Origin of the sequence: Cellulomonas sp. KRMCY2 (assembly GCF_000526515.1) — a bacterium.
GTDB lineage: Bacteria > Actinomycetota > Actinomycetes > Actinomycetales > Cellulomonadaceae > Actinotalea.
In genome coordinates this window covers 1135975-1597347 of record NZ_JAGF01000001.1, presented here as the reverse complement: position 1 = coordinate 1597347, position 461373 = coordinate 1135975, and the positions used below count along the sequence as shown (strand labels likewise).

420 protein-coding genes, 4 tRNA genes, 7 pseudogenes and 5 riboswitches (2 of these 436 cut by a window edge) are annotated in these 461373 nt (G+C 71.9%); of the genes and pseudogenes, 248 read left to right on the top strand and 183 right to left on the bottom strand.

The window, feature by feature from the left end; genetic code table 11:
* On the top strand, nt 1-900 hold the 3' end of the coding sequence (locus K415_RS0107735) for a (Fe-S)-binding protein (protein WP_029663364.1). It extends 1488 nt beyond the left edge of the window; only the last 900 of its 2388 coding nucleotides appear in the window; its start codon lies off the left edge, out of view; the stop codon is at nt 898-900.
* Nucleotides 901-1014: 114 nt separating this feature from the next.
* Here the strand turns inward: K415_RS0107735 and K415_RS0107730 are convergent, their stop codons facing one another.
* The 4 genes from K415_RS0107730 to K415_RS0107715 all read right to left on the bottom strand — a co-directional run bounded on the left by K415_RS0107730 (nt 1015) and on the right by K415_RS0107715 (nt 4962).
* Nucleotides 1015-2094: a hypothetical protein gene (locus K415_RS0107730; RefSeq protein ID WP_024286500.1), complete on the bottom strand. Its 1080-nt coding sequence runs from the start codon at nt 2092-2094 to the stop codon at nt 1015-1017.
* 394 nt (nt 2095-2488) lie between these two features.
* Nucleotides 2489-3064, bottom strand: a complete 576-nt coding sequence (dcd, locus tag K415_RS0107725; protein ID WP_024286499.1) for a dCTP deaminase — start codon at nt 3062-3064, stop codon at nt 2489-2491.
* Nucleotides 3065-3126: 62 nt separating this feature from the next.
* Complete coding sequence (locus K415_RS0107720; protein ID WP_024286498.1) at nt 3127-3864, bottom strand: SDR family oxidoreductase; 738 nt, start codon at nt 3862-3864, stop codon at nt 3127-3129.
* A 69-nt stretch (nt 3865-3933) separates the two neighbouring features.
* Entirely contained in the window at nt 3934-4962 is a 1029-nt protein-coding gene (locus tag K415_RS0107715) for a pirin family protein (RefSeq protein WP_024286497.1), read from the bottom strand.
* A 106-nt stretch (nt 4963-5068) separates the two neighbouring features.
* Here K415_RS0107715 and K415_RS0107710 point away from each other — a divergent pair, with 106 nt between their 5' ends.
* The 3 genes from K415_RS0107710 to K415_RS0107700 all read left to right on the top strand — a co-directional run bounded on the left by K415_RS0107710 (nt 5069) and on the right by K415_RS0107700 (nt 6710).
* Nucleotides 5069-5401: a GNAT family N-acetyltransferase gene (locus tag K415_RS0107710; RefSeq protein ID WP_024286496.1), complete on the top strand. Its 333-nt coding sequence runs from the start codon at nt 5069-5071 to the stop codon at nt 5399-5401.
* Between the two features lie 813 nt (nt 5402-6214).
* A tRNA-Gly gene (locus tag K415_RS0107705) sits at nt 6215-6288 on the top strand.
* 188 nt (nt 6289-6476) lie between these two features.
* Complete coding sequence (locus K415_RS0107700) at nt 6477-6710, top strand: hypothetical protein (protein WP_024286495.1); 234 nt, start codon at nt 6477-6479, stop codon at nt 6708-6710.
* Between the two features lie 62 nt (nt 6711-6772).
* Here the strand turns inward: K415_RS0107700 and K415_RS0107695 are convergent, their stop codons facing one another.
* The 5 genes from K415_RS0107695 to K415_RS23400 all read right to left on the bottom strand — a co-directional run bounded on the left by K415_RS0107695 (nt 6773) and on the right by K415_RS23400 (nt 9991).
* On the bottom strand, nt 6773-7198 hold the full coding sequence (locus K415_RS0107695; protein ID WP_024286494.1) for a hypothetical protein: 426 nt from the start codon (nt 7196-7198) through the stop codon (nt 6773-6775).
* A gap of 63 nt (nt 7199-7261) precedes the next feature.
* A complete protein-coding gene (locus tag K415_RS24230; protein WP_197024688.1) occupies nt 7262-7591 on the bottom strand; it encodes a hypothetical protein in 330 nt (109 codons plus the stop codon).
* A 160-nt stretch (nt 7592-7751) separates the two neighbouring features.
* Complete coding sequence (locus tag K415_RS0107685) at nt 7752-8813, bottom strand: hypothetical protein (RefSeq protein ID WP_024286492.1); 1062 nt, start codon at nt 8811-8813, stop codon at nt 7752-7754.
* Nucleotides 8814-9134: 321 nt separating this feature from the next.
* Complete coding sequence (locus tag K415_RS0107680) at nt 9135-9485, bottom strand: DUF86 domain-containing protein (RefSeq protein ID WP_024286491.1); 351 nt, start codon at nt 9483-9485, stop codon at nt 9135-9137.
* Entirely contained in the window at nt 9482-9991 is a 510-nt protein-coding gene (locus K415_RS23400; protein WP_024286490.1) for an XRE family transcriptional regulator, read from the bottom strand. Before K415_RS23400 ends, K415_RS0107680 begins: the two co-directional genes overlap by 4 nt.
* A 111-nt stretch (nt 9992-10102) precedes the next feature.
* On the opposite strand from K415_RS23400, the gene K415_RS22645 reads away from it, so the two are divergent.
* The 3 genes from K415_RS22645 (at nt 10103) to K415_RS22640 (ending at nt 13081) form a co-directional block, all read left to right on the top strand.
* Nucleotides 10103-10732: a nucleotidyltransferase family protein gene (locus K415_RS22645; protein WP_081784942.1), complete on the top strand. Its 630-nt coding sequence runs from the start codon at nt 10103-10105 to the stop codon at nt 10730-10732.
* Nucleotides 10733-11172: 440 nt separating this feature from the next.
* Nucleotides 11173-12462: an ATP-binding protein gene (locus K415_RS0107665; protein WP_051480447.1), complete on the top strand. Its 1290-nt coding sequence runs from the start codon at nt 11173-11175 to the stop codon at nt 12460-12462.
* Between the two features lie 190 nt (nt 12463-12652).
* A complete protein-coding gene (locus K415_RS22640; protein WP_024286487.1) occupies nt 12653-13081 on the top strand; it encodes a hypothetical protein in 429 nt (142 codons plus the stop codon).
* Between the two features lie 279 nt (nt 13082-13360).
* Here the strand turns inward: K415_RS22640 and K415_RS0107655 are convergent, their stop codons facing one another.
* Genes K415_RS0107655 through K415_RS0107645 form a run of 3 tightly spaced genes read right to left on the bottom strand, consistent with a single transcriptional unit; the run spans nt 13361 to nt 18512 of the window.
* Entirely contained in the window at nt 13361-14584 is a 1224-nt protein-coding gene (locus K415_RS0107655) for an MFS transporter (RefSeq protein ID WP_197024687.1), read from the bottom strand.
* 48 nt (nt 14585-14632) lie between these two features.
* Nucleotides 14633-16225 carry an FGGY-family carbohydrate kinase gene (locus K415_RS0107650; protein ID WP_029663356.1) on the bottom strand — a complete coding sequence of 531 codons (1593 nt, stop codon included), beginning with the start codon at nt 16223-16225 and terminating at the stop codon, nt 14633-14635.
* A gap of 25 nt (nt 16226-16250) precedes the next feature.
* Nucleotides 16251-18512 (bottom strand): aminotransferase class III-fold pyridoxal phosphate-dependent enzyme, encoded by a 2262-nt coding sequence (locus tag K415_RS0107645; RefSeq protein WP_024286486.1) that lies wholly within the window; start codon nt 18510-18512, stop codon nt 16251-16253.
* Between the two features lie 220 nt (nt 18513-18732).
* On the opposite strand from K415_RS0107645, the gene K415_RS0107640 reads away from it, so the two are divergent.
* Both K415_RS0107640 and K415_RS0107635 read left to right on the top strand, forming a co-directional pair.
* Nucleotides 18733-19812 carry a helix-turn-helix domain-containing protein gene (locus K415_RS0107640; protein ID WP_197024686.1) on the top strand — a complete coding sequence of 360 codons (1080 nt, stop codon included), beginning with the start codon at nt 18733-18735 and terminating at the stop codon, nt 19810-19812.
* Nucleotides 19813-19945: 133 nt separating this feature from the next.
* Nucleotides 19946-20317, top strand: coding sequence for a DUF4143 domain-containing protein (locus tag K415_RS0107635; protein ID WP_081784941.1), 372 nt, complete (start codon nt 19946-19948; stop codon nt 20315-20317).
* Between the two features lie 220 nt (nt 20318-20537).
* Here K415_RS0107635 and K415_RS0107630 read toward each other — a convergent pair whose 3' ends face one another.
* The 5 genes from K415_RS0107630 to K415_RS0107610 all read right to left on the bottom strand — a co-directional run bounded on the left by K415_RS0107630 (nt 20538) and on the right by K415_RS0107610 (nt 28091).
* Complete coding sequence (locus tag K415_RS0107630; protein ID WP_024286483.1) at nt 20538-21815, bottom strand: MFS transporter; 1278 nt, start codon at nt 21813-21815, stop codon at nt 20538-20540.
* 30 nt (nt 21816-21845) lie between these two features.
* Entirely contained in the window at nt 21846-24872 is a 3027-nt protein-coding gene (locus K415_RS0107625) for a glycoside hydrolase family 2 TIM barrel-domain containing protein (RefSeq protein WP_231494848.1), read from the bottom strand.
* A gap of 8 nt (nt 24873-24880) precedes the next feature.
* Nucleotides 24881-25690 carry a carbohydrate ABC transporter permease gene (locus tag K415_RS0107620; protein ID WP_024286481.1) on the bottom strand — a complete coding sequence of 270 codons (810 nt, stop codon included), beginning with the start codon at nt 25688-25690 and terminating at the stop codon, nt 24881-24883.
* The gene (locus K415_RS0107615; RefSeq protein WP_231494847.1) at nt 25683-26678 is read right to left on the bottom strand and encodes a carbohydrate ABC transporter permease; all 996 of its coding nucleotides are present in this window, start codon (nt 26676-26678) and stop codon (nt 25683-25685) included. Before K415_RS0107615 ends, K415_RS0107620 begins: the two co-directional genes overlap by 8 nt.
* An 87-nt stretch (nt 26679-26765) precedes the next feature.
* Entirely contained in the window at nt 26766-28091 is a 1326-nt protein-coding gene (locus K415_RS0107610; RefSeq protein ID WP_024286479.1) for an ABC transporter substrate-binding protein, read from the bottom strand.
* Nucleotides 28092-28443: 352 nt separating this feature from the next.
* Between K415_RS0107610 and K415_RS0107605 the strand changes: the two genes are divergently transcribed.
* A complete protein-coding gene (locus tag K415_RS0107605) occupies nt 28444-29478 on the top strand; it encodes a LacI family DNA-binding transcriptional regulator (protein WP_029663353.1) in 1035 nt (344 codons plus the stop codon).
* A gap of 31 nt (nt 29479-29509) precedes the next feature.
* Here the strand turns inward: K415_RS0107605 and K415_RS0107600 are convergent, their stop codons facing one another.
* Nucleotides 29510-30157, bottom strand: coding sequence for a hemolysin III family protein (locus K415_RS0107600; protein ID WP_024286477.1), 648 nt, complete (start codon nt 30155-30157; stop codon nt 29510-29512).
* 181 nt (nt 30158-30338) lie between these two features.
* On the opposite strand from K415_RS0107600, the gene K415_RS24225 reads away from it, so the two are divergent.
* The 3 genes from K415_RS24225 to K415_RS0107585 all read left to right on the top strand — a co-directional run bounded on the left by K415_RS24225 (nt 30339) and on the right by K415_RS0107585 (nt 33321).
* Nucleotides 30339-30668, top strand: a complete 330-nt coding sequence (locus K415_RS24225) for a type VII secretion target (RefSeq protein ID WP_034661117.1) — start codon at nt 30339-30341, stop codon at nt 30666-30668.
* Complete coding sequence (locus K415_RS0107590; protein WP_155859396.1) at nt 30668-32605, top strand: M91 family zinc metallopeptidase; 1938 nt, start codon at nt 30668-30670, stop codon at nt 32603-32605. Before K415_RS24225 ends, K415_RS0107590 begins: the two co-directional genes overlap by 1 nt.
* 86 nt (nt 32606-32691) lie before the next feature.
* The gene (locus K415_RS0107585) at nt 32692-33321 is read left to right on the top strand and encodes a hypothetical protein (RefSeq protein ID WP_155859395.1); all 630 of its coding nucleotides are present in this window, start codon (nt 32692-32694) and stop codon (nt 33319-33321) included.
* 55 nt (nt 33322-33376) lie between these two features.
* Here K415_RS0107585 and K415_RS0107580 read toward each other — a convergent pair whose 3' ends face one another.
* The 5 genes from K415_RS0107580 to K415_RS0107560 form a co-directional block, all read right to left on the bottom strand.
* Nucleotides 33377-33583, bottom strand: a complete 207-nt coding sequence (locus K415_RS0107580) for a hypothetical protein (RefSeq protein WP_024286473.1) — start codon at nt 33581-33583, stop codon at nt 33377-33379.
* A gap of 28 nt (nt 33584-33611) precedes the next feature.
* Nucleotides 33612-34982: a PAS domain-containing protein gene (locus tag K415_RS21590; RefSeq protein WP_024286472.1), complete on the bottom strand. Its 1371-nt coding sequence runs from the start codon at nt 34980-34982 to the stop codon at nt 33612-33614.
* A gap of 119 nt (nt 34983-35101) precedes the next feature.
* On the bottom strand, nt 35102-35473 hold the full coding sequence (locus K415_RS0107570) for a nuclear transport factor 2 family protein (protein WP_024286471.1): 372 nt from the start codon (nt 35471-35473) through the stop codon (nt 35102-35104).
* 78 nt (nt 35474-35551) lie between these two features.
* Nucleotides 35552-36043, bottom strand: a complete 492-nt coding sequence (locus K415_RS0107565) for a VOC family protein (protein ID WP_024286470.1) — start codon at nt 36041-36043, stop codon at nt 35552-35554.
* A 646-nt stretch (nt 36044-36689) separates the two neighbouring features.
* Nucleotides 36690-37217: a DinB family protein gene (locus K415_RS0107560; protein WP_029663348.1), complete on the bottom strand. Its 528-nt coding sequence runs from the start codon at nt 37215-37217 to the stop codon at nt 36690-36692.
* Between the two features lie 78 nt (nt 37218-37295).
* Between K415_RS0107560 and K415_RS0107555 the strand changes: the two genes are divergently transcribed.
* Entirely contained in the window at nt 37296-37886 is a 591-nt protein-coding gene (locus K415_RS0107555) for a TetR/AcrR family transcriptional regulator (RefSeq protein ID WP_024286468.1), read from the top strand.
* A gap of 76 nt (nt 37887-37962) precedes the next feature.
* Here K415_RS0107555 and K415_RS0107550 read toward each other — a convergent pair whose 3' ends face one another.
* Nucleotides 37963-39876: an NHL domain-containing thioredoxin family protein gene (locus K415_RS0107550; RefSeq protein ID WP_029663347.1), complete on the bottom strand. Its 1914-nt coding sequence runs from the start codon at nt 39874-39876 to the stop codon at nt 37963-37965.
* A gap of 147 nt (nt 39877-40023) precedes the next feature.
* Here K415_RS0107550 and K415_RS0107545 point away from each other — a divergent pair, with 147 nt between their 5' ends.
* A complete protein-coding gene (locus K415_RS0107545) occupies nt 40024-40533 on the top strand; it encodes a hypothetical protein (RefSeq protein ID WP_024286466.1) in 510 nt (169 codons plus the stop codon).
* Nucleotides 40534-40566: 33 nt separating this feature from the next.
* Here K415_RS0107545 and K415_RS0107540 read toward each other — a convergent pair whose 3' ends face one another.
* Nucleotides 40567-41331, bottom strand: a complete 765-nt coding sequence (locus K415_RS0107540; protein WP_024286465.1) for a YafY family protein — start codon at nt 41329-41331, stop codon at nt 40567-40569.
* A gap of 51 nt (nt 41332-41382) precedes the next feature.
* On the opposite strand from K415_RS0107540, the gene K415_RS0107535 reads away from it, so the two are divergent.
* From K415_RS0107535 to K415_RS23395, 3 genes are all read left to right on the top strand, one after another.
* Nucleotides 41383-42174, top strand: coding sequence for an alpha/beta fold hydrolase (locus K415_RS0107535; RefSeq protein WP_029663346.1), 792 nt, complete (start codon nt 41383-41385; stop codon nt 42172-42174).
* 443 nt (nt 42175-42617) lie between these two features.
* Nucleotides 42618-43199, top strand: a complete 582-nt coding sequence (locus K415_RS0107530; RefSeq protein ID WP_024286463.1) for an RNA polymerase sigma factor — start codon at nt 42618-42620, stop codon at nt 43197-43199.
* 78 nt (nt 43200-43277) lie between these two features.
* Nucleotides 43278-43886 carry an anti-sigma factor domain-containing protein gene (locus K415_RS23395; RefSeq protein ID WP_369795196.1) on the top strand — a complete coding sequence of 203 codons (609 nt, stop codon included), beginning with the start codon at nt 43278-43280 and terminating at the stop codon, nt 43884-43886.
* A 48-nt stretch (nt 43887-43934) separates the two neighbouring features.
* On the opposite strand, the gene K415_RS0107520 is transcribed toward K415_RS23395, so the two are convergent.
* The 3 genes from K415_RS0107520 to K415_RS0107510 form a co-directional block, all read right to left on the bottom strand.
* Nucleotides 43935-44165, bottom strand: a complete 231-nt coding sequence (locus K415_RS0107520) for a DUF6458 family protein (protein ID WP_024286462.1) — start codon at nt 44163-44165, stop codon at nt 43935-43937.
* A gap of 101 nt (nt 44166-44266) precedes the next feature.
* Nucleotides 44267-46294 carry a cytochrome c oxidase assembly protein gene (locus tag K415_RS0107515; protein WP_024286461.1) on the bottom strand — a complete coding sequence of 676 codons (2028 nt, stop codon included), beginning with the start codon at nt 46292-46294 and terminating at the stop codon, nt 44267-44269.
* A 26-nt stretch (nt 46295-46320) separates the two neighbouring features.
* Nucleotides 46321-46869, bottom strand: coding sequence for a flavodoxin domain-containing protein (locus K415_RS0107510; protein ID WP_024286460.1), 549 nt, complete (start codon nt 46867-46869; stop codon nt 46321-46323).
* 318 nt (nt 46870-47187) lie between these two features.
* Between K415_RS0107510 and K415_RS23390 the strand changes: the two genes are divergently transcribed.
* From K415_RS23390 to K415_RS0107465, 9 genes are all read left to right on the top strand, one after another.
* Nucleotides 47188-48000, top strand: a complete 813-nt coding sequence (locus tag K415_RS23390) for an LLM class flavin-dependent oxidoreductase (protein WP_024286459.1) — start codon at nt 47188-47190, stop codon at nt 47998-48000.
* A 45-nt stretch (nt 48001-48045) separates the two neighbouring features.
* Complete coding sequence (locus K415_RS0107500; RefSeq protein WP_369795195.1) at nt 48046-49812, top strand: MDR family MFS transporter; 1767 nt, start codon at nt 48046-48048, stop codon at nt 49810-49812.
* A gap of 95 nt (nt 49813-49907) precedes the next feature.
* Nucleotides 49908-50900: a MoxR family ATPase gene (locus tag K415_RS0107495; RefSeq protein WP_024286457.1), complete on the top strand. Its 993-nt coding sequence runs from the start codon at nt 49908-49910 to the stop codon at nt 50898-50900.
* Between the two features lie 14 nt (nt 50901-50914).
* Nucleotides 50915-51820, top strand: a complete 906-nt coding sequence (locus K415_RS0107490; protein ID WP_024286456.1) for a DUF58 domain-containing protein — start codon at nt 50915-50917, stop codon at nt 51818-51820.
* Nucleotides 51807-52295 carry a hypothetical protein gene (locus K415_RS0107485; RefSeq protein ID WP_024286455.1) on the top strand — a complete coding sequence of 163 codons (489 nt, stop codon included), beginning with the start codon at nt 51807-51809 and terminating at the stop codon, nt 52293-52295. Before K415_RS0107490 ends, K415_RS0107485 begins: the two co-directional genes overlap by 14 nt.
* On the top strand, nt 52292-53317 hold the full coding sequence (locus K415_RS0107480) for a VWA domain-containing protein (protein WP_155859393.1): 1026 nt from the start codon (nt 52292-52294) through the stop codon (nt 53315-53317). Before K415_RS0107485 ends, K415_RS0107480 begins: the two co-directional genes overlap by 4 nt.
* Nucleotides 53314-54393, top strand: coding sequence for a VWA domain-containing protein (locus K415_RS0107475; RefSeq protein ID WP_024286453.1), 1080 nt, complete (start codon nt 53314-53316; stop codon nt 54391-54393). The genes K415_RS0107480 and K415_RS0107475 overlap by 4 nt, the downstream gene beginning before the upstream one ends.
* Nucleotides 54390-55223 carry a hypothetical protein gene (locus tag K415_RS0107470; protein WP_155859392.1) on the top strand — a complete coding sequence of 278 codons (834 nt, stop codon included), beginning with the start codon at nt 54390-54392 and terminating at the stop codon, nt 55221-55223. Before K415_RS0107475 ends, K415_RS0107470 begins: the two co-directional genes overlap by 4 nt.
* Before the next feature lie 44 nt (nt 55224-55267).
* On the top strand, nt 55268-55732 hold the full coding sequence (locus K415_RS0107465) for a DinB family protein (RefSeq protein ID WP_024286451.1): 465 nt from the start codon (nt 55268-55270) through the stop codon (nt 55730-55732).
* Between the two features lie 49 nt (nt 55733-55781).
* Here the strand turns inward: K415_RS0107465 and K415_RS0107460 are convergent, their stop codons facing one another.
* From K415_RS0107460 to pdhA, 3 genes are all read right to left on the bottom strand, one after another.
* Nucleotides 55782-57245 carry a dihydrolipoamide acetyltransferase family protein gene (locus K415_RS0107460; protein WP_024286450.1) on the bottom strand — a complete coding sequence of 488 codons (1464 nt, stop codon included), beginning with the start codon at nt 57243-57245 and terminating at the stop codon, nt 55782-55784.
* Between the two features lie 147 nt (nt 57246-57392).
* Nucleotides 57393-58394, bottom strand: coding sequence for an alpha-ketoacid dehydrogenase subunit beta (locus K415_RS0107455; RefSeq protein WP_024286449.1), 1002 nt, complete (start codon nt 58392-58394; stop codon nt 57393-57395).
* Nucleotides 58391-59515: a pyruvate dehydrogenase (acetyl-transferring) E1 component subunit alpha gene (gene pdhA / locus K415_RS0107450; protein WP_024286448.1), complete on the bottom strand. Its 1125-nt coding sequence runs from the start codon at nt 59513-59515 to the stop codon at nt 58391-58393. The genes K415_RS0107455 and pdhA overlap by 4 nt, the downstream gene beginning before the upstream one ends.
* Before the next feature lie 315 nt (nt 59516-59830).
* A riboswitch (cyclic di-GMP riboswitch) is annotated at nt 59831-59904 on the top strand.
* 16 nt (nt 59905-59920) lie between these two features.
* Here pdhA and K415_RS0107440 point away from each other — a divergent pair.
* The gene (locus K415_RS0107440; protein ID WP_024286447.1) at nt 59921-60121 is read left to right on the top strand and encodes a hypothetical protein; all 201 of its coding nucleotides are present in this window, start codon (nt 59921-59923) and stop codon (nt 60119-60121) included.
* A gap of 64 nt (nt 60122-60185) precedes the next feature.
* On the opposite strand, the gene K415_RS22630 is transcribed toward K415_RS0107440, so the two are convergent.
* Both K415_RS22630 and hisC read right to left on the bottom strand, forming a co-directional pair.
* Nucleotides 60186-60518 carry a DUF805 domain-containing protein gene (locus tag K415_RS22630; protein WP_024286446.1) on the bottom strand — a complete coding sequence of 111 codons (333 nt, stop codon included), beginning with the start codon at nt 60516-60518 and terminating at the stop codon, nt 60186-60188.
* A 98-nt stretch (nt 60519-60616) separates the two neighbouring features.
* Complete coding sequence (hisC, locus tag K415_RS0107430) at nt 60617-61684, bottom strand: histidinol-phosphate transaminase (RefSeq protein ID WP_024286445.1); 1068 nt, start codon at nt 61682-61684, stop codon at nt 60617-60619.
* A 59-nt stretch (nt 61685-61743) separates the two neighbouring features.
* On the opposite strand from hisC, the gene K415_RS0107425 reads away from it, so the two are divergent.
* Nucleotides 61744-62127 (top strand): phage holin family protein, encoded by a 384-nt coding sequence (locus K415_RS0107425; RefSeq protein ID WP_024286444.1) that lies wholly within the window; start codon nt 61744-61746, stop codon nt 62125-62127.
* 3 nt (nt 62128-62130) lie between these two features.
* Here the strand turns inward: K415_RS0107425 and K415_RS0107420 are convergent, their stop codons facing one another.
* From K415_RS0107420 to K415_RS23385, 3 genes and pseudogenes are all read right to left on the bottom strand, one after another.
* Nucleotides 62131-63792 (bottom strand): alpha/beta hydrolase, encoded by a 1662-nt coding sequence (locus K415_RS0107420; protein ID WP_024286443.1) that lies wholly within the window; start codon nt 63790-63792, stop codon nt 62131-62133.
* Nucleotides 63789-64151: a hypothetical protein gene (locus K415_RS0107415; protein ID WP_024286442.1), complete on the bottom strand. Its 363-nt coding sequence runs from the start codon at nt 64149-64151 to the stop codon at nt 63789-63791. The genes K415_RS0107420 and K415_RS0107415 overlap by 4 nt, the downstream gene beginning before the upstream one ends.
* 238 nt (nt 64152-64389) lie before the next feature.
* Nucleotides 64390-64862, bottom strand: a pseudogene (locus tag K415_RS23385) (alpha-galactosidase); the annotation flags it as partial.
* A gap of 176 nt (nt 64863-65038) precedes the next feature.
* Between K415_RS23385 and K415_RS0107395 the strand changes: the two are divergent.
* Nucleotides 65039-66022 (top strand): DMT family transporter, encoded by a 984-nt coding sequence (locus K415_RS0107395; protein WP_024286440.1) that lies wholly within the window; start codon nt 65039-65041, stop codon nt 66020-66022.
* A 15-nt stretch (nt 66023-66037) separates the two neighbouring features.
* On the opposite strand, the gene K415_RS0107390 is transcribed toward K415_RS0107395, so the two are convergent.
* The 15 genes from K415_RS0107390 to K415_RS0107320 all read right to left on the bottom strand — a co-directional run bounded on the left by K415_RS0107390 (nt 66038) and on the right by K415_RS0107320 (nt 82510).
* Nucleotides 66038-66727 (bottom strand): hypothetical protein, encoded by a 690-nt coding sequence (locus K415_RS0107390; protein WP_024286439.1) that lies wholly within the window; start codon nt 66725-66727, stop codon nt 66038-66040.
* Entirely contained in the window at nt 66724-68178 is a 1455-nt protein-coding gene (locus K415_RS0107385) for a DUF58 domain-containing protein (RefSeq protein ID WP_081784935.1), read from the bottom strand. The genes K415_RS0107390 and K415_RS0107385 overlap by 4 nt, the downstream gene beginning before the upstream one ends.
* Entirely contained in the window at nt 68175-69140 is a 966-nt protein-coding gene (locus tag K415_RS0107380; RefSeq protein ID WP_029663336.1) for a MoxR family ATPase, read from the bottom strand. Before K415_RS0107380 ends, K415_RS0107385 begins: the two co-directional genes overlap by 4 nt.
* 44 nt (nt 69141-69184) lie before the next feature.
* A complete protein-coding gene (locus tag K415_RS0107375; RefSeq protein ID WP_024286436.1) occupies nt 69185-69775 on the bottom strand; it encodes a hypothetical protein in 591 nt (196 codons plus the stop codon).
* Complete coding sequence (locus K415_RS22625) at nt 69772-70716, bottom strand: DUF4129 domain-containing protein (protein ID WP_024286435.1); 945 nt, start codon at nt 70714-70716, stop codon at nt 69772-69774. The genes K415_RS0107375 and K415_RS22625 overlap by 4 nt, the downstream gene beginning before the upstream one ends.
* Before the next feature lie 109 nt (nt 70717-70825).
* Nucleotides 70826-73426 (bottom strand): GH116 family glycosyl-hydrolase, encoded by a 2601-nt coding sequence (locus K415_RS0107365; protein WP_024286434.1) that lies wholly within the window; start codon nt 73424-73426, stop codon nt 70826-70828.
* A gap of 32 nt (nt 73427-73458) precedes the next feature.
* Entirely contained in the window at nt 73459-74382 is a 924-nt protein-coding gene (locus K415_RS0107360) for a carbohydrate ABC transporter permease (RefSeq protein WP_024286433.1), read from the bottom strand.
* A complete protein-coding gene (locus K415_RS0107355) occupies nt 74382-75317 on the bottom strand; it encodes a carbohydrate ABC transporter permease (RefSeq protein WP_081785195.1) in 936 nt (311 codons plus the stop codon). Before K415_RS0107355 ends, K415_RS0107360 begins: the two co-directional genes overlap by 1 nt.
* A gap of 64 nt (nt 75318-75381) precedes the next feature.
* The gene (locus tag K415_RS0107350; RefSeq protein ID WP_024286431.1) at nt 75382-76737 is read right to left on the bottom strand and encodes an ABC transporter substrate-binding protein; all 1356 of its coding nucleotides are present in this window, start codon (nt 76735-76737) and stop codon (nt 75382-75384) included.
* A 46-nt stretch (nt 76738-76783) separates the two neighbouring features.
* On the bottom strand, nt 76784-77917 hold the full coding sequence (locus K415_RS0107345) for a DUF4185 domain-containing protein (protein ID WP_029663331.1): 1134 nt from the start codon (nt 77915-77917) through the stop codon (nt 76784-76786).
* Nucleotides 77914-78996 (bottom strand): glycoside hydrolase family 172 protein, encoded by a 1083-nt coding sequence (locus K415_RS0107340; RefSeq protein ID WP_024286429.1) that lies wholly within the window; start codon nt 78994-78996, stop codon nt 77914-77916. Before K415_RS0107340 ends, K415_RS0107345 begins: the two co-directional genes overlap by 4 nt.
* Before the next feature lie 35 nt (nt 78997-79031).
* Entirely contained in the window at nt 79032-80084 is a 1053-nt protein-coding gene (locus tag K415_RS0107335) for a ribokinase (protein WP_024286428.1), read from the bottom strand.
* Nucleotides 80081-80737: an SIS domain-containing protein gene (locus K415_RS0107330; protein ID WP_024286427.1), complete on the bottom strand. Its 657-nt coding sequence runs from the start codon at nt 80735-80737 to the stop codon at nt 80081-80083. The genes K415_RS0107335 and K415_RS0107330 overlap by 4 nt, the downstream gene beginning before the upstream one ends.
* A gap of 47 nt (nt 80738-80784) precedes the next feature.
* The gene (locus tag K415_RS0107325) at nt 80785-81192 is read right to left on the bottom strand and encodes an RbsD/FucU family protein (protein WP_231494845.1); all 408 of its coding nucleotides are present in this window, start codon (nt 81190-81192) and stop codon (nt 80785-80787) included.
* Between the two features lie 319 nt (nt 81193-81511).
* On the bottom strand, nt 81512-82510 hold the full coding sequence (locus K415_RS0107320; RefSeq protein WP_034662274.1) for a LacI family DNA-binding transcriptional regulator: 999 nt from the start codon (nt 82508-82510) through the stop codon (nt 81512-81514).
* Between the two features lie 113 nt (nt 82511-82623).
* On the opposite strand from K415_RS0107320, the gene purB reads away from it, so the two are divergent.
* Nucleotides 82624-84141 (top strand): adenylosuccinate lyase, encoded by a 1518-nt coding sequence (gene purB / locus K415_RS0107315; protein WP_024286424.1) that lies wholly within the window; start codon nt 82624-82626, stop codon nt 84139-84141.
* A 110-nt stretch (nt 84142-84251) separates the two neighbouring features.
* On the opposite strand, the gene K415_RS0107310 is transcribed toward purB, so the two are convergent.
* The 3 genes from K415_RS0107310 to K415_RS0107300 are packed head-to-tail and all read right to left on the bottom strand — an operon-like array spanning nt 84252 to nt 86801.
* A complete protein-coding gene (locus K415_RS0107310) occupies nt 84252-84884 on the bottom strand; it encodes a response regulator transcription factor (RefSeq protein WP_029663327.1) in 633 nt (210 codons plus the stop codon).
* Nucleotides 84881-86350, bottom strand: coding sequence for a histidine kinase (locus tag K415_RS0107305; protein WP_155859391.1), 1470 nt, complete (start codon nt 86348-86350; stop codon nt 84881-84883). The genes K415_RS0107310 and K415_RS0107305 overlap by 4 nt, the downstream gene beginning before the upstream one ends.
* Nucleotides 86334-86801, bottom strand: coding sequence for a hypothetical protein (locus K415_RS0107300; RefSeq protein ID WP_024286421.1), 468 nt, complete (start codon nt 86799-86801; stop codon nt 86334-86336). Before K415_RS0107300 ends, K415_RS0107305 begins: the two co-directional genes overlap by 17 nt.
* A 171-nt stretch (nt 86802-86972) precedes the next feature.
* On the opposite strand from K415_RS0107300, the gene K415_RS0107295 reads away from it, so the two are divergent.
* The gene (locus K415_RS0107295; RefSeq protein WP_024286420.1) at nt 86973-88463 is read left to right on the top strand and encodes a CoA-acylating methylmalonate-semialdehyde dehydrogenase; all 1491 of its coding nucleotides are present in this window, start codon (nt 86973-86975) and stop codon (nt 88461-88463) included.
* Nucleotides 88464-88724: 261 nt separating this feature from the next.
* On the opposite strand, the gene K415_RS0107290 is transcribed toward K415_RS0107295, so the two are convergent.
* A complete protein-coding gene (locus tag K415_RS0107290; RefSeq protein ID WP_024286419.1) occupies nt 88725-89294 on the bottom strand; it encodes an RDD family protein in 570 nt (189 codons plus the stop codon).
* Nucleotides 89295-89485: 191 nt separating this feature from the next.
* Complete coding sequence (locus K415_RS0107285; RefSeq protein WP_231494979.1) at nt 89486-90850, bottom strand: glutamyl-tRNA reductase; 1365 nt, start codon at nt 90848-90850, stop codon at nt 89486-89488.
* A 56-nt stretch (nt 90851-90906) separates the two neighbouring features.
* On the opposite strand from K415_RS0107285, the gene hemE reads away from it, so the two are divergent.
* The 8 genes from hemE (at nt 90907) to hemL (ending at nt 99717) form a co-directional block, all read left to right on the top strand.
* Entirely contained in the window at nt 90907-91995 is a 1089-nt protein-coding gene (gene hemE / locus K415_RS0107280) for a uroporphyrinogen decarboxylase (protein WP_024286417.1), read from the top strand.
* Complete coding sequence (locus K415_RS0107275) at nt 91992-93470, top strand: NAD(P)/FAD-dependent oxidoreductase (protein WP_024286416.1); 1479 nt, start codon at nt 91992-91994, stop codon at nt 93468-93470. The genes hemE and K415_RS0107275 overlap by 4 nt, the downstream gene beginning before the upstream one ends.
* 87 nt (nt 93471-93557) lie before the next feature.
* Nucleotides 93558-94322, top strand: a complete 765-nt coding sequence (gene hemQ, locus K415_RS0107270; protein WP_024286415.1) for a hydrogen peroxide-dependent heme synthase — start codon at nt 93558-93560, stop codon at nt 94320-94322.
* Nucleotides 94319-95581: a ferrochelatase gene (locus K415_RS0107265; protein ID WP_024286414.1), complete on the top strand. Its 1263-nt coding sequence runs from the start codon at nt 94319-94321 to the stop codon at nt 95579-95581. Before hemQ ends, K415_RS0107265 begins: the two co-directional genes overlap by 4 nt.
* Nucleotides 95578-96558, top strand: a complete 981-nt coding sequence (gene hemC / locus K415_RS0107260; RefSeq protein WP_024286413.1) for a hydroxymethylbilane synthase — start codon at nt 95578-95580, stop codon at nt 96556-96558. The genes K415_RS0107265 and hemC overlap by 4 nt, the downstream gene beginning before the upstream one ends.
* Nucleotides 96555-97379: a uroporphyrinogen-III synthase gene (locus K415_RS0107255; protein ID WP_024286412.1), complete on the top strand. Its 825-nt coding sequence runs from the start codon at nt 96555-96557 to the stop codon at nt 97377-97379. The genes hemC and K415_RS0107255 overlap by 4 nt, the downstream gene beginning before the upstream one ends.
* Nucleotides 97376-98383 carry a porphobilinogen synthase gene (gene hemB, locus K415_RS0107250; protein WP_024286411.1) on the top strand — a complete coding sequence of 336 codons (1008 nt, stop codon included), beginning with the start codon at nt 97376-97378 and terminating at the stop codon, nt 98381-98383. Before K415_RS0107255 ends, hemB begins: the two co-directional genes overlap by 4 nt.
* The gene (gene hemL / locus K415_RS0107245; RefSeq protein ID WP_024286410.1) at nt 98383-99717 is read left to right on the top strand and encodes a glutamate-1-semialdehyde 2,1-aminomutase; all 1335 of its coding nucleotides are present in this window, start codon (nt 98383-98385) and stop codon (nt 99715-99717) included. Before hemB ends, hemL begins: the two co-directional genes overlap by 1 nt.
* A 7-nt stretch (nt 99718-99724) precedes the next feature.
* Here hemL and K415_RS0107240 read toward each other — a convergent pair whose 3' ends face one another.
* Nucleotides 99725-101098 (bottom strand): alpha-amylase family protein, encoded by a 1374-nt coding sequence (locus K415_RS0107240; RefSeq protein WP_024286409.1) that lies wholly within the window; start codon nt 101096-101098, stop codon nt 99725-99727.
* A gap of 98 nt (nt 101099-101196) precedes the next feature.
* On the opposite strand from K415_RS0107240, the gene K415_RS0107235 reads away from it, so the two are divergent.
* The 5 genes from K415_RS0107235 (at nt 101197) to K415_RS0107215 (ending at nt 106771) form a co-directional block, all read left to right on the top strand.
* Entirely contained in the window at nt 101197-101478 is a 282-nt protein-coding gene (locus tag K415_RS0107235; RefSeq protein ID WP_024286408.1) for a metal-sensitive transcriptional regulator, read from the top strand.
* A 74-nt stretch (nt 101479-101552) separates the two neighbouring features.
* A complete protein-coding gene (locus K415_RS0107230) occupies nt 101553-101774 on the top strand; it encodes a heavy-metal-associated domain-containing protein (protein ID WP_024286407.1) in 222 nt (73 codons plus the stop codon).
* Nucleotides 101775-104228, top strand: coding sequence for a heavy metal translocating P-type ATPase (locus K415_RS0107225; protein WP_024286406.1), 2454 nt, complete (start codon nt 101775-101777; stop codon nt 104226-104228).
* A 110-nt stretch (nt 104229-104338) separates the two neighbouring features.
* A complete protein-coding gene (locus K415_RS0107220; protein ID WP_231494844.1) occupies nt 104339-105142 on the top strand; it encodes a CPBP family intramembrane glutamic endopeptidase in 804 nt (267 codons plus the stop codon).
* A 147-nt stretch (nt 105143-105289) separates the two neighbouring features.
* A complete protein-coding gene (locus K415_RS0107215; protein ID WP_024286404.1) occupies nt 105290-106771 on the top strand; it encodes a sensor domain-containing diguanylate cyclase in 1482 nt (493 codons plus the stop codon).
* Here the strand turns inward: K415_RS0107215 and K415_RS0107210 are convergent.
* The 6 genes from K415_RS0107210 to K415_RS0107185 all read right to left on the bottom strand — a co-directional run bounded on the left by K415_RS0107210 (nt 106680) and on the right by K415_RS0107185 (nt 113329).
* Nucleotides 106680-107462, bottom strand: coding sequence for a sirohydrochlorin chelatase (locus K415_RS0107210; protein WP_369795194.1), 783 nt, complete (start codon nt 107460-107462; stop codon nt 106680-106682). The two genes, K415_RS0107215 and K415_RS0107210, sit on opposite strands and share 92 nt — an antisense overlap.
* Nucleotides 107459-108577, bottom strand: coding sequence for a uroporphyrinogen-III synthase (locus tag K415_RS0107205; RefSeq protein WP_024286402.1), 1119 nt, complete (start codon nt 108575-108577; stop codon nt 107459-107461). The genes K415_RS0107210 and K415_RS0107205 overlap by 4 nt, the downstream gene beginning before the upstream one ends.
* Complete coding sequence (gene cobA, locus K415_RS0107200) at nt 108570-109769, bottom strand: uroporphyrinogen-III C-methyltransferase (protein ID WP_024286401.1); 1200 nt, start codon at nt 109767-109769, stop codon at nt 108570-108572. The genes K415_RS0107205 and cobA overlap by 8 nt, the downstream gene beginning before the upstream one ends.
* Nucleotides 109766-110218, bottom strand: a complete 453-nt coding sequence (gene nirD, locus K415_RS0107195; protein WP_024286400.1) for a nitrite reductase small subunit NirD — start codon at nt 110216-110218, stop codon at nt 109766-109768. The genes cobA and nirD overlap by 4 nt, the downstream gene beginning before the upstream one ends.
* Entirely contained in the window at nt 110215-112851 is a 2637-nt protein-coding gene (gene nirB / locus K415_RS0107190; protein ID WP_024286399.1) for a nitrite reductase large subunit NirB, read from the bottom strand. Before nirB ends, nirD begins: the two co-directional genes overlap by 4 nt.
* 262 nt (nt 112852-113113) lie before the next feature.
* Nucleotides 113114-113329, bottom strand: coding sequence for a hypothetical protein (locus K415_RS0107185; RefSeq protein ID WP_155859390.1), 216 nt, complete (start codon nt 113327-113329; stop codon nt 113114-113116).
* Between the two features lie 141 nt (nt 113330-113470).
* Between K415_RS0107185 and K415_RS0107180 the strand changes: the two genes are divergently transcribed.
* The 11 genes from K415_RS0107180 to K415_RS0107130 all read left to right on the top strand — a co-directional run bounded on the left by K415_RS0107180 (nt 113471) and on the right by K415_RS0107130 (nt 126559).
* Complete coding sequence (locus K415_RS0107180; protein ID WP_024286397.1) at nt 113471-115996, top strand: lysylphosphatidylglycerol synthase transmembrane domain-containing protein; 2526 nt, start codon at nt 113471-113473, stop codon at nt 115994-115996.
* A gap of 180 nt (nt 115997-116176) precedes the next feature.
* Nucleotides 116177-116710, top strand: coding sequence for a hypothetical protein (locus K415_RS22620; RefSeq protein ID WP_024286396.1), 534 nt, complete (start codon nt 116177-116179; stop codon nt 116708-116710).
* Nucleotides 116711-116767: 57 nt separating this feature from the next.
* Complete coding sequence (locus K415_RS0107170; RefSeq protein WP_024286395.1) at nt 116768-117451, top strand: ABC transporter ATP-binding protein; 684 nt, start codon at nt 116768-116770, stop codon at nt 117449-117451.
* On the top strand, nt 117448-119031 hold the full coding sequence (locus K415_RS0107165; RefSeq protein ID WP_155859389.1) for a DUF6297 family protein: 1584 nt from the start codon (nt 117448-117450) through the stop codon (nt 119029-119031). Before K415_RS0107170 ends, K415_RS0107165 begins: the two co-directional genes overlap by 4 nt.
* A gap of 210 nt (nt 119032-119241) precedes the next feature.
* On the top strand, nt 119242-120303 hold the full coding sequence (locus K415_RS0107160; protein WP_024286393.1) for a LacI family DNA-binding transcriptional regulator: 1062 nt from the start codon (nt 119242-119244) through the stop codon (nt 120301-120303).
* Between the two features lie 78 nt (nt 120304-120381).
* Entirely contained in the window at nt 120382-121680 is a 1299-nt protein-coding gene (locus K415_RS0107155; RefSeq protein ID WP_024286392.1) for an extracellular solute-binding protein, read from the top strand.
* 125 nt (nt 121681-121805) lie between these two features.
* A complete protein-coding gene (locus tag K415_RS0107150) occupies nt 121806-122771 on the top strand; it encodes a carbohydrate ABC transporter permease (RefSeq protein ID WP_231494843.1) in 966 nt (321 codons plus the stop codon).
* A 117-nt stretch (nt 122772-122888) separates the two neighbouring features.
* Complete coding sequence (locus K415_RS0107145; RefSeq protein ID WP_369795272.1) at nt 122889-123722, top strand: carbohydrate ABC transporter permease; 834 nt, start codon at nt 122889-122891, stop codon at nt 123720-123722.
* Between the two features lie 7 nt (nt 123723-123729).
* Nucleotides 123730-124671 carry a glycosyl hydrolase family 32 gene (locus tag K415_RS0107140; RefSeq protein WP_024286389.1) on the top strand — a complete coding sequence of 314 codons (942 nt, stop codon included), beginning with the start codon at nt 123730-123732 and terminating at the stop codon, nt 124669-124671.
* A 44-nt stretch (nt 124672-124715) separates the two neighbouring features.
* Nucleotides 124716-126101, top strand: a complete 1386-nt coding sequence (locus K415_RS0107135) for a deoxyribodipyrimidine photo-lyase (protein WP_024286388.1) — start codon at nt 124716-124718, stop codon at nt 126099-126101.
* Nucleotides 126102-126205: 104 nt separating this feature from the next.
* Nucleotides 126206-126559, top strand: coding sequence for a helix-turn-helix domain-containing protein (locus tag K415_RS0107130; RefSeq protein ID WP_081784928.1), 354 nt, complete (start codon nt 126206-126208; stop codon nt 126557-126559).
* Between the two features lie 66 nt (nt 126560-126625).
* On the opposite strand, the gene K415_RS21575 is transcribed toward K415_RS0107130, so the two are convergent.
* From K415_RS21575 to K415_RS0107105, 5 genes are all read right to left on the bottom strand, one after another.
* The gene (locus K415_RS21575; RefSeq protein WP_024286386.1) at nt 126626-126961 is read right to left on the bottom strand and encodes a hypothetical protein; all 336 of its coding nucleotides are present in this window, start codon (nt 126959-126961) and stop codon (nt 126626-126628) included.
* A 117-nt stretch (nt 126962-127078) separates the two neighbouring features.
* Entirely contained in the window at nt 127079-127720 is a 642-nt protein-coding gene (locus tag K415_RS0107120) for a ClpP family protease (RefSeq protein WP_024286385.1), read from the bottom strand.
* Nucleotides 127720-128346, bottom strand: a complete 627-nt coding sequence (locus tag K415_RS0107115; protein ID WP_029663309.1) for a ClpP family protease — start codon at nt 128344-128346, stop codon at nt 127720-127722. The genes K415_RS0107120 and K415_RS0107115 overlap by 1 nt, the downstream gene beginning before the upstream one ends.
* Nucleotides 128347-128483: 137 nt before the next feature.
* Nucleotides 128484-129266, bottom strand: coding sequence for a heliorhodopsin HeR (heR, locus tag K415_RS0107110; protein ID WP_024286383.1), 783 nt, complete (start codon nt 129264-129266; stop codon nt 128484-128486).
* Nucleotides 129267-129386: 120 nt separating this feature from the next.
* On the bottom strand, nt 129387-130520 hold the full coding sequence (locus tag K415_RS0107105) for a class I SAM-dependent methyltransferase (RefSeq protein ID WP_024286382.1): 1134 nt from the start codon (nt 130518-130520) through the stop codon (nt 129387-129389).
* Between the two features lie 213 nt (nt 130521-130733).
* Between K415_RS0107105 and K415_RS0107100 the strand changes: the two genes are divergently transcribed.
* Nucleotides 130734-132947, top strand: coding sequence for a hypothetical protein (locus tag K415_RS0107100; protein WP_024286381.1), 2214 nt, complete (start codon nt 130734-130736; stop codon nt 132945-132947).
* Nucleotides 132948-133025: 78 nt separating this feature from the next.
* Nucleotides 133026-133340 carry a hypothetical protein gene (locus K415_RS0107095; protein WP_024286380.1) on the top strand — a complete coding sequence of 105 codons (315 nt, stop codon included), beginning with the start codon at nt 133026-133028 and terminating at the stop codon, nt 133338-133340.
* Between the two features lie 58 nt (nt 133341-133398).
* Here the strand turns inward: K415_RS0107095 and K415_RS0107090 are convergent, their stop codons facing one another.
* Nucleotides 133399-133689: a hypothetical protein gene (locus K415_RS0107090; RefSeq protein WP_155859388.1), complete on the bottom strand. Its 291-nt coding sequence runs from the start codon at nt 133687-133689 to the stop codon at nt 133399-133401.
* 141 nt (nt 133690-133830) lie between these two features.
* Here K415_RS0107090 and K415_RS0107085 point away from each other — a divergent pair, with 141 nt between their 5' ends.
* Entirely contained in the window at nt 133831-134667 is an 837-nt protein-coding gene (locus K415_RS0107085) for a PhzF family phenazine biosynthesis protein (protein ID WP_024286378.1), read from the top strand.
* Nucleotides 134668-134713: 46 nt separating this feature from the next.
* Here K415_RS0107085 and K415_RS0107080 read toward each other — a convergent pair whose 3' ends face one another.
* Together K415_RS0107080 and K415_RS0107075 are read right to left on the bottom strand one after the other, a co-directional pair.
* Nucleotides 134714-135211 carry a hypothetical protein gene (locus K415_RS0107080; RefSeq protein WP_024286377.1) on the bottom strand — a complete coding sequence of 166 codons (498 nt, stop codon included), beginning with the start codon at nt 135209-135211 and terminating at the stop codon, nt 134714-134716.
* A 48-nt stretch (nt 135212-135259) separates the two neighbouring features.
* Nucleotides 135260-137917, bottom strand: a complete 2658-nt coding sequence (locus tag K415_RS0107075) for a replicative DNA helicase (protein WP_024286376.1) — start codon at nt 137915-137917, stop codon at nt 135260-135262.
* A gap of 302 nt (nt 137918-138219) precedes the next feature.
* Between K415_RS0107075 and K415_RS0107070 the strand changes: the two genes are divergently transcribed.
* The gene (locus K415_RS0107070; protein WP_051480438.1) at nt 138220-139575 is read left to right on the top strand and encodes an MATE family efflux transporter; all 1356 of its coding nucleotides are present in this window, start codon (nt 138220-138222) and stop codon (nt 139573-139575) included.
* Between the two features lie 103 nt (nt 139576-139678).
* Here K415_RS0107070 and rplI read toward each other — a convergent pair whose 3' ends face one another.
* The 5 genes from rplI to K415_RS21570 form a co-directional block, all read right to left on the bottom strand.
* Entirely contained in the window at nt 139679-140131 is a 453-nt protein-coding gene (gene rplI / locus K415_RS0107060; RefSeq protein ID WP_024286374.1) for a 50S ribosomal protein L9, read from the bottom strand.
* 16 nt (nt 140132-140147) lie between these two features.
* Nucleotides 140148-140384 (bottom strand): 30S ribosomal protein S18, encoded by a 237-nt coding sequence (gene rpsR, locus K415_RS0107055; RefSeq protein ID WP_024286373.1) that lies wholly within the window; start codon nt 140382-140384, stop codon nt 140148-140150.
* Between the two features lie 90 nt (nt 140385-140474).
* Nucleotides 140475-140975, bottom strand: a complete 501-nt coding sequence (locus K415_RS0107050) for a single-stranded DNA-binding protein (RefSeq protein WP_024286372.1) — start codon at nt 140973-140975, stop codon at nt 140475-140477.
* Nucleotides 140976-141026: 51 nt separating this feature from the next.
* A complete protein-coding gene (gene rpsF / locus K415_RS0107045) occupies nt 141027-141317 on the bottom strand; it encodes a 30S ribosomal protein S6 (RefSeq protein ID WP_024286371.1) in 291 nt (96 codons plus the stop codon).
* Nucleotides 141318-141536: 219 nt separating this feature from the next.
* The gene (locus K415_RS21570) at nt 141537-144065 is read right to left on the bottom strand and encodes a transglycosylase domain-containing protein (RefSeq protein ID WP_024286370.1); all 2529 of its coding nucleotides are present in this window, start codon (nt 144063-144065) and stop codon (nt 141537-141539) included.
* Between the two features lie 319 nt (nt 144066-144384).
* On the opposite strand from K415_RS21570, the gene K415_RS0107035 reads away from it, so the two are divergent.
* From K415_RS0107035 to K415_RS0107025, 3 genes are all read left to right on the top strand, one after another.
* Nucleotides 144385-145014, top strand: a complete 630-nt coding sequence (locus K415_RS0107035) for a PadR family transcriptional regulator (RefSeq protein ID WP_029663306.1) — start codon at nt 144385-144387, stop codon at nt 145012-145014.
* A 19-nt stretch (nt 145015-145033) separates the two neighbouring features.
* Nucleotides 145034-146113 carry an inositol-3-phosphate synthase gene (locus K415_RS0107030; protein ID WP_024286369.1) on the top strand — a complete coding sequence of 360 codons (1080 nt, stop codon included), beginning with the start codon at nt 145034-145036 and terminating at the stop codon, nt 146111-146113.
* 486 nt (nt 146114-146599) lie between these two features.
* The gene (locus K415_RS0107025; protein ID WP_024286368.1) at nt 146600-147550 is read left to right on the top strand and encodes a hypothetical protein; all 951 of its coding nucleotides are present in this window, start codon (nt 146600-146602) and stop codon (nt 147548-147550) included.
* Nucleotides 147551-147701: 151 nt separating this feature from the next.
* Here K415_RS0107025 and K415_RS0107020 read toward each other — a convergent pair whose 3' ends face one another.
* Nucleotides 147702-150536: a cation-translocating P-type ATPase gene (locus K415_RS0107020; RefSeq protein WP_081784924.1), complete on the bottom strand. Its 2835-nt coding sequence runs from the start codon at nt 150534-150536 to the stop codon at nt 147702-147704.
* A gap of 63 nt (nt 150537-150599) precedes the next feature.
* Between K415_RS0107020 and K415_RS0107015 the strand changes: the two genes are divergently transcribed.
* Nucleotides 150600-151949, top strand: coding sequence for an MFS transporter (locus K415_RS0107015; RefSeq protein WP_024286366.1), 1350 nt, complete (start codon nt 150600-150602; stop codon nt 151947-151949).
* 114 nt (nt 151950-152063) lie between these two features.
* Here K415_RS0107015 and K415_RS0107010 read toward each other — a convergent pair whose 3' ends face one another.
* Nucleotides 152064-153518 carry a CCA tRNA nucleotidyltransferase gene (locus K415_RS0107010; RefSeq protein WP_034662235.1) on the bottom strand — a complete coding sequence of 485 codons (1455 nt, stop codon included), beginning with the start codon at nt 153516-153518 and terminating at the stop codon, nt 152064-152066.
* A gap of 187 nt (nt 153519-153705) precedes the next feature.
* Between K415_RS0107010 and K415_RS21565 the strand changes: the two genes are divergently transcribed.
* The 6 genes from K415_RS21565 (at nt 153706) to K415_RS0106980 (ending at nt 163283) form a co-directional block, all read left to right on the top strand.
* On the top strand, nt 153706-154251 hold the full coding sequence (locus tag K415_RS21565; RefSeq protein ID WP_024286364.1) for an NUDIX hydrolase: 546 nt from the start codon (nt 153706-153708) through the stop codon (nt 154249-154251).
* Nucleotides 154248-156455: a DUF6049 family protein gene (locus tag K415_RS0107000; protein WP_024286363.1), complete on the top strand. Its 2208-nt coding sequence runs from the start codon at nt 154248-154250 to the stop codon at nt 156453-156455. The genes K415_RS21565 and K415_RS0107000 overlap by 4 nt, the downstream gene beginning before the upstream one ends.
* Complete coding sequence (locus K415_RS24220) at nt 156452-160375, top strand: murein biosynthesis integral membrane protein MurJ (protein WP_024286362.1); 3924 nt, start codon at nt 156452-156454, stop codon at nt 160373-160375. Before K415_RS0107000 ends, K415_RS24220 begins: the two co-directional genes overlap by 4 nt.
* Before the next feature lie 154 nt (nt 160376-160529).
* Entirely contained in the window at nt 160530-161531 is a 1002-nt protein-coding gene (gene trxB, locus K415_RS0106990; protein WP_024286361.1) for a thioredoxin-disulfide reductase, read from the top strand.
* Nucleotides 161528-161851 (top strand): thioredoxin, encoded by a 324-nt coding sequence (trxA, locus tag K415_RS0106985; protein WP_024286360.1) that lies wholly within the window; start codon nt 161528-161530, stop codon nt 161849-161851. The genes trxB and trxA overlap by 4 nt, the downstream gene beginning before the upstream one ends.
* Nucleotides 161852-161939: 88 nt before the next feature.
* On the top strand, nt 161940-163283 hold the full coding sequence (locus K415_RS0106980) for a PLP-dependent aminotransferase family protein (RefSeq protein WP_024286359.1): 1344 nt from the start codon (nt 161940-161942) through the stop codon (nt 163281-163283).
* A 144-nt stretch (nt 163284-163427) separates the two neighbouring features.
* Here K415_RS0106980 and K415_RS0106975 read toward each other — a convergent pair whose 3' ends face one another.
* The 3 genes from K415_RS0106975 to rsmG form a co-directional block, all read right to left on the bottom strand.
* Entirely contained in the window at nt 163428-164831 is a 1404-nt protein-coding gene (locus K415_RS0106975) for a ParB/RepB/Spo0J family partition protein (protein ID WP_024286358.1), read from the bottom strand.
* Nucleotides 164831-165772, bottom strand: coding sequence for a ParA family protein (locus K415_RS0106970; RefSeq protein WP_024286357.1), 942 nt, complete (start codon nt 165770-165772; stop codon nt 164831-164833). Before K415_RS0106970 ends, K415_RS0106975 begins: the two co-directional genes overlap by 1 nt.
* A gap of 344 nt (nt 165773-166116) precedes the next feature.
* Entirely contained in the window at nt 166117-166938 is an 822-nt protein-coding gene (rsmG, locus tag K415_RS21560; RefSeq protein WP_197024683.1) for a 16S rRNA (guanine(527)-N(7))-methyltransferase RsmG, read from the bottom strand.
* A 140-nt stretch (nt 166939-167078) separates the two neighbouring features.
* Between rsmG and K415_RS23900 the strand changes: the two genes are divergently transcribed.
* A complete protein-coding gene (locus K415_RS23900; RefSeq protein ID WP_155859387.1) occupies nt 167079-167414 on the top strand; it encodes a hypothetical protein in 336 nt (111 codons plus the stop codon).
* Nucleotides 167415-167660: 246 nt separating this feature from the next.
* On the opposite strand, the gene K415_RS0106955 is transcribed toward K415_RS23900, so the two are convergent.
* The 5 genes from K415_RS0106955 to rpmH are packed head-to-tail and all read right to left on the bottom strand — an operon-like array spanning nt 167661 to nt 170637.
* The gene (locus K415_RS0106955; protein WP_024286355.1) at nt 167661-168185 is read right to left on the bottom strand and encodes a R3H domain-containing nucleic acid-binding protein; all 525 of its coding nucleotides are present in this window, start codon (nt 168183-168185) and stop codon (nt 167661-167663) included.
* 39 nt (nt 168186-168224) lie between these two features.
* Entirely contained in the window at nt 168225-169793 is a 1569-nt protein-coding gene (gene yidC / locus K415_RS25120) for a membrane protein insertase YidC (protein WP_024286354.1), read from the bottom strand.
* Nucleotides 169790-170131: a membrane protein insertion efficiency factor YidD gene (gene yidD, locus K415_RS0106940; protein ID WP_024286353.1), complete on the bottom strand. Its 342-nt coding sequence runs from the start codon at nt 170129-170131 to the stop codon at nt 169790-169792. Before yidD ends, yidC begins: the two co-directional genes overlap by 4 nt.
* Nucleotides 170128-170490: a ribonuclease P protein component gene (gene rnpA / locus K415_RS0106935; RefSeq protein WP_024286352.1), complete on the bottom strand. Its 363-nt coding sequence runs from the start codon at nt 170488-170490 to the stop codon at nt 170128-170130. The genes yidD and rnpA overlap by 4 nt, the downstream gene beginning before the upstream one ends.
* A gap of 9 nt (nt 170491-170499) precedes the next feature.
* The gene (gene rpmH, locus K415_RS23370) at nt 170500-170637 is read right to left on the bottom strand and encodes a 50S ribosomal protein L34 (protein ID WP_081784921.1); all 138 of its coding nucleotides are present in this window, start codon (nt 170635-170637) and stop codon (nt 170500-170502) included.
* A gap of 470 nt (nt 170638-171107) precedes the next feature.
* On the opposite strand from rpmH, the gene dnaA reads away from it, so the two are divergent.
* The 11 genes from dnaA to K415_RS0106880 all read left to right on the top strand — a co-directional run bounded on the left by dnaA (nt 171108) and on the right by K415_RS0106880 (nt 183795).
* Entirely contained in the window at nt 171108-172661 is a 1554-nt protein-coding gene (gene dnaA, locus K415_RS0106930) for a chromosomal replication initiator protein DnaA (RefSeq protein ID WP_024286351.1), read from the top strand.
* Nucleotides 172662-173260: 599 nt separating this feature from the next.
* Entirely contained in the window at nt 173261-174391 is a 1131-nt protein-coding gene (gene dnaN, locus K415_RS0106925; RefSeq protein WP_024286350.1) for a DNA polymerase III subunit beta, read from the top strand.
* Nucleotides 174392-174403: 12 nt separating this feature from the next.
* On the top strand, nt 174404-175300 hold the full coding sequence (gnd, locus tag K415_RS0106920) for a phosphogluconate dehydrogenase (NAD(+)-dependent, decarboxylating) (protein WP_024286349.1): 897 nt from the start codon (nt 174404-174406) through the stop codon (nt 175298-175300).
* 40 nt (nt 175301-175340) lie between these two features.
* The gene (gene recF / locus K415_RS0106915) at nt 175341-176639 is read left to right on the top strand and encodes a DNA replication/repair protein RecF (protein ID WP_024286348.1); all 1299 of its coding nucleotides are present in this window, start codon (nt 175341-175343) and stop codon (nt 176637-176639) included.
* Complete coding sequence (locus K415_RS24590) at nt 176629-177360, top strand: DUF721 domain-containing protein (RefSeq protein WP_024286347.1); 732 nt, start codon at nt 176629-176631, stop codon at nt 177358-177360. Before recF ends, K415_RS24590 begins: the two co-directional genes overlap by 11 nt.
* 404 nt (nt 177361-177764) lie before the next feature.
* On the top strand, nt 177765-179831 hold the full coding sequence (gene gyrB, locus K415_RS0106905; RefSeq protein WP_024286346.1) for a DNA topoisomerase (ATP-hydrolyzing) subunit B: 2067 nt from the start codon (nt 177765-177767) through the stop codon (nt 179829-179831).
* A gap of 105 nt (nt 179832-179936) precedes the next feature.
* Nucleotides 179937-182648, top strand: a complete 2712-nt coding sequence (gene gyrA, locus K415_RS0106900; RefSeq protein WP_024286345.1) for a DNA gyrase subunit A — start codon at nt 179937-179939, stop codon at nt 182646-182648.
* Between the two features lie 137 nt (nt 182649-182785).
* Nucleotides 182786-183373: a DUF3566 domain-containing protein gene (locus tag K415_RS23360; RefSeq protein WP_231494842.1), complete on the top strand. Its 588-nt coding sequence runs from the start codon at nt 182786-182788 to the stop codon at nt 183371-183373.
* A gap of 62 nt (nt 183374-183435) precedes the next feature.
* Nucleotides 183436-183509, top strand: a tRNA-Ile gene (locus K415_RS0106890).
* Nucleotides 183510-183534: 25 nt separating this feature from the next.
* Nucleotides 183535-183654, top strand: coding sequence for a DLW-39 family protein (locus tag K415_RS24585; protein ID WP_231494841.1), 120 nt, complete (start codon nt 183535-183537; stop codon nt 183652-183654).
* Nucleotides 183655-183719: 65 nt separating this feature from the next.
* Nucleotides 183720-183795 (top strand) — tRNA-Ala (locus K415_RS0106880).
* 43 nt (nt 183796-183838) lie between these two features.
* On the opposite strand, the gene K415_RS0106875 is transcribed toward K415_RS0106880, so the two are convergent.
* Both K415_RS0106875 and K415_RS0106870 read right to left on the bottom strand, forming a co-directional pair.
* Nucleotides 183839-185449, bottom strand: a complete 1611-nt coding sequence (locus tag K415_RS0106875; RefSeq protein ID WP_024286343.1) for a methyl-accepting chemotaxis protein — start codon at nt 185447-185449, stop codon at nt 183839-183841.
* A gap of 204 nt (nt 185450-185653) precedes the next feature.
* Nucleotides 185654-186037: a hypothetical protein gene (locus K415_RS0106870; protein ID WP_024286342.1), complete on the bottom strand. Its 384-nt coding sequence runs from the start codon at nt 186035-186037 to the stop codon at nt 185654-185656.
* A gap of 38 nt (nt 186038-186075) precedes the next feature.
* Between K415_RS0106870 and K415_RS0106865 the strand changes: the two genes are divergently transcribed.
* Entirely contained in the window at nt 186076-186936 is an 861-nt protein-coding gene (locus tag K415_RS0106865) for an endo-1,4-beta-xylanase (RefSeq protein ID WP_024286341.1), read from the top strand.
* A 91-nt stretch (nt 186937-187027) separates the two neighbouring features.
* Here K415_RS0106865 and K415_RS0106860 read toward each other — a convergent pair whose 3' ends face one another.
* Nucleotides 187028-187960, bottom strand: coding sequence for a hypothetical protein (locus K415_RS0106860; RefSeq protein ID WP_024286340.1), 933 nt, complete (start codon nt 187958-187960; stop codon nt 187028-187030).
* A 109-nt stretch (nt 187961-188069) separates the two neighbouring features.
* Here K415_RS0106860 and K415_RS0106855 point away from each other — a divergent pair, with 109 nt between their 5' ends.
* Nucleotides 188070-188609, top strand: a complete 540-nt coding sequence (locus K415_RS0106855) for a peptidylprolyl isomerase (protein ID WP_024286339.1) — start codon at nt 188070-188072, stop codon at nt 188607-188609.
* Between the two features lie 238 nt (nt 188610-188847).
* Nucleotides 188848-189558 carry a rhomboid family intramembrane serine protease gene (locus K415_RS0106850; RefSeq protein ID WP_369795191.1) on the top strand — a complete coding sequence of 237 codons (711 nt, stop codon included), beginning with the start codon at nt 188848-188850 and terminating at the stop codon, nt 189556-189558.
* A gap of 285 nt (nt 189559-189843) precedes the next feature.
* On the opposite strand, the gene K415_RS0106845 is transcribed toward K415_RS0106850, so the two are convergent.
* Nucleotides 189844-190089, bottom strand: a complete 246-nt coding sequence (locus tag K415_RS0106845) for a cell division protein CrgA (RefSeq protein WP_024286337.1) — start codon at nt 190087-190089, stop codon at nt 189844-189846.
* Between the two features lie 123 nt (nt 190090-190212).
* Here K415_RS0106845 and K415_RS0106840 point away from each other — a divergent pair, with 123 nt between their 5' ends.
* Nucleotides 190213-190956, top strand: a complete 744-nt coding sequence (locus K415_RS0106840) for a DUF881 domain-containing protein (RefSeq protein ID WP_024286336.1) — start codon at nt 190213-190215, stop codon at nt 190954-190956.
* A gap of 109 nt (nt 190957-191065) precedes the next feature.
* Nucleotides 191066-191716: an aminodeoxychorismate/anthranilate synthase component II gene (locus K415_RS0106830; RefSeq protein ID WP_024286335.1), complete on the top strand. Its 651-nt coding sequence runs from the start codon at nt 191066-191068 to the stop codon at nt 191714-191716.
* Between the two features lie 80 nt (nt 191717-191796).
* Here K415_RS0106830 and pknB read toward each other — a convergent pair whose 3' ends face one another.
* The 7 genes from pknB to K415_RS0106795 are packed head-to-tail and all read right to left on the bottom strand — an operon-like array spanning nt 191797 to nt 200827.
* Nucleotides 191797-193827 carry a Stk1 family PASTA domain-containing Ser/Thr kinase gene (pknB, locus tag K415_RS0106825; protein WP_024286334.1) on the bottom strand — a complete coding sequence of 677 codons (2031 nt, stop codon included), beginning with the start codon at nt 193825-193827 and terminating at the stop codon, nt 191797-191799.
* Entirely contained in the window at nt 193827-195299 is a 1473-nt protein-coding gene (locus tag K415_RS23355; protein WP_024286333.1) for a serine/threonine-protein kinase, read from the bottom strand. Before K415_RS23355 ends, pknB begins: the two co-directional genes overlap by 1 nt.
* Complete coding sequence (locus K415_RS0106815) at nt 195296-196747, bottom strand: penicillin-binding protein 2 (RefSeq protein WP_024286332.1); 1452 nt, start codon at nt 196745-196747, stop codon at nt 195296-195298. Before K415_RS0106815 ends, K415_RS23355 begins: the two co-directional genes overlap by 4 nt.
* On the bottom strand, nt 196744-198243 hold the full coding sequence (locus tag K415_RS0106810; RefSeq protein WP_024286331.1) for an FtsW/RodA/SpoVE family cell cycle protein: 1500 nt from the start codon (nt 198241-198243) through the stop codon (nt 196744-196746). The genes K415_RS0106815 and K415_RS0106810 overlap by 4 nt, the downstream gene beginning before the upstream one ends.
* 49 nt (nt 198244-198292) lie before the next feature.
* Nucleotides 198293-199567, bottom strand: coding sequence for a Stp1/IreP family PP2C-type Ser/Thr phosphatase (locus K415_RS0106805; RefSeq protein WP_051480436.1), 1275 nt, complete (start codon nt 199565-199567; stop codon nt 198293-198295).
* A 12-nt stretch (nt 199568-199579) separates the two neighbouring features.
* Nucleotides 199580-200101: an FHA domain-containing protein gene (locus K415_RS0106800; RefSeq protein WP_024286330.1), complete on the bottom strand. Its 522-nt coding sequence runs from the start codon at nt 200099-200101 to the stop codon at nt 199580-199582.
* A gap of 9 nt (nt 200102-200110) precedes the next feature.
* On the bottom strand, nt 200111-200827 hold the full coding sequence (locus K415_RS0106795) for a DUF3662 and FHA domain-containing protein (RefSeq protein ID WP_024286329.1): 717 nt from the start codon (nt 200825-200827) through the stop codon (nt 200111-200113).
* Nucleotides 200828-201027: 200 nt separating this feature from the next.
* On the opposite strand from K415_RS0106795, the gene K415_RS0106790 reads away from it, so the two are divergent.
* The 5 genes from K415_RS0106790 to K415_RS0106770 all read left to right on the top strand — a co-directional run bounded on the left by K415_RS0106790 (nt 201028) and on the right by K415_RS0106770 (nt 206544).
* Nucleotides 201028-201110, top strand: a tRNA-Leu gene (locus K415_RS0106790).
* A gap of 509 nt (nt 201111-201619) precedes the next feature.
* Nucleotides 201620-202516 (top strand): carbohydrate ABC transporter permease, encoded by an 897-nt coding sequence (locus K415_RS0106785; RefSeq protein ID WP_024286328.1) that lies wholly within the window; start codon nt 201620-201622, stop codon nt 202514-202516.
* Complete coding sequence (locus K415_RS0106780; protein WP_024286327.1) at nt 202513-203436, top strand: carbohydrate ABC transporter permease; 924 nt, start codon at nt 202513-202515, stop codon at nt 203434-203436. Before K415_RS0106785 ends, K415_RS0106780 begins: the two co-directional genes overlap by 4 nt.
* 77 nt (nt 203437-203513) lie before the next feature.
* Entirely contained in the window at nt 203514-204878 is a 1365-nt protein-coding gene (locus tag K415_RS0106775; protein ID WP_024286326.1) for an ABC transporter substrate-binding protein, read from the top strand.
* A gap of 154 nt (nt 204879-205032) precedes the next feature.
* Nucleotides 205033-206544, top strand: coding sequence for an alpha-N-arabinofuranosidase (locus K415_RS0106770; RefSeq protein ID WP_024286325.1), 1512 nt, complete (start codon nt 205033-205035; stop codon nt 206542-206544).
* Between the two features lie 63 nt (nt 206545-206607).
* Here K415_RS0106770 and K415_RS0106765 read toward each other — a convergent pair whose 3' ends face one another.
* Nucleotides 206608-207414, bottom strand: a complete 807-nt coding sequence (locus K415_RS0106765; RefSeq protein ID WP_024286324.1) for an ABC transporter permease — start codon at nt 207412-207414, stop codon at nt 206608-206610.
* Nucleotide 207415: 1 nt separating this feature from the next.
* The gene (locus K415_RS0106760) at nt 207416-208351 is read right to left on the bottom strand and encodes an ABC transporter ATP-binding protein (RefSeq protein ID WP_029663290.1); all 936 of its coding nucleotides are present in this window, start codon (nt 208349-208351) and stop codon (nt 207416-207418) included.
* A gap of 19 nt (nt 208352-208370) precedes the next feature.
* On the opposite strand from K415_RS0106760, the pseudogene K415_RS23350 reads away from it, so the two are divergent.
* A pseudogene (locus K415_RS23350) lies at nt 208371-208553 on the top strand (ABC transporter ATP-binding protein); the annotation flags it as partial.
* A gap of 50 nt (nt 208554-208603) precedes the next feature.
* Here the strand turns inward: K415_RS23350 and K415_RS0106750 are convergent.
* A complete protein-coding gene (locus K415_RS0106750; RefSeq protein ID WP_024286322.1) occupies nt 208604-208912 on the bottom strand; it encodes a hypothetical protein in 309 nt (102 codons plus the stop codon).
* On the opposite strand from K415_RS0106750, the pseudogene K415_RS24580 reads away from it, so the two are divergent.
* Nucleotides 208881-209492 (top strand): annotated as a pseudogene (locus K415_RS24580) (hypothetical protein); the annotation flags it as partial. The gene K415_RS0106750 and the pseudogene K415_RS24580 overlap by 32 nt on opposite strands.
* Before the next feature lie 71 nt (nt 209493-209563).
* Complete coding sequence (locus K415_RS21545; protein WP_231494840.1) at nt 209564-210622, top strand: TrkA C-terminal domain-containing protein; 1059 nt, start codon at nt 209564-209566, stop codon at nt 210620-210622.
* On the opposite strand, the gene K415_RS0106740 is transcribed toward K415_RS21545, so the two are convergent.
* Nucleotides 210579-212711, bottom strand: coding sequence for a beta-galactosidase (locus tag K415_RS0106740; protein ID WP_024286321.1), 2133 nt, complete (start codon nt 212709-212711; stop codon nt 210579-210581). The genes K415_RS21545 and K415_RS0106740 overlap by 44 nt on opposite strands.
* Before the next feature lie 219 nt (nt 212712-212930).
* Between K415_RS0106740 and K415_RS0106735 the strand changes: the two genes are divergently transcribed.
* The gene (locus K415_RS0106735; protein ID WP_024286320.1) at nt 212931-213962 is read left to right on the top strand and encodes a LacI family DNA-binding transcriptional regulator; all 1032 of its coding nucleotides are present in this window, start codon (nt 212931-212933) and stop codon (nt 213960-213962) included.
* A 24-nt stretch (nt 213963-213986) separates the two neighbouring features.
* On the opposite strand, the gene K415_RS0106730 is transcribed toward K415_RS0106735, so the two are convergent.
* On the bottom strand, nt 213987-214661 hold the full coding sequence (locus tag K415_RS0106730; protein ID WP_024286319.1) for a ThuA domain-containing protein: 675 nt from the start codon (nt 214659-214661) through the stop codon (nt 213987-213989).
* Between the two features lie 473 nt (nt 214662-215134).
* Here K415_RS0106730 and K415_RS0106725 point away from each other — a divergent pair, with 473 nt between their 5' ends.
* From K415_RS0106725 to K415_RS0106695, 7 genes are all read left to right on the top strand, one after another.
* Nucleotides 215135-216478 carry an ABC transporter substrate-binding protein gene (locus K415_RS0106725; RefSeq protein WP_024286318.1) on the top strand — a complete coding sequence of 448 codons (1344 nt, stop codon included), beginning with the start codon at nt 215135-215137 and terminating at the stop codon, nt 216476-216478.
* Between the two features lie 95 nt (nt 216479-216573).
* Nucleotides 216574-217548 carry a carbohydrate ABC transporter permease gene (locus tag K415_RS0106720; protein ID WP_024286317.1) on the top strand — a complete coding sequence of 325 codons (975 nt, stop codon included), beginning with the start codon at nt 216574-216576 and terminating at the stop codon, nt 217546-217548.
* The gene (locus K415_RS0106715; RefSeq protein ID WP_024286316.1) at nt 217545-218453 is read left to right on the top strand and encodes a carbohydrate ABC transporter permease; all 909 of its coding nucleotides are present in this window, start codon (nt 217545-217547) and stop codon (nt 218451-218453) included. The genes K415_RS0106720 and K415_RS0106715 overlap by 4 nt, the downstream gene beginning before the upstream one ends.
* 44 nt (nt 218454-218497) lie before the next feature.
* A complete protein-coding gene (locus tag K415_RS0106710) occupies nt 218498-219886 on the top strand; it encodes a GH1 family beta-glucosidase (RefSeq protein ID WP_024286315.1) in 1389 nt (462 codons plus the stop codon).
* Complete coding sequence (locus K415_RS22615) at nt 219883-220683, top strand: VOC family protein (RefSeq protein WP_155859385.1); 801 nt, start codon at nt 219883-219885, stop codon at nt 220681-220683. Before K415_RS0106710 ends, K415_RS22615 begins: the two co-directional genes overlap by 4 nt.
* 1 nt (nt 220684) lies before the next feature.
* A complete protein-coding gene (locus K415_RS0106700) occupies nt 220685-221509 on the top strand; it encodes an SDR family NAD(P)-dependent oxidoreductase (RefSeq protein ID WP_051480434.1) in 825 nt (274 codons plus the stop codon).
* Between the two features lie 155 nt (nt 221510-221664).
* Complete coding sequence (locus tag K415_RS0106695) at nt 221665-224544, top strand: glycoside hydrolase family 2 TIM barrel-domain containing protein (RefSeq protein ID WP_024286312.1); 2880 nt, start codon at nt 221665-221667, stop codon at nt 224542-224544.
* A gap of 65 nt (nt 224545-224609) precedes the next feature.
* Here K415_RS0106695 and K415_RS21540 read toward each other — a convergent pair whose 3' ends face one another.
* Complete coding sequence (locus tag K415_RS21540; protein WP_081784916.1) at nt 224610-226817, bottom strand: glycosyl hydrolase 53 family protein; 2208 nt, start codon at nt 226815-226817, stop codon at nt 224610-224612.
* Between the two features lie 251 nt (nt 226818-227068).
* Between K415_RS21540 and K415_RS0106685 the strand changes: the two genes are divergently transcribed.
* On the top strand, nt 227069-228106 hold the full coding sequence (locus tag K415_RS0106685; RefSeq protein WP_024286310.1) for a LacI family DNA-binding transcriptional regulator: 1038 nt from the start codon (nt 227069-227071) through the stop codon (nt 228104-228106).
* 85 nt (nt 228107-228191) lie between these two features.
* Here the strand turns inward: K415_RS0106685 and K415_RS0106680 are convergent, their stop codons facing one another.
* From K415_RS0106680 to flgN, 5 genes are all read right to left on the bottom strand, one after another.
* Nucleotides 228192-229493, bottom strand: coding sequence for an EAL and HDOD domain-containing protein (locus K415_RS0106680; protein WP_024286309.1), 1302 nt, complete (start codon nt 229491-229493; stop codon nt 228192-228194).
* 126 nt (nt 229494-229619) lie between these two features.
* Complete coding sequence (locus tag K415_RS0106675; RefSeq protein WP_081784915.1) at nt 229620-230066, bottom strand: flagellar assembly protein FliW; 447 nt, start codon at nt 230064-230066, stop codon at nt 229620-229622.
* Nucleotides 230063-230971: a flagellar hook-associated protein FlgL gene (gene flgL, locus K415_RS0106670; protein WP_024286307.1), complete on the bottom strand. Its 909-nt coding sequence runs from the start codon at nt 230969-230971 to the stop codon at nt 230063-230065. Before flgL ends, K415_RS0106675 begins: the two co-directional genes overlap by 4 nt.
* 3 nt (nt 230972-230974) lie before the next feature.
* On the bottom strand, nt 230975-232393 hold the full coding sequence (gene flgK / locus K415_RS0106665; protein ID WP_024286306.1) for a flagellar hook-associated protein FlgK: 1419 nt from the start codon (nt 232391-232393) through the stop codon (nt 230975-230977).
* A 7-nt stretch (nt 232394-232400) separates the two neighbouring features.
* Nucleotides 232401-232880 (bottom strand): flagellar export chaperone FlgN, encoded by a 480-nt coding sequence (gene flgN / locus K415_RS0106660; RefSeq protein ID WP_024286305.1) that lies wholly within the window; start codon nt 232878-232880, stop codon nt 232401-232403.
* A 320-nt stretch (nt 232881-233200) separates the two neighbouring features.
* Here flgN and K415_RS0106655 point away from each other — a divergent pair, with 320 nt between their 5' ends.
* The 42 genes and pseudogenes from K415_RS0106655 (at nt 233201) to K415_RS0106450 (ending at nt 273286) form a co-directional block, all read left to right on the top strand.
* Nucleotides 233201-234082 (top strand): sigma-70 family RNA polymerase sigma factor, encoded by an 882-nt coding sequence (locus tag K415_RS0106655; RefSeq protein WP_024286304.1) that lies wholly within the window; start codon nt 233201-233203, stop codon nt 234080-234082.
* A gap of 136 nt (nt 234083-234218) precedes the next feature.
* Nucleotides 234219-235328, top strand: a complete 1110-nt coding sequence (locus tag K415_RS0106650; RefSeq protein WP_024286303.1) for a flagellin — start codon at nt 234219-234221, stop codon at nt 235326-235328.
* Nucleotides 235329-235468: 140 nt separating this feature from the next.
* Entirely contained in the window at nt 235469-236839 is a 1371-nt protein-coding gene (gene fliD, locus K415_RS0106645) for a flagellar filament capping protein FliD (RefSeq protein ID WP_024286302.1), read from the top strand.
* Between the two features lie 19 nt (nt 236840-236858).
* On the top strand, nt 236859-237311 hold the full coding sequence (gene fliS / locus K415_RS0106640; RefSeq protein ID WP_024286301.1) for a flagellar export chaperone FliS: 453 nt from the start codon (nt 236859-236861) through the stop codon (nt 237309-237311).
* On the top strand, nt 237308-237661 hold the full coding sequence (locus K415_RS0106635) for a hypothetical protein (RefSeq protein ID WP_024286300.1): 354 nt from the start codon (nt 237308-237310) through the stop codon (nt 237659-237661). Before fliS ends, K415_RS0106635 begins: the two co-directional genes overlap by 4 nt.
* A 182-nt stretch (nt 237662-237843) precedes the next feature.
* Complete coding sequence (gene flgB / locus K415_RS0106630) at nt 237844-238185, top strand: flagellar basal body rod protein FlgB (protein WP_024286299.1); 342 nt, start codon at nt 237844-237846, stop codon at nt 238183-238185.
* Nucleotides 238185-238586, top strand: coding sequence for a flagellar basal body rod protein FlgC (locus K415_RS0106625; protein ID WP_024286298.1), 402 nt, complete (start codon nt 238185-238187; stop codon nt 238584-238586). The genes flgB and K415_RS0106625 overlap by 1 nt, the downstream gene beginning before the upstream one ends.
* Nucleotides 238586-238918: a flagellar hook-basal body complex protein FliE gene (fliE, locus tag K415_RS0106620; protein WP_024286297.1), complete on the top strand. Its 333-nt coding sequence runs from the start codon at nt 238586-238588 to the stop codon at nt 238916-238918. Before K415_RS0106625 ends, fliE begins: the two co-directional genes overlap by 1 nt.
* Nucleotides 238918-240501, top strand: a complete 1584-nt coding sequence (fliF, locus tag K415_RS0106615; RefSeq protein ID WP_024286296.1) for a flagellar basal-body MS-ring/collar protein FliF — start codon at nt 238918-238920, stop codon at nt 240499-240501. Before fliE ends, fliF begins: the two co-directional genes overlap by 1 nt.
* Nucleotides 240501-241511 (top strand): flagellar motor switch protein FliG, encoded by a 1011-nt coding sequence (gene fliG, locus K415_RS0106610; protein WP_024286295.1) that lies wholly within the window; start codon nt 240501-240503, stop codon nt 241509-241511. Before fliF ends, fliG begins: the two co-directional genes overlap by 1 nt.
* Nucleotides 241501-242145, top strand: a complete 645-nt coding sequence (locus K415_RS0106605; RefSeq protein WP_024286294.1) for a FliH/SctL family protein — start codon at nt 241501-241503, stop codon at nt 242143-242145. The genes fliG and K415_RS0106605 overlap by 11 nt, the downstream gene beginning before the upstream one ends.
* Complete coding sequence (locus K415_RS0106600) at nt 242142-243515, top strand: FliI/YscN family ATPase (RefSeq protein WP_024286293.1); 1374 nt, start codon at nt 242142-242144, stop codon at nt 243513-243515. The genes K415_RS0106605 and K415_RS0106600 overlap by 4 nt, the downstream gene beginning before the upstream one ends.
* Nucleotides 243515-244012, top strand: a complete 498-nt coding sequence (locus K415_RS0106595; RefSeq protein WP_024286292.1) for a flagellar export protein FliJ — start codon at nt 243515-243517, stop codon at nt 244010-244012. The genes K415_RS0106600 and K415_RS0106595 overlap by 1 nt, the downstream gene beginning before the upstream one ends.
* Nucleotides 244009-245424, top strand: a complete 1416-nt coding sequence (locus K415_RS0106590; protein WP_024286291.1) for a flagellar hook-length control protein FliK — start codon at nt 244009-244011, stop codon at nt 245422-245424. The genes K415_RS0106595 and K415_RS0106590 overlap by 4 nt, the downstream gene beginning before the upstream one ends.
* A 9-nt stretch (nt 245425-245433) precedes the next feature.
* Nucleotides 245434-245946 carry a flagellar hook assembly protein FlgD gene (locus tag K415_RS0106585; protein ID WP_024286290.1) on the top strand — a complete coding sequence of 171 codons (513 nt, stop codon included), beginning with the start codon at nt 245434-245436 and terminating at the stop codon, nt 245944-245946.
* A 33-nt stretch (nt 245947-245979) separates the two neighbouring features.
* On the top strand, nt 245980-247179 hold the full coding sequence (locus K415_RS0106580; RefSeq protein ID WP_024286289.1) for a flagellar hook protein FlgE: 1200 nt from the start codon (nt 245980-245982) through the stop codon (nt 247177-247179).
* A gap of 195 nt (nt 247180-247374) precedes the next feature.
* The gene (locus tag K415_RS22610) at nt 247375-247665 is read left to right on the top strand and encodes a flagellar FlbD family protein (protein ID WP_024286288.1); all 291 of its coding nucleotides are present in this window, start codon (nt 247375-247377) and stop codon (nt 247663-247665) included.
* Nucleotides 247665-248462 carry a motility protein A gene (locus K415_RS0106570; protein WP_024286287.1) on the top strand — a complete coding sequence of 266 codons (798 nt, stop codon included), beginning with the start codon at nt 247665-247667 and terminating at the stop codon, nt 248460-248462. The genes K415_RS22610 and K415_RS0106570 overlap by 1 nt, the downstream gene beginning before the upstream one ends.
* The gene (locus K415_RS0106565) at nt 248459-249373 is read left to right on the top strand and encodes a flagellar motor protein MotB (RefSeq protein ID WP_024286286.1); all 915 of its coding nucleotides are present in this window, start codon (nt 248459-248461) and stop codon (nt 249371-249373) included. Before K415_RS0106570 ends, K415_RS0106565 begins: the two co-directional genes overlap by 4 nt.
* Nucleotides 249374-249378: 5 nt before the next feature.
* Nucleotides 249379-249918: a flagellar basal body-associated protein FliL gene (gene fliL / locus K415_RS0106560; RefSeq protein WP_029663277.1), complete on the top strand. Its 540-nt coding sequence runs from the start codon at nt 249379-249381 to the stop codon at nt 249916-249918.
* Nucleotides 249919-250127: 209 nt separating this feature from the next.
* Nucleotides 250128-251060 carry a flagellar motor switch protein FliM gene (locus K415_RS0106555; protein ID WP_024286284.1) on the top strand — a complete coding sequence of 311 codons (933 nt, stop codon included), beginning with the start codon at nt 250128-250130 and terminating at the stop codon, nt 251058-251060.
* Nucleotides 251060-251821: a flagellar motor switch protein FliN gene (gene fliN, locus K415_RS0106550; protein WP_024286283.1), complete on the top strand. Its 762-nt coding sequence runs from the start codon at nt 251060-251062 to the stop codon at nt 251819-251821. Before K415_RS0106555 ends, fliN begins: the two co-directional genes overlap by 1 nt.
* Nucleotides 251822-251831: 10 nt before the next feature.
* A complete protein-coding gene (gene fliO / locus K415_RS22605) occupies nt 251832-252359 on the top strand; it encodes a flagellar biosynthetic protein FliO (protein ID WP_024286282.1) in 528 nt (175 codons plus the stop codon).
* A 5-nt stretch (nt 252360-252364) separates the two neighbouring features.
* A complete protein-coding gene (fliP, locus tag K415_RS0106540) occupies nt 252365-253225 on the top strand; it encodes a flagellar type III secretion system pore protein FliP (protein WP_369795271.1) in 861 nt (286 codons plus the stop codon).
* Nucleotides 253225-253497, top strand: coding sequence for a flagellar biosynthesis protein FliQ (fliQ, locus tag K415_RS0106535; protein WP_024286280.1), 273 nt, complete (start codon nt 253225-253227; stop codon nt 253495-253497). Before fliP ends, fliQ begins: the two co-directional genes overlap by 1 nt.
* A gap of 3 nt (nt 253498-253500) precedes the next feature.
* Nucleotides 253501-254283, top strand: a complete 783-nt coding sequence (locus K415_RS0106530) for a flagellar biosynthetic protein FliR (RefSeq protein ID WP_024286279.1) — start codon at nt 253501-253503, stop codon at nt 254281-254283.
* Nucleotides 254280-255386 (top strand): flagellar biosynthesis protein FlhB, encoded by a 1107-nt coding sequence (locus tag K415_RS0106525; RefSeq protein ID WP_024286278.1) that lies wholly within the window; start codon nt 254280-254282, stop codon nt 255384-255386. Before K415_RS0106530 ends, K415_RS0106525 begins: the two co-directional genes overlap by 4 nt.
* A gap of 108 nt (nt 255387-255494) precedes the next feature.
* Nucleotides 255495-257561, top strand: coding sequence for a flagellar biosynthesis protein FlhA (locus tag K415_RS0106520; protein ID WP_024286277.1), 2067 nt, complete (start codon nt 255495-255497; stop codon nt 257559-257561).
* A complete protein-coding gene (locus tag K415_RS23890) occupies nt 257539-258843 on the top strand; it encodes a hypothetical protein (protein ID WP_024286276.1) in 1305 nt (434 codons plus the stop codon). The genes K415_RS0106520 and K415_RS23890 overlap by 23 nt, the downstream gene beginning before the upstream one ends.
* A 68-nt stretch (nt 258844-258911) precedes the next feature.
* Nucleotides 258912-259154: a carbon storage regulator CsrA gene (gene csrA / locus K415_RS0106510; RefSeq protein ID WP_024286275.1), complete on the top strand. Its 243-nt coding sequence runs from the start codon at nt 258912-258914 to the stop codon at nt 259152-259154.
* A gap of 262 nt (nt 259155-259416) precedes the next feature.
* Nucleotides 259417-262038 (top strand): chemotaxis protein CheA, encoded by a 2622-nt coding sequence (locus K415_RS0106505; protein ID WP_024286274.1) that lies wholly within the window; start codon nt 259417-259419, stop codon nt 262036-262038.
* A 1-nt stretch (nt 262039) separates the two neighbouring features.
* A complete protein-coding gene (locus K415_RS0106500) occupies nt 262040-262459 on the top strand; it encodes a chemotaxis protein CheW (protein WP_024286273.1) in 420 nt (139 codons plus the stop codon).
* An 83-nt stretch (nt 262460-262542) separates the two neighbouring features.
* Nucleotides 262543-264261, top strand: a complete 1719-nt coding sequence (locus K415_RS0106495; RefSeq protein ID WP_024286272.1) for a methyl-accepting chemotaxis protein — start codon at nt 262543-262545, stop codon at nt 264259-264261.
* Nucleotides 264262-264507: 246 nt separating this feature from the next.
* On the top strand, nt 264508-266160 hold the full coding sequence (locus K415_RS0106490) for a methyl-accepting chemotaxis protein (protein ID WP_024286271.1): 1653 nt from the start codon (nt 264508-264510) through the stop codon (nt 266158-266160).
* 601 nt (nt 266161-266761) lie between these two features.
* Nucleotides 266762-267478, top strand: a pseudogene (locus K415_RS0106485) (methyl-accepting chemotaxis protein); the annotation flags it as partial.
* A gap of 62 nt (nt 267479-267540) precedes the next feature.
* Nucleotides 267541-269361, top strand: coding sequence for a methyl-accepting chemotaxis protein (locus K415_RS0106480; RefSeq protein WP_024286269.1), 1821 nt, complete (start codon nt 267541-267543; stop codon nt 269359-269361).
* Between the two features lie 190 nt (nt 269362-269551).
* Nucleotides 269552-270685, top strand: a complete 1134-nt coding sequence (locus K415_RS0106475) for a chemotaxis response regulator protein-glutamate methylesterase (protein WP_024286268.1) — start codon at nt 269552-269554, stop codon at nt 270683-270685.
* On the top strand, nt 270682-271512 hold the full coding sequence (locus K415_RS0106470) for a protein-glutamate O-methyltransferase CheR (RefSeq protein WP_024286267.1): 831 nt from the start codon (nt 270682-270684) through the stop codon (nt 271510-271512). Before K415_RS0106475 ends, K415_RS0106470 begins: the two co-directional genes overlap by 4 nt.
* The gene (locus K415_RS0106465) at nt 271509-271892 is read left to right on the top strand and encodes a response regulator (protein WP_024286266.1); all 384 of its coding nucleotides are present in this window, start codon (nt 271509-271511) and stop codon (nt 271890-271892) included. Before K415_RS0106470 ends, K415_RS0106465 begins: the two co-directional genes overlap by 4 nt.
* Nucleotides 271889-272359, top strand: a complete 471-nt coding sequence (locus K415_RS0106460) for a chemotaxis protein CheX (protein WP_024286265.1) — start codon at nt 271889-271891, stop codon at nt 272357-272359. The genes K415_RS0106465 and K415_RS0106460 overlap by 4 nt, the downstream gene beginning before the upstream one ends.
* A gap of 70 nt (nt 272360-272429) precedes the next feature.
* The gene (locus K415_RS0106455; protein ID WP_024286264.1) at nt 272430-272792 is read left to right on the top strand and encodes a response regulator; all 363 of its coding nucleotides are present in this window, start codon (nt 272430-272432) and stop codon (nt 272790-272792) included.
* Nucleotides 272789-273286, top strand: coding sequence for a hypothetical protein (locus tag K415_RS0106450; protein ID WP_024286263.1), 498 nt, complete (start codon nt 272789-272791; stop codon nt 273284-273286). The genes K415_RS0106455 and K415_RS0106450 overlap by 4 nt, the downstream gene beginning before the upstream one ends.
* A 160-nt stretch (nt 273287-273446) precedes the next feature.
* Here the strand turns inward: K415_RS0106450 and K415_RS0106445 are convergent, their stop codons facing one another.
* Nucleotides 273447-274094, bottom strand: coding sequence for a D-alanyl-D-alanine carboxypeptidase family protein (locus tag K415_RS0106445; RefSeq protein ID WP_024286262.1), 648 nt, complete (start codon nt 274092-274094; stop codon nt 273447-273449).
* 163 nt (nt 274095-274257) lie between these two features.
* A riboswitch (cyclic di-GMP riboswitch) is annotated at nt 274258-274332 on the top strand.
* A 15-nt stretch (nt 274333-274347) separates the two neighbouring features.
* Between K415_RS0106445 and K415_RS23885 the strand changes: the two genes are divergently transcribed.
* Nucleotides 274348-274524, top strand: a complete 177-nt coding sequence (locus K415_RS23885; protein WP_155859384.1) for a hypothetical protein — start codon at nt 274348-274350, stop codon at nt 274522-274524.
* Between the two features lie 12 nt (nt 274525-274536).
* On the opposite strand, the gene K415_RS0106435 is transcribed toward K415_RS23885, so the two are convergent.
* On the bottom strand, nt 274537-276468 hold the full coding sequence (locus tag K415_RS0106435; RefSeq protein ID WP_024286261.1) for a hypothetical protein: 1932 nt from the start codon (nt 276466-276468) through the stop codon (nt 274537-274539).
* 194 nt (nt 276469-276662) lie between these two features.
* Between K415_RS0106435 and K415_RS0106430 the strand changes: the two genes are divergently transcribed.
* The 5 genes from K415_RS0106430 (at nt 276663) to K415_RS0106410 (ending at nt 283186) form a co-directional block, all read left to right on the top strand.
* Nucleotides 276663-277670, top strand: a complete 1008-nt coding sequence (locus K415_RS0106430) for a LacI family DNA-binding transcriptional regulator (protein WP_029663268.1) — start codon at nt 276663-276665, stop codon at nt 277668-277670.
* A gap of 339 nt (nt 277671-278009) precedes the next feature.
* On the top strand, nt 278010-279662 hold the full coding sequence (locus K415_RS0106425; protein ID WP_024286260.1) for a glycoside hydrolase family 13 protein: 1653 nt from the start codon (nt 278010-278012) through the stop codon (nt 279660-279662).
* A 41-nt stretch (nt 279663-279703) separates the two neighbouring features.
* The gene (locus tag K415_RS0106420) at nt 279704-281119 is read left to right on the top strand and encodes an ABC transporter substrate-binding protein (RefSeq protein WP_024286259.1); all 1416 of its coding nucleotides are present in this window, start codon (nt 279704-279706) and stop codon (nt 281117-281119) included.
* A 121-nt stretch (nt 281120-281240) separates the two neighbouring features.
* A complete protein-coding gene (locus tag K415_RS0106415) occupies nt 281241-282188 on the top strand; it encodes a carbohydrate ABC transporter permease (protein ID WP_024286258.1) in 948 nt (315 codons plus the stop codon).
* Nucleotides 282185-283186, top strand: coding sequence for a carbohydrate ABC transporter permease (locus K415_RS0106410; protein WP_024286257.1), 1002 nt, complete (start codon nt 282185-282187; stop codon nt 283184-283186). The genes K415_RS0106415 and K415_RS0106410 overlap by 4 nt, the downstream gene beginning before the upstream one ends.
* A 337-nt stretch (nt 283187-283523) precedes the next feature.
* Here K415_RS0106410 and K415_RS0106405 read toward each other — a convergent pair whose 3' ends face one another.
* Nucleotides 283524-283970 carry a hypothetical protein gene (locus tag K415_RS0106405; protein ID WP_024286256.1) on the bottom strand — a complete coding sequence of 149 codons (447 nt, stop codon included), beginning with the start codon at nt 283968-283970 and terminating at the stop codon, nt 283524-283526.
* A 121-nt stretch (nt 283971-284091) separates the two neighbouring features.
* Here K415_RS0106405 and K415_RS0106400 point away from each other — a divergent pair, with 121 nt between their 5' ends.
* The 8 genes from K415_RS0106400 (at nt 284092) to K415_RS0106365 (ending at nt 291472) form a co-directional block, all read left to right on the top strand.
* Nucleotides 284092-284601 (top strand): low molecular weight protein-tyrosine-phosphatase, encoded by a 510-nt coding sequence (locus tag K415_RS0106400; RefSeq protein WP_024286255.1) that lies wholly within the window; start codon nt 284092-284094, stop codon nt 284599-284601.
* A 104-nt stretch (nt 284602-284705) separates the two neighbouring features.
* The gene (locus K415_RS0106395) at nt 284706-284885 is read left to right on the top strand and encodes a DUF1508 domain-containing protein (RefSeq protein ID WP_029663266.1); all 180 of its coding nucleotides are present in this window, start codon (nt 284706-284708) and stop codon (nt 284883-284885) included.
* Between the two features lie 92 nt (nt 284886-284977).
* Nucleotides 284978-285075, top strand: a riboswitch (glycine riboswitch).
* 177 nt (nt 285076-285252) lie between these two features.
* Nucleotides 285253-288084 (top strand): aminomethyl-transferring glycine dehydrogenase, encoded by a 2832-nt coding sequence (gcvP, locus tag K415_RS0106390; protein ID WP_024286253.1) that lies wholly within the window; start codon nt 285253-285255, stop codon nt 288082-288084.
* Nucleotides 288081-289298, top strand: a complete 1218-nt coding sequence (gene gcvT, locus K415_RS0106385) for a glycine cleavage system aminomethyltransferase GcvT (protein WP_024286252.1) — start codon at nt 288081-288083, stop codon at nt 289296-289298. Before gcvP ends, gcvT begins: the two co-directional genes overlap by 4 nt.
* 98 nt (nt 289299-289396) lie before the next feature.
* Nucleotides 289397-289765, top strand: a complete 369-nt coding sequence (gcvH, locus tag K415_RS0106380; RefSeq protein ID WP_024286251.1) for a glycine cleavage system protein GcvH — start codon at nt 289397-289399, stop codon at nt 289763-289765.
* A gap of 296 nt (nt 289766-290061) precedes the next feature.
* Nucleotides 290062-290304: a LuxR C-terminal-related transcriptional regulator gene (locus K415_RS0106375; RefSeq protein ID WP_024286250.1), complete on the top strand. Its 243-nt coding sequence runs from the start codon at nt 290062-290064 to the stop codon at nt 290302-290304.
* A gap of 118 nt (nt 290305-290422) precedes the next feature.
* Nucleotides 290423-290983, top strand: a complete 561-nt coding sequence (locus K415_RS0106370; protein WP_155859383.1) for a hypothetical protein — start codon at nt 290423-290425, stop codon at nt 290981-290983.
* A gap of 45 nt (nt 290984-291028) precedes the next feature.
* On the top strand, nt 291029-291472 hold the full coding sequence (locus K415_RS0106365) for a (deoxy)nucleoside triphosphate pyrophosphohydrolase (protein ID WP_024286248.1): 444 nt from the start codon (nt 291029-291031) through the stop codon (nt 291470-291472).
* 2 nt (nt 291473-291474) lie between these two features.
* Here K415_RS0106365 and K415_RS22595 read toward each other — a convergent pair whose 3' ends face one another.
* Nucleotides 291475-294237, bottom strand: coding sequence for a PAS domain S-box protein (locus K415_RS22595; protein WP_197024682.1), 2763 nt, complete (start codon nt 294235-294237; stop codon nt 291475-291477).
* A gap of 120 nt (nt 294238-294357) precedes the next feature.
* Complete coding sequence (locus K415_RS0106355; RefSeq protein ID WP_024286246.1) at nt 294358-294945, bottom strand: DNA-3-methyladenine glycosylase I; 588 nt, start codon at nt 294943-294945, stop codon at nt 294358-294360.
* Nucleotides 294946-295043: 98 nt separating this feature from the next.
* Here K415_RS0106355 and K415_RS0106350 point away from each other — a divergent pair, with 98 nt between their 5' ends.
* From K415_RS0106350 to K415_RS0106335, 4 genes are all read left to right on the top strand, one after another.
* Nucleotides 295044-295646, top strand: a complete 603-nt coding sequence (locus tag K415_RS0106350; RefSeq protein ID WP_024286245.1) for a hypothetical protein — start codon at nt 295044-295046, stop codon at nt 295644-295646.
* 76 nt (nt 295647-295722) lie between these two features.
* Nucleotides 295723-296016 carry a hypothetical protein gene (locus K415_RS0106345; protein ID WP_024286244.1) on the top strand — a complete coding sequence of 98 codons (294 nt, stop codon included), beginning with the start codon at nt 295723-295725 and terminating at the stop codon, nt 296014-296016.
* A complete protein-coding gene (locus tag K415_RS0106340; RefSeq protein ID WP_024286243.1) occupies nt 296016-297407 on the top strand; it encodes a hypothetical protein in 1392 nt (463 codons plus the stop codon). The genes K415_RS0106345 and K415_RS0106340 overlap by 1 nt, the downstream gene beginning before the upstream one ends.
* A 2-nt stretch (nt 297408-297409) precedes the next feature.
* The gene (locus K415_RS0106335) at nt 297410-298249 is read left to right on the top strand and encodes a hypothetical protein (protein ID WP_155859382.1); all 840 of its coding nucleotides are present in this window, start codon (nt 297410-297412) and stop codon (nt 298247-298249) included.
* On the opposite strand, the gene K415_RS0106330 is transcribed toward K415_RS0106335, so the two are convergent.
* From K415_RS0106330 to K415_RS0106320, 3 genes are all read right to left on the bottom strand, one after another.
* Nucleotides 298250-298468: a hypothetical protein gene (locus K415_RS0106330; RefSeq protein ID WP_155859381.1), complete on the bottom strand. Its 219-nt coding sequence runs from the start codon at nt 298466-298468 to the stop codon at nt 298250-298252.
* Nucleotides 298469-298586: 118 nt separating this feature from the next.
* Nucleotides 298587-303392: a DUF3418 domain-containing protein gene (locus K415_RS0106325; RefSeq protein ID WP_029663263.1), complete on the bottom strand. Its 4806-nt coding sequence runs from the start codon at nt 303390-303392 to the stop codon at nt 298587-298589.
* Between the two features lie 49 nt (nt 303393-303441).
* Nucleotides 303442-304272: an alpha/beta hydrolase gene (locus K415_RS0106320; RefSeq protein WP_024286239.1), complete on the bottom strand. Its 831-nt coding sequence runs from the start codon at nt 304270-304272 to the stop codon at nt 303442-303444.
* 194 nt (nt 304273-304466) lie between these two features.
* On the opposite strand from K415_RS0106320, the gene K415_RS0106315 reads away from it, so the two are divergent.
* The 3 genes from K415_RS0106315 to K415_RS0106305 all read left to right on the top strand — a co-directional run bounded on the left by K415_RS0106315 (nt 304467) and on the right by K415_RS0106305 (nt 306627).
* Nucleotides 304467-305339, top strand: a complete 873-nt coding sequence (locus K415_RS0106315) for a universal stress protein (RefSeq protein WP_024286238.1) — start codon at nt 304467-304469, stop codon at nt 305337-305339.
* A gap of 132 nt (nt 305340-305471) precedes the next feature.
* Nucleotides 305472-306005 (top strand): aminoacyl-tRNA deacylase, encoded by a 534-nt coding sequence (locus K415_RS0106310; protein ID WP_024286237.1) that lies wholly within the window; start codon nt 305472-305474, stop codon nt 306003-306005.
* A 118-nt stretch (nt 306006-306123) separates the two neighbouring features.
* Nucleotides 306124-306627, top strand: coding sequence for an STAS domain-containing protein (locus tag K415_RS0106305; protein WP_051480432.1), 504 nt, complete (start codon nt 306124-306126; stop codon nt 306625-306627).
* A gap of 236 nt (nt 306628-306863) precedes the next feature.
* Here the strand turns inward: K415_RS0106305 and K415_RS0106300 are convergent, their stop codons facing one another.
* From K415_RS0106300 to K415_RS0106280, 5 genes are all read right to left on the bottom strand, one after another.
* The gene (locus K415_RS0106300; RefSeq protein WP_024286235.1) at nt 306864-308087 is read right to left on the bottom strand and encodes a Dyp-type peroxidase; all 1224 of its coding nucleotides are present in this window, start codon (nt 308085-308087) and stop codon (nt 306864-306866) included.
* Entirely contained in the window at nt 308084-308689 is a 606-nt protein-coding gene (locus K415_RS0106295; RefSeq protein WP_024286234.1) for a copper chaperone PCu(A)C, read from the bottom strand. Before K415_RS0106295 ends, K415_RS0106300 begins: the two co-directional genes overlap by 4 nt.
* Before the next feature lie 41 nt (nt 308690-308730).
* Nucleotides 308731-309309, bottom strand: coding sequence for a copper resistance CopC family protein (locus K415_RS22590; RefSeq protein ID WP_024286233.1), 579 nt, complete (start codon nt 309307-309309; stop codon nt 308731-308733).
* 122 nt (nt 309310-309431) lie between these two features.
* Nucleotides 309432-310046: a hypothetical protein gene (locus K415_RS0106285; protein ID WP_024286232.1), complete on the bottom strand. Its 615-nt coding sequence runs from the start codon at nt 310044-310046 to the stop codon at nt 309432-309434.
* 112 nt (nt 310047-310158) lie between these two features.
* A complete protein-coding gene (locus tag K415_RS0106280) occupies nt 310159-312345 on the bottom strand; it encodes an alpha/beta fold hydrolase (RefSeq protein ID WP_024286231.1) in 2187 nt (728 codons plus the stop codon).
* Between the two features lie 251 nt (nt 312346-312596).
* Between K415_RS0106280 and K415_RS0106275 the strand changes: the two genes are divergently transcribed.
* Both K415_RS0106275 and K415_RS0106270 read left to right on the top strand, forming a co-directional pair.
* Nucleotides 312597-313820 (top strand): exonuclease SbcCD subunit D, encoded by a 1224-nt coding sequence (locus K415_RS0106275; RefSeq protein WP_024286230.1) that lies wholly within the window; start codon nt 312597-312599, stop codon nt 313818-313820.
* On the top strand, nt 313820-316858 hold the full coding sequence (locus K415_RS0106270; RefSeq protein ID WP_024286229.1) for an AAA family ATPase: 3039 nt from the start codon (nt 313820-313822) through the stop codon (nt 316856-316858). The genes K415_RS0106275 and K415_RS0106270 overlap by 1 nt, the downstream gene beginning before the upstream one ends.
* A gap of 54 nt (nt 316859-316912) precedes the next feature.
* Here the strand turns inward: K415_RS0106270 and K415_RS0106265 are convergent, their stop codons facing one another.
* On the bottom strand, nt 316913-317359 hold the full coding sequence (locus tag K415_RS0106265; protein WP_024286228.1) for a hypothetical protein: 447 nt from the start codon (nt 317357-317359) through the stop codon (nt 316913-316915).
* 151 nt (nt 317360-317510) lie between these two features.
* Here K415_RS0106265 and K415_RS0106260 point away from each other — a divergent pair, with 151 nt between their 5' ends.
* From K415_RS0106260 to K415_RS0106250, 3 genes are all read left to right on the top strand, one after another.
* On the top strand, nt 317511-318191 hold the full coding sequence (locus K415_RS0106260) for a DUF2993 domain-containing protein (RefSeq protein ID WP_024286227.1): 681 nt from the start codon (nt 317511-317513) through the stop codon (nt 318189-318191).
* 124 nt (nt 318192-318315) lie between these two features.
* Nucleotides 318316-319032, top strand: a complete 717-nt coding sequence (locus K415_RS0106255) for a DUF6544 family protein (protein WP_024286226.1) — start codon at nt 318316-318318, stop codon at nt 319030-319032.
* A 77-nt stretch (nt 319033-319109) separates the two neighbouring features.
* Entirely contained in the window at nt 319110-319880 is a 771-nt protein-coding gene (locus K415_RS0106250) for a purine-nucleoside phosphorylase (RefSeq protein WP_024286225.1), read from the top strand.
* Between the two features lie 86 nt (nt 319881-319966).
* Here the strand turns inward: K415_RS0106250 and K415_RS0106245 are convergent, their stop codons facing one another.
* A complete protein-coding gene (locus K415_RS0106245) occupies nt 319967-320206 on the bottom strand; it encodes an antitoxin (protein ID WP_231494838.1) in 240 nt (79 codons plus the stop codon).
* A gap of 193 nt (nt 320207-320399) precedes the next feature.
* On the opposite strand from K415_RS0106245, the gene K415_RS0106240 reads away from it, so the two are divergent.
* On the top strand, nt 320400-320690 hold the full coding sequence (locus K415_RS0106240) for a hypothetical protein (protein ID WP_155859380.1): 291 nt from the start codon (nt 320400-320402) through the stop codon (nt 320688-320690).
* Nucleotides 320691-320732: 42 nt separating this feature from the next.
* Here the strand turns inward: K415_RS0106240 and K415_RS0106235 are convergent, their stop codons facing one another.
* Nucleotides 320733-321128, bottom strand: coding sequence for a helix-turn-helix domain-containing protein (locus tag K415_RS0106235; RefSeq protein WP_024286222.1), 396 nt, complete (start codon nt 321126-321128; stop codon nt 320733-320735).
* Nucleotides 321129-321244: 116 nt separating this feature from the next.
* Between K415_RS0106235 and K415_RS0106230 the strand changes: the two genes are divergently transcribed.
* A complete protein-coding gene (locus tag K415_RS0106230; RefSeq protein WP_024286221.1) occupies nt 321245-322108 on the top strand; it encodes an SDR family oxidoreductase in 864 nt (287 codons plus the stop codon).
* A gap of 23 nt (nt 322109-322131) precedes the next feature.
* Here K415_RS0106230 and K415_RS24575 read toward each other — a convergent pair whose 3' ends face one another.
* The gene (locus K415_RS24575; RefSeq protein WP_231494837.1) at nt 322132-324003 is read right to left on the bottom strand and encodes an ATP-binding protein; all 1872 of its coding nucleotides are present in this window, start codon (nt 324001-324003) and stop codon (nt 322132-322134) included.
* A gap of 20 nt (nt 324004-324023) precedes the next feature.
* Nucleotides 324024-325832: a TM0106 family RecB-like putative nuclease gene (locus K415_RS24570; protein ID WP_034661077.1), complete on the bottom strand. Its 1809-nt coding sequence runs from the start codon at nt 325830-325832 to the stop codon at nt 324024-324026.
* Nucleotides 325833-325913: 81 nt separating this feature from the next.
* Between K415_RS24570 and K415_RS0106220 the strand changes: the two genes are divergently transcribed.
* The gene (locus K415_RS0106220; RefSeq protein WP_024286220.1) at nt 325914-327158 is read left to right on the top strand and encodes an MFS transporter; all 1245 of its coding nucleotides are present in this window, start codon (nt 325914-325916) and stop codon (nt 327156-327158) included.
* A gap of 23 nt (nt 327159-327181) precedes the next feature.
* Nucleotides 327182-327730, top strand: coding sequence for a hypothetical protein (locus tag K415_RS0106215; protein WP_024286219.1), 549 nt, complete (start codon nt 327182-327184; stop codon nt 327728-327730).
* Nucleotides 327731-327787: 57 nt separating this feature from the next.
* Here K415_RS0106215 and K415_RS0106210 read toward each other — a convergent pair whose 3' ends face one another.
* Together K415_RS0106210 and K415_RS0106205 are read right to left on the bottom strand one after the other, a co-directional pair.
* A complete protein-coding gene (locus K415_RS0106210; protein ID WP_024286218.1) occupies nt 327788-329317 on the bottom strand; it encodes a flotillin family protein in 1530 nt (509 codons plus the stop codon).
* Nucleotides 329318-329413: 96 nt separating this feature from the next.
* On the bottom strand, nt 329414-329875 hold the full coding sequence (locus tag K415_RS0106205; RefSeq protein ID WP_231494836.1) for an NfeD family protein: 462 nt from the start codon (nt 329873-329875) through the stop codon (nt 329414-329416).
* A gap of 205 nt (nt 329876-330080) precedes the next feature.
* Here K415_RS0106205 and K415_RS0106200 point away from each other — a divergent pair, with 205 nt between their 5' ends.
* From K415_RS0106200 to K415_RS23335, 17 genes and pseudogenes are all read left to right on the top strand, one after another.
* Entirely contained in the window at nt 330081-330761 is a 681-nt protein-coding gene (locus K415_RS0106200) for a TetR family transcriptional regulator (protein WP_081784907.1), read from the top strand.
* A 1-nt stretch (nt 330762) separates the two neighbouring features.
* On the top strand, nt 330763-331719 hold the full coding sequence (locus K415_RS0106195) for an ABC transporter ATP-binding protein (protein ID WP_024286215.1): 957 nt from the start codon (nt 330763-330765) through the stop codon (nt 331717-331719).
* On the top strand, nt 331716-332513 hold the full coding sequence (locus K415_RS0106190; protein ID WP_051480429.1) for an ABC transporter permease subunit: 798 nt from the start codon (nt 331716-331718) through the stop codon (nt 332511-332513). Before K415_RS0106195 ends, K415_RS0106190 begins: the two co-directional genes overlap by 4 nt.
* A 202-nt stretch (nt 332514-332715) precedes the next feature.
* Complete coding sequence (gene eat / locus K415_RS0106185) at nt 332716-334167, top strand: ethanolamine permease (RefSeq protein WP_029663254.1); 1452 nt, start codon at nt 332716-332718, stop codon at nt 334165-334167.
* A gap of 109 nt (nt 334168-334276) precedes the next feature.
* Entirely contained in the window at nt 334277-334567 is a 291-nt protein-coding gene (locus tag K415_RS0106180) for a EutN/CcmL family microcompartment protein (RefSeq protein WP_024286212.1), read from the top strand.
* Between the two features lie 8 nt (nt 334568-334575).
* Complete coding sequence (locus tag K415_RS0106175) at nt 334576-336012, top strand: ethanolamine ammonia-lyase reactivating factor EutA (protein WP_024286211.1); 1437 nt, start codon at nt 334576-334578, stop codon at nt 336010-336012.
* Nucleotides 336013-336042: 30 nt separating this feature from the next.
* Nucleotides 336043-337410 (top strand): ethanolamine ammonia-lyase subunit EutB, encoded by a 1368-nt coding sequence (locus K415_RS0106170; protein ID WP_024286210.1) that lies wholly within the window; start codon nt 336043-336045, stop codon nt 337408-337410.
* An 8-nt stretch (nt 337411-337418) separates the two neighbouring features.
* A complete protein-coding gene (gene eutC / locus K415_RS0106165; protein WP_034661073.1) occupies nt 337419-338396 on the top strand; it encodes an ethanolamine ammonia-lyase subunit EutC in 978 nt (325 codons plus the stop codon).
* Complete coding sequence (gene eutL, locus K415_RS0106160; RefSeq protein ID WP_024286208.1) at nt 338396-339052, top strand: ethanolamine utilization microcompartment protein EutL; 657 nt, start codon at nt 338396-338398, stop codon at nt 339050-339052. Before eutC ends, eutL begins: the two co-directional genes overlap by 1 nt.
* A gap of 3 nt (nt 339053-339055) precedes the next feature.
* Complete coding sequence (locus K415_RS0106155; protein WP_024286207.1) at nt 339056-340573, top strand: aldehyde dehydrogenase family protein; 1518 nt, start codon at nt 339056-339058, stop codon at nt 340571-340573.
* A 157-nt stretch (nt 340574-340730) separates the two neighbouring features.
* Entirely contained in the window at nt 340731-341027 is a 297-nt protein-coding gene (eutM, locus tag K415_RS0106150) for an ethanolamine utilization microcompartment protein EutM (RefSeq protein WP_034661069.1), read from the top strand.
* A gap of 26 nt (nt 341028-341053) precedes the next feature.
* On the top strand, nt 341054-341602 hold the full coding sequence (locus K415_RS24565; protein ID WP_024286205.1) for a cupin domain-containing protein: 549 nt from the start codon (nt 341054-341056) through the stop codon (nt 341600-341602).
* Nucleotides 341599-342462: an ethanolamine utilization protein EutJ gene (gene eutJ / locus K415_RS0106140; protein WP_024286204.1), complete on the top strand. Its 864-nt coding sequence runs from the start codon at nt 341599-341601 to the stop codon at nt 342460-342462. Before K415_RS24565 ends, eutJ begins: the two co-directional genes overlap by 4 nt.
* A gap of 18 nt (nt 342463-342480) precedes the next feature.
* The gene (locus K415_RS0106135) at nt 342481-343104 is read left to right on the top strand and encodes a hypothetical protein (protein ID WP_024286203.1); all 624 of its coding nucleotides are present in this window, start codon (nt 342481-342483) and stop codon (nt 343102-343104) included.
* Entirely contained in the window at nt 343091-343453 is a 363-nt protein-coding gene (locus K415_RS0106130; protein WP_024286202.1) for a hypothetical protein, read from the top strand. Before K415_RS0106135 ends, K415_RS0106130 begins: the two co-directional genes overlap by 14 nt.
* 140 nt (nt 343454-343593) lie before the next feature.
* Nucleotides 343594-343860, top strand: a complete 267-nt coding sequence (locus K415_RS0106120) for a hypothetical protein (protein WP_024286201.1) — start codon at nt 343594-343596, stop codon at nt 343858-343860.
* 174 nt (nt 343861-344034) lie between these two features.
* Nucleotides 344035-344124: pseudogene (locus K415_RS23335) on the top strand (alcohol dehydrogenase); the annotation flags it as partial.
* Between the two features lie 106 nt (nt 344125-344230).
* On the opposite strand, the gene K415_RS0106115 reads toward K415_RS23335, so the two are convergent.
* From K415_RS0106115 to K415_RS22580, 3 genes are all read right to left on the bottom strand, one after another.
* Nucleotides 344231-344602, bottom strand: coding sequence for a type II toxin-antitoxin system VapC family toxin (locus K415_RS0106115; RefSeq protein ID WP_024286200.1), 372 nt, complete (start codon nt 344600-344602; stop codon nt 344231-344233).
* Nucleotides 344599-344835, bottom strand: a complete 237-nt coding sequence (locus tag K415_RS0106110) for a type II toxin-antitoxin system Phd/YefM family antitoxin (protein ID WP_024286199.1) — start codon at nt 344833-344835, stop codon at nt 344599-344601. Before K415_RS0106110 ends, K415_RS0106115 begins: the two co-directional genes overlap by 4 nt.
* A gap of 69 nt (nt 344836-344904) precedes the next feature.
* Nucleotides 344905-345471 carry a hypothetical protein gene (locus tag K415_RS22580; protein WP_024286198.1) on the bottom strand — a complete coding sequence of 189 codons (567 nt, stop codon included), beginning with the start codon at nt 345469-345471 and terminating at the stop codon, nt 344905-344907.
* 364 nt (nt 345472-345835) lie between these two features.
* On the opposite strand from K415_RS22580, the gene K415_RS0106100 reads away from it, so the two are divergent.
* A complete protein-coding gene (locus K415_RS0106100; RefSeq protein WP_024285553.1) occupies nt 345836-346933 on the top strand; it encodes an IS110 family transposase in 1098 nt (365 codons plus the stop codon).
* 296 nt (nt 346934-347229) lie between these two features.
* On the opposite strand, the gene K415_RS0106095 is transcribed toward K415_RS0106100, so the two are convergent.
* Entirely contained in the window at nt 347230-349128 is a 1899-nt protein-coding gene (locus K415_RS0106095; protein ID WP_024286197.1) for a DUF4914 family protein, read from the bottom strand.
* Nucleotides 349129-349326: 198 nt separating this feature from the next.
* Between K415_RS0106095 and K415_RS0106085 the strand changes: the two genes are divergently transcribed.
* Together K415_RS0106085 and phoA are read left to right on the top strand one after the other, a co-directional pair.
* On the top strand, nt 349327-350661 hold the full coding sequence (locus K415_RS0106085; protein ID WP_024286196.1) for an alpha/beta fold hydrolase: 1335 nt from the start codon (nt 349327-349329) through the stop codon (nt 350659-350661).
* A gap of 173 nt (nt 350662-350834) precedes the next feature.
* Entirely contained in the window at nt 350835-352175 is a 1341-nt protein-coding gene (phoA, locus tag K415_RS0106080; RefSeq protein ID WP_024286195.1) for an alkaline phosphatase, read from the top strand.
* A gap of 42 nt (nt 352176-352217) precedes the next feature.
* On the opposite strand, the gene K415_RS0106075 is transcribed toward phoA, so the two are convergent.
* Nucleotides 352218-352856 carry a nitroreductase/quinone reductase family protein gene (locus K415_RS0106075; protein WP_081784905.1) on the bottom strand — a complete coding sequence of 213 codons (639 nt, stop codon included), beginning with the start codon at nt 352854-352856 and terminating at the stop codon, nt 352218-352220.
* A gap of 114 nt (nt 352857-352970) precedes the next feature.
* Between K415_RS0106075 and K415_RS0106070 the strand changes: the two genes are divergently transcribed.
* A complete protein-coding gene (locus K415_RS0106070) occupies nt 352971-353456 on the top strand; it encodes a flavodoxin domain-containing protein (RefSeq protein WP_029663248.1) in 486 nt (161 codons plus the stop codon).
* Here K415_RS0106070 and K415_RS0106065 read toward each other — a convergent pair whose 3' ends face one another.
* The 4 genes from K415_RS0106065 to K415_RS0106050 form a co-directional block, all read right to left on the bottom strand.
* The gene (locus K415_RS0106065; RefSeq protein WP_197024681.1) at nt 353457-354149 is read right to left on the bottom strand and encodes a TetR/AcrR family transcriptional regulator; all 693 of its coding nucleotides are present in this window, start codon (nt 354147-354149) and stop codon (nt 353457-353459) included. It lies immediately after the preceding gene.
* A 48-nt stretch (nt 354150-354197) separates the two neighbouring features.
* Nucleotides 354198-354938, bottom strand: a complete 741-nt coding sequence (locus K415_RS0106060) for an ABC transporter permease subunit (protein WP_024286191.1) — start codon at nt 354936-354938, stop codon at nt 354198-354200.
* Nucleotides 354935-355654, bottom strand: coding sequence for an ABC transporter ATP-binding protein (locus K415_RS0106055; RefSeq protein WP_029663246.1), 720 nt, complete (start codon nt 355652-355654; stop codon nt 354935-354937). The genes K415_RS0106060 and K415_RS0106055 overlap by 4 nt, the downstream gene beginning before the upstream one ends.
* A 116-nt stretch (nt 355655-355770) precedes the next feature.
* Nucleotides 355771-356301, bottom strand: coding sequence for an NUDIX hydrolase (locus tag K415_RS0106050; RefSeq protein WP_024286189.1), 531 nt, complete (start codon nt 356299-356301; stop codon nt 355771-355773).
* A gap of 131 nt (nt 356302-356432) precedes the next feature.
* Between K415_RS0106050 and K415_RS0106045 the strand changes: the two genes are divergently transcribed.
* The gene (locus K415_RS0106045; RefSeq protein WP_024286188.1) at nt 356433-356855 is read left to right on the top strand and encodes a type II toxin-antitoxin system VapC family toxin; all 423 of its coding nucleotides are present in this window, start codon (nt 356433-356435) and stop codon (nt 356853-356855) included.
* Here K415_RS0106045 and K415_RS0106040 read toward each other — a convergent pair.
* The 3 genes from K415_RS0106040 to K415_RS24205 are packed head-to-tail and all read right to left on the bottom strand — an operon-like array spanning nt 356843 to nt 358685.
* Nucleotides 356843-357592, bottom strand: coding sequence for an HAD family phosphatase (locus K415_RS0106040; protein ID WP_024286187.1), 750 nt, complete (start codon nt 357590-357592; stop codon nt 356843-356845). The two genes, K415_RS0106045 and K415_RS0106040, sit on opposite strands and share 13 nt — an antisense overlap.
* Complete coding sequence (locus K415_RS21505; protein ID WP_231494835.1) at nt 357577-358515, bottom strand: phosphotransferase enzyme family protein; 939 nt, start codon at nt 358513-358515, stop codon at nt 357577-357579. Before K415_RS21505 ends, K415_RS0106040 begins: the two co-directional genes overlap by 16 nt.
* A complete protein-coding gene (locus tag K415_RS24205; RefSeq protein ID WP_051480424.1) occupies nt 358491-358685 on the bottom strand; it encodes a hypothetical protein in 195 nt (64 codons plus the stop codon). Before K415_RS24205 ends, K415_RS21505 begins: the two co-directional genes overlap by 25 nt.
* A gap of 311 nt (nt 358686-358996) precedes the next feature.
* Between K415_RS24205 and K415_RS0106030 the strand changes: the two genes are divergently transcribed.
* Genes K415_RS0106030 through K415_RS0106020 form a run of 3 tightly spaced genes read left to right on the top strand, consistent with a single transcriptional unit; the run spans nt 358997 to nt 362627 of the window.
* The gene (locus K415_RS0106030; protein ID WP_197024680.1) at nt 358997-360313 is read left to right on the top strand and encodes an aspartate aminotransferase family protein; all 1317 of its coding nucleotides are present in this window, start codon (nt 358997-358999) and stop codon (nt 360311-360313) included.
* Entirely contained in the window at nt 360310-361092 is a 783-nt protein-coding gene (locus K415_RS0106025; RefSeq protein ID WP_024286185.1) for a GntR family transcriptional regulator, read from the top strand. Before K415_RS0106030 ends, K415_RS0106025 begins: the two co-directional genes overlap by 4 nt.
* On the top strand, nt 361089-362627 hold the full coding sequence (locus K415_RS0106020) for an amino acid permease (RefSeq protein WP_024286184.1): 1539 nt from the start codon (nt 361089-361091) through the stop codon (nt 362625-362627). The genes K415_RS0106025 and K415_RS0106020 overlap by 4 nt, the downstream gene beginning before the upstream one ends.
* Nucleotides 362628-362695: 68 nt before the next feature.
* On the opposite strand, the gene K415_RS21500 is transcribed toward K415_RS0106020, so the two are convergent.
* Nucleotides 362696-363070, bottom strand: a complete 375-nt coding sequence (locus K415_RS21500; RefSeq protein WP_155859379.1) for a hypothetical protein — start codon at nt 363068-363070, stop codon at nt 362696-362698.
* Nucleotides 363071-363081: 11 nt separating this feature from the next.
* Entirely contained in the window at nt 363082-363594 is a 513-nt protein-coding gene (locus tag K415_RS0106010; protein ID WP_024286182.1) for a hypothetical protein, read from the bottom strand.
* A 338-nt stretch (nt 363595-363932) separates the two neighbouring features.
* Between K415_RS0106010 and K415_RS0106005 the strand changes: the two genes are divergently transcribed.
* Entirely contained in the window at nt 363933-364604 is a 672-nt protein-coding gene (locus K415_RS0106005; protein ID WP_051480422.1) for a response regulator transcription factor, read from the top strand.
* A complete protein-coding gene (locus K415_RS22570; RefSeq protein WP_081784903.1) occupies nt 364594-366156 on the top strand; it encodes a sensor histidine kinase in 1563 nt (520 codons plus the stop codon). The genes K415_RS0106005 and K415_RS22570 overlap by 11 nt, the downstream gene beginning before the upstream one ends.
* Nucleotides 366157-366192: 36 nt before the next feature.
* Here K415_RS22570 and K415_RS0105995 read toward each other — a convergent pair whose 3' ends face one another.
* The 5 genes from K415_RS0105995 to K415_RS0105975 form a co-directional block, all read right to left on the bottom strand.
* Nucleotides 366193-367209, bottom strand: coding sequence for a magnesium and cobalt transport protein CorA (locus K415_RS0105995; protein WP_024286179.1), 1017 nt, complete (start codon nt 367207-367209; stop codon nt 366193-366195).
* A 121-nt stretch (nt 367210-367330) separates the two neighbouring features.
* A complete protein-coding gene (locus tag K415_RS0105990; RefSeq protein ID WP_024286178.1) occupies nt 367331-368161 on the bottom strand; it encodes a hypothetical protein in 831 nt (276 codons plus the stop codon).
* A 160-nt stretch (nt 368162-368321) separates the two neighbouring features.
* A complete protein-coding gene (locus K415_RS0105985; protein WP_024286177.1) occupies nt 368322-369245 on the bottom strand; it encodes an NADP-dependent oxidoreductase in 924 nt (307 codons plus the stop codon).
* Between the two features lie 93 nt (nt 369246-369338).
* Nucleotides 369339-369638: a hypothetical protein gene (locus tag K415_RS0105980; RefSeq protein ID WP_024286176.1), complete on the bottom strand. Its 300-nt coding sequence runs from the start codon at nt 369636-369638 to the stop codon at nt 369339-369341.
* 34 nt (nt 369639-369672) lie between these two features.
* Entirely contained in the window at nt 369673-370326 is a 654-nt protein-coding gene (locus tag K415_RS0105975; protein WP_024286175.1) for a PadR family transcriptional regulator, read from the bottom strand.
* A gap of 110 nt (nt 370327-370436) precedes the next feature.
* On the opposite strand from K415_RS0105975, the gene K415_RS0105970 reads away from it, so the two are divergent.
* On the top strand, nt 370437-371306 hold the full coding sequence (locus K415_RS0105970) for a Cof-type HAD-IIB family hydrolase (protein WP_024286174.1): 870 nt from the start codon (nt 370437-370439) through the stop codon (nt 371304-371306).
* 19 nt (nt 371307-371325) lie between these two features.
* On the opposite strand, the gene K415_RS0105965 is transcribed toward K415_RS0105970, so the two are convergent.
* Nucleotides 371326-371655 (bottom strand): hypothetical protein, encoded by a 330-nt coding sequence (locus tag K415_RS0105965; RefSeq protein ID WP_024286173.1) that lies wholly within the window; start codon nt 371653-371655, stop codon nt 371326-371328.
* Entirely contained in the window at nt 371652-372455 is an 804-nt protein-coding gene (locus K415_RS0105960) for a hypothetical protein (RefSeq protein WP_024286172.1), read from the bottom strand. The genes K415_RS0105965 and K415_RS0105960 overlap by 4 nt, the downstream gene beginning before the upstream one ends.
* A 569-nt stretch (nt 372456-373024) precedes the next feature.
* On the opposite strand from K415_RS0105960, the gene K415_RS0105955 reads away from it, so the two are divergent.
* Nucleotides 373025-373267, top strand: a complete 243-nt coding sequence (locus K415_RS0105955) for a hypothetical protein (RefSeq protein ID WP_024286171.1) — start codon at nt 373025-373027, stop codon at nt 373265-373267.
* Between the two features lie 75 nt (nt 373268-373342).
* On the opposite strand, the gene K415_RS0105950 is transcribed toward K415_RS0105955, so the two are convergent.
* From K415_RS0105950 to K415_RS0105940, 3 genes are all read right to left on the bottom strand, one after another.
* Nucleotides 373343-373738, bottom strand: a complete 396-nt coding sequence (locus K415_RS0105950) for a type II toxin-antitoxin system VapC family toxin (RefSeq protein ID WP_024286170.1) — start codon at nt 373736-373738, stop codon at nt 373343-373345.
* A complete protein-coding gene (locus tag K415_RS23880) occupies nt 373735-373968 on the bottom strand; it encodes a hypothetical protein (protein ID WP_155859378.1) in 234 nt (77 codons plus the stop codon). Before K415_RS23880 ends, K415_RS0105950 begins: the two co-directional genes overlap by 4 nt.
* A gap of 67 nt (nt 373969-374035) precedes the next feature.
* Entirely contained in the window at nt 374036-374398 is a 363-nt protein-coding gene (locus tag K415_RS0105940; protein WP_024286169.1) for a nucleotide pyrophosphohydrolase, read from the bottom strand.
* 182 nt (nt 374399-374580) lie between these two features.
* On the opposite strand from K415_RS0105940, the gene K415_RS0105935 reads away from it, so the two are divergent.
* Nucleotides 374581-376461: a DUF2075 domain-containing protein gene (locus K415_RS0105935; protein ID WP_024286168.1), complete on the top strand. Its 1881-nt coding sequence runs from the start codon at nt 374581-374583 to the stop codon at nt 376459-376461.
* A gap of 22 nt (nt 376462-376483) precedes the next feature.
* Here K415_RS0105935 and K415_RS0105930 read toward each other — a convergent pair whose 3' ends face one another.
* Nucleotides 376484-377374: an HNH endonuclease gene (locus K415_RS0105930; RefSeq protein ID WP_024286167.1), complete on the bottom strand. Its 891-nt coding sequence runs from the start codon at nt 377372-377374 to the stop codon at nt 376484-376486.
* Nucleotides 377375-377531: 157 nt separating this feature from the next.
* Between K415_RS0105930 and K415_RS25115 the strand changes: the two are divergent.
* Nucleotides 377532-377918 (top strand): annotated as a pseudogene (locus K415_RS25115) (contact-dependent growth inhibition system immunity protein); the annotation flags it as partial.
* Between the two features lie 91 nt (nt 377919-378009).
* Here the strand turns inward: K415_RS25115 and K415_RS21495 are convergent.
* Both K415_RS21495 and K415_RS25110 read right to left on the bottom strand, forming a co-directional pair.
* Entirely contained in the window at nt 378010-378960 is a 951-nt protein-coding gene (locus K415_RS21495) for an endo alpha-1,4 polygalactosaminidase (RefSeq protein WP_024286165.1), read from the bottom strand.
* 172 nt (nt 378961-379132) lie between these two features.
* A complete protein-coding gene (locus tag K415_RS25110) occupies nt 379133-379549 on the bottom strand; it encodes a DUF1524 domain-containing protein (protein WP_024286164.1) in 417 nt (138 codons plus the stop codon).
* A gap of 206 nt (nt 379550-379755) precedes the next feature.
* Here K415_RS25110 and K415_RS23870 point away from each other — a divergent pair, with 206 nt between their 5' ends.
* Together K415_RS23870 and K415_RS23325 are read left to right on the top strand one after the other, a co-directional pair.
* Nucleotides 379756-380547: a hypothetical protein gene (locus tag K415_RS23870; protein ID WP_155859376.1), complete on the top strand. Its 792-nt coding sequence runs from the start codon at nt 379756-379758 to the stop codon at nt 380545-380547.
* Between the two features lie 622 nt (nt 380548-381169).
* Entirely contained in the window at nt 381170-382123 is a 954-nt protein-coding gene (locus K415_RS23325) for an aminoglycoside phosphotransferase family protein (protein WP_024286162.1), read from the top strand.
* A gap of 116 nt (nt 382124-382239) precedes the next feature.
* On the opposite strand, the gene K415_RS0105900 is transcribed toward K415_RS23325, so the two are convergent.
* The 3 genes from K415_RS0105900 to K415_RS0105890 form a co-directional block, all read right to left on the bottom strand.
* A complete protein-coding gene (locus K415_RS0105900) occupies nt 382240-383547 on the bottom strand; it encodes an ISL3 family transposase (RefSeq protein ID WP_024286161.1) in 1308 nt (435 codons plus the stop codon).
* 274 nt (nt 383548-383821) lie between these two features.
* Nucleotides 383822-384268: a nitroreductase family deazaflavin-dependent oxidoreductase gene (locus K415_RS0105895; RefSeq protein ID WP_024286160.1), complete on the bottom strand. Its 447-nt coding sequence runs from the start codon at nt 384266-384268 to the stop codon at nt 383822-383824.
* Nucleotides 384269-384329: 61 nt separating this feature from the next.
* Nucleotides 384330-384770, bottom strand: coding sequence for a VOC family protein (locus K415_RS0105890; protein WP_024286159.1), 441 nt, complete (start codon nt 384768-384770; stop codon nt 384330-384332).
* Between the two features lie 208 nt (nt 384771-384978).
* Here K415_RS0105890 and K415_RS0105885 point away from each other — a divergent pair, with 208 nt between their 5' ends.
* The 3 genes and pseudogenes from K415_RS0105885 to K415_RS25100 all read left to right on the top strand — a co-directional run bounded on the left by K415_RS0105885 (nt 384979) and on the right by K415_RS25100 (nt 386520).
* Nucleotides 384979-385386, top strand: coding sequence for a YciI family protein (locus K415_RS0105885; RefSeq protein WP_024286158.1), 408 nt, complete (start codon nt 384979-384981; stop codon nt 385384-385386).
* Nucleotides 385335-386075, top strand: a pseudogene (locus K415_RS25105) (sigma-70 family RNA polymerase sigma factor); the annotation flags it as partial. The gene K415_RS0105885 and the pseudogene K415_RS25105, both read left to right, overlap by 52 nt.
* A gap of 154 nt (nt 386076-386229) precedes the next feature.
* Entirely contained in the window at nt 386230-386520 is a 291-nt protein-coding gene (locus K415_RS25100; protein WP_369795285.1) for a hypothetical protein, read from the top strand.
* A gap of 118 nt (nt 386521-386638) precedes the next feature.
* Here the strand turns inward: K415_RS25100 and K415_RS0105875 are convergent, their stop codons facing one another.
* The 3 genes from K415_RS0105875 to K415_RS0105865 are packed head-to-tail and all read right to left on the bottom strand — an operon-like array spanning nt 386639 to nt 388640.
* Entirely contained in the window at nt 386639-386965 is a 327-nt protein-coding gene (locus K415_RS0105875; protein ID WP_024286157.1) for a hypothetical protein, read from the bottom strand.
* Complete coding sequence (locus tag K415_RS22560; protein WP_024286156.1) at nt 386962-388335, bottom strand: RNase A-like domain-containing protein; 1374 nt, start codon at nt 388333-388335, stop codon at nt 386962-386964. Before K415_RS22560 ends, K415_RS0105875 begins: the two co-directional genes overlap by 4 nt.
* A complete protein-coding gene (locus K415_RS0105865; RefSeq protein ID WP_024286155.1) occupies nt 388332-388640 on the bottom strand; it encodes a hypothetical protein in 309 nt (102 codons plus the stop codon). The genes K415_RS22560 and K415_RS0105865 overlap by 4 nt, the downstream gene beginning before the upstream one ends.
* Nucleotides 388641-388815: 175 nt before the next feature.
* Here K415_RS0105865 and K415_RS0105860 point away from each other — a divergent pair, with 175 nt between their 5' ends.
* The 3 genes from K415_RS0105860 to K415_RS0105850 all read left to right on the top strand — a co-directional run bounded on the left by K415_RS0105860 (nt 388816) and on the right by K415_RS0105850 (nt 390196).
* Nucleotides 388816-389301: a glutathione peroxidase gene (locus K415_RS0105860; protein WP_024286154.1), complete on the top strand. Its 486-nt coding sequence runs from the start codon at nt 388816-388818 to the stop codon at nt 389299-389301.
* A gap of 99 nt (nt 389302-389400) precedes the next feature.
* The gene (locus tag K415_RS0105855; RefSeq protein WP_024286153.1) at nt 389401-389643 is read left to right on the top strand and encodes a helix-turn-helix domain-containing protein; all 243 of its coding nucleotides are present in this window, start codon (nt 389401-389403) and stop codon (nt 389641-389643) included.
* A 1-nt stretch (nt 389644) separates the two neighbouring features.
* Entirely contained in the window at nt 389645-390196 is a 552-nt protein-coding gene (locus K415_RS0105850) for a Clp protease N-terminal domain-containing protein (protein WP_024286152.1), read from the top strand.
* A 37-nt stretch (nt 390197-390233) separates the two neighbouring features.
* Here K415_RS0105850 and K415_RS0105845 read toward each other — a convergent pair whose 3' ends face one another.
* The 4 genes from K415_RS0105845 to K415_RS0105825 all read right to left on the bottom strand — a co-directional run bounded on the left by K415_RS0105845 (nt 390234) and on the right by K415_RS0105825 (nt 394073).
* Nucleotides 390234-390875: a hypothetical protein gene (locus K415_RS0105845; protein WP_024286151.1), complete on the bottom strand. Its 642-nt coding sequence runs from the start codon at nt 390873-390875 to the stop codon at nt 390234-390236.
* The gene (locus K415_RS25000) at nt 390872-391972 is read right to left on the bottom strand and encodes an OmpA family protein (RefSeq protein ID WP_304412746.1); all 1101 of its coding nucleotides are present in this window, start codon (nt 391970-391972) and stop codon (nt 390872-390874) included. Before K415_RS25000 ends, K415_RS0105845 begins: the two co-directional genes overlap by 4 nt.
* 115 nt (nt 391973-392087) lie before the next feature.
* Nucleotides 392088-392435, bottom strand: coding sequence for a type II toxin-antitoxin system PemK/MazF family toxin (locus K415_RS0105835; protein WP_024286149.1), 348 nt, complete (start codon nt 392433-392435; stop codon nt 392088-392090).
* A gap of 150 nt (nt 392436-392585) precedes the next feature.
* Nucleotides 392586-394073 carry a multidrug effflux MFS transporter gene (locus K415_RS0105825; RefSeq protein WP_024286148.1) on the bottom strand — a complete coding sequence of 496 codons (1488 nt, stop codon included), beginning with the start codon at nt 394071-394073 and terminating at the stop codon, nt 392586-392588.
* A gap of 166 nt (nt 394074-394239) precedes the next feature.
* Here K415_RS0105825 and K415_RS0105820 point away from each other — a divergent pair, with 166 nt between their 5' ends.
* The 3 genes from K415_RS0105820 to K415_RS22550 are packed head-to-tail and all read left to right on the top strand — an operon-like array spanning nt 394240 to nt 396354.
* The gene (locus tag K415_RS0105820; protein ID WP_024286147.1) at nt 394240-394785 is read left to right on the top strand and encodes a hypothetical protein; all 546 of its coding nucleotides are present in this window, start codon (nt 394240-394242) and stop codon (nt 394783-394785) included.
* Nucleotides 394757-395473 (top strand): DUF6318 family protein, encoded by a 717-nt coding sequence (locus K415_RS0105815; RefSeq protein ID WP_369795189.1) that lies wholly within the window; start codon nt 394757-394759, stop codon nt 395471-395473. Before K415_RS0105820 ends, K415_RS0105815 begins: the two co-directional genes overlap by 29 nt.
* A gap of 2 nt (nt 395474-395475) precedes the next feature.
* Nucleotides 395476-396354, top strand: coding sequence for a PKD domain-containing protein (locus K415_RS22550; RefSeq protein WP_051480417.1), 879 nt, complete (start codon nt 395476-395478; stop codon nt 396352-396354).
* Between the two features lie 80 nt (nt 396355-396434).
* On the opposite strand, the gene K415_RS0105805 is transcribed toward K415_RS22550, so the two are convergent.
* The 3 genes from K415_RS0105805 to K415_RS0105795 all read right to left on the bottom strand — a co-directional run bounded on the left by K415_RS0105805 (nt 396435) and on the right by K415_RS0105795 (nt 398938).
* A complete protein-coding gene (locus K415_RS0105805) occupies nt 396435-396635 on the bottom strand; it encodes a BldC family transcriptional regulator (protein WP_024286144.1) in 201 nt (66 codons plus the stop codon).
* 14 nt (nt 396636-396649) lie between these two features.
* A riboswitch (cyclic di-GMP riboswitch) is annotated at nt 396650-396723 on the bottom strand.
* A gap of 156 nt (nt 396724-396879) precedes the next feature.
* Entirely contained in the window at nt 396880-398130 is a 1251-nt protein-coding gene (locus K415_RS0105800; protein WP_024286143.1) for an ATP-binding protein, read from the bottom strand.
* 145 nt (nt 398131-398275) lie between these two features.
* Nucleotides 398276-398938, bottom strand: a complete 663-nt coding sequence (locus K415_RS0105795) for a hypothetical protein (RefSeq protein ID WP_024286142.1) — start codon at nt 398936-398938, stop codon at nt 398276-398278.
* A 159-nt stretch (nt 398939-399097) separates the two neighbouring features.
* Here K415_RS0105795 and K415_RS22545 point away from each other — a divergent pair, with 159 nt between their 5' ends.
* Nucleotides 399098-400681, top strand: a complete 1584-nt coding sequence (locus K415_RS22545; protein WP_051480415.1) for an NAD(P)-dependent oxidoreductase — start codon at nt 399098-399100, stop codon at nt 400679-400681.
* 26 nt (nt 400682-400707) lie between these two features.
* Here K415_RS22545 and K415_RS0105780 read toward each other — a convergent pair whose 3' ends face one another.
* Nucleotides 400708-401148: a nitroreductase family deazaflavin-dependent oxidoreductase gene (locus K415_RS0105780; RefSeq protein WP_024286141.1), complete on the bottom strand. Its 441-nt coding sequence runs from the start codon at nt 401146-401148 to the stop codon at nt 400708-400710.
* Between the two features lie 86 nt (nt 401149-401234).
* Nucleotides 401235-402059 carry a DNA-formamidopyrimidine glycosylase family protein gene (locus K415_RS0105775; RefSeq protein ID WP_024286140.1) on the bottom strand — a complete coding sequence of 275 codons (825 nt, stop codon included), beginning with the start codon at nt 402057-402059 and terminating at the stop codon, nt 401235-401237.
* A gap of 205 nt (nt 402060-402264) precedes the next feature.
* Between K415_RS0105775 and K415_RS0105770 the strand changes: the two genes are divergently transcribed.
* Nucleotides 402265-403923 (top strand): carbohydrate-binding domain-containing protein, encoded by a 1659-nt coding sequence (locus K415_RS0105770; RefSeq protein WP_081784901.1) that lies wholly within the window; start codon nt 402265-402267, stop codon nt 403921-403923.
* 10 nt (nt 403924-403933) lie between these two features.
* On the opposite strand, the gene K415_RS0105765 is transcribed toward K415_RS0105770, so the two are convergent.
* A complete protein-coding gene (locus K415_RS0105765) occupies nt 403934-404557 on the bottom strand; it encodes an L-threonylcarbamoyladenylate synthase (RefSeq protein ID WP_024286138.1) in 624 nt (207 codons plus the stop codon).
* Nucleotides 404558-404770: 213 nt separating this feature from the next.
* Here K415_RS0105765 and K415_RS0105760 point away from each other — a divergent pair, with 213 nt between their 5' ends.
* A complete protein-coding gene (locus K415_RS0105760; RefSeq protein WP_231494834.1) occupies nt 404771-406825 on the top strand; it encodes a hypothetical protein in 2055 nt (684 codons plus the stop codon).
* A gap of 139 nt (nt 406826-406964) precedes the next feature.
* Nucleotides 406965-407387, top strand: coding sequence for a DUF2809 domain-containing protein (locus K415_RS0105755; RefSeq protein ID WP_051480413.1), 423 nt, complete (start codon nt 406965-406967; stop codon nt 407385-407387).
* Here K415_RS0105755 and K415_RS0105750 read toward each other — a convergent pair.
* The 4 genes from K415_RS0105750 to K415_RS0105735 form a co-directional block, all read right to left on the bottom strand.
* Entirely contained in the window at nt 407359-407979 is a 621-nt protein-coding gene (locus tag K415_RS0105750; RefSeq protein WP_024286135.1) for a bifunctional 2-polyprenyl-6-hydroxyphenol methylase/3-demethylubiquinol 3-O-methyltransferase UbiG, read from the bottom strand. The two genes, K415_RS0105755 and K415_RS0105750, sit on opposite strands and share 29 nt — an antisense overlap.
* A 5-nt stretch (nt 407980-407984) precedes the next feature.
* Nucleotides 407985-408827 carry a siderophore-interacting protein gene (locus K415_RS0105745; RefSeq protein WP_024286134.1) on the bottom strand — a complete coding sequence of 281 codons (843 nt, stop codon included), beginning with the start codon at nt 408825-408827 and terminating at the stop codon, nt 407985-407987.
* A gap of 140 nt (nt 408828-408967) precedes the next feature.
* Nucleotides 408968-409543, bottom strand: a complete 576-nt coding sequence (locus tag K415_RS0105740; protein WP_024286133.1) for a hypothetical protein — start codon at nt 409541-409543, stop codon at nt 408968-408970.
* Nucleotides 409544-409704: 161 nt separating this feature from the next.
* On the bottom strand, nt 409705-411810 hold the full coding sequence (locus K415_RS0105735; RefSeq protein ID WP_024286132.1) for an elongation factor G: 2106 nt from the start codon (nt 411808-411810) through the stop codon (nt 409705-409707).
* A gap of 303 nt (nt 411811-412113) precedes the next feature.
* On the opposite strand from K415_RS0105735, the gene K415_RS0105730 reads away from it, so the two are divergent.
* From K415_RS0105730 to K415_RS0105720, 3 genes are all read left to right on the top strand, one after another.
* Nucleotides 412114-414582 carry a GH36-type glycosyl hydrolase domain-containing protein gene (locus tag K415_RS0105730; RefSeq protein ID WP_024286131.1) on the top strand — a complete coding sequence of 823 codons (2469 nt, stop codon included), beginning with the start codon at nt 412114-412116 and terminating at the stop codon, nt 414580-414582.
* A 132-nt stretch (nt 414583-414714) separates the two neighbouring features.
* Nucleotides 414715-417123, top strand: a complete 2409-nt coding sequence (locus tag K415_RS0105725) for a GH36-type glycosyl hydrolase domain-containing protein (RefSeq protein WP_024286130.1) — start codon at nt 414715-414717, stop codon at nt 417121-417123.
* A 5-nt stretch (nt 417124-417128) separates the two neighbouring features.
* The gene (locus K415_RS0105720) at nt 417129-418052 is read left to right on the top strand and encodes an aldose 1-epimerase (RefSeq protein WP_024286129.1); all 924 of its coding nucleotides are present in this window, start codon (nt 417129-417131) and stop codon (nt 418050-418052) included.
* Nucleotides 418053-418141: 89 nt separating this feature from the next.
* Here the strand turns inward: K415_RS0105720 and K415_RS0105715 are convergent, their stop codons facing one another.
* Nucleotides 418142-421153, bottom strand: a complete 3012-nt coding sequence (locus tag K415_RS0105715) for a glycosyl hydrolase (RefSeq protein ID WP_024286128.1) — start codon at nt 421151-421153, stop codon at nt 418142-418144.
* Nucleotides 421154-421548: 395 nt separating this feature from the next.
* Here K415_RS0105715 and K415_RS22540 point away from each other — a divergent pair, with 395 nt between their 5' ends.
* Complete coding sequence (locus K415_RS22540) at nt 421549-422697, top strand: RDD family protein (RefSeq protein ID WP_024286127.1); 1149 nt, start codon at nt 421549-421551, stop codon at nt 422695-422697.
* Nucleotides 422698-422778: 81 nt separating this feature from the next.
* Here the strand turns inward: K415_RS22540 and K415_RS0105705 are convergent, their stop codons facing one another.
* A complete protein-coding gene (locus K415_RS0105705; protein ID WP_024286126.1) occupies nt 422779-423717 on the bottom strand; it encodes an FKBP-type peptidyl-prolyl cis-trans isomerase in 939 nt (312 codons plus the stop codon).
* A 250-nt stretch (nt 423718-423967) separates the two neighbouring features.
* Here K415_RS0105705 and K415_RS0105700 point away from each other — a divergent pair, with 250 nt between their 5' ends.
* The 10 genes from K415_RS0105700 to K415_RS0105655 all read left to right on the top strand — a co-directional run bounded on the left by K415_RS0105700 (nt 423968) and on the right by K415_RS0105655 (nt 438989).
* Entirely contained in the window at nt 423968-425197 is a 1230-nt protein-coding gene (locus tag K415_RS0105700; RefSeq protein ID WP_024286125.1) for an ROK family transcriptional regulator, read from the top strand.
* Nucleotides 425194-426159 (top strand): carbohydrate ABC transporter permease, encoded by a 966-nt coding sequence (locus K415_RS0105695; RefSeq protein ID WP_197024678.1) that lies wholly within the window; start codon nt 425194-425196, stop codon nt 426157-426159. Before K415_RS0105700 ends, K415_RS0105695 begins: the two co-directional genes overlap by 4 nt.
* Nucleotides 426152-426967, top strand: coding sequence for a carbohydrate ABC transporter permease (locus tag K415_RS0105690; RefSeq protein ID WP_024286123.1), 816 nt, complete (start codon nt 426152-426154; stop codon nt 426965-426967). Before K415_RS0105695 ends, K415_RS0105690 begins: the two co-directional genes overlap by 8 nt.
* A gap of 120 nt (nt 426968-427087) precedes the next feature.
* Nucleotides 427088-428389: a sugar ABC transporter substrate-binding protein gene (locus K415_RS0105685; RefSeq protein WP_197024677.1), complete on the top strand. Its 1302-nt coding sequence runs from the start codon at nt 427088-427090 to the stop codon at nt 428387-428389.
* A gap of 143 nt (nt 428390-428532) precedes the next feature.
* Complete coding sequence (locus K415_RS0105680; protein ID WP_024286121.1) at nt 428533-429696, top strand: glycoside hydrolase family 15 protein; 1164 nt, start codon at nt 428533-428535, stop codon at nt 429694-429696.
* Nucleotides 429693-432008: a TIM-barrel domain-containing protein gene (locus tag K415_RS0105675; RefSeq protein WP_024286120.1), complete on the top strand. Its 2316-nt coding sequence runs from the start codon at nt 429693-429695 to the stop codon at nt 432006-432008. The genes K415_RS0105680 and K415_RS0105675 overlap by 4 nt, the downstream gene beginning before the upstream one ends.
* Nucleotides 432009-432115: 107 nt before the next feature.
* Nucleotides 432116-432209: riboswitch (SAM riboswitch) on the top strand.
* A 3-nt stretch (nt 432210-432212) separates the two neighbouring features.
* Nucleotides 432213-433214 carry a methylenetetrahydrofolate reductase gene (locus tag K415_RS0105670; RefSeq protein ID WP_024286119.1) on the top strand — a complete coding sequence of 334 codons (1002 nt, stop codon included), beginning with the start codon at nt 432213-432215 and terminating at the stop codon, nt 433212-433214.
* Between the two features lie 140 nt (nt 433215-433354).
* A complete protein-coding gene (locus tag K415_RS0105665) occupies nt 433355-435556 on the top strand; it encodes a bifunctional diguanylate cyclase/phosphodiesterase (protein ID WP_155859375.1) in 2202 nt (733 codons plus the stop codon).
* A 79-nt stretch (nt 435557-435635) separates the two neighbouring features.
* Nucleotides 435636-436718, top strand: coding sequence for a VIT1/CCC1 transporter family protein (locus tag K415_RS0105660; RefSeq protein WP_024286117.1), 1083 nt, complete (start codon nt 435636-435638; stop codon nt 436716-436718).
* Nucleotides 436719-436832: 114 nt separating this feature from the next.
* Nucleotides 436833-438989, top strand: coding sequence for a bifunctional diguanylate cyclase/phosphodiesterase (locus K415_RS0105655; protein WP_024286116.1), 2157 nt, complete (start codon nt 436833-436835; stop codon nt 438987-438989).
* Here K415_RS0105655 and K415_RS0105650 read toward each other — a convergent pair.
* The gene (locus K415_RS0105650) at nt 438978-440225 is read right to left on the bottom strand and encodes an MFS transporter (RefSeq protein WP_024286115.1); all 1248 of its coding nucleotides are present in this window, start codon (nt 440223-440225) and stop codon (nt 438978-438980) included. The two genes, K415_RS0105655 and K415_RS0105650, sit on opposite strands and share 12 nt — an antisense overlap.
* A gap of 162 nt (nt 440226-440387) precedes the next feature.
* On the opposite strand from K415_RS0105650, the gene K415_RS22535 reads away from it, so the two are divergent.
* Nucleotides 440388-443144 (top strand): EAL domain-containing protein, encoded by a 2757-nt coding sequence (locus tag K415_RS22535; protein ID WP_197024676.1) that lies wholly within the window; start codon nt 440388-440390, stop codon nt 443142-443144.
* Here the strand turns inward: K415_RS22535 and pgm are convergent.
* Complete coding sequence (gene pgm, locus K415_RS0105640) at nt 443122-444819, bottom strand: phosphoglucomutase (alpha-D-glucose-1,6-bisphosphate-dependent) (protein WP_024286113.1); 1698 nt, start codon at nt 444817-444819, stop codon at nt 443122-443124. The two genes, K415_RS22535 and pgm, sit on opposite strands and share 23 nt — an antisense overlap.
* A gap of 52 nt (nt 444820-444871) precedes the next feature.
* Here pgm and K415_RS0105635 point away from each other — a divergent pair, with 52 nt between their 5' ends.
* Both K415_RS0105635 and K415_RS0105630 read left to right on the top strand, forming a co-directional pair.
* Entirely contained in the window at nt 444872-445711 is an 840-nt protein-coding gene (locus K415_RS0105635; protein ID WP_024286112.1) for a DUF5926 family protein, read from the top strand.
* Nucleotides 445712-445815: 104 nt separating this feature from the next.
* Nucleotides 445816-446643 (top strand): glycosyltransferase, encoded by an 828-nt coding sequence (locus K415_RS0105630; protein WP_051480412.1) that lies wholly within the window; start codon nt 445816-445818, stop codon nt 446641-446643.
* On the opposite strand, the gene K415_RS0105625 is transcribed toward K415_RS0105630, so the two are convergent.
* Nucleotides 446591-448993, bottom strand: coding sequence for a hypothetical protein (locus tag K415_RS0105625; protein ID WP_024286110.1), 2403 nt, complete (start codon nt 448991-448993; stop codon nt 446591-446593). The two genes, K415_RS0105630 and K415_RS0105625, sit on opposite strands and share 53 nt — an antisense overlap.
* Before the next feature lie 82 nt (nt 448994-449075).
* Between K415_RS0105625 and pheA the strand changes: the two genes are divergently transcribed.
* Nucleotides 449076-450017, top strand: a complete 942-nt coding sequence (gene pheA, locus K415_RS0105620; RefSeq protein WP_024286109.1) for a prephenate dehydratase — start codon at nt 449076-449078, stop codon at nt 450015-450017.
* A 38-nt stretch (nt 450018-450055) separates the two neighbouring features.
* On the opposite strand, the gene K415_RS0105615 is transcribed toward pheA, so the two are convergent.
* A complete protein-coding gene (locus K415_RS0105615; RefSeq protein ID WP_024286108.1) occupies nt 450056-451183 on the bottom strand; it encodes a diacylglycerol kinase family protein in 1128 nt (375 codons plus the stop codon).
* 63 nt (nt 451184-451246) lie between these two features.
* On the opposite strand from K415_RS0105615, the gene serS reads away from it, so the two are divergent.
* From serS to K415_RS0105580, 7 genes are all read left to right on the top strand, one after another.
* Nucleotides 451247-452533: a serine--tRNA ligase gene (serS, locus tag K415_RS0105610; RefSeq protein WP_024286107.1), complete on the top strand. Its 1287-nt coding sequence runs from the start codon at nt 451247-451249 to the stop codon at nt 452531-452533.
* Complete coding sequence (locus K415_RS0105605) at nt 452530-453384, top strand: HAD family hydrolase (RefSeq protein WP_024286106.1); 855 nt, start codon at nt 452530-452532, stop codon at nt 453382-453384. The genes serS and K415_RS0105605 overlap by 4 nt, the downstream gene beginning before the upstream one ends.
* Nucleotides 453385-453532: 148 nt before the next feature.
* Complete coding sequence (locus K415_RS0105600; protein WP_024286105.1) at nt 453533-454540, top strand: LacI family DNA-binding transcriptional regulator; 1008 nt, start codon at nt 453533-453535, stop codon at nt 454538-454540.
* Between the two features lie 152 nt (nt 454541-454692).
* Entirely contained in the window at nt 454693-456060 is a 1368-nt protein-coding gene (locus K415_RS0105595; RefSeq protein WP_024286104.1) for an ABC transporter substrate-binding protein, read from the top strand.
* A 236-nt stretch (nt 456061-456296) separates the two neighbouring features.
* A complete protein-coding gene (locus K415_RS0105590) occupies nt 456297-457232 on the top strand; it encodes a carbohydrate ABC transporter permease (protein WP_051480799.1) in 936 nt (311 codons plus the stop codon).
* Nucleotides 457229-458164 carry a carbohydrate ABC transporter permease gene (locus K415_RS0105585; RefSeq protein WP_024286102.1) on the top strand — a complete coding sequence of 312 codons (936 nt, stop codon included), beginning with the start codon at nt 457229-457231 and terminating at the stop codon, nt 458162-458164. The genes K415_RS0105590 and K415_RS0105585 overlap by 4 nt, the downstream gene beginning before the upstream one ends.
* A 126-nt stretch (nt 458165-458290) precedes the next feature.
* Nucleotides 458291-459148, top strand: coding sequence for a DMT family transporter (locus K415_RS0105580; protein ID WP_024286101.1), 858 nt, complete (start codon nt 458291-458293; stop codon nt 459146-459148).
* A gap of 73 nt (nt 459149-459221) precedes the next feature.
* Here K415_RS0105580 and K415_RS0105575 read toward each other — a convergent pair whose 3' ends face one another.
* Nucleotides 459222-459740 (bottom strand): bacterial proteasome activator family protein, encoded by a 519-nt coding sequence (locus K415_RS0105575; protein WP_024286100.1) that lies wholly within the window; start codon nt 459738-459740, stop codon nt 459222-459224.
* Nucleotides 459741-459848: 108 nt separating this feature from the next.
* On the opposite strand from K415_RS0105575, the gene K415_RS0105570 reads away from it, so the two are divergent.
* Complete coding sequence (locus K415_RS0105570; RefSeq protein ID WP_024286099.1) at nt 459849-461081, top strand: AGE family epimerase/isomerase; 1233 nt, start codon at nt 459849-459851, stop codon at nt 461079-461081.
* A gap of 72 nt (nt 461082-461153) precedes the next feature.
* Here the strand turns inward: K415_RS0105570 and K415_RS0105565 are convergent, their stop codons facing one another.
* A protein-coding gene (locus tag K415_RS0105565) for an NAD(P)H-quinone oxidoreductase (protein ID WP_024286098.1) crosses the window boundary here: on the bottom strand, nt 461154-461373 show its final stretch. The gene runs 764 nt beyond the window's last position; the window shows 220 of its 984 coding nt (coding positions 765-984); the start codon falls outside the window, past its right edge; the stop codon is at nt 461154-461156.

Below are 461373 nucleotides of genomic sequence, written 5' to 3'. Positions count from 1 at the left end.
CAGGCCAACCCGTGGGGGCTGCCGGCCCGCCAGCGGCTGGACTGGGCCAAGGGCCTGCCGTTCCCGGTGCCGGTGGTCGGCGCCGACGTCGAGGACGCCTCGACGGTGGACTACCTGTTCTGGGTCGGCTGCGCCGGGGCGTACGAGGATCGCGCCAAGCGGACGACGCGTGCCGTCGCCGAGCTGCTGAACATCGCCGGGGTGAGCTTCGCCGTGCTGGGCGACGGCGAGTCGTGCACCGGCGACCCCGCCCGCCGGGCCGGCAACGAGTTCCTCTTCCAGACCCTCGCCCAGGCCAACATCGAGGTGCTCACCGAGGCCAAGGTGCAGCGCATCGTCGTGACCTGCGCGCACTGCTTCAACACCCTCAGCCGGGAGTACCCGCAGATCGGCGGCCGGTTCGACGTCGTGCACCACACCGAGCTGCTCGATCGGCTGGTCGGCGAGGGGCGCCTCACACCGACCGCGGGCCCGGCCGGCGACGGTGCGGCATCGGGGGCCCCGGGCGCGACGGTGACCTACCACGACCCGTGCTACCTGGGCCGGCACAACCAGATCTACACGCCCCCGCGCGAGCTCATCGGGGCGCTGCCCGGCGTGACGCTCACCGAGATGCCCCGGACCAAGGAGCGGTCCTTCTGCTGCGGCGGCGGCGGCGCGCGGGTGTGGATGGAGGAGACGACCGGGACCCGGATCGGCACCGACCGCGCGGCCGAGGCCATCGCGACCGGCGCGCAGACCATCGCCACCGCATGCCCGTTCTGCACGATCATGCTGACCGACGGCGTGGCTGCGAGCAGCTCCGCCACGGGCGACCTCGCGGGCGCAGCCGCACCGGTCCAGGTCGTCGACGTCGCCCAGCTCCTGCTCGACTCGGTGCGGCCGGCCCCATCAGCCTGACCGACCCTCCCCACAGCCCCGTCGAGCGCCCGAGGGCCGAGGCGGCCAGACAGGACGCTCGGGGGAGCAGCGAGCGACCGAGTCAGCGGTCGACCAGGTCAGAGGTCCAGCGGGTCAGAGGTCGAGCGGGTCGACGACGAAGTCCATCGCGTCGGTGATCTCGCCGTGCACGGCCTTGTGGATCGCCCGCGCGACCGCGATCACCAGGGGCGTCGCGCGGCCCCGTGCCACGCGGTGCGACAACGAGGGCCGCTCGGACTCCATGTCCTCCAGGTCCGCGGGCTCCCAGCGCACGCGATAGGCCACAGCGCCCTGGGCGGCCCACGGCACCGCGGCGATCACCGGCGGCAGTCGCGTCTCGCCACTGACCTCGACAGCCAGCATCCCGTCCAGGTCCAGGTCCGCGAGCGCCCCGTAGGCGCGCATCGGCGGCGGTGAGGTGAGGTTGGAGATGTCGTGATCGTCGGCGGCGGCGTGCAGGGCCCGACGTCGGGCCGGGTCCATGGCCTCCGTCCCCGGGACCGGTCGTTCGCCGGTGCCCTGCGGTGGGCCGTTCCACCGCCCGCTCGGCAGGTTCAGGTAGGCACGCGGGACGGCCTGTCGGATGACCGCCAGTGCGGCCTCGGGCTCGAGCCAGATGTCGGTCCACACGGTCAGGTCGACGGCGGCCGCCGGGTCCGGGACGAGGAGCGCACCGGCGACACCCGCCCGCGGCGGAGCCGCTCTGACCGCCCCGCCCAGCCGGCGGGCCGCGGCGACGAGCCACGCGACGGTGCGCTCCTCGTCGCGCACCGGCAGCCCGTCGGGGAACGCTCGGCGCAGTCCGTCCCGGTCCCCGCCGGTCGGCCACGGTCGCTCACCGCGCTCGACCGTCGCGTGCACGACGTACGCGATCCCGGCCGACATGGGCAGACCGAGGGCGGTGGCCGTCGTCCGATCGATGGTGAACGGTCCGTGCAGGGTGCTGTGCCGGGACAGTCGCAGGATCCCGGCAGGCGACACCGGCACGCGGGGGCCCCGGGCGCCACCGCCGGTGCGGGCCGAGGCCGCCGTCGGCTCCACCTCCCAGGCTGCCCGGGGGAACCGGCTCACGGCGAGGGTCTCGAGCTCGTCCGGGCCGACGTCGGCCGGCAGGACGAGCAGGTGGCGACGTGTGGCGTCGTCGGAGCTCGGGTCGAGTGGTGGTAGGGCCATGCCCCGAGCCTAGGTCGACCGTGTTGCCGACATGCGTCGGCACGGTCGCCCACCCCCGGCATCGCCCGAGTGGAGCGTTCGGCGCTCGAGTGGAGCGTTCCGCGCTGGAGTGGAGCGTTCGGTACCTCGTGTGGAGCGTTCGACGCTCGAGTGGAGCGCTAGACACCCGTGCGGAGCGTTCGGTACCTCGTGTGGACCGTTCGACGCTCGAGTGGAGCGTTCGGTACCGGACACGCCCGGTGTGTCGCGCGGTTCGCTCCACACGAGCGCGGTTCGCTCCACACGAGCGCGGTTCGCTCCACACGAGCACGGTTCGCTCCACACGAACGCTCGACGAACACGAACACGAGTGCGGTTCGCTCGACGCGAGCGCGGAACGCTCCGCTCGCGCCGGTCAGACGCGGGTGCGGTGGAAGTTCTGGAACGAGCGGGACGCCGTCGGGCCACGCTGGCCCTGGTAGCGCGAACCGGTGGCGGACGAGCCGTACGGGTGCTCGGACGGTGAGGACAACCGGAAGAAGCACATCTGGCCGATCTTCATCCCGGGCCAGAGCATGATCGGCAGCGTCGCGACGTTGGACAGCTCGAGGGTCACGTGCCCGGTGAATCCGGGGTCGATGAAGCCGGCCGTGGAGTGCGTCAGCAGGCCGAGCCTGCCGAGCGACGACTTGCCCTCGAGACGCGCCGCGACGTCGTCGGGCAGGGTCACCGCCTCGTACGTCGAGCCGAGGACGAACTCACCGGGGTGCAGGACGAGCGACTCGTCGCCCTCGACCTCGACCAGGCGGGTCAGGTCCGGCTGGTCGACGGCCGGGTCGATCACCGGGTACTTGTGGTTGTCGAACAGCCGGAAGTACCGGTCCAGCCGGACGTCGATGCTGGACGGTTGGATCATCGCCGGGTCGTACGGGTCCAGCAGGATCCGCTGGGAGTCGAGCTCGGCACGGATGTCACGGTCGGAGAGCAGCACGGCCACACGCTAGCGGGTGCGTGGCGTGGCGGCATGGTGCCGCTCACGCCACGCTCCACACCTCAGGGCAGGTCGTGCGCCATGCTCCAGATGCTCCACAGCGTGCTGCGCATGCGGCGCGGCTGCTTCAGGCAGGTCAGCACCTGGAACGCGATGTCCTCCGGCTGGAGGAACGCCTCGAGGACGGGGTCGCCCTCGGTGCGGCCGGCCCCGATCGCGAACTCGGTCGTCACACCGGCCGGGCACAGGGCCGTGACCCGGATGCCCTCGCGGCGCAGCTCGCGGTCCAGCGCGCCGGCGAGGCCCATCTGACCGTGCTTGGTCGCCGCGTATACGGCCTCGTTGCTGTCGCCGCGCATGCCCGCGACGCTGGCGACGATGATGATGTCGCCGCCGCCGTTGCGGCGGAGCTCCGGGACTGCCGCCCGGACCGACCACACGGTGCCGGCGAGGTTGACGTCGAGCATCCGCTCGAGGTCGTCGTCCTCGGCGTCCATGATCGCGCCGTACATGCCGATGCCGGCGTTGGCGACCAGGGTGTCGAGGTGGCCGAAGCGCGCGACGGCTGCCGCGACCAGCGCGCGGTTCTGCTCCGGGTCACGGACGTCGGTCTGCACGGCCAGGGCGTGGTCGGGGCCGATCTGCTCGACGAGCTCGTCCAGCCGCTCGGTCCGGCGCGCTGCGAGCACGACGTTCGCGCCGGCTTCGGCGAGCATCAGGGCGGTCGCACGGCCGATTCCCGCGCTCGCCCCGGTGATCGCGACGACCGTTCCGGTCAGGTCATTCGTCTCGTATGCCACGCCGCACCTCCAGCTGTTCGGTCCCCCGCACGCTCAGCCTAGGTCCAGACGGAGGGTGATTGTGACCGGTCACTCCCGCGGGATGAGCCGGATCCCTGGAAGCCCGGGCGCAGGCAGCGGGTCGAGCCCCGGCACGATGCCGAACCGCGACCGCGTCACCGCTGCCCCGGCGGGGCCGGCGCCGATCTCCGCCTGCCACTGCGACCGCGCAGCCACCACCTCGTCGTGGGACCGCCCGATGAAGTTCCACCACATGACGATCTGCTGGCCCAGCGGCAGCCCGCCGATCAGGAGCAGCCGAACACCAGGACCGCCGACAACGCCGCCCGCCTGCAGCGTGACCTGGCCGCGGCCGGTCGGCAGGTAGACAAGCTCTCCGGGTGCCCCCTGCCGACCGTCGACGGAGACGGCCCCCGCGTCGACCAGGACGCCGTGCTCGAAGGCAGGGTCGACGTCGAGCCGCAGCAGCGCTCCGGCGCTCAGCAGGATCTCCGCACCGACCAGCGGGGAGTAGGTACGCACCGGCGACGTCGACCCGCCGAGCGACCCGAGGAACACCCGGAGCTCGGCGTCGGGCAGGTGGACGACGGGCGGGACGTGGTGCTCGAAGGCCGGCGCCGTGTCACGGTCCGGCTCGGGCAGGGCGGTCCACAGCTGCACGCCGTGCAACACGGTCGTCGCGGGTGTCGAGACCTCGGAGTGACTGATGCCGTACCCCGCGGTCATCAGGTTGAGCTCGCCGGGGCGGACCATCGCGTGCGTGCCGAGGCTGTCGCGGTGCTCGATCTCGCCGCTGAACAGCCAGCTCACCGTCTGCAGCCCGGTGTGCGGGTGGGGGGCGACGGACATCCCGCCCGTGACCGTGACGTCGTCGGGCCCGTAGTGGTCGCAGAAGCACCAGGCGCCGATGAACGAGCGGCCACGCTGGGGCAGGGTGCGACGCACCGTCATCGCGCGCAGGCCGCCGAGCGGGACGTCGCGCGCGCTCAGCACCTGCGCGGGTCCGGGACCGGCCGCGACCTCCGCCACGCCATCGGGTGCGCGCGCCGGGCGGCCGTCGCAGACCAGCTCGGGCGGAACCGTCTCGAGGTTGGTCATCGGCCCCTCCGATCTGCGTGCACGGCACCCCAGCACCCCGACGCTACCGAGGTGCACGCCGGAGGGCGCGGCCTAGGGTGGGTGCAGCCCGAAGGAGGTGACTGCCGTGAGCGGATCCGCCCAGGAGCCGGTCGCCGCGGCCGGCGGCCCCGAGGTCCGACGGGACGACGCGCGGTCCCGGTACGAGATCGTCGTCGGCGGCGTGGTCGCGGGGTTCAGCGCCTACCGCGCGGGCCCGCAGGACGGTGATCCGATGGTCTTCCTGCACACGGAGGTCGACGACGCCCACAGCGGACAGGGACTCGGCACGCTCCTGGCGCGCGGGGCGCTCGACGACGTCCGGCTGCGCGGCCGGCGGATCGTCCCGCTGTGCCCGTTCATCGCGGCGTTCATCCGCCGGCACCCCGAGTACCAGGAGCTCGTCGAGAGCTGGGCCTGAGCAGCGCCGCGGGGGTCGCCGGGCCGATCCGGGTCGCCGGGCCGATCCGGGTCGCCGGCACGATCCGGGTCGCCGGCACGATCCGGGTCGCCGGCACGATCCGGGTCGCCGGCACGATCCGGGTCGCCGGCACGATCCGTCCCGAGACGCACGAAAGCCCCTCGGAGTAAGCGTCCGAGGGGCCTCGTGCGATCGACGAGCGCCAGGTCCAGTTGCCCGGACCCGACTGCTCCGCTCTGGCGATGCGGCCGAAGGTGCTGCGCGGTCTCCCGCGAAGGGACGATCGGTGACGATCAGCCTTCCGGTCCGTTCGGACGCCTGCGACGCCATCCGCAGCTCTCCGGGTCTCCCCTTCGAGGTGGTCCACCGTTCTCCGGTCAGCCCCAGCAGCTCAGGCCCGCCATCCCGTCCGAGTCTCCATAGGCGGTTCCTCCCAGGTCTCCCCGGTCGGATCCTCCCGGGGTTCCCCGGTGGGTACGTCCCAGGTTTCCCTGGTCGGTGCGGCGGTCCGTCCTTGCCGATGACGTAGTTGTAGTCCTGGTCGAGAACCGCCCGCAAGCAGTTCGACAAGGCACTTTCTGGGAGCTTGGTGTGCACAGCGTCGTCCACAGCCCCTGCCGCACGATCCTGCCCTCGACACACAAGCCTGTGGACAGAATATGTGCATGATCACGAGATGCTTGGGCCACGATCCGACCCGGCGGCCGGCCGACCGGCGTCCCGCGCAGGCGCGCAGTCGCTCGTGGGACACGCTTCGGCCACGGCGTCGTGGATGGGTATGATCGTCGCGCGTGCCTGGGAGACCAGGCGCTCGCGGGTGTAGTTCAGTGGCAGAACTTCAGCTTCCCAAGCTGATAGCGCGGGTTCGATTCCCGTCACCCGCTCCAGTATTTTCGCAGGCCAGGGCGTTGTAGCGGCTCTGTCCGACCTCCCTGAGACCCTTGTTCTGGTCGGCTCGTGCCATAACGTGCCATAGCGAAGAGGGCCCGATAGGGGAAGGCGCGAGGGACCCGAGGGCTGCCCGCAGGCGGCAGCATGAGCGCGGGCGGCAGACATCCGCTGCGATGATCGTCACATGCATCAGCCCCTGCCCAAGGTCAGCATCGAGTTGTGGAGATCCGACGCCATCGTCCTCTTCGACTGGCTGATGTCGGTTGATCTCAACACAGTGCCCATCACTCACCCGGCGGAGAAGCAGGCGCTGATGGACTTGCTCACCCGGTTGGAGACCGAGACTGACGTACCAGGTGTGACCCAGGAACAGATCGATGCTGCCCGAGCTGAAGTCGCTCACGACATGGGCTGGTAGCCGCTGTCGGCGCGGCATGTCCGCGCGGGCGCACGTCGAGAACCGGGACGGTGGCCAAGGGCCTAGAAGCCGCGGAAGATGCCGTCTGGGTCTGCCGAGTCGGCGAACTCGAAGAAGTCCATGTTCGCAAGGGCGAGATTGGCTGTGATCGGCTCGACCTCCTGTGGAACCGCCCGGAAGGTACGCCCAACCTGCTCGTTGTACTCGTTGAGGTCGACGAACAAGATCGTCAGGTCGGTCATTGTGCGGGCGTCCGCGACCGCGAGGTGGGAGAGGTAGCCCGCGCGAGGCAGCAGCACCAGATCGGGCGGTGTCAGGCCAGCCAGCTCGGGCGCCTCGACCAGCTGCAGGCAGGCGCCAATCCGCTCGAAGTCGCCGATGTCGTACACGGCAGTCGCCGCGTTGACGGCGGCCCGCCACGCGGAGTTGCCGGAGTAATCCGTGCGAACCAAGAGGACACACATGTCATCCGGCTCCGGCAGCAGCATGAGCCGAGCCTAGGTCCCGGATGATCCGACCGATGGGCGAACGATCGACGGGTTGGCCGGACGCTACAGCGCCGACGGCGGGGCTCCAGTCAGTCCGTTGCCACGTCGGCTCAGCGCTCGGTCGAAGCGTGCCTGGTCCTCTGGGCGAATCGAGAGCGTGAGCGTCAGCGTGATGTTGAGTTGGCGCTTCGAACCGCTCGCGAAGTGCTCCGGGAGGGCATCGAGTTGATCGGCGAGCGACGCGACGAAATGGCGGAGTTGCTCGATGGGGCCGTCCATCATCCGAGCCGAGGCGCGGTAGGCGCGCCTGTAGCGGAAGGGCACCCGGGTCCCACGCACTTCGTTGCCCCAGTCCATGAGGGCCACATAGATCGAGATGAACTCGTTTGCCATTAGCCGGATCTCGGCAGGGCTCCCAGGCTCACCAGGCGGCCCGAACGCCCGTTCCTGGCGCGTCTCATCGAAGATGTCGTCGATCGACCCAGGCAGGCGTCCTCCCGCCCCGATCGCATCGGCGAGGTGCGGGATCGCGTCCTGTGAATCGAGCCGGTCATCACTCGTTCGCGTCGCGTGGCCGCGCCGGTGTGCGCGGCGTCCCTCGCGCTGGCTCGCCACTCCGATCCAGAGTTGGGCACCGAAAGCCATCCACTCCCATCCGGGCGGCTTCGCGTGAAGCATCTGTGCAAGGTGCTCGGGACCCCGCGGCAAACCCATCAGGCCGCCTGAGGATGCGTTTGAGCCGAGCAAGAGGTGGGGGCTTCGGCAGTTCGAACCTCGGGCGTTCGACCTCGCGGAACCGAGCGAGGACCCCGCGCCGTGCTCGCGAGTCCTCAGAACTTGCGTATCGGCGACCCCAGGTTCGGTCGAAGCCAGCCGCCAGAGAGAGACGAAGCCGGAACGCGAGCACGAAGCGCCTCATGATGGGCCACTTCTCGATGTCTTGAGGCTTGACGATCCGGACTCCGACGACAGCCATCTCCACGGTGCTCAGGTAGGACACCAAGTACAGGAGCGGAACGAGCGCGAACGGGAACCAGATGCTGAGGAGCACCTGCTTCAGCAAGGTCAGCCATTCGCCGATTCGCATCCCATGGGCGAGGACGATCGTTGTCCGCGTCACCAGGGCCAAGCCGATCAGCCACAGAACCGCGTCGGCGAGTTGCCGCACGGGCTTCTCGCCCTGGTGGTGTGCGACGACTCTGAGCATCGCCGCGAGTGTCGCCAGCGCTTGGAGCACGATCTCCACGACCAGCGGGAACGTGGCGACGTTGGTGTACAGGCCAAGGAAGATGGCCGCACCAAGGGTCTTGCCTGCCACCGCGTCCCAAAGCGCGTGAACGCTGCGGGCGTTCACCGCGCTCGATACGAGGGCGATGCCGAGCCCAAAGACGACGATGAGCGTGGACCACCAGAGGTCCGGGGTCCAGAGTCCGATCGACCAGGCACCCCAGACGAGGGCCGAAGCGGACGTGAGATACACGACGAATAGCCACGCGAGCGGCGCCGCCGACCGAAGGATGGATGGGATCTGCTCACGGACCTTACGAACCGTCAGCCCGAAGATGAGGAAGCCCAACAGCAGGATCGCCGTTGCCAGCTCGCGGCTATCGGGCACTCGGGACACCACCTCGGGAAGCTGCGAGGCCGGGCAGCCCTCGCAGTCTCGATTGTGGCGCCCAAGTACGACAGGGTCTGCTGCGGCGACAGGGCCGTGAAACCACACGTCCGCCGGCCCCGGCCGACTTCACGCTCATCGGCACTTCCGGACGTCTTCGGCCCCCTCACGGCGGCCGGCCCGGCCGACGATGACGGGCGCTGCAGAATCTAGGCACTGCCGCGGCGAGGCGGTCAGCGGCACCGTGGTGCAAACAGAGTCGCCGCCCGTCATCGCACGCGCCGACGGGGTCAGCCATGGCGCCGGTCTCTGCGAAGTGCGTCAGGCGAGGTTCTCAGCGAGCATCGCCTCGCACGCGGCGCGGAGGCGCTCGAGTGGCTCGCCGATCGTCGCCCGGACGATGACCGCGTCGAGCTTGTAGTAGTGGTGCCCGATCAGGTCGCGCATCCGGGCGATGTCGGACCACGGCACGTCGGGCCGTTGGGCTGTCAGTTCGCTGGGCAGCGCCTTGACGGCCTCGCCGATCGTGAAGACGTGGAACTGGATGGCGGCCAGAACGACGTCGGGCAGCTCATCATCCTCCGTGTGCCGCCGCCCCACGGCCTCAGCCCCATCGATCGCCGAGATCGCAGTCAGGATGTCCGCCAGCCGCTGCCCACTCGATCGGCTCACAGCGGCACCGCCTCAGCAAGCGCCGAGTCCGCGACACGCGGCGCCAAGGCGCTGGCCGGCGCGACGTCAACGCGCTCGTGCAGTAGCGCCGACAGTTCATCCGCAATCGCCGCAAGCGGCAGCAGGCCACGCTTGTGCACGTCGAGGTCGACGAGCAGGTCGACGTCCGACTCAGGCCCGTCCTCGCCTCGCGCAACCGACCCGAAGACCCGGACATTCGAGGCGCCGTGCTTGTGGGCGATGAGGCGGACGCGGGCTCGGTTCGCGCGCAGCTTCGCCATCCGAGGGGTACGGACGTCGAGGCGACGCGACGAGGCCTCGGCGTTCAGCTCCAGGCGCGCCCCCATCGCCGCGAGCAGCCGGTCGAGTGTCTCGACAGAGGGAGAGCTGGCGCCGGACTCGTAGCGCGACACCGCCGGCTGCGACGTCCCGGCACGCGCCGCCAGGGCGTCCTGGCTCAGGCCAGCCGCCTCGCGCCTCGTGCGGATCAGGGTCGCAGCATCCACGGAGCAATCATACCGTTAGAGGTATGGGCGCGCGACAGTCCTGACCTCGATGCACTCGGGCGGCGTGAGTACTATCCTGCTCGCATGAGCAGTTGACCACTCGCTGGGGAGATGATGGACGTCTCAAACCCGATGGCCGACGTGGTGCCGTCGGCGCACGGTCCCGTGCTTGCCGTCCTGGCGTCCACCACGACTCCCCTCACCGGCCGGGCGGTCGCCAAGCTCACCCAGCCACGGGTCTCCCAGCCTCGGGTCGCAAGCATCCTCAACGAGCTCGCCGAGGCAGGCCTCGTGAACCGGACGCCGGCTGGCTCCGCGTCGCTGTTCTCCCTCAACCGCGAGCACCTCGCTGCCGGCCCAATTGGGGCGCTGGCGTCCCTGCGCACGCAGCTGTGGCAGCGGATCGCAGAGCATGCGAACGGCTGGACTCACATGCCCGACGGCGTCGTGGTCTACGGATCCGCTGCGAGAGGCGATGGCGACTCGACCAGTGACATCGACCTTCTCGTCATCCGACCTCCCAGCGTCGACGACGACGACGAGGACTGGAACCGCGACCTGACCGAATTCGTGGACCAGGTGACCCGCTGGACCGGCAACCCGTGTGAGGTGCTCGACCGGTCGGTCGACCAGCTGCGGTCCATGGCGGCGGCCGGCGAGCGCCTGCTTTCCGAGATCCGCCGTGACGGCCGCGCTCTGGTCGGACCGATGACGCTTGTCCCCGCCCTCGCCGTGGGCTGAGGTGGGCGCACCGGCCGCCTGACACCCCTCCCGCCGTCCGGCCGATGACGGGACCCAAGACGCTCCCGCCGAGCCGATGACGGAACCCGATCCATCGATGACGCGCTCGATGACGGGCCGGTGCCCGGAGCGCCGTCATCGACCCGTCATCGCGTCGCTGCCGACGACGCGTACTCGTCATCACTTCGGCTATCGGCCGTGAGGAGTCTGGCGTCGTGCTTTCCTGCTCACGTGAGTACTTGACGCATCACTGGTGACCGGCCTAGATCTTGCAGACTGTCAACGCAAGCGCCTGCAGACTGTCTGGCGTCACGTCTGCAGATGCACGATGGTCCGCACAGATCGGCCCGACTTTCTGAAGCATAGTCAGCCGACTTTTTGTAGTGCGAACTGGCGACTTTTTGTAGCGTTATAGCGCCGACCTGGCATAGTATCTCCGCATGAGCAGCATGTCGGCGAACACGGACTACCGTCGCAGAGTCCTCGATGATGAACTTGACGAGCTGCTCACGGGACTACCGGCGATCAGCATCGACGGCCCCAAGGGCGTGGGGAAGACCGCCACTGCGACCCGGCGCGCGGCGACGATTCATCGCCTCGACGACCCGGCGACGCTCGCGGTGGTCCTCGCCGAGACGAGCGGCCTTGTTCAGGGACCCGAGCCAATCCTGATCGATGAGTGGCAGCGATGGCAGCCGTCGTGGGACCTGGTGCGGCGGGCAGTCGACGACCGCCCGGCACCCGGCAGGTTCCTGCTCACCGGGTCGGCGTCGCCTCAGACACCGCAGACCCACTCCGGTGCTGGGCGCATCGTCACCGTCCGGATGCGGCCCATGACGCTCGCCGAGCGTGGGGGCGACGTTCCGACGGTTTCGCTGGCGCGGCTCCTCGATGGAACCGACCCCATCCGGGGCGAAACGGGAGTGGGGTTGCGGGAGTACACCGACGAGATCGTCCGCGGCGGCTTCCCTGGGATCGCCTCACCGTCTCCACGGGTGCAACGCAGTCTGCTCGCCGGGTACATAGGCCGGATCGTCGATCGGGGCTTCGACGAGGCCGGCCAGCCGGTCCGCAACCCGCACGGGCTACGTCGCTGGATGACGGCCTTTGCTGCGGCCACAGGCACGACCACGACGATGGAGAAGATCCGCGACGCAGCGACAGCGGGCGACGGGAACACGCCGGCACGGTCCACAGTCCAGGCCTACCGCGAGGCACTGGAGCGGATCTGGGTCGCCGACCCGCTCCCCGGATACGTGCCGACCATGTCACGGCTGAACCGCCTGACCACGTCCCCGAAGTGGTACCTGGCCGATCCCGCCCTCGCGGCTTCCCTGCTCGGCGTGACCTCCGACAAGCTCCTTTCCGGAGGCGAGGGCAGCATCGCGGTCCCCCGAGACGGCACCCTGCTGGGTGCGCTGTTCGAGTCCCTCGCCGCACTCAGTGTCCGCGTCTACGCCCAAGGGGCAGAGGCTGAGGTCGCCCACCTGCGCACCAAGACCGGCGACCGCGAGGTGGACTTCCTCGTCGAGCGCCACGACGGACGAGTCGTCGCGATCGAGGTCAAGCTGGCGGAGACCCCGACACCTCACGATCTACGTCACCTGCTGTGGCTGAAGGATCGGCTCGGCGACGACCTGGTCGACATGGTCGTCCTGACCACCGGCAAGCGCGCGTATCGGCGCCAGGACGGCGTCGCCGTCGTCCCCCTCGCGCTTCTCGGGCCGTGACTCGTGCGCGGCGACGAGCATGGTTCCAGCGCCAGGTCGGCCCCGAAACACCCCACCCCGGTCCCGGCACGCTGGCGCCACGCGGTCACTTCCAGCAAGGACTCCGCGGTGGATCTGGTACTCAGGCCGGCAAGGTTGGGCAACGCCGTGACATACGCGGATCGAGAGGAACCTCGAAGGGACGGGTCGCATGGTTCACGCTCACGCCGCCAGGGCTCGGGCCCTTTTCGCAGCCGCGCTCATCCCGCTCGCCGTGACGAGCTGTGGAACGTCCGCCGATGCGCCGGCGACTCCGGCGGACCTTCTCTCCCAGCGGGACGAGCTGCCATCGTGCGGAGTCCTGGAGCTCGACCAGGGCGAAGTCGTCCCCGAGGCCGCCTGGGACTGCCTCGATGAGGGATCCGAGGCGGGCGCAGAGCTGGTGGTCTCGATGCCCACCACTGAGGGCGACCCGATCGTGACCTACTACCGCGTCGGCGCAGGTATCGAGGGACTGGAGCTGTTCATCGACAACAGCGCGGACGTCTGGGCGGGTCCCGACAACCGTGGCGTGAGTCACCAGTTGTGTCCGGCCACCGCGACAGCCCGAGAGCCGCTCGGATGTCGGGAGGTCACGTGAAGGACACCGGCCTGGTCAAGATCGCCAGCCATCTCGTCGCGAGGGAACCGACCGAGTCAGCCCCAGTGGCATGCCAGAACGTGCCATAGGGGGGGTTCAGATCCGGCCCTCTCGGTTCATCTCCGCACTCGGTTGCGACGCCGACCGAGACCAGTGACTCGAGACCCGGGGTGAGTCCAGCACCCCCCGAGGTCGCACTCGCGGATAGCGGCCGCGAGCCCGAGAGAGTCCCGCCCCCCGCGAGCCCCTCGTCGCCTCGGGCTCGGGCTCGGGACACGCTCACCGTGCGTGGGCCTGGCCATGGATCTCGTGGGGATCACGCATCTGTGTCACCAGTCCGGCGCTCACCACCAGGAGCCCAGCTGCCAGCAGCAACGACGGGGTGAACGAGCCGTTCTGGCCTTTCATCGCCTCCATGACGTAGACGAACACCACCGCGCCCTGTCCGAAGAGCTGGATCAGACCGTTGGAGGTGGCTTCCGGGGTGGGGTAGGTGATCTCGGCGGCGTACTGCATGCCGACCGGGAGGGCACTGACGAGGAAGAACCCCAACACCAGCGCGGAGCCGAAGAGCAACGGCGGCGCGGTGAAGAAGGTCAGCCCCAGTAGGCCCGGGATCGCACCGACCACCGCGATCATCAGATAGCGCTGGCGCCTCTGCTGTCGATCAGACAGCACAGGGATGACGACCACGCCAACCAGGCCGCCGAGGATCATGACGGCGCCCAGTGCCCCGGCATCGGTGGGAGTGAATCCACGCGGCCTGATGATGGCCTCGATCCAGGTGTTGATGCCGTTGAAGATCCCCAGGCCGATCAGCGCGACGGCGAGCATCAGCAGGAAGGGCTTGACCTTGAGGGCGTGCCTGAGCCCGTCGAAGACGAGCGCCCGGGTCTCCGACCCGGGCTCGCCTGGCGGCGTTGGCGGCTTCTCGCGCGCCAGCACCAGGAACAGGACCGAGCTGGCCGCGGCCACAGAGCCGTAGATCAGCTGGACGGTGGGCAGGGACATCGACTCGATGAGCACCGGCGTCAGGGCCAGCCCGAGCGCGGTGCCGATCAGGTTGGCCAGCGTCACCAACCCGACAGCGGTAGCCCGGCCGTCGACGGGGAACCACTTCGCGGGAACGGTGGTCCACGCGTTGAGCAGGAACGGTTGGGCGACGGCGATGCCGATCGTGGCGCCGAGCACGAGCCCGTAGCTGGCGCCGGCGAACCCGCGCAGGAGCCCGAAGACTCCCATCAGAGTGACACCGATGCCGACGGCGACCCTGAAGCCGTACGTGTCGATCACCCACGACGCCGGGATGGACAGCGGGATGAAGGCGATCATGAACGTCATCGCCAGTAGACCGATCTGCAGGTCGGAGACGCCATAGAACTCAGCGGCGGGACCGGTGACCGATGCATACGAGATCCACAGGACCTGGATGGTCACGTTGACCAGCATGAAGACGGTCAGCACCACCCAGCGGTACCCGTACAGCTGATACTGCGAGCTCACCGTTCCTCCTTCTCGCTGGCTGTCGGCGCGAGCGTGTTCGGCCATACGTCATCGCCGGACGCGATACAGGCCCTTGACGCTCCGGTAGAGGTCGGTGAAGGTCCGGTAGTTGCGGTCGTGGACCGCGGCCGCCGCCGGGTCCGGCTCGTAGTGGCGGGTGATGCGGACCAGGCCCGGGATGTCGGACCAGGCCAGCTCTCCGATGCCGATCGCGGCGATGAACGCCGCCCCACGGGCATTGGCGAGGACCGGGTCCTCGGCCTGGCGCACGGTGCACCCGAGCACGTCGGCCAGCGTCTGGCACCACAGCTCCGACTGGGCGCCGCCACCGACGTAGGTGATCGCCGGGAAACCGCCGGGCAGCTCCTTGCGCACGAACCTCTCGACCGCGTCCTTCATCCAGCGGGCGTTGAGTGCGATGCCTTCGAACACGGCCCGCACCAGGTCGGCGCGTGACGTCTCGAGCGACACGCCCACCCACCCGCCACGCACGTGTGGATCGTCGACGGGTGTGCGTTCGCCGTTGAGCCAGGGTGCGAACACGACGCCGTTGGCGCCCGGGGGCGAGGTCAGGGCCAGCGCGTTCAACCGCTCGAGGGCGTCGGCCGGCGCGGGCGTCGTGTCGCCCATGGCGTCGTCCGGATAGACGACGTTGTCGATGAGCCAGTCGATGGCCTTGCCGGCCACGTCCTGGATCGTCGCCACCCAGTAGCGACCCGGCACAACCGCCGGCAACGACGCGACATTGCGAACGAGATCGGTGCGCTTGAAGGGAACGTGGCAGCTCAGCCAGGCCGAGGTGCCGATGTACAGGTGCGCCGCATAGTCCTGGACCGCACCGGCGCCGACGGCAGCGGCAGTGGTGTCGCCGGTACCGGCCACCACCTCGACCTGCCGCCGCAGCCCGAGCTCGGCCGCCGCCTCTGACGTGAGTGTCCCCACGACCGTGGCCGGTGGCACCAGCTCGGGGAGCTTGTCGACGTCGAATCCCGAACGCCGCACCAGGTCAGGGTCGTAGCGGACGGCCGCCGGGTCACGGTTGTCCGTGCACCAGCGCAGGACGGCCGTGTCGAACCCTGCCACCGCGCGACCGGTGAGGCGCATCGTCAGGTACTCGGGCACATCGAGCAGGTAGGCGGCCGCCGAGTAGACATCGGGACGATGATGTCGCAGCCACTGCGCCTGACCCACGGGATCCTTGCCCGACCGGGACGGCACCCCGCCGGTCTTGACGATCCACTGGCGCAGCGCCCTGGCGTTGTACCCGGCTCCCGGCACGGTGATCCCGCCCGACGTCAGCGCCCGGGAGTACACCTCGCCGCGGGCGTCCATCCAGATGAGGGCGTTGTGGAGGTGGCGGCCGTCGGCGTCCACCGGAACCAGACCACCCCACTGGCTGCTCATGCAGATGGCGGACACCGACTCGGCGTCGACATGGTGACGTTCCAGGAGACGACGAGTACAGCCGACGATGGCGTCCCACCACGCCTGGGGATCCTGCTCGGCGCCACCGCCGGGTTGCAGGATCAGCTCCACCTTCGCCGACTCGTGTCCGACCAGGTCGCCGGCGACGCCCATGAGGGCGACCTTGGGCCCGCCGGTACCGAGATCGACCCCGATGACGTAGCGGTCGAGGCTCATGGGCGCCTCACGGCTCTGCGCCGCACTAGACGCCCTCCACCAGGGAGAAGACCTCGTCGAACCGGCTCAACGCATCGTCGATGACGGCGTCGGTGTCGGCCATCGAGGTGTACAGCCGCGACCCCGCCAGCGTGATGATGCCGTGCGCCGCATAGGCGGCCCCGATCTGCTCCATCAGCTCCTTGCGGGAGTCCTTCTCCTTGAGCAGCTTGAGCGGGTTGTGCATGTCGAGCAGCATCACCCCGCTGGACTCCAGGTGCACGATCGAACCCTGGTTGTACACGACGTAGGGCAGCCCGTGCCTGTCGATCAGTCGCTGCAGCCCTCTGGCGAGACGGTCGCCGGCTCGCCCGGCGACGACCGGGGCGTTGGTCCTCGCCATCTCCTCGATGGCGAAGTACCCGGCGGCGCAGGACAGCGGGTTGGCGGACAGTGTTCCCCCCACCTGGACGTGGGCGCCGGACTTCCCGTCGATGCCGGAGCCGAAGACGGCCATGATGTCGGACCGACCGCCGACGCCGCCCGCCATCGGATAGCCGCCCGCCACCGCCTTGCCGAACACGGTGAGGTCAGGGGTGACCCCGAAGTACCCGGCGGCGCCACCCATCCCGACCCGGAAGCCGGTGACGACCTCGTCGAAGACGAGCAGGGCTCCGAACTCGTCGCACAGCTCCCGCACCCTGGCGTTGTAGTCGTAGGGCGCGGGCCGGGTCCCCGACTCGGGTCCGAGCGGCTCGACGATCACGGCGGCGGTCCCCCCGCGCGCCCGGTTCTCGACGAGCTTGCGCTTCAGCGCCCCCAGGTCGTGCGGGAAGACCTCCCGGGTGTGGCTGGTGGCTCCGAACGGGATCCCCTTGGCGTTCATCCGGAAGGTGCCGGGCACCCGCAGTCCGTAGACCATCGTGTCGGACCAGCCGTGGTAGGCACCGCCGACCTTCATCACCATCTTGTTGCCGGTGAACGCGCGCGCTGCCCGGACCGCGGCCATCACCGCCTCGGTCCCCGACCCGAGCGACCGGTACATCTCGACGTGCGGCATGTACCGGTAGATGATCTCGGCGAGCTTGAGCTCGTACTCGTGGAAGAGGCCGGTGACCGGCCCGGACTCGCCGACGACCTCGGCCACCCGCTCGTTCACGGGTGCGTAGTTGCTCCCCAGGATCGTGGGTCCACCGGCCTGCAGGAAGTCGATGTAGGTGTTGCCGTCCCGGTCGGTCAGGTGGGCTCCGTGGGCCTTGGTGATGGCCAGCGGGAAGGGGTAGTTGAAGGCCAGGTTGTGCTGCACCCCGCCTGGGATCCGCGCCTTGGCGCGCTCGGAGATGTCGCGGCTGGCGGTGCACCTGGTCTCGAAGTAACCGAGCACGTCGAGCAGGGCGTCGTGCCGCAACCCACGCAACGGTTGGGCGAGGAGGGCCCGCAGACGCCGCATCGTGTCGTCGACGTCGGGGTAGTCGCTGATGGCGTAGCCGAGCTGGGCAGACTCGCTTCCGGGGACCTCGACCAGACGGGTCTCGGGCCGCGGCGCCTCCTGGCCGACGACGCGGGCCGCGGCGTCGTCGGCGCTGGGGAGCTCCTCGACGGCAGCGACCCGGACCGGGGGGACCGACTCGGTGATCTGGGCGCCGATCCGCTTCTCGTCCTTGCGGAGCTTGGTGAAGGCGATCTCCCGCACCCAGTCGGGGACGGTGTAGACCTTGCCCGCCTCGGTGAGCAGGCTGAGCAGGTAGGCGATCGACACCTTCTCGAGCAGCGCCATGTTGAAGACCGCCCGGTCGGGGTCGGTGCCGAGAGCGACGACACCGTGGTTGGCGATGATGAAGGCGTTGTCACCGCCTGCCACCTTCTTCTCCACGTTCTTCGCCAGGAACCCGGTTCCCGCCGGCGCGTAGTCGACGATGGCCACCCGCTTGCCGAGGAAGCGGACCTGCTCGTCGGTCAGCGCCGGGATCTCACGGCGGAGGAAGGCAAGCGCCGAGGCGTAGGGCTGGTGGGTGTGGACGATCGCGTTCACGTCCGGGCGGACCCGGTACACGTTGGCGTGCATCCCCGCTTCGACGGAGGGCGCCATGACCAGCGACTCGTCCGCGATCTGCTTCCCGTCGAAGTCGACGATGCAGACGTCGTCGATGCGCATCTTCGCGTAGTCGTAGTTGCTCGGGGTGACGGCGTAGAGCCGGCGGCCGGGGATCCTCACGGACACATTGCCTTCGGTCGCCTTCAGGTAGCCCCGTTCCAGCATCGTCCGGCACATGTCCACCACGTGCTGGCGTGACGCGGCGTGTTCCATGTGATCTCCCTTGCGCGACGAGCTGCGACCCACTTCTATCATCGCCGGTCGAAACACCGATCCCTACGTTCCCAGAACTCCATCCTCTCGACCACTGGCTATCACGGCTTGATAGGATCAAGGAATGGGTGATCGTGTTGTGTCCCCGACCCCGTGGCAACGGCTGCCCGCGGCTCTGGTGCCTGCGCTGCGCGGTCGGATGGCGGCGATCGTGGACGCCGTGGCCGGCGAGATCACGGAGTCGATCTACGCGGGGAACGACGACGCCAAGATCGCTCAGGACATCCGTCGCGGGGTCGGAGCCGCCCTGGAGCGGTTCGTCGATCTCGTAGGGACCAATGAGCCGGCGCTTCCTGCCGGTGTGCGCGAGACCTTCGTGGATCTCGGGGCGGCCGAGGCACGGGAGGATCGCGCGCCGGCGACGTTGCTTCTTGCCCTGCGGACCGCGGCGCGAGTGATGCTCCGGGAGACATCGAATGCGCTGGCGGAGGCGCGGCCGCCGGCCATCGAGGATCTGATCGACCTGTCCGACGCCATCACCGCCTACGTCGACGAGCTGGTCGCAGCCACCACCGATGGCTTCACCCTCCAGCTTCGAGAACAGGCGGGCGAGAGGGATCGGCGTCGTCGGCTGCTCGCCGAGATGCTGGTGCGAGGGAGTGCACCCGAGCGGGCCGTCCTGGCCGCCGCCGAGGGCATCGGCTGGCGTCGGATCGACAACGTCGTCCCGATCCTGCTACCCCCCGAGCAGACCCGGCACGCGCAGTTCAGATACCGCGACGAAGCGGTGGCGCTGGAGCGTGAACGCGACTCCGTACTGCTGCTTCGGCAGGGCAGGCCGGCCTCGCGAGAGATGCTCGAGCGGACCCTGAAGGGGAGGGGAGCCGTGGTCGGCGTCACCGTCGACTGGGCGCGGGTGCCCCAGGCGGTCAGGCTGGCCGAGCTGACGGCCCAGCTGGCGTCCGACGGTGTCGATCCCAACGATCCGATCTTCGCAGAGGACCATCTCGCGACGCTGGCGCTACGCGGCGAGCAGGCAGCATTCGCCATCCTCACCGAACGCAGACTGGCGCCGTTCGCCGCGTTGCGCGAGGCGACGCGGGAGCGACACCTCGAGACACTCCACAGCTGGTTGCGCCATTGGGGATCCCGCACCGCCGTCGCCGACGAGCTTCGCGTCCATCCCCAGACTGTGAGCTATCGGATCCGTCAGCTCCGCGAGCTGCTCGACGGCGACCTCGACGACGCCGATGCGCGGTTCGAGCTGGCGCTCGTCCTGGCCGACCGCCCCCGGCGCTAGGGCTCCGCACAAGCCCGAGCGGCCCGCGCCGCAGGCTTCGGGCGATGCGGCCGAAGGTGCAGGTCCCTGGTTTCGACGTCGCCGGGTTCGTCGCGGCGTAGCGTTCGGAAGCGTCCTGACGTAGCCCTGGCAGCTGACCGGCCGATCGGTCGGGCCTCCGATACCTCGCGACGGACACCTGCTCGGCGCCCTGTTCGAGTCACTGGTGGCCCTCAGCCTGAGAGTCTTCGCGCAAGCGGCGGACGCGGCGGTGCACCACCTGCGCACCAAGAACTCCGACCATGAGGTCGACTTCATCGTGACGGGTCGCGGCGAACGCTCCACAGTCGCGATCGAGGTCAAGGTCTCGCCCACCGTGAAGCCCGACGACGTCCGGCATCTGCACTGGCTGAAGACCCAGATGGGCGATCAGCTCACCGACATGGTTCTCGTGAACACCGGGCGGCACGCGTACCGCCGACCGGACGGGATCGCGGTCGTGCCCCTCGCCCTGCTCGGACCGTGACGCGCAGCCGAGTGATCGCCCGGACCGGAACCGTGACTCCGCCGACGCCGGCGACCGGCCGCGCGAGCACGGACCCCGACTGGGTGACCGGCGTGAGGTGTCACATGATCGCGTACTGCACGATCATCGAGTCGAACAGCGAGACCGTCTGGCCGCTGAGGAAGACGACGGCGTCGTCCGCTCCGCACGGCCCGGTGGCCTGCCGAGCCGACGGACCGACTCAGGCGACGGCCACCTCCTCATGGTGCGTGGTGACCCAGAACCGCGCTGCCAGCACCACCCCGAGCACCAGGAGGGCGCTCGTCAGGAGGAACGGCCAGGTGCGGTCCATGCTCGACAGCCAGCCCGAGATCCAGCCGAACGGGGCGATGGCGAGCATCACGCAGGTGCGTTGGATGGCCATGACCCGGGATCTCTCGTCGCGGTCCACATGCAGGGCGACGAGCGACTCGGTGAGCATGAAGAGGATGCCCGCGCCGAACGCGTCCAGCAGCAGGCAGACCCCGAGCAGCGCGTAGGTCTGGGCCGTTGGCCCGCCGGTGTTCGCGGGGATGACGACGAGCAGCAGCTGGCCGGCGAGGTACCCGGCCAGGCCCCACAGCGTGGGGCGCCGCAGGTTGATCACGTGGGTGAGTCGCGGGATGAGCGTGAAGAACAGCACGACGGACAGCACGGAGCGGACCATCGGGAAGAACGGCAGCAGCGGGTCGGGGACGCCGAGGTGCTGACTGACCGCCACCTGCCAGAAGGTGGCGTTGACCAGCGCCACGGCGGAGACGACAGCGCTCAGGGCGAGGGAGAAGATCGTCCCGCGCGAGTGCAGGATCAGACCCAGCACACCGCGGTACTGGGCGAGCAGGCGCCACGTGCTCACCCCGCGGGTCTGTTCGAGGCGCACGCGGCCCGTCGCCGTCTCCGTCGACCACCGGTACAGGATCGCGATCTTGCCGGTCATGATGACGAACGCGTTGAGGTAGAGGATCCGTACCGCCGGCTCGAGGCCGTACTGCGACACCAGGAGCGCCGCGATCGGGGCGAAGATCGCGGAGCAGTCGCCGGCGACCTTGACGAGGGAGTACAGCCGCGGGATCTCCGCGCGGTCCGCGTCCTCGACGAGCAGGCAGTCCCACGAGTTCTGGGTGACCTGCCAGCTGCCGTTGATGACAGCCGCCGCGAGGAACCACCAGAAGTTCTGCGCGAACGCCCAGACGAGGCACGGGACGGACCACGCGACGAGGTCGAACACGGCGGTCGTCGTGCGCCGCCCGAGCTTGTCCGTGATGACCCCGCCGAGCAGCCCGAACCCCACCTGGGACACCATCGACACCGTCGCGATGAGCCCGATCTGCTCGTCGCGCACGCCCAGGGCCAGCATGAACACCGACGCGTAGGGCAGCACCAGCATCATCGACAGTCCCCACAGGGGTTCCGTCCAGATCGAGGCGCGGGCGTTGCCGGTCAGGCCGACGAGCGACGCCAGCATCGGGTTACGGGGCATGTGCACGGGGACAGGTACGGCGGCCCGCCCTCAGCGCACGCCCTGGAACCCGAACCGGAACACCAGGTCGCTCCCCTGCGGCACGCGGAACTCGGGGTGGGTCAGCGCGCCCCACGAGTCGTCGCCGCCGACTCCCCGACGCATCAGCGCCGGGCGGAGCACCGTGTGCTGGATCGGTGGCAGCTCGACCGGGTGCCGGGCGTTCTCGATCTCGAACGGTGTCCACGGCAGGGCGGAGAACTCCATCCCCTCGGCACAGTCGAACCGCAGCCCGGCCCCCTGGTCGTCGGTCACCGTTGCCCACCGCACACCCGTGCGGCTGCCGGACTCCTGCGGTCGCACGTAGGGCGTCAGCTCCTGGCGGACGTCGCTGGTGTAGATGCCGAGCCGAGCCCCACCGCGGCGGTCCACGTAGCACTCCGCCGGTCCGTCGCCGTACCAGCTCAGGTGGTGCAGGGCCGCATCGGCGGTGAAGAGCATGCCGAACTCCGGCAGGTCCGGCAGGCCCGCTCCGGGGCGCAGCGACAGGGTGACCTCGACGCGACCGCTGCCGAAGACCCGGTAGACGACCTCGCTCTCGCTGTTGGGCGTGGTGGGCAGCAGGTAGCCGTATCTCACCTCGACATGGTCGGCGTGCAGCGCGACCACGGGCCTCTCCTGGCTGGGCAGCGGCTCGCGGTAGCGGCTGGCGAGCAGCCAGTGGCCGTCCCGGAAGGGCATGCCCCAGCCCCGCTCGTTCGACGTGGGCGCGTGCCAGAAGTTCGGCTGCGGGATGGCCCGGAGCAGCTCGCGGCCCCCGTCCGAGGTGAGGCCGTAGCGGTACGAGACGAGGCCCCCGTGGATGCGGGAGAACAGAGCGATGAAGTGCTTGCCCCGGACCCCGATGTTGTGGATGCCCTCGATCAGGGTCGGGGCCTCGTCGTGAGCCGAGGACGAGTCGTGCGCCGAGGACGAGTCGTGTGCCGTACCCGTGACGACGATCACCCGCTGCTCCCACGCGATCTCGTACCCGGCCGGCGCCCAGGCGGTGGCACGGCGGAGCCTGAGCGAGACGTCGATCGCATACTCGCCGGGAGCGCGGGGCACGGTCACCGGGAGCGGATAGGTCCGGCCGCTGCCCGGTGCCACGTCGATGTCGATCTCGGACTCGGCGAGCACCGTCCCCTCGCGCCTGAGCGTGACGACGCAGTCGAGATCGGAGCTGCCCGTGAACAGGCGCCGGTTCTCGATCTCGATCTCGTCGTGGGAGATCGAGATCCGGAACGGCTGGTAGAGATACCGGACCTCCTGGAGCTTCGGCGTCGGGGTGCGGTCGGCGAAGACGATGCCGTTGGCGCTGAACTCGTAGTCGCTCGGCGCTTCGCCGCAGTCACCGCCGTATCCGAAGTACTCCTGCCCCAGGCGATCGGTCAGCCGGAGCGCCTGGTCGGCGAAGTCCCAGATGAACCCGCCCTGGAAGAGGGGCTCACGGTCTGCGAGGTCGAGGTACTTGTCCACCGCGCCGAAGGAGTTGCCCATGGCGTGGGCGTACTCGCACAGGATGAAGGGCTTGTCCCGGTGCGTGCGCAGCCAGTCCTCGATCTCCGCCGCCGGGGTGTACATCTGGCTCACGACGTCGGTGGTCTCGGGATAGCGAGGATCCCAGTGCACCCCCTCGTAGTGCACCGGGCGGGTGTCGACCTCACGCAGATAGTTCGACACGGCCAGGAGGTTCGTGCCGCCGAACGACTCGTTGCCGCAGGACCACATCACGATGCTCGGGTGGTTCTTGTCCCGCTCGAACATGCTGGCGGCACGGTCCAGGAGTACGGGCAACCACTCGGGCCGGTCGCCGGGCAGTGCCTCCTCGATGCTGAGGTCGCCGACGGCGACCTTGTCCCACATGCCGTGCGACTCGAGGTTCATCTCGTCGATGACGTAGAGCCCGTACTGGTCGCACAGCTCGTAGAAGTAGGTGTTGTTCGGATAGTGGCTGGTCCGGACGGCGTTGATCCCCGTCGCCTTGATCAGCCGGATGTCCGCCTCGGTCTCGTCGCGGGACACCACCCGGCCCTTGAGGCCGAACTCGTGCCGGTTGACACCCTTGAAGACCAGCCGCTGGCCGTTGATCTTCAGGACGCCGTCCTCGATGCCGAAGCGACGCACGCCGACCCGCTGCACGATGAGCTCGCTCGACGTACCGTCCTCGGCCAGGACCTCGATGTCCAGCTCGTAGCAGAACGGGTCCTCCGCGCTCCACAGGTGCGGATCGGTGAGGGTGATGGTGAAGTCTCCGGTGCTGGTCTCGACCAGGTCACCCTGGCCCACGAGCGTGGCGCGGATCGAGCCCGGTCCGGTGACCGGGGCGCGCAGCACGACCGCTGCCACGTCGAGGTCGTCGGACACCGTGGACGTCACACGCAGGTCCTCGACGTGCACCGCCGGTTGCCGGTACAGCACGACGTCACGGAAGATCCCGGAGAACCGGTAGAAGTCCTGGTCCTCGATCCAGGACCCCGCACTCCACCGGAAGACCTGCGCGGCGAGCTTGTTCTCGCCGTCGAGCACCGCGTCGGTGAGGTCGAACTCCGACGGGGTGAACGAGTCCGCGCCGTAGCCGATGTAGGTGCCGTTCAGCCAGACGGCGATCGCGCTCTCCGCACCCTGGAAGGACACGCTCAGCCGCTCGCCGTCGTCGAGCGGGCGATCGAGGACGAAGGTGGTCACATAGCTCGCGACCGGGTTGTAGCGCGTCGGCACCTGCCCGGGTTCGACGGCCTCGTGACCGTCCCACGGATACTGGATGTTGGTGTACTGCGGCCGGTCATAGCCATGGAGCTGGATGTGTGCCGGCACCGGGATGTCGTCCCACGACGAGCAGTCGTGGTCGAGGCCCTCGAACCCCACGATCGTCTGCGCGGGGCTCTTCGCGTAGTGGAACTTCCACAGGCCGTTCAGGCCTTGCTCGAACCCGCTGGTCCCGGCGGCGACCTCCGCACGGTTGCGGTACCGCCGGTGATCGGAGTGGGCCGGCAGACGGTTCTCGGCGAAGTACTCCGGGTCCGCGATGCGAGTCACGTCGAAGGTCACTTGATGGCTCCCGTGATGCCCTCGGCGAAGCTGCGCTGCAGGACCAGGAAGATCGCCATCGCGGGCAGCGAGGCGATGAGGACGGCCAGCATGAGCATCCCGTAGTCGGTGACGTACCCGGCACGGATGTTCGACAGCAGCATCGGCATGGTCTGGTAGGCGTTGTCGACCAGGATCACCTTCGGCCACAGGAAGTTGTTCCATGCAGCCATGAAGGTGATCACGGCGGCCGCGGCCACCGTCGACCGGTTGGTGGGCAGGTAGATGCGCAGGAAGATCGCCAGCTCGCGCAGCCCGTCGATCCGGGCGGCCTCGAGGATCTCGTGCGGGAAGGACCGCGACGCCTGGCGGAACAGCAGGATGAGGAACGGCGTCGAGACCGCCGGCAGGATGACCGCGTACGAGGAGTTCACCAGGCCGAGGTCGGCGAACATCTGGAACAGCGGGATCATCGTCGCCGCGAACGGGATCATGATCGCCAGAAGCAGCAGACCCATCAGCCAGTCCTTGGCCCTGGTGTGGTAGACCTCGAACGCGTACCCGGCGATCGACGTGATGGCCAGGGCGAGGACCGTGGTGCCCACCGCATTGACGGCCGAGTACCACAACGCCGAGCCGAGCGGCTGCGAGGTCGCCAGGGCCTCGAAGTTCTCCAGCAGGTGGGTGCCGGGCATCAGCTTCGAGCCCAGCACCTCCTGGCTGGTGTTGGTCGCGGACACCACCATGAAGTACAGCGGGAACATCGACGCCAGGGCGGCGAGGGACAGGAACACGTAGCCGGGAAGCCGGCGCCACCGCCTAGTCACGCTTGTCACCCACCTTGAGCTGGATCGCGGCCAGGATGGCGACGATGATGAGGATCACGTAGGAGATCGCCGCGGCGTACCCGAAGTTCGGGCTGTTCCGGAACGACACCATGTACAGGTAGTGCGAGATGGTCATCGAGGTGTTGGCCGGCCCACCGGCGGTCAGGTTGAACGACTCGTCGAAGAGCTGGAGCGTCCCGTTCGTCGACATGATCGCGGTCAGCAGGATGATCGGCTTGAGCTGGGGCACCGTGACGTACCAGAACGTCTTGAACGAGCCCGCGCCGTCGATCCGCGCCGCCTCGATCGTCGAGGGGTCGATGCTCTGCATCGCGGCGAGGTAGAAGATCATGTTGTAGCCGGTCCACCGCCACAGCAGGCCGAGGACGATGACCAGCCGCGCGGTGCCGGTCTGGCCGAGCCAGTTGACCGGGTCGTCGATGAAGCCCATCCCGAGCAGGAGGTCGTTGACCAGCCCGTCGTTGGCGAACATCGTGCGGAAGACCAGCGCGTAGGAGACCAGGCCCACCGCGCTCGGCAGGAAGATCGCCGTCCGCCACAGCCCCTTGAACCGCAGGTTCCGGTCGTTGAGGAGGTTCGCCAGGACCAGCGCCAGGCCGAGCATGATCGGGACCTGGATGATGAGGTAGAAGAACGTGGTCTGCAGGGTGAGCTTGAAGATCTCGTCGTCGAACAGGCGCGTGTAGTTGGACCACAGCGGCTCGGCGAAGTCGAGCTGAGTCCCGCGTCCGGTCTGCATGGAGAGGATGAACGCCTGGATCATCGGCCAGAAGTTCAACCACAGGATGAGCAGCGAGGCGGGGAGCAGGAACGTCCAGCCGGTCAGGCTGCGACGCTGCTCGAGCCGGAACCTCGGGCCGGAGGAGCCGGGAGGCCGGGCGGAGCGGGAGAACGGGCCCGTGACCTTCGTGAGCGGCGAGGGAGCCGATCGAGCGGCTTCCCCGGTCGGCGCGGCCGGATGTGACACGGCGAACTCACCTTCTGCGCGGGAGAACGAGCGGGCGCCGGGCACCGGGCGCGGCGGCGGTGTGCCTCACCGCGCCCGGTCCGGGGATCACTGCATCGCGAACTCGACCGTGCCCTGCGCCTCCTCGAGCGCGGTGGCGGGGTCGGCCCCGTTCATGATGCTCGTGATCGCGACGCTGACGGCGTCGCGACCCTCGTAGTAGTAGGCGCCGGTGTTGTTGCTCGGCACCTGGGTCGAGAAGTCCACGACCTTGGAGAAGATCGCGTCGCCGCCGAAGAACTCCTGCGGCTCGGCGTAGACGTCGCTCTCACCTGCGGGGGTCCAGTTCGCCAGGGCACCGGCCGACGGCAGGATCGTGTCGTAGAACTCGGTGGAACCCGCGAAGGTGGCACCCAGGAAGTCGGCCGCGAGCTCGGCGTCAGCGCTGGAGCTGATCGCCCAGGACGAGCCACCGTTGGCCGAGTAGTTGGTCGCACCGTCGACGTCGTCGAGCTTCGGCAGGTTGGTGACTCCCCACAGACCCGACTGGTCGGCGGCCGACTGGATCGAGCCGATGATCCATACGCCGTTGATGGTGCCGGCGACGTTGGAGTTCACGAGGCTGTTGATGTACTCGTCCCACGAGTTGACCTCGACCAGCACACCGGAGGTGACCAGCTCCTGGTAGGTCGCGATGGCCGCGAGGAGCGCATCGTTGTCGGTGATCGTCGGCTTGCCCTCGTCGTCGAAGAGGCTCGCACCGGCACTCTGCAGCATCATCATGATGAGGTCGGACGAGCCGGCCTGGCCGGACAGCAGCGGCTGGCCGGTCTTGGCGAGGACATCCTTGCCGATGGTGATGTACTCGCTCCACGTGATGTCGGTGAAGTCGTCGACCGTGTAGCCGGCCTGCGTCAGGACGTCGGTCCGCAGGGCCGAGATCGCGGTCCCGTTGTCGAAGGGCAGGCCGTAGTTCACACCGTCGACCGTCGAGTACGCCACGACGGACTCGGGGAACTCGCTGAAGTCGATGCCCGACTCGGAGTAGTCGGTGAACAGGTCCGGGTAGTTGATGACGTTCTTCTGGTAGGCGTTGTTCTGCATGAGGAAGATGTCCGGGAGCTGGTCCAGCTCCTGCGACTGCGCGAGCGTGGTGAGCTTGGTCTGCAGGTCGTCCCACGGGGTCTCGACGATCTCGAGCGTGAAGTCCGGGTGGTCCTGCTGGTAGATCTTCTCGGCCTCTTGGAGCGAGTAGATGTTGAAGGCCGGGTCCCAGGCCCAGACCGTGAGCGTGGTGCCGCCACCGCCGGTGGCCTCGCCACCGCCGGTGGCCTCGTCACCGCCGGCGGGCTCTTCCCCGCCGCCGCAGGCCGCGAGAGCAAGGGACAGCGCCATGACTGTCGCTACCGAAACCGACTTCCGGAACGTGTCCATCTGAGCATCCTTCTTGTCGCTGCCGGGCCGGGGCCGGCGTTGGCCGTGCCCCGGGCCTACCTGTTCCTTGACGTACCTGTCGCCCACATCTGGGCCCGACCTCGCGCGCTGGTGCTGTACCCCGGGACGGCCTGGTGTGGCGACACTCCCGGGCGGGTCCAGCACCGAAGGCGACGACGTGTCGTCGTGTTGCGCTCCTCTCTGAGCCAACAAATGTTTAGGTAAACATAGGGCGCGCTCCAGTGACGGTGCTAGGCCCGCTGGTCACGATCCCGTAACGGTCAGCGGCGCCCGGAGGCATCCTCGGCCTGCGGGTCGATGACGTCACCATCGCGCCAGTAGGATGCCGGGCATGGCCGCCATGACTGGCCGGGGCCGGAGAAAGACCGGCCCATCGATCGAAGACGTCGCCAAGCTCGCGGGAGTCTCGGCGCAGACGGTGTCGCGGGTGTCGACGGGAACCGATGTCGTCCGCCCGGCGACTCGTGAGCGCGTGCAACAGGCGATGCAGCAGCTGGGCTACACACCCAACGGCGCCGCTCGCGCGCTGCGCAACGGGAAGTACGGCGCGATCGGAGTCGTCGCGCACCGGTTCGGCCGGACGGGCGAGGCCCTGACCACGGAGGCCGTGGTGCGAGCCGCAGAGGCCGAGGACTATGCGGTGACCCTGCTCACCGTGCGGAATCCCGCGACCGAGGGCTGGGAGCCGGCGGCGCACCGTCTGCCGCATCAGGCGATCGATGGCCTCGTCATCATCCGGGCCGAGCGGGCCACTGCCGAGTCTCTGGCGCTGCCCCACGGCATGCCCGTCGCGGTCTCCGACTCGCGATTCAGCGGGCACTACCCCAGCGTCGTCGCCGATCAGGTCCAAGGAAGTCGGGATGCGACCCAGCACCTGCTGGACCTCGGGCACCGCACCGTGCACCACCTGGCCGGGCCCGAAGGCTCCTGGCCCGCCAGCGTCCGCACCGCATCGTGGCAGCGCTGCCTCGAGGACGCGGGCGTCCGGCCACCGAAGCTCTGGCGTGGTGACTGGTCGGCCGGGTCGGGCTATCTCGTGGGTCGTCAGATCGCGTTGGACCGGTCGATCACCGCCGTCTTCAGCGCGAACGACGACATGTCGTTCGGGTTGTTGCGTGCCCTGCACGAGGCCGGTCTACGCGTGCCGCAGGACATCTCCGTCGTCGGCTTCGACGGGATCGCGCTGAGCGAGTTCTCGTCCCCGCCGCTGACGACCGTCGCGCAGGACTTCGACCAGATCGGTGTCGAGCTGGTCCGGCTGGTCCTCGGGCAGGTGCGCCACGGGACCGAGGTCGTCCGTGACCGGGTGCTCGTCCCGACTGATCTTGTGGTGCGTGCGAGCACCGCACCTCCGCCGGGGCCGTGACGCCGGCCACCTCGGTCTCCGCTCGACGCGGTCAGCCGCGAGGCGCCGGCAGCACGTAGAGATACATGAGCAGGTAGTGCAGCAGTGCTGCGACGACCACCATCAGGTGCCAGATCTCGTGGAAGCCGAGCACCCCGGGCCACGGGTTCGGCTTCTCGATCACGAAGATCACGAAGCCGGCGCTGTAGACCAGGCCTCCCACCGCCATCAGCGCGTACGCCCCGGCGGGCAGCGAGCCGCCCGCGCCGACCAGCAGCACAGGGACCCAGCCCAGCGCGATGTAGAGGGTGTTCGTGACGTACTTCGGCAGCTGACGCACCATCGAGCGCAGCACGATCCCCAGCGTGGCGATGACCCACACGGCACCCAGCACCGTCCAGCCGTAGGTGGCGCGGAAGAGCACGAGCACCAGCGGCGTCACAGAGCCCGCGATCAGGAAGAACACCGAGTCGTAGTCGAGGGTGCGCAGCACCTCGTTCACCCGCGGGCTGTGATCAAGGCCGTGGTGCAGGGTGCTGGCGACGAACAGCGTCACGACGGAGAGACCGTAGATGCTGAACCCGACGATCTTCCACGGGTCCGCCTGCACGCCCGCCTGCGAGATGAGCAGGGCAGCGCCGACCAGAGCGAAGCAGGCGGCGAACAGGTGCGAGACGGTGTTGAACCGCTCGTCGGTCACATGTTCGCTGCCGTCCCTGCTCCTCGGAGGTGTCTCCACAAGCCGCCTTCTCGCGATGTCGCGCCTCAACCATGGGGAGTCCGGGGGCCACGCCGACGAAAGCCTACCGATCCTCGCCGTCGACGGCTCCCAGGTCCGAAACGCCCCACCTCCGTGGCAGGTCGCACCTACGATGCAGCGCGTGACCACCGCCGCATTCGACGCCGATCCCGAAGCGCTCACGCACCTGGCCGGCCGGACGATGGCCGCGGTCGACACGATCACCGACGCCATCACCCGCATGCTGTCCGCCGTGCAGCTCTCGCCGGGCGACGTCGGGCCGACCTCGTCCGGGGCACTGCTGCACGGTGCCGCGTCCGGCGCGAGCGAGGCCGCCGACGGCGCCGTCGGCGCGATCGCCGAGGTCTGGGAGCTGGACGCGGACAGCCTGCTGCAGGCAGCCATCGCCTACCGGGAGACGGACCTCGACGAGGCTGCGCGACTCAGGGGCCCGCGGATGGAGGCGCGCTGATGACGACGCCCACACCCCGTCCGGCGCCGTCGCCCACCGCCCGCCCGACGCCGACGCCCACGGCACCGCCGGCAACGCCCGTCCAGCCCCCGCGCGTGTGGCCCACGCTCGTCCTGCCCAACCTCTGGTACCTCGGAGCTGCGCCCAACCGGGTTCGCGCGGCCGCCGATGCGTGGGCCACCCTCGCCGAGACCGTCGTGACGGCACGCGACAGCATCGACGATGTCGCGCTCCCGCTGCGCGGCGACGCCTGGTCCGGGTCCGCGGCCGACGGCTACCACGCGCACCGCGCGGCGGTGAGCAGCTCCGTGGACGACGCCGCGGCCGCCGGCCGGACGGCACGGGACGCGCTGCACGCCGCGGCCGGCGCACTCGGCACCGCGCAGGCGTCCCTCTCGGCGTCGCTCGGCAACCTCCGGGCAGCGGTCCACACGGTGGTGCTCGGTCCGATCGTCTGGGTCCACCCGCAGAGCGACGCGCAGATCGCGCGGGTGCGGGCGCTGGTCGCCGGTGCACGCGAGATCCGCGCGGACCTCGATGACGCACTGGCGGCTGCTGCGCGCGAGATGTCGGCTGCCCGGGTGGCGCTCGACGGCGTCGCGCGCCGGTGGAACACCGCTGCCGAGGGCACGGCAACGACGTGGACCCCGCCTGCCGAGAGCACACGGCTCACGTGGATCGACGACGGTGAGCGGATCGTCGTCAGCACGGGGTCCGGGGCCGACGACGTGCAGGTGCGGGTGGACCCGGACACCGGTGCCCAGATCGTGACCGTGAACGGACGGACCCTGACCTTCCCCGCAGGGCGGCCGGTCGTGATCCGCACCGGCTCGGGGAGCGACACGGTGACGGTGGAACCTGGCACATCGGTGCGTCTGACGATCCTCACGGGAGCGGGCGACGACTGGGTCTCCGGCGGCGACGGCAACGACCGGGTCTCGGCCGGGGCGGGCTCGGACCAGGTCTGGGGCCTCGGAGGCGACGACCGGATCTACGGCGGCTCCGGACCTGAGGACGACCTGTACGCGGGGGCGGGCGACGACGTCGTCGTCGGTGGCACCGGCCATGACTACGTCGACGGTGGCGACGGACGCGACCGGCTCTCGGGCGGCGACGGGGACGACACCGTGTACGGGATGGGCGGGGACGACACCGTCATCGGTGGCGCCGGCGAGGACTACCTCGAGGGAGCCCGCGGCGACGACACCGTCATCAGCGGGCGCGACGACGACGTGGTCTCCGGTGGTCGCGACGCGGACGCCCTGCACGGCGGCTCGGGGACGGACGTGCTGTACGGCGGCCACGGCAGAGACACCCTTCAGGGCGGCACCGGCTCCGACACGGCGTACCTCCAGTCCGAGGACTCCGGCACGGCCGAGCACGAGGTGTACGTCGACATCAGCGACGCCGGCTCCTTCATCCGGATCGAGGGCTCGCCGGACTTCGTGGCACGCGTCGAGGCGGACCTCGACATGCTCCGGTCCTCGCCGACGGGCCAGGAGATGCTCGCCGGGCTGGACAAGGCGCACGAGGACTCGGACGGGTGGTTCACCGACGGCGACGGGCTGCGCATCATCGAGCTCGCGGATCAGGACAACGGCTTCGCATCCCGCGACACGGCCTGGGGGACGCAGACCCACCAGATCCAGTACAACCCGGGATTCGACACCCTCAGGGGCGCCACGCCACCCGTCGTGGTGCTCTACCACGAGATGGCCCACGTGTGGGACTACTCGCACGACACCCTCGCCGAGGGGGTCTACACCGGCACGGACAACCCCGGGGTCAACAACCGGGAGCGCGTTGCGGTCGGCCTTCCGTACGACCACGACGACGACCCGAGCACACCGACCCAGCTCGACCCCGACCACGACGACGCCGCCACGGAGAACGCCCTCCGCGACGAGCTCGAGCTCGACCGACGGGACAGGTACTGATGGACGCGCGCACGGACGCGGACGGGTCGCCGGACGCCGGGCGGGCCGGTACCCCTCACCACAGACCCACCCACCGGCGTGGTCACGTGCGCACCGCCGGGCTCTCGGCGGCCCTCCTGCTGGCCGGGTGCGCGGCGCAGTCCGGGCCGCTCGACCGGCCGGAGCCGGAGGGCCCGCGGCCGGACCTGACGCTCACGGCCGAGCTCAGTCAGACGGACACCGCCGTCGGCTGGTCGTGGACGCTGCGCAACGACGACGACGCACCCGTGCTGGTGTTCGTCGGTCCGGATCCGGCGCGGATGTCGGCCGACGAGCCGCCGCCGACGTGGGTGCTGGCGGCCAAGGGCGACACGGTCGAGCTCGCCCAGCGGTTGATCGCCCCGCCGAGCGACGTCGACTTCGCGTCCGCCTACGGCGTCGCCGCCCGGGTCCTGGCCCCCGGGGAGGAGCTGACCGGCGCGGCCGAGGTCCGGCTCCCGCTCACCACGACCCTGCCGTGGGGCGCGGACATCGACTCGTCGCGGGCGGTGGCGGCATCCCCGTCCGAGGTCTACCTGTGCGTCGGGGTCGGCACGACCGAGTCCTTCGGCGAGCTGCCGACCGTCGCCGACCAGGGCATCGAGACGACCGACGGGGACGCCCCATACGCGATGCACAGCGAGTGGTACGTCGCCCAGCAGCACCAGTTCTGCACGGAGCCTGAGCCCCTCGGGTGACCGGCGCATCGGTCCGGTGTCGTGAACTCCTTCCGATACCCGCCGCGGCGAGCCATCACATGCAGTCCCGCAGGGGGATGTCGTTCGCCCTCAGTGCGGCGTCCTTCTCGACGAGCGTCTCCGGCACCTCGAGCCCGTGCTCGGCAAGGCATGCTGCGAGCAACGCGGCCGTCTCCGAGGTCTCGATGTGGTCGGCCCGCCACTGGACGTCGATCGCCTTGAACTCCGCGTCATAGCAGGCGGCCTCGTCTCCGGCCGTCACAGCGGCCTCCGGGATGCCGTAGGGCCGGTCAGGTCCAGATCGGGCCTGCTCCGGACAGCTCGGCGCTCGCCTGCGAGATCAGCCCGACCGGATCCAGGAGCCGCGCGGGGTCGTACGGCTGGGCCTCGGCGAGACAGCGACGTGCGAGGTCCCGCAGGGCGGCCATCTGCTCGCGACCTCCGCGCAGCTGGCTGTCGATCGGACCCACGTGCTCGCCGAGCGGTCCGGACTTCCCGAAGCGCGTCACGAGCAGACGCCAGGACGCGAGCAGGTACTGGAACTCGTTCAGCTGCTTCTCGGCGCCGATCACGTCCTCTGCCACCTCTCGCAGGGCGCCGCTCGTGCTGGAGAGCGAGCCGGTGACGTCCTGCGCACCTTCCTCGAGCGCCCGGCAGAGCAGCAGGACGTAGCTGATGCCCTCGGCCGACGCCCGACCCTCCGCGACCTCGAGAGCGAAGGACCTCGCCATGTCGTTGTGCAGCCGGGCCAGCCCGATCCGGAAGCGCAGCTCCATGACCCAGCCGTGCACGTGGTCGAGCCGCACCGCGAGGGCCTGGATCCTGGCCCCCAGCTCGTCGGACATGATCGACATGGCGGAGGCCGTGCGGGCGAGCACCGGGGCGCTGTCCGCGACCATCGCCGACGCGCGCGACGCGGAGCCGGCCGATGCGCTCAGGCCTGCCAGGGTCGTCAGGGCATCCCTCGACGCCGCGCCGAGGCTGTCGGCCAGGTCGAGGAAGTCGTCGAGCCGGACGAGGAGCGACGACAGCTCGCCATCCAGCGTATGCGTCGCCCCGAGGAGCGCACCGAGCCCTCCGACCACGTCGGGTCGCTCCACCGAGAGCTGGGAGAGCGCGGCCCGCGCGGACACCTCGGCGGGCAGGACGTACCGCAGGAAGTCGCCGTAGCCCGGGAAGCCACGTCCGGCGAGCTCGTGGACGATGGCCGCCGCACCGATCCGTGCGGCGGCGACCTTGCCGTGGCCCTGCTCACGCGCGACCTTCTCGATCACGAGAACCTTCTCGTACACGCCCGTGACGGTGTCCCAGAGGTCGGGGCGGCACACCGCACCGCGCACCGAGAGGAACCCGTCACCCAGCGGTGTGATCGTCGCCAGGACCCAGTACGCCGAGCCGTCCTTGGCGAGGTTCTTCACATAGGCGACCATCGGTCGACCCGTGAGCAACCGGTCCCACATGATCGCGAACGCGCCGGCCGGCATGTCTGGGTGGCGGACGACGTTGTGCGGTGCACCGAGGAGCTCGGATCGCGAGTAGTGCGACAGCCCCACGAACACGGAGTTCGCCCCCGTGATGATGCCCTTGCGGTCGGTCGTGGAGAAGAAGAGCTCGTCGACGCCCACGACCCGGTCCTGGTTGCCCGGGGGCGCGTCCGTCATCAGGTGTCCTTCCGCCGGGTCCGCCGGCGGCGTCGGCCCTGGCGTGCACCCATCCTGCACCAGCACCGGTGCCGTGCTGGGCCCGATGGTGACGTCCGGGGGGTGAATCGCTCAGGCCCTCAGTCGGGCGCGGCCGTGTAGGGCTTGTCCGGCCAGTACGCCCACTCCTCGAAGTGCTGGACACGACCGTCGTCGGCGAATCGCAGGATCCACAGGTCCCGGTACTCCTGGGGCTCGTCGCCGCCGTACGCGACCTCGACCCGCACGACGGCGTCCCGACCGGCCACCGCCACGGGCTCGGCGGTCATCGTGAACGGCGTCGGATCGGACCAGAACCCGCGGATCGCGTCCAGGCCGTCCAGTGGCGGGTCGTACGGGGAGCGCAGGTAGTGGGCATCCTCGGTGAACAGGTCCCCGACACCCGCGACGTCGTCGTCGCGCCACGCCTGCTCGTACCGCTCGACCCACGCCATGACCGCCCTGGTGTCCACGCCGCATCCTCCGTCCGGCGCGCGCGTCCCCGCAAGGCCCGGGAGCGATGACGAAGGCGCGGTCGACCTCCGTGGACGTCACACCTGGACCGGCGGCACTCCGTCGGCCGCGGCCCGCAGCGCAGCGATGTCGATCTTGGACATGCCGAGCATCGCCTGCGTCGCGCGGCTCGCGCGGGCCGGATCGGGGTCGCCCATCAGCTCGGACAGGGCTGTCGGGACGACCTGCCACGACAGGCCGTACCTGTCCTTGAGCCACCCGCACCGGCTCGGCTCGCCGCCACCCTCGATCAGGCGGTCCCAGAGCCGGTCGACCTCCTCCTGGGACTCCACGCTGACGAACAGCGAGATCGCCTCGGTGAAGTGGAAGTGGGGTCCGCCGTTGAGCGCCTGCAGCTCGAGGCCGTCGAGCTCGAACCGCACGGTCAGCACCGACCCGGCCGGTCCCGGACCGCCCTCGCCGTTGCGGGAGACGTCGAGGATCCTCGAGTTCTCGAAGATCGAGACGTAGTGCTGAGCGGCCTCCTCGGCCTGGTCGTCGAACCAGAGGAAGGGAGTGATGGCCTGCATCTCAGGACCTCCTGTGCTGTGTCGGGCACCCAGCCGTCCGGGGGCGACACCACAGTTCACCCACCGGCCGCGTGTCGCTCACGGGTTCGTCACGAACCGCCCCGTACCCTGGGGGTACAGCAAAGGCCCCTCGGAGTAAGCGTCCGAGGGGCCTTGCTGTGATCATCGGTCTCAGGTCCGGTTGCCCGGTGCACGTCGACCCCGCGCCGGCGATGCGGCGGATCCGTCGCTCCACGGTTGCCCGTAAGCAGTCGATCCAGAGATCACACCGGCCGGTCCGTCTGGACACCTGCGACGCCATCCGCAGCTCTCAGGGTTGCCCCGTCGAGGTGGTCCACCGGTCTCCGATCGGTCTCGGTAGTGCAGGCCCGCAGCGCGCGTCCCGGGTTGCCCCGGTCCGAACTCCTCGCGGGTTGCCCCGCTCGGAACCTCCCGGGTCTCCCCGGTTGGTGCGGCGTTCCTTCTTGCCGATGACCTAGTTCTAGTCCGCTGCGAGAGACCGCCGCAAGGCCCTGGCGAGGGCACTTTTCGGTCCGCCGCTAGTCACAGGTTTGTGCACAAGCTGACACGCTCACGCGGTGGAGAACGCACAGGCCTGTGGACAAAGATTGTGCATGAACTCCCGGCGAACGCTGCTCCGTTCGGGTCACCCGCGAACGTCGTGCAGGTGGTGCACGACGTCGTGCACGAAGTACCGGCCGAGACTGTCGACGGTGAAGTGCGAGCCGTTGCTACGCAGGCCGGTCCGGTCCCAGGCATCGGCGGGGACCCCGCCGAACGCGGCCGCGGCATCCTGGGCGGCGGCCGCGAGCTCGGCCGCGACGACCGACGGGTCCTGCTCCCCGTAGCGCTCCGCGATCGCGGTCTCGTCCTGGTCCCAGTTCTCAAACGTCGGGGCGTCCTGCGCGAGCATCAGCCGCGCCCGTCCGGCGAAGACCCGGAACACGTCGCGCACGTGGCATGCGTACTCGAGCGGCGACCAGACCTGCGGGGCGGGGCGCGAGCCGACGTCGGGCCGCGCCAGGACGTGCTGCCACCGCTCGGCGTAGCCGTCCACGAGCCCCGGCACATCCGTCCCGGCCACCGCATCGGCCTGGAAGCCGCACTCCGGGCAGGGCGTGTGCAGCACCCAGGTCCAGTCCTTGGTGTCCGGCTCGATCGCATCCTTCGCCATGACGCGACCCTAACCGAGCCGCCGGAACGGACGCGAGACCTGCCCTCCGAACGGCGGTCCTGGTGGCATGATGTCGGCGTGCCGAAGATCATCGGTGGCTCGCTGAGCGAGCACCGGCGCCAGACGCGGAGCCGCCTCTTCGCCGCGCTGAGCACCCTGATGGCCGACCGTGGCTTCGACGCCATCACGTTGGCCGACATCGCCGCGGAGGCCGGCGTCGGCCGCACGGCCGTGTACAACCACGTGCCGGACAAGGAGTCGCTGCTCATCGCGTACATCACGCACGAGACCGAGCAGTACGTCGCCTCGCTCGAGCGGGTGCTCGAGGGTGTGGACGAGCCGGTCGAGCAGCTGCGCACGTACGTCCGCCAGCACGCCGCACTGCGGCGCGAGATCCACCTCGCACCCGGAGCCACCCTGCGCTCGGTCCTGTCCCACGGGTCGCAGGCGCGACTGCGCGAGCACGCCGTCCTGGTCGAGGACGTCCTGCGACGCATCCTGACCGCGGGGATCGCGTCGGGCGTCCTGCCGGTCCAGGCGCTCGAGACCACCGTCCCGCTGATCAACGCCTGCTTGTCGAGCCGGGCCGTGCCCGACGACGGCCCGAGCCGGCAGGCGGCCATCGCCGCGACCGAGACCTTCGTGCTGCGAGCGGTCGGCGCGCGCTGAGCGGTCGGCGCACGCTGACAGCTCGGCGCACGCTGGGGTGGTGCAGCGTGCGCGGCCGGGCTGCTGCGCGAGGTCGTCAGCCGTGCAGGGGCAGGGTGAGCACCGACGGTCCGCCGGCCACGACCCGGACCGGGACGCCCCAGTCCTGCTGGTTGAGGTGGCAGGCCGGGTACTCGATCGCCGGGTCGGCGTCGCAGGACGCCGCCTGGGCCGTCACGTGCAGGACGCCGTCGGTGACGTCCGGGTTGATCCGCAGGATGCGCTCGAGCGGGACGTCGGCCCCAGCACCGTCGAACAGCAGCCCCGGCGGCGTCGAGGAGACCTGCAGGCGGGTCGAGGCGCCGTAGCGGTCGTCGTACTTCTGTCCTGCGGCGGGCGTGAAGACGACGTCGAGCCGCAGCCGGCCGGGGCCGATCTCCGAGACCGGTCGCTGCGTGCGGTGGGCGCCGTGGTCGAGGATCGCGCCGGCCAGCCTGGCCGGCAGGCGCACCCGTGTCACCCGGTGCGCCGCGGACTCGACGACGAGCAGCTCGATCGCACCGTCCGGCGGGACCTCGACGAGCAGGTCGCTCGGTTCGGCCAGGTCCCGCGCGAGGGTCGTGACCTCGCCGGGGCCGCCGTCGGACGCCGGGGCGTACCGGCGGACGGCGCCGTTGTAGGTGTCCGCGACCGCGACCGACCCGTCGGGCAGGACGGCGACGCCGAGCGGGTGCTGGAGCAGGGCGTGGTCGGCCGGCCCGTCGCGGTGCCCGAAGTCGAACAAGCCGGCACCGACAGCCGTGCCGACGAGCAGCTCGGCCGTGCCCGGCGGTGAGTCGACCCAGCGGAGGGCCGAGACCTCCGCGTCGGCCAGCCACAGGCGCCCGTCGGGTGCCACCGCGAGGCCCGAGGTCTGCGCGAACCAGGCCTCGTCGACCGGCCCGTCCACCAGGCCCTCGTTCATGGTGCCCGCGAGGTGGTGCACCGAACCCGCCACCGGGTCGAACACCCACAGGGTGTGGTTCCCGGCCATCGCGACGACGATCGCGGCGAGCGGCTCGTACCAGACGACGTCCCACGGCGACGAGAGCTTGGTGCACTGGGCAGGCGTGGTGAAGAGCACACCCGGCGGGACGGCGTCCATGCCGTCGACGACGTTGTCGTTCGCACCGACCATCGACTGCCGACCGTTGCCCGCGATCGTCAGCACCGAGCCGTCCGACAGCCGCACGCCGCGCAGGGCGTGGTTCACGGTGTCGGCGACGACGACGTCGTACCCGACCCGGGCCGCGACCTCGTCCGGCAGGACGCACAGCCCGTTGGGCTCGCTGAACCGGGCGTCGCCGGGCTCGCCGTCCACCAGCCCGCGCTCCCCGGAGCCGATCCGGCGGACCAACGCCTCGGCGTCGGGCGCCAGCTCGGCGAGGCTGTGGTGCCCGGCGTCGGCCACCAGCAGGTTCCCGCTGGGCAGCCGGACCACCGAGGCCGGGAAGCGCAGGGTCGACGACGTCGCGGGCGGCGGCACGTAGGGTCCGTCGCCCCGGTGCAGCGTGCCCTTCGCCTCGTGCTCGGCGACGAGCTCGCGGACCAGCACGGCGAGGTTGTGCTGGTGCCCCTCGCCGGCCATGTGGGCCACGACGTAGCCCTCCGGGTCCACGACGACGAGCGTCGGCCAGGCGCGCGCGGAGTAGGCCGACCAGGTGACGAGCTCCGGGTCGTCGAGGACGGGGTGGTGCACCTCGTACCGCTCGACAGCCGCCGCGAGCGCGACCGGATCGGCCTCGTGCACGAACTTGGGCGAGTGCACGCCGATCACCACGAGCACGTCGCGGTACTGCTCCTCGAGCTCGCGCAGCTCGTCCAGGACGTGCAGGCAGTTGATGCAACAGAAGGTCCAGAAGTCCAGGAGGACGATCTTGCCGCGCAGGTCGGCGAGGCTGAGGTCCGCACCGCCGGTGTTCAGCCAGCCGCGGCCGACGAGCTCGGAGGCCCGGACTCTGGGAAGGCGCATGCGCTGGGTCACGACGTCAGTCAACACCGGGCGGGTGGCGGACCTGCCATCCGGCCGGCGCCCGGCGCCCGCCGCATCCCGGCCCGCCCGTTCGCCGGGTCACCCGTACGGTGGTGACCGACGACCTCCCCGTGCCCAGGAGAACTGATGCAGCTCGCGCTCCCCTTCACCGAGGCTCTCGCCCTGGCGACCGCGACCGGTCCGCTCCCGCCCCTGGTCCGGTCGGTGCGCGCCGACGGCTCGGTCGTCCATGCCGAGATCGACCTGCGGCAGATCCCGGACGCCTCGCGCGCCCTGCGGCTCGCCGCCGCGGCCGCGGGGACGATGGCGGTCACCGCGAGGCTCGCGGGGTACGACGACGGCGTGGCGCGACTGACGGTCACCGCGCACGCCCGGGGGCTGCCGGCGCACAAGCTCCTGGGTCACCTCATCGGTCCGGTCAACGCCGCCCTGCGCAGGCAGGGTCTGCCCGAGGGGCTGGTCACGGTCGTGGGCGGGGCGGAGGAGCCGGGGGAGCCGGGCGAGCCGATGGTCGTCGTCCGGGTCCAGGACGTGGTCGACGCCAGGGCCACCGGGGTGCTGGTCACGGCGGTGGACCTGCGCGAGGCCGTGGTGCACGTGACGGCGACGGTCGGCGACGTCGTCCGACTCCGCTGACGGGCCGGGCGGAGAGCGCTCCGCCGAGGTGACCTACCCCGTTCCCGGCCCCGTCGCGCTCACCGGCCGGGCGCCCACCGGTGGCGCGCCGACCTCGGCGACCTCGTGCGGTGGGTATTGCTCGTGGGTGAGGTCGGCCTTCTCGATCCGTGCGAGCCGGAACCACCGCACAGCCGTCCGCGAACGACACCACGCGACCAGGTACCACCGGTGCTCCGCATGGGCCAGCAGGATCGGCTCGACCGACCGACGAGTCACCGCTCCGTCGGCGGACCGGTAGGTGATGGCCAGGACCCGGCGCCGTGCCAGCGCCTGCTCGACGGCACGCAGCACGCCGGGTTCGGCGGTGTCCGAGGAGCCGGCGGTGTCCGAGGAGCCGGCGGAGCCGGCGGTGTCCGGCCGCTCGGCGGTGTCGAACCACACGCGTCGCGTCAGCTCCGCGGCGAGCGCGCGGTCCGCCGGCCCGAGCGCGTCCCACACCTTGCCGCGCGCCGCGGCGCCGTCGACGGCGAACGGAGTGCCCGGCGGCAGGGCCGCGAGGGCGACGGCCACCGCGACGGCCTGGGCATGCGTGAAGTTGACCGGCGGGAGGCTCGCCGAACCGTCCAGCACGTACCCACCGCCTGGCCCGGCCTGTGCCCAGATCGGCGCGCCGGTCTGCTGCAGCGCGGCGATGTCGCGCTTGATCGTGCGCTCGCTGACCTCGAACGCACGGGCCAGCCGGGCGCCCGTCGTCCCGCCGCGTCCCACCCGCCGCAGCTCCTCGGCGATCGCGTACAGGCGATCCGTACGGTTCATGGCGACAATGGTGACAGACAGGTGTCACCAGGCCCCCGGCATCCTGGTCCCATGAGCACCCACACCCCTGAGCTGCACACCAGTCACGCCAGCCACACCGTCCACGTCGTCCTCGTCCCGGGCTTCTGGCTCGGCGGCTGGGCCTGGGACGACGTCCTGCCCGGCCTGCGTGACGCCGGCCTGGTCCCGCATGCGGTGACCCTCCCCGGGCTCGACTCGGTCGACGACGATCGCACGCGGATCACCCTCGACGACCACCTCGGTGCCGTGCTGGACGTGGTCGACGGGCTCGACGCGCTCGACGACGACGTCGTGCTGGTCGGTCACAGCGGCGGCGGCCTCGTGGTGCACGGCGTCGTCGACCGGCGCCCCGGCCGCATCCGACGCGTGGTCTACGTCGACAGCGGTCCGATGCGCGACGGCGTCGTGCTGCGACCGGAGCCGCCCGCGGAGGCCGCATCCGAGCCGGACGTGCCCGGCGAGCGGGCGGCCGATGTGCCGCTGCCGTCGTGGGAGGCGCTCGAGGCCGAGGGGAGCAGCCTGGCCGGGCTGGACGACGCCGCCCTCGCGCGCTTCCGCGAGCGCGCCGTGCCGCACCCGACCGGGGTCGCGGCCACACCCCTCCACCTGGCCGACGCCCGACGGCTGAGCGTCCCGGTGACGCTCATCTGCACGAGCATGCCGTCGACCCTGATCCGGGAGCTGGTGGCTGCCGGGCAGCTGCCGGCCGAGCTGCCGGACATGACCGACGTCGAGTACGTCGACCTGCCGACCGGCCACTGGCCGATGTTCTCCCGTCCGGTCGACCTGGCGCACGCCATCGCCGAGGCCGCCCTGCGCTGACCGGCGGGCACGCGCCGAACCCGTCGCGCCCGCGGCAGCCGCGCGGCGACAGCCTCTTCCTCCTGGCTGCATCCAGAACGGCACCTCGCGCAGTAGAGAGGTGTCAATCAGCTCAGCAGCCCCTCGGGGCCCGCTCCAGGAGGAACCATGCGTACTCGACTCATCGCCGGCGGCGCCGCCGGCCTCGTGCTCGCCCTCGGCTCCGCGCTGCCCGCCGCGGCGGCGGACGGCGACGCGACCCTCTCGGTGCTGCACGGCGTGCCCGACCTGACGGTCGACGTCTACGTCAACGGCGACCTCACCCTGGACAGCTTCGATCGTCACCGCGCTGCCGGTCCCCGACACCTGACGTGGCGGGAACCGAGAGTCGTCCGGAGGCGGGCCCGCTACCGTTGCGGACGACGTCCGCGACACCGATGCCGCCGAGGAGGTTCCCGCTGTCCATGTCAGCGCGAGCCCTGGCTGCCGACGGGCCTGCGACCTGGGAGGACCATGCCCTCGGCCAGGCCTTCGTCGCAGGTGACGAGGCCGCCCTCGCGGAGTCGTACCGTCGCTGGTCGGCCTTCGTGCACACGCTCGCCCTGCTGTCGCTCGGCGACCCGAGCGATGCGGAGGACGTGACGCAGCAGGTGTTCGTCAGCGCATGGCGGGGACGATCCGGGTTCGATCCACGGCGCTCACCGCTGATGGCCTGGCTGACCGGGATCACCCGGCACGCCGTCGCGGACGTGCACGCCCGGCGCAGCCGTGACCGCCGCAACCAGCTGGCTGTGGCGAGCACGACCGGGCCGGACCCGGAGCCGGAGACCGCGGCGCTGGCCGAGCGACTCACCGTCGCGGACGAGATGGCACGCCTCGGCGAGCCCCAGCGCACGATCCTGGTGCTGGCGTTCTACGACGACCTGACGCACGACGAGATCGCCCAGCGGCTCGCCCTGCCGCTGGGGACCGTCAAGAGCCACATCAGACGCAGCCTGCTGCGCCTGCGGGACAGGTTGGAGGTGGGCAGCGGTGGAGCACATTGACCCGCACGACCTGGCGCTGCTCGCGCTGGGCGAGCCGGCGAGCAGCGTCGACCGCGTCCACCTCCTGACCTGTCGGCAGTGCCGCGACGAGATCGACTCGCTCGCCCTCGTGGTGTCGACCGGACGGGCCCTGAGCCCGGTCGACGCGCTCGTGGCCCCGCCCGACGCCGTGTGGCACGCCATCCAGGCCGAGCTCGGGCTCACCGACGCGGCGGCCGGCGGCAGCGCCCCGGCGAGCGACGCCGCACCCGCGACCGCGCCCGACGCCGCCGGGGTGCGCGCACCCGTCGTACCGCTGCGCGCACGGCGGGCACCGTGGGTCGCCGCGGCGGGGACGACGCCGCGACCGCGCCCACCGTGGTCGCCCGGGCCGTGCTCGAGCCGCTGCCGGGCTGGGACACCACCGGCCAGGCCGTCGTCGAGGAGGGGTCCGACGGTCAGCGACTCCTGGTCGTGACGCTCGACGCCGAGCAGGGCGACGGTGGCTTCCGGGAGGTGTGGCTGATCGACCGCGAGGTGAGCCGGCTGGTCAGCCTCGGTGTGCTCGAGGGCACCGAGGGCACCTTCACCGTCCCCGCCGGTCTCGACCTGGGCGACTTCCCGGTGGTCGACGTGTCGGAGGAGCCCTACGACGGGAACCCGGCGCACTCGGGGGCCAGCATCATCCACGGCATCCTCGACGCCTGAGCGTCGACCTGCGGCAACTGTCGCCTGAGGGTCGACCTGCGGCAGCCGTCAGATCGCGGGCGGCGGCGTGCGGTCCTCGTAGCGCTCGATGACCTCACGGTGGCTCGTGTGGGTGCGCTGCTGGTTGAGCACCAGCGCCAGCACGATCGCGGCGATGCCGGCGAAGATCATGATGTAGCCGACGATGTTGAGGTTGACGACCGACCAGGTGTCGGGCGAGAGCGCGAAGGCAAGGATCGCGCCGATGACGATGAGGAAGATGCCAGAGCCGATACCCACGAGAAGCCTCCTTGGTGGCGGTCGATCGACCGTCCGTTCGACCCCGAGCATGGCTGAGGTGTGCGCATCGCGCCCGTCGAGAGCGGGTGAATGCGCCCGGGTCAGTCCTTGCGGTCGCCCAGGCGCGCGAGCATCGCGTTGTACTCGGCGAGCTCGGCGTCCCCGTCCCGATCGGCTGCCCGGTCGCCTCGTCGTGCCGTGCGCTCGTCGTCGCGGGTCCATCCCATGGCCAGCGCGATGGCGATCGCGAGCATCGGCAGCTCGCTGATGCCCCAGGCGATCGCGCCGCCGGTGTGCTGGTCCTCGAGCGCCGACGGGCCCCAGGGCCGGCCGAGCAGACCGAACCACTCGGGCACGAGCAACGTCACGTCGGTGACCAGCGCGATGCCGAAGAAGGCATGGAAGGCCATGGTGGCGAACAGCAGGAGCATCCGGAGCGGGTAGCCGGGCCGCCGGGGACCGGGGTCGACCCCGATCAGGGCGTTCACGAAGAGGTACCCCGCGAGCGAGAAGTGGGCGATCATCGCCAGGTGCCCGATGTACGTCGTCAGGGCCAGCGCGAACAGGTCGGTCCAGTAGAAGACGATCATCGACCCGGCGAAGTTGATCGCCGCGACGATCGGGTTGGCGAAGAACCCGGCGAACCGCGAGTGCACCACACCGAGGATGAGCTCACGCGGACCGAACGAGCCGTCGGCGCGCACCGGCAGGGCCCGGGCCGCGAGGGTGACCGGCGCGGAGAGCACGACGAAGATCGGGATGATCATGACGAGGGTCATGTGCTGCACCATGTGCGCGCTGAACAGCACGTGGCCGTAGACGGCCGCCCCGCCCGACGTCGCCCAGGTGAGCACGACGAGCCCGACGAGCAGCGAGATCGTGCGGTGCAGCGGCCAGTGGTCACCGCGGGCGCGCAGCCTGCCGACCCAGCGCAGGTAGACGACCGCCGCGGCGAGGGCGCCGAGGGCCGGGACGAGGTCCCAGCGGAAGCTCGTGAGCCACAGCTCCCCGGTGGGCGCGGGCGGCAGCACGTGACCGGTGACGATCAGGGCGGGGGTCAGCTCACCGGTGGGCAGCTGCGGAGCCGGCGGCGCGGTCGAGCCGAGCGCGACCGCGACGCCGGAGACGGCGCCCATCACCGCGAGCTCGACGGCGACCAGGCGCCAGAACCCCCACGGGGCGCGCGCGCCGTCACCCACCCGTCGCGCCGCACCGTGAGCCACCAGGGCCGGCAGGACGGCGCGCCGATGCGTCGCGCCGAACACCCCGAGCGCGCCGAAGAGGGCGACCTTCACGACGACGAGCGCGCCGTACCGGGTGCCGAGCCCGTCGATCCCACCGAGCCGGATCGCGGCGTTGACCAGCCCGGAGACCGCAACGGCCACGAAGCACCAGCCGGCGATCGTCGAGTACCGCGCGACCGACGGCGCCAGGTCGCGGCCCAGCCGGTGCGCCACCAGGGCGAGCGCGGCCAGCGCGCCGACCCACACGGCCACCCCGGTCAGGTGCACGAACAGCGAGGACAGGGCGAGCTCGTGGTTGGTGCTGCCGGCGGTGTGCCCGGTCCCGGCCAGCACCGCCAGGCCCGACGCGGCGAGCAGCGCAGCGACGAGGGCGGTGCGCGGGCCGGTGACCAGCAGGGCGACGACGCAGGTCACAGCGGCCACGAGGGTCACGACCAGCAGGGACCGGCCCAGCGACACGGCCGAGACGAAGAGGGCGAGCTCGGAGCCGAACGTCGGGGCGTCCAGCGGCCGTCCGGCGACGTTCGCATACGTCAGGACGAGGAGCGCGACGTTCGCGACCGTCCAGGTGCCTGCGGCCCAGGCGGCGACGACCGGCATGGCCGCCCACGCACGTCCGTCCGACGGCGTGCGACCCGTCCCGCGCGGGAGCACGAAGGCCGCCAGCACCAGAGCGCCGAGCGTCACGGCGGCGGCGAGCTCGGTGAGCACCGTGGTGAGCGGCAGCCCCCACCGGACCAGCGCGCCCGGATCGGCCAGCACGGCCGGCGACGCGGCACCCGACCAGGCGACACCCACGGCGACCGCGACCAGGGCGACCGCCGCGCCGACGACGACGCCCGCGGGGGGCAGGCGACGCGGCACCGCGGGCAGGTCCAGGGTCACCCGTCAACCCTACGGCGACGGCGTGGTCACCGAGGCCTGGTCACGGACGGCCTGGTGACGTGCGCGTTGGCCGCCGCATGCTCCCCGACCCGCCGGCCCCATCGGCCCACCTGACGGAAGTCCCGCCAGTCGCCGCGGGGGATGTCGCGCTCGAGCATCCCGAGCGCGCGGTCGCTCACCTTGCCGGCGAACGTGGCATGGCCCAGCACGTCCAGCCCGCGCAGCGAGCGCTCGATGCAGGGCGGGACCGCGGTGTCCGGACCGCACACGGCCACCAGGCGCAGGTCGTCGTCGGGCGTCCCGCCGACGGGTCCGCTGCTGAACAGCCAGACCGGCCGGTCGCGCAGCTCACCGTTCATCCGACGCAGGAACCTGCACCCGTCCCACAGCCAGTGGTCGTGGTAGACGGCGCTGCCCAGCACGACCGCGTCGTAGTCGGCCACGGTGTGGACGATCGCGGCAGGCAGGACTCGCACCTGGAGCCCATGGGAGTACAGGGCCCCGCCGATCGAGTGCGCGATCCCCTTGGTCGAGCCGTGCTTGCTCGCGAACGCTACGAGGACTCTGGCTGCCATCGCGCCGCCTCCGGCTCGCGCCGACCTGACCTGGGCCGTACGCGCGGGGCCCCTTCGTCAGGACCCCGTTCTCTCGAGGCTCTCCGCGGACCCCTGATCAAGGAAGGGACCAAGGTCCCGGTCGTGAGCGCGCCCGTCGGCCGCGCCGAGGTGGGTCGCGGTCGGGTCCCGGGCGGGCCCCGGGCGGGTGGCCGTCGGGTCCCGGGCGGGTCGCCGTCGGGTCGTGGGCGATGCCGGGCCTGGGGGCTCGTCGGGTCTCGGGGATGTCGGTGCCCGGTCGTAGCGTCGTCCTCGTACCGATCGCGAGAGAAGCGCGCCATGAGGTTCGGCATCGAGATCGTGCCGTTCGGGCCGTACACCGATCCGCGGAACGTGGTCGAGATCGCCGTCGCCGCGGAACACGCGGGATGGGACGCGATCTCCGTGTGGGACCACGCCAACTTCTTCGGTGGCGTGGGCGACCCGTGGGTGACGTTGACCGCCGTGGCCACGGCGACGAGCCGACTGCGTCTGGTCACCGCGGTGTCGCCGGTGCCCCGGTACCGACCGCACCTGCTCGCCCGCACGCTGTGCGCGCTCGACACCCTCAGCGCAGGACGCGTGACGCTCGGCGCGGGCCTCGGTGTGCCGTGGGACCTGGACTCGACGGGCGACGGCGCCGACGACCGCACCCGCGCCGCGATGGCCGACGAGGCGCTCGACCTCATCGGCCGGTGGTACGCCGGTGAGACCGTGACGCACACCGGCACGCACTACCGGGCCGACGCGGTCCAGGTCTCGCCCCCCGGGGTGCAGCTGCCGCGCCTGCCGGTCTGGATCGGCGGCCTGAGCCGAGCGGCGCTGCGCAGGGCGGCCCGGTGGGACGGCTGGATCGTCCCCGCGATCGACGAGAACCAGGACGTGACGCTGACGCCCGAGCAGCTCGCCGCCGACGTGGCGTACCTGAGCGCACAGCGCCGGACGGACGCACCGTTCGACGTCGCGGTCGACGGCACCACTGTCGCAGGCGAGGCGGGCCGCAGCGTCGAGTACGCCGAGGCCGGTGCGACCTGGTGGTTCGAGTCCCTGTTCGGTCTGCGGGGGAGCCACGCCGAGATGGTCGAGCGCGCAGCAGCGGGGCCGCCGGGCTGACGAGACGACGGTGCGGATGTCGGAATTGCGACGTACCGTTCGCCGGTGAACCAGACGAGACCAGCTACGCCCGGGGCTCCCGCGGTGCCGGCCCCACCCACCACCGAGCACGGCGCCTTCACGCCGCTCAGCCACCGCCAGATCCTGACGATCCTCGGCGGTCTGATGATCGGGATGTTCCTGGGCGCCCTGGACCAGACGATCGTCGCCACCGCGATCCGCACCATCGGCGACGACCTGCACGGGCTGTCCCTGCAGGCGTGGGTCACCACCGCCTACCTGATCACCTCGACGATCGCCACGCCGCTGTACGGCAAGCTCTCCGACATCTACGGCCGCAAGCCGCTGTACCTGATCTCGATCGCGTTGTTCCTGATCGGCTCGCTGCTGTGCGGCACCGCCGACTCGATGTACCAGCTGGCCGGCTACCGCGCGGTCCAGGGTCTCGGTGGCGGCGGCCTGATGTCGCTGGCGATCACGATCCTCGGCGACATCCTCAGCCCACGGGAGCGGGCCAAGTACCAGGCGTACATCCTCGCGGTCTTCGGCACGTCGTCCGTGCTCGGCCCGATCATCGGCGGCTTCTTCGCGGACTCGGGCTCGGTGCTCGGCATCACCGGCTGGCGCTGGATCTTCCTGGTCAACGTGCCGTTCGGCATCGCCGGCCTCGCGGTGATCACCAAGGTGCTGCACCTGCCGCCGCTGGCCCGCCACCTGCACCGCATCGACTGGCCCGGCGCCCTTGCGCTCGCCGGCGGTCTGGTGCCGCTGCTCGTCGTCGCGGAGCAGGGCCGCTTCTGGGGCTGGGGCTCGACGACGTCCCTGGCCTGCTACGGCGCCGGTGCGCTCGGGCTGGTGCTCTTCCTCCTGGCGGAGCGGCGCGCGGGCGACGACGCCCTGCTCCCGCTGCACCTGTTCGGCAACCGGACGTTCTCCGCCGGTGCGCTGATCAACACGATCATCGGGATGGGCATGTTCGGTGGCTTCGCCACGCTGCCGCTGTACCTGCAGATCGCCAAGGGCCTGACGCCGACCGCCGCCGGCCTCGCCCTGATCCCGCTCACCGTCGGGATCATGATCGCCTCGGTGGTCTCGGGGCAGACGACGTCGCGCACCGGCCGGTACCGGGCGTTCCCGATCATCGGCACGTTCCTGCTGACCGTCGGGGCGCTGCTGCTCAGCCAGCTGACCGCGTCGTCGTCCCTGGTCGAGGTCAGCTGGCGGTCGGTCGTCTTCGGGATGGGCCTCGGCTGCTGCTTCCAGCCGCTCGTGCTCGCGGTGCAGAACGCCGTACCACCCAAGGACATGGGTGTCGCGACGGCGTCGTCACTGTTCTTCCGGCAGATGGGCGGCACCCTCGGCACCGCGGTGTTCCTCTCGATCCTGTTCTCCACCGTCGGGCAGAAGATCAGCGAGGCGTTCGCGGCGGCGGCCCGCACCCCGTCCTTCCAGGCGGCCCTCGAGGACCCGGCGGTGCTCGACAACCCGGCCAACGCCCCGGTGCTCGGGATGCTCGACGGCACCGGCGCGGTGCCGTCCCTCGACGACTCGTCGTTCATCGGCGGCCTCGACCCACGCCTCGCCGCACCCTTCCTCGACGGTTTCGCGCAGAGCACCTCCCTGGTCATCCTGGTCGCGGCGGTGATCCTCGCCGTCGGCTTCGCGACGTCCTTCCTGCTGCCCAGCGTCCCGCTGCGGCAGGTCTCCGGGATCCAGAGCCGGATCGACGCCGATCTGCTGGCCGCTGAGGAACGGGCGGCCGACGACCAGCCCCTCACCGGTGTCCCGCCCCGCGAGGACCCGACGGGCTGACCGCCGGGTGGCTGGCATACTCACCAGCGGCCCGTCAGGGCCGGGGCACCGCACGGCCGACGGCCGACGGCGACGGCAGGGAGGTCGAAGGACGCATGGTGACTGAGCCGATCAGCGACGCGGACCACCGCAGGGTCACGAGCCTGCTGGCCCGCATCGACGCGGTGTTCGCCCAGCGCGTCGTCGGGCAGGACAACCTGCGGGTGGCCCTGGTCAGCACCCTCCTGGCGGGCGGCCACATCCTGCTCGAGAGCGTGCCGGGGCTGGCCAAGACGACCGCCGCGCAGACGCTGGCCGCGGCGGTCTCCGGCTCCTTCCGACGCATCCAGTGCACGCCCGACCTGATGCCCAACGACATCGTCGGCACCCAGATCTTCAACTACGCGACCGGCTCGTTCACCACCCAGCTCGGTCCGGTGCACGCCAACCTCGTGCTGCTCGACGAGATCAACCGGTCGAGCGCCAAGACGCAGTCGGCGATGCTCGAGGCGATGCAGGAGAAGCAGACCTCGATCGGCGGGGAGGTCTACCGCCTGCCGCACCCGTTCATGGTGCTCGCGACCCAGAACCCTATCGAGGAGGAGGGCACCTACGTGCTGCCCGAGGCCCAGATGGACCGGTTCCTGGTCAAGGAGGTGCTCGGCTACCCGGACGCCGCCGAGGAGGTCGAGGTCCTCGAGCGCATCTCGAGCGGCCGCCAGAGCGCGCCGATCACCGGCGAGCCGATCACCCTGGCGGACCTCGAGGCCCTGCAGGCGACTGTCGACCGGGTCTACGTCGACGCCGCGATCAAGCGGTACGCCGTCGACCTGGTCGCCACGACACGGGGTGACGGCCCGCGGCCCATCCCGGGCATCACCTCGATGATCAGGGTCGGCGCCAGCCCGCGCGGCAGCATCGCCCTGATGCGGATCGGCCAGGCCCTGGCACTGCAGGCCGGCCGCTCGTACGTGACCCCGGAGGACATCAAGGCGATGCGCCACCCGGTGCTGCGGCACCGCCTCGTGCGCACGTTCGACGCCCTCGCGGACAACGTCCCCCCGGAGCAGCTCGTCGACGCGGTGTTCGACGCCGTGCCGACCCCCTGAGGACCACGGGCACCGTGCCGAACGCCTCCCGCCTCGCGCACCTGCGGGCCCGGCTCGAGCTTCCGGTCACCCGCCGAGCCACCGGTCTGCTCGACGGGCGGCACCGCTCGGTGCTGCAGGGCCACGGGCAGGACTTCGACGACCTCTCGCTCTACACCCCTGGCGACGACGTCGGGGACATCGACTGGAAGTCGAGCGCGCGGACCGGCATCCCGGTCATCAAGCGGTTCGTGCGGCAGAGCAACCTCACGCTCGTGCTGGCTGTCGACACCGGCCGGACGATGGCAGCAGCGAGCGCAGGCGGTGAGCCCAAGGGCGACGTCGTGACGAACGCCGCGACGCTGATCGCCTACCTCGCGCGGGACCGCGGCGACCGGGTCGCGCTGGTCGCCGCCGACTCCGGGCGCCTTCGCCAGCTGCCGCCGCGCGGCGGCACGGCGCACCTCGAGGTCGTGCTGCGGCTCATCGAGCGCGCCATCACGCTGGACGCTCCGCCGTCGGACCTCGACCGGGTCCTGGACCGCGTCGCCGGCGGCTTCACGCGTCGGGCGCTCGTCGTGCTGCTGACCGACGAGGCCAACCCGACGTCCGCCCACGCCCAGGCGCTGCGCAACGTCTGCACGCGGCACGAGCTGCTGGTGCTCTCGGTGGCCGACGCCGACCCGCTGAGCGTCCCGTCCGGTTTCGCGGCGGGTGCGCCGCGCACGCGCGACGTCGGCGACGGCTGGACGGTCCCCGCCTGGTTGCAGGGCCGTGCGGAGCTGCAGGCAGCAGCCGCCGCGCGACGGGCCGAGCAGGCAGCCGAACGCGCCGCGATGCTGCGCCGGCTGAGGGTGCACGACGTCGTGGTCCGCAGCAGCGACGACGTCGTCCCGGCCATGGTCGACCTGCTCACGCGGAGCCGCCGTGCCCGTCGATGAGCTCAACGGCCCGGTGGCGTTCGCCTGGTGGGTGCTCCCGCTCGGCCTCGCCCTCCTGCTCCTCGCGGTCGGCTGGGTCGTGGCGGTCCTGGTCACCACGCGCCGCCGGGCCGAGCCGGGTCCGCCGCCGCCACCACCGGCCGTGCACGCGCGCCACGGAGACCGGTTCGCGACGGTGCGACCGCTCTACCTCGCACGGGTCGACGAGGTCGAGCGGCGCTTCGACGCCGGCGAGCTCGATGCCCGAGGCGTGCACCTCGAGCTCAGCGCCGTCGTGCGGGACTTCGCCACCATCCGCCGTGGGGTCGACGCGCGCGTCCTGACGCTCAGCGAGCTGCGGCGGATCGACGGCGCCAAGCGGCTCGCGACGCTGATCGAGAGCTACTACCGGCCGTCGTTCGCCCGGTTCGGGACGGTCGGCGCGTCGACCGAGAACGCCCTCCAGGGCGCCCGGCGGGTGATCAGCCAGTGGTGAGCCTGGTGTGGCCGTGGCTGCTGGGCGGTTGCCTGGTCGTCGTCGCAGGTGTGGCGGCGGTCGCCTGGCGCCGGCGTGGCGAACCGTCCGGCGATGCGCGCTGGGTCGCGCACACCGAGTACCTCGAGCAGCTCCCGCAGGTGCAGCGTGCGATGCGCAGGTACCAGCTGGTCCGGGTGGCGGGGGTCGTCGCCCTGGTCCTCGCGGTCGTCGGGGCCGGGGTGCTCGCGGCCCGGCCGGTGCAGCGCGAGGTCGTCACCGAACGGCTCGGGACCCGCGACATCGTGCTGTGCCTCGACGTGTCCGGCTCGATGGTCCCGTTCGACTCGGCGATCACCGCGACGTTCGCCGACCTGGTCGACAGCTTCTCGGGCGAGCGCATCGCCCTGTCGGTGTTCAACTCCACCTCGCGCACGGTCTTCCCGCTCACCGACGACTACACCCTCGTCCTCGAGGAGCTCGAGACGGCACGGCGTGCGCTGTCCTTCGACATCGAGGGCTTCGACCCCGAGGACCCGCTGACCTGGGACGGCCTGGAGGAGATCCTCGGGTTCATCAGCGGCACCGAGGGGGTGGTCGGCGAGTCCTCGCTGATCGGCGACGGCCTGGCGACGTGTGCGCTGCTCTTCGACGAGCAGGCCACCGACCGGTCCCGGTCGATCATCCTGGCCACCGACAACGACGTCCTCGGCGAGCCGATCTACACCCTGCCGCAGGCGGTCGACCTGGTCAGCGGCCGTGACGTCCAGCTGTACGGCCTGTACGGCGGTGACGAGTCGCTGCGCGGCTCGGCGCAGAACCTCGAGTTCACCACGGCCGTCGAGGAGTCGGGCGGGATGACCTGGTTCGCCGAGGACCCGACAGCCGTCCGGTCCGTGATCGACGACGTCACGGCCCAGCAGGCCGTCGCGCTCGACGACGACCCCCAGGTGCTGCTCATCGATCGGCCCGGGCCGTGGTTCGCCCTGCTCGTCATCGGGCTCGTCGGGCTCGTCGCCCTGCGATGGAGGGCGCGCGAATGACCCTCCGTCCACTGATCGGTGCCGGCTGGCTGCTCCTGCTGCTGGGCCCGCCGCTCGTCCTCGCGGTCCGCGAGGCGCTGCGCCCCGGCAGGTCGGCGCCCCTGCGCGGCCGGTGGTGGCTGCGCTCCGCAGCACTGCTCGCCGCCCTCGGCCTGGGTCTCGGGCCGTCGGTGCCGACCACCACCGACCAGGAGATGGGCGTCGCCGTCGAGATCTTCTTCGTCGTGGACCGCACCGGCTCGATGGCGGCCGAGGACTGGGGTCAGGGCACCCCGCGCCTGGACGGTGTGCGGCACGACCTGCCGGCCCTGGTCGCCGCGGTGCCCGGCGCCCGCTACTCGATCATCGGCTGGGACAGCCAGGCCACCCGCCAGCTGCCGCTGACCACCGACGGTCGCGCCGTCGGCGCCTGGACCCAGACGGTCCAGCAGGAGATCACCGCGTACTCCTCCGGCTCGCTCGTCGACCGTCCACTGGCGGCCCTCACCAGCGCTCTCGAGGGCGCGGCCGACCGCAACCCCTCGCACGTGCGGCTGGTGTTCTTCCTGTCCGACGGCGAGCAGACGACGCCCGGCGAGCCGGCCTCCTTCGCGGCCCTCGACCCGCTCGTCGACGGCGGCGCGGTGCTCGGCTACGGCACGGCGCAGGGCGGCCCGATGCGCTCCTACGACGGCTCCCTCGACCCCGACCCGGACGCGGCGTACATCCTCGACGGCGACGGCGCCGACGCCCCGCAGGCCATCTCGCGGATCGACGAGGACACGCTGCGCACGGTGGCGGACCAGCTCGGCGTGCCGTACGTGCACCGGACCGGCCCGGACGAGGTCACGTCCCTCGTCGCCGGGCTCGACCCCGAGGAGATCGCCACCGACGGCCGGCGCGAGCAGACCCTGTGGTCGGCGGTGACCTGGCCGATCGCCCTCGTGCTGGTGGCCCTGCTGGCCGCCGAGGCCTGGTCGGTCGCCGGCTCGTGGACTCCCGTGCGACGCCGTGCGGCCCGGAGATCGGCGACCGGCAACGCGGCGACCGGCAGCGCACCGAACGACCGCGCGGCGCCGGACGGGGGCGCGCCATGACGTACCGGACCGCCGAGCAGCAGCGGCGTCGTCGACGGCGTGCCTGGCTCCTGTGGGGGACGTCCCCGGCCTGGCTGACCGCTGTCGTGCTCGGGGTGATCCTGTCGGTCAAGGTCGGTCTCAACGCCTCCGGCATCGCGAGCTTCGAGGACGGCGACCACGCCGCCGCCGCCCGGACGTTCGAGGCGGTGGGCGTCGCCAACCTGGTCGAGCGATGGAAGGCACCGTTCAACACCGGCACGGCGCGCTACCAGCAGGGGGACCTGTGGGACGCGCTCGACGAGCTCGACCACGCGCTCGAGCTGGTCCCGGACCCGAGCAGGTGCATGGTGCAGATCAACCGTGCGCTCGTCCTCGAGGCCTGGGGCGACGACGAGATGGAGCAGGCCACCGGGATCGCGGCCGAGGCCGACCAGCTCGAGGCCGACATCGCGCAGGACCCGGGCGTCGCGCTGCTGGCACCACGGACACCCCAGGAGCTGCGCGAGGAGTCCCAGGAGTACGCCGCGTGGGCGGAGTCCGACTACACGGCCGCGCAGGCGGCGCGCGCCGACGAGACGTGCCAGGACGAGGACCAGATGCCGCCGGAGCAGCAGCAGCAGAACGAGGAGTCCCAGGACCGCCTCGGGGACAAGGCGGACCAGGCCGAGCAGGCGTCGCAGCCCGAGCAGACCGAGGAGCCGGCCGACGGCGACCAGACCCCGCGGGAGCAGGAGGAGCAGCGGCAGGAGGAGCTCGCCCAGCGCAACGCCGAGGCGGAGGCCGACGCGGAGGCCCAGCGCCAGGAGGAGAACGGGCAGGGCGGCGGGAGCGGGACGCGGGACTGGTGAGCAGGCGCGGTTCCGAGGACGCACGACCTCGGTATCGTCTCCGCATGATCACGGCTGAGGAGTACCTGTACGTCACCGATCGGGCCCTCTCCGGCATGGTGACGATCGTCAAGGACCTCGGGGACGAGCTGGCGAACCAGGCCCCGACGATCGACGGCGCCAACACCCCCTTCGCGATCCTGACCCACTGCCTCGGCGTGATCGAGGCATGGGCCGGTCACCGGGTCGCCGGTCGTCCGCTCGATCGGGACCGGGACGCCGAGTTCCGCGCCGCCGGACCGGTCGGTCCCCTCCTCGAGCGGGCCTCGACCGTCCGCTCCCGGCTCCACCGGGACGCGCTGGCCGCCGAGCCCGATGCACCGCTCCGGGCGAGCACGCCGCACGCCCTCGACCACGGGATCAGGACGCAGGGCGCAGCGCTGCTGCACGTCGTCGAGGAGCTCGCTCAGCACCACGGGCAGATGGAGATCACCAGGGATCTCCTGCTGGCGGGGCGTCGCGCGGGCTGATCCCGACCGCCCCGGCCGAGCCGTTCCACGCGGGGCGACGTCGGGTGCCTCAGCCCCAGACCAGGCCTTGCCCGGGCTCCTCGAGCACCGAGGCGACGTCGGACAGGAACCGTGACCCGAGACCGCCGTCGACCAGCCGGTGGTCGAAGGACAGTGCGAGCTGGGTCACGTGCCGCACCCGGATCTTGCCCTTGTGCACCCACGGCTGCTCGCGGATCGCCCCGAAGGCCAGGATCGCGGACTCCCCCGGGTTGAGGATCGGGGTGCCGGTGTCGATGCCGAAGACGCCGACGTTGGTGACCGTGATGGTCCCGTCGGTCATGTCCGCCGGAGCGGTGCGGCCGGCCCGTGCCGTCGCAGTCAGCTCGGCGAGGGCGACGGCGAGGTCGTGCAGGCCGAGGCGGTGCGCATCCTTGATGTTCGGCACGATCAGGCCGCGCGGGGTCTGGGCCGCGATGCCGAGGTTCACGTAGTGCTTGTAGACGATCTCCTGCGTCTCGTCCTGCCAGCTCGCGTTGATCTCCGGGTGGCGGCGGACGGCGAGCAGCAGCGCCTTCATCGCGATCAGCAGCGGCGTGACCCGCACGTCGGCGAACTCACGGTCCTCGCGGAGGCGGGCGACCAGGCGCATCGTCTTGGTCACGTCCACGGTGTGGAAGACCGAGACGTGCGGCGCGCTGAACGCGCTGCTGACCATCGCCTCGGCGGTCCGCTTGCGCACGGACTTGACCGGGACGCGCGTCGTCCGGCCGTCGTCGGCCACCCGCCCGGAGGCGAGCCACGGCTGGTCGTCGCCCACGTACGTCGCCAGGCTCTGCGGCTGGTTGCCCTGCGACCGGGCCAGCACGTCCTCGCGGGTCACGATGCCGCCCGGACCGGTGGGACGGACGGTCTCCAGGTCGACACCGAGGTCCTTGGCGAGCTTGCGGATCGGCGGCTTGGCCAGCACCGGGTTCGACGTGTGCGGCATCCCCGTCGCCCCCACGCCGTTGTCGGCGCCGTGACCCCGCGGGGCCGGGTGCGGTGCCGGCTGTGGGGCCGGCTGCGGGTTCGACGGTTCGACGGGGGTGTCGGCGGCGCGGCGCGGACGGCGGGTGGCGCTGTGACCGGTGACCCCGTACCCGACGAGGACGGCCCCGCCGACCGTCGACCCCTCCCCGGCACCCGCAGAGCTGTCGGAGGCGGGAGCGCCCGGCACCGCCCCGAGGGCTGACGCCTCGGGGGAGGCGGACAGGTCGGCGGGGGCGGACGGCTCGGGCGGGGCGTCGGGGGTGGTGTCGATGGTGATGATCGGGGTGCCGACCTCGACCGTGGTGCCCGGCTCGGCGAGCAGCGCCGTGACGACGCCTGCGAAGGGGCTCGGCAGCTCGACGAGCGACTTGGCCGTCTCGATCTCCACGATCGTCTGGTTGATCTGCACGCGGTCGCCGACAGCGACGTGCCACTCGACGATCTCCGCCTCGGTCAGGCCCTCACCGGCGTCGGGAAGGCGGAACTGCTCGTACCTGGGCACGGGATGCTCCTCAGTCGGTCGGTCGGTCGGTCGGTCGGTCGGTCAGCGGGCAGGCAGGTCGGTCAGGTCACGCCGGACGGCGCAGGCGGGGCGGACGGCGCAGGCGGGGCGGCCGGCGCAGGCGGGGCGGCCGGTCGTCGGGCCGGGTCACATCGCCATCGCCCGGTCCACGGCGTCGAGCACGCGGTCCAGGCTCGGCAGGTACTCGTGCTCCAGCCGCGCGACGGGGTACGGGCTGTGGAAGCCGCCCACCCGCAGCACGGGTGCCTCGAGGCTGAAGAAGCACTCCTCGGTGATCCGGGCGGCGACCTCGGCGCCGGTCCCGTAGAGCACCGGGGCCTCGTGCACCACGACGCAGCGACCCGTCTTGCGCACGGACGCCGCGATGGTCGCGGTGTCCAACGGCGAGATCGTGCGCAGGTCGACGACCTCGATGCTCGTGCCCTGCGTCGCCGCGGCCGCGGCGGCGCGCAACGCCGTCGCCACGGTGGGCCCGTGCGCGACGACCGTCACGTCCGTGCCGACCCGGGCGACCCGGGCCGCGTCCAGGCCTGCCCCGCTCGTCGCGGTCAGGTCCACCTCGGCCTTGTCCCAGTACCGCCCCTTGGGCTCGAAGAAGAGCACCGGGTCGGGGGAGGCGATCGCCTCCTGGATCATCGTGAACGCGTCGGACGGCGTCGCCGGGGACACCACCCGCAGGCCCGCGGTGTGCGCGAAGAGCACCTCGGGCGACTCGCTGTGGTGCTCGACCGCACCGATGCCGCCACCGAACGGGACCCGGATCACCACGGGCAGCGAGAGCCGCCCGCGCGAGCGGTAGCGCATCTTGGCCAGCTGGGTCGTGATCTGGTCGAAGGCCGGGAAGATGAAGCCGTCGAACTGGATCTCGCAGACCGGCCGGTAGCCGCGCAGCGCGAGCCCGATGGCGGTGCCGACGATGCCGGACTCCGCCAGGGGCGTGTCGACGACGCGGTCCGGACCGAAGTCCTTCTGCAGCCCGTCTGTCACCCGGAACACCCCGCCGAGCATGCCGATGTCCTCGCCCATGAGCATGACCTTCGGGTCACCCTCGAGGGCGGCCCGGAGGCCGAGGTTGATCGCCTTGGCCAGCGTGATCCGCTGGGTCGTCGGGGCGCTCGACTCGCTCATCGAGGCACCTCCGTGCCGGCCGGGACGTCGGTGAACGACTCCTCGTACTGCTCGAACCAGGCGCGCTCGGCATCGACCACGGCGTTCGGGCCCGCGTACACGTGCTCGAACATGACCCTGGTCGACGGCGTGGCCATGGCGTGCACCTCGGCACGCACCCGCACGCCGAGCGCCTCGGCGTCGGCCGCGATCTCGTCCTCGACCTGCTGGGACAGCTCGCCGATCGCGGTCAGGTGGGTGCGCAGCCGGTCGATCGGGTCACGACGACGCCAGTGCTCCTCCTCGGCGGCCGACCGGTAGCGCGTCGGGTCGTCCGAGGTGGTGTGGGCGCCCATCCGGTAGGTGTACGCCTCGATGAACGTGGGACCGCCACCGGAGCGGGCCCGTTCGAGGGCCTCGGCCGTGACGGCGTAGCAGGCGAGGACGTCGTTGCCGTCGACCCGCACGCTGGGCACCCCGAAGCCCTTGCCCCGTTCGACCAGCGGCACGCGCGACTGGCGTTCGGTGGGCTCGGAGATCGCCCACTGGTTGTTCTGGCAGAACAGGACGACTGGGGCGTTGTTCACGGCGGCGAAGACGAACGCCTCGTTGGTGTCCCCCTGGGAGGTCGCGCCGTCGCCGAAGTAGGCGACGACGGCGGCGTCCCGGGTCGGGTCCCCGGAGCCGACCAGACCGTCGCGCTGCAGACCCATCGCGTAGCCCGTGGCGTGCAGCGTGTGCGAGCCGATGACCAGCGTGTACAGGTGGAAGTTGTGCTCGCGCGGATCCCAGCCACCGTGGTCGACGCCCCGGAACTGACGCAGCACGTCGACGAGGTCCACACCGCGGGTGTGCGCGACGCCGTGCTCGCGGTAGGAGGGGAAGACGTAGTCCTGCGCGGCCAGGGCCCGGCCGGAGCCGACCTGGGCGGCCTCCTGCCCGAGGGCGGGCGGGAAGAGGCCGAGCTCACCCTGCCGCTGCAGGGCGGTGGCCTCGGTGTCGAAGCGTCGGACGAGCACCATGTCCCGGTACAGGCCGCGCAGGGCCTCGGGATCGAGGTGGGCGACCCGGGGCGAGTAGTCCGGGTGGTCGACGCGCTCCCCGGTGTGGGTCAGCAGCTGGACGAGGTCGGGCTCGTTCACGCAGGGTCCTTCCGGGTGGACGGCCGGCTAACTTACGTCAGCGTAGGCTACGGAACCGTAGGTTGTCGGTGGTCAGGCACCACAAAGCCGCGCAGGACAGCGTTGTGGCGATCCTCCAAAGGCGCCCGCCCGAGCGCGGGGGAGCCTCGTCGACGACGACCGGCGGATCCTGCTCGGCGATCGTGGCCACGGACCGCACGGCGCGGTCGTGTGTGACCTAGATCACACACGGAGCTCCTCAAGGATGTCCGGTATGTCGTCGATGACGGGAATGAGGCACACCCGGACCGTGACGAGTCGGGTCGTTCCTCACATCAGCGACAAGGGCAAACCCGCCGGAATGCGGGGACGCAAAGCCAGGGGCCCAGACGGGCAGCCCAGCTACCGAACGATGGGGAGACCGCCATGCGGGACACCGCCTCAGCCGCACCCTCTCGCGTGACGCCGGGACAGGTGGCGAACCCGTTCCGGGTCGACCGCGCGACAGTGACCCGGTGGGCGACCACCGGCAGGACCGCGTCGGCGCTGACGCTCGACGGCCTTCGCCGGGGCGTCGAGGCCGAGGTGTGCGAGTTCCTTGGAAGGGTCCCCACGCAGGTCCGCTGACGGCTCGTCCGGGTGTCCGGGTGTCCGGACGTCTGGACCGTCCGGGTGTCCGGCCGGTGGGGTCTCAGCGCCAGCCCGGGGGTGGCGGGCCACCTGGCCGGGGAGGACCGGGGATCGCCGGATAGCCGCCGGGATAGCCCTGGCCGGCGCCCTGCGCCGCCCGCAGCGCCCGCTGGACGGGCCACTCCGCGAAGGCGAAGACCAGGAACATCACGATGTTGACCACCGGCACCAGCATGATCAGGATCCACCAGCCGGAGTAGCCCGCCTTGCGGAGGATCGCCACGTAGGCGGCGATCCCGATCACCCACACGACGGCCATCACCCCGAAGAAGACCCAGGCCGCGGCCCCGGTGAGGTCGAAGCTCTCAGACCAGTCGTACAGGTCAGGATCCATAGGGCCGATCATGGCCCGGTCCGGCGCACCGGCGCCAGGGTCCGGCCCGTCCGCCGGCCCGGTCGGAGCCGGCCGGCCCGCTCGTCCCACCGGCCCGGTCAGAGCCAGCCGGCGGCGACCTCGAGGACCCGGTCGTTGGCGGTGGGCTCGCCCACGCTGATCCGCACACCCTCACCGGCGAACGGCCGCACCAGCAGGCCGTCGTCTGCGGCGTCGGCCGCGATCTCGAGGGTGCGGGCACCCGTCGCCAGCCAGACGAAGTTCGCCTGGGTCTCCGGCACCGTCCAGCCCTGGCCGCGCAACCCGGCCACGAGCCGTTCGCGTTCGGCGACGACGGCGTCCACCCGCTCGAGCAGGGCGGCCTCCGCCTCGAGCGATGCCAGGGCGGCGACCTGAGCCAGGTGGTTCACCCCGAACGGCGTCGAGGCGGTGCGCACCCCGCGGGCCAGGTCCTGATGGGTCACCGCGTACCCGACCCGCAGAGCGGCCAGCCCGTAGGCCTTCGAGAAGGTCCGCAGGAGCACGACGTTCGGGTGCGCGGCGAGCACGGCGGCGCTGTCGATCGCGCTGGGCTGCCGCACGAACTCCACGTACGCCTCGTCCAGGACGACCAGCACGTCCTGCGGTACGACGGCGAGCAAGGCGAGCAGCTCGTCGTGCCGGACCGCCGGACCGGTGGGGTTGTTGGGCGAGCAGACCAGGATCACGCGGGTCCGGTCGGTCACCGCGGCGGCCATCGCCGGCAGGTCGTGCCGGCCCTCGCGGTCCAGCGGGACCTGGACGGAGCGCGCGCCCTGCAGCCGGACCAGGATCGGGTACGCCTCGAACGAGCGCCACGCATGGACCACCTCGTCGCCCGGGTCGCAGAAGGCCTGCAGCACGTGCCCGAGGACCGCGACCGAGCCGCAGCCCGCCACGATCCCGGCCGGGTCGACGCCGTGCTTGACCGCGAGCGCCGCGACGAGGTCGGTCGCGAACATGTCCGGGTACCGGTTGAGCTGGGACGCCGCGCGTGCGACCGCTGCCCGGACCTGCTCGAGCGGCGGGTACGGGTTCTCGTTGGACGAGAGCTTGTGCGCGGTGAGGTCCGCACCGGCGCGTGCACCGGGGACGTACGCGGGCAGCGACTGGACGGCGGCCCGCAGGGGCACCTTCGGGGAGGTCACCGCGTCAGCATGCCACCGGCCACCTGCGTGACGGGTCGATGACGTGGAAGCATGTCGCCATGAGCTTCGTCCTCCGCGTGATCATCAATGCCGTCGCCATCTGGCTCGCCACCCGCATCCTCACCGGGCTCGAGGTGGTCGGCGGCGACGACACCGCGACCACCGTGATCGTCTTCCTCGTCGTCGGCCTCGTCTTCGGCCTGGTCAATGCCGTCGTCAAGCCCATCGTCAAGGTGTTCGCGTTCCCGGTCTACCTGCTGACCCTCGGCCTGTTCACCCTCGTGGTGAACGCCTTGATGCTCATGCTCACCGGCTGGCTGTCGGAGCAGAGCGACTACGGCCTGCGGATCGACAACTTCGGCACCGCCGTGCTCGGCGCGCTGATCATCTCGATCGTCAGCTTCGTGCTGAGCGTCGCGACGGGTGCCAACAAGAAGCATTGAGCCTCACCAGGTCCCGCCACCGGGTGCCGCGACGCCCACCGGCTCGGGCACCCGCACACCGACGTAGCGCTGCGTCGTGGCCGTCGCCGAACCGTCCCCGAGCACCCCGGCGAGCGCCGCGTCGAACGTCGTGACCGACGGGGCGTCGAGACCGTCGAGCTCCTCGGCGGTCCGGACGTAGGCCCCGATGCCGTGCGCGCCCCCCGGCGAGCCGGCCGCCTGCCGGTTGCTCGCCGTCGGGGCCGAGCCCAGGTCCCGGATGACGGTCGTCCGCTGCGGGTCGTCCGGGTTGGGCAACCCGTCCAGCACGGGGACGAGGTCCTGCAGGTGCTCGACGTGCAGGGACTGCGTGCCGTCCTGAAGGCCGACGTCGGCGACGGGTGAGCCCGCCGTCACCACCGCCGCGACGGTGAAGCGCTCCATCAGGACCGGGTCGCTCGCGATGTTCATCGCCACCATGCCGCCCTGACTGTGCCCGGCCAGGACCACCGGCTCCCCCGGCTCGATGCCGGCCAAGGTCATCGCCCGGGTCACGAGCTCGGTCGCGTCGTCGGGCAGCCCGGCCATGAGCTGCAGGTTGGACGTCATGTCCCTGGGGTCGGGCCCACCGAGGGCCGCGGTCTCCTGCCCGGGGATCGCCACGACCCAGGACCGCGTGCCGTCGCCGTGGTCGAGGCGCTGGACACTGACGGTGCCGGGCGTGCCACCGGGATCCGGGTCACCGTCCTGGTCGCGGGTGCCGGGCGGGTTCGGGTAGAGCCGCTCGACCTGGCGGAGCAGGTCGGCGGTGGTGCGCGGCAACGGCGATGCGGCGCTCGGGCCGCGCGGGGCGTCCGAGGTGACGACCGGGGCGACCACGAGACCGTTGGTCGGTGTCCCGATCAGCAGGCTCGCGCCGCTGGTGGCCCTGCTCAGCGTCCGCGCTGCCGTCGGCACCGGGTCACCCAGCAGGGCCCGGCGCCCCGGACCGGCCGCCAGCAGGAAGCTCGCCATCCCGGGCACCAACGGCTCGACGGTCCGCGCGCCGGGCAGCCCGAGCGAGGCCGGCAGGAGCCCGGGCCCGCCCAGCATCCGTGCCGTGAAGCCGAGCGGACCGTCCGCGGCCTGCGCCGCCGGCGCGTCAGCGGTCCGCAGGACGGCTCCGAGCGGGCTCGGTGCGTACCGCAGCAGGCGAAGGCCGACGAGGTTGCCGACCAACGCGATCCCGCCGGCGAGGGTCAGCGCTCCGGCAGCCGCCCAGCCGAGCGGGCCGAGCTCCCCGACCACGCCGCCGGCGACGACGCCGCCCCCGCTCAGCAAGCTCGCGACGTCCAGGTCGGTCCGCGCGTAGAGCTCGGCCGTGCCACGCAGGGACGACGCCGTGCCGCGGGCCAGATCGGCGCGCATCCGCAGGCCCTGCCGGCGCGAGACGAGGCGGACCATCGACGCCCGCGCGCCGGGTGTCGTCCCGGCCGACCACCGTGCCGCCTCGCCGACCAGGTTCATGACGGTCTCGGCATGCGCCGCGGCCGCCTCGAGCGAAACGGCGGCCCGGTCCAGCGCGGCTGCTGCGGCCTCGAGGTCGCAGATGTGCGCCCGGGTGCCGCCGGCGCCACCGACCACGTCGAGCCCGGGCGGCAGGTCGCCGTCCGTGCCGACCGGCGCCCAGGCGGGAGTCGCTGTCACCTGGCACCGTCCGGCGTCCTGGTGGCGTCGGCGTCGCGACCGACCGTCCGGCCCGGAAGCACCCACCAGGCGGCCCGCTCGGCCTCGTCCACGGCGCGCGCCTCGTCCGACGCCCGGGTGTGCCGCAGGACGGGCGCGTAGGCCTCGCCCAGGGCGATGCCGAGCTGGGCGACGTCGCCGATCGCGTCGGACAGCAGGCCGCGGTAACGGTCGGCGGCGGCCGACACCCAGCCGACCTCGGCCGCCACGACGAGCTCACGACGAGCGGCCGTCAGCGCCTCCTGGGCCCCGGACAGCGCGACCTGGGCGCGCCCTGTCGTCCGCGGCCCGACCGGTGTCTCGGGCCAGAACCCCGACATCGCGCCCTCCTCCCCCTCCGGACGACCCTCGTCCCGTTCCGCCGACGCTAGGTCGGCCGCGCGGGGCGACGCACGCGAGGGACGGCGGGCCTGTGGACGATCCCGCGATCAGATGCGCTGGGGAGGACGCACGGACCGCGACGGACAACCCGGCGGCACGTCGGTCGTCCATGGCCGGACCGCAGAGCCGGGCGGCAGGGCCGGGCGGCGAGGCCGGACGCGGCCGGCCGCGGGGCACTCAGCCGACGACGTGCAGCAGGGCCAGCGTCTCCGGCCGCAGCGGCGGCACCTGCACCCCGACCTCGGCGAGCACCCGCCCGGTCAGCTCGCAGCCCGCCGCCCGCCAGGCCGGGTGCGACGGCAGCTCGGGCAGGTCGGCACCGGGTCCGGTCGGCAGCACGCGGTAGGTGCGGTCCGGGTCGAGGCCGGGCAGGCGCACCCGACCGGGCGGCCAGGTGGCCGAGCGGTCCACCGCTGGATCGTCTGACGCTCGAGCGCGTCGATGCAGTCGCTGGCCCAGACCCGGTCGGTCCGCTCGAGGATCTCGAGGTCGACCCGGGCGCCGCCCGAGGAGCACGACTCGATCTCGAGCCAGGGCGCCTGCCCGCGGATCTCGTCCAGCAGCCGGTAGACCGCGAGGGTCTGGGCGTGCACGCCGGCCGCCCCGGTCCGGGTGGAGCCGGCGTCGACCAGATCGCGGTTGTGGTCCCACCCTGGCCACCGAGCGGGCCTACTCCCAGGTGTTCACCACCAACGCCGGACGCGCCGCCCTCTTGCCCACCTGGCTCCAGCACTACAACCTAGAACGACCCCACCTCGGCATCGGCGGCCTCAGGCCCATCGACCGCGTCAACAACCCAGCGGGTCAGTACGCCTAGGCTCGCGCGATGACTGCAGTCGAGCCCACGACCGACGCCTCGGCCCGGGTACCCCTCGGCGTGCTCGCCGTGGTCGTCGCCTCGCTGCTCTTCGCGGTCAACGGCACCGTGTCGAAGATCGCCATGCAGTCCGGGCTGAGCCCGAGCCGGCTGGTCGAGCTGCGGTCCCTCGGCTCGGCCGTCGTGCTCGTCGCCGCCGTCCTGGTCCTGGCCCGCGGCAGCCGGCTCCCGCGGGGTCGCGAGCTCGTCGGCCTGGCCGTGCTCGGCATCGTCGGCATGGCCATGGTGCAGTGGCTGTACTTCGTGGCGATCTCCCGGCTGCCCGTCGGCCTCGCGCTCCTGATCGAGTACACCGCCCCGGTGCTGGTGGCGCTGTGGGCGCGGTTCGTGCTCCGCGAGCAGGTCCGGGCCCGGGTGTGGTGGGCGCTGGTCGCCTGCCTGACCGGGTTGACGCTGGTCGCCCAGGTCGGTGACGGGATCACCCTCGACGTCGTCGGCCTGGTTGCCGCGGGCGGCGCCGCGATCGCCCTGGGGACGTACTACCTGCTCGGCGACCACCTGGTGCGCAACCGGGACCCGCTGACGACCCAGGCCTGGTCGATGGCGTTCGCCGCGGCGTTCTGGGTCGTCCTGCAGCCGCTGTGGACCTTCGACCGGGGCTCGCTGGCCGACGACGTCGCCCTGCCCGGGGCCCTGGACGGCACGCACCTGCCGCTCTGGGTGCTCGTCGCGTACATCGTGCTGCTCGGCACCGTCGTGCCCTACGTGCTGGTGCTGGTCGGGGTGGCGCGGCTCGGTGCTGCGCGGACCGGGGTGATCGGGATGCTCGAGCCGGTCGCCGCATCGGCGGCCGCGTGGCTCGTGCTCGACGAGTCGATGACGGCGGTTCAGCTGGCCGGCGGGCTGGTGGTCCTGGCCGGCGTCGCGCTCGCCGAGACCGCCCGACGCCGCCCCGCGGTGACCCCCGCACCGGATGCCCTCGTGAGCCACTGACCGACGGGTCCGCGGTCAGCCGACCCGGTCGGGCGACGAACCGCCACCTCGCGTGGCGTCCCGGCGGACCAGCCAGGTGCGCGGGACGACCAGGAACACGCCGACGACCACGGCCACGACGGCGAGCAGCCGCAACCACTCCTGACCGGCCACCGTGCCACCCACCCCCGAGCGCAGCCAGACGACGGCGAGCACCAAGGACTGGGCGATGACCTGGATGCCCAGCACCGACCGCGCGACGCGCACGATCACCGGCACCTCGACCAGCGTCCGCCAGCCGACGTGCGCGGACAGGGCCGTGAGCCGCAGCAGGAGGTGCACGCACAGCACGAGGCCGGCCACCTGCATCAGACCGCCGGCAGCGGCCGCACCGCCGCGCCCGGCCCCGAGCAGGTCCGGGCCGACGTACACGCAGATGCCGACGTAGAGCGCGAAGAGCGGAGCCGCGGGCCACACCGGGCGCCACGCGACGAGCACGGCCGCGACCACGGCGAGCACCCACACCAACGGCCCGCCACCGGCCAGCCCGCCGCACACGAAGACCAGGAACGGCGGCAGCGCGCGGATGACCGAGCCGGGCACCGCGCCGCGGAGGTCCAGCTCGATGCGCGGCGGTGGCGGCACGGCCGGCAGCCCGTCACGCGGTGGTGCCGGCGGCAGGCCGGCCAGCTCGCGCACGCGGGCTCGCAGCTCCCAGCGGCTCATCGCCGGAACCTCAGACCGGGTCGGTGGTGGGACTGCCGGGCGAGCTGCTGCAGGTGGAGCGCGGAAGCGTCGGCGTCCGCCCAGTGCAGCAGCTCCGCACCGGCCCCGACCACCTCGGCGAGCCGGTCCTCGCGCTCGATCCGCACGATCCGCAGGGCGAGCCACTCACGGACGTCCAGCCCCTGCTCGCGGAACCGTGGCAGCACGTCGACGGCGACCACGCGGTGACCCGAGCGTCGCCACACCTGGGCCAGGTCGGCGGCCTCCTGGTCGAGGAACGTCGAGAAGAGGTACACCAGGGCGCCCGGTGACAGCCGTGGTGGGCGGAGCCGTCGTGGCGGGTCGCCCTCGGGGCGCAGCAGGGCGAGCTGCTGGATCACGCGATCGAGCTGGCGCCGGCCGGTCCCCGGCCGCAGGGCGCGCCGGCGCACCCCGAGATCCTCCACGCCCACCCGGTCACCGACGGTCAGGTAGCCCTGCGCGACGGTCGCCGCCGCCTGCCGGGCCAGGTCGAGCGACGTCGCGTCGTCGGGCCGGATCAGGCGCAGCCCGCTCCACGTCGCCGGGTCGGGCCCGACGTCGTCCCGGGAGTCGACGACGAGCACGACCATCGCCTCGGCCAGGGCCATGGTGCGTCGCACGTACAGCTGCTCGAGGCCCGGCGAGCGCCGCGCGGTGACCTTCCAGTCGATCCGGCGCGGCGCATCGCCCGGCATGAACGGGTGGATGTCGCGCAGCCCGCCGCCCTCACCCGGACGCCGGGACTCGTGCTGGCCGCTCAGTCCGCGCAGCCGCAGCGGAAGGGGCAGCGCAGGCATCGTCCGCGGGCGCGGCAGAACGAGCACGCGCTGCGGGGGTGTGGTGCTCGACGGTCCGGTCAGCTGCGCCCCGGGGCCGAGACCCTGGTGCTCGACCCGGAAGAGCTCCTGCGACCCGGTGCGCACCGAGGACGCCGAGACGCCGATCTCCCGCGTGAGCGGGACGTCGACCAGCGCCTCGGTCGGGGCGTGACCCGATCTGCTCACCCGGATCCGCACGCTCTCGGTGCCCGGCGGCGCTGCCAGGACGATGCGCGCGACCAGCGGACCGCCCGGCGCCCGGTCGGTGCCCGGCGCGGGACCCCGCTCGACACCCGGCGCGTGCAGGGTCGGCACGTGGGCACCGACGCCTCGGACGCCGCCGGCGGCGCGCTCGGCCGCGCCGGCGACCGCACCGTCGAGCTCGGCCCAGAGATCGGGTCGCTGGACGTCCACCCACACCCGACCGCGCGGGCGCACCCACACAGCCCACAAGGAGGCGATGACGGGCGCGACGCCGACGACGGCGACGTCGGGCCGGCCGGCCATCGCGCCGAGCACGACCAGGGTCAGGCCGGTGCCGAGCGTCCAGGCCAGCGGCTGGCCCACGACCCACGACCGTTCGGGGTGGCCAGGCTGCGCGGGAGCTGTCATCCGGTCACCGGCACGGTCGTCGGGCCCGCGACCCGGCCCAGCACCTCGCGCACGACGTCCTCCGGTGCGACACCGGCCGCCCAGGTGGCCGGTGTCAGCGTGATCCGGTGCGCCAGCGCGGGCACAGCGACCGCCTTGACGTCCTCCGGTGCGACGAACCGTCGTCCGGCCTGGACGGCGATCCCCCGGGCGACCAGCACCAGGGCCTGCGAACCGCGCGGCGAGGCACCGACCTCGACCGCCTCGTGCCTGCGGGTGGCTGCGGCGATGTCGACGCAGTACGTCAGGATGTCGGGGTCCACCCGGACCGCCTCGACACCGGCCTGCATCGCGAGCAGCGTCCGCGCGTCGACGACCCGACGCACCGGCGCCTCCTCGTGCCGGCGCTCCAGGCGCCGGGCCAGGACGTCCGTCTCGGCCTCCCGGGTCGGGTAGCCGACGGCCAGCCGCACCATGAACCGGTCCAGCTGCGCCTCGGGCAGCGGGTAGGTGCCCTCGTACTCGACGGGGTTGGAGGTCGCCATGACGTGGAACGGGCGAGCCATCGGGTAGGTCGTGCCGTCGACGGTGACCTGCCGCTCGGCCATCGCCTCGAGCAGCGCGGACTGCGTCTTGGGTGCGGTCCGGTTGATCTCGTCCGCGAGCAGCAGCCCGGCGAAGACCGGTCCCGGCCGGAACCGGAACGCCGACCGCTCCGGGTCCCACACCGCCGATCCGGTGATGTCGGACGGCAGCAGGTCGGGCGTGCACTGGATGCGACGGAACTCCAGCCCCAGCGCCGTCGCGAGACTGCGCGCGGCCAAGGTCTTGCCCAGACCGGGCACGTCCTCGAACAGCACGTGGCCGCCGGCGAGGATCGCGGCCAGGGCCGTCCGCAGCGTCTCGTGCATGCCGACGACGGCCGTGCCCACCTCGGTCAGGACGGCATGGCAGAGCCGGGCGACGTCGCCCGGGCTCGGCACCGCGTCGGGGGTGGGGTTGGCGCCGGAGGATGCGGGCGGGACGGTCACGGGTCGGGCCTCTCACTGGGCTGGGCTGCGGGTGCGGGCTGGGCTGCCGGTGCGGGCTGGACTGCAGGTGCGGGCTGGGCCGGTCGAAGACGTTCGATGGCATCGATGCAGTGCGCCACGTCGGCGAGCGAGGGCAGCAGACCGCCGGGGCCGGTCAGCAGGTGCCACGCCCGGTCGCCGAGCAGCGCACGGGCGCGCTGACGCTGGCCGTCCGGGTCCGCCGGGGCCGCGGTGCTCGAGCTGACCGGCCGCAGCCCACCAGGGACGACGACGCCCACCCGGGCCAGGCGCCGGCCCGCCACCGCACGCAGGCGGCGGACGGCCATCTCGGAGACCCGCCCGTCCCGACCTACGAACGACCAGGTCAGAGCCGAGATCTCACGGCGCGTGCCGTCCGACTCCTCGACCCGGCCCTCGACCCAGTCGTCGTCCTCGCCGACGTCGAGCGAGACCAGGACGATGGTCAGCACGAGCACGACGAGGCCGGCGATCAGGGCGTCGGGCGGACGGAGGCCCAGTGCCCACAGGGCGAGCCCCGCGACCGGGCCGAAGACGAACGGGCGGTAGTCGATCCGCGGCCGGGTCATGTCGGCTCCGGCCGACCGGGCTCGTCGGACCCATCCGGCCCATCCGGCCCAGCCTGCCCGTCCGGCCCATCCGGCCCATCCGGCCCAGCCTGCCCGTCCGGCCCATCCGGCCCAGCCTGCCCGTCCGGCCCATCGGGCCCAGCCTGCCCGTCCGGCTCAGCCGGCTCGTCCGGCTCGCGCGCGAGGGCGTCCGCGAGCGCGCGCACCGCCGAGGTGGCCACCGCGACGTCGCCCGGGACCATCTGCTCCTCGCTGAAGCGGGCCCGCAGGTACAGGGCCAGCAGCGTCCGGGTGGCCGCCGGGTCGACCGGCGCGCGGTCGAGCACCTCGACGGTGAACTCGGTGGGTGTCGAGGCCGGTTCCCGCGCGATGCCCGACCGCTCGGCGGCGTCCTCGAGCGCGACCCAGGCGGCGATGATCGCGTCCGCCGGCCGCTGCGCCGAGCGCAGGTGCTCGTCGGCACCCTCGAGCCCTTCGCGCAGGGTCGGGAGGTCGGGCACGACGTCGTCCCGGAGGACCAGGCCACCGGACAGGATCCCGGCGGAGTCCGGCGGCCCGTCGACGTGCGGCGGCCGGAGGTACCGCAGCCAGCGCACCAGGAAGTAGAGCAGGGCGCAGGCGACGAGCCCGGCAAGGCCCAGCCAGAGCCAGCTCAGGTCCCACGGCTCGACGTCCATCTGCTCGAGCGCCTCGATCAGGGGATCGGTGGTCGGCACCGGCTCAGGGGGGACGAATGGTTCCTCGGCGGACCCGGACTCGAGCGCCGTGCGGGTCTGCGGGTCCCACGGACCCGCGAGGGCGCTCGCCACGACCGCGACCCCGAGCAGCACGACGACCCCTGCGCTGCGGCGTCCGGGTGGGCCACCGATCGTCGCTGCCCCGGGCAGGCCCGGGCCACGACCCCGCGCAGCCGGGGCGCCCGCCGTCGTCGACCGGTCCACCGCCCCATCATCGGCCACCCGGCCCCCGGATCGCCGTTCTCCCACGAGATCTCCCGCTCAGCGCAGCATCTCACCGAAGTCGGAGGTCTCGCGGACAGCTGACACCCGGTCACCGATCGAGGTCGGTCGTCGCCGGGGCACCCGGCGTGACGACGATGCCGTCGCCTACGTCGAGCCGACGACGGGACTCGGTGGAGGCACCGCCCGCAGCCTCCAGGGTGACCGTGAGGCCCTCGATCGCCATCGAGCCGTGCAGGCACTCGACGACGATCTCCCCGCCACGTCGGCCGACGCGTCCCCATCCGGTGTCGAGCACCACCGGCAACCATGTATCGTCGTCGGGCAGCTTGACGGTCAGGTCCCGCCGCACGGCGTCCCACTGCTGCCCAGTCATCGCGTCGACCACGCTCCAGCCGGCGAGCGCCCGGACGTAGTGGTCGCCGCACTCGATCTCGTTGTAGGGGTTGCGCCGCCGACCGTCATAGCGCGCCCACACGCCGTCGAGGATCGCCGTGGCCTCGTCGATCAGCCCCTCGTGCAGGCAGTGCGCGGCGACCTGGTACTCGCTGCCCGTCCAGACCTCGTCGCAGTACCGGGTCGGCACCTCGGGGCGGCCGCCGGTCGGCCAGGTGCACATGAGCAGCCCGGTGTCGTCGCCGTCGGCGAAGACCCGGAACGGATGCACGAGGTCGTCGAAGCCGGTCCGGAGGTTGTGCCGCACGACCGCGCGCAGCGCGCTGACCACGTGCTCGCGGGGCAGGACGTAGCCGAGGCCGAGCTGGTGCGCCCACCACTGGCCGATGAGCTGGTCGGCGAGGCAGCCCTGCTCCCACTGGAACTCCCGGACCTCGCCGGGATCGAGCACCTGGACGTAGTACTCACCACTGAACAGCAAGGTGTCGTACGCGTCGCTGCCCCGCTCGAACAGCGCGGACAGCTCGGCTGCGAGCTCTGCGTCCCCCGACCCGTCGACGAGCAAGGCCATCTCCTGGGCGGCGCGCAGCGCAGCGAGCCACAAGCTGCCCATGAAGCTGTTGACGCCGCGCAGGTCGATGTCGTGTGTCGACGGCTGGACCCCACGCAGGACGCCCGTCGCCGCGGGATCCCACGTCGACCGAACATGACTCAGCAGTCGACGGACCCCAGGCCAGCAACGCCTCAGCCAGTCGAGCCCGGCTCCGTTGCGCACCTCGCGGTAGGTCTTGAGGACCGTGCCGAGCATCCCGTCGAGGGCCGGTGCGTCGGGACCACCGATCGGGACGTCCCAGAGCTGGGGCAGGTACGTCGGCACGACGACCCGGTGCGGGAGCGTCCCGCTCGGCGCCTGCATGATCCCGAGCTCGGTCGTCCGCATGCTTCGCTCGAGCTCGGGGAAGAGACGTGCCACCCCTTGCGCGTAGTTCCACACGTGCGTGCAGTTCAGCGGGCAGGAGCCGCCGACATCACCGGCGTGCCCCCGGGTCGAGGCGCCGTTGACCCCCTCGAAGCCGAAGAAGGCCCCGTCGGCCGTCCGGAAGCAGGTCGGGCTGCGGATGATCGCCGCCTGCGCCGCGAGGTGCTCGACGGCCGTCGCGTCGAGCGCGCCATCGGCCAGGAGCTCGGTCCAGGCCTTAGTGGCCCCGGTCAGCCCGGTCCACCGGGCCTCGACGTCCCGGGCCACGGCGAGCGCGTCCTCGTGGGCAAGTGCGTAGTGGTTGCCCAGCCAGAACCGGGTGGGTCCCCACTGCGGGTGGCCGGGACCGAACTGCGGGAAGTCCACGTACCGGTTCGCGAAGTGCCAGGTGAGGAGCAGCCGGACCGTCGTCGTCGCCCCGGGCTCGAGGAAGAACGGGACCGCGACGCCGGCGTTCCAGGTCTCGCCGGGTGCGCTCGGCCGGTGCAGCGACGTCGGGCCACCGACCTGGTGGTCCGCCACCGTCGGTGTCATCGTGAGCCGCTCGACGTCCGCCCCCATGGCGCGCCCGCGCAGGAACGCGAAGAACTCCTCGGGGTCACGCCACTGCAGGTGCACGGTCGCGTTCGGGTCGTCGGCCGCCAGCACCATCTGGCCGGCCCCGGGATGCTCCGCGGGCAGGGTGTGGTTCTCGAGCAGGACGTGCGTCCAGCCGCCCGAGCGCAGCACGCGGTTCGTGTTGCCGCCGTAGCAGGAGGCACGGACGCCGTCGACGGGCGTCACGCCGTCGTAGCCCACGGCGTTCTGCAGGGCACCGCCGAGCAGCCCGTGCACCGGGACAGCGGTCGGGTTGTGCAGCGTGAAGGTCGCCATCACGACCGGCAGCGACGACGCGTCTGTGTCCAGCGGGACCAGCGGGTTCTGCAGGTCCATCGTGACCCGCACGGGCAAGGTGGTGTCGTGCAGCTCGACGCTGGCCCGCGGGTAGACCGCACTGAAGGTGGCACCGTCCACGCCGTACCGTCCGGCGAGCCGTCGCTGCCAGTCCGGCACCGCATCGTCGTCGACCATGGGCGTCGGCGGACCGTCGACAGGTCGGGCCTGCAGGACCCGCAGCTCGTCGACCGCCGGCTCCCACTGGGTCGCCCGCACGGCGAAGAAGGAACCGGGCAGGTCACCGTGGTGGTTGCCGATGTGGTGGAACTGCCACTGGCGCAGCCCCCCGTCGGCGCCGACCGCGACCGTGCCGGTCCCGATCCCGCCGAGCGGCATCGCGACGTGCCGGCCGTCGGCGTGCGGGATGCGGCGTCCTGCCATCGTGCTCTCCGAGCCTCGGGACTGGGTGGGCCTCACTTGATGCCCGAGATCCGGATACCGCTGATGATGTAGCGCTGGAAGACGAGGAAGATCGCGATGACCGGCGTCGCGGCAAGGGTCGACCCGGCCATGAGCATGCCGTACTCCACCCGGCGGTCCGAGCGGAAGGTCGCGAGGTACTGCTGGATCTGGACGAGCGAGCTCTCCGGGTCGGTGATCGTCATGATCGGCCACACGTAGGCGTTCCAGAACGCGAGGAACGACGTGATGCCGACGACGACGAAGACCGGCTTGGACATCGGCAGGAAGATCCGCGTGAAGATCGTCCAGCGCCCGGCGCCGTCGATGAGGGCGGCCTCCTCGATCGCGGTCGGGATGCCCAGGTAGAACTGCCGGATGAAGAAGATGTGCACGCCGGCTGTAGCCCCGGGAACGACGAGGACCGCCATCGTGTTGAGCATGCCCATCCGCGTGACGACGATGTACGACGTCAGGAGGATCGCCATGCCGGGGATGAACATCGTGCCGATCGTCACGACCCAGAGCGTGCGCTTGAAGGCGAAGTCGAGCCGGGCGAACGCGTATGCCGCCATCGAGTTCACCGTGAGGCTGAGGGCCGCGAAGAGCAGGGCTCCGAGGAACGTCACGCCGAGGGCCCGCACGAACATGGGGTCGGCGAGGATCGCCCGGTAGTTCTCCGGCTGCCACACATCCGGGAAGAACTGGAACGGGGACGTGACGACCTCGTCGCGGGCCTTGAAGCCGGCGATGGCCATCCATGCGAGCGGGAAGAGCGCCGCTAGGACGACGACGGCCGCGAAGGCATACCGGACGGCGGACCAGCCGGGGCTGGTCGTCCGGGCCGACCGCGTCCTGCGTTCCCTGACCGTGGTCGGCGGCGGCGTCAAGCGGGTCACGAGGCGGGCCGGGTCTGCATGGGGTGCGTCGACAGTCATCAGCCGTCCACCGCCTTCTCCGAGTTGATGAGCCGGAAGATCACTGCGGACAGGCCGCCGAGCACGAGGAAGAGGAGGAGCGCGGCCGCGATGGAGTACCCGACGTAGAGGTCGTTGTTGAAGTGCTGGAAGATCAGCAGATTGGGCAGCAGCGTCGACTGCGTGGGTCCACCGGCCGTCATGACGAGCGGGAGCTCGTACTGCTGGATCGCCCCGACGAAGCCGGTGACCAGCAGGTACAGCAGGATGTTCTTCATCAGCGGGAGCGTGATGTGGATCGTCCGCTGCCACCACCCCGCGCCCTCGAGCTCGGCCGCCTCGTAGTAGCTCTCCGGGATGTCGAGCAGGCCCGCGAGCATGATGAGCGAGGCGAGACCGAGCCCCAGCCAGACGGCGGGCAGCGTCAGCGCGTACAGCGCCGTCTGCGCACTGCCCAACCAAGCGGTGTCGGCTACGCCGACGAGGCTGAGGACCCAGTTGAGGACACCCTGGCGGTACTCGTAGATGAGGACGAAGACGATCGAGGCGATGACACCGGAGATCACGGTCGGGATGTAGATCGCGGCCTTGAGCACCGTCGCCATTCGGGTCCCCATCGTCTTGACGAGGTTGGCGAAGAGGAACGCCAGCACGAGGATCGACGGGACGACGACGACCGAGAACGTCAGTCCCCGCCTGAGCGAGGCCCAGAACACCGGATCCTTGAGGACCATCCGGAAGTTGCCGAGCCCGACGAACGCGGACTCCTCGTAGAAGCTCCAGGTGTAGAAACTGACGATCCAGGCGTAGACCAACGGCCAGAGCACGAAGATCGACAAGAGGATCATGGCCGGCGCCAGCATGAGGAGCGCAACCTTGGTGTCGGGGTGCTTCGTCCGCCGGCGCGGTTCCGTACGGCCCTTCGAGTGCATCAACATCATCGGTGCGCTGCTCATCACTTCGCCTTCGACGCAGGGCCGGTGGCGGGCGCGCGCGCTGCGCACCCGCCACCGGGTCGGATCAGGAGCCCATTCCGGCGAGGCCGGAGTTCTCGATCTCGGTCTGGATCTTCGCATCGGCCGCGGCCAGGGCCTCCGCGACCGGGGTGCCCTGCATGGCGGCCTCGATCGCCTCACCCATCGCGAGGCTGATGTTCCACGGGTAGGTGGGTTCGGCCTGCGCGAAAGGGACGATGTCGGACTGGATCGTGGCGTTCCACGGGTTGATCGAGTCGATGTCGGGGACCGCATTGATCGCCTCGCCGACGGAGACCCGAGCGGTCACCTTGGAGAACGCCGTCGCCTCGAAGAACGAGATGACGTTCTCCGGGTCACCGCCGAGCGCCCACTCGATGAAGGCGGCGGCGTCCGCTGGGGCGTCCGACTTGGCGTCGACGACGAGCGTCCAGCCACCGAGGGTGGCCGTCGTCCTCCCGGCCTCGCCGTCGAAAGACGGCATCGCCGCGACGGCGACGTTCTCCGCGATCCCGGAGTCACTCGCGAGGATCTGGCTCGCGGCCCACGAGCCGTTCGCCATCATCGCGTACTTGCCGTCGATGAAGGTCGTCGCGTCGGCGTAGCCCACGCTGTCGGCCGGGGGCAGCGCACCCGACGCGAAGAGATCCTGGAAGGCCTGGAGCAGGGGCGCGTAGGCCTCGGTCGCGGACGCCTCGGACCAGTCGGCGCTGACCGGGTACTGCCCGGCGGCGTTGAGCTGGTAGCCCCACGTCGACCACGCCATGTCTGTCGCGTTCTGCGCGAGCCGGACGCCGAAGACCTCCGGCGTCGAGAGCTTCTCCGCATCCGCGATGAGCTCCTCCCACGTCGTGGGCGGGCCATCGATGCCGGCGGCCTCGAAGAGGTCGGTCCGGTAGTAGAGGACCGCGGACGGCTCGACGAGGATCGGGTAGGCGTACTCCTCGCCGTCGACCGTGACGAAGTCACGGACGTTCTCCTGGAGGTCGTCCCATGCGGCGTCGCTGATGAGGTCGGTGAGCGAGGCGATCTGCGAGGTGCGGGCGGCGTCCGCGATGTCGCCGTAGTTGGCCGTATAGACGTCCGGGGCGTTGCCGGCCGCCTGGGCCGCGGTCATCCGCTGCTCCCACGCGTCACCGGGGACGACCTGGAGCTTGACGACGACGTCGTTCTGCGAGGCGTTGTACCCGTCGACGACGTCCTTGTACCAGGCGTTCTCCTCGTCGGTGAACGACTGCTGCCAGACCGTCACCTCGGTCGCGCCCGACGCGGTCGCCTCGCTCGAGGTCTCGCCGTCGTCCGAATCGCTCGGCCCGGCAGGGGTACCGCTGCAGGCTGCCAGGAGCAGCCCGGTCGCGACGACGGCACCGATGCCGACGAATCGCATTCGTGTGGAGCGCATGCCCATCCTCCTAGATGATGACTCGCTGACGAGCCGGTGGGGTGACTCAGAAGTCTGCGTCGAGATCGACGCTGAACCAGAAGACGTTGTAGGGACCCCAGAGGGACATCGAGAAGTAGACGGTTCGACCGTCATCGGCGACGTACCGGGGGTTGAGGTAGGGGGCGTACAGGCCCGGGTGCTCGGCCTGGGTCGTGATGACGTGCGGCTCCGACCACGGGCCCCACGGGGTGATGCCCTCCGCGATGACCGCATCACCGCCGGTGGAGTAGGTCATGAGCCAGCGTTCGAGATGGTCGCTGTACATCACGGAGAGCTCGCCCACCGTGCCGTCGACGACGGTGGCCGCCTCGTCGATCGCCGAGGACCACTGCGGCGTCCCGTCGTCGGCCGTCCCGGTGAAGTACCGGTACGCGCCGAGGTCCTCGACCGACGCGGTGTCGGCCGGCACCTTCATCAGCTGGACCCCGCCGAACCTGCCGGCGGGGATGGACCAGAAGTAGAGGACGTCCTCGCCGGACTCGCGGACCTCGGCGGTGGTCACCTGGACGAAGTTCGAGTCCCCCGGCCAGCGGACGTCGTCGAGCACCTGCCACGTCTGACCGCCGTCGACGCTCCTGGCCAGCGACGAGTAGTTGGCGTCCCACTGTCCCGGGTCGCCCCAGTGGTGCACGGACATGAACGCGAGGTACATCGTGTCCCCGACGGCGAACCCGCCCGTGGGGATCTTGGTGACCTCACCGGTCCCGTCGGCCTCGTGCAGGCCGGGGACGGCTTCGAGGGCCAGGCCGATGTCGTCTACGATCCAGCCGTCGAAGGTGATGCCGTCGGTCGGGTCGTCGTCGGTCGTGTGCGCGAGGACGTTGGAGCGCCAGTTGCCGCCCTGCCCGCCGTACGAGTCCGGGTCGCGGGTGCCGAACGTGTCCCCGAAGACAAAGTAGGTCCGGTCGCCGACGTTGAACATCGAGCCGAGGTCCGTGCCGGCCACCCCCACGGCGTCGGTGTCGTTCAACGCCGAGCCGGGACCCGTGAGCTGAGCGACCTCAGTGAGGTTGCTGACACCGGTCAGGACGAACGGCTTGTTCTGGTCGGTGTCGACGTCGCCGGTACCCGCCTGCGAGCAGGCGCCCAGTGCCGCGGCTGCCGCGGTGGCTCCGATCACCATGAGCGCGCGCCTCATCCCAGCCTCGGTAGGCGCTGGGCTGCGGGAAGCAGCGTCAGGCCGGCGGCGGGGGTCTCCTGGTACCAGTACGCGACCGACGACAGGTCGTCGTTGCGCTTGTTGGCGTGACCGTGCTCGATCGACACCCGGATCGAGGTGGTGAACGTGACCGGGTCCTCGATGTGGAAGCGGTAGGTGGAGATCTGACCGCTCCAGTTGGGGCCGCCTGGCAACGTGATGCCGTGGTACGGGGCGTGGTAGCTCTCGCTCGGGCACCACGCGGTGTTGAAGTAGTCCTCGGTCCCGGTCCCGTGCAGACTCGGCGGGAAGGCCTCGCCGTCGACGAAGATCATGTCGTCGCCCTCGCCGTACCAGTTCCAGTCGGCGGTCTCGCGAAGGTTGGTGATGTTCAGCACGCAGCCGACGTAGTGGCCCCGGCCCTGGGTCTCGAGGATGGTGTAGTTGCCGGCCCCGTCGAGGTTGAGGCCGCCGAAGAGGTACTCGGGGTTCGTCTCCGCCCCCTGCGGGATGCCGTCGGTCGGGACCTGGCGGTTCCACGAGGCGTGGAACCGGCCGAGCCCGTCCTCGAGCGCGGGGAAGGCGTCGTAGTCGATGTAGAAGTAGAAGCGCATGTCCTCCTCGACGCACTCGCTGGTCAGCTCGAAGCGCGCCCCGGCGGCGAAGGGCATGTGGAAGAAGGAGTTGAAGCCCTTGCCGTCCTGGGGGCTCATCTGCAGCGGCGCGGAGGCGAAGTTCGTGCTGCGCGCGTGGCCGACCCCGAAGAAGTCACCGAGCGGGACGAGCACGCTGGGCTGGTCGGCTCCGTCCCAGAAGATCCGGAGCACCAGCTTGCGCAGGTAGTCGTTGTCGCGGCTCTCGGGTTGACCACCGGTCATCGACGCGACGGTCATCCAGATGTGGTTGACGGAGCCGGCCCCCCGGATGTCCGCCAGGGTGATCGTCTCGCCGGGGTGGACCGTGACGAAGTCGGCGTTCCCGCCCGCGCGGTCCCAGCTGGACTCGCGCAGGCGACGGTGGTCGCGCAGGCGTGGCAGGTCCCGCAGGCTGCTCCCGAAGCTTCCGTAGCCGGATGCCATGGTCTTCCTCCTCGTTGAGAAATCGATTACTGACGCTAGAGGCGCTGATGGTCGATCGTCAAGGACGTTGCCGAACTGTGACCCGTCGGGACCGAACCGTGACCCGTCGCGGCAGTGCCGTAGGCGTCGGAGCCGCCTCCGTCCGCGACCGGGAGCCGCCCGTCGACCCGGCGCCAGGTCACCTCGAGGAAGGCCTGGACCTCGTGCCGACGGGGAGCCGCCTCGGCCCCGCCCCGCCGCGTCACGGCGATCGCCGCGGCCGCGTTGGCGGTGACGACGGCATCGAGCAGTGGACGCCCGTCCGCCAGGCCTGCGCCGAGGTAGCCGCAGAAGGTGTCGCCTGCGCCGACGGTGTCGAGGGCCGTCACGTGATGGGCCGGCACGTGTCGCGGCTCGTCGCCGCCGGTCAGGACCAGCACTCCGCGCGAGCCGAGGGTCACGACGACGTCGGTGCCCCATTGCCGGTGCAGGGCCATCGCGGCCCGTCCTACGTCGGCCCCCGGCAGTCCGGCCAGGTCGAGCAGCTCGACCTCGTTGGGCACGACGACGTCGACGTGGTCCAGCAGGGCGCCCGGCAGCGGAGCAGACGGCGCCGGGTTGAGCACGACGACCGTACCCGCACCGTGCGCCGTCCGGGCCGCGGCCAGAGCCGTACCGACCGGCAGTTCGAGCTGGAGCAGCAGCACCGCGGCATCGGTCAGCGTCTGTCTGGCCGACTCGATCTGCTGGACGTCGACACGCAGGTTGGCCCGCGGAACGATGATGATCGAGTTCTGGCCGTCGGGCTCGACGACCGGCAGACCGACTCCCGTCCCCACTTCGGCGTCGACCACGACCCCGTCGAACTGGACGTTCTCGATGCGCATGGCCTCGCGGAACGAGGTGCCGAACTCGTCGCTGCCCAGCCGGCCGACCAGGTACGTCGTCGCGCCGGCACGCACCGCCGCGACCGCCTGGTTGAAGCCTTTGCCGCCGAGGTATGTCCCGAAGTCGGTCCCGACCAACGTCTCACCCGGCAGCGGGCGCCGTGGGGCGCTCGCCACGAGGTCCATCATGAACGAGCCGACGACGCAGACCCCGCCGCTCATGCCCGTGCCGCCTCGTCGTCGGTGCGGGTCCGGGGTTCGGCGGCGAGCTGAGCGCCGAGGGAGCCACCGGGGTGTCGCAGTGCGAAGTCCGCCGGGCCGAAGCCCGAGATCTGCATGAGGGCCGCCGCCAGGGCGTCGCCGAGCGCCAGGGTGCTCGCCGTGGATGCCGTGGGCGCCAGGTTCAACGGGTCGGCCTCCCGCTCGACGGCGATGGACAGGTGGACGTCCGACCGCCGTGCGAGCGTGGACCCCGGTCGGCCCGTCATCGAGATGACCGGGACGTGGCCGACAGCGAGCATATGTGCGAACTGGCAGACCTCCGCGGTCTCCCCCGAGTAGGAGATGAGGATCGCGGCGTCCTGCGAGGTGGCCATCCCGGAGTCGCCGTGCAGCGCCTCGGCCGCATGCACGAACTGAGCCGGCGTGCCGGTGCTGGCCAGCGTCGCGGCCATCTTCGCGCCGATGTGCCCGGACTTGCCGAGACCCGAGACGATGACCCGGCCCCGAACCTGGCTGATCAGGCGGATCGCCTCGGGCAGCGCCTCGCGCACCGCCTCCCGGGTACGCGTGATGGCCTCGGACTCGATCGCCATCGCGGCGTAGGCCGCCTCGAGGCCCCGCGCGAGATCGGCGTCGGACAACGGTGGGCTCACGGAGGCTCCTGTGCGTGTCGAGTAGGTCGGCGAGGTCGCCGCGCTGGTCATCGGACGAGGCCCTTGTGCAGCAGGAGGTTGCCGTAGGGACGTACCTCACCGGTCCGGACCAGGACGAAGGCGTCGGCCCCGGCGGCGTAGAAGTCCTCGCGGGCCAGGTGATCCCAGCCGCCGGCAGGCGCCGCACAGGCCGCGAGCAGCTCACCGGCCAGTGCCTCGGCGTCGACGGAACCGTCGGTGGCCATGAGGCGGGCGGCCAACGGGCTGTCGAGCGGAAGGACGGTGCAGATCGCCGCCGTCAGCTCCGGAGCGGTCACGCCGGGCAGGTCCACGACCCGGCGACCGAGCCGCTCGGCGGGGAAGTGCGCATCGGCGACCAGGACGGCGTCCCCGTGCCCCATGGCGTCCAGATGACGCAGCAGGGTGCCGGTGAGCAGGGGGTGGATACCGGTCAACAACGGAGTCTCCTTGTGATCTCTCGGCGGTGAGAAATCGATTACTCGCACCGTAGGCAACCAGCTCGGAGATGTCAAGCAATCCCTTGAGACACGGTCCGAGCGACTCCACCCCTGCGCGTAGCCCACGTCTGCCCGTTCGTGGCCCACCTCGAAGCCACCGTGGGGTCGGCGGTCGCCGGGGCAAGGGCCGGGGTTCGGACCCGCGCTCGGGCTCGGGCACCGGGTACCGCGCTCGGGCACCTGGTACCGCGGGCGCCAGGAGGGGCGGGGCAGAGGTGCGGGGTCCTCAGGTCCGGGGTCCTCAGGTCCGGGGTCCTCAGGTGCGGGGGCCGGTGGATGCCCGGACGAGCAGCTCGGGGCGCAGGACGATGTGCTGCGGCTCGGAGGCGACGCCCTGCGACCGGGCCAGGAGCAGCTCCCCCGCGAGCCGACCCATCTTGCCGACCGGCTGCTGGATGACACTGACCATCGGCGAGACCATCCGGGTCCACTGGTCGTCGTCGACGCCGAGCAGCGCGACGTCTGCCGGGATGGACCTGCCGACCGCTTGGATGGCGCGGTATGCACCGACCGTCAGCGGACCGTTCGTGGTGAAGACGGCGTCGGGCGGCTCGGTCTGGTTGAACAACGACCGCATGGCCACCTCGCCACCCTCAGCCCGGAGGTTGGCCCGGCACACCCAGCGGTCGGGGATCGGGTGCCCGGCACGCTCGAGCGCCGCGCGGAAGCCGGTGAGCCGGTCCTCGGTGGTGCTCACGTCGGGCGGGCCGGCGATGCAGGCGATCCGGCGGTAGCCGTGCTGGATCAGGTGCTCGGCGGCCAGCTCGCCGGCCCGGACGTTGTCGACCAGGATCGTGTCGCCCAGGTAGTCCCGCAGACGGCGGTCGACCACGACAGTCGGGATCCGTGCCGCCCTGATCGGTCCGAGGTCGGAGGCCGACTCCGAGGTCACCGCCACCACGACACCCGCCATCCGCTGCGAGACCGCCGCCTCGAGGTACGTGCGCTCACGGCCCAGCTGCTCGTCGGAGTTGCAGAGCATCACCGAGTAGCCCTGCTTCACGGCGACCGACTCGAGCGCGGCGACCATGGCCGTGAAGAACGGGTTCTGCACGTCGGTCACGATCGCGGCCCAGGTGTCCGACACCTGCCGGCGCAGGGCACGCCCGGTGCTGTTCGGCACGTAGGCGGTCGCCGCGGCAGCCGCTCGGACGCGGCGGGCCAGTTCCGGATCGACGGTGCTCGAGCCGTTGAGCACCCGGGAGACCGTCGCCGCCGACACGCCCGCCTCGCGTGCGACGTCCAGGATCGTCACGGTCCGGCTCGCTGTCACAGGCCGATGGTTCCACACGGCCCGGTGCCGTCGGGCCGGACACCTGTGGGTGGACACCCGCCGCCGCTCACGGGGCCGCGTGGAAGGATTGCCACATGTCGCAGAACCCGCCCGACGCTCCCGCCGGAACCGGCGCCGACGATGCCGGCAGCGCCGAGGGCGTCGACCAGACAGTGCAGCCCCGCGTCCGGCACAGCCTGGCCCGGATCAGCCCGCCGATCGCCCTCGGCCCGCTCGACGGGCGGTACCGCAGCACCGTCGCGCCGCTGGTCGACCACCTGTCCGAGGCCGCGCTCAACCGCGAGCGCCTGCACGTCGAGGTCGAGTGGCTGATCCTGCTGACCTCGCACCACGTCGTACCCGGTGCGCCCACCCTGTCCAGCGAGGAGCGCGACTACCTGCGCGACGTCGTCGCGGGCTTCGACGCCGACACCGTCGCCGAGCTCGCCGCGACCGAGAAGATCACGGTCCACGACGTCAAGGCCGTGGAGTACCTGCTCAAGGACCGCCTCGCGGTGGCACCGAGGACGCTCGGCGAGGACACCGTCCTGCCGCGGGTCACCGAGCTGGTGCACTTCGCCTGCACGAGCGAGGACGTGAACAACCTGGCCTACGCGCTGATGGTCCAGGGCGCCGTCCGGCGGGTGTGGCTGCCGGCCGCCAAGCTCCTGGTGGCGGACGTCGCCGCACTGGCTCGCGAGCACGCCGCCGTGCCGATGCTCGCCCGCACGCACGGCCAGCCGGCCACACCGACGACGATCGGCAAGGAGCTCGCCGTCCTGGCCCACCGGCTCACCCGTCAGCTGCGCAGGATCGAGGCCGCCGAGTACCTCGGCAAGATCAACGGCGCGACCGGGACGTACGGCGCGCACCTGGCCGCCGTGCCGGGTGCCGACTGGGTGACGATCTCGCGGACCTTCGTCGAGCACCTCGGGCTCACCTGGAACCCCCTGACGACCCAGATCGAGTCGCACGACTGGCAGGCCGAGCTCTACGCCGACATGGCGCGGTTCAACCGGATCCTGCACAACCTCGCCACCGACATGTGGACGTACATCTCGCTCGGCTACTTCGCGCAGGTGCGCGGCCAGGGCACCGTCGGCTCCTCGACGATGCCGCACAAGGTCAACCCGATCCGGTTCGAGAACGCCGAGGCCAACCTCGAGCTGTCCAGCGCCCTGCTCGACACCCTCGGCTCGACCCTGGTCACCTCACGCATGCAGCGGGACCTGACCGACTCCACGACCCAGCGCAACATCGGCCCCGCCGTCGGACACTCGCTGCTGGCCATCGACAACGTGCGTCGCGGCCTGGCCGGGCTCGACGTCGACGCCGCGGCCATGGCGCGCGACCTGGACGCCAACTGGGAGGTCCTCGGCGAGGCCGTGCAGTCCGCGATGCGCGCGGCCGGGGTCGCCGGGGTACCCGGGATGGCCGACCCGTACGAACGGCTCAAGGAGCTGACCCGCGGCCGCCGGATCACCGGGGACGACATGCGGCGGTTCGTGGCCGGTCTCGGCCTGCCGGACGACGTCGCGGCGCGCCTGGGCGCGATGACGCCAGCGTCCTACACCGGTGCGGCCGCGCAGCTGGTGCGGTTCCTGGACGTCTGACCCCGCTCAGGCTCCCGGCACCAGCACAGGCTCCCGGCACCAGCACAGGCTCCCGGCACCAGCACGCGTGGCGGCCTGTCGGTGCAGGTCCTGGTCGTGACAGGAAGTCGTCATTCGTCGGGGAGGTACTGCTTCCCCCACAGAGCGGCGCTCGTCCGATCGGTCACGCCGATCTGGCGGAAGACGTGGCCCACGTGCACCTTGACCGTGCGTTCACTGATCCCGAGCGCTCGTCCGATCTGCTTGTTCGCCATGCCCTTGCCGATGAGCCGCAGCACCTGCAGCTCGCGCACACTGAGCCGGTCAGCGGGCGACACGGTCGTGGTCGGCAGGAGCGCCCGGGCGACCCGGGGGTCCAGCGGCGCGTAGCCCTGTGCGGCGGACCGCACCGCTGCGATCAGGTCGCGCGGGTCGCAGTCCTTGAGCAGATAGCCGACGGCACCCGCGGCGAGGGCGTCACCGACCCGGGTGGTGTCCGAGAACGACGTGAGGACCACGACGTGCGCGTCAGGTTGCGCGGCGACGATGCGGCGCGTGGCCTCGACGCCGTCCAGCACCGGCATGGACAGGTCCATGAGCACGACCGCAGGCAGCAGCTCGGCCGCCAGGGACACCGCCTCCGCGCCATCGGCCGCCTGGCCGACGACACGCATCCCGTCGACGCTGTCCACCAGCCCAGCCAGCCCGGAGCGGACAAGGTGGTGGTCGTCCGCGAGCAGCACCGTCACGTCGTGGTCGCTCATGCGTCCCTCCCCTCGGCTGGCACCGTCAGCCGCCACCGGCACCCGTGGCCGGGCGCCGACCGCACCTCGAGCAGCGCGCCGGCCGACGTCGCCACATCGCTGAGCAGACGCACACCGAAGTGTCCCTCGGACGGAGCCGAGAGGATCGCAGGGACATCGAAGCCAACTCCGTCGTCGGCCACCTCGAGGACCACGTCGCCGCCGTCCCGCGACAGCCGGACGAGCACCTCGTCGGCACTGGCGTGGACGACGGCATTGCGCACGGTCTCCTGTGCGACGCGGTAGATCACCTGCTCGCGCTCGGCCGGCAGCCCGCCGGTCGCGTCCTCCGCCAGGTCGAGACGCACCTCGGTGCCCCGGGCCGCCAGGCCCCCGACCAGGTCGGCCAGTGCAGTGGCGAGCCCGGAGGTCTGCAGGCTGGGCGGGTAGATCTCGACGAGCAACGAGCGCAGCCCCTTGATGCTCGCGCGCACCGTCTCCGCAGTGCCACGCAGCGGCTCGGCGAGCTCCGGTGCGCGAGACCTCTCCGCTCGTTCCGCTGCACCCGCCAAGGCGAACGACGATGCGGCGAGCTCCTGGACCACCCCGTCGTGCAGGGTCGCGGCGATGCGTCGGCGCTCGTCGTCAGACGCCTCGACCGCGCGTCGCAGCAGGACCTCGCGCTGCTGCTGACCGCGCCGCAGCCGGTCGAGCAGCGTCCAGAGCACGGGCAGCATCAGCGCCATGAGCAGCAGGAGGCTCGTCACGGTGATCCCGGCGAACCCTCGCCACAGTGCGGTGGCCCGGTCGGTGACGACGTCGTAGCGGCTGTACGTCTCGAACAGCAGGGGCGTCCCGTCCGGCGTCCACACGGGGCGGTACACCTCCAGGAGCTTGCCCTGCCCCCGCTCATAGACGTTCTCCGGCTTGTCGAGGTCGCTGACCTCGGCCTCTGTGGCGGGGCGGACCAGGACCTCAGCCTCGTCGTCGCCGAGCGGGAACACCCGGCCCACCAGCCGGTCGTCGTCGGAGTAGACGATCCGGCCGTCGCCGTCCCACACCTTGACGCGGACGATCCCGCCGCCGAGCACACCGTCGCGCACCACGGCATCCAGCGCCGCGAGCGCGGCAGGTTCCCCGTCGACGACCCCGTCGAGCAGGGCCGGCTGGACGACGGCGTCGGCCATCAGGTCGGTCCGTCGGGCGGCGTCGTTGACCGACTCCTGCTCGGCGATCCGGCGGCTGGCCGTCAGGCCGAGCAGGGCGACGACCACCAGCACGACCCCGGCGGCGGCGATCAGCTGGCCGAAGACGCGCCACGTCCGGACCGGGCGCTGCTCGCTCGGGACACCGCTCTCGCCGCCCCGGCCCAGCGTGATCCACCGGACGTCGGCAGGCTCATCGACGGCGCGCACGTCGCTCACCCTAGGGGTGTCCGCCCCGACGTCCGCGCCGCCCGAGCCTGCCGGGTCAGTCGTCGGTGCCATGACCACCGTGATCGTCGCCGACGTCGTGACCCGAACCGTCGTCCGCACCGCCGCCGGACGTTCCGCCGTGGTGACCGGAGTCGTCCGCCGACGACGTCGCGACGGGGCCGGGCACCGGCGCCGTGGCACCACCGTTCACGTCCCGGTCGTCCCCGACCTCGGTCCGGTCGTCCCGATCGGCGAGCCCCCCGTGATCATCCCCGACCTCCGGCGAACGTGTCGGGGTGGGCGTCGCGGACGGGCTGCTCGCGGCTCCCTGCACTGCACGGTCGTCCCCGACCTCGGTCCGGTCGTCCCGATCGGTGAGCCCCCCGTGATCGTCGATGACGACCGCCTGAGCGGGACGGACGACGGGGACCGACGGGCTGAGGCTGCTGTTGCCGACCAGGCCCGCCACGGCGGGGGTGGCAACCAACACTGCTGCTGCGGTGAACACGAGCATGCGCTTCATGACGACTCCTCGGACGACGGGTGTTCTGACGTGTCCTTTCTCCCGCCCGCGCGGTACGCCGCACCATCGGACGTTGGCACTAGTACCCGAGCGCGGCGCCGCGCACCCGATCTCCACCGGTCGCGCGGAAACCGTCGCCAAACCGGCCTCTGACCGTCGATACTCGTCGTCATGGAACACATCACCCACTGGATCAGCGGTCAGCCGTGGACCGGACCGACGGACCGCACCGGTCCGGTCCACGACCCGGCCGTCGGCCGGGTGACGGCCCGCGTCGACCTCGCCGACCCCGACGTCGTCGACCACGCGGTCCGCACGGCCGTCGAGGCCGCAGCCGAGTGGCGCCGCTCGTCGCTGTCCCAGCGGACCCGGGTGCTGTTCGCCTTCCGCGAGCTGCTCGCCGCGCACGCGCAGGAGGTCGCCGCCGCGATCACCGCCGAGCACGGCAAGGTGCTCTCCGACGCCCTCGGCGAGGTGACCCGGGGCCTCGAGGTCGTCGAGTTCGCCTGCGGGATCCCGCACCAGCTCAAGGGCGGGTACTCCGAGGGGGTGTCCACCGGGGTCGACGTGCACTCGGTGCGGCAGCCGCTCGGCGTCGTCGCCGTGATCAGCCCGTTCAACTTCCCGGCGATGGTGCCGCTGTGGTTCGTGCCGGTCGCGATCGCCGCCGGGAACGCCGTGGTGCTCAAGCCCAGCGAGAAGGACCCGTCAGCGTCGATGGTCATGGCTCGGCTCTGGCAGCAGGCGGGCCTGCCCGACGGCGTCCTGACGGTGCTGCACGGCGACCGGGTCACCGTCGACGCCCTGCTCACCCACCCGGCGGTCCGTGCCGTGTCGTTCGTCGGGTCCACCCCGGTCGCCCGGCACGTCTACGAGACGGCCACGGCGCACGGCAAGCGTGTGCAGGCCCTGGGCGGGGCGAAGAACCACATGCTCGTGCTGCCGGACGCCGACCTCGACCTGGCCGCCGACGCAGCGGTCAACGCGGGGTTCGGCTCGGCGGGCGAGCGGTGCATGGCGATCTCCGCCGTGGTCGCCGTCGACCCGGTGGGCGACGCGCTGGTGCAGCGGATCGCGGACCGGATCGGCCGGCTGCGCACCGGGGACGGCCGACGGGGCTGCGACATGGGGCCGCTGGTCACCGCCGAGCACCGGGACCGCGTCGTCGGGCTGGTCGGCGCGGGCGTCGACGGAGGCGCGGACCTCGTGGTCGACGGGCGGCTGGTCGAGCCCGACGGGGACGCCGGCGGCTTCTGGCTCGGCCCGACCCTCTTCGACCGCGTCACCACCGACATGTCGATCTACCGCGAGGAGATCTTCGGGCCGGTGCTGTCCGTCCTTCGTGTGGCGACCTACGACGAGGGCCTCGCCCTGGTCAACGCGAGCCCGTACGGCAACGGCACGGCGATCTTCACGAACGACGGGGGTGCGGCCCGGCGCTTCGAGTACGAGGTCGAGGTCGGTATGGTCGGGATCAACGTGCCCGTCCCGGTGCCGATGGCCTACTACTCGTTCGGCGGGTGGAAGCAGTCGCTGTTCGGCGACACCCATGCGCACGGCGCCGAAGGGGTGCACTTCTTCACGCGCGGGAAGGTCGTCACGACCCGGTGGCTCGACCCCAGCCACGGCGGCGTCGACCTCGGGTTCCCGACCCACACCTGATCCGGGCGTCCGGCCCCGGCTCACGCCCGCGCCTGCTCGTGTGGAGCGTTCGACCCGCGAGTGGAGCGTTGCGTGCTCGAGTGGAGCGCTCGGTCCCACGAGTGGAGCGCTCCGTGCTCGAGTGGAGCGTTCGACCCGCGAGTGGAGCGTTCGACCCCTGACACGCCAGCGTGTCGAGTACGAGACGCTCCACTCGCGGCGGGCCGGGCCGGATGGGGTGGATGGGGTGGATGGGAGACCGTCGGCCAGACCCCGCTCCGGTCAGGCCCGGACGACCACGGTCGAGCAGAGCATGTCGGCGAAGCTCTGCCGCCGCGCATCCCACAGCGGCCAGAAGCAGCCGACGACCGTGTAGACGTCGAGGTTGTGGGCGAGATCCCGACAGAACGCACGGCCCGTCCCCACGGGGGTGAGGGTGCGCTGGCCGACCAGCCGGATCCCCATGGCCCTCTTCCCGACCGTCTGGCCGGTCCGACCCTGCCGGGACCACCGGTTCCAGATCGAGAAGCCGCCCGCGACGACGTAGGCGCCGACGATCGCCGACGCGACGATCAGGTCCGCGGTGTCGCGCCCGTACCTCTCGCCTTCCACGCTGGTCGCGATGCCGACGACGAGCGCGACGAACAGGAAGGGCACACCGGCGTCGATCCCGAACGCGGCGACCCGCCGGATCCACGAGGCCAAGGGCGGCAGGGGCGCGGGCGGCGGCGCGGAAGCGTACGGGTACTGCACCGGGCCGGCCGCGGGGTACGGCACCGGGCCGGCCGCGGGGTACCGCGCCGGGGCAACCGGTGCGGCGGGGCTCGGGTAGGACTGGTGACCGTCACTCATGGTTCCCCCCGCATCGTCACGCTCGCGGCCGCACCAGATGGCGCGCCGCCGGCAGCCACCCTGCCAGGCCTGACCACCCCGTGGCCGGTCATCCACAGACCGTCCTCGACCGGTCGTCCGCGCGAGAGGGGCGGCGGGGGTTGCGGGCACCCGGGGGTTGCGGGCACCCGGGGGTTGCGGGCACCCGGGGGTCAGTCGGCGCGGTGGCGGGGGGTCGGGCGCGGGTCTCCGTCCGTGCCGGAGCCGGAGTCGCCGGGCAGTGGGACGTCGATGCCGAACAGCGCCTCGAGGCCGGCCCGGTACTCGGCGTGGCGCCCGGCGCGGGCGTGCTCGCGGGCCCGGACGGACGGTGTGTGCAGGACGGCGGCGGCGAACCGTCGCAGGGACCGCTCGACCTGCTCGACGGATGCCGGGTCGGCGCCCTTGGCCCGGGCGAGCAGCCGGACGCGCTCGACCTCCGCCTCGAGCACCTGGTCGACGTGACCGCGCAGGGCGACGACCGCCGGGACGAGCAGCTGCTCGTCCAGCTCACGCTCGAAGTCGGCGGCACGCTCGGCGACGATCAGCCGCCCGGCCTCGACCGCCGGGGTCACCGTCGCGGGCGAGTGCCGCTGCACGGCCGCCAGGTCGATCAGCCGCACACCGGGGAGGCCCACGACGCGCGGGTCGATGTCGTGCCGCAGCGCGAGGTCGACCAGGACGACCGGCCGGGCGCGCCCGTCGGCGCCGGTGGACCGCTCGCGTGCCGCGGCGACCATCGCGGTGTCGATCACCGGCCCGAGCGCCCCGCTGCAGGACACGACGACGTCGGCCCGGGCCAGCTCGTCGGGCAGGGTTCCGGGGACGACGGCCGCCAGTCCACGGTCGGCGGCGAACTCCGCGGCCCGGCCGGACGGGGAGTGCACGACGAGGTCCTGCGCACCCCGCGCGCGCAGCGCCGTCAGGCTCGCGCCGGCGTACGAGCCGGTGCCGACCAGGAGCACGCGGGCATGGACGAGGTCCAGGTCGTGACGGGCCAGCTCGTGGGTGGCCAGGTCGAGGGCGACACCGACGACCGAGCGCCCGGTGCCGGCCAGGCCGGTGCGGGACCCGACGGCGCGCGAGGTCCGCGAGGCGGTCTGGAACAGCCGCTCGAGGCGCGGCGACGTCGTGCCCTGGGCGCGCGCCGCCTGCAGCGCCCTGCGCACCTGGCCGGCCACCTCACGCTCGCCGACGACCATCGAGTCCAGCCCGGACGCGACGGCGAACAGGTGCCGTGCGACGGCCGGACCCGAGCCGGCCTGCAGGGCTGCCGCGACGTCCGCGGTGCGCAGCCCGCTGGCCTTGGCGATCGCCGCGATCGCCGCCGCGACGACCTCGTCGTCGACCCCGTCGGGACGATCCGCGGCCGCGCCGGTGTCGAGGTACACCTCGAACCGGTTGCACGTCGCCAGGACGACGCAACCGGTGATCGCTTGGCTGTCCGACACGACCGTGGACCCCACCGAGTGCGCCCCGGAGCTCAGCTGCTCCAGGACGTCGAGGTCCAGGTCGCGGTGACTCGCCGTCAGGGTCATGAGTGCCACAACCCGCCGATTGAACCAGTCGCCGGATTGTTCGGCACAATCGCAGGGTGGATCTCCCCCCGAACCATCCCCTCGCCGACGGTCGGACGTCGGGCTCCCCCCTGATCCGTGCGTACCGCGGCCATCGAGCGGGTCACGCGGGTGACGAGGCTCACACCCTCGCGCCGATCCCGGTCTGGTTCATGCGGCAGGCCGGCCGCTCCCTGCCGGAGTACCGGGAGCTGCGCCGTGGCGTGACCATGCTCGCCGCGTGCCTCGACCCCGAGCTGTCCAGCGAGATCACCCTGCAGCCGGTGCGCCGGCACGGGGTCGACGCGGGCATCTTCTTCAGCGACATCGTCGTCCCGCTGCTGCTGGCCGGGGTGGACGTCGACATCGTGCCCGGCAGGGGTCCGGTCTTCGCCGAGCCCGTGCGCACCGCCGACGACGTCGCACGCCTCGCACCGCTCGACCCGGCCGCCCTCGCACCGGTCACCGACGGGGTCGACCGGGCCGTCGCCGAGCTCGACGGCACCCCGTTGATCGGCTTCGCCGGCGCTCCGTTCACGCTCGCGAGCTACCTCGTCGAGGGCGGGCCCTCCAAGGACCAGCTCTCGGCACGGACCCTCATGCACGCCGAGCCGGAGACCTGGCAGGCCCTGATGGACTGGGCGGCGGACGTCACCGGGGCGTTCCTGCGGGCCCAGGTGCTCGCCGGGGCCAGCGCCGCGCAGCTCTTCGACTCCTGGGCCGGGTCGCTGTCCCTCGCCGACTACCAGGCGCACGTCGCCCCGGCCACGTGCCGGGCCCTGTCGTACGTCGCCGACCTCGGCGTCCCGATCGTGCACTTCGGCACCGGCACCGGCGAGCTGCTCGCGGCGATGCGGGACGTGGGCGCGGACGTCGTCGGCGTCGACCACCGGATCGGCCTCGACGAGGCGAACCGTCGCCTCGGCGGGCGCACCGTCGTGCAGGGCAACATCGACCCCGCGCTCCTGGGTGCGCCGTGGCCGGTGCTCGCCGAGCACGTGCGCGACGTCCTGGTCCGCGGGCGCGCGGCACCGGCCCACGTGCTCAACCTCGGCCACGGGGTCCCGCCGGGCACCGACCCCGACGTGCTGACCAGGATCGTCGCGCTCGCCCACGGTGCGCTGTGACCGGCGACCGGCAGGACCAGCGGTACGACGTCGTCGTCGTCGGGGGCGGCGTGGCCGGTCTCGTCACCGCCCGTGACCTCGCACTCGGTGGGCTCGACGTGCTGGTCCTGGAGGCGGCGGACCGGCTCGGTGGCTGCGTCAGTGCGCAGCAGGTCGCCGGCCTGCGGGTCGACGCCGGTGCGGAGTCCTTCGCGACCCGCTCGCCCGCCGTGACCGACCTGATCACCGAGCTGGGGCTGGCGGGCGACGTCGTCGTACCGGCGGCGGGCAGCGCCTGGGTCCAGATGCCCGGTAGCGCCCATCCGCTGCCGAGCGCCGGGATGCTCGGCATCCCGGTGTCACCGTGGGCGCCGGACGTGCGCCGCTCGATCGGCCTGCTCGGCGCGCTGCGCGCCACGGCGGACCGGCTGCTCCCGGCCCGGTTCGGGCTCGGCCCGGTGCGCGGCGGGGCCGGACCGGCAGTGGCCGCCGCACCGGCAGTGAGTCTCGGTCGGCTGGTGCGGGTCCGCCTCGGCCACCGGGTGCTCGACCGCCTGGTCGCACCCGTCGTGGTCGGCGTGCACTCGGCGCACCCCGACGACCTGGACCTCGATGCGCTGCTCCCGACGGTCCGCGGGCTGATCGCCGAGCACGGCTCGCTCGGGGTCGCGGTGTCCCGCCTGCGCGCCGCGTCGCCGGCCGGTTCGGCTGTCGCGAGCCTGATCGGCGGGATGAACCGCCTGGTGACGGCGCTCGCCGAGGACGCGACCAGGCTGCGGGTGGAGATCCGGACGGACACCCGGGTCGACGCGATCGCGGCGGACAGCGGCGGGTGGCAGGTGCGGACCGCCGACGGGACGCTCGTGGCCGGGGCGGTGGTGCTCGCGGTACCGGGGCCGGTCGCCGCGACCCTGCTCGCCGACCTCGTGCCGCAGGCCGCACCGCTCGACGCGCTCGCCACGACCGGCGTCGTGCTCGCGACGCTCGTGGTCGACGCGCCCGCGCTGGACGGTGCCCCCCGCGGGACCGGCGTGCTGGTGACCGACGGCGTCCCGGGGGTCCGGGCCAAGGCGCTGACCCACGCGACGGCCAAGTGGGCCTGGCTCGCCGAGGCGGCCGGCCCGGGCCGGCACGTGCTGCGTCTGTCCTACGGCCGGGCGGACGTCCTGCCGAAGGGTGCGCCAGCGAACCTCGGGGCCGTCGCCCTGGCCGATGCCGCCGCCCTGCTCGGCGTCCCGCTCGTCGCCGAGCAGGTCGTCGACTTCACGCGGACGTCGTGGCTCGGCGGTGTGCCGCATGCACGGCCGGGCCACCGCGCGCTGGTCGGCGCGGTCCGCACCGCCCTGGCGGGCCGACCGGGCCTGCACGCGTGCGGCGCCTGGCTCGCCGGGACGGGCCTGGTCGCGGTCGTCGAGGACGCCCGCAGCACCGCCGCGCAGATCCTGGCGACCACCGCGCCGCACGCCGGGCAGAGCGGCGGCCGAGCACCGTCCTGAGCCGGGGTCGGAACGTCCGACGCGCACCGCCGACCGGCGACGTCCGACGATTTCCGCATTCTCCCGTTCTCGTTCAGACTGCGGTTCATGACCGCCCCGACCGCCCCCGCGAGCCACGACGCGACGTCCGCCGCCCCGGCGTCCGACACCGGCGCCTGGACCCTGTGGACCGTGCTGCGCCGCACCCCGACGGTGCCGACGACCACGACCGCGCCGACGAGCCCGAGCGGGCCGACGCCACCGACCGCGCCGACCGCACGCACCGTCGGTCCGGCACTGTCCGCGGCCGCCGCGGACCTGCCCGACGGCGTCGTCCTGCGCGGCATCTACGACGTCTCCGGCCTGCGCAGCGACGCCGACCTGATGCTCTGGCTGCACGGCGGGTCGGCGGAGGACCTCCAGGCGGCGGCCAGGACCCTGCGCCGCAGCACCGAGCTCGCCGGGCTGCACCCGACCTGGTCGGCCATGGGCGTGCACCGGCCGGCCGAGTTCAGCGCCGACCACGCCCCGGCCTACATGCGGAGCACCGCACCGCGCCGGTGGCTGACCGTCTACCCCTTCGTCCGCTCCTACGAGTGGTACCTGCTGCCGGCCGACGAGCGACGCGCGATGCTCGGCGAGCACGGGCGCAAGGGCCGCGCCTTCACCACGGTGCTCGCCAACACCGTCGCCGCGTTCGCGCTGGGCGACTACGAGTGGCTGCTCGGCCTGGAGGCCGACGACCTCACCGACCTGGTCGACCTCATGCGCGACCTGCGCGACACCCAGGCGCGTCGGCACGTGCGTGAGGAGATCCCGTTCTTCACCGGTCGACTGATCACCGTCGACGAGGTCGCGGAGGTGCTGCGATGACGATCGACCCGGCGATCGAGCCGGCGATCGAGCCGGCGATCGAGCCGACCGTGGAGCCGGCGATCGACCCGAGCACGCTGCCCGACCGGGACCCGCAACCACCGGCGCCGTACGACGCCGTCCTGCTGGTGTCCTTCGGCGGACCGGAGGGCCAGGACGACGTCCTGCCCTTCCTGCGGAACGTCACGCGCGGCCGGGGCATCCCGGACGAGCGGCTCGAGCAGGTGTCCCACCACTACCGGGCGTTCGGCGGGGTCAGCCCGATCAACGCCCAGAACCGCGCGCTGGCCGCAGCCCTGCGTACCGAGCTCGACACCCGTGGCCTCGGCCTGCCGGTGCTCTGGGGCAACCGCAACTGGGACCCGTACCTGGCCGACGCCCTGCGCGAGGCGCACGCTGCCGGCCACCGGCGGCTGCTCGCCGTCGTCACCAGCGCCTACTCCTCCTACTCGGGCTGCCGGCAGTACCGCGAGGACCTCGCGGCAGCGCTCGAGGAGACCGGCCTGACCGGTGAGCTCGTGATCGACAAGGTGCGCCAGTACTTCGACCACCCGGGCTTCGTGTCCCCGTTCGTGCAGGGGCTGCGCGATGCGCTGGTGCGCACGCGCGCGGCGCTCGGCGACGGCGCGGACCTGGCACGCGAGGCCCACGTGCTCTTCGCGACCCACTCCATCCCCACCTCGACGGCTGTCGCCTCGGGCCCGCCGGAGGCCCGGCTCGGGCCGGACGGCGCCTACGGTGCGCAGCACCACGCGGTGGCCGACGTCATCATGGCGAGCGTCGGCAGCAGCGACGCGGTCAAGGCCGGCGGGGCGGCCCTGGACGGCGTGCCCTGGTCGCTCGTCTTCCAGTCCCGCAGCGGCGCGCCCAGCACGCCCTGGCTCGAGCCCGACATCAACGACGCCATCGCGGCCCTTGCCGCACGGGGTGTGCGGGCCGTGGTGATCGTGCCGCTCGGCTTCGTCTCGGACCACATGGAGGTCCTGTGGGACCTCGACGAGGAGGCGCTGAGCACGGCACGGGACGCGGGTCTGCACGCCGAGCGGGTGCCGACCCCGGGCGTGCACCCGGACTTCGTCGCCGGGCTCGTCGACCTCGTGGCCGAGCGCGTGAGTCAGACTGGTGCCATGGCGAACCTGACCAGCCCGCGCACGAGGCCGGCGCTGACCCCGCTGGGACCCTGGTACGACGTGTGCCGCCCCGGCTGCTGCGCGAACCCCCGCGCGACCCGACCCGCCGTGGCAGGCATCGCCCCGTGACCGTCGCGACCGTACGGGTCGGCACCCGGGCCAGCGCCCTCGCGCTCGCCCAGACCGGCCTCGTCGCGGCCGAGATCGCCCGGCTCGCCGACCTGCCTGCCGACGGCGTCGAGCTCGTCACGATCAGCACCGAAGGGGACCGGCTCACCGGCCCCCTCGCCGTGATCGGCGGCACCGGCGTCTTCGTCACCGCCCTGCGCGAGGCCGTCCTCGACGGCCGCTGCGACCTCGCGGTGCACTCGTACAAGGACCTGCCGACCGTGCAGGCACCGGGCCTCGTCGTGGCGGCGGTCCCGGACCGCGCGGACGCCCGCGACGCCCTGTGCGCCCGCGACGAGCTCACCCTGGCCGAGCTGCCGGACGGTGCGCGCGTCGGCACCGGCTCACCGCGCCGCGCCGCACAGCTGCTCGCGCTCCGCCCGGACCTCGTGATCTGCGACATCCGCGGGAACGTCGACACCCGTCTCGGGCGCGTCGCCGGCTCGGCGCAGGGTCCCGGCGACCTCGACGCCGTCGTCCTGGCGGCCGCGGGGCTCACCCGGCTCGACCGGCTCGACGCGGTCACCGAGCTCCTCGACGAGCTGTGCCCCGCCGCCGGTCAGGGTGCCCTGGCCGTCGAGTGCCGCGCCGGTACGGCCGACGCGACCGCCACCGCGCTCGGCCGTGCGCTCGCTGCGCTCGACCACCTGCCGTCCCGGCTCGCCGTCACCGCCGAACGTGCGCTGCTGGCCGGCCTCGAGGCGGGCTGCGCCGCACCGGTGGGCGCGCACGGCAGGCTCGTCCGCGGTCACCTGATCCTCGACGCCGTCGTCTCGCGCCCCGACGGCGGCACCCAGCTGCGGACCTCGGCGTCGGTCCCGCTGCCCGACGGCCGCAACGACGCGCTCCGGGCGGCCGGCGAGCTCGGCGCAGAGGTCGCCCGCCGGATGCTCCTGGACGGCGCCGCAGACCTCGCACCGCTGGGCGGCGAGCAGTGAGCGGCGCGCTCGCCGGCTGGCGCGTGCTCGTCACGCGTGGCGGCGAGTGGGGCGAGCGGGTGACCGAGCTGCTCGCGGAGCAGGCCGCCGAGGCCGTCGTCGTGCCCCTGATCGAGTTCGCGCCGCCGACGGAGCTCACCTGCCTCGACTCCGGCCTCGCCGGCCTGGCGCGCGGCATCTACGACTGGGTGACGATCACCAGCGGCACGACGGTGCCCTACCTCGCGGCACGCGCACTGCTGCAGGCCGACCCGCACTCCGCCGCCGCGCTCTCGTCGGGCGCAGCCCTCGCCGCACTGCTCCGCACGGCCCGGGTGGCCGCCGTCGGGCCCGGCACCGCTGCCGCCCTCGAGCGGATCGGGGTCGTGCCGGACCTGGTGCCCCTCGGCGAACGGTCCGCACGGGGCCTGCTCGCCGAGTTCCCACCGCTCGAGGACGCCCGGACCGGGCGGGTCCTGGTGCCGCACTCCGACCTCGCCGAACCGACCCTGGCCGACGGTCTGCGCGCGGCGGGCTGGCACGTCGACGCGGTCGTCGCCTACCGGACCCTGAGCGGACCCGTCCCCGGCGAGGAGTTGCGCGCCCAGGTGCGCGCCGGGGAGTTCGGTGCGGTGCTGCTGAGCTCGGCGAGCACCGTGGCCAACCTGGTCGAGCTGGTCGGCACGCCACCGGCCGGGACAGTGGTCTGCTGCATCGGCCCGCGCACCCAGCGGGCCGCGATCGACCACGGTCTGAGCGTGCACGTCGTCCCGTCGGAGGCCTCCGCCGAGGGCCTCGTCGGCGGTCTGGTCCGACACGTCGAGGAGGCCCGACAGCTGTGACCGACGCCCAGGCAGGATCCGCGCAGTTCCCGCAGGTGCGGCCGCGACGGCTGCGCAGCACGCCCGCGATGCGCCGCCTCGTCGCCGAGACCCAGGTGAGCCCGGCACAGCTCGTGCTCCCGCTCTTCGTGCTCGAGGGCGCGCGCGAGCCCACCCCGATCGCCGCCATGCCCGGTCAGGTCCAGCACACCCGGGACAGCCTGCGCGCGACTGTCGCCCAGGCGGCCGCGACCGGGCTCGGCGGCGTCATGCTCTTCGGCGTCCCGCTGCGCCGCGACGCCGAGGGCTCCGGTGCGACCGACCCGGACGGCGTCCTGAACACGGCTCTGCGCGACGTCGTCGCCGAGGTCGGCGATGCGCTCGTGGTCCAGGCGGACCTGTGCCTCGACGAGTTCACCGACCACGGGCACTGCGGGGTCCTCGACGGCGCGGGCCGGGTCGACAACGACGCGACCCTCGACCGCTACCGCACGATGGCGCTCGCCCAGGCCGAGGCGGGCGCCCACCTGCTGGGCCTCAGCGGGATGATGGACGGCCAGGTCGGCGCCGTCCGTCAGGCGCTGGACGCGGCCGGGCGCGACGACGTCGCGGTGCTCGCCTACGCGGCCAAGTACGCCTCCGCGTTCTACGGCCCGTTCCGTGAGGCCGTCGCATCGACCCTCGTCGGGAACCGCCGCAGCTATCAGCTCGACCCGGCCAACCGGCGCGACGGCGTGCGCGAGGCGCGGCTCGACATCGCGGAAGGCGCGGACGTCGTGATGGTCAAGCCCGCCTCCGGCTACCTGGACGTGCTGGCCGCCGTGGCAGCGGTCAGCGAGGTCCCGGTGTGGGCCTACCAGGTGTCGGGGGAGTACTCGATGGTCGAGGCGGCGGCCGCCAACGGCTGGATCGAGCGGCGCCCGGCGATCGAGGAGTCGGTGCTCGGGATCCGGCGGGCCGGGGCCGATGCGGTCCTGACCTACTGGGCCCTCGAGCTCGCCGGCTGGCTGCGGGAGGTCCGCTGATGGTCTGGCTGCCCGACGTCCCGCGGTCCCAGGCGGCGTTCGCCGCAGCCCAGGAGGTCATGCCGGGCGGGGTGAGCTCGCCGGTGCGCGGCTTCGGCTCGGTCGGCGGCACGCCGCGGTTCATGGCCTCGGCCAACGGCCCGTACCTGACCGACGTCGACGGCAACGACTACGTCGACCTGGTGTGCTCGTGGGGGCCGGCGATCCTCGGTCACGCGCACCCCGGTGTCGTGCTTGCCGTGCGCGACGCCGCTGCGCAGGGCTTGTCGTTCGGGGCACCGACCGAGCGCGAGACCGAGCTCGCGCTCGAGATCCGTCGCCGGGTCCCGGCCGTCGAGCGGCTGCGGCTGGTGTCCACCGGCACCGAGGCCACCATGACGGCGATCCGGCTGGCCAGGGGTGTGACCGGGCGACCGCTCGTGGTGAAGTTCGCCGGCTGCTACCACGGGCACCTCGACGCCCTGCTCGCCCAGGCGGGCTCCGGCGTGGCGACCCTCGCACTGCCCGGGTCCGCCGGCGTCACCGCGGCGACAGCGGCCGAGACGCTCGTGCTGCCCTACAACGACCTGGCCGCGGTCCGGGCGGCGTTCGCGGCGCACGGCGACCGGATCGCGGCCGTGATCACCGAGGCGGCGCCGGCGAACATGGGCGTCGTCCCACCGCTGCCCGGCTTCAACCAGGGCCTGCGCGAGATCACCGCTGCGCACGGCGCCCTGCTGGTGCTCGACGAGGTGCTGACCGGCTTCCGCGCCGGTCCGTCCGGCTGGTGGGGCCTCGAGGGGGCCGTCGAGGGCTGGGTGCCGGACCTGTTCACGTTCGGCAAGGTCATCGGCGGCGGGCTGCCGGTCGCCGCCGTCGGCGGTCGGCGCACCGTGATGGAGCACCTGGCCCCGCTCGGCCCGGTCTACCAGGCAGGCACCCTGTCCGGGAACCCGGTGGCGACGGCAGCCGGCCTGGCCACGCTGCGCGCCTGCGACGCGGGCGTGCACGAGCGGGTCGCGGTCGTGGCCCAGACGGTGGCCGCCGGTCTGTCGGCGGCGCTCGCGGCCGCCGGCGTCGCCCACTCGATCCAGCGGGCCGGGACCCTGTTCAGCGCCGCGTTCGTCGACCCGGCCGACGGGCCCGTGACGGACTACGCCCGCGCCCGGTCGCAGGACACCTTCCGCTATCCGCCCTTCTTCCACGCCCTGCTCGAGGCAGGCGTTCACCCGCCGCCGAGCGTCTTCGAGGCGTGGTTCGTCTCGGCGGCGCACGACGACCGGGCCGTCAACCGCATCCTCGACGCACTGCCCGGCGCCGCACGCGCGGCGGCCTCCGCCCGCCGTCCCGCCTGACGGGTCGTCAGGGCCTCAGGACGGCCCAGCCGTGCGGTGGGATCTCGACCTGGGCGGACGGGCCGGCGTCGTGCAGGTGCACGCCGGTGTCCGCCTGCGCGCCGCGCCCGGCGAGCACCGAGGTCGCACCGGGGACGCCGAGGCGCACCCCGTCGTCCTGCAGGTTGAGCGCGACGAGCAGAGCGGGACCGTCACCGGGACCGTCACCGTGGCCGTCGACCGCCACCCGGTAGACCAGGGTGCCGTTCGTGCAGGTCAGCACCGTGGTCGTGGCGCGGTGCAGCCACGGGTGACGGCGGCGCAGGGCGATGAGCTCCTGGTACAGGTGGTGCAGGTCCCAGCCGCCCGGGGCGAGCTCGGTCGGCGACGGCGGGAAGGTCGGCCGGACCGCGTCGTCCCCACCGGCACGCTCCTCCTTGACGCCCTGCATCCCGTGCTCGTCGCCCGCGTACACGGTCGGGGTGCCGCCGAGGGTCATCAGCAGCACGACGGCGTGCGACAGGTCGCGGCGGTCGGTCAGCCGGCTCGCGATGCGCGTGACGTCGTGGTTGCCGATGAAGGTCAGCGGGACGAAGGCCGCGAGGAAGTCGTTGTGCCGCTCCAGCGCCCAGGCGAGCTCGAAGAAGTTGCGGTCGTCGATCGAGGACCAGATCGCCTTCCACAGCTCGTACTGGGTCACGGCGTCGAAGCCGGCGTCCACGACGGCCGCGACGTAGTCGCCGTGCAGCACCTCGCCGAAGATGTACGCGTCCGGGTGCGCGGCCCGGACCCTCGGCAGCACCGCAGCCCAGAACTCGGGCGGGACGGCGTAGGCCGCGTCGAGGCGCCAGCCGTCGACCCCGAGGTCGAGCCAGTGGTTCATCACCGTCACGACGTGGTCGACGACGGCCGGGCTGCTGTGGTCGAGGGCCACCAGGGCGTGGTGCCCCTCGAAGTCGACGTAGTCCGGCTCGGTGCCCGGTCCGGCCCCGGGCGGCCAGGTCAGCCGGAACCAGTCCTCGGTCGGGCCGCCCGGTCCGTCCGCGAGAACCTGCTGGAAGGCGCCGAAGCCACGCCCGACGTGGTTGAACACGCCGTCGAGCACGATGCGCACGCCGCGCGCGTGGGCGGCACCGACGAGCGCGCGCAGGTCGTCCTCGTCGCCGAGGCGCGGGTCGACGCGGAGATGGTCGACGGTGTCGTACCCATGGGTCTGGGAGGCGAAGACCGGTCCGAGCATCAGTCCGGACAGGCCCAGCCCGACGACGTGGTCCAGCCATGCCTCGAGGTGCCCGAGGCGGTGCACGGGCTCGCTGCCGGCCGGCAGGCCGTCGTGCGGTGCGCCGACGAATCCCAGCGGGTACACGTGCCACCACATGACGTGCTCGACCCAGTCCGGCATGGCACGAGCCTACGGTCCGCGACGCAGGGTCGGCGCGGCGCGACGGAAATACCCCATGGGGGTATGGTGTTGACGTCGGGACGAACCAGGAGGACGCAGTGGCCGGGTACAGCGGGAGCAAGGACGACTACCTCAAACGGCTGCGTCGCGTCGAGGGCCAGGTGCGCGGGATCGCGCGGATGGTCGACGAGGACGTGTACTGCATCGACATCCTGACCCAGGTCGCGGCCGTCACCAAGGCGCTGCAGGCCGTGAGTCTCGGCCTCGTCGAGGACCACCTGGGGCACTGCGTCGTCGACGCCGCCCGGGAGTCCCACGAGGCGGGTGACCTGAAGGTCCGCGAGGCCGCCGACGCCATCGCACGGCTGGTCCGCTCCTGACCCGGCCCATCGTCCGCACCCCGGTCCGAGCCCTCGTCCCGACCCGGACCACGACCCTTGAGAGAGGCACCACCATGAGCACCCAGACCGTGGCCGTCGACGTCACCGGCATGACCTGCGGGCACTGCGTCCGTTCCGTCCAGGAGGAGCTGCGGGCCCTGCCCGGTGTGACCGACGTGCACGTGGACCTCGTCTCGGGGGCCACCTCGACGGTCACGATCACCTCGACCGAGCCCCTCGACGACGACGCCGTCCGCGCCGCCATCGACGAGGCCGGCTACCAGGTGGTGGGCTGAGTGGCCGGCCCGAACCCGGTGCCGACGTCGGCGCCGCCGGCCGCACCGGTCGCAGCACCGGTCACGCCGGTCGGCTTCGTCGACCTCGCCGTCGGCGGGATGACCTGCGCCTCCTGCGTGGCGCGCGTCGAGAAGAAGATCAACAAGGTCCCGGGCGCTACCGCGACGGTCAACCTCGCGACCGAACGAGCCCGGGTCGAGCTGACCGAGGACGTCGACACCGCGGCTCTCATCAAGGCCGTCGAGAGCGCCGGCTACACCGCGACAGTGATGCGCAGCAGCGCCGTCGAGCACGCCCTGTCGGGCCACTCGATGGGCGAGGGCCACGCGATGGACGCCGTCGAGGACACCAGCGCACCCGAGCGTGACCGCGGCGCCGACCTGCGCCGTCGACTCGTCGTCGCGGCCGCGCTGGCCGTCCCGGTCGTGCTGCTCTCGATGATCCCCGCGCTGCAGTTCCGCGGCTGGCAGTGGGTGGTCACAGCACTCGCGCTGCCAGTCGTCACGTGGTCCGCCTGGCCGTTCCACCGGGCCGCTGCGCGCGCCGCCCGGCACGCGGCGTCGACGATGGACACCCTGGTCTCCCTCGGCATCATCGCCGCGACCGGCTGGTCGCTCTGGGCGGTGCTGATCGGCGGCGCCGGCGAGCTGGGCCTGCGGATGGAGCCCACGCTCTTCCCGCGGGCCGGCGCCGGCGACGCGATGGGGATGGGCGCGACCCCGCCCGAGCTGTACTTCGAGGTCGCCGCGGTCGTGACCACCTTCCTGCTCGCCGGTCGCTACGCGGAGCACCGCTCCCGCCGTCGGGCCGGGGACGCGCTGCGTGCCCTGCTGTCACTCGGCGCGACCGACGTCGCGCTGCTGACCACCGGCGACGACGGCCGCCGCACCGAGTCCCGGGTGCCGGTCGAGGCACTGGCGGTCGGCAGCCTCTTCGCCGTCCGGCCGGGTGAGAAGGTCGCCACCGACGGCGTCGTGGTCGAGGGCCAGAGCGCCGTCGACACCTCGCTGCTCACCGGCGAGCCCGTCCCGGTCGACGTGGGCCCCGGCTCGCAGGTCACCGGCGCGACGGTCAACACCTCCGGCTACCTCGTGGTCCGCGCGACGCGGATCGGCGAGGAGACGATGCTCGCGCAGATCGGCCGGCTGGTGACCCAGGCGCAGACCGGCAAGGCGCCCGTGCAGCGACTCGCCGACCGGATCTCGGCGGTCTTCGTGCCGGTCGTCATCGTGCTCGCGCTCGGCACGCTCACGGTGTGGCTGCTGACCGGCGGTGGCGTGCAGGCCGCGTTCACCGCTGCGGTCGCCGTCCTGATCATCGCGTGCCCGTGCGCGCTGGGGCTCGCCACACCGACGGCGCTGCTGGTCGGCACCGGCCGCGGCGCGCAGCTCGGCATCCTGATCAAGGGGCCGGAGATCCTCGAGTCCACCCGCCGCGTCGACACCGTCGTGCTCGACAAGACCGGCACCGTGACCGAGGGCCGGATGGCGCTCGTCGACGTCCTGGTCGCCGAGGGGCTGACCGGCGCCGACGAGAGCACCTCCGTCGACGAGGTGCTGCGGCTGGCCGGTGCGGTCGAGGCGCTCAGCGAGCACCCGATCGCCCGCGCCATCGCCGGCACCGCCGCCGAGATCGGGCCCAGGGCGGGCACCGAAGTCGGGTCCGACGGCGTGGTGATCGGCTCCGCGCAGGTCACCGAGTTCGTCAACGACCCGGGCCGCGGGGTGACGGGCGTCGTGCGCACCGCGCACAGCGGGCTCGATCTCGGGCGGCGCGTCCTGGTCGGCCGGCCGGGCTGGCTGCGCGGGCAGGGCATCGACACCGCTCCGCTCGACGCCCGGTTCGACACTGCCGAGGCCGACGGCGCGACAGCCGTGATGGCAGCCTGGAACGGCTCGGCGCGCGGCGTCCTGGTGCTCCGCGACCCGGTCAAGGCGACCTCCGCCGCCGCCGTCGACGAGCTGCGACGGCTCGGCCTGAACCCGGTCCTCCTGACCGGCGACAACCCCGGCGCCGCCCGCGCTGCGGCCGCCCAGGTGGGCATCGACGAGGTCGTCGCCCAGGTCCTGCCCGCGGACAAGGTCGACGTCGTGCGTCGCCTCCAGGACCAGGGCCGCGTCGTGGCGATGGTCGGCGACGGCGTCAACGACGCGGCGGCGCTCGCCCAGGCCGACCTCGGACTGGCGATGGGCACCGGGACCGACGTGGCCATGCAGGCGGCCGACATCACCCTGGTGCGCGGTGACCTGCGGTCGGCCGGCCAGTCGATCCGGCTCTCCCGCAGGACGCTGCGGATCATCAAGCAGAACCTGTTCTGGGCCTTCGCCTACAACGTCGCGGCGATCCCGCTCGCGGCCCTCGGGCTGCTCAACCCGATGATCGCCGGTGCCGCGATGGCGTTCAGCTCGGTGCTGGTCGTGACCAACTCGCTGCGCCTGCGCCGCTTCGCCTGAGCGGGTGCGCCGAGCGGCTCCCGTCCCCGGCACCGGGTCGGGAGCCGCAGCGGCCTGACGGGTGCGCTCGCGGACGTCGACCACCCAGGCGTCTCCCGTACCTTGTGCTGGTGCACGATGACCACGATGGCGCCGCCGCCCCGCCCGTCGCCGCCGACCCCGTCCGGCGCCGGCTGAGCGCGGAGGTGTGGATCATCCTGGGCCTGTCCCTCGGGCAGTCCGCCGTCTACGCCCTGGTCCGCCTCTACGTGCGGCTGACCGCGGAGGTCCCGCTCGCTCAGCAGACCGCGACGCTCAACCCCACGCGCGCCGAGCGCCCGTACCTCGACCTGACCTACCAGCTCCTGGCGATCGGCTTCGCCCTGGTCCCGGTCGCGCTCGCGCTCTACCTGCTGTCGGCGAACGGCCGCAGCGCCGTCCGCCGGATCGGGCTCGACGGCGCGCGTCCGGCCCGGGACCTCGGCGTCGGCCTCGGTCTCGCAGCGCTGATCGGGCTGCCGGGGATCGGGCTCTACCTCGTCGGCCGCACGCTCGGGCTCAACGTCCAGATCAACGCCTCGGGGCTCGACGCCTACTGGTGGACGGTGCCCGTGCTCGTGTTCTCCGCACTGCAGAACGCGTTGCTCGAGGAGGTCGTCGCCGTCGCCTACCTGGTCGAGCGGCTCGGCGAGATGCGCTGGTCGGCACCGGCGATGGTCGCGGCGAGCGCTCTGCTCCGCGGCTCCTACCACCTCTACCAGGGCCCGGGGATGGCGGCCGGGAACGTCGTGATGGGCCTCCTGCTCGGCTGGTACTACCTCCGGCGGCGGCGCGTGATGCCGCTCGTCGTGGCGCACACGACGCTCGACGTCGTGGCCTTCGTCGGGTACTCCCTGCTGCCGGACGGGTGGCTCCAGGGCCTCGGGGTGGCATGAACGCCCCCGGCAGGGTCGCCGTTGGGTCATGATGGCGTGATCCGTGCCGACAGGGCGGACACATGATCGACCCGTCGAGGCGGGCACGGACGGCAGCACAGGGGCTGAGACGGTATGCCAGGAGAGCGGGGCTCCCGCGCCAGAACCTTGCTGACCCCTGACCTCGACCTGTCACCGGTCCTGCCGCGCATCCCGAAGGCGATCGGCGCGGTCGCGGCTGCCGGGGCGGCGATCCCGGCCTTCAGCTGGCTGAAGGACGCCGGCCTCGTCGTGGGCCCACCCGTGACGCTCGCCCTGCTGCTGCTCCTGATCTTCGTCTGCTCGGGCGAGACCGTGCAGACCATGCTCGGCGGCGGTCGGATCGGCAACCGGCCACTGCTGCGGCTGGTCGTCGCCTCGGGCGTGCTCGCCGCCCTCTGCTGGACGGCCGGGTGGTCGGCCTTCCTGCCGGCGACGGCGGTGCTCGTCGGCGTCATCCACATCCAGCGATCCGGCAGCTGGATCTGGCCGATCGTCGGCGGCGTCGTGACGACCTTCGCGGTGCTCGGCGAGCTCGGCGTCGCGCTCGGCCTGCTGCCCACCGTCGTGGCGCCGGAGCACAGCCACATCGCGGCGCTGGTGATGCTCGGCCTGGCGTGGCTGGGGATCGCGAGCGTCGGCACGAGCGTCGCTGAGCGGGAACGCTCCCAGAACGCCCTCGCCCGGGCCGAGGCCCGGCTGCGTGCGCTGATGGAGAGCTCGACGGACGTCCTGACGGTCAGCAACTCGCTCGGGCTGCTCACCTACGTCAGCCCCGCAGTGGAACGGGCGATGGGGTACGCACCCGATGCGCTGGTCGGCTCACCGCTGCTCAACCTCGTGGACGCCGACTACCGCACCGACGTCCAGAACATCCTGGCCGACGTCATCCGCCAGGGCACCGGGGCGCGGGCCCGGCTCGACGTGCTCGTCGTGCACGCGAGCCTCGAGCGCCGGTGGTACGAGTGGACGGTCCACAACCTGCTGCACGACCCGTTGGTCGAGGGCTTCGTCGTGGACCAGCGGGACGTGACCGAGCGGCTGCTGCACTCCGAGGCCCTGGCGCACGCCGCCGCGCACGACGACCTCACCGGCCTGGCCAACCGCGGTGAGCTGATGCGTCGCCTCGCCGCCTGCCTGCCCGAGGCCACCCCGGGGGCCGGGGTGGCAGTGCTCTTCATCGACCTCGACCGGTTCAAGGAGGTCAACGACACCTACGGCCACGCGGCGGGCGACAGCCTCCTGACAGTGATCTCCGAGCGCCTCAAGGGCTGTCTGCGCGCGCACGACCACCTCGCCCGGCTGGGTGGCGACGAGTTCTGCGCGATCCTCACCGAGGTCAACGACGGCGCGGAGGTCACCACGATCGTGAACCGTCTGGCCGCAGCGGTCCAGCAGCCGGTGGTGCTGCGGACCGGGACGGTGCAGGTGGGCGTGAGCGTCGGCGCGGCGTTGGCGACCGACGGTCGGTGCGACCCGGCTGCGCTCTTCGCGGCGTCCGACGCGGCGATGTACCAGGTCAAGAACCGGCGACGGCGGAACGACGTGCTGCTGCGTACCGATCCAGCGCCATCGCGACGAGGGTCGGATGGGGAGCCAACGGGGCGGTGACGAGGTCGGCGCCGGCTGCCTGCAGCCGGTCGTGGAAGAACCCCGGGGCCAGCAGGTACGCGGCAACGACGACGCGCTGCGCGCCACCGCGGCGCGCCGCGGCCACGGCCTGCGGTACGGACGGGTCGCAGCCTGCCCCGTAGCCGACGGTGACCGGACCCCGCCGCTGCGACTGCAGCTCGCGCGCAACGTGCTCGACGTCGTCGGCGGCCCGTCGGTCGCTGGAGCCGGCCGCCGCGAGCACGACCGCATCGTCGACCCGGGCACCGGCCTCCGTCAGCCGCTCGTCCAGCAGCGCGGCCAGGCGTGGGTCCGGCCCGAGCGGTGCGGCAGCCAGCGCGCGTCCGCCGGCGACCGCCGCGGCGATGTCGACGTGCACGTGGTAGCCGCCCGACAGGAGCAGCGGGACGACCACCACCGGCGGCCCGGCAGGTGCGTCGGTCTGCGCCTCGGCGACGACGGCCGCCACCTCCGGCTGCTGGACGTCGACGAAGGCCTCGCGCACGTCGAGCTCCGGTCGGGCGGCGGCGATGGCGTCGAGCAGCGCACGGATCGTCCGGCGACCGGCCGGGTCGCTCGTGCCGTGCGAGCAGCCGATCAGGACCGGTCGGGCGAGGGCGCCGTCAGCCATCGGGTCACCGCCGTTCGGGTGGGCAGCCGTGCGGGTGGGCACCGGGCCCGTCCTGGTCACGATGGCACCGTCTGGAGCCGGTAGCCACGTTTGACCACCGTGCGGATGAGGTCACGCGAGGTGGCATCGCGCAGCCGGGCCACCGCGACCTCGGCCGCGTGCGGGTCCAGCGAGGTCCCCGGGAGGGCCGCGAGCACCTCGGACCGCCCGACGACGCCGCCGGCCGCCGCCGCGAGCAGCCGGAGCACCTCGAGGCTCGACGGCGAGAGAGCGAGCACCCGGCCGTCGAGCACCGCGGCGCCCCGGTGCACCTGCAGCGGTCCGGCGACGGTGGCCAGCGCCTTGGTCCGTCGGTCGTCGAAGTGCGCGACGAGGGTCCGGACCAACGACCCGAGCCGACCGCGGTCGGGCATCAGCGGGGTGATCCCGGCCTCCAGCAGCGGCCGTGCGGTCACCGGGCCGACGACAGCGGCCAGCAGCCCGCCGCCGGCGAACCGCCGGCGCAGGGCGGCCTGGACCCCGGCCTCGGCCGCCGCCGCGAGCCAGGCTGCCGCGCCCGGCGCGGAGGTGAACACCACGACGTCGATCTCGCCGCCGGCCGCGGCACGGACCGAGGCCTCGAGGGCGGCGGGGTCCGGCGGCGGACCCCAGCGGTAGACCACGAGGCTCTGCACCACGGCCCCGGCCGCGGCGAAGGCCTCGTCGAGCCCGTCGGCGCCGGCCCCGTGGTGCTGCACGGCGATCCGCCGTCCGGCGACACCCTCGTCCAGCAGGACCTCGGCGATCTCGGCGGACGTCTCGGACTCGGCGACCCAGTCCGCGTGCAGACCGGCGGCCTGGATGGCGCCCCGGGCCTTGGGGCCGCGCGCGACGATCCGGGCGCTGCCGAGCACCGCGAGCAACGGGTCGAGCAGCCCGACGGCATCGGCCGCCTCGGTCCACCCGCGGAAGCCGATGCCGGTGGTGACGACGACGATCTCCGGCGGACGGGCGATCACGGCGCGCGTGCCCTCCGCGAGCGCGGCGTCGTCGATGTGCCCCGCGATGCTCATCGCCGCGGCGTGCCGCACGACCGCGCCACGCCGCGCCAGGGCGGTGCCCAGCTCGGCGGAGCGTCGGTCCGCCGTCACCAGGACGACGCAGCCGGCCATGGTCTGGCTGATCGGCTCAGCCATCCAGGAGCCCCTCGGCCGCGACCCGGCCCAGCACGATCACCGCCGGCGCCCGGACGCCGACCTCCGCGGCTCGTCGCACGACGCCGTCGAGGCGTGCCCGGGTGACCCGCTGCCGCGCGGTCGCGCCGCTCTCGACGACGGCCACCGGAAGGGCGGGGTCGACACCGGCCCGCAGGGCGTCCTCGACCAGGGCGGCGAGCATCGCGACCCCCATCAGCACGACGAGGGTCGAGCCGTCGTGCAGCGCCTGCCGCGCGGCGGCGGTCAGGCCGTCGTGACCGCTGAGGACGTGGAACGACGTCGTGACGCCGCGGTGGGTCAACGGGATGCCGGCGAGCGCCGGGACGGACAGTGCGCTGCTGACCCCGGGCACGACCTCCACCGGGACGCCCGCCTCGCGGCAGGCGAGCACCTCTTCGCCACCACGGCCGAAGACGAAGGGGTCGCCGCCCTTGAGCCGCACGACCGTCTGGCCCCGCTGGGCGCGCTCGACCAGGATCTGGCCGATCTCGTGCTGCGGGACCGGGTGGTTCCCCGGGCTCTTGCCGACGTGCACGATCTCGACGTCCGGGCCGAGCTCTGCCAGCACGTCGGTCGGCCCGAGGCGGTCCGTGACCACGACGTCGGCCTCGGCGAGCGCTCGGCGGCCGCGCAGGGTCAGCAGGTCGACGTCGCCCGGTCCGCCGCCGACCAGGACGACCCGGCCGGTGCCGCCCGCCCGGCGACGGCGCAGGTCGGCCCCGCCCGAGCGCAGCGTCGCGGCGAGCTGGTCGCGCACCGCACGGGACCGACCAGGGTCGGGAGCGCCGGTGGACACGACCCCGACGAGCACCTCGCCGACCCGGGTCGTCGACGGCGACCTGGCCGTCCCGCGCGTCACGTCACCGGCGTGCACGCAGAAGGTCCGGCGATCCAGCGCCCACCGCGCGACCTGGGCATCGACCGCGTGGTCCCCTGTCGCGGTGTGCACGAGCCACGCCGCGTCGAGGTCCACCGCCTGCACCTCGCCGCACCGCCAGCGGACCACCCGGTCCTCGACGAGCTCGGCGAGCTCCTCGCACAGCTGCGGGGCGACGACCAGGACGTCCGCACCGGCCAGGCGCATGGCCTGGGCACGCCGCGCCGCGACCGGTCCCCCGCCGGCGACGACGACGCGACGTCCGGCCAGGTCGACACCGAGCAGCGTGGTCACCGGACGGCCCGCTCCCTGCCAGCGGACCCGACGGGCAGCGCAGGCAGAGCAGTCCCGGGGATCACGGCGGACCCGACCAGGACGAGGCCGCCCTCGACCCGGACCGGCCAGGTGCGCAGGTCGACCGGTTCGCGGCCCATCGCGTCGAGGCAGGCGCCGGTCCGCAGGTCGAAGACCTGCTTGTACATCGGCGAGGCCACCGTCGGCACGTCACCCCGGGTGCCGACGATGCCGCGCGCGATGACGTGGGCGGCACTGAACGGGTCGAGCTGCTGGACCGCGTGCACGACCTGGGCCGAGCCGTCGGGTCCGAGCAGGCGGAACAGCGCCACCTGCTCGCCCGCGACCAGGGCGGCGGCACCACGTTCGGGCACCAGGTCGGCCAGGTGGCACACGGCCGTCCAGGCCAGCCGGTCGGACGCGGTGCCCAGGACCTGGACCCCGCTCATCGGGCCACCGCCGGTCCGGTCCGCACCGCGAGGGTCGTCCCGGCGACGAGGACCGCGCCGTCGCCGGCCCGCTCCTGCGCCGTCGCCGGACGCACCTGGCCACGCTCGGCCACGTAGGCGAGCGAGGGGTCCGGCGTCGTCGGGGCGTTGACGAACGAGGCGAACCGGTGCAGCTTGTCCGGGTCGTCGAGGGTCGCCCGCCACTCGTCGGTGTAGGCGTCGACGTGCGCGGCCATCGCGGCGTCCAGGTCGGCCGCGATGCCCAGGCTGTCGTCGAGGACGACCGCCCGGACGCCGTCGAGGCCGCCCTCGACCTCCTCGATCCACGGTGCCGTGCGCTGCAGCCGGTCCGCCGTGCGGACGTAGTACATGAGGAACCGGTCGATGGTCCGGATCAGCGTCTCGGTGTCGAGGTCCTCGGCGAGCAGCTGCGCGTGCCGTGGGGTGAAGCCGCCGTTGCCGCCGACGTACATGTTCCAGCCCTTGTCCGTCGCGATGACCCCGACGTCCTTGCCCCGCGCCTCCGCGCACTCGCGTGCGCAGCCGGAGACGCCGAGCTTGATCTTGTGCGGTGAGCGCAGGCCGCGGTAGCGCAGCTCGAGCTCGACGGCCAGCGCGACGGAGTCCTGGACGCCGAACCGGCACCAGGCCGAGCCGACGCACGACTTCACCGTGCGCAGCGACTTGCCGTAGGCGTGACCGGACTCGAAGCCGGCGTCGACCAGGCGCTGCCAGATGTCGGGCAGCTGCTCGATCCGGGCACCGAACATGTCGATCCGCTGGCCTCCGGTGATCTTGGTGTAGAGCCCGAAGTCCTTGGCCACCTGGCCGACGGCGATCAGGCCGTCCGGGGTGATCTCACCGCCGGGAATGCGTGGCACCACCGAGTAGGAGCCGTCCTTCTGCAGGTTCGCCATGACGTGGTCGTTGGTGTCCTGCAGGGTCGCCGTCTCGCCGTCGAGCACGTGCCCGGCGCCGAGCGACCCGAGGATCGAGGCGACGACGGGCTTGCAGATGTCGCAGCCGCGGGCACCTGCCGGCAGGCCGGCCCGGCCGTGCTTGGCCAGGATCTGGCTGAACGTGCGCAGCCCGGTGACCCGGACCGCGTCGAAGAGCTGGGCCCTGGAGAGCTCGATGTGCTCGCACAGGGCCTTGCTCACCGTGATGCCGGACCTCTCGAGCTCGGTCGTGACGAGCTTCTTGACCAGGGGCAGGCAGGAGCCGCAGCTCGTGCCGGCCCGCGTGCAGGCCTTGACGCCGGCGAGGTCGGTGCACCCGTGCTCGGTCACCGCGGCGCGGATCGTCCCGGCCGTCACGTTGTTGCACGAGCAGACCGCTGCGTCGTCCGGCAGCGCCACCACGGGACGGCCGGCCGATCCGGCGCCCTCCGGCAGCAGGTAGGAGCCCGGGTCGCCGTCGAGCGGGCGGCCGAGCATCGGGCGCAGCGACGCGTACGCGGACGCGTCGCCGACGAGCACCCCGCCGAGCAGCGTCCGGGCGTCGTCGGACAGCACGAGCTTGGTGTAGAGCCCCGCCACCGGGTCGGCGTGCACGAGCTCGAGCGCGCCCGGGGTCGTGGCGAAGGCGTCGCCGAAGCTCGCGACGTCGACCCCGGTGAGCTTGAGCTTCGTCGCGGTCTCCGCACCGGGGAAGGCGGCCGCCCCACCGAGGAGGCGGTCGACCACGACCTCCGCCATGGCGTAGCCCGGGGCGACGATGCCGTGCACGCACCCGCCGATGCAGGCGACCTCACCGACCGCGTAGACGGCCGGGTCCGCGGTACGGCAGGTCCCGTCGACGACGACCCCACCGCGTTGCCCGACCTCGAGCCCGGCCGCGCGGCCCAGCTCGTCCCGCGGGCGGACCCCGGTGGCGAGCACGACGACGTCGACGTCCAGGCGCCCGCCGTCGGCGAAGTCCATCCGCCGCACCGACCCGTCCCGGCCGGGCCGCAGCCGCGACGTCGAGGTGTTGAGCCGGACGGCGACGCCCTTGGCGTTGATCAGCCGGCGCAGCGCCTCACCGCCGCCGTCGTCCACCTGCTGGGGCATCAGGCGGGGCCCGAACTGGACGACTGTGCTGTTCGCGCCGAGCGCCTGCAGCGCACCGGCGGCCTCGAGCCCGAGCAGCCCGCCCCCGACGACGGCGCCGCGCACCGGTCGGTGCCGGCGTGCCGCCGCCTGCTCGACCCAGCCCCGCAGCGCCGCGACGTCGTCGATCGTGCGGTAGACGAAGACGCCGGGCAGATCGGTGCCCTCGATCGGCGGGACGGCCGCGGACGAGCCGGTGGCGAGCACCAGGGTGTCGTAGTGGTCGGTCCTGGTCAGGCCGTTGCGTGACGTCGTGACGGTCCGCGCCGCGCGGTCGATCGCGGTGACCGTCGTGCCGCGCACCAGGTCCACCAGCGGGTCGTCCCAGAGGTCCGCGTGACCGAGCGCGAGATCGGCGGCGTCCCGGCCGGAGAAGTAGGTGGTCAGCGCGACGCGGTCGTAGGGCGCCCGGGGCTCCTCGGCGTAGACCGTGACCCGCCAGGTGCCGTCGGTGTCCCGGTCGCGCAGGGCCTCGACGAGCCGGTGCGCGACCATGCCGCCGCCGACGACGACGAGGTGCTGCGGCCCACCGGTTCCCCCCATCCCTGCACGGTACGGACCGGGTATTTCACCGACGGTGCTGTCGTGTTTCGGCTCTGTCACGGGCACGACAGGGTTCTGGCCGGTCAGGTCGTCGTCCATCGGGTCGGTGGCCTCCTGGTGCACCCGGCCCCGGGATGGGCCGTGCGGACGACGCTAGGAAGCGGGTGTTACACGCACGGCGTGCTGCGGTTACCCGCACGCAACAGTTCCCGCACACCGTGGGGGAGCAGGCTGTGAGAACGGCGCGCGGACGGTGCACGCCTCAGTCCCGGTCGCGGAACCCGCCGCCGTGCTTCTTGTGCACGGCCTGTCGGCTCACGCCCAGGACTGTCGCGATCGCCGCCCACGACGCGCCGCGCACCTTCGCCCGTCGGACGAGCACCGCCTCGCGCTGCTCGATCTCCTTGCGCAGGCTGACCAGCGCCTGCAGCGACGTCAGGGGGTCGTCCCCGTCCGCCTGGGCCACGAGGTGGCTCAACCGATCGTCCTTCCGCACAGCGCCTCCGTGTCGTCGCCCCTGTCCGTCAATGATGGTTGACGCGACCGCGTCTGTCAACCCCGGATGACAGCTGCAGGTATGTCGCATGTTCCGCAGGCGCGCCGCCATAGACTCGCCCCCATGCCGACCCCGCCGTCCCGAGGCCGCGGGCGCCTTGCTGGACGCGGGAGCGCCGACCACGGCGTCCGCATCGTCGACACCCCTGCCGTCCGGGTGCACCATCCCGGCGACCTGGTGGCAGCGGTGCTCACCGTCCTGGCGATCGGGCTCGTCCTCGGGCTGGCGATCTACGCCCGGGGCACCACGACCGGCGTCACCGAGGACGTCCGCGGCTTCAACTCGGTGATCGAGCGGATCCTGTTCCTGCCGGTCGCTGTGCTCGAGGGACTCATCACCTTCGTGACCCCGCTCGCGGTGCTCACCGAGCTCGTGCTGCGTCGCCTCATGCGGCACGCGTTCGAGGCCGTCGCGGCGGCCGTCATCGGGATCCTCGTCGCCCTGCTCACCGCCTGGCTGATCACCGACTTCGGCATCGACGAGCTGCAGTCGTCGTTCACCGTGTGGAGCCGTGCCCAGCAGGCCTCGGTCGTGACGATCCCCGCCCTGATGACCGGGACGGCCGCCCTGCTGACGGCCGCCGGCGCGCGCAACCGGCGGCGCTCCGTCGCCTGGTCGTGGAACCTGCTGTGGGTCGGCCTCGGCGTCGCCCTGATCACCGGTCTGATCACGCTGCCCGGCGCACTGATGACGGTGCTGCTCGGACGGCTCGTCGGACTGCTCACCCGGTACACGTCCGGCGTGCAGAGCGAGCGGGCCTACGGCGCGGCCCTGGTCGACGGGATCCGCCGTGCGGGCTTCGAACCGGTGCGCCTGATCCGGGTACGCGACGTCGCCGCCCAGCACCCGGGTGGCGACGACCAGCTCGCGATGGACCTCGCCGCCGTGGCGATCACGCGCTACGGCGACAACCGCGTCTACGCCATGACGACGGAGCACGGCGAGCGGCTCGACGTCGTCGTGCTCGACGGCGACCGGCAGGTGATCGGCTTCCTGGCCCGGTTCTGGCGGTCCCTGCGGCTGCGCGGGATCGACGGCCGCGCGGTGGTCTCGCTGCGGCAGGCGGCCGAGCGGGCCGCGCTCCTCGCCTACGCCGCATGGTCGGCCGGCGTGCGCACGCCCAGGCTGCTCGCCCTGGCGGAGTCCGAGGACTCGATGCTGCTCATCCAGCAGCACGCGCACGGCGCCGTCCCGCTCCGCGACCTCCAGTCCGAGCAGCTGACCGACGACGTCCTCGACGCGGTCTGGGGCCAGCTGCGGATCGCGCACACCGCGGGTCTCGCGCACCGCGCCCTGACCTCGGACGTCGTCCTGGTCGAGCTCGAGCCGACCGGCCCGACCGTCGACCCCGCCACACCACCGGCCCCGATCGCCCTGCTGACCGGGTGGGAGTCCGGTGACGTCGCGTCCTCCGAGCTCGCGCGGCGGATGGACATCAGCCAGATGCTCGCCGTGCTCGCGCTGCGCGTCGGCGCCGAACGGGCGGTCGCCTCCGCGAGCCGGGTGCTCACCGACGCCGACCTGACCACGATCGGGCCGCTGCTGCAGAGCATCGCGCTGCCCCGGGCGACCCGCGAGGAGGCCCGGGCCAACCCCGGTGTGCTCGCCCAGGTCCGTGAGGCCCTGCTGGCGCGACTGCCCGAGGCGGACGTCGAGCCCGAGCGGCTGATCCGCTTCGGCGTCCGCACCGTCGTGACGATCGGGCTGGGCATCGCCGCGGCCGTCGTGGTCATCGCGACGCTCAACTTCCCGGAGATCCGCCGGGCTCTGGAGGCAGCCAAGCCGTGGTGGGCGGTCGTCGCCTTCGGCTGCGGGATGGCCACCTTCGTCGGGTCCGCCGTCACCCTGACCGCGTTCTCCCCGGTCAAGCTCCCGCTGTGGCGGGTGACCCTCGTGCAGACCGCCGCCGCCTTCGTCGCCCTGGTGGCACCGGCCGGCGTCGGGCCGGCGGCGCTCAACCTGCGGATGCTGACCCGCCGCGGCGTCTCGAACCCGCTGGCCGTCGCCACCGTCGGGCTCGTGCAGGTCTCCCAGCTGATCACGACGATCGCCCTGCTGGTCGTGTTCTCCCTGATCAGCGGCACGGAGGCATTCAAGATGCCGCCGACGACGGTGCTCGCGGCGGCGGCCCTGGTCGCGATCGCCATCGCTGCGGCGATGCTCGTGCCGTCGGTCCGGCAGTGGGTGTCGGCCAAGACGTTGCCGGTGTGGCGGCAGACCTGGCCGCGGCTGGTCCAGCTGCTCAGCCAGCCGCGCCGCTTCGCCCGGGCCGCCCTCGGCAACCTGATCATGACTCTCGGCTACCTCGGGGCCTTCTACGCCAGCCTCGCGGCGTTCGGACGGCCGATGTCACTGATCGACCTGGCGCTCATCTACCTGATCGGCAACACGGCAGGCGCGCTCATCCCCACGCCCGGCGGCCTCGGCGGTGTCGAGACCGCTCTCGGCGTCGCCCTGGGCAGCATCGGTGGCGTGCCGCCGGCGATCGCGGCCTCGGTGGTCGCGCTGTTCCGGGCGCTGACCTTCTGGGCCCGCATCCCGTTCGGCTGGGTGGCCATGCGCGCGCTCCAGCGCTCCGGCGAGCTGTAGCCCGAGCCGGACGCACGGTTGCGCCCGACGGGGAGCCGTCGGCGTGGCGACGAGCACCCGGGACCATCGGCCCCCGGCCTCCGCTACCTTGATCGGGTTTGACACCGCCGTCCACCGCCCCCGTGGTCGAACGTCCTCGTCACCGAGCCCGGCCGCCGTCGTCGGCCGAAGGAGCCGATCATGACACCGCTGGGATCGCACGGAGCACCGGTCAGCAACGCGATCGACGAGACGGTCCAGTCCCTCGCCGCCGGGCTCGCGGGAGCCGACTGGCAGGTGACCCCCGGGCAGGCCGATGACCCGTGGCGCTTCGTGGCGCGGACCTCGGAGTTCCGGCTGCGGTGGATGGGGGTGCGGCTGCACACGTTCGTTTTCGTCGTGCCCCTGCGTGGTGGCGAGGACGTCGCGTGGCTGGACGCCCAGCTCAGGGCCGCGGTCCAGCACTCCCGGGCGAACAGGGGCGGGCTGCCCGAGGGCCTCCAGTCCGGGAGCGCCGTGGTCATGGTCAGCGTCGGGTCGGGTCTGAGCCCGGAGGTCCGGACGTGGGCCGGCCGCGCGCACGGCCAGCAGCTCGCGACCGTGACGCACCCGGTGCTGGTGGACCTCGCCACCGGCGACGTGCTGGAGCCGGCGCGGCCGGCGATCGGCGCGATCTACCACGGGTACCTGCGGGGCGTCGTGGCCCGCTTCGTCCGCGCGAGCGCGCGGGCGTGAACACCTGGTCCTCGGGGACGACGCACGGCACGCCGTCGGCCGCCTAGGGTCGTACGCATGACTGTCTCACCGCTCGTGCACGCCAAGGCCCTGCGTGTCGGCTACTCCGGCGAGCCCGTGTGCGCGCCGGTCGACCTGCGCGTCCGGCCCGGCGAGGTGCTCGCCCTGATCGGCCCCAACGGCACCGGCAAGTCGACGGTGCTGCGTGCGGTCCTCGGCCTGCTCGAGCCGCTCGGCGGGACGCTGACCGTGCTCGGCCGCGAGGTCGACGAGCGTTCGGCGGACTTCCGGGCGCGCGTCGCGGGCGTGCTCGACGACGACGCGTGGTTCCCCGGCCTGACCACCCGTGAGCACCTGCTGCTCACCGCTGCCGGCCACGGCGTGACGAACACCTCGACCGCCGTCGACGCGATCCTGGACACGTTCGGCCTGACCAGCCAGCAGCACGTGATCCCGTCGGCGCTCTCCTCGGGCCAGCGTCGGCGCCTGCTGCTCGCCGCGGCGTTCGTCCGGCCGCGCGACCTGCTCGTGCTGGACGAGCCCGAGCAGCGGCTCGACACCGCGATGCGGGCCTCGCTGGCCCAGCTGCTGCGTGCCGAGGCGGATGCCGGCGTGGGCGTCCTCCTCGCGACGCACGACCCCGCGCTGGTGACGGCCCTGGGTGCCGACGCCGTCGTGGTCGACGAGACGCGCAGCCGGCGCCTGCGGTGCGACGCCGCGGTGGCGGCGATGAGCGCATGACCCAGCCGTTGCGCGCGACCCTCGTGCACGACCCGGCCAAGGTGCCGAGCGGTGGACAGGTGCGGCACCTGACGGCCCGCATCCAGGGCGCCCGGCAGGGCCACGGTGCCGGCGCCGTGCTGATCGAGATCTGGTACACGATCATCACCGTCGGCCTGTCCGTCACCTTCGTGATCGGCATCGCGGACTCGATCCAGGCCTCGGCGCCCGGCGAGGGCGGTCCGGTCATGATCGCCGGTGAGCTCCCGGCGGCGCTCGTCGTGCTGGCGGCAGCCGGTGCCGTGCTCAGCCTGGCCGGTCGGCTCGGGCCGGTCGGCCTCGGTGGCGGCGGCGCTGCCTGGTGGCTGCCGATGCCGATCGACCGGCGCGGGCTGCTGCGACCGACCGTGCTGCGCTGGCCGTCGACCACCGCGGCGGCCGGTGCCGTCCTCGCCCCCCTGATCGTCTTCGCCTTCGGTGTGGACCTGACGATCAGCACGGTGCTCGCCTGGGCCGCCCTCGGCGGGGCATCCTTCGCCGCGCTGACCGCGCTCGCCGCGGTGGCCCAGAGCTGGCACCCCGGGGACCGGTCGGGCCGGAGCCATCGCAGCAACCGGGTGACCGCCGCCGTCGGCGACACCGTCCTGCTCGGCGCGACCGCAGCGGTGGCGGGCCTCGCGCTCGTCGGACCGGCCGCTGCGTCGGCGTCGGGCTGGGAGCTCGGAGGCGGCTGGTGGGCCTCGATCCCGCTGCTCCTGGCGGCCGTCGTCGGCACGCTGGTGGCCGAGCGTCGGACCGCGCTGCTGAGCGGTGCGGGGCTGCGCGCCCTCGGCTCCGTCGGCGACCGCGCGCAGGTCGCGGTCCTCTCGCTCGACCTGCGCGAGCTCAGCCGTGCACTGACGACCGGCACCGGCCGGGCCCGCCGACGCGGCTCGTTGCGGCTCGCGCCCGGCGGGCCCCGCCGCGCCGTCGTGCGCGCCGACCTCGTGCTCCTGGCGCGCACGCCCCGGCTGCTCGTCCAGATCGCCGTCGCCGCCCTGCTCGCCGTCGCCGCGACCCGGGTCACGCTGCTCGGCTCGGGTCTGCCGATGTACGGCACCCTGGTGCTGACGGGCTTCTGGGCGGCGAACACCTCGGCCGCCGGTGCGCGGCACGCGGACATGGCACCGGTCCTGGACCGGTTGCTGCCGCTGTCCGCCCGGGAGGTGCGGCTGACCCGTGGCGTCGTGCCGCTGGCGGCCGCCGCCGTGTGGACGGTCACGGTGCTCGGCCTCCAGGCCGCGCGCACCGGGGAGCCGCTCTGGCTCGCCCTCGCCCTCCCGTGGACGCTCGTGCTGGCCGTCGCCGCCCTGCGCAGCGCCTACCGGCCACCACCGCGCGCGTCCCGCGTGCCCGTCGCCTCCCCGATGGGCAGCGTGCCGCCGACCGGCGGGTTGTTCCACGGGCTCGACGTCGCCCTCGTCGGGACCCTGCCGACCGCGATCGCCCTCTACGTCGGGGTCGTGTCGTCGACGCTCGTCACGGCCCAGCTCGTCATGGCTGGGCTCGTCGTCGCCGTGCTCGTCGGAGTCAGCGGGACCAAGAAGCAGTCCCGCGTCTGACGACGGGCCGCAGCTCGCGCGGCTCGGACGGCGCAGACGGCGTGGACGGCGCGTCGCCAGGTGCCCTCCGGCGCCGATGGCGTCCCACGGTCGGCCCTACCGCACGCGCGACATCGGACAAACCATCACGATTCCATAACGCGCCTTGACGTCATGGAGTGGCCTGCGCCACTATCGAGACCTGCTAAATCGGTTTATCAGGGAGACGCGATGAAGCGTGTCGGCATCAAGGACGTGGCCCGCGGGGCCGGCGTGTCACCGACGACGGTGTCTCTCGTCCTCAACGGCCAGACCGAGGCGCGGATCCCCGCCGCCACGCGGGACCGGGTTCGTCGGGTCGCCGAGGAGATCGGCTACTCACCCAACTCCCTGGCCCGAAGCCTGCGCACCCGCCGCACCCACACCATCGGCCTCATCTCCGACCAGATCGCCACGACGCCCTTTGCCGTCCAGATGGTCGAGGCCGCCCAGGACGTCGCCCGGGAGAACGGCTACCTGCTCTTCCTGGTGAACACCGGCTCCGACGCGGAGGTCGAGCACGACGCGATCGAGGCCCTGCTGGCGCAGCAGGTCGACGGGATGATCTACGCCTGCATGTGGCACCGGGTCGTCGACGCACCGGCCCGCCTCCCGCTCGGCACGGTCTTCCTCGACGGCCGGCCGGCCGGCGGAGGCTTCCCGGCTGTCGTGCCGGACGACCGGGCCGGCGCGATGGCCGCCGTGCAGGAGCTCGTGGACCACGGTCACCGCCGAATCGCATACATCGACGCGGGCGAGGCCCCGGTCCCCATCGCGTCGGCGCTCCGGTACTCGGGCTACCTGGACGTGCTGCGGGCGGCGGGCATCGAGCCCGACCCGAGCCTGCACGTCGAGGCATCCATCACCACTGCCGCAGGGGGCGTGGCGGCGGCCGGCGAGCTCCTCGACCGTCCGCCCGGGCAGCGTCCGACCGCGCTCTTCTGCTTCAACGACCGCGTGGCGATGGGCGCCTACCGGGCCGCGCGCCACCGCGGCCTGGAGATCCCGCGGGACGTGTCGATCGTCGGCTACGACGACCAGCAGTACATCGCCGCGGCCCTCGACCCGCCACTGACGACCGTGGCCCTGCCGCACTACGAGATGGGTCGCTGGGCCGTCGAGGTCCTCGTCGGCCTGCGCGAAGCCCCGACGGAGAACGACGGCGTCGTCCTGATGCCGTGCCCGCTCATCCGCCGTGAGTCGGTGGCCCCGCCGCCGGCCGTGCCCGAAGGAACGAACGACGACGGGGCGTGACACAACAGATGGGCGTCAACCGACGTCCACCAACCGGAGGGTTCGACCTGCCAGTCGGGCCCAACGAAAGGAATCGCGATGACTCGCAAGTCCTTGACGGCGATCGTAGCCATCACCGCCGCATCAGCAACGATCCTGACCGCCTGCGGTCAGGCCGGTGAGTCGGACGACGGGGGGGACGGTGACAACGGCGGTACGACCCAGCTGACGATGTGGACACACTCGGCCGGCAACCCGGCCGAGCTGGAGGTCTACGAACAGATCATCTCTGACTTCAACGGATCCCAGGACCTGTACGAGGTCGTCATGGAGTCCTTCCCCCAGGGCGCCTACAACGACGCGATCGTCGCCGGTGCGGCGGCCGGAGATCTTCCCTGCCTGCTGGACATGGACGGTCCGATCGTCCCGAACTGGGCCTGGGCCGGCTACATCCAGCCACTCGGCATCTCGTCGGAGATCACCGACGCCCTGCTGCCCACAGCCGTCGGACGGTGGCAGGACGAGATCTACTCCGCCGGCTACTGGGACGCGGCACTGTCCATCTTCGCCCGGGAGTCGGTCCTCACCGAGAACGGGATCCGGATCCCGAGCACGGACGAGCCGTGGACCATCACCGAGTTCGACCAGGCGCTCGTCACTCTCCAGCAGGCCGGCTACGCCACCCCGCTGGACATCGGCGCCGAGGACACCGGTGAGTGGTGGCCCTACGCATACTCGCCCATGCTGCAGAGCGCCGGGGGCGACCTCATCGACCGCGACACCTTCCTCACCGCCGAAGGTGCGCTCAACGGTCCCGAGGCCGTGGCGTTCTTCACCTGGTTCCAGAGCGCCTTCGAGCGTGGCCTGACCAGCGATGCGGGCACCATCGGCAACGAGGAGTTCAACAACGACGAGGTCGCCCTGAGCTACACCGGGGTGTGGAACGCGATGGGCTCCCTCGAGGCGGTCGGCGACGACCTCCTCATCCTCCCGCCGCCTGACTTCGGCCAGGGCCCGAAGATCGGTGGCGCGTCGTGGCAGTGGGGCATCTCGGAGGCGTGCGAGTCGCCGGAGGGGGCCCGGGCCTACCTCGAGTTCAGCTTCAAGCCCGACTACGTCGCCGCATTCGCGGACAAGCAGGTCGTGATCCCAGCCCTGGCCGAGGCCGAGGAGCTCTCGGAGAACTTCGGCGAGGGCGACCCGCTGCAGCCGTTCGTCGAGCTGTCGCAGACGTACGCGGTCGAGCGCCCGCCCACACCGGCGTACGCCGTGATCTCCAGCGTGTTCGAGCGTGCCGCGAAGGACATCATGAACGGCGCCGACATCCAGACGACCCTGGATCAGGCAGTCAAGGAGATCGACACCAATATCGAGTCCAACGACGGCTACGGCTTCTGAGCCGACCGTCCTGAACGGCGGCCGGGGCGGTGCGCCCCGGCTCACCGGTCCCTCGGCGTCCCCTGGGCGACGTCGGACCGGCCGGGGCGCACCGCCACGCCCGGCCGCCGGAACGGATGTGCACCATGCCCGTCCCCATCACCCAGCAGGTCAGCCCGAACGCCTCACCACACGAGAGCGACCGTCAGGCGGGCCGACGCCGCCGCGGGGCCCGCGCCGCCCGTGAGGGCCACCGCTCCGCGTACTGGATGGTCGCCCCGGCGACCCTCCTGCTCGTGCTGTTCCTGATCGTCCCGGTGCTCCTCGCCTTCGGCCTGTCCTTCACGAACGCGCGGCTCATCTCGCCCAACCCGCCGCGGTTCGTCGGGCTGGACAACTTCGTCCGGGCGTTCACGGCGGACCCGACGTTCGTCCGCTCGCTGATCAACACGTTCGTCTTCGCTGTGGTCGTCGTCCCGGTCCAGGCCGGCCTCGCGCTCCTGATGGCGATCCTGGTCAACCAGAAGCTGCGCGGGGTCACCTGGTTCCGCGTCATCTTCTTCGTGCCTGTCGTCACCTCGATCGTCGTCATCTCGATCCTCTGGGACTTCATGTACCAGGGCGACGGGCTGATCAACTCGATGATCGACACGATCACGTTCGGGGCCTTCCAGGGCACCGACTGGCTGGGCAACCCCGACACGGCCCTCGGTGCGATCATCGTGCTGTCCATCTGGCAGGCCGTCGGCTTCCACATGATCATCTGGCTCTCCGGGCTGCAGACCATCCCGGAGGAGCTCTACGAGGCGGCGCGCATGGACGGCGCGAACGCGTGGCAGCAGTTCAAGGACGTCACCTGGCCGGGCCTGCGCTCGACCATGGTGTTCATCCTGGTCACCATCACCATCGCCGCCCTCGGCCTGTTCGTGCAGATCGATGTGATGACCCAGGGCGGTCCACGGGACGCGACCACGACCCTCGTCTTCCACGCCGTGCGCAAGGGGTACCGCGAGCAGGAGACCGGCTACGGCGCGGCCATCTCGCTCATCTTCTTCCTCATCGTGCTCGTCATCGCCCTGGTGCAGCGCTACCTCACCCGAGAGAAGGACTGAACCATGAGCGCACAGACCGCCGCCCGCGACACCGCGGCTCACGACATCGAGCGCCGCCGCAGCATCGACGAGGCCGCGCGGCGCAAGCGCCGTCGGCTCATCATCGGGTACGTGCCGATGGTCCTGCTGGCGCTGTTCTTCCTGTTCCCGCTGGTGTTCATGTTCGTGTCCAGCCTGAAGCCGGACGCACAGATCCTCAGCGACCTGGACTCACCGCAGGCCTTCCTGCCGGTGGGGGACATCAGCGTCCAGAACTACGTCGGCGTGTTCGACCGGGTGCCGGTCGCCCGGTTCATCCTCAACTCCGTTCTCGTCACCACGCTCATCGTCGGGCTCGGGCTGATCGTCAACTCGATGGCCGGATTCGCCCTGTCGCGCCTCGAGTGGACCGGGCGCAAGGTGCTGCTCACGCTCATCATCGCAACCCTCATCGTGCCCTTCGAGACCATCGCGATCCCGATGGTCTACTGGGTGTCCAAGCTCCCGACCCTCGTCCTCGAGAACGGTCGGCCGATGTACGACTACGGGTGGCTCAACTCGTACCACGTGCAGATCATCCCGTTCATCGCGAACGCCTTCTCCATCTTCCTGTTCACGCAGTACTTCTCGACGATCCCGAAATCCTTCGACGAGGCGGCCCGCATCGACGGCGCGGGCTGGTTCACGATCTACCGGCGGATCATCGTCCCGCTGTCCGGGCCGGCGTTCGCGACCGTCGCGATCCTCACCTTCCTCCCGGCGTGGAACCAGTACCTGTGGCCCCTGATGGTGGTCCAGCAGGAGGACCTGCGTCCGGTCATGGTCGGCATGCAGTACTTCTTCCAGATCAACCCCGCCTGGGGTGAGGTCATGGCGTACACGTCACTGATCACGCTGCCGGTGCTGGTCATGTTCCTGGCCTTCCAGCGGGCCTTCGTCAGCAGCATCGCCTCCAGTGGCGTGAAGGGGTAGACCGACCATGCTCAGACTCGCCGACCACTGGGTGTGGGACAGCTGGAGCGCCCACGACGGCGTCCACCACCACCTGTTCTTCCTCCGGGCCTCACGGGCCCTGCACGACCCGGACCGCCGTCACCTCCGAGCCTCCGTCGGGCACGCGAGGTCCACGGACCTGCGGACGTGGGACCTGCTGCCGGACGCGCTCGTCGCAGCGGACTCCCCGGCGTGGGACGACCAGGCCACGTGGACCGGCTCGGTGGTCAAGGCGCCCGACGGCACCTGGCGCATGTTCTACACCGGCGTGAGCCGGGCAGAGCGCGGCCTCGTGCAGCGCATCGGGGTGGCCACGTCCGACGACCTGATGACCTGGCACCGGGTCGGCGACGGGCCGCTGCTCGAGGCCGATCCCCGCTGGTACGAGAAGCTTGATCTCGACGCCTGGATCGACGAGGCCTGGCGCGACCCGTACGTCTTCGCCGACCCGGACGGCGAGGGCTGGCACATGCTGATCACCGCCCGGGTGCCCGACGGGGACCCGCGGGGTCGTGGTGTCGTCGGGTACGCGACGAGTCCTGACCTGGTCGCCTGGGACGTCCGGCCACCGCTCACGCGGCCGGCCGGCTTCGGCCAGATCGAGGTCCCGCAGACAGCAGTCGTCGACGGTCAGCCGGTCCTGGTGTTCTCCTGCTGGCCGGACCGGATGAGCGACGTCCGTCGGTCGACCTGGTCCGGCGGGGGCGTCTGGGTCGTACCGGGCGGCTCGCTCGTCGGCCCGTGGGACCTGACGGAGGCAACCCCCTTCGACCACCGGAGCCTCTACGCTGCGCGGCTGGTGCAGGAGCGGGCCGGCCACTGGGCGCTGCTCGGCTTCCGGGACACCGAGAACGGCGTCTTCGTCGGGGAGATCTCCGACCCGCTGCCCGTCGTGCGGGATGGCAGGACGCTGCGCCTGGCCCCGTGACCGGGGCCGCCCGCCTCCGGCCACGGGCCGCCTAGGCTCGCCGGATGACGTCGATCCTGTGGCTGCGTCGCGACCTGCGTCGTCGCGACCTGCCGGCACTGGTCGCCGCGCACGAGGCCGCGGGCGACGGCCGGGTGCTCCCGGTCTTCGTCATCGACCCCGCACTGACCGGCTCGGCCGGGGCGTCCCGGCTGGCCTGCCTGACCGATGCGCTGGCGGCGCTGACCGAGCCCTATGACGGCGCCGTCGTGCTGCGGCGCGGTCACCCCCAGAACGTCATCGCGGCGCTGGTCCGGGAGGTCCGCGCCGCGGGTGTGCAGGTCACCGGGGTGCACATCAGCGCCGAGACGTCGCCGTACGGCCGCCGCCGCGACCGGCTGGTCGAGGCCCACCTGCCGGACGGCGTCCCGCTCGTCGCGACCGGGAGCCCGTACGCCGTCACACCCGGCCGGGTCCTGAACCAGGCCGGCTCCCCGTACCGGGTGTTCACCCCGTTCGCGCGGGCCTGGCGCGACCACGGCTGGCGACGGCCGGCCGCAGAGCCTGCCGGGCTGCGCTGGTTCCGCGGCCCGGGGTCCGAGCCGATGCCCGAGGTCGTCGGCGCACCGGCGCCCGCGCTGCCTCCGGTCGGCGAGCGTGCCGCGCTGGACCGATGGGCCGCGTTCCTCGACGACGGCGTCGAACGGTACGACCGGCTGCGTGACCGCGCCGACCTGGCCGGGACCTCGGCGATGTCGGCGCACCTGAAGTACGGCACGATCCACCCGCGCACGATGCTCGCCGCGCTCGCCGCGCACCCCGCGGGGCGGACGTCGGGAGCAGCGGTCTACGCGACCGAGCTGTGCTGGCGCGAGTTCTACGCCGACGTCCTGTGGCACAACCCCGCGTCCGCCTGGGCCGACCTGCGTACCGACCTGCGCACGATGGCCTACGACGACCCCGCGGGCCCGGCTGCGGAGGCATTCGACGCCTGGGCGCAGGGCCGGACCGGCTTCCCGTTCGTCGACGCGGGGATGCGGCAGCTCCTGGCCGAGGGGTGGGTGCACAACCGGGTGCGCATGGTCGTCGCGAGCTTCCTGGTCAAGGACCTGCACGTGTGGTGGCCGCACGGTGCCCGGTACTTCCTGCGGCACCTGCGCGACGGCGACGTCGCCGCCAACAGCCACGGCTGGCAGTGGGTCGCCGGCACCGGGGCCGACGCGTCGCCGTACTCCCGGGTGTTCAACCCCGTCGTCCAGGGCGAGCGGTTCGACCCCCAGGGCGACTACGTCCGCCGGTTCGTGCCGGAGCTCGCTCACCTGCCGGGGGCCACCGTGCACCGGCCGTGGACGGTGGCCGGTGGCCACGACCACGGCTATCCGACGCCGATCGTCGACCACGGCGTCGAGCGCGAGGAGGCGCTGCGGCGGTACGCGGCCGCTCGCGGCTGACGTGGTCGGTCGTTCGCCGAGGGCGGACGGCGACGGCGGCCGCGTCCCGCCGGCCGCTGCTACGTTCACGAGAGCAGGACGCACCCGACGACGACGGAGGCCCGATGGGACCCGAACCGCTGCTGCGGCGGCTCGTCGGCGGCATCCTGCGCAGCCGCCGCGAGGCGCAGGGGCGCACGCTGCGCGACGTCGCCGCGAGCGCCCGCGTGTCGGTCGCCTACCTCTCCGAGATCGAGCGGGGCCGCAAGGAGGCGTCGTCCGAGGTGCTCATCGCGGTGTGCGCCGCCCTCGGCATGCGGCTGGTCGACCTGGTCGGCGACGCGCACGCCGAGCTCGCGGACCGCGCACCGGTCCTCGATCTGACCGCCCGCGCCGGGCTCGGCGCGCGGACCGGCCCGCGGAGCGCACTCGAACCGGCGGAGCGGGCCGGGCTCCAGGCGACCTTGCGCGCCGCCTGAGACCCTGCTCGCCGCCTGAGACGTGGCGTCGGCCCGCCTCAGATCGTCACACCGTCCTCAGGGTCGTCACACCGTGACGTCGACGACCCGACCTTCCTCGGTGGGCACCGCCCCGTCGGGCGTCGCAGACGTGACCTGACCGCCGCCGGACACGTCCTGCCGGGCGGCCAGGTCCGCAAGGGTCATCCCGGAGGCCAGGGCCGCCACGACCTCGTCGGTGGACAGCCCGAGCGCCGCGGCCGCCGCGACGATGTAGGCGGGCACGCTCTCCGACTCGCTGCTCACGCTCGCCCGCGCGACCATCGGGCCCGCGGAGGCGGCGGACCCGGCAGATCCGGCACTGAGCCTTAGCTGTGCGGACGCGTAGGGGCTGGTCGTGCCGCTGATCTCGCTGATGCTCATGGTGGTCCTTCCGATCCGGCTGAGGTCACTGCGCCGTGGCCCGGATGACCGACCCACACCGTGCCCATCGGCTCGGGGCGCCGTGCTCGGAGCGCAACGCAACGATTGACAGGCAGCTCACAGGTGCGGCGACGGCCGGGACACTGCCGGTTGCCCGGCCACCCCCGGCTTGAGCGTGGCGACGACGGCGTCGACCAGTCCGTAGGCCACCGCCTGCCGCGCGTCGAAGATCCGGTCGCGGTCGGTGTCCGCACGCAGCTTCTCGACCGCGTGCCCGGTGTGCCGGGAGAGCACCTGCTCGACCTCGGCCCGCATCCGCAGGACCTCGCGCGCCTGGATCTCCAGGTCGGCGGTCGTTCCCTCGGCGCCACCCGACGGCTGGTGCAGCAGGACGCGCGCGTGCTCGAGGGCGAACCTCTTGCCCGGCGCGCCGGCCGCGAGCAACACGGCGGCGGCCGACGCCGCCTGCCCGACGGCGAAGGTCGAGACCTCGGGCCGGACGAACTGCATCGTGTCGTAGATCGCCATCAGCGCGGTCAACGAGCCGCCCGGCGAGTTGATGTAGAGGCTGATGTCAGTGTCCGGGCTCACCGACTGCAGGTGCAGCAGCTGAGCGATCACGACGTTCGCGACCCCGTCGTCGATCTCGGTGCCGAGGAAGATGATCCGGTCCGAGAGCAGGCGGCTGAACACGTCCGAGATGCGTTCCCCGGTCGGGCGCTGCTCGATGACCATCGGGATCGTGTACTGGCCGGCCATCACAGACCCGCCTTCTGCGGTGCGCCGTCGGGCCGGACGTCGCCCAGATCGGTCACGACGCGGTCCACGAACCCGTACTCGAGCGCCTCGCGCGCCGTGAACCACCGGTCCCGGTCGCTGTCGCGCTCGATGGTCTCGACCGTCTGACCGGTGTGCGCGGCGATCAGGCTCTGCATCGTCAGCTTGACGTGCGCAAGGTTCTGCGCCTGGATCGCGATGTCGACGGCCGTCCCGCCGAGGCCGCCCGACGGCTGGTGCATGAGGACCCGGGCGTGCTCGAGGATGAACCGTCGCCCCGGCGTCCCCGCGGAGAGCAGGAACTGTGCGGCGCTCGCGGCCAGCCCCATGGCCAGCGTCGACACGGCGTTGGGGATCAGGCGCATCGTGTCGTAGACGGCCAGGGCCGCACTGATCGAGCCGCCGGGGGAGTTGATGTACAGGGCGATGTCGCGCCTCGGGTCCTCCGCCGAGAGCAGCAGGAGCTCGGCGCAGATCCGGTTGGCGACGGCGTCGTCGACCGGGTCGCCCAGCACGATGATCCGCTGGTGCAGCAGACGCGACGCGAGCTGGTCGTCGAACGGCGCGACGGCGGCCGCGGCGCGGGCGGTGATCGGTGGTGCACTCATGGTCGGGCCTCTCGCGGGACGATGTGACCTGACCACCGTCACACCCCACGACGCCGTCGGGCGGCCCGGTCTGCTGACGGCAGATCTGCTGACGGCAGACGGCCGGCGGCCCGGCCCTCAGGGCCCGGCCGGCGCGGTCAGCCGGCGAGCGTCCCGGCGAAGACCTGCCAGGCCAGCAGCGACTTCGCGACCAGGCTCAGGGTGATGTAGGTGCGCTCGCCGAACAGGTAGTCGCGCCAGCGTCCGACCTGCTTGTACTGCAGCCACTGGTTGAGCGCGAAGACGTTGAAGAAGAGGAAGAGCGAGACGACGATCCCGTAGACGAAGCCCGGCACCGTCGCGTCGCCGGTGGCGCCCGGCCGGGCCAGCAGGAGCGCGAAGGCGATCCACGGCACCGCCCCGGCGAAGCAGCCGAAGACGAACGGCAGCCAGCCGCCGCGGCCCGGCACCTCGTACTTCTCCTGGAGCCAGCCGAACAGGATCATCGACGCGTTGACCGCGAACAAGGCCATCAGGGTGAGCACGTCGGTGACCGAGTTGATCTGGGCGATCAGCACGATCATCACCGACGAGGAGATCGCGTACTCGACCCAGCGGGCGATGTTCCGCTGCTCGGCGAGGTCCCGCCCGTACCGGGCGAACCCGGCCGGTGACGCGATCCAGACGTGCGCCACGGCGCTGATCACGAAGAAGAGCGCGACCCCCCAGGCGAGCGAGGTGTCGAAGAGCACGACCTGCTCGTAGTCCGGCGTCCCCGGCGGGCCTTGGATGTAGGACGCGGTCACCGGCAGGCTGAAGTCCGTGGCGAGCACGATGACGGCCGCGGCCTGCAGGGCATGCGCCACCCCCGCGAGGAGGTTGTAGCGCCGCAGGCCGGCGAGCCGCTCGGCGGGGATCTCGAGACGTTCGGTCGTCGCCATCGTCACTCCTTGGTCCGCAGGTCCGCGGGTCCGCGCCGGTCCCGCCGCCACGCAGCGGTGGGCTCGCCCGGTCCCTGCCGCCACTCTGGCACGTACCGGCTCGGGGCATCCTGACCGAGGTCAGGCCTTCGTCGAGACCGTCACGGTGAACTTGGCGTTGCGGGCCGCCTGACGGGTCGGACCGACGATCCGCTCGAGGGTCGGCCGGTAGACCAGGTGCGAGTTCCAGACGGTCCACAGCTCACCGCCCGGGCGGAGCACGCGAGCGGCATCGGCGAAGAGCCGCAGCGCCACACCCGAGTGCACCGTGGCCCCGACGTGGAACGGCGGGTTGAGCACGACCAGGTCGACTGCTCCGTCCGGGAGGCTCGACGCGGCGTCGTCACGTACGACCGTCACGCGGTCGGCGACCCCGTTGGCCTGCGCCGTGGCCCGGGCGGAGGCCACCGCGGCCGCCGACTCGTCGGTCGCCGTCACCTGCAGGCCCGGCCGCGCGCGGGCCAGGGCGACGGCCAGGACGGCGGTGCCGCAGCCGAGATCGAGGGCCGATGTCGCGTCCGGCACCATCCGGCCCGCGCTCTCGAGCAGGAACCGGGTGCCGATGTCGACCTGGGTGCCGGCGAACGCCCCACCGTGCGCGCAGAGGGTCAGGTCCAGGTCGGCGTGCCGCTCCTCGGCGGGCCACCGCGGGGCCGGGCGACCGTCGGCCGGGCGCGGGGCGGACGCCACCACGACCCGCGACTTCTGCCGGGCCAGTCGCGCCTCGACGACACCGAGGTACCGTCCGAGCACGTCGTTCATCGCGCGGCTCATGTGCTTGACGCGACCGCCGGCGAAGACCCGTACCTCCGGGTCGGCGTGCGCAGCGACGACAGCCGCGATCTCGTCGAGCTCGTCGAGCGACCTCGGCAGCTGCAGCAGGACGACCCGCGCGCCGGCGACGACAGCGACGTCCAGCGGGTGCGACGTGTAGACCGACGAGAGCCCGAGCCGCTCGGCGTTCGCGGCGAGGGCACGCTCCCCGGTGAGAGCGTCCTGGTGGGTCCGGATCGCTGTCGCGTCGTGCAGGGCCGCAGCGCCGAGGGTCAGCGCGCCGTAGCGGTCGCCGATGACCGACACCGTGCCGACCGGTGCCGCCGCGAGCGCCTCGGCAGCCTCGTCGAGGATCAGCCGATCGCTCGCATCGGAGGCGAACAGGTTGGCTGCCTCGATGTCGGGGTACCGGCGGAGGTCGTCGAACGAGAAGTCGGTCATCCCACCATGGTCCCAGCCGGGACAGCCACGCCGTGACCACGCACCCGGCACCAACCGTCACAAAGGACCCCGAGCAGGCTCCTTCCGGACATGGGCGACGGACGTCCCGGCTCCGCACGGAGCAGGGCGAGGCGCCCGCGGTGTCGCACCCGCAGGGGGTGTGACAGCAGAGCCGGAGGCAACCCGCGTCCGGCCTGACGTCAAGGAGATGACATGCCCAGAGAGATCGAGCCGTCACGGAGATCGTTCCGCAAGCTCATCGCCGCCAACCCGAACCACTTCGGGACGCTCAACGACGACGCCCTCGCCGCCCTCCTGCCGGTCCTCGAGCCCAAGAAGTCCGACACGGGCTACGAGGAGATCGGCTGCGTGTCCTACAGCCCGGAACGGGACCGGCTCGAGGCGACGATCGTCATCAAACGGGCCACCGGGTACAGCGGTGGTCCCTGTACCAAGGGCTCGGTCGAGTGGGTCCGATTCTTCGTCGACTTCGGCGCCGGCTGGGTCGACGCCGGTGCCGCGGCCGCCCGGGTGTTCGACGTCCCGCTCGGCAAGGACTGCGAGGGCGCGCCCGACCACCCGTACGTGCACGTCGCGGGCGTCGTCCTGAGCCCGCTGCGCCGCTTCTGCGCGACCCCGGTCCTCCCGCGGGTGCGCGCGATCCTGTCCTGGGAGCAGGAACCGACCGCCGGCGATCCCGGCTACCTCCCGGTCTGGGGTGAGGTGCAGGAGGACACGGTCCAGATCCGGCCGCGTCGGCGCTTCTACCCGACCGACATCGCCGCCCTGCTCGCGCCGGCCGTGCAGCTCGACCTGGCTGTGCTCGAGAAGCTCATCGAGTCCGAGGCGCTGCCGATCCCGATCCCCGAGCCGGACCCGATCGGCCCGGTGGCGCTCAACCCGCAGCCGCTGCCGCCCAAGGAGGGGCCGGTCCTGGTGCCGTTCTCGGTCGAGAAGCTCGCGCGCATCTACCAGCCGGACAAGCTCAAGGTCCTCGCCGAGCACGCCGTCGACCGGAAGGTCGCCAAGCTCGCCCTGGAACCCGTCCCGCCGCACCGGTTCGCCGCGGCCGAGGCCACGATGGCGATGTCCGGCGCCGTCAAGCCGATCGCCCTGGCCAACGTCTCGCTCGCCTACACGAAGCTCGACATCGACTGGGGGGCCATCCTCGGCATCCTGGACGACGGCAAGGGCGACACGTCGTACGAGGAGCTCGAGTGCCTCGGCCTGGACGACGCAGCCGCCCAGCTCGTCGCCACCTTCCGGGTCAAGCGTCCGACCGGCTTCTCCGGTCCGCCGTGCAGCGCGGGCTCGACGGAGTACGTCGCCTTCTGGGCCGACTTCGACGACGACTGCCGGTCGACGTACCTCGGCACGGTGAAGGTCGCCGCGCACGACTACATCACGATGCCGGCGACGGGCCTGTCGTACGCGGCGATCCTGCCGCTCGACCTGACGGCCTACCGACGCCTGTGCGAGGAGCCCGGGCTGCACCGCGTCCGCGCCGTGCTGTCCTGGAACACCCCGCCGTCGACGACGGACCCGGACGCCGTCCCGCACTGGGGCAACCGCCTCGACACCCACGTCCACGTCCTGCCCGGACGGCCGTACGACGGCGTCGCGCGGCTGACGATCGTCGGCGGTGTCGCCACCGGCGAGATCGACCCGAGCACCGGCGTGACGACACCGGTGGCACACATCGCCTACAACGGCTCGGTGCTCGACGCGCGGGGTTGCCCGTTCGCCGGCCGGGTCACCGTGCACGGGCCGACGGACCCGGCACTCGCCGGCACCTCGTACCGGCTCCTCGTCCGCGACGTCACCAGCAGCGGGTCCGACAACCCGGTGATGACCCCGTTCTTCGTCGTCGACAACAACGCCATCGGGTCCTGGATCACCCCGGGCGCCGGAGGCTGGCTGACGTGGCCGGTCTGGACGACCAACACCCTCGGCACCCTCGGCTACATCGACTCCATCGGCGACGACCTGTGGGAGACCAGCCTCGAGGTGTCGGGCTCCGGCGTGGTGGACACCCAGCGCTTCCAGCTGGACAACACGCTCAACGCGGCCTCGGTGGACCCGGCCAACGCCGCGCACCTGGCCTTCGACCCGGGCCAGCTCGCCCAGCAGGGCTGCGGGAAGTTCACGCAGGGCATGACGATCCACGGCACGTACGACGCGCGGGACGCGTGGTTCGACTCGTGGAGCTTCTCGCTCCTGCCGTTCCCGCTCCCGGTCGGGTCGCTGACGACGTCGGTGCTCCCGAACACCTCGGAGGCACCGGTCGGATCGACCTGGACGCTGGACACCAGTGGCCTGCAGCCGTGCGGCTACGTCCTGCGGCTGTCGTCGTCCGACCGGGCGGTCGTGAACTCCGCCTGGACGGGCCGCAGCGTTCCCGTCGACATCGGGTTCTGCATCGAGTAGTCCGTCCGTCGTCGCAGGTCCCCGCAGCCGGCCCGGCTGCGGGGACCTGCGGCCTGATCGACATCGAGGAGGAGACCCATGGCACGACGGAGGTACGTACCGTCCGGCCGCGACGTCACCTGGGGCCTGCTCCTGCTGGTCGTGGGCCGGGCGCTGCAGGACGGCTTCTGGCACGCGGCCCTCGAGGCGCCGGGCCGCCCGGGTGGCGGCTGGCTCGTCGCGCAGACCTGGATCGGGGACATCGTCTCGCTCGTCGGCCTCGTCCTGCTGGTGACCGTCGTCTTCTCCGTGGCGGCCACCGCAGACCGGGCAGCCGAGTCAGCCGCGGCGGACGAGTCAGCCGCGGCGGACGAGTCGGGATCGGCAGGCGACATCCGCGCCCCAGGTCGGTGACGTCCGCCAGATCGTCGTCGCCGTGGTTCCGGCGGCGCTCGCCAGGTCGGACAGCGGCTCAGGCGGCGTGCCTGCCGACCTCCTCCGAGAACAGCGGACGGAGGGCGGCGATCACGTCGAGCCGGTCGACACCCTTCACGGACGCAACGAGCGCGATGCAGGCATGGGCAAGGGTCATCGCCCCGAAGGCCACCTGGTTGACCTCGTCGTCCGTCCCGCCGACGAGGCTCTCGAGCTGCGCCAGGGCCAGCGGGACGGCCCGGACCGACGCGGCATGGTCCTGCGGGTCGAGTGCCGTGAGGGCGTCGAGCAGCACGCGTGCCACGGCGTGCTGCTGCTCCTGAGTCACAAATCGACCATACGGTACGCCTCGGCGGCGGGGAACGGCCCCGCCGTCGCGTCACCCGGTCGGGTGACCCTTGCGGACGACCCGTCCGTCATGGCCGTGGCACTGGTTCGCGCAGCGGCTCTCGATGCGTACGGTGGCCCGATGAGGAGCCGCCCGTTCGCCCAGGTCGACGTGTTCTCGGCCACGCCCTACCGGGGCAACCCGGTCGCCGTCGTCCTGGACGCCGACGGGATCACGGACGAGGCGATGGCCGCGTTCGCCCGCTGGACCAACCTGTCCGAGACGACGTTCGTGCTCCCCGCGACCGACCCGGCCGCCGACTACCGCCTGCGGATCTTCACGCCGGGCGGCGAGCTGCCGTTCGCCGGACACCCGACCCTCGGCAGCGCGCACGCCTGGCTCGAGCACGGCGGCGAGCCGCGCAGCGATGCCGGACCCGTCCAGGAGTGCGGGATCGGGCTGGTCCCGCTGCGACGGGACGCCGGGCGTCTGGCGTTCGCCGCACCTCCGCTGCGCCGCTCCGGTCCGGTCGAGCCCGAGGTCCGTGACCAGGTGGTGCGCAGCCTGCGCGTGCCCGACGACGCGATCGTGCGGTGCGAGTGGATCGACAACGGTCCGGCCTGGATCGGCGTCGTGCTGCCGGACGCCCGCACGGTGCTCGACCTGCGTCCCGACTTCGTCGCCATGGGCGACCTCGACGTCGGCGTCCTCGGGGCCTGGGGCGACGGGCACGATGCCGACGTGGAGGTGCGCGGGTTCGTGCCCGGCATGGGGATCCCGGAGGACCCGGTCACCGGGAGCCTCAACGCCGGTCTGGCCAGGTGGCTGATCCCCGCCGGGGTGCTCCCGACCCGCTACACCGTGGCCCAGGGTGCCGCGCTGGGCAGAGCCGGTCGCGTGCACGTCGAGCAGGTCGGCGACGACATCTGGGTCGGCGGCGACGCCGTGACCTGCATCAGCGGGACCGTCACGCTCTGAGCGTCGGGACCGGTCGCGTCGGGACCGGTCGCGCTGGGATCGATCATCAGCCCCGTCGCGTCGAGGCGGCCAGGTCCCGGTCCACCGCCGCGGTCATCCGCGCGGCGACCTGGAAGCAGGCATTCGTGAGCTCCGCGAGGTCGAACGCGTGCGGCCCGAGGTGCGCGACCACCCGCTCCGGTGGCTCATGGGTGACGAAGAACTCGAGGCGGGGACCCGGGTCCTCGGCGTAGCGCCGACCTCGTCGCGACTCGTACTCGCCGAAGTGCTCCAGCGCGTCCCACGCGTTCTGCGCTCCGTCGAACCGGCGGGTGAACTCCTCGAGGTGGCCGATCTCCGGATGCTGCAGCGGGAGACGCTCGATCCCCCACTCGGCGGCCCGGAGCAGGTTCCGCAGATCCATCAGGGCGTGGGCGGCCTCGACCTCGGCGCGCAGGCGACCGTCGGCACCGGTCGGGAACTCGCGAGCGCGGGTCGTGGAGTGCACGCAGCAGAGAGCCCAGAAGAGGATCGCCTGCTGCGGGTCGGACGTGCGAAGCGCCATGCGCCGAGGATGCCATGCGTCGGGCAGTCATGGCGCCCCGAGGCCGTGCTACATCCCCGCAGGCGCCATGTCGACGAACCGCGCATAGGTGCCCTGGAAGGCCACCACGATGGTGTCCGTCGGGCCGTTACGGTGCTTGGCCACGATCAGGTCGGCCTCGCCGGCGCGCGGTGACTCGCGCTCGTAGGCGTCCTCGCGGTGCAGCAGGATCACGATGTCGGCATCCTGCTCGATGCTGTTGTGGACGGCGATGCCGTTGGCCACGAAGTTGTGGTGCCCGACGACCGTCGCGTCGAACACCTCCTGCTCGCCCAGCGGCTCGATCGCCACGACGCGGTCCCAGAGCAGGTCGTTGACCGCCATGATCTCGAGCTCCTCCGAGCTCAGGAGCTCGGCGATCCGACCGAGGCGTTCGCGGGACGGCGCGTGCTTCCGCTGCGAGCTGCCGCAGAACTGCGTCCCCATGGCCGCGGCGAACGCGCGGTGGCTCATGCCCTGGTCGACGAGGACCTTGCGCACGTCCTCCCAGACGCCGAGCGGGACCGTGTCGACGTTGGTGTTGGCCTGGGTGTCCCGGATGATCTCGAGGAGCCTCGCTGCCTGCACACCGCGCGCGCCGTGGACGCCGATCTCCTGGAGGAAGCGCCGCTGGTCGTCCACCCCGGACAGGTCGAGGGTGTAGCCGGTCCGGTACCCGGGCTTGGTCACCGAGCGGATCCGGGTCGAGATGCCGAACCGGAGCAGCAGCCGCGAGACGTCGTCGACCAGACGGCGCGAGGTCGACGCGTAGTAGACCCGGCCGCCACGCTGGTTGGCGTTGACCGTCACCGAGCCGTCGGTGGCCCACAGGTGCCGCAGGAAGAGCGAGATCTGCGCCTTGGGCAGGTGGAACACCGACGTCGGGACGAACTTCTCGTGGCTCCGACGACCGAAGAGCTCCATGCCGTCGAGCCACTCCGCCACCGGGTTCCGCTTGCCGTGGGTGAGGTGGTACGGCGCCGGGAGTCGCATCGTGGCGCAGCGGGCAGCGGGGTACTCGTCCCGGACGGCGGTGATGCCGAAGTCGGTCGCCGCATCGGCGACGGCCGAGAGGTTCGCCTCGTCGATCGACGCATACCGCAGGGGCTGCCGCCGGACGAACGATCCGTCCCCGAGCAGGTGAGCGAGCAGCACGACGCGGCGGGCGCTCCACTCCGACAGCTGTTCCGGACCGGGGACGTGGCGAGGGACCGCGACGCGGGAACCGACCTCGAGCTCGCCGAGCGGCGACCAGCCCTCGTACGTGAGGAACGGGTGGTTCGCCGTGGCGCTGATCTCCTTGCCGGAGGCGAGCCGCAGCCGGAACGTCTCCTTGACCCCGGTGCTGAACACGTGCGTCAGGTGCCGCCGCACGTACCGCAGGGACGAGTCGAGGGCCCACACGGGAACGTCCGTCGCGCCGGCGGCGTGCAGCTCGCCCATCGTGGTCTCGGCGCCGGTGTCGGCGCGCAGCACCTTGGTGTCCGCAGTGAGGCACCCCGACTCGCGAAGGTCGCTCATCTGCGGGCGCTTGTCGGTGCGCTGCTCGGCGCCACGGTTGAGCTGGGAGATCGCGATCACCGGGACCTCGAGCTCCTTGGCGAGCAGCTTGAGGGCACGCGAGAACTCGCTGACCTCCTGCTGGCGGGACTCGACGCGCTTGCCCGAGGTCATCAGCTGCAGGTAGTCGATGACGACGAGCTTGAGGTTGTGGCGCTGCTTGAGCCGGCGGCACTTGGCCCGGATCTCCATCAGGGACATGTTCGGCGAGTCGTCGATGAACAGCGGCGCCTCGGACAGCCGGCCCATGGTCGAGGCGAGCTTGGTCCAGTCGTCGTCGCGCATGGTGCCCTTGCGCATGTTCTGCAGCGGGACGCGCGCCTCGGCGGCGAGCATGCGCATCGTGATCTCGTTGCGGCTCATCTCGAGCGAGAAGAGCACCGAGGCCATGCCGTGCTTGATCGACGCCGACCGCAGGATGTCGATGCCCAGGGTCGACTTGCCCAGGGCCGGCCGAGCGGCCAGGACGATCATCTGGCCGGGGTGCAGACCGTTGGTCAGCTTGTCGAGCTCGAGGAAGCCGGTCGGGACGCCGACCATGCCCTCGCCGCGGTGACCTGCGGCCTCGATCTCCTCCATGGTCCCGTTGATGATGTCGCCGAGCGGGAGGTAGTCCTCGCTGGTGCGCTGCTCGGTGACCGCGTAGACCTCGGCCTGGGCGTTGTTGACGATGTCGTCGACGTCGCCACCGTCGGTCGCGTAGCCGAGCTGGACGATCCGGGTGCCGGCCTCGACCAGTCGGCGCAGCACGGCGCGTTCGCGCACGATGCGGGCGTAGTAGCCGGCGTTGGCGGCCGTCGGGACCATCGAGATGAGCGTGTGCAGATAGGGCGCGCCGCCGATCCGGCCGATCTCACCGCGCTTGGTCAGCTCACCGGCGACCGTGACGGCGTCGGCGGGCTCACCGCGGCCGTACAGGTCGAGGATCGCGTCGAAGACCATCTCGTGGGCCGGCCGGTAGAAGTCCATGCCCTTGAGCTGCTCGACCACGTCGGCGATGGCGTCCTTGGACAGCATCATCCCGCCGAGGACGCTCTGCTCGGCCGGGATGTCCTGCGGCGGGGTCCGGTCGAAGCCCGCATCCGGTCGCCTCGTGCCCAACCCCTGCTCGAGCTCGTCGATGCTCACGATCACCCTTCACCAGCGCGCTTCGAACGCGTCGTACTGACGTTCTATCGCGCACCGCTGACATCGCCACTGATGCCCTCGACCACGAACTTCGTCCTACCTCACGCGAGGCTAGAGCGGTTCGGCTCCCGGACCCAACAAAGGGACATTGGCCCTGTGGGCAACCTGGGGACGACGCTGTGGACCGCGCCGAGGGCGTCTGTGCACAGGGCGGGGACAACGCTGTGGATACCGTTGTGGGAGCCGTGGGAACACGCGCTGACCACCACGTACGCCGTGCACCCGCTGTGGACAGGAATTCGTTGGCAATCCGTTCACCTGATGGACACCCGATCCCACCTGATGTCTCGCGCCTCGACCGCCAGATCCGGTCACTCGCGGCGCCCGCGCTCGGCGCGCTCGTCGCCGAGCCCCTGTTCATCCTGGTCGACTCCGCCGTGGTGGGGCAGCTCGGTACGCCCGAGCTGGCCGGCCTCGCGCTGGCGAGCACCGTCCTGACCACCGTCGTCGGGCTGTGCGTCTTCCTGGCCTACGCCACGACGGCAAGCGTCGCCCGCACGATCGGAGCCGGGGACCGGCGTCGGGCGCTGCGGCTCGGCATCGACGGGCTCTGGCTCGCGCTCGGTCTCGGCGCGCTGCTCGGCGCCGCGCTCTGGCTGTCGGCACCGGGCGTCGTCGCTGCGCTCGGTGCACCGCCCGACGTCGCCCCGCACGCCGTGGCCTACCTGCGGTGGTCCGCCCCCGGCCTGCCGGGCATGCTCACGGTCCTCGCTGCGACCGGTGTGCTGCGAGGCATGCTCGACACCCGCACGCCGCTGTGGGTCGCCGCCGCAGGCGCCCTGGTCAATGCGGCACTCTCGGTCGTGCTCGTGCTGGGTCTCGGCATGGGCGTCGCCGGCTCCGGGTCCGGTACCGCAGTCACCCAGCTGGCCATGGCGGCGACGCTGGCGGCCGTCGTCGTGCGCGGGGCCCGCGCCCTGGAGCTGCCGCTGCGGCCCTCGGCGTCGGGCGTCCTGACCGGTCTGCGCACGGGCGCTCCGCTGCTCGTCCGCACGACGTCGCTGCGGCTGGCGATCCTCCTGGCGGCGTGGGTCGCCACCGGGCTCGGCACCGTGACGCTCGCCGGGCACCAGGTCGTCATGGCGCTGTGGGGCCTCGCGGCCTTCGCCCTCGACGCGCTGGCGATCGCCGCCCAGGCCATGGTCGGCCAGGCCCTCGGCAGTGGTGACGTCCCGGCTGCCAGGGCGGTGCTGCGGCGGACCCTGCAGTGGGGCGTCGGCGCCGGTGTCGTCCTCGGCGTGACGCTCGCGGCCTCCGGCTGGTGGGTCGCACAGCTGTTCAGCGACGATCCCGACGTGCGGCGCGCGGTGGCCACCACCCTGCTCGTCATCGCGGCGACCGTGCCGATGGCCGGCTGGGTCTTCGTGCTCGACGGCGTCCTGATCGGCGCCGGGGACGGTCGGTACCTCGCCGTCGTCGGCCTGGTCACGCTGGCGGTCTACGCCCCGGCCGCCCTCGCGGTCCGTGCCGTGGCCGACGACGGCGTCTCGGGTCTCGTCTGGTCCTGGGTCGCCTTCGCGGGCGTCTTCATGCTCGCCCGCGCCGTGACGACCGGGTTGCGCGCGCGCGGGACCGCATGGCTGGTCACCGGCGCCTGACGGCCACCGTCACGAGACCGTCACCGGGGTGAGTTCCAGAGGGGGACAGCAACGAGGCCCGGCCCCCGAGCGGGGCCGGGCCTCGTGCACTGCTGGTGGAGGCTCAGGCCTCCGGGACGACCCGCACGTCGATCCGCGCGGAGACGTCGTCGTGCAGCCGGAGCTGCACCTGGAAGTCACCGAGCGACTTGATCGGCTGACCGACCTCGATCTTGCGCTTGTCGATCGACGGGCCACCGGCGGCCGCGACGGCCTCGGCGATGTCCGTCGTGGTGATCGCGCCGAACAGCCGACCGGACACGCCGGCCTTGGCCGTCACGATGACCGGCTTGGACTGCAGCGAGTCGCGGATCGCCTTCGCGTCGTCGAGCCCGGCGACCTCGCGCTTCTTGCGCGCGTTGCGGATGCCGGCGATCTGCTTCTCGGCGCCCTTGGACCACCCGGTCGCCAGGCCACGCGGCAGGAGGAAGTTCCGGGCGTACCCGTCCTTCACCTCGACCACGTCACCGGGCGTACCGAGGCCGGTCACCTCGTGAGTCAGGATGAGCTTTGCCATCGGAGGTCAGCCTTTCTCAGCGAGCAGAGCTCGAGTAGGGCAGCAGGGCCATCTCACGGGCGTTCTTGACGGCCCGGGCGATGGCGCGCTGCTCCTGGGTGGAGACGCCGGTCACCCGACGCGCACGGATCTTTCCGCGGTCGGAGATGAACTTGCGCAGCAGGACGGTGTCCTTGTAGTCCACCACGTCGATCTTGGCGGCCTTGAGCGGGTTGAGCTTCTTCTTCGGCTTGCGAACGACGGGCTTCGCCATCGTGGTGCTCCTTCAGGTTCTTCGGAGCCCGGGCAGGTGGGCCGCCCTGCGGCGGCGGCTACCCGGGATGGGTGATGTCTTGTGTGCCGGTCAGAACGGAGGTTCGTCGGAGAACGAGCCACCGGCCGACGGTGCGGGCGTTGCCCACGGGTCGTTGTCGGCGGACGAGGACTGCGCGCCACCGCCACCGCCACCACCGCCGAAGCCACCGCCGCCACCGCCGGAGCGCTGGGCACGGGTGACCTTCGCGGACGCGTAGCGCAGCGACGGACCGATCTCGTCGACCTGGAGCTCGACCACCGTGCGCTTCTCACCCTCGCGGGTGTCGTAGGAGCGCTGGACGAGCCGACCGGAGGCGATGACGCGCATGCCCTTGGTCAGCGACTCGGCGACGTTCTCCGCGGCCTCGCGCCAGATCGAGCAGCGCATGAACAGCGTGTCGCCGTCCTTCCACTCGTTGCTCTGGCGGTCGAACTGCCGAGGGGTCGACGCGATCGTGAAGTTCGCGACGGCGGCCCCGGACGGGGTGAAGCGCAGCTCGGGGTCCCCGGTGAGGTTCCCGACCACCGTGATGACGGTGTCTCCAGCCATGCCAGCTCCTCGTTCAGATCAGTCGTTGTGGGTCGGTGCCGTGGACGACGCTCAGTGCGCGTCGGGGCGCATGACCTTCGTGCGCAGGACGGCCTCGTTCAGGCCCAGCTGGCGGTCCAGCTCCTTGGCCGTTGCCGGCTCGGCGGTGAAGTCGACGACCGCGTAGATGCCCTCGGTCTTCTTGAGGATCTCGTAGGCGAGGCGACGACGGCCCCAGATGTCGACCTTGTCGATCGATCCGCCGGCGGTCGTGACCACGGACAGGTACTTGTCGAGCGAAGGGGCGACGGTGCGCTCCTCGATCTCTGGATCGAGGATGACCATCATCTCGTAATGACGCATGCGGATACCCACCTCCTGTGGACTTGATCGGTCACGGTCTCTCCGTGACAGGAGGGTGTTGCGTCTGCAGGCCCGGGTCTCCCGCGACGATAGGCGTCGCTCGGCTCCGGGCAGCAACCGCCCATGCTACCGGGTCACCGACGCGACCGACGCCACGACGCCACCGGCCGGCGACCCGGGGCGGACCCGGGCACCGGCCGGTTCAGGCCGTCAGCCGACTCAGGGCTGTGGCGCCTGGGTCGGTGGCGGCTCGACCACCGCCGGCCCGCCCGACACCACGATCGTGACGGTGCTGCCCTCCTCGGCCTGACCGCCGGACGGGTTGCTCGAGATCACGGTGCCGAGCGGGACCGTCGCACTCGCCTCCCGGGAGGTCGACACCACGAAGCCGGCGGCCTGCAGGGTCGCCGTCGCAGCGGCCTCGGTCATCCCCACGACGGTCGGCACCGCGACCTCCGCCGCTGGCTCCGGGCCCTCGGAGACCACGATCGCGACCGCGCTGCCCTCCTCGGCCTCACCCGCCGGGTTGGTCGAGATCGCGGTGCCCTTGGGCACGTTCGGGTCGAACGGCCGCTCGACCGAGACGACGAACCCGAGGCCCTCGAGCGTCACCCGGGCGTCCCACTCGGACATCCCGGCCACCGCGGGGATGGCGACCATCGGCGGCTTCTTCTCCTCGCCGACGTCGGCCCGTGCCGGGAACTCGATCACCTCACGCCCGGCCATCGCGGTGGTCATGTAGGCCGTCCACACGTCGAGCGGGATCGAGCCACCGGTGACCTGGGAGACCCCACCGAACGGTGTGATCTCCGCCATCGACTTGTTGTCCTCCCCCAGCTGGAAGAGGGTCACGGCGGTCGTCAGGTGGGCCGTGTAGCCGATGAACCACGCCGACCGGTTCTCGTTGGACGTACCGGTCTTGCCCGCCACCGGGTGTCCGATCTCCGCCGCCTTCTTCGCGGTGCCGTCCTCCACCACCTGGCTCAGCGCGTAGGTGACATCGGCCATGACGTCGGCCTCGAACACCCGCTCGGGCGTCGAGCCGCCCTCGTAGACGACCCCGCCGGACAGGTACTCGACGGACCGGACGATGAACGGTTCGGTGCGCATCCCCTGGGCGGCGAACGTGTTGTAGGCCTGCGCCATGTCCAGGGGGTGCGGCGAGGCGGTGCCCAGGACGTTGGACGGCACCTCCTGGCCGACGAGAGCGTCGTCCGGCAGGCCGGCTCGACGGGCCACGTCGAGCGTTGCCGCCGGGCCCACCTCGGCATTGAGCTGCGCGTAGACGGAGTTGACCGAGTTCGCGGTCGCCGTGACGACGTCGATCACGCCGAAGCTCTGGCCGTTGCCGGAGCCGAAGTTGCGCACCGGGTCCGGGAAGGTGTCGACAGTGATCATGGAGTCGCCGTCGTACCGCGAGCGCAGCGAGTTGCCCGACTCGAGGGCGGCGATGAGCGTGAACGGCTTGAAGGTCGACCCGGCCTGGGCCGTGTGATAGGTCACCGTGTTGCGCGCGTCGGTCAGGTAGTCCGCGCCACCGTAGAGCGCGACGATCGCGCCGTCCTGCGGGTTGAGGGTGACCAGGGCGGCCTGCAGGGACGCCGGCTTGTCCGCCGGCAGGGTCGCGACGGCGTCGATCGCCGCCTGCTGGAGCACCGGGTCGATCGTCGTGACGATCTTGTAGCCGGTGCTCATCAGGTCGTCCTCGGTGATCGGCGAGTTGTCCGGGTCGAGGACCTCCCGCTTGACCATGTCGAGCAGGTAGCCCACCGGCCCCGCGAACGTGTCCGGCCGGGCGTACTCGATCGTCTCCGGGAACACCTGCCCGTCCCGCTCGGCCTGGGTCAGCGCGCCGGTCGTGACCATGCCGTCGAGCACGTAGTTCCAGCGCTGCTCGGCCTTGTCCGGGTTGGCGCGGGGGTCCCAGTTGTTCGGCGACGGGATGATCCCCGCGATCAGCGCGGCCTGCGAGACGGTCAGGTCGGCGACGCCGACACCGAAGTACACCTGCGCGGCGGTCTCGATGCCGTAGGAGTCCCGGCCGAAGTAGATCGTGTTGAGGTAGTTGCCCAGGATCTCGTCCTTGTCCTGGGACCTGGCCAGCTTGACCGCGAGCAGGGCCTCCTCGAGCTTGCCCTGGTAGTCCTTGACGGTCGTGCCGAAGTAGTACCGCTCGGCGTACTGCTGGGTGATCGACGACCCACCCTGCTGGTCGTTGCCCCGCACGTTGTTCCACAGGGCCCGGACGATGCCGACCGGGTTGATCCCCGGGTTCTCGTAGAAGGTCCGGTCCTCAGCCGCGACGACGGCGTCGCGCACGTGCTGCGGGATGCTCTCGCCGTCGACGATGATCCGGTTCTGCTCGCCGAAGGTGCCCATCTCGCTGCCGTCGGCGTAGTAGACCGTCGTGGTCTGGTCGTCGGCGAACTCGTCGGGCTGGGGGATGTCGGTGCTCGCGTACGCGGCCACCAGCACGCCGACGAGCACGGCCAGGACCGTCAGGACGGCACCGAGCACGAGGCGCCACGACGGCAGCCAGCGACGGATGCCGGTCTTGCCCTGACGCGGGTAGTCGATCAGCCGTCGACGTCCGGCCGGGCGCCCGCCGCCGGATCCGCCGGATCCGCCTGACCCGCCCGACCCGGGGCTGCGCCGCGTGGGTCCGCCGCTGCCGGCCCCGCCCCCGCGCGCCGTCGGTGCTCCGCCGGTTGGCGTCGTCGGACGCGCGCCGCCTGCTCCGGAGCTCATGACGCTGCGCCGTTGCGGACTCGTGGGTCCGCCGGAGCGCGAGGGGCCGTGCGAGGAGGGGGGTGTGCCCGGTGCCACGCTGTGCCTTCCGGTCGACAACTGTGCTGGCGGCTGGGGGTCAGCCATCGATCAGGGTACGGACTCCGTGCGTGTCCGGCTCCTCCAGTATGGCCACGGGCTCGTGAAGAGCGTGTGCGGATCGGTGCAGGGACTGCGCAGGTGACGCCGCCGGCAACCGGCCGTTTGCCAGATCGACACGTACCGTCCTACTCTTTCGATGTATCAGTTCGATACATCAGCGCGACACGGGGGTGAGCAGGTGCGAGGCCGGTCCGACATCCTCGAGCTCGCGATCCTCGGGCTCCTGCACGAGACGCCGATGCACGGCTACGAGCTGCGCAAGCGACTCAACGTCCTGCTCGGCTCGTTCCGTGCACTGTCCTACGGCTCGCTCTACCCGGCTCTCAAGTCCCTCGCCCAGCGCGGGATGATCGTCGGCAGCGACGCCACCACGACGCCCCCGCCGCACGCACTGAGCGGCAAGCGTGCTCGTATCGTCTACGAGCTCACGGCCGACGGCAAGGAGCACTTCGCCGAGATCCTGGCGAGCTCCGGGCCGACGACGTGGGAGGACGAGCACTTCGACGTGCGGTTCGCCTTCTTCGCCCAGACCGACGCCGAGACCCGGCTCCGGATCCTGGAAGGACGACGGACCCGCCTCGCCGAGCGCCTCGACAGCGTGCGCCAGTCGGCCGCCCGGACGCGTGAGCGCCTCGACGAGTACACCCTCGAGCTGCAGCGGCACGGGCTCGAGCAGGTCGAGCGCGAGGTGCGCTGGCTGGACGGACTGATCGACAACGAGCGCGGCACCCGTCGCGCAAGAACCGAGGACACCGGTCGTCCGACCGGGTCCGCCAACGCTGACGACGCTGACGCGTCCCAGCACTGAGAAATCTGAAGGAGCGAGGATGAGTTCGATCCGCGTCGCCATCGTGGGCGTCGGCAACTGCGCCTCATCGCTGGTCCAGGGCGTCCACTTCTACGCGGACGCCGACCCCCAGAGCACGGTGCCAGGCCTCATGCACGTGCAGTTCGGCCCGTACCACGTCTCTGACATCGAGTTCGTGGCGGCGTTCGACGTCGACGCGAAGAAGGTGGGCTTCGACCTCTCCGACGCCATCGGCGCGAGCGAGAACAACACCATCAAGATCGCTGACGTCCCGCCGCTCGGCGTGACCGTCCAGCGCGGCCCGACCCATGACGGTCTCGGCAAGTACTACCGCGAGACGATCGAGGAGTCGGACGCCGCTCCGGTCGACGTCGTCGCAGCCCTCAAGGCTGCCGCTGTGGACGTGCTGGTCTGCTACCTGCCGGTCGGCTCCGAGGACGCGGCGAAGTTCTACGCCCAGTGCGCGATCGACGCGAAGGTCGCGTTCGTCAACGCCCTGCCGGTCTTCATCGCCTCCGACCCCGTGTGGGCCAAGAAGTTCGAGGACGCCGGCGTGCCGATCGTCGGTGACGACATCAAGTCCCAGGTCGGCGCGACCATCACGCACCGCGTCCTGGCCCGCCTGTTCGAGGACCGTGGGGTCATCCTGGACCGCACGTACCAGCTGAACGTCGGCGGCAACATGGACTTCAAGAACATGCTCGAGCGGGACCGCCTGCAGTCCAAGAAGATCTCCAAGACGCAGTCCGTGACGTCCAACATGGACCACGAGCTGTCGGCGCGGAACGTGCACATCGGCCCGTCGGACTACATCCAGTGGCTCGACGACCGCAAGTGGGCGTACGTCCGCCTCGAGGGTCGCGCGTTCGGCGAGGTCCCCCTGAACCTGGAGTACAAGCTCGAGGTCTGGGACTCGCCCAACTCGGCCGGCATCATCATCGACGCCCTGCGCGCCGTGAAGATCGCCAAGGACCGCGGCATCGGTGGCCCGATCCTGTCCGCTGCGACGTACTTCATGAAGTCGCCGCCGGTGCAGATGGAAGACACGAAGGGCCGGGCAGAGCTCGAGGCCTTCATCCGCGGGGAGAACGAGCGCTGAGCTAGGCGCCCGCTCCACCGGATCGACTCAGGCGAAGGCCCCGACACCGAGAGGCGTCGGGGCCTTCGCCGTCCCCCGCGCCCTCGCGCGCCCCCGCCCGCCCGCCCCACCTGCTGCCCATCCGCCCCGCCCGCCCGCCCCGTCGGCGCCCCGCGCGCACCCGCCGCCCGCTGCCCGCCGCCCCACCCGTCGCCGCCCGCTGCCCACCCGTCGCCGCGGGCCCCCGTCCGCCCCCTCCCCCCCGTCCCCCTCCCCCCGGAGTTGGGCTTGTGCGGAGTCCGGGTAACACCAGGCGTTACCGAGACTCCGCACAACGGCTGCGGCCTCGCGACCGGGCGGCCGAGCGGCCGGGCGGGCGGGCAGCGTGCGGCGGCGACGGGCGGGGCGGCGACGGAGGTGTCGTGCACAGGCGGGGGGTGGGCGGGCGGTCCACAGGTCGGGCGGGCGCTCCCTGCCGACTCGCGGCTCACGCTCGATCCTCGAGGCATGCGACTGACCCCGGCGGCGACTGCCCGCATCGCAGGTCCGCAGTCGGGCGCCGTGACCACACGCCAGCTGCAGGACGCGGGCGCCGATCGCGCGTGGGTCGCCCGTCAGGTGGGGTCCGGGCACTGGCAGCGCCTGCATGAGGGTGTTCTCGTGGTGCACTCCGGACCGGTTCCATGGCGCACGCGCACGTGGGCTGCGCTGCTGCATGCGGGCCCCGGAGCAACGCTCAGCCACGATTCCGCGGCGTTCGTTCATGGCTTCCGGGCGGTCGCCCCTCGCGGTATCGACGTCTCCGTCCCCGAGCCGCATCGGCTCGGACCGGCGCCTGGCCTCGCCATCCACCGCCGCCGCGCGATGCCGCCGAGCGGTGGGCGACCGAGGCGGACGTGGCGCGGGGACACGGTCGTGGACCTGGTGGCGGCCGCGCGGTCCGACGACGACGCCGTCGGCTGGGTCTGCGACGCGGTCCGGGCCGCGGCTCGGCTGCCGGAGATCACCGACGCCCTGGCCCGGCGCACCCGGGTACGCAACCGCCGGCTCCTCGAGGAGCTCCTGGCCGAGGTCGCGACCGGCATCGAGTCGCCGCTCGAGCGCAGGTACCACCGCGACGTCGGGCGTCGACACGGCCTGCCCCGAGCGGAGCTGCAGGTGCGGGAGGTCGTGGGCGCCGTCTGGCTCCGGGCCGACTGCATCTACCGGGGCCTCGGCGTGCGGGTGGAGCTCGACGGCGCACTGGCGCACCCCGGCGGCCGGACCGACGCCGACACGTGGCGGGACAACGCTGTCGTCCTGGCCCGCGGTGAGATCACCCTTCGTTACCGCTGGCGCCACGTCGTCGTGACACCGTGCGCGACGGCCGGACAGGTGGCGGCAGCGCTCAGGCAGGGCGGTTGGCGCGGTCGCCCCCGACCGTGCGGCCCGGCGTGCGCCTCAGTCACCGGCGGGTGACCAGCCACCGACCCCGGACCAGCCACCGGCGGGTGACGAGGCCACCAGCCCCAGACCAGCCACCGGCGGGTTGTCGGGCCACGGTCAGGCGTCAGCGGGCCCAAGAACCTGCCGAGATGAGCGATCGGTCCGGACCACGGGCACCACCGCCTCAGTCCGACCGGCGGCGTCCCCAGGCACGCAGCCCGACCTTGCGCAGCTCCTCGACCCAGAGCACCGCGCTGGCCATCGCCGCGCACACGAGCCACTGGTCCAGCCCGAGTGGCGCGGTGCCGAAGGCGGTGTTGAGCACCGGGACGTGCACGACGGCGACCTGGAGCGCGAGCGAGAGGACGATCGCCGCCCAGAGCCAGCGGTTCGCGAACAGGCGGCGGAAGGCCGACGTCGCCTCCGACCGCGCATTGAGCGCGTTGAAGAGCTGCGCGAGCACGAGGACGGTGAACCCGGCGGTCCGGGCCGTGTCGAGGTCGTCCGAGCCGGGGAGCATCCCACCGGGCAGGTACAGGTCGATGGTCAGCAGCGTGACGACAGCCATCACGGCACCGAGCAGCAGGACGCCGACCCACATGTGCACGTCGATCACCCGGTCGGTGAGCCGTCGTGGTGGGCGGGCCATCACGTCGTCGGTCTGCGGGTCGACTCCCATCGCCAGGGCAGGGGCGCTGTCGGTGAGCAGGTTGATCCACAGGATCTGGGTCGCCAGCAGCGGGACGACGACGGTCTCGCCGTGGCCCGTGAGCCCCAGCGCGCCGGCCGCGACCACCCCGACGAAGACCGTCAGGACCTCGCCCATGTTCGACGACAGCAGATACCGGAGGAACTTCTTGATGTTGTCGAAGATCCCCCGACCCTCGCGCACGGCGTCGACGATCGTCGCGAAGTTGTCGTCGGCCAGGATCATCGCGGCCGCCTGCCGGGTCACCTCCGTCCCGGTGATACCCATCGCGACCCCGATGTCCGCCGACTTCAGGGCCGGTGCGTCGTTGACGCCGTCGCCGGTCATCGCCACGACGTTGCCGTCGGCCTGGAGCGCGTCGACGATCCGGAGCTTGTGCTCGGGAGCGACCCGCGCGAAGACGGACACGTCGCGCACGGCCTGCCGCAGGCCGGCGTCGTCCAGCGCCTCGAGCTCCAGCCCGGTCAGAGCCGGGGCACCGGGCTCGACGATCCCCAGGTCACCGGCGATCCGGGACGCCGTCAGCGGGTGGTCACCGGTGATCATCATGACCCGGACGCCGGCTCGGTGGGCCGCTGCCACCGCGTCCCGCGCCTCGGACCGCGGCGGGTCGATGATGCCGACCACGCCGGCCAGGACCAGGTCGTGCTCGACCTCCTCCGGCGCGCCCGCGAGGTCCGGCTGCTGGGCCCAGGCCACGTCGGCGTCGGTCTCCCGGTAGGCGACGCCGAGGGTGCGCAACGCGTCGTCGGACAGCTCCGCGATCCCCGCGAGCACCCGGGCGCGGTGCTCCTCGTCGAGCGGCACGACCTCGCCGCCGACCAGCACGTGCGTGCAGCGCTCGAGCAGCACGTCCGGGGCGCCCTTGGTCACCACGACGACCCGCCCGCCCTGGTCGGCATCCACCTCGATCGTCGACATGAGCTTGCGCTCGGAGCTGAACGGCACCTCCCCGACCCGGCGGAAGCGCTGCGTGCGCCGGTCGGTGATGCCCAGCTTGCGCTCGGCGACCAGGAACGCCGCCTCGGTCGGGTCGCCCTCGATGCCCCAGTCGCCGCCGGGGTCCTGACGCAGGCTCGCATCGTTCGCGAGGCTGCCGCCGCCGAGCACCGCAACGACCTCGGCCCAGCGCGGGTCGTCCGGGTCGAGCACGTCGTCGCCGTCGCCGACGGTCACCGCCCCGATCGGGTCGTAGCCGGCGCCGGCGACCCGGACCGACCCGGAGGCCGTCATGATGCGCTGGACGGTCATCTCGTTCTGGGTCAGCGTCCCGGTCTTGTCCGAGCAGATCACGGACGCCGAACCGAGCGTCTCGACCGAGGACAGGCTCGTGACGATCGCGTTGCGCGCCGCCATCCGCTGCACCCCGATCGAGAGCACGACCGACAGGATCGCCGGCAGGCCCTCCGGCACGGCGGCCACGGCGAGCGAGACGCCGAGCAGCAGGACCGTCACGACGTCCGACACCCGGTGCAGGTCCGAGGTCAGCAGCACGGTGCCGACCACGACCGTCGCGATGACCACCACGGCGATGCCCAAGGTCCGGCCGACCCGGGCGATCTCCCGCTGCAGCGGGGTCTGCTCGGCCTCGGTGGCCTCGAGCAGCTGGGCGATCCGGCCGGTCTGGGTCCCCATCCCGGTGGCGACGACGACGGCACGGCCGGTTCCCCGGGTGACGGCCGTCCCGCCGAAGACCATGTCCGTGCGGTCGCCGAGCCCGACCGGCGTGGGCAGGACCGCCGGGCTCTTGGCCACCGCCTCGCTCTCGCCGGTGAGCGACGCCTCGGCGATCGTCAGGGCGGCCGTCGCGACGAGCCGTGCGTCGGCGGTCACCGTGTCGCCCTCCGCGAGCGCGAGCAGGTCGCCCGGCACGACCTCGCGGGTCGGCACCCGGCGCACCTCGCCGTCGCGGACCACCGAGGCGGTCGGGGCGCTCATCTGCTGCAGCGCGGCGACGGCGCTCTCGGCACGCCGCTCCTGGACGAACCCGAGCACGGCGTTGGCCGCCACGATCACGCCGATGACCATCGCGTCGAAGGGCAGGCCCTCGGCGCCCTCGGCCACCCAGGCGACGACCGAGATGACGACCGCGCCGAGCAGCAGGTAGATCAGGGGGTCGCGGAGCTGGGCGAGCAGCCGGAGCCAGAGCGGCACCGACGGCTCGGCGGTGAGCTCGTTCGGACCGTGCTCGGTGAGCCGTCGGGCCGCCTCGTCACCCGTCAGCCCACGCAGCGGATCGGTCCCGAGGAGGGTGACGACCTCCTCGACCTCGACCACTGACGCGTCGACGATGGGCAGTGGGACGCTCATGGCTCCCATCCTGGCCCCGCACGTGCGTGTCCGGGGGGGCGCGGGCTCCGTTAACCTGCAGCGGTGAGCGTCCTGGGTGACCTGAAGACCGTCGCTGTCCATCGTGACTTCCGCAAGCTGTTCGCGGTGCGGCTGGTCTCGCAGTGCGGCGACGGCATGTTCCAGGTCGGCCTCGCGACCTTGTTCTTCTTCTCCCCCGAGCGGATGGCGACCGCCGGCGACGTCGCGGCGGCCTTCGCGGTGCTGCTCCTGCCCTTCACCGTGGTCGGGCCGTTCGCCGGACCGCTGCTGGACCGGTGGAGCCGTCGCCAGGTGCTCCTCGGCGGCAACGCGCTGCGGGTCGTGCTCGGGCTGACCCTCGCGGTGCTCATGGCGACCGTCGGTGTCGGGCCGGCGGTCTACGTCCTGGCCCTGGTGACCCTGGCGATCAACCGCTTCCTGCTCTCGGCGCTGTCCGCGGGGCTGCCGCGCGTCGTGCCCCGCGACCAGCTGCTGATGGCCAACACCCTGACCCCGACCCTCGGTGCGGGCGCCGCTGTCGTCGGCGGGGTGCTCGGCTTCGCCATCGGCTGGCTCGTGCCGACCGGCCCGGTGAAGGACGGCGTCGTGCTGGCCGGCGCGGCAGCCCTGTTCGGTGCGGCGTCGGCCCTGGCCCTGCGGCTCGGTCGGGACCAGCTCGGCCCCGATCGCGCCGGCCCGGGTGCGCCGGCGGTCGGTGCCACCGGGGCGGACGGCGATGCGGCCCAGCTGTGGCGCGACGTGCGGGCCACGGCGGCCGACCTCGTGCTCGGCGCGCGGTACCTCGTGGCCCGGCGGACTCCCGCGATGGCCCTGGCCGTGATGGCCGTGCACCGCTTCCTGTACGGCGCCAACTTCATCGCGCTGATCCTGATGTCGCGCAACCTGCTCTCCGACCCGGGCGACGCCGACGCCGGGATGGCCATGTTCGGCCTGCTGCTCGGGATCTCCTTCGCCGGGAACGGGCTGGCCATCGTTCTCACCCCGATCGCGCACGAGCGGATCAGCCCGGCGCAGTGGGTCGCCGTCTGCCTCGGGCTCGGTGCGCTGAGCCAGGCGCTGCTGGTGGCCGGCTCGACGTTCCCGGTGGTCGCCACGGCGGCCGTGCTGCTGGGGCTCAGCGTCCAGGGCGCGAAGATCGCCGTCGACACGATCGTCCAGGCGGACACGCACGACGACTACCGCGGTCGGGCCTTCGCGCTCTACGACGTGCTCTACAACGCGGCCTTCGTCGGGGCGGCAGCCCTCGCGGCCGTCGCGCTGCCGGACACCGGCTGGTCACGGTCGACCTTCGTCACCCTGACCGTGACCTACGTGCTCACGGCCCTGGCCTACCGGGCGGGTGTCACGCGGGTGCTGCGCGCGGCGGCGGTGACGGGCTCCTCGACCGACTGAGCCCGCACGCGACCCGCACCCGGGCCTGCACGCGACCCGCGCTCAGGCCCGGCACGCGACCCGCGCTCAGGCCCGGCACGCGACCCGCGCTCAGGCCCGGCACGCGACCCGCGCTCAGGCCTGCGAGCGGGTGGCCCACCAGTCACGCAGGGCCCGCTCGGCGACGCCCGGCCCGGCGGGGCCGTTCTCCATCCGCAGCTCGAGCAGGAACCGGTAGGCCTCGCCCACCTGGGGACCGGCGGGGATGCCGAGGATCGCCATGATCTGCTGCCCGTCCAGGTCGGGCCGGATCGCGGCGAGCGACTCGTGCTCGCGCAGCTCGGCGATGCGGTGCTCGAGGTCGTCGTACGCGAACGACAGCTGATCGGCCTTGCGCCGGTTCCGGGTCGTGCAGTCGGACCGGGTCAGCCGGTGCAGCCGCTCGAGCAGCGGGCCCGCGTCGGTCACGTACCGGCGGACCGCGGAGTCGGTCCACGCGCCGTCGCCGTACCCGTGGAAACGCAGGTGCAGCTCGGTGAGCCGCGCGACGTCCCGGACGGTCTCCTTGTCGAAGCGCAGCGCCTTGAGCCTGCGCGCGGCGAGCTTGGCGCCGACCAGCTCGTGGTGGTGGAAGCTGACCCCGCCGCCGCCCTCGAACCGGCGCGTGGCGGGCTTGCCCACGTCGTGCAGCAGAGCCGCGAGCCGCAGCACGAGGTCCGGGCCCGGCACCGGGCCGGTCGGCTGGTCGATCGTCCCGGTCTCGAGCTCGATCGCCTGGGCCAGGACGGTCAGCGAGTGCTGGTAGACGTCCTTGTGGCGGTGGTGCTCGTCGATCTCCAGGCGCAGCGCGGGCAGCTCCGGCAGGACGTGGTCGGCGAGTCCGGTCTCGACCATGAGCTCGAGCCCGGGCCGCGGGTCGGGTGCCAGGAGCAGCCTGACCAGCTCGTCCCGGATCCGCTCGGCCGAGACGATCTCGATCCGGCCGGCCATCCGCTGCATCGCGACCCGGACGTCGTCGGCCGGCTCGAAGCCCAGCTGGGCGGTGAAGCGGGCCGCGCGCATCATGCGCAGCGGGTCGTCGTCGAAGGACTGCTCGGCGGTCACCGGCGTCCGCAGGACCCGTCGGGCCAGGTCCGCCAGGCCGTCGAACGGGTCGACGAAGGTCAGCTCGGGCAGCCGGACGGCCATCGCGTTGACGGTGAAGTCCCGCCGCGAGAGGTCACCCTCGAGGGTGTCGCCGAAGGCCACCTCCGGCTTGCGCGAGCCGACATCGTAGGAGTCGGCCCGGTAGGTCGTGACCTCGACGACGACGTCCCGCCCGCCGGAGCGGGCGAACCGGCGGGCGCCGATCGTGCCGAAGGCCTTGCCGATGTCCCAGTGCGCGTCGCCCCAGCGGGCCAGGATCGCCTCGGTCTGGTCCGGTGTTGCCGAGGTCGCGAAGTCGAGGTCCGCACTGACCCGGCCGAGGAACGCGTCGCGCACCGGGCCGCCGACCAGGGCGAGCTCGTGCCCCTGGGCGGCGAAGGCGGCACCGAGCTCGACGGCGTCGGGCGCCAGGTCGGTCAGGACACCCGCGGCCCGGCGTTGCAGCGCACCGAGGTCGGCGGGCGCGGTCTGACCGACGGGCTGCGCGGGCGCGCCGGGCGCAGCGGAGCCGTCGGCGCGGTGACGGGGAGAGGAGGACACGGGACACCAGCGTGCCAGATCACCCCGGTGCGCGTCGGCCGGGCCCGAGCCGGTGCCGCGGTGCGCACGTCACGGTAGTTACAGTGTCGGCATGTCCAGCGCCGCCTCCGACGCCCGGCCGGGCCCCGTGCCGCCGGGTGGTCACGCGCTGCGCATCGACCTGCGGATCGGACGCCGGAGCCAGGCGCACGGGCTGCCCATCGCCGAGGAGACGTCCGCCGGCGGGCTCATCGTCGAGCGTACGCACGGCCAGCCGCACGCCGCCGTGATCGCTCGCCGCAACCGGGCCGGGCGGCTCGAGTGGTGCCTGCCCAAGGGTCACCTCGAGGGCATCGAGACGCCCGAGCAGGCAGCGATCCGGGAGATCGCCGAGGAGACCGGCATCCACGGCGAGATCCTGCGTCGGCTCGGCACGATCGACTACTGGTTCACCGGCGACGACCGCCGGGTGCACAAGGTGGTCCACCACTTCCTGCTGGAGGCCACCGGCGGCGAGCTGAGCGTCGCCGGCGACCCGGACGGCGAGGCCGAGGACGTCGCGTGGATCGCCGTCGACGACCTGCCCGAACGCCTGGCGTACCCCAACGAGCGTCGCCTCGCCATCATGGCCGGCGCGGTGCTCGCCGACCTCGCATGACCGCCCACGCCGAGGGCACCGCCGTCGCGCCCCGAGCCCTGCGCCGTGGCCTGGTCGGCCTCGCGCTGGCGCTCGGCCTCGTCGCGTCCATGCCCAGCGCCGCCGGCGCCGCCGCCGCCGTGCCCGATGCGGCGCTGCCGGTCGAGGTCGACATCGCCACGGTCACCCCGCAGGTGCTCCAGCCCGGCGAGAACCTCACGGTGACCGCGACCCTGCGCAACAACGGCACCACGACGATCGCCGAGCCCCGCGTCGTGGTGCACCTGGACCGTGACCCCTTCATCAGCCGGTCGTCCCTCGACACCTGGCGCGACGCCGATCCGCAGGCCGACCTCGGCTCGAGCGTCCTGGAGGTCGACCTGCCCAGCCCGCTGCCGCCGGGCGGGATCCAGACCGTCACGGCGACGGTGCCGGCCGGCTCGGTCGGGCTGCGCTCCGCAGCCACCGCCTGGGGTCCGCGTGGCCTCGCGCTCTCGGTCGTCGACCGGGCCGATCCCGCTCGCGTGCGGCAGGGCGTCGCGCGCACCTTCGCCCTGTGGTTCCCCCAGCAGGACGTCACAGCGACCCGCCTGAGCATCCTGGTGCCGGTCGTCGGCCCGCCGGTGGACCCGCTGACCGGGACCTGGGGCCAGTCCTTCGAGACCCTGACCCAGGCCGGCGGGCGGCTCGCTGCGCTGCTCAGCGCGACGCAGACGCACCCCGGCGTCACCTGGCTCCTCGACCCGTGGCTGGTCGACATCACCGCCTCGGACGCCGCAGACCCCGACGCACCGATCGCCGGCGGACTGGTCGGCCCGAACGCGAAGGCGTGGTCGGCCGGACTCCTCGCCGCGACGACCGACCGGGAGGTCCGGCTGCTGCCCTACGGCGACGCCGACGTCGCAGCCCTCGCGCACGCCAACGCCCACGACCTCTTCACGGACGCGATCCGGCGCTCCGAGGCGGTCGCGTCCGCCGCCGACCTGCCGGGCAGCGCAACCACCGCGATCGCCCTGCCGGCCGAGTCGCTGCCCGATCTCGTGACTGCCGCCTTCGTCGCGGACGACGGCGGCCGGGCCCTGGTCGTGGGTCCTGGTGAGCTCCCGGCCCCGTCCGTCCTGACCTACACACCGTCCGGGCGGACGACCGTCAGCACCCCCGGTGACGACGTCACGGTCCTGGTCCCGGACGAGCGGCTCTCCACCGCCCTCGAGACCGGGGTGGTCCGCGGCCGGAGCGACGAGCAGGACGCGACCGACCCCCAGCTGACACCGACGACTGCTGCGCTCGACCTGCTCGCCGAGCTCGCGGTGATCACCCGCGAGCGCCCCAACGACGGACGCCACCTGCTCCTGACCGTTCCCCGGGACTGGCAGCCCGACGCCACCATCGCCTCGGCACAGCTGACCGCCCTCGAGAACGCGCCCTGGGTCCGTGCCGAGTCGATCGATGCCCTGGTGGGCGCGAGCGACACCGGTGTCGACCGGGGGACCCTCCCGGAGCGCGACGTCGATCCCGCCGAGATGCCCCCGTCCGAGATGGCGGCGATGCTCGCCGCGGTCACGGACCGGCAGGCACTGGCCCAGGTCGCCCAGGACCCTGCGGCCCTGCTCGGCGACCTCGATGCCGAGCTGTTCGCCCCGGTCTCGGTCGCCTGGCGTGCGGACCCCCCCGGCCGGGCCTCTGTCGTGTCCCGCTCGTCCGCGATCAGCCAGAGCCTGCGCGGGGCTGTGACCGTCCAGCCCATCGGCTTCATCAACCTGATCTCGAGGTCCGGTGAGCTGCCGGTGCAGGTGACCAACACGCTGGACCAGCCGGTGACGGTCGTCGTCGCGCTGCGACCGAGCGACGGCCGGCTGGTGGCCGACGAGCCGGTCACCGTCACGATCCCGGCCGGCGTCGAGCAGACCGTGCAGATCCCGGTGCATGCGATCCAGAGTGCCGACCTCGGCGTCGTCGTCGAGCTGCGCACGGTCCAGGGCACCGTGATCAACGACCAGACGGCGTTCACCGTCCGGGTCCGTGCGGAGTGGGAGGGCATCGGCACCGCCGTCATCGGCGCGCTGTTGGCCCTCGGCGTCGTCATCGGGCTGATCCGCACGATCCGCCGCGGGCGCCGCGGGACTCGCTCGGCGCCGCGGCTCGACGCCGGACCCGACGCCCTGTCCCCCGAGGAGGGCCACGAGCCGGCCGACCAGGCCCCGGCCGCCGGGTCGCCGGCATGAGCGCCGTGACCGGACCGGAGCCCGGCGACGACGGTACGGTCCCGACCGGCAGCGGTGGCGGCGGGCTGGGGCGGAGCACCGCGGTGATGGCCGCAGGCACGGCGGTGTCGCGGGTCCTCGGTGTGGTGCGGGCCGCCGTGCTGGCCGCCGCGATCGGCCTGAACGTCGGTCCGGCCAGCGCGTTCGCCGTGGCCAACTGGCTGCCCACGATGATCTACATGCTCATCGCGGGCGGGGTGCTGAACGCCGTCCTCGTCCCGCAGGTGGTGCGGGCCTACCGCTCGCCGAACGGCCAGGCGTACGTCGACCGGCTGCTGACCCTCTCCGGCGTGCTGCTGCTCGGCCTGACCGTCGTGCTGACCGCTGCGGCCCCGGTGGTCGTGTGGTTCGCGACCCGCGCCGGCAGCTCTGACCCTGAGTTCACCGCGCTGGCGACCGCGTTCGCCCTGTGGTGCATGCCGCAGATCTTCTTCTACGGCACCTACACGCTGCTCGGGCAGGTCCTCAACGCGCGCGGCAGCTTCGGCCCCTACATGTGGGCGCCGGTCGTCAACAACGTCGTCTCGATCGCCGGCTTCGTGACGTTCATCGTGATGTTCGGCCAGTACGAGCGCGGCGGGTCGGCCGGCGACTACGCCTGGTGGGACGGCGGACGCATCGCGGTGCTGGCCGGGTTCACGACCCTCGGCATCGTCGCCCAGGCCGTGGTCCTGGTCATCCCGCTGTATCGCAGCGGCTTCCGGTACCACCCGCGCTTCGACTGGCGCGGCACCGGGCTGGGCGGGGCCGGGCGGGTAGCGGGGTGGACCTTCGCGGCACTCGCCGTGGGGCAGCTCGGTGTGCTCGTCGTCATGAACGTCGGCGCGGCCGCCGCGAAGGTCGCGGGCGACGCCCCGGGCATCGCGGGCGCGAACGCCTACACGCAGGCGTTCGCGATCTTCATGCTGCCGCACTCCCTGGTGACCGTGTCGCTGCTCACCGCGCTCTACACGCGGCTGTCCGGGCACGCCGCACGGGACGACACCGCCGCGGTCCGGGAGAACTTCTCCTACGGGCTGCGCACGATCGGCGTCTACACGATCTTCGCGACTGCTCTCCTTGCCGTGCTGGCGATCCCGCTCGTCCGGGTCGTGCTGCCCACGCTCGAGCCGGGCGAGTACCGGTCGATGGCTCCGGTCGTCGTCACCCTCGCGCTGGGCCTGGTCGGGCTCGGCGCCTGGTCGCTGAGCCAGCGCATCTTCTACGCGTACGAGGACGCCCGGGGCATGTTCTGGATCCAGGTCGCGATGGCCGGGGTCGTGGTGGCCGGCACCCTCTTCGGCTACCTCGTGCTCCCGGTCGAACGGTGGGTGGCGACCGCCGGCGCGGCGATCTCGGCGTCCTACCTGCTCGGCGCCGTCTGGGGCGGGATCAGGGTGCGCGACCGGCTCGGCGGCAGCGTGCGGCGGGTGCTCCAGGTGCACGTCCGGGCAGCTGTGGCCGCGGGCGTCGCGGCGGCGGCCGGCTGGTCGGTCGGCAGACTCTTCGGCGACGTCACCGTGGGTACCTTCGGTCATGCCGTCGTGGTGTGCGTCGTGGTGGGCCCGGTCATGCTCGGGGTGTACGTCGGCCTGCTGCGGCTGATGCGGGTCCGTGAGGTCGACGACCTGCTCCTGCCCCTGCTGAGCCGCCTTCGTCGGATCGGCCGTAGCATGGGCACGCCGGGACCAGGGGATCGCCCGAGCATCGGCCGGCCGGCCGATGACCCGGCCGGGCTCGGAGGTGGAGTTCTGGACGTCGTCGTGGGTCGCGGCACGTTGCTCGCCGGTCGGTACCGGCTCGAGCAGCCTGTCCCCACCGACCTGCCCGGGGTCCAGTGCTGGGCTGCGCACGACCAGATCCTCGACCGGCCGGTGCGCGCCATGGTGCTGCGCGAGGGTCGGGTGCGGCAGGCCCAGGACGCCGCCCGGCGCGCCGCCCTGGTCTCCGACCCACGCCTGCTGCGGGTGCTGGACGTCGGCGACCACGAGGGCGTGCCCTACACCGTCACCGAGCCGATCGTCGGCCGTGACCTCGCCGCGCTCACCGCCAACGGCCCACTGCCGGCCGACCAGGCCCGAGCGATCATCGGCGAGGCCGCCGTGGCTCTCGAGGTCGCGCGCCGGCGCGGCGTGCACCACCTGGCCCTTCGCCCCTCCGCCGTGCACGTGACGCCCGAGGGCTCCGTGCTCGTCTCCGGGCTCGCGATGGACGGCGAGCTGACGTCGCACGGCCTGGGCGACGCGCGGTCGACGACGCGCGCCGACACCGTCGGCCTGGTCTCCCTGCTCTACCTGACCCTCACCGGTCGGTGGCCGGCGCCGCACGGCACGGATCCTGGGCGCGCCGTCGTCGCCCCGGTCGTCGAGGGCAGCCCCGTCGCGCCCGCCGAGCTCTCCCCGGCGGTGCCCAACGACCTGGACACCCTGTGCGCCGTGACGCTCGGCCCGCACGACGACGGGCCGCACAGCCCGGCCGAGCTGATCCGTGAGCTGGAGCCGTGGGGTCCGATCGCCGCCGCCGAGATCTTCGGGGCCGTCGACGCCGCGGCAGCCTGGGGTGCGTCGGGAACTGTCGCCACGGCTGCGGCCGCCGCATCGGCTGCAGCAGCGAGCCGGGCGCTCGATCCGACGCAGACCGCCGACACGAGCGACCCGGACGCGGGAGACGACCTTGCGGACCAGCCCGCACGGACCGTGCAGCGCCAGTCCGTGCGGAGCAGCTTCGACGCGCAGGGATCGGCGCCCGCCAGACCTGGGACGCCGCCGCCGGCGATCCCGCCCGAGTACCGCCACGGCGACCCCCGGGGGACGTCGTCGGGCCGGGTCAGTGGCATGTCGGGTGGATCCGTCAGCCCGGCCGCCCACCCGTTCCAGACGATCGTCGCGCCGGTGGGCCAGATCGACGACGCCGCGCGCCGTCCGACGCGTCAGACTCCTCAGCCACCCCAGGCCGCGCCGCCGCCGACCTTCCCGCCGGCCTTCGCGTCGACCGGCGGATCACACCCCGGCGGTCCGGTCCGTGGACCCTCGGCCGCCCACCCGTCGGCGCCGCTGCCGTCCGCGACCTCGTCTGCGAGCCACTCCGCGGCGCCGCTCACCGGCGGGCACCCGCGTCCCGTGGTCCGCCCGCCGACGGCCGCGACCGTCCGGGGCCGTGCACCGGAGACCGGTCACGAGAGCTTCGACTCGCTCATCGGACGCTCGGCCGAGGTGCTGGCCAGGCGCCGCTTCGACCCGACGCCGGTCGTGCTCGCGATCGTGGCGATCGCCGTGGTCATCGGTCTGGTGATGGCCTTCAAGGCGCTCACGCGGCCGGCCCCTCCGATCGGCGGCACCGAGGGCTTCGACATCTCCGAGAACCAGGGCGGCCAGCAGGACCCTGCGGCGGAGGGTGACGCGACCGACGGCGAAGCCCCCGCGGAGGACCCCGCGACCGAGCCGCCCGCGACCGAGGCACCGCCGGCCGCCACGGCGCCGGTCATCGCCTCCGCACAGATGGTCGACCCGCCGCCGGGCGGGGACGACAACGAGCACCCAGAGGCCGTGCCCGCGGCGATCGACGGCGACCCCGCGACGTCCTGGTACACCCGGACGTACAACTCGCCGACCTACGGCATGAAGCCGGGCGTCGGCTACGCGATCACCCTCGCCGCGCCGGCCACGGTCACCACCGTCACGCTGCACGTCAACGGCACCGGTGGCATGGTCGAGGTCCGGGCCACCGACCCGTCGACACCGACCCAGGGCGACGTCCTCGCGTCCGGGGCCCTGGGGCCCGACACCGTCCTCACCCTGAGCGCACCGACCCAGACCCAGTACATCGTCCTGTGGTTCACCGCCCTGCCGCAGACGGCGGACGGCAGCAACCGGGTCGAGCTCACGGAGGTCACGGTCTCCTGACGTCCCCGTCGGGCGGGACGTCCCGGGCACGCGCACGTGCGTGCCACCGCGCCGGAACAGATGCCACCTAGGATCTGTTGATGCGAACGGCCCCACCGGAACGGTGCGGGCGACCACCTGGAGCACGACGCTCCGGACGACAGAGGGACGGCACGTGACGGACACCGCACGCGATCTGGTCATCATCGGATCGGGCCCCGCCGGGTACACGGCAGCCGTGTACGCCGCCCGGGCAGGCCTGGAGCCCGTCGTGATCGCCGGGTCGGTCACCGCCGGTGGTGCGTTGATGAACACGACCGAGGTGGAGAACTTCCCCGGTTTCGTCGACGGCATCATGGGCCCCGAGCTCATGGAGAACATGCAGAAGCAGGCCGAGCGCTTCGGCGCCCGGATCGTGTACGACGACGTCGTGCAGGCCTCCCTGACCGGCCCGGTCAAGACGGTGGTCACCGGCAACGGCGAGACCTACACCGCGCGGTCCGTGATCCTGGCGACCGGCTCGGCCTACCGCCAGCTCGGCCTGCCGGAGGAGACCCGGCTGTCCGGGCACGGCGTGTCCTGGTGCGCGACCTGCGACGGCTTCTTCTTCCGCAACCAGGAGGTCGTCGTCGTCGGCGGCGGGGACTCCGCCGTCGAGGAGGCCACCTTCCTGACGCGCTTCGCGAGCAAGGTCACGATCGTGCACCGCCGCGACGAGCTGCGTGCCTCGAAGATCATGGCGGATCGGGCACTGGCCGATCCCAAGATCGAGTTCGCCTGGAACAGCCTGGTCTCGGCGATCCACGGCCAGGACAAGGTGACCGGGGTGACCCTGCGCGACACCGTCACCGGTGCCGAGCGGGAGCTCCCCGCCACTGGCGTGTTCGTCGCGATCGGCCACATCCCACGCAACGAGCTGCTCGTCGGGCAGGTCGACCTCGACGAGAGCGGCTACGTCCTGGTCGCGGCTGACGGCGCGCGCGGTACCGCGACCAACCTTCCTGGCGTCTTCGCGTGCGGCGATGTCGTCGACCACGTCTATCGTCAGGCGATCACCGCGGCCGGCACCGGCTGCGCAGCAGCGCTCGACGCCCAGCACTACCTCGCCGATCTCGGGCATCCCGCCGAGCCTTCGACCGACCCGTCCCAGCCCGCGACCTCCGAGGAGATCCTGTGACCACCGTCCCCGTCACCGACGCCACCTTCGCGGCCGACGTCCTGAAGTCCGACGTCCCCGTGCTGGTCGACTTCTGGGCGCCGTGGTGCGGGCCGTGCCGTCAGGTCGCGCCGATCCTCGAGGAGCTGTCCGGCACCTACGCGGGCCGCCTGACGATCGCCAAGCTCAACACCGACGAGAACCCCGCGGTGACGGCGGCGTACGGGATCACGTCGATCCCGACGATCAACATCTACTCGGGCGGCGAGCTGGTCAAGCAGATCGTCGGAGCGCGGCCCAAGCCGGCCCTCGTGAACGAGATCGAGTCCGTCCTGTCCTGACCGACGCGTCCACGGATCACAAGGTCCAGGTGGGCAGGACGTCGCCCGTGGCAGACTCTTGGCCATGACGCCCGCGAACGGCAAGCCGATGGGGTGGGTGACTCCTGCCCCCGGCAGCGCCGCCCACACTGTCCAGCCCGCCACCGGGACCCGTCTCGACCCGTGGATCGGTGCGTACGCCGACCGGACCCACGGCATGCGCGCATCCGAGATCCGCGCGCTGTTCGCCGTCGCCAACCGGCCCGAGGTCGTGTCGCTGGCCGGCGGCATGCCCAACCTCGAAGGCCTTCCGCTGGAGACGCTCGCCCAGATCGCCCACGACCTGGTCCTGACCCGCGGCACGACGGCGCTGCAGTACGGCTCGGGCCAGGGTGACGAGACGCTGCGCGAGCAGATCCTCGAGGTGATGCGCCTCGAGGGCATCGAGGCGCACCCGGACGACGTGGTCGTCACGACCGGATCACAACAAGCCCTCGACCTTGTGACTCGACTCTTTGTCAACCCCGGCGACGTCGTCGTCGCGGAGGCCCCCAGCTATGTCGGCGCGCTCGGCGTCTTCCGGGCCTACCAGGCCGACGTCGTGCATGTCCCGCTCGACGACAACGGCCTCGTGCCCGAGGCGCTCGAGGAGACCCTCGCGCGGCTGGCCGCCGAAGGTCGCTCGGTCAAGCTCCTGTACACCGTGCCCAACTTCCACAACCCCGCAGGCGTCAGCCTGAGCCTCGAACGCCGACCGCGGATCCTGGAGATCGCCCGCCGCTACGGCGTGCTCGTCCTGGAGGACAACCCGTACGGTCTGCTCGGCTTCGACGGCGAGCCCATGCCGGCGATGCGGTCGATGGACGACACGGGCGTGATCTACCTCGGATCGTTCTCGAAGACCTTCGCCCCGGGCTACCGGGTCGGCTGGGCCGTCGCGCCGCACGCCATCCGCGAGAAGCTGGTCCTGGCCAGCGAGTCCGCCATCCTGTGCCCGTCGAACGCCTCGCAGCTCGCCGTCTCGGCCTACCTGGCCAACCACGACTGGCGCGGCCAGATCAAGTCCTACCGCGAGATGTACCGCGAACGCCGCGACGCGATGATCGGCGCGCTGGCCGAGCACATCCCGGAGGCGACCTGGACCGTGCCGGAGGGTGGCTTCTACACCTGGGTCCGGTTGCCCAACGGGATGGACGCTCAGGCGATGCTGCCGCGCGCGATCACCGCCCTGGTCGCCTACGTGGCCGGCACGGCGTTCTACGCCGACGGACAGGGTGCCGACCACATGCGGCTGTCCTTCTGCTACCCGACGCCGGACCGGATCCGCGAGGGCGTCCGGCGGCTCGCCGGGGTCGTCGCCGCAGAGTCCGAGCTCGTCCAGATCTTCGGCACAGGGACGGACCGGCACCGCGCGTCGCAGACCGTCGAGTCGGTCGTCACCGACACCCACTGAGGTACCGGCACCGATCGACCTCGCCGACACTGACTGACGTCACCGGCGCCCACTGATCGACGGGCACCGCCTGATCGCCAGAGGCCGAACCCCGTCTGCCCGAGAGGGTGGCGGGGTTCGGCCTCTGGCGGTGTATCAGGACCCTCAGCGCAGCAGGCCCGGGTCGTCGGGCGAGAGCGTCGCGAGGATCCGGTTGAGGTCCTGGACCGATGCGAACTCGACGGTCAGACGACCCTTGGTCTTCCCGAGGGCGATCTTGACCCGGGTGTCGAACTTGTCGGAGAGCCTGGAGGCGAGGTCGTCGAGCGCTCCGTTGCGGTCGCCCGGGCGGGGGCGCCGTACGACCACCTTCTCCGGGTCACCGCCGAGTGCGACGATCTCCTCCGTCGACCGGACGGACAGGCCTTCGGCGACGATCCGCTGGGCCAGGCGCTCCATCGATGCTCCGTCGGGCAAGCCCAGCAGCGCGCGGGCATGGCCGGCCGAGAGCACCCCAGCAGCCACCCGACGCTGGACGAGCGGCGGGAGCTTGAGCAGCCGTAGGGTGTTCGAGATCTGCGGACGGGACCGGTGGATGCGCTGCGCGAGCTCGTCGTGGGTGCAGCCGAAGTCGTCGAGGAGCTGCTGGTAGGCCGCAGCCTCCTCGAGCGCGTTGAGCTGGCTGCGGTGCAGGTTCTCGAGCAGGGCGTCGCGCAGCAGGTCGTTGTCGTCGGTCTCCCGAACGATCGCCGGAATGGTCGCGAGTCCGGCGAGCTGGGTCGCGCGCCAGCGCCGCTCCCCCATGATGAGCTCGTACCCGGTCTGGCCGTCGTCCGTCAGGGCCGGCCGCACCACGACGGGCTGCAGGACACCGACCTCTCGGATGGACCCGACCAGCTCGGCCAAGGAGTCCTCGTCGAACTCGGTCCGCGGCTGGCGCGGGTTGGCCCGGATGGATCCGACCGGCACCTCGGCGAAGTAGACGCCCGGGACCGGCAGCAGACCCTGCGGCAGTCCGGTCGCGGGATCGGCGTCCTGCAGGGTGGTGATCGCCGCGGCCGCCGCGGAGCCGTTGCCGTGGGAGGAGCCGTTGCCGTTGGTGTGCGCCGGCTCCGCGAGGGTGGTCCACCCTGCCTCATTGGTCCACCGCGCGCCGTTGGTGGCGCCGGTGCCGTTCGTCGAGCCCGCGCCGTACCCAGAGCCGGAGCCGTACCCGGAGCCCCCGACGTCGATCGACGCTGCGCCGTTGCCGGTCACTGATCCGTTGGCCGGCGCGCTGCCGCTGCTCGGGACCGCGCCGTTCGGGACCGCGCCGTTGGGGACCGAGCCGGCGCCACCGGTCGATCCGTCGGTGCTCGTCGTCGTCACGGTTGGTCGCGTCCCGACGCCGGCAGCAGCAGAGCCGGCCCGTTCACCGTCCACGTGGGCCTCGGGCGTCCTCGCCGGCCCGGCCTCGGCGGCCGCAGGCGCACCCGGGAAGAACACGTCCACCGGGCGGGTGTCGCCGCTCGGCGCACTGGGGATCAGGGCACCGAGCCCACGGCCCAGCCCACGGCGCTTCTCAGCCATCAGTTCTCCTCTGTCATTGACGTGCCGCGGTAGCCGACGGCAGTCGCCGGCGCCACCCCGGCCCCACGCTCGGAAAGCTCACGCGCCGCCGCCAGGTAGGACAGCGCCCCGGACGAACCCGGGTCGTACGTCATCACGGTCTGCCCATAGCTCGGCGCCTCAGAGATGCGCACGGACCGTGGAACCGTCGTGCGCAGCGTCTGTGCAGGGAAGTGCTCACGGACCTCCGCGGCAACCTGTTGAGCGAGGTTGGTCCGGGCGTCGTACATGGTGAGCAGGATCGTCGAGACGTGCAGAACAGGGTTCAGATGGTTCTTGATGAGCTCGACGTTCTTGAGCAGCTGGCTCAGCCCTTCGAGTGCGTAGTACTCGCACTGGATCGGGATGAGTACCTCACGCGCAGCGACGAAGGCGTTGACGGTGAGCAGCCCGAGGCTCGGGGGGCAGTCGATGAAGACGTAGTCGAGACGGTCCAGCCCTTCGGCCTCACGGCCCGCGAGATAGGCGTCGATCGCGTTGCGGAGCCGGTTCTCGCGGGCCACGAGCGAGACGAGCTCGATCTCGGCCCCGGACAGGTCGATCGTCGCCGGCGCGCACCACAGGCGCGGCAGACGGGCGGACTGCTGCACGACGACACCCAGGTCCTCGTCCTCGACCAGCACCTCGTAGATCGACGGTGTTCCTGCCCGGTGGTCGATGCCCAACGCAGTCGAGGCGTTCCCTTGGGGGTCGTTGTCGATCACCAGAACGTTCAGTCCTGCCTGCGCGAGCGCCGCAGCGAGATTGACGGTCGAGGTCGTCTTCCCGACGCCACCCTTCTGGTTGGCGATCGTCAGGATCCGAGTCCGATCGGGACGAGGGAAGCGGCGACCCGAGAGGTCGATACGGCGGCGAGCGTCAGCCGCGATCTGAGCCGCAAGGGGCGTGGTCTCGTCGACCATCGGGAGGCTGTCGATGATGGCTGCCCGCCGCTCGTCGTCGGACCACCGAGGAGCACCACCTGAGACATCGGTGGTTCCACGTGGAACACCGGGGGTTTCACGTGGAACACCGTTGCTCGATGTCCCGTACTGCTGCTCCACCGGTTCTCCCGTCATCGCCTGGTCACATCCTGCCATCGTGAGGTGTCGTTCCCGGTCGTCTGTCCACAGCCGGCCGTTGCGTGTCTGGCGCCGCCGTGAGCCTTTCGGTGCGCGCCTCTGGATCCCTTGCGAGCCTCTGTCGAGCACGGACGAGTCCGTCCGCGCGGGCACGGGCCGGTCGGTGCCGTGGGTTCCGCGACGGTTCAGGACTGTCGCGGTTGATCAGATCCCCGACCGGACGACGCCGTGCCCTTGCCGCCCGGCCCGGTCGGCGCAGCGCCCTTCGGCCCAGCATCTCGCGGCCGGCCGCCCCTCGACCCGCGGCCCTTCGTCGCCTTGCTCTTCGCCACCTTCGGCTTGGCCGGCGCGCGGGGGATCACCAGCTCGCGGACGACCCTGATGATCGTCGTGCCCGTGAACCCCTCGATCGTCGGCGCCTCGAGGACCTCACCGGGGCCGCCGCCGAGGGACCGGATGGCGGACGCAGCGTCTTCGAGCTCCTGGTGCGCAGTCTGACCCTTCATCGCCAGCAGGACGCCGCCGGACCGGAGCAGCGGCAAGGTCCAGCCGGCCAGTCGATCCATCGGAGCCACCGCGCGAGCGGTCACGGCATCGGCCACGAGCGTCCCCTGCATGTCCTCCGCACGACCGCGCACGACCTCCACGGACGTGAGACCCAGCTGCTCGACCACCTCGATCAACCAGGCAACCCGGCGCTCCATCGGGTCGAGCAGAACAATGTGAAGGTCAGGGCGGAGGGCCGCGAGCACAACTCCGGGAAGACCGGCACCTGAACCGACGTCGATCACCGTTCCCGACGCCGGCAGGAACGGCACCACCGACGCCGAGTTGATGAGGTGACGCTCCCACAGGCGCACAACCTCGCGCGGCCCGATCAGCCCGCGGAGCACTCCCTGGTCCGCGAGGAGGGCCGCAAACCTGGCAACGGTCGCATGGGCTTCGCCGAAGAAGGTCACGACGCGGGGGTCGTCGCCCGCCAGCGGACTGTCGCCGTCAGCGCTCACTGAGTCGTTGGTCGCAGGCACGTCGTGAGCCGCATCCGGCTGGGCGGAGTCAGTGGTCCGCGGGTCATCGGCCTGCCGGTCAGGCTCACTGCTGTGCTCTTCGGTCACGTGCCTTCTCCTCTATGGACGGACGAGCCGACATGTTGTTTCACGTGGAACGCCGGTGCCCTGTTCGCGATCCACTGTTCCACGTGAAACACCTCGACGCTTCACCCGGAGCCGCCGCACCAGGTCCCTTCGCGGAGCCCGGGCCTGAGGCTGGACCAGAGGGCTGGTCCCGTCACCAAGACATCGGCGCTGGTGCACACGCCTTCGGCACCGGCATCAACACTGCGGCCTCCGACCGCCGTCAGGCCAACGATGCGACGCGTGCACGTCGCCGGCCGATCAACTCCATGGCATCGGCTCCGCTGCTGACCGCTCCGTCCGACCTCACCGATCCGACGGCACCACCGATTGACGACACCATCGATTGACAACACCACCGATCGGACGGCACCACCGATCCGATGAACTGACCGATCCGACGGTTCCGCAGGGCGCGAGGCTCACGCCCGCCTGAGAGCGGCAAGACAGGCGGTCGAGGGCCGCCGACCCGCAGCATGTCCCGCCCCAGCCCGTACCACCGTCGCCGTTTCACGTGGAACGTCCGGCGGATCACAGCGTGCCTGTCCGAGGACTCCCACCAATCCAGAGGCGCGGCGCAGTGCCGGGCGCGACCGTCAGGCCGGGTGGATCACCACGTGACGCGACGGCTCGACACCATCGCTGTCGCTGACCAGACCAGCTTCGGCGACGACGTCGTGAACGACCTTGCGCTCGAACGGGTTCATCGCCTCGAGTGAGACCGGCTGCCCGGAGGCGCGAACCTCCGCGATGGCGGCACGTGCAACCTCAGCGAGCTCCGCCTTGCGGCCCGCGCGGAAGCCGGCGATGTCCAGCATGAGCCGGCTCCGCTCACCGGTCTTCGTCTGCACGGCGAGCCGGGTCAGCTCCTGGAGAGCATCCAGGACCTCGCCGTCGTTGCCGACCAGTCGACGCAGGCCCCGCTCCGAGCCGGCCTCGGCAACGATCTCGACCGCTGCGCGACCATGGTCGACGTCGATGTCGATGTCGCCGTCGACGTCGGCGATGTCGAGAAGCTCCTCGAGATAGTCGGCGGCGATCTCGCCCTCCTCCTCCAGGCGACGGGTCGTAACGTCCTCCTCGGGAGCATCCTCCGTGGCAGGTGCAGTCTCTTCAGTCATCGGTTCTCCTCGTGCGCAGGAAGGCGGCAGGGCCGCGGGTCAGTTCTCGGAGGCGCGCGACGCGCCAGTTCCGTCCGCGCCGTGTCCTTCGGTCCCGGAGTCGTCGGACGGGGCGGGAGCAGCAGTGGACTCGCTCGAGGTGGCCGCCGCGGCCGCGCGTCGAGCGGCACTGGTCCCGGTGCCCGGACGCTTGGTGCTGGTGGTCCCTGCGGCGGTCGGCGCGACGCCGCCCGCCTTGGCGATCCGCGCCTTCATCCCGGTGTCGCGCGACGGCGTCGAGGGGACGCCACTCGCATCGGGCTCGACCACGGGCGCGTCTGCACGGGTCCCGCTCGCGGCAGGCTCGGCTCCGGCAGGCTTGGCGCCGGCAGGCTTCACGCCCGCCTTCTTCGGGCCGGCAGCCTTCGAGCCGGCAGCCTTCGTGCCCGCCGTCGTTCCCGGGGCCTTCGCGCCGGCCGATGCGGCACCGGCGGGCTTCACACCCGCCGGCTTGGCGCCGGCCTGCTTCGTCCCAGCTGGCTTCGCGCCAGCAGGCTTCGTCCCCGCAGGCTTCGCGCCCGGAGTCTTCGTTGCGGGCTTCGCACCGGCCGGGTTGGTGGCCGCCGGGTGACCTGTGGTCCCCGCCGCACCGTGCGCTGGCGTCGCCCCGGGAGCTGCGGTGCCCTTGGCCCGTTCCTTGCGCTTGGGCTGCTGCCGCTGACCGTGCACCTTCTCGTCGGTGGCCGGTCGCTCCTCCTCGAGCACGATGCCGCGCGCGGCGGCCTTGCGGGCCCGACGCTCCTTGAGCTGGCGCTCCGCCTCGGAGCCCGGCGTCGGGTTGCGGCGGATCACGTAGAACTGCTGGCCCATGGTCCAGAGGTTGGTCGTCGACCAGTAGATCAGGACACCGATCGGGAAGTTCACGCCGGAGATCGCGAAGACCAACGGAAGGATGTAGAGCAGCATCTTCTGCTGCTGAGCCATCGGACCCTGCAGCGCCGACGCCGGCATGTTCTTCTGCGTCAGCTGGCGCTGCGTCGTGAACGTCGTCAGCGACATCATCACGATCAGTACGACCGTCACGATCTTCACCTGCATGTCCGTCGAGCCCAGGAAGGTCTCGGAGATCGGGGCACCGAAGATCGTCGCCGCGTTGGCCTGCGCGGCAAGCTCCTGCGTCAGCGGGCCGATGCTGTCCCGCGCGCCGCCCTGGTAGGTACCGGCGGCCACGTCACCGAGCGAGTAGAGCACGCGGAACAGGGCGAAGAAGATGGGGGACTGGGCCAGGATCGGCAGACAGGACGAGAACGGGTTCGTCCCGTGCTTGCGGTAGAGCTCCATCGTCTCCCGGCTCATCGCCTCACGCGACGCCGGATCCGTCTTGCCCTTGTACTTCTTCTGGATCACCTGCATCTCGGGGGCCAAGAGCTGCATGCCGCGAGAGGCCTTGATCTGCTTGACGAACAACGGGATCAGCAGGATCCGGATCACGACCACCAGGCCGACGATCGACAGGGCCCAGGTCACACCTGACTCCGACGGCAGCCCCAGGGTCGTCAGCACCGAGTGGAACTGGACCATGAGCCAGGCCACGGCCACCTTCAACGGCCAGAGGATGTTGTCGATCATCGCGTGGAGCTCCTCGTTGGATCAGCGTGCCCGTGCTCGTGGGGGGACTTCTGCGGACCGCGCGCGGGTGGGACGTCGTCGACGCCGCCGGCCGTCCACGGGTGGCAACGACCGAGCCGGCGGATCGCGAGCCAGGTGCCGCGGAGCGCGCCATGGCGCTGGACAGCGACCAGGGCGTACTGCGAACAGCTCGGGTAGTAGCGGCAGGTCGGGCCGGTCAAGGGGGAGATCAGGTGCTGGTAGACCCACAGCAAGCCGATGAGGATGGCCCCGGGTGTGCGCCTGACAAGGCTCAGGGCCTGTGCGGGTGCTCCGGCGATCGTCCCGGTGATGCTCATGTCCGGCTCGCACGGTCGTCGAGCCGACGAACCGCAGCGGTCAGCGCGGACCGGTAGTCCTCGACGAGCTCGAGGTAGCTGGCGCTCGCTGCCGGGGTGAGTGCGCGCACGACCACGTCGGCGCCGCTCGGCAGGGAGTTCATCTGCTCGACCACCACGCCTCGCAACCTCCGTCTGACCCTGTTACGGACCACAGCGCCGCCGACCGCCTTGGCCACGACGAACCCCACGCGTGCGCCGTCCTGCTCCGGCACCGCCCGACAGTGCACGACGAGTGTCGAGCGACCCGCTCGGGTCCCACGACGGATCGTCAGCGCGAAGTCCTCGGACCGGCGCATCCGCAGTGCGGCAGGCAGCACCCGAGAAGGTCAGGCAGACAGCTCTTCGCGACCCTTGCGCCGGCGAGCAGCGAGGATCGCGCGGCCGGCCCGGGTGCGCATGCGCAGCCGGAAGCCATGGGTCTTTGCCCGACGCCGGTTGTTCGGCTGGAAGGTGCGCTTCGTCACTTCAGACTCCACAAGGTTGGTTCAGGTCACCGCCCGGACGGCGGACAGTCGTGCCACTCCCGAGCCCGTGTCCAGGATCGCACCAGGCGCCGGGCTCCACACCAAGACGGTGGGAGCACTCACATGCGCGCGGGCACGCAGACAGGAGCCGTCGAGAACGGCTGTGTCACGGTACGCGGCACAGCCCACAGGGTCAAACGGCCGTGACGGGTGTCGTCCTCGATCCGAACCCTACAGACTGCACCCGAACGGCCGATTCGGGGCAGCGACACACCGAGGACCATATGGGGCAGTCCGCGGCACACCCCGCCGCCGAGACGTGCCATCACTCGACCGAACCAAGGCCCCACCCTGCCCGCCGTGGGCGCACAGCTTGTGGACAACTGTGTGGATCATGGTGCGGCGTGCGAGACTTCGGCACAGATCCATGCCATTCCTCTGCCTTCCGCAAGCACATCAGGAGCCTTCAGGTGTCAGGACAGGATGACCCGATCGCCCAGGTGTGGGACCGAGCGGTCGGCCGCATCGCCACGGATCCGGCGACGAGCGCCCAGCAGCTCGCGTTCATCCGGCTGGCACGTCCCCTCGGCCTCCTCGACGGCACCATCCTGCTCGCCGTCGGCAACGAGTTCACGAAGGACTACCTCGAGTCGCGGGTCCGCAACGAGCTGACGGACGCCCTGTCCGAGGTCCTCGGCCTCGACGCCCGCTTCGCGGTGACGGTCGACCCTGCGCTCGAGCTCGAGGGTGGTCGGGCACCATCCGCGCAGACCGATCGGGCCGACGTCGGACGAGCGAGCAGCGACCGGCCCGACCGGGACCACGATCGCGACCGGGACCGCGACGGCTCTGACCGCGACCGCGGGGACCGGGACCGCTCCGGCTCGCACCTGGGACGGGACGACGACCGACGCGACCGACGCGACCAACCGCCGTACGGCGAGCGCTCACAGGGTCGCAGCCAGCACCAGCGGCAGGCCCCGGTCGAGCCGGCGCGCCTCAACCCGAAGTACCTCTTCGAGACCTTCGTGATCGGCGCATCGAACAGGTTCGCGCACGCCGCGGCCGTCGCTGTGGCCGAGGCACCCGCCAAGGCCTACAACCCGCTGTTCATCTACGGGGACTCCGGTCTGGGCAAGACACACCTGCTGCACGCGATCGGTCACTACGCGTTCTCGCTGTACCCGGGCGTGCGGGTCCGGTACGTGAACTCCGAGGAGTTCACCAACGACTTCATCAACTCGATCGGTGAGGGCAAGGCCGGCGCCTTCCAGCGTCGCTACCGCGAGGTGGACGTCCTGCTCGTCGACGACATCCAGTTCCTGCAGGGCAAGGAACAGACGATGGAGGAGTTCTTCCACACCTTCAACACGCTGCACAACGCCAACAAGCAGGTCGTTATCACGTCCGACCTCCCGCCGAAGCAGCTCAACGGCTTCGAGGACCGGATGCGGTCACGCTTCGAGTGGGGACTGATCACCGACGTCCAGCCACCCGACCTCGAGACCCGGATCGCCATCCTGCGCAAGAAGGCCGGCAACGAGAAGCTGCAGGCGCCGGACGACGTCCTGTCCTACATCGCCTCGAAGATCTCCACAAACATCCGTGAGCTCGAGGGTGCCCTCATCCGGGTGACAGCGTTCGCGAACCTCAACCGGCAGCACGTGGACCTCGCGCTGGCCGAGATCGTCCTCAAGGACCTGATCACCGACGAGGACACCGCGGAGATCACAGCGGCGGCGATCATCGCCCAGACGGCCAACTACTTCGGTCTGACCATCGACGACCTGTGCGGCTCGTCGCGTTCGCGGGTGCTGGTCACCGGCCGTCAGATCGCGATGTACCTGTGCCGTGAGCTCACCGACATGAGCCTGCCCAAGATCGGTCAGCAGTTCGGCGGCCGCGATCACACCACCGTCATGCACGCCAACCGCAAGATCCGTGAGCTCATGGCCGAGCGGCGCTCCATCTACAACCAGGTCACCGAGCTCACCAACCGGATCAAGCAGCAGCACCGCGGCTGAGCCCGGGTCGGAGCGCGCGACGACACCGCCGAGCACCCGGACGCCACCGCGTCCGACACGTTCGGGCGACAAAGACCACCCCAAAAATCACCCATAGGACGACTGTTCACACCTGTGGACATCTCTGTGGACAGCGGTGGACGACACGCATGGACCGTGTGGACAGCAGGCCACCGAAAGGTGGACGACACGTGGACAGGAATCGACCGTCCACTGTCGGTGCCGATCGTGAACAGGACTGTCGAACACCGGGTCCACAGCCCGATCCGCCCAGTGACCTGCGACGACGAGCGATGTACACACTCTCCACAACCCCTATGACGATGACGATCTGTTCTTGTCATCAGGAGATCCACAGCGCCTTCATTGCCCCAGCGACCTCGAGCGATCATGTGAGATCCACCTTCGCCAGAATGACATGTCTGGTGTCCCACCCAGGGTGCTCTCGCGTAGGGTTCACCCAGATCACTGCTCACGCAGGGCACGACGTCGTGCCCTGCGCGTACGGTGCTGAACCACGTCGAGATTCGTCGTCGGTGCAGCGCTCGATGTGGATGTCGGGTGCCAGGTGTCTGAGGAAGCGTGCGAAGGGGAGTCCGATGAGGTTCAGGGTCGACCGTGACGTCCTGGCGGAAGCCGTCACCTGGACCGCGCGCTCCCTGCCGACCAGGCCCCCGGTCCCGGTCCTCGCCGGCGTCCGGCTCGAGGCCGACTCGACAGGTGTCGTCCAGCTCTCGAGCTTCGACTACGAGGTGTCGGCACGGTCCGAGATCGCCGCGGACGTGAGCGAGCCCGGAACGGTCCTGGTCTCCGGGCGCCTGCTCGCCGAGATCTCCCGTGCACTGCCGGGGAAGCCTGTCGACGTCGTCCTGGACGGGACGAAGGTCTCGGTGACGTGTGGCGCCAGCCGCTTCACGCTGCTCACCATGCCGGTCGAGGACTACCCGGCACTGCCCGCGATGCCGGCCGTCGTCGGCACGATCGCCGGGGACGACCTGACCCAGGCCGTTGCCCAGGTGACGATCGCGGCGAGCCGCGACGACACCCTGCCGTTGCTCACCGGTGTGCGGATGGAGATCGAGGGCGATCTGATCACCCTCCTGGCCACCGACCGGTACCGGCTCGCCCTGCGCGAGCTGAGGTGGACCCCGGCGTCCCCCGGCATGTCGTCGGTCGCTCTGGTCAGGGCGCGGACGTTGTCCGATGCTGCCAAGTCGCTCGGTGGGTCCGACCGCGTGACGGTTGCGTTGTCCGCCGGTGGTGGTGTCGACCTGATCGGCTTCGAGGCGGGCGGTCGGCACACGACGTCGCTGCTGGTCGACGGTGACTACCCGGCCGTCCGACGGCTCTTCCCGGAGGAGACGCCGATCCACGCGGTCGTCACCACCCAGGCCCTGACCGATGCCGCCAAGCGTGTCGCGCTCGTCGCTGAGCGCAACACCCCGATCCGACTGTCCTTCACCGAGGGACAGGTCGTGCTCGACGCGGGCCAGGGCGACGATGCCCAGGCATCCGAGGCGCTCGAGGCCACGCTCGACGGCGAGGACATCACCGTCGCGTTCAACCCGCAGTTCCTACTGGACGGGCTGGGTGCCCTGAGCACCGAGTTCGTGCGGTTCTCCTTCACCCACCCGAACAAGCCCGTCGAGTTCACCGGGCAGCGGACCATCGACGGTGACGACGACCGGAGCTACCGGTACCTGTTGGTACCGATCCGCTTCGCCGGCTAGGCACTGGTCGTCATGCACATCGGTCTGGTGGGTCTGGGCAGGATGGGTGCGAACATGCGCCAGCGCCTCCGGGATCGTGGCGTCGAGGTCACCGGGTACGACCGGAACCCTGACGTGAGCGATGTCGACAGCCTCGCGGCACTGGTCGCCGCACTCGAGGCGGGATCACGCGTGATCTGGGTCATGGTGCCGTCCGGTGAGGTCACCAGGGCAGTGGTCGACGAGCTTGCGGGTCTGCTCACCGACGGTGATCTTCTGGTCGAGGGCGGCAACTCGCACTACACCGACGACATCGCGCACGCCGCGGCGCTCGCACCCCTCGGCATCGGCTACGTCGACGTCGGCGTCTCGGGCGGTGTGTGGGGTCTGACCAACGGCTACGGCCTGATGGCCGGCGGATCGGCGGCGGACGTCGAGCGACTGATGCCGGTGTTCGACGCGCTGCGTCCGGACGGGCCCCGGGCCACCGCCTTCGTCCATGCCGGCTCGGTCGGTGCGGGCCACTACGCGAAGATGGTGCACAACGGCATCGAGTACGGGCTGATGCAGGCCTATGCCGAGGGCTACGAGCTGCTCGAGGCCCAAGCAATCGTGACCGACGTGACGGGGACTCTCAAAGCGTGGACGCAGGGGACCGTCGTCCGTTCATGGCTCCTGGACCTCCTGGTCGCAGCCCTCGAGGCAGACCCGGAGCTCGCGGCCATCGACGACTGGGTCGACGACTCCGGTGAGGGTCGGTGGACCGTCGACGAGGCGATCGACCAGGCGGTGCCGCTGCCGGTCATCTCCGCGGCTCTGTTCGCGCGGTTCGCCTCCCGACAAGGCGCGTCCCCCGCGATGAAGGCGGTCGCCGCACTACGTCAGCAGTTCGGTGGGCACGCGGTACGCCCCGCCTCACCGGCCCCGTGAGCGTCGGGCCTCGACGCACCGCCCCGGCAGGTGCCTGACCGTGCATGTCAGCCAGCTCTCCCTGACCGACTTCCGCTCCTACGAGCAGGTCGACCTGACCCTCGAGCCGGGGGTCAGCGCGCTCGTCGGACCCAACGGCCAGGGCAAGACCAACCTCGTCGAGGCGATCGGCTACGCCGCGACGCTCGGCAGCCACCGCGTCGCGACCGACGCCGCCCTCGTCCGGGCCGGAGCGGCGCGCGCCGTGGTGCGGGTCCGGGCCGTGCGCGGTGACCGGCAGAGCCTGGTCGAGCTCGAGATCAACCCGGGTCGCGCCAACCGCGCCCAGATCAACCGGGCACCGGCACGACGTGCTCGCGACGTGCTCGGCATCGTGCGCACCGTGCTGTTCGCACCAGAGGACCTTGCCCTGGTCAAGGGTGACCCCGACGGTCGTCGTCGCTTCCTCGACGAGCTCGCGGTGCAGGTGTGGCCGCGGATGGCCGGCGTGCTGAGCGACTACGACCGGGTGCTGCGGCAGCGCAGCGCGCTGCTCAAGACCGCCGGCTCGGCCCGGCGAGGTGCCCACGCACGCGCGCGCAGTGCCGGCGGTTCGACGACCGACCTCGGCGACGGCACGGACCTGCGGACCCTCGACGTCTGGGACACCAAGCTCGCCCAGGTCGGGGCGCAGGTCCTCGCGATGCGGGTCAGCCTCGTCGAGCAGCTGCGACCGCACGTCGCTGCGGCGTACGAGCAGGTCAGCGACGGGCAGGGCGCGGCTGTCGTCGGCTACCGGTCCTCGCTGCTCGCCAGTGCGGCCGAGCAGGACGGTCCGCTGCACGGATCGGCGCCCGGGTCCGGTCCGCGGACGCCGCCGGTGGGTCCGGTGCCGCATCTCGGAGCCGGGCACGACCTGCTCGAGGCCCAGCTCCTCGAGGCGATGTCACGCCTGCGCGGCCAGGAGATCGACCGGGGTGTGAGCCTCGTCGGGCCGCACCGCGACGACCTGCTGCTCGGTCTCGGTGCCCTGCCGGCCAAGGGCTACGCGAGTCACGGTGAGTCGTGGTCGTTCGCCCTCGCGCTCCGTCTGGCCTGCTACCAGCTGCTCACGCACGGCACGCCGGACGATGACGTGACCGGCGCGGGGTTCGCGGACTGGGGTGAGGGTGCCGAGCCGGTGCTGATCCTCGACGACGTCTTCGCCGAGCTCGACGTCCGGCGGCGTGACCGCCTCGCGGCGCTGGTGGCCGGCGCCGAGCAGGTCCTGGTGACGGCGGCGGTGGCCGAGGACGTGCCGGAACAGCTCGAGGGGGCAAGGATCGACGTCATGGGTGGGCAGGTGCAGCGTGTCCGGTGAACGGCGGGGCGTCCGCGGCACCGGCGACGGCCTGGAGCGTGACGTCACCGGCAGCACCGGCAGCACCGCCGCCTCGGACGCCCACACCGACACCGCCCACACCGACACCGCCCACACCGACACCGCCCACACCGACACCGCCCACACCGACACCGCCGAGACCGACGGCCGTCCCCCGGCCGGCACGGACCCGCTGCGTCCGGTCGCCGAGAGCCTCGCCCTGACCCCCGCGGCAGAGGTCGGTCGGGCGGCACTGAACCGGGCCAAGGCGGCTGCCGTGGCGCGCGGGATGAGGCCGGGCACCCCCAGCCGGCGCCTGGGCGCACTGCCGCCCACCGAGCACAGGTCGGGCCCCGGCCGTGACGGTCGCGACCCGGCGCTGATCGGCGACACCCTCGCCCGGCTGGCGACCGAGCGCGGCTGGTCGACCGAGCTGTCCGTCGGCGGTGTGATCGGGCGGTGGCGTGCGGTCGTCGGCGACCAGGTGGCGGACCACTGCACACCGGAGACCTTCGAGGACGGCCTGCTCATGGTGCGCACCGACTCGAGCGCCTGGGCGGCGAACCTGCGCCTGGTGGTGCCCCAGCTCCTCGTGCGACTCATGGAGGAGGTCGGGCCGGACGTCGTCCGTGAGGTCAAGGTGCTCGGACCGACCGGGCCGGGCTGGGTCAAGGGCCCGCGTCGGGTCGCCGGTCGCGGTCCGCGGGACACGTACGGATGAGCGCGCGGATGAGCGCACGGATGAGCGCACGGACGGGTGCTCGGACGGGTGCTCGGACGGGTGCTCGGGCCGGCGTCGTGCTCGGACCGTCACCCGCACCCGAGAACGGCTACCAGAGGCGCTGACCCACGGGCCGTGACCACCGGTTCACGCCCCGGCTTCTCTGACGCGTCAAACCTGTGCAGGAGCCGTCCTGAGGCCTGTCACAAGGTAGACTGAGGCCTGTCATTCCCGGTGCTCGGACGAGTCGCCTGGGCCGACCGCCCGCCGCAGGTCACCAGCCTCGGTACGACGGTCCGGCACCTGCGGTCTCCATGCCTGCGCCAGGAACACCTGTGCACGGCCCCGGACCCGCCCTCGGGTCCACCGGCGTGCGCGCGCACCCGTGAGGAGCACCTCTGCCCGTGGCCGACACGAGTCCCACCACTTCCCAGCCCGCCACCGGCAGCACCTACGACGCCAGCGCCATCACCGTCCTCGAAGGGCTCGAGGCCGTGCGCAAGCGGCCGGGCATGTACATCGGCTCGACCGGACCACGCGGGCTGCACCACCTGGTCTACGAGGTCGTGGACAACTCGGTCGACGAGGCGCTCGCCGGCTACTGCAGCCACATCGACGTCACCCTCCAGGCGGACGGCGGCGTCCGGGTCGTCGACGACGGTCGCGGCATCCCGGTCGGTATCGTCGCGAGCGAGGGCCGGCCCGCAGTCGAGGTCGTCCTGACCGTGCTGCACGCAGGCGGCAAGTTCGGTGGCAGCGGCTATGCCGTCTCCGGCGGGTTGCACGGCGTGGGTGTCTCCGTCGTCAACGCACTGTCCAGCCGGCTCGACGTCGAGGTCCAGCGGCATGGACACGTCTGGCGGCAGTCGTACGCCGACGGGGTGCCGCAGGGGCCGTTGTCCGAGGACGAGGTGTCGGACCTGACCGGCACGACGATCACCTACTGGCCCAGCGACGTGGTGTTCGAGACGACGGACCACGACTTCGAGACCTTGCGCTCACGCTTCCAGCAGATGGCGTTCCTCAACAGGGGCCTGGCGATCAGCCTGACCGACGAGCGCCCGCAGCACACCGGCACCGAGGACGAGATCACCACCGCGGTCCCGGTCGAGGGTGCCAAGGTCACCGACGAGGTCACCGGCACGACGTCGGCGTCGGGGACCTCCGCACGGTCGGTCACCTTCCGCTACGAGGGCGGCCTGGTCGACTACGTCAAGCACCTCAACAGCGCCAAGAAGGTCGAGGTCGTCCACCCCGAGATCATCGACTTCGAGTCGGAGGACGTCGAGCGGCGGATCTCGGTGGAGATCGCCCTGCAGTGGACCAACGGCTACTCGGAGTCCGTGCACACCTACGCCAACACCATCTCGACGACCGAGGGCGGCACGCACGAGGAGGGCTTCCGGGCGGCGATGACCTCGCTGGTCAACCGCTACGCGCGGGAGAAGGGCATCCTCAAGGAGAAGGACGAGAACCTCACGGGTGACGACATCCGCGAGGGCCTGACCGCCGTCATCTCGATCAAGCTCGGTGAGCCGCAGTTCGAGGGCCAGACGAAGACCAAGCTCGGCAACACGGAGGCCAAGACCTTCGTGCAGAAGGTGGTCAACGAGCAGCTCGGCGACTGGCTCGGGTCGCACCCGGTCGAGGCCCGGGACATCATCCGCAAGTCGCTCCAGGCGGCGGCTGCGCGGATGGCTGCGCGCAAGGCGCGCGAGGCGACCCGCCGCAAGGGTCTGCTCGAGTCCGGCGGCATGCCGGGCAAGCTGCGGGACTGCCAGTCCAACAACCCCGCCGAGTGCGAGGTCTTCATCGTCGAGGGCGACTCGGCCGGCGGCTCGGCGGTGCGCGGACGCAACCCGCGGACCCAGGCGATCCTGCCGATCCGGGGCAAGATCCTCAACGTCGAGCGGGCCCGTCTCGATCGCGCGCTGGGCAACATGGAGGTCCAGGCGCTGATCACGGCCTTCGGCACGGGCATCGGCGAGGACTTCGACATCCTCAAGCTGCGCTACCACAAGATCGTGCTGATGGCCGACGCCGACGTCGACGGCCAGCACATCTGCACGTTGTTGCTGACCCTGCTCTTCCGGTACATGCGGCCGCTGATCGAGGGTGGCTACGTCTACCTCGCCCAGCCGCCGCTGTACCGGCTCAAGTGGTCCAACGCCCCGCACGACTACGTGTACTCCGACCGTGAGCGCGACGCGTTCCTCGCCGAGGGGCTCGCCACCGGCAAACGGATCCCCAAGGAGAACGCGATCCAGCGCTACAAGGGTCTCGGCGAGATGGACTACTCAGAGCTGTGGGAGACCACGATGGACCCGGACCAGCGCACGCTGCTGCAGGTCACGCTCGACGACGCGGCGGCGGCCGACGAGATCTTCGCGGTGCTGATGGGCGAGGACGTCGAGTCCCGACGCTCGTTCATCCAGCGCAATGCCAAGGATGTGAGGTTCCTGGACATCTGAGCGGCCGGCACCGCGGGCCGCCGTAGGGCGGTCGGCGGCAGCCGGACCACGACGACCAGGACCAGGTACCCGCGACGCAGTCGCGACCACGAGACGAGGTAGACGGTGACCGACCAGACTCCCCCCGACGGCGACCTGCCCGAGGTGACCCCCGAGACCGACGGCGGGATCATCACGGACCGGGTCACCCCGGTGGACCTGCAGCTCGAGATGCAGCGGTCCTACCTGGACTACGCGATGAGCGTCATCGTGGGTCGTGCGCTGCCGGACGTGCGGGACGGCCTCAAGCCGGTGCACCGTCGCGTGATCTACGCGATGTACGACGGCGGCTACCGCCCCGACCGCCAGTTCTCCAAGTGCAGCCGCGTCGTCGGCGACGTCATGGGCAAGTACCACCCGCACGGTGACACCGCGATCTACGACGCGATGGTCCGGCTCGTCCAGGACTGGTCGCTGCGGTACCCGCTGATCGCCGGCCAGGGCAACTTCGGCTCACCGGGCAACGACCCGGCCGCTGCCCCCCGGTACACCGAGTGCAAGATGGCGCACATCGCGATGGAGATGGTGCGCGACATCGACGAGGGGACCGTCGACTTCCGCGACAACTACGACGGCCGAACGCAGGAGCCGACCGTTCTGCCGGCCCGGTTCCCGAACCTGCTGGTCAACGGCAGCGCCGGCATCGCCGTCGGCATGGCGACCAACATCCCGCCGCACAACCTGCGTGAGGTCGCGGCGGGCGTGAAGTGGCACCTGGACAACCCCGAGGCGAGCAAGGAGGAGCTGCTCGAGGCACTCATCGAGCGCATCCCCGGCCCGGACTTCCCGACCGGTGCCACGATCCTCGGTCGTCGCGGGATCGATGAGGCGTACCGCACCGGTCGCGGCTCGATCACGATGCGGGCGGTCGTCACGGTCGAGGAGATCCACAACCGGATCTGCCTGGTCGTGACCGAGCTGCCGTACCAGGTCAACCCGGACACCCTCGCGAGCAAGATCGCCGACCTGGTCAAGGAGGGCCGGATCCAGGGCATCGCCGACATGCGTGACGAGACGTCCGGCCGCACCGGCCAGCGCCTGGTCATCGTGCTCAAGCGCGACGCGGTGGCGAAGGTCGTGCTGAACAACCTCTACAAGCACACCCAGCTCCAGGACAACTTCGGGGCGAACATGCTCGCCCTGGTCGACGACGTGCCGCGCACGTTGAGCATCGACGCCTTCGTGCGGCACTGGGTCACCCACCAGCTCGACGTCATCGTGCGCCGCACCACCTATCGGCTGCGGCAGGCGCAGGAGCGCGCGCACATCCTGCGCGGGTACCTCAAGGCGCTCGACGCCCTGGACGAGGTCATCGCGCTGATCCGCGCGTCAGCCACCGTCGAGGAGGCGCGCGACGGCCTGATGGAGCTGCTCGACGTCGACGAGATCCAGGCGCGGGCGATCCTCAACCTGCAGCTGCGCCAGCTGGCCGCCCTCGAGCGGAAGAAGATCATCGACGAGTACGACGGCCTGATGATCAAGATCACCGACTACGAGGCGATCCTGGCGAGCCCGCAGCGCCAGCGCGACATCGTGGGCTCCGAGCTCGACGAGATCGTTGCGAAGTACGGCGACGAGCGTCGCACGACGATCCTGCCGTACGACGGCGAGGTCTCCATGGAGGACCTCATCGCCGAGGAGGAGGTCGTCGTGACGATCACCCGCGGCGGCTACGCCAAGCGCACCCGCAGCGACCTGTACCGCGTGCAGAAGCGTGGCGGCAAGGGCGTGCGTGGCGCCCAGCTGCGCGCCGACGACGTCGTCGAGCACTTCGGTGTGACGACGACGCACCACTGGCTGCTGTTCTTCACGAACCTCGGCCGGGTGTACCGGGCCAAGGCCTACGAGCTGCCGGAGGGCGGGCGGGACTCCAAGGGCCAGCACGTGGCCAACCTGCTGGCGTTCCAGCCGGGCGAGCAGATCGCCAAGGTGCTCGACCTGCGCAACTACGAGGTCGGCGAGTACCTGGTCCTTGCGACCCGGCGTGGGCTGGTCAAGAAGACCCGGCTCTCCGAGTACGACTCGAACCGCTCGGGTGGCCTGATCGCGATCAACCTGCGCGAGGACGAGGAGGGTCGGCCGGACGAGCTGGTCTCCGCTGCGCTGGTCGACGAGGACTCCGAGCTGCTGCTGGTCTCCCGCAAGGGGCAGGCCGTGCGGTTCCAGGCCTCGGCCGACCAGCTGCGTGCGATGGGCCGAGCGACGTCCGGGGTCACCGGGATGCGGTTCCGCGACGACGACGAGCTGCTCGCGATGGATGTGATCACCGACGAGTCCTACCTGGTCACCGTGACCGACGGTGGCACGGCGAAGCGCTCCGACATGCACCGCGTCAACACCGACGGGAACCTCGACTACCGGCGGACCAAGCGCGGGGGCCTCGGCGTCCGCGCGGCACGACTGCCCGACGACCGCGGCAGCCTCGTCGGTGCGCTGATGGCCGACGAGGCCGACGAGGTGCTGGTCGTGATGGAGCGTGGCAAGGTTGTCCGGTCACTGGTCGGCGAGATCCCCGTGCACGGGCGGGACGCGACAGGTGTGATCCTCGCCAAGCCGGACGCCGGCGACCGGATCCTCGCTGTCGCACGCAACGTGGAACGTCACCTGCACGAGGATGCGGCTACCGTTGACGAGGACGAGCCGGACCTGAGCGACGACGGCTCCGGGTCGGACGCCACGGACGCCGTGCCGGACGACGCAGTGCCTGATGATGCAGTGACCGATGATGCAGTGCCTGACGATGCCGCGACGACGGCGCCGAGTGAGGGAGACCGATGAGCACCGACGGGACCAAGCCGCCGACCATCGCGCCGAGGAAGCCGCTCCCCTCTGGCAGCTCGGGACCGCGCCCGGCGTCCACCGAGACCCGCCCGGTGACCGGGCCGTTGAGTGGGGACGCTGCACCGTCGGCCACCATGTCCGGTGAGTCCGGCGAGTCCGAGGACACCTCGGGTGGCATGTCGTCGGTGGCGGCCCGGATCAAGAAGGCAGCTCAGGGCGCCGTCGACGCGACCCGCAGTGCGCTCCCGACCCGCGCGGACGAGGACGCCGTCCGGGGCGACGTGTCCCAGGCGTCGACCAGGTCGTCCGGGACGAGCCCGCGGACCAAGCCGGCCGGCTCGGCCGCACCGTCGTCGAGCGGGCCGCGTCGGGTCCGCCTCGCCGTCGCGCGGATCGACCCGTGGTCGGTCATGAAGCTCTCGTTCCTGCTGTCCGTCGCGGTCGGGATCATGATCGTCGTCGCCACCTCGGTGATCTGGTACACCCTGGACAGCATGGCCGTGTTCACCTCGGTCAACGACACGATCGCCGTGATCGCGAACGACCCGGCCTTCTTCAACCTGCTCGACTACGTCGCCTTCGACCGCGTGATCTCGCTCGCGACCATGATCGCTGTGGTCGACATCGTGCTGCTCACCGCCCTGGCCACGATCGGCGCGTTCCTCTACAACATCGTGGCCGCACTGGTCGGTGGCGTGCACCTGACCATGACCGACGACTGAGTTGGGTCTCGCACCGGCGCTGGGGTAGTCTCGTGCGGCGCCTGGAACACCACAGGCGTTCCGGGCCTATAGCTCAGACGGTTAGAGCGCTTCCCTGATAAGGAAGAGGTCAGAGGTTCAAGTCCTCTTAGGCCCACTCCTGACGCATCACCGGAGGACGGATGAAGAAGCTCCTCGTCGCACTGCTCGCAGCGGCGGCCGGCTACGTCATCTGGCGCACGTACGCGGAGGACCGCGACGAGCGCGACCTCTGGACCGAGGTCACCGACGAGATCGACTGATCTCGACCGGAGGAGGCCCGCGGCGTGCTGCGTCCGGGTCGCCGCCCGCTTGGCGCGGGGACAGCGGGGCCATGGCGCAATTGGTAGCGCACCTGCTTTGCAAGCAGGGGGTTAGGGGTTCGAGTCCCCTTGGCTCCACCACGCAGGAGTCCGGTCACGGCTCCGGGCCCACCGGGCTCTGAGCTCAGGCCTTGAACTGGTCGACCAGCCCACTGACGTGGTGGCTCATGGCAGACAGCTCCGCCGCGGCCCGCTGGATCTCGGCCACGCCACCGTTGGTGTTCTGCGCGGCGCCGGTGATGTGAGCGATGTTGGCGGCGATCTCGGAGCTGTTCTGGGAGGCCTCGCCGATGTTGCGGCTCATCTCGTTGGTGGTGGCGGTCTGCTCCTCCACCGCCGCGGCGATCGTCGTCTGGTAGTCGCCCAGGCGGGTGGTGATCGCCACGATGGCGTCGATCGCCTCGACCGCCGCCGACGTGTCGTCCTGGATGCTCTGCACCCGGGCGGTGATGCCCTCGGTCGAGCGCGCGGTCTCCTGCGCCAGCTCCTTGACCTCACCGGCGACCACCGCGAAGCCCCGGCCGGCCTCACCCGCTCGAGCTGCCTCGATCGTGGCGTTGAGGGCCAGCAGGTTCGTCTGCGACGCGATCGAGCTGATGACCTGGACGACATCCCCGATCTCGCGGCTCGACTGGCCGAGCTTGCCGATCAGGGCGCTGATCGCCCTCGCCGCCACGATCGTCTCGTCGCCGATGCGGGCGGCCTCGCTGGCGTTGGTGGCGATCTCGCGGATGGAGGCCGACATCTGCTCGGCGCCCGCCGCGACCGTCTGGACGTTGCGGGAGACCTCGTCCGCGGCGCCGCCGACGGCGACGGACTGGCTGGACGTCTCCTCGGACGTGGCCAGGATCTGAGCCGAGACGGCGGTCAGCTCCTCGCTGGCTGCCGCGACGGTGGTGGCCGATCCGGCGATGCCACGGATCGTGTCGGCGATCTTCTCGACGAACGTGTTGAAGGACCCGCTCACAGCGGTGAACTCGTCCCGGCCGGTCGTGTCCAGGCGCTGGGTCAGGTCGCCCTCGCCGTCGGCGATGTCGGCCAGCCGTACCCGCAGCGTGGTCAGCGGCTGGGTGATCGACCGCGTCAGCAGGGCTGCCAGCACGATCGATGCGATCAGGGCGAACGCACCCAGTGCCGTGGCGGTGGTCCGGGTGTTTGCGGCAGAGGAGCGCGCGTCCTGGGTGGTGACCTCCGCGTCGGTCTGCACCATGCCGACGAGGGTGTCGACGTCGGCGCTGATGGCCTGGAAGAGCTCGATCTCCTGCCCGAGGACGAGCGCGTTCGCAGCCTCGACGGCGACGGGCGTCGCATCGCGATAGTCCGCGATGATCTCCTGGTCGATGGTCATGAACTCGTCGAACGTCGCACGCACGGAGTCCACGAGGCCGACCTCGTCGGCTGACAGCTGCGTTCCGGCCAAGGCATCGAGCTCCGCGACGAAGCTCCCCGCGGAGGCGAGGAACGCTGCCCGCGACGGAGCGGTGTCCTCGGTCGCCCCGTCACCACCGAGAGCGACGTCGAGCGCATAGGCGGTCTGCCAGCCGTTGAAGTCGGCGCTGCGGAACTTCACCTGCTGTGCTGCGTCGACCCGGTGGAGCGCCAACGAGAGGTCGTCGGCGGTGGCCCTGGTCTGTCCGGCCGACGACAGGGCGACGACCCAGATCGCCACCACGCAGAGCGCCACGGCGAGAAACCCGGCGGTCAGCCGGGTGGAGACGCGGACGAGACGCAACATGGGAACTCCGATGACCTGGCGCGGCAGCCCGGCGAGACGTGCTCTCCGTAGGGCCGTTCTCGACCTGCTCATCGGCACGCAGACCGCCTCGGTGAGTGGCTGCGCCACGACTTCACCCACCAGGTCTGCTGCGGGTCAGACCCGGGGTCTACCGCTCCGGGCCGGTGTGACGCCGCCGGACGGGTCTGCGCCGCGCGGCCGGCGTCAGCCGAACCAGTGGGTCAGGGCCAGGCTGCCGAGGTTCTGGATGACTGCCACGGCGCCGAGGACGCCGCCCACCAGGGCTGGGACCACACCGTTCTCCGCGCCGAGCCGCCGGGCGCGCAGGCCGAACCAGACGGCCGGGGCAGCGGGAGCGATGAGGACGAGCAGCGCCGGGATGCCTGCGCGCAGCGCGACCCCGACGCGGACGTCCGATCCTGACGCGTAGCCCTGGACGGTGATCAGCCAGTCACCGAGGACCATGGCGGCGACGAACGAGACGACGAAGAACCCGACCGAGATCCACGCCGCGCGCAGCGCGCGGTGGGCGGCGCCGGCCGGGGGTGCCGCCAGATGGGCGTGCGGATGGGTGTGGGGGACGGCCATGAGACGCCTCCTGTGTCCACCTCCATGATCTCGCTGTCGTGACCGGGCCGGAAGTACCCGGAGCTGCCGGTGTCGCGCAGCCGGTGCGCGGTCGCCCCGACACCGAGCGGCTCCGCCGGACCGCCCGGTGGTTCGTCGACCGTGGCGTCGTCGTCAAGGGGCATCCGCTGGTCTGGCACACGCTCACGGCGCCATGGCTGCTGGGCCTGCCGACGGCGGAGGTCGAGCAGGTCCAGCGCGCACGCATCCGGCGGGACGTGGCCGACCTCGCCGGGCTGATCGACATGTGGGACGCGATCAACGAGGTCGTGATCATGCCCGTCTTCGACCGGGAGGACAACGGCATCAGGCGCCTGTGCCGCGAGCTCGGCCGGATCCCCACGGTCCGGCTGGCCTTCGACGAGGCGCGCGTGACCAACCCGAGCGCGACGCTGCTGCTCAACGACTTCGACATGTCGACGGCCTACGAGTGCCTGATCGGCCACCTCATGCGGGCCGAGCTCGAGGGCCTCAACGACTACCGGATACCGGACTGGCCGTCGACGCCCGACGGTGAGGCCCGCCAGGCCGACGAGGTCGTCCGGCACTACACGACCCTCGTCTCACACCCTGCGGTCCAGGCGATCACGTACTGGGGCCTGTCGGACGACGGCGCGTGGCTCGGCGCGCCGGGCGGGCTCGTCCGGAAGGACGGGACCCCCAAGCCCTCCTACGACGCGCTGCGCGGGCTGATCAAGGGCGCGTGGTGGCTCGAACCGACCCGCCTGGTCACCGACGCGGCCGGGCGCCTCCAGGTCAGCGGCTTCCTCGGCGACTACGAGCTCTCGGCCGCCGCTGGCTCGACGACGCTCGGTCTGCGGACGCCAGGACCGGGCAGCGCACAGGCTCGCCTCGGCTGACCGGCCAGGACGCACAGAACCCCGTGAGCACCGGACGCTCACGGGGTTCTGCTGTCTCGTCGACCCAGGCTCGGTGGACCGGGTCAGAGGTTCACTCGGATGGCGGCTCGGGGGTCGGCAGGGTCAGGGTCTCGTCCTCGGATCCGGCTGCCGCGTCCGACGTCGACGTGCGACGGCGCGGAGCGGCCTTCTTGGTCGCCTCGCGGGCCCGCTCGGCAGCCTTCTCGGTGGCCCCGCGGGCCTTCTCGGTCGCCTCGCGGGCCCGCTCCGCTGCCTTCTCGGTGGCCTCGCGGGCCTTCTCGGTCGCCTCGCGCGTCTTGGCGACCGCCTCGCCTGCGACCTCGCCCACCACCTCGGCAGCATCGCCCAGCTCGTGACGCACGTCGGAGACGACGTCACCGAGCTCGTCCCGGGCCTCGGCGGCACGGCCCTTGAGGGTGTGCTCGTGCTCCATCGGCTCCCAGGGCTGCTCGGCCCACGGGTCCGTCGTCGGGCGGCTCGCGCGCCACGCGGCGAAGGCGGCGCCGACCGCAGCGATGCCGGCGAACAGCCAGAAGACCTTGGCGCCGGTGTGCGACTTCTTCGGCTCGGGGACCTCGATGTGCGCGAGCTCGGTCAGCCTGGCTGCCGTAGCGTCCCGTGCCTTGTCCGCACCTGCGGCCGCTGCGGCTGCTGCGGCCGCGACGGCGGCGACGAACTTGGGCAGGACCTCGTCGACCAGACGGTCGTGCGCCGCGTCGACCAGCGGCACGGCGCGCTCGGCGGCCTGCTCGACCCTCGGCGCGGCGGCCTTGGCGCTGTCACGCAGGGCCCGCTCGACCCGTGGTCCTGCCCAGTCGACGGCGTGCTCCACGCGGGGAGCCGCCCACTCCTTGGCGTGGCCGGCTGCCATCTTCGCGTGCTCGGCCAGCTGCGCAGCGGTCTGGCCGGCGTGCGCGGAGGCACCGGCCATGGCCTCCTGGGCCTGGCTCTTGAGACGATCGGCGTCGACGGTCGAGCTCGAGCAGCGGAACAGGTCGAACATCTTCGACTCCCCTTGTCGGCGGACGTGAAGCGGGCAGCCCGGCGGGCCCTGCTCCCATGTTGCCACCCTTGCGCTGCCCGTGCCCGGCCTGCGTGGGAGGATGTGGACCATGTTCGCGACTCTTCACACCACGTCAGGTGACATCCGCATCGAGCTCCTCCCGAACCACGCGCCCAAGACGGTGCGCAACTTCGTCGGGCTCGCCACCGGGACGCAGTCCTGGAAAGACCCCAGCACCGGTGCCGAGCGCGCCGAGCCCCTCTACGACGGCACCTTCTTCCACCGCGTGATCTCCGGCTTCATGATCCAGGGCGGCGACCCGCTGGGCACCGGGACGGGCGGCCCGGGCTACTCGTTCGACGACGAGATCCACCCCGAGCTCGGGTTCACCGAGCCGTACCTGCTCGCGATGGCCAACTCCGGCCAGCGTCGCGACCCGGTGACCGGCAAGCCGGCCGGGACCAACGGCTCGCAGTTCTTCATCTCGGTGGCACCGACCGCCTGGCTGACCGGCAAGCACACCATCTTCGGCAAGGTCGCCGACGACGCGAGCCGTGCCGTCGTGGATGCGATCGCGACCACACCGACGCGTGGCGGGGACCGACCGGTCCAGGACGTGACCATCACCTCGGTGACGATCGAGGACTGACCCGTCCCGCGAGGGACTGACCCGTCCCGCGAGGGACGACCGAGCCGGCGGCGAGAGATCGCCGCCGGCCTGGCTGTCTGGGAGACCGATGACCACGCCGTACCCCGGCGGACCCGCACCGACACCGGTGCCGGTCTGCCCACGCCACCCTGACCGTGTCTCCTACGTGCGGTGCCAGCGGTGCGGGCGCCCGACCTGCGCGCAGTGCCAGGTCCCGGCGGCCGTCGGGGTGCACTGCGTGGACTGTGTGCGCGCGGCCAGCCGCACCGCCCCGCAGGCGCGCACCGCGTTCGGCGCCCCGATGCGCGGCGGTGTGCCCGTCGTCACGACGACGCTGATCGGGCTGAACGTCGTCGGCTTCCTGCTCCAGCTCGCGGTCGGCGACCGGTTCACGAACGCGCTGATCTTCGCGCCCTCGGTGGGCGACGTCGAACCGTGGCGCTTCCTGACGTCCGCGTTCCTGCACGACCCCAGCAGCTTCCTGCACATCGCCTTCAACATGTACGCGCTGTGGGTCCTCGGGCAGAACCTCGAGCCGGCGCTCGGCCGGTGGCGGTTCGTGAGCCTCTACCTGCTGTCGGCCATCGGTGGCGCGGTCATGGTGACCCTGCTGGCGACCCCCGGTCTCGGTGGCACCTGGCAGCAGGGCGTCGTCGGCGCCTCCGGTGCCGTCTTCGGGCTGTTCGGCGCGATCCTCGTGGTCCTGCGGCGCCTAGGGCGCAGCGCCAGCGGGATCCTGGTGATCCTGGCGATCAACGCCGTCATCGGCTTCGTCGTGCCGAGGATCTCGTGGGAGGCCCACCTCGGTGGGCTGCTCGTCGGACTCGTCCTGGGCGGCGCGTACGCCTACGCGCCCAAGGCGCGGCGCCGGACGATCGGCGTCGGGGCGACCGTCGGTGTCGGCATCCTGCTCGTGGTCCTGGCGGCGCTCAAGTACGCCACGGTCTGAACTACACCGGTGTAGTTATCCACAGAGATGTCCACCGCTGGGGAGAACTTTCGGCGCGCGGCCAGGCTCCTGCGGCGCATCGGGACCTCCTGCGGCGCATCCGGACCGGGCCCGGCGCATCCGGGCGGATTCCGGGCAGGGCCCCGGACGCACGAGTGCCCACCGGCGGACCGGTGGGCCGTGGTCGAGATGTGCGCGCCGGCGCTCCGGGGCCGGGCGAGCCCGGTGCGAGCAGGGGCACGGCGGCAGCAGCCGGGTGGTCGCCCAGATGGGGGACCGTGGGCGTCAGTGCCAGCGCGTGGTCAGGCCGAACCCGGCGATGATCATCACGAAGCCGATGGCGAGGTTGCCGTTGCCGATCCCCGGGATCGGGTAGTCCGCCTGGAAGATGTACGTCGCCACGATCCAGAGCAGGCCGCCCACCATGAGGGTCAGCATGGTCGGGACGAGCCAGGTCGGGTTGGTCTTGGCGACGTGCGGGGCGGGCGGCGGCACATAGGCGGGCTTCTTGCGCGACTTCGACTCGGGCACGGTGTGGCTCCTGTGCTTCGCAGGCTCGGGGCGCACGGAGCGCCCGGTGTTCTCGTCTAGCGTAGTGGGCACCGCGACGCCACCCGTCGCGCAGCACGCGCAGACCGGGACGGGAGGACACCGATGGCCGAGCGGCACCGCCGTGCGCCTCGCCCGCCCGTCTGGGGTGCGGTGGGCGTCGTGGCCGTGCTGCTGCTGGCCGGCTTCCTGTTCGCCGCCAACGCGCGGCTGGCCGACAGCACCAGCGCGCGTCACCCGCAGGACCTCGCCGGCCTGGTCGAGGCGGAGCAGGACGCCGCGGATGAGCTCGAGTCCGAGGTCGAGAGCCTGCTCGGCGAGGTGGAGCGACTCACCGACGCCCAGACGTCCGAGCTCAGCCCGGAGCTGGCGCAGGAGGCGAACCTCCTCGCGTTCGCGGCCGGTCGCGTGGCCGCGACCGGCCCGGGTCTGACGGTGCGCCTGACCGACGCGCAGCCCAGCAGCCGTCACCCGGCGTGGGTCACCAACGACTACCTGGTGATCCACCAGCAGGACCTCCAGGCCGTGATCAACGCGCTGTGGGCCGGTGGCGCCGAGGCCATGACGCTGCAGGACCAGCGGGTCATCTCCACGTCGGCCTTCCGCTGCGTCGGCAACGTCCTGCTGCTGCACGGGCAGACCTACTCGCCGCCGTACGTGGTCCGGGCGATCGGCGATCCCGAGCAGCTCAAGGAGACGCTGCTCGCGTCGCCGGAGATCCAGGAGTTCCTCGACTACGTCGACCTGATCGGCCTCGGCTGGTCCGTCACGACCGAGACCGAGCTGCTGCTCCCCGCGTACGAGCAGACCGTCGGCCTCGAGTTCGCCACGGTCCCGGAGGCGTCGTGACGGCTCCCGGTGGTGCGCGCGGTGGCCCAGGTGGCACGCTGTCGCACCTGGGTGCTCCTGCCGATCGCCCCGTCCATGCCCGTCAACGACATCACGGTGGATGAGTGAGATGACCAGGATCCTCGTCGTGGACAACTACGACTCGTTCGTCTACACGATCGTCGGCTACCTCGACCAGCTCGGGGCGCAGACAGTCGTCGTGCGCAACGACGCCGTGCCTCCGCTCGCCGAGCGCGAGGGCTTCGACGGCGTGCTGATCTCGCCGGGTCCGGGAACGCCGCGGGCGGCCGGGCAGAGCATGGACGTGATCCGCGACTGTGCGGCCGCCGGTCTGCCGATGCTCGGCGTCTGCCTCGGCCACCAGGCCCTCGGTGAGGTCTTCGGCGCGACGGTGACCCATGCACCCGAGCTCATGCACGGCAAGACGAGTGCCGTGACGCACGAGGGCGCCGGCGTGCTCGCAGGCCTTGCGTCACCGTTCGTCGCGACGCGCTACCACTCGCTCGCGGTCGTCGACGGGACGGTGCCGGACGAGCTCGTGGTCACCGCCAGGACGCTCAACAGCGACGGCACGGGCGTGATCATGGGCCTGCAGCACCGCGACCTGCCGCTGCATGGTGTGCAGTTCCACCCCGAGTCGGTGCTCACCGAGGGCGGCCACCGGCTGCTGGCGAACTGGCTGGAGATCTGTGGCCTGGTCGGCGCCGTCGAGGCATCGGCCGGCATGGCCCCGCTCGTCCGCGAGGCCGCCCACGCCTGACCGGCGCCACCCCGGACCTGTCAGACCTGTGGCCCCCGGTTGAGGGGCCACAGGTCTGACAGGGTTCGGTGCGGGTCGGGTCAGGGTGCCTGGGTGGCGTCCGGGCCTGGGCCGCTCGAGACGATGACGCGCACGGTGCTGCCCTCGTCGACGTTGGTGCCGGCGCCGGGCTCCGTCCGGATCACGAGACCCTTCGTCAGGATGTCCGCGTTGGGCTCGTCGACCTTCTCGGCGTTGAGGTTGTAGCTGCCGAGCATGCTCTGCGCGTTGGGCCAGGTCATCCCCACGACGTCCGGGACCGTCACCTGCGCCGGTGCCCGCGCGATCGCGATCGTCAGGGTGACGTCGGCGCCCTGCGGCACCGGTCCGGGGGTCCGCGACTGCCTGATCACGGTGCCGACCGGCTCGTCGCTCTCCTCCTGCGTGATCGTCGGGATCAGGCGCAGGTCGACCAGGATCTGCCGCGCCTCGGCCTCCAGCTTGCCGGTGAGGTCCACGAGCTCGACCTGGCCGGTGGACAGGATCAGGGTGATCGGGGTGTTGGGCGCGACGGACTCCCCGGCGGCCGGTTCGGTGCCGATGACGGCGTCCTTGAGCACGGAGGGGTTGTCCTCCGTGCGGGTCAGGATCTCGTCGAAGCCGAGCCCCTCGAGGGTCGCGCGGGCATCGACCTGGGTGAAGTTCGTCAGGGTCGGGATCGTCACCGCGTCGGGTCCGCCGGAGATCCACACCTCGACGGTGCTGGCCGCGGGCACCTCGCCGGCCCCGGGGTTCGTGCGGACGACGTGGCCCTCGGCGACGTCGGCGCTGGCCTCGGTCAGGGGCTTGTAGGTCAGGCCGAGGTCCTCGATCTCGTTCTGCGCGAGGCTCTCCTCCATGCCGGTGAGGTCCTTGAGCGTTACCGTCGTCGGCTCCGTCGGACCGGCAGGGTCACCCTGGGTCAGCAGCCACAGGATGCCGCCGATGGCCGCGATCGCGACCACGACGAGGGCCCAGACGACCCAACGGCGGTTCGGCTCCTCGTCCTCCGGATCGGGGTAGCGGTGCGCCGCGGGTCCGGTGGGCTCGGCGCCGACCTGGCCCCACGGGTTGGCGGCGGGGACGACCTGCGCCGGTGAGACGCCCGCGCGGATCACCTGCGTCGCAGCCGTGGCCGGGCCGCCACCGAGGCCGGCTGCGCCGGCGCCCAGAGCGCCCGCACCGAACGCGGCCGCGCCCAGGGCGCCGACGGCCGGGGCGTTGATGTGCCCGCCACGGACCGCGGACTCGAGGTCGGAGCGGAACTCGGCGGCCGTGCTGTAGCGCTGGTCGCGATCCTTCGCGAGCGCCTTCATCGTGATCCGGTCCAGGCCGTCCGGCACGTCCGAGGCGAAGGTGCTGGGCGGCTGGGCCTCCTCGCGGGCGTGCTGGTACGCGACAGCGACGGGCGAGTCGCCGATGAACGGCGGACGTCCGGTGAGCAGCTCGAACAGCAGGCAGCCCGTCGAGTACAGGTCGCTGCGGGCGTCGACCTGCTCGCCACGCGCCTGCTCGGGTGACAGGTACTGCGCGGTGCCGATGACGGCCTGGGTCTGGGTCATCGTCCCGGCGGCGTCGGCCATGGCCCGGGCGATCCCGAAGTCCATCACCTTGACCGCGCCGGTCGGGGTGAGCATGACGTTGGCGGGCTTGATGTCGCGGTGCACGATGCCCGCGTGGTGGGAGTACTCGAGCGCCGAGAGGACGCCGGTGGTGATCTCCACGGCCTCCTCGATCGGCACGGCCGCGCCGTCGCGCAGGATGTCGCGGACGGTGTGGCCCTCGACGTACTCCATGACGATGAACGGGACGTGCGCGACGCCGCCGCCGGTCGGCTCGGTGAAGACGTCCTCGCCGGTGTCGTAGACCGCGACGATCGCCGGGTGGTTGAGGCTCGCGGCGGCCTGGGCCTCGCGACGGAACCGGGCCTGGAAGGAGGGGTCGCGAGCGAGGTCCGAGCGCAGGATCTTGATCGCCACGGTACGGCCGAGGCGCGTGTCGTGGCCGATGTGAACCTCGGCCATCCCGCCGCGCCCGATGAGCTCGCCGACCTCGTAGCGGCCGCCGAGGATCCGAGGTGCGTCGTCCACCACTACTGGTCCCTCGCTGTCGTCGTCTGCATAGCCGTCGTCGGGCCACGGTTCGTGGTCCGGCCGCTGTCCTGGTCGGGCATCGGCCCGATCTTCTCACCACTGTCGCCTGGCACGGCAGAGGCGACCATCACGATCTCGTACGGGTCGCCGGTCCGGTCCGGCCCCGTCGCGCGGGACGGCCCCCAGAGCGTATCGGCGAACAGGGCGCCGAGCAGCGCAAAGAGCAGCATGAGCACGAGCACGACCAGAGGTCGGGACACCTGGCCCCACCGTCGGCCGGTCGTCGTCGAGGTCCGACCGAGGAACAGGCCCGGAGCACCGGTCGGGGCATCGGCGTCGGCGACGGTGACCGGCGGCGGTGCCGGTGGCGCGAAGACCGGTGGCACGGCCGCGGTGCGGCGTCCGGCGGACTCCTCGATCGAACGTCCCGGCACGACTGTCGCCCGGGTACCCACCCCGGGCGTCGGCGGCCGCGCGTCGGTGGGTTCGTCCTCGAGGCTGCCGAGCGCCGGGCGCTCGGGGTTGCCCGAGGCACCCTGGCCCGACGTCCCCGACGGGGCGCTGCCCCCGGCGGCCGCAGCCGACGCCATGCCGTCGAGCACGTCGACCGCCCGGGCGTGCCGGCCGTACGCCAGCGGGGTCCCACCGGGAGGCGTGCGGTCGAGCATCCCGTCGAGGGTCCGGGCGAGCGACGCAGCCGACCGCGGACGCTCCTCGGGGTCCTTGTCGAGCATCCGCATGACCAGCGCCGCGAGCTCGGGCTCCACGTCGGTCGGCATCGGCGGGACCGGTGTGTTCACGTGCGCGACGGCGATGTCGACGGCGGTGGGACCGGTGAACGGTCGGTTCCCGACCAGGGACTCGTAGGCGACGATGCCGAGCGAGTAGATGTCGGACGCAGGGGTCGCGGCCCGGCCGATCGCCTGCTCGGGCGAGAGGTACTGGGCGGTGCCCATGACCATCCCGGTCGCGGTCATCGGGATCTGGTTGCTGGCTGTCGCGATGCCGAAGTCGGTGATCTTCACCCGGCCGGAGCGGGCCAGCAGGATGTTGCCGGGCTTGACGTCCCGGTGGATGACCCCGGCCACGTGCGCGGCGTGCAGGGCCCGCGCGGTCTGGGCGAGGATCGGCAGCAGCCGTCGGGTGGGCAGGACGGGCTGGCGGTCCAGCAGGTCGGACATCGGCTCGCCGAGGACGAGCTCCATGACGAGGAACCCCGAGCCGTCCTGCTCGCCGTAGTCGTAGAGCTGGGCGATGTTCGGGTGCGAGAGCTGGGCGCTGTTGCGGGCCTCCGCCCGGAAGCGCTCGAGGAACCCGGCGTCGCCCGCGAACTCCTCGCGCAGGACCTTGACCGCCACGTCCCGGGCGAGGGACTCGTCGTGCGCGACCCACACCTCGCCCATCCCGCCGACGGCGATCCGCGAGACGAGTCGGTAGCGCCCACCGAGGGCGATGTCGGCGATCGGCTTCATCGGGCGAGCACCGCCTCGATGACGGCCCTGGCGATGGGTGCAGCGACCTGGCCACCGGTGGCCTCGCTACCCATCGCGCCGCCGTTCTCGACGACGACGGCGATGGCCACCCGCGGGTTGTCGGCCGGCGCGAAGGCCGTGAACCAGGCGTGCGGTGCGACGTCCTCGGTCGTCTGCGCGGTACCCGTCTTGCCCGCGACCTGGACGCCGGCGATCTGGGCCGCCTGGCCGCTGCCGGAGGCGACGACGCCGACCATCATGTCCCGCAGCGCGGCGGCCGTGACCGACGAGATCGGCCGGGACAGCTCGGTCGGGCTGGTCTCCGAGACGACCGTCAGGTCCGAGCTGCGGACCGACTGCACGAGGTAGGGCCGCATCTGGACGCCGCCGTTGGCCACGGCCGCCGAGACCATGGCCATCTGCAGCGGCGTCACGCGCACCTCGTACTGGCCGATCGCCGACATCGCCGTCTGGGGTGCGTCCGGGTCGGCCGGGAAGTGGCTCTCGGCGACCCGCATCGGCACGTTCAGCGGGGCGTCGAAGCCGAAGGCCTCGGCCTGCGCGCGCAGGGCGTCGTCGCCCAGGTCGAGGCCGAGCTGGCCGAACGCCGTGTTGCACGAGATGCGCAGCGCGTCGGCGAGGCTCAGCGTGCCGGTCGGGCTGCAGGCGGCGCCGCCGAAGTTGCCGAGCATCGCCGAGGTCTGCGGCAGGTCGAGCTCGACCGGTGCGGCGAGCTCGGTCTGCGGCGTCATCCCCGACTCCAGGGCGGCGGCTGCCGTGATCAGCTTGAAGGTCGAGCCCGGCGGGTAGGTGGTGCCGGCGATCGCGCGGTTGGACATCGGGTTGCCCTCGGCGGCCTGCAGCGCCGTCCACGCCTCGTTGACTGCGGCGGTGTCGTGGCCGGCGAGCACGTTCGGGTCGTAGCTCGGCTTCGAGACCATGGCCAGGATCGCCCCGGTGGTCGGGTCGATCGCCACGACGGCTCCGCGCTGATCACCCAGGGCGTCCCACGCGGCCTGCTGCACGACCGGGTCGATCGTCAGCTCGACCGCAGCCCCCTGTGGCTGGCGGCCCGTGATGAGGTCCTCGAGGCGGGCGTAGAACAGGGAGTCGGCCGAGCCGTTGAGCTCGGTGTTCATCCATTCCTCGATGCCGTCGCGGCCGTAGACGACCGAGTAGAACCCGGTCACCGGTGCGTAGAGCTCGCCGGCGGTGTAGGCGCGCTGGTAGCCGAAGGGGTCGTCGATCGGGGTCGAGGCGGCGATCGCGTTGCCGCCCACGACGATCGGCCCGCGTGCGTTGCCGTACTCGCGGTACAGGGTGCGGACGTTGCGCGGGTCGAGGTTGAGGTCGCCGGCCTGGACGAACTGGACCCAGGTCGCACCGCCCATCAGGGCGAGGAACATGACGACGACGACTGTCGCGAGACGACGCAGCGGAGTGTTCATCGGTCGAGGTCACCGACGTCGATCAGCTCGGTCGCCTGGTCGTCGGAGCCTGCCGCGACCGGAGCCGTGCCGCGTTCGGCGCCGGCGCCCCCGACCGGACGCGCCGCGCCCGAGTCGCCGGAGCCGGGCAGCTCGACGATGCCGATCGTGCCGGTCGCACCCGCGGGTCGACGGGCGCTGTCGGAGATCCGCAGGAGCAGCGCGACGATGACCCAGTTGGCCAGCAGCGACGACCCCCCGTAGGCGAGGAACGGCATGGTCAGACCGGTCAGCGGGATGATCCGGGTCACCCCGCCGACCACGACGAAGCACTGGAACGCCACGACGAAGGACATCCCGCCGGCGAACAGCTTGCCGAAGCCGTCGCGGACGCCGATGGCGGTGCGCAGGCCGCGCTGGGCGAGCACCAGGTAGCACACGAGCACGGCGAGCAGGCCGGTCAGACCGAGCTCCTCGCCGAGGGAGGCGACGATGAAGTCGGACTCCGCGAACGGCACCAGGTCCGGTCGGCCCTGGCCCCAGCCGGTGCCGAACAGCCCGCCGCTCGCCATCCCGTACAGACCGCGGACGAGCTGGCCGGAGCCGCCCGGCGACGCGTTGAACACGTTGTCGTCCAGGGCGTGCAGCCAGGCCTCGAAGCGTGCGCCGACGTGGCTGAACGCCTTGGCGGCGAGCGCGGCTCCGCCGACGAAGAGCGTCATGCCGATGACGACCCAGCTGAGCCGCTCGGTGGCCAGGTACAGCATCCCGACGAACAGCCCGAAGAAGAGCAGCGAGGTGCCGAGGTCGCGCTCGAAGACCAGCACGCCGAGCGAGACGGCCCAGGCGAGCAGGATCGGACCGAGGTCGCGCGGTCTCGGCAGCTGCAGGCCGAGCACCTTCGGGCCAGCCAGGGCGAGCGTGTCGCGCGTGGTGACCAGATACCCGGCGAAGAACACGGCGAGCGCGATCTTGCCGATCTCGGCGGGCTGGAAGGAGTTGCCGGCGACCCGGATCCAGATCTGTGCCCCGTTGATCTCCGCGCCCAGCCCGGGCACCAGAGGAAGGACGATCAGGACGAGGCCGGCGATCATCGCGGTGTAGGTGTAGCGCCGCAGGGTCCGGTGGTCGCGCAGCAGGATGAGCACGGCTGCGGCGAGCACCACCCCGAGGGCGGTCCAGCCCATCTGCCGCTCGGCGAAGCTCGACTCGCGGCCGCGCAGGCCGTACGCGAAGTCGATCCGGTAGATCATCGCCAGCCCGACGCCGTTCAGTGCCACGGCGACCGGCAGGATCACCGGGTCCGCGAAGGGCGCCCGCCAGCGCAGCACCAGGTGCAGCCCGACGGACAGCGCGACCAGGCCGGCGCTGTAGCCGAAGATGTCGGCCGGCATCGTCCCGGCGGTGGCGAGACCGACGAGGGCGTAGGCACCCACACCGATGCTCAGGGCGAGCACGAGCAGGGCCAGCTCGAGGGACCTGCCGGCACGGACCCGGTGCGGAGCGACGGTCGCCATCACCGGGCCCCACGCCGGGAGCGGGCGGCGGCGCGAGGGGCGGCCGTCGTCACGACGATCCGTCCGCCTCGGTCTCGAGCTGCGCCACGCGGGCGCGGGCGTTCTCGAGGTCGCTGGCCCGGATCGTCTCGGCCAGCCGGTCCTGCACGTACCCCGGCAGGTCCGCGACCGCCGCATGGCTGGTCTCGACGACCTCGGACAGGTCGAGCGGCCCGAGCGACTGCGGGATGCCGCGGTAGACCGCGACCCGCCCGTCGTCGATCCCGACGTAGTACTGGTCCTGGGTCCAGCCGTAGCCCAGGTACGCGCTGTAGCCGATGCCGCCGAGCACCAGGAGGGTGACCGCCGACCAGACGACGCGCCGCAGGGTCCGGGAGGGCTCGGGCTCCTCCTCGTCGGTCCGGGGGGTCGGCGTCCGGTTCTCCGGCTTGCCGGCGGCGTCCGCCTCGGCGTCGCGGTCGGCACGGGCCCTGGCGGAGTGCGCCGCCGCCCGGGCCGCCGCACCCTGGCCACCGACGGTCGGCCGGTGCCGGTCGAGGGCGGCCGCGCCGACGACGTGCGACGTCGTGCTCGGTGCGGCGCCGTCGGGCAGCGCGTCGACCTCGACGACGTCGCCGAGCACGACCGTCACGTTGTCCGGTGCGCCACCGCGCAGCGCGAGCTGGACGAGCTGGTCGGCGCACGCGTCGATGTCGGCCACGTCGCGCAGCGTCTCGGCCATGGTGTCGGCGCTGACGACCCCGGACAGGCCGTCCGAGCACAGCAGCCAGCGGTCACCCGCGCGCGCCTCGCGGACGGACATGTCGGGGACGATCTCCATGTCGAAGTCGCCGAGCACGCGCAGCAGGACCGAGCGCTGCGGGTGGTGCTCGGCCTCCTCGGCGGTGATCTTCCCGGTGTTGACCAGGTGCTGGACGAACGAGTGGTCGGTGGTCACCTGGGCGAGCTCACCGTCGCGCAGCAGGTAGGCGCGTGAGTCGCCGATGTGCGCCATCGCGAGCTTGTTGCCCGAGCGGAGCAGCGCCGTGACCGTGGTGCCCAGACCGGCGAGCTCGGGGTCCTCCTCGGCGCGGGCGAGCAGCTCGTCGTGGGCGGCGGACAGCGCGTTGCCCAGCTCGGCCAGCGCATCGTCCGGTCCGTGCGCCTCGTCGTCGAGCGGGGCGAGGTGCGCGACCGCGACCGAGGAGGCGACGTCGCCGCCCGCGTGGCCACCCATGCCGTCGGCGACGGCGAGCAGGTGCGGCCCCGCGTAGGCGGAGTCCTGGTTGTTGGACCGGACCAGACCGACGTCGGAGCGCGCGGCGTACCGCAGGGCGATCGTCACGGGCGCCTCCCCCTACCTCTGCAGCTCGAGGGTGGACTGGCCGACCCGGATCGGGACGCCGACGCTGACTGCTGTCGGCTGCGCGATCTTCTCGCGGCCGACGAAGGTGCCGTTGGTCGAGCCGAGGTCCTCGACGAACCACCCGCCGTCCTGCGGGAAGACCCGGGCGTGCCGCTGCGACGAGTAGTCGTCGTCGAGCACGAGGGTGCAGGACGGTGCACGGCCGATCAGGATCGCCGAGGACGCGAGCGGGAGGGTCGTGCCGCGCAGCGGGCCGGCGGTCACGACGAGCCGGCGCGCTCCGACCTCGCGCCGCGGGAAGGGCGCCGAACGGCCGACGGCGGCGGACGGCGGTGCGGGCTGCGTACCGGCCGGCGTGGCCGTCCCCGATCCGGACGACGTGCGACGCATCCGGCGGTTGACGATCTTGGTGCCGTACAGGTCCCGGCGCAGGACGCCGATGGCTGCGAGCACGAAGACCCAGAGCAGGACCAGGTAGCCCAGCCGCAGCAGGGTGATCGTGAGCTCACTCATGCTCGGCGATCACCTGTCCTCGTCCTCCGACCCGGCGTCGGTGCCGGTCCAGAACATGATCCGGGTGCGACCGATGGTGATCGTGTTGCCGTCGACGAGGGTCGCGGCGGGGACCTGGTGGCCCTCGACGTAGGTGCCGTTCGTCGAGCCGAGGTCGCTCGCGACCACGCCGTCCGGCGTGACGCGGATCTCGAGGTGGCGCCGCGAGATGCCCGGGTCGTCGACGATGATGTCGGCCTCGCTGCCGCGTCCGATGACGGTGACCGGTCCGGTGAGCAGGTAGCGCTGACCGTCGATGTCCACCAGGGGGTGCCGCGGGCTCGCCGCGACGCTCGTCGCCGGGGCGACGGCCCCGCGCACCGTCGCGCTGCGCACCTGGAACCGGCCGGTCTCCAGCTCGTCGTTCTGCACGAAGCTGACGGTCACCGGCCCGACGAAGGCGTAGCGCTGGTGGGTCGCGTGATCCGTCACGTTGGCCGCGAGCTCGTCGGCCAGCGGCTCGGCCCCCCAGGACTCCACCTGCTGGTGATCGGCGGACGAGAGCTCGATGGTGAACTCGTTCGGCACGACGGTCCGGTCACGCCCGACGACGGCGGCACGGTCGTCGACCTCACGGCGCAGCGCGCTCGCGAGCTCGACCGGCTTGACCTCGCTGCGGAAGGCCTTGGCGAAGGCTGTGCTGACGACGCGTTCGACGCCCTTCTCGAACTTGTCGAGAACTCCCATGCCACCTCCTCGCGTCTGCTCGTGCTTCACTCGGCGGGTGCTGAGCCCGTCGACCGCGTCGTTGCTGGATGGCGGGCCGGCGGGTCCGCCGACCCAGCCGACCAGAGGTCCGGACCTGATCGTATCCGCCGAGAGGCCTCTCGGCGGCCTCTCCACGCTCCTCAGGGGGCTCCGGAAAGCGTGCTAGCCTTCTGCGGCGCGCGCGAGTGGCGAAATGGCAGACGCGCTGGCTTCAGGTGCCAGTGTCCGCAAGGACGTGGGGGTTCAAGTCCCCCCTCGCGCACAGAAGCCTGGGGAATCCCCCAGGACGAGCAAGAGCCGGGGGCCTCAGGGTCGCCGGCTCTTCGCCGCTCTGGGCACGACCGGCAGCCTCTGCTCACATCCCCCGGACAGCCCGCTGGGGCCCCGCCGGCCCGACACCCGCCCACCGAGGTACGTGTCCACGGACGCTCCACACCCTTGCAGGCAGGCGATCCGGGAAGTATGGTCATCCCGACGTTAGCGCTAACATCGGCTGATCGAGCAGGGCCACCTGACCACCGGGTACGGCCGCTCGACCGCCGGGAGCGCCGGCGCCACCCACGTCGACAACGAGGACGACGGCTTCGGGGAGGTAGGCATGGCACGACGTCGAGTTCGGCGAGGGGCCCTCCGTGCCTCGAGTCTCGCACTGCCCATGATCGGTCTGCCGGGTTCCGGTCGCCGCCTGTGGTGGTCGGACCAATCAGCGCGTGGCGGGCCCTCGACTGGCGCCGAGCCAGCGCGGTGCGTGTCCCAGAAGAAGGACGTGCGATGAAGAAGTTCCTGTACTCGCCCAAGGTGGCTCCCTACGTCTTTGTGCTCCCCTTCGTGCTCACCCTGGCGATCTTCTGGGTGAGTCCGCTCATCAAGTCGGGGATCATGAGCGGCCAGCACATCCTGCCGGGGCAGGTGGAGAGTGTCGGGCTGCGGAACTTCGAGCGGCTCCTCGGTGACCGCCTGTTCTTCCTCGCGCTGGGCAACAGCCTGAAATACATGATCTTCACGCTGCTCATCCTCATCCCCATCCCGCTCCTGCTGGCGGTGCTGATCAACTCGAAGCTCGGCAGCGAGCGGTTCAAGGGCATCTTCAAGTCGCTGCTGTTCATCCCGGCGCTGACGTCCGTCGTCGTCGCGGGCATCATCTTCCGGCTGATCTTCAGTGAGTCCGACTCGGCGCTGATGAACCAGCTGATCGGGATCTTCGGCGCCGAGCCGATCAAGTGGCTGAAGGAGTCCAGCACCGGCTTCCTGGCGCTGCTGACGATCGCGAGCTGGCGATGGACGGGCGTCAACATCCTGTACTTCATGGCCGGCCTCCAGGCGATACCCACCGACTACTACGAGGCGGCCTCGATCGACGGGGCGTCGTCCTGGCAGAAGTTCTGGCACATCACGCTCCCGCAGATCAGGCCGACCTCCGTGTTCGTCCTCACCATCAGCGTCTACGCCGGCCTGGCGATGTTCATGGAGAGCTTCATGCTCTGGGGCGGCAACAACTCCCCGCAGAACATCGGCCTGACGATCGTCGGCTACCTGTACCGGCAGGGCATCGAGAAGAACGACCTCGGCTACGCGTCGGCGGTCGGTGTGGTGCTGCTCGTCCTCGTGCTGGCCATCAACATCCCGCAGCTCATCGCCACCGGCACGTTCAAGAAGGAGGAGCGATGACAGCGCCGACGTCCCTCAAGACCCCTCGGGGCGGGGCCGGCCTCGAGGGCGGCCGGCGCACGGTCACCGACGAGGGCAAGGCGGCGCGGCGCCGTTCGGTCAGCGCCTCGACGCTGATGACCATCCTGTTCCTGGCGATCATCGTCCTGGTCCTCATCCCGCTCTGGGCGATCTTCGTGGGGACGTTCCAGGACGGCAACATGATCATCCGGAACGGCCTCAACCTCGGGATCGACTTCTCCCAGGCCGGCCTGCAGAACTACGTGATGCTGTTCACCGACTCGGGCAGCTACTTCCGCTGGTTCCTCAACAGCACGCTCGTCACGCTCGTCCAGGTGGTCCTGACCCTGGCCATCAGCTCGTTCGTCGCCTACGGGTTCGCGATGTACGAGTTCCGGTTCAAGAACACGCTGTTCATCAGCGTGATCCTGCTGATGTCCGTGCCGTTCGAGATGCTCATGCTCCCGCTGTACATCCAGATCAACGACATGCACCTGCAGGACACCTACGTCGCGGTGATCGTGCCGTTCCTGGCGCACGCCGTGACGATCATGTTCTTCCGGCAGTACCTGCGGGGCATCCCCAAGGAGATCGTCGAGGCGGGGCGCATCGACGGCGTCACGGAGTACGGGATCTTCTTCCGGCTCATCCTGCCGATCGCCAAGCCGGCCTTCGCGGCGATGGCGATCCTCAACGCCATGGGCAGCTGGAACAACTTCCTGTGGCCGCTGCTCGCCCTGCGCAGCCCCGAGAACTACACCCTGCCGATCGGCCTCAACACGCTCATGACGCCGTACGGCAACAACTACGAGCTCTTGATCGTCGGGTCCTTCTTCTCGATGCTCCCGATCTTCGCGCTGTTCCTCGCCTTCCAGCGGTTCTTCATCGAGGGAATGACCGCAGGCGCAGTCAAGGGCTGAGCGGCCCGCCGCCTGGCGAGGCCCCACCAACGCAGCGTCTGGCAATGGATGCTGGCAAACCAGAAAGGATTACAACGATGAAGATGAGGAAGCCCATAGCGGCTGCGCTGACGGCCTGGCTGGCCGTCGCCGCGCTCGCTGCCTGCAGCACCGGCGGCGACGCCGAAGGCGGCGGCGACGAGACCGCCGACGAGGGTCAGGTCATCACCCAGGCGCCGGTCGAGGGCGCCACGCCGCTGGAGCTCTGGACCTTCGTCGAGCTGCACGGCACGTACTACACGACGATGGCCGACAAGTGGAACGAGCTGAACCCCGACAAGAAGGTTCAGATCAACGTCAACGTGCTGCCGTACGACGACATGCACAACAAGCTCCAGATCGCGCTGACCTCGGGTGAGGGCGCTCCGGACATCGCCGACATCGAGGCCGGCAAGTTCCCGCAGTTCGTCACGGGCACCCCGGCGCTCATGGACCTGACCGAGGCCGCGGCGCCCTACGTCGACGACATCGTCAAGGCCAGGCTCGACCTGTTCTCGAAGGACGGCGCGCTCTACGGCATGGACTTCCACGTCGGCGCGACGGTGGCCTTCTACAACACCGAGCTCCTCGAGGCCGCGGGCATCGACTACACGACGATCAAGACCTGGGACGACTACTCGGCGGCCGGCGCGGCGTACTACGACGCCACCGGCAAGTACTTCGGCACCGTCGACACGTCGGCCAGCTGGCAGGAGGGCCTCCTGCTCGCCCAGCTCGGCGGCGAGTACTTCACCGAGGACGGCAAGGTCAACGTCGACAGCCCCGAGCTGACCCAGGCGATGGAGATCCTCAAGGGCCTCCAGGACGCCAACGCGGCAGCGGTCCCGCCGGGCGGCCAGCCCGACACCGAGGAGGCGTTCGGCGCGTACAACAACGGCGACTTCGCCGCCGCCGTCATGCCGTTCTGGTTCACCTCGCGCTACCTGGCCTACATGCCCGACTCCGCCGGGAAGATCGCCATCGCTCCGCCGCCCACCGTCGACAACCCCGTCGTCGTCTCGGTCGGTGGCGGTGGCACCGGTACGGCCGTCGTCAAGGACGGTCCGAACGCCGAGCTCGCGGCCGAGTTCGTCGCATGGGCGAAGCTCTCCTACGAGGGCAACGTCGAGACCTGGAACCTGCTCGGCTTCGACCCGCTCAACACCACGGTGTGGGAGGACGAGGCCATCACGCACAACCCGGACAACAAGTTCGTCCAGTACTTCAAGAACAACCCGTTCGATGCGCTGCTCGAGATCAAGGACAGCATCGGCAACCTGACGTCGTACTCGAACTCCGCGATGCCGTCGGTGAACAACCTCCTGAACACCGAGACGCAGAACAGCATCTTCGAGGACGGCATGCCGATCTCGGACGCACTCGCCCAGGCCCAGGCGGACCTGGAGAACGAGCTGGGTCAGTAGGCACCGTGACGCACGGCGTCTGAAACACCCCGAAGGCGGGACGACCGGGCTGGGCCCGCGGGCACTCCTGGTCGTCCCGTCGTCGTCGGCGGGCGCACCGCCACGGCACGACACCTGGCACAACCGACTCGACACTGCTGAGGAAGTACCAACAATGACGACAACCCGCATCATCGTGGACCCGGCCTTCGTGGTGGGACCCGTGCGCAGGCGGACCTTCGGCTCCTTCGTCGAGCACCTGGGACGGTGCGTCTACACCGGCATCCACGAGCCCGGGCACCCGAGTGCCGACGAGTCCGGCTTCCGCACCGACGTGCTCGACCTCGTCCGGGAGCTGGGTGTGTCGACAGTCCGATACCCGGGCGGCAACTTCGTCTCCGGCTACCGCTGGGAGGACGGCGTCGGCCCGCTCGACCAGCGGCCGACGAGGCTGGACCTGGCGTGGCACTCGACGGAGCCCAACACCTTCGGCGTCGACGAGTTCATGGCGTGGTGCCGCAAGGCCGGCGTCGAGCCGATGATGGCGGTCAACCTGGGCACGCGCGGCATCGCCGAGTCGCTCGACATCCTCGAGTACTGCAACATCGCCGGGGGCACGACCCTGTCCGACCAGCGGCGGGCCAACGGCGGCACCGAGCCCTACGGCGTGACGATGTGGTGCCTCGGCAACGAGATGGACGGGCCGTGGCAGGTGGGGCACAAGACGCCCTACGAGTACGGGCGGCTCGCCGCCGAGGTCGGCCGCGCGATGCGGATGGTCGACCCCGACCTCGAGCTCGTCGCGTGCGGCTCGTCGTCCAGCGACATGCCGACGTTCGGCGAGTGGGAGCGGGTCGTGCTGTCCGAGTCCTACGAGATCGTCGACCTCGTGTCGGCGCACGTCTACTACTACGAGGAGGACGGCGACCTCGGCTCCTTCCTCGCCTCCGCCGTCAACATGGACCACTTCATCGAGGGTGTCGTCGCCACGGCCGACGCCGTGCGCGCCGCCAAGAAGCTCGAGAAGCGGATCCACATCTCGTTCGACGAGTGGAACGTCTGGTACCAGAAGCGGGTGGAGTCCAAGGTCCCCGAGGGCGACGACTGGCCGGTTGCGCCGGTGCTCCTCGAGGACAGGTACAACGTCGCCGACGCGGTGGTGGTCGGGAACCTGCTCATCTCACTGCTGCGGCACACCGACCGGGTCCACGCGGCGTCGCTGGCGCAGCTGGTCAACGTCATCGCGCCGATCATGACCGAGCCCGGCGGGCCCGCGTGGCGCCAGACGACGTTCCACCCGTTCGCGCTCACGGCGCGGTACGCCAAGGGCGACGTGCTCACGGTGCCGATCCAGGGTGAGACCTACGAGACGAAGAAGTTCGGCCTCGTGCCACTCGTCGACGCGGTCGCCACGCACGACGCGGATGCCGGTGAGGTCGCGGTGTTCGTCGTCAACCGCTCGACGACCGGTCCGACCCCCGTCGACGTCGACCTGCGCGCCTTCCCGGGCGCCCGGGTGGTCGAGGCGGTCGAGCTGTCGAACCCCGACCACACCTGGCAGGCGACCGCTGCCGACTCGACCTCGGTGGCCCCCAGGCCACTGGCGGGCGTCACCCTCGACGACGGGCAGCTGCACGCCGTCCTGCCCCCGGTGTCCTGGGCGATGATCCGGATCGCCACCCGCTGAGAGTCGTCGTCGCCGGTCCCACGGGCGACTGACCGCGCCCCGACCCGTCCGGTCGGGGCGCGGTCAGGTCCAGCGGAACAGCCGCGCCGCGAGCGGCACGAGCACGGCGGTCCAGACCGCCAGCACGAGCAGCTCGATGCCCGGGAAGCGGCCCTCGTACCAGCCGGCGGCGAGCGCCTGCGACGCCGCACCGAGCGGGGTGAACCGACTGATCGTCTGCACGACCTCGGGCATCAGCGGGAGCGGGAACCAGACCCCGGCGAAGAACAGCGAGGTCATGTAGACGAGCATGCCGGCACCTGTCGACGCGCCGGCGGTCGGCGCGAGTGCGGCGATGAGCGAGCCCACGGACATCGAGGCGGCCGCACCCACGACGAACGCGAGCAGCGTGACCCCCACGTCCTTGGGCATCCCGATGTCCAGCACGAGCGCCCCACCCGCCACCGCGAGGCCGGACGCCACGACGAGCATGCCGATGTTCACCAGCAGCTGGGCGACCAGCAGCCGTGACGGCGGTATGGGCGTCGTCGACAGACGCCGCAGGACGCCCTTCTCGCGGTAGGCGCCCATGGTGGGCGGGAAGGTCGAGTAGGCGACCGTGCCGATGGCCAGCGCCAGGACGATCGGCGTGTAGCCGGTGATCGCCGTGACCTGGGACAGGACGGGGTCGGTCTCGCTGAACGGCTCGTCGGCCCACGGCATGAGCAGGCCCAGGCCGAGCAGCAGCACGGCCGGGAAGAACAGACCGAAGAACACGTTGGCCGGTTCGCGCAGGTACAGCCGGCCCTCCGACGCGGTGAGCGCCGCGAGGACGCGCGGGCTGCGGGCCGTCCCGGTGGCACGGGGACGGCCGACGGTGGTGGTGGTCATCTCAGGCCTCCCTTCCGGCAGCGCCGGCGGTGACGATGGACACGAACGCCTCCTCGAGTGAGCCCTGCTCCACGCGGAGGTGCTGGGGGCGCAGACCCGCGCCGGTGACGGCGAGCACGACGTCGACGGCCATCTCGGCGCCGCGCACCTCGTAGTCGGTGCCGCTGACGGTGACCGCCGCCACGCCCGGGAGCCGCTCGAGCAGCCCGGCGGGCAGTGCCTCCCGAACGGTGAACCGGACGGTCTGGGCGGTGGTGCGGGCGGCCAGCTGCGCCGGGGTGCCCTCGGCGACCACCCGACCGGCGTCGATGAGCAGGACCCGGTCGGCGAGCCGCTCGGCCTCCTCCATGTAGTGCGTGACCAGCAGGATCGTGACGCCGCGGTCGCGGATCCGCTCGATCACCCCCCACGTCTCGCGCCGCGCCTGCGGGTCGAGGCCCGTGGTGAGCTCGTCGAGGATCGCCACCTCCGGGTTCCCGACGAGCGCCAGCGCGACCGAGAGCCGCTGCTTCTGGCCGCCGGACAGCCGGCGGAACTGGGTGTCGCGTCGATCGGTGAGCCCGAGGTCGCGGATGAGGTCGGCCGGGTCGGCGGGCTTCGCGTAGAACGACGCGTACAGGTCGAGCGCCTCCTGCACGGTGATCTTCGCGGGCATCTCGCTCTCCTGGAGCTGCAGGCCGAGCCGCTCGCGGAGAGCCGGGCCGTCACGCTGCGGGTCCAGGCCGAGCACCCGGACGTCGCCGGCGTCCGGCACCCGCAGACCCGCGATCATCTCGACGGTCGTGGTCTTCCCGGCGCCGTTCGGGCCGAGGATGCCGACGATCTCGCCCTTCTCGACGGTCAGCGAGACGTCGTCGACGGCCACCTTGGTGCCGTACGTCTTGCGCAGGTGCTCCACCTGGACGACCGGTGGGGCGACAGTGCCGGTCCTGGTCACGGTTCGGTCCTCTCGAGGGGTCCTGGTCGACGAGCCCACCGCTGCACTGGACCGCAGGCGCAGCCACGAGGTCGTCGGGCTGCTGGCACGCGAGACGCACGAGTTCGGGGTGGCGACGGTGATGGTCACCCACGACCATGACGTGCTCGAGCACTGCGACCGCGTCCTGGAGATGATCGACGGACGACTCACCACGGCGTAGGGCGCCGGCCGGTGACGGGTACGGCGTGGGGCAGGGCGTCGGGTACGGCGTCAGCTCTCGGCGCGGACCAGCCGCAGGTGACGACGTCGGCCCGCGGGGCCTGTCTCGGCTCCCGACGCGTCCTGGGGGCGCGGGGGACCGACCAGGATCTGGCCGGTGACGCCGAAGGCGCGGGCGATGAGCGTGGCGATCGGGAGCGGCTCACCGTAGGCGTCGGGGTCCGTCGGGTCGAGGGCCTCGCAGCCGGCCGGGCCCGCGGACTGCGACCCGTCGAAGCTCCGGGGCTCGGGTCCACGGCTCTCGGGCAGGCGGGTCTCGCCGTCGCGCATGCGACGCCGGAACACCATCACCTCACCCATGCCTTCAGATTCGGCGTTCCAGCCCCGGAACCGAAGCCCTACCGCGGGTGAAATCCCCCGAGCAGCAGACTCGCGGGCGCGCGGAGCGGATCGGGGTCCGACAGCTCCCGCGCGAGGAGGCCGGTACGGTCGGGGGGTGCGGGTGCTGGAGGTGCTGGCGGCGTCGCCGCTGCTGACGATCTTCGTGGTCGTGGCGCTGGGGACCGCCCTGGGGGCGGTGCCGATCGGGCCGGTGCGGTTCGGGGCGGCCGGTGCGCTGTTCGTCGGGCTCGCCCTCGGTGCGGCCGACCCGCGGCTCGGCGAGGGACTCGCCCTGGTCCAGACCCTCGGTCTCGCCCTCTTCGTCTACACCGTGGGCCTCGCGGCGGGCAGCACCTTCTTCCGGGACCTGCGACGACAGCTCCCGCTGATGGCGGTCGGGATCGCCGTCCTGGTGATCGGTGGCACGACGGCCGTGCTGGTCGGACGGTTGGTCGGCCTGAGCCCCGAGCTCGGCGCGGGTGCCTTCACCGGGGCGCTGACGTCCACCCCCGCGCTCGCGGCAGCGACGGCGGCGACCGGCAGCCAGGAGCCCGCCGTCGGCTACTCCCTCGGCTACCCGATCGGCGTGACCGTCGCCATCCTCGTCGTGGCGATGACCGTCGGACGTCGGTGGCCGGCGAGCCGCGACCCCAGCCCGCCGCGGGGATCGGGCTCGAGGCCGCGACGGCCGAGGTCGAGCGGCCGATCCGGCTCGGCGACCTCCCCGGCTTCGCCGAGCAGGCCGTGCGCCTCTCCTACCTGTCCCGCGACGGGCGCACCCGCGTGGTCAGCCCCGACGAGCGGCTACGGGTCGGCGACCAGGTCGTCGTCGTCGGCCCCGGACCGGCGGTGGACCGCGCCATCGCCCAGCTGGGTCATCGGCTCGACGAGCACCTCGCGCACGACCGCACGAGCGTGGACTACCAGCGGTTCGTCGTCTCCGACCGGCGCCTCGCCGGACGCACGATCGCCGAGATCGACATGCCGGGTCGGTTCGACGGCGTCGTGACCCGGGTGCGTCGCGGGGACCTCGACCTGCTCGCACGCGACGACCTGACCCTCGAGCTGGGGGACCGGGTCCTCGCCGTCGTGCCGCGGGACGAGCTCGACGCCGTGTCGCGGTTCTTCGGTGACTCCGAGCGTCGGGTGTCCGAGATCGACGCGGTCACGGTGGGCATCGGCATGGCGCTCGGCCTGCTCGTCGGGCTCATCACGTTCCCGCTGCCGGGCGGCGCCGCGTTCGCGCTCGGCTCGGCGGCCGGACCGCTCCTGGTCGGCATGGTGCTCGGGCGCCTCGAACGGACCGGTCCGCTCGTCTGGGGCATGCCGCACGCCGCGAACCTGACGATCCGCCAGCTCGGCCTGCTCTTCTTCCTCGCCGCCGTCGGGCTGGCCTCGGGCCAGGCCTTCGCCAGCCAGGCCTTCACCGCCACCGGCCTGCGCGTGGTGATCACGGCGACCACCGTGATCGGGATCTCCGCGGTGCTGTTCGTGCTCGGCGGGCGCCTCGTCGGGGTCAGCGCCCCGCGGGCGGCCGGAGCCCTCGCCGGCCTCGTCGGACAGCCGGCGGTCCTGGCCTACGCCGCGTCCCGGGTGACCGACGAGCGCGTCGAGGCGGGGTACGCGGCCCTCTTCGCCCTCGGGATCATCGTGAAGATCCTGCTCGTCCAGGTGATCGTCGCGTTCTAGGACGTCGGCGCAGCCGAGGACGCCGCGGGGCGCGGGGCGCGGAGCACGACGGCGCCCCCGCGGGGACCTCGTGCTCGGGCCGCTCCCGGCCGGTGCGCAGATCGACTCCCGCCTGGAGCAGCACGGCCGCGTCGTCGCCGTGGTTGACGGCCACGACGTAGTCGGCGTGCTCGCCGTGGCGCCGGACGACCTCGAGCTCCGCCGGCAGCCGCGAGGGCTCGAGCCCGGCGTCCTGGTAGGCCGAGCCGAGCAGGACGGCCAGACCGTCGACGTCGAGCCGGGTCGACACGTACCAGGCGGACCCTGCACCGAGCCCGTTCCGGGTGATCGCCGGCTGTCCCGCGGCAGGCCCGTCGACGTACCGCGCGACCACCTGCGCGCCGTGGAGGACGATGTCGTCGGTCCACACGTCGCCGACCATGCCCGGCAGGTCGAGGTGCACCTGCTCGCCGTCGCGCAGCGGCAGGAACTCCTCGACGGTGAGCCCGAGCACCTCGCGCAGCGGCGCGCCGAACCCGCCGTCGTGCACGGCGTCGTTCTCGTCGACGATGCCGGCGAAGTAGGACACGACGAGCGTCCCGCCGCCCTCGACGTACCGGCGCAGGTTCTCGGCGGCCCGGGCGGTGACCAGGTAGGCGGCGGGTGCGACGACGAGCCGGTAGGCGGACAGGTCCGCCTCGGGGTGGGCGAAGTCGACGGTGAGGCCGTCGCGCCAGAGCCGGTCGTAGAAGGCCGCGACGCGCTCGCGGTGCGACAGGTCCTCGCTCGGCCGCCACTCCTGGTCCTGGGCCCAGAAGGACTCCCAGTCCCACAGGACGGCGACATCGGCCGTGACGGTCGAGCCGAGCACCTCGGCCAGCTGCCCGAGCTCGGCGCCGAGCTCGCGCACCTCGGTCCAGATCCGGCTCGTCGTGCCGGCGTGCGGAACCATCGCCGAGTGGAACTTCTCGGCACCGCTGCGCGATGCGCGCCACTGGAAGAACATGATCGCGTCGGCACCCCGGCCCAGGTGGGACAGCGCGTTGCGGCGCATCTCGCCGGCCCGCTTGGCCACGTTGCGCGGCTGCCAGTTCACCCCGGACGTCGAGTGCTCCATCAGGATCCAGGGCCGTCCGCCGGCCACCGACCGGGTCAGATCCGCGGCCATCGCCAGGCCGACGTGCCCGCGCCGGTCCGCTGCGGTCAGGTAGTGGTCGTTGGAGACGATGTCGACCTCGCGGGCCCAGCGCCACAGGTCGACCGACGGGCAGGCACCGGCCATGAAGTTGGTCGTGACCGGGATGCCGGGCGACTCGGCGCGGATCGCGTCGCGCTCGGCGACGAAGCACGCCAGGAGCGCGTCGGAGGTGTACCGCGAGAAGTCGAGCCGTTGGGTCGGGTTGATGACGCTCGGCGTGGCCGACGGTGCCGAGATGTGCTCCCAGCTGCCGTAGGTCTGACCCCAGAACGCGGTGCCCCAGGCGGCGTTGAGGACGTCGAGCGTTCCGTAGCGGGCCCGCAGCCAGGTGCGGAAGGCGGCGCTGCTGGCCGCCGAGTAGCACTCCGACACCGGGGCGCCGTACTCGTTGTGGACGTGCCACATCGCCAGCGCAGGGTGGCGGCCGTAGCGCCGGGCGAGCTCGCGGGCGATCCGGGTGCTCAGGCGGCGGTAGTCGGCCGAGGACGGGCTGGCCATGCCGCGCGAGCCGAACCCCAGGACGGTGCCCTCGCGCGTCACGACGCGGGCGTCCGGGTAGCTGTGGAAGAACCACGCCGGCGGTGAGGCCGTCGGTGTCCCCAGGTCGATCCGGATGCCGGCGGAGTGCAGCAGCGCGAACAGCCGGTCCAGCCAGACGAAGTCGAACTCGCCCTCGCGGGGCTCGAGCAGGCCCCAGGCGAAGATCCCGATGCTGACCAGGTTCACGCCGGCCTCGGACATCAGGGCGACGTCCTGCTCCCAGACCTCCTCCGGCCACTGCTCGGGGTTGTAGTCGCCGCCGTAGCAGATCGAGGTCACTCCCGGCAGCCATCCGGTGGTGGCGGACTGCGCTCCGGGGGTCGGGAGGTCCGCACCGCCCCGCAGGGACAGCATGGCCGTGTCCGACTTCATGGGCTCCTCCTGGCACTGACTGTGCGCGATCTCAGGCAGCGTCCGCCGCAACTGCTGTAAGAGAACACCAGTCACGCGCGTTTGACAAGGACACACGGGTCCCCTGGACTGCGAACGTGCACAGCCTTGACCCGTGGTCGGGGCCGGTTGCCCGGCGCGCGTCGCCGTCCCGATGCCGGTCCTGCTCCGCGCGCCGGAGTTCGCCTAGGCTCGCGCCTTGTGGACCTCTCGAGCAGTCAGACAGGGACCCGACCCCGCCGCGCGCCGACGATCAAGGATGTCGCCGCGGTCGCCGGTGTCTCACGCGGGACGGTGTCGCGCGTCCTCAACGGCGGGCACTGGGTCTCCCCCGAGGCGCTCGTCGCGGTCAACGAGGCGATCCGGGTCACCGGGTACCACGCGAACAAGCACGCCCGGAGCCTGGTGACCGGACGGTCGAACTCCGTGGCGTTCCTGCTGACCGAGCCCCAGCACATGCTCTTCGAGCAGCCGATCTTCTCGATCCTGCTCCGCGGGTCCACCCGGGCGCTGGCGGAGCTGGGAATGCCGATGCTCCTGATGGTCGCCGGGGACGAGGGCGAGCGTCGTCGGATCGTGGACTACGTGGCCGCGGGGCACGTCGACGGGGTGCTCGTGGTCTCGTCGCACGCCAGCAGCCCGGTGATCGACTCGCTGCTGAGCAAGGGCGTCCCGACCGTGGCGTGCGGTGCACCGCTGGGGTTCGAGGGGCGGGTGGGCTACGTCGAGGCCGACGAGATCGACGGATCGCGGGCCATGGTGCGACACCTGCTCGAGCGAGGGCGACGACGCATCGCGACGATCACCGGCCCGCTGGACACGGCTGGCGGGGTCAAGCGCCTGGAGGGCTACCGCCGTGAGCTGGGGGACCTCTTCGACCCGGCGCTCGTCGTGCACGGGGACTACACGCGGGAGGGGGGCAGGCACGCGATGCAGGCGCTGCTGGATCGAGACCTCGACCTGGATGCTGTCTTCGCCGCGTCCGACCTGACGGCAGCCGGTGCCTTGGCTGTGCTGACCGCTCACGGGTACCGGGTGCCGCAGGACGTCGCTGTCGGCGGGTTCGACGACGCGGGGCTCGCAGCGAGCCTCCATCCGGCGCTGACCACGATCCGTCAGCCGTTCGAGCGGATCTCGCGGGAGATGGTCCGGTTGCTGCTGGACGTCATCGACGGCGGGCCGCCCGCAGCCATCACGCTCCCCCCGACGCTGGTGGTGCGCTCGTCGACCTGAGCGAGAGTGGCCCGCCGCGCACGCTCAGAGGGCCCCGGCCGCCCAACGCAGGCCCCGAGCCATCAGGCGACTGACGGCCGGTGCCTCCAGGACGTCGGGTCGGTGCCCCAGCGCGCAGTAGAAGACCCGACCTGTCCCGTAGGTGCGGGTCCATGCGACCGGCATCACCACCGCTCCGTTGCTGGACAGCGGACCGAAGTCACCGTCGAAACGTGTGGTCGCCAGCACGCGGTTGGCCGGGTCCACGTGCAGGTAGTACTTCTCGGTCGTGACGGCGAAGTCGGGGACCGAGGCCGTCACGACGTGGCTCCTGTCGACGGTCACCGTGTAGGGGATCTCGCCTCCGGGGTGGTCGACGAACTGACCGCCGACGAGCCCCTGGTAGGTCGCCGACAGGCGGAAGGCGGCGGCCGCGCCGTGGATGCACCCCAGACCGGTGCCACCGCGCACGGCGGACTCGAGCCCGTGGGCCTGTGCCTCCGTCAGAGCCCCCTCGGTCCAGACCGGCACGACGAGGTCGTACTCGGCCAGCATCGCGCCGTCGGCCAGGATGTCGAGGTCGTCGACCAGGTCGCAGACAGCGGCTCGTCCCGGCGGGCCCGACACGAGCCGGGCCAGCGTCGCTGCGATCTGGCCCGGCACGTGGAACTCCGGGCCGCCCGGCAGGAGCAGGACCCGAAGGGCGTCGTCGGCGGTCACCGCCGCCCCTCCTGTCCGCCGGTTCCCGGCGCAGTCCGGGGACGAGCCGGGGCAGGCCGCCCGACCACTGTGGTGATCAGCTCTCGACGCATCGGCACTCCCGGTGGGGTAGGTCGCGACCCGGCAGCGGTGCGCCATCCGGAGGGGACTGCTGTGATCGATCACAGACCGCCATGCACGAGAGTAGCGACCCACCGGTGCCTCGGGGAGCGGTTGCGGGAGACCCTCGCACGAGGCCTTCCTGCGTCCCCGCAGCCCTGAACAGGCAGGCACGTGGGCTGAACGAGGAGCCGGCGCAGACGGGCGGGCGGAATGTTACAGAAGGGTCTCGGTGCCGGACCGGCGCTTGACACGCATGGAGCGGCATCGCAGGCTGTGATCGTTCACAGATGCACACAGATGCTCCGACCGACTCGACAGACGCCGTCTGATCCGGTCGCGGGTGCTCTGACCTCAACGAAGAGAGAGAGACAATGCATCGCAGACTCGCAGCCTCCCTGGTGGGGGTAGTCGTCGCGTCCTCGGCGCTCACCGCCTGCACGGCCTCCGACGACGGGACCACGCCCGACGACACGTCGGCACCCGCCGAGACCGCCGCAGCCGGTGGAGATGCCGATGCCCCGGCCGAGCTCGACTTCTGGACCTGGACGACGAACATCGAAGACGTCGTCGCCATCTGGAACGAGGAGAACCCCGACCAGCAGGTCACCGTCGACCGTCAGGCCCAGGGCGACGAGCTCATCACCCGGGTGCTCACCGCGGCCCAGGCCGGCAACGACCCCTGCCTCATCCACACCGAGTACCAGGCCCTGCCGGTGCTCGTCTCCAACGGCGTCGTCGCGGACGTCACCGCGGACTTCGAGGGCATCCGGGATGCGTTCCCCGAGGGCGCCTGGGGGCTGACGTCCTTCGGCGACCAGACCTTCGCCGTCCCCCAGGACATCGCGCCGATGATGCTCTTCTACCGCGAGGACCTCTTCGCGCAGTACGGGCTCGAGGTGCCGACCACCTGGGACGAGTTCGCTGCCCTCGCCGCAGAGGTTCGCGAGAAGGCTGAGCCCGACCAGTACCTCGCCACGTTCTCCTCGGGCGACCCGGGCTGGTTCGCCGGGCTCGCGCAGCAGGCCGGCGCCGAGTGGTGGGCTCCCGAGGGTGAGGCCTGGAAGGTCGGCATCGACGACGAGGCCACCACGAAGCTCGCCACCTACTGGGGCGACCTGGTCAGCGCGGGCCTGATCGACGACCAGCCGATGTACACACCGGAGTGGAACGCCGCCATGAACGACGGCACGCTGCTGGCGTGGCCGACGGCCGTGTGGGGCGCCGGCGTGCTCGAGGGTGTCGCCCCGGACACCGCCGGCCTGTGGCGGGCAGTTCCCATGCCGCAGTGGTCGGAGGGTGAGAGCAGGACCGGCTACTGGGGCGGTTCGGGCACCGCGATCAGCGCCAGCTGCGAGTACCCGGCCCAGGCTGCGAAGTTCGTGACCTGGCTCAACACCTCCCCGGAGGCTCTCGAGGCCCTGGTGACCATCGCCGGGGTCTACCCGGCGGCCACCGCGGGCCAGACCGGCACGGCGCTCGAGCAGCCGCCGGTGATGCTGCCCAACCAGCCGGACTTCTACGCCCAGGCGTCGGAGATCGCCGGAACCGCGAGCGGCTTCACCTGGGGCCCGAACGTGAACGTCACCTACCAGGCCTACAAGGATGCGTTCCAGGCGGCGATCCAGAACGGCACGCCGTTCGCCGACGCGGTCACCACCATGCAGGAGACCACCGTGGCCGACCTGAAGCAGCAGGGCTACGAGGTCGCCGAGTAGCACACGCGATGCTTCGGCGGTGACCCTGCCCCGTGTGGGTGGGGTCACCGCCGGGTCACGCTCCGTATCCCCAACGTCGAGGACGGGACGAGGACATGAGCAACACCCTGCAGACGCACCCAGCCGAAGGGCTCGTGGACCGCGGTGGGCGACCGAGCAGGCGCCGGCGCACCGCGCGGATCTCCCGAGGCGCGCCGTACCTGTTCATGGCACCGGCGATGCTCCTGTTCACCGGCTTCCTGCTGGTCCCGATCGTCTACGCGGCCTGGCTCAGCCTGCACGCGAGCCGCCGCTCGGGCGGTGGCATCCTCGGCGAGCGCATCGTGACCTTCGTCGGCTTCGAGAACTACGCACGCGCCCTCAGCGCCCCCGAGCTGTACGCGTCCCTGGGCCGGATGGGCGTCTACGGCCTCCTCGTGGTGCCCACCATGCTCGGCCTGGCGCTGCTGTTCGCGCTGCTCCTCGACCTGCCTCGGATCCGGCTCCGCACGGTGACCCGGGTCGGCATCTTCCTGCCCTACGCCGTGCCCGGCGTCATCGCGTCCCTGCTGTGGGGCTTCCTCTACCTCCCCCGGGTCAGCCCGATCCGACGGGTCTTCGACGAGGTCGGGCTGACGCCGCCCGACTTCTTCGGCTCGACGAGCATCTTCTTCTCGGTGGCGAACATCGCGGTCTGGGGCGGCGTCGGCTTCAACATGATCGTCATCTACACCGCACTGCGCGCGATCCCCACCGAGCTGTACGACTCGGCGCGCATCGACGGCTGCAACGAGTGGCAGATCGCCTGGCGGATCAAGATCCCGCTGCTGATGCCCGCGCTGGTGATGACGGGGATCTTCTCGATGATCGCCACGCTCCAGGTGTTCACCGAGCCGCAGACCCTCTCACCGCTGACGAACGTCATCTCGTCCTCGTGGATGCCGTTGCAGAAGATCTACACCGACGCCTTCGTGCTCAACGACGTGTACTCCGCGGCCGCGACGTCGATCGCGCTGGCGGGCGTGTCCCTGATCCTGTCCTTGATCGTCCTGACCGTCATGCAGCGACGCGCGTTCGGAGAGAACAAGTGAGCGCCACCCGTACCGCGGCCCCGATCGCCGCGAAGAGGACCAGCTCCGCCGCGCGAGGTAGCCGCAGGCGCCACGGCACGCACTGGGGGGCCACGGCGATCCTCGTCCTCGGCGCCCTGTACTGCGTGCTGCCCGCGCTCTGGGTGTTCATCGCGTCCACCAAGAGTCCGGGCGAGCTGTTCACGACCTTCTCGTTCTGGCCGAGCTTCACCGGCGGCCTGCAGGGCAACCTCGACGGCCTGCTCGGCTTCGGCGACGACGCCTTCGTCCGGTGGACCCTCAACACCCTGCTGTACGCCGGGGTCGGCGCGGTGCTCACCGTGTTCGTCTCGGCGGCGGCGGGCTACGCCCTGGCCAAGTACCGCTTCGCAGGGCGCGAGCTCCTGTTCCGGATCATCCTGGCCGGCGTCCTGGTCCCGCAGGTCACCCTCGCGATCCCGCAGTACCTGCTGCTCGCTCAGGTCAACCTCACCGGCAGCTACTGGTCGGTCCTGCTGCCGAGCCTGATCAGCCCGTTCAGCATCTACCTGTGCCGCATCTACGCGATGGCGGCGATCCCGGACGAGCTGCTCGAGGCGGCGCGGATCGACGGTGCCGGGGAGTTCCGGCTGTTCCGGTCGGTCGCCCTGCCCCTCATGCTCCCGGGCCTGATCACCGTGCTGCTCCTGCAGTTCGTGGCGATCTGGAACAACTTCCTGCTGCCGTTCATCATGCTGTCCGACAGCGACAAGTACCCGCTGACCGTGGGTCTGTACACGCTGCTCAACCAGGGTGCCAGCCAGCCGGCGCTGTACACCCTGGTGATCACCGGGGCGATGCTCTCGATCCTGCCGCTCATCGTCCTGTTCCTGCTCCTGCAGCGGTACTGGCGGCTGGACCTGCTCAGCGGCGGTGTCAAGGGATGAGCCCCGGCGCCCGACCGACCGATCGCCGACCTGAAGGCACTGACATGCAGCCGATCGCCCCCGGGTTCCCCGCCGGCTTCGTGTGGGGCGCCGCCACCGCGGCGTACCAGGTGGAGGGGGCCCTCGACGAGGACGGTCGCGGGGTGTCGATCTGGGACACCTTCACCGCGACCCCGGGAGCGATCGCAAGGGGTGACACCGCTGCCGTGGCCTGCGACCACTACCACCGCCACCCTGAGGACATCGCCCTGCTCGCGGACCTCGGGCTGTCCGCCTACCGGTTCTCGGTGGCCTGGCCGAGGATCCAGCCGGACGGAGTCGGAGGCCCGAACCAGAAGGGCCTCGACCACTACCGCCGGGTCGTCGACGCCTGTCTCGGGCGAGGCGTCACGCCGTACGTGACCCTGTACCACTGGGACCTGCCCCAGGCGCTCGAGGACGTAGGCGGCTGGCTCAACCGCGACACCGCGCACCGGTTCGCCGACTACGCGGCCCAGGTCGCCGACGCCCTGGGTGACGTGGTCGACCACTGGGTCACCGTGAACGAGCCGAAGGTGGCGAGCCACGCCGGGTACGCCGCAGGGATCCACGCACCGGGCATCCGCGATCCCCGCGGCGGGGTCGCTGCTGCGCACCACCTGCTCCTCGCCCACGGCCTCGCGGTGCCGGTGCTTCGCGAGCGGATGTCGGCCGATGGCGAGCTGGGCATCGCCCTGGACCTCACGCCGGTCAGCCCGGCGTCGCAGGACCCGGCCGACGTCGCCGCCGCGCGGCGGTTCGACGGCAACTTCAACCGCATGTTCCTCGAACCCGTGCTGCGTGGGCGGTACCCGACGGACATGATCGAGTGGTTCGGTGGTGCGCCGTGGCTGCAGGACGGCGATCTCGAGGTGATCAGCGCACCGATCGACTTCCTGGGGATCAACTACTACCGCGGGCACGTCATCGGGGCGGGTGACGGTTCGGTCCTCGAAGGCTCGGGGACTCCGATGGACCTCGACGCCGTGCACGTGATCCCGCCGGACGCCGAGCTCACCGAGGTCGGCTGGACGGTCACGCCGACCGGTCTGCACGACCTGCTGCTCCAGCTGCGCGACGAGTACCCGCACGTCCCGCTCATGGTCACCGAGAACGGCGCCGCGTACCCGGACGTGGTCGCGGCCGACGGCACCGTCGACGACCCGAAGCGGGTGGCGTACCTCGACTCGCACGTGCGTCAGATGCACCGGGCGATCGCCGACGGCGTCGACCTCCGCGGCTACTTCGTCTGGACGCTCCTGGACAACTTCGAGTGGGCCGAGGGCTACAAGGCCCGCTTCGGGATCGTCCACGTCGACGTCGAGACGCAGCGACGGACGCCCAAGACGAGCGCCGCGTGGCTCGGGGCGGTGGCGCGGTCGAACCGGCTGCCGGATGGGGGGAGCCTCCGATGACGAGCGGACGATCGGGCATCCGCCACCTCGAGCTCGGTTCCCGTGACCTCGAGCGGTCGCGGGCCTTCTACCGAGGCCTGCTCGGCTTCGACGAGGTCGAGGTGGGCGCGGCCGGTCACGAGCGCCGGCCGACGGCCTGGTTCGCCGCCGGCCCGGCCCTGGTGAAGGTCGTCGAGCTCGGCGACGACCGCGACCCCGGCACGTGGGCCGACGAGGATCTCCAGGGAGGTCTGCGTCACGCAGGCTTCAAGATCGGTGACATCGACGCGCAGATGCGCCGGCTCGAGGCGGCGGGGGTCGAGGTCCTCTCGCCTCCACGGGACGTGCTCGGTGACGTCCGCATCGCCTTCTTCCTCGACCCGGACGGGGCGCGGCTGGAGCTGGTCCAGGGCAACCTGCGCTACGAGCACGTGGAGTCGCCCGCTCTCGTCCAGGCGGAGGCCGACCTGAGCCTCGCACCGGGCGACGGTGCGCGCTTCGACCACGTCGGGCTGACGGTCGCCGACCTCGGTGCGACCCTCGACCTCTGGTGCGGTCGCTTCGGGTACGAGGTGATCGGCGACATCCGGCACCACGACGACGAGCGCGGCTTCCTGATGACGTACCTCGCAGCGGGCGGCTCGGTGCTCGAGGTGTTCAGCTTCGACGTGCCGACCCAGGCCCCGCCCGTCATCGGGCCCGAGCAGCTGGGCCTCCGGGGCATCGGTGTGGGCGCGCACGACGCTGCCGGCCGGGCGACCGGTCCGCTGACGGTGCGCGACGGCGTCGTGGTCGAGGTCGTGGGCAAGGATGGTTGAGGTGCCGGCACCGCGACGAGCGCTCGTCACCGGCTCGACCGACGGCATCGGTGAGGCGATCGCCGACGCCCTCGTCGCGTGCGGGATGGACGTGGTCCGCCATGCGCGCAACGAGCAGCGTGCCGAGCACTGCCGCGAGCACGCGGGGCCGCTCACCGAGGTCGTCATCGGTGACTTCGCGTCGCTGGAGTCAACGAAGGCGCTCGCAGCCCAGGTCACGGCGTCGGGCCCGTTCGACGTCATCGTGCACAACGCCGGCTGGGCGGCCGCTGGCGACGAGCGTCCGGTGACCATGGACGGCATCGAGCAGACCCTGCAGGTCAACGCCCTGGCACCGTACGTGCTGACCGCGCTGGTGCCGCTCCCGCGGCGTCTGGTGTTCGTCAGCTCGGACTCGATCCGCAACGCGCACCTCGACCTGTCCGATCTGCAGCACGAGCGGTCGTGGGACGCCGGATCGGCCTATGCCGAGTCGAAGATCGCCCTGACGGCCTTCGTGCTGCACGCCGCACGTCGCTACCCGCAGGTGATGATCAACGCGGTCCATCCGGGGTGGGTGCGGTCCAAGATGAGCGGCGACGTTGCGCCGCTGAGCCTGGAGCAGGGCGCCGACACTCCGGTGTGGCTGGCCTGCGCGGACGAGCCGGGAGCCCAGGTCTCGGGGTTGTTCTTCCACGACCGCACACCGGTCCGGTACAACGACCAGGCGCACGACACCGCCGTGCAGGACGCCGTCGTGCGAGCCTTCGCCGAGCTGACCGGGGTGCGCCTTCCGGGGGACGATCCGCGGGATGCGCCACCGACCCACGGCAGCGACCGTGCCTGAGCCTGCTGCCGAGGCAGCACTCCTGCTGAGCTCGCTGCCCAGGAGGAACGGCTGCAGTTCCCGGCGTTCGACAACGACACCGCATGGGGCCTGGGTCTGCTCATGATGAGTGAGACCGGGTCCGACCGGCCCGGACCGAACCGGAGGAGACGCTGGTGTACATCGAGGACTACTCACCCGGCTACGGGGCACGACCGCCCCGGGCCGCACTGCGCTCGGACAGCCCCGCCATCGACCTGGACGGGACCTGGCGCTTCCGCCTGTCGCCGACGGCGAGCGGCCCGGTCGACTTCGTCGACCCGGACCTCGACGACGACGGCTGGGACGAGCTGCCGGTTCCGTCCAGCTGGCCGATGCACGGCCACGGGAGCCCCGCCTACACGAACGTCGTCTATCCCTTCCCCCTCGATCCTCCCCACGTGCCGACCGAGAACCCGACCGGTGACCACCGACGCGTCTTCGACGTCCCCGCCGACTGGGCGGGCGCCGACGCGGTCCTCCGGTTCGAGGGGGTGGACTCCTGCGCCCGGGTCTGGCTCAACGGGACCGAGGTCGGCGTGTCGAAGGGGAGCCGGCTGCCTGTCGAGTTCGACGTCGGACAGCTGCTGCGGCCGGGCCGCAACGTCCTGGCCGTCCGGGTGCACCAGTGGTCGTCCGGGAGCTACCTCGAGGACCAGGACATGTGGTGGCTCCCGGGGATCTTCCGCGACGTCACGGTGATCCGCCGACCGCAGCGAGCGATCGACGACGTGTTCGTCCACGCGGACTACGACCACATCACCGGCAGCGGCACGCTGCGGGTGGACACGGACGCGCCCGCACGGGTCAGCATCCCGGAGCTCGGCATCGTGGACGCACCGTCCGGCCGGCCGATCCTGATCGGGGCGGTCGAGCCCTGGACCGCGGAGACCCCTCGTCTGTACGACCTCCAGGTGGCGACGCCGGACGAGCGCGTCGACCTGCGGACCGGGTTCCGGACGGTCGCGATCGAGGACGGCATCTTCACTGTCAACGGGCGCCGGATCGTCTTCCAGGGCGTGAACCGGCACGAGCACCACCCCGACCTCGGTCGGGCGGTCCCCGTCGAGGACATGCGCCGGGACCTGCTCCTGATGAAGCAGCACAACATCAACGCGGTCCGCACGAGCCACTACCCGCCGCACCCGACCTTCCTCGACCTGTGCGACGAGCTGGGTCTGTGGGTGATCGACGAGTGCGACCTGGAGACGCACGGGTTCTCGCTCGTCGACTGGCGCGGCAACCCGGCCGACGACGAGCGGTGGGAGGAAGCCTGCGTCGACCGCATGCGACGCATGGTCGAGCGGGACAAGAACCACCCGAGCATCGTCGTGTGGTCGCTCGGCAACGAGTCCGGATCGGGCCGCAACCTGTCCGCGATGGCCCGGTGGACCCGCCGGCGCGACGCGAGCCGGCCCCTGCACTACGAGAACGACCGCGGCTACCCCGACAGCGACTTCTACAGCCGGATGTACCCGCCGCACGCGGAGGTCGACCGGGTCGGTCGCCGCGAGGAACCGCCGCTGCCCGATCCCGCGCTGGACGCGCACCGCGACGCACTGCCGTACATCTTGTGCGAGTACGGCCATGCGATGGGCAACGGACCCGGCGGACTGCTCGAGTACCAGGAGGTCTTCGAGCGGCATCCGCGCTGCCAGGGTGGGTTCGTCTGGGAGTGGATCGACCACGGGATCCGCAGGCGGTCACCTGACGGGCGCGAGTACTTCGCCTACGGCGGTGACTTCGGCGAGCCCGTGCACGACTCGAACTTCGTGTGCGACGGGCTCGTCTTCCCCGACCGGACGCCCTCGCCGGGCCTGCTCGAGTACAAGAAGGTCATCGAGCCGGCGCGGATCGAGGCCGTCGACGCCATGCCCGGGGTGGTTCGGGTGACGAACCGGTACGACGTCCGCAACCTCGGGCACCTGTCGTTCACGTGGACCCTCGAGGAGGAGGGCGAGGTGCGGGCCGGGGGAGGCCTCGAGCTGCCGGTCGTCCTGCCGGGGCAGAGCGTTCAGGTCGAGCTGCCCGAGCTGCCACCGCTGGTCGCGGAGGCGTGGTGGACCGTGCGCGCGACGCTCAGCGACGACTGCGCCTGGGCCGCGGCCGGCCACGAGGTGGCCTGGGGTCAGGTCCCGGCGCGTGCGGCGCGCCCCGAGCCCGTCCCGCTCGACCTCGTGCGACCGAGCGCCTCCGGAGGGGTCGTCACGCTCGGCCCCGGTGGCTTCGACCTCGGCTCGGGGAGGCTGGTGCGCCTCGGCACGCTCGTGGTGGAGGGTCCGCGCGTGGACGCGTGGCGCGCTCCCACCGACAACGACCGGGGTCGCCACTCCACCGAGGGGCCGCCGCTGGAAGGGCTCTGGCGTGGGCTCGGGCTCGACCGTCTGCAGCACCGGGTCCTCGACATCGACGCCCGTGACAGCGGCCTGGTGGTGCGGACCCGGGTCGCACCCGCCGGATCGGACATCGCGCTGCTGGCCGACTACCACTGGACGAGCGACGGGGACGGGCTGAGCCTCCGGCTGGAGATCACCCCCCAGGGCCAGTGGCCCGGTCCCCTTCCGCGGCTGGGGATGCGGCTCGGCCTGCCGGCGGAGCTCGGCTCGGTCGACTGGTACGGCAACGGTCCCGGAGAGGCGTACGCCGACACGCGACAGGCGGCGCGGATCGGGCGCTTCGGCCTGACCGTGGACGAGATGCAGACCCCGTACGTCTTCCCGCAGGAGAACGGCAACCGCCTCGGCGTCCGTTGGGCGACCCTGACGGCACCCGGGGGCCTCGGCATCCGCCTGGAGGGCCGGCCGACCTTCGGGCTCACGGCGCGGCGGTGGACGACGGAGGCGCTGGACGCCGCGCAGCACACCGTGGACCTGGTGCCCACCGACAGGATCTGGGTGAACATCGACCATGCCCAGCAGGGCATCGGCTCGGCCTCGTGCGGGCCCGGCGTCCTGCCGCCCTATCGCCTGCCGGCCGAGCCCGTGGTCCTGCAGGTGAGGATGGCTGCCCTGCGCTGAACCGTGCACGGTGGCCCCGCCGACGAGGCGGGACCACCGTGTGCGGCCCTCGGCGTCAGGCTTCCTCAGGAAGCGGGACCCGAGGTGCAGAACTCTGCCCACTGCAGGTTGGAGCCGTGCCGCCCTGTCAGGACGCCGGGCGACGTGCCGGCGGACTGCGTGCCACCGTTCGAGAACACCTTCACGCTCTGCACGTTCAGCGGCTCGTCGCTGAAGGTCCAGCTCCAGCCGTCCTTCGTCCGTGCGGGCTTGGTGACGGTGATCCCACCCTTGGTCGCCGTCACGGCCTGGTTCCAGCCCCACGTCAGGTCGGACCGGTCGAACCGGGTGCACTGGAGGATCGGCGGGGCGAGTCGCCGCACGACGTCCACGATCGCGGTCACGCCACCGAGCTCGGTGGTCCCGGCCACGATGAGCTGGCCGGGCGCGCTCGTGGATCCGGGCGGGACGGCGTCCCACGTGACCGGGACGGCCGCGATCGAGCCGTCCGCGGTGGTCAGCACGTCGACAGTCGCCGGCAGCTGCGGATCGTGCCTGACCCGTGCCGTGGTGTAGACGGTGCTCTCGAGGACGTGCTCGGCGTCGCTCTTGTTGTAGACGTCGATCGAGGCGTTGAACTGCAGGGTGGGCCAGCCGTCCCAGCTGATCATCTCCTGCCAGTTGGCCGGTTCCCAGACGAGCGCTCCGACGCCCCGGTTGTCCGGCAGGTCGTTGGCGATCTGGAACACGCGTTGGATGGCATCGGCCTGGCCCTGGACGGTCTCCGGGTACGGCGAGTTGGGGACCGGCAGACCGTTCCAGTCGGTCGCCGGGTGCGAGGTCTCTGCGATGTCGAGCTGGTAGCCCGGGTGGGCTGCGGCGATCGCGTGCAGGTTGGACTCGTAGTGCTCCGGCGAGCCGTGCCACTCCGGGTAGTAGGAGTGCGCCATGACGTCGATGTCCTGACCCTTGGCGTTGAGCCGGGTGAGGAACTGGTCCCAGAACTCCAGCGTCTTGTCGACCTCGCCGTTGTCGATGATCACATGGGTCTCGACCTCGATGTCCAGACCGTTGGCCGCGGAGACGTCGCGGACGGCGGCGATACCCGCGGCCTGCAGCGTGGTGAACCGGTCCCAGGCGGCGTCGTAGGCGGCCTGCTCAGCCGGGTCCTGCGAGCCCCAGTAGTCCCAGAGCAGGGCGCCGCCGGGCTGCGACGTGAAGGCAGGGTCGGTGTTGAAGTAGCACACGTAGCACCAGGCGGCGGGGTCCTCGAACCACGGTTGCGCCCGCTCGCTGCCCCACATGAAGCCGTTGATGATCTCGTTGCCGACAGCGACCTTGTCGGGGGGCGTCCCCTGGTCGACCAGCAGCTGGACGGTGTCGTGCGTGTAGTCGTAGACCTCCTGGACGAGCTCCTCGAACGGCAGCTCGGCCCACGCCGTCGGCTTGGCCTGCTTGCTCGGGTCGGCCCACGAGTCCGCGTAGTGGAGGTCGATGCCCAGACCCATGCCCTGGGCCGCGACCCGCTCGGCGACCACCGCCGTGCGCTCGGGGCTCTGGTAGGCGGGTTCGAGGTACTCGCCGGTCTGCTCGTTGCGCGGGTCGTTGAAGACGCGGAGTCGGACGTACTCCATCCCGGCGTCGCTGACCACGTCGAGGATGTCACTGGCTGCGGCCGGATCGTCCAGGTAGTACCGCAGGCCGTCGTTGGTGTTCTGGTCGGCGTACGAGATGTCGGCGCCCAGGATCAGGTCGTCGCGCAGGTAGTTGTAGGCCGAGATCTCGCTCACGCCGATGGTCGCGCCGGGCGATGCCTTGGTGATGGTGACGCGCAGGTAGGCGGTGCCGGGACGGGTGAACAGGTCGACCCCGCCGCGGCCCGGCGCCCAGGTGTCCGAGCGGTCGACGACCGTCTCCCAGGTGGTCCCGTCCGAGGAGGCGTCGACGACGTACTGGTACATGGCCCCCTTGTCGGGGAAGACGACCTCGACCTTCCGGACGTTGTCGTAGGCCCCGCCGAGGTCGAGGGTGAGCCACTGTCCCGGACGGTGCCGGGCCGCGACCCATGCGGTGGCCGGGTCCGCGTCCACCGCCAGGGCTGCTGTCGCCGCCCCGCTGCTGGTCGTGACCGACGTCCAGGACCTGCCGGCGAGGTTGCTCTCGATCGGGGCGATGTCGGCCTCCCCGGCAAGCGCGGCCGCAGGCCCGGGTGAGCCGACGAGCGCGGCCGCGCCCACCAGGGCCGCAACCACAGTGATGCCCAATGGGGCACGGACGGTGTGTCTGCCGCGCATCTGAACTCCCTCGTTCGTCGACCCGCCGGGCGGGACCCGTGTGTGGAATCTGTGAACGATCCCAGTCACAAGGTGATAGAAGGGACAGACCCTTGTCAAGGGTCTGTGGCCCCCTACCTTCACGTCCGTCCGCGGATGCCGCCGGATGGTCGCGTCGCGCGCCGTTCTGTGATGTCACCATCCTTGGGAGCGTTCCCAAGTCCCGCGCGTGCCGGGCCCCGCGTTGTCGGCCCGGCCATAGGATCCTGAGCATGGAATCGACCGGCCGCAGGCGTCCGACCATCATCGACGTGGCGGCGGCGGCCGGGGTGTCCCGTGGCACGGTGTCGCGGGTCATCAACGGCGGGCACTGGGTCTCGCCTCCAGCGCTCGCGGCCGTCCAGGAGGCCATCCGCACGACGGGCTACCAGATCAACCAGCACGCCCGCAGCCTGGTGACCGGCCGCTCCAACTCCGTCGCGTTCCTGCTGACCGAGCCGCAGCACCTGCTCTTCGAGGACCCCAACTTCTCGATCCTTCTACGCGGGGCAGCGGAGGCTCTGGGCAAGCGAGGGATGCCGCTCGTGCTCATGGTGGCGGGGACCCCGCCGGAACGGAAGCAGGTCCTGGGCTACGTCGCCGGCGGACACATCGACGGGGTGCTGCTCATCTCGTCCCACGCCGACGACCCGGTCGTCGATGCACTCGTGCGCAGGGGCATCCCGACGATCGCCTGTGGCGTCCCGCTCGGCTTCGAGTCGCGGGTCGGGTACGTCGCGTCCGACGACCTCGGTGGGGCACGGCAGATGACGCGGCACCTCATCGACGTCGGACGCACCCGGATCGCAACGATCACCGGCCCGATGGACACTCCCGGTGGGCGATCGAGGTTGGCGGGCTATCGCCTCGAGCTGGCCGAGGAGTACGAGCCGGAGCTGGTCGCCCACGGTGACTACACCCGCGAGGGCGGGGCCGCGGCGATGCGTGAGCTGCTCGACCGACGTCCGGATCTCGATGCGGTGTTCGTCGCATCGGACCTCATGGCGGCGGGTGCCCTCGCGGAGCTGCGCGCAGCAGGCCGACGGGTACCCGAGGACGTCGCCGTCGGAGGCTTCGACGACTCGGGGCTCGCGGCCACCCTGGACCCACCCCTCACGACGATGCGTCAGCCGTTCGAGCGGATCAGCGCAGAGATCGTGCGGTTGCTGCTCGAGGTCGTCGACGGGGCAGAGCCCGCAGCCATCGTCCTGCCGACGACACTCGTCGTGCGTGGGAGCACGTCAGCACGCCGACCGGGGTCGGGCACCTGATCGCCCGCAGCGTCGGCCGAGCCCGCAGCGGCCCGCGACGGCCCGCAGCGGCACGTAACGGCACGCAGCAGGTTCGCAGCGGTGCTCAGCGACCAGGCTCCCGGGTGACCGTCTTGGCCGTCGCCAGGGCAGAGGCGAGGCAGCGGACGTAGGCGCTCGACACCTCAGCGGGCAGCATCCCGGCCCGGAGCACGGCACCGGCATCCTTGCGCTCATGGGCCTGGACCGCGGCGAGCACCGAGCCCAGCGGGCCCTCGGCCGACCGGACCGCGTCGGCCACCGCCTGCGAGACGCCGACCTTCTCGAGCACCACGTCGACCGGCAGGCCGATCTGCTCGGTCAGCGCCGAGAGCATGCCCACGGTGTACCCCGCGGGGTCGTCGGACAGCTCCTCGCAGGTCAGCGCGCGGGCGAGGATGAACCACAGGCTGTCCATCGCGTCCGGGCGGGCGTCGAGCAGGAGGGCGGCGACCAGCGTGGTGACCTCGCGCACCCCGAGCAGGACCACTGCCTGGTGCACCGTGTCGACGGCGGACTGCAGGGCGAAGGCACCGCTGTTGACCAGGTGCAGCAGACGCAGGGTCAGGACCGGGTCGGTGTCGATCACCTGGGAGACACCGGCGAGGTCGACGTCCGGCTGGGCCGACAGGTGCATCACGGCCAGGCACTGCAGCTCACCGGCGCGCAGCACCCGGGTACCGCTGGGCTGGGCAGCGGGTGCGACGGCGACGCCGCGCGGGGGCTGGCCGTACGCGACGCGCAGGGCGTCGACACCGGCGGCCCGGCACTCGTCCTCGATCGCTGCTGTGGTGACGCCTGCGGCCAGCACGCGGACCCCCGCGGCGTGGGCGTGGTGCACGAGGGCGGCGATCGGCAGCTCGGGAGCGTTCGCGTCGATGACGACGAAGGCGACCTGCCTGAGCAGTGCCTCCTGGTCGCTGTCGCCGCGGTAGTCCATCAGCGCGAGCTGCATGCCGAGGCCGCGCAGCGCCGCGCAGCGCTCGACGGCGTCGTCGGTGTACTCGAACCGGGCCGGCAGCTCCAGGACCAGGCGACCCGGCACGACCGGCGCCGGCACGTAGCCCTCGAGCATCGCCGGGGTGGCCGCCAGGAAGACGTAGCGGTCGGCGACCAGGTTGGGCAGGTCGAGGTTCATGTACTCGGCGTGCAGCACGTCCGGTGGCACCGGTGGCATCGCCAGGGGTGTGCGCCGCGCGCCCTGCTGGCTCGGGATCATGGTGGCGAAGCTGACCGCCACCGTGTAGCCGACCACACGCCCGTCGAGGGCGACCACCGGTTCGCGGTGGATGACCGTCGACGCGGGTCGTGCTCCGGTGACGGGGGTCATGGCCCACGGGGTGGTCACGCTGGGGTAGGACGTCTGCACAGCTCACTCCTCGTTCGACCGGGTGGCGCTGCCTATCCATCGGCCGGCCGGGTCGTGGTGTGACACTTTTCGGCCGGCGGCGAAGGCGTCTGCCGACGGCGGGTGGATCTGCCGACCGCGGGGCGGTCAGGCCGCCGAGCTGGAGGCCGTCAGCGGCGCCCGCAGCGGCCACTCGTCGCCGTCGAGGACGACCTGCACGGCACTGCCGGTCCGCGGGTTGACGGCCATCGGCGCGAGCAGGTTGGCGGTGGGCGGCTCCCCACCACGGCCGGGGTGCACGACGACGAGCAGCACGGCATCGCCGTCGTCCAGCCCGAGGGCGGCGCGGGTCGAGGGGTCGATCTGCGGCGCGTACTCGGGGAAGTACGGCTCCGGCGGCACGACGAAGAGGCGGACGTCGGGCTGCTCGGTGGAGCGCAGGGTGAACAGGTACCCCGTCTCGTCGAGCGCGGCGAGCTCGAACCGGCGCAGGTCGCGCAGACCCGGCAGGGGCATCGTGAAGTCGAGCTGGTCGGTGACGGCGCGAGCGGGCGCGACCCGGCCGGCAGAGCTCACGGCTACCAGAACGCTCATCGGAGGAAGTCCAGCAGACTCGGCTGCAGGACGCGAGCCGTGGCGCCGAGGGCCGCCTGGTAGGCGACCTCCTGGGTCTGGATCTCGACGATGATCTCCGCGAGGTCCACGTCCTCGATGGCGGAGAGCTGACCCTTGAGGTCCAGCAGCGTCTTCTGGGTGCTGGACTGCGCCAGCTCCATCTGCCCGTAGCGGGCGCCGACGTCGGCGATCTCCGCGAGCATGGCCGTCATCCGGGTGTCGATCTCGGTCAGGCGCGGTCCGACCTGGACGCCGGAGCGCAGGTCCGCCGCGATGCTGTCGAGCAGGGCGAAGACCGAGCCGGCCCCGTCGCCGAAGACGGCTGAGCCGTCGGCGTCGGCGCGGACCGTCGTGTCGGAGGTCAGTCGGCGTTCGACCGACGCGCCGGGCGTCCCGGTCCAGGCATAGGTGCGGGTGTCGTCCGGGTTGACGGTCACCGTGAACGCCTTGCCGGCGTTGGACGTGCCGGCGAAGACCGAGCGACCCAGGTGGCTGGTGTTGGCCGTGCTGAGCAGCGCGTCACGGATGCCGTCGATCGCGGTGGCGATGGCGTCGCGGGACGTCTGCCCCATCGCGCCGGAGTTCGCGCCCTGCACCGTGAGGTCGCGGGCGGCGTGCAGCGACGACACGGACGCGGCGACGGCCGAGTCGATCGTGCTGAGCCAGGCGATGCCGTCGTCGGCGTTGCGCGCGTACTGCTCCGTCGCGCGCTGCGAGGCACGGAGCGCCATCGCCTGGGCGGTGCCGCCCGGGTCGTCCGAGGGCTTCGTGATGATCTTGCCGCCGGACATCCGGCCCTGCAGGTCGGACATCTTGTTGAGGTTGAGCTGGAGGTTGCCCAGCGTCGACCGCTGGATGGTCTGGTGGGTCACGCGGTTGATCACGGTCTACCTCCCGACCACGCCGGTCCGGTTGATGAGGACGTCGAGCATCTCGTCGATCGCGGTGAGCACCCGGGCAGCGCCCTCGTAGGCACGCTGGTAGGCAAGCATGTTCACCGTCTCCTCATCCAGATCGACGCTCGACTGCGAAAGTTGAAGGTTCTCGGCGGTCGCGCGCGCCGACTCGGTGACCGTGGCGCGCTGGTCGGCGGCCCGCGTCTGCACGCCGAGGTCGACGACGAAGTTTCGCCAGGTCTCGTCCGGCCCGCCCGCGGCGGTGGCCAGCTGCGAGATCTGGTCGGCGTACGAGCCGTCGAGCGGTCCCTTGCCCGGAGCGGCGGCGGCGATCTGGTCCGGGTCGGTGATCGCCACGGACAGGCCGGTCGCGGCCGGTCCGGAACCGGCGGCGAAGAAGGCCCGGTTGCCGACCCCGTCGAAGCCGAACCCACCGACGTGGGCGGTGTTGACCGAGTCGCGCAGCGCGACGGCGACGTCGTTCCAGGCCCCGGCGGTGGCGACCAGCAGGCCGTCCGGTGCGAGGTTGGCGAGGTGGCTCGCGAGTCGCCCGCCCTCGAGCGTCACTGCGGTGCCGCTGCCGGCCCAGGTCAGCGCGACCGGGTCAGGGGTCGCCGGGGGCTCGGCGATGGCGCCGGCCATCGTGAACGAGCCGGAGATCGCCACCTCCTTGGCCACGACGCCACGCACCAGGGCGTTGCCGCCCACCATGACGTCGACGGTGCCGTCCTCGCGCTCGCGCGCACTGGCACCCACCAGGCCGGCCAGCTTCGTGACCAGCACGTCGCGCTGGTCGACGAGCTCGTTCGCCGCGCCGCCCGAGACGCGGATCGAGCGGATCTGCTCGTTGAGGTGCGCGACCGCCGCCGCTGTCGTGTTGACCTCGGTGACCATGGTCTCGGCCTCGGTGCGGGTCTGCGCCCACTGGGTCTCGACGGCGCGGTACCCGCCGGAGATCTGGCTGACCAGAGCCTTGCCGTCCCCGAGGAGCACCTTGCGGGCCGCGGCGTCCTGCGGGTGGTTGGCGACACCCTGCCAGCCGGCCCAGAACTTCTGCAGGTCGGCGGAGACGCCGGTGCCGGCCGGTTCGGTGATCGTCGACTCGAGGCGGCTCAGCGACAGCGCCTGCGCCTGCTGGAACGACGCTCCGGAGGTCTCCGCGCGGAGGCGTGCGTCGAGGAAGACGTCTCCCATACGGGTGATGCCGGTGACCTTGACGCCGTTGCCGGCGTCGCTCTGCGAGGAGAACATCGACGGGGCGGACAAGGCCTGCACCGATGTGAGGTCGGCTCGCTGCCGGGTGTAGCCCACGGTGTTGGAGTTGGCGATGTTCTGGCCGGCGACCTCGAGCGCCTGCCGCTGCGCGATGAGCGAGGAGAGTGCGGTGGAGATGCCGGAGAAGGTGCTCACCCGGTGCTCACAGAGCCTCGTCGAGCAGCTGGACGCTGCCCGCTGCCATCGACGCACCGTGCGGGCTGTAGGTCCGCACGCTCTGCTGCAGGTTCATGATCGTCTCTTGGGCGGCCCGGTGCGACGTCGCGAGCAGGTCCCGGTTGCTCTCGGCCAGGGTGCTGATCTGGTCGGTCAGCGACACGAAGGCCGCGTGGTGGTCCGCGAAGAGCTCGTCCCAGGGGGCAGGAGCCTTCTGCGCGAGGACCAGGAGGCTGCTCCCCTCCGCGACGCCGACCTCGCGGGCGGCGACGTCGGCCTCGACCGACCGGCCGAGCTCCGCGGTGCGGATCTGCTCGAGGACGGTCTCGACCTCACGGGTCGCGTGGCCGAGCCACTGCGTGCGACCGCTGGTGAGGATCAGCTGCTCCTCCTCCAGCTTGAACAGCAGGAGCTCGAGGAGCTGGCGCTCACGCCAGAGCACCCCGGACAGCGCGTTCAGGCCCATCTCAGCATCTCCTCGACTCGCGGGTACCCGCTCCGGCACTCGTCACAACCCGCCCATCGGCCGGGTCTGAAGCATTGTGACGGTTTCACGCCGGCCGACCGATGAACACCCCGTCACCCGAACGGGTTACGCACGGACCCGGACTGCCACTGTGACTTAGATCACTGGCGATGTCGCGTATCTGTCAGACGGTCCAGATGCCGAAAAGGGGCGCATCCGGGACAAGGTGCGGCAACCCTCCCACAGCCAGGTGAAGGGTCGCCGGGGCCGGCCCGGATATCACCCTCAAGTTCCCTCCGGCGCCCACCGAAACAACGCTCGTGACACCAGCCGAGCACCCCACCAACACGTTGGTCGTCGAGCACATGGCGCTCGTCGGCTACCACGTCAACTCGATGCTGGCCCGCGTCCCTGCTTATGTGTCGCGGGCGGACCTCGCATCGGCCGGCGCGTTCGCCCTGGTCCGGGCAGCGCGCGGCTTCGACGAGTCGACCGGGGTCCCGTTCGCCCGGTACGCGTCGCTGCGGATCAAGGGCGCGCTCATCGACGAGCTGCGCGGCATGGACTGGGTCTCCCGTGGTGCGCGTCGCCGCGCCCGTGAGGTCACGGAGGTCGCCGACCAGCTGACCGCCTCCATCGGCCGTACCCCCTCGCGCAACGAGCTCGCCGAGGCGATGGGCTCCTCCGTCGAGGAGATCGACGTCGCCCGCGGCGACGCCGACGTCCGGGTGCTGAGCATGGAGGGCTTCGACGGCTCGATCGCCGAGACCGTCGTGGCCACCGGGATCGGCCCGGAGGAGAGCCTGCTGGTGTCCGAGCGGCTGCAGTTCCTCCGTGCGGGCGTCGCGAGCCTGCCCGAGCGCCTCCGGTACGTCGTCGAGCAGCTCTTCTTCCACGACCGTCCGGTGGTCGACCTCGCCGACGAGCTGGGCGTCACGCAGTCGCGGATCAGCCAGCTGCGCACCGAGGCCCTCGCACTCCTCAAGGACGGCCTGAACGCCAGCCTCGACCCCGAGCTCGTGCCGGTGGCGGAGCGACCGGACGGTGTGGCCGAGCGTCGCCGGCGGGCGTACTTCGCCGAGGTCGCGGCCAGGGCGGCGCACAGCGCGCAGGCCTCGACCCTCGCCAGCGTGCCGAACCCGCACCTCGGTGCCGGCATCGACGCAGACCGGTCGGCCTCGCTCGAGTGGGCCGTGGGCTGACCGTCGTCGGCCGGGGCGTCCCGGCCGCAAAAAGATCTCCGAGAAAACCTCACAGCCCCGAGCAACGCGCCGATCAGTCAGTTGCTCGCCCATGGATGGGCGGCGGTCTCGACCCGAATCAAGGAGGAGCTTCATCATGGGTCTCTCAATCAACCAGAACATCGCGGCAGTCAACAGCTACCGCAACCTGTCCAACACGCAGAACGACCTGGCCAAGTCGCTGGAGAAGCTGTCCAGCGGTTTCCGGATCAACCGGGCAGCGGACGACGCAGCCGGTCTCGCCATCTCCGAGGGCCTGCGCTCGCAGGTCGGCGGCCTGAAGGTCGCGGCCCGCAACGCCCAGGACGGCATCTCGGTCGTGCAGACCGCAGAAGGCGCCCTGACCGAGGTCCACGCGATCCTGCAGCGCGTTCGTGACCTGGGTGTCCAGGCAGCCAACGACTCGAACAACTCCGCAGCCCGCGCCAACATCGACACTGAGGCATCCGAGCTCGTCTCGGAGCTGGCGCGCATCTCGGAGTCGACGAACTTCAACGGCACCAAGCTCCTCAACGGTGCGGGCAGCCTGACCTTCCAGGTCGGTGCCAACGGTGACGCCGACAGCGCCATCACGGTCGACCTCTCCGCCGCCGACGTGTCGGCTGTGTCCGACGCGCTGACCAACGGCCGCTACGCCCTCACCGGCGCCGTGGACAGCGCCACCGTCACCGGTGACATCGTCTTCAGCCAGGGTGGTGTCGACGTCACTGTCGCCATGGGTGCTGTCGACGCCGGCCGGACCTCGGGCGAGGTCGCCACGACCCTCAACGCCGACTCCGGCTTCGCGGCCAACTTCAAGGCGGCCGTGAACTCCGACGGTGAGCTCGTCGTCACCTCGAAGAGCTCGTCCAGCGCCGTGACGGCTGCTGGCACGGGTACGGCTGCGGGTACCGGTGCTGCCGGTGCGCTGGACTTCTCCACCCACGCGGGGGCCCAGGCCGCCATCAACACGATCGACACGCAGATCGCCAGCATCTCGACCGCTCGTGCCGGCCTCGGTGCCATGCAGAACCGGTTCGAGCACACGATCAAGAACATCAACGTGTCCGTCGAGAACCTGTCCGCGTCGGAGAGCCGCATCCGCGACACCGACATGGCGAGCGAGATGGTCTCGTTCACCAGGGCGCAGATCCTGTCCCAGGCCGGCACCGCGATGCTCGCCCAGGCCAACCAGATCCCCCAGGGCGTCCTCTCGCTCCTGCGCTGATCTGACCGGTAGCACGACCCAGCAGTACGTAGTAGCCAGCTAGAGACCGGCCGGCGGCGGGATGACCTGGACCGTCACCCCGCCGCCGGCCGGAGCTGTATCCGCCAGTGCACGAACCTGATCAGGAACGGAGTGAACCGATGGCGATGGGGATCGACGGTCTCGCCAGTGGTCTCGACACCACGGCCCTGATCAACCAGCTCATGCAGGTCGAGGCGATGCCGCAGACCCTGCTCAAGGTGAAGTCCAGCCAGACCCAGAGCCTCGTCAGCGGGCTGCAGGCGCTGAACACCAAGATCGCGTCGCTCGCCGAGGTTGCCGCGACGACCGCCAAGGTGGAGTCCTGGTCCACCTGGAAGGCCGCCAGCTCGGCATCGTCCGCCACGGTGGTCGCGGGGTCGTCCGCGCAGGCCGGGTCGATCAGCTTCAGCATCGATGCCGTCGCCACCGCGCAGGTCAGCCTCACCGATGCGTTCCTGGACGACAACACCATGCTGCCGGCCATCCCGCCGGCCCTGACCATCAAGAAGTTCGACGGCACCCTCGTCACCGTCAACCCGACCACCGGCAGCCTCGCCGACATCGCGAAGGCGATCAACGACGACGCCACCACCGGTGTCAAGGCCACCGTGGTCCAGGTCGTCGGCGGTGCGACCCCGCAGTACAAGCTCCAGCTCACCGGATCGAGCACAGGTACCGACAAGACCTTCGAGGTGTACCGCGGCACCGACGCGAGCGGGCTCCGGCTCGACACCAGCCAGGTCACCGCGGCCACCAACGCCGAGCTGACGCTCTGGAAGGGTTCGGCGAGCGAGCTGGTCCTCAACCAGTCCGCCAACACCTTCGTCGGCCTGATGACCGGCGTCGACGTCACCGTCTCCAAGGTCACCGGGGCGACCGAGGACCCGGTGACCATCTCCGTGGTCCGGGACGACTCGGCGCTGAAGAAGCTCACCTCCGGGCTGGTCGGTGCGCTCGGTGTCGTCTTCTCCGAGATCGCCTCGCGCACGGCGATCACGACGAAGGCGAACGCCGACGGCACGACGACCGTCACCGGGGGCCTCTTCACGGGTGACAGCGCGGTCCGGGCGGCCAACGAGCTGCTGCTCACCGCAGCATCGGCGCCGGTCGGCGACGACTCGCCGTACGCGGTCGGGATCGAGCTCGGCCGGGACGGCTCGTTCACCTTCGACGAGGTGGTCTTCGCTGCGGCGCTCGCCGCCGACCCGGCGAAGGTGCAGTCGATCGTCACGCAGATCGCCGCCCGCGTCGCCGAGGCCGCCACCAGTGTCTCGGACAAGTACGAAGGCACGCTGACCCTGAAGATCACCGGCCAGGAGAGCCTGGTCAAGGACATGGGGACCCAGATCGAGAGCTGGGACCGCCGCCTCGAGCTGCGCCGCGAGGGCCTGCAGCGGACCTACTCGGCGCTCGAGGTCAGCATGCAGAGCCTCCAAGCGCAGTCGAGCTGGCTGACCAGCCAGCTCGCGAACCTGCCCACCTACTCGTGACGGCGAACCTGGGGTCCCGATGAACTACACCGCCGTCCGCACCCGATACCTCGACGACACCGTCGCGACCGCGAGCCCGGCCAAGCTCCTGACGATGCTCTACGACCGTCTCGTGCTCGACCTGACGCGTGCGGAGACCGAGCAGCGCGCCGGGGACCGGGGCGCGGCAGGACCGCACCTGACCCATGCGCAGGACATCCTCAGCGAGCTCATGTCGACCCTCGACGTGTCGGCCTGGGACGGCGCGCGGCAGCTGATGTCCGTCTACACCTTCCTGCTCACCGAGCTCATCGGCGCGAACGTCGCCGGCGACCCTGAGCGCACCGCGGCCTGCCGCGAGCTCGTCGAACCGCTGCGCGACGCCTGGCACCAGGCTGCGCAGGAGGTCACGGTGACCTCGACCCTCGAGCCGATCGGCTCGCTGCCCGTCATGGCGGGCAGCGGCGGGTTCGGCGAGCTGGGCGTCGGATGAGCACCGGCGGCGGCGGGACCTCGTCGGCGCTCGCGCCGTCGGTCAGCTGGGACGTGGCCTGGGAGGCCGCCCTGACGGCGCTCGAGCTCGACCTCGGTCTCGCTGAGCAGATGCTCAGCCTCGATCACATCGCCGACAACCCGCCGCGCGACCCGTGGGCACCGCCGGTGGGCCTCGGCCCGTTGCCGGCCACTCTCGCCGACCGGGCACGCGCGCTGCTGGAGCGCCAGATCGAGACCGGTCGACGGCTGGCCGAGGCGGCCGACCTGAGCCGCCGGCACAGCCGCGCCGTCCAGGCCCTGCGCGCCGCGCCACCCGCGGTGCCGGTCTACCTCGACACCCCCGCGTAGCACCTGCGAGCGCTCGCAGGGCCCGTGCCGTCACCCATCCGGGTGACACCCGAGAACTGCCCGGCCGAATCCCTCACGGGTGCCCGCCGACGGCCGATGGGCACGCCGAGCAGGGATCGCTCACCCCGAAGGCCATGGACCGGCCGACCGCAGGACCTCGACTGGTTGAGGTGGTTCCGGCCGTGTTCGACTCCGTGTCCTTCGTCGCGATCAGCAGTGCGCTGGACGGGCTCGCCCTGCGGCAGCGCGTCATCGCGGACAACGTCGCGAACATCCAGACCCCCGGGTTCCTGGCCGGCCGGGTCTCGTTCGAGGAGTCCCTCGCCACCGCCGTCGCCGACGGCTCCGGTGCGGTGAGCCCGAGCGTCGGACGGTCGCTCGACCCGACGCGCGAGGACGGCAACAACGTCAACCTCGACACCGAGACGCTCCTGAACATCGAGACGAACCTGCGGTACCAGCTCGCCACCCAGGCCATCGACGGCACGTTCGCCAAGATGCGCACCGCGATGCGGACGAACTGATGGGCGGCTTCGACGCGATCGGCATCGCGGGCAGCGGGATGACCGTCTACCGCACCTGGCTGGACGCCTTGAGCGACAACCTCGCGAACATGAGCACCGTCACGAGCACCGACAAGGCGGCCTTCCAGGCCCGCTACGTGATCGCCCAGGCCGCCGACTACGGCCAGGAGGGCGGCGTCGAGGTCGCGGGGGTCGCCTTCGGCAGCGCCGAGGGCCGCGTCGTCTACGAGCCGAACCACCCGCTGGCCGATGCCGACGGCAACGTGCGCTACCCGGACATCGACATGTCCAGCCAGATGACCCAACTGATCATGGCTCAGCGTGGCTACCAGGCGAACGCGGCCGTGGTCGACCGCGCCAAGGAGACCTACCAGGCCGCCCTTCAGATCGGACGCAGCTGATGAGCATCACCTCCGTCGGCGGCGTCACGCCGGCCACGTTCCTCGCAGGTCTGAGCGGCGCCGCGGCGCCGACGGCGGCGACGGCGACGACCGGTTCGACAGCGGCGTCCGGCGCCCTGTTCGGCACCAGCCTCACCGGGTCGATCGACTCGTTGCAGGCGATGCAGTCCACCTCGGACGCACTCGCGGTCAAGGCCGTCACCGGTGACCTCGACGACATCCACGACTACACGATCGCCTCGACCCAGGCGAGCGTCGCGCTCGAGCTGACCGTCGCGCTGCGCAACAAGGCCGTCGAGGCGTTCTCCGAGATCATGCGGATGCAGGCCTGATGCCCGCCCAGCTGACCGGCCTGCTCGGTCGTCTGCAGAGGACCCTCGGCCAGTTCAACCTCGCCCAGCGCACGCTCGCCGTCATCGGTGTCGCGGTGCTCCTGCTCGGCGGGGTCGCGCTGTCCGCCTGGCTGACCAAGCCCAGCATGAGCCCCCTGTTCGCGAACCTGTCCGCGACCGACGCCAGCGCCATCGTCGACCAGCTCGACGCCGAGGGTGTCGCCTACGAGCTGACCGACGGCGGCTCGACGATCATGGTCCCGGCCGAGAAGGTGTACCCGATGCGGCTCGCCGTCGCCGCGGCCGGCCTGCCCGCCGCGTCCGACGGCGCGGGCTACTCGCTGCTCGACGACATGGGCATGACCTCCTCGGAGTTCCAGCAGCAGGTCACCTACCAGCGGGCCCTCGAGGGCGAGCTGGCCCGGACGATCGGCGCGATCAACGGCGTCGAGGCCGCAACCGTCCGGCTGGCCCTTCCGGAGGAGACGGTCTTCGTCGACGACAAGGCCGACCCGACGGCGTCCGTCTTCGTCAAGACGAGCCCGGGCGTCAGCCTCAGCGCCGACAAGGTCCAGTCGATCGTGCACCTGGTCTCGGCCGGCATCGAGGGCATGGCCCCGACCGACGTCGCCGTGATCGACGCCGACGGGCACGTGCTCTCGGCCGTCGGCGGGACCGGCAGCAGCGGCCTGCAGGGCAGCCAGACCGGTGAGTACGAGTCGCGCATCGCGGCCAACGTGCAGCAGATGCTCGACAAGGTCGTCGGGATCGGCAACGCGGTGGTCAGTGTCACAGCGGACCTCGACTACGACCAGACGGCCCGCACGACCGAGACCTTCACCGCCGGTGAGGCGCTCCCGCCGGTGTCGTCGGCGACGACGCTCGAGGAGTACTCGGGCAGCCAGGACGCCGTGGGCGGGGTCCTCGGCCCGGACGGCATCGAGGTGCCGGTCGCGACGGACGGCGCCGGCGCCGGCGCGTACCGCAAGGAGAGCGAGACGGTGAACAACCCGCTCAACCGGGTCACCGAGGAGCTGACCACGACCCCCGGCAGCGTGCGCCGCCAGTCGGTGTCCGTCGTGATCTCCGAGGCAGCCGGTGCGGACCTGGACCTGGCCGACCTCGAGGCGGCCGTCGTGGCCGCAGCGGGCATCGACCCGGACCGCGGCGACATCGTGTCGGTGTCGCGGATGAACTTCGACACGTCCTCGGCCGAGACCGCCCAGGCAGCGCTCGCCGCCGCCGAGGTCGAGGCCAAGGCCGCGGCGACCACCGACCTGATCAAGAACGGCGCGATCGGCGCCGTCATCCTGCTGGCCCTGATCGTCATGCTCGTCACCGCCCAGCGGCGCGGTCGCAAGGCCCGGCGCGAGGCGATCGACCTGGGTGCCCTCGAGCTCGTCGAGAGCCGACGGGTCGAGCTCATCGAGGCCGCCGACCCGCAGCTCGCCCTCGCCGCCGCGGCGCCGCGGGTGGCGGACGACATGGCCGCCAAGCGTGAGGACGTCATGGCGCTGGCCGCCGAGCAGCCGGCCGAGGTGGCCGAGATGCTGCGTGGCTGGCTCGTCGGTGGACGACGCTGATGAGCACCCTGCTGACCGGCACCCAGAAGGCCGCGCTCCTGCTCATCCAGATCGGCCGCGAGCAGGCCGCGCGCGTGATGTCCCTGTTCGACGAGTCGGAGATCGAGGAGCTCACCACCGAGATCGCCCGGCTCGAGCGGGTCGACCAGAAGGTGGCCGACGGCGTGCTCGAGGAGTTCTACGAGGTCTCGCTCGCAGGCAACGGCTTCAACGGACGCGGCGGCCTCGGCTTCGCCCAGCACCTGCTCGAGGCGTCGGTCGGCCGCGAGCGTGCCGCCGGGATGCTCGAGCGGCTCGCGACGTCGCTGCAGGGTCAGCCCTTCGAGTTCCTGCAGTACGCCGACGCGCGCCAGGTCGTCTCGCTGCTCAGCGGTGAGCACCCGCAGACGATCGCCCTGGTCCTGGCCCACCTGCGGCCCGACCACGCGTCGGCCATCATGACCGGGCTCCCGCCCGCGACGCAGGCCGAGGTGGCGCACCGCATCGCCCTGATGGAACGCGCCTCGCCCGACGTCGTCGCGGTCGTCGCCGAGAACCTCCAGCGCAAGGCGACAGCCGTCCTGACCCCCCAGGAGATGTCGGCGGTCGGCGGCGTGCAGCCGCTGGTCGAGATCATCAACCGGGCCGACCCGACGACCGAGAAGCTCATCCTCGAAGGCCTCGAGGCGCGCGACCAGTCGCTCGCCGAGGAGGTCCGCAGCCGGATGTTCGTCTTCGCCGACATCGTGCTGCTCGAGGACCGGGCCATCCAGCTCGTGCTGCGCGGGGTCGAGATGTCGTCCCTCGCCACCGCCCTCAAGGGCGCGACGGAGCCGGTCAGCGACAAGATCCTGCGCAACCTGTCCGAGCGCGCCCGGGAGAACCTCGTCGAGGAGGTCGAGCTGCTCGGGCCCGTCCGCCTGTCGATGGTCGAGGACGCCCGCGCGGCAGTGGTGCAGGTCATCCGCCGGCTCGAGGAGGGCGGCGAGATCGTCATCCGCCGCGAGGGCGAGGACGAGTATGTCTCCTGAGACCTCCACCGGGACGGTCCGGGCGTTCCACCCGGCAGCACTCGACGTCAGCTCGACCAAGGGCGTCGACAGCAGGGCACGCGCTGCCGGCTACGCCGCGGGCTGGACCGCCGGGGCCAGGGCGGCGGCAGAGGCCGGCGCCGAGCAGCAGCGGTTCCTCGCCGAGCAGAGCGCGCGCGCCCAGGCGGAGCGGGATGCGGCACTGATCGACGCGCTCGCCGTGCTCGAGGCTGCTGTGGCTGCGGCGTCCGCCCGCAGCGCACCGGCGGTCGCCCAGGCCCGGCGTGCGGTGCACGAGGGGGCGCTCGAGCTCGCCGCCGCCGTGCTGCAGCGCGAGCTCGTCCCCGGACCGGCCTCGGCCAGGTCCCTGCTCGAGCGCGCCCTGGCCCTGCCCGTCGAGGTCGGGGTCCACACCGTCCGGCTCAACCCGCGCGACCTGGCGCAGGTCACCACGCTGCTCACGGCCGGCTCCGTGACGCTGCCGGCCGGCGTCGAGCTCGTCGCGGACCCACGGCTCTCGCCCGGCGACGCCATCAGCGAGCACTCCGCCGGGTACCTCGACGGACAGATCGGCTCCGCGCTGGCGCGGGCCCGTGCCGCGCTGCTCGAGGACCAGGTCGAGGACATCGCATGAGGGCCGCCCTCGCACCGCCGGTCGCCGACGACGCCCTGCGACGTGCGCTCGCCGCCGCCGCCCCCGAGCGGGTCGGTACGGTCAGCGCCGTCGTCGGCCTGTCCATCGACGTCGCCGGTCTCGTCGGCGCCGTCGGCGACCTCGTCGTGCTCGGCGAGTCGGCCCACGAGGGCGACCTGGCGAACCCGGACGGACCGGGTCCCGGTCAGATCGCCGCCGAGGTCGTCGCCGCGACGTCGCGCGTCCTGCGGTGCATGCCCCTGGGTGTCGTGCACGGTCTGCGGGTCGGCATGCCGGCGCGCGGCACCGGTCGCCCGCTGACCGCGCCGGTCGGCGCCGGGCTGCTCGGCCGCGTGGTCGACGGCCTCGGTCGCCCGGTCGACGGCAAGGGTCCGCTGCGGGGCACGCACCGCGTACCGGTCAGCGGCAGCGCGCCGTCGGCCATGGGCCGCTCACGGGTCGCCGTCCCGCTCTCGCTCGGCGTCCGTGCGCTCGACACGATGGCCACCGTCGGGCGTGGCCAGCGGATCGGGCTGTTCGCCGGCTCGGGTGTCGGCAAGTCGAGCCTGCTGTCGATGATCGCGCGCGGCACCGAGGCGGAGGTCTCCGTGATCGCGCTCGTCGGCGAGCGCGGCCGCGAGGTGCGCGAGTTCATCGAGGACGATCTCGGCCCCGAGGGTCTGGCCCGCAGCGTCGTGGTCGTCGCGACGTCCGACGAGCCGCCGCTGGTCCGCCTGCGCGCGGCATTCGTCGCGACCCGGATCGCCGAGGCCTTCCGGTCCCACGGCAGCGACGTCGTGCTCATGATGGACTCGCTGACCCGGGTCGCGATGGCCCAGCGCGAGATCGGGCTCTCGGTCGGCGAACCGCCTGCGACGCGTGGCTACCCGCCGTCGACGTTCTCGCTGCTCGCCCAGCTGCTCGAGCGGGCCGGGACGGCCGAGCGCGGTTCGGTCACCGGCATCTACACCGTGCTGGTGGACGGCGACGACCACAACGAGCCGATCGCCGACGCCGCCCGGTCCATCCTCGACGGGCACGTGGTCCTGACCCGTGACCTCGCGGTCGCGGGTCACTTCCCGAGCATCGACGTGCTCTCCTCCATCTCGCGTGTCGCACCGCGCGTGACCACCCCGGAGCAGCGCGCGTCGGCGACCCGGCTGCGCCAGGTGCTGGCGGCCCGGCGTCGGGCCCAGGACCTGCTCGACGTCGGCGCCTACGCCGTGGGGAGCAACCCCGCGGTGGACGCGGCTGTCACGCATGCCGACGCGATCGATGCCTTCCTGCGTCAGCCGATGGACCTGGTCGTCCCGGCGGCAGCAGCCTGGGAGCACCTCGACCGCCTCGTCACCACGATGGGCGGTCGCTGATGGCCCACCCGTTCCGGCTCGCCGGGCTGCTGCGCCTGCGCCGCCTGCAGGAGGACGAGGCAGCGGCCGAGCTCGCCCGGACGCATGCCCAGCGCCGCGCGGCCGAGAAGCGTCGCGACGACACGGCCGAGATGCTGGCCGGTACGACGCTCCCGCGGCACGGGGACGAGCTCACCTGGCAGGCCGCGATCGCGGGTCGGGCGGCGCTGACCGGACTGGTCGGCGAGGCCACCGCGACGGTCGCCGCGATCAACGCCCGGGTGCAGGCGGCGACCGACGAGTGGTCGGCGGCCAGGACGCGAGCCACGACCCTGACCAAGCTCGAGGAACGGCACGGCCTCGAGGTGCACGCGGAGGAGGACCGGGCCGAGCAGGCCGTCCTCGACGAGGCGGCAGCCCGCGGCCACCGGGCCGCCGCGACCACGACCACCGACCTGGCGGTCGACGACGCCCAGCAGGGCACCACGACCGCGTCACCCACCGAGGAGGAGCGATGACCACGATCATCATGCTTCCGTCGCCCACCCCGGCGACGGGGCGTCCGACGGCGACCGCCGGCCAGGCACGTGGCGACGACTTCGCCTCGACGCTGCACGCCGTCGTCGACGAGGGCCTGCGCTCCGACGGCCGGCGCGACGCCGACCGCAGCGCCGCCGGTCAGGCGGGCGACACCGACGACGAGAGCGCAGACGCCGCGACGGCGGACCAGGCGGCTACGAGCCCGGTCCGCAGCATCCTGCCGATGTCCGTCGCGGAGCTGGTCCAGGCCGCTGCCGGGCTGCTCGCGGAGGTGGCCGGCATCGCAGCACCGCCGGCCGGCTCGACGGCCGGAGCCACCGCCGCCGAGGCCACCGCCGCCGAGGCCGCCGACGCCGCTGCCCCGACGACAGCGACGACAGCGGCGACAGCGGCGACCGCGGCGACCGACGGGTCGCAGGACGGTGCCCTCGCGACGGTGATCGACCTCAGTGCCCGGCGCGAGGCCTCCGCGGCGCGGTCCGCCGAGGCCGCCGTGACGGCCCTGGCCGGGTCACCCGCTCAGCGCACCGGGGTGCCGGCCCAGCGCACCGGGCCCGCTGCGCAGAGCACGGGTGTCGCGGCGGCCACGACGCCGGCATCGGGGACCGGGGCCGACCCGGCAGGCCGCACGGCGACCGGCACGGCGACCGGCACGGCGTCCGGCACAGCGACCGGCACGGCAACGACCGAGGGTGCCTGGCGACGTGTCGTCCAGGTCGCCGAGGCGTCGGCAGCGGCGGACCCGGCGACGGCTGTCGCACCCGGCGACACCACGGCGGGTCCGGCGGCGGCCGCCGAGGCCGTCGCACCCACCGCGACCCAGCAGGTCGGCGCATCTCCGGCGGCCTCGGGTCTGACCGGCGGGACCAGCGCCGTCGCGCCCGCCCAGCCGACGGCTCCCGCCGACGCAGCGGCACCGGCCGCACCGTCGGCGCCGGCCGAACCGGCCCGCCCGTTGGCCGAACAGCTCGGCGTGCGGCTCGCTGCGCTGCGCAGCGCCGGTGCCGGCGAGCACGTCCTGACCCTGCGGGTCGACCCGGAGAGCTTCGGACCGGTCCGCGTCGTGGCGCACATCGGCGCGGACGGTGTCCGGATCGAGCTCCTGGCCGGGACGGACCAGGCCCGCGACGCCCTCCGCGCCGCGCTGCCCGACCTGCGTCGTGACCTCGCCGTCGCCGGCCTCACCGCCGATCTCGGGCTGGGCACCGGAGCCCGTGGCAACGGTGCGAGCGCCGAGGGCACCGGAACCGGCTCCGGCGGGCCCGGGACCGGCCGCGGCGACCGGCCCGGCGACGGCGACCCCGCCCGCACGGGGGCCGGCACCGAGCGCCCACCCGGCCCGATCCATCCGACGTCCGACCGCCTGGTCGGTCTCGACCTGCTGGTCTGAGAGGAATCCATGACGATCGCCCCGACAGCCGCCCCGCAGGCGACGAGTCTCTACACGACGAACGCACCGGCCACCACGGCGAAGAAGGAGATGGACAAGGAGGTCTTCCTGACCCTCCTGGTCGCCCAGCTGCGCAACCAGGACCCCACCTCGCCGATGGACACCAACGAGATGATGGCCCAGTCGACCCAGCTCGCCTCGATGGAGCAGCTGACCGGGCTCGCCGACACCTCCCGCGAGTCCTTCGCCCTGCAGATGCGGATCGCGGCCAGTGGCCTCGTCGGTCGGCAGGTCAGCTTCACCGACGCCGACGGTGTCACGCGCACCGGTGTCGCGTCGTCCGTCTCCTTCGCCGCCGCGGTGCCCACCGTGACCGTCGGCGAGCACACCGTCCCGCTCGACGCGGTCTCGGCGATCGAGGTCGCCGCGGCGGCCACGACCGGGACCACGACCGATCCGTCGACGGACGCCACCGGCACCACCACGGACACCACCACCGACACCACCGGCTCTACTGCCTGACCAGGCCGCCACACCACTCGAAGGGAAACTCCCATGCTTCGCTCGCTCTTCTCAGGGATCAGCGGTCTCCGGGCACACCAGACCATGCTCGACGTGACCGGCAACAACATCGCCAACGTCAACACGACGGGCTACAAGGCCTCCCAGACGCAGTTCCAGGACACGCTCTCCCAGGTGCTGACCAATGCCGGTGGCGCCCAGGACGGTGTCGGTGGGACCAACCCGGCCCAGGTGGGACTCGGTGTCCGCGTGGCCGGCATCACGACCAACTTCCAGCAGGGTGCTGCCCAGCTGACCAACCGGTCGACGGACATGATGATCTCCGGCGACGGCTTCTTCGTCGTGCGCAAGGGCGAGGAGCAGTTCTACTCGCGCGCCGGTGCCTTCGACTTCGACGCGAGCGGTCAGCTCGTCACGCCGGACGGCGGCCTCGTGCAGGGCTGGGCGGCGGCTGCCGACGGGACGATCGACGTCAACGGGCCGCTCGCCGACCTGCGGCTGCCGATCGCGACACTGATGGGCGCGGCTGCGACGACGACGGCGACCTTCGAGGGCAACCTGCCCTCGGACGCGGCCGTCGGCACGACGCTGGACCGGGACGTCGACGTCTACGCGGCGGACGGCACGGTGCACACGCTCGCGATGGCGTACACCCGCACCGCCACCGGCTGGGCGATCAACGCGACAGTCGCGGGGCAGGCCGAGACCGGCACGCTCGCGGTGGACGCGAACGGTGCGGTCACCGTCACCGACCCGGTGGCCTTCCCGGCGAACGCCGCGACCGGCATGTCGGCGCTGACCGTCGACCTGGCGGACGTGACCGGCTACGCGGGCCTGACCACGGTCGAGGCGACGCTGCCGAACGGCCGCGCCGCGGGCACGCTGCAGTCGTTCACCATCAACGCCGACGGGACGCTGCAGGGTTCGTTCAGCAACGGCCTCAAGCAGGCCCTCGGGCGGGTGTCGCTCGCGACGTTCACCAACCCGGCCGGTCTGGAGAAGGCGGGCGGCTCGCTGTACCGGACCACCGTCAACTCGGGTGACGCCCAGGTCGGTGCTGCCGGCACCGGCGGGCGGGGCGACCTGACCGGCGGCGCGCTCGAGATGTCGAACGTCGACCTCTCGGCCGAGTTCACCAACCTGATCATCGCCCAGCGCGGCTTCCAGGCGAACTCGCGGGTCATCACGACGTCCGACGAGCTGCTCCAGGAGCTCGTCAACCTCAAGCGCTGACGCCCTCCCGACCCGCACCGAGCGTGCGACCGGGCACCACTGCGGTGCCTGGTCGCACGCTCACGTGCGCGCCCGGCGGCCCCGGACGCGGGACGCGGACTGCCGTCGAACTCCTCACAGGGTCGGCGCACCGGCCGATCAAACAGATGCAGGGCCCATGGACGGGCCCGAAGGATCACCAGGGATGGACAAGCCATGATCGTCGTGTCGCGCCTCAACGGACCCAAGTTCGCGGTCAATCCTGACCTGCTCCAGCGCATCGAGAGCACGCCCGACACGATCCTGAGCCTCATCGACGGCACCAAGTACATCGTCGCCGAGTCGATGGACGAGGTCACCGCCCTGGTCGTCGAGTACCGGGCGCGGGTCGTCGCAGCGACCATCGCGCTCACCGGTGAGGGGTACCCGGACGCGACCATCGCCGCCGTGACCGAGCTCAGACCGTCGTCTGCCCGTGGGCTGGCGTCGGTGCCGGAGGTCGACTGATGGATCCGGCAACCCTCGCCGGCATCGGCCTTGCCTTCGGGGCCGTCCTGCTCTCGATCATCCTCGAGGGCTCGAGCCCGATGTCGGTCATCCTCCCGGCCCCCATGCTCCTGGTCATCGGCGGCACGCTCGGCGCCGGCCTGGCCAGCGGCACCCTGCGTGACTCGATCCGCGCGTTCAAGACCCTCGGTGGCTGGATCACCTTCAAGCAGCCGGACCTGGACGGCACCGTCGATGTCGTCGTCGGCCTGGCCGACCGTGCCAGGCGTGAGGGACTGCTGTCCCTCGAGGACGCCGCCCGGAGCGTCGAGAACCCGTTCCTGCAGGCAGGCCTTCAGGCGGCGATCGACGGCACCGACCCCGACGACCTCCGCGACATGCTCGAGGACCGCATCGCGAGCAAGCGCGCCGCGGACAAGACCAGCGCCAAGTACTTCACCGCCATGGGCGGCTACGCACCGACCATCGGAATCATCGGCACGGTGGTCTCGCTCGTGCACGTGCTCGAGAACCTGGCCGAGCCGGCACAGCTGGGCGAGTTGATCGCCGCGGCCTTCGTCGCGACCCTGTGGGGCCTGCTCTCGGCCAACCTCGTCTGGCTGCCGCTCGGCAGCCGCATCACCCGGGCGTCCGAGCTCGAGTGCGCGCACATGGAGATGGCGGTCGAGGGTCTGCTGGCGATCCAGTCCGGCGCCAACCCGCGGCTCGTCGGCCAGCGGCTGCGAAGCCTCATGCCGCCGGACGCCGTGAAGAAGGACTCCGCAAAGAAGGACACCGCCAAGAAGGAAGCGGCATGAGCGCCGGCCACGGCTCCGGCAACCATGGCCGCAAGGCGAAGAAGGTGCCCGAGGAGGAGCACGAGAACCACGAGCGCTGGGCGGTCAGCTACGCGGACATGATGACCGTCCTGGTCGGCCTGTTCATCGTGCTCTACTCGATGAGCCAGGTGGACCAGGTCAAGTTCGAGGCGCTGCGGCAGTCGCTCGCGGCGGGGTTCGGCACGAGCGCCCCGGCCGTGATGGTCGGGACCGACGGTGCGATGGTCGGCGAGGTGGCCACGCCCATCACCCCCGAGCTCCCCGCCGAGCTCCCGCCGGAGCTCGTCACGGGTCCGGGCTTCGAGGAGCCGCCGCTGGCGACGGAGGGCGAGGTCGAGACCCTGACGCCGGCGGAGCGCGACCTGCAGGCCGCGATCGTCGAGCTCGACCGGCTCGAGGGGATCGCGACGCAGATCTCCGCGGCGCTCGCGGGTCAGTCGCTCACCGACCGGGTGCGCTTCCGGGTCACCGAGCGTGGCCTGATCATCGGCATGGTGGCGGACGACGTCTTCTTCAGTGCCGAGAGCGCCGACCTCACCGAGACCGCACAGCGGGTGATCGACACCGTCGCTCCGGTGCTGGCCGGCCTCCCCGAGGAGGTCTCGGTCGAGGGCCATGCCAACGTGCTCCCGGTCTCGGGTCGGTACGAGACCAACTGGGAGCTCTCCGCAGACCGTGCGACCCAGGTGCTGCGGCGTCTGGTGGAGGTCGGCGGCGTCGCACCGGGACGCGTCGGAGCCGTCGGCTTCGGTGACGCCCGGCCGCTCGAGGAGGCCGGCGGCGTCACTGCGCTCGAGGCCAACCGACGCGTCGACCTCGTGATCCTCAGCGCGGCGCCGGAGAGCGTCCGCGGTCTACTCCCGTCCCTCGCAGCAGCAGAACAGGGGTGAGCCAGATGGCCATCGGAACAGAGCAACGGGTCATCGCGACCAAGCCCAAGATCGGTGCACGGCCGACGTCGGCCGGAGCCTCGTCCGACCCGCCGGCCGGCGGCGCGGACGCCAAGCCGAAGGGCAAGAAGAAGAAGCTGCTGATCATCGTCGCGGCAGCGGTGCTGGTCCTCGGTGGTGGCGGCGGCTACTGGTTCCTGATGGGTCCGGGCGCCGCGGCCCCCGGGGCCGAGGCTGCCCCGGTCGAGGAGCCGGCGCCCGTGCCTGGCGAGGTCGTGACAGTCCCGGCGATCAGCCTGAACCTCGCGAGCGGTCACTACCTGCGCCTCGGCCTCGCGCTCCAGCTGACGGCCGAGGCGGCCGAGGCGCCGGATCCCGCAGCCGCCCTGAACCTGGCCATCGACCTGTTCTCGGGTCGGACGGTCGAGGAGGTCTCCACCACCGAGGGCCGCGAGGCGCTGCGCGTCGAGCTCGAGCTCCAGGTGACCGAGGCGTACGAGGGCGAGGTGATGGCCGTCTACCTCACGGACTACGTCACGCAGTGAGCGCCTGACAGCGACTGACAGCCACTGACACAGTCCCGACACGCTCGATCCGGCACGGATGCCGGTGCGTTCACGGTGCCATGGAGGGCGCCACCCCGCCTCGAGGACCACCTCGAGGAGCAGTGCCTGTCGGACGGCCGGTCGAACGACCGACCATGTCCGACGCCGGAATCTCTCATGCCCGACGGCGCCCGGCCGATGTGCATCCCGTGACGGTCCAGGACACGACGGCGGCGCCAGCGCGGCGCAAGCGTTCGACCACCCCGGAGCTCTACGACTTCCGGCGGCCGATGACCCTGGCGCGCGAGCACGGCCGCGTCCTGGAGATGGCGTTCGAGACCTACGCGCGTCAGTGGGGCACCCTGCTGACCTCGCGGTTGCGGGTCGTCACCCACGTCACGCTCGAGTCGGTCGAGATGCGGTCCTACGACGAGTACGTCCGAGGGCTGCCGGACCTGACGGTGATGGTCCTGTGCTCCGTCGAGCAGGCCCGCTCGACAGCTGTCATGCAGCTGCCCGTCGACGCGACGATGATCTGGGTGGACTACCTGCTCGGCGGCCCGGGCCTCGTCGCCGGCCAGCCCGAGCGCGAGTTCACCGAGATCGAGTGGCACCTGGTGCGCGACCTGCTCCAGCAGGCCCTCGGCGACCTCACCTACGCCTTCGCCGCCGTCTGCCCGCTCGACGTCACGGCCCGCTCGGTCCAGTACAACCCCCAGTTCGTCCAGGCGGCCGCGGCCTCCGAGCCGGTCATCGTCGCGACCTTCGAGCTCAACGTCGCGGAGCGCACCAGCACGGCGACCCTGATGGTCTCGGCCGACGTCCTGCTCGCCACGCTGCGCGCGGGTGAGCAGCTCGACAACCGGTCGGTCGAGGAGGTCCGTGAGCACCGCGAGGCCCTCGAGCGGATCGCCGACCAGGTCCAGGAGGTCCCGGTGAGCGTCTCGGTGCGGTTCAGCCCGCTGACGGTCAGCGCCCTGGACATCAACCAGCTCGAGGTCGGCGACCTCGTCTCCCTGCACCACCCGGTCGACAAGCCCCTCGACGTCGTCGTCGGCGACGTCGTGCTCGCCCGTGCCGCGCTCGGGAGCAACGGCTCCCGCCTGGCCTGCCTGGTCGTCACCTCCGAGGAGAAGTCCTGATGAGTCCGCTGCCTGCCCCCACGACCACGACCGTCCACGACCAGGACGTCCTGGCGATCGCCAAGGCTGCCGCGTCCGAGCTGGCGAGGCTGCTCCCGTCCGCGACCCCGCTGGTCGTGGCCGCGTTCGAGCCGGCCGCCGGACCGGCCCCCGATGCGGTCGCCGTGCGGGCGTCCTTCGTCGGCGCCACCAGCGCCGAGCTCCTCGTCGTCGCCGACGCCGCGGTCGCCGAGGCGCTCGCCGGCTCCGAGGCGGCGATCTCGCTCGCGGACGCGCTGCGCCCCGCCCTCGAGGCGGCCACCGCGACGCTCGGCGCCGGGGTGCTCGACACCGCCGTGGCCGGTCCGCTGGCCGGCGGGCTGCGCGACGACGACGTGGTGGCCTTCGCGCTCACCTCCGCGGGCAAGGACGCGACCCCGCAGGCCTGGTTCGGCATCCACTTCCGCCGCGGGCCCGAGGCCGTCCCCCACCAGCGCGCCGGTGCCGCCGACCGCTCCGCCGCGATCCACCAGGACGGTTCGGGTCTGCGTCTGCTGCACGACGTCGAGATGACCCTGACCGCGGAGATCGGGCGGACCCGTCTGCCGGTCCGTCAGGTGCTCGAGCTCGTTCCCGGCACCGTGCTCGAGCTCGACCGCGCAGCCGGGTCGCCGGCGGACGTGATGGTCAACGGACGGCTCGTCGCCCGCGGTGAGGTCGTCGTCGTCGACGAGGACTACGGCATCCGGATCACCGAGATCGTCGCCGGCGAGAACGCCTGAGACCCCTGACATGGACGGCGACCTCATCCTCGGCCTTCGGGTGCTGCTGGCCCTTGCCTGCGTGCTCGGGCTGATGTGGTTCCTCGGTCGGCGCCTGACCGGCTCCGGCCACGTGCGGCGACGCCGCGCCGAGGCGATGTCGGTCGTCGGTCGTCAGTCCCTCGGTGGCAAGACCGGTCTCGCCCTGGTCGAGGTCGGCGGGCGTCGCCTGCTGCTCGGCATCAGCGAGCGCGGCGTGAACCTGCTCACCGAGATCGCCGTCGAGGCGTCGGTCGAGGAGTCGACCGAGGTCCGCACGGAGCTCGACCCGCAGGACCTCGAGCAGGTCCTGCCCACGGCGTCCGGCCTCTCGCTGGTGCCGACGCACGTCACACAGCCAGCACTCTCAGCAGTCCCGGCGGTACCGACCCTGTCCACCCCCGCGGCACGGAAGCCTGCGGTCCCCAAGCCTCGCAACCCTCTCGAGGGATCGATCCTGGACGCCACCATGTGGCGCCAGGCGGTGGTTGCGGTGCAGGAACGGACCATCCGGCATTGACTGTCCTGACCCTCCCGGTGCAGGTGGACCGGGGTCCGGCGAGTCACCCCCGTGCGCTGCGCGTGCGGCTCGGGCTCGTCCTGCTCACGCTCGTGCTCGCACTCGGCGTCCTGCTCCTGAGCGCCGGCGGTGCGAGCGCCGCGCCGACCCCTCCGGTCGACCCGCCGGCGCCGACCGCCCCGGCCGAGCCCGGGACCGACGACCCGACCGTGCAGATCGACATCAACGGGATCAACGGCGGCCCGAGCAGCCCGATCGTGGTGCTGCTGACCATCACGCTGCTGTCGGTGGCGCCCTCGCTGCTGCTCATGATGACCAGCTTCACCAAGATCTTCGTGGTCCTCGCCCTGACCCGGAACGCGCTGGGGCTCAGCGGGGTGCCGCCGAACCAGGTCCTGGCCGGGCTTGCGCTCTTCCTGAGCCTGTTCGTCATGGCGCCGGTGATCAGCGAGGTCAACGACGTCGCGGCCCAGCCGTACCTCGCCGGTTCGATGACCTTCGACGAGGCCGTCGACTCGGGCACCGCGCCGCTGCGTGAGTTCATGCTCGGCCAGACCCGCGAGGCCGACCTCGCGCTGGTCACCCGGGCAGCCGACCAGTCGAACCCCGCCTCGGCCGACGAGGTCGACATGGTGACCCTGATCCCGGCCTTCATGCTCTCCGAGCTGCGGTCCGCCTTCATCATCGGGTTCGTCATCTTCGTGCCGTTCCTGGTCATCGACCTCGTGGTCGCGGCATCGCTGATGTCGATGGGCATGATGATGCTGCCGCCGGTGATGGTCTCGCTGCCGTTCAAGCTCCTGCTCTTCGTCCTGGTGGACGGCTGGGGCCTGATCATCACCGCTCTGGTGGGGAGCTACGCCTGATGGACACCAACGCCGTCCTGGACATCGGGCTGCAGGCGCTGATCCTCGCCGCCAAGCTGTCCGCACCGGTCCTGATCACCGCGCTCGTCGTCGGCTTCGCCATCTCGCTGCTGCAGTCGATCACCCAGATCCAGGAGGTCACCCTCAGCTTCGTGCCCAAGGCCATCGCGGTGGCCGTGGCGCTGCTGATCGGCGGGCACTGGATGATCTCGGAGTCCGTCGCCTTCACCAACGAGATGTTCGGGCGCATCCCGTCGTTGCTGGGCGGCTGAGACATGGGCCTGACGATCCCGCTGGCCACCCTCGAGGTCGTCATGCTCGCCGCGGTCCGGATCGCGGCCTTCCTGGTCATCGCGCCGCCGTTCTCGCACCGTGGGATCCCCGGGACGGTCAAGGCGATGCTCGCGATGGGCCTCGGACTGGCCGCCGCCCCGCGTGCTGCCGCTGCCGCGGGCCCGACGGTCGGCACCTCGATCGCCTCCGGCACGGCGACCTTCGTCGGCGACATGCTGCTGCAGGTACTGATCGGCACCGCCCTCGGCTTCCTGGTGGCGATGGTCTTCGCCGCCGTGCAGTCCGCCGGCAACCTGATCGACCTGTTCGGCGGCTTCCAGCTCTCCCAGGCCTTCGACCCGATGAGCCAGACCAACGGCGCGCAGTTCTCCCGGCTCTACCAGATGACGGCGATCGTGCTGCTCTTCGCCTCCGACGGCTACCAGCTCGTCATCGCGGGCCTGGTCCGCAGCTTCGACGCCCTGCCGCTGGGCACCCCGCTCAACCTCGCCGCGCTCGGTCACGCCGCGACCGAGGGTCTGACGAACCTCTTCCTCGCCGCGCTCCAGGTCGCCGGACCGCTCATCGTCGTCCTGTTCCTCGCCGACGTGGGCCTCGGCCTGCTCACCCGGGTCGCCCCGGCGCTCAACGCCTTCGCGCTCGGCTTCCCGCTCAAGATCCTGCTGACCCTGTCCCTCGGGGTCACCGCGTACCTCGCACTGCCGCAGATCGTCAGCACCCTGACGGACACCGCCGTCGGCACGATGCTGGGGGTGACGCAGTGAGCGACGACGGGCAGGAACGGACCGAGAAGGCGACGCCCAAGCGGATGAAGGAGGTCCGCCGGGACGGCTCGCTGCAGCGTTCCCAGGACCTCTCGGCCTGGCTGGGCATCGGGACGGGCGCCCTGATGCTCCCGATCGTGCTGCAGAACGCCTCGGTCGCGGCTCGCAACCAGATGACCACGGTGCGCGACGTGATCGCGAACCCCGACCCGCAGCTCGCGACGGCTGCCCTCGGCCAGGGCCTCGGGACGATCATCCTGACGCTCGCCCCGCTGTTCGGTGTCGTGGTGATCGCGGCGGTCGTCGCCAAGGCGGTCCAGGGTGGCATCCACGTCTCGACGAAGAAGCTCAAGCCGACCTTCAAGCAGTTCAACCTCGCCAACGGGATCAAGCAGACCTTCGGGATGCAGGCCCTGTGGCAGGGCATCAAGGCGACGCTCAAGACCGCGGTGATCGGCATGGTGCTCTACACCGTCGTCCAGGGCCTGGTCCCGATGATGCTGGGCTCCGGCACGCATGCGCTCACGCAGATCCTCGGGGCCGCGGGCGAGGGCGTCAACAGCCTGATCCGGACAGCGGTCATCGCCGGCCTCGTGCTCGCGGCGGCCGACGTCGCGGTGCTCGCCAAGCGCAACCGCAAGAAGACGCGGATGAGCAAGAAGGAGATCAAGGACGAGAACAAGCAGTCCGAGGGCGACCCCATGCTCAAGGGCGCGATCCGCTCCAAGCAGATCGCGATGAGCCGCAACCGGATGCTGGCCGAGGTCACCACTGCCGACGTCGTCCTGATCAACCCCACGCACGTGGCCGTGGCCCTGCGCTACGAGCCGGGCACCGGCGCGCCGCGGGTCGTGGCCAAGGGCGCCGGGCACATCGCCGCGCGGATCCGGGCGATCGCCGCCGAGAAGCGGGTGCCGATGGTCGAGGACATCCCGCTGGCGCGCGCGCTGCACGCGGCGTGCGGGCTCGGCCAGGAGATCCCGGCCGACCTCTACATGGCCGTCGCCCGCATCCTCGCGTTCGTGATGGCCCTGCGGCGTCGCGGCGCCTCGGCCGGCACCCACCGCCCGCCCGGCGGGCCCACCCGTCTGGAGGCCGCATGACCCCCACCCCGCGCCCCGCGACCCCCGTCCCGATCGGGCGAGGTCCACGGGGTGGATCACCCCCAGAACCTCGCTCGATCCCCGCCCGTCACCTCAGGAGGACCTTCGATGAAGGGTAAGCAGCTCGTCCAGCTCGCGGTCCCGGTCGGCGTCGTCGGCGTCGTCCTGCTCCTGGTCGTCCCCCTGCCGGCGGCTCTGCTCGACCTGCTCATCGTCATGAACATCACGCTGTCGCTCGTCGTGCTGCTGACCAGCATGTACATCAAGCGGCCGCTCGACTTCTCGGTCTTCCCGTCGCTGCTGCTGATCCTGACCCTGTTCCGGCTCGGCCTGAACGTCGCCTCGACCCGCCTGGTGCTGCGGGACGGCTACGCCGGTGCGGTGATCGACGCGTTCGGGCACTTCGTCGTCGGCGGCTCGCTCGTCATCGGCCTGGTGATCTTCCTGATCCTGGTCGTCATCCAGTTCGTCGTGATCACCAACGGTGCCGGGCGGGTGGCCGAGGTCGGCGCCCGCTTCACCCTCGACGCGATGCCCGGCAAGCAGATGGCGATCGACGCGGACCTCAACGCCGGGCTGATCGACGAGGACACGGCCCGCACGCGGCGCGCCGACATCGCCGCGGAGGCCGACTTCTACGGCGCCATGGACGGTGGCTCGAAGTTCGTCAAGGGCGACGCGATCGCCGGCATCATCATCACCGTCATCAACCTGCTCGGCGGCTTCGCGATCGGCATGATGCAGATGGGCATGTCCGCCGGGGAGTCCCTCGAGCGGTTCAGCCTGCTGACCATCGGCGACGGCCTGGTCACGCAGATCCCCGCGCTGCTGATGTCGGTGTCCACCGGCCTGATCGTGACCCGGTCCACCGCCTCGTCGGACATGGGCACGGCGGCGAGCGAACAGCTCACCCAGAGCCGGACGGCGCTGCAGATCGCCGGTGCGGCGGCGATCGCGCTCGCACTGATCCCCGGCCTGCCCAAGGTGCCGTTCGTCATGGTCGGCCTGATGCTCATCGTCACCGCCTGGCGGCTCGGCGTGACCGAGAAGGCAGCGGCCTCGACCGCCCTCGTGGCGGCCTCGCAGACCGGCAGCTCGGGCGGCGTCACGTCGTCGGACACCCCGGAGGCGCTGATCGAGCAGATGCGGGTGCACGCCCTGGAGATCCTGCTCGCGCCCGACCTGGTGGACATGGTCGGCACCGGGTCGGACCAGGACCTGCTGGCCCGGGTCCGCGGGCTGCGGCGCAAGATCGCGATGGAGCTCGGCATCGTCGTACCGCCGGTACGAACCCGGGACTCGGTCGACCTGCCGCGCTCGACGTACGTCGTGCGGATCGCCGGGGTCGAGGTCGGCCGCGGCGAGGCGCCGAGCGGTCGGCTGCTCGCCCTCGGGGACAACCTCGAGGGGCTGGGCGGCACACCGGTGGTCGAGCCCGTCTTCGGGCTCCCCGGCAAGTGGATCCCCACCGAGCTGCGGCACGCGGCGGAGATGGTCGGTGCGACGGTCGTCGACCGGGTCTCGGTGCTGATCACGCACCTCGGCGCGATCATCGACGCGAACGCACCGCGGCTGCTGTCCCGTGAGGACGTGCGGGTGCTGACCGAGGGCGTCAAGCAGGTCAACCCGTCGGTCGTCGAGGAGCTGATCCCGGGTCTGCTGGCCCTCGGCGAGGTCCAGCGCGTGCTGCAGGGCCTGCTGACCGAGCGCGTCCCGGTGCGCGACCTCGGACGCATCTACGAGGGCCTGACGCTGCGTGCCAAGGTCAGCTCGGAGCCCGAGGGCCTCGTGGAGGCGGCCCGGGCGAGCCTCGGCCCGGCCCTCGCCGCGCCCTATGCGACCGACGGCGTGCTGCGGGTCGTCACGCTCGACCCGGTGCTCGAGCAGGCGCTGCTCGAGGCGGTGCGGCCGGCCGAGGGTGGCTCGCAGCTGCTGCTGGACCCGGCCCGTGCCGACCGGATCCTGACGTCGCTGCGCCGGACCGTCGCCGAGGGTGAGGCGAGCGGCCGCGAGGCCGTCCTGGTGTGCGCCCCGGCGCTGCGACCCGCGCTGCGGCGCACGGTGGTGCTGGCCATCCCCCGCCTCCCCGTGCTCTCCTACAGCGAGGTGACCGGTTCCGGTCTCCAGATCGAGACCGTAGGGGTGGTCAGCGATGCCCACGCGCTTGCTGCTTGATGGTGACGACCTGCGCACCCTCATGCTCCGCGTCCGCGACGAGATGGGGCCGGATGCGCGGATCGTCAAGGCCGAGCGCATCCGTACCGGTGGTGTCGCGGGCTTCTTCGCCCGGGAGCACTACGAGCTGACCGTCGAGGTCCCCGAACGGCCGCGGCTCGGACGGGGTCGTCGGCCCGCACCGGCCCTGCCGGCGGGTGGTCTCAGCGGGCTCGACGCCCTGCTCGCAGCCGCCGATGCCGTCGAGCTCGACGAGGCCGACGGCGGCCAGGACGCGGCGGCCGGGCCTGCTGTCGCGGATCGGGCGGAGCCCGCCGCCGAGCCGGCCGCCGAGCCGGCCGCCGCCCAGGTGTCGACCGCGAGCGAGACCTTCGCCGAGATGCTCGAGTCGATGCGACAGATGGTCGGTCCGTCGCGCACGTCGGGGACCGCCGGGTCCGTCATGCCGGCCCTGCCGGCGCCCGTGCCGGTCCCGGTGCCGGTACCCGTGCCCATCCCCGTGGCCGCTCCCGTACCCGCTCCCGTACCCGCTCCCGTACCCGCTCCCGTACCGGTGCCGGCACCCGTCGCCGAGCCCGTTCCCGCACCCGCGCCGGCCGCGCCCGAGCAGCAGCCACCGCGCGCCGGCTCGAACGTCACGGCCCTGCTCGAGCTCGGGATCCCGACCCGGCTGCTGGCCGGCTTCTCCGACCTGCTCACCGCGGTTCCGCTGTCCGTCCTGGTCCGTCGCTTCGACCCACCGCCGACCGTCTGGCTCGCGCCCGGGAAGGTGGTCGCCGTTGTCGGCGAGGCCGCCGACGCGCTGCGGACCGCGACGCAGATGGCGCACCGCGCGAGCATCGACCCGCACGAGATCGTGCTCGCCGGCGACATCGAGCCGGTCGCGGGTCACGGCCGCCGGCTGCAGAGCGCGGCGGCGGTCAGCAGGTACCGCAGCCGCGCCTCACGGGACGTCCCGGCCATCGTCGTGATCGGTACCAGCGGCGCACGGGACACCTGGGACGACGCAGCCGAGCTGCTCGCGGCCCTCGACCCGGACCACGCCTGGGCGGTGCTCGATGCCCGGCGCAAGGGTGTCGACCTGCGGCGCTGGCTGCGTGCCGTCGGTGCGCGTCGGCCGTTCGACGCCGTCGCGGCGATCTCGACCTTCGACGCGCAGGCCCCCGGAACGGTCCTGAACCTGGGTGTCCCGGTCGGCTGGGTGGACGGCCTGCCGGCATCGCCGGTCGTCTGGGCGGCGGTCCTCAGCGAACGACTGGCCGACGACGCACGGTGGGACTGAGCCGCCGCCGCGGCGATTTCTCGGCCCTTCGGGCGAGGAAGGACGTCCGGAGCGGATAGTCTCGCCAGATGCTCGTCCTGAGCCGACGTGTCGGCGAACGCCTGATGATCGGTGACGACATCGTCATCACGGTCATCGACGTGCGCAGTGACGGCGTACGGATCGGGATCGACGCCCCTCGTGACATCCGGGTCAACCGCGCCGAGGTGCTCGAGGCCGTGCAGCGCGCGAACCTCGAGGCGACGGCACCCGCTGACGATGCCGCGGTCGACGCCCTGCGAGCACTGCGCCCGGCCACGCCCGACGTCTGAGCTCCCCAGGACGAACGCCTCTCCGTCGACTGCGCGGCTGACCTGCGCGACCGACCTGCGCGACCGACCTGCGCGGCCGACCTGCGCGACCGACCTGCGCGGCCGACCTGCGCGCGACAGTCACGGCCGTCGTCGGCCGACCCGCTCGGCGCAGCTTTCACCCGGGTCCGCCGCGGCAAAGGACTCACAGGTGACGGGCTTCGGCCGATCCCAGAGTCGGTGCGGCGGAACTGATTCCGTCGCCGCGAGCACGGAGGGTACGTTGGAGGACCTCGATGAGATCGTCCATGAGTTCCTGGTCGAGAGCCATGAGAACCTCGACCAGCTGGACTCCGACCTGGTGGCGCTCGAGCGGACCCCTGACTCACGCGAGCTGCTCAGCAGCATCTTCCGGACGATCCACACGATCAAGGGCACGAGCGGCTTCCTGGCGTTCAACACGCTCGAGGCGGTGACCCACGCCGGCGAGAACCTCCTGGTCGAGCTGCGCGACGGCCGCCGATCGATGGACCTGCCGACGACGGACGTGCTGCTCGCGATGGTGGACACCGTGCGCCTGATCCTCGGCTCGATCGAGGCCGACGGCACCGAGGGCGGGCTCGACGTCGCCCCGATCGTCGCCCGGATCCGCACGGTCCTCGAGGCCAGGATGCCGGTCGCCGACGACGCGCCCGCCGAGGTGGTTGCCCCGGCCGACGACGTCGTGGCCCCGCCCGTCGTGCCTGCCGTGCCCGTCGTGCCTGCCGTGCCCGACGCGCCTGCCGTGCCCGACGCGCCTGCCGTGCCCGACGCCGTCGCGCCGACTCAGATCGTCGCAACGGTCGACGACGCGCGGCCCGCTGCACCCGTGGCGGCCGCTGCACCCGTGGCGCTCGCGGAGACCCCCGCGCCCGTCGAGCCCGCGGCGCCCGTTGCGCCGACGGCCGCGACCCCGAAGACCACCGGCCGGAAGATCGTCGCCCGGCGGAGGACCCCGGAGAAGGTCGCCGCAGCGCAGGTCGCCGACACGTCGTCGGTGCACGCCCGCATCACTGAGGTGCCCTCCCAGCACCACCCCGTCCACTCCTCGGAGGCTGCCGTGGCCGAGCCCGTCCTGACCCCACCGCCCGCACCGGAAGCGGCACCCGCCGACGCCACGACGTCGCGCAGCGCGTCCGAAGGCTCGATCCGGGTGGACGTCGACCTGCTCGACGCCCTGATGCGCCAGGTCGGCGAGCTGGTGCTCGCCCGCAACGCGATCACACGCCTGGCTGACGGCAACGTCGACATGGACCTGGTGCGGGCGTCCCAGCGCCTGAGCCTGATCGCCTCCGAGCTGCAGGAGGGCGTCATGAAGACGCGCATGCAGCCCATCGAGCACGTCTGGTCCAAGGTGCCGCGGATGGTCCGCGACCTCGCCGCGGCCTGCGAGCGGCAGGTGCGCCTCGAGATGGTCGGCGGCGACACCGAGCTCGACCGCACCCTGCTCGAGGCCGTCAAGGACCCCCTGACGCACCTCATCCGCAACGCGGTCGACCATGGCCTCGAGGCCCCGGACGACCGCCTCGCGGCGGGCAAGGCCGCGCAGGGCCTGCTGACCCTGCGCGCCTACCACGCGGGTGGACAGGTGGTCGTCGAGGTCACCGACGACGGCAAGGGCATCGACCCCGAGCGGGTGGCGGCCAAGGCCGTCGAGCGCGGTCTGCGGACCACCGAGCAGGTCGCCGCGATGGCGAATGCCGAGCTCCTCCACCTGCTCTTCCTGCCCGGCTTCTCGATGGCCGCAGCGGTCACGAACGTCTCCGGGCGTGGCGTGGGGATGGACGTGGTCAAGACCCGGATCGAGGCGATCGGTGGCACGGTAGACGTGGAGTCCGTCGTCGGCCGCGGCACGACGTGGCGGCTGCGGATCCCGTTGACGCTCGCGATCATGCCCGCGCTCACGATCGAGTGCGACCGCCAGCTCTACGCGATCCCGCAGGTCAGCCTGCTCGAGCTGGTGGCACTCGACGCCCAGACCTCCGGCGCGATCGAGTACGTGCGCTCCGCACCCGTCTATCGCCTGCGCGGCGAGCTGCTGCCGTTGGTGGACCTCCGTGAGGTCTTCGCGGCCCCGGCCCGCCCGGAGAGCGGCGGCACCGTGATCGCCGTCCTGCAGGCCGACACCCAGCGCTTCGGCCTGGTTGTCGACCGCGTGCTCAACACCGAGGAGATCGTGGTCAAGCCGCTCTCCGGCCGGCTCAAGGCGATCGGCCTGTACGCCGGCGCCACGCTGATGGGGGACGGGCGGGTCTCGCTCATCCTCGACGTCCAGGCCATCGGCCGCAGGGCGATGATCGGCGAGCTGGCCGACGCGGACGGCGCGACAGGCGCCGCAGCCGACGTCGTCGTCCGGGAGACCGTCCAGGTGCTCGTCGCCGGGATCGGCGACGGCCGCCGGGTGGCGATCCCGCTCTCGGCCGTGACCCGGCTGGAGAAGCTGCCGGCCGGCGTCGTGGAGCATGTCGGTGGCCGCGAGGTCGTGCAGTACCGCGGTGCGATCACGCCGGTCGTCCGGCTGGACCGCATCCTCGGCAGCATGAGCTCGTTCGACGCCCAGGACGAGCTCACCGTGGTGGTGTACTCGCACGGCGGGCGAAGCGTCGCGATCGTGGTCGACGAGATCGTCGACATCGTGGACGACGACGCCGCCCGGCACAGCGACGTGGGTGACCACGGCCTGGTCGGCTCGACGGTCCTCAAGGAGCGGGTGACCGAGCTGCTCGACGTGCGGGCAGCCGTCGCCGAGGCCGATCCGTTCTTCTTCAGTGTCGGCCCGGACGACGACGACCTCGCGGGGTCCACCGACGTTGCCGAGTCCGACGACGCCGGCCGGCTCGGCCGTCGCGAGCTCGTGGAGGTGTGAGATGAGTCAGCAGCTGGCGACCTTCGTGCTGGACGGCGCGCACTACGGCGTCGACGTCCTGCACGTGCAGGAGGCCCTCCGGTTCCAGGCCAGGACCCCCGTACCGCTCGCCCCGCCCGGGATCGCCGGGCTCGTGAACCTGCGCGGTCAGGTCGTCCTGACGGTCGACCTCCGGGTCCGCCTCGGCCTGCCACCCCTTGCGGCCGACGCCGAGCCGATGATGGTCGTCGTCCAGGTGGACGGCGAACCCGTCAGCCTGTTGGTCGACGAGATCGGCGACGTGATCGACGTCGACGACTCCCAGTTCGAGACCCCACCGGACACCCTGCCCGCCGCGCTGCGCGACGTGATCCTCGGCGCCTACAAGCTCGAGCGCGGCCTCCTGCTCGCTCTCGACGTCGACCGCGCGACCTCGGCGTAGCAGCGCCCACTGACCATCCCCGCGTCCCAGCCGATGGGACGACCATTGCCCGGCCCCCTCCGGGCAGTCCCGAAGGAGCCACGATGTCCTCCACCCCCACCCTCGCCCCCGTCCGTGAGCACGTCGTGCCGGTCCAACGGTCCGGCAGCACCGGCAGCTCGGCCCCCACGGGTCGCCCCGCGGCCGGTACGTCGGCGCCTGCGCCGCAGCGCGGCGCCGGATGGTTCGCCAACCTGTCCGTGCGAATCAAGATCATCGGCCTCGTCGCCCTCTTCGCGACGGCCTCGGCCGTCAGCGGGACGGTGGCGCTGACCGGCATGGCCGACCTCGCTGACAACACCGAGACCCTCGCGATGATCCAGGCCACCGTCTCCGCACCATTGCAGACCGTCCACCAGGGCCAGCTCAAGGCGCGGATGATCATTGCCCAGATCGCCGCGGCGACCTCGGACGCCGACAAGGAAGCCTGGCTGGCCGACCAGGAGAGCAACGACGCCGAGGTCGCGGGTGCGATGGCGGCCTTCGAGGCGGCGATCGGGACCGGGCAGAGCCAGTCCTGGCCGGTCTTCGTCGCCGGCTGGGCCGAGTGGACGTCGATCCGCGACACCCAGCTGCTGCCGGCAGCCCTCGCGGACGACCGGGTCGAGTTCGAGCAGATCCTGTTGGACGTGGCCGAGCCGGTGAAGGGTGTGTACGTCGACGCCCTCGACGCGACAGCGGCCGAGATCGTCGCCTACACCGGGAGCGTGGCCGCGGAGTCGGCGGCCGAGGAGCAGTCCCGCACCCGGCTCATGATCGGCGTTCTCGTCGCCGGCCTTCTCGTGACCGGCCTGCTGGGCCTGTACGTCGCGAAGGCCATCCGCACAGCCCTGAACAAGGTCAGGACCTCGCTCGACGCCATGGCGGCCGGTGACCTCACGGTCGAGGCCGACGTCAGCAGCACCGACGAGATCGGGCAGATGGCAGCCTCGATGCGGACCGCGCAGGCGGCCCTTCGGGCGACCTTCGGCGAGGTGCTCGAGGCGACCGGCACGATCGCGGCGGCGAGCGAGGAGATGTCCGCCGCCGGTGCGCAGGTGGCGGCCGGCTCGGAGGAGACGAGTGTGCAGGCGGGTGTGGTGGCTGCGGCTGCTGAGCAGGTCTCGCGCAACGTTCAGGCGGTGGCGGCGGGTGCTGAGCAGATGGGTGCTTCGATCCGGGAGATCGCGCAGAACGCGAACGAGGCGGCGAAGGTCGCGGCGCGGGCCACGGATGTGGCGGCTTCGACCAACGAGTCGGTGGCCAAGCTGGGGACCTCGAGCCAGGAGATCGGCAACGTGGTCAAGGTGATCACCTCGATCGCCGAGCAGACGAACTTGTTGGCGCTCAATGCCACGATCGAGGCGGCGCGGGCCGGTGAGGCGGGCAAGGGGTTCGCGGTGGTGGCCGGTGAGGTCAAGGAGCTGGCTCAGGAGACGGCGCGGGCCACTGAGGACATCGCTCGGCGGGTCGAGGCGATCCAGGCCGATACCACTGGTGCGGTGGCGGCGATCGGTGAGATCTCGGCGATCATCGCGCAGATCAACGACTACCAGCTGACGATCGCCAGTGCTGTGGAGGAGCAGACGGCCACGACCAACGAGATGTCTCGTGGGGTGACCGAGGCGGCGACCGGGTCGGGGGAGATCGCGGTCAACATCACCGGGGTCGCCACCGCGGCGGCGTCCTCGACCGAGGTCCTGGCCCAGATGCAGGACTCGGTCGCCGAGCTCGCCCAGATGTCCGCCAACCTCCGCACCCAGGTGGCAGCCTTCACCTTCTGACCGAGCCCGGCTCCTGACCGAGCCAGGCTCCTGACCCAGCACGACCGGACGCCGGTGGCACCTTGCGGTGCTGCCGGCGTCCTGCTGTCCGTCGTGACCCGAGCTGCACCCGAGCTGCACCCGAGCTGCACCCGAGCTGCACCGCACCGGACCCCCGAGTGACACATGTCACAACGGCCACGCGTCACCGATCTGCCGTGGCTGCCGATCTGTTCGGCGACCGAGCATCGACACCGGGAGCCCGCCGTGAGCACCAACCCCGTCCGTCCCCCCCAGACCTCAGCGTCGTCGTCGGCGCCCCGTGGTCCGCGCCTGCTGCGCCAGGGCTCGGTCCGGACCAAGATCCTCGCCCTCGTCGGCGTGTTCGCGGTGTTCACCGCAGGTCTCGGGGTCTTCACCAGCATCTCGATGACGACGATCAAGAACGACGCCAAGGAGCTGGCCGAGACCCAGGCCACCGTGAGCGCGTCGCTCGCAGGCCTCAAGGACGCGATGTGGGGCGTGCGGCTGACGATCACGGCGGTCCCCGCCTACCAGGGCGCGGGCAAGCAGGTCCAGTTCGACAAGCTGCAGGACGCGTACGCGAAGCTCGACACCGCCGCGGAGACCTTCGTCGCGAAGTTCGTCGCGGTGCAAGGCGACGCCCCGGAGCAGTGGGACGAGTTCACCACCTCGCTGACCTCGTACCGCGAGATGGTCGACGGCGACCTCATGGCCGCGGCGATGGCCGACGACCGCGAGGAGTGGGTCAGGCTCCGCGACGGCGGCGCTGCGGACCTGGGCGCGGCGATGATCGGCAACCTCACGGACGTCGAGGCCGAGGTCGGCACCACGATGGCTGAGATCGCGGCCCGTGCGGAGACCGAGGCGCAGGCAGCGATCACGACCTCGATCGTCGTCGTCCTCGTCGGCGTGATCCTGACGGGTCTCCTGGGCGTCGTGATCGCCAACGCGATGCGCCGCTCCGTCCTCGCCGTGAAGGTGTCCGTCGACGCGATGGCCACCGGGGACCTGACGGTCCGCCCGGAGGTCTTCACCGAGGACGAGATCGGTCAGATGGCTCGGGGCCTGATCGCCGCCCAGGAGGCCCTGCAGGCTCTGGTGAGCGGCGTCGTCGACTCCGCGGGCATGGTCGCTGCGGCGGCTGAGGAGCTGTCGGCGGCCAACACGCAGGTGGCGGCCGGCTCGGAGGAGACCAGTGCCCAGGCGGGTGTGGTGGCTGCGGCTGCTGAGCAGGTCTCGCGCAACGTTCAGGCGGTGGCGGCGGGTGCCGAGCAGATGGGTGCCTCGATCCGGGAGATCGCGCAGAACGCCAACGAGGCGGCGAAGGTCGCGGCGCAGGCGGTGCAGTTCTCCGAGAACACGGCCACGACGGTCAGTGAGCTGGGGGCCAGCGCGAAGGAGATCGGCAACGTGGTCAAGGTGATCACCTCGATCGCCGAGCAGACGAACCTGTTGGCGCTCAATGCCACGATCGAGGCGGCGCGGGCCGGTGAGGCGGGCAAGGGGTTCGCGGTGGTGGCCGGTGAGGTCAAGGAGCTGGCTCAGGAGTCGGCCCGGGCGGCCGAGGACATCGCCACCCGGATCTCGGCGAACCAGACCCAGACGGCCTCGGCGGTCACCGCGATCGGCGAGATCGCCACGATCATCGCGCAGATCAACGACTACCAGCTGACGATCGCCAGTGCTGTGGAGGAGCAGACGGCCACGACCAACGAGATGTCCCGTGGGGTGACCGAGGCGGCGACCGGGTCGGGGGAGATCGCGGCCAACATCACCGGGGTGGCCACGGCGGCCTCGTCCTCCAGCGAGGTCCTGGCCCAGATGGGCAGCTCGACCGACGAGCTGGCCCGGATGGCAGCCGAACTGCGCAACCGCGTCGAGGCCTTCACCTACTGATCCGCCACTCGCATCGGCCGGCGCGCTTCGTCTCATCCGACGACTGCGCCGGCCGATGGGGTGAGCGCCTACAACGCCCATCGACCCGGAGTCACTCATGGCCACCGCCACCGTCATCGCGGTCCCGTCTCAGCCCTCCTACCTGGGCGGGCACCACCGCGGTCTGGCCGGTTGGCTGGGGGACCTGCCGTTCCTGACCAAGTTCTCCGTCGCCTTCAGCGGCTTCCTGCTCTCGCTGGTCGGCATCGTCGTGATCGTCCTGCTCGGCGCGCGGCGGGACGCCGGCGCCCAGGAGCTGCTGGCTCCGGTCGCCGTGCTGGCCACCGTCGGCACCGTCTTCACGATCGCGGCCGGGGGGTGGACGGCCCGCCGCATCGGCGGCTCGTTGGCCCGGGTCTGCTACGTCGCCGAGGGGATCGCCACCGGTGACCTGACCCGCGTCAGTGGTGTCGACCGGCGCGACGAGGTCGGTCAGGCCGCCGCGGCGATCGACACCGCTGCCGCCCGGATGCACACCACGCTGGCCGAGATGTCGCAGGCGGCGCAGTCCCTCGCCTCGGGCCTCGGCGGGGTCGCCTCGAGCGGCTCGGAGGCGGCGTCCGCTGCGGACGAGACGAGTGTGCAGGCGGGTGTGGTGGCTGCGGCTGCTGAGCAGGTCTCGCGCAACGTTCAGGCGGTGGCGGCGGGTGCTGAGCAGATGGGTGCTTCGATCCGGGAGATCGCGCAGAACGCGAACGAGGCGGCGAAGGTCGCGGCGCGGGCCACGGATGTGGCGGCTTCGACCAACGAGTCGGTGGCCAAGCTGGGGACCTCGAGCCAGGAGATCGGCAACGTGGTCAAGGTGATCACCTCGATCGCCGAGCAGACGAACTTGTTGGCGCTCAATGCCACGATCGAGGCGGCGCGGGCCGGTGAGGCGGGCAAGGGGTTCGCGGTGGTGGCCGGTGAGGTCAAGGAGCTGGCTCAGGAGACGGCGCGGGCCACTGAGGACATCGCTCGGCGGGTCGAGGCGATCCAGGCCGATACCACTGGTGCGGTGGCGGCGATCGGTGAGATCTCGGCGATCATCGCGCAGATCAACGACTACCAGCTGACGATCGCCAGTGCTGTGGAGGAGCAGACGGCCACGACCAACGAGATGTCTCGTGGGGTGACCGAGGCGGCGACCGGGTCGGGGGAGATCGCGGTCAACATCACCGGGGTCGCCACCGCGGCGGCGTCCTCGACCGAGGTCCTGGCCCAGATGCAGGACTCGGTCGCCGAGCTCGCCCAGATGTCCGCCAACCTCCGCACCCAGATCGACTCCTTCGCGCTCTAGGCGACGGAGCACCCGAGGAAGTTCCGGTCCCAGGACCGCACCACCGCAAGGAGCAGGGAGCCATGACGGCACCAGTAGCGGCACGGACGCCGCAGATCACCACCCGGCCATCCGCGCGCACCATCGGGCGTCGGCTGATCGCACCGATCGTGGCGCGGGTCCGTCCGACCAGTGACCTGAGGGCCGCGTCGGACAGCGCGCCGGCCCCGACCGACGAGGCCCTCGAGCCCGCCGACCAGGCCGTCGAGCCGGTTGGCCGATCGGTCCCGGGCGACCCGCCGACGCGCACCGGACGCCGCTTGCCCAGGCTCGCCGATGCGTCGGTGCGAACCCGGATCGTCGCGCTCGTCGCGGCCTTCGCGGTCGTCGGCGGACTGCTCACGCTCAGCACCGTCGAAGCGATGCGCCAGGTCGCGCAGGACACCGCGGAGATCGTCCGGAGCCAGCAGGAGATCGCTGCACCGGTCTACCGGATCCGCGAGAACCTGGCCGAGGCGAGCGCCATCGTGGCCCAGATCGCCGCCGTCCGGCAGCCGGGCCTGCAGCAGCCGTGGCTTGCGCGCCAGGGGACCAACGACGGCCAGGTGACAACCGACATGGCGATGGTCGAGGCGGCCGGAGGGTCGGATCTCGAGGGCTGGACCGCCTTCGTCGACGCCTACGCGCAGTGGCAGACCGTCCGCGACGAGCAGCTCGTGCCGGCCGCGCAGTCGGAGGACGGCGCCGAGTACGTCCGCGTCCTGGGCACCAGCGCCGAGCCGCTCGCGCTCACGTACCAGCGCGAGCTCGACCTCGTCCTCGCCGACGTCACGAGCCGCCTGGAGCTCGGCAAGGACGCCGCGGCGGCCGCGTCGGACCAGGCGCTGCGGGTCGTCCTCATCGGCATGCTCGTCGCCGTCGCCGGCCTGGTCGCGTTCGGTCTCGCCACGGCGGGCTCCATCCGGCGGTCGGTGGCCGCCGTGCAGCACTCCCTCGAGGCGATGGCCGGCGGCGACCTGACGGTCCCGGCCCGCGTCGTCGGGCGCAACGAGCTGGGTCAGATGGCCGCCGCGCTGGCCACCGCGCAGGAGGCGTTGCGCGCGACCCTGGCCGGCGTCGTCCGCCATGCCCTGGCGATGGCGAACGCCGCGCACGAGATGTCGGCCGCGGCCCAGCAGGTCCGGGACGGTGCCGAGGAGTCCAGCACGACGACGGTGGTGGTCGCCGCAGCGGCGCAGCAGGTGAGCAGCAACGTGCAGAGCGTCGCGACCGGCGCCGAGCAGATGGGTGCCTCGATCCGCGAGATCTCGCACAACGCGCACGAGGCGGCGATGGTCGCGACCAGGGCGGTGGCCCTGTCGGAGCGTGCGGCGGTGAGCGTCACCGAGCTCGGCGCGAGCGCCGCGGAGATCGGCGACGTGGTCAAGGTCATCACGTCGATCGCCGCGCAGACGAACCTCCTGGCGCTCAACGCGACCATCGAGGCGGCACGCGCCGGGGAGGCCGGTCGAGGCTTCGCCGTCGTCGCCGGTGAGGTCAAGGAGCTCGCTCGCGAGTCGGGCCAGGCGGCCGAGGACATCGCCAAGCGGATCGCGGCCAACAGCGGCCAGGCGGCATCCGCCGTCGCGGCGATCAGCGAGGTGTCGCAGGTCATCACGTCGATCAACGACTACCAGCAGACGATCGCCTCGGCCGTGGAGGAGCAGACGGCGACGACCAACGAGATGTCGCGCTCGATCGTCGACGCCGCGTCGAGCTCGAGCGAGATCGCCGGCAACCTCGCGGGGATCGCGGAGACCGCGCGCTCCTCGAGCGAGATCAGCGTCCGGATGGGGCTGCGCGTGGAGGACGTCGCACGGATGTCCGCCGAGCTCGAGGAGTCGGTCGGCCGATTCACCTTCTGAGCCCGCGCGGCGGCCGGGCTCTCGCGCCGGCCGAGCCCGCGCGCCGCCTGAGCCCTCGCGCCGGCCGGGCTCTTGCGCCGGCCAGGTCACGGCTTCACCCCCGCGAGCGGATCGTTCGGCTCACAAGGTCGGCCACCCGGTCGATCTGACAGGTGTCGCGGACTTCCGCGCGGACAACGTTGGAGGCTCGGTGGCACGGATCAGAGTCCTGGTGGTCGACGACTCGGTCGTCGTCCGCCGACTCGTGACCGACGCGCTCTCGTCCGACCCGGCGATCGAGGTCGTCGGGGTCGCGGCGAACGGCCAGATCGCGCTCAACAAGGTCGAGCAGCACGCCCCGGACATCATCACGATGGACATCGAGATGCCGATCATGGACGGCATCGACGCGGTGCGCGCGCTTCGCCGCGCCGGCAACCGGGTGCCGATCATCATGTTCTCGACCCTGACCGAGCGCGGGGCGTCCGCGACGCTCGACGCCCTGGCCGCCGGGGCCACCGACTACGTGACCAAGCCGAGCAACGTCGGCAGCGTCCAGCAGTCGCTCGCGCAGGTCGCCGACCAGCTCATCCCGCGGATCAAGGCCCTCGTGCCGCGGCCGGGCGGTCTGGCGGCCCTCCGGGCGAGCGCCGGCGCGGTGGCCACCGGTGGAGCAGCGGCGCGACCGCCGCTCGGGGCACCGCGTGCCACCCGGCCGCGGCCGAGGCCGGACGGCCCGCCCCGCCCGATCCGTGCGGTGCTCATCGGCTCGTCGACCGGCGGTCCGGAGGCGCTGTCCCGGGTGCTGCGCAACCTCACGTCACCGCTGCCGGTACCCGTGGTGATCGTCCAGCACATGCCACCGGTCTTCACCCGACAGCTCGCGACCCGGCTCGACCGCCTCGGGCCCAGCACCGTGGTCGAGGCCGCCGGCGGCGAGGACCTCGCACCGGGGACCGTCTACATCGCGCCCGGCGACTACCACCTCGGACTGATGCGGACGGCGGCCGGTGCCCGGATCACCCTCAACCAGGGCCCGCCGGTCAACTTCTGCCGACCGTCGGTCGACGTGATGTTCCGCTCGGCCGTCGACGTCTACGGCGGTGACCTGCTCGCCGTGGTCCTGACCGGGATGGGCGCGGACGGCCGCGTCGGCTGCGAGGGCGTCGTGGCTGCCGGGGGCGTCACCATCGTGCAGGACGAGGAGTCCAGCGTGGTGTGGGGGATGCCCGGTGCGGTCGCCACGGCGGGGCTCGCGCACGTGATCCTTCCGGTCGACGAGGTCGCGGCTGCGATCACCCGAGCGACGTCGCAGGTCGCCCACGTGGGCGGAGCCGGCGCATGAGCCTGACAGTGGACACCTTCTCCTTCGTCGCCGACCTCGTCCGGCGACGCAGCGCCATCCAGCTCGATCCCGGCAAGGAGTACCTCGTCGAGAGCCGGCTGCTCCCGCTGGCCCGCGCCGCCGGTCACGTCGACGTGGACGCCTACGTCCGGGGCGTCCGCACCGCGCCGTCGCCCGGTGCCCTCGAGGTCGTCGTCGAGGCTCTGACCACCAACGAGACGTCCTGGTTCCGGGACGCCCAGCCGTTCGCCGCGCTCGTCGAGCACGTGGTCCCGGAGGTGCTCGGCGTCCGGTCGACCATCGGGGCGCAGCCGCTGCGCGTGTGGTCCGCCGCCTGCTCGAGCGGTCAGGAGCCCTACTCGATCGCGATGGCCCTGGCCAACCTCGTGCCCGCATCGCAGCTGAAGATCGTCGCGACGGACCTCTCGGAGAAGATGCTCGCCCGCGGCAGGGCCGGCCGCTACAGCCAGCTCGAGGTCAACCGCGGCCTGCCGGCACCGATGCTCGTCAAGCACTTCACCCGGGTCGGGCACGAGTGGGAGATCGCCTCGCACCTGCGCTCGGCGGTCAGCTTCGTCCAGCACAACCTGCTCGACTCGCCACCGGCGGGCGGCCCGTTCGACATCGTGTTCCTGCGCAACGTGCTCATCTACTTCGACCTGGCGACCAAGCGGGAGGTGCTGCGGCGGGTCCAGAAGGTCCTGCGACCCGGAGCCTTCCTCCTCCTCGGTGCGGCCGAGACCACCATCGGCATCGACGAGGGCTGGGAGCGGGTGCCTGTCGGTCGGGGCTCGGTCTATCGCCTCACAGCTCGGAGGGCAGCATGAGAGCGCTCGTGATCGACGACTCGCGGACGATGCGCAGGATCATCGCCGCGGTGCTGCACACCCTCGGGTTCGAGACGGTCGAGGCGGCCGACGGCCGCGAGGCGCTCGATGTCCTGGAGTCCGGGACCGAGGTCGACCTCGCCTGCATCGACTGGAACATGCCGGTCATGAACGGGCTCGAGTTCGTCGTGGCCGTCCGCGAGAACCGCGGCTGGCGGGACGTGACGCTCATGATGGTCACCACGGAGTCCGAGCACGACCAGATCGTCCGGGCGCTGGCCGCCGGCGCCCATGAGTACCTGATCAAACCCTTCACCCCGGACGCGATCCGGGACAAGCTCCAGCTCCTCGGGCTGGTCGAGTTCCAGGAGTCCGCATGAGCATCGAGATCGACATGGAGCAGTTCGCCGGCACGGACCCGATCTACGACATCGCCTCGGAGGTCTTCGCCGCGATGATCGACGGCGAGCCCGGCTTGCTGCGGGTCTGGGACGGCATCGAGTCGGCTCTGGTCGACGAGATCCACGCCTGGGTCGACGTGCACGGCCCGATCTCCGGCCGGGTCCTGCTGACCACCGAGCGCTCGACCGCGCTGGCGGTCACCCGCGCGTTGCTGGCGATGGCGCCGGACGAGCCGGTCGACGACAGTGACATCGTGGACGCGCTCGGGGAGGTGGCCAACGTCGTGGGCGGCAACGTCAAGGCGCTGGTGCCGGACCCGGGCGCCCTGACCCTGCCGCAGGTCACCCACGAGCGGCCGGCGACCGACCCGGACGCGCTGCTGCACCGGTTGGTCCTCGACTGGCGCGGACGGCCCCTGATCATCAGCCTGTGGCAGCTGCCATGAGCGGGCGCGCAGGACGGGCCCCCATGAGCCCGAAGAACACGAGTGACGACGCACGAGCGAGGTGGTACCGATGAGAGTCCTAATAGCCGACGACAGCCGAGTGATGCGGCAGATCGTCATCCGTACGCTCCGCCAGGCCGGCTACGACTGGTGGGAGATCATCGAGGCCCCGGACGGCGCCGCGGCCCTCGAGACCGTCAAGGCCGAAGAGCCGGACTTCGTGCTCTCGGACTGGAACATGCCTGAGCTCTCCGGGATCGATCTGTTGCGAGCCATGCGCGCGCAGGGCATCGACACCCCGTTCGCGTTCGTGACGTCGGAGGGCTCGACCGAGATGCGCGAGCAGGCCGAGACCGCCGGCGCCCTCTTCCTGATCGCGAAACCGTTCACCGCAGAGGTGTTCCGGGACACCATCGACCCCTTCCTCGCATGAGCGCCGCGACCAGGCCCACGCCGTTGCCGGCAGCCCTCGAGGTCCGCGAGCTCTTCGAAGGGCTGCTCGGGCGGGACGTCGACGCCGTCCTCGGGACGGGCGCCGTCGAGCCGCACCTGCACCCCGGCGCTGTCGTCGGCGCGTACGTCGACGACGTGCTCAAGCTCCGGGCGCTGATCGTGATGGACCTGGCGCTCGCCGCGCAGGTCGGGGCAGCCATCGCGCTGCTCCCGCCGGCCGGGGCACGCGCCGCTGTCGAGCAGGAGCTCCTGACCCCCGCCCTCTACGACAACACCGCGGAAGTCCTCAATGTCGCGGCGTCGCTGTTCAACGCCGACGGCGCCCCGCACGTCCGGCTGTACGAGGCGTACGCGCCGCGCGAGATGCTGCCGCCGGACATCGCCAAGTGGGTGCTGGCGTACGTGAGCCGGCTCGACATGGAGGTCGACATCGCCGGCTACGGCGCCGGACGGGTGTCCGTCCTGGTCATCTGAGGGTCGGGTCTGGCCTGCGGCTCGGTCTCGGCCGGGCTGTGCGGCTGCGCGGAGCACGTGACGCATGAGGGCCGCCGCGCCGGGTCAGGACTGTGTCGCGTCAGGCCGGACTGAGCCACGTCAGGGCGGACCGGGCCGGATCGGGCCGGATCGGGCCGGATCAGTGGGTCGGGCGGTACGCCCAGTGCCAGGGCTCGCGCGGGACGTCCTCGGTGAACCCGTACGTGGCGCCGTTGGCCCGGATCCACGACTGCGCGGTCGAGTCGAGGCGGAGATCCATGGCGACCCCCCAGCCGTGGTCGCTCGTGCCGGGCCGGGCGGCAAGGCCACCCTGGGAGTAGAGCCCCTTGCGCTCGGCGAGGTCGACCTGGCTCTCGTAGGTGCGGTAGGAGTCGGTGATCCCGATCGTCACACCGTCGCGCGCGGCCGCGTCCCGCATGGCCTCGAACGACCGTGCGGCCGGGCTCCAGAGGGAGTGACCGGTACCGGCGATGGTGCTCAGCGCGTTCCCGGGGATGCGGCCGTTGCCGTATCCGAGGAGCTCGACGGGGATCCCGTCGCCGTTGACCTTGTCCTTGCCGGAACCCACGACGTCACTGGCCGGCGCGGTCTGCGCGAGCGCCTGGTCCATGATCAGGTCGAAGGCGGTCGCCGATGTCGGCGCGCCGGTCGTCAGCGAGCCGACCGAGCCGATCGAGCCCATCGGGGTCGTCTGGCCCACCTGGGCCCGAGGTCGCGGCGCGTCGAGCTGGGCGATCCGCGCCTGGATCTGCATGATCCGGTCGTTGATGCTGGCGACTGCCTCCACGCGCGGGTCCCTCCAGATCGGATGCTGGCACCTCTCTGATCGGCCGGGTGCCGGCCGCGATGAGGACTGGGGCGGCCGGAGTGATCGTGCGCGGGTGAAAAGGCTGAGCCGAACGGGTGGCGAGGGGTGCATCGTCGGCGTGTCGCACGTAGCCTGGTTGAGTCAGCGACAAGGGCAAACCCGCCGCGAGGTGGGGACGCAAAGCCACGGGACCCTCGAGGTCAGCCGGGCCACCGAACGAGAGAAGCGCGTCATGGGCGATCACGCAGTCACCAGCTCCCCGTCCCCGTCCTCGTCCTCCGTGGACGGTGCGAGCGCAGGCTCGAACGGCGACTTCGAGGTCCCGCCGCAGGTGCTGGCTCGCTGGGCCGCCCTCGCCAGCTCACGCGCCTACTTCGCCGTCCTGCCCAGCCAGTCCGCGAAGGTCTGACCGACCCGTTCGTCACTGGTAGCTGACGAACTCCGGCGTGGGCACCACCTGGTAGGTCTGCGTCGGGTCGAGCACCGGGACGTCCTCGTCCAGGAAGTTCTTCCAGCCCCAGCGGACACCGGCGGGGGCGCCCTCGTGCAGGGCGGCCCAGGTCCCGGCCTTCGCGCCCTGGCTGCCCTGGCCGTCCGCGTGGATGAGCACGGCCACCTCCTCGTGGGAGGTGTCGACCAGTTCGCGACCCTGGATCATGCGCTGCACGAACTGGTGCAGGACGAGCACCTTCTGCGGCAGGTGGTTGGTCCGGGTCAGCTCCGCGAGGTAGGCCGCGACGGCGTTGACCTCGTCGACGTGCACCGAGCCGATCTGGCGCAGGTGCACCTGGTCGGGAGCCAGTCGCCACTCCGGGTCGAGCGCCAGCCCGACGTTCGGGTAGAGCAGCAGCGACTCGTACGCCTTGGCCTGGGTGAGGAAGTCCGTGCGTCCCGGCTGCAGGTCCAGCACCACGTAGACCCCCGCGTCGCGCGCCGCCTCGATCCACGGGATGAAGCTCTCGGCCGGTAGCTCGTTGGAGTAGTTGCCGTCCGCCCCGGCTCCCGACGACGCGATCGTCACGATGATCTCGAAGGCGGGGACGACGAGGTCCGACGTCAGCGCCTGGTACTGCGCGGCGAGCCCCTGGGCGCGCACGACGCTGGCCGCGGGATCCTGCTCCCCGAGGACGCCGAGCGCCGGGAAGGTCGGGGTCCCGTACAGCGCGACGAAGCGCCGCCCGGCGAAGACGAGCTGACCCCCGCCAGGCAGCTCGGTCCCGGTCGCCGCGGTCTGCGACTTCCAGGCCAGGGTCTCCGCGGAGCCGAAGGCCGGGCCGAGCCCGACGATGCTCGTCGCGGCGGCGTCGGCGAGACCACGCACGGTGGCGCTGTCGGCCCGCGGGTCGCCGGTCGGCACCGTCAGGACGGTGACGCCGGCCGCGCGCGCGGTCGCCAGGGCGGCCAGGTCCATCGGGTCGCCCGTCGTCAGCAGCAGCCCACCGTCGAGCGGTTCGGCGAGCTCGGTCAACGGCAGTGCGGTCTCGGCCGGGCCCGGCGTGGCGGACGGCGTGGGCGTGGCCGACGCGGTGGGCGACGGTGAACGGGACGGTGTCGAGGCGCCCGACGGCGCGGCGCCGGACGGCGGCTCCGTGGGTGCGGGTGTGGCCGGTGACGTGGCCGACGCCGCCCGGACGGCCGGTCCCTCGTCGGCCGCGCTGCTCGGCACCGTCGGGGCGTCGCGGTCGAGGGCGGCGACGGTGGCCTGCTCGGTGCCCGTCGCCGGCATGGGCGCCGGATCAGGATCGATCAGCAGCACGGCGGCGAGCTCCGCGTCGTCCTGGGGCGCTGCGACGACTGCCGCGTCGCCGACGACGGACGTCAGGTCCGAGCCGACGTCGCCGACCGTCACCACCGCCAGCACCCCGAGCCTGTCCAGCTCGATGCTCGTGGGGTCTGCCGGTGCGCCCGTGTCGGGTGTCGCTGCCGGGTCGACTGCTGGATCGACCGCCGGATCGACCGCCGGATCGACTGCCGGGGCCGTCGGTTCGACGGCGGGCGCGGTCGTCGGTGAGGTCAGCAGGAGGGGAGCGCCGAGCGTGACGGCGATGCCGGCCGCCCGGACCTGCGCGGCGACGTCGTCGGCGGGTGCCAGGACCGCGACCGGGGCGCTGGAGTAGAAGGTCGTGCTGGCCGCGGCAGCGCGGCTCACGGCATCCGGCAGGTCGAGCACGGTCGTCGGACCGGGCGGGAGCCTCAGCTCGGCGGTGTGCACCGGCGCGGGCGTCGGGGTGGGCGTCGCCGTCGGCGTGACGGTCGGCTGCTCCACCTCGGGCGGGGTCGGCGTGCAGGCCGCGGCGAGGGCCAGGCACAGACCGGCGAGCACCGCGGAGGCTGCCGCCGGGAGGTGGGTCACAGGTGTCCTTCGTGCCGTCGCCGGGCGGAGGGCTCCGGCGGTTCGGTGTCTGACCCTACGGGCGTGGCCCGGTGCGCGCACTCGAGAGGCACTTGGGGGCGCACTCGAGATGTGCTGTCGGATCGGCGGGCAGACCGCCGCGCGATGACGCAGATCACGCAAGCGGCTTGCGGCATCAGTCATATGCTTGCGCAATGTCGCGACGTCTTGCTGAGGTGGCCCGCAAGGTCGGGGTGAGCGAGGCGACCGTGAGTCGGGTCCTGAACGGCAAGCCCGGCGTCTCGGACGCCACCCGGTCGTCAGTCCTGACCGCGCTGGACGTGCTCGGCTACGAGCGCCCGACCAAGCTGCGCGGTGAGCGGGCCCGACTGGTCGGTCTGGTGCTGCCCGAGCTGCAGAACCCGATCTTCCCGGCCTTCGCCGAGGTCGTCGGTGGCGCCCTCGCGCAGCAGGGTTTCACCCCCGTGCTGTGCACCCAGACTGCCGGTGGGATCACCGAGTCCGACTACGTCGACCTGCTGCTGGCCCAGCAGGTCTCCGGGATCGTCTTCGCGGGCGGCAACTACGCCCAGCGGGATGCCGAGCACGCGCACTACGCCCGGCTGACCGAGCGACACCTGCCCGCCGTCCTGATCAACGCGTCGATCGAGGACCTGCCCTTCCCTCGGGTGGCCTGCGACGACGAGGTCGCGGTCGAGCAGTCGCTCGGTCACCTCGTCTCGCTCGGCCACTCGCGGATCGGCTTCGTCCTCGGCCCGCAGGACCACGTGCCGTCGGAGCGCAAGCTCGGCGCGGCCCGCGCGATGGCCGCGCGGCTCGGCATCGAGCTGGGCGCCGATCGGGTGGTCCGCAGTGCCTACTCGCTGGAGAGCGGCCAGGCGGCAGCGACCCGGCTGCTGCGCACCGGTGTCACCGGCATCATCTGCGCCAGCGACCCCCTGGCCCTCGGTGCGATCCGCGCCGTGCGCAGGGCGGGGCTGCGCGTGCCGGATGACGTCTCGGTGATCGGGTACGACGACTCGGCGCTGATGAACTGCACCGATCCCCCGCTGACCACGGTCCGACAGCCGATCGAGCCGATGGGTCGCGCGGCGATCGACCTGCTGGTCAGTCAGATCAACGGGGCGACGGTCGCCAGCGACGAGCTGCTCTTCGAACCGGAGCTCGTGGTCCGCGGTTCCACCGGCCCGGCCCCCGCCTGAGGGCCATCACCCCGATCGCCCCGAGCTCCCGCTCTGTCGAGTGGAGCCTCCCGCTGTCGCGTGGTGCGTTCCGTAGGCGACACGCCGGCGTGTCGCGGGTCGAACGCTCCACTCGGGTGGGCAACCGCACTCCGCGCGGGCTCCGCACTCGTGCCCGCACGCGGGTCGTCTCTTGGGCTAGGTCACGTTTCGGTGACGGTCCTGTCCAGTTCTTGCGTTGATACTGTCGAGTCCTTTAGCGTCCATGTCAGAGACGGAGCGCGCGAACACCGGCGGCCCGTCGTCCGCGGCCAGGTCCCCGCCTGACCGCCCTGTCACGGAGCGAGAGGCGACCGGCCTGTGGCGCAGCTCGGTACGACGGCGAAGGGCGACGCGGCCTGGTGGCGCGAGGCCGTGATCTACCAGGTCTACGTGCGCAGCTTCGCCGACGCCGACGGTGACGGCACGGGTGACCTCGCCGGCGTCCGCTCGAGGCTGCCGTACCTGCGCGACCTGGGTGTCGACGCCCTCTGGTTCACACCGTGGTACCGCTCACCGTTGGCCGACGGCGGCTACGACGTCGCCGACTACCGCACGATCGACCCGGCGTTCGGCGCGCTGGCCGAGGCCGAGCAGCTGGTCGGCGAGGCGCTCGCGATGGGCATCCGCACCATCATCGACATCGTCCCGAACCACGTCTCCGACCAGCACCCGTGGTTCCAGGCGGCCCTCGCGGCCGGGCCGGGCTCCGCCGAGCGGGAGCGCTTCTGGTTCCACCCCGGCAGGGGATCGGGCTGCGACCAGATCCCCACGGGCTGGGTGTCGAGCTTCGCCGGTCCGACCTGGACCCGCACGACCGGAGCCGACGGCGAACCGGGTGAGTGGTACCTGCACCTGTTCACCCCGCAGCAGCCCGACCTGAACTGGAACCACCCCGACGTCCGGGCCGAGCACGAGGCGATCCTGCGCTTCTGGTTCGATCGCGGCGTCGCCGGCATCCGGATCGACTCCGCCGCGCTCCTGGTCAAGGACCCCGCGCTGCCCGAGGTCCCGGTGGCGCCCGGGCCGGGCGCGCACCCGCACGTCGACCGCGACGAGCTGCACGACATCTACCGGTCGTGGCGAGCCGTCGCCGAGTCCTACGAACCGGCACGTGTGCTGGTGGGCGAGGTCTGGCTCGAGGACCAGGACCGGTTCGCGCAGTACCTGCGGCCGGACGAGATGCACACCGCGTTCAACTTCGACTTCATGGCCCGGCCGTGGGACGCCAAGGAGCTGCGCCAGTCGATCGAGACGACGCTCGACGCCCACCGTCTGGTCGGTGCGCCGCCCACCTGGGTGCTCTCCAACCACGACGTGACGCGGCCGGTCACCCGGTACGGCCGTGCACAGAGCGGGTTCGCCTTCGCCACCAAGCGCTTCGGCACGCCGACCGACCTGGTCGCCGGACGGCGTCGCGCGCGGGCCGCCGCCCTGCTCAGTGCGGCGTTGCCCGGGTCGCTCTACATCTACCAGGGCGACGAGCTCGGGCTGCCGGAGGTCGAGGACCTCCCGTCGGACGCCATCCAGGACCCGATGCACTTCCGCTCCGACGGGGTCGACCCGGGGCGTGACGGCTGCCGTGTCCCGCTCCCGTGGTCCGGCGAGCAGCCACCGTTCGGCTTCTCGCCCGACGGCGCAGCGTGCCCGCCCTGGCTTCCCCAGCCGGCGGACTGGGCAGGTCTCACCGCGCAGCGGCAGGACGCGGACCCGACGTCGACGCTCAGCCTCTACCGCGCGGCGCTCGCCGTGCGGCGGCGCGAGCAGGGCCTGCACGACGGCGACCTGCGCTGGCTCGACGCGGCACCAGGGGTCATCGCCTTCGAGCGTGGCGCAGGCGTCGCCTGCGTCGTCAACCTCGGCGCGGCGCCCGTGCCGCTCCCCGACCACGACGAGCTCCTGCTGGTCAGCGACGCGCTGGCCGACGGGCTCCTTCCCCCGGACACAGCCGCCTGGCTGCGTCTGGTCAGCTGACCGACCACCCCGCACCACCGTCCCGTCCCGAAGGAGTGACAATGAGGTCAACACGCATCACCTCGACGCTGGCGATCGCCGGCGTGCTGTCGATCGGCCTGCTCGCCGCCTGCAGCCAGACGCCCGACGACGGCGGTGCCGGGGCGGATCCTGGCACCGACGACGCCGCGCAGCAGGAGGCCGAGCAGATCACGCTGAGCGTGGTCAGCCTCATCCCCGGCTCGGAGCAGGAGGCCTTCGACGCCTTCGACGAGCGCGTCGCCCAGTTCGAGGAGCTCTACCCGAACATCACCGTGGAGCCGCAGGAGTACGAGTGGCGCGCGACGACGTTCGCGGCCCAGCTCGCCGGCGGCACCCTGCCGGACGTCTACGAGATCCCCCTGACCGACGCCAAGACCCTCATCGAGAACGGTCAGCTGGCCGACATCGACGCCCAGTTCCAGGCCCTCGACTACGCGGGCGACTTCAACGAGAGCCTGCTGGACGCCGGCATGGGCGAGGACGGCAAGGTCTACGCCATCCCCGCCAAGTCCATCTACGGCGTGGCCCTGCACTACAACCGCGACATGTTCACGGCCGCCGGGCTCGACCCCGACAAGCCGCCGACGACGTGGGACGAGGTTCGCGAATACGCGAAGACGATCAAGGACGCGACGGGCCAGGCCGGGTACGCGACCATGGCCGCCAACAACACCGGTGGCTGGCAGCTCACCGCCGCCACCTACTCGCGTGGTGGCCGGGTCCAGGAGGCCGACGACGACGGCACCTACACCGCGACCCTGGACAACGACGGCACGCGCGAGGCCCTGGAGTTCCTCAAGGCCCTGCGCTGGGAGGACGACTCGATCCTCGCCGACACGACGCTCGACTGGAGCACGATCAACCAGGCGTTCGCCGGTGGCCAGACCGCCATGTACACGTCCGGCTCCGACGTCTACACCTCGCTCGTCGAGACCAACGGCGTCACGGCGAGCGCCTACGGCCTGACCGCGATCCCGACCGACGGCGCCGACTCGGGCGTGCTGGTCGGCGGCACGCTCGCCGCCGTCAACGTCAAGGCGGACGACGCCACCAAGGACGCGGCCGTCAAGTGGATCGACTTCTTCTACCTGAGCAAGCTGCTCGACCAGGAGCAGGCCGTGGCCGACGCGACGGTCCGGTTCGACAACGACCAGACGGTCGGCACGCCCGTGCTGCCGATCTTCAGCCGGGACCAGTACGAGCTCTCGCTCGAGTGGGTCGCGGACTACGTCAACGTCCCGCTCGCCCAGATGGAGGGCTACACGAGTGTGATGTTCGACCAGCCGGTCGTGGGTGAGCCCAGCCGGTCCACGCAGGAGACCTACGGCGCGCTGGACCTGATGGTCCAGGCCGTGCTCTCCGACCAGAACGCCGACATCGACGCCCTGCTCGCGGCCGGCAACACCCAGGTCCAGGCTCTGCTCGACGAGGGCTGAGCCTGCGCGGTGCCCGGCCGGTGACCCCCGCCGGCCGGGCACCTGACCGCAGCCCGTGGTCAGGGTCCTGCTCCCCTGGTTCGAGTCCCGGACCACCGCACCCGTCGACGAGAGGTCCCGCATGATCACCGACGAGACCGTCACCACCCTGGACCGGCCGAGACGCCCGGCCGGCCGCGGCACACCGGCATCCTGGGTCCGCTCAGGGGGGCTCAGTGCGCTCCTGTTCGCCCTGCCGCTGGTCGTGGTCTTCGGCGTGTTCTCGTGGCTGCCGATCGGCCGTGCCGTGGTGATGAGCTTCCAGGAGACCAACCTGATCGTCACGTCGTGGGTCGGGCTGGACAACTTCCGGGCGGTCTTCGCCGATCCCCTGCTGCCCCAGGCGATCCGCAACACCGCATGGTTCGCGCTCCTCGCGCTGATCTTCGGCTACCCGCTGCCGCTCCTGGCCGCCGTGCTGATGAGCGACGTCCGGCGACTGAAGGGCCTGTTCTCCGCCCTGGCCTACCTGCCCGTCGTCGTCCCGCCGGTCGTCGCGGTGCTGCTGTGGAAGTTCTTCTACGACCCGCGACCCGAGGGCGTCTTCAACAGCATCCTGGGCTGGGTCGGCCTCGGACCCTTCCCGTGGCTGCAGGACCAGACCTGGGCGATGCCGTCCCTCGTCCTGCAGGCCACCTGGGCGGCGGCCGGCGGCACGGTGATCATCTACCTCGCAGCGCTGACCAGCGTGCCGGCCGAGCTGTACGACGCCGCGGAGGTCGACGGCGCGTCCATCTGGCGCAAGATCTGGCACGTGACGCTGCCGCAGCTGCGCGGCGTCCTGCTCATCACCTTCATCCTGCAGATCATCGGGACCGCGCAGGTGTTCCTCGAGCCGTACCTGTTCACCAGCGGCGGACCGGCGAACGCCACCCTGACGATCCTGCTGCTGATCTACCGGTACGCCTTCGGGCAGAGCCTCGGCAGCGACTACGGGCAGGCCACCGCACTGAGCCTGCTGCTCGCGGCCTTCCTGGCCGGGATGTCCCTGCTCTACTTCCGCCTCACCCGCAGCTGGAGCACGACGTGACGACGACGACCCCCACCTCGGCCCGGCAGCGGTCTGCCGTCCCGTCGCCCGGAGCAGCGGCCACGCGGGCCACCCCGGGGTCCGAGGCGCCGACCCGGGCGGGACGACGTCGCGGGAAGGCCGGCGCCGAGCGCGGCATGATGTCCGAGGCCGACTGGCGCCGACCCCTGGTGCGCCGCAGCATGAGCACCGCCCACGCGCTGCTGCTCGTGCTCCTGGTCGTCTGGGGGATCGGGCCGATCGTCCTGCTGGCCAAGTTCGCGATCACCCCCACCCAGGACATCCTGCGCACGCCGCTGGCGGTCTTCCCGCACGGCGTCGCCTGGGAGAACCTCGGCGAGGCCTGGAACGACGTCCGGGTCAGCCACTACTTCCTCAACACGGTGGTCGTGGCGGCCGGTGCGTGGGTGAGCCAGATCGTCGTGGCGACCACCGGCGGGTACGTGCTGTCCGTGCTGCGCCCCCGCTACGCCAGGGGACTCCAGTGGGCGGTGCTCGCCACGCTCTTCGTGCCGGCCGTCGTGCTCCTCGTGCCGCTCTACCTGACGATCCTCGACCCGCCCGTCGGCTCCTCGCTGCTCAACACCTTCTGGGCGGTGTGGCTGCCCGCCGGCGCGAGCGCGTTCAACGTCGTGCTGGTCCAGCGGTTCTTCGACTCGCTGCCGCGCGAGGTCTTCGAGGCGGCCCGGGTCGACGGCGCCGGGCCCTTCCGGCTCTTCTGGTCGATCGTCCTGCCGATGAGCAAGCCCATCCTCGGTGTGGTCTCGGTCTTCGCGGTGATCGCGTCGTGGAAGGACTTCCTCTGGCCGCTGCTCGTGCTGCCGAACCCTGACCTGCAGCCGCTGTCGGTCCGGCTGCCGTCGCTCCAGGGCTCGACCGACATGGGTGTGCTGATGGCTGCGCTGGCGATCTCGACGATCATCCCGATCGTGATCTTCCTGGTCTTCCAGCGCACGTTCCTGCGGGGCGCGGGCCTCGGCGGCGCCGTCAAGGGCTGACCGAACAGGTGACGAAAACCCCTTGGCAGGACGCCGCCGCGGACGTACTTTCTTCGGACACGGGAAAGGAGGTGGCCAAGAAGATGATGTCTTCCAGGACGCGTGAGGTGACTGCCAGCTAGTCGCCCGAGTGCATCGGACGGATTGTTCCGGTCCCGAGCCGCGTGGCGGCAGCGAGACCCCGGCAGTCACCGCAGCCCGTGGGAGCCGTGCATCGTCCAGCACGGCGCGCCGGTCGTCCGACCGGTAGCCCACGGGCTGTCCCCTGCCCGACGCACCTGGCGCCCAGCCCGCCGCACGTGACGTGCCGGACCCCGCGCCCGGATCGCTGGTGTCCTCAGACCCGGGCGAACGGGGAGAGTGCAAGGCGGCCGACGCCGGCCGACGCGCCGAGCATGGCGGCCAGGACGTTCGCCATCACCGGTCCGCCACCCCAGTAGCCGACCAGCCCACCGACGACGGCACCGGCCAGTGCGAACGCCAGGACGTGCAGGGACTGGTTCCGGACCGAGCGGAGCAGCCAACCGACGCCGAAGGCGACCGACGGGCCGACCACCAGGATCGCGAGCGCGGCGAAGCCGCCGACGAGCAGCGCGAGCCGACCGGGTGAGCTCTCGATGCCCGCCGCGGTCAGCTCCTCGGCCGGTGCGGTGAGCAGCGCCAGAAAGATCAGCGCCGTGAACACCGTGGCCGTCACGATGCAGCCCGCGAAGACGCCCAGGACGCCGAAGCTCACCGCCCACTCACGGCGCGGGGCTCGCATGACCTCCGGGTCCTCCATCATGGGCGCAACTCTAGGGCGACGCCGGTCACCCCGAGGCCGGTCACCCCGACGCCGGTGACCGGGGCGCCGGTCACCGCACCCGGCCGCCGGGCCGCCGCGCCCGACCGGCGACAATGGCGGTGTGACCGCCCCCTATCGCGTGATGACCGTCTGCACGGGGAACATCTGCCGCTCCCCGATGGCCGAGGTCGTGCTCCGGGCGCGGTTCGCGCAGGCCGGCCTGTCGGACGTCCTGGTCGACTCGACCGGGATCAGCGGGGAGGAGCACGGCCGGCCGATCGACCGACGGGCGCAGCGGGTGCTGGCCGCCCATGGCTACCCCGTCCCGGTGCACCGGGCCCGGCAGGTGACCCCGGTCGACCTGCCCGCGCGTGACCTCGTGCTCGCGATGACCGCGCACCACGCCCATGCGTTGCGCGCGATGGCCCACGGCGACGCCGCTCTCGCCGCCCGGGTCGTGATGCTGCGCAGCTTCGACCCGACCGCGCCGACCGAAGGTCCCGAGCACCTGCTCGACGTCGACGACCCCTGGTACGGCGACGAGGCGGGCTTCCTGGCCACCCTGGCCGAGATCGAGGCGGCCGTCGACGGGATCGTCGGGTACGTGCGCGCGGTGCTGCAGCGGGACTGACCCGCGCGCAGGTTCGCACGTCCGGCCCTTCCGTCGCACCGGCCGCACCGCGAGACTGGCAGCAACCGCCGCGACGGCGCGGCGGCGCCGGAAAGGGAGATGCCATGAAGTTCACGATCTACAAGGACAAGGCCGGGGAGTTCCGCTTCCGCATCGTGGCGACCAACGGCAATGTCCTGGCAGCCAGCGAGGGCTACTCCGCCAAGGCGTCAGCGATCAAGGCGATCGAGCGGATCAAGTCCGACGCGGCCGGTTCCGACGTCATCGACGAGACCACGGCCTGATCCGAGGACCGAGACTGCGAAGGGCCGGGCGCTGCGGGGCCCTATGCTCGGCTCGATCCGTAGTCGTACCCCACAACCGAACACGTGCTGCTCGAGCTGCGGCGGGAGAGCCCCCGGTCGTCATGACCGGGGCGCCGAAGGAGCAAACCCTCCCCGGGAATCTCTCAGGCCCCCGTACCGCCGCGGCAAGGCAATTCTGGAAAGCGACCGCCCACGGGTGGTCCACCGACGGTGCACGCCGGACCGCTCTCGTCCCGACGACGGCGGACCGGCCAAACTCTCAGGTCGGGGCGCGCGCCCCTGAGGACAGAACGGGGAGGCCTCAGTCCTCGTCCGGCGCGCGCCGGGCCCGTCCTCGGAGCCGCCCGTGAACACCGCCGCCACCACCCCCGCCGCGCGAGGTTTCACCGATCGCCACGTCGGTCCGCGTCCGCGCGACGTCGAACGGATGCTCGACCAGGTCGGTGCACCGACGCTCGACGCGCTGATCGACGCCGCCGTGCCGGCCGCCATCCGGATGTCCGGGTGGCTTCGGCTGCCGGCCGCGCGCAGCGAGGCGCAGGTGCTCGCCGACCTGCGGGTGATCGCGGACCGCAACCGGGTGCTGACCTCGATGATCGGTCAGGGGTACCACGGGACCGTGACGCCGCCGGTGATCCGCCGCAACGTCCTGGAGAATCCCGCCTGGTACACGGCCTACACGCCCTACCAGCCCGAGATCAGCCAGGGTCGGCTCGAGGCGCTGCTCACCTTCCAGACCGTCGTCGCCGACCTGACGGCGCTGCCGGTCGCCGGTGCGTCGCTGCTCGACGAGGCGACCGCAGTGACCGAGGCCGTGCTGCTCATGCGTCGCGCGGTCAAGGGGCGGCCGGACGGTGTGGTCGTCCTGGACGTCGACTGCCTGCCGCAGACCCTCGCGGTCGTCCGGGGCCGGGCCGAGGCCATCGGGCTGCCGCTCGTCCTCGCGGACCTCACCGACGGCCTGCCGCCCGACCTGACGTCGGAGGTCGTCGGCGTCGTGGTCCAGCAGCCTGGCGCGTCCGGCGTCGTGCGGGACCTGCGCCGCCTGGTCGAGCAGGCGCACGACCTCGGCGCGCTGGTGACCGTCGCGGCGGACCTCCTGTCCCTGACCCTGATCAGCCCACCCGGCGAGCTCGGGGCCGACGTCGCGGTCGGGTCGGCCCAGCGGTTCGGCGTGCCGATGTTCTACGGCGGGCCGCACGCCGCGTACATCGCGGTGCGCTCCGGGCTCGAGCGCACCCTGCCCGGTCGCCTGGTCGGGGTGAGCCACGACGCGGACGGCGCGGTCGCCTACCGGCTCGCCCTGCAGACGCGCGAGCAGCACATCCGCCGGGAGAAGGCCACGAGCAACATCTGCACGGCGCAGGCGCTGCTCGCCGTGGTGGCCTCGATGTACGCCGTCCACCACGGGCCCGACGGCCTGCGGGCGATCGCCGAGCAGGTCAACCGGCACGCCGTGACCCTTGCCGGTGCGCTGCGGGCCGGCGGCGTCGAGGTCGTGCACGAGCAGCTCTTCGACACCGTGCGCACGCGGGTGCCCGGTCGCGCGCAGGCCGTCCTCGCCGCCGCCGTCGCGCGGGGCATCAACCTCTGGGCGCCCGACGCCGATCACGTCCAGGTCACGACGGACGAGCTGACGACCCCGGAGCACCTGCGCGGGGTCCTCGAGGCGTTCGGCCTCGGCGGCGACCTGGCGGGCGCGGCGATCGACCTGGTCCCGGCCGTGCGCAGGACGAGCACGTACCTCGAGCACCCGACGTTCCACCGCTACCGCTCCGAGACCGCGATGATGCGCTACCTGCGCCGGCTCGCGGACAAGGACCTGGCGCTCGACCGGTCGATGATCCCGTTGGGCTCGTGCACGATGAAGCTCAACGCGGCCGTCGAGATGGAGCCCATCTCGTGGCCCGGCTTCGCCGACCTGCACCCGTTCGCCCCGGTCGACCAGGCGGCGGGCTACACCGAGCTGATCGGCGAGCTCGAGGCCTGGCTCGCCGAGATCACCGGCTATGCGGCGGCCAGCGTGCAGCCGAACGCCGGCTCGCAGGGTGAGGTCGCCGGGCTGCTCGCGATCCGCGCGTACCACCGCGCGCAGGGACATGCCGAGCGCGACGTCGTGCTCATCCCGGCATCGGCGCACGGCACCAACGCGGCCTCGGCGGTCCTGGCGGGGTTGCGCGTCGTGGTGGTCACGACGGCGCCCGACGGCGAGATCGACCTCGACGACCTGCGCGCCAAGCTCGCCGAGCATGCGGCGGATCTCGCCGCCATCATGATCACCTACCCGTCGACGCACGGCGTCTACGAGGCCCACGTGCGCGAGGTGTGCGAGCTGGTGCACGCGGCCGGCGGCCAGGTCTACATCGACGGCGCCAACCTCAACGCGCTGGTCGGCCTCGCCCGGCCCGGCGACCTGGGTGGCGACGTCTCGCACCTGAACCTGCACAAGACGTTCAGCATCCCGCACGGTGGTGGCGGACCGGGGGTCGGGCCGATCGCCGTCGCCGAGCACCTGGTGCCGTACCTGCCCGGTGCGGGGTCCACGCAGGTCTCGGCTGCTCCGCACGGCTCCGCCGGCGTCCTGCCGATCTCCTGGGCGTACATCGCACTGCTGGGTCCCGACGGGCTGCGCCGGGCCACCGAGCTCGCCGTGCTCGGCGCGAACTACCTGGCCTCGCGGCTCGACCAGCACTTCCCCGTGCTCTACACCGGCCCGGACGGTCATGTGGCGCACGAGTGCATCCTCGACCTGCGCCCGATCACCGCGGCCAGCGGGGTGACGGCGGAGGACGTCGCCAAGCGGCTGATGGACTACGGCTTCCACGCTCCGACGTTGTCCTTCCCGGTACCCGGGACGCTCATGGTCGAGCCCACCGAGAGCGAGGACCTGGTCGAGCTGGACCGGTTCTGCGCAGCGATGATCGCCATCCGCGCGGAGATCGCCGACGTCGAGGCCGGACGTTGGACCGCCGCCGAGTCCCCGCTGCGGGGTGCCCCGCACACGGCGGCGAGCGTCGTGGCCGACCGCTGGGACCGGCTCTACAGCCGCGAGACAGCAGCGTTCCCGGTGCCGGGGCTGCGTGCCGAGAAGTACTGGCCGCCGGTGCGCCGGATCGACCAGGCCGCCGGTGACCGCCATCTGGTGTGCTCGTGCCCGCCCATCGAGGAGTACGTATGACCGAGAACCTGCCCGTCGAGCCCGCCCAGGCCGAGGCCGGCCGGCCGGGTCCGTTGCACGCGGAGCACCTGGCCCTCGGTGCGACGATGACGCCGTTCGCAGGCTGGTCGATGCCGCTGCGGTACACCTCCGACCTCGCCGAGCACCACGCGGTGCGCACGGCGGCCGGCCTGTTCGACCTGTCCCACATGGGCGAGATCCGGCTGACCGGTCCGCGTGCCGGTGCCGCCCTCGACGGCGCCCTGGTCGGCAACCTCTCGGCGCTCGCGGTCGGCCGGGCGCGGTACACGATGATCTGCCAGGAGGACGGCGGTGTCATCGACGACCTCGTCGTGTACCGGCCCGGCGAGCAGGACTACCTGGTCGTCGCCAACGCCGCCAACGTCGCCGTCGTCCTGGCCGCACTGCACGAGCGGTGCACCGGGCCGGACGTCGACGTGGCCGACGAGTCGGTCGGCACGGCGCTGGTCGCCGTGCAGGGGCCGGCCGCGCAGGGCATCGTCGCGGGGCTGGTCGCCGACCCGGCCGAGCGGGAGGCCGTCGTCGGCCTCCGGTACTACGCGTGCACGACGGCATACGTCAGGTCGGACGGCACCGGCGCTCCGGACGACACCCGCGGGGGGACCGTCGAGGCGATGCTGGCCCGGACGGGGTACACCGGCGAGGACGGCTTCGAGCTCTTCGTGCCGGCCGAGCAGGCCGCTGCGCTGTGGCGGACCGTGCTCGCGGCGGGCGCACCGGCCGGCCTGGTCCCGGCCGGCCTGGCCTGCCGCGACAGCCTCCGCCTCGAGGCCGGCATGCCGTTGTACGGCAACGAGCTGGACCGCACGACGACCCCGTACGAGGCCGGCCTCGGGCGCGTCGTCAAGCTCGACAAGGTCACCGCGGACGGTACGCCGCTGCCGTTCGTCGGACGTGGCCCGCTGGCCGCCCGGGCCGGCTCGGAGCCCGCCCGCGTGCTGGTCGGCCTCGAGGGCCTGACGCGCCGTGCCGCGCGGCACGGCTACCGGGTCCTGACGGAAGGTGGTGAGGCGGTCGTCGGGTACGTGACCTCCGGTGCGCCGTCGCCGACCCTCGGGCACCCGATCGCGATGGCCTACGTCACGCCGGAGGTCTGCGGGGCGGGAACCGAGCTCGCGGTCGACGTCCGCGGCCGGCCCGAACCGGTGCGCGTCGTGCCACTTCCCTTCTACCGTCGTCCCACGACCACCTGAGCGGGAGCCGGCCGGACCGCCGGCCGCCGTGACCGTCCAGGAGCCTGACCGTGAGCAAGCCCGAGCCCGCCCGTGCATGACCAGCCGAGGAGACCGTCGTGAGCATCCCGACCGACCTGCAGTACACCGCCGAGCACGAGTGGATGACGGCGGGCGACCCCGCGACCGTGGGCATCACCGCGACGGCGGCCGAGGCCCTCGGGGACATCGTCTACCTCGAGCTGCCGGAGGTCGGCACCCAGGTGACCGCCGGTGCGGTGTGCGGCGAGGTGGAGTCGACCAAGTCCGTCTCGGAGATCTACTCCCCGGTGACCGGGAGCATCGTCGAGGTCAACCAGGACGCGGTCGACGACCCTGCCCTGGTCAACTCCGACCCGTACGGCCGCGGGTGGTTGCTGCGGATCTCGGTCGTCGCGACCGGCCCGCTGCTCAGCCCGGCGGAGTACGCCAACCTCGTCGAGGGCTGAGCGGGCACTCCCCGGGGGTTCGGGGACGCCGGACCCGGACCGCCGACGCCCTCGGTCCCCGGATCGCGCTAGGCCGAACGGGTGATGCGTTCACCCGTTGTGGTGACAGCTTGTCACGCGCTGACCTGCGAGAACGCCAACAATCGGGCCCGCTACCGCGCCCTGCCCGACCTCGCAAGCGCACGACGCACGAATCGGGGGTGAAAACCGCGTCATCGGGGGTGAAGTCCGCACTCTCTCCAGGTGTAACCCGCTACAGCGGTGCTCCCCCGCACCGTGACCCCCTGGAGGTCGACATGACGATCATGGAACTGCGCGCCGTCCCCAACCAGCGCGACGCCGAGCCCCTGACCCGCCGCGAGCGCGTCATCCTGTCCAACCTGGACGAGGACGTCACCCTCGAGGAGATCGCGACGAAGCTGTTCGTCACGCGCAACACGGTCAAGTCCCAGGTTCGCAGCGTCTACAAGAAGCTCGGTGTCTCCACCCGTGCCGACGCCGTCGCCTTCGCCCGTGAGTACGGTCTGCGCGCCTCCTGACCACCGCCCCGACAGTGCTGCTGTCGGGGTGATCAGCGGCTGGTCCGACCTCGAACCGCCGGTAGTGTCGGAGCACTGATGCTCTGGCCCTTCCGGGCCCCGGTCGAGGGTGGTGCGCGTGGATCGTCCGGTCGTGCGGCAGTCGCCCGACGAGCACTGGGCACCGGACCATGTCGTCCTGGCCCGCCACGTCCTGAACTTCGCCGGCCGCCTGTTCGTCGAGCGCGACGCGGACGGCGAGGTCCTGACCCACTCCCCGCTCGCAGGCATGGCCGCAGTCGAGCAGCGTTACCCCGCATGGGCCCTCGGGCCCTTCGGGCGGATCGAGACGGAGCACCCCCTGCCCGAAGCCCCAGGGGTCTTCGCCCTGGTCCAGCAGGGCGTCGTGCGGTACGTCGGTGCCTCCAGGAACCTGTCCCGCACGTTCGGCCCGCGCCACGGCATCGGTCACATCACGCGGCGCGACTGCCAGCTCTCCCGGCGCGAGGAGCGCTGCCGCCTCAACCGGCTCGTGGTCGCCGAGGCCCGAGCCGGCCGCGTCGTCGACCTCTACCTCCTGGTCACCGGTCCGTCCGGGGTCCGGGCACTGCTCAGCGGCCGGAGCCCCGGCGAGGCGCCGGCCGAGATCGCCCGGCAGGTCGCCGAGGTGGCTCGCGGCACCTGGCACCTGCCCTCATGACCGCTCCGGTCCGCACCGCTCCGATGCCGGCACGACGTCTCGCCCGTGTCCCGCGCTGACGCACCTGTCCTCGTCGTCGCTGCGGCGATCGTCGACGACCTCCACGCACCGCACCTGCTGCTCGCAGCCCGCCGGCACACGCCGGTGGACCTGGCCGGGCGGTGGGAGTTCCCGGGCGGCAAGGTCGATCCGGGCGAGACGCCCGTCGAGGCCCTGCACCGCGAGATCCGCGAGGAGCTGGGCGTCACGATCGCCCTCGGTCCCGAGCTCGCCGGACCGGATGCCGGGACCTGGCGCATCTCCGACCGCTATGTCCTTCGGCTGTGGCCGGCCACGATCGTCAGCGGCACACCGGTGCCCCTGGTCGAGCACGACGAGCTGCGCTGGTTGCCGGTCGGGGACTGGCTGAGCGTGCCGTGGCTCGATCCGGACGTGCCGATCGTCGCCGCACTCGCTGCACAGGCCGTCGAGCCCGAGCCGTCGCCCTGACGTCAGACGGCGTCCGCCGCCTTCGACATGACGCGGTCGCCGCCGGCCTGCTTGGCCCGGTACATCGCCTGGTCCGCGCGGGCGATCATCGCGTCGACGCTCTCCCCCGGGACGGCGAGGGTCACACCGATGCTGAGCGTCACCACGAGCTGCCGCTCGGCGGTCGGGATCGGTGCCGAGACGGCTCGGCGGATCGTATCGGCGATCCTGACCGCGTCGGCGAGGTCGTGCACGCCGTCGAGCAGCACGAGCAGCTCGTCGCCGCCGATCCGTGCGGCGATGTCCCCGGCGCGCAGGCAGGCGCCGACGCGTGCGGCCATGGTCTGCAGGACGTCGTCCCCGGCCGAGTGGCCGTACTCGTCGTTGACCTCCTTGAACCCGTCGATGTCGCCGAACAGCACGGCGGCCTCGTCCCCGGTGCGGCGCGGGTGGCTCGTCATCGCCGCGACGCGTTCGAGCACCTCGTGGCGGTTCATCATGCCGGTCAGGGCGTCGGACCGCGCCCGGTTCTCGAGCGCGGCCTCGGCAGCGACCTCCACGTCGGCGACGCGGAAGGAGATGACGACGCCGTCCTGGCTGCCGGACCTGTCGTAGAAGGGCTTCGCATGGCCCTGGACCCAGTGGTGGTCGAGGTTCTTGGCCTGGAGCCGGAGCCGGAGGTGCTGGACCTCTCCGGTGCCGACGGCGGCCGTGGCCGCCTCGGCGTCCGCTCGGTCGTCCGGGTGGGCGAACTCGGTGACGGCGTGGCCGAGCCAGTCCTGCGGCGGCCAGCCCATCGTGGTCGTCAACGAGGGCGTGACCCACAGGACGACCCCGTCGCGCAGGTGCACGACGACGTCGGACAGGTTGTCGGCGAGCAGCCGGTGCATCTCCTCCGAGGCCGCGAGGGCCTCGGTCGTCGCATGCCGCTCGGTGACGTCCCGCCAGGTGTACGACAGGCCGTCGCCGATGCGCGCGGCCTGGACGTCGTAGCGACGCGTCTGGCCGCCCTTGAGCTCCTGCTCGTAGGCGATGTCGTCAAGCCTCAGCGGCTCACCGGACTCCACGACGTGCCGGTACAGGTCCATCACCTCGGGGCTCGCGTGCCCGGGCTGCACCTCGAGCAGGCGAGCCCCGAGGAGGTCGTCGCGCGCGATGCCGTTGTACTGGCAGGCCGCCGGGTTCGTCTCCACGTAGGTGAAGTCCACGATGCGTCCGTCGTCGTCGCGGATCGCCGCCAGGACCACGTGCGGGTCGAACTCCGTGTCCAACGTGGCCCGCAGCCGCTCCCGGGTCGTGACGAGCTCGTCGATGTCCTGCAGACCGGCCACGACCCGGATCAACGAACCCGACTCGTCGACCATCGGCTGGCCCCATGCGGAGACCCAGCGGTAGGAGCCCGCCTCGGTGCGCATCCGCACGGTGAGGCGTCGCCCGGTGGGCTCGAGCGGCTCGAGGCCGGCGTACATCTCGGCGATCAGCGTCTCGACCTCCGCCCGGTCGTCGGGATGCACGAGGTCGGACATCTCGGTGCCGACGAGCTCGCCCGGCGCCCACCCGAGGATCGCCGTCACCGCGGGCGACACCCATGTCACCCGGTGGTCCGGACCCGACTCGAACAGGGCCTCCGCAGATGCGCTCACGAGCGAGCGCAGGTGCTGCTCCGACTCCGCCAGCGCCCGCTCGTGCAGGACGAGCTCGTGCTCGTCGCGCAGGACCGAGACGAACCCGAAGGGCAGGTCCGGTCCGCCGAGCGGGGTGACACGGGCCCCGATCCACCGATAGGTGCCGTCCTTGCAGCGCGCCCGAGCGCGGAACGGCGCGATCACACCGGAGCGGGCGAGCGCCACGTTCGCCTCGGCAGGTGCCGCGTCCTCCGGGTGCCACAGGGTCGCCGAGCTCGCGCCCAGCAGCTCGGCAGGTTCCCAGCCGAGGACCCTGGTGACCGCGGACGAGACGTAGTTGATCTCCCGGTCCGGGCCGGTCCGGACCAGGATGTCCGCCGAGCCCTCCGCCATCGCTCGCAGGTCGGCTTCGCGGCGGGCGAGGGCCTGCTCGGCCCGAACCCGTTCGGTCGCGTTGACGATCTGCGAGATGAAGTACCGCGGGACGCCGTCGTTGTCGCGCACGCACGCCACGGACAGGTCGCCCCACACGACCGACCCGTCGGGCCTGAGGTAGCGCTTGCGCAGCTGGTAGGACTGGACCCGGCCCGCGGCGACGTCGTCGATCAGGCCGGCGTCGACCGTCAGGTCGTCCGGGTGCGTCAGCTCCTGCCAGGTCGACGACAGCAGTCGCTGGGTGTCACGGCCGAGTATCTGGCACAGGGCGGGGTTCACGAGCAGGAAGCGCCCCTCGGGGGACACGAGGCACAGCCCGATCGGCGCGTGCTCCATCGTGAGCCGGAACCGCTCCTCGGCCTCCGCGCGGGCCGCCTCCAGCGCGATCTGCGCGGTCATGTCCCGCATCGACCCGACCGCACCGACCGTGCCGTCCGCCTCGACGAACGGCTGCAGCGACGTCTCGATCCCGACGTAGCGGCCGCTCTTGGCCCGGATCCGGAACACGGCACGTCCGGGTCGACCGGCGTGCACCTGATCGAGCAGCGCCACCGCGCCCGCGCGGTCCGCCGGATGCCACAGGTGCACGGTGGTCCGGCCGACCAGCTCCTCAGGTTTCCACCCGAGGGTCTCCTCCACGGTCGGTGAGACCCACTCGAGCACCCCGCCGATCGTGTGGAACGTGATGTCCATGGAGTGCTCGGCAAGGACACGGAACGGATCCACGCCGGCCGTCCCCCTGTGCGTAACCGGCCCCGGGACCCGCGGGGCCTTGCTCATGGTTCGAGTCTGACACCTGCCGAACGACCCGCACAACGGGGTCGGCCGGCAGGATGAGACCGCAGGTCAGCTGCCGTGCTCAGCGGCCACGGCGGGGCACGTCGCGAGGTGGTCGTCGACGAGACCGCAGGCCTGCATGGCTGCGTACGCGGTCGTCGGGCCGACGAAGCGGAAGCCCACCGACCTGAGCTCGCGAGCCAGCGCGAGCGACTCGGCGGTCTGCGACGGCACGTCCGCGAAGGTGGCTGCGCGCGGCACGCGCACCCGCCGGGCCGGGGCGTGGGTCCACACCAGGTCGGTCAGCGTCCGGTCGGTGTCCCACAGCCCGAGCACGGCGCGCGCGTTCGTGATCGTCGCCTCGATCTTGGCCCGGTTCCGCACGATGCCGGCGTCCCCGAGCAGCCGCGTGACGTCGTCCTCGGTGAACCGCGCGACCGCCTCCGGGTCGAAGTCGGCGAAGGCCGCCCGGAAGCCCTGCCGCTTGCGCAGGATGGTGATCCAGGCGAGTCCGGACTGGAACGCCTCGAGGCAGAAGCGCTCGTACAGCTCACGGTCGCCGCGCACCGGGAGGCCCCACTCGGCGTCGTGGTACTCCTCGTAGATCGCGACGCCGTCCCCGAAGCAGCGGCCGTCCACACCGTCCGGCATGACCATCCGATCTCCCGTCGTCCGCCGACGTCAGCCCGCCACCTGGCCGGCACGATCGGCTCAGCCGGTAACCTACGGCAGATGCGCGACCGCCGGAGGGTGACATGAGTGACGACGCCGTACGCGTCCCGGGCCTCGCCAACCGCACCGCGAGGCGCTGGCTCGTCGGCACTGCCGTGGTCACGGTGGCCGTGGTGGTCTACCTCGCCGTGACGCAGCCGGAGAACCGGTGGGCCGCCTACACGCTCGTCCCCGCGGTCCTCCTCGCGATCGCTGTGCTGGCTTCGCAGCGGGCGTGGATCGACCCGGTCGCCGGGACGGTGGCGCGCGCCCGGTGGCTGACGGCCCGGCGCACCGTCGCCCTGAGTGCCGCCACGACGGTCCGGTTGGTCGGGTCGGGTCCGCAGGCGCTGCTCGACGTCCGCTCCGCCTCGCGTGGCGTGTACCTGAAGCTGCTGGTGGTCAGCGACTACGTCGAAGCCTCGCAGGAGCCGGCGTTCCTGACCCTCGTTGCCGAGGTGCTCGAGCGACACGTCCCGGCGAAGGTCCGTGGCGCCGTCCCCGGTGAGCTGCGAGCGCAGGCCAAGCACCTGGCGGGTGGTGGGACGCCGAAGACCTCGCCCCTGGCGCGGCTGACGTCCAACGCGATGACCCGCGGCGTCGGCGGGATCGGCGCGGGCGGCGGCGGGCTCAGCCAGCTGCCGTGAGACGGTGGCCCGGCAGGGACCGGCCGGGTGACACGCATGAGAGCCGGATGACACGCATGAGAGGTGGGGGAACGGTGTGAGCGGGACGCTCGTCGTCGGATCAGGGGTGCTCGAGGAGCTCGGGACCCAGTTCGGGCGGGCCGCCTCGGGCCTGCGGGACCTGGACGTCGCCTCGCCGCTCGGCGGCGTCGAGGTGGCGGTGCCCGGATCGGCCACCTCGCTCGCCGCCGCGACAGTGGCCCTCCGCCTCGGGGCGGCGACCCAGGTGCTGGGTGATCGTGCCGACGCGCTCGTCGACGCCGCTCGTGGGACCGCCGCGTCCTACGCTGCCGGCGACGCCCGCACGCAGGCCCGCATGGTGGCCCGCTGATGGCGACCATCACCATCCCCCTGGTCCGTGGCTGGGACACCGGGGCACTGACCGTCGCCGCCGACCGGCTCGGCACCGCCTGCACCGACCTGGACCATGAGGTCCAGTCCCTGCAGGCCGCGATGGACGTCGCCTCCACCGCATGGTCCGGCCCGGCCGCCGATGCCGCTGCCGCCCGGGTCGCCACCGAGGTCGCCGCCGGACGGGACGTCAGCGCCGCCGTCGAGGTGGCCCGTGCCGCCCTGGCCGACGGGGGTGCGCGGCTCACGACCACGCGGTCGCACCTGCTCGCCGTGGTCGGCGACGCCGAGACCCGTGGCTTCCAGGTGGCCGAGGACGGTGCCGTCCGGGCCCCCTCACTCCCGCCGGTGATGACCGCCCCCGGCGACACCACCGCCCTGCAGGAGCGCAACGCCGAGCAGACCCGCCTGAACACCCAGGCGAGGGCCACGGCCACCGTCATCGGCGACGCCTTGGCCGCCGTCGTGCAGGCCGACCAGGTGACAGCCGGGGCACTCCAGTCGGTGACGATTCCGGCCTCCGTGTGCGCGGACGTCGACGCCTACCTCGAGCGGCTCCGCGGCAGCGACAGCGCGCTCGACGACCTCGCCGCCGCCGGAGCGGGCGGTTGGGCCCTGGTCAACAGCCTCAAGAAGGCCTGGACCCTGTTCGGCAGGTCGCGCGCCTACGTCTCGTTCCTCACGGCGACAGCCGGTCAGCTGCGCAACTGGGCCGGTGCCGCCGCCTTCGCGACCGGGGCGTCGGCCGACGCCACGGCCTTCGCACGGTTCACCATGCTCGGCCGATCCGGGCAGGCCGCCGTGACCGAGTTCAGGTTCGGCGCCACCGGAGGCCTGCTCTCCCGCGTCCCGTTCGTCGGCACTGCGGCGAAGTGGGGCGGTCGGGCCTTCCTCCCGCTGACCGTCGTCACCGGCGTGGCCGACGTCGTGACCGGCGGCGGGTACGACGGCTCCCGCGGGCTCACCACCCGGGTCGCCGGTGCCGCCGGCGCCGTCGGCGCCGGGGCGCTCCTGGCATCCAGTGCCGGGCTGATCGCCCTGGGGCCGGTCGGGCTGGGAATCGCGGGTGCCGCCGTCCTGGCGTACGGCGTCTGGTCGCTCGGCAACTACGTGTACGACAACTGGGGCGCGATCACCGACTTCACCGGCCGGGCCGCGGGCTGGGTCGGAGACCGGTTCTCAGACGCCGCCGACTGGGCCGGTGACCGCGTCTCCGACGCAGGCCAGGCCCTGTCGACGGCCCGGGGCTGGGCGGGTGACCGGCTCTCTGATGCCGGTGACGCCGTCGGCTCGGCCGTGGACGCGGTCGCCGACACCGGTAAGGACATCGTCGACGGTGCCCTCAACATCGTGAGCCTGGGATGGTTGTGACCATGAGCGACGCCGGCGACGCCGTCGTGCGGGAGAGCGCTGCCGTGCCGGAGACCGCACTTCTGGAGTGCCTGACCGATGAGGAGCTCGCCGTCCTCTCCGTCCACGAGGGTGTCGCCGTGACGCCCCACCTGTCGGCCGTCTCACCCCGTGACCGTGCTCCGCTGCTGCAGACCGCCTACCGCAGCCTGGTGGCCCGGGGCATCGTGGAGCCGCCGACGGCCGTTGCGCGGGCCCGCGCCCGGGCCCGGCTGGCCCAGGACCGGGCCGAGGCCGCCGCCGGCGGCGGCTCGGGCTCCGATCCGCGGATCGGCGTCGACGTCCAGGTCCGGCAGGACGTCGGCGTGCTGCTCACCTTGCGCCGGGGAGCGCAGGCCGTGGTCGCGATGGCCCGCACCGCGGCGGTGGTCCAGGACTACGTCTACGTGTACCTGGTCGACGACGTGCTCCTCGTCGAGATCGTCAGCGCGGACGGGTTCCACCGGTTCTCCCTGCGCAGGACGGCGGACCTGCTCTCGACCGTGCTCGACACCGCGGTGCTCCCGGACGCCGGCGACGGCCATGGGGACGCCGTGCCCGTGACCATCGAACCGGGTGACCCGACGCCGCCCGACCGGCTGCTCGACGAGGCCGGGGCGGCGCTGCTGCGCTGCGACCTGACGGTGCTCGTGCCGGACAACCCGGAGCCGCTGCTGCTCGGGCTGTTCTCTGCACCGTCCGGCTCGTGGGTGTTCGAGTCGCGCTTCGGGTCCGGCGACCCGGTGCTGGCCCGGCCGGTCACGGCGGCGGAGCTGCGGGTGGCCGTGGTCGCTGCGCTCGGTGACCTCGGGACCTCGGCCTGATCAGAGGCCGGTGCGGCGGCGGATCGCGAGCTGGGTGGGATCGGCCGGCGGCAGTGGGCTGCGCGCGGTGGCGTCGCGGTCGGACAGCACAGCCTCCAGGCCGCGGTGCACGGCGCCGAGAACCTCGACGACGGGCGCTGCGTGGGAGGTCGAGAGGACGGCACGAGCCTCTGCCGCGGCCTCGACGTCGTGGGCTGAGGAAGGCATCCGTCCGGTCATGTGGGCCAATCTACGGTGAGTCCCGCGCGAACCGCAGGATCCCCCGTTCGCGTCGCGGCCCGCCGGACACGATCGATTTGTCCCGATTCCATGATCGGTCGTCCTGCCTCGGCCGCGATCAGCCCGAGATCGCGCTGCGGATCCGCTTGGGCGACACAGGGGCCGCGGTGCCCAGCTGCTGGGCGAACAGACCGACGCGCAGCTCCTCGAGCATCCACGGCACCTCGGCGAGGCGGGCGTCGCGGATCGGGTCGGGCATCCCCGAGCCGGCAGCACGGACGGCGTCCTGGTACGCCTCCTCGACCTCGCGGACCTGCCAGGCGAGGGCCTCGTCCCGCTGCGGGTTCTCCTTCGCCTTGGCCAGGCGGTGCAGCGCGGCACGTAGGTAGCGGACCAGGTGCGGCAGGCGTGCGGCGCCCGCCTCGGTGACGAAGCCGTCGTGGACCAGGCGGGCGAGCTGGCCGCGGACGTCCGTGACCGTGGCGAGCAGGGCGAGGCTCGTCGTCGCCCGGACGGCGGCGTCGAGCTCACGCGCCGCCGTCAGGACGGCCGACACGTCGCCGGCCACGCGGTAGGTGCGATCCTCGAGCCCGTCGCGGACCGCCGCGCGCAGGGTCGCCCAGGCGCCTGCGTCCCGGATCTGGGCGGCGACTGCCCAGGCAGGGTCGTGCGGGGTCGGGCCCGGTGCGCCCCGGCCCTGCTCGGCGAGGAGCGCGTCGATCGCCGCGCGCTGAAGGTCCGTGACCAGGGCCGCTGTGCTCGGGTACGGGCTGGCCGCGAGGGTCAGCGACTGCGTGCCCGACCAGCGCGTCGTGATCCTCCCGGTGGGCAGGGCCAGCTCGGTCAGCAGCAGCTCGCGGACGCCCTCGGCGTGCCGTCGCGCCTGGGTCGAGACGTCCCCGAGCACGCGCAGCGCCACCGGTGCGGGACCGCCCGCGCGGCGCTGCACGGGCGTCGGCTCCACGACGAGAGCCGGGTAGCCCTGGACGGTCAGGCCGCCGACGACGGTGCTGACGAGCTCGGGGACCCGCCCGCCGGGAAGCCCCGCCGGCCACTGTCGCAGGCCGGCCTGCTCGACGAGCCCGCTGCGCGCGCGTGCGGGCGGCGTCGCCACCGGCGCGGGACCGCCCGACGGTGCTGACGGCGGCGGCGTCGGAGAGGGCGATGCGACGGTCGGCGACGGCGCACGCGGGGCGGCGTCGGCGGCGGCCTCGCGGACCGCGGACCGGACGGCGTCGCGCACCGCGGAGCGCACCGCCTGCTGCGACCGGTCGGCGAGACGGCGCTGCAGGGCGACGAGGTCGGAGCCCTCGTCGACCAGCACGCTCGAACCGGCGCGCTCCTCGTGCACCCGGAAGGTCATCCGCAGGTGCGCCGGCAGGCGGGAGTCGTCGCAGGCGTCGTCGGGCAGCTCGACGCCGCGCAGTGCCCGGACGGCCTCGGCGAACGCGTCATGGAAGGAGCCGGCCATGTCGGCGGCGCGCACGGTGTCCGCCCAGGCGGGCAGGTGCGCGCGGATCCAGCCGACGACGTCGCGGGCCACGTCCGGGGCCGGGACCAGCTGAACCCGGATCGGTTTGGGCAGCGTGCGGATCAGCGCCGTGGCGAGCTCCTCGTGCACACCCGGGACGAGCCAGTCGAAGCCGTCCGGCCGGATGCGGTTGAGCACCGGCAACGGGATGTGCACCGTCACGCCGTCGGCGTCGGTGCCCGGGTCGAACTGGTAGGTCAGCGGGAGGTCGAGGTCGCCGTGCGGCCAGGTGGAGGGGAACTGCGACTCGTCCACCAGCGCGACGTCGTCGGCCACGAGCATGCCGAGGGTGAAGGTCAGCAGGTCGGGCTCGGTGCGGTGCGCGGTCTTCCACCAGGTGTCGAAGTGCCGCGCCGAGACGACCTCGGCCGGGATGCGCTCGTCGTAGAAGTCGAACAGGGCGTCGTCGTCGGCCACCAGGCCCCGGCGTCGGGCCCGGTGCTCGATCTGCTCGGCATCGGCCAGCAGGTCCCGGTTGTCATGGAAGAACGCGTGGTGGGTCGTCCACTCGCCCTGGACGAGCGCATGCCTGATGAACAGCTCGCGGGCGTGCTCGGGGTCGACCTTGGCGTACAGCACGCGGCGCTGCGCGACGATCGGGACGCCGTAGAGCAGCACCTTCTCCTGCGCCGTCGCGGCGCCCTGCTTGGTGGACCACGCGGGCTCGGAGTAGACCCGCTTGACCAGGTGCGGTGCGAGCTCCTCCGCCCACTCCGGCTGGATCCGGGCCACGTCGCGCGCCCACAGGCGGGACGTCTCGACGAGCTCGCCCGCCATGATCCACGCGGGCGGCTTCCTGGACAGCGGCGAGCCGGGGAAGATCGCGAACCGCGCGCCGCGAGCGCCCAGGTACTCGTTGCGCACCTGCTTCCGGATCGGCTTGCCGGTCTTCGGCACGGTCCCGCCGCGCGCGCCGACCCGGACCTCGGTGACCTCCTGCATGCCGAGGTGGCTCAGCATCCCGGCCAGCAGCGCCTGGTGGATCCGGTCCGCGTCCCACGCCAGCCGCAGCTCCCCTGCCACCCCCGAGCCGTCGGACCCGTGGCCGGACCGGCCGGCTCCGGGGTCCGACGCCTGCCGGGCGGCGGACTCGGCGGCGGCCTCCTCGGCGGACAGCGCGCGGGCTCCGGGGGCGGCCCGGCGGACCGTGCCGGTGGCCGGCCCGGCCGAGACCGTCGCGCGGGCGCTCGGCGGGCGGACGGTGATGCCGAGCGGCTTGGCCATCTCCTTGAGCTGGGTCACGACATCCTGCCACTCGCGCAGCCGCAGGTAGTTGAGGTGCTCGGCACGGCACATCCGCCGGAACGCGCTGCCGGACAGCTCACGCTGCTGGTCGCGCACGTAGTGCCACAGGTTGAGGTACGACAGGAAGTCCGACGTCGGGTCGGCGAACCTGGCGTGGGACTGGTCGGCCTGCGGCCGCTGCTCGGCCGGTCGTTCCCTGGGGTCCTGGATGGACAGCGCGGCCGCGATGACCATGACCTCACGGGCCACGTCGCGGCGTCCGCCCTCGACGATCATGCGGGCGAGCCGAGGGTCCATCGGCAGCATCGCGAGCGCGCGGCCGACCTCGGTCAGCCTCGTCCCGCCCGCCAGGGGCTCGAGGGCACCGAGCTCGGTCAGGAGCTGGACGCCGTCGCGGATCGAGCGGACGTCGGGCGGCTCGACGAACGGGAACCGCGCGACGTCGTCGGGCGTCGAGGCCACGCCCACGGCGACCATCTGCAGGATCACCGAGGCGAGCGAGGTGCGCAGGATCTCGGGCTCGGTGAACTCCGGTCGTGACGCGAGGTCCGCCTCGGAGTACAGCCGGATCGCGATCCCGTCGGCGACCCGCCCGCAGCGACCCGACCGCTGGTTCGCGCTGGCCTGGGAGATCGGCTCGATCGGCAGCCGCTGGACCTTGGTCGCCTTGGAGAACCGGGAGATCCGCGCGGTGCCGGGGTCGATGACGTAGCGGACGCCGGGAACCGTGAGCGACGTCTCGGCGACGTTCGTGGCCAGCACCACGCGGCGTGAGCCGTGGGACTCGAAGACGCGGTGCTGCTCCGCGGCGGACAGCCGCGAGTACAGCGGCAGGAGCTCGATCGACTGCGGCGTCAGGGCGTGACCCGCTCCGACCGCACGCGGACCCAGGTGTCCGCGCAGCGCCTCCTCGGCGTCCCGGATCTCGCGCTCGCCGGACAGGAACACGAGGATGTCGCCCGGTCCCTCGCCGCACAGCTCGTCGACGGCCTCGCAGATCGCCGTCATGAGGTCGCGCTCCTCGCGTCCCGGCTCCGTGCGCTGCGCGCGTCCCGGCTCCGTGCGCTGCGCGCGCCCCGGCTCCGTACGCTGCGCCGGCTCCGCGCGTCCCCCCACCCGCGCGCCTGCCCGCCCCTTCTGTGGAGCGTTCCGTCCGGTTGTGGAGCGCCCGGCTCCCGACGCGCGGGCGTGTCGCGCAGGTTCGCTCCACTGCGCGGCGGAGGTGCTCGTGGCGCCACGGCCGGACGTGGCCGCGGAGGTGGCTGCGGCGGTCGCGGTCGTGGTGTCGTCCAGGCCGAGATCGTCGTCCTGCGGGAGGTCGGGGGACAGCGGCCGGTAGCGGAGCTCGACCGGGTAGGTGCGTCCGGTCACCTCGATCACCGGCGCCGGCACGCCGTCGGGCGCCGCCGCGGTGGGTGGGCCGGCGAAGTGCCGGGCGAACCGCTGCGAGTCGATGGTCGCCGACGTGATGACGACCTTGAGGTCCGGGCGCTGGGGCAGCAGCCGGGTCAGGTAGCCGAGGATGAAGTCGATGTTCAGCGACCGCTCGTGCGCCTCGTCGATGATCAGGGTGTCGTAGGCCAGGAGCTCGGGGTCCCGCTGGATCTGGGCCAGCAGGATGCCGTCCGTCATGACCTTGACCAGCGTCTCCTCGGAGGACTGGTCGGTGAAGCGCACCTGGTACCCGACGATCGAGCCGAGCGCGCCCGACCCGCCGGTGATCTCCTCGCTGATCCGCTCGGCGACCGTGCGCGCCGCGATCCGCCGCGGCTGGGTGTGCCCGATCTGCCCGTCCCGCCCGCGCCCGAGATCGAGCAGGATCTTCGGCAGCTGGGTGGTCTTGCCCGAACCGGTCTCGCCCGAGACGATGACCACCTGGTGGTCACGGATGGCGGCGGCGATGTCCGCTCGCCGTGCGGAGACCGGGAGCTGCTCGGGGTAGGTGATCGGCGGGACGACGACGGCGCGGCGGGCGTCCGCCCGGCGCGTGCGGCGGGCCGTCCCCCGTGCGGGCACTGCGTCGGGTGCGGTCCGGCGCGCGTCGCCCTCGCGCGTGCGGCCCGGGCCACGCGAACGGCCCGGGGCGCGCGAACCCGACCGACGACGGCGACCTCCCGGCGTCGGCTGCTCCTGCGGCCCGTCACTCACAACGAGCCATTGTCCCCGACGCGGGCCGGCCGGTCAGCCGAGAAACCGTTCAGAGGGTCGTTCCGGCCAGCCGGTCACCGAGCCAGGCGAGCGCGCGACGCGCGACCGTGTCGGTGTGCTCGAGCAGCGAGTGGTCGGCGCCGAGCACGACCTCCAGCGCCGAGCCGGCCGGCAGGAAGGGCAGTCCGACGCGCGACCGGGTCAGCAACGGGTGCTCCTCGCCGTCGAGGAGCGCACCGCCGTGGACGAGCAGGACCGGGCAGGTCACGGCCCTCAGCAGCGACTCCTGGTCCACGTCGGAGAAGTCGGTGAGGGTCTGGCTCGAGATCACGTTCTCCTCGCGGTCGCCCGGGCCGTCGTCGGGCACTGTCGTGCGGCCGGTGGCCCGCAGCTCGGCGAGCTGCCCGGCCGACAGGACGTGCTGCCACGGGTGCCGGATCGGTCCGGCGACGGGGCCGGTCAGGACCATCGCGTGCACGTACGGCGAGCTGCTCCGGAGCGCCACGAGGGCTCCGAGGCTGTGGGCGTGCACGACCTGCAGCAGATGGCCGGCGTCCGCGAGGAACTGGCTCCCGGCCTCCAGGTCCTCGACCTCGTCGCCGACCGTGACGACGGCGTCGTCCGACGCGCCGCAGCCGGAGAAGTCGAAGGTGAGGGTCGCGAAGCCGGCCGAGCGGTACGCGGCGGCGAGGCGGTCGGCCCGGCCGCGGGACGAGCGCTCGGCGAGGAAGCCGTGCGCGAACAGGACCGCAGCACCCGGGGGCGCCGCGACGGGCGCCGCGAGGTCCGCATCGAGCCCGGCGGGACCGGGTGAGCCGGCCGGCTCGTAGGTCCCGGCCAGCTTGATGCCGCGCGGCGTGGTGATCGTCACCTCGGCCATCCGGACACCGTAGGCGAGCCGGGTGTCCGGCGTGTGAACGCCCGTGGCGACCGTTCGCGACGGCCCGGGACCTTCGGGCCTTGACGTCGACCGGCGGCGGATCGACGGTGGTAGTGACAGCGAGACCGCGCGGGCACGTCCCGGGTTCGATCGCCTCCCGTGACCAGCGCACTCGCACGGGAGGAAGGATCGCCATGAAGCCCACCGTCATCGTCGGCGTGGAGGGCACGAGCTCCAGCCATGACGCACTGCTGTGGGCGGCCGACGCCGCTCACCGACGGGGCCTCGACCTCGTGATCGTGACCGCGACGGGCTTCCCGACGATCGCCCTGGACGTCCTGTACGACGACGGGGTCCAGTCCGGTGCCCGCAGCCTGCTGGAGGCGGAGGCCGAACGCGCACGTGCGGCCACCCCGGGGATCGAGCCGCTGATCGAGGTGGACCGCCGGACCCCGGCGCTCGCGCTCGTCGAGCGGTCGTGGACGTCGACGCTCCTGGTCGTCGGGTCGCACCGGCTGACCGCGCTCGAGCGGGTCTTCAGCGGGTCGCTCGGCTACCAGGTCGCCGCGGCGGCGCACTGCCCGGTCGTCATCGTGCCCCACCTGGCACCGGACGACGCGCGCGGCGTCGTGGTCGGCGCCGACGGCTCGGCCGACTCGCTCGAGGCGATCGCCCTGGCCGCGGCCGAGGCCGACAGCACCCACCAGGAGCTGCACGTCGTGCACGCCTGGCAGGAGCCCGCGATGTACGTCTCGGGCGACTACTTCTCGCCCGGCTTCACCGCGGAGCTGCGTGAGGCGGAGGGCGTGATCCTCGGCGAGTCGGTCGCCGGCCTCGCCGAGCAGTACCCGGACCTCGTGGTGCGCACGCACCTGACCCAGGAGCAGCCCGCGACGGCCCTGCTCGACGCGGCCGCGCATGCGCGTCTCGTCGTGGTCGGCAGCCGTGGCCGGCACGGGGTCGCCCGGGCCCTGCTCGGATCGGTGAGCCACACCGTGGTGCTGCACGCGCAGTGCCCCGTGATGGTCGCCCGGATCCGGGCGCACATCCAGCCGGAGCACCTGTGACGGCTGGGCGCCTGTGACGACTGGGCGCCTGTGACCGCCCGGCACTGCTGACCACCCGGCACGGCGTGGTCCGGCACGGCGTGGTCCGGCACTGCGGCCGGGACTGTCGGTGCCCGGTGTGACGATGGCTCGATGAGCGACGGCGAGCAGCGGGCGGTGGCAGCCCTCGAGGCGAGCGGGCTGCGCTACCGGCTCGTGCGACACGGACCCGTGCGCAGCCTCGCGGAGGCCGCGGCCGCGCGTCGGGTCCCGCCCGCGCAGGTCGTCAAGACCCTCGTGGTGCGGCGCGGTGCGGACGACTTCCTCTTCGTCCTCGTGCCGGGTGACCGGACCATCTCCTGGCCGAAGCTGCGCGACCTGCTCGGTGTCTCGCGGTTGTCCATGCCTGACGTGGACGTCGCGCTGGCGGTGACCGGCTACGTGCGCGGCACGATCACGCCCTTCGGCTCGACCCACCGGTGGCCCGTCGTGGCCGATGCGCGCATCGCGGGGCAGGTCGCGTCGATCGGTGCGGGGGCGCCAGGTGTCGCAGCGACGGTCGACGGCAGCCGGCTGGTGCTCGCCCTCGGTGCGACAGTCGCTGACGTGACGGACCCAGAGCCGGGAGCGGTCGAACAGCAAGCGGTCGAGCCGGGAGCGGTCGAACAGCCAGCGGTCGAGCCGTGAGCGGCCGAGCCGGGAGCGGCCGACGACGACCGCGTGCCCGCACTGGCGCGTCACGCAACGCTCACAGCTCGTTCACCGGAACCGGGAACCCAGCATGACACCGGATCGTCCCAACAGTGTGACGTCCGCACCCGACGACTCCGCACCTGACGACTCCGCACCTGACGACTCCGCACCTGACGACTCCGCACCTGACGACGAGGACTCGATGACCGACTGGACCGACAGCCAGACCCGGCACGACGGGGGTGTGGCAGTCAGCGACGAAGGCGACGGCTGCGTCGTCCGGCTGTGGGGTGACGTCGACGCCGCGCTGCGCAGCCAGGCGAGTGCGGTCATGAGCCAGGTGCTCGACCGCACCGGCCCGGTCGTGATGGATGCCTCCCGGGTCGACTTCATCGACTCGACCGGCCTGGCCTTCCTCTTCCAGCTGGTCAAGGTCGGGGCCGAGGACGGCCGCCGGGTCATCCTGCGCGACCCGCCCGTCCTCGTGCTGGACCTGCTCGACGTGCTGGACCTCAGCGGCGAGATCCCGCTGGACTTCAGCCCAGGCGGACATGCGCTCGAGGATCGCCGGGACGATGCCGAGCTCATCGACGCCCCCGACCGGGCGGGCCGCTGATCCGAGGGGCATCATGACGAGGGTGCGCGTGTCCGGAGCACGCCGCGGGCCAGGTGGCTGCCTGGGTGCTGGAGCAGGTCAACGCCGCTGGCGACCCCGGACCCGCAGCGGGCCACGTCGGCGCAGACGATGGTCGGCATCGCGCAGGACGCGCTGCGCCTGGCGGCCGGCTGAGCTGATGTGCGGACCGGCCGACGCTGCCGGGTCGCCGTGACCACCAGCCCTCGCGGCCGGCCTCAGCTCTCGAGCAGGCGCTGGCCCAGGTACTCGCCGGTCGGACACCCGCCAGGGATCGCGAACGACGCCGAGCCCACCGGCGTGATCCACGTGTTGAGCAGGTCGAGCTCCGCCAGCCGCTGCTGGACCGGGACGAACTGGCGCGTCACGTCGCGCTGGAAGGTGATGAAGAGCAGTCCCGTCCCGTCCGGCCCGCCGGCCCCCGGACCGTCGTCGTAGCTGTACCCCCGGCGCAGGAAGCGCTGTCCGGGGTCCGCGGTGCGGGCCCGGCGGATGTGCGCAGCGATGTCGATCACCGGGAAGCCGATGTCGTTGAGGGCCTCGAGATCGGGTTCGTCGTGCTCCCGTGTCCCGGTCAGCGGCGCACCGTCCGCCATCCGCCGGCCGAGCACGGCCTCCCGGACCGGACGGTCGACGCCGTCCCAGGTGTCGAGGTCCATCGCGATCCGCCGCAGCACCATCGACGTCCCGCCGACGAGCCAGTCCGGCGCCGTGTCGTCGTGCCAGATCAGGTCCTCGTCGTCGACCGGGGACAGGTTGCGGGTGCCGTCCAGCTGGCCCATCAGGTTGCGCATCGTCGTGCCCGGTGGTGTCGTCCCCGGGCTGCGGCGGAAGCCGCGCTGGACCCAGCGCACCGTGGCGAAGGTGCCCGCCTGCCGGACCAGCAGCCGGGCGGCGTGCCGGATCGTCAGCTCGTCGTCGGCGCAGACCTGAAGGACGAGGTCGCCGCCGCACCAGGCCGGCTGCAGTCGGTCGATCGCGAAGGCCGGGATCGGCGAGAGCCACGCGGGGCGGAGCCGGTCGAGCCCGGCGGCCGAGAACAGGCCGGAGCCGTAGCCGACCGTGACGGTCAGGCTAGCCGGCACGAGCGCGAGCTCCGGCTCGGTGTCCGTCAGCCCGGGGCGGCCCTGGGTCAGCCGCTCGATGTCATCGGTCCAGATGCGCATCAGTCGCACGATCGCGTCGCGGTCGGCGCCGGGCACCAGGTCGAGCGCGATCACCGTGGCGAACGCCGCCGGCGGGGTCCCGACGCCCGCCTGGCGGGCACCTCGGAACGGGACGGTTGCGGTCCCCGCCGCGGTGCCGGACCCGTCCGACGCTGCGCCCCGTCTTCCCTGGTCGGCGTCCCAGGCCGCGCGGCCGCCGACAGCGAGCGCCGCTCCGCCGAGGGCCGCAGCACCACCGACGAGGAACGTCCGCCGGTCGGGGTGGTCGGCCGTCATGAGTCCGTCGGCTCGGGGGTGCCCGTGTGGCCCTCGCCCATGCCACCCTCGGTGTCGCCACCCTGGTAGGTCTCGTTCGCGCCGGTGTAGGAGCGTGCCGGTGCGGTGAAGGTCACCGACGAGCCGTCCTGCGCGGTGAGGGTCACGGTGATCTCCTCGCCGGGCTCGAGGGGGTCGCCGACGTCCATCAGCATGATGTGGTCGCCGCCGGGCACGAGCTCGTGCGTTCCGCCGGCGGCCAGCACGAAGCCACCCTCCTTCGGCTGCATGACCATCTCACCGGCCTCGTCGGCGGTGACCTCGTGCAGCTCGGCGACCGGCGAGACCGGCGACTCGGCCGACACGATCCGGATCTCGGCGTCGGACTCGTTCGTCAAGGTCCCGAAGACGCCGGTCATCCCCCCGTCGACGGCCTTCACCCAGGGGTCGGTGACGGTGACGGCCATCGCCGCGCCGTCCGGCGCAGCGGTCGTGGCGGAGTCAGTGGTTGTGGCGGAGGTCGTGCAGGAGGCCAGGGCGAGCAGCAGGCTGGTGACGAGGGCAGGGATCGCGAGGCGGGTCCGCCGGGTGGCGGTGCGGGCGGCGGTGCGGATGGCGAGCATGGTGCTCCTTGGAGTCTGAGGACGTGCGGTGCGGGGGCAGGTCATGGCTGCGTCCGACGGCGGCGCAGGATCAGCCCGAGGACGACGGCTGCTCCGACGCCGACGCCGACGCCGACGGCCAGGACGGCCGACCGGAGCAGACGGTCGCCGGTCGGCCCGCCGGCGGGCTCGCCGTCAGCAGGTCCGGCGGTCGCCGTCGGCGGGGTCGGTGCCGGACCGGTGCTCGGTGCGCTGGGTTCGCGGACGTGGAAGTCGAAGGCACCCTGGATCGGGTGACCGTCGGCGGAGACCACGCGCCAGGAGACCGTGTAGGTGCCGTCGGCGAGGTCCGCCGGCAGCGGCGCCGTGATGACGTCCTCGTCCACGTCCGCCTCGACGTCCAGGACCACCGTGTCGGCGGAGTCCCGGACCAGGATCCGGGCCGAGAGGTCGATCACCGGCTGGGTGAAGCGGAGCATCACCTCCGCGGGCACGACGTCGACGATCTCGCCCTCCTCGGGCGAGGTCTCGACGAGCTGGTCGTGGGCCGCGGCCGGCGCGGCGAGCGCATTCGTACCGATCAGTGCGACGGCGGCCAGAGCGGTCACGACGACCCGGAAGGGCGTACGGGCGTGGGGCATGGCGGTGTCTCTCGGTCGTCTCTCGGTCGTCTCTCGGACGGGACGCGCCTGATCCTGGACGGGCGCGACGGAGCAGGCGATGGCGGGACCACCGCACCGAGAGGACGACAGGACGAGGCTGCTCAGGCGGTGGCGGGGAGCAGCGGTGGTCCGCGGCGCCGGTGGGACCGGCAACCGCCTGCGCTCGCGCGCACGAGCGGGGCGGCGGCGTGCGTGCGGAGCCGCACCCGCGTCATGGTCGGCGCTGCCGGACGGGCCAGCAGCAGGGGAAGGGCCGTGCTCAGGAGATGGGCGGTCGTCCGGGCCGCTCGATCCGCGCCGATCAGCAGGACGGCGGTGACGACGGTCGCTACCAGGTGGCTGCCCAGCATCGCCGGGGAGGTCCCTGCGTGGACGTGCTCCGCGACGACCGGCAAGGGCGCGGAGAGGGTGGCACCGTGCTGATGGCCGGGCTGCTGCCCGCCGGCAAGCTCGGCCGCGGTGGGCAGCACGCTCAGGACGCCGTGCAGGGCGGTCTCGATCACGGCCAGCGCGGGGACGAGCGTCAGGAGCCGGAGGCGGTGGCGTGCGAGCAGGCTCGATGCGACCAGGACGAACACCGCGAGGACCCCGACCGCGGGGCCCGACGGCGGCTCCCCGCCGCCGACGACGTGCGCACCGACGGCCAGGCCGAGCACTGTCGAGCCGGTGATGAGAGCGCGCGCGACGAGCAGACCGCGGCCCTCGCAGGTGCGCACGGCGTCAGGCTACCTGCGCACGGAGGCTCCGATCGCCGCCCGGTCACCGGGCCGACCCCTCGAGCCGTGGGCCGGTGGGTCCACGGCTCGAGGTCGGGTCGGCGAGGTCGGGTCAGCCGAGCGTCTCGGGACGCAGCGGGGCACCGTGGTCGAGCACGTGCTCGCCGAGGAACCCGAGCGCGACCTGGTACCAGACCTTCGCGTGCTGCGGGGTCAGGATCCAGTGGTTCTCGTCCGGGAAGTACAGGAAGCGGTGGGCCGACTTCCCGTCGTCCCCTGCGGGGAGCCCGGACGCCGACAGCAGCTCGTACCAGAGCCGCAGGCCCTCGCCGACCGGGACGCGGTAGTCCTTGTCGCCGTGCACCACGAGCATCGGGGTGCGGATCCGTCCGACGTTGCGGTGCGGCGAGTACGTCTCCGCCATCTCGGCGCTCATCTCGCGCGCCCAGTAGAAGGCGACGTCCGTCGTCGGGCCGAACTGGTCGAGGGCCCACAGGCCGGCGTGCGTGACGATCGCCTTGAAGCGGTCGGTCTGGCCGGCGACCCAGTTGGCCATGTAGCCGCCGAACGATCCGCCCATCGCGGCTGTGCGCGTCGCGTCGATGTCCGGACGGGCCACCGTCGCGTCGGTGATCGCCATCAGGTCGGTGTAGGGCTCGGCGCCCCATCGGCCCCAGCCGCGCTGGACGAAGCTCTGGCCGTAGCCGGTCGACAGCGCCGGGTCGGGCAGCAGGACGGCGTAGCCCTTGGCGACCATCAGCCACGGGTTCCAGCGCCACGACCAGGTGTTCCACGAGCCGAGCGGGCCGCCGTGGATCCAGAGCAGCAGCGGCGCGGGGCTCTCGGGCGAGCTCGAGTCCGGCAGGGCGAGCCAGCCGCGGACCTCGATCGCCTCGTCGCCCTCGCCGATCGTCGTGCGGACCTCGGTGAGCGTGCCCGGCAGGGTGGGCGGCGGCGACGGGGAGCGCAGCACGGTGACCGTGCCCGGCATCCGGTTCTCGTCCGCGACCAGGTGGATCCGGACCGGGTGCGCCGGCGCGAGGTAGGAGGCACGCAGGGCGTAGACGACGCTCGCGTCCGGGGCGACCTGCAGGTCGGAGTAGGCGTAGTCGTCGTTCGTCAGCTGGATGACCGTGTCGGCTGCGATGTCGACCGCGAAGACCGGGGCGCGGCCGTCCTGGTCGGCGGTGACGAGCAGGCCGGAGCCGTCCGGCAGCCACTGGTGGCAGGTCGTCCAGCGGTCCCAGTGCGCGACGAGCTGCTGCGGCACGGCGCCCTCGTCCAGCGCGAGCAGGTGCAGCGTCTGGTGCGTCGCCGTCTCCGTGTCGCTGATCGAGCTGCGGACGTAGGCGACCGCGCTGCCGTCCGGCGAGATGACCGGCGAGCCGAGGTCGGCGTCCGGGTCGTCGACGATCGTGGTGCGCTGGCGGCTGTCGACGTCGATCCGCACCAGGACGGTGCGGTACTCGCCGTTGGCCTGCGGCATGCGCCAGGTGGAGACGACGAAGGTGCCGTTCGGGCTGAAGTCGTACTCGGCCTCGCTGAGCGAGTGGCCGGGCGTCGGCGTCAGGTCGCGCACCTTGAGGTGCTCGATGCTCTGGCTCGCGACCTCGACCGACCGGGCCACGTCGTCGCCGACCTTGAAGTGCCAGCCGAGCAGGTGCGTGACGTCCGGGCCCAGGTCGTGGTCCCAGTACCGCACCGGGTACCCGTCGTGCAGGATCGCCGCGACCTTCTTGTCCTTGCGCAGCGTGCGCAGCTTCTCGTCCTCGTCGCCGTCCGAGGCGCCGGGCAGCATCGACGTCGCGAAGACGACGGCCGCCGACGAGCGCGCCGTGCGTACCCCGGTCACCCCACCCGGCCGGGTCGCCACGATGCGGGCTTCACCGCCACCGGCGGGCAGGACCCACAGGGCGGGCTTGTCGAGCGCCTTCTCGGCGTCGTCCGTCGCGTCCGCGTTGGGCCGCGACGAGGTGAACAGGAGGTCGCCGTCGGGCGTGAACGCGGCACCGGTCTCACCCTGGGCGCTCCGGGTCAGCCGTCGTGCGGGCTTCGCGCGGGTCGGGTACACCTCCCACAGGGCCGTGTGCAGCTTCGTCGCGTCATGGTTGACGGTGGCGACCTGGGTGACGAGCCGTGACCCGTCCGGTGAGAGCACGAGGCCGGACATCCGCGGCAGGGCGATGTACTCGTCGAGGTCGTGGAATGCCGTGGTCAGCGTCGGATAGGCCTCCTGACCCGCAGAGTCGGTGTCCTGGACGAGTCGGAGCCCGGGACCGGTCTCGTGGGTCGGCTGCATCTGGTTCCTCCTGTGCTGGCGGTGCGCGGCGCGGGTCGCCTGCCTCGGGGGCTCCGTGACATCGGGGCACGGCGCACTCGGGTGAGGCGGCGCTGTGTACATCGGCTGACGCGTCACCGGGGATAGCCACCCGCGGCAGATCTCACCCCGGATCTTGCCACCTGGGCGCGCCCGCCGCCGTACGGACACCGCCGGGCCGCGCGGTGTGTCGGTCCCGCGGACGTGTCGGAAGGGCGGGTTAGCGTCGAGGCATGCGGATCCTGCACACGAGCGACTGGCACCTCGGTCGCACGCTCCACGGCACGGATCTGCTCCCGCACCAGAGCTCCTACCTCGACCACCTGGTCGAGGTCGCGCGCGCCGAGCGCGTCGGGGCCGTGGTGGTCTCGGGTGACGTCTACGACCGCGCCGTCCCCCCGGTCGAGGCGGTCCAGCTCCTTGCCGCGGCGCTCGCCCGGCTGTCCGAGATCGCCCCGGTCGTCGTGACGCCCGGCAACCACGACTCCGCGATCCGGCTCGGCTTCGCGGCCGGGCTGATGCGGGCCGGCGTGCACCTGCAGACCCGGGTGGCGGACGTCGGCAGGCCGGTCGAGCTGGCCGACGACGACGGCCCGGTCCTGGTGTACGCCCTGCCCTACCTCGACCCGGACGCGGCGCGTGGCGAGCTGGCCGACGCCGACGGGTCCGGTCCGGACGGGCTGCTGCCGCGCTCGCACGAGGCGGTGATGGCGGCGGCGATGCGGCGGGTCCGGGTCGACCTGGCCGCGCGGGGCACCACGTCGTCGGCCCGTCCGCGCAGCGTCGTGATGGCGCACGCCTTCGTCCTGGGTGGTCAGACCTCGGACTCCGAGCGCGACATCCGGGTCGGTGGTGTCGACTCGGTGCCCGCCGGGGTGTTCGGTGGTGTGGACTACGTGGCCCTGGGCCACCTGCACGGTCAGCAGCGGCTCGCGTACCCCGCCGCACCGGGGTCCGACGACTCGACCGCGCAGGCGTCTCCCGTGCTGCAGTACTCCGGGTCGCCGCTGGCCTACTCGTTCTCCGAGCGTCACCACCGCAAGGCGACAGTGCTGGTCGACCTCGGTCCGAACGGTGTGGCGCGCGACGTCGAGCTCGTCCCGGCTCCCGTCCCGCGCCGCCTCGCCGAGGTCACCGGGACGCTCGACGACCTGCTCGGGGCCGCGGGTGCGCCGCACGTCGGCGACTGGCTGCGGGTGGTCGTGACCGACGGCGCCCGACCGCAGGACCTGCACGCGCGGGTCCGGACCCGCTTCCCGCACGCGCTCGTCGTCGAGCACCGCCCCGGCCGGGCGGCCGACGCGTCGCCGACCGCGCCGGTGACCGCTGCCCGGGACCCGCTCGAGGTCACTGCCGAGTTCGTCGAGCACATCACCGGCGCACCGCCCAGCCAGGCGGAGCGGGACGTCCTGCGCCGCGCCTACGAGCACGTGCTGGCCGCCGGTCGGAGCGCCTGATGCACCTGCACGCGATGACCTTCCAGGCGCTCGGCCCGTTCCCCGGTCGGCACACGATCGACTTCGCCGAGCTCGGGGCATCGGGCATCTTCCTGCTCGAGGGGCCGACGGGCGCGGGCAAGTCGACGATCATCGACGCGATCGTCTTCGCGCTGTACGGCAAGGTCGCCTCGAGGGACGCGAGCGAGGACCGGCTCCGCTCGGGTCACGCCCGGCCGGACGACGAGACCTTCGTCGACCTCGTCCTCGAGTCCGGCTCCGGGGTCTACCGGGTGCGCCGGACACCCGCGTACGACCGGCCGAAGCAGCGCGGGACGGGGACGACCAAGCAGCAGTCGACGGTGCGCCTGTGGCGGCTGGGCAGCCCGGACGCGCCGGACGACGGCGAACTCCTGTCGAGTCGTCTCGACGAGGTCGCGCCCGAGCTGGAGCGGATCATCGGGCTGGACCGCGCGCAGTTCGTCCAGACCGTCGTCCTGCCGCAGGGGGAGTTCGCGAGCTTCCTGCGGGCCAACCCCGAGGACCGGCGCGGCCTGCTCCAGAGGGTCTTCGGCACCGAGGTCTACGAGCAGCTGCAGGTCCGGCTCGAGCGCATGCGGGCCGAGGCCGGACGCTCGGTCGAGGAGTCCCGTCAGGCGGTCGGCCGGGCGGTCGCCGGCTACCTCGGGGCAGCTGGTCTCGACGAGGACGACGCGGCACCCGTCCGGGTGGCCGCCGACCTGGCGCCCGCGGCCCCGGGCGACGGCCTGCTCGCCCTGGTCCGGGTGCGCACCGAGGCGATCGCCCGCGAGGCCGACGACGCGGACCGTTCGGCCGGGACCGCCGCCGCCCGGCGGGCCGCCGCCGGTCAGGCGCTCGAGGCTGCCAAGGCCCTGGCTGCGGCGCTCCGGCGGCGTACGGACCTGCGCACCGAGCTCGACCGGCTGACCGCCTCGGCCGCCGACCACGCGTCCCGACGTGACCGGCGGTCCGCGGCACGACGGGCTCGGTCCGTCCTGCCCCTGGTCACCGGGGCCGCACAGGCCGACGCCGCGGTGGTCGCGGCGACGCACGCCGTCGAGCGCGCCAAGGGCAGGGCACCACAGACCGTGCGGGACCTCGTCGACGAGCTCACCGACCCCGGCGTCCAGCGGAAGACCCTGACGGTGGAGCGCGACCGGTGCACGGCTGTGCTCGGGACCCTGACCCGCCTGGTCGAGCTCGAGCGGGGTCTTGTCGCTCGCCGGGCCACGATCGGCGCGGCCCGGACGGCGTGGGTGAAGCGCACCGCCGAACGCGATCGTGCGTGCTCGGAGCGCGCGGGGCGTCCCGAGCAGCGCGCGCTCCTGGTCGCCGAGCTGAACGAGAACGCCCGCGCCGCCGCGGGCCTCGCCGTAGCCGAGCAGCGCACCGTCGCCGCCCAGGACCGGCTCGCCGCTGCCCAGGAGGTCGAGGCGCTGACCGTCCGGCTGGTCGACGCCCGGACCGCCGTGTCCGTGGCGGCGCAGGAGGCGCAGGACGCCGTCGCGCGCTCGGCGGAGCTGCAGCAGCTGCGGATCGCGGGGATCGCCGGCGAGCTCGCCGCACGGCTGCTGCCCGGCGAGCCGTGTGCGGTCTGCGGCGCCGTGGAGCACCCGCGCCCGGCCGCCCTCGAGCCCGGTCACGTCACGGTCGAGGACCTCGAGCGGGCCGAGGGGCAGCGTGCAGCGACCGGTGACGCACTCACCAGGACGTCGGGTCAGCTCACGACGCTGGTCGAACGCCTCGAGGCCCGCCGTGCCGCAGCGCAGGGCACGGACGTCGCCGGAGCCGTCGCCGAGCTGGCCACCGCCCGCACGGCGGTGGCTGCGGCGCTGCAGGCCGGAACCCGACACCGCGACCTCGAGGCCGCGCTCGCCGGCTTCGACCTCGCGACCGAGCAGCTCGAGGGCCGGATCGCCGCGTCGGGTACCGAGCTCGCGGTGCAGGCGGCCCAGCTCGCGGGCCTGGACGCCCAGGTCGAGCGCGACGAGGCGGAGGTGGCCGCCGCGCGCGACGGCGCTCCGTCGGTCCAGGACCGGGTCGCGGCGCTCGACGAGCGGGTGGGCCTGGTCAGCGCCTGGGCCGATGCGGTCGGCGCCCTCGAGGAGGCCGGCAGTCACCAGCTGCGCCGCGCCGAGGAGCTGGCCGTCGCGCTCGCGGAGAACGGGTTCGACGACGCCGGCGCCGTCCGGGTCGCGCACCTGACGGACCCGGCGCTCGCCGACCTCGACCGCGCGATCGACGACCACGAGCACGCGCAGGCGCGCGTCGCCGCAGGGTTGTCCGAGGCGGAGGTCGCGGCGCTGCCCGAGGACGTCCGGATCGACGTCGCCGCCGTCCAGGACGCGTACGGGGCGGCCGAGACCGATGCGACGCAGACCGCAGGTGCGGCAGCCCGGTCACGGCATCGGGCAGTCGCATCGGCTGCCGCCCTCGGCGAGGTCGAGCGTGCCCTTGCCGACCACGACGCCGCCCAGTGCGACGCCGGCCCGGTGACCCGGATGGCGAACCTCGCTGCCGCCGGCGGTGGCGACAACGCCAAGCAGCTCACGCTGGCCACCTACGTGCTGACGCGCCGCTTCGAGGACGTCGTCGCCGCCGCGAACGGTCGGCTCGGGACCATGTCGGACGGCCGCTACGAGCTCGTCCGCAGCACCGAGCGCGAGGACGTCCGCACCCGCAGGACGGGTCTGGCCATGAAGGTGCTCGACCACCGGACCGAGACCGAGCGGGATCCCCGGACGTTGTCCGGCGGCGAGACCTTCTACGTGTCGCTGTGCCTGGCGCTCGGGCTCGCCGACGTCGTCACCGCCGAGGCCGGTGGCATCGACCTGGGCACGCTGTTCGTCGACGAGGGCTTCGGCTCCCTGGACGCCGAGACGCTCGACGTCGTGCTGGCCGAGCTCGGACGGCTGCGCGACGGGGGCCGTGTGGTGGGCGTCGTCTCGCACGTCGAGGCGCTCAAGCAGTCCATCGCCGAACGCATCGAGGTCCGCTGCCGTCAGGACGGTTCCAGCACCCTGACCGTGCGCGCCTGAGCGGCGTGTGCGCCCGAGCGGGCCGTGCGCGCCTGAGCCGGCGGTCCTGCCTGCTCACCACGACCAGCCGCGAGAGGCGAGCTCCAGCTCCTCACGGAAGCGCTCAGGGTCGTCGAGCGGACGCGTGGCGGCCCGGTCGAGCGGCGGCACCTCGACGCCGGCCAGCTCGCACGCCTCGGCGAGCAGGTCGTCGTAGGCGGCCTGGGTGGCCTGCATCCGCTTGCCACGGGCCCAGACCTTGGGGTCGGACTCCAGGGCGCGCACGAGAGCGGCGACCTGTCCGAGCCGCACCTGGACGTCGAGCGCGTCGAACGGGTCCGGCTCGGCCGTGCGCCGTCCGCGTCGGGTCCTGCCGGTGGTCCTGCGCCGCGGCTTCAGTCGTCGCATCACCCTCGTCACGCGCGCCAGCCACCGCGGCGGATCGGGCTCGATGAAGGCCGCCGCCAGCAGCCCGTAGACCACGGCGGGGGCAACCATCCACAGCAACGTCTGGAGCACCATGGCCGGCCCGCGTCCTCGAGGTACGTCAAGCGTAGGTCCGCCTCAGCGCGCGCACCAGTGGTCGGCGGGCGTCGCTGGTCAGGCGTGGCCGAGCGGGCTCGCGGCCCGGACTCGGCGCGCCCGATGGCGTCCGGGTCCGTAGGGTCTGCCCATGCGTGGACGGTCGGTCGTGTGGTCGGTGGTCGTGGTCGGAGTGCTCGTCGCGGGTGCTGCCGTGGCCGACGGCGTCGTGCGCGAGCGCACCCAGGAGACCCTCTCGACGAGCCTGCACACCGGGATCGTCGGCCTCGACTCGGCGCCGGACGTCACCATCGGCGGCTTCCCGTTCCTGACCCAGGTCCTCGCCGGGCAGCTCGACGACGTGACGGTCACGGCACCGGCTGCGACGCTCGACGGCCTGCGTCTGCAGCAGGTCGACGTCCACCTCACGGGTGTCTCGACGAGTCAGCCCACCGTCGCGCGGTCCGCGCGGCTGACGGCCGTCGCGTCGGTCGCCGACATCGAGGCCGCCCTCGCGGTCCCGGTCGACCTCGCGATCCAGGGCGATGCGCTGGTCACCTCGGCCACCGTGCTGGGCCTGGCACTCGACGTGGTCCTCGAACCCCGACCCGCCGGCCGTGCGATCGAGGTCGACGTCGCCGGCCTGAGCCTGGCGGGCGTGTCGGTCCCGACCGACGAGCTGCCGGCCGCGCTGCGCGACCAGCTCACCGGCCTCCGGATCCCGGTCGACGGTCTGCCGCAGGGCATGGAGCTGACCGAGGTCGAGGTGCAGCCCGACGGTGTTCGCCTGACGGCGGAGGGCACCGACGTCGTCTTCGACACGACCTCCTGACGCCCGAGGTCGTGACGCCCGACCTCCTGTCGTCCGACCTCCTGAGGTCCGACCTCCTGACCTCCGGCGGCCCGCAGGGACCTTCGTCCGATCCTCGTCGGGCGACCGCCGCCACGATGGGTCGATGACCGGGTACGGACCGTTGACAGCCGTCCCCCGTGCGGCTCGTTCGATCGGCGACCAGTGGCGCGCCCTGTGCGCACCGACCCCGGCCCCGCCGCCGTTCGACCCGGGGGCCGTCGGGGCCCTGCCGGCGCCGGTCGGCCGCTGGCTGCGCCACACCATCCCCCCCGGGACGCCCGTGACCCGCGGCGTCGCACTGTCGATGCACGGGACGATCCGGCTCGGGGCGTGGCGATCGTTCACCGCCCGGCAGGTCCTCGCCGCCGGCCGGGGGTTCGTCTGGTCGGCATCGGCGCGGTTCGGCCCGGTGCCCGTCACGGGCTTCGACCGGTACGTCGACGGCGCCGGGGAGATGCGATGGCGGCTGCTCGGGGCGGTGCCCGTCATGTCGAGCGTCGGACCGGACGTGACCCGCAGTGCCGCCGGCCGGCTCGCGATCGAGACGATGCTCTCGCCGCCGGCTGCCCTGGGTCCCTCGGTCGGCTGGCTGACCGTCGACGACGTCGGGCGCCTGACCGGTGCGACGATGCTGCGCTGGGGGGCGCCGCTGCAGGAGCCCGCCGGTCTCTACCCGTTCGGGGTCTTCTTCACCGGTGAGCGCGAGGTCGACGGCGTGCGGATGGCCGACCGGATCGAGGCAGGCTGGTTCGCCGGCACCGACCGGTGGGCGGACGGCGTCTTCTTCCGCGCGACGCTCGACGGTGCGACCCGGTTGTGAGCCGTACGCGGCCCGATCCGGCCCCCGGCCGGGGCGTCTCCGGGCACGACGGTGGACGCGCGACTAAGGTCGCTGCCATGGCCACGCCGCACATCGATGCCGAACCCGGTGACTTCGCCCCCGACGTCCTGATGCCAGGAGACCCACGCCGCGCCACGCGCATCGCGGAGACCGTCCTGCAGGACGCCCGCGTGGTGTCCGAGGTCCGCGGGATCACCGGCTACACCGGGACCTTCGAGGGCCGGCCGGTCTCCGTGCTGGCCTCGGGCATGGGCATGCCGTCGATCGCCATCTACGCGACCGAGCTGTTCCGGTACTTCGGGGTCAAGCGCATCATCCGGATCGGCACCGCCGGCGGCATGGCACCGCACCTGGAGCTCGGTGACGTGGTCATCGCCAGCGCCGCGCACACCGACTCGTCGCTGAGCGCCAACCGGATCCCCGGCATCCACTACAGCCACGCGCCGAGCTTCGCGCTGACCGCGGCGGCCGCTGCGGCCGCCGGCATCGGTCCTGGCGCCACGCCGGCCGTGCCGGAGACGGCGAGCGGGCGGCGTCGTCGTCGGGCCAAGGTCGGCAAGACCTACGTCGGGGCGGTGATCTCGTCCGACGCGTTCTACGCGGACCGCCCGGCGACCAACGAGGCGCTGGTCAAGCACGGGACGCTGGCCGTCGAGATGGAGGCCGCTGCCCTGTACGCGACGGCCGACGTCGAGGGCGGGCAGGCGCTGGCGATCTGCACGATCTCCGACCTGCTGTTCCGCGACGCCTCACTGCCCGCCGCGGAGCGCGAGCTGCTCTTCGACCGGTCGGTCGCGCTCGGCCTCGCCGCGTTCGCGAACGCCTGACGCAGCCGGGTTCGCGAACGCCTGACGCAGCCGGGTGTCTGACGCGGCAGCCGACCGCCTGACGCGGCCGAGTGCGGGCGAACCCGTCAGCTGCCCTTCTCGCCCTCGAGGAAGTCCTTGGCCTTCTCGACGATCATGTCGACCTTCTCGTCGACGCCGTCGTCGGTCCGGGACTTGATCGCGTCGGCAGCCTTGTCGAGCGCGTCCTGGGCCTTGTCCTCGTTGCCGTCGAGTGCTTCGCGTGCCTTGTTGACCAGGTCGTCGATGCCCATGCGCTGCTCCCCGTCGTCGGCTGGGCCCGCTGCTGCGCGCGCGATGGCGGCCACTGGCCGTTCCTGCCGATCGTCACCGGCACGGCGTGCCTCAACCATGCCTCGCCCCGAGGGGTTCACCGTGGTGTGTGACGAGGGTGAAAGGCGCTCCGAAGGGTCAAGTCAGGTGCGCAGGAGTCGATGGGAGTACGAGGGGCCGAGCAGAGCCGGCCGCAGCAGACCGGCACCAGCCGAGGTGGAGGTGGACATGACGCAGACGACGGCACCGACGTTCGGCGCTGCCGACCCTGGCCGCCGACGCGCTGCCTCGCAGAAGCTGCTCTCCCTGCACGGCGCCGACCCCGTGACGGGCTTCCCGGTCACGTGGCACGTCACCTCGCTCACGGAGGACGGCGCGCCGGACACCTACCTCGTCGAGCATGCCGACGGCGACATCCGCAACCCGGCCGTGTGGATGCAGGCGAAGCGCGAGCCGGCGATCGTCGGCGAGGCCGAGGTGCTCATGCTCGTGCGCCAGGTCCTGCTCTCCGACTCGTAGCCCCGCCGAGCGTCGCACTCTGCCGACTGTCGCCTTCCGCCGTCACCCGCCGAGCGTCGGGGCGCCGTCGTCCCCGAGGATCTCCTCGGCGTTTGCCGCGATCCACTCCATCAGCGGGAGCAGCCGCTCGGTGAGGGCCCGACCGCGCTCCGTCAGGGAGTAGTCGACGCGCGGCGGCACCGTCGGAGCGGCCTCGCGGTGCACGATCCCGTCGTGCTCGAGGGTGCGCAGGGTCTGCGCGAGCATCTTCTCGCTGATGCCCTCGACGGTGCGACGCAGCTCCCCCCAGCGCAGGGTGCCCTGCGTCAGGGCGACGAGAACGAGCACGCCCCACTTGCTCGTCACATGGTCGAGGACGATGCGACTGGGGCAGGCCGATGCCAGAACGCCATCGGTCATGACGAACAGCGGGCCCCTGACCTGGGAACTAACGCTCATGTGCGTACCTTACCTGAAAGTGGGTACCGTCGATCGGGAACGTATGGTGGAACCCCGAGGTTGTGGCGGTGCAGCCCGTGGGGGTTGCGGATCGCCGTGCACACAGGAGGAACCTCATGACTGTCATCGTCACCGGAGCAACCGGCCACCTCGGCCGCCTCATCGTCGAGGACCTGCTCGCCGGCGGCCTGCCGGCCGACCAGGTCGTGGCCGCAGGGCGCCGGGTCGAGCGGATCGCCGACCTCGCCGACCGGGGGGCGCGGGTGGTTGCTATCGACTACGGACAGCCGGAGACCCTGGTCGAGGCCTTCGCCGGCGTCGACACCCTGATGCTGGTCTCCGGCAGCGAGGTCGGGCAGCGCATCGGGCAGCACGGCGCCGCGATCGAGGCCGCCCGCTCGGCCGGCGTCCGACGGATCGTCTACACGAGCGCGCCCCAGGCGGACACGTCGCCGCTGGTCCTGGCCCCGGAGCACAAGGCGACCGAGGAGCTGATCCGCGCCTCGGGCCTCGCGTTCACGATCCTGCGCAACAACTGGTACACCGAGAACTACGTCGGCGCTCTCGAGCAGGCGAGGGCCACCGGGGAGGTCGTGGCGAGCGTTGCGGGCGGACGGGTGGCGAGCGCGACCCGGGCGGACTACGCGGCGGCGGCCTCGGTGGTCCTGCGCACGGACGGCCACGACGGGTCGACCTACGAGCTGGCCGGCGACACGGCATGGGACCACAGCGAGCTCGCCGAGGCCATCTCGGAGGTCATCGGGCGGTCGGTCGGCTACCGGCCGGTCACCCCGGAGGAGCACCTGGCTGTCCTCGCCGCCGCCGGGCTGGACGAGCAGACGGCGCAGTTCGTCGTCGCGCTCGACGCGAACATCCGTGACGGTCTGCTGGCCGGTGGGACCACGGACCTCTCGGGGCTGATCGGCCGACCGACCACGTCGCTGGTCGACGGGCTGCGGGCGGCAGCAGGTCAGGGCTGAGCGACTACCTCGCCAGGGTCGGGTCACCCGCAGCGGTGGCCCGGCTCGTCGAGATCACCTCGGCACAGGCCGATGAAGGCGCCGAGCTCCTCGAGACCTGCCGGATGGCCGGGCAGGTAGTCGGTCAGCCCGGTTGCGCGCACGATCACCGCGCACCACTGCCCGCGCGAGACGGCGACGTTGACCCGGTTCCGGTTGAGCAGGAACTCCATCCCCCGTGGGACGTCCTGCGCCGAGGACGCCGCCGTCGTGACGATGACCACGACAGCCTCCTGGCCCTGGAACTTGTCGACGGTCCCGACCCGCACGCCCGCCAGCCCGGCGCCGTCCAGGGCGCGGCGGACGGTCCAGACCTGGGCGTTGTACGCGGCCACCACGACGACGTCGTGCGGCTCGAGCGGCCGGTCGACGGCGTCCGCCGGTCGGTGCCGGGCCGGGTCCCGCCACCGACGCCCGATGACGGCACGGACCTGGGCGACGACCTCGGCTGCCTCCTCGAGCGAGGCGACGGCGTTCCAGCGGTGGTCGACCGTCACGCACCGGACGCCCGGCTCGACGCCCGCCAGGGAGCGCTCGGCCGTCGCGGGCACCGCCGTGAGCCGACCGTCGTAGGCCAGCCGGGACACGGCCCCGCACAGGTCCGGGTGCATCCGCCACGTGTACGCGAGGAAGTAGCCGAGCTCGGACGGCAGGGTGTCGTGCCCGTCGGAGAGCCAGCCCAGGGCCGAGCGGTCCACGGGCTCGGGGTGTCGCCCCTGGCTGACCTGCGGAAGCTGCTGCGGGTCGCCGAGCAGCAGCAGGTTGCGGGCCGCTGTCGAGACCGCGACCGTGTCGGCGAGCGAGTACTGGCCGGCCTCGTCGACCACGAGCAGGTCGAGCGGCTCGGCCGGCAGGCGCTTGGCGTTGGTGAAGTCCCACGCGGTGCCACCGACGACGTAGCCACCGGTCGCACGGGTGTAGAACTCGCCGAACTGGCGGTCCTTGTCGAACCACTGCCACGGCGCAGCGCGCGCGGCACCGTTGACCTTCTTGCCGATCAGCTCGGCGTCCACCCCGGCGCTCGCGAGGGCGGTGAACATGTTCTCGACGACAGCATGGGACTGCGCCACGACCCCGATCCGCCAGCCGCGGGCGACCAGCCCGGCGATCACCCGGGCGCCGGTGTACGTCTTGCCGGTGCCCGGCGGACCCTGCACCGCGAGGTACGACCCGTCGAGGTCGAGCACCGCCGCGGTGATGGCGTCGATGTACCCCGTGGACCCGGGCCCGACGTCGGGCAGCGGCGCCCCGCTGCGCGTGCGCGGTGGACGTCGGCGGAGCACGTCGACGGCCGGCTGGTCGGGCAGGTCCGGCAGGGTCGCGACCACCTGCGTCGCGACGGTCCGGATCGCCGCGGCGATGCCCTTGGTCTGCGGCGGGTAGCCCGGCACGAGGGCCATCGGCAGGTGGTCGTAGCGGTCGTGCCGACCGCCGAGGGTGTCCTCGACGACCAGCACGTCTCGGCTCCCCTCGTCGATGCCCTCCCGTGCGGAGCTGACGACAGTGACCTGGTCGGTCCAGCCGCGCCGCCCGTCGTGCGTGGTCCTGGCGCACTCCGGCCAGGGCTCGTCGTACAGCGCGCAGACCGCGGTCCCGGCGGTGAGCTCGGAGCCGGGCTCGAGCCGCCCGACCAGGCGCAGGCGTCGTCGGGCCGACCGCTTGCCGGCCGGGACGTACCAGTCCTCGACGACCTCGGCGTCCTCGACCAGGAACGTGCTGCGCTTCTCGGTCCACTGGCCCGGGTCGCTGGTCAGGCGGTCGTAGTGCGCCCACCAGAAGGGCTTCGCCTCGCGCCAGTGGTAGCCGAGTGCTGCGGCGAGCATCGCGGCGGCCTGCTGGTCGGCGGACCTGGTCACGACGGGGCTCACCTCGGGGCTCACTCGGCCGCGTCGGCGAAGGCGAGCAGCTCGGCGGCCAGGGCGTCGTGCTGCGGTGCGGCGGCGGCGGGGCCGTCGGGGCCGTCGGCCGGCGGCTCGGACCCGGGAAGCACGCCGGGCGAGCCGTCGTCGGGCGCCGGCGCTGCCGTTCCAGGGCGCACCCCCAGCTCGGCCGCGCGTGCGACGAGCCAGTCGCGCAGCCCGAGCGTCGAGAGGCAGTCGTACGCGTTGTACTGCGCGATCTGCTGCAGCCGGCGCTCCCACTCGGCCGGGTCCGACGCCCGGACGGCACACGCCTCGGCGTACTCGACGATCGAGTCGCCCGCGGTGATGACGTCACCGGCCCGGGCAGCGTCCATGTAGAGCTTCTCGACCGACTTGAGCGAGTACGAGCTCTGCCCGGTGCGCAGGCTCGCGCGGACTGTCGCGTAGAGGTCGACGAGGACGCCCTCGCGCAACAGCTGGTCGACGGACTCCTCGCCCACGCCGTACCGGCCGGCGAGCCGGAGCAGCGCCGTCTTCTCGTACGCCGCGTAGTGGTAGACGTGCATCCCGGGGAACCGTGCGCGCCGGGCCTCGACGTAGCCGAGGAAGTCGAGCAGGGCGCGCTTCTCCTCGGGGCGGTCGTGCGCCCAGAACGGCCGGAACGCCGGCTCGGCTCCGGACGCGACCGGCGCCTCGATGACACCGAAGAGGTACTCCAGCCCCCAGTCGGGGGCGTCGCCGTCGCCGTCGCCGTCCGGGCCGGTCCACAGGGGGTCGCCCTCGAAGTCGAAGAAGATGTCGCCCGCATCCGGTGCGGGCAGGTGGCCGATGACCTCGGGTGCGAAGAGGTCGAAGACCGGGACCTGCGCGCGGGGTGCCGGGTCCGCCGGCATCGCCGCGTCGGCGATGCCCTGGGCGACCTGCAGCCGGGCCTGCGCACGCAGCCTGGCCAGCACCGGCCCGGCGATCCCCGGGACGTCGCCCGTCCCTGCCGCCAGCTCCTCGACGGTGTGCACGCCGACCGCGTCGAGGCGGGCGCGCTGCGTCGCCCGCAGGCCCGCGACCAGCAGCACGTCGCGCCGGGCCGCGATCTCCGGGGCGCAGATCTCGCACCGCAGGCAGGCGGTGTACCCGGGTGTCCCCCACTCCAGCGCCGTCCCGGCCGCGACCCGCTCGTCCAGGATGGTCTGCAGCCGGTCGCGCCGCTCGCGGTAGACCGGCAGCAGGTCGACCAGGCTGTGCGTCGTGGTGGTGTCGTCGCCGAGGATCAGGTGCACCTCGGGCGCGGTCGCGATCCCCGCGGCCATCAGCTGGTCGGCGTAGGCGGCGAGCTGAAGCAGCGCGGTGACCTTGGCCCGGCGCGCGAGCTTGGTGTCGTGGACCGCGTAGACCGGCCCGGCCGCGCCGTCGGGCCGCTGCCGGACGATGAAGTCGGCCCAGCCGCCGAAGCGGCCGTCGAAGAAGCCGGCCTGGAACACGACGTCGGCCCCGGTGCGCAGCGCCTCGATCGTCTCGGCGTGCTTGGCCTGCAGGGTTGCCCGGTCGCTGTGCAGGCCGCGTGCGGGCCGGTCGATCTCCACGACCCCGGTGCCCGATGCGCGGTCCCACTGCCCGTACCGCTCGCGGTACCGGGCGAGCCAGCGCTGCTCGTGCTCGTCGCCGAGCCGGGCCGCGCGCTCGAGCATCGCGTCCGCCGTCAGCTCGATCGGTGGGATGCGGCCGAGCTTCGCGTCCAGGGTGCGGAGCACGGCGAACTCGCAGCCCGCGGCGTTGGCGAGGTCGCTGGCCGAGTAGACCACTGTGTCGTCCGGCAGGAGGAACATGCTCCGAGGCTAGAGGCCACCGCTGACGTGCCGGACCGCGGCCAGGTGCAGGAGGTCGCGCCTGTGCGATGCTGCTGAACCGTGTCCCGTCCCACCGCCCCGCTCCTGCGCACCGCGCGACCTCCTGCACCTGGCCTCGGTGCGGCCCGTCGCGACCTCTTGCTGCTGCTCGGCGGTGCCGCGGTCTCCACGGTGGGCACCTCGCTCACCTTGCTCGCCGTGGCGATCCACGTGGAACCTGCGGGCGCCGGCTGGGTCGCCGCCGCGATGGCCGCCGAGCTCGTGCCGATGGTCCTGCTCGCGCCGTGGGCCGGTCGGCTCGTCGACCGGGTCCGGAACCGTGAGCTGCTGCTGGCCACGCTCGTCGTCCAGGCGCTCGCCGTCGCTGTCGCGGCGCTCGTCGGGCTCCGTCCCGGGGCTGGGTTCGTGCTGCTCGGTGCGCTCGCGGTCATGGGTGCCGGCGCCACGGTCGCCGGTCCGACCATCGCGGCGCTGCTGCCGCACGTGACCGGCGAGGCCGGCGCGACCCGCGCCTACGGCTGGTACTCCTCGATCACGAGCGTCGGCTTCCTGATCGGCTTCGCGGCTGCCGGGCTGCTGGTCGAGGCCACGTCGGTGCGCACGGCCCTGCTGGTCGACGCTGCGACCTTCACCGTCCTGGCCGTCGCCGTCCTGGCGCTCCGGGCGCAGCGCACGCCGCGCGGGCACGACGACATCTCCCCTGGCTCGGTCTGGCTCGGGTTCACCCGGCTGCGGCAGGATCGTGTGCTGCTGGTCGGCGTGGTCGGCACGGGCGCCGCCGTGCTCGCGACCGTGATCGTCAACGTGGCCGAGGTCTTCTTCATCCTGGACGACATCGGGGCCGGGCCAGGTGCCTACGGCATCGTCACGGCGTTCTGGCCGGCTGCCGGCATCCTCAGTGCGTGGATCGCCGGGCGGGTGCTCACCGACCGCAGGCTGTTCCCGGCGCTGGCCGCCTCGTGCGTCGTCATGGGCATCGGTCTGGCGGCGGCCGCGTCGGTCGTCTCGCTGGTGGCCGTCGGGATCGGCTGGGTCATCGGTGGCGCGGCCGGCGCGGTCCAACGCGTCGCGATGAACGCGTTGATCCGCTCGCGGACCGCCGACGCCGAGCGGGGTCGCGTGTTCTCGGCCGTCACAGCGGTCACGCAGACCGGCAACCTCGTGGGCCTGGCCGCCGGTGCCGGTCTCGTCGGGCTCGTCGGGGCGCGTCCGAGCCTGTTCCTCTCCGGGGCGCTGACCGCCCTGGCCGGCCTCGTGATGTGGCTGGTCGGTCGGTCCGCCGTGCCCTACAGTGCGGCCAGCTGATCATCGTGAGCCGGAGGGGTGCCATGAACGGGCGACGCGGGGTCGTGCCCCTGGTCCTCTGGCCGCTGGCGGTGGTCGTGCTCGCCGTGGCCTGCGGGGTGGGTGTCGGCTTCCTGCTCGGATGGGCGTGGGCGCCGAGGCCTGGTGAGGAGTCCGGTCCTGATGCCTGGTACGTGGTGATCGCCGCTGTGGTGGGTGTCGCCGTGGCCGTCGTCGTGTGGCTCGTCGGGCTCGCGGTGGCGGCCCGTCGGCTCGTGCCGAGCGGTCGGCGCGGCCTGGCCTTCGCCGTCGCGGTGACCGGCGCGATCGTCGGCTTCTTCGTCGTCGTGCAGCTGGGCCGGTTCGTGCCCGTCGGCGGGCCGTCCGGCGACCTGGCGCTGGTCCTGAGCCCCATCACGTGGCTGATCCTGAGGCTCATCACGTGGCTGGTCCCGCTCGGGATCCCCAGCATCGCGTTTGCCATCGTCGCGCTCCGGACCGGCACGTCGGGCGCGGCCGGGCCGGGCGGTCCGACGCGCTCTGGCCCGACGACGAGCCTCCCGCCTGTCCCGTCTCGGCTCCCCCGACCGTGAAGGCTGCCGGCGCAGGTGGCCGGCAGCCTTCACGGTGTGAGTGGTGCGAGTGGTGCGTCAGTCGGTGGGCGCCGGCGACGCGGCGGGTGCCTTGGGCGTCCTGGGCGCCTTGGCTGCCGAGGTGGTGCCGGTAGCCGCGCCCGATGACGTCTCGGTGCCGGCGACGCTCGAGATCAGCGCCGCCAGGTCGAGGCCGGTCAGCTGCTTGACGATCTCCTGACCCTCGCCCAGCACGGAGGCGACGGTCTTGGTGATCGCCGAGGCGCCGTCGGTGGAGATGACTGTCATGTGCCCGATCGAGCCGATCGGCTCGGCCGCTGCCCGGACGATCTCCGGCAGGCGCGAGATGACCTCCTGCGCGATGGCCGCCTGGCCGTACTTCTTGAGCGCCTCGGCCTTGGCGTCGGTGGCGACGGCCTCGGCGCGTCCCTCGGCCTCGGTCGCGGCGGCCCGGGCCTCACCCTGAGCCCGGATACCGGCGGCCAGGGCGACCTGACGGTCACGCTCGGCCTCACCGGCGCGGCGGACGGACTCGGCTGCCGCCTCGGCGTCCTGCAGCGCAGCGGTCTTGTTCGCGCCGGCGATCGTCGTGCGCTTGTACGCCTCGGCCTCGGTCGCGGCGTTGGTCGCGTCGCGCTCGGCGTTGGCCTGCTGGACGGCGGCGTACGCGGCGGCCTCGGCCGGCTTGCGGACGTCGATGTCGAGCTGCTCCTCGGTCACCCGGGCCTGCTCGGCCAGGGCCATCCGCTGCTGGGCGGCGACGATCTGGTCCTGCTCGGCGCGTGCGAGCTGTCCGGCGGCGTCGGCCTCGGCGTTCGCCCGGTCGGTCTGCGCCTTGATGGCGGCCTTCTTGAGGTCGAGCGCCTTCTGACGCTCGGCGATCTGCTCGGCGGCTTCGATCACGGCGAACTCGGAGACCCGCTGGGCCTCGGCCTCGGAGACCTCGGCGACCTGGCGTGCGCGGGCGTTCTCGGCGCGGCCCAGGTTGCCCAGGTAGTCCGAGCCGGGCGTCGAGATGTCGGAGATGTTGAGCAGGTCGACCTGCAGGCCCTGCTCGGACAGGTCCGTCTTGGTCGAGTCGACGACCCGGTCCGACAGGCCCTTGCGGTCGGAGATGATCTGCTCGATCGTCATGTCGCCGACGATGGAGCGCAGCGAGCCCTCGAGGGACTCCTTGATGATCTCGGTCAGGGTGCCCTGCTGGGACAGGAAGCGCTGGGCGGCCCGCCGCACGCCCTCCTCGTCGCCGCGCACCTTGAAGTTGATGGACGCCTTGATGGCGATCTTGATGCGGTTCTTGTCGACGCCCTCGACCGTGATGCCGATCTGGCGCTGCTCGAGGGAGATCGGGAAGCCCTGCTGGAGCACGGGCCAGACGAAGACGCGGCCGCCGACGACGACCCGCTGGCCGGTCTCCCCCACGGTGGCCCGGCCGGCACCGCGGCCGACGATGATCAGGGCCTCGTTCGGCGGCACGCGCCGGATCCGCTTGGCGATGAACGCGGTGATCGCGACCAGGGCCAGCACCAGCGCCGCGACGGCGATGACGGTGATGGTCTCGGATGTGAGCTCGAGCGGGTTGTTCACGAAGAACCTCTCAGGCGTTGATCGAGCGGGGTCGGGCCGGTGGGTGTCAGCGGTGGTCCTGCGGGTCGTTCAGGTGCCGGGCCGTTCAGGTGCCGGTCAGGCCACGGGCCGGTGCGGCTCGACCTTGACGCTGCTGCCGGTCTGGGCGACGACGACGATGCGGGTCCCGGTGGGGATCTCGACATCGGCCCAGGCGAGCCGGCGCTCGAGCTCGGTCACGTCGTCGAGGCTGACCTCACCGCTGCCGGACGGCGTGATCGTCCCCGTCACCAGGCCGGTCACGCCGACCAGGCTGTGTGGTTGGCCGTCCTCGGTCGCGCGCAGCCGGGCGACCGCCTTCTGGACGCCCCAGACGGCCAGGGCGCCGACGACGGCGGATGCGACGTAGGCCCATGCCGTGGGCAGGCCGTTGGCCGTGACGATCGCGCCGATGGCGCCGAAGACGACCGCGCCTGCCCCGAGCGAGGTGCCGGAGAGCACGCCGTCGCCCAGGTCGAAAAGGTCACCGAGCGGGAGCGCGACGAGCAGGACGACCAGACCGATACCACCAATGATCATGAAGGTGAGCATGTCCGCGTCGATCCGTCCCCTGTCGTGTCCTGCTGGTCTGGCCGGTCTGTCGAACCCTATCGTTGCGGCTCCTCGGGACGAGGGGGATCAGAGGCTGTCGCCTGTCGGTGACCGGCCCGGCGGCGTGACCGGCCGTGCCCGGCTCGGACCGAGGCGCTTGACAGCCCTTGAACGACTGTTCAAGTATTAGGCCGTGCGTTCAACGAGCGGGGCGGCCGAGGGTGTGGCCGACGACCGGACGACCAAGGCGCGGATCCGCGACGTCGCGATCACCCGGTTCGCCCGGGACGGCATCGCGGCGACCAGTCTGCGTGCTGTCGCGGGTGACGCCGGCGTCGCCCCGAGCCATGTTGCGCACTACTTCGGGTCGAAGACCGGCTTGCGGGCCGCCTGCGACGACCACGTCGCCGCGATGCTCCGTGCACAGCAGGAGGAGGTCGTGGGTGCTGGCCTCGACCTGGACCCGCTCGCGGCTCTGCGTCGATCCCGCGGCGGTCTGCCGATCCTGGCCTACCTCGCCCGGACCCTCGTCGAACCCTCGCCGACGGCCGACGCCCTCGTCGACCAGCTGGTCGCCGACTCCGAGCGGTACATGGCCGGGCTCGCCGCGAACGGCCTGATCACCCCCAGTGCCACGCCGAGGACCCGGGCGGTCCTGCTGACCTTCTGGTCGCTCGGCGCGCTCGCGCTCCATACCCAGCTCGAGCGGTTGCTGGGCGTCTCGATGACCGAGCCGGAGGAGAACCCCGCCGCGTTCGGCGAGTACGCCGCAGCGACCCTCGAGCTGATGGGCCCCGGCCTGCTCTCCCGGGAGCTGGCCGCCCGGCTCGCCGACGTGTTCGTCCCACCCGAACCTCCGACCGAGGAGAAGTGACATGACACCAGTCATCCGCACCAGCGGACTGGTCAAGGACTACGGGAAGGTCCGTGCGCTGCACGGTCTCGACCTCGAGGTCGAGGCAGGTGAGGTGTTCGGCTTCCTCGGCCCCAACGGCGCCGGCAAGTCGACCACCATCCGCCTGCTGCTCGACCTGCTGCGCCCGACGGCGGGCACCGTCGAGGTGTTCGGCCGGTCGCCATCGGCGGGCGGTCCGGCGCTCCGCGCCCGGATCGGCTACCTGCCGGGCGAGCTCGCGCTGCCGGCCCGCGTGAACGCCGGTGAGTACCTCGGCCACCTGGCCGCGCTCCGCGGCGGGAAGGGAGCGGCGCGGATCGGCGAGCTCGCCGAACGCTTCTCCCTCGACCTGTCCCGACCGCTGCGTGCCCTGTCCAAGGGCAACAAGCAGAAGGTCGGGCTCGTGCAGGCGTTCATGCACGACCCTGAGCTGCTCGTCCTCGACGAGCCGACCAGCGGTCTCGACCCGCTGCTGCAGCGCGAGTTCCGGCTGCTCGCCCAGGAGGCCCAGGCGCGCGGCGCGACGGTGTTCCTGTCGAGCCACGTGCTGCAGGAGGTCGAGGAGGTCGCCCGCCGCGTCGCGATCATCCGCGCGGGCGTGATGGTCGACGTCGACGACGTCCGGGCTTTGCGCAGGCGGGCCGGCCAGCAGGTGCTGCTGCGCTTCGCCGCGCCGGTCGACGTGGCCGAGTTCGCCGACCTGCCAGGCGTCCACGACGCCGTCGTCGACCCGCAGGACACGGTGACGCTCACCTGCCTGCTGCGCGGTGAGCCGATGGCGCTGCTGGTCGCCGCGTCGCGCCACCACGTGATCCGGTGGCACGCCAAGGACCGCGAGCTCGAGGACCTCTTCATGGACTTCTACCGCACGGCGCCGGACGGCGTCGTCGACCCGGCCCCCGACGGGACCGGCACCTCGAAGGAGAACGTGCGATGACCGCTCGGATCGGGACCGTCCTGACCGGGGTCCTGCGGACCCAACGTCGGTCGCTGGCGCTGTGGGCCGTGGCGATCGCCGCGGTCTCGGCGATGTACAGCGCGTTCTACCCGGCGATCGGCCAGGTGAAGTTCGAGGCGATGATGGAGTCGATGCCGCCCGAGCTCGTCACGGCGATGGGCTTCGAGTCGATGTCGACCGCCGCCGGCTACATCTCGGCGACGGTGTACTCGCTGTTGGGGGCCGTCCTCGTGCTCGTCTGCTCGATCGGGCTCGGCGCCCGTCTGGTCGCCGGCAACGAGGAGGACGGGCTCCTCGAGCTCGAGCTCAGCGCACCGGTGTCACGCCGTCGGGTGTACCTCGAGCGCCTCGCCGCCCTGTGGGTCACGGTCCTGGTGCTCGTGCTGGCCGTCACGGCGATCCTCCTGCTGCTGTCGGTCACGATGGACCTGGGGCTCGTGGCGGGCAACCTCGTGGCCGCCGGAGCCGGGCTGCTGCTGTTCGGTGGCGCGCTGGGCACGCTGGCCCTCGCCGTCGGCGCCGTGACCGGTCGACGGGGGTTCGCGCTGGGCACCGCGTCGGCCGTCGCCGTGCTCGCGTACCTCTTCGGCTACATCGGCCCGCTCGTCGAGGCGGACTGGATGGAGGCCGTCTCGCCGTACCACTGGGACGTCGGGACGGAGCCGTTGATCAACGGCGTCGACTGGCCGGGGCTCGGTCTGCTCCTCGCGCTCGCGCTGGTCCCCGCGGTGGCCGGGCTGCTGCGCTTCGACCGCCGGGACGTCATGGTCTAGGCGTCAGGTGGTCCCGATCGTCCCGCCGCCGACGGAATGCTCACGTTCACCAGGAACCGAATGTTCACGTTCACCAGAACGAGTGCGCGAACTCCTTGCGGGGACGAGTTCCGCAGGACTAGCGTCCGGCGACAAGGGGCTGACCGGCAGGCGTGTGGGAAACGAGGACGGCGCCCCGAGCGCCGCCGATGAGGAGCTCACGATGGCAAACTCCAAGCGGCACCACCTTTCCGGCGGCGTCGAGTCGCAGGACGAAGGCGCCGAATACTTCGAGAAGCGTCAGCTGGAGAAAGGCGTCGCAGGCTGGCTCCTGCTCGCCGGGCTCGGCGTCGCATATGTCATCTCCGGCGACTTTGCCGGCTGGAACTTCGGACTCGCCCAGGGCGGCTGGGGCGGACTTCTGATCGCCACGGTGCTCATGGCCGTCATGTATCTCTTCATGGTGTTCGGCCTGGCCGAGCTGTCGTCCACGATCTCCACGACCGGTGGTGGCTATGCGTTCGCCCGCCGCGCCATGGGGCCGTGGGGTGGCTTCCTGACCGGCACAGCAATCCTCATCGAGTACGCCATCGCACCCGCGGCGATCGCCAACTTCATCGGTGCCTACGTCGACTCGCTGATCGGCTTGGACGGTTGGGTCGTCTTCCTCTTCTTCTACGCTGTCTTCGTCGGCCTGCACCTCTGGGGCGTCGGCGAGGCCCTCAAGCTGATGTTCGCGATCACCGCGGTCGCCGTCGTGGCGCTCGTGGTCTTCGTCATCGCAGCCATCCCGCAGTTCGACGCGTCGAACCTGACGAACATCCCGGTGGACGAATCAGCCATGGGGGCGAGCGCGTTCCTGCCCTTCGGCGTGATCGGCATCTGGGCCGCCCTGCCGTATGCGATCTGGTTCTTCCTCGCGGTCGAGGGCGTCCCGCTCGCCGCGGAGGAGTCGAAGGACCCGGCCAAGGACATGCCGCGCGGCATCATCGGCGCGATGCTCGCCCTGATCGTCTTCGCCGCGCTCATCCTGCTGGTCGCGCCGGCCGCCGCGGGTGCCCTCGAGCTCTCCGAGTCCGGGAACCCGCTGGTCGAGGCGCTGGAGTCGCCGCACGCCTACGACGGGCAGAACTTCGTCAGCAGCTTCATCAACGTGGTGGGTCTGCTCGGGCTGATCGCGAGCTTCTTCTCGATCATCTACGCGTACTCCCGCCAGACCTTCGCCCTCTCCAGGGCCGGCTACCTGCCGCGGATCCTGTCCGTGACCGGGACGCGCAAGACGCCGACCCTCGCGCTGGTCGTCCCCGGGATCATCGGCTTCATCATGGCCGTCCTCAACCAGGGCGACCTGCTCATCCTCGTGGCCGTCTTCGGCGCGACGATCTCGTACGTGATGATGACCGCGTCGCACATCATCCTGCGGATCAAGGAGCCGGACCTGGTTCGGCCCTACCGGACCCCCGGCGGCATCGTCACGACGAGCATCGCGTTGGTGCTGGCGCTCGTCGCCCTGGTCGCCGGCTTCCTGGTGGACACCAGGGTGGTCGTCATCACCGCCGCGGTGTACGCCGTCGCGATCGCCTACTTCGGCCTGTTCAGCCGGCACCACATCGTGGCGACGGCGCCGGAGGAGGAGTTCGCGCTCATCGAGTCTGCGGAGTCCGAGCTCCACTGAGCCGGCTGACGTCGGGCCGGCGCACACCGGCCCGGCGCACGTCGGCCAGCACCTGTTGCACCGAGGCCGGCGTCCGGGTAGTCCGGGCGCCGGCACCACGGAGGAAGCAATGCGCATCGCCAGGGTCATCGGATCCGCAGTCGCGACGGTCAAGGCCCCCAGCCTCGTCGGCCACAAGCTCCTCGTCGTCCGGGAGGCGGACGAGAGGAACGAGGTGACCGGCCCGGCGTTCGTGGCGGTCGATGTGGTCGGTGCCGGCTCGGGCGAGCTCGTCCTGCTCGCCGAGGGCAGCGGTGCGCGCGAGACGTCGACCACCACCGACCAGCCGGTCGACGCGATCATCGTGGGTATCCTCGACTCCCTCGAGGTCGACGGCACCGTCACGTTCCGCAAGAGCTGACGGCCTCGATGCCCGGTCCGCAGCGGGAGGTTCTGAGCGTCGGGATCGACGTCGGGACCACCACCACCCAGGTCGTCTTCTCACGCCTGGTGCTGCACGACGTCGCGAGGCCGGGCCAGGTACCGCGGATCCAGGTCGACGAGAAGTCCGTCGTGCACCGCGGCGAGGTGCACCTCACGCCCCTGACCGGGCCGGACGAGGTGGACGCCCGAGCTCTGGCCGAGCTGGTCAGCGGCGAGTACGCCCGCGCCGGCGTCTCCCCCGGCTCGATCGAGACCGGCGCGGTGATCGTCACCGGCGAGACGGCCCGGACGAAGAACGCCGAGGCGATCCTGCAGGCCCTGTCCAGCGACGCCGGGGACTTCGTCGTGACGATCGCCGGGCCGAACGCCGAGGCGCAGATCGCGGGTCGCGGATCGGGCGCGGCGCGCTGGTCGGCGGACCACTACGAGCAGGTCACGAGCGTCGACATCGGTGGTGGCACGTCCAACGCCGCGATCTTCCGGATGGGTCGTCATCTGGGCTCGTCAGCCATCGCGGTCGGTGGGCGACAGCTCGAGATCGACGCCGCAGGCACCGTGCTGCGCGTGGCGCCACCCGGCCGCGCCATCGCCGACTCGCTGCGGCTCGGCTTCCAGGTCGGCAGCCGGGCGAGCCTGGAGGACCTGCGCCGCTTCTGCGACGCGATGGCGGACATGGTCGTCGACCTGGTGACGGGCGTTGCGGTCACCGTCGGGCCCGGGATCCAGCTGACTCCTCCGCTCGTCGACGCGCAAGCCTCGACGTCGGTGTTCCTCACCGGCGGCATCGGTGCCTGCTACTACGAGCGGCCCGATGCCGGCACGACGGCGGATGTCGCCCGATACGGCGACGTCGGCCCGTTGCTGGCAGACGCCCTGCACCGGAACCCCCGGCTGGCCGCCCTGACGGTGCGCGAGCCACCGGAGACCCTGCGCGCCACGGTGCTCGGCGCGGCCGGCCAGACCGTGACGCTGAGCGGCTCGACGATCTGGGTGGACTCCTCGCTCCTGCCGCTGCGCAACATCCCGGTCCTGAGGCCGGCCATGCCGGGTCGCGGTGGCGGCCCGTCGTTCGCGGAGGCCGTCACAGAGGCGGCGGCCCGGTGGGACCTCGACGCGGACGCCCAGGCGGCGATCGTCGTCGACCTGCCCGCCGAGCTCGGCTACACCTCGCTGCAGTCCATCGTGGCCGAGATCGCCGAGTACCACGACGCCACGCCCGGCGACCGTCCGCTCGTGCTCGTCCTGCAGCAGGACTACGCGCAGGTCCTCGGCCAGACGCTCCAGGCCAGCCGGCCCGGGCTGCCGCTCATCGCCATCGACCAGGTCGGCCTGGGTGAGGGCGACTTCATCGACATCGGGATGCCAATCCTCGACGGACGTGCGGTGCCCCTGTCCATCAAGACGCTGGTGTTCTATGACTGAGACCACCGTCACCCGAGGGGGCGCTCGCCGATGCAGCTAGCCGCAACCCTGTTCGGCCACCGCTACGAGTTCCGCGACATCAAGGAGCTCCTGGCCAAGGCGAACGAGGACAAGTCCGGTGACCACCTCGCCGGCGTCGCCGCCGAGAGCTCGGCGGAGCGCGTGGCCGCCCGGTTCGTGCTCGCCGAGGTCACCATGGAGACCCTGCGCGCCAACCCGGCCGTCCCGTACGACGAGGACGAGGTGACCCGGGTCATCGACGACGCGGTCAACGAGGCCGTGTACGGCGAGATCAAGGGCATGCAGGTCGGTGAGCTGCGCGAGTGGCTGCTCGCAGACTCCACGACCGGCGACATGATCAAGCGGCTGAGCAACGGCCTGACCTCGGAGATGGTCGCAGCGGTCACCAAGCTCATGTCGAACATGGACCTCATGCTCGCGGCGAGCAAGATCAAGATCGTCAAGCACGCGAACAACACGATCGGGCTGCCGGGGACGATCGGCTCGCGCTGCCAGCCCAACAACCAGACCGACTCGGTCGAGGGGATCCGCGCGGCGATCTACGAGGGCCTGAGCTTCGGCTCGGGGGACAGCGTCATCGGGATCAACCCGTCCGACGACTCGCTCGGCAGCGTGGTCCGCCTGCTCGAGATGACCCACGAGGTGATCACCCGCTGGGAGATCCCCACCCAGAACTGCCTCCTCGCGCACGTCTCGACCCAGATGGAGGCGATGCGCAAGGGTGCCCCCGTCGGCCTGGTGTTCCAGAGCCTCGCCGGGTCGCAGAAGGGAAACGAGTCCTTCGGCATCGACGTCGGGATGCTCGACGAGGCCTACGCGCTGGCGAAGCGCTACTCGGTCGCGACCGGTCCCAACTACATGTACTTCGAGACCGGTCAGGGTGCCGAGCTGTCTGCGGACGCGCACCACGGCGCCGACCAGGTCGTGATGGAGGCGCGCTGCTACGGGCTCGCCAAGCGGTACGACCCGTTCCAGCTGAACACCGTCGTCGGCTTCATCGGGCCCGAGTACCTCTACGACTCGACGCAGATCACGCGCGCGGGCCTCGAGGACCACTTCATGGGCAAGCTCACCGGCATCTCCATGGGTGCCGACGTCTGCTACACCAACCACGCGCGGTCCACGCAGAACGAGCTCGAGAACCTGGCCGTGCTGCTCGGCGCGGCCGGCGTGAACTACATCATGGGGATCCCGATGGGGGACGACTCGATGCTCAGCTACCAGAGCTCGAGCTACCACGACGCGCCGAGCCTGCGGCAGCTGCTCGGGCTGCGTCCGCTCCCGGAGTTCGAGGCCTGGATGGAAGACCTCGGCCTGCTCCGCAACGGTCGGCTGACCGACAAGGCCGGCGACGCATCCTTCTTCCTGAGCCGATAGGGGGACCGATGAGCGTCGTGTCCGCGACCGAGGTCCGAAGCATCGTCGAGGCGGTGCTGGCCGAGCTCGCCCAGACCCCGACTGCCCCGACCGCCCCGACTGCCCCGACGGCGCCGACTGCGGTGGAGCGGGCTCCCGCGGCACCGCGGCCCTCCGCGGCGAGCTCCACCGGACCCGCGGCGTCGCAGCCCGGCGAGCTGCGCATCGAGGTGAGCGACCCGACGGTCCCTGACCGGCGCCGCCAGATCGGTGTGCAGAACCCCGCCAACCCCACCGGACTGGCCAACCTCGCGGCCTCGACCGGGGCGCGACTTGCGGTCGGTCGCGCGGGCCCACGCCCGCGGACGGGTACCGTCCTGCTCTTCAGCGCCGACCACGCGGTGACCCAGGACGCCATCTTCGGTGATGTGCCGACGGCGCTGCTCGACCAGTTCGGGCTGTTCACCGTGCAGACCCAGGTGACCGGACAGGACGAGTTCCTGCTTCGACCTGATCTCGGTCGGCTGCTCTCGGCCGAGGCCAAGGCCCTGGTCGAGCAGAAGTGCGTCAAGAAGCCGCAGGTGCAGGTCGTGGTCGGGGACGGCCTCTCCGCCGCCGCGGTCGCGAACAACCTGCCGCAGATCTACCCCGTGATCGAGCAGGGCCTGCGCGGGGCGGGTCTCACGGTCGGCACGCCGTTCTTCGTGCGGTACTGCCGCGTCGGCGTGATGAACGACATCAACGACATCATCCGGGCGGACATGGTCGTCCTGCTCATCGGCGAGCGGCCGGGCCTGGGCGTGGCCGACGCGATGAGCGTGTACTCCGGCTGGCGCCCGACCGCGGGCAAGACGGATGCGGACCGCGACGTCATCTGCATGATCACCGAGAACGGGGGCACCAACCCGCTCGAGGCCGGCGCCTTCGTCGTCGAGCACGTCAAGAACGTGATGCAGCATCAGGCCAGTGGGGTCGAGCTGCGGTTGAAGCAGAGCGGGAGCCGATGATGGCCGTACTCGACCCGATCAAGCCGACGATCCTCGCGACGCGGGTGATCCCGAACGTGGACCGCGGCTTCGCCGCGCGGCTGGGCCTGCGTGACGACCAGCGGAGCCTGGCCCTGGTCACCTGCGACATCGACGACTGCCTCTACGTCTCCCTCGACGAGGCCACCAAGATGGCCGAGGTCGAGGTCGTCTACGCGAAGAGCTTCTACGCCGGCTCCGCGCACGCCTCCGGCCCGCTGTCCGGGGAGATCATCGGCATCCTGGCCGCGCCGAACCCGGCCGAGGCCCGCTCGGGCCTGGCGGCCTGCGTCGGGTACGCCCAGGAGAAGGCCTGGTTCGAGGCGGCCGACGACGCGGGCGACCTCGCGTTCTTCGCGCACCCGATCTCCCGCACCGGCACGTACCTGAGCAAGGAGGCAGGCATCGGGGTGGGCACCCCGATGGCGTACCTCATCGCCCCGCCGCTCGAGGCGACGTACGCCCTGGACCTTGCCCTGAAGATGGCCGAGGTCGAGATGGTGGTGTGGTTCGAGCCGCCGTCCGAGACCAACTTCTCCGGTGGCTTCCTGACCGGCGACCAGAGCGCCGTCGTCGCCGCGTGCAACGCCTTCCGCGCCGGTGTCCTCGAGATCGCCGCCCACCCGTTGGAGGCGTGAGCGATGGAGGAGCTCGACGACGACCTGCGATCCGTGCAGGAGGCACGTCGCCTCGCGGTGACCTGCCGTACCGCCCAGCGCGAGTTCGCCACCGCGACCCAGCAGGAGGTCGACCGCGTCTGCGCCGCGATGGCCGACGCCGTCTACCGCGAGGCCGCCCGGCTCGGCGCGATGGCCGTCGAGGAGACCGGGTACGGCGTACCTGCGCACAAGCGCATCAAGGTGGAGTTCGCGTCCAGGGCCGTGTGGGAGTCGATCAAGGACGTCCCGACCGTCGGGATCCTGCGGCGTGACCCGGCGGCGGGGATCGTCGAGATCGGCGCCCCGGTGGGCGTCGTCGTCGGCCTGTGCCCGTCCACGAACCCCAGCTCGACGGCCGTCTACAAGGTCCTGATCTCGGTGAAGGCGCGCAACGGCTGCATCATCGCCCCGCACCCGGCCGCCAAGCGCAGCACGTACGAGGCCGTCAAGGTGATGATCGAGGCCGGCGAGCGTGCGGGGATGCCCAAGGGCCTGGTCGCCTGCATGCAGCAGGTGAGCCTGCAGGGCTCCCAGGAGCTCATGAAGCACTACGCGACGTCGGTGATCCTGGCGACCGGTGGGACCCCGATGGTCCGAGCCGCGCACAGCAGCGGCAAGCCGGCGTTCGGGGTCGGTCCGGGCAACGTGCCGGTGTACGTCGACCGGTCCGCCGACGTGCTCGCCGCGGCCGAGGCGATCGTCAACAGCAAGGCTTTCGACTGCTCGACGATCTGCGCGACGGAGCAGTCGGTGGTCGCCGACGAGCCGATCGCCGGCACCCTGCGGGCGGAGATGGAGCGTCTGGGCGCCTACTGGGTGAACCCGGCGCAGAAGGCCGCTCTCGAGCGGACGGTCTTTGCTCCCGGCGGGGCGATGAACCCGCGGGCGGTGGGCAAGACGCCGCAGGCCCTCGCGCAGCTGGCCGGGATCGAGGTGCCCGCCTGGGCACGCATCCTGGTGGCCGAGCTGAGCGCTGTGGGGCGCGAGGAGCCACTGAGCGCGGAAAAGCTCACGACCGTGCTCGGCTGGTACGTCGAGAAGGGCTGGCGCGCGGGCTGTGACCGCTCGATCGAGCTGCTCCGATTCGGCGGCGACGGGCACTCCCTGGTGATCCACGCGACCGACACCACCGTCATCGAGACCTTCGGTCTGGAGAAGCCCGCGTTCCGGATCCTGGTCAACACCTGGGGGACGCTGGGGGCGATCGGGGCGACGACCGGCCTCGTGCCGGCCATGACGCTGGCGCCCGGCGGGATCGGCGGTGCGGTGGTCAGTGACAACATCACCGTCACGCACCTGCTCAACATCAAGCGCCTCGCGTACGCCCTGCACGAGCCTCCGGCGGCGGCCTTCGACCACGCGCCCGACGTGCGGGGCGCCCCGCGGCGGGACGGCACCGGACGCATCGCGGACCGGGGCGCCCCGGCGCCCGCACAGCCGCAGGACCGCGTCGAGCGGATCGTGCGTCGGGTGCTCGAAGAGCTGGGAGGTGGCCCGTGAGCAGACCCCCCGCAAGCCGCCCGCCGCCGGGCCGACCGGCCCGGCACTCCGGTGGTCACCCTCCGGCCGGCCACCATCAGGCAGGTGCACACCCGACGGCACCACGATCCCAACGGCAGCAGCACAGTGAGAGGACAGTCCCGTGACAAATCCCCAGATGATCGCACTCGGCATGGTCGAGACGCGTGGCCTGGTCGGCGCGATCGAGGCGGCCGACGCGATGGTGAAGGCAGCGAACGTCACGCTGATCGGCAAGGAAGTGATCGGCGGTGGCTACGTGACCGTCATGGTGCGCGGTGACGTCGGCGCGGTGAAGGCCGCCACCGACGCCGGCGCGGCTGCGGCGCAGCGGGTCGGTGACCTCGTCAGCGTGCACGTGATCCCCAGGCCGGCCGGAGACGTCGAGTTCATCCTGCCGTCCGACAACCCCGGGACCAAGCCCACCGCCGTCTGAGCACGACGGACTGCTGAGGACCTGCCGTGGGTCGCCGGGCGCACACCGCCGCCGACGTGCTCCGTCTCGCCGCCTCGGGCGCGACGGAGCTCGTCGTCGCGCCCGAGGACCTGGTCACCCCGTTGGCCCGGGACCTGGCCGGGGAGAGGGGAGTCCGGGTCGTCGTGCGATCCGCCGCCACCGACTCCCTGGACGCTGCGCGCCAGGAGACACCACCCCGGCTGCGTCACGTCCCCGGGGTGAACGCCATGGAGCTGGCGCCGTTCCCGGTCGATCTGCACCGTCCGGAGATGGACGTGCGACTCGCCGACGTCGTCACGGGTGCGCACGGCATGCCGATGGCCGCCGGTGTGATGAGCCTGCGCCAGGGCTCGTTCCCGTGGACCCTCGACTACGACGAGGTCGAGTACGTCATCGAGGGTGAGCTGCACATCACCTGCGGCGAGCGCGCGGTGGTCGGCCGACCCGGTGACGTGATCGCGGTTCCGAAGGGCTCGTCGATCACGTTCGGGACACCGTCGTGGGCACGCTTCCTCTACGTGACCTATCCCGCCGACTGGGCCGGTGGGGCATGATCGGCGACCTCGCCGCGACGATGGCGGCGCTCGAGGCGGTGATGGTGCCCGAACCCCTGGCCGAGCGGCCCACCGGGATCAAGGTCGGCGTCGACCTCGGTACCGCATACACCGTGCTGATCGCACTCGATGCCGACGACCGACCGCTCGCGGCGGTCTACGAGTTCGCCGACGTCGTCCGCGACGGTGTGGTGACCGACTTCGTCGGCGCGATCGACCTCGTCCGTCGACTGAAGCGGAAGGCCGAGCTCCGGCTCGGGGTGCCGATCCTGGCCGCGCACGGCGCGTACCCACCAGGCGTGGCGCGCAGCGAGGTGCGCGCCGTCCAGCACGTCATCGAGGCAGCCGAGATGGAGTGCACCGGGCTGGTGGACGAGCCGACAGCCGCGAATGCGGTGCTCCGGCTGCGGGACGGCATCGTCGTCGACGTCGGCGGTGGCACCACCGGCGTCGCGGTGGTCCAGGACGGTGTCGTGGTGCACACGGCTGACGAGCCGACCGGGGGCACCCACCTGACCCTCGTCATCGCCGGCGCCCTCGGGATCTCCTTCGACGAGGCCGAGGCCCTGAAGAAGGACCCGCAGCAGCAGTCCCGGCTGTTCCCGCTGATCCGGCCGGTGATGGAGAAGGTCGCCAGCATCCTGACGACAGCGACGCGTGGATGGCCGACGCCGATGGCCTACCTGGTCGGCGGGACGGCGTCCTTCCCCGGCTTCGCCGAGGTCGTGACCGAGGCCTCGGGGATCGACACGGTCGTGCCCGTCGCGCCGCTGTTCGTGACGCCGCTCGGTATCGCCCGCAACGGCGCAGTCCATGCACCCTCGTACGGATCCACAGAGCTGGGCATGGTGCCCAGATGACCAAGGAGAAGTGCCGCCGTGGCCGATGACTTCGAGCTCCGCGCCTACTGCTACCTCGACCGGATGCAGCCGCAGTACGCCTCCTTCGTCGGGTCCGTCACCCAGGGTGACCTCCCGATCGAGGGCATGGCCGCCCTCTACGTCGAGATGGCGCCCGGCAACCACGTGTTCCGGGTGGTGGACGTCGCGGTGAAGGCGACGATGGCGCGCCCGGGCGCCCAGATCGTCGAACGGCAGTTCGGGATGTTCGAGCTCCACAACGAGTCCCAGGCCGAGGTGCTCCAGGCCGGGGACGCGGTGCTGCGTGAGCTCGGTCTCGACCCGAGCGCCCGCAAGAAGCCGCAGATCGCGTCGATGCAGGTCATCACCAACGTGAGTCCCTACCAGTCGCAGCTCCTCAACCGGTTCACCCGGGGCATGATGCTGGTGGCCGGCCAGACGATGCTCGTCCTGGAGTGCACACCCGCGGCCTACATCAACCTCGCCGCGAACGAGGCCGAGAAGGCGGCTGACGTCAACCTCATGCACGTCACCTCGGTCGGTGTGTTCGGTCGGCTGTGGATGGCGGGGACCGAGTCGAGCATCCTTGCCGCGCGGGACGCGGCAGTGGCAGCGCTGGAGGGTATCGATGGCCGGGACTGAGCAGGACAGCAGGCATCCGCGGCGCCGGTTCGTCACCCGGCACGAGGTCGAGGACGCGGCGGCCGCCGGGCAGCCGGTCCGGTTGCACGGCCGTGACGTCATCACCCACGAGGCGGCGCAGCGAGCACGGGACCTCGGGGTCGTGATCGAGCGTGAGCCGTCTGGCGGCGCGCCGGGCCCGTCGGCGGGACGGTCGTCCGCCAGTCGGTCGGCGCCGTCCGTCGCGACCTCGGCCGCACCCGACGACCTGCGCCGTGCCGTTCGGGCGGCGGTCGTCGCCGAGCTCGGGGTGGAGCCGCCTGGCCTCGACGCGGTGATCGCCCGGGTCCTCGACAGACGCGAGCGGTAGCCGGCCTGGACATCGGAGCGCCTGCACGGCCGTCGTGACGGAATCACCCGGGGCGGGGATCATCGCAGGGCCGCATCTGCCGATGGAGCAGGAGAGCGGCGCAGACGGCGCCGGCCATCAGCAGGTCAGCGAGGTCGGCCATGACCAGGACATCGGCACCCACCCAGGTCCGCGGTGCGTCCGCGGTGCTCCACGGGATGCACCCCCTGCGGGGGTACCCGGTGACCTGGCACCTCACGCCGCTCGTCGCGCGCCCCCAGCACCCGGCGGAGTTCCTCGTGGAGCGCGCCGACGGTCACATCGAGGATGCGACCGCCTGGCAGCTCGCCGAGAAGGAGGTCGCGGTGATGGACTCGCGCGAGATGTGCGACCTGGTCCGACGCGCCTCGGCCATCTCCCTGCACTGACCGGCGCTCTCTGCTGATCGCCGGGCGGTGCGTCCGACGAGAGATGCGTCCGACGGGCCGTGCGTGCGATCTGCGCCAAAGGCCCGCGACATCCCCTCCGGGCGGGGACCAACGTCCCGCCCCCGTCGATCGGCTCGGGTGAGAGTGAGAGGGACGCGCGCCGACGTCGGCGCGATGGCGGACCCCGGCTGGCTCGCGCTGATCCCGAACCGCCCGATCACCATCGGCCACGAGATCGCCGGCGTGGTCACCGCGCCCGGTGAGGGCGTGACGGACGTCAAGATCGGCGATCGCGTCGGCGTCTGCCCGACGGCGTCCGCGCCGTCCCTCCTCGGTCGCCGAGGGCGGGCGGCGGGCTGTGCCGCCGACCTCAGAGCACGTCGACGGCGTAGGCGCCGATCTGGCTGTCGAGGGTCGCGACCACCAGGCCCTCGCACTGGGCCTGGGCGACGAGCATCCGGTCGAACGGGTCCTTGTGGTGCCCGGGCAGGTCGCGGAGCCGCTCGGCGTGCGCCGCCGTCAGGGGCAGCGCCTCGAAGCCGCCGGACAGCAGCGCGGCGGTCGGGTCCGCCGGTGCCTCGAGCTTGCCGAGCGATGCCTTGATCGCGATCTCGCTGATGCTCACCGCCGAGAAGAAGACGTCGTTGTGCTCATCGGCCAGGGCGTCCCGCTGGTGCGCGGGCAGCGCCGGGTCGTCGGCGAGCCACCAGAGCAGCACGTGGGTGTCGGCGAGGATCCTCATCGACCGAACCAGGCCTCGGCGTCGTCCGGGGTGAAGGCTTCGAAGTCCTCCCCGATGACGACCTTGCCGCGCCAGGCGCCCGGCTCGCGGCGCCCGCCCCGGTCCGGGAGCGGGGCGATGCGTGCGACGGGCCGACCATGGCGGGTCAGGGTGATCTCCTCGCCTGCCTCAGCCCGGGCGACGAGCTTGGAGAGCTGGGTCTTCGCCTCGTAGATGTTCACGGTCATGCCCATGCCTCCCAGTCTAGATGGTCAGACCAGACCAGACCAGACCAGGACCCACGAAAGAGACGTACCGCGTGCTCAGTCCCACCACAGCGACCAGCACGGCTCGTTCGGCCGCCACGGGTTGAGCTGTCGGGTGACCTCGTGCGGAAGGCATGCCGCATCGGTGATCCCCAGGTCACGCTGCACGAGCGCCCACAGGCGGTCGCACTGGCAGCCCGGATCGTGCCGGGGTGTGATGTCCAGGTCCGGTGCCCCATAGACCAGGCAGCCTTCGGCGGTGAGGCGCTCGTCGGTGCGCACCGGTCCGACGAGGTAGCCGTGCAGCTCGACCGCGTCCGGGTGGGCGACGGTGGTCCGCAGCAGCACGCCGAGGCTCGGTGCGTCGTTCTGCCTGTCCTCGAGCTGCTCGGGGCCGAGGATCTCGAGGAGGGCCTGGGCCGCGCAGGCGTCGAGGCCGGCGAACCGTGCCACGTCGCCGTCGTCGGCCGGGAGGTGGGTGACGAACGGTGCGACGACATCGGTCACACCCGAGGTGACCAGCCAGCCGCGAGGACCGAGGTACCCGTCGACGTCGTCGTGGTCGATCCGCACCCCCGCGAGCTGCCGTCGGAACGTGCCGGTCAGGTCGGGCGGGGGCGTCATGGGGACCTCGGTCTCGTCGCGTGGGGCGTCTGGACCTCGAGCATCGACGGCGGCCGCGGGTGCGCGCGCACGAGCCCGTGCGTGCTGTGGAGACGCAGGTCCCCGCTGCGGCTGTGGACGCGAGTGCGCAGGTCAGGGCGACGGTTGCCGGGACGACACGCTCCGCGCACCGCCCGAGGAGAGGCGGGCGCGGAGCACGTCAGGATGGGGGGGACCGCCGGCTGTCCCGGTCGGGCGGCCTAGACGGTATGGAGTGACCGCCCGGGTGTGGGTGGTTGCGGGCCGGGGCCTCACTCACGCAATCTCGTGGGTTACCGAGTAGGGGCTGCCTGCTCGGCCTATCCGACATGTGTGGGAGGCCCCGGTGTTCTCTGAGCGTACGAGTGTGGGGCTCGACGTGCACGCACGGTCGGTCGCGGCGGCTGCGATCGATGGCGTGACGGGCGAGCTGTTCCAGGCGAGGTTGACGCCCTCGCACGAGCACATCCGCGGGTGGATAGGCGCGTTGCCGGGTCCGGTCGCGGCGACGTATGAGGCCGGGCCGACCGGCTTCGGGCTCGCGCGGGCACTGAAGGCGGACGGGATTCGGTGCGTGGTCGCGGCTCCCTCGAAGTTGCAGCGACCGTCGGGGGATCGGGTCAAGACCGACGCCAGGGACGCGGTGCACCTCGCCCGGCTGTTGCGGCTGGACGAGATCACCGCCGTGGTCATTCCCTCCGAGGACCAGGAGGCGGCCCGGGACCTGGTCCGGGCGCGAGAGGACTGCCGCGGGGACTTGATGCGAGCCCGGCACCGGCTCTCGAAGCTGCTGCTGCGCCACGGGATCGTCTACGACGGCGGGCAGGCGTGGACCGGGACCCACGACGGGTGGCTACGACGCCAGCACTTCGAGGCCCCGGCGGTGCAGATGGCCTTCGAGTCCGACTACGACGCCGTGCTCGCCACCGATGCGCGCCGCGACCGGCTCGACGCTGCGATCACCGCGATGGCCACGGACAGCGAGTTCACCCCGGTCGTGCGGCGGTTGAGCTGCCTGCGGGGTGTCTCGACGTTGACGTCGTTCGCCCTGGCGGTCGAGATCGGTGACTGGCACCGGTTCACCGGCAACACCATCGGCTCCTTCGTCGGTCTGGTCCCCAGCGAGCACTCCTCGGGGGCCCGCCGGGTGCAGGGCTCGATCACCAAGACCGGCAACACCCACGCCCGTCGGCTGCTGGTCGAAGCAGCCTGGCACCACCGGGCCCGCTACCGACCCGGTGCGACCATGTTGGCCCGCTGGGACCTGGCCTCACCGGCTGCCCGCGCCCGCGGTGACGAGGGGAACCGGCGTCTGCACGCCCGCTGGGTCCGGTTCGACGAACACCACAAGCGACCCGTGATCGCCAACGTCGCCATCGCCCGCGAGCTCGCCGGCTGGTGCTGGTCACTGGCCACCCTCGAGGACCACACGACGGCCCGCTGAACCACCAGGCCCACGATCTGACTCCTGACCCCAGACCGGTAGCAGCGCGTGGAGCGACCCGCGAAACTCCTATGAGCAACGAGCCCCCAGGCTCGCGACGCCCGACTCTAGACCCGCGATCCGCTCCTGCCGAACAGCCCGTCCTGCGGTAGCCAACCCGCGCATATCAGTCTGACCGCGCGTCGCCAACGACACGCTCACCGGACCCCGGGGCCACAGAGTCAACAAGGAGGCGCCGCCCAGAACCCATCCGGGCGGCGCCTCACCCTGCCCACTTGACAGCGGGTCCCTCCATATCAGGAGTGCAGCGGCGTCAGCGCCACGTAGTCGTCGATCGTCCCGTCGCGCAGGCACACGTCGATGATCTGCCGGCCCAGCGGGTCGAGGTCCGCCGTGCAGAACTGCCGCAGCTCGCTCTTGAAGAAGTCGGTCAGGATCTTCGCCCCGGCGTCGTACGCCTCGACGCCCACCTGGGACTGCTGGTCGGGACGCAGGAAGGTCGGCCGGATGAGCTGCCCGTCGATCTTCATCTCCTTGAGCGTGTAGCCGAACAGGGCGCAGCGGGACGCCATCAGGCTGTCGGGCCGCATCCGGCCGGGACCGCGGCGGGCCAGGTACTCCCGCGTCAGCCACTCGGCGGCGAAGCCCACCTTGTACGCTCCGATGTGCTGGTTCGGCGTCAGCACGTAGCGGGTGCGCGGTGCCTCGATGATCTGCCGCAGCAGCAGGTTGGCCGCGGCGACCTTGGTGCCGGTCGCGAACGGCCAGTAGGAGCCGACGCCCTCGGCGACCATGCCGCCGTGCGCGAGCCGGTCCGTGGTGTCGCTGCTCTCGCCGATCGACGGGTTCTTGTCGCCGCGCGGGGCGATCAGGCGCCACAGCCAGGCGAGCGCGGGCGGGACGAAGTGCGTCATGCCCATGATCCCGTAGGTCGGGCTGAAGCGCGTGCAGGGCGGCATGCGGACCCCGAACGTGCGGAAGTCCACCTCCTCCGGCTCGTTGATGACGCCCCTGACCAGGCGGCGGGGCACGACGACGCGCGGGTTCGGGCAGGGCTTGCCGGTCGAGTCGAGCGTGTGCTCCCACGGCAGGCAGGTCGCGTCCGGCACGCCCTCGATGTTGTAGAAGACCAGCGGCTCCTGCGGGTGGATGCAGACCCGGTCCAGGTGGACGTCCTCGCCGTACTCGGTGAGGTTGTCGACCCGCACGAACCAGCCGTCCTCGGCGTCGGCGACCCCGAGCTTGCCGTTGCCGCGCTGCAGCACCGGCGGGCACATGGTCATGTCGTCGGTCACCGGCGCGAGCGCGCTCGTCTCGCCGAGGGTGATCACGTACGGCTCGTCGGTCACGACGTTGGTGCCGAGCAGGATGCGGCCGTCGTCCCGGCGGCGCATCTCCTGGCACATCTCGGACTTGCCGCCACCCGAGGCGCCCTCGTGCATGATGATCGTCTCGTTCTCGTACGGTGTGGTGACCCGCACCGACGACGCGTGCGCGGTGACCCAGCCCTCCTGCTCGCCGATGTCCAGCAGCACCGAGAAGACGCCCTTCTTGGCGCTCGGTCCCGGGTACAGGTTGTAGGCGAACACCTCGTGCAGGCTCGTCGAGCGGTCGTGCACGACCACCTGGCGCCCGCCGAAGTGCGTGTGCCGGAACGGCGGCGCGACGTAGAGGATCGAGCGGGGCGTGTACTCGCCGAGCTCCTCGAACGTGACCCAGCCCTGCAGGTCGACCAGGGTCAGGGCGAAGAACGCCGCGTTGACCGGGCAGATCGCCAGCGACGGGTAGCCGTAGGTCAGCCCGCCGGCCTTGAACGGCACGACGACGAGGTCCTGGCCGGAGAGCCACTCGAGCGTCTGCGCCTTGACCGGCGCGAACTCGGCACCGAAGACGTCGCGGTAGCGCGGCTTGTCCGTCGGCAGGTCGTCGGCGATGCGCATGCAGTCCGGGTCCCGGCGACGCAGGTAGTCCTCGGGATAGTTGACCGCGATGCCGTTCTTGCAGCGCACGACGTCGGCCTCGACGACGGGCGTGCCGTCGACGTCGTACTCGACAGTGAACCTCGGGCCGCCCTCGGGTCCGAGGGCCAGCTGGTAGAGCTCGGCACGCGAGGTCGGGACGACGATGCTGCGGCACGCGTCGAGCGCCGCGCGGACATCAGGAGGCAAGGTCAGGCTGTCCAGCGGTCGGCTCACGTCTTCTGCTCCTTGATCGGGCGCGCCACGAGGTCCTCAGTCGATCGGTTCACCGTCGTCGTCGTCGGCACGGAGCGGATCAGCACGCTCTTTGCCCGGACGTTACGTCTCGATGGTAGGAGGCGTATGGGACCTTTGGGGACGTTCGTGCACGCAGCCGTCCACGCCCCGGGCGCCTATTCTCACGATGTGAGCACCATGGACGAGCGGACCAGGCCCGGCAGCGACCTCCCGGAGTACCGGGCCGGCGGTCTCCTCGTCCGGGAGCACCGGCTGACGGTCCCGGTCGACTGGTCGGCGCCCGACCGGTACCCGCCGATCCAGGTCTTCGCCCGCGAGGTCGTCGACCCGGCACGCAGCGGCGACGACCTGCCACTGCTGCTCTTCCTGCAGGGCGGTCCCGGTGGTCAGGGTCCACGGCCCACCGCGGGCGGCTGGTGGACGACGGCGCTGGCGACGCATCGGGTGATCCTGCTCGACCAGCGCGGCACCGGGCGTTCGTCGCGCATCGACGGCCGCCGCATCGCTGCCTTCGACGGACCACAGGCGGCGGCGGACTACCTGGCCTGCTTCCGGGCCGACGCGATCGTCGCCGATGCCGAGCACCTGCGGGCCACCGTGTACGGCAGCCGGCAGTGGGCGACCCTCGGTCAGTCCTACGGCGGCTTCATCACCCTTGCCTACCTGTCCCGCCATCCGGAGGCGCTGACCGCGTGCTACGTCACCGGTGGGCTGCCGGGCATCACGGCGAACGCCGAGGAGGTCTACCGACGCACCTACCCGCGCCAGACCGCCCGCAACGCCGAGATCGCCCGACGCTTCCCCGACGACGTCGCGCTCCTCGGCCGGCTCGCGGACCGGCTGGCGGTCGGCGACGTCGTGCTGCCGAACGGGGACCCGTTCACTGTCGAACGGCTCCAGCTGCTCGGCATGCCGCTCGGGATGAGCACCGGCGTCGACGAGCTGCACTGGTTGCTGGACACCGCTGTCGTCGACGGTGCGGCGGCCGACCCGGCCGAGCCGACCGACGCGTTCCTCACCGCTGTCGCGCACCGCACGGGGTTCGACGAGAACCCGCTCTACGCCGTGCTGCAGGAGGCGATCTACCACCAGGGTCCACGCGCCGGCGGCTGGGCCGCTGCCGCCGAGCAGGAGCGCCACCCGGCCTTCGCCGGTGACGCCCGACCGCTGGTCCTGACCGGCGAGGCGATCTTCCCGTGGATGTTCTCGCAGGTCAGGGTCCTGAGGGCGTTCCAGGGGGCCGCCGAGGTCCTGGCCGCGCGCACCGAGTGGCCGGCGCTGTACGACGTCGACCGGCTGGCTGCCAACGAGGTCCCGGTCGCGGCGGTGCAGTACGTCGACGACCCGTACGTCGACCTCGACCTCGCGCTCGCGACCGCCGACACCGTGGGCAGCGCCGAGGTCTGGGTGACCAACGAGTACCTGCACGACGGCCTGCGGGTCGCGGGCGACGTCATCCTGCCGCGGCTGCTGGAGCTGGCCGCCGGGACGTGGCGCGTCACTCGTCGGTGACGGTGGCTTCGGGCGTCGCACGCCGGATGATGGCCGCAGGGCTCTGTCTTGTTACCGTCGACGGAGGGACGGTCGTCTGGTGACGTCGCCAGACGGGATGTGAGGGGTCGATGCAGGCACGGACAAGAAGGCGTGCGGGCGCCGTTGCTGCACTGCTGAGTCTCCTGGCACTCGTGGTCGCCGTGGTGGTGCTGGCGGGTGGCCTGCCCGACCGGCTCGCGTCCGCCTCGGCGGGAAGCACCCCGAGTCCGGTGCTGGTCGACCAGGTCCAGGACGGCACGGCGCGCAACGTGATCCTGCTCGTCGGCGACGGCATGGGTGACTCGGAGATCACCATCGCCCGCAACTACGAGTACGGCGCAGCGGGTTCCCTTCCCGGCATCGACGCCCTGCCGGCGAGCGGTCAGCTCACGACCTGGTCGGTGGATCGGGTCGACGGGCTGCCCGACTACGTCACTGACTCGGCGGCGGCCGCGAGCGGCTGGGCGACCGGCACCAAGACCTACGACGGCGCCCTCTCGGTAGGCATCGACGGCCTGCCGAGGCCCACGATCCTGGAGATGGCCCAGGCCGACGGTCTGCGCACGGGCGACGTCAGCACCGCCCCGATCCAGGACGCGACACCGGCCGCCCTCCTGGCCCACGTGACCTCCCGTGGATGCATCGGGCCGTCTGCCACGACCACTGGGTGCCCGACGGAGGCGCTGGAGAACGGCGGACTCGGGTCGATCACCGAGCAGCTGATCGAGACCCGGGCCGACCTCGTACTGGGCGGTGGGGCGACCTGGTTCGACGAGATCGCGACATCCGGCCCGTGGGAGGGCAAGACCCTGTTGGCCCAGGCCACCGAGAGGGGCTTCCAGGTGGTGACCGATGTCGCGGGCCTGGACGCGGTCGACCACGTCGACCAGTCCGCGCCGCTGCTCGGGCTGTTCGCTGCCGAGACGCTCCCGCTCCGCTGGGCAGGACCGCTCGCCACGCCCTTGGGTGGGTCCGAACCGGCGGTCCGATGCATGGCGAACCCTGCGCGTGTCGCCTCCACGCCGACGCTCCCGCAGATGACCGGCAGGGCGATCGAGCTCCTGGACACGGGTGGGGAGACCGGCTTCTTCCTGCAGGTCGAAGGCGCGAGCATCGACAAGGCGGACCACGCCGCCAACCCGTGCGGCCAGATCGGTGAGACGGTCGACTTCGACGAGGCGATCCAGGTGGCCCTTGAGTTCGCCGAGACCGATGGCCACACGCTCGTCTTGGTCCTCGCCGACCACGCCCAGTCGAGCCAGATCGTCCCTACGGGCACGACTTCCGGCCTGACGCGGACCTTGCTGACCGCAGACGACAAGCCGATGACCGTCTCCTACCCCACCACCGGCCCCGCCGGTGGGGTGGTCCACACCGGCTCGCAGGTGCGGCTTGCCGCCTACGGCCCCGGCGCGGACCGCGTCATCGGCCTCACCGACCAGACGGACCTGTTCGTGACCATGCGTGAAGCGCTGGGGATCGACCGGACGTAGCAGGGGACCGGCGCGTCGAGCCGAGTGGGGCGTTCATGCTTGTCACCCTGCCGGTCCTCGCCCTCCGCGGCGTGTCTGTCGGCGAAGCAGGGCCGCGATCCCGACGACCGGCAGGAGCACCCCGAGCCCGGTGGTGATCCGCGTGCCCAGCCCGCCCGGGTCGAACGGTCCCGGCAGGACGGCGGTCGGTGTGATCGCCAGGATCGGGAAGGCCTCCGCGAGGACGTCCACCTCGGCGTCGCTCTTGCCCCGCACGTCGCCGAGGGTGATCGCCCCGACGGCGCCCATCGACCCGATGAGGGTCCGGAAGGCTGCCCGACGTTCGTCCGGGTCGGTGATCTCGTCCGCGCGGCCGGCGAGCAGGGCCCCTGGCAGCAGCATCTCGACCTCCGGGTGGGCCAGGGCGTTGCGGAACCAGTGCGCGCCGCGGCCGTAGCCGGCGATCACGACGACCCGGCCGTCGACCAGGGCGTAGCCCAGCGGCGCCTCGCGGACCAGTCCGCTCGTGTGACCGGTGGTCCGCAGCACCATCATCGAGCCCGTGAACGGTGTCGCGAGCAGCAGACCTCCGCCGGCGTGCAGCACGGGGACGGCGAATCGGCGGTTCAGCACCAGGAAGGCCTTGCGGAGCGGCTCGAGCGCGGCCGTCATGGCGGGCCCGTACGGCAGTGGTGTGCTCATACGACGACGCTAGGCCGCCGGTGGGTGCCCGCGTGGGGCATTCGGGCCCGGCGTCCGAACTCCGATCGAGGGAAACCACCCCGGCGTGCGGCGGGTCGACGTAGCGTTGTGACCATGAGTGTTCTCGTCGTCCACGGGTCGAAGCGGGGCGGTACGCAAGGCCTCGCCGAGTCGATCGGCCAGGTGCTGAGCGGGGTCGGTCACGACGTCCGCGTCGAGCCTGCTGCAGACGTTCGCGGGCTCGACGGCGTGACGGCCGTCATCGTCGCCGGAGGCCTGTATGCGAGCAGGTGGCACAAGGACGCGCGACGGTTCGTCCGCAGGCACCGTCGCGAGCTGGCCGTCCTGCCGGTGTGGCTCGTGGCGTCCGGACCGCTGGACGACTCCGCCGACGCGGGCACGCTGCCGCCGGTGGCCCAGGTCAGCGCCGTGGGCACGAGCATCGGCGCCCGCGGCGAGGTCACGTTCGGTGGGCGGCTGACGCCGGACGCCCGGGGCTTCCCCGCGAGCGCGATGGCGAAGACCCAGGCGGGCGACTGGCGCAACGAGGAGCGCATCCGGCAGTGGGCCCTGCAGGTGCACAGCGAGCTCGCGGCCTGATCAGGCGCGCAGCAGCGTCCGCACCGCTGCCTCGATGGCCCGGCGGTCGTCGCCGGACATCGGGGGTGTGCCGTCGGCGGCCGGGCCGTCGGGCCGGCCGGGGAGCCCGCCGAGGCCTGCGACGTGGCGGGCGAAGGCCCGCGTGTGGCACACGCCGGAGAGCATCTCGATCGCCGAGTCGGGGTCGATGCCGGCGTCGATGCGACCGAGGTCCGCCTCGCCGACCAGGTAGGCGCGCACGGCCTGGTGGTGGTGCACCACGGCGCTGTCCTTGGCGTGGATCTCGGTCAGGAAGCGACGGAGCAGCTCGGGCCGCCCGGTCAGTCCCATGATCACCGGGATCATCCCGGCGTAGAACTCGTTCACGGCGACGCACAGGGCCACCAGGTTGTCCACCACGGACCCCGTGCCGGGCTCGGGCGGTCCGCCGGCCGGCGCGGCGGTCAGGATCCCGGCGAGCTCGTCGTAGCTGTCCGCGAGCGCGGCGAGGATCAGCTCGTCCTTGTCGTGGAAGTGGTTGTAGAGCACGCCGTCGGCGACCTGGGCGCGCTGCGCGATGGCCCGGGTGGTGATCCGCGCGACCCCGTGCTCGGCGACGATCGCCCTGGTCACCGCCACCAGATGGTCCCGCAGCGCCCGCGCGTGATCGCCCCCGGACTGACCGAGGAGGGCGCGGGCGCGGCGGGGAGACATCGTGGCCATCCAATCAGAGGTCGTCCGGTGGACGTGACGGCCGGCCGCTCACGCGACGTCCCGCCGGTCGGTGACGCGGGCGGCCAGCACGACCAGCGCCAGGGTCCACGCCGCCAGGGCGAGGCCGCCTGCCGTCCGCGAGAGCAGGTCGGGGGCGGGGCTCCCGACCAGACCTGCCGCTGCGGTCGCCGGCAGCCACCGGGCGACGTCGGGCGCGAGCGCCACGACGGCGTTCTCGACGAGCATGAGCCACACGACGGAGATCCCGATCGCCGTCGGCACGGCCCGCAGCAGGCCGCCCAGCGCCACGCCCATCAGCGCGTACAGGACGTTCCACAGCACGATCCCGACCAGGGCGAGGATGACGACCCGTGACGTCGGCTCGAAGGCGACGTCACGTGCGGCCATCCACGCCGCCGTCGCGGCCAGCGTCATGCCCGCGCTGAGCAGCCCCGAGACGAGCCCGACCGAGCCGAACGCGACGAGCTTGGCGGCCACGACGCGCGACCGCTTCGGTGTGACGAGGAAGGTCCCGGCGATCGTCCCCTGCCGGTACTCGCCGGCGATCGCGGTGATCCCGACGATGAGTGCGAGCAGGGCGGGGACACCGCCGTGCGACAGCGCCGTCCGGAGGCCCTCCGGGGTCTCCAGGGCCACCTCCGTGATGGCGCTGGAGAGCACGGCGCCCGTCACGAGGAGCGCCACCAGGCCGATCTGGGCCAGCAGCAGCCACCACGTCGAGCGGGTCGTGCGGAGCTTGTGGAGCTCGGCGCGGATCAGGCGGTTCATGCCGTCACCGACCCGGTGAGCTCGAGGAACGCCGACTCGAGGTCGCCCTCGGCGCCGGCCTGCGCGAGCAGGTCGTCCAGCGGTCCGTCGAACCGGAGCCGGCCGCCGCTGATCAGCACGATCCGGTCCACGGTCCGGGTGACCTCGGCGAGCAGGTGGCTCGACATCAGGACGGTGCGGCCGTCATCGGCCAGCCCGCGGAGCAGCGCCCGCATCCAGGCGATGCCCTCCGGGTCGAGCCCGTTGGCCGGCTCGTCGCAGACGAGCACCTCCGGGTCGCCGAGGAGGGCGGCGGCCAGCGCCAGGCGCTGGCGCATGCCGAGGGACCAGCCGCCGACCCGTCGACCGGCGGCGGAGGTGAGGTCGACGAGCTCGAGCACCTCGTCGACGCGGGACATCGGCAGGCCGGCCGCGATGGCGAGCACCTCGAGGTGCGCACGCCCGGTGCGTCCGGTGTGGAAGGCGTCGGGGCCGAGGACGGCGCCGACCGTCCGGGTGGGATCGGGGATCTCGGCGTAGGGCCGGCCGCCGATGAGTGCGGTCCCGGAGGTGGGGCGGGCGAGGCCGAGCAGGGCGCGCAGCGCCGTCGTCTTGCCCGCACCGTTCGGGCCGAGGAACCCGGTCACGGTCCCGGCCCGGGCCGTGAAGGTCAGGTCCTCGACCGCGGTGATCGGTCCGTATCTCTTGGTCAGCGCTCGGAGCTGGATGTCGGTCACAAGCTTCCTCCTATATGAACGAGCGTTCATGAACGGGTGTTCATCATTGTCCCGGAGGTGATGGGTTGTCAACGGGGGGTGACCTTCGTGCGTCGCCGCGTGGTCGGCAACGATGTTCAGCCGAGGTCGAGCAGGAACCTGAGCACCGCAGTGAGCGAGAGCCCGTTCGAGAACCCGCCATCGCGTACCAGCAGCCGCAGGTCGGCGACGGGTACCCAGGCGATGCTCTCCGCCTCGGCGGGGTCCGACGGGTCGCCGACCAGCGTGGCGCCGTGCGCGACGAAGACGTGGAACGTCTGGTCGCTCGTGCCGTTGGACGGGTGGAACGTGCACAGCGGTTGCAGCGGACCGGGTCGCCAGCCGGTCTCCTCGAGCGTCTCCCGCGTGGCGGCGTCCATCGGCGTCTCACCCGGCTCGATCCGGCCGGCCGGGATCTCCCAGCCCCAGGTGTCCGTGATGAATCGGTGCCGTCTCAGGAGCAGCAGCCCGCGCTCCGGGTCGTGGACCACGGTCCCCGCAGCCTGTGCCGGCATCCGCAGCACGTGGTGCTCGAAGCGTCCGTGACCGGGCACGTCCACGTCGACGAGCGCGACCCGCATCCACGGGCTGTCATAGACGGTGCGCTCACCGAACGTCTGCCACTCCATCGCCCGACCGTAGCTGGTGCGAGGCGGAGCATCGTGGTCGGCGACCGCCGGTCGTCAGCATGGGTCCGATCCGGGGCACGACCCTGGTGCGAAGCCCGAGCCGTCGACCTCGGTGACGAACCGGGGCCGGCGTGACGCGCTACCTGCTGGACACCAACGTCATCTCCGAGCTGCGACGGTCGCGGCCCCGTCCGGCGGTCGAGGCGTGGTTCGAGGGCATCGGCCGGGCCGACGTCGTCCTGAGCGCCGTGACACTCGGCGAGATCCACCAGGGCATCGTGCGGCTCGGTCGTCGTGACCCGGATCAGGCAGCGGTCCTCGCCGACTGGCTCGGTCGGCTCGAGCGCGGCTACTCCGACCGGATCCTGCCGGTGACGGTGGCAGTGGCCCGACGGTGGGCCGAGCTCAACGCCGTGCGCCCGCTTCCGGTCATCGACAGCCTGATCGCCGCGACCGCCATCGAGCACGGAGCGGTGCTCGCGACCCGGAACGTCCGCGACCTGGCGGGCGTCGACGTGACGATGGTCAACCCGTTCGACGATCAGCGACCCTGACCGACGGCGAGGGATCGGATGACCGGTTCGAGGCCGGCCACGACTCGAAGACCCGGATCGGCCGTCAGTGCGGCCGGCAGCCTCTGCGCGGGGTCGACGGCGAAGGTCAGCGCGCCCGAGGCGAGCGCGGCAGCCGTCCCGGTCGGGGAGTCCTCCACCGCCCAGCAGTCGTCCGGTGCGACGCGGAGGAGCCCCGCCGCCCTCAGGTACGCCTGCGGATCGGGCTTCGGACGGTCGACGTCGTCCCCGGCCACGACGACCGCGAACGAGCCGGTGGGCGCGGCCCGGAGCACCAGGGAGGCCAGGGACCGGTAGGTCATGGTCACCAGGGCGCACGGCACACCCGTCTCGCGCAGGGTCCTGAGCAGGTCCAGCGCCCCGGGTCGCCAGGGGACCGCTCCCGACAGGCCCGCAGCGACACCCTCGTGCAGTGCCGCGACGATCGCGCCGGTGCTCTGCCGGACCCCGCGTCCGCGCAGGTAGGCGGCGACGGCCGGCACCGACCAGCCCACCACGAGGTCGTCGTCGGCCGTCGACCAGGGTCCGCCGTGCGCCACGGCGATCGCGCCGGCAGCCGCGGACCACAACGGCTCGGAGTCGATCAGGGTGCCGTCGAGGTCGACCAGGACGGCGGCGGGCCGTCGCGCCGAGCGTCCGGTGGGCAGCTGGTGCCGGTCGGGCAGCACGCCTCCGGTGCGCGGGTCGAGTCCGGTCCGCGGGGTCAGTCCAGCAGCCATGTCGCCGAGCGCAGGTAGCTCTGGGCGACGGCGACGGTCCCCTCGCGCTGCGCCAGCCACAGGGCGGGGGGCAGCGCGTCCTCGCGGTGGGTCGTCGTCCAGCCGAGCATCTGCAGCCGACGGATCATCGACAGCGCGCAGCCGAGCCGCTCGTCGGCACGGGAGAGCGGCCGGACCTCGGCGTACCCGTCGACCCACTCCTTGGCCATGGTGGGGGCGTCATCGGTGTGCTCCATGAAGGTCAGCGCCGAGGCGAAGTCGTAGAGGAACCACGTCGAGCCGCAGTCGTCGAAGTCGATCACCGTGAGCTGGTCGTCCTCGTCGACGAGGATGTTCGACGGGCGCAGGTCGGCGTGGATCAGGCCCCAGTCCTGGGCCGAGCGCGGTGCCTCGGCCATCGCATCCAGGGCTGCGGTCTGCGCGGCCGCGAGCACCGTGCGTTCGGCGCGGCCGAGGCCCGCCTCCTCCCAACGCCCCCAGCGGCACGTCGGCCCGACCATGTCGCTCAGCTCCCAGCTGTGCCGACGGAACCAGCCGGGTCGCGACCAGACGACGGCGTGGTCGTGCAGCATCGCCGTGGTGCGGCCGATCTGCCGGTAGTAGGGCACCGGGTCGGTGATGTCCTCGAGGATGTCGCCGGTTGCGTAGGAGTACGTCACGCACGACCAGCGCACGCCGCGGTCGTCCTGGATGACGGCGACGGCCGGTCCGGCAGTGGTGGCGACGCCCTGCGGGACGCGGACGACGCCGGCGTCGGACAGTGCGGTGACCCAGGCGACCTCCGACTCGAAGGCTGCCGCGTCGGTCAGGTACCCGGGACGTGCGACCCGGGTCACGGCCACCGGCCGACCGGCCTCCCGGATCAGGAAGGTGGCGTTCTCCGAGACGGCGATCAGGCTCACCGGACGGTGTCGAGCCCCCACGCGTCCACGATGCCGTCGTGCAGCCAGGTCGGCGCCGGCGCGCCCTTGCTCAGGGAGTCGAACGTGTGGATGCTCGCCGCGGGACCCGCGGACCTCGCGGCGTCCTCGAGCACAGCGGAGTCTGCGATCCCCGTGACCTGCGCAAGGTCGAGCGTGTGGTCGATCGTCATGGCACTGCCCCCATCGACGGGTTGTCGGATGCGGGCCGGGCGGCAGCAGCCACGGTAGGGGCGACACCGGTGGCGGAGCCAGACCCCGGGACGAGAATTCACCGGCTCGAAACAGCAGCCGGGTCTGTTAATGAGCCATTTACACAGCGGGCGCTGCGGTAACGCAGAACTTACCTGCGGGCCCGACGTACGTTCCGCGACCGGGCGACGATGAATGCATCCACACCGGGGCCGGGCGGCCCGTACGGCGTGAATGTCACTCTTCACCATCGCGGACAGGGGAACCGGCTGTGCCGACGCGCTCGACAATCATGGACACGAACAGCTTCCGGTCGGAGGCCGCGGCTGCCCTGCCGCCGGCGACGCACGAGCTGATCGCGCGGCGTGAGCGCGTCCTCGGTCCGTCCTACCGGCTCTTCTACCGCCATCCCGTGCACCTCGTGCGCGGTCAGGGCGCCCACCTGTACGACGCCGAGGGCGACGAGTACCTGGACGTCTACAACAACGTGGCCTCGGTCGGCCACTGCCACCCGCGCGTGGTCGGTGCGGTCCAGGCTCAGGCCGCCGCGCTCAACACGCACACCCGCTACCTGCACGACGCCGTCGTGTCCTACGCCGAGGACCTGCTCTCCACGCTGCCGGCGGAGATCGACCGGGTCATGTTCATGTGCACCGGCTCGGAGGCCAACGACCTCGCCGTGCGGGTCGCCCAGGCCCACACCGGCGGGACGGGGGTGATCGTCAGCGCCGAGGCCTATCACGGCAACTCGATGCTGACCTCGCAGCTGTCGCCCGCACTGGGCACCGCGCAGGACCTGGGCCTGGCCGTCCGGACGGTGCCCGCACCTGACGCCTACCGGGTCGGCGCCCCGGACCTCGGGCTGTGGTTCGCCGCGCAGGTCGCCCGGCAGATCGCCGACCTGGAACGGCACGGCATCCGCCTCGCGGCTCTGCTCGTCGACTCGATCTTCTCCTCCGACGGCGTGCACCCCGACCCGGCCGGCTACCTGGCGCCGGCGGTCGACGTCGTGCACCGTGCCGGTGGCGTGCTCATCGCCGACGAGGTGCAGCCCGGGTTCGCTCGTACCGGTCAGGAGTTCTGGGGCTTCGCACGGCACGGGGTCGTGCCGGACCTGGTCACGATGGGCAAGCCGATGGGCAACGGCATCCCGGTCTCGGCGATGGCGGCGCGCAGCGACGTGCTCGCCGCGTTCGGCGAGACGATCCCGTACTTCAACACCTTCGGCGGCAACCCGGTGTCCATCGCCGCTGCCCAGGCGGTGCTCGACGTGATCCGCGACGAGGACCTCCAGCTGCACAGCGACCGGGTGGGCGCGCGGCTGCTCGCCGAGCTGACCGGGCTCGCCGCCGACCACGAGGTGGTCGGGGACGTGCGCGGCGCCGGTCTGTACCTGGGGCTCGAGGTCGTCGACCCGTCCTCCGGCCGACCGGACAGCGGGGTCGCGCTCGAGGTGACCGAGGGGCTGCGGCAGCGGCGCATCCTGACGTCGGTGTGCGGCGCGGGCGGCAACGTGCTCAAGCTGCGACCCCCGCTCGTCTTCTCGGACACCGACGCCGACCGTCTGGTGACCGGGCTCGACGACGTGCTGCGGACGTTGCGGCCATGAGCAGCTCCGACGACGTCCTGCTGGCCCGCCTGCGGGCCATGGTCGCCCGGCAGGACATGCGTCCGGGCGACCGGCTCGGCGACGAGCGCAGCCTCGCCGTGGCGCTCGGGGTGCCACGGACCCAGCTGCGCCGGGCGCTCGAACGGCTCGAGGGGGACGGGACGATCCGCCGCACGATCGGGCGTGCGGGTGGCGTCGTGGTCGCCGACGGCCGCGTGGAACGGAACCTCAACACCGTCGAGGGTCTGCCGGACATCGCCCGGTACCAGGGGGTGCACCTGGAGACCCGGCTGCTGCGGGTCGAGCTCACCGGTGCCGGCGCCCGTGAGCAGCGCCTGCTGCAGCTGCCCGACGGCGCCGCGGTGCACCGGATCATCCGGCTGCGGTTCGCGGACGGTCGACCGCTGTCGCTGGAGACGTCCGAGCTACCGGCCGACCTCTTCCCCGGTCTCGGGACCCAGGACCTCCGCTCGCTGTACCGCACCCTGCACGCCGTCTACGACGTCACCCCGGTCTACAGCGACGAGACGCTCGAGCTCGCGGTCGCCGACGCCGTCCAGGGCGATCACCTGCAGGTCGCGCCGGGCACGCCGCTCATCCACATCCGCCGCACGGCCACGTGCTCGACCGGACGACCGATCGAGATCGCCGACGAGCTGTTCGTCGGGGACCGCATGCGGTTCCACCTGCGCAAGTACGGCCACGTCAGATCCGACCGCCACGAGCTCACATCCGCACCCGACGAGCTCACATCCGCACACCACGGAGGACACGAATGACCGCACCCAGCACGATCAGCGCCTCGGGCGTGACGTACGTCAGCGCCGACCAGTCGTACTTCGACAAGCGCGGCCTCAAACGATCGGCGGGCTTCTGGGGCCTGTGGGGCATCGGGATCGCCGCGGTCATCTCCGGCGACTTCTCCGGCTGGAACTTCGGCATCGGCACGGCCGGCTGGGGCGGGTTCCTCGTCGCGACGGGGCTGGTCACCGTCATGTACTTCGGCATGCTGTTCAGCATCGGCGAGATGTCCGCCGCGATGCCGCACACCGGCGGCGCCTACTCCTTCGCCCGGGCGGCGATGGGTCCGTGGGGAGGCTTCGTCACGGGCCTGGCCGAGACGGTCGAGTACGTCATGACGACCGCGGTCGTCGTCTACTTCTCGGGTCAGTACGCGGACTCGATCACCACGGCCCTGTTCGAGGTGTCACTGCCCGCATGGGTGTGGTGGCTGATCATCTACGGGGTCTTCCTCGCCCTGAACACCGTCGGTGCCGCGATCTCCTTCACGTTCGCGATCGTCGTCTCGATCATCTCCCTGCTCGTCCTGGTGATCTTCGCCGGGATGGCGATCGCCTCGAGCTCGCTGGACCTCGGCGCGCTCTTCGACATCGTGCCGGATCCAGGGCAGACGACCTTCCTGCCGCACGGGATCGGTGCGGTGTTCTTCGCGATGCCCTTCGCGATGTGGCTGTTCCTCGGCATCGAGGAGCTCCCGCTGGCCGCCGAGGAGGCGCACACCCCGGCCAAGGACATCCCGCGGGCGGGTCTGTGGGGCATGGTCACACTGGTCGTCACCGCGGCGATCGTCGTGGTGCTCAACCCGGCAGTGATGGGCTCCGCGGCGCTCGGCGGGTCCGGCGAGCCGCTCCTCGACGGGTTCCGCACCATGCTGCCGGACAGCGACATCGCGGCGGTCCTCTCGGGGTTCGCCCTGGTGGGCCTGCTCGCCTCGACCCAGGGCATCATGTTCGCCTACGGCCGCAACATCTACTCGCTCTCCCGGGCCGGGTACTACCCCAAGGCGCTGTCCCTGACCGGCGCCGCCAAGACGCCCTGGGTCGCCCTGCTCGTCGGCGGGCTGATCGGGTTCCTCGCGCTCCTGCTGGTCGACTACGGCGCGGCGTCGGCGGGCAGCATCGTGCTGAACATCGCCGTGTGGGGTGCGGTCGTCGCGTACCTGCTGCAGATGGCGTCCTTCGTCGTGCTGCGTCGCAAGCACCCCGACGCGGCACGGCCCTATGTGAGCCCGGTGGGCGTCCCGGGTGCCGTGGTGGCCGGGCTGCTCGCGCTCATGGTGTTCGTCGGCGTCATGCTCAACCCCGACTACCGGCCGGCGATCACTGCGATCGCCGTGGTGTTCGTCGGTGGGCTCGCGCTGTTCGCCCTGTGGGGGCGCAAGCGTCTGATCCTGTCCCCCGAGGAGGAGTACGCGCTCGGCGGCGGGATGGGGACGCCGGGTCGGCTCCTCGACGATCCGGCCACGTCCGGGTCAGCGCCGGCCGGGAGGCTCGAGGAGCTGTCGCGGGGCTGAGCCCCGCACGGTGACGGCCGGCTCGCCGCGACCTCGAGGGTCGTCGGCGAACCGGCCGTCCGGGGGACCTACTCGGCGGCTGCGAACATCGTGAAGATCGGCGGGATGGTGGCCAGCACCCCGACGGCGACCAGGACCAGCGCGATCGTCATCGCCTTGCGGACGTCGAACGTCTTCGTCCGGAGCGCGAGGTGCAGGGCAGCCCACGACGCGAGCCACACGACCACCGTGAAGACGGCCTTGCCGGACAGGCCCCCGACCCCTTCGTTCAGGGTGGCGAAGGTCTTGAAGCTCGCACTCGCCTCGGCGAGGATCGTGAAGAGGCCGAGGGCGAACGCACCGATCCCGCCGGCGATGATCGCCGCGGCGACAGGTCCTTCGCCCTTGTCCTGGACGTCGAGCTGTTCGAGGCCTGTGGTTTCGTCTGCCACGTTCGTTGTCATGTCAGTCTCCCTTACAGGACCGGTGAGGTCTTGGTGATCAGTGCCCCGAGGCCGCCGGCGACAGCGGCGAAGGCGAATGCCAGGACGAAGAGCACCAGTGCGGCGTTCCGTGCGCGCTCGTGCTTGATGAGCCGCACGCCGTAGTAGACGACGATGAATGCAGCGACGGTGGCGAGGATCGGGCTGATCCAGGCGATGTGCTCCTTCCACTCCATGCCGAAGGAGTGCCACTGCTCGGTCGCCGGGTCGGCCGTCAGGATCGACTTGGCGCTCTCCGGATCCTTGGACCGGTACCACGGGTAGATGATCCAGGTACCCGTGATGACGGTGCCCCAGGCGGCCACGGCCATCGCCACGACGCCCGCCTTGAGGCGCAGGACACGATCGCGCACGCCTTTCGCGGTGAGGAGCTGCGGCCGGAGGCTGTAGAGACCCTCGAGTCCGCCGGCAAATCCCAGCAGGAAGACGACCCCGAAGACCATGCCGTGGACCAGCGTCCAGAACTCACGATTCGTGAGTGTCACGTTCCCACCACCTTTCGATAGTTGCGACGACGGCGACGCCCAGGCGACGACTGCCTGTGCGTGCTGCCTTGTCAAGCGTCCAGGGCGGAGGTGAGCGGTCGCGCGCCCGTGACGAAGCGCCTGGCGACTCCGATCTGCTTCCAGCATCGTCGCGGCGGCGTCCGCGCACATCGGCACTTTCCACGCACCGGCTAGGTGCTCTCACCGCCCGCGCGGTAGGTGGAATCACCTAGACGTCGACGAACGGGCTGCTCCGCGATCGCGTGCGGGGGCGGCGTACCCTCAGAGCGCGACACCGTCGACGTGGGTCGCCGAGAGCCGCGCGAGCCGGATGACAGGTGATCACAGTCGTGGTGCGCGAAGACCAGATTGCGGTGCTCGTGGTCGACGACCATCCGCTGTTCAGGGCTGGGATCTGCGACCGGATCCAGTCCGTCGACGACTTCATCGTCGTGGTCGGCGAGGCCGGCAGCGGGCAGGAGGCGTGCGAGAAGATCGATGCGTCGCAACCAGCGGTCGTGCTCATGGACATCGCCATGCCCGGCATGAACGGGATCGAGGCGACCCGGATCATCGCCGGATCATGGCCGGAGGTCGCCGTGATCATCTTGTCTGTCTACGACGATGACCAGTACGTGCAGGCCGCCGTGAAGGCAGGCGCCCGCGGCTACCTCCTCAAGACGGTCGAAGCTGCCGAGCTGCGGGCGTCGATCGGACGCGTGGCCCGGGGCGGGTCTGCCCTGTCGCCCTCCGTCATGCGGACGGTGCTCGGGCACATGTCCGGAAGCCGGCAGCAGGCGGTGACCCTGACCGAGCGCGAACGTGAGGTGCTGGAGCTCGTTGCGCAAGGTGCCGCCAACAAGGCCATCGCCAAGCAGCTCCTGCTCAGCACCCGCACGGTCGAAGCGCACATGCGCAACATCTTCGACAAGCTGGACGTCACGTCCAGGACCGAAGCCGTGACACTCGCCCTTCGGACGCACTCGATCCGACTCCCCGATGGCTCGTAGCGCCCGGGCCGAGCTGCGGAGCCGGCGACCTCCAGCGGTTGTGGGCCTGCTCGGGCGGGTGCGGATCCCCGTACGAGATCGCCGATTCTGGCTGATCCAGGTGCTCGTGCTGAGCATCGTCGCGACCCATCTCCTGCTGGAACGTGAGCCGCACCTGGCAGCGGAGTCCCAGTTCTACCTGCTGTCGGTCTCGATCCTCCTGGCGCCAGTGGTGTACGCCGGCATGAGGTTCGGGGTCAGAGGAGCCCTCCCGACCACGATCTGGGCACTGATGCTGTCCGCGCCGGAGATCTACGGGCACCGCACCGAGACGCGAGTCGGGATCTTGGTCCAGTTCGCGATCGTCTTCATGATCGCGTTCATCGTCGGTCTGCGCACGGATCGGGAACGGGCTGCGGCCGGGGCGACGGAACGGGCCAATGCGCGGCTGTCCCGAATCAACGCGACCGCGTCGGCGGTGACGCACTCGCTCGACCTCGACCGGGTCCTGAACGAGACGTTGCGGGCCAAGCTTGATCGCTCGACGCGTCAGGTCACGTGGATCCGGCTGCTGCCGGGCCGGGACTCACCGGAGGTCACGGTCATCGCGGCCAGCCAGGTCGCGGTGCCCAGCGAGCTCGAGCCGGTCCAGAGCGCACTGACGTCGGCCGCGTGCGTCAGCGGGCAGGTGGAGCGGGTGTCCGTCCCGGGTCTCGCCGCCAGAAGTGCTGCCGCCCCGCTGATCTCCGACGGGACCGTCGTCGGAGCCCTGGGAGTGACGTACCTGAACGAGCCGATCCCGCCGGACGAGTACCGCGTGCTCGAGGCGGTCGCCACTCAGCTGGGCACGGCGCTCAGCAACATCCGTCACCACGCGAGCACCCGCGAGGCGCTCGTCGCCTTGTCGATCGCCAACGAGGACCTCGAGACCTACATCGAGCTGGCCACCGAGGCGCAGGAAGAAGAGCGGAAGCGGCTCTCACGCGAGCTCCATGACGACACGATGCAGTCCCTCGTCCTCACGCTCGCGCAGATCGACACGGCCATGACATCCGACCTGCCCGACGAGGCGCGGGCCGGCCTTGCATCTGCGCAGGGCATCCTCGCCGAGACGCTGGACAACGTCCGTCGGTTCTGCCGGGACCTGCGCCCCTCCCTGATCGACGACCTCGGTCTGGTCGATGCCGTCGACTGGCTCGTGAGCGATCTCCAGTCACGGGTGGGCACGACCATCGCGCTCGATGTCCACGAGCCCCGGAGCCGCCTCAGCAGCCGGGACGAGCTCCTGGTCTTCCGCATCGTGCAGGAGGCGCTGCACAACGTGGAGCGCCACGCCCGCGCGACCCGGGTTCAGGTCGCTCTCCACTTCCTCGGCGACCGGCTCGTCGCCGAGGTTGCGGACAATGGTCGGGGTTCGATCTCGATCGGTCAGCCCGACACGAGGCCGGACCACGGACTCGGGCTTCGTGGCATGTACGAGCGGACCAAGCTGCTCCGGGGAGCGCTGCTGATCGAGAGCCGGCCTGGTGAAGGAACCACGGTGCGGCTGTCGGTCCCCGTCGCGCGCCAGTAGCCCGGACTCACCTGCGCAGGGCGCCGGCGGCGGCCGCTACAGCCAGCCGCGTCGCTTGAACACCGTGTACAACGTGACGGACATGGCGAGCATCAGGCTCAGCGCCAGGGGATACCCGAGCAGCCAGTGCAGCTCCGGCATGTGGTCGAAGTTCATGCCGTAGACGGTCCCGACCAGGGTCGGCGCGAACAGGATCGCCGCCCACGAGGAGATCTTCTTGACCTCCTCGTTCTGCACGAGGCTGGCCTCGGTGAGCAGGCGGGTCTCCTCGTTCTGCCGCTGCGCGATCAGTGCGGTCTGGACGGTCAGGGCGTTCTGCAGCAGCGACCGGAACGAGTCCACCCGATCGACGATCCGGATGGCGTGGTCGTGGACGTCGCGCAACGAGCGCTGCAGCTCCAGACCGACCTCGTACTTGTCGAAGCCGTGCTGCAGCGCCTCGAGCATCGGGATCAGCGGATGGGTCGCCCGCTGGAGCTCGATCACCTCGCGCGAGAGCTCGTAGATGCGCCGTGACACCGCCGGATCGCCGTCGAACAGCTGGTCCTCGATCTCGTCGATGTCGTTCTCGAGGCCCATGACGACCGGCTCGTACTCGTCGACGACCTCGTCGAAGATCGCATACAGCACGGCCTCCGGGCCCAGGGCCAGCAGCGCCGGCCGCTCCTCCAGCCGTTGGCGCACCCGGACGAGGTCCGGGGCCTCGGCGTGCCGGACCGTGACGACGAAGTCGGGTCCGACGAACACGTGCAGCTCGCCGAACTCCACCTTCTCGACGGCGTCCAGGTAGCGCGCAGGGCGCAGCACCGCGAACAGGGTGGTGCCGTAGCGGTCGAGCTTGGGCCGCTGGTGGGCGGCGATCGCATCCTCGACGGACAGGTGGTGCAGGTCGAACTCTTGCGCCACCGACCGCAGCTCGGCCACCTCGGGGCGGTACAGCCCGATCCAGGCCATGCCCTGCCGCTCGCGCAGCACCTCGTAGGTCTCCTCGAGGCTGGCCGGGTTCGCCGTGCGCCGGCCCTTCACGTACACCGCGTTGTCGACGATCGTCATCGCGCCTGCTCGGTCTGCATCAGAACCCCTCACGGTGAACGGCCGGCCCACCTCTGCGGCGCCGGCTCGGGTACGCGTCGAATCGCATCAGGTCGAAGTACAGCAGACGGATCGATCCGCGCTACGGCCGGCTGAGGCTCGCGACCGTCAGAAGGCTCGTCGGGTCGCCGAGCTCGACGCGCGCGGCCGGCTGCCGCGCGTAGTGGTCGAGCACGCGTGCCAACGCCGCCGGGCCGAGCGCAAGACCCTCGGTCCGCAGGATGCCGATGTCAGCGCCGGCCACCCGCTCGCCCCGCCATGGGCCGGCCCGGAACCGGTGGTGCACCGGGACGCCGTCGACCGACCGGAACGCCACGTGGCCGCGCGGCACGTCGTCGACCACCAGGGCGACCTCGTCCCACGCGATCGTGGTCTCGAGCCCGCGGGAGCGGTACGTCAGTCGATCGGCGGTGAGCATCACGCCGCCGGCGACGTATCGGCCGAGCGCGCTCAGCAGGGCCGGGATCGTCAGCCACAGGGCTGCGGCGGTCAGCACCGACGCACCGCCGCTGCTCCCGGAGCTCGCGGCGAGCGCGGCCCAGGCCACGCAGGTGAGCGCCATGACCAGCATCGCCACCAGGCCCACGGTGAAGTCGGTCCGGTCACGCATGATGGCGGTCGCCGTGACCCCGTCGACGGTCACCAGCGCCGGAGCGGGCGGCCCGGTTCGGCGCGCCCGCAGTGCGACACCGACCCCCAGCACGAGGCCGAGGGCGACGCATCCGCCGCCGAAGATGCGGATCGCCGGGGCCACGTCGCCGCCCGCCCACAGCGCGAGGGCGCCGAAGGCCAGGAGCACGACGAGTCCCGCGAGCTGGAGCCTGCGCCGGCCACGGTCGGTCCACCGGATCAGGTCGCCGCCGCGACCGGGAGCGCGGGGTGGTGCAGGTGGGCGGGCCGGTGCGTCGCTCATCCGCAGAGGACGGGCGGGACGTCCTTCGGGATCACAGCTGCCCCCTCCCGAGCGCGGCGGTCGTCTCGGGTACCGGGGCGTGCGCTCGTCGTGCGGTGACGTTACCGGACGAGCCGTGATCATGGGCGGGCTGCTCAGGAAGGCTGAGCCCGCCGGACCGTCAGGACACCCGGATGACGACCTTCCCCTGGACGTGCCCCGACGCGACGAGCTCGTGCGCGGCAGCGGTCTCCTCGAGCGGGAAGGTCCTGGCCAGCTCGACCCGGAGCAGGCCCCGCTCGACGAGGTCGCCAAGCGCCGCGAGGTCGGCCGCGTCGGGCCGGACCCATAGGTACGTGCCGCCGTACTGCGCAACGTCTCCGTCGGCCACGGATCCGAGCCGCACATCGGCCGTCCCCACGTCGGGGGTGGTCGCGACGACGCCGCCGCCGGCGAGGTCGAGCACGACGTCGACCCCGGCGGGTGCGAGTGCTCGGACCGCGGCCACCATCGCGTCGCCGTAGGGCACCGGCTCCCCGCCGAGCCCGCGCACGTACTCGTGCCTGCCCGCCGAGGCCGTGCCGATGACGCGCGCGCCGAAGGCCCGGGCGATCTGCACGGCGAAGCTCCCGACGCCACCGGCGGCGTTGTGCACGAGCACCGTGTCGCCCTCATGGACGCCGAGCCGCCGCAGCGTCTGGTACGCCGTCAGCCCGGCGAGCGGCAGGGCGGCCGCCTGCTCCCAGGACAGTGATGCCGGCTTGCGGGCGAGGGTCCGCACCGGCGCGGCGACGAGCTCCGCCGTCGTGCCGCCGTGCACGACGTCCCTGCGCACGTAGCCGATGACCTCGTCACCGACGGCGAGCTCGGGTGCGTCCAGGCCGACCTGCTCGACGACCCCCGCGACGTCCCAGCCCGGCACCACCGGGAAGACGACGTCCATCAGCGGATCGAGATACCCCTGGCGCACCATCCAGTCGACCGGGTTGACCGAGGCCGCGCGGACCCGGACCAGGACGGAGTCAGGACCGACCTTGGGGGTGGGCAGCTCCACGAGCTGCAGGACGTCGGGGCCGCCGAAGCGGGTGTAGGCGATGGCTCTCATGCTCGGCGCAACCGGTCGGGGGCTGGGGATGTTCCGTCCGTGCCTGGATGCCCGGCTCCTCGGGGCGTTCTGGGCGTTCTCGCTGCGGAGGCGTCACCGCAGCACGGCCACCAGCTGCTCCACGGTGGGCGAACCCGCCAGGCCCTGCGCGGTCCGGTACAGCCGGCATGCGAGACCGACCAGGGCGTCTGCATCGGCGAACGGGTCCCGGCCGTCCACCAGGACGGTCGGGGAGCCGCGGAACTGGATGGCCTCGGCCTCCTCCGGTGTGGACACCAGGACGTGCTCGATCTCGGTGTCGGGACGGCCCACCGCGGCCAGCGCCTCGTGCAGTCGCGCGTCCGTGACACGCCAGCTCGGGCAGCCGTCGAAGTACTGGAGCGTGATCGTCATGCCCGCCATTGTCCGCCGCCGGCCCGGCGCCGACTCACGGTCGCGGCTGGGTGTCCTCGGCGAGGATGCGGTACAGCTCCTTGCGGGCGGTGACCAGGACGGCGGCGGCGGCCGTGTGCTGGGCGGCGGTGCCGACGCGGGCCATCTGGACGGCCGCATCCTTCAGGGCCATGATCTCCTGGCGCAGGGCGAGGGCGGGGCCGTGGTCGCCCTGCGGCGAGGTCCACGGCGTGCCGAGCCGTTCACGGTTCTCGCTGACGTATGCGGCCCCTTCGGTGGTCAGCGAGGCGGTCCGGCGACCCTCGACGGACTCGATCGTGACCAGGCCCTCGTCCTCGAGCACCTGGAGCGTCGGGTAGATCGAGCCGGGGCTCGGCGACCAGGCACCCGAGCTGCGCTCGGCGATCTCCTGGATCAGCTCGTAGCCGTGCCGCGGCTGCTCCTCGAGCAGCAGCAGGATCGCGGCCCGGACGTCGCCGCGCGCTCGCGGGCCGCGACCGCGTCGGCCGCCGCCCCAGGGACCGTCGGGTCCGGGCCCACCGCGGTGACCACGTGGGCCGCCCCGGCCGCGGCCGAACGGTGGTGCGCCGTCGCCGTCGGGCCACTCGGGCAGGAAGTTGCGCTCGCCGCGGTCCGGTGGGGTGGGGCGGTTGGCGGGGGTGTGGTGGTGATGATCGTGGTGGTTCATGAGGTGTCCTCTCTCGACACGCTCACGATATATCGAGATGGGTCGGTACCGCAAGTGCCGTGCGCGCCCCGACTCCCGCACGCGGCGCCGGCGCCTGAGACAATCGACGGGTGTCGACCTCCCCACCTGACCCCGTCGAGCTGCCGACGTTCGCGCAGGTCCCGGACATCCGGCTGATCGCCGTCGACATGGACGGCACGCTGCTCGACCCGGGGCACCGGATCGACGCGGCGCTGTGGCCGCTGCTGGACGAGCTCGAGCGGCGCGGTGTGGCGTTCTGCCCCGCGAGCGGACGCCAGTACGCGACCCTCGCGCGGCAGTTCGGGGCGGTCGCCGAGCGGTTCGTGTTCATCGCGGAGAACGGTGCGTACGTCGTGCGCCGCGGGGTCGAGCTGAGCTCGGACGTCGTCGAGCGGGACGTCGTCGTGCGCATCGTCGAGGCGGTGCGCACGCTCGGCGCCTCGGGGGCCGACGTCGGCGCCGTCGTGTGCGGCAAGCGCTCGGCCTACGTGGAGCGCCGGGACGACGCGTTCCTGGCCCAGTGCGACCGGTACTACGCGCTGCTCGAGCACGTCGACGACCTGACGACGGTGCAGGACGAGGTGATCAAGGTCGCCGTGTACGACTTCGGGTCCGCGCAGGAGACGACGGTCCCGGGCCTCGAGGAGTTCTCGCACACGCACCAGGTCGTCGTGTCGGGCGAGCACTGGGTCGACGTCATGAACCCCTCGGCGCACAAGGGTGCGGCGCTCGCCCGGATCCAGGCCGCGCTCGGCATCACGAGCGCCCAGACGATGGTGTTCGGGGACTACCACAACGACATCGAGATGCTCGCCGAGGCCGACTGGTCGTTCGCGATGGCGAACGCGCACCCGGACGTCCGGGCGGCCGCCCGCTACCTCGCGCCGGGCAACGACGAGAACGGTGTCGTCCGGACGATCGCCGCGGTGCTGGGGATCCCGATGGGGGAGCCGGCGTAGTCCTGGCCGGTCCGCACGGTCAGACTGCGGGGTCACCTCTGAGGTCACGCCTGCGCTGGTCGCGCCCTTCGGCGACGAGGCGGTCCCACGCCGTGGCCTCGAGATCGTCGAACTGGCGGAAGAACCGCGGCATGAGCGTGCTGAGGGCCGCGGTGAACGCCGGCTCCTGAAGCACGCTGCGGACGGTCCGCCGTCCGGCGAGGACGTCGTCGGCGAGACGACGCAGCGCCGGGTCGTCCGACTGCCTCAGGAGCTCGATCGACCGCCGGATCCGGACCCCTCGACCTCGGATGCCGCCGCTCTGCTCGGTGAGGCGCTCGGTGATGTCGTCGCCGGCCGGACCGCTCATGATCCGGTCCTCGCGATCGATCCGGTCCGCGCGACTGATCCGGTCCTCGCGAGGTCGACGGTGAAGCAGGGCACCTCGAGGCCGGCGACGCCGTCGAGCAGGGTCGACGTCTTGGCGCACAGCCCGGCGAGGTCGTCGGCGTGGGTGGCCGCGCGGTCGGACCAGGTCTGGACGCCCTCCCAGACCTGGAACGCCTCCCACGTGAGGTAGGCCGAGGAGGCGCCGCCGAGGAGGTGCTCGGCATCCGCCGGCCCGGCCGTAGTGGTCGCGATGAGGTCGATGGCCAGGGCGACGAGGTAGTCGCAGAGCTCGCCGAGGAGGCTGACCGCCACGTCCCCGGCGACGTAGACCCTGTGCGCTGTGGCCCGGAGGTCGAGCGCGAGCCCCGCGGCGGCCGCCTCGACGGCCATCAGCGCCTGGCCGATGCCGGCAAGGGCGAGCATCACCGGATCGCCGTCGCGGACCGGTTCGCCATCCCCCTCGCGGGCCGACGCCGAGGAGGTCAGGACGCCGTCCAGCTCGGCCCGCGTGACGTGCGCCCACTCGCCGAGCTGGTCCATCGCCTCACCCGCGGCCGAGACGTCCTGCCAGCTACCGGCGACCAGTCCGGTGAGCCAGGCGAAGGAGTCGAGGCCGCAGATCTGCTCGACCGCGCAGCGCATCCCGTCCGAGCCTGCGACCAGCTCCCGGAGCCGGTTGACCTGCTCGGCGAGGTCTGGCACCGGTTCTCGGGCGGCCGACGAGGTCGGCGTGACAGTGGCTGAGGCGTGCCAGGCGGCGCCCCCGTCGTCGATCTGCACCAGGTGTCCCTCAGCTGTAGGCGGCATCTGCAGGCGGCATCGGAGCCGATGTCGAGGTGGGATCTCGCGTGGCTCGTCGCGGGTGGCACCTGGGCCACGAGATCCGTCGGCTGCTCTGCTGTGGTGCGCACAGTGCCGTGACTGACGTACGAACCCGACCCGGTCCCCCCGTTTCGGCGTCGTCGGTAGAGTACCGACGGCCGAGCGCCCGGGGGGTCGAAATGGCCCGAATTGCCGGGGGTCGGATCGCTGGCCGAGACGATACGGACGGATGGCGTCCGGCGGACGGACGGCGGACGGCGCGTCCCGGGACGAAGGTCGGACGCTGGAACGGCGGGCGCGAGTGTGATGAGTGGCATGGCGCGCAGTGCGGTGCCCCGGGTGGTGCTCGTGCTCGGCACGGTCGTCGGTGCTCTGGTGGTCACCGCGGTCGTGCTCGCGCTGGTGCTCGGCGGGGGCGGGCGGCTCCTGGTGCCCGTCCCGCACACGGAGTCGTTCGACGCGACCGGCATCGACCTGCCCGCGCTGACCACCGACGGCAACCAGGCACCTGGTTCGGCGACGTCGCGGTGCGGTACCCGGTCCTCATCACCGAGTGGGGATACCTGGAGGAGAGCCGTGACCCGGGGGACGGCTACCTCGTCGGGACCGCCGAGGGGTACGGACGACCGCTCCTGGACCGGCTCGACGACCTGGGTGCCGGGTGGGTGGCGTGCTGGTGGGACGACGACTGGCGGCCGGCGATGTTCGGGGAGGGGATGCGGGAGGCGACGGGGTATGGGGGGTTCGTGCTGGGGGAGCTGGCGGGGTGAGGGGGTCGGGTGAGGAGTCGGGTGCCCGGCTGGGAGTCACCTGCCCTGGCACTGCGAGGCCGAACGGAGGGTCGCTCAGCGTGTCCAGTCCGCCAGGGTCAGGCCCGGGACTCGCGAGAACTCGGCGGTCTTGTGCGTGACGAGGACGAGGCCCCGCGCGACGGCCTGGCCGGCGATCAGGACGTCGAACGGTCCGATCGGCCGGCCCTCGCGGGCGAGGTGCGCGCGGATGCGGCCGGCCCCACGGGCGTCCTCGCGGGTCAGGTCGACCACGGGCAGGGCGATCTCGTCGATCAGGGCGGCGTTGTGCTCCGCCCGGTGGCTGCGGTGGGCACCGTAGTAGAGCTCGTGGAGCACAACGGCCGAGAGACCGACGTCCTGCGGGTCGCACTCCCGGAGCCGGGCCTCGACAGCTGAGCCGGGAGCCCGGAGGACGTCGACCAGCGCGTTGGTGTCCAGCAGATACTTCATCGGGGGAACAGATCCTCGCCGGGCGAGTGGTCAGGCATTGCCGTCGGCTCCAGGGCCGCCTCGATGACCTCCAGGTCGACGCCGCCCTGGGCCCGCAGCCGGTCGATCCAGGCCCAGTCCACGGTGACCGCCTCGATCACCAGGCTTGCGCCGACCCGACGGATCGTGGCCTCGTCGAGAAGATCTTGGTGCGCGGCATGAGTGGGCTCCGGTACGTAGCAATGATGCATAGCAAGCCTCGCACCGGGGTTGGGGGGCGTCAAGGGGTGTGGACTGTGCACCCGGTGAGTCGACGCTTCAGGCCTTCTCCGGCGCCGCCCCACGCACCTGATCCACCGGGAACCTCTCCCGCGCAGCGGCCTGCTTCGCCCGCGCCGCGTCCATGACGTCGATGCCGAGCACGTCGGCCAGCCGCAGCAGGTAGAGCAGCACGTCAGCGATCTCCTCGCCGGCCCGCGCGCGACGCGCCGGGTCGGCGAAGTGCGCGACGGCGCCGTCGGCCGGGATCCACTGGAAGAGCTCGGCGAGCTCACCCACCTCGCCGACCAGGGCGAGGACCAGCGACTTCGGGTCCTGGAACTGAGCCCAGTCGCGCGCGTGGGTGAACTCGCGCATCAGGCGGGTGAGCTCGTCGAGCTGGGGTTCGGGGGTCTGGGCCACGGCGCCACCATGGCACACCGCCCGGACACTCCGCGGCTCCGCCGGCCGAGCCCGATCAGCGCCGCGCTACTGTCCTCGGGACAGCGGTTCGACGGACTTCTGCCGCCGGCGTCGCCTGACGACGGCGCGGCAGACACGTCCCCTCCGCACGATTCATTCGTGCTGCCCAAGGGACGACGTCGGTGCATTCCATTCGATGGAGCGGTCAGTCGCTTGCCATCCTCTGCGACGGCGATGCCACGGAGCTCGAGCGTCAGATCGCCGAGCACCTCGTGAGCAACGGGCAGGGTCGTCCCGGCCTGAGCGAGCGACGGTCGTGGCGCAACAGCCTCCCGGTGCTGGCGCGCGACCTGCGCGACGCCGGGCTGAGTGGTGTCGAGGTGCTCGTCGAGCACCGGTTGCCGCTGAGCAGCAAGCGGGCCGACGTCGTGCTGGCGGGCGTCCACCCGAAGACCGGCCACCCCTCGTACGTCGTCGTCGAGCTCAAGCAGTGGAGCACCGCGCACCGCTGGGAAGACAGCGAGACCCTGGTCGACGTCGACGGCGCCCCGTACCGGCCGGTGCTGCACCCGTCGCTGCAGGTCGCCGGCTACGCGCAGTACATGCGGGACTTCGTCTCGGTCCTCGCCGAGCAGCCGGATGCGATCACCGGTGTCGCCTACCTGCACAACGCCACCGAGCACGGCGTCGGCGAGCTGCGTGACGGGCCTGCCGTGGCCGAGGCCCGGATGTTCACCGGTCAACGGCGAGGCGACCTCCAGGAGTACCTGCGCTCGCGGCTCGCGCCCGAGTCCGGCGTCGTGGCAGCCGATCGACTGCTCTCCTCGGCGATCGCACCGTCGAAGCAGCTGCTCAGGGTCGCCGCGAAGGAGATCCAGGATCGCGAGCAGTTCGTCCTCCTGGACGAGCAGCGCGTCGCGTACGAGCTGGTCCTCGCGGCGGTCGAGCAGGCCCGGCGCTCCGACCACAAGACGGTCGTCGTCGTGGCCGGCGGGCCGGGCAGCGGCAAGAGCGTGATCGCCCTGTCCCTGCTCGGCGAGCTCGCCCGGCAGGGACGCACAGTGCTGCACGCGACGGGCTCGAAGTCGTTCACGCACACCCTGCGACAGGTGGCAGGCAAGGGATCGGCCGAGGTCAAGTCGCTGTTCAAGTACTTCAACAGCTTCATGACCGCCGAGCCGAACAGCCTCGAAGTCCTGATCATGGATGAGGCGCACCGGCTGCGCTCGACGTCGGTGAACCGGTACACCGCGAAGGTGGTGCGGGAGCGCGCCCGGCCGCAGATCGAGGAGCTGATCGACGCCGCGCGCGTGCCCGTCTTCCTGCTCGACCAGTTCCAGGTCGTGCGGCCCGGCGAGATGGGCAGCGTCTCCGACATCGAGGCGCATGCGTCTGCGCGGGATCTGACCGTCCGGCACGTCGACCTCAACGCGCAGTACCGCTCCGGCGGCAGCGAGGCGTACCTGGACTGGGTGCTCCGCCTGCTCGGCCTGCGCGGCGACGGCCCGGTGGCCTGGCGCGACGAGCCGGACTTCACCGTCGACGTCGTCGACTCCCCGACGGAGCTGGAGTCGCGGCTGACGTCGGTGCTCAACCGCGGCTACGGCGCGCGCATGACGGCGGGGTACTGCTGGCCGTGGAGCGATCCCCGCTCCGACGGCTCGCTGGTCCCGGACGTGACGATCGGGGACTGGTCGCGGCCCTGGAACCTCAAGAGCGAGCGGTCGGTCGGCGGTGCGCCGCCCTCGTCCCTGTGGGCGACGGACCCGGCCGGCTTCGGACAGGTCGGCTGCGTCTACACGGCCCAGGGCTTCGAGTACGACTGGAACGGCGTCATCCTCGGGCACGACCTGGTGTGGCGTGACGATCGGTGGGTGGCGCAGCGACAGTTCACCAAGGACCCGGACTTCCGCAGCCGCACGACGGTGGACGACGCGACGTTCGACCGGCTGGTGCGGCACGTGTACAAGGTGCTCCTGACGCGCGGGATGATCGGGACGCTGGTGTACTCGCCGGATCGGGAGACGCGGGAGATGCTGCGGGGGGTTGTGAATCCGGGGTGACGGCGCACGGCTCCGCACAGCGTCACGCGGTCGTCGAGAACCGCTCCCACCGCCACGCCAACAGCTCCCGATCAGGCCGATCGGCGACCCGCACCGGCACCTCGAGCATCCGCCCGTGCATCTCCTGGATCCCGTGCTTGAGCATCGGCCCGTCGATCTCCTCGAGCACCTCGCGGTTGATCGACACCCGGTAGTCGGGACTCACGCCGAGCATGTTCTGGTCGTAGGCGGCGTGGTGGATCTTGCACAGGGCGAGCCCGTTCGGCGTCGTCGGCAGACCGCGTTCCTCGGTGTCCGGGACGATGTGCGCGGCGTCGAGCAGCGAGCCGTGGCGCAGCGAGCAGATGGCGCAGCGGGTCTCGTAGGCCAGAAGCACCCGCGTGCGGAACGCCGGCTGGTGCAGGCGCTGCTTGGCGAGGCGTCGGGCGTACTCGCGCTGGGGCTCGGCGAGCTCGCGGACATCACCCATGAATCGGAACGACTCGTCCAGCGCGATGATGAACGAGCTCTCCTCCGGGTAGTCGTCCACCACGTAGACCGGCATGACCGGCGTGTAGTAGTTGGGCGCCTCCTTGCGGAACAGGATGAGCGGCATCCCGGTCTCCATCGCAGTGCGCAGCTTGCGGTTGTCGCCGCCGAACGGGTCGCCCTTGCGGTAGGCGTAGTGGAGCAGACCGTCGTCGCTCTCGGTGTCGTCGTACGGACCGCTCGCCGAGGCGACGATCGACAGGGTCGACGAGAAGCCCTGCGGATTGCGGATGCCCCGCGAGAAGTCGATCAGCGGCAGCTCGCGTCCGCCGATCCGGAAGCTCAGGAGCTCGTGCCGGTGGAGGAACCCGCCATTGGCCCCCGCGCGCTCGCGGATCCAGTCCATGACCGCGACCCGGAGGGCGGCTTCGACGGCGTTGTCCATGTCCGAAGCTGATCAGCTCGGAGTGTCTGGGGCAAGGGTCCCCGCGGTGGGCGCTGCCGCATGGCGCATGTCCGGAGCACGCCGGGGTTGGGTTGTGGACAACCTCGATGGCCGCCATCGCCACTGCTAGACATGGCGCAGGTTCGGGCGACGGGGCGTGGTTGGAGGAGCGATTTCGTACCGCCGGCTCGTCGTGCGCGCGGCGACGAACGGGCCTGACGTGCGCACTCTCGCGTCCCAGCAGCCCGCCGACGGCCACCGCTCGCTGCAGGAGATCGACGGCGTGGACTGGGGCGACCCGCCGGCCGAGAGCACCTCGTTGATCCGTCGAGTCCACGCCCTACGGCGGGTCCCCATCGACGAGCTCGACATCGAGGGGCTCCGGACCCTCATCAGCCAGGGGATCGGGCTCGGCGTCCTCCTACCATGCGCACTGGTCGCCCTCGAGGCTGACCCTCTTGCCGGGGGTGACTTCTACGCGGGCGACCTGCTCGAGTCGGTCCTCAGGGTCGATCCTCAGGCTTGGGCCGACCGGCCGGACCTGCGCGAACGACTGCGGAGTCTCTTGCGGACGGTCGGCACCGGAGATGCGCGATTGGCGGATCTGGTCGAGCGGATGGCGGCGGCGGCGGCAGTCAGCGGCCACACGCCTCGTACGAGTACCCCGCCCGCCCGGCAGCAACCAGGTCCCGATCCCGAACGACCAGCAAGGTCGGGCGCCCCGCCGTCGCGCACACCTCCGCCACCGACCCGCTGGGGTCGTCCGTGTACTCGATGTCGATGACCCGCTCGCCGTACACGTCGGTGTAGGCCGAGCACTCGTCCCACCGGACGCACTCTTCGGCAACGGCCAAGTCGAAACCGACGACGTCGCGCCCGATCGTTCCGAGTTCCGCGGTGTTCTTCTGGGCGACGGCGAGGCCGAGGTCGTGTGCGACCTGGACCAGGTCTGTCGCGAGCAGGACCGTGTTCTCGCTGGTCAGCCGCCCGTCCGACCGCGTCCACGAGTCCAGGTTGTCGAGCTCGACGGCGGCGAACCCCGCCGTCGCGCACCGCGTGAGCTCCGTGGTCAGCTCATGCACGATGATGGCGCGCTGCTCGGGGGTCGAGGGGTCGAGCAGCATCTCGTCGGGCCAGCCGGGGTCCGCGACGGGACCGCCCCCGCCATCGAGCAGGACGACGCCCTGGGAGAGCCAGCGCTCGGACTGCCCGGGTTGGGTCTGGAAGGCGTTGATGTAGCAGATCCCGTAGGTGCCGGGTGCGGGGGAGTCGGTCGAGTCGCGCGCGACGACGCTGACGCCGGCCGGTGGTGGGTACGCACCGCCGAGCTGGTAGTCGACGGTCCCGGTCGTCGGGAGGTCCGCGCGCACGTCGGTGGGGGTCGATGTGGCGGCGTCGGCCGTGGGTGACGGTTCCGGCGGCTCTGTCGAGGTGCCCGACGGGGCCGGCGCAGCGATCCGGGGGGTCGGCGCGACCGTCCGCGACTCCGCAGGTGTCGGCGCGGCGGTCGACGTGCATCCTGCGAGCGCCGCGACGAGCGCCGTGCAGGTCCACGCGAGCCATCCGGGTCGTGCGAGGCGAGTCACCCAGGCACGGTACCCAGGTCGTGGCGTCGGCGGGCAGGAGTGTCGCGTGGGCTGGTGGTGGGGCGGAGCTGAACTGAACCACTTCGAGCGATCCGGGGCTGGGCGTCCTCTGTGCGTGGCACGTGGTGAAGGACGACGAGTTGCCCACCGCCCCGGCCGCAGGGTCGACCGACTACTCAACCGCGGACCAGCGGAGCGGCGTGCCTCCACCCGCCTTGACCTTCGCGACGCAACTGATCCAGTCGTCCCAGACGGCGAGGTCTGACGGCCGATCCCCCACCGAGTCGAGCATCAGGTCGGCCGCGAGTATGTCGATCGTGGCATCCTGCTGGGCGCCCTTCTGCCACGCGTCGGAGAGGGCGACGACGTGGTCGATCTGTACGTCGTTGCTGGTGTCCTGCACCCTGGTGAACTGGATGGTCGTCGCCGAGTACGGGTCGTTGAGCACGCCGGTCAGGACGACGCAGTCGTGTGTGCCGGGCTTGAAGGTCTGTGGTTCCAGGTCCCTCTCGAGCATGTCGTTGCGGGGGTCGCACCCGTTCCGGTCGACGTCGACCCAACCGTTTCCGAAGAGGTCCCGGGCTCGCACAGGTTGCGGCTGCGCCGAAAAGCCCCACCGTGGGGCGCACCTGGGTGAAGCGGCCTGCGAACCTCTCAGATGTGTTCTGATCTGCTGATACGTTCTGCTGCGTGACAACGCGCCGTGCCCTGCCGTTTGCTTCCCTGGCCCTCGTTGCCCTTGCCCTGGGGGCGTGCTCGCCGTCGGGTCCTGCGCCGATGGACTCCGGCGCTGACGTGAGCGCTTCTACTCCGCTGTCAGCGTGGGATGTGGCTGCGGGCACGTTGTGCTCGGACTTCCTGACCTTGGGGCTCGAGGAGCAGCGCGCTGTCGTTGTCGCCTTCCACGGGGGCGAGCCGGTGGAGGATTCGGAGTGGGCCACGCTCGGTGATTGGTGCGCAGCGAACAGCACCTCCCCAATCTCCGTCGCTGAGCCACAGGCGCGTTCCGCGGCCCGCCAGGCGGCCGCGGAGGCGGACCTGGCTGCGTCGCTCAAGCATGAGACGTACTCGGCGACGACCATCGGTGCCGATGGCTACTCGCAGACGCTGACCGTCATGGTCGGGCCAGTAATACCGTCGGACAGAGCTCCTCAATTGGCGTCCGAGTGGGCGTCGGTTGGAGGCGTGGGTGGCAACCCGTGCGCGGACGTGAACCCTGCGAACGACGGCGTGACGAACTACGTCATCAAGACCGAGACGGCTGGGTACGCGTTCGGAACGATGACGGTCGTGAACAACACGGTCGGGTTTGCTGCTGACGCGGTGTCCTACCAGTTCACGCGCGGGCCTAGCTCGGCGCTCGGGTTCGAGTTCTCGTCCGGGGCGGAGTGCGACGGGCTCAACTTCGGTGGCTACATCTTGAACCCGTCATGGGAGAGCGACACGTGGGGCCCAGTGCCGTTCGTGGTTGCGATCGACTCCTATCGTTCGCCGGCCCAACCGGACGGTGACGTGTCGCTGCTGGCGGACCCGGTCGAGCTCGCCTGGACGGACTTCACGTTCCCGCTCGTTGCTTGGACACCCTGAGCCCGGATCCGCCGGGGTGGGTTCGTGAGGGGCTGCGGTCCGGGTTTCGTGCGTGACCGGGTGTAGTGGCGCGCGGTGTTCGCCGGTGCGCCCGGCGTTTCCACTTCGGTGTCGTTCCTGGAAGCCGTTGGCGGTCAGGCTGACCCCAGCTCCACGGCCCCCGCTACGGCAGCGGCCGCGATGGTGGCCTCTCACCTCCATCCGAACAACAAGCGCCTCATGGCGCACCGTCACGTCATACAGCACCAGCGAGACGTCCCCGCTGGTGGCGGCGTGGGCGAAGCAGGCGGTCGCGATCTGGTCCCGGTACTGGCCCTGGTGGGCGCGGCGCAGGGTGCGTTTGCGAGTCGACAGGCTCGCCGAGACCCGCCCCAGGTCGGCCAGCACCCGGTCGACGTCCAGTAGCGAGGTCGGCTCCACGACCCGGGCGATCACCAGGTCCCGGAAGCAGTCATCGCCCACGACGTCGAAGCCGAGATCGTCGAAGACCCCCGCGAGGGTGTCGAACAGCAACCGGGAGGACGTGCGCAGCACCGTCGGCGCCGCCACCGCCCGCCGACGCGGCCCTGCTGACCGAGTATTTCGGTCGACACCTACCCCGCGTGCTGATGGAATCGGCACCGTGACTGGTCCGCTGCACGATGACGAGTTGCTGATCGACCTGAATCTCGTCCGGGCTCTCGTTGACCGTGCCCTACCCGAATACGCATCACTACCGCTGAGTCGGCTGGGTGCTTCGGGTTCAAGCAATGCGCTCTTTCGACTCGGCGATGGACTCCTCATCCGACTTCCTCGACAGCCTGGTGGATCCGCGAGCATCGAGAAGGAAGCGCGTTGGCTGCCGCTCATAGGGCCACTGCTTCCAGTATCGGTGCCTGAGGTTGTCGCCGTAGGCGAGCCGGGTCTGGGCTATCCCGAGCGGTGGTCCGTTGTGCGCTGGCTCGATGGCGATGTCCCCGCGGTTGCCGAATCCGCGTCGCACGTCGGCCCAATGCGCCTTGGCCTGGCGCGCGACCTTGCCGCTGTGGTCACTGCGTTGCACGACATCGACGTGCCTCAGAGCGCTGTCGCTGATCCGCAGCTTCGCTGGTACCGCGGCGCCCCGCTCGAGTCCATGGATGTCACAACCCGTCGATATATTGCGGAATGCCGGGGCATCTCGGGTCTGGACTTGGACCTCGAAGCCGCACTCCAGGTATGGGAAGAGGCAATAGCGCTTCCCGAGCCGGTTTCATGGTCGGAGCCGCGGTGGTACCACGGGGACTTGGTGGCCGAGAACCTGCTGGTGCGCGGTGGTCGCCTCGCCGCGGTGTTGGACTTTGGAGCACTGGCGGTTGGCGATCCGACGGTCGACCTCATCGTTGCGTGGGACGTTCTTGACCCTGCCTCGCGCGATGTGTTCCGTCGTGCCGTCGGGGTTGACGAAACGACGTGGCTGCGGGGACGGGCGTGGGCGCTCTCGTTGGCCCTGGGGACCTTTCCGTACTACTGGAGCACCATGACGGTTCGATGCGCCAGCAGGCTCGCTGTAGTGCGGTCGGTACTTGCCGACGCAGTCTCAACCCCAGGTGCCTGACGTGGTTCGATGAGCAGGGGCAACAGGCCGATTGGGCGGCGCCCTTGGGGCTTGTCGAGGGAGTTATGCACCATCACGGACGACATGGCCGTCGTCCGTCCTGACTTGGGGGCTCTTCACAATCGAGGGTGTAGTCGGGGTCTGAAGCCGCCCGTCTCCAGCAGGGATCGGGCGATGTAGTTGGTCAAGTTGCGGAAGCCGAGGGCGGAGCCGCGCAGGTGTTCCAGGCGGCCGTTGACGGCCTCGGTGGGGCCGTTGCTGGTGCCCGGGCGGTCGAAGTACGCCAGCACGTCGGCGGCGCGCCTATTCAGGGTCCGCCCGAGGGTGATGACTTCGCACAACGCGCCGGGGACGCCATGGCTGAGCGAGTCGATCAATCTGGTCATCAGCGTCCGGCCTCGGGTCCGGTCGGGATCTCGGTAGGCAGCGATCATCTGCTGGTAGACACCCCACGTGGCCTCCACCTGAACGTGCTGCTCGTCGGTGAACAGATTGTTCAGGCGTGCGGACTGCTCGTCGGTCAACAGGTCCGCTCCGGTGTGCAGGGTCCGCCGAGCTCGGTAGAGCGGGTCGTTCTTGCGGCCGCGCTGGCCGTGGATGTCGTTCTGGACGCGGCGACGGCACCGGTCCAGCACGTCGCCGGCGAGCCGCACGACATGGAAGGGATCCATCACCGTGACAGCGTCGGGCAGCTCTTCGGTGGTGGCGGTCTTGAACCCGGTGAACCCGTCCATCGCCACCACCTCGATCGCGTCGCGCCAGGCCTGTGGCCGCTCGGCCAGCCAAGTCATGAACACCCGCTTCGAGCGACCCTCGACCATGTCCAGCAGCCGCGCGGGCCCGATTCCGGCCCGCACATCGGTCAGGTCGATGATCACGGTGACGTACTTGTCGCCGCGGCGGGTGTGCCGCCAGCAGTGCTCATCCACACCGAGCACCAGCACGCCGTCGTAGCGGGCCGGGTCGTCGATCAGGACCCGCTGGCCCTCGGCCAGCACCGCGTCGTTGGCGGTGTTCCACGACACCGCCAGACCCTCGGCCACCCGGGCCACGGTCAGGTGCTGCACCACGATCCCTTCCAGCGCCCACCGCAGCCCGCGCCGGGACAACTTCGAGCGCGGCTCGGCCGCTCGGCTGGTGTCCTGACGCCACACGTGCCCGCAGCCGCTGCACCGGTAGCGGCGGACCGCGACCTCCAGCACCGTGGGTCGCCAGCCCAGCGGCTCGTGCGCCAGCCGTCGCACCACACTGTCCCGGGCCCTGCCCTGGCAGCCGCAGCGCCGGCACCACCGGTCCGCCTCGACGACCCGGCAGGCCAGTACCGCCCGTTCGGGCTCCAAGCGCTGCCCGACCACTTGCAGTCCAAGCTCGTCCAAGCGGGCGAAGGTGGTCAGGTCCGGGCGAGCGAAGGTAGCGTCAAGCACGTCGAGGTCTTCCAGGTGAGCGGCGTAGGAACCCTCATCATCGGAAGTCCTCGACCTCTACCCGCGGATCGCCACGCCCACGCGCGTCGATCACCCAGTCCAAGATCACATGACAGGTGCGACACCCTCAGACTGCGATGAGCCCGTAGTGCGCCTGCGGCACCCAGATGCTCTCCTCAGTCGAATCCGAGGGTTCCCGAATCGCGATCGGCTCGCGGGACCACCGCCTGCGAACTTCTTGACGCAAGGCACAGGAGAGCGGCGCAGGGTCGGGTCAGTCCTGGGGAGTGAGCAGGACGATCGGGATCACGCGGTCGGTCTTCTGCGCGTACTCGTCGTACAGCGGGAACATGCGCGCCATCTGGGGCCAGAGGGCCTCGCGCTCGTCCAAGGACGCGATACGGGCTCGGGCGGTGAACCGTCGAGTGCCGACCTGAACCCCGGCGCTCGGGTCCGCCTGCAGGTTCTTGAACCAGTCCGGGTCCTGGTCGGCGCCGCCCTTGGAGGCGACGACGACGAAGTCGTCCCCTGAGGTGCCGTAGATCAGACAGGTGCGGCGTGGCTGGCCGGTCCTGCGTCCTGTCGCGGCGAGCACGAGCGTGTATACGCCGTTCGACTCGTGTCCCTCGGTTCCGCCCGAGGCGAGATACGTGCGGGTCTGCTGGGCGACCCAGTCCCACGTCGAGTCGGTTGCATGGTCGAGATCGTCGGCGACGGCCATGGCGGCGGTCCTTTCGGGGTGCGGGTGGTAGTGGTCGACTGCGAACCAGGATCGTGTCGCCTCAGCCGAGCTTCTCGGCCAACGCAACGATGATGCCCTCGGGTCCGCGGACGTAGCAGAGCCGGTAGCTGTCCTCGTACTGCGCCACTTCTCCGACAAGTTCGGCGCCACGGGCCCGCAGGCCCGCGACCGTGGCGTCGATGTCGTCGACGGCGAACATGATGCTACGCAGGCCCAGGGTGTTGCCCAGTGCGTCCGCCGGCTCGGCACTGATCACCGTCGGGGTGTGGAACTTCGTCAGCTCGAGCCGGCCGTGGCCGTCCGGGGTCCGCATCATCGCAATGTCGACCCGGACGCCGTCGAGCCCGTTGACCCGGTCCACCCACTTCCCCTGGACCGGCGCCTGGCCCTCGAGTTCCATACCGAGGTCGACGAAGAACGTCTTGGCCGCCTCAAGGTCGTCGACGACGACGCCCACGTGGTCCATCCGCTGAATTGACATCGTGGTTCTCCGTCTCCCTGCGCGACCTGTCATGGCCGCTCGTACACCTAGGACGGATCCGGTGCCCCGTTCTCGACACCCGTGGGGTGCCGACCGCAACGAGGTTCGAGAATCAGGTGCGCCGCGAAGTGTCGAGAATGTGGGGTCGGCTCCGTCCCAGCACCACGAGCGGCCGCGACGAGCCGCGCTGACGACGAAGGAGATCGACATGAAGTACCTGCTGCTCAAGCACTACCGAGGTGGTCCGACCCCCGCCGTCGACTTCCCGCCGATGGATCGGTGGACGCCGGAGGAGGTCGACGCGCACGTGCAGTTCATGCACGACTTCGCGGCACGGCTGCAGGTGACGGGTGAGTTCGTCGACACCCAGGCCTTGGCGGCCGAGGGCACGTTCGTGCGCTCCGACGGCGAGGGGCGCCCACCGGTGACCGACGGGCCATTCGCCGAGACCAAGGACCTCATCGCCGGCTGGTACGTCATCGACGTGGAGTCCTGGGACCGCGCGGTCCAACTGGCCGCGGAGCTCTCCGCCGCTCCCGGGCCCGGCGGGAAGCCGATCCACGAGTGGCTCGAGGTCCGACCCTTCTACGCCGAGTCGCCCACGGTCACCGAGTGACCGAGCCACTGCTGCGGGAGCTCGTGCCCGCTGTGATCGGTGTCCTCCGCCGGCGCGGAGCCGACTTCGCGTCGGCGGAGGACGCCGTGCAGGAGGCCCTCATCCGGGCGCTGGAGGCCTGGCCGGACGACCCGCCCCGCGACCCCAAGGCATGGTTGGTCACGGTCGCGTGGCGCAAGTTCCTCGACGCAACCCGTTCCGAGGCGTCCCGGCGAGAGCGAGAACGCGCCGCGGAGATCGAGCCTCCTGCCGGTGCAGTGCCCGCGGTGGACGACACGTTGCGGCTCTACTTCCTGTGCACGCACCCGACCCTGCCCCGCAACTCGGCCGTCGCGCTAACGCTGCGCGCGGTCGGTGGCCTGACCACGCGGCAGATCGCGACGGCCTACCTCGTCCCCGAGGCGACGATGGCCCAACGGATCAGCCGAGCCAAACGGCGGATCGAGGGCCTCCAGGTCGACCGGGCCGGCGATCTCGGGACGGTGCTGCGGGTGCTCTACCTCGTCTTCAACGAGGGATACGGCGGAGACGTCGACCTGGCGTCCGAGGCGATCCGCCTCACCCGCCAGCTCGTCGCCCTGACCGACGAGCCCGAGGTCGCGGGGCTGCTCGCGCTCATGCTGCTGCACCATGCGCGTCGCGCTTCTCGCACCGGCCCGGGAGGTCGCCTCGTGCCGCTCGGCGAGCAGGACCGAACGTGCTGGGACACCGGCCTGATCGCCGAGGGCGTGGAGATCCTTCAGACCGCGCTGGCCCGCGACCAGCTGGGCGAGTACCAAGCGCAGGCCGCGATCGCCGCCCTGCACGCGGACGCCCGGAGCCGAGACCGACTGGGTGCAGATCGTGGAGTGGTACGACGAACTGTTGCTGCTCACCGCCAGCCCGGTGGTGCGGCTCAACCGCGCCGTGGCGGTCGGGGAGGCCCACGGACCGCGGGCAGGCCTGGCGGCGCTGGTCGAGGTGAGCCCCGACCTGCCCCGTTACGCGGCGGTGACGGCATACCTGCACGAACGTGCCGGCGACCTTGAACGCGCCGCCGCGCTGTACGCCGAAGCCTCCCGCGCCGCCACCAGCGTCCCCGAGCGCGACCACCTCACCCGTAAAGCCGCGCAGGTGCGGCAAATGCTGCGTTGAGTCGTGAGATCGGCAGCGTGATCGGCAGGATGCCGTCCCGTCAGGAATCCTTTGCGGTCGCGTCGAAGAAGATCACATGGCCGGCGCTACACCCTCATCTGTGATGAGCCCTCAAAGCTCAGTCTCGGCCCATTCGAGCGGCAGCCAGCGTGACCAGCGCTTCGCGGACCTGGACCAGCCAACTCCGAGCAGCTCCGGACCCTGTTGGGACGAAGTAGCTCCCGTGGCGGATGAGCCAGTTCTCAAGCTCGACGTCGGACAGGCGAAGTGCTTCCAGGACGACGATTTGCCCGATGCCCTCGAAGACTCGGCCGAGGCGTCCCTCAGCCCCGAACTGGCGCACGAGCGACATCTCGTCCCCGCCCTCAGCGTCGAGTTCCCAATCCTGGTGCAGGCACCCACCGAGGAATCCCTCAAAAGCCAGGCTCTCGCTCATCATGATCACTCCGGGTAGGCTGTCTGGATCCGGATCCCACCGGGAAATCCGGGTTCGGCACGAAGTATCACGCGCACCGCATGACTCACCACTGGCACGGTCGCACCCGGCCTGAGCACTGTACCGACAGGGTTGGCGTCGATTCCGGTGAAGACCGAATCCGTCGGCGCGGCGCCACGAGCCAGCCAGGCTGAGATCGCGGGCCGATTGGCCTCGAGGACCTTTGCTATGGCCGCGTCCGCAATCTCGCGGTTGGTGAATGACGAGACCGCGGGCACACGCGAGGTCGCCAATCGGTCAGCCAGGTCCTCGGCCGTGAGGCCCACATGCTTGGACAGGGTGTGCCCTCCGGCCGCCTCATGCACGAGGAGTCCCTCGAACCTGAGCGCGGCCATGGCAGGCGCATCGGCTGCCGAGGCGACACCAACCATGTCGGCCGTTTCCGCGACCTCATCAACCACCCGCGTGGCCGCGACGCCGAGCCTGCCCGACTTCGCCGCGAGCCCGACGCCGGCAGTCGCCACACTCATCGCGATGTCGGGCGCCATCCGCCCCCACCACCGACCGGGGTTGTCCCGCAGGGTCCGTACGTCCAGCAGCGTCTCGGCGGTGCCGACGGGGTCGTCGACGAGCTGGCCCGGGATGGCGTACATGGCGGCGGCCATCTCCCGGGCGTCGGTGGCGTACCCGACCGGGTCGACGAACGCACGGTAGGCGTTGAACGTCGCCACGAGTCCGGGGATCCCGCTGACCCAGTCTCCGAGCCCGCCGAGGAACTGGTCGGCGTGCCACCGACCGTCGGGCAGCCCCGCGGACAGCTCGTCGAGGATCTCCTGGGCCGCGTGCGCGGAGGCTGTGACCTCGTTGCGGGCGCCCGTCAGGATCTGCTCGGCACGCACCTTGGTCGCGGCGCCGGCGATCGGGTCAGGGACCGGGTCGGCGACCGACGGCCGGGTCATGATCGCCACAGCAGAGGTGCCCAGGGGCCGTTGGCTCGCGCGGACCCCGAGGGTCGGCGCGCCGATGCGGCGTGGTGCGGCGGTGGTCGCGGCGCAACCGCGGTCCCACAGGTCGATGGCGACCTGGGCACGGCTCTGGCCCCACTCCAGGCGATCGGCGTGGACGCGCAGGACGGCCACGGCGATCGCGTAGACCTGCGCCACCCCGCGCAGACCCTCGGTCAGGGTCTGCCGGCGGGCGGCGTACGCGTCGGCGGCGTCCCCGATCCACGCCTCGACGATCCGGTGCTCGACGTCGGCGGCGGCGTCCTCCAGCGCGCCGGCGCGCGCCTCGAGCTCGTCGGCGTCACCACGCAGCGCCGCGAGCGACCCGGAGACGAGCACGGTCGGGTCGCAGGTGCTGCCCAAGCCCCCGATCACCAGTCACCCGGGGGTGCGAGGTTGACCGAGGCAGCCCAGTCGCACTCCTCGTAGCCGTCGGCCTTGCCGCGCAGCGACTGCCCGGTGGTGACGACCTCCTGGCCCAGGCCCTCGACCAGGTATCCGAACCGGTCGGCGAACCGCCCGCCCGCACCGGTCAGACCGCCATGGCCCCAGCGGTCCCGCGCACCGAGCACCTCACGGCGCCCGGACGCCTCGACGCCATCGCCCACACCGAGCAACGCACTGCCCGTCGCCCTCAGGTCGTCGGTGTCGACCTCGAACAGGCTGCCATCAGCCCCCATGTCGCCCCCTTGCGTTGCAAACCGGGACATTCCTACCATTGCGACGACGGAGAACGCCGGGACTCGACCCTGCCTGTGGACAACCGCCATCCCGGCGACCCACCGCGAGGTCGACGACCCGCACCGGGACTACCAGCGCCGGGACTACCCGCGCCGCCCGCGGTGTTCCCCCGAGATGAACCTCGACGACATCCCCCTGACCACCATCGACGGCGAGCCCACCTCGCTCGCCGCCTACGCCGACCAGGTCAAGCTGATCGTGAACGTGGCCTCCCGCTGCGGGCTCGCCCCGCAGTACACGAAGCTCGAGGAGCTGCAGCGGACCTACGGCGAGCGCGGCTTCACGGTGCTGGGCTTCCCGAGCAACCAGTTCCTCCAGGAGCTGAGCAGCGCCGAGGCGATCAAGGAGTTCTGCTCGCTCACCTACGGGGTGACGTTCCCGATGTTCGAGAAGGTCAAGGTCAACGGGCGCTCGCAGCACCCGCTCTACGCCGAGCTGACCAAGACGCCGGACGCCCACGGCAAGGCGGGCAAGGTCACCTGGAACTTCGAGAAGTTCCTGGTCACGCCCGAGGGCACGGTGCACCGCTTCCGGCCGAAGACCGAGCCCGATGCCCCGGAGATCGTGCAGCTGATCGAGGCCTCGCTGCCGGTTGGCTAGCTGGTCGGACGCGCCACCAGCCTCTCGCCCGCGCGCCGGCGGCCGGCCGCCCGTCAAGACATCTTGACGAGCGAGAAGCAGTCAAGTTATCTTGACGGCATGGGTACCTCAGAGCGCAGCTCGGTCGCCTCGCTGCTCGACCCGGCGGTCGGGGACGATCCGACCGCCGGCCTGCGCGCGGTCCGCTCGCTGCGAGCGCTGAGCGACCGGTTCGAGACGCTGCACGTCGCCCGAGCCCGCGAGCTCGGCTGGTCGTGGCAGCAGATCGCCGACGCGCTCGGGGTGTCCAGGCAGGCAGTCCACCAGAAGCACCACGGCCGCACATCACCCGGGAGGGATTGACATGTTCGAGAGGTTCAGCAGGGAGGCCCGCGGCGTCGTCGTCGGAGCACAGGTGGAGGCTCGGCGGCTCCAGACCGGCGCGATCGGGTACGAGCACCTGCTCCTCGCCGTCGCACGGTCCGACGGTCCGCACGGCCGACTCCTGCGCGACATCGGCATCGTGCCGGAGCACATCGAGGCCGCGCTGCGGCCGGGCGACGATCTCGACCCCGACGCGCTCGCTGCCGTCGGCATCGACCTCGACACCGTCCGGGAGCAAGCGGATCGGGTCTTCGGAGCCGGTGCGTTCGACGCCGCAGCACCCGCCGACCCGGCCCGTCGCCACGGCCGCGCCCGCGGGCACATCCCGTTCACCAAGCCCGCGAAGAAGACCCTCGAGCTCGCCCTGCGCGAGGCGATCCGGCTCGGCGACAAGACCATCGACGTCGGGCACATCCTGCTCGCGATCGAGCGGGTCGACCGGGACGAGCGGCCGAGCATCCTGGCGCGCGCCGGTGTTGACCCCGCCGCGTTCCGTTCCGCCGTCGAAGCCCTGCGCGCCGAGGCCGCCTGACTGCCCCGGTCGGAGCCGGCGCCCGAGCCCCGTCCGGTCAGTCGCGCGTGACCGGCAGGTTCTCGACCAGGGGGAACCCGGGGACCTCGAGCGACACCGTCGTCGTGCCCTCCCCGAGCGGCAGGAAGGTCGCCGAGAGCAGCTGGCCCTCCCGCGACATCTGCAGGGGCGCCGCGGAGCAGGTGCAGAAGGAGCCGTCCTTGTCCGGGTCGACCGGCACGGCCAGGAACGGCTGAAGGCGGGCGTCCTCCTGCGGGACGACGAGCGCGACGTCGCGGACGTCCCGGGTCAGCGGGCTCAGGCTGTTGAACGCGAAGAGCGAGATCAGCGGGTCCGAGTCGTCGACGTTCGTGAGGGTGAAGCGCACGACGGTGCTGGCCTGCCCTGCGTGGACGTCGGTGACCTCGATCGACGCCGGGAACGGGTGGGCCGGGTCGCGCACTGCGCCCGTGGCGGACCCGAGCACCTCGGTGGTCCCGACGTCGCCCGTGAAGAGCGCCTGGGCGATCTCGGCCCTGGTCCAGTCCTCGGGCTCAGCCTCTGGGGTCGCCGAGCCCGTCGGCCCGGCGGCCCCGGACGGGTCGGGGGTCGACGGCTCGTCTCCTCGGGTCAGCAGGAAGGCGACCAGGCCCAGGACGACGACAGTGACGACGACCGTGGCTGCGACCAGCTTCTTCACGAGTCCCCCTGGACGCTGTACACCACGGTGACGCGGCGGTTCTGCTGCTTGCCCTCGTCGGTGCCGTTGTCGGCGCCCGGTTCGTTCTCGCCCTCGCCGATCGCGGTGAAGGTCACCGCAGCCCCGCCCGTCTGCTGCAGGACCGCCGTCACGGAGGCGGCGCGCTGCTCCGAGAGCGTCTGGTTCGACGCGTCGGAACCGTCGGAGTCGGTGTGGCCGGTCACGACGACCTCGCCCTCCCCGCGGGCGGCGATGTCAGCCGCGACACCCGCCAGGACATCCTGGGCGGCAGGGGAGAGCTCGGCGGAGCCGGTCGCGAAGAGAACGTTCGCGTCCAGCGTCGTGGCGACCTGTTCGGGCGACTCCTCCGTCACCGAGGTTCCCTCTGCGTCGCCGGAGCGGCGCACCAGCGTGAAGGTGCGCGAGAGCCGGTCGGCGCCGGCCAGGTCCGCCGCCGACGGGATCGCGGGCCAGCCCTCGCCGAGGAGCGGTCCGGGCTCGTCGCCCACCGGCTCGAGCGGACCCTCCTCGACCGGGATGTCGCCGACGGCAGTGCCCCAGGGCATCACGACCTGCACGGTCGTGACCTCCGGCGGCAGCTCCGGGAAGATCGCGTAGCCCACCCGCAGGTCACCGACGTTGCCGTCGAGGTCCGGCGTCGACGACGCGAAGGTGGTCTCGGCGTCGAACAGCGGCCAGTACGCCGCCAGCCCATCGGCGTCGATCAGCCGCAGGTCGACGCCCGTGTTGGTCTTGTAGGGGAACGACGAGTTCGGGAAGGCCATCGAGCCCCGGAACGTCGACACGTCCGCTCCACCTGCGCCGCCGACGGAGTAGTACAGGACGGTGCCGCCGTCGATCCGGCGCACCCCGTGCACGAAGCCCCGGATCTCCTGGTTCGTGTCGTCCATGAACTGGTGGTAGACGAAGCTGCCCAGGATCGGCGTCTCCTGCCCGTCGACCATGACCTGCCCTCGGGGCACCGACTCGCGGTCGTCGGTCCCTGCGGCGGCCTGACCGACGCCGACCAGCAGCACACCGGCGACAGCCAGTGTCCCGACGCGCATCAACGGAGAACGGGCAGGAGCTGACTTCATCGGGACGACCCTCCAGGTCACGTCGTGAGCTTCTGTCTCGACGGGCCCAGGGCCGCTCGGGACCATAGCAGTGCACGCCGACGAGGAGGACGCGGCGACCACGACGGTGCGCGGCTCACAGCCCGAGGAAGTCCCGCAGGTACACGTCGATGTCGGCCAGCGTCGCGTCGTCGACCAGTCCTGCCACACCGACGAGCCGGTCCCGGGCGATCGTGCGCACCTGTTCGGTCATCGCCCAGCTCGGTCGGTCGAGTCCGTGCGCCCCACGCAGCGCCACGTGGTTCGGCCAGCCACGCCCCACCATCGTGACCGGCAGGACCACGACCAGCGACGTCACGGCGTCGAGGTAGCCCTCGGACGCGACGACGAGGACGGGACGCCGTCCGGTCTGCTCGCGTCCGCGCGTCGGGCTCAGGCCTGCCCAGGCGACCGATCCGCGCCAGAGCCGCCGGTCGTCCGCCATCAGGCGCGGGGCGTCGTGGGGTCGTCGACTCCGTCGCCGGGCCAGGTCCGGAGGTCCAGCTCGTCGAACGCGGCCGCTTCTTCCGCGAAGGTGGCCAGGTGCTCAGGGATGCTGCGCGCCATCGCCTCGCGGACGGCGGCGAGGCGCTGCTCACGCAGCCAGGTCTCGAACAGCTGCTCGACGAAGCTTCCGGCCGTGATGCCCCGGCGTCGCGCCTCGGCGTTGAGCCGGTCGCGGATCGCCGAGTCGAGCTTGATGGTGGTCATGGTCACAGAGCAAGTATACGACGCGTATACGACGCCGCGCGAGTGTCAGACGGGGCTCCGCAACCGCAGGCTCGACGTCGTCCATCTCGATCGGGATCGCGCCTCCGGCGGTCCGCCACATCCGCGAGACCACGAGCAGCAGCCCGGCGGACACCAGGACCATGGCGAGCATCACGCCCGCCATCGACACCGCCGTCTGCCCGAACAGGCCGGTGATCGGTGCGACGGCCGCCCCGACGCCGAACTGCAGGGAGCCGAGCAGGGCCGCCGCACTGCCGGCGCGGTGCCCGTTGGCGGCGAGCGCGATCGCCGGGACGGCCGGGAAGACGAAGCCGACGGTCAGGAGCGTCGCCATCAGGAAGATCACCAGCGGCACGAGTCCGCCGCCGGCCAGGGCGACGGCGAGCAGCCCACCGGCCAGCACCACCCCGGCGTCGACCGCGACGACGAGGATCCGCTCGGGCGAGATCCGGCCGATCAGGGCACCGTTGACCTGGCTGCCCGCGGTGACCGCGAGCGCGCCGCCGCCGAACACCAGCCCGAACTCCTGCGCACTGAGCGCGAACCCGTCCTGGAACACGAACGTCGAGGACGCGACGTAGGTGAACAGGGCGGCGAAGTAGAAGCTCGACACGAGCGCGAGCAGCATGAAGCCGCGGTCGGTCAGCAGGCCGACGTAGGACCGCACGGCCGCGCGGGTGCCACCGACCCGACGCCGCTCGACGGGCAGCGACTCGGGCAGGACGAACAGGACCAGGGCCAGCAGCAGCACGCCGAACCCGGCGAGGAAGGCGAACATCAGCCGCCATGAGCCGACCATCAGCAGCTGGGCGCCGAGCGTCGGCGCGATGATCGGTGCCACGCCGACGACGAGCATCAGCCGCGCGATGACCTTGCCCATGGACACGCCGTCGTACGTGTCGCGGACGATCGCCATCGACACGACCATGCCGGCCGCGGCCGAGAAGCCCTGGACGAACCGCAGGACGGCGAGCACCTCGACCGAGGGCGTCGCGATGATCGCCAGCGACGCCAGGACGTAGACGCCCAGCGCGACGGCGAGCGGCGCACGACGGCCGAACGCGTCGGACACCGAGCCGATGAGGAGCTGACCCAGCGCCAGGCCGGCCAGGGTCGCGGTGATCGTCAGCTGCACGCGGGCCGGGCTCGTGGCGAGCTCGGCGGTGATCTGCGGGAACGCGGCCAGGTACAGGTCGATGGTCAGCGGCCCGATGGCGACCAGCGCCGAGACGAGCAGGACGAACGAGGCGCTGATGCGCGCAGCGCGGGGTGCCTGGCCGGTGGGGTGCTCGCCGCCCTCGAGGGTGGTGCTTCTGCTGCCCTCGCGGAGGGCGGATGCCGACTGGTTCATGTCGGACGAACCACACCACGGGGGTCGGACATTCCCGGCATCCCAGGGAGTGGAACGCTCGGCGCGTGCCGACGTCGTGCAGCCGGTGGTGTCGCGAGCCGACGGCGCGGTGTGATGATCTCTCGACGGTCTCCGCAGGTGGGGCCGCTGGACGCAAGGAGATGACGTGGCTGCCGCACCTCGGACCGTCCGACTGCTGGCCGGCCCGTTCCTCGCCGTCGTCGCCGGGCTGTTCGTCGGGGTGCTCGCCGGTTGGGCGGCCGTCGCGGTGCTCGTCGGACTGACGCGGGACGACTCGCCGTGGGGCGACCTCGCCGGAGTCGTCCTCGGCCTGATGGTCGGCGCGGTGGTCGGCGTCGTCGTGTGGGTGATCGGCCTGGTCGTCGCGGCCCGGCGCCAGTTCCCGCGCGGACGTCGCGGCGGCGCCGTCGGACTCACCATGGCGGCCGCGGCCACGGTCGTCGTTGGACTGACGTTGCTCGTCGAGGCGCTCGACGTCGGCGATGCCGGTGGGGCGCTGGGGTTCGAGCGCAGGGTGCTCGTCGCGCTCCTGGCCGTGGCCGCGAGCAGCGCGATGTTCCCGCTGTGGGACCGGTTCGGTGGGGCGCGGCACGAGGCGCCGACGGTGGTGGTGACCGAGGTCGCTGACGTGCCCGGCGTTCCTGGCGTGGTTGGCGTGGCCGATGACGAGAGTGGCCGTCCGGCTGGCTGAGGGGCTCGGGCGGTGCGTCGGTTGTCCACAGAATCGGCGTTCCGGTCCCGTGAGCGGGCCGTGCGTTGTACGGTGCGTGACCATGACGCGGGGGGCGAAGTGCGCAGGTTTGTCGGCATCTGTTGTGGTGATGATCGCGTTCGTCGGGGGCTGCGCGGCGGATCCGGCGCCCTCGCCAGTACCACCGGCATCGACTGCCCCCGCGACCCCCTCGACTGAGCCGACACCAGATCCTGCCGTCGAGGCTGCGTCGGTCCCCGAACGGCCGGCGGAGATGGAGCGCGTCGATGAGATCGGTGCGGCTGCCGCAGCGGACTACTTCCTGAGCCTCTACCAGTACGCGCTGACGTCGGGTGACCTCACCGAGTGGGATGCCGTCTCCGCCCAGGACTGCAGCTTCTGCATCAACGTCCGTTCCGACGTCACGGCGGTCTATGCCGCAGGCGGCCACTACGCGGGAGGAGAGCTCAGCAGCTCGACCGCGCGGGTCGTTGGCTACGAGGAGACCCTGGGCGTCTACGCCGTCGAGTTCGAGTTCTCCGTCGCGGCCAGCACCCAGGTAGGGAGCGATGGTTCGGTGGTCCGCGAGATCCCGGCAGAGTCCGGCTTCCTCATCCTCGATGTCCTGCCCGCGGCCGAGGGGTGGGTGCTCCTGACTGGTGACGCCCGCGATGAGTCGGTGATGTGAGCATGGGAACCACTGGTCGCCGCGTTCGGGTCGCTGCCATCGTCGCCTTCGCCTGCGTGGTACCCAACACGATGGCGTGGGCGAGTACGGACGGCGACGAGCCGGGAGGCCTCACCTCGAGGGCTGACGGGTCGAGCGTTGTCGTCACCGACTCGCAGACCTCGGGCTCGGAGGAACCCGGGACAACCACCCAAGCCAGTGTGGCGATCACCTACGAGTACCGCCGTGTCCCGCTGCCCCGGTGTGGTGAGCTGGACCCGCTGGCTGTCGACCGCCAGTGCATCGATGACCTTGGTGTGGCACAGGTGTGCGCGGACGGCAGCGTGCCGCTGGCGCCCCTGCAGCGCCGGGAGGTCGACCCGGTCACCGGTGCCGGGCTCAGCCCGTGGAGCCGGGTCGATCCTGGTGGCTGCCAGGACGGGACCGATCTGGTCGTCCTGTCGGTCGAGGAGTTCCGGCGTCTGCCGCTGACCGCCTCGACCCCGCAGTACCAGCCGGACGACGGTCGCGGCCTGGTCAACAAGGACCTGATCGTGTACGCCGACCCGGCCCCGCAGACCCTGGCCACCACGGTCCTCGGCGTCCCGGTCGCGGTCCGCGCGACGCCGGTGGCGTTCGCGTGGGACTTCGGTGACGGGTCGGAACCGCTGGTCACGACCGACCCCGGTGCGCCCTACCCGAACCACACCGTGAGCTACCCGTACCGGCAGGCCGGGGAGTTCGCCGTGCAGCTGGTCACCACGTGGCAGGGTCAGTACCAGGTCAACGGTGCCGGGCCCTGGTACCCGGTGGCCGGCACGGCCGCGACGACATCAGTGCCGTTCACCGCCCAGGTCTTCGAGGCGCACGCCCACCTGGTCGCCGACGATCTCGGCTCCTGACCCCGGATCTGCCGGCAGAAGGTGCATCAGCGCGCCGGCAGAACATGCACCAGCGCGGCTCCGGTGCCTCAGCCAAGGGCTCAGCGCGGCTGCGCGGGAACCGCACCCAGGAGGCCGCGGACCTCGGACTCGATGTACCGGCGGTGCCCGCCCAAGGTCCGCACCGAGGTGATCTTGCCGCTGTTCGCCCACCGGGTCACGGTCTTGGGGTCCACCCGGAACAGGGTCGCCACCTCGCCCGGAGTCAACAGGGACCTCGTCGTCCAGGGTGCGGTCTGCATGGTCAATCCCATCGTTCGGTAGCTGGGCGGCCCGTCTGGGCCCCTGGCTTTGCGTCCCCGCATTCCGGCGGGTTTGCCCTTGTCGCTGACGTGAGGTGCGTCCCGATCATCTCGGCGCTACCTCAAATGACCTATCGGCGACAAACCGGACATCCTTGAGGAGCAACGAGTGTGACCTGCGTCACAGTCTGTGCGGACCGTGGGGTGCCGGCCGTCTGGTGCGAGCGGACCAGTCCGCTTGGCCCTAGGGACCGAGGGCCCCGAGCGGGACCACGCTGACACCGTCCGGTCGGGTGTAGCCAAGACCCGAGGGCGTGATCACAGCCAGGAAGGCCGGGGTACCGGACCTGCTCGTGTCGATGCGATCTCGGAACCGCAGAAGGTTCCGGGCCGCATCCTCGATCTGTCCCGCCCCGAGCTTGACCTCGGCGGCCCCCCAGCGACCGTCGTCGGTCGAGACGATGGCGTCGACCTCGAGGCCGGTGCTGTCGCGGTAGTGCAGGACCTCGCCCCCGTGGGCCTGTGCGTAGACACGCAGGTCCCGCACGACGAGCGACTCGAAGAGCAGGCCGAGGCTGTTGAGGTCGGCGAGCAGCCGTTCTGAGGTCGCGCCGAGCGCCGCGGCTGCCAGCGACGGGTCGACGAAGTGACGCTTCGGGGTCTTGCGCAGGGTCGCCGACGAGCGCAGGTGCGTCGACCAGGCCGGCTGGTCCTCGACGACCATGAGGCGCTGGAGCACGTCGAGGTACTCGTCGACCGTGTTGCGAGCGAGCGGCTCGCCGTCCTGGCCGCTGTCCCGGGTCAGTGTGGCCAGGGACGCCTCGGTCGCGGTGTTCCGGGCCAGGGAGGCGATCACGCGCCCCACCCGTCGCGGATCCCGCCGCCCTCTGACGACGCGATCGATGTCGACCTCGCGGATCGTGGTGAGGTAGTCCCGGAGAACGCGGGTGGCCTCTGCGGGCGCGGCACCCTGCAGGCCCGGCCAGCCGCCGATGAGCAGCCGCTCGATGATGTCTGCGAGAGCGAGGTCCGGGCCCGAAGCCGCCACCCGATTCCCGGCGAGCAGGTCGCCGAGGCGGAGCGCACCGGTGGAGTGCCCGGTCTCGAAGAGCGACATCGGACGCATGCGGATCCGGGCAAAGCGGCCTGCCCCGGAGTGCCGTCGTGCGTCGTCGTCGGGAGTGGCGGAGCCGGTCAGGATGAACTGGCCCGGCTGATGGCGGTCGTCCACGGCCCGTCGTACGTGGTTCCACAGCTCCGGCTGGACCTGCCACTCGTCAAGGAGCTGCGGGGGCCGTCCGTCGAGCAGCAGTGAGGGGTCCACGGCCATCGCCGGGGCGACACGCGCGTCGGTGTCGACGCGGAGCTCGCTCGCCGCGACGCGACGAGCGGTCTCCGTCTTGCCGCAGGCTCTCGGACCCTCGATGACGACAGCGCCGACCGCAGCGAGCAGGCGAGTCAGCTCGGCGTCGACCAGCCGGGGGCGGTACTCCATGCTCGGGCTCCTCGACGGCCGTGCGTTGAGCAGATCGTAGGCGATCTGCTGATCAAATTGTAGGCCGTCCACTGAGCAGATTGTAGGTCATCCGCTGATCAAAACGGAGGCACCGCGTTGAGCAGATTGTCGAGAGGAAAGGGGGTCAGCCCGTCAGATGGACGGTTCTCGGCGCCGCACTGTCGAGTCGCGTCCACCAGCGTGCCGTCGCCGTCGTCAGCCAGTACTGGGCCGCGACCAGAGCGACGCCGCCGACGCAGATCAGGGCGACGATCATCGGCACCGTCACGGTGAACGGCAGGGCGAGCATGCCCTCGAGGTCGTCCGGGGTCGACGGGCTGGCCAGCGCGAACGACGCCGAGGCGACGCAGGCCAGCGCCATCCACGCGGCGGTGACCCGGGCCGCCGAGCGGACGTCAGCGCCGCCACGCGCGGCGAAGACCCCGACCGCCACGCCGACCGCCAGGATCGGGACGGGCACGCCCATGAAGAAGCCGAGGGCGAGCACCGTGTAGAAGCCGCACAGGGCGACCAGCGCGAGGCCGTCGAGGCCGTACCCCCGCCGGACCCACCACCGGTGCAGCGGCACGTCGATCGCGAGCCCCAGCACCAGACCAGCCACACCGACGGCGAACACCCACCGTTCCGGCACGACCGGGACGCTGAGCCACCAGCCCGCGAGGAAGCCGACGACCGGGACGACGGCGCCGTAGGCCAGGCCCAGGAACACCCGGTCGAATCGCGACAGCGGCGCTGACGACGCCTCGAGGCGCGACGGCAGTCGGACGTCCTGCGGATCGGGTGTCATGCGATCTCCTCCGGTGGCAGCAGCGGTCCTGCCTTCGACGGTAGGAGCCGCTGCCCGCAGCCGTACGGCGATCGGTGCGGAGATCTCGTGACGGTTCCGCCTGCCGGCCGACCGGCGCCGCAGGTCGACGCCCTGGCCGGCAGGTGCGACGATCCCCGCGTGAGCGATCCGGCAGCCGACGCACCGTGTGCCCCCGTGGCGATCCGCGACCTGTGGGACGTCGACGATCCGGTCGCATCCGCGCGGCGTTTCGCCGACGCAGCCGCCGACCTGACCCGCCCACCAGGGCACCGCGCCGAGCTGGCCACCCAGCAGGCTCGCGCCCTCGGGCTGCAGGGGAGGTTCGCCGAGGCCGAGGCTGTGCTCGACGCGTTCGCCGCACCGGCCGACGCCGCGCTCGCCGCGCCCGCCGACGATTCGCTCGCCGCACCGGCCGACGTCGTGCAGGTGCGCGTGCTGCTCGAACGCGGCCGACTGCGGAACTCGGCGGGCGACCCCGCGGCGGCGGTCCTGCACTTCCAGGCAGCCCTCGATGCGGCAGCGGTCCTGCCGGGCCAGGAGCACCTGGCGGTCGACGCCCTGCACATGCTCGCCCTCGCCGAGCCGGAGCGCGCCCGCGCGTGGACCGAGCGGGCGCTCGCGATCGCCGGCACCTCGACCGACCCCGAGACCCGGCGGTGGCTGGTCGCACTTCACAACAACCTCGGCTGGCACCTGCACGACGCGGGCGACCTGGAGCCGGCCCTCGAGCAGCTCGAGCTCGCGCGTGCGGCCGCGGTCGAGGTGGGCACTGTCGAGCAGGAGCAGCTCGCCCGATGGGCGATCGCCCGGTGCCTGCGGTCCCTCGGCCGCGACGCGGAAGCCCTGGCGATGCAGCGTGTGCTCCTGGCGGAGCGACCGGACGACCCCTACGTCCGGGAGGAGCACGACCTGCTCGCCGGTGGGGCGCGCAGGCGGGTTCTCATCACGGGCGCCGAGGGCCTGGTCGGGTCGGTGCTACGGCGCGGGCTCGCGGCCACCCACGACATCGTCGCCCTGACCCGCTCACCCCAGGACCACCCGAGCGTCGTGGCGGACATCGAGGACCTCGACGCGCTCGTCGCGGCGTTCGGCGGCATCGACACGGTCGTGCACCTGGCCAACGCTGCGAGCCTCGACGCCGGCTGGCCGGATGTGCTCGCCAGCAGCATCGTGGGCACGCGTAACGTCATGGAGGCCGCGCGCGTGGCAGGGGTCCGGAGCGTCGTGCTGGCGTCGTCCGGCCACGTGCTCGGTGGGGCGGAGGAGGAGGCCGGGTCGTCGCTGTACGACCTCGACGACCCGCGCGTGCTGGACGACACCGACCTGCGCCCCGACTCGCTCTACGCGGTCGGCAAGATCTTCGGCGAGGCCCTGGGTCGCTACTACGCCGACGCGCACGGTCTGCGCGTGATCTGCGTGCGGCTCGGCACCGTGCTGGCCGACGACGACCCGCGGTCGGACGTGCCGGGCCGCGGCCGGTCGGCCCGGCTGTCGGCCGACGAGCGATACCCGCGGATGCGCGCCAAGTGGCTCAGCCACCAGGACTGCTGCCGGCTGTTCGCGCGCTGCATCGACGCGACCGACGTGCCCTGGGCGGTCGTGGTCGGCACCTCGGACAACCCGCGACAGATCTGGGGCCTCGGGCAGACGCGGCGGTTGCTGGGCTACTCCCCGCAGGACGCCGCGCCGGTGGACGGGCGCCCCGGCGAGGGCGAACGGTAGCGCCGGCGGCGTACGGACGGTCGCGCTCAGCCCTCGATCGGCGTGAGCTCGAACAGCGGGATGAGCCGTTCGGTCTTCTTCTGGTAGCTCTCGTAGTCCGGCCAGACGGCGACGGCGCGCCCCCACCAGGCGTCGCGCTCGGCGCCGGTGAGCTCCCGGGCGAGGTAGTCCCGCTTGACGGCGCCGTCCTGCAGCTCGACATGCGGGTGGGCGACCAGGTTGTGGTACCAGACGGGGTGCTGGGGGGCGCCACCCAGCGAGGCGACGACGGCGTACCGGCCGTCGTGCTCGACGCGCATCAGGGGCGTCTTGCGGAGCTTGCCGCTCTTCGCCCCGACCGACGTCAGGACGATGATCGGGACACCGCGCATCGTGTTCGCCTTGGCGCCGTCCGACCGCTCGAAGTCCTCGACCTGCTTGCGCGCGTGGGCGGTCGTGCTCGGGGCGTACTCACCGGTCAGAGGCATGTCCGTGCGAACCGCGAGCGACGGTGGCGCATTCCCCACCGTCCCGGGCCGCGCCGTGGCGGGACCGGGACCGGAACCGGAACCGGCTACCGCTGGCAGCCGGGGCAGAAGTAGACGGCTCCGCCGAGATAGGCCCGCTTGACCACGACGCCACGGCACCGCGGGCAGGGCAGCTCAAGGGTGCGCCGTCCCATGACCGCCGCGTACCCGCCCGGCTCGCCGAACAGGTCGCGCTCGGTGTCCCGGCCGCCGTCGGTGGTCATCGCGGCGAGCGTCCCGCGAACCGAGTCGAACAGGGCCGCCACCTCGTCGTCGGACAGGGAGCCGACCGGGCGCGTCGGCAGGATCTGCGCGTTCCACAGGATGTCCTGGAGCGTGCCGTTGCCGAGGCCGGGGATGCGTTGCTCGGTCGCGAGCAGGGCCTTCGCCGAGTGCGTGCGCACCGCCGGTCCGGCGATCAGCTGGTCGAAGTACACGGCGTCGAACGCCTCGGTCAGCGGCGACGGTGCGGCCACGGCGACCCGGTAGTACGGGTTGTCGTCCTGGCTGTCGGCGAACACCTGGATGCCGCCGTACATCTGGACGCCCACCACCAGGGATGCGCCGTCGTCGAGGGTCAGGCGCAGCTGGTGCTTGGCCGGCAGCGCCTCGCCCTGCGCGTACAGGCGCGGGGTGGCGCCGTCGCCCAGCACGATCCGTTGGTCGTCGGCGGTGATCTCGACCAGCCCGCCCCACGACGTCGCCCGCGTCACGTGGCGGCCCGTCAGCAGCGCCGGGTAGGCGGCCGGGTCGCCGTGGAACCCGGTCATCCCGTGCGGCGTGTGGTTGACCTCGACCTCGTCGATGCGGCGCCCGGTGAGCACCCGCTGGATCTGCCCGGCCAGTGTCACGGCCTCCGGCAGCTCGATCATCGCCGACCACCTCGTTCCCCAGGGCCCTCGTCCCGGCGCTGCGCTGTCCGGTCGGACGACGCCGTCGACGATCCTGCCGAAACGTTACGCCCCCGCGCAACGGAGGCGGCCGGTCGTCGCACAGTCGCCGCACAGCAGGTTCACGGCAGCCCCCCAGCCCGGCCCCGTACTCATGGGGTCAACGACACCGACCCTGGAGCCCCCGATGACCTTGCGCCTCCGCTCGACCCGCACCGCCGCCCTCCCGATGGCCGTCGCCCTGGCGATGCTCACCGCCTGCGGCACCACCACCTCGGCCGACGCGGGCACGACGTCCGGCAGCCAGACCGTGCAGACCTCCACGGCCGCCGACACCACCACGGACGAGGCCACGGCCGGCTCCACGGCGACCGTCGCGGCGACAGCCGAGAACGCACCGGACCACGACGACCCCGCCGACCACGAGTGGGACGAGGCGGACGTCGTCGACATCACGCTCGACGGCGACTCCGCGACGAGCGAGAGCATGGTCGCGGTCGGCATCGAGGGCAGCACCGTCACGATCGGCGCCCCGGGCACCTACCGCCTGTCGGGCACGCTCGACGACGGCCAGGTGCTCGTCACCTCGGGCGCCGACGGCATCGTGCGACTGATCCTGGACGGTGTCGACATCACCAGCTCGACCAGCGCCCCGCTCGTGGTGACCGACGCCGACGAGGTCGTCGTCGTGCTGGCCGACGGCTCGCAGAACCACCTGAGCGACGCGGCCACGTACGTGTACCCCGACGCCGAGACCGACGAGCCCAACGCCGCGCTCTTCTCCACGGCCGACCTGACCATCACCGGCACCGGCGCACTGACCGTCGAGGGGAACGCCAACGACGGCATCGCCAGCAAGGACGGCCTGGTCATCGCCTCGGGCACGATCACCGTCGACGCGGTCGACGACGGCATCCGCGGCAAGGACTACCTCGTGATCGACGACGGCGACATCACGGTGACGGCCGGCGGTGACGGCCTGAAGTCGGACAACGAGGAGGACGCCACGATGGGCTACGTCTCGGTCGCGGCCGGCACGCTGGCGATCACGGCGGGCGTCGACGGCATCGACGCCGTCACGGACGCGATCATCACCGGCGGCGACCTCACGCTGGCCACCGGGGACGACGGCGTGCACGCCGACGCCACGCTGACCGTCGCGGGCGGGTCGGTGGCCGTCACCGAGTCCTACGAAGGGCTCGAGAGCGCCGTCATCACGATCGACGGCGGCGACATCGACATCACCGCGAGCGACGACGGCCTCAACGTGGCCGGTGGCGTCGACGGGTCCGGCCAGGAGGGGATGGGCGCAGACGGCGGCCCCGGCGGTGGTGACCAGTTCGCGGCGTCGGCCGGGCTCGAGCTGACCATCAGCGGCGGCACCGTCGTGATCGACGCCGACGGCGACGGCCTGGACTCCAACGGCAGTGTCGCGATGACCGGCGGCACGGTCGTGGTCAGCGGCCCGACCGGCAACGGGAACGGTGCGATCGACGTCAACGGCGAGTTCCTGATCTCCGGCGGCGTGCTGCTGGCCGCGGGCAGCGCCGGCATGGCCGAGACCCCCGACGCGTCCTCGGCCCAGGCGACCCTGGCGATCGGCTTCGGCGCATCCGAGCCGGCCGGCACCGTCGTGCACATCGTCTCGTCGGCCGGCGACGAGCTCGCCGCGTTCGAGTCGAGCAAGGCCTTCGAGACGCTCGTCCTGTCCACGCCGGACGTCGTGTCCGGCCAGACCTACGAGGTGCTCCTCGGCGGGACGGTCACCGGCTCGACCGTCGGCGGGCTCAGCCTGGACAGCGACCCGACGGGCGCGACGAGCCTGGGCACCCTCACGGCGGGGTGACGGCCGCCACCTACTCGAAGCGGCTCGGGTCGCCCGCGCCGACCCGGACCACCTCGGGGTAGCCGTCCGACCAGTCCACCACCGTCGTCTGCTCCGAGCCGCAGTCACCGGCGTCGACCACGGCGTCGATCTGGTGGTCGAGGTGCTCCTTGATCTGCCAGCCCTCCGTGAGCGGCTCGTCGAGCCCGGGCAGCACCAGGGTGCTGGACAGCAGAGGCTCACCCAGCTCGCGGACCAGGGCGATCGCCACCGGGTGGTTCGGGATGCGCACGCCGACGGTCTTCTTCTTCGGGTGGGCCAGCCGTCGCGGCACCTCCTTGGTGGCCTTGAGGATGAACGTGTACGGGCCCGGGGTGCTCGCCTTGATCGCGCGGAACTCGGCGTTGTCCAGGAGCACGAACTGGCCCAGCTGGGCGAAGTCCGCGCACACCAGGGTGAAGTGGTGCCGGTCGTCCAGGTGCCGGATCCAGCGGATGCGGTCGGCACCGGTGTGGCTGTCCAGGCGGCAGCCGAACGCGTAGCCCGAGTCGGTGGGGTAGGCGATCAGGGCGTCGTCGTCCCGCAGCATCGCCACGACCTGCGTGATCGCGCGCGGCTGGGGGTTCTGGGGGTGGACGTCGAAGTGCCTCGCCATGAGCCGAGCGTAGGGCCGGGCGCAAGGGCGCCGACCGACATGTCCCTCCGGTCGCGGCTCGGAGGTGGGGGGCGCACCCTCGACCCAGGGCTATGCCTACGGACCACCGCGGGTGCGCATCGGTGCACAGGGGTCTGATCTTGACGTGGAAGGTCGAAGATGACCGTACGACGAGGGTCTTCACGATGGACGTACGCCTCCCTGGGACTCGCTGTGGCTCTGACGATTCCCGCCCTGGCGGCGATCCCGGCCGTCGCGGCGCCTGCGCCGGTGACCGCGCAGGGGGCAGCCACCGATGCGAGCGTGACGCCGGACCCGCTGACGAACCTGGCCCACCTGGACTTCCTCGGTGACACCGTCACACCGGCGGAGCAGGCCGGCCACACGACCTACCGGCTCGCTGAGGAGCCCGACCTCGGCGTGCTGTGGACCTACGCCGATCGCCGCGACGGCGGGGTCTACGAGCGGGTCGGCGGCGGGGCGTACGACGCCGGGACGAACACCTGGGGCCAGGGCGCCTTCAACGCCGACGACCTGAGCCGGGCCGCCGTGGTGTACCTGCGGCACTGGCAGCTCACCGACGACGCCGCCAGCCGCGACCACGCCTACCAGCTGCTGCGCGCCCTGACCTACATGCAGACCGCGACCGGCGAGGACGCCGGCAACGTCGTCCTGTGGATGCAGCCGGACGGTTCGCTCAACCCCAGCGCCGAGCCGGTCGAGCTGCCCGACCCCAGCGACTCCGAGGAGTCGTACTGGCTGGCTCGCACGGTGTGGGCGCTCGGTGAGGGCTATGCGGCCTTCGCCGAGGTCGACCCGGAGTTCGCCGGCTTCCTGGACGACCGTCTGGACCTGTCGCTGACGGCGCTCGAGCGGGACTCGCTGAGCCGGTACGGGCAGTGGGACGTCGCCGACGGCGCTCGCGTGCCCGGCTGGCTGATCGTCGACGGCGCCGACGCCACGGCGGAGGCCGTCATCGGCCTCGCCGCCTACGTCGGGGCCGCTCCCGCGGCACCCCGGACCGATCGCGCCCGGACCGACCTGACCCGGTACGCCGAAGGCATCGCCGCGATGTCCGCCGGCGATGCGTCGAGCTGGCCGTACGGAGCCGTCCTGCCCTGGACCCACTCGCAGTCGATGTGGCACGGCTGGGGATCGCAGATGGCCGCCGGGCTGGCCCGGGCCTCACAGGTCGTCGACAGTCCCGCCCTGCTGCGCGCCGCGGTCAAGGATGCGGCCGTGTTCACGCCCTACCTGCTCACCGCGACCGGTCCGATCAACGGGTGGCTGCCCACCCCGTCCGACCTGACACAGATCGCCTACGGCGTCGACTCACGGGTGCAGTCCCTGGTGGCCGTGGCCGACGCGACCGATCGGCCTGGCCTCGACCAGCTCGCCGGGATCGCCGCGTCCTGGTACTTCGGTGCGAACCGGGCCGGCACCCCGATGTACGACCCCGCGACCGGACGCACCTTCGACGGTCTCAACGGCGACGGTGTCGTCAACCAGAACTCCGGTGCCGAGTCGACCATCCACGGCCTGCTCTCGATGCTCGCGCTCGACGCACGTCCCGAGATCGCGGCGCTGGCGCAGTCCGCCACGTCCCTGGTCACCCAGGACGGCGTGCAGGTGATCGAGGCCGAGACGGCGACCGTGGCCGGCGGCGCACTCGTGGTGACGCCGACCTCGGCGTGGACCGGTGAGTCGCTGTGGAGCGGGACCCTGCTCGAGCTGTCCACCGGCGCGCGCGCCTCATGGACGGTGCCCGCGGCCGACCAGCCCCGATTCGTCCAGCCGGTCGTCAACCTGGTGCCCGACCGCCACTCCGCCCGGCTCGACTGGGCGAGCGGTCGCACGTCGCTGGGGCAGGTGGACTCCGGCTCCGGCGGTGACCAGGGCGTGACCGACGCCCCCGGTGCGCTCAAGCCGGTCACCCTGCGGCGCGAGCTGCCGGCCGGCGCCACGGCGCTGAGCGTGACCGTCCGCGGACGGCCCACGGTCCCGGCGCAGGTCGACGACCTGCTGCTCATGCCGCGGGTGTCCCGCCTCGTGCTGGACGGCCCGGACGGAAGCACGGCGCTGCTCCGCAACGCCGGCTCACGGCCCGAGGTGGCGACGCTCGTGCTGCCCGCCGGTGGCGACGTCGTCGTGCGGACCTACGACAGCCGGGGCACGTTGTGCCGGGAGACGACCGCGAGCGGGACGTCGATCTCGGTCTCGGTGCTGGCGGCGGGCTTCACCGTCGTGACGCCCGCGCCGGCGAGCTGAACCGAGCCGCCTCGAGCCGACCGAGCCGGCCCGGCAGTCGCCGGCGGTGGTGTGCCGCGCACAGGATCTCCTTCGGACCTGCGCGTGACCACCGCCCTCGGCGTGCGGTCGGCTCCGGCGACCCGCCTAGCGTGGGGTCATGTCGAGCATGTCGATCACGTCGCGCGGGTCGATCACGGCACGTCGGGCCCGGCTGGTGGCCGCGGCGGTCGTGGTGGTGGCCGTCGGCCTCGCCGTGGCCACGCGCGTGGTCGGACTCCCGGGTGCGCTCGCCGACCCGGCCGGTGACGCGATGTACGCGGCGCTGGTCTACCTGGTGCTCGCGTGCTGTGCGCCGAGGGCCCGCTGGTGGCTGGTCGCTGCCCTGGCCTTCGGCGCGTGTGCGGCGGTCGAGGTCGCGCAGCTGACCGGCGTCCCGGCGCTCCTCGTCGCGCAGTGGTCGCCGCTGCGGTACGTGCTCGGCACGACGTTCGCGGCCCCTGACCTCGTCGCGTACGCGGTGGGCGCTGCGGGTGCCGGAGTGGTGGACCGACTCAGTCCTGCGCGGCGTCCGCCCGGCTGAGCACCGCGACGACGAACCCCGCCGACGGGCCGAACGGTCGCAGGTCCCAGGTGGCGAAGGTGGCGTCGAGCCGCAGCCCGGCCGACGCGGCATCGGCGAGGAAGTCGTCGACGGCGTACCCGCGGTCGGTACCGAAGCCCACGACGACCCGCCCGTCGGGCCGGGTGTGCCTTCCGAGTCGGCGCAGCACCTCGACCTCGGTCCCGTCGGCGACGAAGGTCAGCACGTTGCCCGCGCACAGCACGACGTCGAACGGCTCGGCCACGCCCCGGGCCGGCAGATCGAGCTCGGCCAGGTCGCCGACGAGCCACGTCGGTCCAGGGTGGTCGGCCAGCGCGGCGTCGATCAGGACCGGGTCGACGTCGACCCCCACCACGGTGTGCCCGCGGGTCGCGAGCTCCGAACCCACCCGGCCCGGTCCGCACCCGGCGTCGAGGACGCGTCCGCCGCGCGGGAGCATCGCGTCGACCATCCGCGCCTCGCCGGCCAGGTCGGCGCCGTCGGCCGTCATCCGGCGGAACCGCTCGACGTACCAGTGCGAGTGCTGCGGGTCGGCCTGGGTCTTGGCCTCCCACCGGGTGGTCTTGCGCATCGCGGCTACGCCTCCGGCGAGTGGTGGTCGAACGCCGCGACGCCGAGCCGCCAGTACCCGGTCATCGCGAACGAGCCCCGGTCCAGTCCACGCTCGACACCCAGGTGCCGACGGATCGCGCGGACGGCCGAGGCCTCGCCGCCGGCCCAGACCCAGCCCGCGCCGAGCTCGGTGCCGAACGTGGCGGCCGCGACGGCGTCGGGCAGGAGGGTCGTGCTGCCGGCGGCTGCGTCGCCGCGGTGCAGCCAGGTCACCTCGAGCCGGGGGTGGTCCGGCAGCGGCGGCTCGTCGGTCGGGCCGCCGACCTCGATGAACGCCTGGACGCGGGCCGTCGCCGGGATCCGGTCGAGCCAGTTCCGCAGGCCGGGCACGCCTGCCTCGTCCGCGGCGAGCAGGTACCAGTCGCGGTCGAGCGGCACGATCTTGGAGCTGCGAGGGCCGAGCAGCCCGAGTTCCTGACCCGGCCGGGCCTGCGCGGCCCACCGTGCGGCCGGACCGTGCTCACCGGACACCATCTCGAGGGCGACCTCGCCGGCGCTCCGGTCGAAGGTGCGCACGGTGTAGTCGCGCTGCACGACGCCGGGGACGTCGGCCCACCGGCCGTCGACGAGCGTGGGCAGCACGGGCCGAGCGTCCGGCTCCGCGGGGAAGCAGACCTTGAGGTGGTCGGTCGGGCCGTCCGAGGCGAAGCCCTCGAGCTCCGGGCCGGCCAGGACGATGCGGCGCAGGGAGTCCGAGAGGTCCTCGACGCGCCGTACCGTCAGCGTGCGCGCCACCAGCGGCAGCGGCACCTTGCGCACCGGGGACGTCGCGACGCCGGGTGCCGGGGCAGTCGGGGTCGTGGTCACCAGGTCTCCCTCCGTCCGGGGGTGGTCGTGGCATGGCGCCGTCGGCGTCCGATGCCGACGACAGCGCCCTCGCGCCCCACCAAGGTAACCCTAACTCCCCGCCCCGCCCGCCCTCCGATCCGGCCGCCGGACGCTGGGGGCTACCGGGACTGCAGGGCGTCGAGCGCGACGGCCATCGCCGCGGCGACCCGCCCGTCGAGCCGTCCGCCGGGGACGGTGACGACGTACCGGTCACGCAGGCTCCACTGCCGCTCGGACGACATCACCGGCTGGCCGTTCGGGTCGACGAAGTCGAAGTGGAAGGGCAGCGGGATGGCGTCGGACAGCCGCCGGAAGATCGCCACGACCAGGCTCCGCTCCTGGCCGACGGCGCTGACCCCCGCGGCGTCGAGATGCCAGGTCGAGCGCAGCAGCGACTTGGCGAAGTCCTTGCGGAACGAGCCGATCGGGGTGCCGGTCGCGTCCGTCACGTCGTAGGTGGCGGCGAGGTCCATCACCTTGCGGGCCTTGAACGAGAACACCGGGACCTGGCGGGCCTCGTCGGCGTAGAACGTGACCTGCTCCTTGAAGGCCATCCGCTTCTGCTGGGCCATCGCCAGGACGGGCCCCTCCTCGCCGTTCGGGCCGAGGGCCCGGATCTCGTAGCGGTTGACCATCATGGTCAGCCGCTGCTTGACGGCGAACCGTTGGATGCCGGCCAGGTCGTGTGCGTGCACGGTTCTCCTTCAGAAGCGAACGGGCACCAAGGCTCCCACGCCGGCGCCTCGACGCTCGTCGGGCGCGCCCGCAGCACGTCGGCGCCCGGTCACCGGCCCCGCGGGCCACACGACCCGCACCAGCCGACCCGCACCAGCTCAGGTCCCGGGGGTGCTCCCGGTCATCGGTGGTCCGCCGAGCCGAGCTTGTCCACGCCGAGCTTGTCCACCAGGTGCGGTGGCAGCACGTCGTAGTGGTCGTGCACGGCCTCGAAGGTCCCGCGGCCGCCGGTCAGCGAGCGCAGGTCGAGCACGTACCGCTGGATCTCGGCCTCGGGCACCATCGCCTGGATCTGGTGCCGGCTCGCGTCGAGGACCGACGTCCCGGCGATCCGCCCGCGCCGCGCGGAGAGGTCGCCCATGACGTCGCCCTGCAGCGCGCTCGGCACGGTCACCGTGATCATCGACACCGGCTCGAGCACGACGGTGCCGGCCTTGGCCAGCGCCTCGCGCAGGCCGTGCGCCGCGGCGGTCCGGAAGGCCATGTCGGAGGAGTCGACCGAGTGGTACTTGCCGTCGTAGGCCTCGACCCGTACGTCGACGACCGGGAAGCCGTGCAGCCCACCGGCGGCCATCGCCTCGTGCACCCCGCGCTCGACGGCCGGGATGTAGTTGCGGGGGATCGAGCCGCCGACGATCGAGTCGACGAACACACTACCCTCGCCGCGACCCATCGGGCTCACGCGCAGGTTGGCGACGGCGTACTGCCCGTGGCCACCCGACTGCTTCTTGAGCTTGCCCTCGGCCTCGGTCGGCTTGGCGATCGTCTCGCGGTAGGCGATCTTGACGTCCTCGGTCGAGACGTTGACGCCGAACTTGCGGGCGAGCCGCTCGAGCGCCACCGCGAGGTGCGTGTCGCCGGTCCCGCGCAGCACCGTCTGACCGGTGGCGCCGGACCGGTCGATGAGCAGTGTCGGGTCCTCGCCGACCAGCCGCTGCAAGGCCGAGGAGAGCTTGTCGTCGTCGGACTGGGTCACCGGCTTGAGCGCGAGGGCGAAGGGCGTCGGTCGAGGTGCCGGACCGGCCACGTTGGCCGGGGTGCCCCGCTTGGACAGCGACGAGCCGGTGGGTGAACCAGCGAGCTTGGCGATCGCACCGATGTCACCGGCGACGACGTGGTCGGTGAGCAGGTGCTCCTTGCCGCGCAGGTAGAACAGGCCGTGCAGGCGCTCCTCGGTGCCGGTCATCGAGTTGGTCAGGCGGTCCTCGTTCCGCAGCGTCCCGGACAGCACCTTGAAGACCGAGACCTGACCGACGAACGGGTCGGCCACGGTGCGGAAGACGTGCAGCAGCGTGTCGCCCGTCGGGTCCGCGACGACGGAGATCTCGGCGCCGGCACCCTTGGGGTCGGCGATGACGACGGTCATCGGGCGGTCGGCCGGTGACGGCCCGATCTCGCAGAGGTAGTCGGCCAGCCGGTCGACGCCGACGCCGGTCACCGCGGAGCCGACCAGGACCGGGAACTCCTGGCAGTCGCGGACCTCGTGCACCAGTGCCCGCTCGAGGTCGGCGGCCGAGGGGACCTCACCGGACAGGTACTTCTCGAGCTGCTCGTCGTCGCCCGAGACGATCTCCTCGGCGATCTCCTCGTGCAGCCGGTGCTCCTCGGCCGCGACGTCGTCCGGCAACGGCTGGGCGCGGCGGGAGCCGTCCGGCTCGTAGGCGAGTCCCTGCTCGGAGAGCACGTCGGCGACGCCGTGGAACGCCTCCTCCTCGCCGATCGGCAGCTCGATCGGCACGATGCCGGCACCGAACGCCGCGCGCAGCTGCTCGAGCACCCGGTGGAAGTCGGCGCGCGGCTTGTCCTCCTTGGTCACGAAGATCATCCGGGGGATCCCGGCGTCGGCGCACTGCTGCCAGACGATCTCGGTCCCCACCTCGACGCCGTCGACCGCGCTGACGACGAGCACCGCGAGATCGGCGACCGACAGAGCGGCGTCGACGCCGCCGGCGAAGTCGGCGTATCCCGGGGTGTCGATCAGGTTGATCTTGTACGTCTGGCCGTCCGAGGCCTGCCAATGAAAGGGGGCGACTGCCGGGGACAACGAGATCCCGCGCTTGGTCTCCTCCGGCTCGGTGTCGCAGACGGTGGTCCCGTCCTCGATCCGGCCAGGCCGGGGCACGACCCCGGCTCGGTACAGCAATGACTCGGCGAGAGTGGTCTTGCCGGCACCGCTGTGGCCCACCAGGGCCACGTTGCGAATGGTTGGCGTCGCTGCCATGTCCATGACGGATCTCCTTCGGTGGAGTGGCCCTTGGATGCAGGCTAGTCACGGTCGCGGCCAGGGCAAGCATGACCATCGTCCGTGGTCGGCCCCTCGCGTGTCGTTCCCCTGGCGGGAGGTCACCCGGTCGGCGCTGCCCGCGCCGGACGGTCGTGCTCCGCCGGGACTGAAACCGGTCCCATCGGATGCCGAACGAACCTGTTCCGACGCCGGTCCGTGTGGCTATCATGGACGGCAGGTGGGAGCGCTCTCGCACGGTTGCCCCTGCTCGCGCCAGCCGACAGAACTCCACGAGAGGCCTTACCCATGCGTTACGGGCACTTCGACGACGAGACCCGTGAGTACGTCATCACGACGCCGCACACGCCGTACCCGTGGATCAACTACCTGGGCTCGCAGGAGTTCTTCTCGCTGATCTCGCACCAGGCCGGTGGGTACTCGTTCTTCCGCGACGCGAAGATGCGGCGCCTGACGCGGTACCGCTACAACAACATCCCGGCCGACGCCGGTGGCCGGTACTTCTACATCAACGACGGCGGCGACGTGTGGACCCCGTCGTGGCTGCCGGTCAAGGCCGATCTCGACCACTTCGAGACCCGCCACGGCCTGGGCTACACCCGGATCACCGGCGAGCGTGGCGGCGTGCGCGTGGAGTCGCTGTACTTCGTGCCGGTCGACGAGAACGCCGAGGTGCAGCGGGTCACGATCACCAACACCTCCGACGCGGCCAAGTCGCTGGCCGCCTTCTCGTTCGCCGAGTTCTGCCTCTGGAACGCCCAGGACGACCAGACGAACTACCAGCGCAACCTGTCGATCGGTGAGGTCGAGATCGAGACCGACGCCCCCGACGGTGCGGCGATCTACCACAAGACCGAGTACCGCGAGCGTCGCGACCACTACGCCGTGTACGGCGTCAACGCCCCGATCGTCGGATTCGACACCGACCGCGACATCTTCGTCGGTGCGTACAACGGCCTCGGTGAGGCGGCCGTGCCGCGCGCCGGCCGGGCCGCGAACTCCGTCGCGGCGGGCTGGTACCCGATCGCCTCGCACGCGCTGGCCGTCGACCTCGCCCCCGGTGCGTCCGCGACCTACACGTTCGTGCTCGGCTACATCGAGAACGCGCAGGACGAGAAGTGGGCCGACGACGCCCACCAGGTCATCAACAAGACCAAGGCGCACGAGCTCCTCGCCCGCTTCGCGACCACCGAGCAGACCGACGCCGCCTTCGAGGCGCTGGGCCACTACTGGACGGACCTGCTCTCGACGTTCTCGGTGCGATCGACGGACGAGAAGCTCGACCGGATGGTCAACATCTGGAACCAGTACCAGTGCATGGTCACGTTCAACATGTCCCGGTCGGCCTCGTTCTTCGAGACCGGCATCGGCCGGGGGATGGGCTTCCGCGACTCCAACCAGGACCTGCTGGGCTTCGTGCACCTGATCCCCGGACGCGCCCGCGAGCGGATCCTCGACATCGCCGCGACCCAGTTCCCGGACGGCTCGGCCTACCACCAGTACCAGCCGCTGACCAAGCGCGGGAACCTCGACGTCGGCTCCGGCTTCAACGACGACCCGCTGTGGCTGATCGGCGGCGTCGCGGCCTACATCAAGGAGACCGGCGACGACGGGATCCTCGACGAGCAGGTGCCGTTCGACAACGACGAGACCCTCGCCGACTCGCTGTTCGAGCACCTGACCCGCTCGTTCCAGTTCACGCTCGAGAACCGCGGCCCGCACGGCCTGCCGCTGATCGGTCGCGCCGACTGGAACGACTGCCTCAACCTCAACTGCTTCTCCACCGAGCCGGGCGAGTCCTTCCAGACCACCGAGAACCAGTCCGGCGGGGTCGCGGAGTCGGTCTTCATCGCCGCGCAGTTCGTGCTCTACGGGGCCGAGTACGCCGAGCTCGCCGCGCGGCGTGGCCTGACCGACGTCGCAGCCGGTGCCCGCGCGGCCGTCGAGGAGATGCGCGCTGCGGTCCTGAGCGACGGCTGGGACGGCCGCTGGTTCCTGCGCGCCTACGACTACTTCGGGAACAAGATCGGCACCGACGAGACCGCCGAGGGCAAGATCTGGATCGAGCCGCAGGGGATGGCCGTCATGGCCGGCATCGGCGTGGGATCCGGGCCCCGCGACACGGACGCGCCCGCGATCAAGGCGCTCGACGCGGTCGCGGAGCTGCTCCTGACCGACCACGGCATGGTGCTCCAGCACCCGGCGTACACGACCTACCGGATCGAGCTCGGCGAGGTCAGCACCTACCCGCCGGGCTACAAGGAGAACGGTGGCATCTTCTGCCACAACAACCCCTGGGTGATCATCGGCGAGACGATCCTGGGGCGCGGCGGCAAGGCCTTCGACTACTACAAGCGGATCAACCCCGCGTACCGCGAGGACCTGAGCGACGTCCACAAGCTCGAGCCGTACGTGTACGCCCAGATGATCGCCGGCAAGGAGGCCGTGCGGCCCGGCGAGGCCAAGAACTCCTGGCTCACCGGCACCGCCGCCTGGAACTTCGTGACCGTCAGCCAGCACCTGCTGGGCGTGCGGCCGGGCTACGACGGCCTGGTCGTCGACCCGCAGATCGGGCCCGAGGTGCCGGAGTTCACCGTCACCCGGGTGGCCCGTGGCGCGACGTACGAGATCGCCGTGGTCAACTCAGGGGTCGACGGCTCCCGGGCGAAGCTGACCGTCGACGGCGTCGAGATCGAGGGCAGCACCGTGCCCTATGCCCCACCGGGCTCCGTCGTGCAGGTCACGGCGCGCCTCTGAGGCCCGGCCGGGCGTCCTTTCCAGGAGGGCGCCCGGTCGCTCGGCTGTCGCACGACGCTCCGGCACGACGCTCTTGCCCGACGCTCTCGAACGACCACAGACCGGGCCCCGTCCGGTGAGAGGACCGTAACGATGCGCTTCGGCCACTTCGACGATGCCGCCCGCGAGTACGTCATCACGCGGCCGGACACGCCACGGTCGTGGATCAACTACCTCGGTTCGCGCCTGTACGGCGGGATCATCACGCAGAACGCCGGTGGCTACTCGTTCTACCGTTCGGGTGGCACCGGACGGGTGCTGCGCATGCGGTTCAACGGCGTCCCGGTCGACGAGCCCGGCCGCTTCCTGTACCTGCGCGACGACGACGGCGCGGGCCCGGTCCCGGCGGGCGACTACTGGTCCGCCTCCTGGCAGCCGGTCGGCAAGCCGCTCGACCAGTACACGTCGACCGTCCGGCACGGGCTGGGCTACTCCGTCTTCGAGGCCGAGTACGCCGGGATCCGCTCGGAGATGACCTGCTTCATCCCGGCCGGCCAGGCCTTCGAGTACTGGTCCCTGAAGGTCACCAACCCGGGGCCGACCGCGCGGACCATCTCGGTCTTCTCCTACGCCGAGCTGGCCAACGAGTGGAACTACCGCCAGGACCTCGAGAACCTGCAGTACAGCCAGTACGTGGTGCGGGCAAGCTACGCCGACGGCATGATCCACCGACTGAACTCGACGAGGGACGCGTTCTCCGAGCTGTGGTTCGGCGTCGCCGGCGCGGAGGTCACGAGCTTCGACACCGACCGGGACGCCTTCCTCGGCGGGTACCGCACCCAGGCCAACCCGATCGCTGTCGAGCGCGGCGAGTGCTCGGGCAGCCAGACCGTCGGGGACAACTCGTGCGCCTCGCTGCACACCCGGCTCGAGCTGGCACCGGGGCAGACCAGGCAGGTCATCTTCTGCCTCGGCATCGGTGCACCGAACACGCCGTGGTCCGACGAGCACGGCACGATGCCGGCCGGCCGCGACGTGATGGCGTACTTCGCGACACCCGAGCGGGTCGACGCCGAGCTCGAGGCGATCCGGGCCGAGTGGGCCGCGCACCTGGCACCGCTCCAGGTGCGCACCCCGGACCCCGAGCTCGACTCGATGGTCAACGTCTGGCACGCCTACCAGACGCACATGACGTTCAACTGGTCGCGCGGTGTGAGCCTCGTCGAGGCCGGCGACCGGGACGGTCTCGGCTACCGCGACACGGTCCAGGACATGCTCGCCGTCACGCACGCGATCCCGGACGCCGTCCAGGAGCGGCTCGACCTGATCCTGACCGGCCAGACGGCCGAGGGCGGGGCGATGCCCCTGGTCAAGCCGCTGACCCACCGGCCGGGTCACGAGGCGACGCCGCCGCTCGAGACGTACCGGTCCGACGACGCGCTGTGGCTGCCGATCACGGTCGCCAACTTCGTGCACGAGACCGGCGACCTGGGCTACCTGGACCAGGTCCTGCCGTACGCCGACCACGGCGAGGCCACCGTCTTCGACCACCTGGTGCAGGCGATGACCTTCTCCCTGACGCACCTGGGCCGCAACGGGCTCGTCCAGGGGCTGGCTGCCGACTGGAACGACTGCATCCAGTTCGGCACGACCGGCGAGTCGATGTTCTCGACGTTCCTGCTGGCCAACGGTCTGCGGGTGACCCGCGAGCTCGCCCGGGAGTCGGGCCGGGACGCCGCGGCCGGGTGGGCGACCGCGCAGCTCGAGGCGCTCGAGCCCGCGATCGACGCCGCATGGGACGGCGAGTGGTTCATCCGCGGCATCTCGGCCACCGGGGCGGCCCTCGGCTCGCACCAGGCGGACGAGGGGCAGATCTACCTCGAGCCCAACGTCTGGGCGGTGATCTCGGGCGCGACGTCGGACGAGCGCGCGCACACCGCGATGGACTCGGTGCACACCCACCTGGCCAGCGAGCACGGCGTGGCCCTGTGCCACCCGCCGCACACCAAGCCGATGGAGGGCATCGGGCTGTCCCTGCTCGTCTTCCCGGTCGGCCACAAGGAGAACGGCGGCATCTTCTGCCACGCGAACTCCTGGACGATCGTCGCCGAGGCGATGCTGGGCCGCGGTGACCGCGCCTACGAGTACTACCGCTCCTACCTGCCGGCCCGGTACAACGACTCCGCCGAGGTGCGCCAGGTCGAGCCGTACGTGTACGCCCAGTTCACGCACGGCCCGACGTCGCCCCGGTTCGGCCAGTCCCGCAACCCGTGGCTGACCGGGACCGCGAGCTGGACGTACATCGGCGTGACGCAGTACATCCTCGGTGTCCGGCCGGTCCTGGCCGGCCTCGAGGTGGACCCGTGCCTGCCGACGGGGTGGGACGGCTTCGACGTCGAGCGGCTGTTCCGGGGCTCGCGCGTGACGATCTCGGTCACGAACCCGCACCACGTGAGCCGTGGGGTCGTGTCGCTCGAGGTCGACGGCGTCCCGGTTGCGGGGACCGTCGCTCCCGTCGAGCTGCTGCACGACGGCTCGGTCATCTCGGTCCGGATGGGCTGAGGTCGGTGCTCGTCATCGCCAACGACCACTGGCAGATCGGTGTCCTGCCGGGGACCGGCGCGTCGCTCGCGTTCGGGCGGACCAGGCTCGCGGACGGTCGCTGGCACGACGTCCTGCGACCCACCCGCACGGCATGCCTGCGGCGGTATGCGCAGTGCTCGAGCTACGTGCTCGTCCCGTTCTCCAACCGGGTGCGGGACGGCCTGCTGCGGTTCGGCGACCGCACCTGGCAGCTGCGCCGCAACGCCGGGGACGGCACCGCGATGCACGGCGCGGCGCACGAGTTCCCGTGGCAGGTCGTCGAGCAGTCCGACACCGCGGTGACCCTGGTCTTCTGCTCGGCCGACGTGGTCGGCGCCAACTTCCCGTGGGGCTTCAGCGCGCGGGTCACCTACGCACTGGACGGTGCGCGCTTCACGGTGCGCACCGAGCTCGCCAACAGCTCGACCGAGGCGTTCCCGGCCGGGTTCGGTCACCACCCGTACTTCCAGCGCGGTGTGCGCGACCCCGAGGTCTCCGAGGTGCAGGTCGAGGTCCCGTGCGAGCTGAGCTACCCGCTCGAACGTGCGATGGCCGTCGGGGCACCGGGACCGCTCCCCGCGCACGCGGACTACCGCCGGCTGCGACCGCTCGACCGCCCGTTCGTCGACGTCTGCCTGACCGGGCGGCTTGGTGATCGGCCGGTGCGGCTGACGTGGCCGGCGTCGGGCGTCGCGGTCTCGCTCCGGGCCGACGACGTGTTCTCGCACACGGTCTTCTACGTGCCGCGGCGCAAGCGGTACTTCGCCGTCGAGCCCGTGACCCATGCGAACGACGGCTTCAACCTGATGGCGGCAGGGGTGGACGGGCACGGCGTCTTCGTGCTCAGCCCGGGGGAGTCCCGCAGCGGCGAGTTCCACCTCGACGTCGAGGTGCTCGAGAACGCCTGACCTGCCCCTGCCTCTCGGCGCGGGTGCGTGGGCAGGCACGGTCCGCCGGCCGGTGACTCCTCCTCACCGGCCGGCGGGGCCGCGCGATGTCACCGGTAGGGCAGCAGCAGCACCGATCCGGTCAGGTCGACGTCGGTGGTGCCGGCGCCGATCACGTTCCACAGCTCGACCCGAACGGTCCCGCCGTCGAGGTCGGCCAGGAGGCCGTCGGCCGAGGTCAGACCCTGGGTCTCGCGGTACGCCTCCCACCCCACGACGGGGTCGGTCGGGAAGTACCGGTAGGTCTCCACCCGGTCCCACGTGCCGTCGCCGGTCAGGTCGTACGAGACCCGCAGCCGGGTCGCGTTGCCGACCGACGTCCCGGCGTCCAGGCCGATCGCCACGCCGGTCTTCCCGCCGGTGAAGGCCCCGTCCAGGTCGGCGACCTCGAACGAGCGGCCCGTCGCCGGGTCCCCGACGGCGTCCGGCCCGCTGGTCGGCCGCAGGGTCGCGACCCCGGAGCCGGGCGCCGACGACAGGCCGTCCGCGCTCAGGTACAGCGGGGAGGCCGCGTCGGTCGGTGGGGTCGTCGGGTCGGGTGTCGGGGTCGGAGTCGGTGTGGACGTCGGCGTCGGTGTCGGCTCGCCCGGCCCCCCGGTGCCTGATCCGCCGCTCCAGGTGTGCGCGCCGGTGGTCGCGGTCTGCCCCGGTGCCACGGACAGGGTCGTCCCGTCCGAGTAGGTCACCGTGAGCGGCTCGGCCGTGACGTTCGCGGCGACGTAGGTGCGTCCGCCGTCGCGGGTGAGCACCGCGGCCAGCGGGTGGTCGGCCGTGACGGTGGTGTCGAGGGTGCCGAGGGCCGCGAGGTTGGCCACCCAGTGGTACGTGTGCGCCCGGGACTCGCCCTCCTCGACCGGGTAGCCCGGCTGGGCGTCGAGAGCGGCGAGCGCCGCCGGTCCGTCGCCGAGGGCCAGGTACGACCACGCGATGTCCTGCCAGACCGTCGGGTTGCCGTGGTTGGCCGTGACCAGCTCGGCGTAGTTGGCGCGGACGTCGTCCGGCCGGATCCCGAGGTACAGGTGCCCGCCGGTGATCGGCAGGGTGTTGATGCCCTGGATCATCTCCGGCTCGGCGCTGAACCAGGTGGCATAGGCGCCGCCGTCGCCCCAGATCATGCCGACGGTCGAGTGCCCGAAGCCGTCCGGGATCGCCCCGGAGCCGTCGAACCAGTAGGCCTGGATCGCGGCCGCCTGGGTCGCGTACAGGTAGGCGCCCGCGTCCCGGACATCGCGATCACCGGTCGCCTCGCCCCACAGGACGAGCGCGGCGGCGAAGTTCATGCCTTCCGAGCTGGACTCCTGGTTGTTGCCCGCCGCGAACGCCCCGTGCCCGGAGGCCCAGTCGTGGCCGGCGTAGATGTCGAAGTCCCGCAGGTACGGGAACCGGGTCTCGTCGCGGTCGTAGCCGTTGGCGTCCCGGATGAGCAGGTCGACCATGCCGCCGTAGGACTGGGCCCACGCCGGGTCGAAGCGGGCGAGGGTCGCTGCCGCGGTGATGAAGTAGCCGTAGTGGAAGTGGTGGTCGTTGAGCTCCTTGTCCGATCCGTAGGACGCGGGGAAGCCGACCAGCGTCCCCCAGGCCTCGTTGTAGGCGAAGAGCTGTCCGGTCTCACCCGGGTCGGCGGTCAGCCAGTCCGTCAGGGTGCTGCGGATCTGCGTGAGCGCGGTGTCGCGGACGTCGTCGCGGCCGACCTGGTCGGCGATCTCGGCGATCCGGGCCGCGCGACCCAGGGCCTTGCCGGTCCAGTACGTGTCGCTCCCCGGCGGGCCCATCGGGTCCTGTGCCACCTCGTCGAGCAGGGCGTCCAGGCGGGCCTCGGCGGCACCGACGCCGGTCGCGACGGCCGGGATCTCCGGCAGGACGCCGGTGAACGGGGTCACCGTGGTGAACGAGGTCGCGCCCACCAGGGTCGTCATGGCACCGCGCGGTGAGGCGAAGCTCCGGTCGGAGGTCCCGATGTCGCCCTCGACGTCGCCGAGGTGCTGGCTCTGGTGCGGGTAGAGCGACACGACGGTCCCGCCGGCCCCGCCGCTGCCGCCGCGTGCCTCGGTCTGCACCGAGTAGGTCGTGCGCACGACGCCGGCCGACTGGTCGTAGACGTAGTCCGCGCGCGTCCCGGTCACCTCGTTGTGCGCGTACGGCGTGTACGCGTCGGCCAGGTCGCGGCGGTCGGCGTCGTCGTCCTGCGGCGTGGTCGGCAGGACGGCCACGGACAGGTACCCGGCGCCGGCCAGGTCGGAACGGAGCGTCGTGCCCGACGTCGTCCAGGCGGCACCGGCGGGGGCGAAGGCGACGTAGTCCGCGCCGCCCGACGTGAAGCCGATGCGGGCGCCGTCGTCGAGCCAGACGCTCAGGTCGGCGGCGCCGGTCAGGACGGCGTCCCCGCCGGTCATCCGGTACCAGCTGAACGGCAGACCGTGGCCGATGGTGGCCTCGAGGGTGCGGGTGCCGTCGCTCCAGGACGGCGTGACGGTCCAGTCGCTCCAGTCGGCGACCTCGACGACCGGTGCATCCAGGCCGTCGACACCGACCAGCAGGTCGCGGGCGTACGCGTGGTGGAACTCGCCGACCCCGCCGGGCGTCCCGGACATCGTCGGCTCGCGCGTGTAGCCGAGCCCGAGGCCGTCGGCGCTCGGCAGGTAGGACACCGGGTGGGCGTGCAGCGGCTCGCTCGTGGCGCAGTTCCACTTCTTGAGGACCAGGGACGACCACCAGTCGTTGGTCGGGACCGGGCCCAGCGGTGCGTCGTCGGTCAGGAAGGCCCGTGGGTCGGTGGCCAGGGCGGCGCAGCCCTCCGGCGCCGGGCCGACGACGTCGGTGGTGTAGCTGCCCGCACCGACCTGTCGGTTCTCGGCCTGGGCGGCGGAGCCCGCGAGGCCTGCGGCGGTCAGGGCGCCTGCGGCCAGCACGGCGACGGCGCGGCGTCGGCGTCGGCGCCGCAGGGAACGGGCCGGGCCGACGGGCGCCGCCGGGTCGGGTGCGGCGGGTCGGCGATCAGGCGCCGACGGGCGACGCAGACGGGAGAGTGCCGAGCGGACGGGGTCGAACAGGTGGGTGCGCATGGCAGGGGCCCTCCGAGGCGGGCGGGCCACTGACGTGTCCCCCGGCTCGTGGTCACGGCACCCGCGTCGTTGCGGTGCCGTCGGTCGCCGGCCCGTCCGCCCCCTCTGGTCGGACTGTGAACGGTGCCCTACCTGACGGTACGTACCAAGAAACAGTCATGGCAACGGAAGAATGGGACCGGTCTCATCATGTGACCGTCAAGAGAAGGCCGGGCCCGGACGCAACGGGACACAGGGGACAGAACCACGGACCGGCGTTGTCCCGCGACCGGCGTTCGGGCCCTCACGCGAGGCTCGCGAGAGGCGTGCGGGGCCCCCACGAGGCATGCGGGAGGCAGGTGGGAGGCATGCGGGCGGCTCTGGTGCGGCGACCGCTTCTCCGACACGATGGCCGCGTGACGATCGACGGGGGCGGATCGACGGCAGACGATCGCCTGGACCGCGCTCCCGTGGTCCGCGTTCCCGTGGACCGCGCTCCCGTGGTCCTCGCCGGTCAGGACCTGCTGCCCCCGGCGCGGCACGAGGCCGCGTGGCTGCTGCGGGTCGTCGCGGCGCTGCTCGACCAGGCCCTGTTGATCGGCGTCACCTACCTGGCCTTCGTCGTCCAGCCCGTCGCCGCGCCCACCTCCCTGCCGCTCCTGGTGCCCACGGCCGTCGCGCCGACGGCCGGGCCGGGCGCAGCGACCTGGACGCAGAGCGGCTGGGTCGTCGCCACGGTTGCCGCCGTCATCCTCATGCAGGCCTACCTGGGCTCGAGCCCCGGCAAGCTCGTCGTCGGCATCGCCGTGGTGCGCGAGGTCGACCGGCGGCCGGTCGGGCTGCTGCGCACCCTCGGGCGCCTGCTCGCGCACGTCGTCGACGGGATCTTCTACCTCGGCTACCTGCGGCCCCTGTGGCACCCGCGACGCCAGACCGTCGCGGACAGCCTGGCCAGGACCGTCGTTCTCGCGACGCGCCGACCGCTGACCTACACCCTCCGCACGCGGACCGCCGGCGGCGTGCTGCCGGTCTGGGAGGCGCCGGTCGTCCCCGGGTGGCGCCGGGTGGCCACCGTCCTGGCCGCGGGTTCGTGCCTGATCGGTGTGCTGTTCGCCGCAGGCTCGTCGATCGCCGTCGACGACGTGTCGATCACCGCGTCGTGCGCCACCTCCGCCCAGGCCACCGGCGGTGACTTCACCCTCCAGGCCGGCGGGCTCGAGGTGAACCCGGGCACCGCGACCGAGAGTCGGCTCGGTGTGGAGCGTCAGTACCGCATCGGTGAACCCGGCGTCCGCGTCACCTGGGACTGGAGCGGCACGCTGCCCACGCAGGACGTCGGCCTGCACGCATCCTTCGTGCGGCGGGACGGCACCGGTGCCGTCCTGATCGACCACGTGATGCGCGACGGCCAGGTGCAGCCCGGTCGCGGTACGCCGCTGACCGGCGGCCCGACCGGAGTCCTGCTGCCCCTGGACACGCTCGCCGGCCTCGGCGACGACTGGACGTGGTCCCTCACGACCACCGTCGGCGGCACGACGTCGTCCGTCTGCATGCCCGACCGGTGACGACGCGGCCGGGGACCACACGATGGTGGTCGCCCGGCCGGCGTCGATCTGCCCTGGAAGGGCTCAGCTGCCCTGGAGGGCTCAGCCGGCCTCGAGGATGTCGATCACGAAGATGAGGGTCGCGTTCGGCGGGATCGTGTCGTTCCCCTCCGCGCCGTAGCCCTTGTCGGCCGGGACCACGAGCAGCACCTGGCTGCCGACGGTCTGGCCGACGAGTCCTTCGTCCCAGCCGGCGATGAGCTGGCCGGAGCCGATGGGGGTCGGGAACGGCTGTCCGTTCCATGAGGAGTCGAAGAGCGTGCCGTCCCACAGCCAGCCCTTGTAGTGGACGGTGACGGCGTCGCCCGTGGCGATCGCAGCCCCGTCGCCCTTGATGAGCGGCTGGACGACGAGCTCGGTGGGCTCCACGGCGTCGGCCGGGACCTCGATCTCGGGCTCGCCGTTCTCGGCGAGCGTCACCGTCGGCAGGCCGGCGGGCGGCTCGACCGCCGCACCCTCCGCACGCCCGGGGGCGACGCCGACGACCTCGATGACCATGAGCGTCGCGGGGTAGGCCTCGGTCGCGGGCGCGGTGTCGGTGGCCGCCACGGCCTCGCCGCCGGGTGCGGCGAAGAGCACGCGGACGCCGATCTTCTGGCCGAGCAGGACGTCGGTCAGGGCCGGCAGGATCGTCTCGTCGCCCAGGGACAGCGTGTCGGGCGCGCCGAGCTCCCAGGTCGAGCCGAGCGGGGTCCCGTCGTCGCCCGAGAGGGCGATGTAGTCGATCTTGAGCTGCTGGCCGGCGGCGAGCGTCTCGCCGGTCCCCTCGGTCTCGACCTGGGCGACCGCCTCGTCCACGCTGAACGGCTGGTCGAACGTGACGGTGGGCGCGGCGCCGAGGTCGCCCTCGACAGTGACGCCGTCGAAGGCGTTCGTCGCCGGGGCCTGCGAGGCGTCCGGCGCATCGGGGGTGTCGGAGCCGCCACTGCACCCGGTGAGCAGCAGCGTCGTAGCGAGAAGTGCAGCAGCCAGTCGGCGCACGTGTCAGTCCTTCATCGTCGGTCGTCACCGTCATGCGCTCGGCGCACCGGCGACCCGTCCGCGAGGGCGGACCGCAGCAGACTCTACGTGCTCCGCCTGGGAGTCACCTGGGAGCCCGCCCCCTGCCCGCCGTCAGATCCGTGCTTGCCGGCCAGGAGTCACCGGTCCGACAGCTGGGCCGTGGGGGCTTGACGTCGTCGGACCTTGCAGTTACTTTGGGACTAAATAAAGTGCTGAACAAAGGAGTTCGATGTCTGGCGCACCCCGCCCAGCAGCCCGCGGCGACCTCGTCCCGTCGGCGATCCTCGGGCTGCTCGGCACGCGTGGCCCGACCTCCCGGGCCGACGTGGCCCGCGCCCTCGACGTCAGCCCGGCGACGGTCACCCAGCTCACCAGGGACCTCATCGCCCGCGGCCTGGTGATGGAGCTCGAGCACGCCCCGTCGCAGGGTGGCCGCCCCGGCCGGCTGCTCGGCCTGGTCCGCTCGGCCGGCGGGGTGCTCGGCGCCAAGGTCACGGCCGACCACGTCGCGATCGTCGACGTCGACCTCGACGGCACCGTCCGGAGCTCGACCTCCCACCCGTTCAACCCGAGCGCACCCGATGCCCTCGACGCCCTCGGGCACATCCTCGGCTCGGCGGTGGACGACCACGCCGGTCACCTGCTCGGCATCGGGGTCGGCATCCCCGGGTCGGTCGACTCGCAGGCCTCAGGCATCGTCGAGGCACCCACCCTCGGCTGGTCCGACGCCCACGTCGGAGCAGTCCTGCGCGCCGCGCTCGGCGTCCCGGTGCTGGTCGAGAACGACGTCAACACCCTCGCGGTCGCCGAGCGGCTCTACGGCACGGGGCGCGAGCACGGCTCCTACCTCGTGGTGACGATCGGCCGCGGCATCGGCTGCGGGATCGTGGTCGACGGTGCCGTCTACCGCGGTGCCTCGGGCGGCGCAGGGGAGATCGGCCACGTGCCGATGACCCTCGACGGGCCGCTGTGCGGCTGCGGCTCGCGCGGGTGCCTCGAGGCGCACGTCGGCGAGGACGCCCTGCTGCACGCGGCCCTCGAGCGCGGGGTCGTCGGACCGCGCGGCACGTCGGCCGGGTTGCGCCAGGCCGCCGACCGCGGCGACGCCGTCGCGCTCGAGATCTACCGCGAGGCCGGTGCGCTGCTCGGCCGCGCCCTGGCCGGGATCGTGCACACCGTCGACCCCGAGGTGATCGTCCTGCTCGGTGAGGGCATCGACGCGTGGCAGCACTGGGAGCCGGGTTTCGAGCCGTCCTTCCGCGGCCACCTCCTGCCGGCCCGGCGTGGCATCCCGTTCGTGATCGAGCCGTGGGCCGAGGACAAGTGGGCCCTCGGTGCCGCCGCGCTGGTGCTCGCCACGCCGTTCGACGCCACCGACACGGCCGGTGACCAAGGACGTCTGGTCCGTGAGCGGCTGCATGCCGGAGCGGGCCGGACGTCGAACGGACCCGGGCGATGACCATGACCCAGCCACCTGCCGTCGTGAGCCTCCCGATGCGTGCGTCGACCGACCTCGCCCGTCGGACGCCGAGAGCCGGCGTGGCTCGCCGGCGCGGCCGGAAGAACGCCGCCTGGGTCACCGCGTTCCTGCTGCCCAGCGCGATCCCGCTGGTCGCCTTCACCCTCGCCCCGATGATCGGCTCGCTGTGGGTCAGCCTGCACCGCTGGAACCTGATCTCCGCGATGGAGTGGGTCGGGCTCGACAACTACACGACGCTGATCGCGGACCCGGCCACCCGGCGCGTCTTCGGCCACACGCTGCTGTACATCGTGGGCTACCTGCCCCTGGTGTACGTCGGTGGCCTCGCGCTCGCGATGGTGCTCAACCAGGCGTTGCGCGGTCGCAGCCTGTTCCGCGCCGCCTACTTCCTGCCGGTCGTCACGAGCTGGGTCGTGGTCGCCCTGGTCTGGCAGTGGCTGCTCAACCCGCGCAACGGCCTGGTCAACGAGGTCCTCGGCGTCCTGCACCTGCCCCAGCCCGGATGGTGGACCGACCCGACCTGGGCGATGCCGTCCGTCATCCTCGCCTCGGCCTGGAAGGACCTCGGCTTCGTCATGGTGATCCTGCTCGCCGGTCTGCAGTCGATCCCGGCCGAGATCCAGGAGGCCGCCCGGGTCGACGGGGCCAACGCGTGGCAGCGGTTCCGGCTGATCACGCTCCCGCTGCTCTCGCCGTCGACCTTCTTCGTCCTGGTCATCTCGCTCGTCAACGGCTTCCAGGTCTTCGACCAGGTCTACGTGATGACCGGGGGAGGGCCGGCCGGTTCGAGCCAGGTCGTCGTCGGGCAGATCTACGACCTGACCTTCCGGTACGGCCGGGCCGGTCAGGCGTCGGCACTGTCCTGGCTGCTGTTCGCCGTCATCCTTGCGATCACCGCCGTGCAGCTGCGCGGGCAGCGGAGGTGGGTCACCCATGCCTAGGACCCTGCGCCGCACGGCGTTGTACGCAGGCGTCGTCCTCGGCGCTGTCGCGATGCTCTTCCCGTTCCTGTGGACGGTGATCACCTCGATCACGCCGGGCGGGTCGCTCGCCGGCGGCCCCACGCTCGTCGTCGAGAACCCGACCCTGGACGCCTACCGCACGCTGTTCGACGCGATGCCGATGTGGCGGATCGTCGTGAACTCGTTCGGTGTGGCGATCGCCTCGACCCTGTTCCAGCTCGTCACCGGCGCCACGGCGGCCTATGCCTTCGGCCGGATGCGCTTCCGGGGCAAGAACGTGATCTTCGGTCTCTACCTGGCGACCCTGATGATCCCGCTGCAGGTGCTGGTCGTCCCGTTGTTCATCGAGATGACGATCTTCGACCTGCACGACACGTACTTCGCCCTGCTGGCACCGTCGATCGCCTCGGCGTTCGGGATCTTCCTGCTCAAGCAGGCGGTCGAGGGTGTCCCGGTAGAGCTCGACGAGGCCGCGACGATCGACGGCGCAGGTCACCTGCGGATCTTCGGCCTGATCGTGCTGCCGCTCGTGCGACCCGCACTGGCGACCCTCGCGGTGTTCGCCTTCATGGGCAGCTGGAACAGCTTCCTGTGGCCGCTCGTCGCGATCCGCTCGTCGGAGCTGATGACCCTGCCGCTCGGGCTCGCGACGCTCCAGGGTCAGTTCACCACCGAGTGGAACGTCGTGATGGCCGGCTCGGTCGTCTCGATCGTGCCGATCGCCCTCGTCTATCTCGTCGCCCAACGCCACATCATCGCCGGCATGGCACACACCGGGATCAAGTAGCCCGGCACCCGAACCCTCCGACCGCACCACCCGCACGCCGACGGGCCGCTCCGGCGACCCCGGACCCGCAGTCCCCCGACCGGCCGGCACCGATGCCGTCCGCCACGAAAGGAAGACACCATGCACCGCAGCATGACCCATCGCCGCTCGCGGGCGGTCGCCACCCTCGCCACGGCGGCTGCGCTCGCGCTGACGCTCACCGCGTGCACCCAGGGCTCCGCGACCAACAGCGACCCGGCACCCGCGGCCGGTGCGACCGACGGGGCGCAGGAGCCGGTCACCGTCCGGTACCTGAACTTCTCGGCCAACGACGGTCACGAGGCTGATCTCGACGCGCTGGTCACGGCCTTCCAGGACGCCAACCCGGACGTCGTCGTCGAGGTCGAGACCCTGCCGTACGCCGACTACTTCACGGCGCTGCAGACGGCCGTCGCCGGCGGGACCGTCGCGGACGCCTTCGAGCTCAACTACGAGAACTTCGTGACCTACGCGACCAACGGTGCGCTCGCCGAGCTCGAGGGCGTGGACGGCGCGGCGTACAAGGAGTCGCTGCTCGACGCGTTCACCCTCGACGGCACGCAGTTCGGGCTGCCCGAGTCCTTCTCCAACGTGGTGCTCTTCTACAACGCCGGACTCTTCGAGGCCGCCGGGGTCGAGGCCCCCACCGCCGACTGGACCTGGGCCGAGGAGAAGGCCGCGGCCGAGGCGCTGACCGACACCGCCGCCGGTGTCTGGGGCGACTACCAGCCGATCTCCTTCCACGAGTTCTACAAGACCCTGGCCCAGGCCGGCGGTGAGTTCTTCAACGCGGACAAGACCGAGGCGACCTTCGCCGGGCCGGAGGGTGTGGCGGCGGCGACCTGGCTGGTCGGCAAGTCCGGCACCACGATGCCGACCGAGGCCGACGGTGCGGGCAGCCCGGACTTCGACTCGACCCTGTTCATGGACGGCAAGCTCGCCATGTGGCACACCGGCATCTGGATGTTCGGCGGCGTCGGCGCCGTCGAGGGTCTGGACTGGGACATCGCCGTCGAGCCGGGCAGCACGACCAAGGCGTCGGCGATGTTCACCAACGGTGTCGTCGTCTCCGCGACGAGCGAGGTGAAGGACGCAGCCCAGCAGTGGGTCGAGTTCCTGACCTCGTCCGACGAGATGGTCCAGACCCGCCTCGACACCTCGTGGGAGCTCCCGCCGGTCGCCGACGAGTCCAAGGTCGCGGCCTACCTCGACGTCACGCCGCCGGCCAACCGCCAGGCCGTGTTCGACTCCCTGGACGCCGTCGTGCTGCCGCCGGTGATCGAGTCCCAGCAGGAGATGCAGGACATCGTGAGCGAAGAGCTCGGCAACGCTGCTGCCGGTCGCAAGCCGGTCGAGCAGGCGCTGAACGACGCGCAGGACCGGGTCAACGCCCTCCTCGGCTGACCCGACGGCGGGTGGGACGGCCGACCCCGATCGACCGTCCCGCCCGCCGCGCCCTGCCGCACCCTGCAGCGCCCTGCCGCTCGTCCGCCCCGTCCCACCCGTGCACCACCACCGGCGCCCTGCGCCTGCCAGGACTGCGAGCCATGACCGACACCTCCCTGACCACCGTCGACGTCGCACGGCTGGCCGACCTCGCCCGGCGCAGCCACGCCGTGATCACCGGGCTCCAGGACCCGGGCGGCGCCTACCCCGCCTCGCCGACCTTCTCCGCCTACCGCGGCTACGCGTGGCTGCGGGACGGTGCCTTCACGGCAGAGGGCATCTCCCGCTACCGCGACGTCGACTCGGCCGACCGCTTCCACGACTGGGTCGCCCGGGTCCTGGGCGCACGTGCGGCGGAGGTCGCGGCGCTGCGCACCGCAACGGCCGACGGGCGCGACGTGCCGCTGGCCGCGATGCTGCCGACGCGCTTCACCTTCGACGGTGCCAACGGCTCGGATCCCTGGTGGGACTTCCAGACCGACGGGTACGGCCTGTGGTTGTGGGCCGTCGTGGCCCACGCCCGTCGGCACGGTGTGCCGCTGACCCGGTGGCTCGCCGGCATCACCGTCGCGGTCGACTACCTGGTGACCTTCTGGGACCTGCCCTGCTACGACTGGTGGGAGGAGCACGTCGAGGAGCAGCACGTCTCGACCCTCGGTGCGATCCACGCGGGCCTGATGGCCGTCGTCGACGCGCAGGTCCTCGACGACGCACGGACCATCGCCGCGACGGGTGCTGCGCACGCAGCCCGGGACCGGATCCTGCTGACGGGCACGACCAGCGGGCGCGCCGGTGACCGCGGTGCCCGGCACCTGGCCAAGTGGCTCGGGTCCGACGCGGTCGACGCGTCGCTCCTCGCCTGCGTCGTCCCGTTCGGCGTGCTCGACCCGGGCTCGGCCCTGGCCGAGGCGACAGTCGACGCCGTCGCGCGGGACCTGGAGGTCGACGGCGGGGTGCACCGGTTCCGCGCCGACGTCTTCTACGGTGGCGGCCAGTGGTTGCTCCTCGCCTGCCTGCTCGGCTGGAACCGCGCCGTCGCGGGGGACCGCGAGGCCGCCCTGCGGAACCTGCTGTGGGTCGCCGACCGGGCCGATGCCGAGGGGTACCTGCCCGAGCAGGTCGCCGACCACCTGCTGCACCCCGAGCACCGCGCCGAGTGGATCGAGCGCTGGGGTGAGGTCGCCTCGCCCCTGCTGTGGTCGCACGGCATGTTCCTGATCCTCGCCGACGAGCTCGGCCTCCTCCCGGAAGGCTCCGACCGATGACCGCCACCCCCGCCGCACCCGAGCCGTCCGGCCCGTCCGGCCCGTCCGGCCCGTCCGGCCCGGTCGTGCGGCACCGCCCGTACGGCATCGAGCACCCCTACGCGACGTCCGCGGACCAGCGGGTCCCGGTGCTGCCCGAGGCGGGCCGATCCGTCCGGCTCGGTGTCGTGGCCGCACCGGACGTCACCGAGGTGACCTGCCAGTGGCAGGACCCGGCGGGCGCGGCGACGTCGCTGCCGATGCGCCCGGCGACCACCTCGGCCACCGACGCCGCAGCGCTCGCCGGTGGCGAGGGCCACCTGGCCGAGGCGCAGGCGGCGCAGCTCGCGGCCGACGGTGCCTGGTCGGTGACGAGCCCGCCGCTGACGGCCGACGTGACCTACAGCTACCGGTTCGTCGCACGGACGGCGGCCGGTGCGGAGCACACCACGCCCTGGTACGACGTGGCCGCGGGCACCTGGGGCACCGAGGGTGGGCGGCTGACCGTCGACGGCGAGCCGGCGCACGAGCTCCTCGTCCCGGGCAGCGTGCAGTGGCTGCGGACGCCCGACGGCGTCGCACGGGTGCGCTTCGCGCTGCGCCTGGCACCGCGGGAGCACGTCGTCGGGTTCGGCGAGCGCTTCGACGCCGTCGACCAGCGCGGACGGCGCCTCGACGCGGTCGTGTTCGAGCAGTACAAGTCCCAGGGCGAGCACGGCCGCACGTACCTGCCGATGCCGTTCGCGCACGTCGTCGGCGGCCGGGGCTGGGGGCTGCACGTGCGGACCGCGCGGCGGACCTGGTTCGACGTCGGCGCGTCGCAGCCGGACCGGCTCGTCGTCGAGGCCGAGCTCGGCGGCGCGCCGGACGAGGCCCTGGACGTCGGCCTCTACCGGGGCGCCCCGCACGAGGTCCTGCGGGCCTTCGGCGACGAGGTCGGGCGGGCCGAGGAGCTGCCCGCGTGGGTCTTCCGGCTGTGGGCCTCGGGCAACGAGTGGAACACGCAGTCGATCGTGACCGAGCAGATGGACAGCCACCGCGACCTGGGGATCCCGGTCGGCGCCGTCGTGATCGAGGCATGGAGCGACGAGCACGGGATCACCGTCTTCCGCGATGCGCGCTATGCGGTGACACCCGACGGTGCCGCGCACCAGGCGGCGGACTTCACCTACCCGCCCGACGGCGCCTGGCCGGACCCGAGGGCGATGATCGACGAGCTGCACCGCCGAGGGATCAAGGTGATCCTCTGGCAGATCCCGCTGCAGAAGACGGAGTTCGACCTGGGCCCGGACGTCGTCGCCGACAGCCAGGTGCTCGTCGACGCGCGGGCCATGGTGACCGGTGGCCACGCGGTGCTCGAGGCCGACGGCTCGCCGTACCACAACCGCGGCTGGTGGTTCCCGCAGGCGCTGATGGCCGACCTGTCGACCCAGCGGAGCCGGGACTGGTGGACGGCCAAGCGGCGCTACCTCGTCGAGGACCTCGACGTCGACGGCTTCAAGACCGACGGCGGTGAGCACGCCTGGGGCCACGACCTGCGCCACGGCGACGGCTCCCGCGGCGACGACGGCAACAACCGCTACCCCGTCCACTACGCACGGGCGTTCGGGGACCTCCTGCGCTCGGCCGGCAAGGCCCCGGTGACGTTCTCGCGCGCCGGCTTCACGGGCTCCCAGGCGCACGGGCTGTTCTGGGCCGGCGACGAGGACTCGACCTGGGAGGCCTTCGGGCACTCGGTGACCGCGGGCATCACGGCGTCGGCGTGCGGGATCGTGTACTGGGGCTGGGACCTCGCCGGGTTCTCCGGGCCGGTGCCCGACGCCGAGCTCTACCTGCGCGCGGCCGCGGCGGCGACCTTCATGCCGGTCATGCAGTACCACTCGGAGTTCAACCACCACCGCCGGCCGCTGCGGGACCGGACGCCGTGGTTCGTCGCCGAGGTCAACGACGACCCCGACGTCGTCGAGGTCTTCCGTCGGTACGCCGAGCTTCGCGAGCGGCTCGTGCCGTACCTGGCCGAGCAGGCGCGAGCGACCATCGCGACCGATCGCCCGCTGATGCGTGCGCTGTTCTTCGACTGGCCGGACGACCCGGCCGGGTGGGACCGGCCGGGCGAGTTCCTCCTCGGCGACGACCTGCTCGTGCACCCGGTGACGCAGCCGGCCGCGACGACCTGGAGCACCTACCTGCCCGCGGGGAGCTGGGTCGACGTGTGGACCGGTGACGTGCACGACGGCGGCCGGACGGTCGAGCGCGACGTCCCGCGCGACGTCGTGCCGGTCTACTGCCGCGCCGAGCGCTGGCCGGACCTGCGGGCGGTCTTCACCGGTTGACGGGTCGGGCGGTGCGAGGCGCCGGTCGCCCGACCTGCGAGACGAGATGTCCCGCCCCTGGGGATGATCGTCTTGGGATCTCGCCGCGCGAGGCTCTACAGTGAGGCGACCCATCACGAGCGGCCGAGAGATCTGGCTCGACGACGCCGCAGCAACCCCCCGGTCGCAGGGTGCGGGTGCTCACGCCAGAGCCGATGGAGCCCGATGAACGACGTGCCAGCCCCCGCCCGACGCCCGTCGGGTGTCGCCGCGCGGCTGCAGGACGCCGTCGCGCTCGGTCCGACGGTCTCCTTCGAGCTCTATCCGCCGCGCACACCGGCCGCGAACGAGACCCTGTGGTCGACCATCGCGCGGCTCGCCGAGGCGACGCCGGACTTCTTCTCGGTCACCTACGGTGCCTCCGGCTCGTCCCGGGAGACCTCGCGTGCCGTCGTGCAGTGGATCCTCGCCCACACGTCAGCACCTGCCGTGGCGCACCTGACCTGCATCGGCGCACCGCGGCCCGAGGTGCAGGGCATCGCAGCCGGGCTGCTCGCCGACGGCGTCCGGGACTTCCTCGCGCTGCGCGGCGACCCCCCGGCGGGCGCCACCGACTGGCAGCCCCACCCGGACGGCCTGGAGCGGGCGAGCGAGCTCGTCAGCCTGCTGCGTGAGATCGAGCCGGCGTCCGAGGGCGCGGCGCTGAGCATCGGTGTCGCCGCGACGCCGGCAGCGGTCCCGCCCGGGACGCTTCCCGGCGACGAGCTGTGCGGCGACCTGCAGGCGCTGCTCGCCAAGCAGGCGGGAGGCGCCGACTACGCGATCACGCAGGTCTTCTTCGATCCCGAGGACTACACGCGGTACACCGGCGTCGCGCGCGCCGCCGGTGTCACGATCCCGCTGCTGCCGGGCATCGTCCCGCTGAACGACCCGGCCCGCCTGAGGCGCCTGCAGGAGATCAGCGGTGTGCCCGTCCCGGCGTCGATCCTCGCCCGGCTCGACGCCGAGACCGATGAGCTGCGGCGGCGGGCCGCGGGAACGGCGATGGGCGTCGAGCTCGCTGAGGCCGTGCTGCAGGCCGGGGCCCCGGGTCTGCACGTGTACACGTTCAACCAGCACCGCGCCGCGCTCGAGCTGCTCGCCGGTGCGCACCTCGACGCGCGGAGCCGCGCCCCGCGGACGGACGCCGATCTGGCCGGATCGTCGGTCAGCGCAGCCCTGACCTGACCGAGCTGCTGACCGGCGGTAGGATCGTGCCACCTGCGCTCCGGAGTGCCGACCGGCCGCTCCGTGCACGTGGGTCCGACCAGGTGCACGACCGGTCGAGCGACCTCACGGCATCCCGGGACCCGGTGATTGGTGCGACGATGAGCAACAGATCCCACGCGGACACCGCGCCGGAGATCGCGGCCGACATCGTGGCGCAGTCGTTCCCGGACGAGTTCTGGGCGACGAACCTCCTCAACGCGCCCGGCGTGATCATCTTCTTCAAGGACCTGGACGGCAGGTTCATCCGGGTGAGCCCGGCCTGCGCCCAGGTGAACGGCCGTACCCCGGAGGAGATGATCGGGCTCACGGACTTCGACCTGACCGACCACGCCCATGCCCGCGAGCTGTTCGCGGACGAGCAGCGCATCATCGCCACCGGTGAGCCGGTGACCGAGAAGGCGGAGGTCGACCGTCTGGCCGACCGGCCCGGCACCTGGGTGGAGACCAGCAAGTTCCCCCTGCGCGACGTCGACGGCACGATCATCGGGACCTTCGGCTACTCGGTGGACGTCACCCGGTGGGCGCGCGCCGAGAAGAAGATCGGCCGCATGGCGAAGGCGTCATCGGACGCCCACGCCCAGGTGATGCTGGTCGAGGCCCAGCTCCGCGACGTCCTGAACGGCTCGACGGATGCGATCGTCAAGTACGACAGCAACCTCCGGTACCAGTACGTCAACCCCGCCGGCGAGCGGTCCCGCGGGATGACGCTCGACCAGCTGATCGGCAAGACGGACCGCGAGACCGGGATGGCGGCGAGCTCGCTGGAGGTCTGGGAGCCGGCCCTGCACCGCGTGCTGGAGACCGGCGAGCCGGACGACATCGAGTTCTCGGTGCACAGCAGCCCGGACGGCGAGGAGGAGTGGTTCCACACGACCCTCTCGCCGGACCGCGACGCGACCGGCGCCGTCGTCGGCGTCCTGACCTCGATGCGCGACATCACCGAGATCAAGCGCGCCGAGCAGGCCCTCGCCCACCAGGCCACGCACGACTCGCTGACGGGTCTGGCGAACCGGTACCTGCTGACCGACCGGCTCGGCCAGGCCCTGGTGCGGATGGAGCGCTCGCCGAACCGGCTCGCGCTCTTCTTCGTGGACCTCGACCACTTCAAGGACGTCAACGACAGCTACGGTCACGAGATCGGCGACCGCGTGCTCGTCGAGACCGCCCGTCGCCTGGAGCGCGCCGGACGGCGGCAGGACACGGTCGCCCGCCTGGGCGGTGACGAGTTCATCGTGCTGTGCGGCCGGGTGCCGACGGACGACGACGTCGAGGCGATCGCCGAGCGCATCGTGCACGCCCTCGCCGAACCGTTCGACGCCGGCACCGTGACGCTGCGCCTGTCGGCGAGCGTCGGCGCGGTGGTCACGAGCGACCCCCAGGCCGGCTCGTCGACCCTGCTGCGCAGCGCGGACGCCGCGATGTACCGGGCCAAGGAGAGCGGCCGGAACCGGTTCGAGATCTTCGACCCGCAGGCGCCGTCCGACGCGCTCGGCGGTGCCGAGCTCGAGGTCGAGCTGCGACGTGCCCTGGAGAACGACGAGTTCGCGCTCGTCTACCAGCCGCGGCTGTCGCTCAGCGACCAGCGGGTGCTGGGGTTCGAGGCACTGATCCGCTGGGAGCACCCCGAGCGCGGCACGCTGCGCCCCAAGGACTTCCTCGGCACGGCCGAGTCCCGGGGCCTGATCGTCCCGATCGGCGCCTGGGTGCTCGACACCGCGTGCGCGCAGCTCGCAGCGTGGACGACCGAGCGTGACCCGGCGATCCCCCCGCTGACGATGGCCGTGAACGTGTCCGGTCGCCAGCTGCGCGAACGTCACTTCGTCGAGCTGGTCGCCGCGACGCTCGACCGGCACGGGATGGCGCCGGCCCAGCTGTGCCTGGAGATCTCCGAACGGGCACTGGTCCATGACGGTCCGGACGCGCACGAGGCCCTGGAGGCGCTCACGTCCCTCGGCGTCCAGCTCGCCGTCGACGACTTCGGCGCGACCTACACCTCGCTCGCGCGGCTGCCGCAGTTCCCGGTCGGCGTCGTGAAGCTCGAGCAGCTCGCCGTGGCCGCGCAGGACCGCGAGGTCGTCGCGGCGGTCATCGCGATGGCGCACGGGCTGGGCATGAGCGTCGTCGGTGGGGGCATCGAGACGGTCGCGCAGCTCAAGGACCTCGTCGAGCTCGCCTGCGACGACGGCCAGGGCTTCCTGCTCGGCCGCCCGTTGTCGATCGTGGACGTGGCCCGGGTGATCGCGGCCGATGCCGCGACCATGCGTGCCGCGTCCGCCTCGCACCACCTGGGCGGCGCGTGACCTGTCGGGGCCCGATCCTGCGGTCCCCGGCGTCGCGCCGTCCCGACCCGGTCCGTCAGCGGCGTGACAGGCTCGCCCGGTGACCTCCCCGACACCTGCTGACCTGCGCCGGTGGCGGCGGCACCTCGCCGACGAGCGGGCCGAGGCGGCCGTCTACCGCGACCTGGCCGGCCACCGGCACGGCGAGGAGCGCGAGATCCTGCTCGCCCTGGCCGACGCCGAGGGGCGGCACGCGGCCCACTGGGAGCACCTGCTCGGCGACCAGGTGGGCCCACCGCACCGGGGCGACCCCCGCTTCCGGCTGCTCGCCTGGCTGGCCCGACGGTTCGGTTCGGTGTTCGTGCTGGCGCTGGCCCAGCGTGCCGAGGCCCGGGCCACCTACGACGCGGACGTCGACGCGACCGCCGCGATGGCCGCCGACGAGCGGATCCACGGTGAGGTCGTTCGTGCGCTGGCGGCCCGGGGCCGCAACCAGCTGTCGGGGACGTTCCGGGCCGCCGTCTTCGGGGCCAACGACGGGCTGGTGTCCAACCTGGCGCTGGTCATCGGCGTCGCGGCGGCCGGCACGCCGACCCACCTCGTCCTGATCACCGGCCTGGCCGGTCTGCTCAGTGGCGCCCTGTCGATGGGTGCCGGTGAGTTCATCTCGGTCCGCTCCCAGCGCGAGCTGCTCGCCGCGTCGAACCCGAGCCTGTCCGCGGGCGACGCGCTGCCGCACCTGGACGTCGACGCCAACGAGCTGGCCCTGGTCTACCGGGCCCGCGGGATGACTGTCGACGAGGCCGAGCGGCGTGCGGACGAGGTCATGGCGGACATCGCAGTGCTCGGATCGGAGAGCCGGGAGTACCACGCCGACGACCCGTCGACCGAGCACCACGACCTGGTGGGCACCGACGTCGGTGCAGCCCTGTCCAGCTTCTGCTTCTTCGCCTCCGGGGCGGCCGTCCCGGTGCTGCCGTTCCTGCTGGGTCTCGAGGGTGGGTCCGCGCTGGTCGTCGCCATGGCGGCCGTGGGGTTCGCCCTGCTGGTCACGGGTGCGAGCGTCGGGGTCATCTCGGGTGGTCCGCCGGTGCGACGGGCCGTGCGTCAGCTCGCGATCGGCGCCGGTGCGGCCGCCGTGACCTACGGGCTCGGTGCGGTCTTCGGCGCGACGATCGGCTGACCGGGGTCGGTGTCCGGCACGCGGGCGCGGCGGGACTCCGGGCCCAGGTCCCACCGGCGGTCGGGCGCCGTACCGTAGCCTCGGCCGCATCACCCTCGTCCGACGGGCACAACGATGAGCCATGACGCGTCTCCCGGTGCAGCGCCCACCGACGGGTCCGACCACACCCTCGACGAGGTGTGGCTCCGCAACCTGCTCGACGACTCGAACGAGATCATCTACTTCAAGGACCTGCAGAGCCGCTTCATCCTGGTCAGCCGCGGTTGTGCGCAGCTGCACGACATGACGCAGGAGGAGCTGCTGGGCCTGTCCGACTTCGACCTCTTCGGCGACGTCCACGCGAGCGCGGCGTACGCCGACGAGCAGCGGATCATCGCGACCGGCGAGCCGATCGTGAACAAGCAGGAGCAGGAGACGTGGGACGACCGACCGGACTCCTGGGTGGCCAGCAGCAAGTTCCCGCTGCGCGACCGGGACGGCGCCATCATCGGGACCTTCGGCATCTCGCGTGACCTCACGTCCAGGGTGCTCCTCGAGCAGGAGATGGTACGGATGGCGCGGGCCTCCGAGAAGGCCAACGCCGAGCTGAGCCGGGTCGAGTCCCAGCTGCGCGCGGTCCTGAACGGGTCCACCGACGCGATCGCCCAGTACGACGAACGTCTGCGGTACCGGTACATCAACCCGGCCGGTGAACGCCTGCGGGGCGTGCCGCTGGCCGACCTCGTCGGCCGGACCGACCGCGAGTCGGGGATGCCCGACCCCGCGGCCGAGGCCTGGGAGACCGCGCTGCACCGTGTCCTGGACACCGGCGAGCCCGGCGAGCTCGAGTACTCGACGACCACTCCCGGCGGCGAGGAGGGCTGGTTCCACACGACGCTCTCGCCGGAGCACGCCGCCGGCGGCGCCGTCATCGGGGTGCTGACGTCCACGAGGGACATCACGGCGAACAAGGCCGCCGAGCGGGCGCTGGCCCACCAGGCCATGCACGACTCCGTCACCGGGCTGGCCAACCGGTACCTGCTGATGGACCGGCTGGGTCAGGCCCTGGTCCGGATGGAGCGGTCACCGGGACGCGTGGTGCTCTACTTCGTGGACATCGACCACTTCAAGTCGGTCAACGACACCTACGGGCACGACGTCGGCGACCGCCTCCTGGCGGAGCTGGGACGCCGGCTGACCGACCTGGCGCGCCGGGAGGACACCGTCGCGCGGCTCGGCGGGGACGAGTTCGTCCTGCTCTGCGAGCGCGTCGGCACGGACGAGCACGTGCGCGAGATCGCCGACCGGGTCGTCCGCACCCTCGCCGAACCGTTCGTCGACAACGGTGTCCGGGTGCAGCTGTCGGCGAGCGTCGGCGCGGCCACGGCCGACGACCCGATGACGAGCAGCTCCGACCTGCTGCGCAACGCCGACTCGGCCATGTACCGGGTCAAGCAGCACGGCCGTAACCACTTCCACGTCTACGACCCGGACTCCGAGCCCGAGTCGGACGGACGGCTGCAGCTCGAGGCCGACCTGCAGAACGCGCTGGCCAACGACGAGCTCCGGCTCGTCTATCAGCCGCTGCTGTCGCTGGCCGACCAGCGGGTGCTGGGCTTCGAGGCGTTGCTGCGCTGGGAGCACCCCAGCTGGGGGACGCTCCAGCCGCTGGAGTTCCTGGCGATCGCCGAGCGCATCGGCCTGATGGGCTCGATCGGCGCGTGGGTGCTGGACACCGCGTGCGGCCGTCTCGCTGCGTGGTCGGCCGAACGTGGCGCCGGGAGCGGACCGTTGAGCATGGCGGTGAACGTCTCGGGCGGGCAGCTGCGGGCCGACGGCTTCGTCGGGCTCGTCGCCGACGCTCTCGCGACCCACGGCATCGAGGCGGAGCACCTGCGGCTCGAGATCAGCGAGCGGGCCCTGATGGGCGACGACCCCGAGGTCGCCGCCGTGCTGAGCGCCCTGAGCCGGCTCGGCATCCAGCTGGCCGTCGACGACTTCGGGGCCACGGTGAACTCGCTCGCCCGGCTGCCCACGATCCCGGTGAGCGTGGTCAAGCTCGAGCGCTTCACCGACGTCACGCGCCAGCGCGGCCTGGTCGCAGCCGTGATCGCGACGGCGCACGGCCTGGGCATGAGCGTCGTGGGCGGCGGCATCGAGGATGCCGACCAGCTCGCCGAGCTGGTCGCGCTGGCCTGCGACGACGGCCAGGGCTTCCTGCTCGGCAGACCGCTCGACGACGGGGCTGTCGAACGCCTGCTCCTGGTCGGCGGGGGCTTCTCAGCCGTGTGACGGGTCCGCCTGGGTCGTCGGTGCGGCCCGCGGTGCCGGTGGCACCGGCTCGGCGCCCGCGCGCAGCGTCCGCAATGAGGCGACGGTGGCCAGGACGGCCAGGACGGCCGCGACGACGACCACGAGGAAGCCGCTGTGCGAGCCGTCCCGGTCGATCAGGGCGCCGGAGATCGACGAGCCGAAGGACACCCCGAAGCCGAGCGAGGTGCCCACCCAGGTCAGACCCTCGGTAAGCTGGTCCTTGGGGACGAGGTCCTGCACCAGGCCGTTGCCGTTGATCAGGGTCGGCGCGATGGCGAACCCGGCGACGAACATCACCCCGGCCAGCGCCGCCAGGCTCGTGACGAGGAAGAACAGCGAGGCGCCGACGGCCAGGGCCACCATGCCGAGCGCGAACCTGCGCCACAGCGGGCTGACCCAGTGCCGGGCCCCGTAGCCGATGCCGGAGAGCATCGAGCCGGCCGCGAAGACCGCGAGGATGGCGCCCGCCGCACCCTTGTGGCCCTGCTCCTCGGCGAAGGCGACTGTCGCGACGTCTGTCGCACCGAAGATCGCGCCCATGCAGACGAACACCACGGCGAGCACGATCATGCCGCCCGAGCGCATCACGTGCCGCCGACGGACGCCGGGCTCCCGCCGGGTGCTCGGCGGCTCGGTGCCGCGCTGGGCGAACAGCAGCAGGCCACCGACGGTGACGGCGACCATCGGCACGACGAGCCCGGCGGTCGGCTGCACGCTCGTGGCCAGGACCGTCGCGAGGACCGGCCCGACGATGAAGACGAGCTCGTCGAGCGCGGACTCGAGCGAGTACGCCGTGTGGATGTCCCGCGGGTCGCGCAGCGCATGTGACCAGCGCGCGCGCACCAGTGCCCCGACCGAGCCGATGCTGGCACCGATCACGACGGCTGCCGCGTAGAGCAGCCACGGTGAGGCGTGGACCAGCGCGGCCCCGATCAGGCCGGCGAGCCCGAGGACGGTCACGCCGATCGCGGGGCGCATGACCCTGGCCTGGCCGCGCTGGTCGACCAGCCGCGCGAGCGGCGGTGAGCAGATCGCGTGGGTGATCACGTAGACGGCCGAGATCCGGCCGGCCAGTCCGTAGGAGCCGTAGAGGTCCGAGACCATCAGGACGATGCCGATGCCGACCATCGACATCGGCATCCGCGCGAGGACACCGGCGCTGGAGAACGCCAGCGCACCCGGGCGCGCGAGGATCTGGCGGTACGGCTGGAGCATGCGTGCATTCTCGCAGTCGCCGCCCGCCTGCCCTGCCGCGCACCCGGTGCGGCCCGGGCGCGGTTTCACCCCGTGCTTCCGTGCGTGTGCGTGCGAGGATCAGCACGGGGCAGGGTGCAACGCCGCATGCGTGCCCCGCATCGCGAGGGAGGCACGCCGATCGTGAGGCCGACGGCCGTGGGCGTGCGTCCGCAGGACGACGTCGCCGTCGTGCGCCCCGGCTCCCGCCCCGAGGCCCGTCTCGAGTACCCGACGCACAGCCGCGTCCTGCGGCGCCTGTCCAGCAGCCCGGTCGGCCTGGTCGTGCTCGCGGTCGCCGTCTTCGTGCTCGCCTATTTCGCGGTCGCGCTCGCGCCGGTCGACCACCGGGTCGCGGCCTGGTGGCCCGCCGCGGGCGTCTCGGTCCTCGCCATGGTGTGGGCGCCTCGACGGTGGGTGCTCGCGGTGGGACTGACCATCGCGATCTCGAGCGGGATCGCCAACGCCGTGGCCGGCCGACCCTGGGACGCGGCCGCCGGTTTCGGCATCACCAACGCCCTCGAGGCGACGGTCGTGGCGTGGTGGCTGGTCAGGGGCCGGGTCACCCCGAGCATGGCCACCCTCGAGGACATGTTCCGGCTGCTCGCCGCGACCTTCCTCGGGGTCCTGGTCATGGGCCTCGGGGCCGGGCTCACGGTCGGGCTGCTCGAGCACGGCGACGCCCTGACGGCCGCCCGCACGGTGATGGCCAGCCACGGCGCCGCGATCATGGTGATCGCGCCACTCGGGCTGCGTGCGTCTGCTCCGCAGGCCCCGGGTCGCGGCCCCGAGGCGGTCGCGCAGTGGGCGATCACCCTCACGGTGACCGCCGCTGTGTTCAGCCCCGGCCAGGCGCTGCCCCTGACCTTCATCCCGATGCCGTTCCTGGTCTGGGGTGCGCTGCGGCTCGGCATGCGCACGGTGGCTGCGCAGCTCGTCGCGCTCGCGGTGGTGATCGTGTGGGCCAGCCGGTACGGCGGCGGTCCGTTCGCCGCCGAGCTGGGCTCGTCGACCACGACCACGGCGTCCCTCGTCCAGGGCTACCTGCTGGTCTGTTCACTGATCATGCTTCCGCTCGTCGTCTCGGTGTCCCAGCGGCGGGCCGCCCTCGCCCGGGTCGCGGCCAGTGAGCGGCTCTTCCGGCAGGGCTTCAGCGAGGCGCTGCTCGGCATGCTCCTGCTGCGCCGCTGCGTGCCCGGGCACGACGGCGGTCCGCAGGGCCACGCGCGCGCCGAGGTGCCCGACGCGCCCGACCATGCCGGCGGCGGCCTCGACGTGGTCGAGCTCAACGAGGTCGCGGCCCGCATCCTGACCGGCATGCCGGACGAGCTGGTCGGGGCGTCGTGGACGGCGCGGCTGGAGACCGGCGACCGGGCGATGCTCGCCGACGCGGTGGAGGCGATGGCTGCCGGGACCATGCCGGGGTGGCACGGCGAGATCGCTGTGCAGTCCTGGGACGGCATGCGCTGGGTCGAGGTGGCGCTCTCCCCGTTGTCGGCCGAGGCCGGCGAGGGCATGTTCGTCGCCCAGATGATCGACGTCACGGCACGGCGGGAGGCCGAGGAGCGGCTCACCGTGCAGGCGCTCCAGGACAACCTGACCGGCCTGGGCAACCGGGCCCTGCTCCGCGACCGGATCGAGCTCGCGCTGCGCACCCTGCCCGACGACGGCAGCGGGGTCGCGGTGCTCTTCTGCGACCTCGACGACTTCAAGCTCGTCAACGACTCGGCCGGTCACACCAGCGGCGACCACGCGCTCGTGGAGGTCGCGGCCAGGTTGCGCAGCCTGCTGCAGCCCTCGGACGTCGCGGCGCGGCTCGGCGGGGACGAGTTCGTCGTCCTGCGACCGCGGACCCGGACCACCGAGCAGGCCGAGGACCTGGCCACCGAGGTGATCGAGACGCTTGCCGCGCCGCTCGTCATCGGCGGCCAGCCGTACTCGCTGGGCGTCAGCATCGGCATCGCCTGGGGCACCGCGGGTGCGACGGCCGACGACCTGCTGCGGGACGCCGACTCGGCGATGTATGCCGCCAAGGCCGACGGCAAGCGGCGCGCCGTCGTCTTCTCCGACGAGCACCGGGCACGCGCGATGCGGGCCGTGCGGATCGAGAAGGAGCTGCGCCGGGCGGTCGCGCAGGGTGAGCTCGAGATGTACCTGCAGCCCGTCGTCGACCTGCGCGACGGCACGGCGATCGCGGCCGAGGCCCTGATCCGCTGGCGGCACCCCGAGCGTGGGGTGCTCGCGCCGGTCGAGTGGCTGGACGTCGCCGAGACCTCCGGGATGATGCCGGAGATCGGCACCTGGGTCCTCGAGCGGTCCTGCGAGCTCGCGCAGCAGTGGCCGGCCGGTCCGGACGGCGTGGTGCCGGCCGTGCACGTCAACGTCTCGGCCCGTCAGCTCGACGTGCCCGGGTTCACCGACATCGTGCGGGACGTGCTCGCGCGGACCGGTCTGCCGCCGGAGCGTCTCGTGCTCGAGTTCACCGAGACGCACCTGGACGACATCACCGAGCTCCTGCTGAACGACCTCGTGGCCCTGCGCCGGACCGGCATCGGGCTGGCCGCGGACGACTACGGCACCGGGTACAGCCCGCTGACCAGGATCATCGAGCTGCCGATCTCGATGATCAAGGTCGACCGCCGGTTCGTCTCGGCGATGCTCGACGACGTGCGCAGCCAGGCGATCGTGACCACCATGGTGCGACTGAGCGAGTCGCTCGGCCTCGCGCTGGTCGCCGAGGGCGTCGAGACCGAGGCGCAGGCCGATGCCCTGCGGCTGCTGGGCTGCGTCGCCGGACAGGGCTACCTCTGGTCGCGCCCGGTGCCGGCCGACGTCTTCCAGGCGCGGCTGGTCGCTGCTGCGCTCGTCGAGCCGCGGCTCAGCCGGCCAGTGTCTGGGTGACCAGCTCCTGCGCTGCCAGCTGGACCTGCACGAGGTGCTCGGCCGACACGAAGGACTCCGCGTAGACCTTGTAGACGTCCTCGGTCCCGGACGGCCGTGCGGCGAACCACGCGTTGGGGGTCGTGACCTTGAGGCCGCCGATCGCCGCCCCGTTGCCCGGCGCCTCGACCAGGCGCGCAGTGATCGGCTCGCCGGCGAGCACCGACGCGGTGACCTGCTCGGGCCGCAGCGAGCCCAGCGCCGCCTTCTGCTCCCGGGTGGCGGGCGCATCGACCCGGGCGTACCAGGACTGTCCGTGGCGCTCGACGAGCGCCGCGTGCAGCTGGGACGGCGAGGACCCGGTGCGCGCCGTGATCTCGGCGCCGAGCAGCGCGAGCAGGATGCCGTCCTTGTCGGTCGTCCAGACCGTCCCGTCGTGGCGCAGGAAGGATGCGCCGGCCGACTCCTCGCCACCGAACCCGACGGAGCCGTCCAGCAGGCCCGGGACGAACCACTTGAAGCCGACCGGGACCTCGAGCAGGGGCCGGCCCAGGTGCGCGGCGACCCGGTCGATCAGCGCGGACGAGACGAGGGTCTTGCCGATCGCAGCACCGGCCGGCCAGTCCGGGCGAGCCCCGCCGTACAGGTAGCTGATCGCGACCGCGAGGTAGTGGTTGGGGTTCATCAGGCCGGCGTCCGGGGTGACGATGCCGTGCCGGTCGGCGTCGGCGTCGTTGCCGGTCGCGATGTCGAACGGAGCGGCCCCGCCGGTGCCGGCGGCCATCGCGTCGACCAGGGAGGCCATCGCGGAGGGCGAGGAGCAGTCCATCCGGATCTTGCCGTCCCAGTCCAGGGTCATGAAGGACCAGCGCGGGTCGACTGTCGGGTTGACCACCGTCAGGTCGAGGCCGTGCCGCTCGGCGATCTCGCCCCAGTAGTCGACGGACGCACCACCGAGCGGGTCCGCGCCGATCCGCACACCGCTGGCGCGGACGAGGTCCAGGTCCAGCACGTTGGGCAGGTCGGCGATGTAGGCGGACATGAAGTCGTGGCGCCGGGTGGTCGGTGCTGCGAGAGCCGTCGCCACGCCGACCCGGCGGATGCTGCCGATGCCGGTGCGCAGCAGCTCGTTCGCCCGGTCGGCGATCCAGCCGGTGGCGTCCGACCCGGCCGGTCCGCCGTGCGGCGGGTTGTACTTGAACCCGCCGTCCCGCGGCGGGTTGTGCGACGGGGTCACCACGATGCCGTCGGCGAGGCCCGAGCCCGAGCCCGAGCTCGTGGTGCGCACGCCCTCGGCGGTCGCCGCGCCGTTGTGCAGGAGGATCGCGTGGGACACCGCAGGCGTGGGCGTGAACCGGTCCCGGGCGTCGATGTGCACCTCGACCTCGGCAGCGGCCAGGACCTCGAGGGCTGTCTGCCATGCGGGCAGCGAGAGGGCGTGGGTGTCGCGGCCGATGAAGAGCGGACCGTCCGTGCCCTGGCTGCGCCGGTACTCGACGATCGCCGCGGTGATCGCGACGATGTGCGCCTCGTTGAAGGCGGTGTCGAGGCTCGAGCCGCGGTGGCCGGAGGTGCCGAAGGCAACCTGCTGGCCGGGGTCGCTGACGTCGGGGGTCCGGTCGTAGTACGCGCCCACCAGGGCGTCGACGTCGATGAGGTCCTCGGGCAGGGCGGGTGTTCCGGCGCGTGCGTGCATGTGTCGATCCTCGCACCCGATGCCGCTGCTGCGCACGGTACCCTCGGTCACCATGGCCAAGAGAGCGACCGTCGAGTTCGTGCTGCGCCCCTTCGAGGGCCTTCCGGGAGAGCCCGACTGGGTCGCGATGCGCGAGGTGGTGCCGGCTGCGACCGCGACGGCACGCACGACGAAGGAGTACGGGGCGCGCGACGTCGTCGTCGCCACCGTCCTGCCGGCCGCCTGGCCCGCCCTGCACCGCGGCGACGGCGCGATCATGATCGCCCTCCAGCAGCACGCCGGATCGGGCGACGCCTCGCGTGACCTGGCGGACCTGCTGCTGCGCGTCCTGGAGCTGCCGGTCGGCACGCCGATCACGTCGACAGCCCTGCCCGAGCCGGGTCCGCGCCTGCAGGACGTGCTCGACCTGTCGGTCCCGTTCGAGGTGACGGTGCACGACGGCTTCGACTTCTGGACCGCCGCCGGCGTCGAGGTCGCTCCCGACGTCGCGGCATCGCTCGAGCAGATGAACGAGACGATCGTGCCGACCCGACGCCTCACCTCGGTCGAGGCCGCCTACTGGGCGCGCATGGGCGAGCGTGAGTACCTGCGGTGGGCCATGCCGCACGACGAGCAGCTCTTCCTCGACGCCCTCGCCCGGCTGCACGCCCGGCGCGAGTCGGGTCTCGGCGACGCCGGCTCGATCGGCAAGTTCATCGGCGCCTTCCGTTCCTGCGGGATCCTCGTGCCGGTGTGGGACCTGGCCCCGGGGACCGAGGCGCAGGAGATCGAGACGCCGGTGGCGGAGCTCGCGGCACGCCTCGACGGCGCCTTGGCCGTCGACGCGCCGCTCGACGCGAACGAGCGCCGGGCGCGGGCCGGACTGGTCGCGCGCCAGCTCACCCTGCGCTGAGCCGGGGCCGTCGCGAACGGCCTCTCACCCGCACAGATGACCGGATGTTGACCGGCACCTGGCGTCGCTATGGCGTGACGCCCCAAGGTCGTTAGGCTGGTGCTGTGTCCCCCGAACGTCGTCGCCGTTCCACCGACGCGAGTACGTCCTCTCCCGTTCCCGCCCAGCGGGTGGCCGTCATCATCCCGGCGAAGGACGAGTCGCGCCGGATCGCGGCGACCGTCCGGGCTGCCCGGGCCATCCCGCTCGTCGACCTCGTCCTGGTCGTCGACGACGGGAGCGAGGACGCCACCCAGCACGTCGCCCGGGACGCCGGTGCCGTCGTCGTACGCCACTCGCACAACCGCGGCAAGGCGTCCGCGATGGAGACCGGAGCCGCGGTCGTCGCGATGCGGGACACCGACGACCGTCCGCCACGGCTCCTGCTGTTCATCGACGGGGACCTCGCCGAGTCGGCGGTCAACGCCGCACCCCTGGTCGGGCCCGTGCTCGGCGGCTCGGCCGACGTGTCCATCGCCCTGCTGCCTCCGCAGGCGGGTGCGGGTGGGCGCGGGATCGTCGTCGGTCTCGCCCGGCGCTCGATCCAGTCGATGACCGGCTGGACGCCCACCCAGCCGCTGTCCGGGATGCGCTGCCTGACCCGCGAGGCGTTCGAGGCGGCGACGCCGCTCGCGCACGGCTGGGGTGTCGAGACCGGGATGACGATCGACCTCGTCCGCAAGGGCTTCGTCGCGGTGGAGGTCCCGTGCGACCTGCGGCACCGGGCCTCGGGCTCGGACCTGCGCGGTCAGCTGCACCGTGCGGCTCAGTACCGCGACGTGCTGCTCGCGATCAACGCCCGCAAGGTGCGCGGCATCGCCGGCACGGTCCGCCGCACGCTCATGCCGAGCCGCCGCTCGCCGCGGCGTCCGGCAGAGCCGGCCCAGGACTGAGCTCGGCGGCCAGCCGCCAGCGCGCCGAGGCAGCGACGAGGCAGGGCACCGCGACAGCGATCCCGGTGGCCGGGACGACGATCCCGGAGTCGTTGATCAGGAAGCCGATCGTCAGTGCGACCCCGATCGCTGCGACAGTCGGCCGGAGCAGCGGCACAGCCTCCTGCAGTCCCGCGAGCGGGCTGCCGGAGCCGAGCAGCCCCCCTCGGCGGGGCCGCGGTCCGGCCAGGACCAGCGCGGTGAGCAGGATGCCGCCGATCGCCAGCAGCAGGTAGCGCCACGAGGTCAGGACCCGCAGGTTCACCGAGAGCTTGCGGTAGACCACGTCCCACAGGCCGCCGTCGAGCGCCGTGGCGAGGAACCGGCCGAGGTGCGTGCGGTCGCCCGGCGGGCGCATCCAGTCGGCGACCGTCACACCGCCCACCAGGACCGCGGCGACGACGGCCACGACGAGCAGGGTCTGCCACCGGACGCGCCGACCGCTCACGGCGAGCGTCAGGACGGTGAACGCCAGGATGAGTGCCGGCGGGCCGCCGAGGTCGCTGCCCAGCCCCGGGGTGCCGTCGACCACGACGACCAGCACGCCGATCGCGGCCACCGCGGCCGTCGCGAGGGCACGCCGGCCGCGTTCCACCAGGACCTGCGCCACGACGGCGGCGAGCAGCAGACCGGCACCCGCGAGCAGCGCGAAGGCCTGGTTGCTCATCCCGTAGAACCGGGCCGCCAGGATGCGGTGCGCGCCCATCGGAGAGTCGACCACGAGGTTCGACCCGGTGAGCATGTCGAGCACGAGGGTGAGCACGGTGACCGCCGCCACCGCACCGGCCGGCCCGAGCAGGTGCCCTCGCCATGGACCGAGGAGTGCGGCGGCGGTGATCACGACGACCCAGCCGGCCAGGACGAGCCAGAACGCGGTACCGGGTGAGTCGGACAGCCACCACGGCACCAGGCCGGTCAGGAACGACGACACCGGAGCGGCGGCCAGGGCGAGCGAGACGACCTGCAGCCCGCGCAGCGCCGGCCGCAGCGGCGTGCCGCTCGCACGCCCGGTGCGGGTCAGGATCACTGCCGCGACGACGAACAGGATCGCCTGCGCCAGGACGAGCCGGGTCGTGTAGACGCCGCTGACCCGGGTCACCTGGAGGGCTTCCCGGGCGATGCTCAGCAGGGTGTCGACGCGCGCGTTCGCGGTCTCGGGACCGGCGACGGGCACGATCCTGGCGCCGGTCAGCGCCGGCTCGGACGTGCCGAGGCCGAGCGCGGCGAGCAGGGTCGGCGTGACGTCGGTCGACTGCGCGAGCCCGACCTGCCGGGTCGAGCCCGAGGTCAGCAGCGCCGTCTCGTAGCGGCCGCCGTCGGGCGTCGGGCCGATCGCGGCGACGAGCTGGAGCGCCGAGCGTCCGGAGCCGGCGAGGGACACGACCAGGACGGTGGCGTCGCTCGCCCGGGCCGCCTGCAGCACGGACGCGATCCGCCCGTCGACCCTGGCGACCTGCTGGGCCCGGGTGGGCTCGAGGACGACCTCCGTGACCGACGGATCATCCTCGGTCACGAGCGGGTCGTCCACGGCGGGCTCGGTCCCGGGCTCGCTCGACGGCCGTGCGCGGGTGGCCCAGCCGGGGTCCCGCACCGTGCCGGCATCCACCACGACCAGCTGCGAACCACCCAGGACCGCGTCGCGGACGGCCTGGTCGAGCCCGGACGACGTCGCAGGCCGTCGCACGTGCGTGCCGACGACGGACCCGTCCGGCTGGGCGAGGGCGACGGCGGCACCGGGGCCGATCCCGGTCGCGACGGTGCCGGCCTCGGCGAGGACCTGGCCGAGGAGACCGGGCCGGGCGCTCCACGACTGGCTGTCCGCCGCGGAGAGGTAGTCCGACCAGCCGGGCACGCGCCCGTCCGCACCGGGCTCCTGCACCGCGCGGCAGGTGCCGTCGGCGACCTCGAGGTCGGCCGAGCGGGTCCCGGTCGAGACGGTGAGCCAGCCGTCTGCCGGGCAGCCGGTCGACGTCGCCCCGCGGGCTGCGACGAGCCCGACGGCACCCTCGCGGGACAGCTCCCACAGCGCCGGTGTCGCCAGGGCCGACACGTCGTCCCAGCGCAGGCCCGAGGTGCCGATGAGGATCACCGGGGTCGAGGCCGGGGTGTCGGTCGCGGTGTCGGTGGAGGTGGAGGTGTCGGTCGAGGTGCGGGCGACGGCCGCGGGAGCCGCGAGGAGGAGCCCGAGGGCGGTCATCAGCAGGACGACCAGCGGCGCGGCGCTGTGCCGACCGCTGCGCCGTCGGCCGGTCCGGGCGCTGCACCCGGCAGTCTCGGCAGGCCCGGGACAACGCGGGGCGGTGGTCGGCACCGGTCAAGACTAGGGCGCACTACCCTCGGTGCGGGCGGGCCGCTCGTACCCGCCGACCATCACTCCACGGCCTGGAGGGCCCATGTCAGCACCGCGGTACGCCTACCTCGGTCCGGCCGGCACCTTCACCGAGGCCGCTCTGCGCCAGGTCGCGACGCCGCAGGAGGCCACGTACCTGCCGCAGGTCGACGTGGTCTCCGCGATCGAGGCGGTCCGCACCGGTGAGGCCGACTACGCCGTGGTGGCGATCGAGAACTCGGTCGAGGGCGGCGTCACGGCGGTGCTCGACACCCTGGCGACGGGCGATCCGCTCGTCCTGCTCCGCGAGATGCTCGTCCCGGTCACCTTCGTCCTCGCCGCGCGTGCCGGGACGAGACTCGCCGACATCCGGCGGATCTCGGCCCACCCGCACGCGTGGGCGCAGTGCCGTCGTTGGCTCCGGACGAACCTGCCGGGTGTCGTGCACGTCCCGGCGACCTCCAACACCGCGCCGGCCGCACTGCTCGCCGGATCGACCCAGGACCTCGGCTTCGACGCGGCCCTCGTCCCGCCACCCGCGTTGGAGCACTACGGCCTGGAGCCGATCGCGCACCACGTCGCGGACAACGAGCACGCCGTCACGCGGTTCGTCCTGGTCGGGCACCCGGGTCGGGTGCCGGAGCCCACCGGTGCCGACAAGACGACGCTCGTCGTCCACCTGCCGAGCAACCAGGCCGGTGCGCTGCTCGAGATGCTCGAGCAGTTCTCCGCCCGCGGGGTCAACCTGTCCCGCATCGAGTCGCGGCCGATCGGCGACTCGCTCGGCCGGTACTCGTTCTCGATCGACGCCGAAGGCCATGTCCAGGACGAGCGGATGGCCGAGGCCCTGATGGGTCTGCACCGGGTCTGTCCGCACGTCCGGTTCCTCGGCTCCTACCCCAGGGTCGACGCCCCGCACGGCGCCGTGCGTCCGGGCACCTTCGACGCCGACTTCGTCGCGGCGCGGGCCTGGGTGGCCGCCCTGCGCGAGGGCCGGGGCCACTGAGCCGACGCCGGCGTGCCCACCGGGCGACGCCGGCGTGCCTACCGGGGAGCGACGCGGACGACCAGGACGCCCGGGTCGACGCGGGCCGTGACCGCCGTGGCCTGCCCGAAGCCCTCGCCGTCGATCTGGAACTCCTCGCCCTGCAGGGCCTGGATCTCGACCGCCCGGACGCGGGAGTGGTCGATCCGGCCGATCCGGGCGGGGAGCTTGGCGCGCACGCCGATGCCCTGGAGCAGCACGTCGGCCAGCAGCTGCCCCCAGCCGACCAGGCCGCCGCGGGTGTCGATCGCCGCGAGGTCCAGCCACCCGTCGTCGAGCACGGCGTCGGGCAGCAGCGTGATGCCGCCGGGCAGCCGTCCGCAGTTGCCGATCAGCACCGTCCGCAGCCGCATGGACTCCGGCGGGCCGCCGTCGGCGGTCACCCGCACGCGCAGCCGGCGGTCGTGCAGGTGCTTGACGCTCGCGAGGAAGTACGCGAGCCAGCCGAGCCGCTTCTTGAGCTGTTCGTCGGCGCCGGCGACCATCTGCGCGTCGAAACCGAGGCCGGCGATCACCAGGAACAGGTGCTCGCCGTCGTCGGTCGACCCGTCCGGGCGTTCGACGGTGAGCCAGCCGACGTCGATCGTCTCGTCATGGCCGGTCAGCGCGATGCGCAGCAGGTCCTCCTGGTCGCTCAGCGGCAGGTCGAGGTTGCGCGCGAGCAGGTTGCCGGTGCCCATCGGGATGAGCGCCATCGGGATGCCGGTGCCGACCAGACCCTCGGCGACGGCCCGCACCGTCCCGTCACCGCCGACGGCGACGATGATCTGGGCGCCCTTCTCGATCGCCTCCTTGGCCTGTCCGACGCCGGGGTCCGTCTCGGTCGTCTCGAGCCACAGCGGCTCGGGCAGGTAGCGCGTCGCGCAGGCGTGGAAGGCGGCCTCACGGAACTCCGGCACGCCGGACTTGGTCGGGTTGGCGACGAAGGCGACGAGCTGGGAGGTGTCGCGATCGGCGCCCGTGCCGCGTCCGGGCGCGTCGAGCGCGGGCCCGAAGGTGCCCCAGGGGCGCGTCGGTCGCGTCGCACCCGGTCGGGTCCCGACGGCGCGCCGGGCGCCCAGGGCAAGGAGCACCGCGACCATCGACGTGGCGAGCGCGAGGACACTCAGCCACTGCTCCCACGTCATGGAGCACACCGTACGGCCCGGGCGGTGCCGCCACACCCCGATCGGGGTCGATACCCTCGTCAGGTGATCGACCTGCGCATCCTGAGGGACACCCCCGACGCCGTCCGTGCGAGCCAGAGCCTTCGTGGCGACGACCCGTCCCTCGTCGACGCCGTCCTGGACCTGGACGCGCGGCGCCGCGCGGCCCTGACCGACTTCGAACGGCTGCGTGCCGAGCAGAAGGACCTGGGTCGCCAGGTGGCCACGGCGTCCGGGGAGGCCAAGGCCGCACTGCTCGCCCACGCCAGGACGCTGGCCGAGCAGGTCAAGGCAGCGCAGTCCGACGCCGACGACGCGGCCGTCGAGCTCGACGAGGTCGCCGGCCGGATCGGCAACGTCGTGCTCGAGGGCGTGCCGGCCGGCGGCGAGAACGACTACGTCGTGCTGCGCGAGCACGGCGTGCGCCGGGACTTCGAGGCGGAGGGCTTCGTGCCGCGTGACCACCTCGACCTCGGTGAGCGCCTGGCCGCGATCGACACCGAGCGCGGTGCCAAGGTCTCCGGCGCGCGCTTCTACTACCTGACCGGGATCGGGGCCCGCCTCGAGCTCGCCCTGCTCACGGCCGCGATGGACAAGGCGTTGGCGGCCGGGCTCACGCCGATGATCACCCCGACCCTGGTCAAGCCGGAGATCATGCGCGGCACCGGGTTCCTCGGCGCGCACGCGGACGAGGTGTACCGGCTCGAGGCCGACGACCTGTACCTGGTCGGCACCTCGGAGGTCGCCCTCGCCGGCTACCACGCCGACGAGATCCTCGACCTGGCCGGCGGACCCCGCCGGTACGCGGGCTGGTCGGCCTGCTACCGGCGTGAGGCCGGGTCCTACGGCAAGGACACCCGCGGCATCATCCGGGTGCACCAGTTCCACAAGGTCGAGATGTTCAGCTTCGCGCCGGTCGAGCAGGCCGAGGCCGAGCACGCCCGCATGCTCGCGATGCAGGAGGAGATGCTCGCCCTCGTCGACCTGCCCTACCGGGTGATCGACACCGCTGCCGGCGACCTCGGCTCGAGCGCTGCGCGCAAGTTCGACTGCGAGGCGTGGCTGCCCAGCCAGCAGCGGCACCTCGAGCTCACCTCGACCTCGAACTGCACCACGTACCAGGCCCGACGCCTGGGGGTCCGGGAGCGGACGGACTCGGGCCAGACGCGCACGGTCGCGACGATCAACGGGACGCTCGGCACCACCCGGTGGATCGTGGCCATCCTGGAGAACCACCAGCAGGCCGACGGCTCGGTCCGGGTACCCGAAGGTCTGCGCCCCTACCTGGGCGGGCTCGAGGTGCTCGAGCCGGTCGGGACGCCGGGCCGGTGACCGGACCGACCACGACCCCTGCCACGCAGGGGCCCGAGGGCGACCGCCTGCTGGTCGCCCTCGACGTCGACGGGACGTTGCTCACCTACTCCGGTGAGCTGCTGCCCGGCGTGCGCTCCGCGGTGGCCGCCGTGCACGACGCCGGCCATCACGTCGTGCTCGCCACCGGGCGCTCGCTGCACGCCACGGTGCCGATCGCGCTCGAGCTCGGCATCGACCGGGGGTGGGCGGTGTGCTCGAACGGTTCGGTGACCATCCGGATCGACCCGGCGCTGCCGGGCGGCTACGAGGTCGACGAGATGATCACGTTCGACCCCGGGCCGGCACTGCGGCTGATGTACGCGGAGGTCCCGGACGCCTACTTCGCGGTCGAGGTGATCGGCGCGGGCTTCCGGATGAACAAGGCCTTCCCCGAGGGCGAGCTCAGCGGGCACCACGAGATCGTCGGCATCGCCGACCTCGCCGCGCAGGACGTGACGCGGCTGATCGTGCGCAGCCCGGGGCACACCAGCGAGGAGTTCCACGCCCTGGTGGCCCGGGCCGGCATGGCGGACGTCACGTACGCGATCGGCTGGACGGCCTGGATGGACGTCGCCCCGGCCGGCGTGACCAAGGCCAGCGCGCTGGAGCGCCTGCGCCGGATCCTCGGCGTCGACGGGGACTCGACGGTCGCGGTCGGCGACGGCAACAACGACGTCGAGATGCTGCGCTGGGCGGCCCGTGGGGTCGCGATGGGGCACGCACCCGAGCACGTCCGGGCGGCGGCGGACGAGGTCACCGCCAGCGTCGACGAGGCCGGGTCCATCCCCGTCCTGCGCTCGCTGGCCGGGGTGCGGCCGGCCCAGGGCTGAGGTTCCCCCTGGGGGGTCTGCCTGGGGCCCTCCCTGGGGGCCACCGATGGGAACCGGCGTGGGAACGGGCGCCGCAACCGTGGGAATCGGTGGGAACGGCGCGCCGTGCGGTGGACCGGGCGCCCACACAGGAGCACAATCACCGCCCATGGCGGCAGGTATCGATGATGTGGCCCGCGCCGCCGGCGTCTCGACGGCGACGGTGTCCCGAGCGCTGCGTGATCTGCCCAACGTGAACCGCGCCACGCGCGACCGGGTCAGGGTCGTCGCAGCCCAGCTCGGCTACGTCGCGTCGCCGTCGGCCGTGAGCCTCGCGTCGGGTCGCACCCGCACGGTCGGGCTGATCAGCCCGTGGATCAACCGGTGGTACTTCGCCAACGTGATCGAGGGCGCGGAGCGCACGCTGCGCGCCCAGGGCTTCGACGTGCTGCTCTACACGTTCGACGTCCGCCGGGACAGCGCCCGCCCCCGGGTCGACCTCGACGTGCTGCGTCGCCGCGTGGACGGCATCCTCGTCGTCGGCCTGCCGCTCGAGCAGGACGAGGTCGACGCCCTGCTGACCCTGGGCCACCCCCTGGTCTGCATCGGCTGGGGCGGCTTCGGGCAGGTCACCGTGCGGCTGGACGACCGCGCGACCGCGCGCGAGGCGACCAGGTACCTGATCGGCCTCGGCCATCGGCGGATCGCGCACATCACCGGGGCCCCGGACGACATCACCCCGTGGTCGCCGCCGGTCGGCCGGGCCGCCGGCTGGCGCGACGCGCTCCTCGAGGCGGGGATCGAGCCGGAGGCGGCGCTCGAGGTGCACGGGCACTTCGACCTGGCCGGTGGGCGGGAGTCGATGCGCACGCTGCTCGCGCAGGCGCCCGACGTGACAGCGGTGTTCGCGGCATCGGACGAGATGGCGATGGGGGCGATCCTGGCCCTGCGCGACGCCGGGCTCGAGGTGCCCGGCGACGTCTCCGTGATGGGTGTCGACGGTCACGACATGGGGGAGCTCGTCGGCCTGACGACGATGGCGCAGGCTGCGGACGAGCAGGGTGCCGCCGCCGCCCAGCTGGTGCTCGACATGGCCGCCGGGCTCACCCCGCCGCGCGAGGTCGTCTACCCGACGGTCCTGGTGGAGCGGACGTCGACCGGCCCGCCGCGGTCGTGACGAAATCGTGATCAGACCGTCACCCGGATGTGCCTTGTAACGCTTGCGGTGCGCGGCTGTAAGCGCTTGCATAGGAGGCGATCGCGCCGGCGCGGCATCCGTCGTGGCCGGTCAGTGGGGGAAGAACACCACGAGGATGTGGAGGACGGTCCATGCAGATCAACACGAGGCGCCGCTACGCGGCGATCGCGGGAGGGCTCGGTCTGGCGCTTGCGCTGGCAGCCTGTCAGCCCGCAGACGACACCGCAGGTGACGGCGAGACAACCGCCGCGGAGGGCTGCGAGGACTACGCGGCCTACGGCGACCTGGCCGGCACGGAGGTCACGGTCTACACCTCGATCGTCGAGCAGGAGCAGACGGACCAGGAGGACTCGTACGTCGAGTTCGAGCGGTGCACCGGCGCGGACATCAAGTACGAGGGCTCGCGTGAGTTCGAGGCCCAGCTGCTCGTCCGGATCGAGGCCGGCAACGCGCCGGACATCGCCTACCTGCCCCAGCCCGGCCTGCTGAAGACGATCGTCGCGGACTACCCCGACGCCATCGTCCCGGCCCCCGAGGGCACCGCAGCGAACGTCGACTCGTTCTTCTCCGAGTCCTGGAAGGGCTACGGCACCGTCGACGGCACCTTCTACGCGGCCCCGCTCGGCGCCAACATGAAGTCGTTCGTCTGGTACTCGCCCGCCATGTTCGCGGACGCCGGCTACGAGGTCCCCGAGACCTGGGACGACATGATCGCCCTGTCCGACCAGATCGTCGCCGACAGCCCGGACACCAAGCCGTGGTGCGCGGGCATCGAGTCCGGTGACGCCACCGGCTGGCCGGCAACCGACTGGATCGAGGACGTCGTCCTGCGCTCCGCCGGTCCGGACGTCTACGACCAGTGGGTCGCGCACGAGATCCCGTTCAACGACCCGCAGATCGTCGAGGCGATCGGTGTCGTCGGCGGCATCCTGAAGAACCCGGCGTACGTCAACGGTGGCTACGGCGACTTCAAGACCATCGCCACCACCCCGTGGGGCGACGGCGGCCTGCCGATCCTCGACGGCCAGTGCTGGATGCACCGTGCGGCGAACTTCTACCAGAACAGCTGGCCGGAGGGCACGACCGTTGCCGAGGACGGCGACGTGTTCGCGTTCTACCTGCCGTCGATGGATGGCGAGTCCAAGCCGGTTCTCGGTGGCGGCGAGTTCGTCGCAGCATTCGACGACCGTCCCGAGGTCGCGGCGTTCCAGACCTTCCTCTCCTCCGACACCTGGGCCAACGAGAAGGCCCGCGTGACCGAGGGTGGTGGCTGGGTCTCCGCCAACAACGGCCTCGACGTCGAGAACCTGGCGACCGACTTCGACAAGCTGGCGTCGACGGTCCTCGGTGACCCGACCTCCGTGATCCGCTTCGACGCCTCGGACCTCATGCCGGGCGCCGTGGGTGCCGGGACGTTCTGGACCGAGATGACGAACTGGTTCGCCCTCGACAAGAGCGACATCGAGGTCGCGGACGCGATCGAGGCGTCCTGGCCGTGACGGTGAGCCGTCAGGCCTGCACGCTCTAGCACCAGCAGGGGCCCGCTCCTTCGGCGGGCCCCTGCTGTGTCGGGCCGCGCTGGTCTACGGTGACGATCAATGGCAAACCGCCCGGGTGGGCGGTTCCCTGCAGCGTGGCACGGGAGGTCAATGTGAGCGACTACTTCAGCTGGCTGTTCGGCGCGATTCGGGAGTTCTTGCTGAATGCCGAGACTACGGGGCACAAGCTCGTGCTCATGCTCGTCGTCATCGTGCTCTTCATCGTGGTCATGGGTGCGATCCTGTTCCTGGTCGACAGGCCCAAGCGGGTTCCCCGGTGGGTCGTGATCACCGGCTTCCTCGGCCCGGCTGTGCTGGCCCTGGCGTTCGGCCTGGTCTACCCCGGGCTGCGCACCATCTACTCGTCGCTGTTCAACCGCAACGGCTCCGAGTACGTCGGCTTCGACAACTACGCGCGAGCCTTCACCGAGTCGCAGTTCCAGATCGTGCTGCGCAACACGGCCGTCTGGGTGCTCCTGGTCCCGATCCTGGCCACCGTGATCGGTCTGGTCTACGCCGTCCTGGTGGACCGGACCAGGTTCGAGAAGATCGCCAAGACGCTGGTCTTCCTGCCGATGGCGATCTCCATGGTCGGCGCCTCGGTGATCTGGAAGTTCGTCTACGAGTACCGGCCGACCGACCGCCCGCAGACCGGCCTGCTCAACCAGATCCTGGTGTGGCTCGGTATGGACTCCCGGCAGTTCCTGCTCAACCAGCCGGTGAACACGCTGTTCCTCATCGTCGTCATGGTGTGGATCCAGACCGGCTTCGCCATGACGGTGCTCTCGGCGTCGATCAAGGCGATCCCGGACGACATCATCGAGGCTGCCCGCCTCGACGGCCTGTCCGGCATCGGCATGTTCCGGCACATCACGGTGCCGAGCATCCGACCCGCCCTGGTCGTGGTGCTCACCACGATCGCGATGGGCACGATGAAGGTTTTCGACATCGTCCGAACGATGACCGGGGGCAACTTCTCCACGTCGGTGGTCGCCAACGAGTTCTACAAGCAGAGCTTCGGGCAGAACGACAAGGGCCTCGGCGCCGCGCTCGCGGTCGTGCTGTTCGTCCTGGTGATCCCGCTGGTGGTCTACAACATCCGTCAGATGCGCATGGTGGAGGAGATCCGATGAGCGCCGAGACCGCCAAGTCCGGCACCGTCGCAGCGGCCGTCGTGGCCGCCACCACACCGGGGGGCAAGGTCGCCAAGCGGGCGAGCCTCGCCGGCACCAAGCTCAGCTCGCCGTGGGCGTCCCTCGCCGCGATCATCATCGCGTTGGTGTGGACGACGCCGACGGTCGGCCTGCTGGTCACGTCGTTCCGGCCGGAGGCCGACATCCGCAGCGACGGCTGGTGGAACGCCCTGGCCCACCCGACGTTCACGATGGACAACTACCAGCAGGCGATGTTCGGGAACCAGACGAACTTCATCGGGTACTTCGTCAACTCGCTGGTCATCACGCTGCCGGCTGTCGTGATCCCGATCTCGATCGCCCTGCTCGCGGCCTACGCGTTCGCGTGGATCGACTTCAAGGGTCGCAGCCTGCTGTTCGTCGCGGTCTTCGCCCTGCAGATCGTGCCGATCCAGGTCACCCTCATCCCGCTCCTCTCGCAGTACGTGGACTGGGGCATCAACGGGTCGTACTGGACGGTGTGGCTCTCGCACACGATGTTCGCCCTGCCGTTGGCGATCTTCCTGCTGCACAACTTCATGAAGGACATCCCGCCGTCGCTCATCGAGGCGGCCCGGGTGGACGGCGCCGGGCACGTGCAGATCTTCTTCCGCGTGCTCATGCCGCTCCTGGTCCCGGCGATCGCGTCCTTCGCGATCTTCCAGTTCCTGTGGGTGTGGAACGACCTGCTCGTCGCCCTCACCTTCGCCGGCGGGGCTCCGAACGTCGCCCCGCTGACGGTGCGCATCGCCGAGATGGTCGGCAGCCGTGGGTCCGACTGGTACCTGCTCTCCGCGGGCGCGTTCATCTCGATGGTCGTCCCGGTCATCGTGTTCCTGTCCCTGCAGCGCTACTTCGTCCGCGGCCTCCTGGCCGGCTCCGTCAAGGGCTGACCCGCACCGCACCACGTCGCGCCGCATACGTCAGACCTGTGGCCCCCTGTGCGGGGGCCACAGGTCTGAGGCGTGGGGTCCTAGGGTTGCCCGGTGGGCACAGGGCGTGGGTCGGGGGTCGCCGGCGTGCCCGCACCCGCCCTGTTCGTCGCCTCCGGTCTGACCCAGTACCTGGGCGCCGCGCTCGCGATCGGTCTGTTCGTGCAGATCCCCGCGCCGGGCGTCGCCTGGCTGCGGCTGGTCGTCGCAGCGGCCGTGCTCCTGGTCTGGCGCCGGCCGTGGCGGCTGCGCTGGACCCGACGGGACCTCTCGGTCGTCGCGCTGTTCGGCGCGACCCTCGCCGCGATGAACATCAGCTTCTACCTCGCCATCGAGCACCTGCCGCTCGGGACGGCGGTCGCGATCGAGTTCGTCGGCCCGGTCACCGTCGCGGCGATCACCGGGTCGGGCTGGCGGGAGCGTGCCGGCATCGGGCTCGCAGCGGTCGGGGTCGTGCTGCTCGCCGGCGTGACCCTGAGTCTCGGATCGCCCGGCGCCGTCGTCGGGCTGGCCTGGATCCTGGTCGCAGCGGTGTGCTGGGCCGGCTACATCCTGCTCGGCCGCAAAGTTGCGATCGGGCCGGACGGCGTGACGTCGCTGTCGGTCGCGATGGCCGCCGGAGCGCTCTTCTTCGCGCCCCTGCTCGCCGCGCGCAGCGCGCCGGTGCTCGGCTCCTGGGGTCTGGTCGGGGCAGTCGTCGGCGTGGCGGTGCTGTCCTCGGTGATCCCGTACGGCCTCGAGCAGATCGTGCTCCGACGGGTCAGCGCCGCGACGTTCGCAGTGCTCCTCGCGATGCTTCCCGCGACGGCGGCGGTGGTCGGCGCGGTCGTGCTGCGTCAGTGGCCGCACGGTCTGGACGTCGTCGGCCTGCTGCTCGTCTCAGGGGCGATCGCCCTGACCTCCGTCCGTCGCCGTCCGCGCGTCGAGGCCATCGCTCCCGCATGACCGGCGGGTCCGCCGGACCGTGGCCCGCCCGCCTGCCCGGGCCCGCCCGCCCGCGTGACCGACCCGGCAGACGTCAGAGGTACTGGCCGGGGGCGCGGCGCTGGTCCTGGTCGGGCTCCGCGCCGGGCTGCCCGAGCTGGACCGTGACCCCTGGCGGCAGCGCGCGGCGCATCTGGGCCAGCTGGGCCTGGGTCGCCATCTGCTGGGCGACCAGGGCGGTCTGCAGCCCGTGGAACAGGCCTTCGAGCCAGCCGACGAGCTGGGCCTGTGCGACGCGGAGCTCGGCCTCGCTCGGGCTCGTGTCGTCGGGGAACGGCAGCGTGATCCGACGCAGCTCGGCGACCAGGTCGGGTGACAGGCCGTCCTCGAGCTCGCGCAGCGACCGGTCGTGGACTTCGGCGAGCCGGCCTCGGGCGGCCTCGTCCAGCGGCGCGCTGCGTACCTCCTCGAGCAGCTGCTTGACCATCGTGCCGATCCGCATCACCTTGGCCGGCTGCCCGACGAAGGTGGCGTCGGGCGCCGTCTCCGCCTGGTCCTGGTCGTGCGGCGTCGGGTCCTGCGGGGCGCGGTCGCGGTCGCTGTCGGTGCTCATGGGAACCATTGTCCCCGCACGGTGCACTCGCCGCCGGGTACGGTGTGGCACAGCCTCGCTGGACCACCTCTGCGGCGCACGGCGTCGCGCTCGTTCCCTGGAGAACCGATGACCTGGCTCGCGTCCGCCGCCCACCACCGCTGGCTCGAGGCGGAGACCGACCGGCTGCTGGGCTTCGGCCGTGCGGCGCGTGTCCCGGCCGGTGGCTTCGGCTGGCTCGACGAGCACGGTGCCCTCGAGGCGGACCGGCCGACCGAGCTGTGGATCACCTGCCGGATGACCTACGTGTTCGCCCTCGGCGCGCTGCTCGGCCGCCCCGGCTGTGGCGCGCTCGCCGACCACGGGCTCGCGGCCCTGGCCGGCCGGTTCCGCGACACCGAGCACGGCGGGTGGTTCGCCGCCGTCGGCCCGGACGGACCGACCGAGGTGGACAAGGGCGCCTACCCGCACGCCTTCGTGATCCTGGCGACCGCCAGTGCGGCCGCAGCCGGTCGCCCCGGGGCGCGTGCCCTCCTCGACGAGGCGCTCGACGTGTCGCTGGGTCACTTCTGGGACGAGGACGCAGGCATGGTCGTCGAGTCCTGGGACCGCACGTTCACCACGACCGAGGACTACCGCGGCGTCAACGCCAACATGCACACGGTCGAGGCGTACCTCGCGGCAGCGGACGTCACCGGGGACGCCGCATGGCTCCACCGCGCGGCCCGGATCACCGAGCGCGTCGTGCACGAGCTCGCCCGGGGTAACGCGTGGCGGATCCCCGAGCACTTCGACGCCGAGTGGCGGCCGTTGCTCGAGTACAACGCCGATGCCCCGGCTCATCCGTTCCGCCCGTACGGCGCGACGATCGGGCACTGGCTCGAGTGGGCTCGGCTCGCGCTGCACGTGCGGGCCGCGCTCCAGGCGACCGGTGCGGACGTCCCCGCGTGGATGGTCGAGGACGCCGTCGGCCTGTTCGACGCGGCCGTCGCCCAGGGCTGGGACGTCGACGGCGCGCCCGGCTTCGTCTACACCGTCGACTGGTCGGGCCGGCCGGTCGTGCGTGAGCGCATGCACTGGGTGCTGTGCGAGGCGCTGGGCGCCGCTGCAGCGCTGTTCGCGGTCACCGGGGACGGGCGGTTCGACGTCTGGTACCGGACCTGGTGGGACTACGCGGCCGAGCACCTGATCGACCTCGACGGCGGCTCGTGGTGGCACGAGCTCGGCACGGACAACGAGGTCTCACGGACGGTCTGGGCCGGCAAGGCCGACCTCTACCACACGGTCCAGGCGACGCTCATCCCCAGGCTCCCGCTCGCCCCGGTGCTCGCCCCGGGGCTGGCTCGCGGCCTCCTGGCCTGACCCGCTCGAGGCGGCCGGCCTGCCGGCTCGCACCGACCGGCCGGTCGGGTCGCACCGACCGGCCGCTCGCCGTCAGGGCACCAGGACCAGCTTGCCGAAGACCGCGCCCGCGGCCATGAGCTCGTGCGCGCGGGCCGCCTCGGCCAGTGGCAGCCGGTCCTGCACGACAGGGCGGACCCGGCCGTCGGCCACCATCGGCCAGACGTGGTCGCCGACGGCCGCGACGATCGCTGCCTTCTCGTGCGCGGGCCGCGACCGGAGCGTCGTGGCCAGGACCGTGGCGCGCTTGGTG

Bases quoted from the DNA above. Each gene is read 5' to 3' on its own strand.
- K415_RS24230 (WP_197024688.1), bottom strand. From the start codon at position 7,591: ATGGCAAACGAGTTCATCTCGATCTATGTGGCCCTCATGGACTGGGGC.
- K415_RS0105570 (WP_024286099.1), top strand. From the start codon at position 459,849: ATGACCTGGCTCGCGTCCGCCGCCCACCACCGCTGGCTCGAGGCGGAG.
- K415_RS0106020 (WP_024286184.1), top strand. From the start codon at position 361,089: ATGACCGCACCCAGCACGATCAGCGCCTCGGGCGTGACGTACGTCAGC.
- K415_RS0106870 (WP_024286342.1), bottom strand. From the start codon at position 186,037: ATGGCCGTCCCCCACACCCATCCGCACGCCCATCTGGCGGCACCCCCG.
- fliS (WP_024286301.1), top strand. From the start codon at position 236,859: ATGAACTACACCGCCGTCCGCACCCGATACCTCGACGACACCGTCGCG.
- K415_RS0105755 (WP_051480413.1), top strand. From the start codon at position 406,965: ATGTCGAGCATGTCGATCACGTCGCGCGGGTCGATCACGGCACGTCGG.
- K415_RS0106970 (WP_024286357.1), bottom strand. From the start codon at position 165,772: ATGGTCGACGAGACCACGCCCCTTGCGGCTCAGATCGCGGCTGACGCT.
- K415_RS0107085 (WP_024286378.1), top strand. From the start codon at position 133,831: ATGAGGAGCCGCCCGTTCGCCCAGGTCGACGTGTTCTCGGCCACGCCC.
- K415_RS0105860 (WP_024286154.1), top strand. From the start codon at position 388,816: ATGAACCTCGACGACATCCCCCTGACCACCATCGACGGCGAGCCCACC.
- K415_RS0107715 (WP_024286497.1), bottom strand. From the start codon at position 4,962: ATGACCAACCTCGAGACGGTTCCGCCCGAGCTGGTCTGCGACGGCCGC.
- K415_RS25000 (WP_304412746.1), bottom strand. From the start codon at position 391,972: ATGAAGTCAGCTCCTGCCCGTTCTCCGTTGATGCGCGTCGGGACACTG.
- K415_RS0106710 (WP_024286315.1), top strand. From the start codon at position 218,498: ATGCAGCCGATCGCCCCCGGGTTCCCCGCCGGCTTCGTGTGGGGCGCC.
- dnaN (WP_024286350.1), top strand. From the start codon at position 173,261: ATGAGGTTCAGGGTCGACCGTGACGTCCTGGCGGAAGCCGTCACCTGG.
- K415_RS0105585 (WP_024286102.1), top strand. From the start codon at position 457,229: ATGAGCGCCGAGACCGCCAAGTCCGGCACCGTCGCAGCGGCCGTCGTG.
- K415_RS0107470 (WP_155859392.1), top strand. From the start codon at position 54,390: ATGACGTACCGGACCGCCGAGCAGCAGCGGCGTCGTCGACGGCGTGCC.
- K415_RS0107425 (WP_024286444.1), top strand. From the start codon at position 61,744: ATGAGCTTCGTCCTCCGCGTGATCATCAATGCCGTCGCCATCTGGCTC.
- gnd (WP_024286349.1), top strand. From the start codon at position 174,404: ATGCACATCGGTCTGGTGGGTCTGGGCAGGATGGGTGCGAACATGCGC.
- eat (WP_029663254.1), top strand. From the start codon at position 332,716: ATGGCAAACTCCAAGCGGCACCACCTTTCCGGCGGCGTCGAGTCGCAG.
- K415_RS0106530 (WP_024286279.1), top strand. From the start codon at position 253,501: ATGGGCCTGACGATCCCGCTGGCCACCCTCGAGGTCGTCATGCTCGCC.
- K415_RS0106180 (WP_024286212.1), top strand. From the start codon at position 334,277: ATGCGCATCGCCAGGGTCATCGGATCCGCAGTCGCGACGGTCAAGGCC.
- K415_RS0106355 (WP_024286246.1), bottom strand. From the start codon at position 294,945: ATGGTCATGCCGGACGGTGTGGACGGCCGCTGCTTCGGGGACGGCGTC.
- K415_RS0105575 (WP_024286100.1), bottom strand. From the start codon at position 459,740: ATGAGCACCGACAGCGACCGCGACCGCGCCCCGCAGGACCCGACGCCG.
- K415_RS0106230 (WP_024286221.1), top strand. From the start codon at position 321,245: ATGACTGTCATCGTCACCGGAGCAACCGGCCACCTCGGCCGCCTCATC.
- K415_RS0107205 (WP_024286402.1), bottom strand. From the start codon at position 108,577: ATGGCTGAGCCGATCAGCCAGACCATGGCCGGCTGCGTCGTCCTGGTG.
- K415_RS0105635 (WP_024286112.1), top strand. From the start codon at position 444,872: ATGGCCAAGAGAGCGACCGTCGAGTTCGTGCTGCGCCCCTTCGAGGGC.
- K415_RS0107665 (WP_051480447.1), top strand. From the start codon at position 11,173: ATGAGCAGCATGTCGGCGAACACGGACTACCGTCGCAGAGTCCTCGAT.
- K415_RS22570 (WP_081784903.1), top strand. From the start codon at position 364,594: ATGGCTCGTAGCGCCCGGGCCGAGCTGCGGAGCCGGCGACCTCCAGCG.
- K415_RS0105850 (WP_024286152.1), top strand. From the start codon at position 389,645: ATGTTCGAGAGGTTCAGCAGGGAGGCCCGCGGCGTCGTCGTCGGAGCA.
- K415_RS0107590 (WP_155859396.1), top strand. From the start codon at position 30,668: ATGACGACGCCCACACCCCGTCCGGCGCCGTCGCCCACCGCCCGCCCG.
- K415_RS0105650 (WP_024286115.1), bottom strand. From the start codon at position 440,225: ATGCTCCAGCCGTACCGCCAGATCCTCGCGCGCCCGGGTGCGCTGGCG.
- K415_RS0106765 (WP_024286324.1), bottom strand. From the start codon at position 207,414: ATGACCACCACCACCGTCGGCCGTCCCCGTGCCACCGGGACGGCCCGC.
- K415_RS0106275 (WP_024286230.1), top strand. From the start codon at position 312,597: ATGCGGATCCTGCACACGAGCGACTGGCACCTCGGTCGCACGCTCCAC.
- K415_RS23880 (WP_155859378.1), bottom strand. From the start codon at position 373,968: ATGCATCATTGCTACGTACCGGAGCCCACTCATGCCGCGCACCAAGAT.
- K415_RS21540 (WP_081784916.1), bottom strand. From the start codon at position 226,817: ATGCGCGGCAGACACACCGTCCGTGCCCCATTGGGCATCACTGTGGTT.
- fliG (WP_024286295.1), top strand. From the start codon at position 240,501: ATGAGCACCCTGCTGACCGGCACCCAGAAGGCCGCGCTCCTGCTCATC.
- K415_RS0107455 (WP_024286449.1), bottom strand. From the start codon at position 58,394: ATGAGCGAGTCGAGCGCCCCGACGACCCAGCGGATCACGCTGGCCAAG.
- heR (WP_024286383.1), bottom strand. From the start codon at position 129,266: ATGGCGACGACCGAACGTCTCGAGATCCCCGCCGAGCGGCTCGCCGGC.
- K415_RS0106500 (WP_024286273.1), top strand. From the start codon at position 262,040: ATGAGTCAGCAGCTGGCGACCTTCGTGCTGGACGGCGCGCACTACGGC.
- K415_RS0107230 (WP_024286407.1), top strand. From the start codon at position 101,553: ATGAGCACCCAGACCGTGGCCGTCGACGTCACCGGCATGACCTGCGGG.
- K415_RS0105980 (WP_024286176.1), bottom strand. From the start codon at position 369,638: ATGACGATCACGCTCCAGTACTTCGACGGCTGCCCGAGCTGGCGTGTC.
- K415_RS0106685 (WP_024286310.1), top strand. From the start codon at position 227,069: ATGGAATCGACCGGCCGCAGGCGTCCGACCATCATCGACGTGGCGGCG.
- pheA (WP_024286109.1), top strand. From the start codon at position 449,076: ATGTCAGCACCGCGGTACGCCTACCTCGGTCCGGCCGGCACCTTCACC.
- K415_RS0106650 (WP_024286303.1), top strand. From the start codon at position 234,219: ATGGGTCTCTCAATCAACCAGAACATCGCGGCAGTCAACAGCTACCGC.
- K415_RS0106770 (WP_024286325.1), top strand. From the start codon at position 205,033: ATGACGACAACCCGCATCATCGTGGACCCGGCCTTCGTGGTGGGACCC.
- K415_RS0106455 (WP_024286264.1), top strand. From the start codon at position 272,430: ATGAGAGTCCTAATAGCCGACGACAGCCGAGTGATGCGGCAGATCGTC.
- K415_RS0107695 (WP_024286494.1), bottom strand. From the start codon at position 7,198: ATGCTGCTGCCGGAGCCGGATGACATGTGTGTCCTCTTGGTTCGCACG.
- K415_RS0106110 (WP_024286199.1), bottom strand. From the start codon at position 344,835: ATGGGCATGACCGTGAACATCTACGAGGCGAAGACCCAGCTCTCCAAG.
- K415_RS0106260 (WP_024286227.1), top strand. From the start codon at position 317,511: ATGCGTGGACGGTCGGTCGTGTGGTCGGTGGTCGTGGTCGGAGTGCTC.
- K415_RS0106975 (WP_024286358.1), bottom strand. From the start codon at position 164,831: ATGGCTGAGAAGCGCCGTGGGCTGGGCCGTGGGCTCGGTGCCCTGATC.
- K415_RS0106115 (WP_024286200.1), bottom strand. From the start codon at position 344,602: ATGAGGATCCTCGCCGACACCCACGTGCTGCTCTGGTGGCTCGCCGAC.
- K415_RS0106520 (WP_024286277.1), top strand. From the start codon at position 255,495: ATGAAGGGTAAGCAGCTCGTCCAGCTCGCGGTCCCGGTCGGCGTCGTC.
- K415_RS23885 (WP_155859384.1), top strand. From the start codon at position 274,348: ATGGGCGATCACGCAGTCACCAGCTCCCCGTCCCCGTCCTCGTCCTCC.
- K415_RS0106815 (WP_024286332.1), bottom strand. From the start codon at position 196,747: ATGAACACTCCGCTGCGTCGTCTCGCGACAGTCGTCGTCGTCATGTTC.
- K415_RS0106375 (WP_024286250.1), top strand. From the start codon at position 290,062: ATGACGATCATGGAACTGCGCGCCGTCCCCAACCAGCGCGACGCCGAG.
- K415_RS21500 (WP_155859379.1), bottom strand. From the start codon at position 363,070: ATGACAACGAACGTGGCAGACGAAACCACAGGCCTCGAACAGCTCGAC.
- hemL (WP_024286410.1), top strand. From the start codon at position 98,383: ATGGTCTGGCTGCCCGACGTCCCGCGGTCCCAGGCGGCGTTCGCCGCA.
- K415_RS0105800 (WP_024286143.1), bottom strand. From the start codon at position 398,130: ATGGAGTACCGCCCCCGGCTGGTCGACGCCGAGCTGACTCGCCTGCTC.
- K415_RS0107510 (WP_024286460.1), bottom strand. From the start codon at position 46,869: ATGGCAGCCAGAGTCCTCGTAGCGTTCGCGAGCAAGCACGGCTCGACC.
- K415_RS0107495 (WP_024286457.1), top strand. From the start codon at position 49,908: ATGGTGACTGAGCCGATCAGCGACGCGGACCACCGCAGGGTCACGAGC.
- eutL (WP_024286208.1), top strand. From the start codon at position 338,396: ATGGCCGTACTCGACCCGATCAAGCCGACGATCCTCGCGACGCGGGTG.
- K415_RS0105895 (WP_024286160.1), bottom strand. From the start codon at position 384,268: ATGGCCGTCGCCGACGATCTCGACCATGCAACCGACTCGACGTGGGAC.
- K415_RS0105815 (WP_369795189.1), top strand. From the start codon at position 394,757: ATGACGAGAGTGGCCGTCCGGCTGGCTGAGGGGCTCGGGCGGTGCGTC.
- K415_RS0106980 (WP_024286359.1), top strand. From the start codon at position 161,940: ATGGGGTGGGTGACTCCTGCCCCCGGCAGCGCCGCCCACACTGTCCAG.
- K415_RS0106350 (WP_024286245.1), top strand. From the start codon at position 295,044: ATGAGTGACGACGCCGTACGCGTCCCGGGCCTCGCCAACCGCACCGCG.
- K415_RS0107360 (WP_024286433.1), bottom strand. From the start codon at position 74,382: ATGACTGTCGACGCACCCCATGCAGACCCGGCCCGCCTCGTGACCCGC.
- K415_RS0106195 (WP_024286215.1), top strand. From the start codon at position 330,763: ATGACACCAGTCATCCGCACCAGCGGACTGGTCAAGGACTACGGGAAG.
- K415_RS0106330 (WP_155859381.1), bottom strand. From the start codon at position 298,468: ATGACCGGACGGATGCCTTCCTCAGCCCACGACGTCGAGGCCGCGGCA.
- K415_RS0107475 (WP_024286453.1), top strand. From the start codon at position 53,314: ATGACCCTCCGTCCACTGATCGGTGCCGGCTGGCTGCTCCTGCTGCTG.
- gcvT (WP_024286252.1), top strand. From the start codon at position 288,081: ATGACCGAGAACCTGCCCGTCGAGCCCGCCCAGGCCGAGGCCGGCCGG.
- nirB (WP_024286399.1), bottom strand. From the start codon at position 112,851: ATGGGGGGAACCGGTGGGCCGCAGCACCTCGTCGTCGTCGGCGGCGGC.
- K415_RS23390 (WP_024286459.1), top strand. From the start codon at position 47,188: ATGAGGTTCGGCATCGAGATCGTGCCGTTCGGGCCGTACACCGATCCG.
- K415_RS0106315 (WP_024286238.1), top strand. From the start codon at position 304,467: ATGAAGCCCACCGTCATCGTCGGCGTGGAGGGCACGAGCTCCAGCCAT.
- K415_RS0105770 (WP_081784901.1), top strand. From the start codon at position 402,265: ATGACCTTGCGCCTCCGCTCGACCCGCACCGCCGCCCTCCCGATGGCC.
- yidC (WP_024286354.1), bottom strand. From the start codon at position 169,793: ATGATCGACAACATCCTCTGGCCGTTGAAGGTGGCCGTGGCCTGGCTC.
- K415_RS0107180 (WP_024286397.1), top strand. From the start codon at position 113,471: ATGCCGACCCCGCCGTCCCGAGGCCGCGGGCGCCTTGCTGGACGCGGG.
- K415_RS0107350 (WP_024286431.1), bottom strand. From the start codon at position 76,737: ATGCGCTCCACACGAATGCGATTCGTCGGCATCGGTGCCGTCGTCGCG.
- K415_RS0106590 (WP_024286291.1), top strand. From the start codon at position 244,009: ATGACCACGATCATCATGCTTCCGTCGCCCACCCCGGCGACGGGGCGT.
- K415_RS0107565 (WP_024286470.1), bottom strand. From the start codon at position 36,043: ATGCAGGCCATCACTCCCTTCCTCTGGTTCGACGACCAGGCCGAGGAG.
- K415_RS0107550 (WP_029663347.1), bottom strand. From the start codon at position 39,876: ATGCGCCTTCCCAGAGTCCGGGCCTCCGAGCTCGTCGGCCGCGGCTGG.
- rpsR (WP_024286373.1), bottom strand. From the start codon at position 140,384: ATGGCGAAGCCCGTCGTTCGCAAGCCGAAGAAGAAGCTCAACCCGCTC.
- K415_RS0105655 (WP_024286116.1), top strand. From the start codon at position 436,833: ATGAGCCATGACGCGTCTCCCGGTGCAGCGCCCACCGACGGGTCCGAC.
- K415_RS0107295 (WP_024286420.1), top strand. From the start codon at position 86,973: ATGGAACACATCACCCACTGGATCAGCGGTCAGCCGTGGACCGGACCG.
- K415_RS21570 (WP_024286370.1), bottom strand. From the start codon at position 144,065: ATGAGCTCCGGAGCAGGCGGCGCGCGTCCGACGACGCCAACCGGCGGA.
- K415_RS0107145 (WP_369795272.1), top strand. From the start codon at position 122,889: ATGGTCCTGCTGGCGCTGTTCTTCCTGTTCCCGCTGGTGTTCATGTTC.
- K415_RS0105990 (WP_024286178.1), bottom strand. From the start codon at position 368,161: ATGAGCGACGCACCGGCCCGCCCACCTGCACCACCCCGCGCTCCCGGT.
- K415_RS0106840 (WP_024286336.1), top strand. From the start codon at position 190,213: ATGGCCGAGCGGCACCGCCGTGCGCCTCGCCCGCCCGTCTGGGGTGCG.
- K415_RS0106580 (WP_024286289.1), top strand. From the start codon at position 245,980: ATGCTTCGCTCGCTCTTCTCAGGGATCAGCGGTCTCCGGGCACACCAG.
- K415_RS0106775 (WP_024286326.1), top strand. From the start codon at position 203,514: ATGAAGATGAGGAAGCCCATAGCGGCTGCGCTGACGGCCTGGCTGGCC.
- K415_RS0105885 (WP_024286158.1), top strand. From the start codon at position 384,979: ATGAAGTACCTGCTGCTCAAGCACTACCGAGGTGGTCCGACCCCCGCC.
- K415_RS22550 (WP_051480417.1), top strand. From the start codon at position 395,476: ATGGGAACCACTGGTCGCCGCGTTCGGGTCGCTGCCATCGTCGCCTTC.
- K415_RS0105595 (WP_024286104.1), top strand. From the start codon at position 454,693: ATGCAGATCAACACGAGGCGCCGCTACGCGGCGATCGCGGGAGGGCTC.
- K415_RS0105665 (WP_155859375.1), top strand. From the start codon at position 433,355: ATGAGCAACAGATCCCACGCGGACACCGCGCCGGAGATCGCGGCCGAC.
- K415_RS0106605 (WP_024286294.1), top strand. From the start codon at position 241,501: ATGTCTCCTGAGACCTCCACCGGGACGGTCCGGGCGTTCCACCCGGCA.
- K415_RS22630 (WP_024286446.1), bottom strand. From the start codon at position 60,518: ATGGATCCTGACCTGTACGACTGGTCTGAGAGCTTCGACCTCACCGGG.
- K415_RS0107365 (WP_024286434.1), bottom strand. From the start codon at position 73,426: ATGGCAGGACGCCGCATCCCGCACGCCGACGGCCGGCACGTCGCGATG.
- K415_RS0107610 (WP_024286479.1), bottom strand. From the start codon at position 28,091: ATGGACACGTTCCGGAAGTCGGTTTCGGTAGCGACAGTCATGGCGCTG.
- K415_RS0106040 (WP_024286187.1), bottom strand. From the start codon at position 357,592: ATGGCTGCTGGACTGACCCCGCGGACCGGACTCGACCCGCGCACCGGA.
- K415_RS21565 (WP_024286364.1), top strand. From the start codon at position 153,706: ATGTCCAGCGCCGCCTCCGACGCCCGGCCGGGCCCCGTGCCGCCGGGT.
- K415_RS0106585 (WP_024286290.1), top strand. From the start codon at position 245,434: ATGACGATCGCCCCGACAGCCGCCCCGCAGGCGACGAGTCTCTACACG.
- K415_RS0107395 (WP_024286440.1), top strand. From the start codon at position 65,039: ATGACTGCAGTCGAGCCCACGACCGACGCCTCGGCCCGGGTACCCCTC.
- K415_RS0106420 (WP_024286259.1), top strand. From the start codon at position 279,704: ATGAGGTCAACACGCATCACCTCGACGCTGGCGATCGCCGGCGTGCTG.
- K415_RS22590 (WP_024286233.1), bottom strand. From the start codon at position 309,309: ATGCCCCACGCCCGTACGCCCTTCCGGGTCGTCGTGACCGCTCTGGCC.
- K415_RS0106800 (WP_024286330.1), bottom strand. From the start codon at position 200,101: ATGAGTGAGCTCACGATCACCCTGCTGCGGCTGGGCTACCTGGTCCTG.
- K415_RS0106675 (WP_081784915.1), bottom strand. From the start codon at position 230,066: ATGAGCGTTCTGGTAGCCGTGAGCTCTGCCGGCCGGGTCGCGCCCGCT.
- K415_RS0107645 (WP_024286486.1), bottom strand. From the start codon at position 18,512: ATGGAACACGCCGCGTCACGCCAGCACGTGGTGGACATGTGCCGGACG.
- K415_RS0106240 (WP_155859380.1), top strand. From the start codon at position 320,400: ATGACGCAGACGACGGCACCGACGTTCGGCGCTGCCGACCCTGGCCGC.
- K415_RS0106340 (WP_024286243.1), top strand. From the start codon at position 296,016: ATGGCGACCATCACCATCCCCCTGGTCCGTGGCTGGGACACCGGGGCA.
- K415_RS0106335 (WP_155859382.1), top strand. From the start codon at position 297,410: ATGAGCGACGCCGGCGACGCCGTCGTGCGGGAGAGCGCTGCCGTGCCG.
- K415_RS0107345 (WP_029663331.1), bottom strand. From the start codon at position 77,917: ATGAGGCGCGCGCTCATGGTGATCGGAGCCACCGCGGCAGCCGCGGCA.
- K415_RS0107305 (WP_155859391.1), bottom strand. From the start codon at position 86,350: ATGGCACCGACGACTGACCCGGCAGGCTCGGGCGGCGCGGACGTCGGG.
- K415_RS24205 (WP_051480424.1), bottom strand. From the start codon at position 358,685: ATGACGATCGACCACACGCTCGACCTTGCGCAGGTCACGGGGATCGCA.
- K415_RS0107105 (WP_024286382.1), bottom strand. From the start codon at position 130,520: ATGACCGACTTCTCGTTCGACGACCTCCGCCGGTACCCCGACATCGAG.
- K415_RS0105965 (WP_024286173.1), bottom strand. From the start codon at position 371,655: ATGAGCGGTCCGGCCGGCGACGACATCACCGAGCGCCTCACCGAGCAG.
- K415_RS0105995 (WP_024286179.1), bottom strand. From the start codon at position 367,209: ATGACGATCGTCGACAACGCGGTGTACGTGAAGGGCCGGCGCACGGCG.
- K415_RS0105855 (WP_024286153.1), top strand. From the start codon at position 389,401: ATGGGTACCTCAGAGCGCAGCTCGGTCGCCTCGCTGCTCGACCCGGCG.
- K415_RS0106075 (WP_081784905.1), bottom strand. From the start codon at position 352,856: ATGAGCACACCACTGCCGTACGGGCCCGCCATGACGGCCGCGCTCGAG.
- K415_RS0107650 (WP_029663356.1), bottom strand. From the start codon at position 16,225: ATGAGCCTCGACCGCTACGTCATCGGGGTCGATCTCGGTACCGGCGGG.
- K415_RS0105680 (WP_024286121.1), top strand. From the start codon at position 428,533: ATGACCGACACCTCCCTGACCACCGTCGACGTCGCACGGCTGGCCGAC.
- K415_RS0106255 (WP_024286226.1), top strand. From the start codon at position 318,316: ATGACCGGGTACGGACCGTTGACAGCCGTCCCCCGTGCGGCTCGTTCG.
- K415_RS0106570 (WP_024286287.1), top strand. From the start codon at position 247,665: ATGGATCCGGCAACCCTCGCCGGCATCGGCCTTGCCTTCGGGGCCGTC.
- K415_RS0106170 (WP_024286210.1), top strand. From the start codon at position 336,043: ATGCAGCTAGCCGCAACCCTGTTCGGCCACCGCTACGAGTTCCGCGAC.
- K415_RS0105725 (WP_024286130.1), top strand. From the start codon at position 414,715: ATGCGCTTCGGCCACTTCGACGATGCCGCCCGCGAGTACGTCATCACG.
- K415_RS0107310 (WP_029663327.1), bottom strand. From the start codon at position 84,884: ATGAGCGACCACGACGTGACGGTGCTGCTCGCGGACGACCACCACCTT.
- fliD (WP_024286302.1), top strand. From the start codon at position 235,469: ATGGCGATGGGGATCGACGGTCTCGCCAGTGGTCTCGACACCACGGCC.
- K415_RS0106780 (WP_024286327.1), top strand. From the start codon at position 202,513: ATGACAGCGCCGACGTCCCTCAAGACCCCTCGGGGCGGGGCCGGCCTC.
- K415_RS0107335 (WP_024286428.1), bottom strand. From the start codon at position 80,084: ATGAGCGGCGGGGTCTGCGTCGTCGGCTCGTTCATGATGGACCTCGTG.
- K415_RS0107630 (WP_024286483.1), bottom strand. From the start codon at position 21,815: ATGCCCCGTAACCCGATGCTGGCGTCGCTCGTCGGCCTGACCGGCAAC.
- K415_RS0105825 (WP_024286148.1), bottom strand. From the start codon at position 394,073: ATGAACCAGTCGGCATCCGCCCTCCGCGAGGGCAGCAGAAGCACCACC.
- eutJ (WP_024286204.1), top strand. From the start codon at position 341,599: ATGATCGGCGACCTCGCCGCGACGATGGCGGCGCTCGAGGCGGTGATG.
- K415_RS0107560 (WP_029663348.1), bottom strand. From the start codon at position 37,217: ATGGCGAAGGATGCGATCGAGCCGGACACCAAGGACTGGACCTGGGTG.
- K415_RS0107100 (WP_024286381.1), top strand. From the start codon at position 130,734: ATGCCCAGAGAGATCGAGCCGTCACGGAGATCGTTCCGCAAGCTCATC.
- K415_RS22615 (WP_155859385.1), top strand. From the start codon at position 219,883: ATGACGAGCGGACGATCGGGCATCCGCCACCTCGAGCTCGGTTCCCGT.
- K415_RS0107170 (WP_024286395.1), top strand. From the start codon at position 116,768: ATGACTGTCTCACCGCTCGTGCACGCCAAGGCCCTGCGTGTCGGCTAC.
- K415_RS0106855 (WP_024286339.1), top strand. From the start codon at position 188,070: ATGTTCGCGACTCTTCACACCACGTCAGGTGACATCCGCATCGAGCTC.
- K415_RS0107120 (WP_024286385.1), bottom strand. From the start codon at position 127,720: ATGGCCGGCCAGTACACGATCCCGATGGTCATCGAGCAGCGCCCGACC.
- K415_RS0107025 (WP_024286368.1), top strand. From the start codon at position 146,600: ATGCGACTGACCCCGGCGGCGACTGCCCGCATCGCAGGTCCGCAGTCG.
- K415_RS0107030 (WP_024286369.1), top strand. From the start codon at position 145,034: ATGAGTTCGATCCGCGTCGCCATCGTGGGCGTCGGCAACTGCGCCTCA.
- K415_RS0107285 (WP_231494979.1), bottom strand. From the start codon at position 90,850: ATGACCCTGACGGCGAGTCACCGCGACCTGGACCTCGACGTCCTGGAG.
- K415_RS0106280 (WP_024286231.1), bottom strand. From the start codon at position 312,345: ATGCAGCCGACCCACGAGACCGGTCCCGGGCTCCGACTCGTCCAGGAC.
- K415_RS0107130 (WP_081784928.1), top strand. From the start codon at position 126,206: ATGGGACCCGAACCGCTGCTGCGGCGGCTCGTCGGCGGCATCCTGCGC.
- K415_RS0107150 (WP_231494843.1), top strand. From the start codon at position 121,806: ATGCCCGTCCCCATCACCCAGCAGGTCAGCCCGAACGCCTCACCACAC.
- K415_RS22645 (WP_081784942.1), top strand. From the start codon at position 10,103: ATGATGGACGTCTCAAACCCGATGGCCGACGTGGTGCCGTCGGCGCAC.
- K415_RS0107095 (WP_024286380.1), top strand. From the start codon at position 133,026: ATGGCACGACGGAGGTACGTACCGTCCGGCCGCGACGTCACCTGGGGC.
- K415_RS0106750 (WP_024286322.1), bottom strand. From the start codon at position 208,912: ATGGGTGAGGTGATGGTGTTCCGGCGTCGCATGCGCGACGGCGAGACC.
- K415_RS0105695 (WP_197024678.1), top strand. From the start codon at position 425,194: ATGACCATGACCCAGCCACCTGCCGTCGTGAGCCTCCCGATGCGTGCG.
- K415_RS23360 (WP_231494842.1), top strand. From the start codon at position 182,786: ATGTCCGGTGAGTCCGGCGAGTCCGAGGACACCTCGGGTGGCATGTCG.
- K415_RS0107290 (WP_024286419.1), bottom strand. From the start codon at position 89,294: ATGAGTGACGGTCACCAGTCCTACCCGAGCCCCGCCGCACCGGTTGCC.
- rpsF (WP_024286371.1), bottom strand. From the start codon at position 141,317: ATGCGTCATTACGAGATGATGGTCATCCTCGATCCAGAGATCGAGGAG.
- K415_RS0105670 (WP_024286119.1), top strand. From the start codon at position 432,213: ATGAACGACGTGCCAGCCCCCGCCCGACGCCCGTCGGGTGTCGCCGCG.
- K415_RS0106480 (WP_024286269.1), top strand. From the start codon at position 267,541: ATGACGGCACCAGTAGCGGCACGGACGCCGCAGATCACCACCCGGCCA.
- K415_RS0107240 (WP_024286409.1), bottom strand. From the start codon at position 101,098: ATGCCGGACTGGGTCGAGCACGTCATGTGGTGGCACGTGTACCCGCTG.
- fliE (WP_024286297.1), top strand. From the start codon at position 238,586: ATGAGCATCACCTCCGTCGGCGGCGTCACGCCGGCCACGTTCCTCGCA.
- csrA (WP_024286275.1), top strand. From the start codon at position 258,912: ATGCTCGTCCTGAGCCGACGTGTCGGCGAACGCCTGATGATCGGTGAC.
- K415_RS0107605 (WP_029663353.1), top strand. From the start codon at position 28,444: ATGGCCGCCATGACTGGCCGGGGCCGGAGAAAGACCGGCCCATCGATC.
- K415_RS0107080 (WP_024286377.1), bottom strand. From the start codon at position 135,211: ATGGCGCTTCGCACGTCCGACCCGCAGCAGGCGATCCTCTTCTGGGCT.
- K415_RS0107165 (WP_155859389.1), top strand. From the start codon at position 117,448: ATGACCCAGCCGTTGCGCGCGACCCTCGTGCACGACCCGGCCAAGGTG.
- K415_RS0106635 (WP_024286300.1), top strand. From the start codon at position 237,308: ATGAGCACCGGCGGCGGCGGGACCTCGTCGGCGCTCGCGCCGTCGGTC.
- rplI (WP_024286374.1), bottom strand. From the start codon at position 140,131: ATGGCAAAGCTCATCCTGACTCACGAGGTGACCGGCCTCGGTACGCCC.
- K415_RS0105685 (WP_197024677.1), top strand. From the start codon at position 427,088: ATGCACCGCAGCATGACCCATCGCCGCTCGCGGGCGGTCGCCACCCTC.
- K415_RS0105715 (WP_024286128.1), bottom strand. From the start codon at position 421,153: ATGCGCACCCACCTGTTCGACCCCGTCCGCTCGGCACTCTCCCGTCTG.
- K415_RS0106465 (WP_024286266.1), top strand. From the start codon at position 271,509: ATGAGAGCGCTCGTGATCGACGACTCGCGGACGATGCGCAGGATCATC.
- K415_RS0106215 (WP_024286219.1), top strand. From the start codon at position 327,182: ATGAACGGGCGACGCGGGGTCGTGCCCCTGGTCCTCTGGCCGCTGGCG.
- K415_RS0107730 (WP_024286500.1), bottom strand. From the start codon at position 2,094: ATGGCCCTACCACCACTCGACCCGAGCTCCGACGACGCCACACGTCGC.
- K415_RS0105775 (WP_024286140.1), bottom strand. From the start codon at position 402,059: ATGATCGAGCTGCCGGAGGCCGTGACACTGGCCGGGCAGATCCAGCGG.
- K415_RS0105750 (WP_024286135.1), bottom strand. From the start codon at position 407,979: ATGCGCAAGACCACCCGGTGGGAGGCCAAGACCCAGGCCGACCCGCAG.
- fliQ (WP_024286280.1), top strand. From the start codon at position 253,225: ATGGACACCAACGCCGTCCTGGACATCGGGCTGCAGGCGCTGATCCTC.
- K415_RS0106270 (WP_024286229.1), top strand. From the start codon at position 313,820: ATGCACCTGCACGCGATGACCTTCCAGGCGCTCGGCCCGTTCCCCGGT.
- K415_RS0106250 (WP_024286225.1), top strand. From the start codon at position 319,110: ATGGCCACGCCGCACATCGATGCCGAACCCGGTGACTTCGCCCCCGAC.
- pgm (WP_024286113.1), bottom strand. From the start codon at position 444,819: ATGCACGCACGCGCCGGAACACCCGCCCTGCCCGAGGACCTCATCGAC.
- purB (WP_024286424.1), top strand. From the start codon at position 82,624: ATGTCGCAGAACCCGCCCGACGCTCCCGCCGGAACCGGCGCCGACGAT.
- flgN (WP_024286305.1), bottom strand. From the start codon at position 232,880: ATGGGCCTGAACGCGCTGTCCGGGGTGCTCTGGCGTGAGCGCCAGCTC.
- K415_RS0106175 (WP_024286211.1), top strand. From the start codon at position 334,576: ATGCCCGGTCCGCAGCGGGAGGTTCTGAGCGTCGGGATCGACGTCGGG.
- K415_RS24585 (WP_231494841.1), top strand. From the start codon at position 183,535: ATGAAGAAGCTCCTCGTCGCACTGCTCGCAGCGGCGGCCGGCTACGTC.
- K415_RS0107540 (WP_024286465.1), bottom strand. From the start codon at position 41,331: ATGAACCGTACGGATCGCCTGTACGCGATCGCCGAGGAGCTGCGGCGG.
- K415_RS0107465 (WP_024286451.1), top strand. From the start codon at position 55,268: ATGATCACGGCTGAGGAGTACCTGTACGTCACCGATCGGGCCCTCTCC.
- K415_RS0106450 (WP_024286263.1), top strand. From the start codon at position 272,789: ATGAGCGCCGCGACCAGGCCCACGCCGTTGCCGGCAGCCCTCGAGGTC.
- K415_RS23890 (WP_024286276.1), top strand. From the start codon at position 257,539: ATGCCCACGCGCTTGCTGCTTGATGGTGACGACCTGCGCACCCTCATG.
- K415_RS0106085 (WP_024286196.1), top strand. From the start codon at position 349,327: ATGGACGAGCGGACCAGGCCCGGCAGCGACCTCCCGGAGTACCGGGCC.
- K415_RS0107355 (WP_081785195.1), bottom strand. From the start codon at position 75,317: ATGAGCAGCGCACCGATGATGTTGATGCACTCGAAGGGCCGTACGGAA.
- K415_RS0107135 (WP_024286388.1), top strand. From the start codon at position 124,716: ATGACGTCGATCCTGTGGCTGCGTCGCGACCTGCGTCGTCGCGACCTG.
- K415_RS0106300 (WP_024286235.1), bottom strand. From the start codon at position 308,087: ATGACGGCCGACCACCCCGACCGGCGGACGTTCCTCGTCGGTGGTGCT.
- eutM (WP_034661069.1), top strand. From the start codon at position 340,731: ATGATCGCACTCGGCATGGTCGAGACGCGTGGCCTGGTCGGCGCGATC.
- K415_RS0106320 (WP_024286239.1), bottom strand. From the start codon at position 304,272: ATGGCCGAGGTGACGATCACCACGCCGCGCGGCATCAAGCTGGCCGGG.
- K415_RS21575 (WP_024286386.1), bottom strand. From the start codon at position 126,961: ATGAGCATCAGCGAGATCAGCGGCACGACCAGCCCCTACGCGTCCGCA.
- K415_RS0106060 (WP_024286191.1), bottom strand. From the start codon at position 354,938: ATGAACCGCCTGATCCGCGCCGAGCTCCACAAGCTCCGCACGACCCGC.
- yidD (WP_024286353.1), bottom strand. From the start codon at position 170,131: ATGAGCATCACCGGGACGATCGCCGGAGCACCCGCACAGGCCCTGAGC.
- K415_RS0106860 (WP_024286340.1), bottom strand. From the start codon at position 187,960: ATGTTCGACCTGTTCCGCTGCTCGAGCTCGACCGTCGACGCCGATCGT.
- K415_RS0106070 (WP_029663248.1), top strand. From the start codon at position 352,971: ATGAGTGTTCTCGTCGTCCACGGGTCGAAGCGGGGCGGTACGCAAGGC.
- hemQ (WP_024286415.1), top strand. From the start codon at position 93,558: ATGACCGCCCCGACCGCCCCCGCGAGCCACGACGCGACGTCCGCCGCC.
- K415_RS0107415 (WP_024286442.1), bottom strand. From the start codon at position 64,151: ATGTCGGGGTTCTGGCCCGAGACACCGGTCGGGCCGCGGACGACAGGG.
- K415_RS0106795 (WP_024286329.1), bottom strand. From the start codon at position 200,827: ATGGGAGTTCTCGACAAGTTCGAGAAGGGCGTCGAACGCGTCGTCAGC.
- K415_RS0106235 (WP_024286222.1), bottom strand. From the start codon at position 321,128: ATGAGCGTTAGTTCCCAGGTCAGGGGCCCGCTGTTCGTCATGACCGAT.
- K415_RS0106470 (WP_024286267.1), top strand. From the start codon at position 270,682: ATGAGCCTGACAGTGGACACCTTCTCCTTCGTCGCCGACCTCGTCCGG.
- K415_RS0105930 (WP_024286167.1), bottom strand. From the start codon at position 377,374: ATGGACAACGCCGTCGAAGCCGCCCTCCGGGTCGCGGTCATGGACTGG.
- K415_RS0107140 (WP_024286389.1), top strand. From the start codon at position 123,730: ATGCTCAGACTCGCCGACCACTGGGTGTGGGACAGCTGGAGCGCCCAC.
- K415_RS22580 (WP_024286198.1), bottom strand. From the start codon at position 345,471: ATGACGCCCCCGCCCGACCTGACCGGCACGTTCCGACGGCAGCTCGCG.
- K415_RS0106460 (WP_024286265.1), top strand. From the start codon at position 271,889: ATGAGCATCGAGATCGACATGGAGCAGTTCGCCGGCACGGACCCGATC.
- K415_RS0105805 (WP_024286144.1), bottom strand. From the start codon at position 396,635: ATGCAGACCGCACCCTGGACGACGAGGTCCCTGTTGACTCCGGGCGAG.
- K415_RS0105730 (WP_024286131.1), top strand. From the start codon at position 412,114: ATGCGTTACGGGCACTTCGACGACGAGACCCGTGAGTACGTCATCACG.
- K415_RS24220 (WP_024286362.1), top strand. From the start codon at position 156,452: ATGAGCGCCGTGACCGGACCGGAGCCCGGCGACGACGGTACGGTCCCG.
- K415_RS0106120 (WP_024286201.1), top strand. From the start codon at position 343,594: ATGACCAGGACATCGGCACCCACCCAGGTCCGCGGTGCGTCCGCGGTG.
- K415_RS0105675 (WP_024286120.1), top strand. From the start codon at position 429,693: ATGACCGCCACCCCCGCCGCACCCGAGCCGTCCGGCCCGTCCGGCCCG.
- K415_RS0106740 (WP_024286321.1), bottom strand. From the start codon at position 212,711: ATGAAGTCGGACACGGCCATGCTGTCCCTGCGGGGCGGTGCGGACCTC.
- K415_RS0105690 (WP_024286123.1), top strand. From the start codon at position 426,152: ATGCCTAGGACCCTGCGCCGCACGGCGTTGTACGCAGGCGTCGTCCTC.
- K415_RS0107265 (WP_024286414.1), top strand. From the start codon at position 94,319: ATGACGATCGACCCGGCGATCGAGCCGGCGATCGAGCCGGCGATCGAG.
- K415_RS0106430 (WP_029663268.1), top strand. From the start codon at position 276,663: ATGTCGCGACGTCTTGCTGAGGTGGCCCGCAAGGTCGGGGTGAGCGAG.
- K415_RS0106130 (WP_024286202.1), top strand. From the start codon at position 343,091: ATGGCCGGGACTGAGCAGGACAGCAGGCATCCGCGGCGCCGGTTCGTC.
- fliL (WP_029663277.1), top strand. From the start codon at position 249,379: ATGGCCATCGGAACAGAGCAACGGGTCATCGCGACCAAGCCCAAGATC.
- K415_RS22610 (WP_024286288.1), top strand. From the start codon at position 247,375: ATGATCGTCGTGTCGCGCCTCAACGGACCCAAGTTCGCGGTCAATCCT.
- K415_RS0106050 (WP_024286189.1), bottom strand. From the start codon at position 356,301: ATGGAGTGGCAGACGTTCGGTGAGCGCACCGTCTATGACAGCCCGTGG.
- K415_RS0105975 (WP_024286175.1), bottom strand. From the start codon at position 370,326: ATGAACCACCACGATCATCACCACCACACCCCCGCCAACCGCCCCACC.
- fliN (WP_024286283.1), top strand. From the start codon at position 251,060: ATGAGTCCGCTGCCTGCCCCCACGACCACGACCGTCCACGACCAGGAC.
- K415_RS0106025 (WP_024286185.1), top strand. From the start codon at position 360,310: ATGAGCAGCTCCGACGACGTCCTGCTGGCCCGCCTGCGGGCCATGGTC.
- K415_RS0106495 (WP_024286272.1), top strand. From the start codon at position 262,543: ATGTCCTCCACCCCCACCCTCGCCCCCGTCCGTGAGCACGTCGTGCCG.
- K415_RS0106955 (WP_024286355.1), bottom strand. From the start codon at position 168,185: ATGACTGAAGAGACTGCACCTGCCACGGAGGATGCTCCCGAGGAGGAC.
- K415_RS0106595 (WP_024286292.1), top strand. From the start codon at position 243,515: ATGGCCCACCCGTTCCGGCTCGCCGGGCTGCTGCGCCTGCGCCGCCTG.
- K415_RS0105590 (WP_051480799.1), top strand. From the start codon at position 456,297: ATGCTCGTCGTCATCGTGCTCTTCATCGTGGTCATGGGTGCGATCCTG.
- fliO (WP_024286282.1), top strand. From the start codon at position 251,832: ATGGACGGCGACCTCATCCTCGGCCTTCGGGTGCTGCTGGCCCTTGCC.
- K415_RS0106600 (WP_024286293.1), top strand. From the start codon at position 242,142: ATGAGGGCCGCCCTCGCACCGCCGGTCGCCGACGACGCCCTGCGACGT.
- K415_RS0107700 (WP_024286495.1), top strand. From the start codon at position 6,477: ATGCATCAGCCCCTGCCCAAGGTCAGCATCGAGTTGTGGAGATCCGAC.
- K415_RS0107155 (WP_024286392.1), top strand. From the start codon at position 120,382: ATGACTCGCAAGTCCTTGACGGCGATCGTAGCCATCACCGCCGCATCA.
- K415_RS0107115 (WP_029663309.1), bottom strand. From the start codon at position 128,346: ATGAGTGCACCACCGATCACCGCCCGCGCCGCGGCCGCCGTCGCGCCG.
- K415_RS0106030 (WP_197024680.1), top strand. From the start codon at position 358,997: ATGGACACGAACAGCTTCCGGTCGGAGGCCGCGGCTGCCCTGCCGCCG.
- K415_RS0107000 (WP_024286363.1), top strand. From the start codon at position 154,248: ATGACCGCCCACGCCGAGGGCACCGCCGTCGCGCCCCGAGCCCTGCGC.
- K415_RS0106295 (WP_024286234.1), bottom strand. From the start codon at position 308,689: ATGCTCGCCATCCGCACCGCCGCCCGCACCGCCACCCGGCGGACCCGC.
- K415_RS22640 (WP_024286487.1), top strand. From the start codon at position 12,653: ATGGTTCACGCTCACGCCGCCAGGGCTCGGGCCCTTTTCGCAGCCGCG.
- K415_RS0106205 (WP_231494836.1), bottom strand. From the start codon at position 329,875: ATGATCATTGGTGGTATCGGTCTGGTCGTCCTGCTCGTCGCGCTCCCG.
- K415_RS0105795 (WP_024286142.1), bottom strand. From the start codon at position 398,938: ATGACACCCGATCCGCAGGACGTCCGACTGCCGTCGCGCCTCGAGGCG.
- K415_RS24570 (WP_034661077.1), bottom strand. From the start codon at position 325,832: ATGTTCCTCCTGCCGGACGACACAGTGGTCTACTCGGCCAGCGACCTC.
- K415_RS0105950 (WP_024286170.1), bottom strand. From the start codon at position 373,738: ATGAAGTATCTGCTGGACACCAACGCGCTGGTCGACGTCCTCCGGGCT.
- K415_RS23355 (WP_024286333.1), bottom strand. From the start codon at position 195,299: ATGAAGCCGATCGCCGACATCGCCCTCGGTGGGCGCTACCGACTCGTC.
- K415_RS0107375 (WP_024286436.1), bottom strand. From the start codon at position 69,775: ATGACCCGGCCGCGGATCGACTACCGCCCGTTCGTCTTCGGCCCGGTC.
- K415_RS0107020 (WP_081784924.1), bottom strand. From the start codon at position 150,536: ATGAGCGTCCCACTGCCCATCGTCGACGCGTCAGTGGTCGAGGTCGAG.
- K415_RS0105615 (WP_024286108.1), bottom strand. From the start codon at position 451,183: ATGACGTGGGAGCAGTGGCTGAGTGTCCTCGCGCTCGCCACGTCGATG.
- K415_RS0106310 (WP_024286237.1), top strand. From the start codon at position 305,472: ATGAGCGACGGCGAGCAGCGGGCGGTGGCAGCCCTCGAGGCGAGCGGG.
- K415_RS0105700 (WP_024286125.1), top strand. From the start codon at position 423,968: ATGTCTGGCGCACCCCGCCCAGCAGCCCGCGGCGACCTCGTCCCGTCG.
- K415_RS0105985 (WP_024286177.1), bottom strand. From the start codon at position 369,245: ATGAGAGCCATCGCCTACACCCGCTTCGGCGGCCCCGACGTCCTGCAG.
- K415_RS0106810 (WP_024286331.1), bottom strand. From the start codon at position 198,243: ATGGCGACCGTCGCTCCGCACCGGGTCCGTGCCGGCAGGTCCCTCGAG.
- K415_RS0105890 (WP_024286159.1), bottom strand. From the start codon at position 384,770: ATGTCAATTCAGCGGATGGACCACGTGGGCGTCGTCGTCGACGACCTT.
- K415_RS0106725 (WP_024286318.1), top strand. From the start codon at position 215,135: ATGCATCGCAGACTCGCAGCCTCCCTGGTGGGGGTAGTCGTCGCGTCC.
- K415_RS21590 (WP_024286472.1), bottom strand. From the start codon at position 34,982: ATGACGGACGCGCCCCCGGGCAACCAGGACCGGGTCGTGGGCGTCGAC.
- eutC (WP_034661073.1), top strand. From the start codon at position 337,419: ATGAGCGTCGTGTCCGCGACCGAGGTCCGAAGCATCGTCGAGGCGGTG.
- K415_RS23900 (WP_155859387.1), top strand. From the start codon at position 167,079: ATGTTGTTTCACGTGGAACGCCGGTGCCCTGTTCGCGATCCACTGTTC.
- K415_RS0107545 (WP_024286466.1), top strand. From the start codon at position 40,024: ATGCAGCTCGCGCTCCCCTTCACCGAGGCTCTCGCCCTGGCGACCGCG.
- K415_RS0106265 (WP_024286228.1), bottom strand. From the start codon at position 317,359: ATGGTGCTCCAGACGTTGCTGTGGATGGTTGCCCCCGCCGTGGTCTAC.
- nirD (WP_024286400.1), bottom strand. From the start codon at position 110,218: ATGAGCGGGGTCCAGGTCCTGGGCACCGCGTCCGACCGGCTGGCCTGG.
- K415_RS0106395 (WP_029663266.1), top strand. From the start codon at position 284,706: ATGAAGTTCACGATCTACAAGGACAAGGCCGGGGAGTTCCGCTTCCGC.
- K415_RS0105780 (WP_024286141.1), bottom strand. From the start codon at position 401,148: ATGCCTCTGACCGGTGAGTACGCCCCGAGCACGACCGCCCACGCGCGC.
- K415_RS0105865 (WP_024286155.1), bottom strand. From the start codon at position 388,640: ATGGGGGCTGATGGCAGCCTGTTCGAGGTCGACACCGACGACCTGAGG.
- K415_RS0106625 (WP_024286298.1), top strand. From the start codon at position 238,185: ATGGGCGGCTTCGACGCGATCGGCATCGCGGGCAGCGGGATGACCGTC.
- K415_RS0106830 (WP_024286335.1), top strand. From the start codon at position 191,066: ATGACCAGGATCCTCGTCGTGGACAACTACGACTCGTTCGTCTACACG.
- K415_RS0107300 (WP_024286421.1), bottom strand. From the start codon at position 86,801: ATGAAGCGCATGCTCGTGTTCACCGCAGCAGCAGTGTTGGTTGCCACC.
- K415_RS0107340 (WP_024286429.1), bottom strand. From the start codon at position 78,996: ATGGCATCCGGCTACGGAAGCTTCGGGAGCAGCCTGCGGGACCTGCCA.
- K415_RS0105835 (WP_024286149.1), bottom strand. From the start codon at position 392,435: ATGGCGGACGACCGGCGGCTCTGGCGCGGATCGGTCGCCTGGGCAGGC.
- K415_RS0106875 (WP_024286343.1), bottom strand. From the start codon at position 185,449: ATGTTGCGTCTCGTCCGCGTCTCCACCCGGCTGACCGCCGGGTTTCTC.
- K415_RS0106415 (WP_024286258.1), top strand. From the start codon at position 281,241: ATGATCACCGACGAGACCGTCACCACCCTGGACCGGCCGAGACGCCCG.
- K415_RS0105765 (WP_024286138.1), bottom strand. From the start codon at position 404,557: ATGGCGAGGCACTTCGACGTCCACCCCCAGAACCCCCAGCCGCGCGCG.
- K415_RS0107530 (WP_024286463.1), top strand. From the start codon at position 42,618: ATGTCAGCGCGAGCCCTGGCTGCCGACGGGCCTGCGACCTGGGAGGAC.
- K415_RS22620 (WP_024286396.1), top strand. From the start codon at position 116,177: ATGACACCGCTGGGATCGCACGGAGCACCGGTCAGCAACGCGATCGAC.
- K415_RS0106065 (WP_197024681.1), bottom strand. From the start codon at position 354,149: ATGTCTCCCCGCCGCGCCCGCGCCCTCCTCGGTCAGTCCGGGGGCGAT.
- K415_RS0107440 (WP_024286447.1), top strand. From the start codon at position 59,921: ATGCGGGACACCGCCTCAGCCGCACCCTCTCGCGTGACGCCGGGACAG.
- K415_RS0107535 (WP_029663346.1), top strand. From the start codon at position 41,383: ATGAGCACCCACACCCCTGAGCTGCACACCAGTCACGCCAGCCACACC.
- K415_RS0107050 (WP_024286372.1), bottom strand. From the start codon at position 140,975: ATGGCTGGAGACACCGTCATCACGGTGGTCGGGAACCTCACCGGGGAC.
- K415_RS0107160 (WP_024286393.1), top strand. From the start codon at position 119,242: ATGAAGCGTGTCGGCATCAAGGACGTGGCCCGCGGGGCCGGCGTGTCA.
- K415_RS0106720 (WP_024286317.1), top strand. From the start codon at position 216,574: ATGAGCAACACCCTGCAGACGCACCCAGCCGAAGGGCTCGTGGACCGC.
- K415_RS0106190 (WP_051480429.1), top strand. From the start codon at position 331,716: ATGACCGCTCGGATCGGGACCGTCCTGACCGGGGTCCTGCGGACCCAA.
- K415_RS0106155 (WP_024286207.1), top strand. From the start codon at position 339,056: ATGGAGGAGCTCGACGACGACCTGCGATCCGTGCAGGAGGCACGTCGC.
- K415_RS0106785 (WP_024286328.1), top strand. From the start codon at position 201,620: ATGAAGAAGTTCCTGTACTCGCCCAAGGTGGCTCCCTACGTCTTTGTG.
- K415_RS0105735 (WP_024286132.1), bottom strand. From the start codon at position 411,810: ATGGACATGGCAGCGACGCCAACCATTCGCAACGTGGCCCTGGTGGGC.
- K415_RS0106405 (WP_024286256.1), bottom strand. From the start codon at position 283,970: ATGATGGAGGACCCGGAGGTCATGCGAGCCCCGCGCCGTGAGTGGGCG.
- K415_RS0107385 (WP_081784935.1), bottom strand. From the start codon at position 68,178: ATGACAGCTCCCGCGCAGCCTGGCCACCCCGAACGGTCGTGGGTCGTG.
- K415_RS0106565 (WP_024286286.1), top strand. From the start codon at position 248,459: ATGAGCGCCGGCCACGGCTCCGGCAACCATGGCCGCAAGGCGAAGAAG.
- K415_RS0105600 (WP_024286105.1), top strand. From the start codon at position 453,533: ATGGCGGCAGGTATCGATGATGTGGCCCGCGCCGCCGGCGTCTCGACG.
- K415_RS0107390 (WP_024286439.1), bottom strand. From the start codon at position 66,727: ATGAGCCGCTGGGAGCTGCGAGCCCGCGTGCGCGAGCTGGCCGGCCTG.
- fliF (WP_024286296.1), top strand. From the start codon at position 238,918: ATGCCCGCCCAGCTGACCGGCCTGCTCGGTCGTCTGCAGAGGACCCTC.